This window comes from Wenyingzhuangia sp. IMCC45574, assembly GCF_054182685.1.
Window position 1 is genome coordinate 2,650,225 of sequence record NZ_CM135169.1, and the last position, 461,373, is coordinate 3,111,597.

Sequence of the window (461,373 nt, forward strand, 5' to 3'; positions counted from 1 at the left end):
GTTATTATTCTCCATTAACACACATGGGTAGAGTAGTAACAGAAGATACTCAAGTATGTGAGCAAGATATCAAAGCACAGTCTAGAATTTCTTTATGTTGGGCATCTGCTAACAGAGACGAGAAAATTTTTAAAGATGCAGAAGAGGTTGTGTTAGACAGAAAAGTAAATCCGCACGTAAGTTTTGGATTTGGAACACACAACTGTTTAGGAGCTACACATGCAAGAGCTTTGTTGCGAATTATCTTATCAGAAATGGTACAGAAAGTAGGTTCTATAGACATTTTAGAACACGAAGATAATATTGAAGACTTAGACGAATTTAAGAGAAAGGTTGGATTTCATTCATTAAAAGTAAAATTCAACGGATTAAAATAACAACAAACAACAAGAAATAAAAAGAACAACTATTATGGCTAAAATAACATTTATAACAAAAGACGGAGAAAAAGTAACTGTAGAAGGAGATTCAGGAAATGTAATGCAGTTGGCAGTAAACAATGGAGTAGAGGGAATTGATGGAGACTGTGGTGGAGTTTGTTCTTGTGCAACATGTCATGTATTTGTAGCAGAGGGAGATATGGATAAAGTAGGTGAAGCTGGTGAGATTGAAGCAGATATGTTAGAGTTAGAAGACAATGTATCAGATAACAGCCGTTTGTGTTGTCAAATAGAGATTTCTGATGCAATTGATGGAGTTGAATTGACCGTTGCTAAAGAAGACTAACGCTATTTTTAATTTATTGATACGTGTTTACGTTTATCAGTAAATTGTTACAACAGGTCATCCAGCAGTCTGCACTGAGCCGAGTTGAAGTGTTGAGATGTAACTTACCTTAAATTTTAAAATTGAATTACCAGAATGTCACAAAATAAAACATGTGTAGTAATTGGAGCCAGTCACGGTGGAGTAAACTTTGCTTTTGCTTTACGTAAAGAAGGATGGGAGGGGAATATTATCTTGTTTGATAAAGATGAAACCGTTCCTTATCATAGACCTCCCTTATCTAAAAAATATTTGGAGTTAGAAGACAGTATCCAAAACAACTTGTTAAAACCTTTAGAGAGTTACGATAAGGAAAATATTACCTTATCTTTAGGAAAAGAGGTTGCTAAGATTGATAAAGAGAACAAAACTATTGTTTTAAATGATGGGACTTCTCAGTCTTATGATGTTTTGGTATTGGCTACGGGAGCAAGAGCGTTTGTACCCCCAATTACTGGAATTAAAGAGGCTAAAAATATTTTTACGTTGCGTAATGCCAACGACGTAGCTGGAATTCGTGAAGCATTCCATGCAAGTTCTGATAAAAAAGTAGTGGTAATTGGTGGAGGGTACATTGGTTTAGAAACAGCCGCTTCTTTAAAGAAATTAGGAGCTGAGGTTACTGTTTTAGAACGCGAAGAAAGAATTTTAGCACGTGTAACCACACCTCATTTATCTGAGTTTTTTACCAATCTTCACGAATCTAATGGCGTGAATATTTGTGTAAACAAAGGAGTTACAGAAATAAAATCAGAAGGAGATCAAAACACAGTGGTTTGTGCAGATGGTGCTACCTATACTGCAGATATTATTATTGTTGGGGTTGGAATTAAAGTAAACTTAGAGTTGGCTTCTGATATTGGATTGACAATTAACAATGGAATTGAGGTAGATACAGCTGCAAAAACATCAGCGGATGATATTTACGCAATAGGAGATTGTACTTTTCATTACAACAAAATTTACGATACCCATGTAAGATTAGAATCTGTACAAAATGCAGTAGACCAAGCAAAAGTAGCGGCAGCAAATATTTGTGGTAAAGAAACAGTTTACGATGCTTTGCCTTGGTTCTGGTCAGATCAGTACGATGTGAAACTGCAAATTGTAGGATTGTCTCAAGGTTTTGATGATGTAGTAGTACGTGAAGAAGGAGAAAAGAAATTCTCGTTGTGGTATTTCAAAGGAGACAAATTGTTAGCTGTAGATTCTATCAATAATGGTAAGAGTTACGTGTTAGGAACCAAGTTTATCAAAGCAAATGCAAGTATTGATAAAGAAAAATTAGCAGATCCAACATCAAATTTAAAAGAGATTAAAAAAGACTAAAACAAACGACAATATAATGAGTAACGATAATTTTATTACATGTAAAGCGGCCATTTCTGTAGGAGATGGAAAGTTTACCATAGAAGATATAAAGGTAAAATCTAACCCAGAAAAAGACGAGGTTTTAGTAAAGATGAAAGCCTCAGGTTTGTGTCATACAGATCATGATTCTTTAACATGGGGAATGCCTATTGTATTGGGACACGAAGGAGCAGGTATTGTAGAAGCTGTAGGGCCAGATGTAGACAATGTAAAAGTAGGAGATGAAGTTATTTTAAACTGGGCAACACCATGTTATACGTGTTTCCAGTGTCAGGAAGGAAACCAGCATATTTGTGAAACAAATTCACCTGTAATTGCAAATCATGCAGGGAAACTACCAGGAGGACATGTAGCAATTGAAGGAACTACTTGGAATGAAGAACCTATAGAGCGTTCTTTTAATATTGGTACGTTATCAGAATATGCGTTAGTTCGTGCTTCTGCTTGTGTTAAAAAAACAAGTAAAAAATTATCTTTTGAATCTGCTTCTATTGTATGTTGTGGGGTAATGACAGGGACTGGTTCTGTATTTAATACAGCAGATTTAAAAATGGGAAGTTCTGCCGTTGTTTTAGGAACTGGAGGAGTTGGATTAAATGTAATTCAGGCTGCAAGAATCTCTGGGGCTGCAAAAATTATTGCAATTGATATTAATGAAAACCGTTTGGAATTAGCAAAACAATTTGGAGCTACCGATGTGATTTTAGCAGATAGAGAAGACAAAGGGTTGATGCAAGCAGCAGAAAAAGTAAAAGAGATGACAGGTGGTAGAGGTGCAGATTATGCTTTTGAATGTACTGCTGTTCCTGCTTTAGGAGCTGCTCCTTTGGCAATGGTGCGTAATGCAGGTACTGCCATTCAGGTAAGTGGTATAGAAGAGGAAATTACCATTGATATGCGTTTGTTTGAATGGGATAAGAAATACATTAACCCTTTATATGGGTCGGCAAGACCAGAGATGGACTTTCCTAAATTAGAAGCGTTGTACGATAAAGGCGATTTAATGCTTGATGAAATGATTACTAATACTTATCCGCTGGATAATTTAGATCAAGCATTTGAAGATATGCTAAGTGGAAAGAATGCAAAAGGAGTAATTACTTTTGATTAATTCAATTCACATAAAAAATTAAGCTAGTATTTTGTAAATAGGCTTCCTTTTTGGAGGCCTATTGTGCTAGAAAAACCAATTGTAAAAAAAGACAACTAACACTTATAACCTTAAAAAATGTTAAAAACCAAAGCCAAGTTCCTTTTTGTAATGCTAATGATGTTAGCGATACAAATGCAAGGACAAAGTAGAAAAGTAGCATTGCTAAAAGAATGGAAATTTAGTCAATACGATGATGGAGCATCTTTTCAATCAACATTTAATGATGCTGAATGGAAGGATGTAGAAGTCCCTCACGATTGGGCAGCCGAAGGAGAGTTCTCTTTTGCGAATGATATTCAGTTAACTCAAGTAGTACAGGACGGAGAGAGAAAAGCAAAATTTCGTTGTGGTCGTTCAGGGGCATTACCTTATACAGGTATTGGTTGGTATAGAACCCACTTTAACGTAATAGATACAAGTAAAGTGTACGACTTATTGTTCGATGGAGCTATGAGTCATGCCAAGGTATACATCAACGGAAAATATGTTGGAAGTAGACCTAATGGTTATGTCTCTTTTCATTTTGATGTAAGTTCTTTTGTGAAAAAAGGAGACAATGTATTGGCGGTACGTTTGGAAAATTTTAACAGTCAGTCTAGATGGTATCCTGGAGCAGGATTGTATCGTAAAGTAAGTTTAATTCAAAAAGAAAGGAACCATATTCCTACTTGGGGAGTTTATGTAACAACTCCTGTAATTGAAAAAAGAAAGGCAGTTGTTCATGCAGAAGTATCTCTAGATGTAGAGGGATTGGTAACTGTAAAGAACGAAATCATCAATGCAGAAGGTAAAGTAGTTGTAACAGATGTTCAGGTAGTAGATGCTTCTGAAGTAAAAAAAGCGACTACAGATTTACAGTTAAAAAAGAAGGATGTTACTTTATGGGATCTTAAGAATCCTTATTTATATAGATTAAGAAGTACAATAATTACAAACGGACACGAAAGTGATGTTGTGCTAACCCCTTTTGGAATTAGAAAATTAGCATTTGAGTTAGATGGTTTTTATTTAAACGGAAAGAAAACACGTTTTAACGGAGTAAACATGCACCACGATTTAGGACCTACTGGAGCTGCTTTTTATCCGAATTTGTTTAGAAGACAAATGTTAAAGATGAAAGAAATGGGGGTAAATGCTATTCGTTTTTCTCACAATCCACCAGCACCAGAAGCTTTAGATATTTGTGATGAATTAGGGCTGTTAGCTATTGATGAAGCTTTTGATGAATGGCAAATAGGAAAGGTAATCAATGGGTATTCTCATGATTTTGACAAATGGGCTGAGACAGATTTAACAGAAATGGTGTACAGAGATCGTAATCACCCATCTGTAATTATGTGGAGTATTGGTAATGAGATTTTAGAACAGTATAGAAATGATCCTAATGATATAACGGGTTATTTAAATGCTATTGTAAAAAAGGTAGATACCACACGTGCTACTACTTGTGGTTTTAACAACCCTTTAAAGTCTTTACCAAATGGAATGGCTTTAAAAGTAGATGTAGCAGGGTTTAATTACAAGCCAGGATCGTATCATATTTTCCGTAAAAAATATCCAAACTTAAAGTTTTTTGCAAGCGAAACAGGGGGGATGGTTAGTTTAAGAGACACCTACAGATTCCCAGTTGTATTTGATAGTATTAGAGACAAAAGAGGTTTGTCTGTAAATACTTTTACTTATAAAGATGGGCATCCAGGGAATTACGAAACTACAGGAGTACGTTGGGGATATCCTGCTTACAAAGAGTTTGCGGCACAGGATGTAAATGATTTTGTATATGGTGAGTTTGTTTGGACTGGGTATGATTATTTAGGAGAACCTTCTCCATACCATTTTGCACAATCTCGTAGCTCTTATTTTGCACCGGTAGATTTTGTTGGGTTAGAAAAAGATAAATTCTACCAATACAAAGCTCGTTGGAATCCAGAGGTGAAGACTTTACATGCGTTTCCACATTGGTCAGATCCTGCACCAAAAGGAACGGTTTTCCCTGTGGTTTGTTATACCAATTATCCAAAGGCTGAATTGTTTGTAAATGGAGTTAGTAAGGGGATCAAAACAAAGGCTAAATTAAATCCTTCTTTATTCCAAAATAATAGTTTTAACGTACATGGTTCTGGAGGTCCTTCTTTAGGATTGTTAAAAGCATATGCAATAGTTTGGGAAGGTATCGAATATCAACCAGGAGAAATTAAGGTTGTAGCTTACGATAAAAAAGGAAGAAAGAAAGAAACACTAGTTTATAAAACGGCTAAACCAGCAGCAAAAATTACGATTACTCCTGAAGTAGCTGAGGTAAAACAAGGAGAGGTAGCGGTATATAGAATTACAGTTACCGATGCGGATGGTAACTGGCAACCTCATTATGAGAAGTTATTGAATATTGAGATTTCTGGAGCAGGAAAGTTTTTAGCTTCTGGAAATGGAGATCCAACAAACTTGCAAACGCTAACCGTACCAAAACGTGATTTCTATAAAGGGAAAGCAGTTGTTTTTGTAAAGGCGGTTAAAAAAGGAAAAATCAGTATTAAAGTAAAGAGTAAGGACTTTTCAGCACAAGATAAATCCATCATCATAAAAGAGTAAAAATGGTTTCAAAATTTAAAACTACAGAAATATCAGATCCAAGGTTTGAATCAGACAACCTAAGGTTCATCACTGTAAAAACAAAGAATTTAAAAGGTAGAGGAGATATTTGTTTGTATGTACCCAATGTAGCATTAACTCCAGATACTCCCATGATGATTTTAATGCATGGAGTCTATGGTAGTGCTTGGATTTGGTCTCAGAAAGCAGGAGTACATAGGACGGCTCAAAGAATGATAGAGGCTGGGGAGATAAAACCCATGATTATTGCCATGCCTTCTGATGGTTTATGGGGTGATGGATCTGCTTACTTGCCACACAATAGCTTGAACTTTGAAAAGTGGATTTCAGAAGATGTAATTGATGCTGTAAAAGAGAATATAGAGGTAGTGACAGATAATTCTAAAGTATTTATTTCGGGACTTTCTATGGGTGGATATGGAGCTTTAAGAGTTGGAGCAAAATATCCAGAAACGTTTAGTGGAATTTCTGGACATAGTTCTATTACAGATGTTCCTCAAATGGAAATTTTTGTAGAAGAAGGGCTGGAAAATTACAAACAAGGGGATTCGGTTAATGAGTCTGTTTTTCAGTTGATGAAAAAGAACAAAGACTTATTACCTCCAGTACGTTTTGATTGCGGTGAAGATGATGAATTGATAGAGTACAACAGGACATTACATAAAGAACTAGAAGAGGCTAGAGTTCCACATAGCTACGAAGAGTTTTCGGGAAAACATGAATGGATTTATTGGGAAACACATGTGGTAGATACGTTACAATTCTTTAATGACCTAATGTAAAGTTAGAAGCTCTTCCAATAAAGGAAGGTCTTTTTTTACTAAATACTGATGTCTATTGATATCATAATGTTACTTTTGACACGTAAACTCAATATTTTTTGGATTTGATTGTTAGAAATTATAAGAGTGTAATAATTCTATGTTTAAGTTGCTTGATAGTAACACTTAGTTACCATATAGGTATGTTTTGGGATAATATACTTTTTGCTTCAAAAATGGCGAATCCATTGTATGTTAATGGAATTTTAAACTGGACTAGTATTCCTCTAGAACATGATCCTGGACACCCTCCATTTTTGGCCATGTTAATGGCTTTTGGATGGAGGTTATTCGGACGGTCTTTGTTAGTGTCACATTGGATGATGCTACCTTTTGTGTTTGGGGTATTATTACAAGTAAAAAAAATAGTGTTTTTTTTTGTAAAAAATAGTAAGTATCAGTGGTTTGCTTTTATTTTTATTGTTTTAGACCCAACACTAACTTCTCAGTTAACTCTCGTAAGTCCTGAGGTTCCTTTAATTTTTTTCTTTCTTTTAGCTTTAAATGCAGTTTTAACCAAGAATAATACACTTAAGTTTTTAGGTGTAGCCTTTTTAGGGATTGTTACTTATCGAGGGATGATGCTTTGTGTTGGTGTTTTTTTAATTGATGTTATCAATCACTTATTCTTAAGAAAAGAAAAAGCAAAACAGTTTTTACCTTCATTATTTATATACCTACTAGCTGCTATACCAGCAGTTTTATATCTTGTTTGGAGGTTAGAAGTTAAAGGTTGGATTAGTTCACATCCAATGAAAATATGGGGAGATGCCTTCTATTTTCCTTCGCTAAATTCTTTCTTTAAAAATTTATTTAGAAACTTTTTGGTATTGATTCAGCGTTTTACAGATTTTGGACGATTTGTTTTAATTCTTTTTATAGGAATCACTTTTTATCTAAAAAAGAGAGCTACTAATTGGGAAAAGGAAAAGCTATTGTTAATAATAACAGTCTTTTCTACTATAACAGTTTATACTCTTAGTTTAGTTATTAATAATCCAATGGGGCATAGGTATTATATTCCATCTTATATTCCTATTGCTCTTTTGTCTTTTATTATGTTGGATAGATATAAGGCTAAGAAGCGATTATATATTGTGTTAGTATCTAGTTTTATGGTTGGAAATATAATCGTTTATCCAGATAGTTTTGCCCAAGGTTGGGATGCATCTCTTGCGCATACTCATTATTGGGGTTTGAGAAAAAAAGCGATAAACTATTTAGATGATAATCAAATTTTAATTTCAGAAACAGCTACATTTTTTCCAAATTTATCTTCTATTGATTTAATAGATTTAAATAATGATCATCGAACTTTTCTTGGGTTTACGGGTAAAGAAGAATATGTTTTTTCTTCTAATGTGTATAATCTTAGTGATGAATATTTGGAAATTCTCAAAAGTGATTATATAGTTGTTAAATGTTTTGAGGAAATGGGGGTTAGAGTTGAAGTTTTAAAGAAAAAAAACTAGAGACTGAGCAGCCTCTAGTTTAATAGATTTTTAATACCCTATTTTTTCTCTAGTTCTTTTTAAAACTTCAGTGGCAACTTTTTTAGCTTTTTCAGCACCTATAGCCAAAGCTTTTTCAATTTCTTCCACATTGTTAATGTAGTGGTTGTATCGTTCTCGTTCTTCTTTAAACGTTTCTAATAATAACTCATAGAAAGCTTGTTTGGCATGTCCGTAACCATAATTTCCACCTTCGTAATTGGCTTTCATTTCAGCAACTTGTTCTTCGTTAGCTAATAATTTATACAAGGCAAATAAGTTACAAGTTTCTGTGTCTTTAGGTTCTTCCATTGGAGTACTATCCGTTTGGATTTTCATTACCTGTTTTCTTAACTTTTTATCGTCTAAGAAGATGTTGATAATATTTCCTTGAGATTTACTCATTTTTCCACCATTGGTTCCAGGAACATACTTGGTTTCTTCTTGTACTTTAGCTTCTGGTAATACAAATGTTTCTCCCATTTGATGGTTAAATCTTCCAGCAACATCACGAGTCATTTCTAGGTGTTGTAGTTGATCTTTACCAACAGGTACAATTTCAGCATCGTATAATAAAATATCCGCAGCCATTAGCATAGGGTAGCAGAATAATCCAGAGTTAACGTCTTCTAGTCTGTCTGCTTTGTCTTTAAAAGAGTGTGCCAATGTCAATCTTTGATAAGGATAAAAACAGCTTAAGTACCAATTTAACTCTGTTACTTCTGCAATATCACTTTGTCTATAGAATACTGTTTTTTCGATATCTAAACCAAATGCCAGCCAAGCTGCAGCAGTGCTATATGTATTGTTTCTTAAAGTTTCTCCGTCTTTAATCTGAGTCAAGGAGTGTAAGTCGGCAATAAACAAAAACGATTCGTTTTCTGGCTGATTCGCCATTTTTATTGCAGGTAATATTGCTCCTAATAAATTCCCTAAATGAGGAGTTCCAGTACTTTGTACTCCAGTTAAAATTCTTGCCATTCCTCTAAAAAAGTAAAGTTTGGTGCAAAAGTACACTTTCGATAAAAAAACGGGCATAAAAGAGTAGAATTATTTGGAATACGACTTGCTTAACATGTGTTAATTTTGTATCTTATATAGATAACTTAAAAGAATGGAATTTAAGGTAACATATTATGAAGCTGTAGAAGAGCGATGGAACGTGCTAACCCATGGACTTGGGTTTGTGCTAAGTCTTTTTATGTTTCCTTTTTTAATGATAAAAGCCATTGGAGCTAATAATTTGGCAGCTATTGTTAGTTATGCTATATATGGAGTAAGTATGATTGTTTTGTATGCTTCTTCAACTTTATATCACAGTGCGGTAAATCAAAGAATGAGGTATTATTTAAACATTTTGGATCATTCGGCAGTATACGTACTTATTGCAGGGTCTTATGCTCCTATCTGTTTGGTGGTATTAGAGGGGAGAATTGGGTGGTTGGTGTTTGCAATCTCGTGGGCAGTGGCTCTTTTGGGAATTTTGTATAAAATATATTTTATAGGTCGTTATAAGATTGTATCTGTTTTGTCATATGTAGCTATGGGCTGGCTTATCATTTTCTTTTTAAATCCTCTGATAGAAAATTTGCCTTTATGGGGACAAAGATGGTTGCTATGGGGAGGGATTTTTTATTCTATAGGAGCTTACTTTTATGCAGCTACACATATTCGATTCAATCATGTAATTTTTCATGTATTAACCCTATTGGGGAGTCTGTGTCATTTTATTACTATTTACTATCACGCAATTTAATTTTTACCAGGTTTTATATGGGTTTTTGCTAAGTTGCGAATTGTAATATTTCTTTTGTCCAGTTACTTCTTCTCCTAGCCATTCAGGTTTTTCAAAACGTTCGTTTTCTTCGTTCAGTTCAATTTCGGCTATAATCAGTCCTTCGTTAGCTCCGTCAAAGACATCAACTTCGTAAGTGTGTTGCTGCATTTTAACTAAATAACGAGTTTTGCTAATAACTCCTGGTTCACAAATGGCAAGTAATTGGGTCGCTTCTGTTATAGAAATTTCCTTTTCCCATTCAAACCTACTGGTTCCAGATTCATTAGAAACCCCTTTAATAGTTAAATAGCCATTGTTGTTTTTAATTCTTACTCTTACAGTTCTTTCTTTATGAGAGTTTAAGTATCCTTGTTCAATTCTATTACTATCAAAGCTTTGGTTTATAAAATCAAGATTTGTAACTAAAAATTTACGTTCTATTTCTTGGTTGTGCATCGAAGCAGTTTTACAAAGGTTTGGGTATATTTGTTTTCAAAATTACATTAATGCTTTTTAGCGATCCTATTTTTCTATTTCTTTTTTTACCTGGGGTAATTCTCCTGTATTATCTCTTACCAAAGAGATTTAAAAACTTAGTGTTATTGTCTTTTAGCTTAGTTTTCTACGCTTGGGGAGAGCAGAAAATGGTGTTGTTGTTAATTTTGTCTTCTGTTGTTGATTTTATATCTGGAATTTTAATAGATAAGAAATTTAGAAAATTAGGTCTATTATTTTCTTTAACATTTAATTTAGGTATTCTCTGCTATTTTAAATATGTGAATTTTTTTATTGATACTATAAATTCCGTATTAACTCAATTCTCAGTTTCAATTAATAATTTATATGTTATAATGCCTTTGGGAATTAGTTTTTTTACTTTTCAGACAATGTCTTATAGTATAGATGTTTACAAAGGGAAAATTAAAGCAACTTATAATTTTATAGATTTCTGTACCTATGTTTGTATGTTCCCTCAATTGGTGGCAGGTCCTATTGTAAGATTCGAAGAAATTCAATACCAGTTAAAAAACAAAAAATTATCCGTAGGAGACTTCAATTATGGAGCTAAGAGATTTGTAAGTGGGTTGTTTAAAAAGTTGTTTATTGCAAATAATTTGGCCTTAATTTCCGATGTAGCTTTTGAAAATCCTCAAGGCTATGGAACATTATTAAATTGGATGGGGATAATTGCTTACACGTTAACAATTTACTACGACTTTTCAGGGTATTCAGATATGGCAATTGGACTAGGGAAGATTTTTGGATTTGATTTTCCAGAGAACTTCAATTATCCATATTTGTCAAAATCAATAAGGGAATTTTGGAGGAGGTGGCACATGACCATGTCTAATTGGTTCAGGGATTATCTTTATATTCCATTGGGAGGAAATAGAAATAAGAACACAATTAGAAATTTAATAGTAGTTTTTATTGCTACTGGTCTGTGGCATGGAGCTTCTTGGAATTTTATTATTTGGGGTGTGATTCATGGTTTCTTTATTGTTTTAGAGAGATATAAGATAATTCAGTTAAAATCAATTTTTGGGAATCTTTACACGCTGTTAGTAGTTGCTTTTAGTTTTGTTTTTTTTAAAACTGCTAATTTAAAAGCAGCAGTTTTATATCTAAAAGGGTTGTTTGTTTTTAAACCTATGTATGATTCTAACGTATTAAGTTTTATTTTTAGAGGAGAAGTAATAATAGCTATTATATTGTCTTTAGTTTTTGTTTTTCCAGTGTCTAAAAAGATTAGAGAGATATTAAATAAATATTCTTTTATGGAAAACACCTTATATTTATTAATGTTTTTCGTCTCCTTGGTGTATGTTGCTGTAGGTGCTTATAACCCATTTATTTATTTTAGATTTTGATAAAAAAAGTAAAGAAATATTATTTTGTCACTGTTTTTATGATAGCGCTACTGCTTCCTGTATTAGCAACTTTTGTAGGTAGGCAAGATGAAGAATTGATCAGTCTAAAAGAGAAGTTGATTCATATAAAGTCTTTATCTGGATTGAAATCGATAATCATACAAGGGCGGAGTTATTTTTTAAGTAACTATAGAACAAAAAAAGAGTTGTACAGTTTTTATAAAAAGCAAGTAAGTGATCCGTTGCAAGAAACACCTTCTATTCCGAATGTTCTTTATGGTAAAGAAGGCTGGCTTTTTATAGGTGATAAACATAACGATGCTTTTGGTGAGTCTAAAGGTGTAATTAAGTTTACAGATTCAGAATTAGATAAGATTGTTGAAAACATAGAGGAATGTAAAACCTGGTGTGATAAAGAGGGTATACAGTTTTTTATTACAATTCCTCCAGGAAAGCATACCGTTTATAAAGAATATTTACCTTATGATTTTCCTAAACAAATTAGCAAACTAGATCAGTTAATTTCTGTCTATCCAGAGGTTATTGATTTAAGGACTGCCTTAAAATCTGCAAAAACCAAAGAAAATATTCCATTGTACTTTAAAACGGATACACATTGGAATCAGATAGGGGCTTTTCATGGGTATTTGGAAATAATGAAATCGATTAGAGGGTCTAATGAGAATATAAAAATTCCGGGTTTTGTAAATAAGATTGATTGGGCCTGTAATCTAGGTGATATAACAAGAATTCTAGGAGATAGTTTAGAAGAAAAAATACCTGTTGTTAAATTTAATGTAGATAGTGTTAAGTTGGTACAAAAGAAATTGAGTGTGCCAGATTTTCATCGATTTTCCTATAGTAGGTACGAGATGCGTTATCACTATAAAGAGTCTATCAATTTTCAAAAAATAATGTTTTTAAGAGATTCTTATGCTACGGATTTAAAAAAATATTTTTCTAGTTCTTTCAAAGATGTTTTGTTTATTTACAATCCGTATTTTAACAAAGAATTAATTAAGAACGAAAAGCCTGATATTTTTGTTTACGAAATAACAGAAAGGTTTGTAGATAGGCTGTTAACAATACATAGCAAATGAGAAAACACATATACATAATTTTTACTTTTTACTTTTCATTTATCTACGCTCAGAAAGATTTTTCCGAGAATTGGGAAGATTTATATTCTTACAATAATATAAAGGATTTTGAAATTGTAGATAATTCACTTGTGGCTATTACAGAGAATGCAATGTTTACCTATAATTTAACCACAGAAATTGTTCAGAAATTTTCTTCGGTAAATGGTTTGTTTGGGGGAGAAACATCTGCTGTTGGTTATGATGCTGCTACGAATACTACATTAATTGGGTATGGGAATGGACTTATAGAATTGGTTTCTTCAGATAATAAAGTGTTATCTCTCGCAGGAATTAAAGAGAACCTTATTCTTGTGGATAAACGGGTTAACGGTTTTTACAATGAAAACGGATATAGTTATGTGTTTGGAGATTTTGGAATTGTAGAATTGTCAATTCCTAATGTAGAGCTTGGTAATTCTTTTAAGTTGGAGAGTAATAATATATTCTCTAAAGCTCTAGATATGCTAGTAGTTAATAATGTAATTTATGTAGGTACAGAATCTGGTTTGTATTCCTTTGATTTAAATTCAAATTTAGAACCTGCAAATTTTAACAATTGGACTCTAATAGGTATCACTACAGTAAGTAAACTTATTGAATACAGTGGTCAAGTATTGTTTGTGTTAGATAAAAGTATATATGAAGTAACTAATCCTAGTTTACCAGTAATTTCTGTTTCCGATAAAATAGAAGAATTATCTGCTAAAGAAGGAGGCTTGGTAGTTACAACTGCAAGTAAGGTGTATGTTTATGAAAACAACATCTTGATAGATGAACTAGACCTATCGGAGTCTTTAAGCCATAATTTTACTTCTCAAAAAGCAATTATAAAAGATGGAAAGTTCTACTTAAGTACTAGTGCATACGGAATTTTATCAACTGAACTTTCGGATAAATTAAATTATTCTGAGATACACCCCAATGGACCTAGTGGAAATGATACTTTTTCCATAACTGCAAAAAATGGAGATGTTTGGATTTCATATGGAGGTTATAGTAGAATATATAACTTCTTAGGTAAATCAAGAGGGCTTTCCGGAAGGTTTCAGAATCAATGGTATAACATCCCTTATTCAGAAATAGGAGCTAGAGATATTACTAAAGTAGAAGTAAATCCTAATGATCCACAAAAGATATATGCAGCATCTTATTTTAGTGGTGTTGTATTACTGGATTTTGTTGAGAAAAGTAATAGTTGGGAGAAAGTAGGTGTTTGGAATCCAGATACCACATCTAATGGTATTCAAGATTTAACTGTTTTTGATGCTGTGATTGCTCATATATCCATTGATAATAATGATAAATTATGGGTGAATAGTTTGTTTTCAAAAGATTATGAATATTTAAGTAGATATAATTTTGACTCGGAGACATGGGAAACACGAGTTAATTTTTCGGACTATTTTTTTGCTCCTCCATTTAATGATATCAGAATTATAGATACCTTTTTTGCAAAGGATGGAAATGTTTTTTGTGGGTCAAGTGGTTCGGGAGTAGTTATTTTTAAAGACAGTCATGATGAAAATTTAGAAGAGTCACATCCAAATAATAATATTGAAGTTATCAATCAAGAAAATTCAAATTTACCGTCGTTAAATGTAAGAGCTATTGTAGTGGATGAAGATAAAAAGGTTTGGGTAGGTACTAGAGGAGGTCTGGTCTTATTTAGGGATTATGAATCTTTATACAATGTATCTAATTATGAGTTTGAAACAGTAATTATAGAGGAAAATGGTTTTGCAAGAGAGTTTTTAGCAGAGACACAGGTTAATGATATCATAGTAGATAATTCAGGTAACAAATGGTTTGGTACACAAGGAGCTGGAGTTTTTTATACCTCCCCTGATGCGCAAACTACTTTTGAAATATTTAACCAAGGAAATTCTCCTTTACCGTCAAATAATATTGTTGATTTAGAGTTAGATAAAGAAACTGGAAGAATTTATATTGTAACAGATAAAGGAGTTGTTTCGTTCAATCCAAATAGTGACTCTTCTTCTTTGTTTGGTGATAAAATAACAGAAATAGTTGCTTATCCTAACCCAGCAATTGCAAATAAGGTAGGTCATAGTACTATTAAAATTGTTGCCAAAGGTGGAGGTGGATTGCCAGAGGATACGAATGTTAAAATTATGGATGTGTCTGGGAAATTAGTTTTCGAAAAAAATGTTAAGGTAACAGATGCTAATGGAGGAGTTGTTGTTTGGAATAAAAAGAACTTAAGCGGAAATCTTGTAGTTTCGGGAGTATATATTGTTTTAGTTTCTAGCCCTGATGGACAAGAAAATGCAACTACTAAAATTGCAATTGTTAATTAATGCAGGTTAACACTAAGGCTATTGTAATAGGTTCGGTTAAGTATGGAGATAGTAGCTTAATTGTAAAATGCTTCACTTTAGAGGAGGGCTTTAAGTCATACCTTTTAAGAGGGGTGATAAAAAGTAAAAAGGGAAAAATAAACAAAGCTCATTTTCTTCCCTTATCTATATTAAATATCAATGCTTCGCACAATAACAAAGGCAACTTAAACAGTATAACGGAGTCTAAAGTTGTAACACATTTTAGAACCATACATACAGATTTTGTAAAGCAGTCTATTGTGTTTTTTATATCAGAATTTCTTTCAATTGTAATAAGGGAAGAAGAGGGAGAAAACCAAGAGTTATACCACTTTTTAGAAGGGACAGTGCAGTTGTTAGAGTTGTCGGACGATATTGCCAATTTTCACCTTAAGTTTTTACTAGAGTTAACCAGGTGTTTAGGTTTTTATCCCGATGAAACTTTAGCTACTAGCCATTTGTATTTTGATTTATTACAGGGGAAATATGTTTCTAGTAATAGCCCTCATGTTATTCAGGGAGAAGAGTTAGCGTTGTTTAATAAGGTTTTAGGCATAAAATTTGATAGACTTAGTAATGTATTGTTTAGTAAAAGTCAGAGAGGTACTGTTTTAGAGCTATTGTTAAAGTATTATCAATTACATTTACCTTTTTTTAGACGACCTAAATCAATAGATATACTTTCTAAAGTTTTGGAATAATGTTGATGAGAGTTTTAATTTTTCTATGTTCTATCGTTGCTCTTAATTCTTTTTCTCAAAAGATTAGGGTAGTAGACTTGTATACCAATAAAAGGGTAGAAGGAGCTACGGTTGAGTGCACTACAACTGGGGCAAAAAAAATTACGAACCCAAAGGGAGAGGTAGTTTTTAAGAAAAATGGAAAAGTAATTTGTGTGTATCATATAAACTATGACACTTTAAGAGTCGTTAGTGATGATAAGTACAAAGAAATTCTTTTAAAACCTAGGTATGAAGATTTAGAAAAAGTAGTACTATCCGTTTCGAGAATTGCCGAAAAAAAACAAAAAATACCCGAACATATTGAGATTCTTACCAAAAAGAGAATAGACCAGATCTCGGCTCAGACTTCTGCAGATTTGTTAGGGAATATACCAGGTGTTAGAATTCAAAAATCACAATTGGGAGGAGGTTCTCCTGTTATTAGAGGAATGGAATCTAATAGAGTTCTATTAGTGGTAGATGGGGTTAGAATGAATAATGCAATATACAGAAAAGGACATTTGCAAAATTCAATTACCATTAGTCCTTTGGCTCTAGAAAGAACAGAAGTAGTTTTTGGACCAACGTCTGTAATTTACGGATCGGATGCTTTGGGAGGTGTGGTACATTATTATACCAAAGGTTTAGATTACAGTTGGAAACCAAAAACAAAGAATAATATTTTTTACAGACATAGTACTGTTAATAATGAGCATAGTACTAGTGTTAGTTCTTACAATTCGCATAAGAAATGGGCTTCTTATACAAACGTGTCTTTTAGTTCTTTTGATAATTTAAGAATGGGTTCTAGTAGGACTCATGGTTACGAAGATTGGGGCAAAATATTTCGTTATTCAAAAAATACAGAAGATGCATATTTCCCTAGTAGTTCGGAAAATAAGAACCCAAATATTCAGAGAAACTCAGGTTACAATCAATTAGATATTTTACAAAAAATTAAATTTCCTCTTCATAAAAAGATAGATTTATTATTGAATGGTCAGTATAGTACATCTAGCGATATTCCTAACTATGGAAAATTAAGAGAAGAAGTTAATAGTGGTGACTTAAAGTTTGCGGAGTGGAGATATGGACCTCAGAAAAGATTGTTACTATCTGCTCAGGCTAGTTTTAGGGATTATAAATCTTTAATTGAAAATGGTACAATTACACTTGCTTATCAGAATATAGACGAGTCTAGAATTAACAGACAGTTTAATTCTTTAAATAGAACTTCTAGGTTTGAAGATGTGGATGTTTTTTCTTTGAATAGTGATTTTTACAAATCGTTAACCAAGAAAGGAGATAGAAAGCTGTTCTATGGTTTTGAAATGGTTCATAACAATGTTGCTTCTAATGCAAAAGGGGAAACATTGGCTGTAGATTTAGAAACAAATAAGGTTGTAGGTGTTCAAAATAATTTTGAAGTAGATACGCGTTACCCAGATGGAGGAGGAACTTATACAAGTACTGCAGTGTATACTTCTTATAGACAAAGATTGGATAAGAGAAATACACTAAACATTGGTTTGCGTTTAACCAATACACACTTAACTGCTAATTGGGATAGAAATATAGCTGTTCCTATTCCAGGTAATAAAATCTCTTTGAATAATACTGCTTTAACAGGTTCTGTAGGATATATATGTAGACCAAACGAACAAAATAAACTAAGCTTTGTTTTGTCAAAAGGATTTAGGTCGCCAAACTTAGATGATATTGGAAAAATAAGATCTAAATCGTCAAAACTTACGGTGCCAAATACAAGTTTAACACCAGAACATTTGTACAGTGCTGAGGTTGGTTTTGCAAAGATTTCTAGAAAAAAAAGAGGAGAGTTTAGTGCCAATGTGTTTTATACATTGTTAGATGATTATATATCAAGAACTCCAACATCAATTTATGGAAATTCTATCAACTATGATGGAGACTTATTTGTGGGTGATGAAATTCTTGCAAACACAAATCAAGGTCAGGCATATATTTACGGAGGTACAGTAAGTGCTTTTTATGAGTTGACAAAAAGTTTAAAATCGAATTTTAGTTGTACATATACCAAGGGGCGATCTTATGATACGCACGAGCCATTGTCTTCTATTCCTCCTTTTTATGGGAATATAGCCTTGAGTATTGATAAGAAAAAGTATAATGTTGCCTTAGATTATAGATTTTCTTTTAGAAAAATATTAGACGATTATAACATTACGGAGGGGGTAGACAATGTAGAATTTACACCAGAAGGTGTTGGAACTCCTGCATGGCATGTAGTTAACTTAAATTCAAACTATTTTCTGAAGCCTTATTTAAAACTACAGGTGCAAGTACAAAATATCTTAGATGTACATTATCAGGAATTTGCATCTACCATTAGTGCACCAGGAAGAAATATTTCTGCTGCTGTAGAATACACATTCTAAATTCTAGAGTTACTATTTATTGTTTGCTTACTTTTGCACTCTATGAGGTTTACTTTAGGGAAAAATCAAAAATTAAAAAGTAGAAAGGCAATTGCACAATTGTTTATAGAAGGGAAGTCGGTAAAAGAATTTCCTATTAAAATGATATACCTACCTGTGTCGTCTAATGCTACATGTCTAGAAACCAAAGTTGCTTTTTCGGTTCCAAAAAGAAACTTTAAACTCGCAGTAGATAGAAACAGAATTAAGAGACTGTTAAGAGAAGCGTATAGGTTAAATCAACATGAGTTTTTTTTGGGAGAAGAACATTATAATGTAATGTTTATTTACATGAGTAGTAAAATGCCTACTTATGCAGAAGTAGATAAAAAGTTAAAAAAACTACTCTTAAAGTTTAAATCTTAGGAACACTCTTTTTCTTGTCTTTTAGTTTATGTATCTTAATTCTATGGAAAGACAAGAGAGACTACTTGCTCAAAAATCTAAAAGAGCTATAGAAACAATGTACATTACCATGTTGCATTTGTTTAACAAAGGAGATTATAAGCCCATGGGGCTATCTGGTAAATCTTTACGAAATGCTTTGTTGGAACTAAGCCCAGAGATTTATGGAACTATTGCAGATTCAAAAAAATTTGAGTTAAGTGGGTTGCTATATGTGCTAGACAGGCTGCCTTCTGGTATAGAGACGTGTAGGTTTGTAAATTTAACAGCTACCGAAGATTTAGATAAAACACATTTTAAAAAAATAGTTCCTCCAAAAAGAAGAAGGAATTGTTATAGAATAGATCACGACCATATGAATATTGAGATTACCAGAGGTAGGTCTGATATTTACGATGTGTTAACTCATTTAACTTTTATGTATTTGGAGTCTCACAAGCTAGTTAACAAAATGTTTGTAGACAATAAGACTGAAATTTCTCATGAATGGGAAAAACTAAAAGAGTTTGTATTAAACCAAGGAGAAATAAATACCGAAGATAAAGAAGTGCTTTTTGTGTATTTATCCAATATACTAAGTAGGACATTTGACGAGATTAGAGAAGTATATAATAAGTTGTCTACAGATAATTTTCCGGATCGATTTTTTCATATTATATATTGGTTGGGGAGTTTAGCAGCCAAAGAAAAAAACGAAAATGAATTTAGATTGATTCGGTTTAGCGATGCTCTAATAGATCAGATAGGACAGCATATATATGGGAATATTTGGGCTAAGAATATTAAAAATGTCTTGTTTTCTAATGATTTAATCAAAAGACCAATTCATATTATTAGTTCTAATATGCACTCTGTTTTAAATGTTTTATATGCTAAAAAAGCACTTAGTTTTAAGAAAGAAGACGATGATTTCTCTATTTATAAAAAGTTAAGCAATCCGAATACCGTAAAAGAGAGAAAACAAGTGTTGACCTATGCCATTCAGAATGGACTTATTCAGGTAGACGATACTTCTGGGGCAAATATTGATGTTCAGATAATAGATACCAGTTTTATTACAGATGCTGTTAAAGAAGAAGCACCGGTATTGTTGGTGATGGATTATGCATTTGGAGAACAAGCTTTTGAAACGATGGATGAATTGTTAAAACCATATATGTATGGAACCAAAGAAGCATATCCGTTGGATGTAAAGTCAATCTCTATTATGGGAAAAGCAGGAATTTTGTGTGGAGAGAAAGGAGATATCATGATTCCATCAGCCCATATATTGGAAGGAACAGCCGATAATTATTTTTTTTACAATGAATTGAATGAAAATGATTTCAAAAAACTAAATTTACCCACCTGTACGGGCAATATGATTACGGTGTTGGGAACTTCTTTACAAAATAGATTTATCTTAAATTATTTTAAGAATACATCATGGAAATCTGTAGGTTTAGAAATGGAGGGAGCGCATTATCAAAAAGCTATTCAAATAGCTTCTAAAGTAAGAAATCATATTTCTAGTAATGTAAAGGTAAGGTATGCATACTATGCTTCTGATAATCCGTTGCATTCTGGTAGTACATTAGCTTCTGGTGGGCTAGGAACTAAAGGGGTAGTTCCTACATATGCTATAACAGAGGCAATAATAAAACAAATATTTAATTCTTAAGATACGCTTGTAATTAGAGTTTTAAATCCTAAGGATTCATAATAAATGGTGTTTTTATAGAAGCACAATAGTAAACTAAACTAAATGTTAAAACGAATATTTGATATTCTATTTTCGGTTATTGTTACTCTTACAGTTCTTGTGTGGCTAATACCCATTGTAGCTATACTCATATTAATAACAACAGGAGAAAAACCATTCTTTTTTCAAAAAAGAGTTGGCGAAAATGGAAAGCAATTTAATATTTATAAGTTTAGAACCATGAAAGGGTTACCTCCTGTAAACGACCCTTTGTTGTCTACAGAAGAAACTAACAGAATAACACAGCTAGGTTTTTTGTTACGTAAATATAGAATAGACGAATTTCCGCAGTTTATAAATGTGTTAGAAGGAACTATGAGTATTGTAGGTCCAAGACCCGAAAGACAAGAGTTTTTGGATGATATAATTAGAGATATGCCCAATTATGCTGAGTTGCAAAAGCTAAAACCAGGGATTACTTCGTTGGGGCAAATACGCTTTGGTTATGCAGATACATTTGCTCAAATGAAAATTAGGGCTCGTTACGATTTAGTTTATTTAGATAACCTATCTTTGTGGACTGATATTAAAATAATTTTACTTACTGTAATAGTGGTAATTAAAGGAAAAGGTAAATAGAAATGAATATTCTTATTTTAGGTTCTGGAGGAAGAGAACATGCGTTTGCAAAAAAATTGTCTGAAAGTGAAAAGTTATCAAACTTATTTGTAGCTCCTGGAAATGCAGGGACGGCTAAAGTAGCAAATAATGTAGCTATAGATCCTTTGGATTTTGATGCTGTTAAGAAAACGGTATTAGAAAATGATATTCAAATGGTGGTAGTTGGACCAGAAGCTCCATTGGTGGCAGGTGTTCACGACTATTTTTTAGCAGATGAAGATTTAAAAGATATTCCTGTAGTAGGGCCTAAAAAAGATGGTGCCGAATTAGAAGGGTCTAAAGAGTTTTCTAAAAAGTTTATGTTTAAACACGGGGTACCTACTGCAAAGTATGAATCTTTTACAAAAGATACTGTTGCAGAGGGGCAAGCATTTTTAGAAACTTTACAGCCTCCTTTTGTTTTAAAAGCTGATGGATTAGCAGCCGGAAAAGGAGTGTTAATTATTAATGATTTAGAAGAAGCTAAGTCTGAGTTGGCAGATATGTTAACCAATGAAAAGTTTGGTGCTGCATCTTCTAAAGTAGTTATAGAAGAGTATTTAGATGGTATTGAGTTGTCTGTTTTTGTATTAACAGACGGAAAAGACTATAAAGTTTTACCTTCTGCTAAAGATTACAAGAGAATTGGAGAAGGAGACACAGGTTTAAATACAGGTGGAATGGGGGCTATTTCTCCTGTGCCATTTGCAGATGAAGACTTTTTAGCCAAAGTAGAAGAAAGAGTCGTAAAACCAACGGTAGATGGTTTGCAAAAAGATGGAATTGACTATAGAGGTTTTATCTTTATTGGATTGATGAATATAGATGGTGAGCCATTTGTAATTGAGTACAATGTACGTATGGGAGATCCTGAAACAGAAGTTGTATTGCCAAGAATTACATCTGACTTATTAGACTTGTTTGATGGAGTTGCTACGCAAACGATTGCTTCTAAATCTTACGAAGTAGATGATAGAACGGCTACTACAGTAGTTGTGGTATCTGGAGGATATCCAGAGGCTTACGAAAAAGGAAAGGTAATTACAGGAACAGATAACGAAGAAGAATCTATTGTTTACCATGCCGGAACTATCTTAAAAGATGGAGAAGTATTAAGTGCAGGAGGACGTGTATTAGCGGTTACTTCTTTTGGAGAAGACATTCCAACTGCTTTAAAGAAATCGTATAACACAATAGATAAGATTTCTTTTGATAAAATGAATTACAGAAAAGATATTGGTTTTGATTTAGTGTAGTATCTTTTAAATTGATGTTATTACATAAATTTAAAGTTGATTTGTGGAGATGTGTATTCGTTAATTAGAGCAGTGCATAATTCATAAACTTTAAAAAGCAAAAGCTCCATTTAATGGAGCTTTTGCTTTTTTTAAATCTGATATGGGGGATATTTCGTATAAAAAACTCTTGACTAGGTTCGAACACTCTCTAATTTTAGAGGTTTTATTCTAAATAAAAGAATAGCCATCAAGCTGAGTCGAGATGTTCTTAATAAGAATTATATATCGAAATATTACTATTCAACAAATTCACAAATAAACGCATCAATATAGTGTTATGCTTTTTCTAGGGTAAAGAAGAATGTGGAGCCTTTACCAACAGTACTTTTTACATCTATAGTTTGCTCGTGTGCTTCTATTATATGTTTTACTATAGAAAGTCCTAAACCAGAACCTCCTTGCTCTCTAGATCTACTTTTATCTACTCTATAAAACCTTTCAAAAAGTCTAGGAAGACTGTCTTTGTCAATCCCTTCACCATTATCAGAAACTTTTACCATAATTTTTTCATCATCAACATAGCTAACAGATATAATTGTTGTTCCTCCTACGTTACCATATTTAATAGAGTTCATAACAAGGTTAATTAGAACCTGTTCAATTTTAGCTTCGTCACCAATAACAAACTCAGGGATGTCGTAGAATTTATCAAACGTTAGTTTAATGTTTCTCTTTTTCCCTTGCATTTCCAGTAGGTCAAATACTTTTTGAATTAGTTTTATAATGTTAAAAGTATCCATGTTTAATTTTAAGTCGTTGGTTTCTAGTTTTGTAATTAAATCTAGGTCTCCAACAATTTCACTTAAACGTTCTATGGCGTTATTTGCGCGTTTTAAATATTTGTCTCTAATTTCAACATTTTCGGCAGCACCTTCTATTAAAGTTAGTAAGTATCCTTGTACGGTAAACAAAGGTGTTTTAAGCTCGTGAGCTACATTTCCTAAGAAATCTCGTCTGTAGTTTTCTCTGTAATTCAGTTTGCTAATTTCTCTTTTCTTTTTGTAGGTGTATTTTAAAATATCACGAGCCAAAAAGTCAAACTCATCTGCATTAATATTAATATTAGCGATACGTTTCTTTTTAAGAGTACTTACTTGTTTGTATATTTTATTAATACGGTAGTTTATATAAGTTTCTACTCCATTGTTAATAATTAAAGCAAGAATAATAAATAATACTAGAGATAAAATCCCTAGTGCTTTAATATGAACTGGAGTTTCTGTAAGATACATATATACTAAAATGCTGATATCTATACATAGTATCAGCACAAAAGCAATAACGATTGAAAATATAAAGAAGTTTTTAATTTTCATGTAAGATAAACTTATATCCAACACCTTTTACGGTCTTAAAGTAATCGTCTCCAATCTTTTCTCTTAGTTTACGAATGTGTACATCTATGGTTCTATCACCAACAACTACATCACTTCCCCAAACCTTTTTCATAATAGATTCACGGTTGAATACTTTACCAGGTTTAGATGTTAATAAAGAGAATAATTCAAATTCTTTTCTTGGTAAAACTATTTTTTCACCATCTTTCACTATCAAGTATTCGTCTCTATCTATAATAATACCACCTAAATCAGTACTATTAGAGTTTGAGTCTCCATCTTTTAATCTTCTTAATAAAGACTTTATTTTACTGGTTAGTAATTTAGGTTTTATAGGTTTTGTTATGTAGTCATCTGCTCCGGCATCAAAACCAGCTACTTGGCTGTAGTCTTCTCCTCTTGCAGTAAAGAAAGAAATAATTACATTTCCTAATTCTGGAATTTCTCTAATTTTTTCACATGCTTCCACACCATCCATCTCAGGCATCATAACATCTAATAAAATTAAGTGGGGTTGAATTTTTTTCGCTTGCTCTACAGCTTCAATACCATTATTGGCAGTGTATGTATCATAACCTTCTTTTTTAAGATTGTATCCTACAATTTCCAAAATGTCTGGTTCGTCGTCTACCAAAAGTATTTTAATCTGATTCGTTTCCATTTTTACGTTTATTATAATGTCACCAAAATTAATGTTTTCTAAATATACAAAAGTGTATTTAACAATCATTTAATAAAATGATGACTTATTGGGAACTCTTTTAGTAAGTATTAAATAGTTACTTGCATTATAATTGTGTTTTAAAATGATATTTAATACGTATTTAACTGCTTATTAACATAAACGTAATGTTTATTTTCGGTTTACAAGACATATTATATGGAATTTTGCGGCACTTTAAAACAAACATATCATTGATAATGAGAAATTTATTAATTGGGTTATTTATTTTAGTGACCTCGTTCTCTTTTGCACAGTCAAAAGGAACAGTTTCGGGAATTGTGCAGGACAAAGAATTAGACTTAGAGCCTGTTTCTTTTGCTAGTGTGTACGTTCAAGGAAAACCAACACTAGGTACGTCTACAGATTTTGATGGAGCATATACTTTACAATTAGCTCCTGGTAGCTATACTATTGTATTTGAATTTGTAGGATACAAAACAGTAAAAAAAGCAATAACTATAAAAGGAGGAGTTAAGCAAACGGTTAATGTAGTTATGGAATCTCAGGCAGCTGCTTTGGGTACTGTTCTTATTACAGTTGCTACTACTAAAGAAACTGAAGAAGCGTTAGTAGAAGCTCAAAAAGAAGCAGTAGTAATCCAAACTGCAATTGGAGCTAAAGAATTATCTAAAAAGGGTATTGGAGATGTTGCGGCAGCGGTAACCAAAGCTGCTGGTGTTACAAAAGAAGAAAGCGGATCTGGGAGTATTTTTGTTAGAGGTTTAGGAGACAGATACAATGTTACAACATTGAACGGGTTACCATTGCCATCTAATAATCCTGCGAATAAAAATATTAGTTTGGATATATTTTCTACTGATATTGTTGAATATGTTGGGATTAGTAAAACTTTTGAATCTCAGAATTATGGAGATTTTGGTGGAGCCAATATAGATATTAATTCTAAAAAGTTTTCAGGGGATCCATACGTAAGCGTTGGTTTAAGTACAGGTGTTAACGAAAATGTTTTAGGATTGGATAATTTTTATTTACAAGATGGTCCGAGTTCTTCTGGATTTAAGACAATTGATATTCCTTCGAATCCTTTTAATCCTGATGCATATCAAACAAGTTGGGATAGACAATCTAAAAATAAATTATTGAATAGTGGTTTTTCTATTGCGGCTGGAAAAAGGTTTAAAATAAAAAACGCTGGGAAAATTAGTGCTTTTATTACCGCTTCTTTTGATTCTGATGTTAAATATATTGAAACAGTTGACAGGGGTGGAGTTTTATCAGATGGTTTTATAAGCTCTGATTATTTTAAAAAATCATATAAGTATAGTACCAATAGTACTGTAATGGGGACATTAAATTATAAGATTAACAATCAGAACTCTATATTGTTTACTTCTTTGTTTTTAAATTCAACATCTCAAGATTATAGTGAGTACGAGGGGAGTAATATTGATTTTGATGGAGGGGTTTCTGGAACAGATTTGTCTGGTATCGTAAAAAGAGGAACATTTGATAAAACACAGTTGCTTGTAAACCAGTTTGTAGGAAAACATGAGATTAGTGAAAAGTTAAATTTGAAATGGGGATTAGGACATAGTTTATTAAGTAATGTAATTCCTGATCGTATGCAAAATACGTTCGTTCCAGAAAGAAAAGAAAATTCAGATTTGTATACTTTCTTTACTGATTCTTCAATTCATAATCATAGATATTTTCAGGAGTTAGATGAAAATGAAATATCAACCAATATTGCTCTTTCTTATAAATTTAATCAAGATGAAGAGTCTGATGATTACAAAAGTCAACTGACATTAGGATATACAGCAAGATTTAAGAAAATTGAATTTGAATCAAATCAATATTCATTTAATCCAAAGTTTAATAAGTTTAATTTTCCTTTGAGTGATATTCATAATGTAGATGCATATTTTAATTCATCACAATTTGTAGCTGGTCAAGACGGTATTACAAATATTCCTCAAACATATGACGGAGATTTAATGGTTAATTCATTATTCTTGAATTATAAGCATTCTTTTTCTCCAAACTTTACAGCAATATTTGGTGCAAGATTAGAATCAGTTAGTCAAGATGTGAATTTTGCAACATCTTTAGTTCCTGATGGTGATGTATCTACTTTTTCGGCATTCAAGGTTTTACCTTCTTTGATTTCAAAGTATAAGTTAAATGAAAAACAAAACTTAAAGTTTGCATTTAGTCAAACATATACATTACCACAGTTTAAAGAAAAAGTATTATTGCTTTTTGAAGAAGTTGCTCAAGGGTATCAAGGAAATCCAGATTTATATGAATCAACAAATTATAATGTTGATTTAGGTTGGGAGTATTATCCTGAATCGGGAGAGTTAGTTTCGGTAACGGCATTTGGTAAATTAATTCAAAATCCAATAAATGAGGTGTTTATTAATTCAGCTTCTGGAGATATTAGCTGGGTAAATAGTGGTGAAGAAGCTAAAATTCTTGGTGTTGAATTTGAGTTGAGAAAAAATATTTTTGTTACAAATAACAAAGAGACATTACAAACAAAACTTTCAGGAGGTATTAACGCTTCTTATATGTATCATAGACAAGATTTAGATGAAGCAAAAGTAAGTGAAGAAAATAAAAATGTTTCTGCTAGTTTTACTTTTGATGATTCTAGGTTAGCAGGTGCATCGGATGTTTTAGCTAATGCTGATATTACAATCTATAAGGAATTTTCTGAAGATAAAAATCTAACAGCAACATTAACATACGGATACTTCTCTGATAAATTAGCAGTTATTGGTTCTCAAAATAGAGGTAATATAATTGATAAATCTGTAGATCGACTAGATTTGATTGTAAAATCAAGTTTAACAGATAAAATTAATGTGGGACTTTCATTTAAAAATATATTAAATCCTGTATATGAAAGGGTTCAAGCTCAAAGCGAAGTACCAGGAAGTAGTATAGAAGATATTGTAATTAACTCATATAAAAAAGGTGCAGCAGTAAGTGCTTCTATCAGTTATAAATTCTAAGGGATTAGGAGGGTAAAAGAAAGAGGGTCTATTTATTAATAGATCCTCTTTTTTTTTAACATTAAATTGATGTATCTATTAAATAGTTAATGTGAATTTAATAATGTCGTAACGTGTAGGTGTTGGTTCTGTTGTTTATTTGTAACAGAAAAATTTGAAACAAAACAAAACAAAATTTAAAATTTATTAAAATGAAAAAATCAATTTTATCAATTTTTGCAATTGCTGCTTTAACTTTAACTAGTTGTGAAGAAGACAATGGAACAACTGTAACTAGTGTTGTTGCTGAGTTTGAAGTAATTCAAGACAATTTAAAAGGAGATATCACTAAAGGTAATGATGTTACTTTAGATGCTTCAAAAGAATACACATTAACAGGAGGTTTAGTTGTAAAGTCTGGAGCTTCTTTAACAATTCCTGCAGGTACAGTTATTAAAACTGATAAAGATGGTATTTCTACTTCTATGTACATTGCTGTTGAAAGAGATGCAACAATAAATATTAATGGAGTGGAAAATAACCCAGTTATTATGACATCTGGTGCTGAAAATCCATCTCAAAGTGATTGGGGAGGGTTAGTGATTTGTGGAAATGGTATTACTAATGTTGGAGAAAATGTTACATCTGAAGTAGCAGGATTAAGCTACGGAGGTTCTGATAACGCTGATTCTTCAGGGTCAATTGAGTTCTTGAGAATTGAGTATACAGGTTCTAAATTTACTTCAAAAAAAGAGTTTAATGGTATTTCTTTCTTTGCTGTAGGTTCAGGTACTACAGTAAATAATGTATATGCTTACGAAAGTGGAGATGATGGTATAGAGTTCTTTGGTGGTGCTGTAAACGCTACTAACTTAGTAATTGAAAATGCATATGATGATTCATTAGATTTTGCTGATGGTTATGTTGGAACTATTACTAATGTATATATTTCAGGAGTTACTAAAGCTGGTATTGAGGGATCTAACAATGGAAATACTCCAACGCAAGAGCCATTAACAGATGCTAAATTAGTAAATGTATCTATTGTTAAAGGAGGAGCAGATTTCGGAGCATCAGAGCAGGCTATTAACTTTAAAGAAGGTTCTGGTAAGCAAACTTATACTAATTTATTTGTAGAAGGAACTGCAAATTTTGCTAAGATTTCTGCTGATGCTGGGACTACTGCAAGAATTGCTGCAGGTGATATTACAGTAAATGGTTCAGCATTTGTTGCTGCTAACAACGATGTTGCTGATTATGTTTCTACAGAAACAGGAGCTGGAAGTGGAGCAACATTACCAACATGGGCTACTAAAATTTCAAAAAACTAATACTAACTTTATATCAGTAATTTTTTTAAGAGTTAAAACCCACCTCACAGAGAGGCTACTGACAAAGTATGCTTATTTTGTAAAAAAGGTTTTTCAAAAAGAGATTTGACATGTAAATGTTGAATCTCTTTTTTTATTTCAATACTTTTTTGGGTTAATTTTTGAGACTTTAAAAGAGTTTGAAGAGGTTGTTTATAGCCTTTTTATAGGCTTTAGTTTTAGAACTATTCGTTCTTAGCTTAATTTCAAAATTCTTTTAAGATTTACAGCAAAAATGGTCAAAGCACCTTGCATTTGCATATTTTCAATACCATACGAGGTAGCTCTTCCATAACCATGAACATTTTTTAGTTCACCATTTTTAGCTTCTATCTTATAGCGATGCTTTGATTTTTCTTTAAAATAGTCTGTTTTTTCAAAATCAATTTGCTCTTGGTGTATTTTTGATTTTATGGATATCGAATATGTTTTTGACTTAGCTCCTTCTTTATAACATCCTTTTCTTAAAGGGCAGTTTTTACATTTTTCGACATTAAAATAATAGGTGATTACTTGATTTTTCTGAGTATTCTTCTTGCCTTGAATTGCTTTTTTTGTTGCTAGATGTCCAGCAGGACAAACAAACATATCTGCATCTTTATTATAATCAAATTCATTTTCTTTTTTTCTGAATCCTTGACTAATCGCAGGATTTAACTTTGCTACTATTTGAATGTTTTTTTCTTTGGCTAATTCTAAATTTTTCTTGCCTGAATAAGCTGCATCCCCAATAACTGTATCTACAGCTATTCCATTTTTTTGACTTTGCGCTATAAGTTCTGGCAAAATAGGTCCATCTCCTTTTTCGCCTGAAGTAACAACGGCTCCTGTGATAATTCTTTCTTGTGTCATGGCCAGATGACTTTTAAATCCAAAAAAGGAACTATCTGATGACTTGTGTCCTATTTTAGCATCCATATCTTTAGATACAACTTCTTGTTGGTGTTGTTCTATATCATCGATAGATTCTTTTAATAGGTTCAATTTTTCTTTTACAAAAGGTACTTCGCTAATTGTTGGGGAAGCTTCAAGTAAAGTTTCTAACTTTTTACTATAGGTCATTTCTTTTTCTAAATCATTACAATCGTTTTTAGTAGGCATTTTATGTTTCCAATCTTCCTTGTAGGTATAAACAGCTTTTCGAAGTTGTTTTGATCTTTCTCGCAAGATATCAATAGCTGAAGATGGATTAGATTTGGATAAAGTATGCGTAGCATCAACAATGATAGAACCCGAACGGATGATTCCTTTTTCGACAGCAATACTTACGGTTTTGTTAATTAATAAATCTAGTAAATTGGTGTCTTTAAGACGTTGCCTACGGAATTTTGTTAAGGTACTTGGATTGATTACTCCCTGCTCAGGTAGCATTTCTAAAAAATACTTAAAAGACATGTCATAACGAGAACGATCTACCACATCAACATCTGATAAAGTGTAAATCACTTTTAATAATAGGTACTTGAAAAGTTTTACAGGGCATTCAGCTGTCCTACCTTGATCTATGGAGTATTTATCTAAAAGTTCTTCATAAATAAAACTAAAATCTATTAAGTCATTGATTTTTCTTAATAAATTATCTTGGGGAACTATCAAATCGTAAAGTGAACTATATTCACTTAGACCTAAAGTTTGTTGTTGATTCAGCATAAAGAAAAATACAAAAAAAGAAGAATAGAATTTAATAATTCTATTCCTCTTTTTTATAAATATACTTTTTCAGTAGCCTCCTCACAGAGGTGGGTTTTTTTATTCGCTATACTTTTCTAACTTTAGCAATAAAGCTATATACTGTCTATGAATATAAAAGTTGCGAAAGAAAATGTGTTGTTTTTAGATATAGAAACAGTTCCTTTATACGAGGAGTTTAAACAAGTTCCTGAATTAGAACAAGAATTGTTTGCTAACAAAACAGCATATAAAAGAGGAGAAGATGTTTCTGCTGAAGCGTTTTACGAGAAAGCAGGCATTTGGGCCGAGTTTGGAAAGATAGTTTGTATATCGGTAGGTTATTTTGCCAACCAAGAACTACGAATTACATCTTTTGCATCTGATAACGAGGAAGTGTTGTTAATTCAATTTAAAAAAATACTAGAAGAACATTTTTACAAGCCTCAAAATTTACTATGTGGGCACAATGCTAAAGAATTCGATTTTCCTTTTATTGCTAGGCGAATGATAGTTCATGGTATTAATCTTCCCAATCAGTTAAATCTTTTTGGTAAAAAACCTTGGGAAATTCCTCATTTAGATACCATGGAAATGTGGAAGTTTGGAGATTATAAGCATTACACTTCTTTAAAACTATTAACTTATTTGTTAGGGATTCCAAGTCCAAAAGGAGATATAGACGGAAGCCAAGTGGGTAGTGTGTATTATAAAGAAAAAGACTTGCCAAGAATTGTTCGTTATTGTGAACAGGATGTATTGGCCTTAGCAAGACTTTTCTTACGGTTTAATAATGAACCTTTGGTGGAAGATTCGGAAGTGGTGTTTGTATAGTTTACTTCCCACCCAACATCAATAAGTCACTCACCACAATTTTGGTCATATATCTTTTGTTTCCATTTTCGTCTTCCCAGCTTTCGTTGGTTAATTTTCCTTCTAAAGCAATTTCACTTCCTTTGTCAAGGTATTTTTCTGCAATTTCAGCCGTTCTATTCCAGCATACAATATTATGCCACTGTGTGTCTGTAATACGTTCTCCATCTTTGCTATAGAATACTTCTTTAGTTGCTAAAGAGAAGTTGGCTAATTTTTTGTCTTTCCCAAAAGATTTAATGGTTGGTGTTGCTCCTAAGTGTCCAATTAACTGTACTTTGTTTCTTAAATTGTTCATAACGTCTGTTTTTAAAATTAATGAATCGTTGTCGTTGTTCGACATTGCAAAGTTGCGAACTCATGAAAGTTTTACTCGGTTCTTAATTGTTTGTTTGCGGATGTAACTGTTTGTAGTCGTTTGCAAACGATTTTTTTTAGTATATTTAATTCGTTGAAAATTAGAAGTTATGGATGGTAAAAGTTGTTTAGAATGCGGAGAGAAGATTGTTGGTAGGTCTGATAAAAAATTTTGTAATGATTACTGTAGGAACGCCTATAACAATAAGTTGAATGTTGGGGATAAAAACTTAGTGAGAAATACCAACAATGCGTTAAAGAAAAATTATAAAATTTTGTGTGAGTTAAACACAACGGGGAAAACAAAAACCTCCAAACAAATTCTATCTCAGAAAGGGTTTGACTTTAATTTGTTTACATCTATCTATAAAACAAAGACAGGAAATCAATACTTCTATTGTTATAATCAAGGCTACTTGTTGTTGGAAAAAGAGCAAGTTCTTTTGGTAAAGAATACAGATTAGTAATCAATTGTTTTACAAATATTCCCAACAAGCTTATCAAATAAAGGATAAAAACCAACCCTTCCTAGTTGTGTAATTCCAAATCGTACAACGACCAAATCTTTAGAAGGAATTACAAAAATTCGTTGTCCTTGGTAGCCGTCTGCATAAAAGCAATCTTTAGGTACGTTGGGCATGTAATTTCCGTGGTTTAACCACCATTGTCCACCATATTCTCCGTTAGAGGTACCGTTGGGAGTTTTTACATAGCTAACCCAATTTTCACTTAGAATTTGTTCTCCGTTCCAGATACCGTTTTGTAAGAACAATTGCCCGTATTTAGCCCAATCTCTAGTGGTGGCCCAGCTGTAAGATGAGGCTACATAATTACCAACAACATCCGTTTCTACAGTCATAGAATGCATTCCTATTTTGTCAATTAGAGTTTTGTATGGAAAATCTAAATATTCTTGATGTGTTTTAAACTGTCTTCTTAGAATTGCACTTAAAATATTACTGTTACCAGATTGATAATAGAACTCAGTTCCTGGTTTTGTAGAAAGTTTGTTGTTAATGGCTCTTTCTGTACAGTCATTGTCTTTAAAAAGCATGTTGGTTACATCGCAAACAGTACCGTAATCTTCTTCCCATTCTATGCCACTTTCCATTTGTAAAAAATGATTGGTGGTAAGTGTACTCTTAGAAGTGTTTTTCCATTCAGGAAATACATCAATTAAAGTTTTGTTTATGTTGTAACCGTATTTGTCTAAAACGCCAAAAGAAGTACTAATTAAACTTTTGGTAATAGACCATCCTTGTAATAAGGAATTTTTATTAAACCCTGGGGCATACTTTTCTGCTATAATTTTTCCTTTGTGTAGAATTAAAACAGATCTGGTGTTTTTTATTCCATCCGGATGATTTTCTACAAAGCAGTTGGTTACAATACTATCTAATTTTGGATAATCAATATAAGTAAAAGTACTATCTGTATTGGGAAGATGTCCATGTGGATAGGGTAGATTAATCTTGTTTTTAAAACGATTAGGTTTGTGTTTTTCTAATTTGGTATCATCATCATTAACAAGTGTTACCCCCACACCCTCTCTGTAAATAGCAATGCTTTTGGAAAGACCAAAAACGGTAGCGGTTACTTTTTTTTCTTCTTTGTTAATAGTGGTTTTGGCTAAACTAACTAAGAAAGAACTGTTGTCTTCATTTTCTGTTAAATGTTTGTCTTTTTTTGCTAAAAAATAACAACTCGCCATATTTTTTGCTGCAAATCCAGAAATAAGCTTCAGTTTAGGATAGTTAAAAATGAAGATGATTAATAGGATGGCAAAAAAAACAAGGAGGGTTAACTTTAGTATTTTCATAGAGAACAGTTTAGCTTGTTTTAAGATACTAATTTTTACAGATTCTGAAACAAAGACTTTTAAAAACCTTTTGAAATAAATTGGAGGGAAAGAAGTACCTTTGTTTGCAAATAATTTAGGGTATGATAAATATTGACAAAATAAGAGCTGATTTTCCCATTTTACAACAACAAGTAAATGGAAAACCATTGGTTTATTTTGATAATGGAGCAACGAGTCAGAAACCACAAGCTGTAATAGATGCTATTACAAATTACTATACATCAATTAATTCCAATGTACATAGAGGTGTACACACACTAAGTCAATTGGCAACGGATGAATTTGAGGAGACTAGGAAGAAATTAGCCGCTCATTTTAATCCCAAACACGAGCACGAAATTATATTTACAAGAGGTACTACAGAAGGTATTAATTTAGTAGCTACCACCTTAACTAGTTTGATAAAGTCTACAGATGAAATTATCATATCTGCTTTAGAGCATCATTCTAATATTGTGCCATGGCAATTGTTGTGCGAGCGTACAGGAGCTACTTTAAAAGTAATTCCAATTAATGATGCGGGTGAATTAAAAATGGAGGTGTTTGATGAATTGTTGTCGGACAATACTAAGATTGTAGCGGTAAACCATATTTCTAATGCTTTGGGAACGATCAATCCGGTAGAAGAAATTATAGAAAAAGCACACAAAGTTGGAGCTTGGGTGTTAATAGACGGTGCGCAATCTTGTCCACACATGCAAATAGATTTACAAGCCTTAGATTGTGATTTCTTTACTTGTTCTGCGCATAAAATGTTAGGGCCTACTGGGATTGGTTTCTTATATGGAAAAGAGGAAATTTTAAACCAGTTACCACCTTATCATGGAGGAGGAGAAATGATAAAAGAGTGTTCTTTTGAAAAGACTACTTATGCAGAATTACCACATAAATTTGAAGCAGGAACACCCAATATTGCCGATGTAATTGCTTTTGGTACTGCAATTGATTATTTACAAGAAGTTGGACTAAAAAATATTGAAGCATACGAACACGATTTGTTAGAATATGCAACCAAAGCTCTGTTAGAAGTTCCTGGTCTAAAAATTTATGGTACTGCTAAAAATAAGGCAAGTGTAATCTCTTTTAATATTGGGAATTTACATCCATTTGATGTAGGTACGATTGTAGATAAATTAGGAGTTGCCGTTAGAACAGGACACCATTGTACGCAGCCTATTATGGATCGTTTTGAAATTCCAGGTACACTAAGAGCATCTTTTGCCTTTTACAATACCAAAGAGGAGGTAGATATTTTAGTAAATGCTTTGCAAAAAGCTGTAATGATGTTGTCTTAAATTATATATTTACAATCCAAAATGGATTTAATTATGTCTTATCCAAGTATTTTTAAAGTAGCTACCTTGGCTGAAAATAAAAACCGCTTAGACAAGCTAACCTCTAGTTCCGAACCTCTTTGGGGGAAAATGAATGCGGCTCAAATGTTGGCTCATTTAAATGCTACTTATGCAACATCTAGAGGATTGGTTAGAATAGAAATGAATCCTTTTATGCATTTCTTTTTAAAGACTTTTTTAAAAAAGACAATTGTAGGAGACAAACCTTATCCAAAGAGCGCAAAGACCAATCCTTATTATTTAATTAATGAGGAAAAGAATTTTGAAGAAGAGAAATCAAAATTATTGCAAAATATGCAGTGGGCTTATGAAAAAGGAGAGAACTATTTTGAAGGACGATTGACAAGGTCTTTTGGCCATTTAACAGCCAAAGAGTGGAGTAATTTGTTTCAGAAACATTTAGACCATCACTTTCAGCAATTTGGAGTTTGATATTGAAAAAAATGAAATCAACAGATTTAAAGAGTAAAATAAAGAATAGAGAAGGTGGTTACCTGTTTTATGGATTAACACCGCCTAAATCCTCTACAGATAAAGATAAAATTGTTGGGATTGCTCAACGACAAATGGATCGTATAAAAGACTTAGATATAGATGGATTGATACTATATGATATTCAAGATGAGTCTTCTAGAAATAACAATCCAAGACCCTTTCCTTTTATGTCTACTTGGGATCCCGATGTGTATGCCAATGAGTATTTAAAAGATTTAGATGTTCCCAAAATTATATATAAAAGTGTAGGGAAATTTAATGAGGATAGTTTAAAAACATGGTTGCAAGAGAATGAGTCTACTGTAGATATGACTGTTTTTGTAGGGTCACCTTCTAAGGGGCAACAAGTGAATTTGTCGTTGTTAGATGCTTACAATATAAAAAAGGAGTCTAATTCTAGTATGTTGCTAGGTGGGGTTACTATTCCAGAACGTCATTTTGCCAAGGGAGATGAACACAAACGTATTTTAAACAAGGCAAATAACGGATGTTCTTTCTTTATTTCTCAGTGTGTTTACAATTTAGACAATGCTAAAGATGTATTGTCAGATTATTACTTCTATACTCAAGAGCATAAAATAGAACCCTTACCAATTGTGTTTACATTAACTCCAATAGGTTCATTAAAAACATTAGAATTTACCAAGTGGTTAGGGATAGATATTCAGAATTGGTTGGAAAATGAATTGAAAGTATCTAAAGATATTTTAACTACATCTATTAATATTTGTAAGTATATCGCAAATGATTTAATAGCATTTGCTAAAGAAAAAAATATGCCTATTGGCTTTAATATTGAATCTGTTGCCATAAGAAAAGCTGAGATAGAGGCTTCTATAGAGTTGGTAAAATCTGTAAAGGAGATGATGGAAGGATAAATTTAAATTCGCTATGAAAATTAAAAGTATTGTATGTATTGCCTTTGTAACTGTTTTGTTTGGATGTACTTCTGATTCCGAAAATTTGAAATTTGAATGGTTGCACGAGGGAGATGTTTCTATTACCAGTCAAACAGTTTTAGAGAAGTTTGTAGAGTTGCCTTATGAGAAAATCGAAGGTAATTTATGGATTTCTAATTGTACAGATATATCTTCTTTAAGTAATTTACAACGTGTAGAAGGAGATGTAAGAATAAGGAATAATAGTGATTTGTTAAACTTAAGAGGTTTACAGAATTTAGATTATGTAGGTGGAGATGTGGAGGTTTCTAATAACGTGCTATTAGAAAGTTTTCAGAATTTGGCAGGATTGTCTTCGGTTAAAGGAGGTCTTTTTATTCATAACAACCCTGCGTTAGAAACTTTTTTTGGGTTGAATAATATTACTTCTATAGAAGGGGACTTGCAAATATTTGACAATTCTCTGATTGAGGGTTTGGAAGGATTGAAGAGTCTTGAAACATTAGGAGGAGAGCTATATATTAAAAATAATGATGCGTTGGCAACTGTTGAAGGCTTAGAGAGTTTACAGGCTGTAGGAGCTGATTTTGAAATTGAAAGTGTGGATGCTCTTAAAGATTTTAAAGGACTAGAAAGTTTAGTATCTATAGGAGGTGCTATAAAATTAGAACAGAACGCGGCTTTGTTAAATTTACAAGGTTTAAATAGTGTTACTTCAGTTGGAGGAGAGCTAGAGGTTGTAGAAAATAATTCTTTAGAAAGTTTAGATGGATTTGCTAGTTTAGTCACTATTGGTAAGCGTGTTTTAATTAGAGATAATCCAAAGCTATGGAGTTATTGTTCTTTAGTTTCTACAAATATTATAGGTTCTTATTTTGTGGGTTCTAATGCTTTTAATCCTACAAGAGAAGCTTTAGAGGCAGGTACTTGTGAACCTTAATGAATTCTTCTTAAGGTTATATTAATAAACAAAAATGTTTAATTTCCCTTTGAGTTTCTAAATTTGAGGTTTTTCTCATTTTTAGCTTAAAAAACATACTTTGAAGATAAAACCTTTACAAATAGCACTATTCCTAATTCTAATTTTATTAGTGCTTTTTGGATTTACATTTTTGAGTAAAAAGGGGGCTATTAAAAGTGCTATAAAATCTGAAGAAGGTTTTTCTTTCTTGGCTCTTAAATACCCAACAACAGAAAGTTTCTTACAGTTGCAAAAGGATACCGTTGCAACTATCGATAAAGTAAAAGCGGTTACCAACAATGTAGTTCCTGTTCAGGAAGAAGAGGTAGTAGCGCAGGAGCAAACGGTAAAAGATAGTCTTCCTAAAACAACAAAGAAGATACCGCTAAAAAAGGTATTAGACTTTTCTAAAATAGATACTACTAAGATAGAACGAATTAGGTATCCAAAAGAGAAGCCTAACTTCATTAAAAGTTTAAAGAGGCATTTTAATAGTAACAGTTGTAGAGTTGTTCATTATGGAGATTCTCAATTAGAAGGAGATAGGATTACGTCGTATTTACGAAATAGGATGCAAAGTTTGTATGGAGGTAGCGGGCCTGGTTTTATTCCTATAAAACAGGTTTATGAACAAGTAAGTGCTGTTGTTACTCCGTCTAAAAACTGGGAACGTTATGCTTTGTTCGATCCTACCAAAAAAAGGTTTGAACATAAAAAGTATGGAGCCTATTTGTCGGTTTCAAGATTTACACCCTATGTAAAGTCTGCATTAGATACCATTTCTTTAGATTCTTTACAAAATCAGGTTGCTACTATTGTTATTAGTAAAAGTAAAAGGACCTACAGACGATTTAGAAAGTTTACTAAGATTGGTTTGCATTATGGAAATGCCAATTTGCCAACAAGTATAAAAGTATACAACGATAGTGTTTTAATTCAGAGTGATAGTTTAATTACGGATGGAAAATACCATCAATATAAAATAAGGATAGCTACTGCTCCAGAAAATTTAAAAATAGAGTTAGAGGCGAAAGTAAGTCCAGATTTCTATGGAGTTACCTTAGATGGAGAAAATGGTGTTCAAATAGATAATGTGGCAATGCGAGGAGCATCGGGAACTGTTTTTAGAAAGGCAGATTCTGGGAGTTATGCAAGTATGATAAGAGCGCTAAAGCCAAAGTTAATTATTATGCAATATGGAGGGAACACGCTTCCGTACTTAAAGGATTCAACAGCTGTTGATAATTATGGAAGGTATATGTCGTTGCAAGCTAAATGGATTCAAAAGAATGCTAAAAAGGCTCAGATTTTGTTCATAGGACCAACAGATATGGCAACATCGGTAAATGGAGAAATGCAAACGTATCCTTTATTGCCCTATTTAAATAAGGTGTTAATGAAAAATGCTTTGGATAATGGTATTGCTTATTGGAGTATGTACCATGCAATGGGAGGTAAAGGATCTATGAAGCTTTGGGTTGATGAGAGATTGGCCGGAAGTGATTATACGCACTTTACACCTAAAGGTACTAAGATCATATCGGAGTTGTTGTTTACGGCTTTGTATTTAGATTTAAAAACAGAACATGAAGATGATAAAAATTAGATTGATAAGTCTGTTGCTTTTGCTAAGTGCAACAGTAATGGCTCAGGATTATATATTAGATAGTGTAAAAGGACATTATCCTTTTGTAAATTGGAAAGCGAATCAAATAAAGTATGCAGAAGATTCTCCAGCATTTAAAAAATTATATCAAAAACTACACACTATTGCGCAAGGAGGGCAAGAAGATGTGCATGTTTTTCATATTGGAGGGTCTCATATTCAGGCAGATATTTATTCTAACAAATTGCGTTCTTATTTGCAACAGATGAGTCCAACAGCAAAAGGACAAAGGGGAATGTTGTTTCCTTATAGAATGGCAAAAACAAACAATCCATTAAATTATAAAGTAACGCATACTGGTAATTGGAAAGGGCATAGATGTTCTGTGGTTACAGATAGTGTAGCTTGGGGCTTAATGGGAGTAACAGCCGTTTTTAAAGATTCGATAGCAAATATAAAAGTTCAGGCAAATTATAAGAACTTTAAACCACATATGTATAACTTTAATAAAATTAGAATCTTTTATAATAATTGGGGTTACGATTATAAAATTAAGTTGAATGATACGATTAAAGTAAAGTCTGTGTTGCACAACACAGAGCAACATTTTGTAGAATATCAATTAGGAGATACAGTAGAAGATTTAGATTTTAATGTTCAGAAGATTACCAATAACCCAAAGGGTGAGTTTTTAATGATGGGATTAGAACTGATGAACGATAATAGAGGAGTTGAATATACAACCATAGGGGTAAACGGAGCAAGTTTTGAATATTACAATCGATGCCACTACTTTAAAGATCAATTATTATTATATAAGCCAGATCTTTATATTGTTTCTGTTGGGACCAATGATACCTATCGTTTGCATTTTGATGCAGAGAAATTTAAAAGAAATTACGAGAAAATGATAAACGATGTGTTAGAGGCAAATCCTAATGCGGCGATTTTATTAACGGTTCCAAACGATTCTTATTACAAGAGAAAATATGCCAACCCACATACTCAAAAGGCAAGAGAGGTTATATACGAACTTGCTGATAAATACAAAATGGCTGTTTGGGATTTGTATGAAGTTATGGGAGGTTTTGGGTCGTCTCAAAAGTGGTATTTAAATAAGTTAATGCCTAAAGACAGAGTACATTTTACCATGAAGGGCTACAGTATTAAAGCTGATTTGTTATTGGAAGCTTTAACAAAGTCTATGGAGAATGCATTACAGTTAGAGCCTAAGTCTATTTTGAACCAGATGATACATGAATAGGATTCAGAACATTTTTTCTTTTTCAGAAGAATTTCCATTGATCTTTACACAAGCAGATTTTTGGATCTTTTTTGCGTTGGTGTATTTTGTATATGCTTTAATCTATGGGAAAAAGAATGTAAGAAGTGTCTATTTATTTCTTGTTAGTTTGTTGTTTTACTACAAAACAAGTGGGTTGTTTATAGGGATATTATTATTCAGTACTGTTAGCGATTACTTTATTGGAAAGACTATTTACAAGAGTAAATCGGAACTAAAAAGCAAGGTGCTGGTTACTGTAAGTGTGGTTGTAAACCTATTTACACTCTGTTATTTTAAATATGCTTACTTTTTTACGGATTCTTTTAATCATCTGTTTCATACCAAGTTAGAGGTGTTTAACTATTTGGCACATTGGGCAAATGGAGTTGCTAGTGTAGATTATTTTAGTGTTGATGCTATTATATTGCCTGTGGGAATTTCTTTTTATACGTTTCAGACCATTAGTTATAGTGTGGATATTTACAGGAAACAACTAAAACCATTGAATTCTATTATTGATTTTGGTTTTTTTGTAAGTTTCTTTCCTCAGTTGGTAGCAGGACCTATTGTAAGAGCGGCTGATTTTGTACCTCAGATAAAACAAAAAATAGTAATCACCAAAGAGGAGTTTGGAAAAGGTGTTTTTATGATTCTTAAAGGATTGATTAAGAAAATGATCTTTGCGGACTTTATTGCTATGAACTTTTTAGACAGAGTTTTTGACATGCCTGAAATGTTTTCTGGTTTTACCAATTGCATGGCAATGGTGGGTTATTCTTTACAGATTTACGGAGACTTTTCTGGGTATACAGATATTGCTATTGGAATTGCATTGTTGATGGGATACAAATTGCCTAAGAATTTTAATTCGCCATACAAAGCCATTCATTGCGGTGACTTTTGGAAACGATGGCACATGTCTTTGTCTACGTGGTTAAAAGATTATTTATACATTCCGTTAGGAGGAAACAGAAAAGGGACAGTAGCTTCTTATATTATTGCAGGTGTTTTTATAACGGGTTTCTTGTTTTCTATAAACAATAGATTGATCATCTGTGGCATTTTAATTTCTATAGGTGTGTTGGCTATTGGTACGCTTATTTTTAATGGAATAGAAAAACATATAAATACCAATATCAATGTTTTGCTAACAATGCTAATAGGTGGCTTGTGGCATGGAGCTTCGTGGAAGTTTGTTATTTGGGGAGGACTAAATGGATTGGGTATTTTAGTTTACAAATACTGGAGGTTAATAAGTCCCTACGAAAAATCAACTCATAAATTTGCTACTGTTTGGAAAATACTAATGACTTTCTTGTTTATTACTTTTACAAGAATTTATTTTAGAGGAAATAGCATGGAACATATTGCTAAGTTTTACCATCAGCTTACTACAAATATGGATTGGCAAAATGCATTTACAATTCTTTGGGAATATCGATTGGTTTTTGGAGTGATGTTAGTGGGGTATATTACACACTGGCTTCCGTATCGTTTTAAGGATAAAATAGAAGATTTTTTTATTAACAGTGGCTTAGTTTTTAAAGGAGCTGTAGCTATTATCGTAGCTGTTTTATGTTATCAGACATATGCTGCAGATTTTCAGCCATTTATTTATTTTCAGTTTTAAAGTTATCATAATGCTTATTTCTAAAGCTTTAACTTTGTAGCCTATATCTTTGCCTAGGTGGTTAATTTGCCATATTTAGAGGATAGAAATACGATTAAAATGAAGAGATTGTCGCTGAATTATTTATATGTGGGTATGTTATTGCTTTGTTGTTGCTTTACGGCATGTGAGCAAGAATCTGTAAAAACGACTTATAGTAAGTCGTTCTTTGGGGATTACGAAATAGAGTCTCAGGCTGTTTTAAATGAGTTTGCTTCTAATAATTTTACAAGAGTTAGAGGGAGCCTTTTTATTTTTGATTGTGAAGATTTGTCTCCTTTGTCTTTGTTAACTACTATTGACGGAAAACTAGAAATTAGAACCAATAAGGTAGAGTTAGAGCGTTTAAATGGCCTAGAAAACATAACAAGTGTTGGAGGAGATTTAAATATTTATCAAAATAGAGGAATTAAAAGTTTGGAAGGGCTTGATAACTTAAAAGCGTTAGGAGGTAATGTTTCTATTTATGAAAACAGTAGGTTAGAGACTCTAAGTAATTTAGATGGGTTGGCTAGAATTACAGGTTTTGTAAATATTTATTCAAATCCTAATTTAGTGTCCTTAGATGGTTTAAATGAAATTTCGGAAGTTTCCAGTCATGTAGATATAAATAACAATAAAAGTTTAACTCATTTAAACGGATTTAAAAATATAACGAGTGTTGGTAATACACTTGGGATAAACTCAAATCAGGCGTTAATTCGTTTGGATGGTTTTAATCATCTCATTTCTGTAGAAAGCAAGTTTGAAATTTTAGAAAACAGAAGCCTTGTAGATATTTCTTCATTACAAGATTTAACATCTGTAGGAGCTTTGTCAATAAAAGGGAATTCAAGTTTAAAAGACTTTTGTGTGCTAAATACTGTGAATTTTGGTGAGAGTTATGCGGTAAGTGCCAATGGGTATAATCCTAAAAAGAGTGATTTGGAGGATGTAGAAGGATGTAGTGTAGATTAGTTTTAAGTTTTTTTAGCTTAATCTCATTTTTAGTCTTATGCTAATTTAGGTTATTCATGACTTACTTTTGTTTATATCTGGTTCTAGATATGTAACAAAAGATGTGTTAAATAGTGGAAAAAGTCCATTAATATATTTATTTCAACAACGTTTTTTCTGGGTTTTTATGGTACTATAGTACTAATTGGTGCATGTATTTGCCTGTATTGATTGTAGACTGTATTTTTGCGCAAAATTTATAAAAATGAGGGGTCTTTTTATTCTATTTGCGTTTTTGGTAAGTCTAAGTTCATACGCACAGTCGTTTACAATTAACAATATTAATTATAACGTTATATCATCTGCTAACAAAGAGGTGGAGGCTAGATGGTATTACGGAAGCGGAGGAGATGTAATCCTTCCCTCGTCAGTATCTAATAATGGTATAGATTATACTGTTACTCATATTGGTCAGTATATTTTTTCAGGGAAAAATCTTACGAGTGTAATTATTCCAAATACAATTACAAGCATTGGAACTGGAGCGTTTTCATCTAACAAGTTAGTAAATGTAGTAATTCCTAATAGTGTTACTTCAATGGGGAACTTTGCCTTTTCTAATAACAATTTACTTAGTAGTATTCAGTTGTCTGATAAATTAGAAGCTATTCCTTATCAAGCTTTTGTGAATAGTGCTTTAACTAACTTAACAATTCCTGCTAGTGTAAAAAGTATAGGAGATTTTGCTTTTCAGAACAATACAAAATTAGCGGTATTAAATCTTGAAGAAGGTTTAGAAACGATAGGTTATCAAGTATTTGTTAATAATGTATTAACTACTTTAAAATTACCTAATAGTGTTAAGAGTATTGGAGCTTTTTCTTTTTTCAATAACAAAATAGAAACATTGGTGTTATCTGAAAATTTAACAACTATTGAGCAACAAGTTTTTGCAAATAATACAGAGCTTACTAGTATTACATTGCCAAGTAAGTTGTCTAATATTAGTTCTTATGCTTTTGGTCAAAGTATTACAGAGGTGGTGTCTTTAAATCCAGTACCTCCTACTTTAACATGGGGGTCTTTGCATAATGCAGGAGTTATCGATTTGACGGTAGTTTCTGGAGAGGCTAAAACAGCTTATGAAGCAGCCTTTCTTTGGAAAGATGCAAAGAGTATCAGTGTAGAAGTTTCTGCAGTAGATTTAATTGGTGATGTTTTTGATGTCGATGGACTATCTTATAAGGTGGTGTCAGAGGGAGAAGTTGAGGTTGTTGGAAGAGCTCCTGGGAACAATAGTACAGATATAGTTATTCCATCAGGGGTTGTTTACAATGATATTGTTTATGTGGTTACTAGCATTGGAACTAGAGCTTTTGATAAGAATAGTTTAACGAGTGTTGTTATAGGTTCCACAGTTGAAAATATTAAAGATTTTGCATTTCATGAAAATTTTTTAACAAGTATAGATTTGCCATCTTCATTAAAAACGGTAGGAAAACGCTCTTTTAGAAATAATAAGTTACAAGAAGTTTTTATTCCAAGCGGAGTTACCGCTATAGGATTTGATGCTTTTTCAATCAATCAAATAGAGAAGATTACTTTACCGAGCTCTCTTACTTATTTAGGGAGTTATTCTTTTTATGCAAATAGAATAAAAAAAGTAAGTGTCTTAAGTAATATTCCGCTAGATATAGAGGGTAATGTTTTTGGTAATATAAGAGGTGCAGAGTTATATGTTTTTTCTTTAGCATCAAGCAATGCTCATAGAAAAGCAGATGTCTGGAAAAGCTTTAAGACTATAGAGTTTAAATTTGAATCAGGAGGTTTGTTATATTCAGGAATATCGGATACAGATTTAGAGGTTGTCGGAAGGGCTCCTGGGAACAATAGTACAAATATAGTTATTCCATCAGAGGTTGTTTACAATGATATTGTTTATGTAGTTACTAGCATTGGAACTAGAGCTTTTGATAAGAATAGTTTAACGAGTGTTGTTATAGGTTCCACAGTTGAAAATATTAAAGATTTTGCATTTCATGAAAATTTTTTAACAAGTATAGATTTGCCATCTTCATTAAAAACGGTAGGAAAACGCTCTTTTAGAAATAATAAGTTACAAGAAGTTTTTATTCCAAGCGGAGTTACCGCTATAGGATTTGATGCTTTTTCAATCAATCAAATAGAGAAGATTACTTTACCGAGCTCTCTTACTTATTTAGGGAGTTATTCTTTTTATGCAAATAGAATAAAAAAAGTAAGTGTCTTAAGTAATATTCCGCTAGATATAGAGGGTAATGTTTTTGGTAATATAAGAGGTGCAGAGTTATATGTTTTTTCTTTAGCATCAAGCAATGCTCATAGAAAAGCAGATGTCTGGAAAAGCTTTAAGACTATAGAGTTTAAATTTGAATCAGGAGGTTTGTTATATTCAGGAATATCGGATACAGATTTAGAGGTTGTCGGAAGGGCTCCTGGGAACAATAGTACAGATATAGTTATTCCATCAGAGGTTGTTTACAATGATATTGTTTATGTAGTTACTAGCATTGGAACTAGAGCTTTTGATAAGAATAGTTTAACGAGTGTTGTTATAGGTTCCACAGTTGAAAATATTAAAGATTTTGCATTTCATGAAAATTTTTTAACAAGTATAGATTTGCCATCTTCATTAAAAACGGTAGGAAAACGCTCTTTTAGAAATAATAAGTTACAAGAAGTTTTTATTCCAAGCGGAGTTACCGCTATAGGATTTGATGCTTTTTCAATCAATCAAATAGAGAAGATTACTTTACCGAGCTCTCTTACTTATTTAGGGAGTTATTCTTTTTATGCAAATAGAATAAAAAAAGTAAGCGTCTTAAGTAATATTCCGCTAGATATAGAGGGTAGTGTTTTTGGTAATATAAGAGGTGCAGAGTTATATGTCCCTTCAATTACAGCTAAATCTACTTATGAAAATACACTAGTTTGGCAAGACTTTGGAAGTATTATTGTAGATGGAGAGCAAGAGAATATTCCTCTTGTTAATAACGTAAATATTGATGACTTAAAATTAGATTTAGAGGCAAGCTTTACTTTAAACAACTACACAAATAGATTAGAAATACAACCAGATACTGATGACGCAATAGTAGAAAGATTAGAGTTGTATAATTTTAATGGAGCGCTTATTAAAACTGTTAATGATAGTTCTATTGATTTAACAGAGTTTGATTCAGGGATGTATATCTTAAAAGTAAGTACTGATAAAGGAGAATTTGTTAAGAGGTTCTTTAAGCAATAAATACTTTATATAACCACCATTAAAAAGCCATTACTAAAAGAGTAATGGCTTTTTTAATTAAATTAACTAGGTTACTTTAAATCTACCTGATAAAAGGGTTTAAAGGAGGTTTAGTTGTGTTATTTTTAGTTGTTGCATAATTGTATTATCTACTTTAGATAGTAGAAAAGGATAAGGTTTTAAGGTAATAAAAAAACCATCAGTTATTACTGATGGTTTATATCTTGTAAAATTAAAGAAGTGTTAATTAAGCTCCTAAAATTCCTTTTTCTACTAAGTATTCAGCGATTTGGACTGTATTCGTTGCAGCTCCTTTACGTAAGTTATCAGCAACAATCCACATGTTTAAAGTATTTGGTAAAGACTCGTCTCTGCGAATACGTCCCACAAATACTTCGTCTTTATCGTTCGCTAATGCAGGCATTGGGTAGATGTTGTTGTCTAAATCATCTTGAACTACAACTCCAGGAGTAGCACTTAACAATTCTCTTACTTCGTCTAAATCAAAATCGTTAGCGAATTCTACGTTTACAGACTCAGAGTGTCCACCAGCAGTTGGAATACGTACTGCAGTAGCTGTTACAGCAAAAGAATCATCACCTAAAATCTTCTTAGGCTCTTTTACCAACTTCATTTCTTCTTTTGTGTATCCGTTTTCTTGAAAAACATCACAATGAGGAATTGCATTACGGTTAATTTGGTAGTTGTAAGCCATTTCTCCGTCCATAATTCCGTTTTGCTCGTTTTCTAACTGTCTAACAGCAGCAACACCTGTTCCAGATACAGATTGGTATGTAGAAACAATTAAACGTTTCATTTGATATTTTCTGTGTAACGGAGCCAAAGCCATTACTAACTGAATTGTAGAACAGTTAGGATTTGCAATAATTTTATCTTCAGCAGTTAAAACATCACCGTTAATTTCTGGTACTACTAATTTTTTAGTAGGATCCATTCTCCATGCAGAAGAGTTATCTACAACTGTAGTTCCTGCTGCTGCAAATTTAGGAGCCCACTCTAAAGAAGTATCACCACCTGCAGAAAATAAAGCAACATCTGCATTCATTTTAACAGCATCTTCTAAAGTTACAATGGTATACTCTTTACCTTTGTATTCTAATTTTTTACCTGCAGATCTTTCCGATGCAACTGGAATTAATTCAGTGATTGGGAAATTTCTTTCTGCTAATACTCTTAACATTACCGTTCCTACCATTCCGGTAGCTCCTACTACTGCTACTTTCATATCTATATTATTTAAGTCTCTAGTTTTTTCAAAAAATTCAGACTGCAAAGATGAGAAAAATATAGGCTTAAATTTTTATAAAAGGCTGGAAATTATACATTTTGTTAAAATTTCATCTGATTTACTAAAATGACAAAATATTTAAACTAAGTTTTGTTGTAACTGGTTGCTATGTAGTTTGTTAAAGTTTGGTTTTGTAAAGTTTGAGTGTTGGGTTAAATAGTTTTAGAATTCAATAAAATACGTAGTCTCCTATACGTATTTTAAAGCTTGTTTTTTAAGAATTATAAAAAATGACTACTTAATTTTGAGTATGATTACGGAAAAAGGCTGTTTAATTTTTCAATTAATAAAACAGATTTGATAAATCTTTAAATTTTATCGTTTAATCTTTCTAAATAAAGCCTCAAAATGACGAATGTCATCTTATAATCCGTTAAATCGCGTAAATTTGTTTTCGGTTATTAACGAAATCAAATTTCAAACAAAATGAGTGGAGTTTTATCTTCTTCGATAGGAAGGAAAGTAGCTATGGCTGCTTCTGCTTTCTTTTTAATGTTTTTCTTATTACAACATTTTGTAATAAATGTTACTTCTATTTTTAGTCCTGAGACTTTTAACGAGTTGTCTCACTTTATGGGAACAAACCCTGCAGTGCAATTTGCATTACAGCCAGTTTTAATTTTTGGTGTGGTTTTTCACTTTGTGATGGGATTCATCTTAGAGGCTCGCAACAAAGCTGCAAGTGTTAAGTATGTAAAAAATAACGGTGCTGCAAATTCAACTTGGGTAAGTAGAAATATGATCTACTCTGGTTTGGCAATTTTAGCTTTTATTGTTTTACACTTTATTGACTTTTGGTTTCCAGAAATCAATCACAAATACATTGCACAGTTACCATCTGATCCTAACAGATATTATGGTGAATTGGTACACAAGTTTCACTGTCCAATAAGAACAGGAGCTTATGTAGCTGCATTTGCATTTTTAGCATTACACTTGTTACACGGATTTAAATCGGCATTCCAATCTTCTGGAATGAGTGCAAAACGTGCTGCTAAATTAGAAACAGTTTCAAAAATTTATGCAATTGGTATTCCTGTAGGATTTATCATTATTGCTTTGTTTCACCATTTCAATCAACACTAAGACATTAAACTATGGCATTAGATTCTAAAGTACCTCAAGGTCCTATCGCTGATAAATGGACTAACTATAAAAATCATATCGACTTAGTAAACCCAGCAAACAAACGTAACATAGATGTTATTGTTGTGGGTACAGGTTTGGCAGGAGGTTCTGCTTCTGCAACTTTGGCTGAGTTAGGATACAACGTAAAAGCATTTGCTTATCAAGATTCTCCTCGTAGAGCGCACTCTATTGCTGCTCAGGGAGGTATTAACGCTGCTAAAAATTACCAAGGAGATGGTGACTCAACTTACAGATTGTTCTACGATACTGTAAAAGGAGGAGATTACCGTGCTCGTGAAGCAAACGTATACCGTTTGGCAGAAGTTTCTGCAAATATTATTGACCAATGTGTGGCTCAAGGTGTACCTTTTGCTCGTGACTATGGTGGATTGTTAGACAACCGTTCTTTTGGAGGGGTATTAGTATCTCGTACTTTTTACGCTAAAGGACAAACAGGACAACAGTTATTGTTAGGAGCATATTCTGCAATGAACCGTCAAATTGGTCGTGGTAAAATTAAGATGTACAACCGTCACGAAATGATGGATGTGGTTTTAGTAGATGGTAAAGCAAGAGGAATTATTACTCGTAACTTGGTTACAGGAGAAATAGAAAGACATTCTGCACATGCAGTTGTTATTGCAACAGGAGGTTACGGAAACGTATTCTTCTTATCTACAAACGCAATGGGATCAAACGTATCTGCTTCATGGAAAATCCATAAAAAAGGTGCATACTTTGCAAACCCTTGTTATACACAAATTCACCCAACATGTATTCCAGTTTCTGGAGACCACCAATCTAAATTAACGTTAATGTCAGAGTCATTACGTAATGATGGTCGTATTTGGGTTCCTGCTAAATTAGAAGATGCGCAAGCAATTAGAGAAGGTAAAAAATCTCCTAATGATTTATCAGAAGAAGAAAGAGATTACTACTTAGAAAGAAGATATCCTGCATTTGGTAACTTAGTACCTCGTGATGTTGCATCTCGTGCTGCTAAAGAAAGATGTGATGCTGGATTTGGAGTAAATGCTACTGGAGAAGCTGTTTATTTAGATTTTGCTGCTGCTATTGTACGTTATGGTACAGAACAAGCATTGGTTAAAGGTTTAGATCAAAGCGATGCTGCTTTAATAGATAAATTAGGAAAAGAAATCGTAAAAGCTAAATACGGTAACTTATTCCAAATGTATGATAAGATTGTAGATGAAGATCCATACAACACTCCAATGATGATTTATCCTGCAGTACATTACACAATGGGTGGTACTTGGGTAGATTATAACTTAATGACTACTATTCCTGGATGTTACTGTATTGGAGAGGCTAACTTCTCTGATCATGGTGCCAACCGTTTAGGAGCTTCAGCTTTAATGCAAGGATTAGCCGATGGTTACTTTGTATTACCATACACTATTGGAGATTATTTATCTGACGATATTAGAACAGGTAAAATACCTACAGATACACCAGAATTTGAGGAAGCTGAAAAATCAGTTAAAGACCAAATTAATTTCTTTGTAAATAACAACGGATCTAAATCTGTAGACCATTTCCACAAACGTTTAGGTAAAATTATGTGGAACAAAGTAGGTATGGCTCGTAACGAACAAGGTTTAAAAGAGGCAATGGCCGAAATTAAAGCATTACGTGAAGAGTTTTGGAAAGAGGTTAAAGTACCAGGATCTGGAGACACTTATAACGAAGAGCTTGCAAAAGCTGGACGTGTTGCAGACTTCTTAGAATTAGGAGAGTTATTTGCAAAAGATGCCTTAGTAAGAGAAGAATCTTGTGGAGGTCACTTCCGTGAAGAGTCTGCTGAAACTGAAGGACCACAAAAAGGTGAAGCAAAGCGTGATGACGAAAACTTTGCTTTTGTGTCTGCTTGGGAGTACAAAGGTGAGCCAGCTGATGCGGTTTTACATAAAGAACAATTAGAGTTTAACGATATCGAATTAAAAACGAGATCATACAAATAAGAAAGAGCCATGGATATGAATTTAAAACTTAAAATCTGGCGACAAAACGGAGCCAACGATGAAGGTAAAATGGTAGACTACAGCATTAGCAATGTGTCTCCAGATATGTCTTTCTTAGAGATGTTAGACGTATTAAACGAACAAATTATTGGTGAGGGTGGAGAACCTATCGCATTCGATCACGATTGTCGTGAAGGAATTTGTGGAATGTGTTCTTTATATATTAATGGAGAAGCTCATGGTCCTGATAGAGGAATTACTACTTGTCAGTTACACATGCGTAAGTTTAAAGATGGAGATACTATCTATATAGAGCCTTTCCGTGCTAAAGCTTTCCCTGTAATTAAAGATTTAGTAGTAGATCGTTCTGCTTTTGATAGAATTCAGCACACAGGAGGATTTATTTCTGTAAACACTTCTGGTAATACACAAGATGCAAACTCTTTACCAATTTCTAAGCATGCTGCTGATGAAGCAATGGATGCTGCAACTTGTATTGGTTGTGGAGCTTGTGTGGCAACTTGTAAAAACTCATCTGCAATGTTATTTGTAGGAGCTAAAGTTTCTCAATACGCATTGTTACCACAAGGTCAGGTTGAGGCTGCAGATCGTGTTAAAAACATGGTAGCTCAAATGGATTTAGAAGGTTTTGGTAACTGTACCAATACTGGAGCTTGTGAGGTAGAATGTCCTAAAGGAATTTCTTTAGACAATATTGCTCGTATGAACCGTGAGTTCTTAAAAGCTAATATCTAAGAAAATATAATAATTAGATCATATTATATCAGCCCTTTTCCATGTATATGGAAAGGGGTTTTCTTTTTCTGTTATTGTGATAAGAACTATAGTCTCTCTTGATTATTGTAATTTTTTTGTATACTTATACCCTCATTTAAGAGTAAATCAATACTTTGAAGGTTAAAAATTCACAAAAACTAACGGTTAAAGAATATAATAGGTTGTACAATCTGTTGTTTCCTTCTTTGTGTGTTTTTGCGAATAAGTTTTTAAATGATAGCGATAAGTCCAAAGACATTGTTCAAGAAGTTTTTATCAATATTTGGAATCAAAATGACTTGAAACAGAATGATGATTTGGTTAAAGCTTATTTATATATTTCTGTAAGAAACAAATGCTTAGATTTTTTAAAAAGCAAAGAGAGTAGGTTAAAAGATTCTTTTGTAGATGTTGAATTGATGTCTTCTAATTTATTTTTAGAAAAAGAAGTATTAACAGAAGAGGTCTATAGAGAGATAGATATAGCCTTGTCTCAGCTTCCTAATAAATGTAGGGTAATTATAGAACTCGCTTTAAGAGGGTATAAAAATCATCAAATTGCAGAAGAACTCGAAATCTCAATCAACACAGTAAAGACTCAAAAAAAGATAGCCTATCAAAGACTTAAGGTTCTTTTACGTGGAGTATATTATTTGCTAATAATATCGGTAATTGACTGATATATTATTTTTTTTGTAAAAAAACACAATATTTATTCACCCTTTTTTATAAATGTGTCGTATTAATAATAACAACCGTAATTTTCGTATTGTTTTTATTTATGGAACGACTCAAAAAAATATTTAAGCTAGCTAGGGTCTTGGCTACTTCGTGGACTAAGAATGGAAAAATAAAATCGGAGGAACTTACAAATCTTTTTACTCAAAAGGAAGCTGATGATATTGCTAGAGATATCAATCTTAATAAAGAAGAAAGAGATGTTCTAATTGAGGAGTTTAAGAACCAAAAAGATTGGAAGTCTATAGAAAGAAAAATTAAACCTAAAACAGAAGTGCGTTATTTATCTTGGGCTCTTAGAGTTGCGAGTATTCTTGTTTTAGCAATTGGAGGAACTTATTTATTTAATCAGATTAATAATAGTAAAGGTCCCGAATTCGATTTTGCCAGTAGTGATATCGTCATCAAATTGGATGATGGGAAAAGTCAAGTAATTCACGAAAATGGATCTTACGAGATAATAGATAAAAACGGCGAAGTAGTTTCTAATAAAAATGGGAAAAGTCTTGATTATCGAACTGAAGCAAGTTTTGATATGGAAGAGATTAGTTACAATGAACTCTTTGTTCCTTTTGGTAAGACTTTTAAAGTTGTAATGTCAGACAGTACTGTTGTAACACTAAATTCAGGTACCAAATTAAAATATCCTACCCGTTTTTCTGCAAATTCAGAACGAAAAGTATTTCTAGAAGGAGAAGCGTATTTTGATGTGTATCCAGACAAAGAAAGACCTTTTATAGTAACAGCTACTGGAGTAAATGTAAAGGTGTTAGGAACGGAATTTAATGTTTCTTCTTATGCAAATGATGCATTTGTAAAAACAGTTTTAGTAGAAGGAGCAGTGTCTCTTTATGATGAATCTATTGCTTATAGTAGTGGTAATGAAATCTTGTTACATCCAGGAGAAAAGGGAAGTTTTGGTAAGAAAAATCGCCAAATAAAAGTTAAAAAAGTAGATACTGCTGTTCATACAGCTTGGTTAGACGGAAATCTAATATTTAAAGGTTTACAATTCAACCAAATCATAAAAATCTTAGAGAGGCATTATAATGTAAAAATTAAGAATACCAATCCAACCTTAGGAAAGCAAAGATTCACAGCCACATTCAATATAGAAAGTATTCAGGATGTGTTAGATTCATTCAAGCTAAATTATCCATTTACCTATGAGGTAAAAGAAAATAAAATAAATATTAACTAACCTAAATCCTTAAAAAAATATAAGATAGAACACAACACAGCCCCTTTTCTAAAAAAAAGAAATCGAGAAATGCGGCAACATCTCCCGATTTTATAGAAAAGGTGATTCAAAAATCAAATTTTAAACCACTAAAACTATTACAAAAGTATGAAAATTCGACTTAAACTAGATTTAAAGATGAAATTAACAATGTATTTGTTCCTCTTTTCTTTATTTCAACTTTATGCAAACACTTATTCGCAAAATGCAAAAGTAACATTGGAACTTAATGATGTTACGATAGAAGAAGTATTAACTGAAATTGAAGAACAAACAGAGTTCAAGGTTTTGTACAATCATAACGATTACGATTATACAAAACTAGTAACTGTAGAAGTAGAAAATGCTCTGGTTACCAGAGTGTTAGATGAAATATTTACGAATACAAATATTAAATACAAAACAATAAATAAACAGATTGTTTTATTAAAGAATAGTAAGAAAGGAACAACGGCTCTTAAAGTAAACAGAGCACAAATAAAATTAATTAAAGGGGTTGTTACAGATAGTGCTGGTGAACCTTTACCTGGAGCAAGTGTAATTGAAAAAGGAACTACATATGGAACGGTAACAGACTTTGATGGGAATTTTACCATGAAAAGAAATAATAAAAATATGATTTTGGTTATTTCTTATGTAGGATATAAAACCCAAGAAATTCCTGTTTTAGCAGATCAGACCTCGATTACAATTCAATTAGAAGAAGATACGGCAAGTTTAGATGAAATAGTGATTGTTGGATACGGTTCTCAGGTTAAATCTCAAGTAACAGGAGCAATCTCTACAGTAGATTCTAAGAAAATGAACGAAAAACCAGTAGCATCTGTAGATAGAGCTATTCAAGGGATGGTTCCTGGTGTTAATGTTTCTACGAATAACTCAACTCCAGGAGGGGGAGCATCTGTTAGAATTAGAGGTGCTGGAAGTTTAAATAACAGTGAACCTTTGTATGTAATTGATGGAATTCCCTTTAATGCAGGAGAAAGTACTAATTCAAGTCCTTTAAGTTTTATTAACCCAAACGATATTGAAAATATTTCGATTTTGAAAGATGCGGCTTCAGGAGCAATTTATGGAGCTAGAGCAGCGAATGGTGTTATTTTGATTACTACTAAGAAAGGTAAAAAGGGGGTAAGTACGTTAAATATTAATAGCTCTTATGGGATTCAAAGAATAGCGAACAAACTAGATTTAATGTCTGCATCAGAGTGGGCTAATTGGAGAAATCAAAGATCAATTTTAAATGGTGGAAGTGCAATATTTAGCGATCCCGCTTCTTTGGGAGCAGGTACGGATTGGATTGATGCAACAACAACTGTAGCTCCAATGCAAAATCATCAAATTTCTTATTCAAGTGGATCCGAAAAAGGAAGTGTATTTACCTCTTTAGGTTATTTTAATCAAGAAGGTGTTGTTAAGGGGACTGGTTTTGAAAGATATACTTTTAGAGTAAATGCAGAATACCAAATTTTAGATAGACTAAAAATAGGAACCAATACCGATTTTAGAAGATCTGAACAAACTTCTTTTGGGGGAGGTAGTAGGACAGTTATCACGAGCGGTCCTACATACTACGCGCATGTATTTTATCCAACATTATCTCCAAGAGATGAAAATGGAAATTACACAGGAACTCCTAATGATGCTGCTTATCAAACATGGGTAAATCCATTGTTTACTTTGGAGAATCAAAGTCCTCCGCCAGTAGATACAAGTATAAGATCAAGAGTTTATTTTGATTTAGATATTACGTCTAATTTAAGTTTTAAAACAAGTCTTGCATATACATATTTCCATTCTAAGAGCGATGTGTTTAATCCTTATTACAGTCTTGGACAAGCAGTAAATGCAGATCCATCGGTGCAAAAAACGCAAAATTACAATGGAACATTTTTAATTGAGAATGTTTTAAGTTATAAGTTAAAGAAAGACGAACATAAATTAGATGTGGATTTAGGTCAAAGTTCTCAGAAAACAGAAGGAGAGGTATTGGGTGTTTTAGCTACTTACGCAAACAATACAGAGCCACAAACTCAAATAAATGGAGCGGCAACTACTTATGAATATACAAATAGGTTTATAGAGAATTCATTGGCTTCTTATTTTGGTAGGGTTAATTATAGTTTTAACAATCGTTACATTTTTACTTTAACGGGTCGTTATGATGGGTCTAGTAAATTTGGTAATAATAAAAAATGGGGGTTCTTCCCATCTGTATCTGCTGCATGGAGAATTTCTCAAGAAGAATTCTTCCCTCAAAATTCAGTCGTTAATTCTCTTAAGTTAAGAGGAGGTTGGGGACAAGTAGGTTTTGATGAAATACCTAGTGGAATTATAGATAGTCAATATACGCTTCAAAATTGGGAATATCCTTTAACAAACACAGATGAAGTTCGTCAAGTTGGAGCTGGACCTTTGTCAATTGTAAATCCAGATGCTCAGTGGGAAACAGTAACTCAATATGGGGCAGGTTTAGAAGCATCTTTGTTTGATAATAGTCTAGAAGTGTCTGTGGAATATTATAATAAGAAAAGAACAGATATGTTCTTGCAAGTACCTGTTTCAGGAATTTCTGGACTTACAGGGAAAACAAGGGGAGCTAGTCAGTTTGAAAATATTGGAGAACTTGTAGACAAGGGAATTGAAATTAGTGTTAATTATAATAAATCTTTTGGAGACTTAGATTTAAGTGTAGGAGCTAATATATCTACAGTTAATAATGAAATTACCTACGCAGGTCCATTAGGTAGAGTAGATGGTTTTTCTTATAACAGTGATTTTGTCGTAAGATCTCAGGAGGGGAATAGTATTTTCTCTTTCTTAGGGTATCAAGCAGATGGATTGTTTCAAAGCCAAGAAGAAGTAGATAATCACGCTACAGGTCAGGCTAATGTTGCTCCAGGAGATATTCGTTTTAAAGACATTAACGGAGACGGTGTAATTAATGATAATGACAGAACGATTATTGGGAAGTCTGTACCAGATTTCTATTATGGAATTAATCTTGATTTGAAATATAAAAACTTTGATTTTTCTTTACAAGGAAATGGTACACAAGGAAATGATGTTTTAAATCTTACAAAGCATAATTTAATTGATGCTACTAATTGGGGAAACAAAATTCAGTATACACCATGGACTACAGAGAACCCAAATACGCCTTATCCTAGAATTAATGAGCAGGATGGAAATAACAGAAAAGTTTCTAGTTTTTATGTAGAGGATGGTTCTTTCTTTAGAATTAATAATATCCGTTTAGGTTATACAGTTCCAAAAGAGATGTTAAAAACCATAGGGTTGACGAATGCGTATGTATACACAAATGTTTCAAACCCATTTACTTTTACAGATTATTCTGGTGTAGATCCCGAAGTAGGAAATACATATAATGGGAATAACAGATCTCAGGGAGTAGATCAGTTTGTATATCCTATTGCGAGAACATTTACAATGGGGGTAAACCTTTCTTTCTAATTTAAAACAACAATACAATGAAAAAAATAATATATATAGGTATTCTTTTCTTGGGGTTTTTATCTAGTTGTGGTGATGACTTTGTAGAAATTGAAAACCAAAACGGAATTAGTGAGTCTAATTTTTTACAAACGGCTAACCAAGCACACCAAGCATCTGTGTCAATGTATCACCCTATTTCAAATCATGGGTTGTATAGAATGGGATTCTTAATTTTTGGAGATGTCACTTCTGATAATATAGACAATGGAGGATATGGAACAGGTGGATTAGGGAATGCAATTAACAGTATGTCTAATTACACTTGGGATGGATCTAATAAGTTCTTTGTTAATATTTGGAATGCTAGTTACCAGGGGATTGCTAGGGCAAACTATTTAATTAGTAAGATAGATCAGGTAGAAGATATTTCAGACGATTTATACAATCAGTATTTAGGTGAAGCTTATTTTATGAGGGCATTTTATCATTATCATTTAGCTATTGGTTTTGATGAAATTCCTGTAGTAACCTCAGTTTTAACTTCTACAGAAGCTAATACTGTAACTAAATCTTCTAAAGAGGAAGTGTTTGCTCAAATAGTTTCAGATTTTAAAAGAGCAAGTGAGTTATTACCAAAAACACCTGCGAATTCTGCTGAGGTGGGAAGAGCAACAAAAGGAGCTGCATTGGCTTTTTTAAGTAGAGTATATTTGTGGACTGGAGATTATCAAGATGCGGTAGATGCTGCAGATGCAGTAGACGATTTAGGGAAATATTCTTTAGTTTCTTCTGCCGATTATTTAAAAATGTTCGATGGTCGTATGGAAAACTCTTCGGAGTCTATTATGGAAGCACAATTTGTAAGTGGTTTTAACTATTGGAGTGAAGATGAAGCAGAAACGAGTCAAATGCAGAACATGTTTCCAAGAGTATCTTGGGCTCGTTATTTTACTCCCAGAAAAAGTGATACTTACTCGGTTGTAGATTCTTTTGAGCCAGGAGACATAAGACGTGAAGCAAGTATTTTAATTGCATTTGAAGATATGATTGAGTACCCAGATGCTGGTGTTACAAGTTTGTTTCCAGATGCAAGTATTTTAGGAGGATGGAATTCTAACTACGATAATGAGACAGAGGATAAAGGAAATTTACAAATTCGTAAATATTTACCACATAATCCAACTGAATGGGGTGGACCACCAGCACCATGGCAGTTTACAGATGTTAATATACCTATTATACGTTATGCAGAAGTGTTATTAAATAAAGCAGAGGCTTATATTCAGTTAGATGATGTTGTGAATGCAAGAGCAGCTTTAGAACTAGTTAGAGCAAGAGCTGGATTAACTATGACAGGAGTTCCTAACGATGTTGATGGTGTATTTGAGCAAATTAAAATAGACCGTAGAAATGAATTAATGTTCGAAGGTCATAGATGGTTTGATATCAAACGATGGGATGATTTTGATGTTTTACAAAGTGCAGGTACTAATTATACAGGTCAGAAAGTTTGGCCAATACCTACTGTGGAAACAGATATCAACCCTAACTTATAATTTTTTAGTTAGTTTTATTAGTTTTAAGTTTCATTCAAACGGCTAGGTTATTTTAAATAACCTAGCCGTTTATTTTTAAAATTTATTTTGATAGTATTTAAAGACAGTTTTTCATATCAAGCGATACAAAAACTATAGAAAAACATGGTTAAAAGTCAACAATATCTGTGATACATTTATTCAGGACAGGATGAATTAATCATATAACTATAAACTTAAATTCTTATTAGGAATGAAGTTTTTTTGTATTTATGCTTCTTAAAAAAATGCTATTTAAATGAAGAAAAATACTTGTGTTTATTTTATGTTGTTTTATGTATTTGTCGCTTTTTCTCAAGACAAAAGAACAGCGTTTGGAAATGTTACGTTAGAGGAATTAAAAGAGGAGTTTTACCCTTTAGATTCAACAGCTCATGCAGCTTATTTGTATAGAGAGAAAACATTAACATATTATGTAGATCACAACAACAGATGGGCTCATAGAACAGAGGTCTACGAAAAAATAAAAATCTATGATAAAAAAGGATTTGATGAGGCTACAAAAACCATTTTTTTGTATAAATCTAATGGAGGTTCAAAAGAAAAAGCATACAAAATAGAAGCCTGTACTTATTCTTTAGAAGGGGATAAGATTGTAAAAGCCAAATTAAATAAAGCTGAGGTTTTTAAAGAAGATAATGGAGAAAATTGGTTTGTAAAAAAATTCACCATGCCTGCTCTTAAAAAAGGAGTTATTGTGGAATGGAAGTATATTGTTAGTTCCCCTTTTGCTTCTTATATAGATCGATTTGTATTACAACAGGATATACCAGTAAAAGAATATTCGTCTGTACTGGTAACTCCAGAGCATTTTTCTTTTAAAATATACAAAGCAGGTAGCATACCTATAAGTGTTAAAAAGTATGTTAGGAAAATGAAAAGAATAGAAGGTAATGAGTACATATATACTGTAGAAGCTAAAGAGATTCCTGCTTTTAAAGAAGAGGCATATATGTCTAACAGGAGAAACTTTGTGTCTAGTATAGATTTTGATTTTTCATATTACAAAGATCCATCGTCTTCTTACAAAGAGGGTAATGTAGAAACTTGGGAAGGAATTGCTAAGAAAATTCTTAAGACTTCATTTTTAGGACGAAGCCTAAAGAGAAAGAAATATTTTGAGGATGATTTGTTAGGATTGCCAATGAGTGGAAAGAATAATAAAGAGAAAATTAAGATGATTCTAGACCATGTAAAATCTAAAGTTAAATGGAATGGAGAACTTAGAAAGTCTGTAGATGTTGGTGTAAAAAAGGCTTATGAAACAGGGGAGGGGAATTCTGCAGAGATTAATATGATATTAATTGCTATGTTAAGGCAGGCTGGTTTGTTTGCAAACCCAGTATTGATAAGTACTAGACAGCATGGAATTGCTTTATTTCCATCTATAAAAGCATACAACCATTTAATTGTAGGGGTAGAGGGAGTAAATGAAAAGCCTATATTGTTAGATGCAACCGAATCATATGGAACTTTAAATGTATTACCATTTAGAGATTTAAATTGGTTTGGGAGAATGGTAAGAGATGATCAAACGACAGAGAAAATTTATTTAAATCCTCAGTTTTTTTCCTTAGAAGATCAATTGTTGAAAATTCAAATTTCCGAAGATTTAAAAGTAAAGGGAGTATTAAAAACTACTTATACAGCAAATAATACACTTGCGTATAAAAAACGAATACAAAAATTAAATGAAGAAAAAATAAAAGAGAATTTAGAGAACGAATACAACATATCTATTCTTAATATTCAAACGTCTGAAAAGGAAAAAGACAACATACCTTACGTTCGTTTAATTGAGTTAGAGTACCCCGATGGAGTTGAAGAAATAGACGGTAAACTTTATATATCTCCGCTACTATTTTTAAGTGTAAAAACAAACCCTTTTAAATTAGATAAAAGAGATTATCCTGTAGATTTTGGTTTTCCATGGAAGGATAATTATAAGGTTTTTATTAAGATTCCAGAAAATTATCAAGTTGATTTTTTACCCAGGGCAAGTACATTTAAAATGAACGATGACATTGGGAATACGTCTTTTAAAATTATACAACAAGGCGAAATCTTGGTGGCTAATTACACAATGCAATTTAGTACAGGGGTTATAGATTCTAAGTATTACAACCAGTTAAAAGAAATTTATAGTACTTCCATTTCTAAGCAATCAGAAAAGATTATTTTATCAAAAAAGAAGTAATAAATAGATAAAGTATAAATATTGCTTATGTGTTTATATGAAGTTTTAATAGATTGAAAGTGACCTAATAATGTACTTTTGCAGCATAATAGGGGCTAATAAGATTTTTATCATATATAAATAAGCTAAAAATTTCGTACTTGCCTTAAATTAATTGATAGTTATGTTCAAAAATTTTAGAGGAGACTTACTAGGAGGGATCACAGCTGGAATTGTAGCACTTCCTTTGGCATTAGCTTTTGGGGTACAATCAGGTTTAGGTGCTTCTGCAGGATTATACGGAGCTATTTTTATTGGATTTTTTGCAGCCTTATTTGGAGGAACGGCAACACAAATTAGTGGGCCAACAGCTCCAATGACTGCAGTTAGTTTGGTTGCAGTAGCTACTATTGTAAAAGCAAATGATGGAGATGTTGTAAAGGCATTGCCTTTTATTTTATTTGTGTTTTTTGCAGCAGGATTGTTTCAAATTCTTTTTGGAATTATTCGTTTAGGAACTTTAATTAAGTACATACCAGCAACGGTTGTTTCTGGGTTTATGAGTGGGATTGGTTTCATTATCTTAATAACTCAAATTCCAAACGTATTTGGTCATAAAAAAGGAGGAGTTCTTCCTTCAATACAAGGAATTCCAGATGCGATTGCAAATATTAGTTGGGTAGAATTTAGTATGGCTATCTTAACGATTGTAATTATATACGGTTTTAAAAAAATAACAAAAGCAATTCCAAGTACATTGGTTGCTTTGTTGGGAATTAGTGTGGGTGCAATCTTTCTTTTAAGTGAAGGTTCGTATAGAATAATAGGTGATATTCCAACAGGTTTTCCAAAGCCTAATTTAGAAATGTTTTCTACGTTCTCTTTAGGGAGTTTTGCTCCTTATATTATGACTGCTATTTCGTTGGCATTGTTAGGAATGATTGATTCTTTATTAACGTCTGTTGTGGCAGATAATATGACAAATACAAAGCACAATAGTAATAAGGAGTTAATTGGTCAGGGAATAGGGAATGCTATTGCCGCATTTTTTGGAGGAATTCCTGGAGCAGGAGCTACCATACGTACGGTTGTGAATATTGATGCTGGAGGAAAAACAAAATTATCTGGAATGATTGCCGGTTTGTTGTTACTAATAGTCTTAATGTTATTAGGGCCTTTAGCTGCTCAAATACCGTTAGCTGTATTGGCAGGTATCTTGGTAACAGTAGGAATTGGAGTAATGGACATGAAAGGGTTAAAAACAATGGGGAAACAACCTTTAACAGATGTTGTTGTTATGTTATTGGTGTTGTTGTTAACTGTTTTTTGGAACTTAATTTATGCAGTAGCTATCGGAGTAATTGTATCTTATATTTTTAAAGCATTCAATTCAAAAAAAGAAAAGAAAGAAGCTTAGTTTTCTTCACAAAAAAGAATATTTAAAAACTCTTTAGAATTAATTTTCTAAGGAGTTTTTTATTTTTACAAAGTTCCTAAATCGTAAAATAATGAGTACCTATCTACAAAAAGCAGTTTCTAGTGATGTTGATACCATTTGGGAAATCTTACAACAAGCAATTGCCAAAAGAAAAAGAGAGGGAAGTACGCAGTGGCAAGACGGATATCCAAATCCGGAGGTAATTAAGAAGGATGTAGAAAAAGAAACAGGACATTTGTTAATTGACAAGGGAAATATTGTTGGTTATGTATCAATTCTAATTAATGATGAACCAGCATATGGAGATATTGAAGGGAAGTGGCTTAGCGATAGTGATTTTATAGTATTTCACAGGGTTGCTATTTCTGAAAGTTACTTAGGCAAAGGATTGGCTAAAAAAATGATGAACCTCATTGAGGAGTTTGCTTTACAAAGGCAGATATACAGTATAAAGGCAGATACTAATTTTGACAATTATGCAATGTTGTCAATTTTCGAAAAAAGTGGCTATTCTTATTGCGGTGAAGTATATTTTAGAAATACTCCACGTAAGGCTTATGAAAAGGTTCTTAAGTAGTAGGATTATTTAAAACACTTTTTGAATTATATTTACATACTTCAACTATTCATTTAAAACAACTCATGAAAAAATACCTGCTGCTTTTTGTTGCTGTCTTATGCTTTTCTATAAGTGGTTTCTCACAGGTATTTACTAAGAATTATAAGATTACTCGTTATAATATCCCTATTAAGACCACTGCACAAGATATTTTACAAGATCAATATGGCTTTGTATGGATAGCCACGGCAAACGGTTTGTGGAGGTACGATGGAGGTAGTTTTAAGAACTATTTAAAAAATGAGGTAGACAAAACGAGTATTACGGATAACAATATCTCTAGCCTTTATGAAGATTCTAATGGAGATTTATGGGTGGGTACCTATGGTGGAGGTTTACTAAAATATTTAAGAGATTGTGACTGTTTTGAACGATTTATCCATGAGTTTGATAATCCCAATAGTTTAAGCTTTAACGAGGTGAAGGTATTGTTTGAAACCTCTGATGGTACCTTTTTTATAGGAACAGATGGTGGAGGACTAAATATAATGGATCGTGATCGTAAAACGTTTAAAGTTTTTAAGCATAATTCAGGTAATCCAAACAGTTTAAGCCATAACAATGTTTTGTCCTTGGAAGAAAAAAGGCCAGGAGAGTTATTAGTAGGGACTTGGAGTGGACTAAATATATTGGATTATAAAACAAATAAGGTTTCAAGAGTTTTTAAAGATAAAAAACGTACCCAAACCCCATATTTTAGGATTACTAAAACTAAAAAACTTTCAAAAAACTATCGTTGGAGAATTACAGATAGCAATAATAATAGTTTTGTAAACCTTAATATGATTCATGACAATTCAGGAAAAGCATGGGTTTTTAATTGGGGGAGAATTACACTTTATAACAATTTTCCATACGGTAAAACAGAAATATTTTTAAATAAGTGGTTTCAAAAGGACTATGCTTTTCGTAACATTTTTGTTCATAAGAAAACAGGGAATATTTGGGTGCTTTCTCTAGATGGTACTTTTTTTAGGTTTGAAGAAAAAGAAAGAGTTTTTGATTCATTTTTAACAAAGAAAAGAGTCAATAATCTAGTTAGAACTCAAGATTTTTTCTGGTTAAACGTAAGAGATTCTATTTTTATTTTTGATAAAAAAACGAATGAAGAAATAAAGAGGTTTAAGGCAGGAAAAAAAGATTTACAGATAACCAATGGCTTTATAAAAGATCAAGTAAGTGTAGTAGACTCAGAGTGTTTTTATACTTATAAAGATAATGGGAAGCTGATAGAAAAGGCAAAAAGAGAAAATACGAACGAAGCCAGAAGTTTTATACATACCTCTAAAAATGAGATATGGGTAGGTGAAATTTTAGGGGCAAACTACTACAATGCAAGCCCTTTTGGATTAAAAGAAAAGTTTGAGTGCAATTGGGATGATGAAAACGGAATAGGTTATTTCCACAGATGTATTTGCTTGTTTGAAGATAGCAAGGGTTCCATTTGGTTTGGTACCACAGGAGATGGTTTAAAAAGATATGTGCCAGAGAAAAACCAATTTCAACATTTTAGACATACTATAGGAGAACTAAACACAATAAACAACAATTTTATAAGTGTTATTTACGAGGATAAAGAAGAGAATTTATGGATAGGTACCCAAGCGGGCTTGTCTAGGTTAAGTTTAAAAGATTACTCGGTTAAGCAGTATAATATTGGTGCTTTAAAAGATCAGATTATCAATGCCATTCAACAAGATCAAGAAAATAATTTTTGGATTGGAACGACCAATGGATTAATTAAATTTAATGATAAGACCAATAATATTCGAGTTTTAAATGAGGAGGATGGCTTAGTTTCTAATCATATTACAGGATGTAGTTTGTTACTAGAAAATGGAGATTTGGTGTTTGGAACGGATAAAGGGTTAATGCGATTCAATCCGAAAAAAGTAAAATCGAGTACCAAAGAACCACAAGTGTATTTATCTAAACTATGGGTAAATAATAATTTGGTAAAGCCAAATCCTAATAGCAAATACATTACTAAAAATATTGAAGTTGCAGAGACTTTAGATCTTGATTATACAGACAATAAATTCGAGATAGCATTCCAAGCCATTCATTTTAGTAACAATCAACGATGTAAGTATGCATATAAGCTTGAAGGATACGATGCGGATTGGACCTATGTAGATTCAAAAAACTCCAAAGCAACATATACAAACATTCCTTCTGGTAAGTATACTTTTTTGGTAAAAGCCACTAATGAGGATAATATTTGGAATCAACAGAACAAAAGATTGGCTATAATAGTTGCCCCTCCTTTTTGGGATTTAATATGGGTGCGTATTTTAGGTTTTGTTATAGGAGTTGTTTTAATGTATTTAATTTTTGTTTGGTTTATAAACAAAGAAAAGGCAAAATCTAAATTCCAATTAGAAAAGGAACGTTTAAAGCAGTTTGAGGAAATTTCTCAAATGAAATTACGATTCTTTACCAATATTTCTCATGAGCTAAGAACACCTTTAACTTTAATTACTGCTCCCTTAAATCGTTTTTCAGAAAAAGGGATTAGTCCTGATAAAAAGGTATTGCAGATGATGTATAGAAATAGCAATCGTTTGTTAGAGCTCATCAATCAGATATTAGATTTTAGAAAATTAGAAAACAAACAACAGTTAAAAGTATCAGAGGTAAAAGATCTATCGTTGTTTAATAATGTGTACGATGCTTATGCGTATTGGGCTAAAGAAAAGCATATAGATCTTAGAAAAGATTTTACAGAAGGGAAACTACCACAAATTCATTTTGACATTGAAGTAGTTCAGAAAATAGTTTCCAATTTAATTTCTAATGCCATTAAATATACTCCCGATCATGGAGAAGTAGATTTTAAATTAGGTTTTAAAGACATAGAAATTAATAGCGATGGAAAAGCGGTCGATGGAAGCATGGTTATTGAAGTAGTAGACAATGGAAAAGGAATTCCAAAAGAGTATCAAGAAAAAATATTCGAGCGTTATTTTCAATTAGATCAAGATGCACAAAAGTCGCAAAGTTCCGGAATTGGATTGTCTTTGTGTGCCGAGTTGGTAAAATTACATGGTGGACAAATCGTTCTGGATAGTAAAGAAAATGAAGGAGCTCATTTTACGGTTACTATTCCAGTAGGATTGAATCAACTTTCTGGAGAAGTTAAAGAGGTGGGTGCTGAACTTACAGAAACCGATACAGACAAAGAAATTGTATTGATTGTAGAAGATCATCAAGATATTAGAGAGTATATAAGTGTAGAGCTACAAGAGGATTATAAAGTATTAGTTGCCGCAGATGGTAAAGAAGGAGTTTCTAAAGCGGTAGCATCTATTCCAGATGTTATTATAAGCGACATTATGATGCCTAACATTGATGGAATTCAATTGGCAAAACAGTTAAAAGCAAACGATCTAACATCGCACATTCCAATCTTATTCCTAACAGCCAAAACAGGAACAGAGAATAAGTTAGAAGGGCTATTATCTGGAGGGCATGACTACATTCAGAAACCTTTTAATATTTCGGAAATTCAGTTAAAAATTAAGAATATTCTTAAGGCTAGAAGAGATTTCATCAAAAAGAGAAAAGAGGAAACTATAGAGGCACAAAAAGAAACACCACAAGATAATTTCTTAATAAAAATTAACAACTGCATGGACACCCATTTAGAAAACACTGAATTTGGGGTGGAGTTTTTGTGCAATGAGTTAGCGATTAGTCGTTCTCAGCTATATAGAAAAATTCAATCTTTAACAGGGAAATCTATTATAGAATACATCAATTTCTATAAATTATCCAAGGCCATGGAGTTGCTTAAAAAGGGAGATAAGAGTGTTAAGGAGATTGCTTTTTCTGTGGGTTATGATGATAGTAGGTACTTTAGTAGGGTATTTAAAAACAAGTTTGGAAACCCTCCTTCTCACTATTTGCCAAAGAAATAAATTGAACCATATGGTTCGTATATTGTTGAGTTTACACTATATATTCGCCATATGTGTAAAATGTGCACCTATTTACACTATCTGTCCACATCTTTAAAAAAGTATCCGTTTAAGTTTGTTAAGCAACTATTACAAAAACAACTTACATGGAAAATTCTAGAAGAGAATTTATCAAAAACACAGCTTTGCTTAGTGCTGGTTTGGCTGTTACTTCATCATCTTATGGTGTTACCATTATCAATAAACCCAAACTTTCTAAAGATATAATTGGACATGGCGATTTTAAATACCGTGTTCATAAAGAATGGGGGAATTTAAATCCGGAAACCACTCCTATTAAGAACTGTCACGAAATGGTAATGGATTCCAAAGGACGTTTAATTATGGTAACAGATCATGTACAGAACAATATAATAGTGTATGATAAATCTGGTAAGCTGTTAACTTCTTGGACTCATGATATGAAAAGTTGCCACGGATTAACCGTTTTTGACGAAGGTGGGGAAGATGTGTTATTTATTACAGATAACAACCAAAGAATCATAAAAACAACCATCGATGGTAAAATCATTATGGAGTTACCAAATGTTGCTAAGATGGACTTGATCCCTAAATGGAAAAAATACAGACCTACAGAAACAGCTATTGCTCCTAATGGAGATATTTATGTTTCTGACGGTTATGGGTCTGATTATATTTTTCAGTTTAACAAAGATGGAGAATTCATTCGAAAATTTGGAGGAAGAGGATCTAATGATGAGCAATTAAACAATGCACATGGTGTCGCTATTGATGATAGAGACCCAAACAATATTACCTTATTATGTACATCCAGAGTACAAAATTCTTTTAAGAGATTTACGTTAGACGGAAAGTATTTGGAAACAATTTACTTGCCAGGAGCCTATGTGTGTAGACCTGTAATAGATGGTGAGAATTTATACTCAGGTGCTTGTTGGTCTCGTATGAAATATTTAGAGCGTACACCAAACTCTGGATTTGTAACCATCTTAGACAAAAAGAACAAAGTAGTTTCTAACCCAGGAGGAACCAAACCTAAATACAAGCATGGGGAATTGCAAATGATGGTGCAAGAAACTCCGTTGTTTAACCACTGTCATGATGTATGTATAGACAATGACAAGAACATCTATGTATGCCAGTGGAATGCCAATAAAACCTATCCAATTAAATTAGAAAGAGTTTAAAACCATGAAACAATTTTTATTCATAGTAGGAATTTTGTGTCTACTTGTTTCTTGTAAAGAGCAAGGTGGCTACAATAAAATGGCTGATAAGAAAGTACCTAAGATTGTAGACTATAATTTTGACGTTCGTCCTATCTTATCGGACAAATGTTTTAATTGCCATGGACCCGATGTAAAAAAGAGATATAAAGGCTTACGTTTAGATACGCAAGAAGGAGCATACAGTGCTTTAAAAGGAAGTACCACTGCGCACGGTATAGTACCTAATAAGCCAATGGAGTCAGAAGCTTATTTGCGAATTATTTCTAAAGATACTACACAGTTAATGCCTCCGTTAGATTCTAACTTAAAGCTAAGTGGTTACGAAAAGAAAGTAATCAAAAAGTGGATTGACCAAGGGGCAAAGTACGATACACACTGGGCCTTTAAAAAAGTAGAAAAGCCTGCACTTCCAGAATCGGCAATTGAAAATTGGGGAGTTAATGAGATTGATGATTTTGTAGCTAAAAAATTAGAGGAGAATAATTTAACTCCAAATGAAAGAGCAGACAAAGAGCGTTTGTTAAAACGTGTTGCTTTTGATATTACAGGCTTACCACCAAGTTTAAAATTACAAGAACAGTTTTTAAATGATCTTTCAGAAAATGCTTACGAAAAAGTAGTCGATCAATTATTGGCAAGTAAGCACTATGGAGAAAAGATGGCTAGTGATTGGATGGATGTAGCTCGTTATGCGGATTCCCATGGGTATCAAGACGATCAGTTAAGAACCATGTGGCCTTGGAGAGATTGGGTAATACATGCCTATAATGAAAATTATAGTTATGAAAAGTTTGTTACCTATCAACTGGCAGGGGATATGATTCCTGAGAAAAATATAGAAACGGTATTGGCTTCTGGTTTTAATAGAAATCATAAAATCAGTCAAGAAGGAGGAATCATTCGTGAAGAAACACGTATTGAAAATGTAACCGATAGAACCAATACGTTTGGGAAAGCATTTTTGGGGATGACCTTTGAATGTGCAAAATGTCACGATCATAAATACGACCCAATTTCACAGAAGGATTATTACCAAACATTTGCCTTTTTTGATAGAGTGCCTTTTAGAGAAAACAATGAATATGCTGGGAATAAGGTTTTTGCTGTAAAACCGAAAATTACGATCAATGATTCGCTTGTAGCAAATGAATTAAGCTTTATTAACAAAATGCCGAAACTAGATGTTGAGGTAATGGTAATGGAAGAACGTCCTAACATTCGTAAAACTTATATTTTAGACAGAGGAGCCTACGATGCAAAAACAGACACCGTAGAAAGTGGAACTCCAGCTTCTATTTTACCATTTGACAAAACGAAATACCAGCCCAATAGGTATGGTTTAACCAAATGGATGTTTGACGAAAACAATCCTTTGACAAGTAGGGTTTATGTAAACAGAATTTGGCAGAATATTTTTGGTAGAGGTATTGTAAATACGTCGGGTGATTTTGGAATGCAAGGAGAATTACCAACCCATGCTGATTTATTAAACTGGTTGTCTGCAGACTTTATGGAGCATCATTGGGACATCAAACATTTGGTAAAGAAAATAGTAATGTCAGCTACGTACCAACAATCATCGGTAGTATCTAAAGAAAAAATGGCCATAGATCCAGACAATATGTATTTGGCAAGAAGTAGTAGAAATCGCTTTACGGCAGAAATGATTCGTGATCATGCCTTAGCTTCAAGTGGATTGTTGTTTGATGATATTGGAGGACGTAGTGTTCGCGTATATCAACCCGATGGACTTTGGGAAAGTGCTACTTCTGGTAGAGGGCATTTAACAGCGTATACACAAGATAAAGGAGAATTGTTGTATAAGAGAGGCTTGTACATTTTTGTAAAAAGAACTTCATTACCTCCTGTACAGACTATGTTTGATGGAACCGCTCGTGAGCAATGTGAAGTGAGAAGACAAAGTACCATGACTCCGTTACAAGCGTTAATTCGTTTGAACGATCCTACTATTTTAGAGGCTTCAAGAGTTTTTTCAGAAAAGCTATCTAAAGAAAAGTTAGCGGTAAACGAAAAAATTGAAAAAGCTTTTAGAAGTATTCTTTGTAGAAATATGAAAGCGAAAGAAAAAGAGATTTTAGAAGCTTATTACCAAGAGCAATTGGAGTACTTCAATAAACATAAAGAAGAAGCATCAGAGTTTGTAAATGTTGGAGAGTATGCTGCAGCCAAAGGTAGGAACGATGTCGAAGTTGCTTCGTTAATGCAAATTATTCACACCATGTACAACATGGAAGAAACCATTGTAAAAAGTTAAGAAGATGAGCAAAGAAAAATACGAATATCAATTAAATATCAACAGAAGACATTTTCTGTCTAAGGCAGCCTTAGGAATGGGTGGAGTAGCTTTAGGATCTTTATTAGCTCCTAAATTATTTACAGGTTCTAAAGATAAAAATGATGATATGCCTTTAGGATTGACACATTTTGCACCCAAAGCAAAGAGAGTTATTTTCTTAATGCAAAATGGAGCACCCTCTCAGTTAGAAACCTTTGATTACAAGCCTAAGTTAGAGGAAATGTTTGGGCAAGATTTACCAGAATCGGTTCGAAAAGGTCAAAGATTAACGGGAATGACCGCTAATCAAAAAAGTTTTCCATTAGTGGGCTCTCATTTTAAGTTTGATAGATATGGTAAAAGTGGAGCTTATGTAAGTGAATTGCTGCCTAACATTGCTAAGATTACAGACGATTTATGTATTGTAAAGAGTATGTACACAGAGGCCATCAACCACGATCCAGCATTAACATTTTTACAAACAGGTTCCCAAATAGGAAGTAGACCGAGTATGGGGTCTTGGATGAGTTATGGTTTGGGTAGTGAAAACAAAAACCTACCTTCTTTTTGTGTCTTGCTCTCAAGAGGAAAAGGAAATGGTCAGGGAGTGTATTCTAAATTGTGGTCTAATGGTTTTTTAGATAGTACACACCAAGGAGTACAGTTAAGTGCTAGTGAAGATCCTATTTTGTATTTAAACAACCCTAAAGGGATGGACAAATTGACTAGAAGAAAAATGTTGGATCGCTTAGGAATGCTAAACGAACAGAGTTACCAAGAGTTTGGAGATCCAGAAATTCACTCAAAAATTCAACAATACGAATTGGCATATCGTATGCAAACGGCAGTTCCAGAAGTAACAGATATTTCCAAAGAGCCAGAAAGTATCAAGCAATTATATGGGGAAGATTGTACCGTTCCAGGAACCTATGCAGCAAACTGTTTGTTGGCTAGAAAGCTATCAGAATCAGGGGTGCGTTTTGTACAGTTGTATCACCAAGGTTGGGATCAACACAACAATTTAGTAGGTCAAATTAAAGGACAGGCAAAAGATGTAGATCAGGCTTCTGCTGCTTTGATTACCGACTTAAAACAACGTGGAATGTTAGACGAAACCTTAGTGATTTGGGGAGGAGAGTTTGGAAGAACCAACTATTGTCAAGGAAAATTATCTGCGGATAAGTACGGAAGAGATCATCACCCTAGAGCATTTAGTATGTTTATGGCCGGTGGTGGAATTAAAGCCGGAACGGTATATGGAAAGACCGATGAATTAGGGTATAATATTGTAGAGAACCCGGTACATATTCACGATTTACACGCAACCATTATGCATTTAATGGGGATGGATCATGAAAAGTTAACCTACAAGCATTTAGGAAGAAGGTTCCGTTTAACGGATGTACACGGACACGTAGTTAAAGACATTATTGGATAGAGAGCAGATGAAGAAATTTATAAATTATACATCTCGAGTACTTTTAGTATTACATATATTACTCGTTTTTTTACTGATATTTGAAAGTTATGTAAGCATTCCATTTTGGATACAGCCATTAGGAAGAATGCACCCTTTAATTTTGCACTTTCCAGTGGCATTTATTGGGCTGTTGGTATTGCTAACGTTTTTCAAAAAACAGTTGGATGAAGACTCTTACAGAAAGATTCACTTTACACTGTTATTGTTTACTTCTATTACTACCGTAATTGCCACATTGTTTGGTTTTATGCTTTCTTTGGAAGGTTACCAATCTAACTTAATGTTGTTGCACAAATGGTTTGGGGTTGCATTGAGTTTTATGATCTATCTGTTGGTCTACCTTTTTCCAAAGAAAATTTACAAACCAACGTTGTATGTAAGCTTTGTCTTGGTTATAGTGGTAGGGCATTATGGAGCTGAATTGACACACGGTGCCGATTTTATTACAGAACCCTTAGAAATAGCTAGTAAAGGGGAGTTAGATAAAGAAAATGAACCTGTGTTTACTGCGTTTGTACAACCTATTATAGATGGAAAATGTATTAGCTGTCATAATACGAATAAAAGCAAAGGAGACTTAGATTTGTCTTCCTTAGAGGGAATTCAAAAAGGAGGAAAACACGGTGCGGTTTGGGTAGCTAATCAGCCTACGAAAAGCTTATTTATAGAAAGGGTTTTACTACCTCTAGATCATAAAGAACACATGGCACCAGAGGGGAAACCTCAAATGACACAAGAAGAAATAGATTTGATTTCTACTTGGATTAAAAGTGGAGCAGATGTCACATCGACATTAGTGGAATTAGAAGAAAAGGACCCATTAAAACATATCATTACAGAAAAGTGGTTAACGTCTGATAAGGAAAAAACATATGAATTTGATTTTGCAGATGAGAAGGACATAGCTGAATTAAGTGCTTCGCCTTTTATAACGATTACACCAAAATCGTCGAGTTCTCCTGCTTTGGATGTGATTGTTTCTGGTAGTGGAAGTTACAAAGCTTCTGTATTGAGCGATTTAACAAAAATTAAAAATCAGGTGGTATCTCTAAATCTTTCTAGTTTACCTGTTGAGAATCAAGATTTGGAACCTTTGAATCAATTTGAAAATTTAGAAGAATTGATTTTAAACTTTACAAAGATTGATCATAAAGGGATTGAAAGACTAAACAAACTAAATCATTTGAGAAGTTTGTCAGTTTCGGGAACTCAAGTAAATGATAGTCTTCTAAATGTATTAGGTGCGTTTAAAAACTTAGAAAAGCTGTTTGTTTGGAATACAAAGATGAGTCCAGAAGGTTTGGAACTTTTAATAGAAAAATTCCCAAATTATACTATTGAGGTTGGGGTTGTATCAACCAATAAGAAGTTAGCTGTAGCTCCTCCTGTATTTGTTTCAAAGAACAATGTGATTAGCAGTAATCAAAAGTTTATATTAAAGAATTTAGAGAAAGAGGCAACCATTAGGTATACAATAGATAATAGCAAAGTAACCGATACTTCGTTAGTTTACACAGATGGAATTGAGTTGGATTTTAGCAATACGGATGCAAAATCGACCTTAATAAAAGCTAGAGCTTTTAAAGAAGGAAAAAATCCGAGTAAAGAAGTACGATTCAAAGTTTTTAATAAAGGGATTGTTCCTAACAAGGTAACTACTGAATTCCCGAATGAAGCTGCCGACTTTTTTGGAAAAGGATCTATTGTTACAACAGATGACTTTTTCCCTACAGGAGGTGGAGTGCAAGGTATAGGTTGGATAGCATATCATTCTCATTTACCATTTATTGCAACACTAGATTTTACAAATAAAGAGCATGCGTTTAATGAGGTGGTTTTAAAGTGTGGAACTTATTTTACTCATAGAAAAGAGAATGTGAAATTTGCAAAAGTATGGGGTAGTAACGATGGACAGAATTGGAAGCTGGTGGATGAAATTAAGTACAAAAAGAAACATTGGTTTGCCAATAAATATGAAATTAAGTTAGACTTAAAAAATACGAGTTACAACCATTACAAAGTCAAAGTTCAGAATGGAAAAGGGAAGAAGTTTTTTATCTCTCAGATGTTTTTCTTCTAATAAAAACTAAAAATGTAGTCTTTTTTAAGGATTTGTTATAGATAATTCAAATTTTATTGTCTTTTATTGAGTATTTAACTCTTAGTTTTGTAGTGAAACTAAGAGTTTTTTATTAGAACTAAAAAACACAACTAAACCAACTAAAAAATGAAAACTAAACTATTCACACTTTTACTAGTGCTAATCACTGGTATCTTATGTTCACAAGAAAAAAAATTAAGAGTAACAGGAAAAATTGTTGATGAATCTGATTTTGGTCTAGCCTTTACCTCGGTAACCATTAGTTCTTCTAAAATGGGTACTATTTGTAATGACGAGGGGGAATTTGGAATGCTAGTTCCAGAAAAACATGCAAAAGATACCTTAATGGTATCTACAATAGGTTTTAAAACGTTTAAGATTTCTGTGCAAGAGTACTTGGACAAAAAACTACAAAAGATTGTTTTAAAAGAAGATGTAGTGAGTTTGGATGAGGTGAAACTTTTAAGTCCTAAAGAATATGTGGGATTGGCCAGAAAAGCGATCAAAAAAACGACACTAAGAAAGCCTCACCAGTTAAATATTTTATACAGGAGGTTTTCTACGGAGAATCACAAATCCCGATTTTTAGCGGAGCACTATATTAAAGCGATAGACAGAGGTATGGGAGCCTATGACTTTGATAAAAAAGTTTTGTGTGAAATGCGAAAATCCGGAGATTATCGTTTTCTAAAAAAGAAACAAAATTTTCATGCAATTAATGTAATGACCAACAGGCATCCTATTAGGAGCGGAGAGTACAGAATAGGTTTTAATTGGAACAAAACAGGAGGGACTACTTTTGATGGAGAAGATGTTATTATTCTAGAAGGGGTGCACAAGAAAAACAAATGGAAAAAGATTAAACTTTATGTAGGTTTGGATAATTACGGTATTTATAAGGTAGAAATGTCTGACTTAGATGCGGTTTACATTTATAAAAAACACCAAAATGGAAAACTGTTCTTAAGCTATCATAATAGAGAATGGAAGAGCACCATGCCTGTTTCCGAAATACAGAAAAAAATTATTAAAACGAAAAAGAACAAAGTAGATATTTCTTACAGACACGAAGCCATTGTTTTAGATGTAATTACAGATAAAAAGAAAATGGATGCGAATGGAACAGCTATTACCAATATAGATATGGGAGATTATAGTTTGCCCTACCATCCTAAATTTTGGGAGGAGTTAAATATGCCCCCAGGTTCAGAGTTTTACAAAAAATCTGTAAAGGAGTTAGAGTCTCTTTTTGGTGTAAGTTTAGAAGATCAATTTAAAAACGCGAATTAACCCAAAAAAGCTGCTTGTTAAAGGCAGCTTTTTTTAATTTTAGTCCGCTTTATGATTAGAGGTTTTTACATAGTATTTTTTTTAGGGATTTTTCACTTTTCTTGTTTTTCTCAAAACAAGGAGTTAGACCGTGTACTCAAAACCATAAATCAAGATATTGAAGATTCTAAAGAGTTAACTTCCCAGGCTAAATACCCTGCTGCTTATAATAAGCTTTGGAATGTTTTAATTGTAGCAGATTCATTGGACAATTCCTTTGTAAAGTACAGAGCGTATAAACACCTTTCGCAGCTCTATTCTATTTTTCATCAAAAAGAGAAAGCGTTTGCAGCTATAGATTCCATGTTTTTATGTGCTAAAAAGAGTGGATTGATAAAAAAGCCCAATGTGGTTTCTAGTTTAAATTATGCAGCTGCTTTAACCTACAGAATGAATGGTGAGTATAACAAAGCAAGTTCCTATTTAGAAAAATGCGAGTATTTATTAGATTCTCTACAAATACCGTTTCGCAAAAGAATTTATGCCTACACAGAGAGGGCCCATATCTATACCTTGGTAGGGAAATTTAAAGAATCCGAAGAACTATTATTGCGAATATTAGCTCAAATTTCTGAAGAGCATCAGTACGCTTCTATCACCAATTCTATGTTAGGAGATTTGTATTCTAAAAAGAACGAATCACAAAAAGCATTGGTCTATTTTAATAGATGTTTGGAGATTTTGGCAATACAAAATAATAGAGTTGGACTTAAGGTAGATTTGCTCGAAAAAATGTCCCAACTAAATAAAGGTTTGGGTAATTATAAAGTTTCTTTGCAGCAAATGACGGCTTCTAAAGTGTTAGGAGATAGTTTGTTTGGGAGTCAGAGTGCCAGAAACAAACAGCTGTTCGAAATAAATAACTCTTACCAAAAATCGATTTTAGAAAACAATCAAATCAAAAGGGAGAAAGAATTACAGTTTGTAAAGAATCAAAAAGAGAAACTAAACTTACAATTATGGTTCTCTGTGTTTTTATGTATCGTAACTTTAATTGCTGCTTTTTTTGGAATTCGATTGATTCGTAAAAAACACCAAACAGAGAAAAAATTAGCAGTAGAAAGAGCCAATGCAGAGGTAGAAATTAAAAAGAAAGAATTGGCAGTAACAGCGTTGCAGTTAATTGAAAAGGACAAACTGTTAGAAGAAATAAAAAAAGGCTTAGATGAGGTTAAAAAGAACAAAGACGATTCTTCTGTAGAGCAGTTAAAAAGTACCATTAAGGTAAATGCTGCCAAAACATGGGAAGAGTTCGAAACCCGTTTTGTACAAGTAAATAGTTCTTTTTACAAATCATTGGGTAAAAAACATTCCGATTTAAGTAGAAACGAATTAAAGCTTTGTGCTTTGGTAAAACTAAATTTTTCTACCAAAGAAATGTCGCAATTGCTAGGGGTTTCCGCAGATAGTGTAAACAAAGCTCGTTACCGATTGCGAAAAAAGTTAGGCTTACAGCGAGATGATAATTTGGTAAGTTATATCAATAGTATTTAGGCTGTTTTATATTATAAGATGCACTACATCTCGATACTTCGACATAGCTCAGTACAGGCTTCTCTATGACCATACACCATAAAAAACTCCGCTAGAATACCTAGTAATATAGGTGTTCTAGCGGAGTAAAGAACTGTAATATAATTACAGCGATAAACTTATACACGCATCAACGAATAGATTTACTTAGATTTGCTGATAATCTTTGAAATTACAAAAGGTTTTACCTTTCCTGGAGGAATAATCTTAATAGACTCGTGGTCTACTTTCCCTTTTCTTGTTTTGATTTTTAATCTTACCGGTTTTCCGTATTCTGGAGGAATAGGAATCTTAATTTGCAACTTACGTTGCTTGTTTAAGATGGTGTACGTTTTGATAGAATTCCCTGACATGAATGTTTCAATGATAGCTTCCTTAGTAGCATTTTTAAAACTCAACTCAGCATCCCAAGTGTTTACATAAAAACCAGGATCAACAAAGGTAATCTCGTATTCTACCCACTCAGAATTGTCTGCTTTTTTGTTCTTAGAAGAAGTCATGTCTTCTTTTGTTAGGTACAAGTAATCCCAATTTCTACCATGTTTCTTAGCATCAAACTTATAGAAAGCACTTTTTTCTCCTACCTTAATTTTAGGTACAATTCCACCTTTAACTTTAATGGTTTTTGTAGCAATAATATGCTCGCTAGAGTTTCCTACTAAAATCTCATACGTTCCTTCTTTTACTTGGTATTGCTCTTTCTTTACATTGTAGTAGGTAAAAGCTTCGTAAGGAACCTGAATTTCTACAGAAGCAGCTTTACCCGCGGCTACAGAAACACGTTGGAATCCTTTTAGTGCTTTCTTAGGAGCTTTTTTCCCTGCTTTAACATTTCTAATGTATACCTGAACTACTTCGTCTCCCTGTACTTTTCCTGTGTTATTAATAGTAGCAGAAACGTTTACAGACTCATTAGACTTTAATACTTTTTTATCAATAGCAACTTTGTTAATTTCAAAATTGGTATAGCTTAAACCATATCCAAATGGATACAAGGGTTTTCCATCAAAATACAGATAGGTTCTATTACCACCTGCCATTTTGTAATCTTGAAAATCTGGTAAATCTTTTACAGATTGGTACCAAGTAGTATTTAATTTACCTCCTGGGTTTACATCTCCAAAAAGAACATTGGCCAATGCATTTCCTTGTTCCTGACCATTTGCCCAAGCACATACAATTCCTGGTAGGTTTTCTTGCTCCCAACCAATAGAAGTAGCACCACTAGGGATTACAGCTAAGATTACATTTTTGTTTACCTTACGAACTGCTTTGATTAATTCGTGTTGGTTCCCAGGTAATTTTAAATTTTTACGGTCTACATTCTCAGTAGCAGTATCTTCATCATTTCCTACCACTAAAATTACATACTCAGACTTTTTAGCCAAGGCAACAGCTGCCTCAATTTTATCAGTATCGTCTACTCCTTCTTTAATAGAGCATCCTTCTACATAAGACACAGTTCCTTTACTTGCATTTTTAATTCCTTGTAGCGGAGAAACTTTAGTCTTTGGGTTACCAGAGTAAATACCCATCCAACATCTATCTGCAAAAGGTCCAATAACTGCTAAATCTTTAACATCCTTTTTTAATGGTAAAATATTGTTTTCGTTTTTTAATAAAACAATAGATTGTTCAGCAGCTCTTAAAGCCAGCTTTTTATGAGCATTACACTCTAATACACTTGCAGGAATGTTAGCGTATGGATTTAATTTAGCATCGTCAAAATCCCCAGTTATAAAACGCAAACGCAACAATCTACGTACGGTAACATCTAATTCCGCTTCTGTAATTAAGCCTTGTTTAATAGACTCAGGTAAAGCATATACCATAGGTGCTTGTTTTACCTTATTTCTATAACATTCTTGGTCAACACCAGCTTTAATAGCCATAGCAGCAGCTTCTGCTTGAGATTTTGCATATTTCATACGCGTTTCAATACCCTGAACGGCTGTCCAGTCGGCAATTACATAACCTTTAAAGCCCCATTCATCTCTTAAGACACCATTTACCAACCATTCATGCGCAGAACATGGAATCCCATTCAACCCATTTAAGGCTGTCATAATTCCGGTAGCTTTTTCGTCTACAATACAAGTTTTGTAAGCAGGGAAATAGTATTCATATAAGTCTTTTTTACCAATGTTAGAATGTGAACGTTCTCTACCTTTATCTACATTGTTTGCTACATAGTGCTTTACTGTAGTTACGGTTTTTGTGTATTTAGGATCGTTTCCTTGCATTCCTCTAATGTACATACGTGCCATTTCGGACATATGAAAAGGGTCTTCACTATAACACTCTTCGTTTCGTCCCCATCTAGGATCTCTAGCCATGTTTACCGTAGGAGAAAACATCATTACCTCTTTTCTACCTGTGTTTTTTAAGGCTCTAGCCTCGTTAGAAATAGCCGTTGCTACATCGAACATTAAATCTGGATTCCAAGTAGAACCCATGGCATTGTTTTGTGGAAACTGGGTACAGTTCCAAGAAATAATACCGTGTAAAGCCTCTCCATACCATTCAAAATACGGGATACCTAATCTTTTAATTTCTGGAATTCTAGATCCACAATAACTAATTTTTTCTTCTAAAGTCATTTTAGAAATCAAATCTTCTACTCTGTCTTTAACACTTGCATTTGGGTCTTTCCAAGTTTGGGCATTTGTACTAAACAACCCAAGAAAACAAAGAGCCAACAAAAATGTTGTCTTAAAATATTTCATACGATTTAAATATGTTTTACGATTGTTCTCAAATTTAGTTGTAAGGCCAAACAATACGTAAAAAAGACAATGGACATTATTAGGACATTCCCAGTTTTAAAGGCTTTGTAGTGCGTTTTTAGTGATTTCTGTTAAAAGAGGATCTAAGACTAAGGTGATCTCTCGAGTGTAGGGATTTTTAAGAAGTTCTATTTCTTTTTTGAGTTTGTAAGATCAATAAGTTTTATATCTTGTAGCTAAAATAAATGCTAGAGAATACAGAGTAGGAGTAATTGAAAAGAAGCTATTATTACTAGTATTGTAATGCTGTGAATGATTCTCTTAAAAAGAAATTTATACTATGAAAATAATTGTATTGGCTATGTCGTTGAATATAGCTTTTTGTTTTGTTTCTTTGATTTCACAAAGCCAAATCAACAAGATTTGGCGACCTAGTAAATATACACAAAACTTTGAAGTTAGCACAAAACCCGCATGAAGTTTAGCCGGTGTTAACTGCTGGTTTTTTCTATATAATTATATTTCCCTAATCTTAGTAAAGCTGAAATTAATAATAACATTTTATTTGGGTGATAATCTTTCGTTGTATAAAAACAATGTGCAATGTTATTTCTCAAGTTTAAGCCGCCATCGTTGGAAAATAAATAATTAAAGAAAAGTCTATCATCTTCATTGAAATATTTAATTATAATTTCATTGTCAAAAACATTATTAATATAAATTTCTTGCATACCTTTTTCTTGATAAGTACTAATTGGAATTTTTGCTATTTCACAAAAACTTCTAAAGATACCTTCCATTTTCAAAGTAAAACTGTCAATACATAAAATAAAACTAGGTTTGTAATATTTACTAATACACCAAGCTTGTGTTTGAATGAAGAATTCGACTATAGATGGGCTTAACTGTTCTATCCAATTTATATGCTGTTCATTACCTCCTAAATCATAACGTATATGTGTTTTTCCAATCCAAGTTTCCTGTTCAAGAAAATTAATAAAATTCTTAAATGTTAAATTACCAGATTCAATACCATGAATTATTGTGTAATGTAATTGAGGAAGAACAGTTGTATGAAGTTGATGTTCATATGCTTTATAAACATTTTTTAATTCTTTATTTTCAACTTTATCCTTAATTATATTTTTGTTTTTGTCAAAACTTATTGTTGTTAAATAATTAAGGAACTTGTTGGATTTTTTAGATGCTTCTAATGTTATTTCATAATTAGGAAAAAAATCTCCCATTGAGATAAATCGGTATACTTTACTAGATTCTAGTTTAAGTAAATTTTGTGCTTTGTTTCTGAGATTTTTATCATGTTTATTAAAAGCTTCTTCAATTTCTTTTGTGTATGGTATTGAAAATGTATTTAGTTTTATTAAAGGTTTTAAATCTGCATATAATTTTTCAGAGGTTTTTCTGTTTGTAGTATTATTAGCAAGTTTGAATTCTTCAATTGCTTTTGCATGATAATCTTGTTTAACCCAATATTGTTCTGGGTTAGTAATTGTTTCAGCTAATCTTAAATATGCCAAACCTTTTTCATTATGCCAAATTCTATGATCTTCTCCAAGTTTCTTAGATATTTTTATTGCAGTTGATAAGTATTCATGGCCTAGAGTTAAATCATCTAATTTGGTTTCTGTATTTAATTGTTCTTCGAAAAAACTTAAAGTATTATTAAAATCTATTGTTTTAAATATTTTTCGATATTTTAACATATCAGATAATATTGAATGAATGATATAAAACTCTAAATTATCAGTTTCAAACAAAAGGAATCGAGTAAGCTTTTTTAGCTCAGCCATGTCAAATTTAATTTCATTGCTAATTGCAACTAAAACCTCGTACAATTGACATATTTGAAATGAATTTTCTCGATTTTCAGTTTCTTTGAAACGGTTGTAATATTCTTTTATTGATATTATATAATTTTCAATTGCACCAATAGCATATTTAGTTTGTTTTATTCCGCTAGGGCATTTCCATAGCAAGTGATTGTAACGAGCTTTAAGAAGAGGGCTTTTAGATGATGTTATTCGTAGTTTTATATATTCTACTACTTTAGTTTTAAACTCATTTAAATCGGGATATTTTGTGATTTCTGATATGTTTTTTCCATGAGAATATATTTGAGAAAATAAAATATCACTTTTTAAATCAAAAAGGAAACAATCAATTTCCCATTGAGATTTGATTTTTTCAGTTTCTAGCTCAGTTTGATTTCTATAACGAACCCAAATGTCTGTTAATTCAAAATTTCTTTTGAGTTCAAATGAGTTTTCATCGATATAATTGTACAAACTATCGATTGATTTAAATTGATTAGTATCTTTCAAATTTCAATTTTTTCTTCTGAACTTGCAGTTAATGGTTTTGTATAAGAATAGTAACGGTTTTAAGACCACAATCTTTTCAGTTTAGACCAAATATTATTGTTATTATGATCCTTTGTTTTAGCTGGATTTCCGCCATTATTTTTATAAGTTGTTGGCAGCTGCTTTTTCTTAGACATTATTTCAACTATTTGCTCATAATTCTGCAAATCTCTTTTCCTTTCATCATAGATATATTGCCATTTAAAATTCGGAATCAAAATTTTTGAATTAACGTCTTCGTTCCATTCTACTTTAAATCCTTTTTCAGTCAATATTTTCACAACGTTTCTTCCAACACTCAATGTTACTTCATTATCTGAATTATCGACTTTTTGAAATGCAATATATAAACTTGGGTTTTCAAGGCTAACAGCTCTCGAAAGGTCTTGCTCGTGATAAAAACAATAGCCCTCAGAAATTACTTGGTTTTCGCGTAAATTTCTTTCTACTTCTACTACTTCATATTCTCCATCGCTAGTTGTATAGCCAGCATTGTGCAGTGCAATTATATTATTCTCACATAATTCATCAAAAGCTTCTATTAATTTTTCAGTATCAGTTGGAGTTTCCCAGTTTTCGCTTTCTGATACTAATTTTTGATATTCTTTATCAATAATTTCAAAAGCCCATTTTTCAGACATTTCTTCAATAAATCCATTATCCTCAATTTCTTCAATTATATTTTCCTTAATTTCTGAAATTGAAAGGAAGCCCATTCGGACTTGGTTAAAAATAGATTCATATATAAATTCTTCGTTTTCAGTCATTCAGTTTTATTTAAGAGCTTGTTTAAGTTACTGCCAACTCGTTATATGTGGTAATTTATCGCGGTTATCAGGAGAATAGACCCTGATAACCTTACCTTTTAAGTGTTCTTACCCACTCAAATATAAGCTAATTTCCAGTAGAATTTATGGAATAAAATAGCAGAACAGTAGCAAACCAAAATTTCTACCGTATAAAAAAGAATTAGGACTATAGTAAAAAAGAAACGAGCACCGTGTGGTAAAGAAATAAGCACTGTGTGGTAATCTAAAATGGCGGGCACCATTTTGTAAAACGGAGGGCACCATTTTTAAAAGTGTTGGGCACCAAATTTAGGAGACTGTTTTTAGAGGTAAAAGTGTAGCTACTACAATATACTAAAAAGAGTTGTTAAGTTTACAATCTAATCTAGATTTGTAACAATAAAAAATGCCAACTACTTAAAGTTGACATTTCTATGTTCTTAAACTTACTTTTTAACCACTTCTATTTCCGCTCTTAAACCTTGGCTAATGGTTTTACCATTGGAGGTTTTTAGAACGGCCATCAGCTGATATTTGTTTCTAGAATTTAATTCTTTAGAGGGAGTAACTTCTGTAAGGTTGAAATGAACTTTAGCAATTCCAGTTTGGGTGTTTATAGTAGAAGCATCGCTAAGTTTGTGCGTTTTTACGACTTTTCTGTTGCTAAATTCTCTTAAAAAGAATTCTACACCCGTACCTTTTACTTTGTTTCCTGTACCCGCATGGTATTTACAGGTAATGGTTAAAGTATCATCTGTAGTAAAGGTTTTAAAAGTGTAATTATTAGTATCGTTAAAAGTTAGCGTTGGTTTGTAAACCATAGGTTTTGCAGAAACGCTAAAAGAGTCTAAACGCATTATTTCTTTTAAGCTGTCTCCTTTAAACACAAAGTACAAATCTAGTAAAGAGCTTTTGTTCTTTAGATCACAACTAAAGGTTTGGTAATTGTCCCAACTTCCAGTGGATTTAATTTTACAGCTAGCCAACAGTTTTCCTTTGGTGCTTCCTTGTCTAACTTCTATAATTCCCCCTTTTTTGTGTGCGCTAGCTACTTTAAATTCAATAGTGGCTTTTCGCAAAGCATTGTATAACTTAGGGAAGAATAGGTAGCTGTTGTTCTGAATATTTCTCATTTCAAAACCGGTATTGCTTTCTTTTTTTACCAATTCATCCGAAGCCGCAAAGAAATTCTCTGCTTCTATAGCTCCCAAACTACAATTGTATCTAGCAACTCCTTGCTCTTCTTTGTCTCCATTAAAAACACGTTCTGCAACTATTTCTCCATTGTCTTTATAGTGGGCATAGGTTAAGTAGGTGTATCTAAAATAAGGTTTTGCCCATCCTCCGGCTATATAATAGGTTTGGTTGTGCCAAGTAAAATAAGTTCCATGATCTCCATGAGCTTCTACAGCTCCCCTAAATTTATAAGGTCCAAACAAGTTTTTAGAAGTTGCATATTTCCCATGGTGTGCGCTTAGGTAATACGTGTCGTTGTGTTTGTGTAAATACCCACCATCGTGCTTTATTTTGGTGTTGTCAGTAATTACCATGTCTCTAGCTTTGGTTTTTAGGCTGGTCATATCCTCATTCAATTCCGCTATTTGATAATAAGCATTATTCCATCCTGTGTTTCCCCACATAATGTAGTTTTTACCATCATTGTCTACAAAAATGGTAGGATCGTGTTTACGGTTATTACTAGGGGTGTTTTCTGCGGTAATAATAGGCTTTCCTGTATCTACATATGGTCCTCCTGGTTTGTCACTAATGGCAACTCCAGTATTGGTAGAAAAATTACTAAAGTAAAAGTAGTATTTACCGTTTCTTGTAGCTCCGTCTGTAGCAAAACATTTGTCTATTTTTTTTCCGATATAGGTGTCTTTAGGGTACAGTACAAATTCTTTCTCCCAATGTACGAGGTCTGCAGAAGAGTAAATATTCCAGTTGGGCATCATATAAGTTTTATTTCTTTTCCCAATGATGGTATCATGACTGGCAAAAAGATAGGCCCTGTTGTTAAAAATATGTACATGTGGATCGTTTACTCCCGTGTTGGGTAAAACCCCTTTCCTGTGTAACCAATATCTGTTTTATCCCCCAATTTTATCTTTATACCTTTTTGAGCATATAAACATATACTTAGTAAGAAAGCAATCCACAAGACAAAGTTTTTAGTATGATGCATAATTGTGATTTAAGAATTTTTTCAAACCTACCACTCTTAGTTTAAAAAGAAAACTAAGAATAGCGTTTGTTAATATTATTCTATGGGCAAGTTGAGAAGATGTCTATAAAAAAAGTCCCTTGTAGAAATTTCTACAAGGGACTTTTGTAAGTTGTAAAATGCAATAGAACTATTCTGTTACAATAACTTGACTGGTTGTCTTAGCTTCATCTTCTTGAATCTTCATATAATTTCCTTGGGCAATAATTAAAACGCCAACAATTAGAATTGCTAAGCTGGTTATTAATAACTGTACACTCTTTTTACTAGCTCCTTTCCATTCTTTGGTTAAAATTCCATTTACATTGGCTACCAAAATTGCTCCTGTTTCTAAAATGGCAAATCCAACAGAAGTACCTAGCTCTCCTAAATGATAGGCTGCCAAACCGTAAATTACCAGAGCGGTATCGTGGAAAATGGCCATTAGCAATACTAAGATTAATGCGGTAAGAGCTCCTTTTTTAGTAAAATTTCCCCAAGTTTTGTTTTTGGTCAATCGTATTCCGTAGAAAATACTGGTAGACAAAGTAGCTCCCATAAAAATAGGTAGCATTACGGCCAAGCGAGCAATCCAAGGTTCGTTCCCAAATTGTTCTGCTATTTTTCCAATCTCTCCAAATTTAGTTCCTGTATGAAAAGATAAATTAAATCCTGCTGCACAGATGGCTCCTAATACACAGAATAAAATACCTCTTCTAATGGTTTTATTGTCAATTTTCTTACTGTCGTCTTCTTTGTTTTTATCTCTAAGAATTCCTGCATATCCGTTTAGAGCAATTCCAGAAACGATGGTTGCTATTCCACCAAGCATAATGTAACCAATTTTGGTTCCTATAATACTTTCTTGCCCTTCTGGAATCCAAACTAAGGGAAGAATGGTATCTATAGAGGTAATAACTCCTAAAAATAAGCTAAAGGCCAAAGCCATTCCTATAGAAGAAATACTATAACCCCATAGCATGTTTCCTATACCCCAGCAAAAACTTAAAGCAAACATTACCGGGAATACCCAACTTGGGGTAGCAGCATAAATGTCCCATAAGTTGTTTACCAAACCAAATGTAAAGAGGATGGGTAGTACAAACATTCCAAAGAAAAAGAATCCTCCCCAGGTATTTTCCCAAGCAAATCCTTTGGTAAATTTAGAAGGAAGTGCGTATACACCTAATAAAATAGCCGATACAAAAGCCAATGATACACCTAATAGCATAGTTGTCTAAGTTTAGAATTTATACTAACAAGATATTAAAAAATAAAACTCACAAAACAAGGGTTAAAATTATTTTAAGAGCTATCTGTTTTAGGATTGATAATAGCTTGTTTTTTAAAGGGAATTGGAGCAACTTTGCAAGAAAGCTAAAGAGATCATTTATGAAAAAACTAGAGGTTGTTGTGAGTCCAGAGATTACGTCGGATTACGTGGTAGAAGGAAAGCTGGTTGTTATTATAGATATTTTTAGGGCAACTACAACCATTGTAACTGCCATGGAAAATGGAATAAAAGAAGTGAAAGCTTGTTTGGAAGTAAAAGATGCAATTGCTCTTAAAAATGAGGGCTATATTGCGGGTGGAGAAAGAAATGGGGAAAAGGTTTTGGGAATGGATATTGATAATTCTCCTAGTTCTTTTTTAGAAGGGAATTACGAGAATAAAAAATTAGCAATCTCTACAACAAATGGTACCAAAGCGGTTGCTACATCGTTAAAAGCCCGTGAAATTATTATTGGTGCTTTTGTAAATATATCAGCAGTGGTGTCTTATATAAAACAATCAGACTTAGATGTTTTATTAGTTTGTGCCGGTTGGAAAGGTAAAATGAGTACAGAAGATCTATTGTTTGCGGGGGCTGTTGTTTCAGAATTGTCTAACGAAATAGTACTTACAGACAGTTCTGAAATAGCTCTTACGTATTTTCTAGGTTCCAAACCTAAATTGGAACACAAATTATATACTTGCGAACATGCCCAAAGGCTAAAGAAGTTACATAAAGAAAAAGATTTGGCTTTTTGTATTCAAAGAGATGTGTATACTGTAGTTCCAAAATACAAAGGCGGTTCTTTTGTCTTGTAGTTTAGACCCCATATATGTCTTGGCTGTTTTTAGTAGTAACCTCTGCAATTTCTGCTAAGGGTTTGTTGTAGATAGTGGCTAATTTCTCTGCAACATTTACGGTGTACATAGACTCGTTACGTTTTCCTCTAAACGGAGTCGGAGCTAAATAGGGAGCATCGGTTTCTAAGACGATATGCTCTAATGGAATTTCTGCTAAGAACTTGTCTATTTTTCCATTTTTAAAGGTGGCCACTCCTCCAATTCCTAATTTTAAGTTGTATCCAATGGCTTTTTTAGCATCTTCTAAAGTTCCCGTAAAACAGTGAAAAACACCAAAAAGCTCAGGTGATTTTTCTTTTTCTAAAACTTCAAAAACCTCTTTAAAGGCATTTCTACAGTGTATGTTAATAGGGAGTTTTAGTTCTTTTGCCCACTGAATTTGTGTCTGGAAAGCTTCTTTTTGTTGTGCTATATAAGTGTCGTCCCAATACAAATCAATACCAATTTCTCCTACGGCTACAAACTTTCCCGTTTCTAACCATTCGCGAGCAATTTTTAACTCTTCTTGGTAATTGTCTTTAATATGAGTTGGGTGTACTCCCATCATTAAATAAACGTTCTCAGGAAAAGCTTCGGCTACTTTAAACATACTTTCTGTGTATTCAGAATCTACAGAAGGAATAAAGAGTCTCTTTACTCCAGCGTTTATAGCACGCTGAATCATTTCGTTTCTGTCTTCATCAAACTGTTCACTGTTTAAGTGTGTATGTGTGTCCGTAAAAATCATCGGTATAAATTTTGATGCAAAGATAAATATCGATTTGCTTTTGAGTAATTTTAAAACAGTTAAAAATCATTCCAATGAAATTTTTTAGAAAAAGACTATTGCTAACTTTCGTGTTCTTAAGTCTTATTTCTTGTGCACAGCAAAAGATTAATGGAGCAAGTATTGTTTCTCCGCCAAAACAGGTAGCTGAGAATTGTTATACAAGCTTAAAGCAAATCAATGCTACATGGGCCGCTATTATTCCTTATGCTTTTACGCCTCAAGGTACTCCAAAGGTACAGTTCGATAGTTCGTATCAGTGGTGGGGAGAAACCTCTAAAGGAGCCATAAAACTAATACAATGTGCAAAAAAAGAAGGGCTTAAAGTATTGTTAAAACCGCATGTTTGGTATCATAGAAAGTGGATAGGTGATTTTGTATTAACCAAAGAAGAAGATTGGAGAAAATGGGAAAACGATTATACAACGTATATTCTTAACTACGCTAAAATAGCCCAAGAACAAAAGGTAGAACTGTTTTGTATTGGTACAGAGCTAAAGAAAGTAGTAATTCATCGTCCTGAATTTTTTAATAGGTTGATTCCTAAAATTAAAAAAATATACAAGGGAGAGCTTACCTATGCAGCCAACTGGAACAGTGTAAAAGAGGTGCAGTTTTGGCAGCAGTTAGATTATATTGGAGTAGATGCTTATTATCCTTTGTCAGAAAAAAAACAGCCAACGGTAGAAGAGTTAAATGCGGCTTGGAAACCTATTAAGAAAGAATTAAAAGACTATAGTGTTCGCTTTAATAAACCTGTTTTATTTACAGAGTATGGTTTTGAAAGTTGCTATTACAATACCAAAACAACTTGGGGAAGTGATGGGAAGTATGCGGTGAGTGAAAAAGCACAAACCATTGCCTATCAGTCTTTTTTTGAGAGTTTTTATTCCGAAAATTGGTTTGCTGGGGGCTTTTTTTGGAAATGGCATGTAACTCCTAAAACCATCAGAAATAAAGAGCGAGCTTTTACGCCTCAGGGCAAGGATGCACTAAGCGTTATTAGAGCAAATTTTGGTAAATAAGATGGTACTATAGTATTACTTATTTTAGCATAAAAATTTTATATTTCGGTTACATTTAAAACGCTATGAAAATAAGATTGTTTTTTGGTTTTTTCCTACTGTGTTTGGTAGGACAAGCCCAGATATCTGATTACTCCATTTTATCCATTCCAGATAGTTTAAAAACAAAGGCGGATGCTGTAATTCGTTTTTGCAAGCAAGAAATAGATATTCATGATGAAAGGAACATGACAATCTATTTCACTAAAGTTATTACTGTTTTAAATGAGAGTGGAGACAAATATGTTGATGCGTACAAATTTTATAGTACAGACTCTAAAATCAAAAAAATTAGTGCCAATGTGTATAATAAGTTTGGAATTGAAATTTTAAAATACAAAAAGAAAGACTTTTCTGATGAGAGTGCGGTTTCTGGTTTTTATTCTGATAACAGAGTAAAACATTTACAGTTTACACCTAGAGGTTATCCCTATACTCTAAAATTTGAATACGTATTTGAAACCCAAACAACCGCTTTTATTCCCAAATGGTATCCTATTGATGGATACTATTTATCTGTTCAGCAAAACGAAATTATTGTTAGAAATTTAAAAGGTACAAAGGCTAAGTTTAAAGAGACTCTTTTTGATAGCTTTCCAATTAAGAACCTTTCTGATGATACAACAATACACTACAAAATAGAAAACTTTCCTGCAGTAAAAAGGGAGAGTTATAGCTTAAATTTTGAAAATATTCTTCCCAATTTAAAAGTGTATTTAGAAGAGTTTACCTTAAAAGGCTACACGAGTAAAGGAATAAAAAATTGGAAAGATTTTGGTTTTTGGCTAAGAACAAACTTATACAATAGTCAACTAGAGCTAAGCGATGAAACCAAGCAAAAAGTTCTTGAATTGGTTAAGGACGAAACGGATCCTTTAAAGAAAGCTAAGTTGGTATACGAGTATATGCAAAACAGAACAAGGTATGTGTATGTTGGTATTGGTATAGGAGGATGGCAGCCTACAAAAGCAATGGATGTAGATAGGTTAGGATATGGAGATTGTAAAGGGTTGTCTAATTATACCAAGGCTTTATTAGATGTTGCGGGTGTGGAATCTAATTGGGTAATAGTTTATGCTAAAACAAAAAGAAATTTTGATAACGAATTTCATGGTCTACAGGGGAATCACATGATTTTAAATCTACCTAAGTTAAACCATGGAAAAGATGTTTGGTTAGAATGTACCAGCCAAACCATTCCTTTTGGTTTTTTAAGCGATTTTACAGACGATAGAGAGGTGTTGGTTTTAGAAAAAGAAGGAGGGGTGTTAAAACATACTCCTAAGTATGAGGATAAAAACAACCAGCAAATCATAACAGGAAATATCGTTTTTGATAGCCAAGGAAATTTAATATCAGATTTGTCTATTGAGTCTAAAGGGTTGATATACGATGATATGTATCGAAAAGACAGTTATACCAAGACAGAGATAAATAAGTTTTATAAGTCTAGAAGATGGTATTACAACGAAAATCTTAAGGTGAATAAATATCACTTTGTCAATAAGAAAGACAGCCTTTCTTTTACCGAGGATTTAAATCTTACCGTTGAAAACTATGCATCTATTTTAGGAGATGAAATGATTATGCGTGTCAATGTTTTTGACATGTATAGAAAGTCTTTTAAAAAGCAAAAGAACAGAAGAACCCCATTGTTAATTAGAAAAGGATCTGTGCACAAAGATTATGTGGATATTAAAGTACCAGAGGGATATTCGCTAACAAAGTTACCACAGAAAAAAGCGATAGATTCCAAATTTGGAAGGTATTGGGCTGAGGTTAAAAAGAAAGACGAAACAACCCTTAGATACGAAAGAGAATTTTACATAAAAGAAGGAGAATATTCTAAAGAAGACTTTAACGGGTTCTCTAGTTTTTTAAGTAAGGTGAGAAAATATGATAATCAGAAAATAGTATTCAATAAAAATAAATCATGAAAAAGAAGATTGTATTAATGATGCTTTTAGTAATGTGTACAATAGGAGCTTTTGCTCAAAAGTACAAATTCGGAAAAGTTTCTAAAGAAGAATTAAAAGAGACGTTTTATCCAACAGATTCTACAGCCGAAGCGGCTTTTTTATACAAGAGTAAATACATAAGTTTTAGTTATAATACCCAAGAACATCGTTTTGAAAAAACAGAAGATATATATGTTCGAATTAAGATTTATAACAAAGATGGGTTTAAATATGGAAACCAAAGAATAGTGTATTACAATCCTAAAAACGGAAGAGATGATAGGATTTTCAGAATAAAAGCAACTACTTATAATTTAGAAAATGGTAAGATAAAAGAGCAAGATGTAAATAAGAAGGAGATTTATACAGAGGAGAAGAATAAATATTATAGTTTTAAAAAGATACCATTCCCAAATCTTAAAAATGGAAGTATCATAGAGTTAAAATATACGTTAATCTCTCAATATTGGGATATTCCAGTAATAAGATTGCAGGAAGATATACCTACAAAGAAATTAAAACACGTAACATCAATTCCTGAATATTTTAAGTTTAAAAAGGCAACAAAAGGGTATTATTCTGTAACTCCAAAAATAGAAAGCTCTAGAGGTAGTATTCTGTTTAGTAGTACTAATAGAAGTAGTAATGGTGCTGGGGGTATTAATCAATATACTGTAGATTATCAAGAAGAAATAACAACTATTGAAGACGAAAATATTCCAGCTTTAAAAAATGATGAGCCTTTTACTAGTAATTATGGAGATTACAGAGGTATTATTAGTATGGAACTGGCAATGGTTCGTTTTCCTGATGGTTATATGAAACAATATTCTACTTCGTGGGAGTCTGTTTGTTCTGTTTTACACGATTCTTATAGTTTTGGAAAACAATTAAATAAGAAAGGTTATTTTTCTAAAGATTTACAAGCTGTTATTGCTGGTAAAAACAGTGAAACAGAAAAAATAGAGGCAATTTATGATTTTGTAAAATCTAAAATGAAATGGAATGAGTATTATGGGATTTCTACTAAAAAAGGATTGCCAAAAGCATACAAAGAAGGTGTTGGGAATGTATGCGAGGTGAATTTAATTTTAGTAGCTATGTTAAGAGAAGCAGGAATTAATGCACATCCAATATTGATAAGTACTAAGAATAACGGAGTGCCTTTATTTCCAACATTGGAAGGGTTAAATTATGTAATTGTTGGGGTTAAAAATGGAGTAGATATTTCTTTATTAGATGCTAGTGAAAAATACAATGCAATAAATGTATTACCTGCTAGAGATTTAAACTGGTCGGGAAGAATGTTGGTGAATAGAAAAGTAAACGTACCTGTAAGTTTAGTTCCTAAAAAAGCTTCGGAGGAGTACTATATGGCCAATGTTTCTTTTGATGATAAATTTAAAGTGTCTGGTTCTGTTAAAGGAAAGTTGACCAATAGAAAGGCCCGTTCTTTTAGAATGAAGTTTAATAAGTTTAACAAAGAAAAATTAAAAAGCAAACTGGGTTCTAAATACCATGTAAATGTAGAATCTTGTGAGGTAAAGAATAAAAAAGAATTGTCTAAGCCTATATACATATCGGCCAATGTTTCTAGTACAAATTATTGCGAAACCATTAATGGTAAAAAATACATCAATCCGTTACTGTTTTTTAAAGAGACTAAAAACCCTTTTAAATTAGAAAAACGAAAATACCCGGTAGATTTAGTGGCTCCATATAAAGAGATAAAATCAATTGTAATTACTATACCTAATGGCTATAGAGTAGTTTCTTTACCTAAAAGTTTAAAGGCTGGAATGAGTAATAATTTAGGAAGCTATTCTTATTTAATACAACAAGTAGGAAATACCATTAATGTTAAAACTACAAAGCAATTTAATACCCATATGGTTGGTATAGACAAATACCATGAGTTAAAAGACCTGTACAAGAATATGGTTGCTAAAAACAAAGAGAAAATTGTGTTAGAGAAAATAGATGCAGTAGCTAGTGCTCATTAAGTTGTCCTAAGGCATTTCCTTCTTCTTTCACTTTTTTAGTGGTTTTAGAAGTCCCAATAATTTGAGAAGTATAAATTCCTGTGTGACCCGAAAATATATAAGCGGTTACACAGGCTATTGCTATATACAAAGCACTTTCGGCACCAAACAATTCAATTCCCATTAAAGTACATGCAATAGGGGTGTTTGTTGCACCAGAAAATACTGCTACAAATCCCATTCCTGTTAATAATCCTACTGGAAGTGGGCTTACTAAAGACAATGCACTTCCTAAAGTAGCTCCAATAAAGAACAAAGGAGTTACTTCTCCTCCTTTAAACCCAAAAGCAATACAAAAGGTGGTTAGCAAAAGTTTTACTGCAAAATCGTAAGGCTCCATAGTCGTACTAAATGACTCTACAATGGTTGGAATTCCTAACCCTATGTATTTAGTTCCTATAAAGTAAACCAATATAGCTACTAAAATTCCACCAGCAACAGGTCTTAATGGAGGGTATTTAATGTGTTTAGAAAATTTTCCAAAGAAGGATACTCCTTTAGAGAAAAAAGTACTGACAACTCCAAATAGAATTCCAGCAGCCAATGCCCAGAAAAAATTAGGAATGTCTAGTTTTGGAACACTGTCTATAATATAATGTGTGTGTGGAACGTGTAGCAAATGCGCAATTTCTCTAGAAGTAAAATTGGCTATAATAGCGACCAATAAACATGGTAATATAGCATTGTACTTAACCCTACCAATTAATAAAACTTCTAGGGCAAAGACCGTTCCGGCCAAAGGTGTACCAAATAGGCCTGCAAAACCGCTACTAATTCCCATTAAGATAATGGTTCTTCTATCGTATTTATTCAATTTTAACCAGCCCGAAAATTGATCGGCAATAGCACCTCCAATTTGTACTGCAGTACCTTCTCGTCCTACAGATGCTCCAAAAAAGTGAGATACAACGGTTCCTAAAAAAATTAAGGGAGCCATTTTAAAAGGAATAATATCTTTTGGAGTATGTAGTTCTTCTAGAAGTTGATTGTTCCCCTTAGCAACAGATTTACCGTAGTAATGATATAAAAGACCAACCAGCAAACCACCAATAGGTAAGAACCAAATAATATAAGTATGTGCTTCTCTATACTGAGTAGACCAGTTTAAGGAAACTAAAAGAGCAGCACAGGCAGCACCAACTAATACTCCAATAACTAGCGAAAGCCCTAACCATTTGGCAAAATCCTGAAAAAGAGGCAGTCGTTCGGATCTTAATATTTTTCTACGCTTGGTTTTCATAGTAGGAATTAAAACTGTTTTCCTACACTAATACCAAATCTAGGAACAAATTCTCTTGAGACATCTGCATTAAAGAGATTTCTAGCCACACCTGCATTGAATTCAAAAATGTAACCATTTTTAGAAACATGTTTTGCTCCTCCACCTATACCCAAACCAAAATCAGAATAGTTTTGATCGTCTTTTTCTGCAAAGTTTAACGTACCAAATAATTCTCCAAAAATGTCGAAACTTTTAGAATTGCTAAAAAATTGACGGAAGTAGGGGGTTAGTTGAAAGTTTTCATTGTATCTAAAATCAGCGTTCTTAGGTTCAAAATTAATGAACACAGAAAGTCCTAAAGCTGCTTCATCATTCAATTGATTTTCATAAGAAATATCAAGGGTTCTAAAAACCAAAATGTCTAATAAGTCTAATTTAACTTCGTGGTTTTGTGCGGACAATCCTAGCCCAGCGAATAAGGTTACAATCAAAAATAATTTTTTCATGAAATCGTTTTTATAGTCCAAAAATAGGTGATTTTAGCGAGCTTGCCTAAGCACTTTTTTTAAAAGTTAGCTCTTAGCTGTACACTTCCAATGTGGATGGTTCTAGTGCTGTTGTTTTGTCTTCCATTATAGTTTAAACTTAAATCTAGCAATTGAGTCAACTTTCGTTGCACAGTTAAAGACCAAGTATAGTTTCTGTCGGGTTGTAAACCTTCTAAAATTCTGTACGAAGCCGGGCTGTTTAAAGAACCGTTGTACTTGTTTTCTATTAAATTGATACTTGCCAATACAGAGCCTTTGTCTAAGCTATTGTAGTTGTAGTTTAAACCCAAGTTATGACTAGTTAACGTTTCTTCTCCTTGTTTATTTTCTTTGGTTTGAAAGGTGTACACTGCTTCTATAGTAGAAAATTCATCTTTTAGAAAGCTAATAGAAGGGCTTGTTTTCTGAGTTTTAATTTCGAAGTTTCTACTGGCAAAACTACTTTTATTCAGGTTGTTTTCTAAAGTTGCTATATTGGCCAAAACCCATGTGCTTTTTATATTGTGCTGAAAGTTTAGCTCGTGAGAGCTTATTTCGGTGGTTTGTATATCCGTACTAATACTTTGTGTGTTTTCTAAATCTTTAAAGGTGTAGGTTGTGCTATAGTGTTGCTGTCCTCTATTAAAAAATAGGCTAGAGGTAATGTTTTGTTGCAACCCAATTACGTCATCACTGTTTTTAGCAAAAGGGTTTACATTCGTTTTTTTTCCTCTTTTTAATTGGTCTTTGTTGATGAGAATAGTAGACTGATTGGAAAAATGAGAAAGGGTTTTTAACCATGTAGAAGCATGGTTTTTAAACTGTGCAAAGTTGATGAAAATGGATTGACTCAGTTTTGCTTTTTGTGTAGCAATTCTAGAAGTGTTAGGCAGTAAAACTCTTAAATAGTTTGCCTGATCGGCGAATTGGGCAATTTCAAATTCATCAAAATCCTTTACTCCATTGTTGTTTAAGTCTCCTAAATAGGTGTAAAATCCCTGACCCGGTTCGGTTTCTATATAGTTAAAATTCTGTAAAGGTGTGGTTCCAGAGCTCGTTTCGTATAGTGTGTTTAAAACGAATAAGTTTCTAAACAAGCGTTGATTGTATGAGGCTCTACCGTTTATTACCGCAACATCTTCGGTAAAAAAATGATGTACTTTTCTGTAATTTGCAAAGGTGTTAAAAGAAGTGTTTTTATTTTTTATCCATTGGCTTTCCAGAGCATAGTTTTGTGCATTTTGCACGCGTTGTAACCTATTGTTTTTAACACTGTCTATTTGGGTGACGTTAAATTTAAGTTTTGTGTAAACTTTGGTAGAGTCTCCTAGTCCTAGTTCCAAACCACTTACAATGTATTTCTGGGTTATATTGGCATCTAATAACTTGGTTTGTTCGTTTTCTAATAGGTTGTTTTCAAAGTTAAACATTCCTTGTAACCAAGCCTTTTTTAAAGGGTATTGGGCCGTGGATACATTGCGCAAAAAACGTCCTTTTTGCTGTGTGTCTTTGCTAGATAGAAAACTTGTTTGGGTTTTTAACTGTAGTTTTTTTAAGCGGTTCTCTGTAGTCAATCCATTTTTTAAACCAGAAAAAGAACTCCCTAAACTTAAATATTCTGTTTCCAAAGCCATTTTCTGATATGTCTTTTGGGAAACTGTTAATGCATTTTTTAAATAGGTTTGATTTCCTAGAGAATTAGGATTTATGTTTGCATTTAAGTTCCAATCTCTGTTAAACTCTACATTGTATAGCCCTTCTATATTATTAAAGTTTCTCTGTACAAAATCAATGTCTAGTTGGTTAAAAGATTGCCAATTTCCAGTGCTAATTTGTTGTTTCCAAGCCAAGCGTGTTGCCAGTCCTTGGTTGTTTTGATCGTCTAAATCAGAAAATAAATTTAAGTCGTTATTGCTATAAGCTACTTCTGTTTCTACAAACGATTTTTTACCGATTTTGTAGTCTGCCTTTACAATGGCCATTTGTGTTTTACTAGGGGCAATTAATTGTATTTCTGGTGCGTAGTTCCCAAGTCCAGGCCCCTCATAGGTATATATATTTCCTTGTGCAGTAGCTTCAGATAAAATATAGTCACCTTCTCCCAAAGGAACAATACTAAAAGTTACATTGTAAACAAGATCATCCTCACTGGTACTGTGTTCAAAATAGCCGTCAGGATGTTTTTTGTATTGTATTCTGTTGCTGTCAAATTCTGTTATTTGTGCACTTTGGGCAAACATTAAATTGGGATTATTTCCGGCTTGTCTTAAAACTTGTTTTTGCGTTTCATTTAAATTCTGTTGCAGAGATTGGTTTTTAACATCGCTCTCGTTATAGAAATAGGTTCCAATAGAAAAATTGTCATTTTCATAGGTAATTCCATTGTGCGTTACAAAACGATTGTAGTTTCTGTCGCTGTACTGAAAGTCTACATAAATTCGTTGCGATGCGTTGATTGGAAAAGTAGGGTTGAAAATAATTTCTGAGGTATTGTAGTCTATTGTGTAGTCGTTTTGTTCTCCTCTTTTTAAGGTTTTTCCGTTGATGTAAATAGTTTCACTTCCAGAGATTACTACAATATTTAATTCTCCATTGGCTCCTTGTAAGCGATACGGACCTTGGTTACCTTCTTGTGGTGTAACAATCTGAGTAGTGAATTTACCTCTTACTACTGCTCCAGAGGCCGTTATGGTGGTTTTCTGGTCTCCACGATCTAAAGTAACGTCTAGTTTAGCACCGTTTATTTTTTTTCTAAAGGATAAAAAATAACTGTCGTTGTTTTCTAAATCAACATCCCCAGCTTTTAAATTCCAAGTGTCGGTAAATAGTTCTATAAAAACGCGATCGAATTCTCGTAAGTTTTGCGAAACCCCATTTTCCTGAATAGGAATGTTAGAGTCGTTAATGCTGGCTCTAATTTTTAGTTTTTCAGACAAGTTCCCTGTAATTTGCAAATCTAGTCCAGAGTTTAATACAGACCCTTGATTGTTTCCAACGGTAATTCCTCTAGTAATATTACCATAGGTGTTAATACCTCCAAAAAAATCGTTTTTACCAAATGTCTTCTTAAGAGCGTATATTTTTGACGAAGGTGTAGCTCTTGGAATGATTAACTTTTTATCAAAAGGACTATAAGTTTGGGTAATAAAATCGGGGTATTTATAATAGATTACCTTGATCTTTTTGTAAGAAGCATCGTAGAAGTAGAGTTGACTCTTTTGAGCGTTAAAATAGTAAGCTTTTTCGGGGATGATTGTACCATCTAATAGCTGTACTTTAAAATCAATAGGGCTAATGGCAACAGTTTCTAAGGAAATAGTGTCTTTACCAACAGAAAAAGTTTTAGAAATACGATTTTTATTCAGAGTCTGACCGTAAGAATAGGTGCAGATGAGGATGAAAAAAAATAGCAATCGTGTTACGCTCATTAGTTGGTATACTTTAGAACTAATTTAGTGAACTATTTGCTGTAACAAAGCGAAAATTTACTTCTTACGTTCCACAACGTATTCTATCATGGTTTCCAAAGATTCTTTGTATTCAGAATCTGGGTATTCGTGTAAAATTTCCAAAGCTTTGTTTTTGTACTCTTGCATTTTTGCAGTAGTGTACTCCAAACCTCCGTTGTTTTTTACAAACTCAATAACTTCTTTTACCCTTTTTTTATTGGTGTTATGATTCTTAACAGAATTTATCAACCATTTACGTTCTTTACTGCTACAAGTATTTAGCGTATGGATTAAAGGAAGTGTCATCTTTTGTTCTTTGATGTCAATTCCAGTAGGTTTTCCAATTTGTTCATCAGAATAGTCAAACAAATCGTCTTTAATTTGAAAAGCAATACCAATGTATTCTCCAAACAAACGCATTTTTTCTACTTCTTCTGTATTGGCTCCTACAGATGCAGCACCAATACCACAACAAGCAGAAATTAAGGTAGCCGTTTTTTGTCGGATAATTTCAAAGTAAACTTCTTCGGTAATATCTAAACGACGGGCTTTTTCAATTTGTAACAATTCCCCTTCGCTCATTTCGCGTACGGCAACAGAAATCAGCTTTAAAATATCAAAATCATCATGATCGATACTTAATAAAAGACCTTTAGAAAGTAAAAAATCACCTACTAAAACGGCAATTTTGTTTTTCCACAAAGCATTGATAGAAAAGAAACCCCTACGTTTATTGCTGTCGTCTACTACATCATCGTGTACCAATGTAGCGGTATGAATTAATTCAATAATAGAGGCTCCTCTATAAGTTCTTTCGTTAAAATTTCCGTTAGAAACCATTTTGGCAACTAAAAAGACAAACATAGGACGCATTTGCTTTCCTTTACGTCTAACAATGTAATGCGTAATACGATTCAGCAATGGAACTTTGGTTGCCATGGCTTCTTTGAATTTGTCTTCAAAGGCAGCCATTTCTGTATGAATAGGTTGCTGAATGCGTTCCGTTATTTTCATCTTTTAGTTGTCGTGTTCGGGTATGTAAACTTAATCAAAAAGTTTAGGATTGCGAATTTTTTACGCGTTCTGAAGCTTCTAAAACTTTTGTTTTTAAACTTTGCTTATAAGCTACTATGGTGTCTAATACTGCGCTATTGGTAGCACCAAGAATTTGTGCAGCCAAGATCCCAGCGTTTTTAGCTCCGTTTAAAGCTACTGTTGCTACAGGTACTCCTCCAGGCATTTGTAAAATAGATAATACAGAATCCCAACCGTCTATAGAGTTGCTAGATTTTACAGGCACTCCAATTACAGGTAAAGGACTCATAGAAGCTACCATTCCTGGTAAGTGTGCAGCACCTCCCGCACCAGCAATAATTGCTGCAATTCCTCTTTTGTGAGCATTGGTAGAAAAATCAACTAATTTTTCTGGAGTTCTATGTGCAGAAACAATATCTACTTCTACTTCAATTTCAAATTCTTTTAAAATGTCTATGGCTTGTTGCATTACGGGTAAGTCAGAATCTGATCCCATTACGATTGCTACTTTCATATGTGTATGTTTAAAATCAAAAGGGTTATAATCCTCTTGGTTTAAATGATTATTTACTAATTACTTTAACTGTTTTTTTAACGATCTCAGCTGTTTTTCTCGCTTTTTTGATGTCTTGGTCTACAATGGTAACATGTCCCATTTTACGAAAAGGTTTGGTTGTTTTTTTACCGTACAAATGCGGGGTAACACCATTAATTTCTAAAATATCTACAATGTTTTTATACACCACTTCTCCTTCGTATCCTTCTGCTCCAACTAAATTAACCATAATTCCAGCCAATTTACTATCTGTTTTTCCTAAGGGAAGATTTAGAACGGTTCTTAAATGCTGTTCAAACTGACTGGTGTGAGAAGCCTCTATACTATAGTGACCACTATTGTGAGTTCTAGGAGCTACTTCGTTAATAATGATTTTATCATCTTCTGTTTGAAACATTTCTACAGCCAAAAGACCTACATGTTCAAAAGCTTGTGCCACATCCATGGCTATTTTTCTTGCTTTGCTGGCAACTTCTTCATCTATACGAGCAGGACATATAACATATTCTACTTGATTTGCTTCTGGGTGAAATTCCATTTCTACCACTGGATATGTTTTAACTTCTCCAGAGGCATTTCTTGCAACAATTACCGCCAATTCGTTTTTAAATGGTATCAACTCTTCTACAATACATTCGGTATCTGCTAGGTTGTTAATGTCGTCTACAGAACGAACAATTTTTACTCCCATACCGTCATAACCAAACTGTGCCGATTTCCAAACAAAAGGAAAATTGGTTAAGTTGGCATTTTTTAACGCTTCTAAGTTGTTAAATCTTTGATGTGGAGAAGTAGGAATGTTATTTTCTTTGTAAAAATCTTTCTGCTTTCCTTTGTGTTGAATTGTCTCTATTACATGAGGTTGAGGATATACTTTAATTCCTTCTTCTTGTAATTTGTAAAGGGCATCTATATTTACATGCTCAATCTCTATGGTTAAAACGTCTACCTTTTTACCAAAGTTGTAAACGTCGTTGTAGTCTAATAAGTTCCCTAGAAAAAACTCGTTACAATAAGGAGCGCAAGGAGCTTCTGCAGAGCTGTCTAAGATACAGGTGTGCACGTCGAATTTTTGAGTTTCTGCCAATAGCATTCTACCTAATTGACCACCTCCTAAAACACCTAGTTTGAATTGAGAAGAGAAATAATTTTCCATGAAAAATTCTATTTGGGCACAAAAGTACGAATAAATAAGAGATTAGAAATTAGTTACCCGTAACTGATTTCCTTGAACAATAACACGGTATTCTCTTAAGTGATAGGTATTCCCATCTTTCCCTTTGGCACTTCTATTTCCTAAATTGAAAACAACATTGGTATCTCCACAGGTGCAGGTAATATCTCCAGTAGATGAGTCGTAGGTCATTCCTTGGTTGCATTCCGATGGAGAAAGGTGAGGACAGGTTAAATCGTAGGCAAAGAATCTGTCGTTACCTAAGTTGTAAACAACAATTCCGTTGCTGTTATATCCTCCAGGTAAAACATCGTGATCTCCAGGTGTTTTTATCAGTGTTAAGTTGTTGCTAAAAGCTTCTACAGGGCTCCATGGTACCAAGGTGTTTTGCTGATTGATATTTTGCTTGGTACAAGCACTTGCAATGAACAGTAGTAAGAGTGAAATTCCTTTTTTAATCACAGAAAAAATTCTTTAAAAAAATGCATGCTAAAGATACTGCATTTTTTTGGCTTCCAAATATTTCTGTATATTTGTGTTGGTCTCATTTCCATACGGTAATGGGATTTTTTGTATTGTAAAACACAGAGAAGATGAGTGAAGTATCGTACTATTCGGAAGAAGGATATAAGAAATTAAAAGAAGATTTAGAGTTTTTAGAGCAAGTAGAACGTCCTAGGGTTTCTAACGAAATTGCAGAGGCAAGAGATAAAGGAGATTTAAGTGAGAATGCAGAATACCATGCAGCAAAAGAAGAGCAGTCTTTATTAGAGTTAAAAATTGCCAAATTAAAGAATGTTGTAGCCAATGCACGTATTCTAGACGAATCTCAGTTAGATACTTCTAAAATATTAATTCACTCTAAGGTTAAGATTAAGAATGTAGCTAACGGAATGGAGTTTTCTTACACATTGGTGGCAGATTCTGAAACAGATATCCGTAATGGAAAATTGTCTATCAATTCACCAATAGGAAAAGGATTGTTAGGTCATAAATTAGGAGAAATTGCAGACGTACAAACTCCTAACGGAATTATGAAGTTTGAGATTGTTGATATCAGTAGATAGTACAATTAGCAATTGACAATGGGCAATGAACAATTTATTAGCCCTTAACAACTCAATAAATCCACGAATCAATATTTAATTATGGCTAGTATTTTTACCAGAATTATACAAGGAGAATTGCCTTGTTACAAAATAGCAGAAAACGAAGATTTTATTGCTTTTTTAGATATAACACCCAATGCGGTTGGACACACCTTGGTGGTTCCTAAAAAAGAGGTGAACAAAGTTTTTGATTTAGATGATGAACTATACACTAAATTATTTCAGTATTCTAAGAAAATAGCTATTGCGCTAGAAAAAGCAGTTGCTTGCGAAAGAGTAGGGCTAACCGTAATTGGTTTAGAAGTACCGCATGTACACGTACACTTAATTCCATTAAACGCAATGGCAGATGCCACTTTTGGAAAAAAGGAAAAACTAAGTCCAGAAGAATTTAAAGCAGTAGCAGAGAAAATTGCGAGTTTTTTGTAAAAAAAAGACGAATAGATAAAACAACAAAACCCCGTTCTAATTTAGAATGGGGTTTTTGTTTAGCAATATTGACGATGTGCATTTGAAGTGTATATTATTTGTTGTACACCTCAACATCATCTATATAAAAGTATGTGGTTTCGCTTAAGTGTGTTTCAGCTTTTTCTATAGATAAAACAGCTTTGTTTCCAGATGTAATTTCATATTCATAATTATGATTCCCCGTTATAAGATTTGAATCAATAATGTTATTACTAATGAGAATTCCATTGGCATCTAATTCTTGTATAGAAAGTCTTATAGCTGCATTGGTATTTCCCTTATCAAAGTTTAAAGAAATATTTAGTTTTTTATTAGGTGCAATTGTCAACTCATCCAAAGGTCTTTTAACTCCTTCCCGTGGGTTATCTACATTGCTTACCTTTAAACGGTCATTATCTAATGTGGTTGTAACTGAACCATTGTTTTGCCAACCATCTTTGTCTGTTTCGAATGTTGCTATAAACTCTGGCTTCGTTTGGCTATTAGGATTGCTATTGTAGACGAATTCTGTATTCAACACAGCAGCTTGTAGAGCTGTATTAGTTTTAGCTTGTTCTTTTATGGACAACAGTGCTTCTCTTAATTGAACCAAATCTAATTGCCCGTTAGGATTTAAAGACTGTTCTAACAAAATACGCTCTCCTTTGTTTATAGGTTGCTTGTTTAAAATGTTTTGAACAGAAGTAGGTGTAGTATCATCTAACCCTATAAGTAAACGCCTTATTGATTTAGGAAAACTTCTTGTAATATACCAGCGATTATTTAGCTTTTTAAGTGCCTTCGAATTAATAAACTTTTCTCCTGTTCTTGTACTAACACAATATACTACTTGGGCAAACATATTGTTATTATGTTTGTAGCAAAAAATATCCAATAGTTCAAACTTCATATTTTCTGATTTCCACATAGATAAGAGTTTCGTATAATCTCTTATACTGTCTCTTTTTTTTCGAAAATCATGATTGAAATGGTGCCACTCAATATTCTGCTCCGATAAATACGATTTAAAAACATTTTCCACAGTCTCGTTTTTTACTTCTGATAGACTCTTGTAATATCCTGCATAGATAAACGTGCCTTTAGGATAGATTCCAAATTGAATATCTGTAATCCCCAAATCATTCACTAAATCATAAGATTTCATATTTGCTTGTTGACAATAACTCTGTGTCGTTATCAATAACATTACTAATGTGTATTTAAACAAAGTTTTCATTTCTTTTACTTTTATAATTTAATAGGATGCACCATTTTGGGAGAGCACTAGAGGAGAGTTTTTATTGGGTGCAATTGTCAACTCATCCAAAGGTCTTTTAACTCCTTCCCGTGGGTTATCTAGATTGCTTACCTTTAAACGGTCATTATCTAATGTGGTTGTAACTGAACCATTGTTAAGCCAACCTCCTTTGTCTGTTTCGAATGTTGCTATAAACTTTGGCTTCGTTTGGCTATTAGGATTGCTATTGTAGACGAATTCTGTATTCAACACAGCAGCTTGTAAAGCAGTATTAGTTTTAGCTTGTACTTTTATAGACGACAATGCTTCTCTTAATTGAACCAAATCTAATTGCCCGTTAGAATTTAAAGACTGTTCTAACAAAATACGCTCTCCTTCGTTTGCAGGTTGCTTGTTTAAAATGTTTTGAATAGAAGTAGGTGTAGTATAATCTAACCCTATAAGTAAACGCCTTATTGATTTAGGAAAACTTCTTGTAATATACCAGCGATTATTTAGCTTTTTAAATGCATCCGAATTAATAAACTTTTCTCCTGTTTTTGTGCTAACACAATATACTACTTGGGCAAACATATTGTTATTATGTTTGTAGCAAAAAATATCTAATAGTTCAAACTTCATATTTTCTGATTTCCACATAGATAAGAGTTTCGTATAATCTCTTATACTGTCTCTTTTTTTTCGAAAATCATGATTGAAATGATGCCACTCAATATTCTGCTCCGATAAATACGATTTAAAAACATTTTCTACAGTCTTGTTTTTTACTTCTGAAAGAGTATTGTAATATCCTGCATAAATAAACGTGCCTTTAGGATAGATTCCAAATTGAATATCTGTAATCCCCAAATCATTCACTAAATCATAAGATTTTATATTTGCTTGTTGACAATAACTCTGTGTCGTTATCAATAACATTACTAATGTGTATTTAAACAAAGTTTTCATTTCTTTTACTTTTATAATTTAATAGGATACACCATTTTGGGAGAGCACCAGAGTGGGACAAAGCCAAAAATTGAACTTGTTATTTGTTGTCTGCAGTTTTTTTATTCGCCTAAAATTTCTTGGTCATAATTATATTCCGATTCGTTTGGAAAAAACCCATTCAGGTCAGGAAAAATTAACTGTAAATACTTGAATTCCGAATTCTCATAAAACTTAAATGAACTTAAAGTGTATTCAGTCAGCTTTTCATTTCCCACCTCAATGAAGTAAACAGGAAATCGGTCAATCAAATCGTCAATTTTTTTATTTAGCGGTATTTCTTTGAATTTAAATTTTTCCGCATAGTTAGTAATCAAAGTATTTGTCAGTCCATTCGGAAGTCCAGAAATGAAAAGTTCAGGAATTCCAAAGTTCTTATAAATACCTGTTGAGTATCCAAAAGGCGTAAATCCAATTTCTTCTATTACGTAGGTATTATGAAATCCATATTTTTCAATGTTATCATAGACCATTTTAAAATACTTTTTTCTTTTTTCGTCGCTCATTTTTTAGGTTTTGCAGAAATTGCATCCAACTCATTATAAGTTTACTAAAGGTAAGTTCATTCGGTCTATAGCAATCGATAAGCCAACCTCATAGCAATGCTTACCTTCTCAAATATAAGCTAATTTCCCGTAGAATTTGTGGAATAAAATAGCAGAACAGTAGCAAACCAAAATTTCTACCGTATAAAAAAGAATTAGGACTATAGTAAAAAAGAAACGAGCACCGTGTGGTAAAGAAATAAGCACCGTGTGATAATCTAAAATGGCGGGCACCATTTTGTAAAACGGTGGGCACCATTTTTAAAAGTGTTGGGCACTAAATTTTGGGGCTGTTTTTTGGAGTAGAAGTGTAGCTAGTACAATATAGTAAAAAATGTATATGGTTACAATAGCTTGTCAAAGCACCAGAGTGGAGATAAGCCCGTATAAGTTATACTTTTATTCTTTTAAAAACTTCACACTAATCTTATACCAAACAGGTTTATTATTACTTATTCGGGTTGAATTAAAAACGATGAGTAAAAAGTTAAGGGTATACATATAGCTCATAAATCTTAGGCTACTTACAAATATGAGAGCTATTGCAGGATTCTTGCTAAAAAATAGAATATAGGTAGTAATTGATATCACTCCCAAGAATAGGATTAGATTCCAAGTAAGTTGAAAGTTTAATATTGCTGTCCCTAATGCATTAATCCCTTTGATTTTATTTTTTTTGGAATTCCACATAAAATAAGGAATTAGCACACCAAAAAGAGGGAAGAATAAAAAAGTAAGAGAAGACAAGTGTAAGATTTTTAGAAAGGCAATATCTTCTTGAATCGTCCAATCCATTAAATCGTCCGGGGTTATTTCAAGAGCGTTGGATAGTCTTTTTAACGTTTCTCCTGTAGGGTTGGTTTCGTTAGATTCAATTCGTTGAATAGTTCTTAAACTTAAACCAGCTTCTTCTGCAAGTATTTCCTGAGAAAAGCCTTTGCGATTTCTGAGATCTTTTACTCTTTGAGCTAAATTTTTGTTTTCCATGTCTGTTTTGTTTTAAATGATGGAACAAATCTAAACTCCACTAGTGTTTATTGGTAATGTCAGCCTTATGACATCTTTACGTCATCTGTGCAAAATCTAATTTTGTAGCTAATATGTAGGATGTTTATAAAGTTTTCATGCTAATTACGAATGACGAATTAAGAATTACGTTTTTTACATAACCATTAACCATTAACCATTAACCATTAACCATTAACCATTAACCATTAACCTTTCCCAAACTTGTGTCCTTTTATTGCAAAAAACAAAATAATAGCATAACAAGGAATTAGCATCCAGTAGGCTTGTGTACTAGCTTCGGAAATGGCAGTTCCACTGGCTACTTTTGCATCTACCAACTTACCGTATAGCGGTGTAAGTATAGCTCCACCAGCAATGGCCATAATTAGCAGCGCAGAACCTGTTTTTGTGAATTTACCCAAACCTTCTATACTCAATGGCCAAACAGCTGGCCATACCAATGCATTGGCAATACCCAGGGCAGCAACAAACAATACAGATGTAAATCCTGTGGTGAATAAAATACAGAAACTAAATAGAATCCCTAAAACGGCACTAATTTTTAAAGCATTGTGTTGGCTTAAATATTTAGGAATGGTAACCACACCTATACCATAAGTAATTACCATACTTAGTAAAGTAAACGAGGTAAAGAATTTAGAAGTATCGTTAGGGATTCCTAGAGCTTTACCGTAACTAATAATGGTGTCTCCTGCAATTACCTCAGCTCCCACATATACAAATAAGGTCAGTACCCCTAACCATAAATATGGGAATTGGAAAATAGACGTTTTGGTGGTTTCTTCTATATTTTCGTTATCAGAGTTTTCTGACAAGTCAATTTCAGGTAAAGGTGCTTTTCTTATAACAATGGTAAGTAGTATTAATACAAAAGCCATAATTAAATAAGGAGTTACTACTTCTCCTGCAAGATTGTTTAAAAAAGCTTCCTTTTCTTCTAATGAGAAGTTGCTTAATTTTTCATCTAAGTTATCGGTGTTAGAAAGTAATATGCTGGCGAAAATAATAGATCCCAAAGCCCCGGCAACTTTGTTTGCTATTCCCATAATAGAAATTCTTTTAGCGGCACTTTCTAAAGGTCCTAAAATGGTAATGTAAGGGTTAGAAGCTGTTTGTAACAATGTTAAACCACTTCCTTGTACAAACAAACCAAATAAGAATAACCAATACGTTCTAGAGTTGGCAGCAGGAATAAAGATGAATGCTCCCAATGCCATTATAAATAATCCTAAGGACATTCCTTTTTTGTAACCTGTTTTTTCTAATATTTTAGAAGCAGGGAGTGCCATTACTACATAGGAAATGTAAAAGGCGGATGCTACCCAGTACGATTGAGCTTCGGTTAACTCGTTAATCGTTTTCATATAAGGAATTAAGGCACCATTAATCCACGTAACAAATCCAAAAATAAAAAAGAGTCCAGCAATAATGCTAATGGGTATCCAGGGTTGTTTTTTCATAATTTTAACTTTTGGGAAGATTAATTTGGAAGGTAGTTCCTTTGTTTTTTTGCGATTGTTTTACAAATATTTTACCGTTGTGATAGGTGGCAATTATTCTTTTAGATAGGGAGAGTCCTAAGCCCCAGCCTCTTTCTTTGGTGGTATAACCAGGTTCAAAAATTTTCTTTTGCAAATTCTTAGGGATTCCTTTACCCGAATCTGTAACTAAAATTTGAACCTCCAAAGGAGTATTGATAAGTTCTATATTGATAAACCCTTTTCCCTGCATGGCATCAATGGCATTTTTGATGAGGTTTTCTAACACCCAACTAAAGAGTTCTTGGTTTAGTTTTATTTCGGGAGTTTTAGATGGGATATAAGAAAATAAAACGCTTTTAGAACTTCTGTTTTTAAAGTAATCAATGGTCTCTTCTATAAGTTCCGATGGGTTGTGTAAAGATTTGTTTGGTTCCGATCCTATTTTAGAAAAACGATTGGCAATAATGCCCAAACGATCCACATCTTTTTGCATTTCGTCCACATAGCTTTGGTCTATGTTTTCCATTCGTAAGATCTCTATCCAGCCTAGTAAAGAAGACAAGGGAGTTCCTATTTGATGCGCAGATTCCTTAGCCATTCCATTCCAAAGTTTGTTCTTGTCGGAATTGTAAGAAGCGGTAAAAACAGCATAAATAACGCCTAAGAAAATCAGGAAAATTAGAATTAAAGCAAGAGGATAATATCTTAGTTTTTCTAGAATTTCTGAATTGGAATAATAGATGTATTGTTTTTTTTCTAAGACATCTATCTCTATAGGTGGATGAAGGTACTTCATCTCCTGTAAACTTTTTTTAAGAATATCTTGTTTGTTCTCTTCTTTGTATTGAATGTTTTTGTCTAAGAGAATTTGTCCGTCTTCGTCTATAACAATCATAGGAATGGTTTTGTTATTCTCTATGATTTTAACCAATAAACTAATATCATCTTCTCCAGAAGCGTTGTTAAATTGAACATAAGCTTCTGCTAAAATTTCCATTTTAACTTCTTCCTGTTGTTTAAATCCGTCAAAGAATTGAAAGGTGTACCAAAGTATAGAGCTAACAATTCCAAAAGCTAATAGTACCAGTAGTTTTTTGGATTTTAGAAACTGGAAAAATAGATTCATGTATTTATCTAAGGTTAATAGGTGTTTTGCTTCCTCTGTCGTACATAACAATGCTTCCTGCTACGGCAACATTAATGCTGAGTGTGGTTTTAAATTTAACCAAAAAATGCGATTTTTCAATAGCTTCTCTCGTTAATCCGTGATCTTCTGCACCTAATAAGTATACACAGCGTTTAGGGTGTTCAAAAGTTTCTAAAGATACAGCTCTATCGTCCAGTTCAACCCCAACTAAAACAGCACTTTTGGGTAAGAATTTATAGAATTCCTCAAAGGTGTCGTAATGATAATAGGGCATAGCTCCTACAGCTTTGTGCGTGTCGCAAGCTTGTTTAGAATATCGGTTTCCAATGGTGTAGATAAAACTAGCTCCCATATTTTGGGCAGATCTCCATAAAACTCCTAGGTTTTCGGGAGTTTTTCCATTCATAATTCCAATTCCAAAATATCCCTGTTCTAGGTTGTCTATTTTCATTTTTACTAGTATACGTTTACAAAGGTTTTTTTAGGTCGTTCCGAATAAGTGAAATATCCTGTCCATGCTAAAAAGGCTAATAAATAAATCACACTTGAGTCGTTAAAAACATCCAGAGAATCATTACCTGCGAATAAATTGTACGTTAATTTTAATAACATGGGGATTGCAAATATAGCAAGATAGAATGCAGAAGTTAAAATACTTGTGCTGGTTCTCTTTTTAAAAAATAAAATGAGTAACAAAATGTTAAAACCGATAAAAAAAATGTGGAGCATGTATTGTGCGCTCGCGATCATAAGTAGAGTATTAGAATTGGGCATTGTGTCATATTTAATCCAGCTTCTACCGATAAATGGTTCTTTGTTATGGAAAGATATGGCTAATTGATAAAGCGAGGCTAAAAGTCCGATAGGAACAAAGTATAAAACCCCTCCTAAGCTTAAATGGAGATTTGAATATTTAAAAGGATCAGGGTTAAAATCGGTATAAATCTTTGATAAGAAATATAGGGTAAGGTAGAAGGTGAAAAGCCCTAAAAATATGGCATGCCAACTCATTCCGGAATGGTCACTGTTTTTTTCATAACTCAATGTAAAGCCTGTTTCGGAATATATTTTGTCGTGTTTTTCTAAAAAAGAGGAAACCTCATTTTTTTTCAAAAAGTGTTTTTTTAAGTCATAGTCATACGTAACAGTGATTACTTTGTTTTGGTATGTCGCTTTTGCTTTGTAGGTAAAAGAGGAGTCAATAACTTCATCATAAAAACCTGTAATACTCCATTCTTCTGGTACCTTAATATAAGTTGTGTGATGATAAGTTTTAGGAGGCCCTAAATAGTAGGGCATGTTTCTATTAGGAGCTTTGCTATAATCAATCAATGATTGAAGGCCTAAAGGACTGGTTTCACAGTGAATTGTTTTTTCGTCTTCCTCGTCATCATACCAAAAATTGTGGATTTTATACTTTTCCTTTACTATAAATTCATTTGTGGTATTTCTATCCCAATCTTCTACTTCAATTTCTTCAATAGGTTGTATTTCAGGATGTTGATAGCTATAAAATTCAGTATACTTTTTTTGAATTTCACTGTAAGAATTAGATTTAAAATAACTTCTGTTTTTGTCTGCTTCGCTACCTTTATAGGTTGTAACTACTTCTAAAATACAATCTCCTCCAATAGAATCCATTTTAAAAGTTTTTTTAACATCTGTTGATGCTTTTTGTAAAACGGGTATTGATGTTAGGTTACTTTCCCCTTTTTTAATTACTAAACCAAAAAAGTAATTTGGGTTTTCATGGTGTTTTAAATCACCTCCTTGGTTAGAAATAGTTGGGTCTATAAAGTATTGTTGGTCTTGATAATCAATCTGAACAATGCAATGGTTGAATGTGTTATAAGAAGGTAGTTTGTTGATGATTGTTTGTTTGCTATCTGTATTGACAAGCACTGGGTATGCTTTTACTCCTATATTCTTTAGAAGAGTTACGAGTAATAAAGATTTGTCTTTGCAGTCTCCATATCGTTGAGAGTATATTTTTTGGGGAGAATGAGGTTTGTAGGCACTAATTCCATCTTCAAAACCTAAATAGCGTACTTCATCTTGAACAAAGCGAATGGTTTGAATTATTTTATGTTCTGTAGTTCTTGCGTTGGTAAACTCTAGAGGTTTAAGTTTTGAGTTGTATCTGTAATGAGGCAGAGCCCAATTTACAATGTCGTTCCAGTTATTAAAGGTTGAGAAGGAAACTCTTTTTTGCTGATTGTACCAGTTAGGTGTGTTTTTGTCGTAAATGACTTCCTTAGAGTTGGTAGCGATAAGAATATATTCCGTTCCGTATTTAGTGTCTTTTATTTTAGGTGTTGGAGCTCCAGAATAAGTCTTGTAGTTTATTTCTTTACTAGTAATAATTCTATGTGAAATAAGTTTAACCGGGATGGTATATTCCAAATAGGCAGTTTTACTAAAACTCCCTTTACTGATAGGGTTCATACCTATTCTAGAATAAGCATATTCAATAATGTCGTTTTTTCGAATATCTTTTAAATTAAAAATAGTGGTTAAACTACCATCGTATAGTAATCTTTTGGAACTTTCCTCTTTTTGAATGGTCTGAATTTTGGCATCTGTGATTTTGTTAATTATTCTTCCATCCCTAATTACATTGATAAAATGGAAATTTATTTTTTCATAACTAGGATCAAAAGAAAAGTCCAAATCAGACATTTCTTGAACCCCTTCGTTATTGTTTATTTTGATGGCGAAATGAGTGAAGAAAGTTTTACGGATTAAATTACTCTGCCAGTTTGTTAACAGATAGGACGAAGCTCCTTGAGTATTTTTTTCTGTGGTTGTTTTGTTATAATCAACAATTTCAACCCATTCAGGAATCTTATATAGTTCTATTTTCTCTTGTGAACGTCCAGAAAAGCATAAGAGTAAAAGAATTAAATTCAGTAAGTAATGTTTTCTTTTCATAGCGTTTTTTTTAGTTAATCTCCCGTTAGCATTCTTTTTATTTCGTTTAACTTCATTAAAGCTTCTACAGGTGTTAGTGTATTGATATCGGTTGCTAAAATCTCATCTTTAATATCATCTAACAATGGGTCGTCCAATTTAAAAAAGCTCAACTGAAAATCGTCTTCTTGGGTAGCACTCTCTAGTTTTTCTTTGTTTTCTTGTAGTCCATGGCTGCTTTCCAATTGCTTTAACATTTTGTTGGCTCTGTGAATTACAGGTTGTGGCATTCCGGCTAATTTTGCCACATGAATACCAAAACTATGTTCACTACCCCCAGCAGTTAACTTACGAAGAAAGATTACCTTGTCTTTTAGTTCCTTTACAGATACATTAAAGTTTTTAATCCTAGGGAATGTATTGCTCATGTCGTTTAGTTCGTGGTAGTGCGTTGCAAACAACGTTTTAGCATTGCTAGGGTGCTCGTGTAAGTATTCTGCAATGGCCCAGGCAATAGAAATACCGTCGTACGTACTGGTACCACGCCCAATTTCGTCTAATAAAATCAAACTACGTTCCGATACGTTGTTTAGAATACTAGCTGTTTCGTTCATTTCTACCATAAAAGTAGATTCTCCCATAGAGATGTTGTCGCTGGCACCAACACGTGTAAATATTTTATCTACCACCCCAATTCTGGCTTGTTGAGCAGGAACATAACTTCCCATTTGTGCTAATAAAACAATCAATGCTGTTTGTCTTAAAATAGCAGATTTACCAGACATGTTAGGTCCGGTAATCATTATAATTTGTTGCTGATTTCTATTTAATGTAATGTCGTTGGCAATGTATTCTTCTCCAAAAGCCAATTGTTTTTCTATTACTGGATGACGACCGTTTTTAATTTCAATGTCTGTGCTATTATCAATAGTAGGTCGTACATAGCTATTGTTCATTGCTAAAGTAGCAAAACCACAAAGGCAGTCTAGCTGAGCTACTAAGTTTGCGTTTAGCTGAATGGGTTGTATGTAGTCAATTAAGAAATGAATCAGCTCAGAAAATAATTGTTGTTCTAGCAAACCAATTTTTTCTTCGGCACCTAAAATCTTGGTTTCATATTCTTTTAATTCTTCGGTAATATAACGTTCTGCGTTTACGAGTGTTTGTTTGCGAATCCACTCTTCTGGAACTTTATCTTTATGCGTGTTTCTTACCTCTATGTAGTAGCCAAAAACGTTGTTAAAGGCAATTTTTAAACTTGGAATTCCAGTTCTTTCAATTTCACGTTGTACCAAATTATCTAAGTACTCTTTTCCAGAATTAGAAATTTGTCTTAGTTCGTCTAATTCGGAAGAAACTCCCGTTGCAATGGCATTCCCTTTGTTAATATTTACAGGAGCATCTTGCACTAAGGTAGTTGCAATTTTTTCTCTTAACAAGGTGCAGTCTTGCAATTGTTCCCCAATGGTTTTTAGCGTGATGTTGTTACTCTCTTCGGCTGCTTTTTTAATAGGGATGATGGCATCTAAAGATTGTTTTAAGTAAACCACTTCTCTAGGGTTTATTTTACCAGTAGCTACTTTAGAAATCAAACGTTCAATATCGCTAATCTGTTTAATTTGATAAGAGGTAGTTTGGTAAAAATCGTCGTGGTTTGTAAAGTAGTTTACGACCTCGTGTCTTTTGGTAATTTGAGACTCTTCTTTTAAAGGCAAGGCCAACCATCGTTTTAGCAAACGTGCTCCCATAGGAGAATTGGTTTGGTCTATAATGCTTAAAAGTGTAACCGCATTTTCGTTGGTAGATTGATATAGTTCTAGATTACGAACCGTAAATCGATCCATCCAAACATATTCGTTTTCGTGAACGCGTTGGATGCTGGCAATGTGTTTTAACTTTTTATGGTGTGTTTCTGATAAATAATACAAAACAGCACCGGCAGCTATAATTCCTTCGTGCAGGCTCTCTATACCGTACCCCTTTAGAGAGTTTACATTAAAATGTTTTAATAAGTTTTCGGTTGCAAATTCAATCTGAAAAACCCAGTCGTCTAAATAAAATGTATGAAATCTGTCTCCAAAAGTTTCGTTAAATAAAACTTTATGTTTCTTTTCTACGAGTATTTCACTAGGGCCAAAATTTTGTAATAATTTATCAATATACCCCGCATCTCCCTGTGCAGTTAAGAATTCACCTGTAGAAATATCTAAGAAAGAAACACCTAAATTCTTCTTTCCAAAGTGTACCGAAGCTAAGAAGTTATTGTTTTTAGATTGTAAAACCTCATCGTTTAACGCAACACCAGGAGTTACCAATTCTGTAACACCACGTTTTACAATGGTTTTGGTCATTTTAGGATCTTCTAACTGATCGCAAATAGCCACACGCAAACCAGATTTTACCAGTTTTGGTAAATAGGTGTTTAAGGAATGGTGTGGAAAACCAGCCAAAGCGGTTTCAGATTCACTACCACTTCCTCTTTTGGTTAAAGTAATGTTTAAAACCTGTGCACATTTAATGGCATCGGTACCAAAAGTTTCGTAAAAATCTCCCACTCTAAACAACAACATGGCATCAGGGTATTTTGTTTTAATACCATTGTATTGTTTCATTAATGGGGTCTCTTTTTTTGCTTTGGTTTTAGCCACAGTGATAATTTTTTTAGGATTTCTAGCGAAAATAATTGATTTTATTCTTAGGAACGAACATCTAAAAAAAAGTTATTAAGGTTCTATTGACAATTTTAAAAAAGCTATGTGGAAATAAGCTAATTTTGTAGCCGTAATAATTCTCACAAAATGCGAAAACTTAAAAACAAAGAGTTAAACAGATTAGATGTAGAGGCTTTTAAAGAGGTGGAGAAAACTCCCTTAATTGTGGTGTTAGATAATATTAGAAGTTTAAATAATATTGGCTCTGTTTTTAGAACCAGTGATGCATTTGTGATAGAGAAAATTTATTTGTGTGGAATTACTGCGGTTCCTCCCAATAAAGAAATTCATAAAACAGCTTTGGGAGCAACTGAGTCCGTAGATTGGGAATATGTAGAAGATACCTTAGATGTCGTTAAAAAGTTACAAACAGAAGGTGTAAAGGTTTCTGCTATTGAACAAGCCGATAATAGTGTGAAGTTACAAGAGTTTTCTATTCAAACTGGGCAAAAGTATGCCATTGTAATGGGGAATGAGGTAAAAGGGGTACAGCAAGAGGTAGTAGATATCTGCGATTACTGTATAGAAATTCCACAATACGGAACCAAACATTCGTTAAATATTTCTGTAACTACTGGAATAGTACTGTGGGATTTGTTTAAGAAGTTTAAGTTTTAATCAGCTATAGATTTTAGTTTAAAGATTCCGTTAAAAGTTCTTTTTTCGTTTCCATAAAAAATAACATCTATAGAAATATCCCATTCTGTTTCTGATAGTTTTTTACCAGTAATAGTTCCTGTTGGAGCCACTGCTTTTTCTGGTGTGGTCTGAAAAAAACAAAAACAATACTTGGTAAAGGTTGTCTTTGTGGTGTTAAGATCACTGTTTTTAAGTGAGAATAACGCTGCATTTTTATCAATTTCAAAACGAATTGTTTCAGAATATTCATCGTCGGCTATCAGGGGTTCATCATCTGCAGTAAATTCATATTCAAAAACTAGTTTTTCACCACTTTCTATGTTAGCCCATTTTAAATAGGTTCCAGTGTTAGAAACAATTGATAATTGACTGTCTTTGTAGAATGAAAATTCAAATGTGCCTTCTTGATTAGGTCCGTTAAGGATTTCTAAAGGTGTTGTCGTGTCGTCCTCATTGGTGCAAGAGTTTGCTAGCATTAGTAAAAAACAAAGAAAGGCGAATCGTTTCATTAAATTTAAAATTTATAATTAATACCAGAAGATAGCCCCAATAAATAAGGCCTGTTGTTGTTTCTGTTAAAGGTTTGTGTCTGAAATTTTACATTAGGTTGTAAGTTGATAAACCATTTTTTGGACAGGTGATATTCTATATCTGTACCTAGGTTTATACTAAAATTAAGGTTGTTTAAGTTGGTAACACCTCCATGAGATTCGGTAAAAAAGGTATTTGTAGAGGTAAGGTTATTTTCTGTTAAGAAGAGTGTACTAAAACCTCCGTTTAAATGGAATGACAGATTTTTGGATTTTAAAAATTCGTAACTTACTTCTATAGGTATTTCCAAATAACTGAATTGTTGTGCTATTTCTTTGTTTTGATTGGTGCGACTAAGAGAGGTAAAAGAGTTTTCTGTACTAGCAACATCGCTAAATACAAGTTTGGTGGTTCTAGGAGTGCTGGTGTTAATTTCTACTGGTTTTTTAACGGTGTTTTGATAAGCGCTAATTCTACTAAAATGAAATCCAAGTTCTTGTGTTTGTGTGTTCTGAGCCATGGTGATTCTATGGGCACCCGTTTTTATTTTTAATTTTTTAGATGCTTGATAGGCAATATTTATTCCATAGGCTACATTGGTTAGACCTGTCTTTTTTGCATTGTTTAATCTAGTGTCTATTGTAGAGTTTTTTGAGAGGGCATTGTATGTGTATTGAGATATAACGGGAGCAATACTCCAATGCCTTTTAACGCTCTCTTTTTTGATTTTAGTTGCTTTCGATTGGGCTTTTTCTGCTAACAGGGTTTTGTCTAAAGACTTTTTAATAGAAGTTTTTAGAGGGGGGGTGTTTATTAGAGTTTTGTTGTTTTCTTTAGTTGGTTTTAACTCATTTTTAACTTGTTTTCTGCTTGTTTTTTCTGCTGCTCTAATAGTGTTAGGTTGACTAATTTTGTTGTTTAAAGCGGTTAATAGTGTTGGGGTAGGGGTGGTTGTTTTAACACTAGGTTCTGCTTTTTTGGTTTTAGGTTTGTTTACAAAGGTTGTTTCAGGTAATGTAACTTCCTGTTTAGTAGTGTTCTTTACAGCTGCTGTTACAGGGCTTTGTTTTACGGTTTGTTTGTTAGTCTGTTGTTTTGGAGCAGCAGAAATTTCTGTAGTCGCAATTTCTGTATTGGTTTGATTGGTGTTTAAAGGATATATCCATAAAAACAATAATAAAATAGCTGCAGCAGAACCCAAAGATGAATACCAAAATATCACTTTTTTCTTTGCTTTTTTTTGCGCTACTAGAGTAGCTTCTATTTTATTCCATACCTCAGGATTAGGGTTCATTTCTAAGTCCTTGAGTTTTTCTTGGTAGATTTTTTCTATTTCTCTGGAGCTCATAGTGAAACTGATTTTGTGGTTGGTGAACTATTACTATTGCTCAACTCTTTCTTTAGTAAAACTTTTGCTCTAGATAGGTTAGACTTAGAGGTTCCCTCTGAAATGTCTAATAGTTTACCTATTTCTTTATGCGAATATCCATCAAGCACGTACAAGTTAAAAACAAGACGGTATCTGTTAGGGAGTTTCTGAATAGAATCTAGTAATTGATTTAAGTTGGTTTCCTTTTCTTCAATTTCGTCATCTATCTCTTCTTTAATCTCTTCGTTTACTAAAGGGAATACTTTGTCTTTTCTATACTTTTCAAGGGTGGTGTTAATCATAATGCGTTTCATCCACCCTTCAAAAGATCCTTGGTTTTTAAACTGATTTATTTTGTTGAAAATGGTAATAAAACCATCGTGTAAATTGTCTTCTGCCTCTGTTTGATTTTTGGAATATTTATAACAAACTGCATATAGTTTACCAGCATACAATTTATACAAAGCTGACTGAGCTCTGGAATTGTTCTTTTGGCATTTTTTTATGAGTTCCTGAATTTCCATCTAGATTTCTAGAGCAGATTTGTAATGATTACTAAAGCAGTATTTATGGTGCTATAACGGGTACAGTGTACTCCTCATAAATATTTTCGTCGTCATCGTCTATGCCTTTCCATATTTTAAATACATAGTCTTCTGTTTGAGTGATTTTTATGGGAACATAGGTTTCTCTAAGTGTAGTTTCTTCTTCACAAGTTACAGGGTCGTCATCTACATAACTGATGATTGACATGTATCGTGTAGATTCTGATAGGGTGTAGTCTAAATCGTAGAAATAATGACACTTAGTTGGTAGCGTATATTTAAACCAAATAGTGTCTATTTCATTGTAAGTAAAGTTATCTGGAAATGTAATTTCATCAATGCTTAATCGTTCTAAATGATATTTGGGAATGCTAACATCGTCGTTAGAACAGGAAAAAAGGGTAGCTACAATTAAAAATAGGTATATAAAACGTTTCATAATTAAAATATTTTGTGTCTAAATGTTAGATGCAGATTAAAAGAAATAGTTGCGTTACACCAATAAAAAAAATTAAGGTTTGTTTACAGGGATTTTAATTTCTGTAAAAATATCTTCCCCCTTACTTGTTTTTCCTTTCCATAGTTTAAAAATATAGTAGTCATAATTTTCAATGGTAATATTAAAGCTTTGCACATCTTCTCTTTCTGCTTGAGTGCAAGCAGTGCTATTGTCAATAAATACCTCTACAGCTAATTTTATAACATTGTTATTAATTATATAGTTTAAATCATTATAGTCATAACAGCTATTTGGTAGGATATAGGAGTACTGTATGTTGTGTTTTTCTCCCAAATTTAGACTGCTAGGTGTTTGTAGGTCTTTAATAGGCAGATTAACTATTAAGGATTTGTTTTCTGTAAAAGAGTCACTATCGGAATAAGCTATATCACTACTGTCGTCAGAACAGGAGTTAAGTGAAATAATACATATTAGAATTAAAATAAGCCGTTTCATGCTAAATAAATAACGAGTTGGTAATTGTTGTAGTAAAGATAAACTATTCCTACCATTGCACACTTTACAATTAATAGATGCAATGATGACTAAAAGGTTGCTTTTCTAAAGCTGTAAAGCCTACTTTGTTTTTATTAAAATAGGTAGTTTGTAGTGTGTGGTTACAGGTATATCTCTTTTTGTGGCTGGTTGAATAGGTTCTAGACCTAAAATAATTTTTTGTATTTCAGAACTAAGTTGAGGTAGGCTAATAGAGGTACTGTCTTTAATTTTAAGTGTTTTATACTCAAAAAAACCTTTGTTGTTAATGTTGAATTCCACTATTAATGTATCGGAAAAGTGTCTATTTGTTTTTAATTTTAAATTCTGAATACGAGTGTTAATTTTATGCTGTAACTCTGTTTCAAAACAGATTCTTATATCTTCGGGCTGTTGTAGCGGGTCGCATTTTTTAAAGAGAGGATACCTGTCAACTTCGGTAAAATCTATTGTTTGTTTTTCCTCGTTAAAAGAGGATAGGATAGATACTGTAATAGAATTCATTTTTTCACATGAAAGCAGGGAAAAAGAAAAAAGCAGTAACCAAAGATTCTTCATGTATTTTAACATCTGTATACTCAAATTTACATTTTTTTAGACAAGAATGCTGTAACTTGCCCTTAAAAATAAATGTTTAGACTATGGATTATGTATTACTAATTGTAGGTTTTTTCTTTATGATAGGTGGTGTTTTGGGGTCTTTTTTACCTGTTATTCCAGGACCTCCTACCAGTTGGTTGGGGTTGTTGTGTTTGCACTTAACCAATAAGATACAAGCAGATTGGACTTTTTTATGGATTACATTGGCGATTGCTATTATTATAACCATTGCAGATTATATTATTCCAGCTATAGGAACAAAAAAGTTTGGAGGGAGTAAATACGGAGTGTGGGGATCTACTATTGGTTTGATAGTAGGTTTAATTTTTACTCCTGTTGGAATGATATTAGGTTTGTTTCTAGGTGCACTTATAGGGGAGTTAATATACGATAGTAGAGATTTTAAAAAAGCTTTAAAGGCTTCTTTAGGTTCTGTATTGGGCTTTTTCTTGTCTACAGGGATAAAATTAGCGCTAGGGGTTGTTTACTTCTATTTCTATTTAGCTACTGCGTGGGAGCATAAGGAGAGTTTTGTGACTTGGTAGGTGTATAAATAAAAAAAGCAACCCTAAAGGGAAGCTTTCCATTGGTAATTAAACCCTAAACCATTTGCATGGTTTACAACAACGATTCAAAAATACTTTAAAAAAATACAATATGAAAAAATACTTGGTCTTAATTTCTATTGTATGCTCAATTAGTACTTGTCACTTTAAATTAGATTAAAGTAGCCAAAAGAGGGGAGTAGCGTTTTATGAAGATTTTGTTTGCGCGAGTAGTGTTAAAAGACTGTTAAGATCAGAGGAGCTGTGTTGAAAAAGAAAAGATAGGAAAGAATAGTGCTGTTCTAGTGTTTTAAAAGCGGAAAAAGTAAAGAGGAGCAATCCAAAAAAGACTCCTGTAATTGTGATTTGTAGTCTAGCTCGTCAGCTTTTCATCCATCAAAAAAAATCTCTTTTAATAAGATCGTGTTGCAAGTGTAGGTTTTTCACTAAACTTTTTAAGAATTAACTATCTTTGCAGGCTCAGAATTAATGCATTAAAATTTAAAAGACATTCGGCATGCAATTATCAGAACAAGAAATTGTAAGAAGAGAGAAGCTTGATAAGTTAAGAGCTTTAGGAATTAACCCATATCCTGCGGATTTATTTCCTGTAGATAGTTATTCTAAACAGATTAAAGAAGGGTACGAAGAAGGAAAAAAGGTAGTTATTGCTGGTCGTTTAATGCGAAAGAAAATTCAAGGAAAAGCTTCTTTTGGTGAATTACAAGATGCAGAAGGGAGAATTCAGGTCTACTTTAATAGAGATGAAATTTGTCCTGGAGAAGATAAGGCTTTGTACAATGACGTATTTAAGAAGTTATTGGATTTAGGAGATTTTGTAGGGATTCAAGGAGAGTTGTTTAAAACTCAAGTAGGAGAGATTTCTGTAATGGTTCGTGATTTTAAAATGTTAAGTAAAGCATTAAAGCCATTACCGTTGCCAAAAACTGATGCAGAAGGAAATACGTACGATGAATTTAACGATCCAGAATTACGTTACCGTCAGCGTTACGCAGATTTAGTAGTAAATCCACAGGTAAAAGAAGTGTTTGTTAAGCGTACGAAGTTGTTTAATGCAATGCGTTCTTTCTTTAACAACGCGGGTTATTTTGAAGTAGAAACTCCAGTTTTACAACCAATTGCAGGTGGAGCATCTGCACGACCATTTATAACACACCACAATTCTTTAGACATTCCTTTGTATATGAGAATTGCAAACGAATTGTATTTAAAGCGTTTAATTGTTGGTGGTTTTGATGGAGTGTATGAGTTTTCTAAAAACTTCCGTAATGAGGGAATGGATAGAACTCACAATCCGGAGTTTACAGCAATGGAAATTTATGTTGCTTACAAAGATTACAATTGGATGATGGAGTTTACCGAAAACTTGTTAGAGCATTGTGCTATGGCAGTTAACGGAACTACAGATGTTGTTTTTGGTGAACATGAGGTGAGTTTTAAGGCTCCGTTTGCAAGAGTTACCATGGCAGATTCTATCAAACATTTTACTGGTTTTGATATTACTGGTAAAAACGAAGATGAATTAAGAGCTGCTGCTGTTGAGATGGGAATTGAGGTAGATAGCACCATGGGGAAAGGAAAGTTAATTGATGAAATGTTTGGTGAAAAGTGTGAAGGTAACTACATACAACCAACATTTATTACAGACTATCCTAAAGAAATGTCTCCGTTATGTAAGGAGCATAGAGATAACCCTGAATTAACAGAGCGTTTTGAGTTGATGATATGTGGTAAAGAAGTTGCTAATGCATACTCTGAATTAAATGATCCTATTGATCAAAGAGAGCGTTTTGAAGCTCAGTTAAAGTTGGCTGAAAGAGGAGATGATGAAGCTTCTAACTTTATTGATGAAGATTTCTTAAGAGCTTTAGAGTATGGAATGCCTCCTACTTCAGGATTAGGGATTGGTATGGATCGTTTGATTATGTATTTAACCAACAATCAATCTATTCAGGAAGTTTTATTTTTCCCGCAAATGAGACCAGAGAAAAAAGCTCCTGCGGTAGAGTTAAACGATGACGAAAAAGCATTGTACGAAATCATTCAAAAAGTAGAGAAAATAGACTTAAATGAATTAAAGGCTCAATCTGGATTATCTAATAAGAAATGGGATAAAACCATTAAAGGTCTTACAGGTAAAGATTTGGCAAAGGTTTCTAAAACAGATGAAGGTTTGTTTGTTGAGGTAATCTAACTAACAGAAAATACATTTTTTTGAGAAAAGGAAATCCAAACGGATTTCCTTTTTTTTATGCATGTGTAAAATATTTTGTGTCGTGGAATAATTTTTGTTAACCATCAGTTTATCAGTGTTTTGTGTTTATGTTTGGATTTTTGATAACTTTTTCATAAATTGTATAGTGTTAATAATATGTTAAATTTCTTTTGTTGATAATAGTTAAGATGCTGATTTATAAAAGTTAACAGATGTCCTTTTTTAAAGCTATATATCGTAATTTTTACTTAACATTAGAATGCTAAATCTATTCTATTTTTACCCCAGCTTTAAACCCTAATCCCCAAAGCTATATGAAAAAGATAATTACCCTATTAATGGTGTCTTTAATGATATCCTGTGCTATAGAACTTCCTGCTAATATGGAAAACCGTTTGATAATTCCTCAAAGATTCCATGCTGGACAAGGTGGAGATAAATGTCCACAAGGAGGAATAAAATTTACAACAGGTATTGATGCGAATCAAAATGGAGAGTTAGAAGAAGGTGAAATTGATAAGATTCAATATTTTTGTAGTGGAGAACCTATTCCTACTGATTTGTTAAGCTCTGCTACTGGAGAGCCAGAGTAGTAAAGCCAATAGAAATCTTTTGTAAAATCTAATAAATGTTCATTGTGTAGGTATAAGCATATATCTATCTTTAGGCTTGTAAATTAAGCCTAATTTCATGAAAAAAATAGTTAAAGTATCTGGTGTTGTTGTTGGAGTCTTTCTACTGCTTCTTTTTGTCTTACCCATAGCCTTTGGTGGTAAAATCAATAGAATTGTTAAAGAACAAATCAATGCAAATCTTAATGCAGATGTTGGTTTTAAAGATGTATCGCTTTCCTTTTTAAGAAGTTTTCCTAGTCTGTCTGCAGATGTTCAGGAGTTATGTGTAGTTAATAAGAAACCTTTTGCAGGTGATACCTTAGTTAAGGTGGAACATGCTTACTTTAGTATAAGTTTGTTAAGTCTTTTTAGTGAGCCAAAAGTTAATCGTATTAAAATTACCGATGCCTATATAAATATAAAGGTTGATAAAGACTCAGTTGCAAATTATGATATTGCACTTCCTTCTGATTCTGAAATAGAAAGCAAGGCTAAGGATGAGGTAGGTGAATCAAAGCCATTTTCGCTATCGATTGATGCATATAGTTTAGAAAATATAAATCTAAATTATGTTGATGAGGTGTCTAGTTTACATACTAAAATAGTAGATTTTAATCACTCAGGTTCTGGTGATTTATCCAAAGACGTTTTAAGCTTAGAAACGCATACCAATGCCAGTGAAATTACTATTGCAATGGGAGATATTGTCTATCTAAAGAAGTTAAAGTTAAAATATGATGCAACCGTTGGTGTAGATTATAGTAATGATTTAGCACTTTCTTTTAAGGATAATGTATTGCATTTTAACGATCTTCATTTACTTTTTGATGGAGGTTTTACATTGTTGGAAGATGGGTATAGTTTAGATGTAAATTTTTCGTCCAAAGAGTCTAAGTTTAAAAGTTTATTGTCTTTAATTCCAAATGCTTTTACAAAAGATTTTCCAAAGGTAGAGACTACAGGTGGCTTAGATTTTAAAGGAAAGGTAAAAGGTTTGTATTCGGAAAGCTCTATTCCTACAATGGATATTGAGGTGAAAACCGAAAATGCAAGTTTAAAATATCCAGACTTGCCAAATCAAATAAAGGAAATCAATTTAGATACTCATATTACGAATGCATCTGGGGTGATGGATGATACCAAGGTAGAGGTAAAGGATTTTGGTTTTAGAATTTTAAATGATGTTATTAAAGCAAAAGTTGTAGTAACCAAGCCTATTTCTAACCTAACGGTTTCGTCTGCTATAGATGGAAAAGTGGATTTAGGAAATTTAAAAAATGCATACCCTATTCCTCCATTAGAGTACGAATTAAAAGGGATGATTGAGGCTCACCTGTCTTCTTATTTTGATATGAATTCAATAACCAAAGAAAAATACCAGAACATTAAGAAATCTGGAAATATAAAATTACAAGATTTTACTTTTGGTTCAGATTTTACGCCAAATCCTATTTTGGTTGAAAAGACAAAATTAACTTTTAATACCAAGAATGTATCATTAGAGGAGACCACTGTTAAAACTGGAGAATCTGATATTCGCTTAAAGGGAACTTTAGATAATTTATATGGATATGTTTTTTCTAATAGAACGCTAAAGGGGAGTCTAGATGTAAAATCGAATCTTTTTAAGGTGAGTGATTTTTATGAAGCGGACACTACTTCCGTGTTAAAGGAAGAAGGTTCGGTTACTAAAGAACATCAAGACGACGGAGAGCAAATTAAAATTCCAGCAAATATTTATGCACTTGCAAATGTAGAAGCAAAAAGGGTGGTTTATGATAATATGGAGCTAAGTAGCTTTAAAGGGGAAGCAATTATCGAAGATCAGAAAATTACTTTTAGCAATGCCAATGCGAATGTGTTTAAAGGTTCGGTTGCGCTAAATGGTTATGTGGATACAAAGCCCAATAAAACTGCGTATAATTTTGACTTGAAATTAAAACAAGTAGATATTGCTAGTGCTTTTAATGGAATGGGGATGTTGCAAAAAATAGCTCCTATAATAGGTGCTTTTAACGGTAGGTTTGATACTGATTTAGATTTGAATGGTGCATTGGGGAATGATTTTATGCCAGACTTATCTATGTTAACAGGAGCTGCTTTTGCAAACTTACAAGTAGATAAAATAGATGCCTCTAAAAATCAATTTTTAAGCCTAGCTGAAAATAAAATGAGCTTTTTAGATTTTAGCAAAACAGATTTAAAAGACTTAAAGACTCGAATTACGTTTAAAGAAAGTAAGGTGAATGTACAGCCTTTTACATTTCAGTACAAAGACATACCTGTTACTATTGGTGGTTCTCATAGTTTTGACAATCAGATGAATTATAGCCTTAAACTAGATGTACCTGCTAAATATTTAGGTAATCAAGCTCAGAGTTTGGTTAGCAGTTTAAGCGGTTCAGATCAAAACAATATTAAAGTACCATTAAATGTAAAAGTAGGTGGAACAGTTACCAAACCTACTGTTGCTCCAGATATGAAGTCTGCAGTTAGTTCTTTGGCAAAGGCTACGTTAAATCACCAAAAAAGCAAGTTAAAAACGAAAGCGCAAGACAAAATAATTAATTTACTAGGAGGTGCATCTAAAGATACCACTAGCTCTGGTAAATCATCCAAAGACGAAATTAAGAAGACTGGTAAGAAGCTGTTAAATAGCTTGTTTGGAAATTAAACTATTTAGATAAAGGAATAACAATATGTATTGTTGTTCCTTTATTTTTTTCAGAATTAATTTTTAGTTTTCCTCCAACGTACCCCATACGTTCTTTCATAAAACGTAAGCCGTTCCCGGTACCTTTAAAATGTTCTTTAGAAGCTTCAGGATCAAAACCAACACCATTGTCTTCTACTTTTATTTTTAAGTAAGAATCTGTGTGACTTATAGAGATTAAAATGTATTCCGAGTTGGAGTATTTTAATGCGTTATTCACAGCTTCTTGAACAATACGATAAATATTTACTTCTACGTTTTTGTCTAAACGTTTGTCAAATTCGGTAGTGTTTTCGTAGAGTACATTGTGTCCGGTAAAGTTACCCACCATGTTAGTCATTTTTCGTATGGCAGAGGTTACACCGTGGTCTGTAAGTTCGGGAGGAGCAAGGTTAAAGGTAACGGTTCTAACATCTTTAATTAATTGTCCAAAGACTTCCTTTAAAGAGTCTAAACTTTTTTCAGCGCTTTCTTGATTTTTAATATCAATACCGTCAATGTTAAAACGTAAAGCGGTAAGCATCTGACCAATTCCGTCATGAATATCTTTAGCAATACGTTTACGTTCATCTTCCTGAGCAGTCATAATTTGTTGAGATAAATCTTTTTGAGACTGAACCTCTGCAACAAATTTATTTCTATTTGCTTTCTGAATTTCTATACCAGCATTTTTACGTTTGGTAATATCGTGACAAACAATTAATCGTCTTTTAGAGTTTTTTAAATTGTCCATGTTAATAATAGACATTTCAATCCAAAAGACATCCCCTTGGTGATTGGTTAAACGTAGTTCTTTGTTCACCAATTCTCCTTCAGCACTGTTTAAAATCTTTCTGATTTTATGATGTTGATTGTGTTTATAGGTTAAAACTTCTTCGAATTTTCTAAACGTTAAATCTTGTTTGTGACCTAAATATTCTTCAAATTTTTTACTGATATAGGCAATTCTATTTTCGTCTGTAATTGTTGCGTAAAGAACCGCATTGTTTACCGCAAAATTCAACTCTCTAAAACGCAATAGTGTATTTTCTCTAGAAGATAGAGGTCTGTCGCTATTGTGAATGTTGTTTTTAATGGCTAATAGATCTGTAATTAAATCTAAATAGGTAATATAGGTAGGTTTGATTAGTTTGAATAAAATCCAACCCAAATAACCTAAGATAAAAGCAGAGATAAAACCAAGATAAGCTTTTAAGTTGCTAATATCATCTTGGGTCATTAGTTTCGTTCTTTCGCTAGAGAGCTTTGCTTGAATAAAGTAGCTTAATACGATAACAATTACGAATAGTAAGAAAAAGGCTCCTGCTATTTTAGATCTTCTTTTTTGTAAAAGAGATCGTTCTCTATCGGATAAATAAGTGTCTAATAACCCCATAATATTATGCTAATGCTTTTTGTACTAGTGCTAGTCCTGAATCAGAAAAAGGAAGATTTAATGCTGCTTTATGTCCGTTTTCAGACATTTTAGCCCAAGTTTTTTGTACAATATCAATTATTTTTTCTTCATTGTGTTTTGCTGCAAATTCATCAAAATAAAACTCTAAGAAAACCAAACAGATTACATCTTCTAATGCTTGTGTAAGCTCGTTCTTTTTTAACTGTTTCTTTAAAAGTAAAAATTGAACTTCTTCAATAATTTCTTTTTCATATCCTACAGAGCTTAAAATTTCTTCTGCTTTTTGAGCATGTAATTTTTTTAATTCATTTCTCCATTTTAAGTAACCAACCCTGTCCATTGGGAAAGAATTTCTTGGTATTTCCCATCTACAAATATGTTGACATCTAGCAGCTAGTTTTAAAGATTCGGGTGCATTTGGTAAAAAAGCATCTAAATGTTTTGTCATTCTAAGTCCGTACAAGTATTCTTTAGGATACTCTGTTTCGTTAAAATGTTCTTTATTAGGATCTTTTTTGTTCATTTCATCCATTAATAAAATAGCTTTGTCGTATTTGGTAGATTGCTCCATGGTCTTTTTTATGATTTTAAAGTCATAACAAAGTTCGTTAAAAACTCACACTTTTTTTAGATAAAAGCAAGTGAATAAAGGTGGAGGTAAAAAAAATACGTAGATTTTATGAACATATTACGTATTTTATTGTAGTTTTACGTATCTATTAATTAAGTACTTTAAATAAGAGTTTTATAAGCAATGAGTCAGATTAACATTCTTCTAGTCGATGATCACCTATTGGTAAGAAATGGATTGCGTTCTTTGTTAGAGAGTGAGTCTAACTTTTCAGTGGTTGGTGAAGGGACTAACGGAAAAGAAGGAGTTGATTTAACTTTAGAGTTAAAACCAGATATCTTAATTATTGATGTGCGAATGCCAGTAATGAATGGTATAGATGCCGTTGCTGAGTTAAGTAAAATAGGAACAGCTACAAAAGCTATTATTTTATCTATGCACGACTCTGAAGAGTATATTTTAAAAGCAATTGCTGCTGGAGCCAGTGGATATTTGTTAAAAGATACTAATAAAGAAGAGTTTGTAAAGGCTATTACAAGTGTTTACAACGGAGGTAAATATTTTAGCGGAGATACTACAGATGCTATAGTTAAAAGCTTGATAAGTGGAGGGACTCCTTCTGCTGCAACTGCACCGCAAAGACCAATGCAAACTACCAATACCGAAGTTTCTAAATTAACGAAGAAAGAAACAGAAATTTTGGAGTTTATTTTAAATGGGTTTACCAATTTAGAAATTGCAGATAAGCTTGGCAAAAGTAAACGTACCATAGAAACACATCGTTTTAACTTAATGAAGAAGTTGGATGTTAAAAACTTGGTAGAATTATCTAAAAAAGCCCAAGAATTAGGCTTTTAATTCCATTCTAACTTTTTTTATATCTTTAGTAGAAAAGATTTACTATGCTAGAGAAAGTTCATGCTGCTGCCTTTTTGGGAGTGGATGCTACCCTTATTACCATTGAAGTAAATATCGATCAAGGTATTGGTTATCATTTGGTAGGGTTGCCAGACAATGCTGTAAAAGAAAGTAACTACAGAATACATGCAGCATTAAAAAACAATCAATTTCATTTTCCTGGAAAGAAAATAACCATAAATATGGCACCAGCGGATATGCGCAAGGAAGGGACTTCTTATGATGTTTCTTTGGCGGTGGGTATATTAGCGGCTTCTAAGCAGGTAAATTCGGATAAGCTACAAGATTATATTATAATGGGAGAACTTTCCTTAGATGGTAGTTTACAGCCTATAAAGGGGGTTTTGCCTATAGCAATAGAGGCCAAAGAACAAGGTTTTAAAGGAGTAGTGCTTCCGGAAAAAAATGCCAAGGAGGCTGCGTTAATTGATGACTTTGAAGTTTATGGATTAAAAAATATAGTTGAAGTAATTGATTTTTTAGCGGGGAGTGCAAGTTTTAAACCCTTAATATTCGATACTCAAAAATATTTAGATAAAATTGAGAATCAGTTTTCTTTTGATTTTATGGATGTTAAAGGTCAAGAGTCTGTAAAAAGAGCGTTAGAAATTGCTGCTTCTGGAGGTCATAATGTTTTGCTAATTGGTCCACCAGGTTCCGGAAAAACGATGTTGGCAAAAAGGATTCCTAGTATCTTGCCTTCTATGTCTTTAAATGAGGCGATTGAAACCACTAAAATTCATTCCGTAGCAGGGAATACAAAAAACAAAGAAGGGTTAATTTTAGAAAGACCTTTTAGAGCTCCTCATCATACAGTTTCAGATGTGGCTGTAACTAAAGAGGAGGTGTTTGTTTATTCAGTAGGAGTGTTGTAGTGGTTTCAGAATCAATGTGTTAGTCGGTGTGTGTTTGCGTAAAAATCTTTTGATTATCATACAGTAATTAAAAAGAAAAGGGTGGGTTTAAAGTATTGGGAATACTACATTAGTCTTTTTACTTTTTGTACTGTACCTAAACTTACATCACAAAATTTAGCAGTTCTTCTTAATGAAGTTCCTTTGTTAATTTCTTTAATTACATTTTTGTATCTAAAAAGAAAGGTTTTTATTTCTTCTGTAGATCCCTTAACACGCCCTTTGTAAACTCCTTTAGCCTTAGCAATAGCAATGCCCTCACGTTGCCTTTCTAATAGAGTTTCTCGCTCCATTTCTGCAACATTACTCATAACGCTGACTATTAAATTAAATGTTTGATTTGGTTTTAATTTATCGTCTTCTTTTGTATTATCTTTAATTAGACTTTCTAGCCCTAAATTATCAACCTTTAATATAACTTCATATGAAGTGAATAATTTAATGGTTTGTAAAATATCTAACGTGTTACGTCCTAGACGATCAATACTACTAACGGAAACATAATTTATCTCACCTTGCTTTATAGCTTCAATGAGTCTTTTTCCTTGTTCACGTTCATTGAAAGGGGTTGAACCACTAATAACGTCATCAAACAAAACCTCATCTTTAGAAGCTCTACTTGTTTGTCTATCTAAATTCTGTTTTGTACTCGAAACTCTATTATAACGTGCTTTCATAACTGTACTATATTAAAGTTATGTAAATATAAACTTTTTAATTTAGTTGTATCATATTTAGGGTGTATGTAAATGATACGAATTTTGTCTTGTATTTCTGTTTTTGAAAAATTAAAAAAACGTATTACTATTAAACTATACTTAAAATTAATACACTACTTAATTAAATCATGACCTAACATCAATCCTAATCATCGTTCTCGTTGATAATCTCATTTATTAGAGTCATTGAAACCATAATCAACCCCAATATCTAAATCAACATTTGATTAATTAAATTTTAATACTGCAACTCCATCTAAAGTACCTCCTAAAACAGATTTTTCAGAAGTAACATTGTCGGTATTACTTGAATTAAGCTTTATTGTTGTAATTCCAAAAAAGGAGCAGCTCTAAAAGCAAACTCTTTCTTATCAAAGCCTTTCATTTTAAAATCAATATTTAAAATAAAACTAGCTAGGATCACTTAGTTTTTGAAAAACTAACAAATCATTGAGTAAACTTTTCTTATCAAAAAACTTCACCATATCTAATTTCTTCCCACAACATTTTTTAAATTTCCCTTTACCACATATTGGACAAATACTATTTCTTCTAGCTTCAATTATATTAAGAGATATTTTTAAAAGAAGAACTATTTCTTTAGGTTCACTCAGATGAAAATTTTCTCGGTAATATTGAACAACACCTTTATCAAAATGTTCATACTCTCCATTTGCATAACTCCCCTCTGATAGCTTATATTGATGATTTACAAAATATGGATAAATATAGTCCTTATAATAACTAATTAAATCATACCCTTGTCTTTTGTATTTATGTAATTCATGTGGAATCTCTAAACAACAAAACCCTTCTTTAGAGATGTGAAAATCTTCGTCTCTTTCTATATAATTAGAAACTTCTTTAACTTTTGGTAGAGAATTTGGATAATTAGGGTCAAGAATAATTGATATTTTGTATGAGTTCCTGAAAACCCCATCTTCATCTATAACATCAACTTCACCACTTACTATATAAAATCCTTTACCTAATTTAGAAGAGGATGAAAATTTTTTATAGTAAGAAGTAAAAGAAGATATATCTTTTTCAGCCTTTGTTTTCATATTAACTTAAATAAGGCTTATTTCTAGATGCTATTGAAAATAAACTTTTAGAACTTTTGTTTTGAGCACTTTCTATGTTTTTAAAAAATAATTTTCCTTCAGAATTCTGAACAACTAAGTCGTTAATTAGTAGATATTTTTCCCAATCAAATTTATACCTATGATAATTTCTCCCATCTTCATAATCCCAAATTAGTTTCTGACAACTAAAAAATGATTTATTAGATATTTGATTAACTATATTCTTACCAACTTGAACACCGTTCTCTTCTGCTTTAGCTTGCATTTTAGGTGCTAAACTAGTATGTAAACTTGAAGTAGTTACTTCTCCAGTATTACCTATGCCTGAATAAAACCATTTCACTTGTTTATCATGCCCTAAATCTAAGCCTACTCTTGTATAAATATTTTTAATACCATTATCTTCGAAAAATTCACGTAAATCATTCTTTACAAAATAAGAAATTGTTCCAAATGCTTTTAATGCATTTTCAGTGCTCTTTATTTTGTCTTGATTTTTTCCACCAAAATAAACCATTAATCCATCTCCCTGAATTCTATGCACATAACCATCAAATAAACTAACAGCAAAAATTGAAGCTCTAATTATTGACTCAGTAATAAGCGTTACAGTGTCCAAGGTAAATTTATTATATAGCTTTGTACTATTTTTCACATCTACAAAACCAGAGATAATCCAGTGTTTTTCAGACATGTTTGTGTTTCTTAAATATCTAAAATCAGGATGATTTCCTAAATCTAAAGATTTACTTTGTAAACCATCTGGATTATAGTTTTCCTTTATGTCTGCCAAAGAAAGATTCATTTTCTCTAAATCAGGTAAATTATCCTTTAAAGCTATTATGTGACTAGTGTCATAGTCTTGATTCTCAGCGACTATTTCACCTCTTAATTTAACATCTAAATACTTAGGGTCGTTTTCTACTGCGTTTTTTATTACTTGTTTATAATCGTTAAAAAAATTCATTTATCATCTATTTTAAAAGGTTAAAAATGAAAGGCACAAGAAATATTATCTGAAAAATAAGTAGTAGACTAACCCACCTTAAACTATTAAACTTTTTAGATAACCCTTTAGATAAACAATAAGCTTGGTTTCGTAAATCCATTAATACTTTATCTTCTTTAATATTCTCTGATTCTTCTAAAAACCTACCTTTATTCATTGCAGAAATGGATTCAAAATATATTACGGATTCCATATTAGAATCTTTATAAGGAACGTTTGCAATGATTATGATAAATAAATTAATCAATCCAAGAAACAAAGAAATCATAAGTGTTAGACAAATCTCATTATTATCCTTAAGCCCTTCAAACAAACTGTTTTGAGTAAGAATAGTAATAATACTACCACATAAAAAAGTTATAAATCCAGCATAAAAAGCTGACTTACTATTAATCAATCCATAATAAGTGTCAAACCTTGATAAACTTAATATTAATCTTTCTTCTTCTTTCATTTCGTAAAAAATTGTGACATAATCCTCCTATTGTCTTAAATAGAAGTCAATGTCAGTTACTGTTGATATTATATCAACTTTTAAATTGGAATACAGGTATAGCCTATGCTAGTAAAGCTTAGTTTATACGTTTTATTAAGATAGATTATAAAAAAGTGAAGCTTTAAACTTTAGTTAATAAATTCTAAACAAGAATAAAAACAACTGAAAACACCCAACTTTTTGAAAGAATTTTATAGATTTGAATATTACCACATATACTAATCTTAACTAGAGTTTCACCAAACTCAAGATTCGTCCAAAAATTGGGGATTATTCATTTAATCCTCATTTTCTATTTACAAATGTAATGATTTTTTTATTTGTTCAAAAAAAACAACCTTAAGGACTTTTCAACAAAAAGTCATTTTAATAAACACTCTTGTTCATAAGTTTTTAATTTGTTGTATATTTGCAACATAATGACACGACAAGAAGAAATAGAAAAACTATATATTGGCTTAGGCAATATTATAGCAACCGCAAGAAAAAAAAACAATCTAACTCAACAAGAACTTGCTGAAAAGCTAGAAATTGGAAGAACTTCTATTGTTAATATTGAAAAGGGGAGACAACACACTACATTACACATTCTCTTAGATATTTGTATCATTCTTAATATTGATATTGTTGATATAGTCTCAAAGAGTTCTTACAGTATTATTAATTCAAAGAAAAAGTTAAAATCTGAAATAAAAAATCAAATTAAAAATTTTAATAAAACTTCTGAAGAAGATATAGACCCTAGTAAAATAATTAAGTTCATTCAGAATCAAACCTAAACATAAAGCCTATGAAATCAATTGCCTCTATTGAAAGTAAAGCTGTATCAATTATCAAAGAATTTGGTGATTTGAAAACCCCCATAAACGTAGAACAAATATGTAGGAATATGGGTATTGAAATTAAATGTGAAGATTTAGGAGAAAACGTATCTGGTGTTTTATTTATAAAAAAGGATGGGAGCGGTGTTATAGGATATGATCAAAACAATAATATTTCAGAAGTAAGAAAACGCTTTAGTATAGCACACGAATTGGGTCATTATGTACTTCATCGTTTTAATCAAGAATTGTTCGTAGACCATAAACAATTTAAGGCTATATTTAGAGATAATGATTCAAGTAAAGGAGATATTACTCAAGAAAGAGAAGCAAATGCTTTTGCAGCAGCTTTATTAATGCCTAAAGAGAAACTTAATAAAGCTTTATCAAAACATGTTTTTGACTTGGCTGATTCAGATGAAAATATTATTGATAAACTTGCAAAAAAATTTAATGTTAGCTCACAAGCCATGACATATAGAATAGCAAAATTAAGATTATTCGCGTAGTCATATAAAATAAGGAAGTAAAATACATAAAAGCGTATAGCTATTTTTCTGTTTTCTAAAATCGCCAATTAAGGAAAGTACACAGAGGTAAATAGACTATTTCGCTCGCGTTATGCAATGGCATGGCGTGGGCTTTTTAGTTTGTCTGTGTACAGGTGTTTGGCGATACCTAGAAAACAACGGCTATTAAGTTCCACGCTTTTTTTAATTTATAACAACTGATAAAGGGGCTATATCAGTACTAATTAAAATTTTATGAGAAAATTATTTCTTTTAACCATCGCATTACTGATTAACAACTTGAGCTTTAGTCAAATTAAAAAAATTGAGCCAGCAAAAAGTATTGAAATTGGTACAATTAAAACATTTGGTGCATTCATTATCGATTGCCACAAAATCAATGATACTTACTTATTCACCTATGCTGATGCTAAATTCAAACATATAGATGAACACAAATCATTTGAGTTTAAAGATATTGATAATGCTTTTGACACACTTTACGAAACAATTATTGATGGTTTTAATAATACTCCAAAAGAACCAATTATGATTAAGCTACCTAAAGGAGTATTATTTTTAAGTTACATTAAGTCTTATGGGGTGGTAAACTTTCGATTCGGACACTCTTTAGACAACAAAGGGGGGGTTATTGGATATTCTGGTTATTTAACTAAGAAAAAAGTTAAAAAACTCTTTGGAAAATAATAGTTCTATTAATAAATAAAAGGATAGTCAATTGTTCTATCCTTTTATTATCGTCTTATTTAAGTTTTAAAGGATTCTAATGAGAAAAAGGTATAACCAAGCAACTGCTCCTGTTTGGTCTCTTAAAACAGCTTACTCAGGACTTATTTAAGTCAGTTAGAATCTTTTTTCCCTCACTAAACACAATTTTTAGAAGTAAGATTAGACTCAATATGTTTAATCTAATCTATTTTGGTTTCTAAGAAAGGTCGAAAGCCTTAAAATGAGTAAGATATAGTATAAATAATATATATTATTTTATAGTAATTACTACATATATCTATTAAAAAAAAAGATAAAAAAAAGGTGCGTTTTAAAACACCTCTTTTTTGAGCTTAATATCTTCTAATAAGTATTTTGACATACCTTTATGCATTTCATTTTCTAAAAAATCTAAATTATCAACAGTAGTAATTAAACAGTCATGTTTGCTAAACATAATTATATTTCTTTTTAAACTAATCTCTTTAGCTATTCTATATATAAGTATTTCTGATTCAAGTTTTTGCATTAAAGTTGGAAAAAAACTATTCTCGGTCTTACCCTCTTCTTTTTTACTTTCTTTTATAAAATCAATTACTTTAAAAATCTCAGGAAAAAGAGATTTCATTTTATGAATTTCATTAACATTTCGACTTGATGCACCTCCATACATTAATGGGTAGAAGGCACTTTTAACAGCATCCCTTTTGTTTGAGAAATATTTGGATTCAACAATACGTCTATCCTTATTAAACAAATTAATCTTATAACCTTTTTCGCACCTATTTAATTCAATTCTTTCTGCTATATATCTATATAAATCTTTTTCAACTATAATTTTTCCAAACTTTTTAATTTCTTCTTTTAAATCAGGTGAATTAAAGCTTTCATAAAGTTGAGTAATAAATTCATCTCCTAACTTTTCATCTACCAGTTTTTTAAAATCTGGATTATATTCATTCAAAAATATAGACTTAAACATAGTGTAAATAAATAATGGTTGTGAGGTTTTAATATCCACCTCACCCATTCTTGCTTCATTATACCTTAAATAAGGTAAAAAATCCTTTTTTAGACTGGTTAAAGGTGTGTGTAATCTATTATCTGTTTTAGGATTTAATGAATAATTCCAATTATTTAAAGAAAAATCTTGTAACGTTAAACCAATACATAATTGTTCATTTAAGTCTAGTGTCTCAGTAGATTTATAATATTCCTCTGAATCTATTTTTAAATCTGAATTGAATCCATTTAATAAATAAGAGAACTTATTATTGAGCATTGTATTCTGTTTCTTTCTTTCCAGATTATTCTTTGATATTTTACCAATCAAATCTAAATCATTTAATTCATACCCTTTTACTTTACTACTTTCTAAAACAAAACTGTATCCCCTGCATCGTTCACCTTTTTCATACTCATGTTCTAGTTTTATCATATTGTTCATAACCAAAAAATTCACATAATGCTGATAACGAGTGTGAAATTCATTTTTTAGTTTTTTAGAATTCACATGAAAAACGGAAGTTTTTTTTTTACGGATTTGCTGTAAAAAAATATTCAATAGATACATTACATAATCTTTTTTAATAAGTACTTTTTTTTCTTTAATTGAAAACTTTTTCTTCTCCAAAAGAAAACCCTCTTCATCTCTGAAAAGGGCTTCTACTTTGTTTAGAATACAACTTGGTACCTCTATTTTTTCTAATCTTTTTAACTTTTTACTCATGTTTTATAAAAATTAAGTTAACAGCACAACTAATAAAACGTCATACTCTTCTTATATATTAACTTAAGCTCTATAACTCACGATTTAAAAAAAAACTAAACACTGGTTTTTAGTATGTTATCAATCTCAAATTGATTAAAAGATTCCCACTTACCAGAATAGTTAGAAAACTTGTCTTCTTTAATTAATTTATTGTATTTATCGTAAAGTAGATTTTCAATTTCTTCAATATTATATCGTTGTAACGAACAGTCATTAATTATTAAAGAACCAAATACACTATCACTGGAATTTAACTTTTCACAGACTCTAAAAACATACTCTTCTTCAGTTGAACAAAACAATAACTCTATTGGTTGAGGTGCTAATTGTACTTGCTTTATAAAGTCGTTTATAGAATAGTCATCACCTAGTAATCTTGAAGCACCCAGTAAGAAAGGAACTGTTAAACCATTAAAGTATAAATCATTACTATAATAGTAGCTTAAAACACAAAACCAAGAATATTTATGTCCATTTTCCATATATCAAAAATACAAAAGTGCAGATTGACTGCCTAAAAGAGTATTGTCTTTGCAAAAAGTATTTTTTAATTTACAGTGTTATGTATGCATTAGTTGATTGCAATAATTTTTATGCGAGTTGCGAAAGAGTCTTTCGTCCGCAATTAATAGGAAAACCAATCGCCGTTTTATCCAATAATGACGGCTGTGTAATTGCGAGAAGTAACGAAGTAAAACCCTATATTCCTATGGGGGCGGTAGCATTTAAATTTAAAGAAGTATTTAAACAAAATAACGTTCACGTATTTAGTAGTAACTACGCGTTATACGGAGACCTCAGCAATAGGGTAATGAATACGCTGAGAACTTTTACACCAGACGTAGAAATCTACTCTATAGACGAAGCTTTTTTAGAGTTTAAAGGTTTCGACCGCTACGACCTCCATGCTTATGGATTAGAAATGAGAGAAACGGTATACAAACACGTAGGAATCCCTGTAAGTATTGGTTTTGCTCCAACAAAAGCACTCAGTAAAATAGCAAACAAGATAGCTAAGAAGTTTACTGACAGAACACAAGGTGTATACGTTATAGATACAGAAGAAAAAAGAGTTAAGGCTTTAAAATGGACAAAAATTGAAGACGTTTGGGGTATAGGAAGCAGATTTGCTAAAAGGCTTAAAGCGGTAAAAGTAAATACTGCCTATGACTTTACAAAACTTCATGATGAATATGTAAGAAAAGAATATTCTATCGTTGGTCTACGTCTTAAACATGAGCTTGAAGGAAAACCGAGACTAAGTTTAGATGAGGTTAAAAACAAAAAAGCTATAGCCACCACACGTAGTTTTGACAAGGATATAAGCGACTTTTACAAGCTAAAGGAACGAGTAGCTACTTTTGCTTGTTCATGTGCTGAAAAGCTCCGAAAACAGGAGAGTAACTGCACTACGCTTATGGTATTTGTTTTAACTAATTCATATAAAAAAAATACTCCACAGTATAGTAGAAATATAACCATTCAAATACCATATGCCACCTCATCTAGTATTACGATAAGCCAGTACGCTCAAAAGGCTTTAAAGGCTATTTACAAAAAAGGATATGCTTATAAAAAAGCAGGAGTAATTGTCATGGGGATTAAACCTAATAATAAGACACAGCTTAATTTATTCGTCAATGAAAACCCCAAGCATAAAAAACTAATGAAAGTTATTGACGAAATAAATGGTAATTTAGGAGTACACAAGCTCAAAGTTGGAGGGCAAGGACTGGGGAGAACGTGGCGAATGCGACAAGAACACCTCAGCCCAAGGTATACGACCCATTGGGACGAGCTACTAGAAGTTTAAATATATTTATGGTTAAAATTATTAAAGTGTCGGCAAGATTAAGTGAAGAGTTAGAGATAGTTCCATACAGAATAACTGAAAACGGTGTTAAAGTTCCGTACTATGAGGATGGAGTACAAGCAGGTTTTCCAAGCCCAGCTGATGACTTTAAAGAGCAACAGCTTAGTTTAGATGAAAAGTTGTTAAGTAAGCCCAATAGCACTTTTTTAGTTCGTGTTAAGGGTGATTCTATGCACCCAACACTCCATGTGAAAGATATTTTAGTTGTAAGAACAGATTTAAACCTTGAAGATAATTCAATAGGAATTATAAGTATAAACAACAACGAATTTACAGTTAAAAGATACGATAAATCAAAAAAGATTCTTGTTGCTGATAATCCATCTTTTCCTAATATTGAAATTCATGAAGAAGATACTATTTTACTTAGGGGCATAGTTAAACATATCGTACGAGACTTATAAAAAAACAAACTGTGAAAGAATTACCAGAATACAGACAATTGCAATTAAAATTTGGGTGTTTAGGAGTAATCATATTTATTGTAATATGTGTTATAGCTGAGTTGTTAGTGTATCTCAACATAATAGAACAATAAACAAAAACTCCACCTCTACGAAGTGGAGAAAATTGCTATGAAAAAGAAAATTGTCCATTGGACAATCTATGCAAATATAACCTATTTATATATTAAAAGTTAACAAAGATGTGTTTCCATAGTAAACAGACAAAGAAAGCTAAGGAGGTAGAAAATCGTTTTGAAGCTGAAATAGAAGATTTAGATAACTTTCTAACATCTGAACATATTAACGCCTTTAATTTCCCAAAAACACCTGTTATCACTAATGAAAATGTGGAAATAATACAAAATATTAGCTGGGGCTTAATTCCGAATTGGTCAAATGATTGGAATAGAACATATACCTTAAATGCTAGAATCGAAACATTAGAAGAAAAACCATCTTTCAAAGGGATATTAGAAAATCGATGTATTATTATTACAAATGGCTTTTATGAGTGGAAAGATATTGGACTAAAAAAGAAAGTTAAGTATGAAATTGGTTTTAATAATGAATTATTTGGTTTTGCAGGATTATGGGATTTAAAAGATGGGATTAAAACTTATACAATTATAACAACAGAAGCAAAAGGAATTATGAGAGAAATACACAATACAAAATTACGTATGCCTTACGCTTTTAATGAACTTAATAAAATGCGTAAATGGCTTTTGGGTCACGAAATTGAAAACAATTTTGATTTTAGTACCATAAATTTAGAGCCTGAACAGACTTTTTTATTCTAAATAGCCATAAAATCTATTAATTTTTAACATAAAAAAGTATCACTTTTTAATCAATTTGGTTTTTTAAAAACACAATACAAAATATTAAAGATATTAAGCATTTATTTAACTATTCCTTTTTCTAAAAAACCACAATAACTAAATATTACACATTAATATTTGTTTTCAACTTACCTTAGGTCTAAATAACTCCCTGTTGAATTATTTTCTATCTATTTTTTCTCCTAATTCAATATCTTCAATTAATTCATGTTTAATACTAGATTACTAGTTTTCTAATTTATTTTTACCTCCTAACCCTTTAATACCTTTTGTTTTTTCTTTGTATTCATCTGATTGAAAATATTCGTCAACAATTTTTTGATGATTATCTGGATTCGAAGATTCTTCAACCATCATTTCTAAATCTCGGTCAAATACATCGATAGGTATATTTTTACCACTAAGCATAGAAATAGTTTCTATTACCTTTTTACGAGTAAATCTTTTACCATAATTAAAAAACCATTGATCTATTGTTTTGTTTTCCACACTATAACAAGCAATGTAATTTGAATCAATAAGATAGTTTTCATTGTCTATTGGTAAATTATAAGATACAGTAACAGTATAAATCCTTTTTTCGTGATCGTAATTGATGAAAATTCTTTTTATATATTTCTTTAAAAGAATTCTTTTGTCATTATAAGAGATCTGAGTATTAGCTTGTCTTTCTAAGATTTGCTGTCGTTTTGACGTATCCATAAATGTGTTTTCTTCAAAAAAAACCCAATCTAAATTTATCTCTTCCAAGATTGACTCTTGGTTATTTAGTTGAGAATACTCTTCATTGTCTTTTTCGAGTATTTCATTTAGAGTCTTTTTTTCAGATTCAATACGACTTCTTGTTTTAGATACTTCACTTTCCGTAACAATCCCTCTTGTTACTAAGTCCACTGTATTATCAAACTGTATTTTTAATTCTTCAATTTTTTTGTTTTGTTCATCAATTTTACTTTGGAGACCTGTTTTTCTATTAAGTGTGTCTTTTTTCTCAAACTCCTCTTTAACTTTTTTATATAGCTTATCTCCATACATAAGATTCCATATGAATTTTTCTAAAACATCTATATTAATAGCTCTATTATTACACTTTTTTTCAGCATAACGTTTACTAGAGCACATATAAAAATTATCTTTCTTGTTTAGTCTCTTTTTTCCATAATAGTTACTATTGCATTTACCACATTCTAAAAGTCCTTTTAATAAATATTTATGGTCTACATTCCTTCCAGTATTCCTAACCTTAGAATTTTTACTTAATTGAAGTTGAACTTTCTTCCAGTATATTTCGTTGAAAATTGCTGGACATTTGAAATATTCTTCTCCCCATTTTCTAACTCCTTTGTAAACAGGATTCTTTAAGATGTCTTGAACTTGCTTGTCGCTCCAAATAATATCTTTTTTATCTTTTACAGTTTTTTTGTGTGTTTGTCTGTTTTTTATAGTTAAAGTTCCTCCTATTTTATTATACCTAGTAGGAATCTTTTCATCGTTTAACCATTTCCTAATGGTTGAGGTACCAACACCAGACAGACATTTAGCATATATGTTTCTAACTATTATAGCTTCCTCTTCATCTATTATTAAATATCCTCCATTATCTTTAGTGTATCCATAAGGCATAACTTTCGCATGAGCTTTTCCTGCTTGAGCATTTCTTCTCAAGACTGATTTAATCTTATTGGAAGTTATACGAACGTAATATTGGTTAACTAGACTAAATATATCTCCCATCATTTCACCTTCATTAGATTCAGTATCAACTTTACCATTCTTGGTATATAGAGCTACTTTGTGTTCACTCAATATTGCTTTTAAAAGATGTCTAACTTCTGGTGATCGTTCTAAACGAGATTGATCGTATGCGTATAAATGTGTAACTTTATTTGCTTCTATATCGTCTAGCATTGAGGCAAATCCAGGACGGTCTTTTATACCTTTTGTACCACTAATTCCTTCATCCGTATAGACTTTATGTGTAAGTCCAAGTTTTTCAGCCCATTCAATTCCTGAAAGTCTCTGGTCCTCTATTGACCTATCTTTACCCTCTGACTTGTCTCTACTAATCCTACAGTAAATAGCTAACATATATCTTTGTTTTAAAAACAAATTTAAATAAAATAAATAAGACCCCCTCAATTATTACTATTACAGATGTGGCTTTGGTAGGAGGTGGGCAGTATCCTCAGCCTGGAGAAATTTCTTTAGCGCATAACGGAGTGTTGTTTTTGGATGAGTTGCCCGAGTTTAAGAGAAGTGTTCTAGAGGTAATGAGGCAGCCGTTGGAGGATAGGGAAGTAACCATATCAAGGGCGAAATTTACAATTACGTATCCTAGTAGTTTTATGTTAATAGCTAGTATGAATCCATCTCCAAGTGGTGATTTTATAAATGATGATTCCAAAATACAGTCTTCTTCTATGGAGGTAAAGAAATATTTAAATAAGATTTCGGGCCCGTTATTGGATAGGATTGATTTACATATAGAGGTAAACCCTGTTCCTTTTGAGAAGTTAAGTAATGAAATTCCAGCAGAAACAAGTAAGTCTATTAAAAAAAGAGTACAAAAAGCTAGAAATATTCAGACAGAAAGATTTAAGGAAGAAGCAATTCATTACAATGCGCAAATGGATGTGAAACACTTAAAAGTGTATTGTAAATTAAAGCCCGAAACAAAAGAATTGCTTAAAAAGGCAATGGAATCATTAAACTTATCTGCTAGAGCTTACGATAGAATATTAAAAGTTGCTAGGACTATAGCAGATTTGGATACATCTGAAATGATTGAATCTCAGCATATTGCTGAGGCTATACAATACAGGAGTTTAGATAGAGAGCATTGGGTGTAGAAATAAACTTGAAAAATTCATTCCTTTTTCCTAAATTAGGTAGGATGTTAACCTTAAAAATAGATGCCTATGTTACCCTTTAGAACAGAAATTAGAAATAGTCCAAAAAGGCAAACTTTAAAGGTGTATGTTCAAGACACAAAATGTGATAAAGAATGCAAAGAGTTGATTAAAAATCTTTGTGGTGTAGATCGTGTAGAGATTCAGGAGTCTATTAGTAGAAATCGTGTGGAGGAAAATTTAACAGTATATGTTAAAGATGATGCGGATGTGAATAATGTTAAAAAACTAGTAGAGAACAAACTAGATGAGCATTTTGCCTTTGATTAAGTGTAAAACACTGAAAAAAATAAAAGCTCCTGTTATTCTTAACAGGAGCTTTTTTATTTCTATAAATCTAATTAGATCTTATTGGTAAACCTCTTTAATGAAGTCTTCGTAAGTAACTTCTTTTTCGTCAAAAGAAATTTTCTCTTTAAATAAGTCTAACATTTTGTTGCTTATTAATTGAGATTGTAATCTTTTTGCTTCGTCTTGGTTTTGTAATACTTTCATTGCAATCTCTTCTAACTCTTTGTCTTCAGGATTGTTTTGTCCGTATTGAGCCATTTGCTGCTTGATGAAACCAATAGCGTAGTCTTTTAATTCTTGAAAGTCAACTTTAACATCGTTGTCTTGCATAATTTTTCCTTCGATTAATTGGTAACGTAATCCTTTTTCAGATTTATCGTATTCAGCAGCTGCTTCTTCTTCTGTTAATGGCTTTTCACCTGCAGTACCTAACCACTTAATTAAGAATTCTTTTGGTAAGTCAAAAGAAGTGTTTTCAATTAAGTTTTCAGTAATTGCATTTAATAAGTGTTGGTCAGCTTGTTGTGCAAACTGTCCTTCAGCATCAGCTTTAATTCTATCTCTTAATTCAGAAGCGGTAGAAACTACACCTTCTCCAAATATTTTATCAAATAATTCTTGATCTAATTCAGCAGGCTCTGTGTAGCTAATTTCTTCAATAGTAAAAGTTAAAGAGAAAGCTTCAGCTTCTTGAACCTCTTCTAATTTTAATCCTAATGAAGAAGCTAATTTAATGTCTTCGTTAAATAAGTTTTTAGATTTTAACTCTAAAACATCTCCAACTTTAGAACCAACAAATTTCTTGTTGTTCATTTTACCTTTAATGTCTTCTAGAGTTAAAGTAGCTTTGTTTTCTATTGCTTTTTCTTCGTTAGCGAAAACACCTTTAATTGTAGAGTTTTCTTCTACAGCCTCTTGGTTAATTGCATTACCAAAACGGTTTTGCAAGTTTTCAACCTCTTGATCGATTAATTCATCGTTAGCAATAATGTTATATTTTTGAACTTTAGCTTCAGATAAGTCAACGTTAATTTCTGGAGCTAAACCTAATTCAAACTCAAAAGAAAAGTTTTCAGTATCCCAGTTAAAGTTCTCATCCATTTTAGGGATAGGATTTCCTAAAATATCTAACTTTTCTTCAACTAAGAAGTTGTTTAAAGACTCTTGTAATAATTTATTTACTTCGTCTACCATTACTGACTTTCCGTACTGCTTCTTTACTAATCCCATAGGCACTTGTCCAGGTCTAAACCCAGGAATATTTGCCTTTTTACGATAATCTTTTAATACAGAAGCTACTTTGTCTTGATAATCCTCTGCTGTAATATCAACTTTAACTACTGCATTTAATGCATCGATATTCTCCTTAGTAATGTTCATTTGACTAAATTTAATTTAAAATCTCTAAAAAATTGGGTTGCAAAAATAGGCTTTTTTTTGAGAATGTACAAAAGTATAATTAATTCATGCTCAATGCCTTTTATGCAGATGTTCGTTATTTTACAAACTCAATCAGTTTGTTGTAAAATTCAATTGGGTTTTCTGCGTGTAGCCAATGTCCAGCATTGGAAACCGTTTCTATTTTGGCTTTTTCAAAATGTGCTTCTATTAAAGAGAAATCATCGTCTAGAATATAATCAGACTTAGCACCTCTTAAAAATAAAGTTTCTCCTTGGTACGTGGTAAAAGAAGGCAATGCTTCTCCTACTTCTGGGTTGTTGTTGGTTAAACTTTTTAAGTTAAAACGAAAAGCCATCTCCGTTTTGGTTTTTCGATATACGTTTTTTAGTAAAAATTGCCTAATTCCCTCTTCGGGAATAGTTTTCTTAAGAATGTCATCAATTTCTGAGCGTAATTTTAAAACGGAAAAATCTACGCTATTTAATGCATCTATAATAGTGTGATGATGTGGTGCGTAATATTTTGGTGCAATATCGGCAACAATTAGTTTTTCTACCAATTCTGGATATTCTACGGCGAATAACATAGCTGTTTTTCCTCCCATAGAATGTCCTAATACAATGGCTTTTTCAATTTCTTTTTCATCAAAGTAGTTTTTAAGATCTTCTACCATTAAATCATAAGAAAAATCATCTGTATGAAAACTACGTCCATGATTTCTTTGGTCTACTACATGAACTTCAAAATCGGTGGCTAATTTGTTTGCGTGCGACTTCCAATTGTCTCCCATTCCAAAGTATCCATGTAAAATAACGAGTGGAAAACCTTCTCCTTGTATTTTTGAGTGAAGTAATTCCATAGTTAAAGAACGTCTTGTAGTTTGTATAAGTACATGTTTACTACATTTTGTAAACCGTAGTACAACGCTTCAGAAATTAGAGCATGTCCAATAGAGACCTCGCTTAATTCGGGAATGTTTTTCGCAAAAAAGTTTATGTTTTTTAAGCTTAAATCGTGCCCTGCATTAATATCCATTCCTAACTGCTTGGCTAACTTTGCTGCCTCTGCATATTCGGTAATTATTCCTGTATTTCCTTTTGCATATTCTACTGCAAATTTTTCGGTATAAAGTTCAACTCTATCTGCTCCTGTTGTGGCAGCAGCTGCTATTAAGTCTGGATTTCCAGTATCAATAAAGATAGAAGTTCTAATCCCCGCTTCTTTAAATTCTGCAATTACATCTTTTAAAAAAGATTGATGCGTTATGGTGTCCCAACCAGCATCCGAAGTAATGTTGTCATCACCATCTGGAACCAGTGTTACTTGATGTGGTTTTACATCTAACACTAAATCTTTAAATTTTGGAATAGGGTTTCCTTCTATATTTAGTTCTGTAGTAACAGTTTCTTTTAAATCATATGCGTCTTGATAACGAATATGACGTTCATCGGGTCTTGGGTGGATGGTGATTCCCTGTCCTCCAAATTCTTCTATATCTTTAGCAACTTGTACCAAATTAGGTACATCTCCTCCTCTTGAATTTCTGAGTGTAGCAATTTTGTTAACATTTACACTTAATACGGCCATATTCTTTATTTTTACGAAGGCAAAAATATTTAAAATAGATAGAACTATTTAGAAAATTTAGTATTTTGACTCTATGGAACTTATAGATTACATATCAAAAGATAAAATAGGTGTAAACTCCAACGAAACCGTACAGCATATTATAGCGCTTACGAACAAGACTCCGTATTCGCATGTGCCTGTTGTTAACAATGGTGTTTTGGTTGGAAATGTTGCAAAAGAAGATTTATTATCTGTAGACGATACTTCTCAAAAATTATCGGAGTTAGAATACTTATACGAATTCTTTTTTGCCAAGGAGGACGATATTTTATTAGAAGTTATATCAAATTTTGCATTGAATAACACGAGTGTTTTGCCAATTGTAGATGAAAAAAAGCAATATTTAGGCTATTTAGATTTAAATGATACGTTGGATTGCTTTGCCGATACCACTTTTTTAAGTTCGGAAGGAAGTATTCTTCTTTTGGAAAAGAGTAATAAAGATTACACAATGTCACAAGTTTGCCAAATTGTAGAGTCTAACAATAATGCAGTGTTGGGATGTTTTGTTTACGAAACCAAAGAAGAGACTAGTTTGATAACCTTAAAAGTGAAATCGGTTAATGTAAATGAGTTGATACAGTCTTTTAGAAGGTATGATTATTTAATTTTAAATAATTTAACAGAAGATTCATATTTAGAAGGGCTAAAAAAACGTTCAGAATACTTTATTAAGTATTTAAACATTTAACTTCGCATTTTAAAAGGAAACTACAATGAAAAAAGTAGCTGTTTTTGGACAAGTCTATAAAGAAGAACATAAAAAATATGTTTTTCAGGTGATAGATATTTTAACTAAAGCGAATACTTCTATTTGCGTATTTGATGATTATGCAGATGAAGTTAAGGAGGTTGGTCTTAATTTTTTGGCGGGTATTGATGTATACAATCAAGAAGAAGGATTGGATGAGTCTTTTGATGCATTGATTACTTTAGGAGGAGATGGGACAATTTTACGTGCTTTAGATCAGGTTAAACATCTGAATATCCCTGTTTTAGGGGTTAATTTGGGGCGTTTAGGTTTTTTGGCAACAGTTCAGAAGGAAAATATATCCGAAGCAATGGATGCTTTTTTAAATGATAAGTATGCTGTAGATGAGCGTGTAATGTTACAGGTAAAGAGTAATGAGAAAAGCCAAGCGTTTGAAGATATTGGATTTGCTTTGAATGATTTGACAATTGCTAAGAAAAATACCACATCTATGATTGGGGTAGAGGCCTATTTAAACGATGAGTATTTAACTACTTATTGGGCAGATGGTTTAATTATTTCTACGCCAACAGGTTCTACAGGGTATTCTTTAAGTTGTCAGGGACCGGTAATTATGCCAAATACCAATAATTTTTTAATCACTCCAGTTGCACCTCATAATTTAAATGCAAGACCTATAGTAATTTCAGATACTACAGAAATTAAACTAAAAGTATTACGTAGGGAAGATCAATTTTTAGCATCTTTGGACTCGAGAGTAGTTACAATGGAAGTGGAGACAGAATTGGTGGTTACTAAAGCTCAATACACAGCTAAAATAGTAGTGTTCAAGAATCAGGCGTTTATAAAAACATTACGAGATAAACTACTGTGGGGACAAGATACAAGAAACAAATTTTCTGCAAAATGAAAACTGTGAAATACATGGTTCGAGTTATTTTGCAATTAACTATATTTGACACGTTTAAATACTAGACAATGAAAAAAGTAATCTACATATTAGTGTTCATTTTCTTTCAAAATGGTTTTTCACAAATTTACGAGACAGGTTTAACCTTAAACTTGCCCAATATTTTAAGTGAAAATACGGGGACTTTAGATTTAATAAAACCCTCAATTTCTCCCACAAATGTAGGAGCTATCATTAAAAAGAATGTAAATCCAAGGATTGCATATAGAGCAAGTTTAAATAAATTAACAGACAAAGGGACTACAATTTTAGAGGGAACTTTAGGTGTTGATATTAATTTTAAGAAATACAATTTACTAAGATATCGAAAAGGTGAAAGAGGTACTCCTTATTTTATAATCGAAGCAGCTGCTTTATGGTATAATAATTCGGAAGATAAACTTAGTGGGCCTACAGTTGCTTTACCCGTTGGTATTGGTTATAAAAGAGCTATTAATAGACGATGGATTATTTCTGTTGAAGGAAAAGGTAGAGTTGCCCTAACAGATAGTTTATCTAAAAATAAAATAGGTTCAGAAAATTCAAGTACTTTAGATAGCTATTATTTCTTTAGTGGTTCATTATACTATACTTTTGGGTGGCCTAAACATTACAAGTCTAGAAGTAAATTCTAATTAAAAAGAACAGTTTGTTAAATCAATTAAAAAAGAATAGAGTCCCTAGGCACATTGCTATTATCATGGACGGTAATGGTAGGTGGGCAAAAAAGCAAGGGATGGCTAGGATATTTGGTCATAGGAATGCCCTAACAGCCGTAAGAGAAGCTGTAATAGGTGCTTCGGAATTGGGTAGTGAGGCAATTACTTTGTATGCTTTTTCTACAGAAAATTGGAGCAGACCTAAATTAGAGGTAGATGCTCTAATGACATTACTTACCAAATCTTTAAAGAAAGAGGTGCCTGACTTTATGAAAAATGGAGTAAAGGTAAATGCAATAGGGAGGTTAAGTGATTTGCCTAGAAATGCTCAAGAAACTTTAAAGGAGGTTATAGAAGTAACCAAGGAAAATACTAAAATTGTTCTTACTTTCTCTCTTAGCTATGGTAGTAGAGAAGAAATAACAAGTTGTATTAAAAAAATTGCCGAAAGAGTTAAAAATAATGATTTAAGTATAAATGATATAAACGACGAAGTTGTTCAACAAAATTTGTATACGCATAATTTACCTGATGTAGATTTAATGATTCGTACAAGTGGAGAACAAAGACTTAGCAATTACCTATTATGGCAAATGGCATATGCAGAATTGTATTTTACAGATGTACTTTGGCCTGATTTTAGAAGAGAGGATTTGTACACAGCAGTTGAGACGTATCAAAATAGAGAAAGAAGGTTTGGAAAAACCAGTGAACAATTAGATGGAGAACATGAACAAGTTACTTAAGAACTTTATATACACACTTTTACTTTTAACAGTCAATATTTTATTTTCCCAAGAAAATCCAGATTTTAAAACTTCCAAAAGGTATCTTTTAGGAGGTATTTCTGTTTCTGGAACAAATCAGTTTTCCGAGGCTTCAGTAATTTCTTATTCTGGGCTAAAAACAGGGCAAGAAATTAAAATACCAGGGGACAAGTTAACTAGTGCTATCAAGAAATTACATAAGACAGATAAATTTAGCGATGTAGAGGTGTATGCTACTAAGCTAGAGGGAAATACAATTTATCTAGAAATAGCCGTTAAAGAATTGCCTCAATTAAATAAGGTAACATTTATAGGTGCCAGTAAATCTAAGATTAAAACTTTTAAAGATGATACGGATTTCATAACTGGAAAGATGCTAACGGAGAACTTAGTAAGATCTACCGAGAATTACATTCGTGAGTTTTATGTAGAGAAGGGATATCTAAGTGCAAAGGTTAAGATTACTACCAGAGAGAATGCTAAAAATGCAAACCACAGAGATGCCGTAGTTAGAATTGATAAGGGAAGACTGGTTAAAATTAAGGAAATTAAGATTGCTGGTAACGATCAGTTTAAAGATAAAGATGTAAGAAAGGCATTAAAAGATACCAAACGTAAATTTTGGGGTAGATTTTGGAAAAGATCAAAATATGTAGAAGAGTCTTTTGATGAGGATAAGCAAAAGTTAATAGAAAAGTACAGAAGAAAAGGGTTTAGAGATGCTAGAATTGTTACCGATAGCATTAGCTGGAATAAGGATAATAAATCTATCAACCTACATATAAGTTTAGAAGAAGGGAAAAAATATTTCTACAAGGATATTTTATTCTTAGGAAACAAAACCTATACATCTGAGTTTTTACAAAGATTGCTAAAGATAAAAAAAGGAGATGTTTACGATTCTAAAACATTAGAAGAACGAGTAAAAGGAGATGGTAGCCCTGACTCTGAAGATATTTCTACGTTGTATCAAAACAACGGATATTTATTCTCACAAGTTAATTTAGTAGAGACAAAAGTAGAGAACGATTCTATTACAGTAGAAATAAGAATTCATGAAGACGATCCAGCGACTATTAGTAAAGTAACTGTAGTAGGGAATGACAGAACGAATGACCATGTAATTTTTAGAGAATTAAGAACTAGACCAGGAGATTTATATAGTAAAGACAATATCATTCGTTCTATTCGTGAATTAGGTCAGATGGGGTTCTTTGATGCTGAAAATATTACTCCTGATTTAAAGCCAAATTATGCAGATAAGACAGTAGATGTTGAGTATAGCTTAGAAGAAAAAGGTTCTAGTCAAATAGAATTACAAGGAGGATACGGTGGAGGATCTTTTATTGGAACTTTAGGTTTGTCTTTTAATAACTTTTCTATTAGAAATATTTTAAATAAAAAAGAATACAAACCGTTACCATTAGGAGATGGACAACAATTGTCTTTAAGATTACAAGCGAGTAGGTTTAATAGTTCTAACAGTATTTCTTTTACAGAGCCATGGTTAGGAGGAAAAAAGCCTAGGTCTTTTAGTTTTTCTATTTACAGCCAAAAGCAATATGGTTACAATAGAAATAGTATAGGACAAATAACAAACTTTAACAATGTAGATAAAAGTCAGTTATTAAGGATTTTTGGAGTTTCTATTGGTATTGGAGAGCGTTTAAAGTGGCCAGATGATTATTTCTCTATTAGAAATACGATTAGTTATAGAAGGTACGAAGCGAGAGACTTTAATTTTGGTTCTTTAACTTTTGATAATGGTAAAGGAACTTCTCATAACTTATCTTACGATCTTTTAGTACAGAGAAATTCAGCAGGACCAAGTTTAATATTTCCAAGATATGGTTCTACTTTTAGTTTAGAAGGGAAGTTAACACCACCTTATTCGTTATTTACCGATAAAGAGTTTAACACGAATAATGAAAGATTTAAATTATTAGAATATTATAAAATAAACCTTAAGGCAAAGTGGTATACAGCACTTGTTGATAAGTTTGTTTTGATGACGAATTTACAATTCGGATATTTAGGAAACTATAATGATGAAAAAGGAGAAATTCCTTTTGAACGTTATTTTGTAGGAGGAGATGGATTAAATACCAATAGTTTTGATGGTAGAGAAGTGGTAGGGTTAAGAGGATATGCAAATGGATCTTTGTCTGATGGAGCATCTGGAGAGTTTTTTGGAGCAACAGTATATGACAAGTTTTCTATGGAATTGCGTTATCCAATTACTTTAAAACCTTCGGCATCTATTTATGCTTTAGGATTTGTAGAAGCGGGTAATGCCTATAACGGTTTAGAAAACTTTAATCCTTTTGATGTTAAGAAATCTGCAGGTTTAGGAGTTCGTATATTTATGCCAGCTTTTGGATTACTAGGAATAGATTTCGGACATGGATTTGATAACACACCGGGAGAAGTAGGTAAGTCTGGTTGGCAAACTCATTTCATTATCGGTCAACAATTTTAATAATGGCATGATTATTTCAAAGGATACATACAAAGGGTTTAGATTGGCAATACTAGTTGCTTTTGTTACAGCGTTAAATTTAGCAGCACAACAAAAGCAAGAAATACAAAGAATAGGATTTGTAGACATGGAGTATGTGCTGGAACAAATTCCTTCGTATGCAGCCGCGCAAAGTAAGTTAGATACAGAAACAACATTGTGGAAAAAAAACTTAGATAAAATGTATCTAAAGTTAGAAACCATGAAAAAGGAATTTCTAAACGAAAAGCCTTTATTAACTGAAGATTTAATTACAGAGCGTGAAAATGAAATTGAATTGTATCAAAGAGAAATCTTAAAAACTGAGAATACCTACTTTGGAGTAGACGGTAAATTGTTCGAATTAAGAAAAAAATTAGTTACTCCATATCAAGATTTGGTGTACAATGCGGTTCAGGTTGTAGCTAAAGTTCGTAAATATGATATGGTTTTTGAAAAATCTTCGTCAATAGTTATGTTATATACCAATAACAATTACGATATTAGCGACCTGATTTTAAAATATATTCAAAAATCGGAACAAGAAATTAAAGAAGAAGAAGCTGCTTTAAAAAGAGCAGAAGCAAAAAAAGCTAGAGATAAAAGAATAGAGGAACAAAGAAGAAAACGAGAAGAGATTCTTTTAAAAAGAAAAGAAGAAAGATTAAAACGATTAAACAAGAACAAAAATGAAACAAATTAAGAAGACGTTTTTAATTGCTGTTATTGCATTAGGATTAACACAAGTAGCTCAAGCACAAAAAGTAGCGCACATAGATGTAAAAGCTGTTGTAGAAGACATGCCTGAGACAAAGAAGATGAACGAGGACGTAGCTAAGAAAGCAAAGGCTTACGATACGGAATTGAAGATGAAGAAAAATAATTTAGACGCTAAAATGAAAAAGTTTGGTGCTGAAGCTCCAACATTAACGCCAGAAATTAACAAAAGTAGAGAAGAAGAAGTACAAGCAGATGCTTTAAGGTTACAACAATTCCAGAGAGCTGCTCAACAAGATTTATTAAAATTAGAAAACGAGCACTTAAGACCTATTGAAAAGAAAGTACAAGAAGCTATCAAAGCGTATGCAAAAGCGAATGGTATTCAATATATCTTTGATACTAGAACGTTAATTTATTTTGATGGAGGAGTAGATATTTCTAGTGCTATTAAAGCTAAATTAGGAGTTCCTGCTAAAGCTGCTAAATAAATAAAATTTAAATAGATATAAAAAAGCATTCCAACTACGGAATGCTTTTTTGTATTTTAGTACTTCTGTAGTTTAATTATTATGAATAAGCAGCAACAGCCTATTGGTGTTTTTGATTCTGGTGTGGGGGGAACTTCAATTTGGAAAGAAATAATCCAAAGGTTGCCAAATGAACATACGGTCTATTTAGCAGATAGTATAAATGCACCTTATGGAATAAAAACAAAGGAAGAGATTGTAGAGATTTGTATTCGGAATACGGAATACTTAATACATAAAGGAGCTAAAATTATTGTTGTAGCTTGTAATACGGCTACAACCAATGCCATTTCTATTCTTAGAGAAAAATACGATATTCCTTTTATAGGTATAGAGCCAGCTATAAAGCCTGCTGCACTTGGCTCTAAAACTAAAGCAATCGGGATTTTGGCAACAAAAGGAACATTAAGTAGTTCTTTATTTCACCATACTTCTCAAAAATTTGCGGCGAACATTAAAGTTGTAGAACAAGAAGGTACAGGTTTAGTTCCGTTAATAGAGTCAGACAGAATAGATAGTTTAGAAATGGAGGAGTTACTTCAGAAACTATTAAGACCTATGATGGAAGAAAATATCGATTATTTGGTGCTAGGATGCTCTCATTATCCATACTTAATTCCTAGGATTAAAGAGATTATAGGAAATGAGGTTACCATTATAGATTCTGGTTTTGCAGTTGCCAAGCAAACAGAAAGAATATTAGATGAATTAAATCTTTTAAATACATCTGATAAAGCAGGAGAGCATATTTTAATTAGTAACAAGCATCTTAAAACACTCCAAAACCTTACAAAAGATGTTGTTCTAAATAAAAAAGTAGTCTTTGTAAATAAATAAGCAATAAAGTGTTGTTTTTGGTTTAAAACAAGCTGTTTAAGGCTTGGTACGTGCGTTAATTTTAAATGCCAAAACCAATTAAAATGAAAAAAGCGATATGTTTATTATTTGTTGTACTTACTTTCCTATCCTGTTCTGCTAACACTAACCTTACTGTAGATGAACCAAAAGAGGAGAACAATCCGCCAAAAGAAATAGCAGATATAAATCCAGGAGATGTATCGGATATGAGTTTGTATCCATCAAAACCCTATTTTGAAGAAGGAGCAGGTTATAGGGGAATAGAATTGGAGGGCTTATCTTCTGATAGGATAAAGACTTTTACTGCTGGAGGTAACGATTCTGAAAGGTTAAACAATCTTATTGATGAATTGAATGAAAAAGGAGGAGGAAAGATTTTAATTCAGAAAGGAGACTACTTGTTTAAGGATATTTATTTAAAGTCTAACATACATATTACTATAGAGGCTGGTACAACTATAGCTATGGATCACAATAGATGGTATAAAGGAATTAAAAACTTTTTGTTTAATGTTGGTATGGTAGAGGGAAAACCAGTTGTAGAGAATGCTAGAGTTGTTGGTTTGGGTGATGTACATACAAGACCTAGGATAATTTTAGAAAAACTCCAAGAAAAATCTTACAGAGCTATTGCTATAGGCTATGTTAAAGATGTACTAGTAGAAAACTTTACTGTAGATGATGATTTAACTAAGGGCTCTGCTGTTGCTTTTAACCCCGTTAAAGTAGATGATGATAACGCTCATATAGCCGAAAATGTAACGATTGCAAATATTAGTTTAACTGGAGGTTCTATAGGGTATGGTTTGGCACAAACCAATGTAGGTAAGAATATTTTGTTAAAGAACTTGTCTTCGCAAGGGGGAATGACTTGTAGAATTGAAGCTCATACGGGTAGACAATACGATTTAGGGGTTTCTAATATAGTTATTAAAAACGTTGCAAGTATTAATGGAAAAGCGGCTGTATTATTACAGCCTCACTCAGTTCTTAATGGTCGTGTTTATGTAGATGGAGCAAAATCTGAAGGTAGTGCATGGACTTTGTTTTTAAGAGAAGGCTTTGTGGCTAAAGATTCTAAAAGAAGAGCTAAAGGAAGTTTTTCTCAAGATTCAACTTTTAAAAATATCAGTTTAAAGTCAACAGATAATAACGCAACTTTATCCTATAAAAACTTTAAATACGTTCCTAGTGAGTTACATCATTTTTATAAAACTCCGGAATTTAATCCTGTGCTAAATGATGCGAATTACGCTTTAACCGATTCGGGGGATTTAACTAATGAGAGTGCTATAGTTGGGTCTTCCGTTGCTGTAATATTTACAGATGCTAGTTATCCTATGAGTCTTCCAACCGAAGAAGAAATTGTATTGCTCGGAAAAACAGAGAATAGACCAAAGGTTATAGAGAAATAATTAAAAAGCTCAAACAGTAAAACTGTTTGAGCTTTTTAATTATTTATACCAACTAGCATATTTTAGATAGCTTTCGGCAATTCTTTCTACTTCTCCTTTTAGAAGCTCTTCGCTTAAATCTTTAATTTTTTTTGCGGGTGTTCCAGCATATATACTTCCAGATTCTACTTTAGTTCCTTTGGTAACTACAGCTCCAGCTGCTATAATACAGTTAGACTCTAATATACAGTCGTCCATAACAATGGCCCCCATACCAATTAATACATTGTCATGAATGGTACAGCCATGTACAATGGCATTATGTCCAACAGAAACTGAGTTTCCTATTACGGTTGGGGATTTTTTATAAGTGGCATGTACTACTGCTCCATCTTGTATGTTTACTTTGTTTCCCATTGTAATGCTATGTACATCTCCTCTTATAACAGCATTGTACCAAACACTACAATCATTTCCCATGCTAACTTCTCCTATAATTACACAGTTCTCGGCTAAGAAACAATTGTCACCAAATGCAGGTTTGTTACCGTTTAGTTCTTTTATAATCATGTTATACTTTTTTATAAAAGTAACTCAAAAGACTGAAAAGGAGAAGCCTTAAAGAGTTCAAGTTACTTAAGTTGTCATTTTTCTTTAATCGCTATAAAACCACTATCTTTGCATCTCATAAAAATCGAACCATGATTGTATTAAAAACTTTAGAAGAAATAGAATTAATGCGCGAAAGTGCTTTGATAGTTTCTAAAACTTTAGGGATGTTGGCAAAAGAGGTAAAACCAGGTGTGACTACATTGGAATTAGACGCTATGGCCGAGACATTTATTAGAGATCATGGAGCAGAGCCAGGTTTTTTAGGTTTGTATGATTTTCCAAATACTTTGTGTATGAGTCCTAATGCACAAGTGGTTCATGGAATACCCAATAACGACCCTTTAGAGGAAGGAGATGTTATTTCTATTGATTGTGGTGCGTTAAAAAATGGTTTTTATGGAGATCATGCTTATACTTTTGCTGTTGGTGAAGTTAGTGATGAGATTAAAAAACTACTAGAAGTTACCAAACAAAGTTTGTACGAGGGAATTGCAGAGTTTAAAGCAGGGAATAGAGTAGGGGATGTTGCTTATGCAATTCAGAAATATACAGAAGATCAAGGGTATGGAGTGGTTAGAGAATTGGTTGGTCATGGGTTAGGAAGAGAAATGCACGAAGACCCACAAATGCCAAACTATGGAAAAAGAGGAAGAGGAAAGAAATTTGTAGATGGAATGGTGGTAGCAATAGAACCAATGACAAATATGGGGACAAAGGACATTCTTCAATTAAATGATGGTTGGACGATCTTAACTAAAGATGGAAAGCCATCTGCTCATTTTGAACACGATGTTGCTTTGGTTGATGGTAAACCAGAGATACTTTCTACGTTTAAATATGTAAACGAAGCATTGGGTATTGAAACCAATGTAGAAGATAAATATAGAGCGAAGCCCTACGGAGCCTAAGCATGAGTTTGTTTAAAACCATATTAAATATTGTTCCTAGACCTTTATTAATTAAAGCAAGCTATCTAGCAAAGCCCTTTTTTGATATTTATTACAGAGGTACTACATACCAAGATCCTATCAACGGTAAGTCTTATAGAAAGTTTTTGCCCTATGGCTACGAGAATCAACGTGAAAACGTATTAGCACCTGGAACGTTATCTTTAGAAAGACATCGTTTGTTATGGTTGTATTTAAAAAAGCATTCTAATTTTTTTACCAAACAACAAAAGGTCTTACACGTTGCTCCTGAGCAATGTTTTTACAAAGGTTTTAGAAAACAAGAAAACTTAGAGTATACAACTACAGATTTATTGTCTCCTTTGGCAGATGTAAAAGCAGATATTTGTGCTTTACCTTTTGAGGATAATTCGTATGATGTTATTTTTTGCAATCATGTACTAGAACATATTCCAGATGATGCCAAAGCAATGTCTGAGTTGTATAGAGTATTGAAACCTGGGGGATGGGGAATTTTTCAAGTTCCACAAAATACCAACGAAAAAGATACATACGAAGACTTTAGTATTACTTCTCCAGAAGAACGTCAAAAACACTTTGGGCAATACGACCATGTACGTGTTTATGGTTTGGATTATTTCTCTAGACTAGAAAAAGCAGGTTTTAAAGTACAGCAATTTAAAGTTACAGAGTATTTTTCCAAAGAGGAAATAGAATTGTATGGTTTAATGCAAAGCGAAATTTTACCTATTTGTTTTAAATAGAATATTTTTATTTTTGAAGGAGACTTTAAAAATTGAAAATGAAAAAGATACTACTGTTACTAGTAGCAACAACTGTTATTGCTTGTACTTCTAATAAGTTTGTTGTAAACAACACTTCACAAAAAGAAAATTTTGATTTTAGATTAACTCAAAAGGCAGATATGCCTTTTCCAGCGTATAATTTTGGTGCAGAGTTATACAAAGGCAAAATATATACATTTTTAGAGAATCCTTCTAAAAGTTATAAATCGAAAAAGCAAGAAGGGAGTTATGGAGATGTTTGTGTTTATGATATTAAAGAAAATGCTTGGTCTACAGTAAATACCATTCCTAAGACTATAAAAGGAGCTAGTTCTGCTATTATAGGGCATAGAATATATCTTTTAGGAACCTACAAAGGTAATATAGTACAGGTGTATAATATTAAAACAAATGCTTGGGAGGAAAACATTAAAATGCCATTTCCTTTCCATTTTACAACTGTAGAAACTTATAAAAAGAAACTATACACAATAGGTGGGTATGCTTATGGAAAAGATGTAAGATCTAAAGGTGTAAAGATATTACAAGATGTTTTTATCTATAATACTAAGACCAAAAAGTGGACTAAAGGGTTGCCTTATCCAAGAAAAGCTTCTGGTTTAAGTTCGTTAAAATATAAAAACAAATTTTATGTTTGGAGCAAAAGCGAAGCATATCAATACAATCCCAAGAAGAGTAGTTGGAGTGTTTATGAACCATTAAAAGATAAACTGCTTTATTCTCAACAAGGTGTTGAATTAAAGAAACATTTTTACTTTATAAATGGTTATGCCAGTAATAGTCTTGTAAATCCAGAGTTGTCAAAAAAGATATATTCTTATGATACCCGAAAAGAAGTTTTCCAAGAGTCACTAAGTGAAACTAAAAAAGCAAGGAAATCTGGTAGTAGAGTTTTTACTTACAAAAGCAAAATATACATGCTTGGTGGTAAAAATGGTGTAGATGATAAAGCAATGAATGATGTGGTAGTTCTAGAAATTAAATAAAAATTATTGATGAGTCATCGACAATTTTAAAAAAGGACATTCGTTCTATAGAGGTAAACGCTACTGCTATGAAAAAGATATTATATTTTATTCTAATCATTTTACTCTCTTGTTCAACTTGTCCAAAAGGGAGCGGTGTTAGTAAATCGGTAGGTGCTGTTAATAAAGGGAAGCTAATAAACGGGAGAAGGTTTCCTAAAAAAGGAAAGAATTTTGAATATTTTTCTATGCTTACCTATATCTTTTCTAACAGAGCATGGGTACATTCCAAAGTATATGATATCACAACCAGTGCATATAATCAGCTTTACAAGTTAGATAAAGAAAAAAGATTTTTGTTAATGGAGTGTTCTAGAGAGAGTGGAGGTAGAATGTGGCCGCATAGAACGCATCAGAATGGAACATCTATAGACTTTGGTGTGCCATTAATAGATAATGAGGGGAAGGAAAGATACTTGCATCACTATTATGGTGTTTTTCACTATTTAATGAAATTCGATAGCAAAGGAAGGTGTACTTGGAATAAAAATATCAAAATAGATTTCGAAACCATGGCTCAGCATATTCTTTTGCTGGATAAAGAAGCTAGAAAGCAAGGTATGTATGTGAAAAAAGTGATTTTAAAGATTAATTTAAAAGACGATTTCTATAAAACCAAGTCAGGAAAAAAAGTAAAAGCGAAAGGTATTTACCTTGCTAGGTATTTAACTAAAACCATAGACAATTTACACGACGATCATTATCATGTGGACTTTGGATTCTTAAAGTAGGCTTAATTATTTTACAAATTCTAGTCCTTCGCTAGCATACGTTTTCATTTCATCGTTTTCTAGGTAGATAAAAAAGACTTTTAATTCTGGGTGTTGTGCAGCAATAGTTTTTGCCTGTTTATAACCCATAGACATAAAACCTGTAGCATAGGCATCCATTTCTCCACAATAGGCATTTCCAATTACAGAAACACTTAATAAATCTGTTTCAGAAGGGGAGCCGGTTTTTGGATTTAAGGTATGTGCTATCTTTTTACCAGTTTTAGGGTCTATTCTAAATTTACGGTAGTTTCCAGAAGTAGCCATAGATTCGTCTTGTAAACGAGTCACTTTCATTAAGCTGCGAGTGCCATCAAAATTAGGTTCTTCTATCCCAACAGACCAAAATTTTCCTTTCCCATTTTTACCTCTAGACCTTACTTCACCACCAATTTCTACCATATAATTTTTAATTCCTTTACTCTCCAAAAGGATTCCAGCAGCATCTACACCGTAACCCTTAGCAATGGCATTAAAGTTTAAATAAATCTCAGGGTCTTTCTTAATCAAAAGATCTCCATCAACGCTTACTTTGGTAAAATTTACATATTGCAACAAACTATCTATTTCTTGTTGACTAGGATCTTTACGAATTTTAGAAGCTCCAAAACCCCAAACATTTGCTGTTTTCCCAATGGTCGGGTCAAAATATCCATTTGTGGTAGTGTATACTTTTTTAGAAATCTCCATTACTTTCATAAAGTGTTTGTCAATTTCAACCTGCAAAAGTTTCTCGTTGTTTAAAACACTAATGGTAGAGTTTTTTTGATACGTAGAAAGAGAACTGTTTATTTCTTTAAAAAGTTGGGCAATATCTGCTTCTAAATTACGTTCAATACTATCAGAATATATAATGTGAAAAGTAGTCCCAAATACATTTCCTTGCAGTTTTTTGTATTCTAAGACTTTTGAATTACAATTAATTAAGAGTAAAAAAAGAGAAATACTCAACGAAAATGATTTAATTGTGTTAAAATGTTTAGAACTGCTCATAATCATTAGGAATTATTGGGAAAGTTTATATATTTGTTCGGACAAAATTACAATTTATAGACCATGAAAAAAGTATTATTAGCAATCGTTTCTATTTCTTTAGTTGCCACATCTTGTGTATCTAAGAAAAAGTATACTGACTTGCAATCTGAGCAAGCTGCAGCTCAAAACAAATTAGCATCTTCTCAGAGAGATTTATCAGCTTCTAAAGTTGATTTAGGAAAAGCAGAAAATGAAATTGATGCATTAAAAAGCAAAATTGAATTCTTAGAAAGAGGTAATGCTAAGCAATTAGAAAATGTAGATAATTTAATTGCAATGTCTAAGTCTGCAACAGACAATATGAGACAAACTTTATCTCAGTTACAACAAAAAGACGAATATATTAAATACATTAGAGAAGCTAATTCTAAGAAAGATTCTATCAACTTAGCTGTTGCTTTCAACTTAAAGAAAATCTTACCTAATGGGTTAAACGACGATGATATTTCTGTGAATATTGAAGGAACAAAAGTATTCATCTCTATTGCTGATAAATTATTATTCAATTCAGGGTCTTACAGAATATCTAAAAGAGCTGCTGCTATCTTAAAGAAAGTTGGTACTGTAGTAAACGAATATCCTAACATGGATGTTATGGTAGAAGGACACACAGATGATAAAACTGTAAAACAAGGTGCTGCAGTTAAAGATAACTGGGATTTATCTGTACAACGTGCTGCTTCTGTAGTTCGTGAGTTACAGACTAAATACGATGTGTTACCATCTAGATTAATTGCTGCTGGTAGATCTCAATACGCTCCAATTGTAGAGAATAGTACTGCTGCTAACAGATCTAAGAACAGAAGAACAAAAATCATCATAATGCCTAAGTTAGATGAGTTCTTTGAATTGTTAGAAACAAAATAAGAATAGACCTTAAGGTTTATAAAGGAGGCAGTAACGATAGTTACTGCCTTTTTTAGTTTTACTCATCTGTATATTTTAACAATTCATAATAGATACTTACATTTGCATTCTGTTAATTAATTATGATTTCCTGATGTACAGGAATTTAAATCCATACAAATGAAGAACATTGTTTTATTTGGACCTCCAGGTGCTGGTAAAGGTACACAAGCCGAAGTTTTAAAAGATAAGTACAGTTTAGTACACATTTCTACAGGTGATGTATTTAGATACAACATGAAGAATGACACTGAATTAGGATTGTTAGCTAAGTCGTATATAGATAACGGAAACTTGGTGCCAGATGAGGTAACAATTAACATGTTAGAGGCTGAGGTTGAAAAGAATCCACAAGCTAAAGGGTTTATTTTTGATGGGTTTCCTAGAACAGAATCTCAAGCAGAAGCATTAGATGCTTTCTTATCTAAAAAAGATGCTGGAATTAATGCAATGATTGCATTAGAAGTTGAAGAAGATGTTTTAGTTACTCGTTTATTAGAAAGAGGTAAAGTTTCTGGAAGAGCAGACGATCAAGACGAATCTAAAATTAGAAACCGTTTCAACGAATACAATACTAAAACAGCTATTGTAAAAGATTATTACGATAAACAAAACAAATACTACGGAATTAACGGAGTAGGTTCTATAGAATCTATTACAGGTTTAATTTCTGAAGTGGTTGATAAATTATAAGGCATTACGCCTTAAGCCATAGGCTATAAGCTATTAGTAATTCAAAGATTTACTAATAGCTTTTTTTATTTTTGCAATTCAATAGCTTAAAGCATAGTGCTTAAAGCCTAAAGCTTTCAAAAAATGACTGACGGGAATTTTATAGATTATATTAAAATATATGCTTCTTCTGGTAAAGGAGGAAGTGGTTCTACACATTTACATAGGGAAAAATACATAGAAAAAGGTGGACCCGATGGAGGTGATGGTGGTCGTGGAGGACATGTAATTCTTAGAGGTGATAAAGGAATGTGGACACTACATCACCTGCGTTTTCTAAAGCATACAAGAGCAGAGCATGGTGGAAATGGTAGTTCTGCAAGAAGTACAGGAGCCGATGGTGCTGATAAGTATGTAGAAGTTCCTTTGGGTACTATTGTAAGAAATGCAGATACCCAAGAGGTGTTGTTTGAGATTACAGAGCATGGAGAAGAAGTAATTTTGTGCGAAGGAGGAAAAGGAGGGCTAGGAAACTGGCATTTTAAATCTTCTACCAATCAGACACCACGTTATGCACAACCTGGTATGCCAGCTGTAGAAGGATGGTTTCAGATTGAGTTAAAGATTTTAGCGGATGTTGGTTTGGTTGGTTTTCCTAATGCTGGTAAATCAACGTTGTTGTCTGTTGTAACAGCTGCAAAACCTAAAATTGCAGATTATGCTTTTACCACTGTTAAACCAAATATTGGAATTGTAGATTACAGAAATCACCAAAGTTTTGTAATGGCAGATATTCCTGGAATTATAGAAGGAGCAAACGAAGGAAAGGGGCTAGGACATTATTTTTTACGTCACATAGAGCGTAACTCTACTTTGTTGTTTATGATTCCTGCAGATTCCGATGATATTAAAGAAGATTATAAAATATTGTTAAACGAGTTGGAGTTGCACAATCCTGAATTGATGCATAAAGACCGTTTGTTGGCTATAACGAAGTCTGATATGTTAGATGATGAATTAAGAGCTGAAATGGAACAGGAGTTGCCAGAAGATATAAAAACACTGTTTATTTCCTCTGTTGCTCATCAAGGTTTGATGGAGCTTAAAGATGAATTGTGGAGCATGTTGAATAAGGAGGTGTAAGTATTATTAAAATATATTAAAAATGCCTGTTTACATTAAAATGTAGACAGGCATTATTTGTTTTTTAAATGAATCTTAATTCTTTTAAGAAACTACTCTTCCTAGGGCATCTACCCAAATTTCTTCCCCACTTGTGTCTGTTTGACCAGTATAATAAATAATAGTCCCATAAGAGCTTCCATCAATTTGTCTATCTGTACAGAAGTATTCAAAACCTTTAGTTATTAGATTATTTGATAAAGTTGGTTTGAGATATAAGGATTGTATTACTTGTTACAGTTGTCGAATTTTTAAATAGGTGCATTCAATGTTTAAAAATCTAATATTTACTCATAGTGAGATTAAGAGCTGAAGTGTACAAGAAAATAAGGATAGGCTATCTAATAAAAACTTATTAGATAGCCTATGATTCAGTTTAAATATATAATTTTCAGTTGTTTAAATAAAATTATTACTTAAGAAATCATTATTTTTGATACTTTGTGACAAAGTACAGAATTATCTCAAAATACTAATACGTGTTTGAATAGTAGAATTAGGAATTTAATTCATCATAAATATTTGTAAAGTCTGACCACCAATCTTTAGAGTCCTCTTTCCAGTAAGAAAAAATATAACCTCCATTTATATTTTTAACATCGTTTCTTACCTTAATGGTTCTCTCGATCTCATTTATTTCAATGATATCAGTATAAGTTAAATTATTAAGTTCTATAGAATCATTAACTCTCAAGTTTAAGTATAAGCCAGTTTGTAAAATTGAATTCCATTCAATTAGTTTGATTGTCGTATTACTACCGTCATTATTATACTGTTCTACTTTTAACGGTTTATTAAACCATCTAGTAGATTTATGGTGTATATCATAATTGCCTTCATTTATATCATTTATGAGTACATATTCTCCAGTATCAAGTTTTCTGATACCACCAACGACAAACAAGATAGCTTCATTTGTGGTGTAATTAACATTTTTTACTATACCGATAATATTTTTTCCAAATTTATCACCAACCACATCACCTACATTTATAGTTCGAACACTACCCTTTGTAATGTCAGTAAAAGTGAATGTTAGTAACCTTGTAGTGGAATTAAATGATCTGTTTGTTGTTTGCAAGTTTAGGTCTGAACTAACATTCATTTTTTTTATTACTCCACTCTCTAATTCCTTGGAAATTAATTTATCTCCATCTAAATTTTCATTAGTTGTTAGGGAAAATCTAGAATGGTCTACATAGTTGTAAAAAGTGTTAATTGCGTGAACATTTTTAATAGGTGTTTTGTCATCATTATTTGTAAGGAATTTAGAATCATCTATTTTTAAATACCTAGTCGAAAATGTAAATGGTAAGCCTTCACTATTTCTAAAGATAGAATCTTTTATAATCAAGGTATTTCCATCGAAAACTGTGGTTGGTATTCCAAAAGGATTATTTATACTGTATAAAAATCTAAAAGTACAATTTTTTAAAATTAGTGGTTGATCTTGCTGAGATATAACAGGAGAACTCCAAACTCCGAGTCTGTATGAGTTTTCACAATAACAATTATCGAATGTGAAAATTGATAGACCTTTTTTGATATTAATTAGCTCATAACAGCCATCAAAACTTGAGTTTTGAATTTTAAAATAATATGAAGTTCCTGTGCTAGTTGGAGTACCCCCAATTCTATCTGTTATAGCAATACCACATCTATGTATATTTGAACTATTCATGGAAGTTGTTCTCGACTGATTGGAGCCATTTGAAATAGCATATACACAAGCATCTATGTTTATATTATTCATTCTGTAAAATTCAGCATTATCAGACCAATTTCCAGAACAAATACCGTAACCTACACTAAAACCTGATATATGGACGTTCAGTAATTCAACCTTAGTAGAGTTTTTAGCTTGATTGAATGTTATACCTGCAGGAGGGATTGGTAAGTCTCTCTTTCTATAGTTATTACCATGATCTAAGTTGTCTTGATCAATTTCATGATGTCCAATAAATGCATCTGTACTTATTCCTATATACGCATCATATTTTCCTAATCCAAAGTCCATAGTGCTTAATTCATTAAATACGTAAGGAGAGTTCCATCCTTCAATTTTATCAGTGTAGAAGTTCTTTGCTACACTAGTGTCGTTAGCTATTACTTCATTTTGAGACATTACACTCATTCTAAATGTAGTCATAGAGTTTAGTCCGTAGAAGCCGATATTAGCTAATCTACTTCCTATACCTCCATTAATATTAATTCCGTAATTAGTATTGTCAACAAGTATCGCAGAAGAGTTTGCATTATAGGTCTGAAAAGAGATGTCTCCAATCTTTTTGTGAGAACTTCCTTCTAGGATCATGGTGTTATATCCATTGCTATCCCATCCCATGTTTAAGCCTTTAGATATTCTATAAAAACCGGAAGGTACATAGACTTTTACGATGTTAGTGAAAAAGCATGTGTCTAAGGCTTTTTGAATTGAGTCAAAATTATCAGTACCATAAAATTTCACATCATATCCAGGATTTTTCCCTTCGGTAAAAATTGTAAAATCATCATTCCAATCACCTCTTCTTGCATAACCATCGGGTTTTGCACCAAACCAAATGACATTCCATTTTTCATGGAGCCATGTACCATCTATTTTTTGTGTTTCTCTATCGTAGTGTAAAACGTGATAATTACCTGTTACTTCAATACTTGTGTTTTGACCAATAAGTTGATTGAAGTTTCTTAAACTACCCCCTTCAAACTTCAAAGTACAATCCTTTGGAATAGTAATAGTCTGATTATTTAAATCAAAATCATGATGAATTACATATATGGTATCTTCTTTATTGAATGTTGATTGTCCTACATAATTACCATCGGCAAGGTGAACAATTTTGTCTGATCGTAAATCGTCTGATAGATCGAGTAATTTTATGCTATCCCAACAACCATTGGTAGCATTTGCTTTGAGTTTGATGTGTGTCATCTTTTTCTTTTTTAAATTAAATAATAGCAACTTTAAACATCTGTAGTAGAGTGTTTGTTATGAAGCAAATTTGGTGTAAAAAAAGAAAGGATGAAAAAGTTAAATCAATGCTTGTGTTGTAGTAATACAAGCATTGTATAATTACCAGCAATAGTTGGAAAAAGGTTTTCAAAGTATATTTTTAACGCTTTTCTATTCTTTCAACACATATACCTCCTCTAAATTTCTACCTAAGCCATCGTAGTCTAATCCATAGCCTACGATAAAGCGGTTTTCTATTTCTATTCCCACATAATCTAATGGAATGGGTTTGTTATATACTGTTGGTTTTAAAAATAAAGAAGCAATTTTTAATTCTTTAAGATTCTCTTTTTTTAGAAGTGATACTAATTTTTCTAATGTAGCTCCTGTATCCACTATATCCTCTAAAATAATAACGGTTCTATTGGTTAAATCTTCATTCAGGCCTATCAATTCGGATACATTTCCTGTTGAGTTTGTTTTTTGGTAGGAAGCAAGCTTTACAAAGCTTATTTCGCAAGCGTTTGGGTATGCTTTTAGTAAATCGGCACAAAAGATAAAAGAACCGTTTAAAACGCCTAAAAAGAGGGGTGTTTCGTTTGTGTAATCTTTCGCTATTTCTGTAGCAAGATGTTTTACAGCTTTGGCAATTTTTTCTTTAGAAATAAAAGGAACAAAATGTTTGTCGTGTAGTTGAATCTCCATAGGGTAAAAATAAAAAACTCCGATAGTTAAACTATCGGAGTTTTAATTTATAAGAATAAAGCTATTTACGACTTAGCGTCTTTTTTAGCTTTAATATCGTGCATAATTGGTGATGCAATGAATAATGAAGAGTAAGTACCTACAACAACTCCAACAATCAATGCAAACATAAATCCTTTGATACTATCTCCACCAAAAATAAAGATGGCTAATAATACTACTAAAGTTGTAAAAGAAGTGTTAATAGTACGTCCTAAAGTTGAACTTAATCCTTTGTTTACAATATCAACTAAAGGCCAGTTTTTGTGTTCACTTCCATACTCACGAATTCTATCAAAGATTACCACGGTATCGTTTAATGAATATCCAACTACTGTTAAGATAGCAGCAATAAACGATTGACCAATTTCCATATCAAATGGCATAATCTTATAAGTAATAGAGAATACAGCTAATACTACCAATACATCGTGGAAAACTGCGGCAACAGCTCCTAATGAGAATTCCCATTCTTTAAATCTAAATTTAATGTATAATAATACTACTAATAAAGATCCTAAGATAGCCCATGCTGCAGATTGTTTAATATCATCAGCAATAGTTGGTTCTACTTTAGCGTAAGAGAAAATTCCAATTTTCTGTCCTTCAAATCCTCCTGTAAATTCTTTCATTGTAGTAGAAGCAGGTAAGAATTGTTTCAATCCATCAAACAAAGCTATTTGTACCTTAGTATCTACATCTGCTCCTTCTTGATCTATTAAGTACTTAGTGGTAACTTTTAACTGATTCGAGTTTCCATATGTTTTTACTTCGGGTGCAGAACCAAATACTTCTTTTAAAGAAGCAGCAGCATCTCCAGGGTTAACAGTTTTGTCAAAACGAACCGTGTAAGTTCTACCTCCTACAAAATCTACTCCGTAGTTTAATTTGTTCGTAAATAAAGAAACTAAACCAACAATTATAATAATTCCAGAAATAGTGTAAGCTAACTTGCTTTTCTTTAAGAAATCTACATTAATGTTAGAGAACTTATCTTTAAAGAAAGAAGTTGTGAATGCTAATGTTTTGTTTTTTCCTGTTGCACCATCTAATAAAATTCTAGTGATGAAAATTGCAGTAAATAATGATGTTAAAATACCTACGATTAATGTAAAGGCGAATCCTTGAATAGGTCCTGTTCCGAATACATATAAAATTCCACCAGTTAATAAAGTAGTAACGTTGGCATCAATAATAGCAGATAAAGCTCCTTTAATACTAAATCCGTTGTTAATAGCAAGTTTAATACCTTGTCCTGCTTTAAGGTTCTCTTTAATTCTTTCGAAGATAATAACGTTCGCATCTACAGACATACCTATAGTTAAGATAATACCTGCAATACCAGGTAACGTTAATACAGCATAGAAAGAAGTTAAGACTCCAAAGATAAATAAGATGTTAACCAATAAGGCAACATTTGCGTACCATCCTGCTCTTCCGTAGAAGAAAATCATCCAAGCTAATACTAATAAGATAGCAATAACAAAAGAGATTAAAGAAGCATTAATTGCTTCTTGACCTAAAGAAGGTCCAACAACTTCTGATTGAATGATATGTGCAGCAGCAGGTAATTTACCAGCTTTTAAAACATTTGCTAAATCCGTAGCTTCTTCTACTGTAAAGTTTCCAGAAATAGAAGTTCTACCACCTGTAATAGCATCGTTTACTCTAGGAGCAGTATATACATAATCGTCTAAGACAACAGCAACAAATTTTCCTTTGTTTTGAGTGGTCATTTTTGCCCACTTCTTAGTACCATAACTATTCATAGTCATGCTAACTTCTGGATTGGCTCCTAATTGGTCAAATTGTTGACTTGCGTCTGCAATTACATCTCCTTCTATAGGTGCTTCTCCTTTTCTGTTAGACTTAATAGCATATAAAGGTAAAATATCACTTGCCGATTTAGCATCCCATAAGAATTTAGTGTATTTAAAGTCTCCAGTTAATAAAGCTTTTACTTTAGGGTTGTTTAAATAAGCATTTACCTTAGCAGTATCTTTTACTGCTGCGTAACCAATAACAGACGAAGGTTGTCCTGTTGGCTGTAAAAAGCTAAATAAGCTAACTCTTCTTGTGTTTGGTTTACTAATAGAATCTTTTTTAGCAGCATCTCCTAATAAGTCCTCAACTTCTTTGTCTTCGTCTTTACTTTCTTCTGTTTTAGGAGTTTCTAATTCAATAGTCTCTGCTACTTGTTGATCAGCAGCTACTAAGAATTGTACTAATTCTTGTCCTGTATAAACTTCCCAGAATTGTAATTCAGCTGTAGATTGTAATAATTTTTTTACACGCTCTACATCTTTAGCTCCTGGTAATTCAATTAAGATTCTTCCTGAAGTTCCAATTCTTTGAATGTTAGGTTGCGTAACACCAAACTTATCTATACGAGAACGTAATACTTGGAAAGCAGTAGAAATAGAAGCATCTATTTCACCTACTAAAACCTCTTTAACAACGCTGTTTGCAGCATCAGAAGCAAATTTATCACGTAAGCTCTTAGTTCCAAAAATAGAAGGATCACTTAATTTTGTGTCTTCAGCAATTTTCTCAAACTCATTGTAAAATAAATCTACGTAATCTTTTCCAGAGTTTTTTTGTGCTTCAGAAGCAGCTTGTAAAGCCTGTGTAAAAATTGGATTTTTAGAGTCGTTAGATAAACCAACTAAGATGTCTTTAACAGAAACCTGTAAGGTCGCGTTAATACCACCTTTTAAGTCTAAACCTAAATTGATCTCTTTGTCTTTAATGTCGTTGTAAGTATAGTCTCCAAATCCTAATACTCCTGGTACGTTGGCAACTGAATCTAAATAAGCTTTCTCTAGTCTAGCAATCTCTCTACCATTGTTTTCTTCTGCGTTTGCTTTAGCATAAGTATGTGCATCTTTCTCTACTTTTCCTGCGAAAAATGTAAAAGACAAAGAGTACAAACTTACAACTCCAAAAAGGATAGCAAATAATCTGATAAGTCCCTTGTTTTGCATTTTTTTATATGTGTTTTCTCTACTTTATTTTATGTAAGTCCGCAAATATAATATTTCGACTGAATAAAGGCTAATTTAAGTTGCTAAATGTTTGGTTTTTCATAAACTTAACGTTTTATTACGATTTCGTAAATGCTGATGAATATCATGGTATAGAAGAGATTTGGTGAATAATTTTGAACTAAAATTAGGAGATATGAAGTTCAGATTATTGTTTGTTTTAGGGCTTTTATTTTTAAGTCAAAAAAGTTTTTCCCAACACCATGAAGAAGCAAAACACAGAGTGGCATTTGTATTGGGGCATTCCTATATTTCGTTAGATAACAATGAAATTTTGTCTATACCAACTTTTGGATTAGACTATGAATATTGGTTTAACAATCACTGGGGTATTGGGGTGTTTAGCGATGTAGAGTTAATAACAAAAAAGATAAGTCCAACCGTGCACGGAGAAAGTTTAGAAAGAGAATACCCTGTAGTATTTACTTTTGATGCTTTATGGAACCCTTGTCCGCATTGGGAATATGTAATTGGACCCGGTTTTGTTGTGGAGAAAGGAGAAATAGAATCGATTGTAAGATTTGGTGTAGAATACGATCTAAATTTAGGGCATCATTGGGATGTAGCTCCCAATTTATTTTACGATCAAAAAATTGGAGGAGGTTATGCTATATCCATAGGAATTGGTATAGGGAAGAGTTTTTAAAATTATAAAGAAGTATTTATAAAGGGGGGCATCTAATATATAGATGGCTCCTTTTTTTTGTTTTAAAATTATTAGCTTTCAGAGGTTTTAAATACAGATGATGAAAAAAATGAAAGCTTGTTTTTGGTACGTACTATTGTTTGGCTTTTTTACAATTCAATCTCAAAATAGAAGACCTAATGTAATTCTATTTTTGGTAGATGATATGGGGTGGACAGATGCCAGCTGTTTTGGAAGTGACCTATATAAAACACCTAATTTAGATAGATTGGTTTCTGAGGGAACTCATTTTTCCAATGGGTATGCATCGTCTAATGTTTGTTCTCCTACTAGGGCGAGTATCATGACTGGAAAGTATCCTGCGAGATTACATGTAACAGATTGGATTGAAGGTCACAAGCAACCTTATGCAAAGATGAAAGTTCCTAATTGGAATCAGAAGCTAGATTTAGAGGAGGTAACATTGGCAGAAATGTTTCAGAAAAATGGTTATAAAACAATTCACTTAGGCAAATGGCATCTGGGAGAAGATCCAAAATATTGGCCAGAAAACCAGGGTTTTGATATGAATATTGGTGGTTTTAGTGCTGGTTCTCCAAAAGCTGATGGAGGAAAGGGGTATTTTTCCCCCTATAACAATCCTAGATTAAAAGATGGTGAAAAAAATGAATACCTAACCGATAGATTGGCAACTGAAGCAGTAAGTTTTATTGAGAAAAATAAGACAGAACCTTTTTTTATGAATCTTTGGTTGTATAATGTGCATTTGCCGTTGCAAGCTAAACCTAAAGTAGTAGCAAAATATAAAAGGTTGATTAAAGCTGGTATGAAACATAACAATGCAATTTATGCTGCCATGATAACGCACATGGATGATGCTTTGGGGAAAGTGATGACTTCCTTAAAAGAGAATGGGCTAGAGGAGGATACGATTATTGTGTTTCATAGCGATAATGGAGGACATTTAAAACCAACAACCAATGTACCGTTAAGATCAGGAAAAGGAAGTGTTTATGAAGGAGGGGTAAGGGTTCCGCTAATTTTTAAATGGAAGGATAAGATAAAAAAAGGATGCGTTTCTAAGGATTTGGCAATTTCTGCTGATATAATGCCAACTTTATTAGGTTTGATTGAGAATGAAAACTCTTTACCCAAAGGCATTGATGGGATGGATTTAAGTTCTGTTTTATTAGAAGGAAAAAAGAGTAAAAGGAAAACACTTTACTGGCATTACCCACATTACCATAAAGGAGGGGCTAAGCCTTACAGTGCTATTAGGAAAGGAGATTGGAAGTTAATTCATATTTATGAAGAAGATAATTTACAATTGTATAATTTAAAAAGTGACTTGGGTGAAACCCTAAATTTAGCTCTTAAGGAACCTAAAAAAGCAAAAGAGTTATTAGCCGATTTAAATAAATGGCGAAAAAATGTAAAGGTACAGGTACCAACCATAAATCCTAATTATGATGCTGCCAAAAAGTGATTTTAATATTTAAAACGCCTTTTTGTAATGCCTAGGTCATGAACTTTTTTTGCATTGGTTAGAATATATCTCCATAAACCACTTCCACGAATGGCTAGAGATTTCATTTTTTCTACCTTGTTTTTACCTGTGTTTTCGTAAGAGTATTTTAACTCTTCCCCTGTTTTAGATAATTTAATAATAATGTATTCGTCCCCAATTTGAAAAAAATCAATATCCGATTGACCACTAATATTATTGTATTTTTTCATCCTGTTAATTAAGTGATTAAAAATGATTTAAACGAAAGTTAAATACATTTTTTTATAGTCTAAATAGCAGTTTTTTTAATTCCTTTTCTTAGAGTTTTACTATGGTTAAAAGTAAAGAGGAATTTGATAAAGCTTATTCATCTATTTTGTGAAAAGGCTGTCTGTATAAGAAAACTATAAGCATTGCTCCAATAATCATTATCGTAAAGAAACTTATTAGTGCCAAAGAATAGTAGATGTCGTGGGTGAGCCACTGTGTTACATCTCCACTTGTTTTGTATTTAGGTATGGTAATAATTTTGTTTTGATCGTATTTTAAAATTGCCTTTATTGGATAAGTGATACTGTCTAATGAAATTACAATGTATGTAAGCAAAGGGTAAAACCAGAATTTCTCAGAAAATTTATAGCTTGATGGGTATTGTTTGTTTCGGGTGTATAGAAAGAACAAGGTATAGATAATTAACATACAAAAATACCAAGCCACAAAGTTCTGAATGGGTACTCCAAAATAATTGCCTCCATTTTTCCAAGTCCATAAACCTATTATTGTTGAATTCAATGGGGTGAATGTTAAATTCCAAGAAACCATAAAAAAAGCGGCCATACTAGGGATTAGAAACATGTCTTTTGGACTGTAGTTTTTGGTCATTCTATTACAAATAATATGAGAAAGTACCCAAGAAAGATAACCTACAGAGAAGTATGAAAATACAATCAAAATAGGGACTTTTCCTAGTTTGACAAGCAACTTGTCGGTGTAATAGTAGTTTCCAAAAGGGAAGCCAGTCTCAATGCTTAAAGACTCCATACTCCAAGAAATCATAAAGGTGATTAAAAAGAATATGAGAGTAGTTTTTTTGTTGTACCAAAGTTTACAATGGAATACAGAAATAACGAGGGGTATTAAAATGACTATATCTGTCCAGATGTTAGATTTGAAAGTAACGTTTAAAAAGTTTTTTAAGATGACACATGTAAAATATAAGCTTATAAGTGCCAAACTTGTGAATTTAAACTTTTTAAATATTGAAATATTCATATTTTATGCTCGTATTTATTAAGGGGGTATCTCAAAAATAGGAAATTAATTAAGATATATGCAAAAACACCACAACAGTATGTGTATTAGAAAACATACTATTGTGGTGGCAGAAATTTAATAAGATTAAGGTATTTTACTGTTTTAAGAATCTCTTAAATACAAATCCTTTATTGGTATCTAGCTTTAAAATGTAAACTCCACTTGCTAAATAAGTAGTAAACTTGGTTGAGGTAGTTGTAAAAACTTTACTTCCGGTATAGTCTAAAATCTCTATAGAATCTATTTGAAAAGGAGATTTTATAGTCAGTTGATTTTGGTTTTGAATTACTTTTACTTCTTTAGATAAAGAATTGATTAAAGGATTACTTAAATCTGAGTTTTTAATAGTATAAGTGTTTTCGTTAACTCCTGTCGGTATTATATTACTAAGCGATAAATTAGTGTAAGACTGAATGGTGTTAGTAGGATTAATTGATAGAGTAATAATTCCATCTAGGTCAGCTAAGTTACCTCCAGAAATAGTTATAGTAGCATTGGTGGCATCAGATTTAAAAGTTTCTAGTATTCCTTGTTGATTGTTTACTTCTACCTGTTTTGCAGTTACTAATTCTTTCAATCTTTTCACTGCATCACTCTCACTATTCTCTATAGCCGTTTTTTGATTCAAAAGATTTGTTTTGAGTTGAGCTAGAATAGTTAGCATTTGCCTAGCTTCAACTTCCTTACTCGGATCGGTTGCAAGTACGTTATTGGCTTCTGTTTCTAGTTGAACTATTATTAGCAGTTCTTCGTTAATGCTTTTTAAAATTGAAGCTTTATTGGCTTCATGGGAGGCAATAGCAGCAGATAATTGAGTATTTAATGAGTTTAGTTCAGCAGTTAAGGCATTCAATTTATTTGTATTAGAGTCAAGATCACTAAGCCTAAAATTTGTAGAGGTACTAATTGTAGCTGAGGTTCCAGAAATTAAAAAGTCTGAATCCAAGACCCCTTTAATGGCTTGGTTAAAAGTAATGGTAAAAGAGACTTCATCTGCATCTGTCGTTTCGTCTAAATTTCTTGTGATAGAAACAATTTCTAAGGGATTTGTGTCTTCTGTTCTTGTAAAATTACTTTTTGCAAAAAGAATGTTTGACACTAAAAGATAATAGAATAATAGAAATGTATTTTTTTTGTCCATAGTAAATTAAAGTTTCGGACAAAAGAAATAGTAAGTCGTAAAAATTATCTCATCCCACAGGGGTGAATTTTAAGAAAAGGCTTTCCCGTTTACCACAACAGGCTGTTTTTTATATAGTTATGAGGGCTAAATCTTTTCGGTTTTGAATGTCTAATTTTTCGTAGATATTGCGAATATGAGACTTTACCGTATTGATGGAAATGAATAAATTTTCGGCAATTTGCTTGTTAGTGCTATTGTTTACCAGCTCTGAAAGTACTTCTTTTTCTCTATTGGTAAGATTGTATTTATTAGCTAAAGCATCTACGTTTATTTTGCTTCCAGTCTCGTTTTTTTGGAGTTGAGAAAGGTAAATATGCAAACGTTTTTTCATTAATTCATTTTCCAATAAAATGAATTTGTTTTGTCTAATAATAGCGTATGTTAATACGATTGTTTCAACAACCAATCCAATTTTTAACAAGTTTCCAGAATTTTCAATTACTTGAATATAAATTGGGTTGAACAAAATGTGAAAAAAAGCAGTTATCATAGCTAAAGAAGTACCTAGAGTGAAATATAGAATACTCTTTTGGTGTTTAATGATAAAGAAAGATAGAATCCAAAAAGATAATAAGGTAAAAACACTAATAGTGTTAGAAAATGTAATCCAAAAAACATCTTTATGGAAGAAATACCCTAGAAAAATGAATAGTTGTGCAACAACTATGTAGATAAGAATCTTATTAGTTTTAGGGAAGTATTTTTTTAAGTCGACAAACTCTTTAAAATACAGGAAACAAGAAATTATGTTTAAGTGATGGAAAAACACATCAAAATCGTAGGTAAACAAACAGTTTTTAACATAGGGGTATAGCAATCCTTCGTGATACGCAATCGTGATATTGGTACTAACAACAAAAGCCAAATAGTATAAGAACAGAGAATTTCGAAGGTTGACGTAAAAAATGATATTTAGGATAATGATCATACCAATCAACCCAAAATACAAACTAGAGTGAATTAAATAACTCTCAGATTTATGAGCTCTATTGATAAATTCACTTTGCGGAATCTTGTTTTGTGCTTGTATTACTTTTTGACTTTCTTCCCAGTGTTCTGCAATGTATTCTTCATAGGGTGTTACGGGAGTTTGGTAACAGTTGGTCAGTAATAAAAGAAAAAACAGATATAAGAAATTCCTTTTTAGCATTTTAAATCAAGCTTTTAACTTCCTCAAAATCCAAACCTCCATAATTCCCTGAACTCATTAATAAAGTAGCCGAATTGGCTAAATTCTGAGAAAATAGAAACTCTTTAAAAGCTTCAGGATTGGTATAAATAATTAAATCCTCTCTTTTAAAAGCTTCTTTAATTTGCTGTTCTGTAACTTCCTCTAATTGTTTAATGACAACTGCTTTAGGCGAGTAAAAAACAACCGCTTTGTCTGCTTTGTCCAAAGCTCCAACATACTCGTTTAAGAATACAGCATTTAAGCTGCTGTACGTATGCAGTTCTAAACAGGCTAAAACAGTTCTATTGCTATATTGATTTTTAACAGCAGTTGTAGTTGCAGCTACTTTACTAGGAGAGTGAGCAAAATCTTTAAAAATTACAGCGTTGTTACTTTCTGCAATTTTTTCCAAACGTTTGCTAGCTCCTTTAAAACTTTCAATAGCTTCGTAGAATTCTTCTTCTCCTACCCCCATGTGTTGACAAATCCATTTTGCACCTGCTAAATTTTGTAGATTGTGTTTTCCGAAAATTTCCAAAGGCATATCTCCTTCTGGAGTTTCCAACAAAGTGGTACCGTCATCAATGGTGTAGTCTGGAGTTTGGTAAGGGTATTTTTTTACAGGATTTGTAGAAGATTCTACAACCTGTTTTACATTTTCATCCTCTTCGTTATAGACCATAATTCCACCAGGAGTTAGGCTGTCTGTAAAAATGGAGAATTGTTCCATATAGTTTTCAAAAGTGGGAAATACGTTTATATGGTCCCAAGCAATTCCGCTTAATAGGGCAATATTAGGTTTGTATAAGTGGAATTTTGGTCTGCGATCTATGGGGCTCGATAAATACTCGTCACCTTCTAAAACCATAAACTCATTTTGGGTAGTTAAATGCACCATAGTGTCAAAGCCTTCTAATTGAGCACCAACCATATAATCTACCGAAATTTCATGATAGTTTAATACATGAAGAATCATAGAGGTAATAGTAGTTTTTCCATGAGAACCCCCAATAACTACACGAGTTTTGTCTTTAGATTGCTCGTATAAAAACTCAGGATATGAATAAATGGTTAGCCCTAATTCTTGAGCTCGTAACAATTCAGGATTATCTGGTTTGGCATGCATTCCTAAAATTATGGCATCCAAATTGTTATTAATCTTTTCTGGAAACCACCCAAACGACTCTGGTAACAACCCATGTTGGTCTAAACGAGACTTAGAGGGTTCAAAAATAGTATCGTCGCTACCTGTAATTTGGTATCCTTTTTTATGTAAAGCAATGGCTAGGTTGTGCATGGCACTTCCGCCAATAGCAATAAAGTGAATGTTCATAGAAATGCAATTGAAATGTAAAAGTAGTTATTTAACATACTATTTTAAATAGATTCTATAAAAAACACTATTTTAAAACTCAAAAAAAATTACTGTTCATGAAAAAAATCTTCTTTCTAGTATTTGTCAGTATTACAATTCTTGTATCTGCACAGAGTCCATCTAAAACCTATCAAAAACTATGGCAGAAAGTTCAAATAGATGAGTTAGACTTATTACCAAAATCTGCTTTACAAAAAGTTGATGAGATATATAAACTAGCTAAGAAAGAGCAAAATGAACAACAGCAAATCCGTTGTTTAATTTATCAAAGTAAATTCTCATTAGCATTGGAGGAAAATGCACAATTAAAAGTTGTGAAAAACTTTAAGGCCGCAATCGTTCACACTAAGAGCAAAGCAAACAAGGCAATTCTTAACAGTATGTTAGCGCATTTATATTGGGGGTATTACAACAGAAATAGATGGAAGATATATAATAGAACCAAAGTAACTGGAACTGATTTAGGAGATGATATTAAGAAATGGGATGTTTCTAAATTGATACAAGAGACCAAAAAGTGTTTTAAAGCATCATTAGTAGACGAGGATTTGTTACAAACTCTTTCTGTAAAGGATTATGAAGAATTAGTAGATGTAAAAGAAAACGTATCGTTTTATAGACCAACTTTGTATGATTTTTTAGCGCATAGAGCCATTCAGTTTTACAAAGACACCCAAAGTAGTATTACACAACCTAAAGAACCTTTTTTAATTGATGATGTTAGTTATTTAGAAGAAATTGAAACGATTGAACTAAAGACAAAAGATGTTGATTCAAACAAATTTTTAACGCTACAATTGTTTCAGAAACTGATTCAGTATCATCATAAAAAAGGAAATAGAGAAGCTTATTTTAAAGTGCTATTCCAAGCATTAGAATACATAAAAGATAGAAGTGTTTTCAGTACCGATAGAAATGTAAAACTAGACCTTCTAGAAAAATTGACGAAAGAGTATCCTTTAACAAAAGAGAACAATCTTTTATATTTTGAAATTGCCAAAACAAAGTATGGTTTGTTTAAATATAAAGAGTCGTTGGCATTGTGTAATCAAATTATTGAGAATGACTCTTTGTCTAGTGCAGCTATAAACTCCAAAGATATTAAGAGGAATATCTTAAGGCAAAAGCTAGATACACGTATAGAAAGCTATATTCCAGTCAATAAAAAAAGTAAAGCACTCATTACCCATAGAAACATAAAAGAAGTTTCTTTTTCTATAGTAGAGTTGAGTAAGCAGGTAAGTGACTCGCTTTACAACAATAGAAAGATTTCAAAAAAGACAGATTTCATCAAACGTATTCCTAAGTTGTTGGAATGGAAAGAAATATTGAAAGAAGTAAAAGATTATAAAGAGCATCAAACAGAGGTTTTAATTCCAGAACTATCTCAAGGAAAGTATCTTTTAATAGGAAAAGCTAAGGGGCAAAACAATTACTCTTTTAAAGAGTTTCAGGTAACCAATTTAAGTTTCTTAAAACTTAAAGATGGAATGTTTCAAGTAGTTGATAGGTGGACAGGTGCACCAGTGGCGAATGCTAAGGTGAATCTGTATCAAAAGAAAGATCGTTGGATGAAAAGAGGCTTGAATAAAAACTTTGTTACAGATGCTAACGGAGCTTTTGTTTATCCGTCAAAATATAGATTCTACAGTGTAAGAGCAACGGTTAGTACGGATAATGATAAAGCTGTTTTTAATTCTTTTTCGGTTGATAAAGATTATGATAACGATGATGAGGAGGAAATAGAGGATAAAGCTTTTGTGTTTACAGATCGAAGTATTTACAGACCGGGTCAAACAGTTTATTTTAAAATCATTTGGATTCGCAAAAAAGGGCAACAGGTAAGTCCAGTTGTTAATGAAAATATAGAGATTTTAGTAGAGGGACCAAATGGTGATGAGGTTAAGGAGTTAGAATTAACACTAAATGAATATGGAACAGTAGCAGGAAGTTTTACATTACCAAAAACAGGCTTAACAGGGAGGTATCGTTTTGAGTTAGATGAAGATTTTGATGAGTATATAGATGATTTACGTACATACAATGATACTTTTTCTGTTGAGGAATATAAAAGACCTAAGTTCGAGACTGCTTTTAATCCAGTTAAAGAGTCCTTTAAAGTAAATGATTCTGTAAAAGCTGTAGGAACAGCAACTGCATTAGCAGGAAGTAATATTACCGATGCCAAGGTGAAGTACAGAGTGGTAAGAAAAGCGAAATATCCGCGTTGGTGTTGGTGGATGCCTAGAGTAAATAATCGCCAAGAGATTGTTCAAGGAGAAACGACAACTGATGCGAATGGGAAATATACCGTACCATTTAAAGCAATTCCAGATCCTACTATTGATAAAAAGAGCCAGCCTACTTTTTATTATACCGTTTATGCGGATGTAACGGATGTGAATGGCGAAACTAGAAGTACTGAAACCGAGGTGAAAGTTGGCTATCATACCATGAGTTTATCGTTAACTACTTTAGATCAATTAGAAGTTAGTAGAAAAGATCATGAAATTCATATAAGCACAGAGAACTTAAATGGAGAAGTCGTAGCAGCGAAAGGAGCTTTAAAAATATACAAGTTGATTGCTCCAACGTTTCCACAAAAAAATAGAGCCTGGAACAAACCAGAGTATTCTAATATTTCTAAAGAGGATTATAATATCTATTTCCCCAATGAAACATTTGAGAATGTTGAGAATCCAAATAAGTGGGAAAAAGGGGAGTTAGTTTTTAATAGAAAATTTGATACAGCTAAAGAGAAATCAATTGCCTTCAAGAGAATTAAAAGATGGAAAACAGGAAAGTATCTTATTGTAGCCGAAAGCAAGGATGCCTGGGGACAGGAGGTAATAGATGAAAAGATTATTGACTTGGTAGATAAAAAAGCAAAGAAAGTAGCCGATCAGCAATTGTTTCATTTGTCGTTGGATAAAGAAAGTTATCAACCTAAAGATTTTGTAGAGCTTTCTATAGGTTCAGGATCTAAAGACATGACTGTATATGTTGAGGTGGAGAAAAATTACCAAACTTTTTCTAAGCATACCATTCATTTAAATAATGACATTAAGAGACTAAAAATTCCTGTTTCTGAATTTGATAGAGGAGGATTTGCTATAAAGTGGCATTACGTTAATTTAAATACGGTAAAGAGTGGTGTTCAAATAGTTTCTGTTCCTTACAAGCCAATGGACTTAAAAATAGAAACACTTACGTTTAGAGATAAACTAGAACCTGGGGCTAAACAAAAATGGAGCTTTAAGGTAACTGGGGCTGATAAAGAAAAAGTGACTGCAGAGTTGTTGGCTTCTATGTATGATGCTTCTTTGGATCAGTTTAAAAAGCATAGATGGAATTTTAATCTTAGGAATTTAGAAACGTATAGAGCTTATAATTATATATCATCACACTTAAGTTTTGGAACCAAAACTATTCATATAATTCCAAGGAGCTATAGGAGTTATTATTATAGCCATAGTATAAGGGCTAACGAATTTAAGTGGTATGGCTTTAGTTTTGTTGGAAATAAATCGAAAAACAGCAACTATTTAAGTAGTATAAAACTTGAAAGAATTGAGTATGATGGTGAAGCAATGGGTGTTGTAACAGATGTGAATAATAAACCATTAATTGGGGTAAGTGTTTCTATAAAAGGGACAAATTATAACGCAATTACAGATTTCGATGGGAATTTTAAAATAAAAGCGAAAAAAGGAGATGTATTGGTTTTTGAATTTATAGGGTATAAGACAGCAAAATTTAAATGGGAGTCAAAATCTGGGTTTAAAATGGTTCTAAATTTAGGCTCTAGTGCTTTGGATGAGATAGTTGTTGTTGGTTACGGAAGTCAAAAGAAGAAGGAATTAACTGGAACTGTAACAGTAGTGAAAGCTGAGAAATTAGCAAAATCTGGTGTAGCAGATGTAGAGCAAGCTTTGCAAGGACAAGTTGCTGGTGTAAATGTTGTTGCTTCCTCGGGAGCTCCAGGAGAAGAGTCTAATGTCCTTATTAGGGGTTATACATCCTTGTTAGGTGGAGATAAGAGTCCTCTTTATGTTGTAGATGGTGTTCCTTACGATAAAGACCCTAAACTGAATATAGCTGAAATAGAAAGTATTGATGTGATTAAGGATGCAGCTTCGGTAGCTATTTACGGAGCAAGAGGAGCGAATGGAGTAATTATCATCACCACCAAAGCAGGTTTGAAAAAACAAGAACAAGCATTGGCAAACGTAAAAGCTAGAACGAATTTTAACGAGACGGCTTTTTTCTTTCCACAACTAAAAACCAACGAAAAAGGGGAGGTTTCTTTTGAATTTACCATGCCAGAAGACTTAACACGTTGGAAGTTACAATTATTGGCTCATGACAAGCGATTGTATACAGGTTATAAGAGTTTAACCACCGTAACACAAAAACAGTTAATGGTAATTCCGAACACTCCAAGGTTCCTAAGAGAGGGTGATGAAATTACCTTAAGCACAAAGATCTCCAATTTAGGAGATGAATTCCAACAAGGAAGAGTCAAACTAGAATTAACCGATGCTATTACTGGAAAAAACGTAGATGGATTGTTGCAAAATACTGAAGCAAGTCAAGCTTTTTCGGTCGCTAAAAAAGGAAATACTTCAGTGTCTTGGAATCTACAAATTCCAGAAAATGTGAGTGCTGTGCAATACAAAATTGTAGCGGCTAGTAATGAGTTTTCAGATGGAGAGCAAAATGTATTACCTGTATTGTCTAACCGAATGTTGGTGACAGAAACATTGCCTTTGTGGGTAAATGGAGGGCAAACTAAGACTTTTACTTTAGATGCATTAAAAAATAATACATCTAGGACTTTAAAACATCATCAAGTAAGTTTAGAGATAACTTCTAATCCTGCTTGGTATGCAGTGCAAGCATTGCCTTATTTAATGGAGTATCCACATGAGTGTGCAGAGCAAACCTTTTCTAGGTATTATGCAAATCAGTTGGCAAGTCATATTGTAAATACGAATCCAAAGGTTAAAGAAGTGTTTCAACAATGGGCTTCCTCAGAAGCATTGGTAAGTAATTTAGAAAAGAATCCAGAGTTAAAATCTATAATTATTCAAGAAACTCCTTGGTTACGAAGTGCTCAGTCAGAAACGGAGCAAAAAAAGCGTATGGCTTTGTTGTTTGATCTGAGTAAAATGGAGGGAAATTTAGACAGTGCAGTAAAAAAGCTAGACAAAATGCAAATGGGGAATGGAGGTTTTCCATGGTTTACTGGTTCAGATTATGCCAATCCCTATATTACACAACATGTGGTACAAGGTTATTGTCATTTAAAACAACTGGGTGTAGAGATAGAGGGCAAGAAGGTAGAAAAAATGATAACAAAAGCTCAGCAATTTTTAGATGAAGAGTTGTTAGCACGTTATCAAAGACTCTTGAAAAGAGCAGCAGAGCTAAAAAACAAAGCAGAAACAGAAAAAGAAGGAATCCAAAAATCACAAAGTTATCTCGCTAGGAAACATTTATATAGTTTTGAGTTACAATACTTATATGTATTAAGTTTTAATCCATCAAAAAAGAAAGAGGGGCAGTTGCAAGAAGCAATAGCTTATTACACCAACCAAGCAAAGGAGTTTTGGAAAGAAGAAACCTTGTATGATAAAGGGTTGTTGGCCTTAATTCATTACAGGAATGGTAAGCAAAAGGTAGCAAATAGCATCGTGAAGTCCTTAAAAGAAAACTCGGTGTTGAGTGAAGAAATGGGACGTTATTGGAAAGAAAATAAAGCCAGTTGGTTCTGGTACAGAGACCCAATTGTTACACAGAGTTTATTGATAGAAGTATTCTCGGAAATAGAAGATAACACCCTGTTTGTAGATGAATTAAAACAATGGTTGTTAAAGAATAAACAAGTACAGCGTTGGAAAACTACCAAAGCAACTACAGAAGCGGTGTATGCTTTGTTGTTACAAGGGTCGGATTGGTTGTCTGTAGAAGAAACGGTTGACGTTAAAATAGGAGGGAAGCCTATTCCTGCTGAGAAAATGAATGCTGTAAAAGTAGAAGCAGGAACAGGGTACTTTAAAACGATCTGGAAGGCTAATGAAATTTCATCTGATTTAGGAGAGGTTACGTTAACCAAGAAGCAAAAAGGAGTTGCTTGGGGTGGATTGTATTGGCAGTATTTTGAGGATTTGGATAAAATTCAACAGTCAGAAACACCGTTGAGCATAAAGAAAGAAGTGTACTTGAAAAAGAATACAGACAATGGACCAACCTTAGTTTCTTTGGATGATACTTCGTTAAAAGTAGGAGATTTATTAACGGTAAGAATAGAGTTAACCACAGATAGGAAAATGGAATTTATTCACATGAAAGACATGCGAGCTGCTGGTTTAGAACCGGTAGATGTTATTTCTAAATACAAATGGCAAGACGGTTTGGGGTATTATCAGAGTACAAAAGATGCAGCTACTCATTTCTTTTTTGATAGAATTCGTAAAGGAACCTATGTGTTTGAGTACGATTTAAGAGTTAGTCACAAAGGAGTGTTTAGCAATGGAATTACAAACATAGAGAGTATGTATGCTCCAGAATTTAGTAGCCATAGTAAAGGAATCAAAATAAAAGTAGAGAATTAGATATTAGAATTTAGAAGCTAGAGGGGTAAATAATTCTTCTTCTTGATTATTTTTAATATGGATTCTAGGTCATCGAGTTGTCTGTGCTGAGCTTAGACGAAGTGTCGAGATGTAAAATATTAAAGGTTTCAAAAGGGTTTAACTAGAAGTAAACAAATAACCAATAGATAACGTATCTTTGAACCCACAAAAATTAGTGATATGGACTTAAATGTAATCCCAAAACTTAAACATACCAATTCTGATAACTTCTTTTTATTAGCAGGACCTTGTGCTATTGAAGGAGAAGACATGGCATTGAGAATTGCTGAACAAGTGGTGAAAATCACAGATAAACTAGAAATTCCTTATGTGTTTAAGGGGAGTTTTAAAAAGGCAAATCGTTCTCGTATAGATAGCTTTACTGGAATTGGAGATGAGAAAGCTTTGAAAATATTACGTAAAGTATCCGAAACGTTTGATGTACCTACGGTAACAGATATTCATGAGGTAGAAGATGCTGCTAAGGCTGCTGAGTATGTAGATGTATTACAGATTCCTGCTTTCTTAGTTCGTCAGACAGACTTAGTCGTAGCTGCTGCTAAAACAGGTAAGGTAGTCAACTTAAAGAAAGGACAGTTTATGAGTCCGGGTGCTATGCAGCATGCCGTACAAAAAGTAAAGGATGCAGGTTCTGAAAAAGCATGGGTTACCGATAGAGGAACTATGTTTGGATATCAAGATATGATTGTAGATTTTAGAGGAATTCCAGAAATGAGAGAATTTGCTCCTACAGTGTTGGATGTTACACATTCGTTACAGCAACCAAATCAAACTAGTGGAGTTACAGGAGGTAGACCAGATATGATTGGTACTATTGCCAGAGCAGGAATTGCTACTGGTGTTGATGGTTTATTTATAGAAACACATTTTGATCCAGCAAACGCAAAGTCTGATGGAGCAAATATGTTAGATATCCAATATTTAGAAAAACTATTGACAGATTTAACCGCAATTAGAAAAGTGATAAATACACTTTAGTTAAAGCTTCTTGCAGATAGAATAATTATTTTCATTAAAATATTGACAATGTGTGGGTTATGTGCTTTGTAATTTGTGCATTGTCATTTTTTGTATTATATTTACATATGTTAATATAACATATGCCCTTTTATTTGTTTCGTTTTTTAAAACGAGACACAAGTATATCAGTTACTTATTTACTTACCTCTATTAGAAAAAGAAAGAGTTTGCGTTCTTCTGCTTAAAAGTAGGAGAAAGTTGATTTGAATTAAAACTAATAGAATTCTCCAACTTAATTTAGAGCTTTTTGTTAGTTGTTAATAAACGAAACTAATGTTGAACTAACTAAATATTTGTAAGTATGAATGTAAGTAAAGACACAACACAAACCTTATACGCTTTTGTAGCTGTAGTAGCATGGTTTATAGTCTTAGCTCTAGTTGCTTTTTTTGTAGTCTAATTTGATACAGAAAAATAAAATCGGTTACTCACTTTTAAATCCTAAGAGTGCAATGTACTATTTGTTTCTATAAGAATTTAGAGACAGGATATGCTATGCTTTAATGCTCAATTTTTGTATTTTGTGTAGAGAAATAATTACATTTGCAATCTTCTTTGAAATTTTGGGGGTGACTGGTTTTGACAGCGAGATCAATTGACTAGTAAGCATGCCGAGAGATGGAGCTCATTCTCGTAAATCGAGGTTCCACAACAATAAACGGTGAAGAATCTTTCGCCATGGCTGCCTAATTTCCGAATCACAGTAGGAACTGGCCTAGGCTCACAAGGTGAGCAAGCTATGCATCTCTTGTAAGCGCTGATAGACCGCGTGCAATTTAGAGATGTCGTAAAAGTCTAAATAGGAAAGGTATCACTTAGCTGCTTTTCCGAAACTAAATAAGTTAAGCTTAAAGTAAGTTGTTTTTGACTAGCTTTTCGTCGAAAATTTGATAAAAACTAAGCATGTAGAAAGCTACGAAGTTGCTTGTTTGGACCCGGGTTCGATTCCCGGCACCTCCACTAATTCTGTTGAAACCCCTAGTATTTACTAGGGTTCTTTTTTTTAGGTGACAAAATGGGTGACATTTTGTTTTCTGTTTATTATTTCTGTTTGTTATAAAAATTCACTAAAATTATAGTCAAATATAGTTAATAATGAGCTTTGTAATTGAAATCAAAAATGAGTTAACAACAAAATATACTGAATACAATAGAAGAAGACAGTATTGTAAAATAGAGTCTTTAATAAAAAGTTGCTTGTTAAGTCACACAATTTTAAAAGCTCATAATGAATTAGATACTACACAGATTCAATCTATAGGTCTTTTTGCCAAGTCATTAAAGTTTCAAGAAATGTTTAATAATGATTTCTCTATTTACTCGGAGGTATTTAAAAACAAGATGTGTGAAGCCATTTATAACTTTAGTACAGATTTTGAATTTACTAAAGAGAATATTTTATCTCATGGCTTGAGACCAGGTTTCAATAAGTTTACTGTAGGTTCTTTTTTGAAATATATTGAACAAAAATTACCTTATTTAATATTATTATTAGACTCAGAGTTAGATGATGAACATGACAATCTTAATCCATTTGAGAGAAACCAGAGATATATAAATAAAGAGTCTAAGAAATTCATCAATGCCAATAAAGACTTTTTTGCTTACATAAAGACAGAATATTCATTCCCGCTTTGCCAAGTTTTAATAGAAAAAGGTCTTTATGATTCGAAGACTAAAAGAATTATCACTAACCAATTTAAAAGAAAATATGATTTTGGTGTTTTTGTAAAGAAACTAAATGATTTATCAATTTTAGATTGGACTAAAGTAAGTAAAGATAATGGAATTGCTAACGGATTATATCCAAGTTCCAAAAAGTTTTTTAATACTTCTTTTGCAAAAAATAACTTTACAAATAAAATCAATAAAGAGTTAGACTCAAATGATTTAAGTTTTTATGACTATTTATCGTTTTTAGACAAGTTAAAACAGTAAATCCAGATTCAAATCCAATAAATCCAAAGTTTATTATAGCTATATAAGAAGTTTGCTCATGAAATTTTAAATAAATAATATCATGAGTAATTACATGTCAAATCCGTTTGAGCATATCTATAAAGAGTTGTTCAAACTCAATGAAAAGTTTGATTTGGTCTTAAATCAAGCTGAAAACGAACGTAAAAACAAACTCTTTACTGTTGAAGAAGCATCGGAGTTTTTCCGTGTGGACGTTCAAACTACGAGAGCTTATATTAAGAAAGGCTTAATAAAAGGACAGAAAGTTGGGAGAAAGATTTTGATCCCATATTCTGAAATTTTTGATTCAATGGATGAAGTGAAAAGTCTTAAATATAAGCGTGTAAGTTAAGTATGGGGGATAAAGAAAAAAGTTCCCATTCGAATAATGAAGATTCAAACAGGAACTCTAAAAAAAGTCAAAACAAATATACTTTTCCTTTTCATGTATTTCCAGAGAAAATACAAAAAGTTTCAAAATACTTTGTCGATTATTATAGCTTTTCACCAGACTTCTTGGGTAGTTGTATGTTATTAGCTTTTTCATCTTCAATAGGTAAATCATACTCTCTTAGTGTATTGGAAGGTTGGAATACTTACTGTAATCTGTTTTTAGTCATTGTAGGTGATGCAGGAACGTGTAAGACACCAGTAATGAAATTATGTATGAAGCCTTTAAAGGATATTGATAAGGAAATTTACAAAGAGTATAAGTCTAAGTGTAAAGATTATTCTTCAGATAAGGAGTCTAAAATTAAGAAGCCGTCATTTATTAGATTGTTGTACTCAGATTTTACTCCAGAGGTTTTGATGCAAGCATTAGAAGAATCAAAAAAGTCTGTAACTATTTATGTAGATGAAATATTGAGCTGGTTAAAAAATATGAATAGATATCAATCATCTGGAGAGCTAGAGAGTTACTTAAGCCTTTGGAGCGGTAACAGTTTTACAAAGGATAGAGTAAGTTTAGAAAGTATCAGTGTTGAAAAACCTTTCTCAAATGTTTTAGGTGGTATTCAACCTAAGAAAATTAATGAACTTATGAGGAATGGGAATGAGGATAATGGTTTTGTAGATAGGATTCTATTTGCTTACCCTGAGCAAATAGATAAAAATAAGTGGCCTCTAGTTGAAGGGGATTCAGAAGCTTATAAATTGTATTCTGAAGTCATAAATAAGCTTTATAATTTAAAAGGAAGTCGGGTTCTAAATTTTTCAGAGGCTGCTAGGAAGAAGCTTTTTAATTGGCAGCACTCTAATCAAGTTTATAATTTCGAGGGGTTTGAATTAGGAGCATCAGCAAAATTAGAAGAATATTCTGCGAGGTTCTCATTACTACTTCAGGTTCTATCAGATGTAACACTTGAAAAAGAGTCTACTGTTGTTGGAGTAGATGCCGTTGAAGGAGCTATGTGTTTAGTAGAATATTTTTATGAAAATACTTTTAGAATAAGATCAAAAAAACATTTTTCTTATTTAGATACTCTAACAAAGGAACAGTTGCATGTTTATACGATTTTGAATGAGGAGTTTACGACTTCTGATATGAAAAATGCTGTGAAAGGTTTTTTAAGAGAACGAGCGATGTATAACTTTTTAAATAATACAAAATTGTTTGAAAGAGTTTCTAAAGGGCATTATAAAAAGATAATAAAAATTATAAAAGACTAGATTTTGTGTGCATAACGTGCACAATATGCAGTATTGAATTAGTAGTCTGAAAAACTGTGTTTTAGAGTTGTTTCTTACTGCATTTGTTTTGCACGTTATGTACTTTCTTATTATTTGAAAAAAGCTGCATTGTTTCTGCAGGCATTCTGCATTGCTAAAACGTTTGCAAGCTATTGATTTTATTGATAACTGCATGATATGCACAAACTGCAAGTAAAAATGAATTGTCAACAAGCGAAAAAAGTTCCTGTCATTAATTATATAGAGTATAAAGGCTATGATTATACCAGTTATACCAATCATTTTAAACTTAAAAGTCCTTTTAGAAAAGAAAGAACCCCAAGCTTTGTAGTGTATAAAAAGAACAACATTTGGATAGATTTTGGAGCTTCTAAAAGAGGTGATATTATTGACCTGGTGTGTTTGGTAGAGCGTTGTACTATCAACGAAGCTTTGGTGATTGTTTCTAGCTTGGGAAGTTCTCTTTCTTCTTTAGGGCAAAAGACTATAAAACTTAATTGCCAAGAAGAAGAAAAAGATTATGTCATAAAGAAAGTAGTTGAGCTAAAAACAAAATCATTAATAGCTTACGTAAAGTCGAGGAAAATAGATTTGGAGCTTGCTAAACTGTATTTAAAAGAAATTCATTACACCCATAAGGAGAAGTATTATTATGGGGTTTGTTTTTTAAATAATTCAAAAGGTTACGAGGTTAGAAACCCTTATTATAAAGGAACGTTAATAAATAAAGACATAACTACCTTTTTAAATGATTCTGAAAGCATTGTTGTTTTTGAAGGGTGCTTTGATATGATGAGTTATAAAACTTTGAACAGAGAGTCTAATGAAAGTTTATTGATATTAAACTCTTTATATAATTTAAAATTAGCATATCTAATTTTAGAACAGTTTTCAGTAATAAAGATGTGTTTAGATAATGATGAAAAGGGGAGTGAGACTTCGGGAAAAATAGTTCATAAATATCCAGAGAAAACGATAATTGATAAACGAGAAAAGTATCGTGGGTATGGTGATTTGAATGAATATTTAACCTCTAAATAGTAAAGTTGCAAGTTGTGTTTTCCGACACGGAAAACGAACTTGATTTTGTTAAACTAGGACGTTTATAAAATGAAAAATCTGCGCAACTTGATTTTTTTAAATAAAAAATAATGAAACAATCAGTAATAGGTTTAAGAAAAAAATTAACTAAAGAATTTGGTTTTGATAGTAATGAACTTCTTTTTTATGATGATGTCTTATACAATGACAATACAAGGAAAAAAATAAAAGAGACTGTTGAATACATAAATAGTAGGCCAAATCACTACAAAGAGATTTCACATAAAAAAAATGCCATTAAGAAACGTGTAAAAACGTTAAGAGAGCAATATTTCCCAAAAGAAAAAAGGACTGAGGGAGATACACACATTGGTTCCATTATAAAAACAAAAATTTTAAATCGTTAAATATTAATTCTTAAAAATTACAAAATGAAAAAGGTCTTATTTATTATGCTATTAAGTGTATTTAATTTGAAATGTTCAAACAAATAGCCATGCTGAAAATATAAAAAGCGTTGCAGATATAACGGATAAGTTACAAAGTCTTGATATTTCTAAGGATGCTAAAAAGATTGCAGGTAAAAAAGCTGAAATTTTAAAATGGAAACAAAAAGACCAGGTGTTTGTCTTGCTGGTTAAAGTAGGAAAGAAAAAGTATGAAGTTTACCTAAAGAATGCTATCTTAACTAGCGAAGTAAAACTATTAGAGTAAAAGGACATGAGTACGTTACGCTACCGCTAGGGTTCATTTTAAAAAACAATCCGTTTTAAATGAGCTTTTAAGCGTAAAAACGAATTATTTTTTAAAACGCAGAATTATTATGAGTAGATCATTTAAGAAGAATAAAATTCAAGGTATTACTACTGCTAAATCTGAAAAATACGACAAACAAAAAGCTAATAGAAAGTTTAGAAGAGTAGTAAAAGAGAAACTAGGTTCAAGTAGTGAAGAACTACCTCAAAGAAGGGAGCTTTCTAATGTTTGGAGTTTTGCGAAAGATGGGAAAGTTTATCGTCTTAACATGTTAGATAAAGATTTGAGAAAGTGATTTTTAACGAAATATGATAATCGATATCCGTTTTTTGTTAAATTTGCAATATGGAGTCTAACAAAAAAGCTGCTTTTGAATACTTTTTATTTAAAATTCTAGATAGAGAAAATATCTTAGAATCAAACGACTATAGTATATTAAAAGTAATGAAGCTTCTTTTTTTTACAGCTGCTGCTTCTGTTCAACTAGATGAAGAAGATTCAATTCTAGATGATGTTTTTAGTACGTTTAAGGCTCTTCCATTTGGGCATGTAGAGACTGAGGTCTATACATATCTAAAAGATGATTTTGCAGATAAAAATATTAAAATTAATAGTTCTTATTCAAAAATAATCAATCAAGAAAGGATTGTTGAGAATGCTGATATTCATTCTGTTGATAAGAAAATAGACAGAGCTATTGATCAGTTATACTTGTTAAATAAAGATTTGTTTTCTATGGCCGCGTTTGATTTAGTTGAATTAAGTCATAAGTGGTATTCTTGGCAGCATTATTATTCTATTGCGAGAGATAACGGTAGGTATAGTCAGTCTATTCCTTTGGAAGTAATAAAACAAGAGGAGCATTTCTTTTACTTATAAAAAATCGCTTGTGGAAACTCTTTTTAGTCAAAGTTTAGAAAAATTAAACTTTGATTCAACTATTGATGAATCAGATAAGACCATTGTTTTAAAGAAGTATCAAAATTCATTAAATGAAGTGTTTGATGAAGTGTTTGATTCTGTGTGTGTTTCATTACTGAAAGGTGAATACGTATGTGATGATTTATTGGAGGCTAAAATCAAGAAAATACATTCTGATATTGATTCTAAATTGCAAGGCTTAATTCAGTCAGATACGCTTCAAATTGAAGATGAACTCCTCTATTCTTTTCATGATGATATAACCTATATGAGAAAAGCATTTAAGATGCTTTTAGAGATGTACTTGTCATTCATAGATGTAATTCAAAAGGGTATTAAATCAAATGATCAAATAGAGGTAGTTGGAACTCAAACTTTTTATCAGTTTAGATCATTAGAAAAGAGGAGTGGGACTTTTTCTCTAATTTCAAAAAAAATTGAACTATTCGGTTTGTTTTTAGGTCTTAGCTTACTAGACTTTTTTTTCAATGAATCTTTAGATCAATATAAGGTATTGTTAAATATTGAAAGAAGAATAAAGCGTTTAACAAGATATTCGGAGTTTTGTGATAATGTTCTTAGGAAGATTTCATTTCTAAAGTATAAATGGGAAGTTAAATTTAAAAGAGATAGTACGTCTACAAATGGATTTGTAGTTTATGGTCAAGTTATAAACTTTGATAAAGTAGGTAAGCAGAATTTATTTAATAATTCAAAGTTAAATATTTGGAAAAAGTATATAGAGAATCATTATGAGATAGATGAAAAGTGGAAGGCAGGGGTGCGAGAAAATACATCGGCTTTATATGATGAGAATCTAAATGAGCTTAATGTTTTTCAAATGCATGCTTTGTTAAAATTTTCGAAGGACACAATACGTGACAATAATAAAATAAAAGATATTGTTGAGAAGAGTAAAGAGTTGATTTCAAGAAATCAGAACGAGAAGTATTGCTTTAAAAAAATATACTCTTATTGTTTGAATAATTATTTGTCAAGCATGGTAGATGTTCTTGATAAAGATTTGTTTGATAGTGAATTATATGATGGTATAAAGAACTTGAAAAGAGAAATAGACAATAATAACAACTTATGTAATAATTATAATTTTTTTTCTGATAGTAAGTATTTGGACTATTTGTTAAGACGTATTTCTAGGTATCTTGATTTTAATGAAGAACAAAAAAATATTTACAAAGATGTAATTGAAGTTGATATAAATGAAGTCGATGATATAATTAAGAATTCAAACGAGAAATTAATTTGGTCTAAAAAATATTTTAATTACGTGTTCTCATTACCTTATGAAGAGTGTTTAGTTGAAACTCCTAGTAAGAAGTTGAAACATATGTATTATGCCTCTTCCTTTGTCCTGCCAGCTCCCTCAAACAAAACACATCTTGATTTTGAAATATTATTGTCAGATGCAAATAATGTAATAAATAGCTTTATGATTTTTTCAAGATTTAGAAGAGAAGTTTCTGCATTTGATCGAAGTAAGTCTGAATTGAAAGAGGATATTAAAGATTTAGAAAGTGAAATGAAAACTAATAAAATCGATTCTATAGCAATTATAGGTGTATTTACAGCAGTAATTGCATTTGTAATGTCATCTATACAAAGTTTTAGTTTTATTAAGAATTTAAAAGATTCTCTTTTATTTATTTTTAGTGTAGGATCTACTTTGGTTATTTTCTTAAGTTTATTTACCGCTATAATTAAGGCTAAAGAAAAATTTAGAAGAGAATGGATATACATCCCTGTTTTTGTTTCCTTGATAATCATGCAAGCAATTATATTATATTGTAAAAGTAAGTAGGAGGTAGTAATATCTTAACTAAATACATTCCTAACAGCATCAATTTTAGCTTTATCATCAACCTGGTGATACATGTTAAATGTACGAATGTCTTTATGTCCTGAGATGCTCATAATTGTTTTATCAGCAACCCCGTAGTTTCTCATAATGGTTATAAAGGATCTTCTAGCTGTGTGAGTGGTAATTCTATCGTAAAATGGTTTAGAATATCTAACGTGTTTAGCCCCTTTAGCAACAGTGTATTCAACTTCTCGGTTAAATTCTAGCTTTTGTAAAATTTCTTTGATGTACTCGTTTTGTTTTTGGTTACTCCTTTGAGGAAGCTTATAGTTGTATTTAACTAAGATTTCTTCAGTTATGGGTAATAAAGGAATACTCCTCTCAGGTTTGTCAGGATTTTTGTCATCTTTAACGATAAGAAAACCAGGGGTTATATTCCCTTTGTTGATGTTTTTAAGGTCTCCATAACGTAGCCCAGTAAGACATTGGAAAACAAATAAATCTTTAGTTATTTCATGTTTAGTACTTTTGAATTGATGTTGGTATATTATTTCAATCTCTTCTTTTTTTAGAGCCTCTTGTTTAGTGACAACTCTACTTGGTTTTTTGAATTTTTTGAACTCTGTACTAAATATTAGCTTATTGTTGAAAGACCAATTTAGGAAAGAGGTAAGAAGTCCTAAATTTCTAGCAAAGGTATTGGTGCAATGCTGCCTGTCTCTATAACAAAAGTCTGTGTATTCGTTTAAAAAAGAAGCATTGATATTGTTGAAATTTAAGTAGTATTTTCTTTTAGCTTCAAACTCAATAAGCATGTTTTTAAGGTTCTTATACCTTTTGATGGTTGAGGGTTGCCATTCTTGTCTCATCATTTTCTCGTTCATGAATTTTTCATAGGCATCAAAAAAGTGATGTTTGGAATTGTCTACTTTGAAAACTGAGTTGAATTGGTCTTTTAAGTATTTGCTGGTTAGTTTAATTTCAGTTTGTTTGGCTATGGTAACTAAACTCTCAAACTGGGAAGAATACCTGTCTAATTGAAATTTAATGGAGGAAGCATTTGGGCTTTTAGCTTTTCCTTTTTTTAGAGGTTGGTTGTTTTCAAAATCCCATTGAGATGGAATGATGTTTTCTCCAGTAGAGTATACAAACTTTTTCTTTTCGTCTTTAAAGTAGCACGAGAAATAGATTAATGATTCTTTTGTACTTTTTGGTTGTTTCAAATAAAAGGTATGTTTCATAGAAATACTTTTTTTTGAAATAATAAGCAGGTGACAAAAAAGGTGACAAAATTGTTATTGCTAGTTATTGTTTAAACTTATTATTTCGTGTTAAAAACATCTGTAATTCCAGTGTTTATAAGGAATATATAAGTTTTTTTTCTATTAGAAAATATTGTGAACAATATCCGGCACCTCCACTAAAAGAATTTATAAAATTTCATAAAAAAAACCTACAGGTAACACCGAGGCTACTGAAAAAGTATATTTATAAAAAAGAGGAATAGAATTATTAAATTCTATTCTTCTTTTTTTGTATTTTTCTTTATGCTGAATCAACAACAAACTTTAGGTCTAAGTGAATATAGTTCACTTTACGATTTGATAGTTCCCCAAGATAATTTATTAAGAAAAATCAATGACTTAATAGATTTTAGTTTTATTTATGAAGAACTTTTAGATAAATACTCCATAGATCAAGGTAGGACAGCTGAATGCCCTGTAAAACTTTTCAAGTACCTATTATTAAAAGTGATTTACACTTTATCAGATGTTGATGTGGTAGATCGTTCTCGTTATGACATGTCTTTTAAGTATTTTTTAGAAATGCTACCTGAGCAGGGAGTAATCAATCCAAGTACCTTAACAAAATTCCGTAGGCAACGTCTTAAAGACACCAATTTACTAGATTTATTAATTAACAAAACCGTAAGTATTGCTGTCGAAAAAGGAATCATCCGTTCGGGTTCTATCATTGTTGATGCTACGCATACTTTATCCAAATCTAATCCATCTTCAGCTATTGATATCTTGCGAGAAAGATCAAAACAACTTCGAAAAGCTGTTTATACCTACAAGGAAGATTGGAAACATAAAATGCCTACTAAAAACGATTGTAATGATTTAGAAAAAGAAATGACCTATAGTAAAAAGTTAGAAACTTTACTTGAAGCTTCCCCAACAATTAGCGAAGTACCTTTTGTAAAAGAAAAATTGAACCTATTAAAAGAATCTATCGATGATATAGAACAACACCAACAAGAAGTTGTATCTAAAGATATGGATGCTAAAATAGGACACAAGTCATCAGATAGTTCCTTTTTTGGATTTAAAAGTCATCTGGCCATGACACAAGAAAGAATTATCACAGGAGCCGTTGTTACTTCAGGCGAAAAAGGAGATGGACCTATTTTGCCAGAACTTATAGCGCAAAGTCAAAAAAATGGAATAGCTGTAGATACAGTTATTGGGGATGCAGCTTATTCAGGCAAGAAAAATTTAGAATTAGCCAAAGAAAAAAACATTCAAATAGTAGCAAAGTTAAATCCTGCGATTAGTCAAGGATTCAGAAAAAAAGAAAATGAATTTGATTATAATAAAGATGCAGATATGTTTGTTTGTCCTGCTGGACATCTAGCAACAAAAAAAGCAATTCAAGGCAAGAAGAATACTCAGAAAAATCAAGTAATCACCTATTATTTTAATGTCGAAAAATGTAAAAACTGCCCTTTAAGAAAAGGATGTTATAAAGAAGGAGCTAAGTCAAAAACATATTCGATATCCATAAAATCAAAAATACACCAAGAGCAAATTGATTTTGAAAAAACAGACTATTTTAAAGAAAAATCAAAGCATCGCTATAAGATAGAAGCTAAAAATGGTGAACTAAAAAATGTTCATGGTTATGGAAGAGCTACCTCGTATGGTATTGAAAATATGCAAATGCAAGGTGCTTTGACCATTTTTGCTGTAAATCTTAAAAGAATTTTGAAATTAAGCTAAGAACGAATAGTTCTAAAACTAAAGCCTATAAAAAGGCTATAAACAACCTCTTCAAACTCTTTTAAAGTCTCAAAAATTAACCCAAAAAAGTATTGAAATAAAAAAAGAGATTCAACATTTACATGTCAAATCTCTTTTTGAAAAACCTTTTTTACAAAATAAGCATACTTTGTCAGTAGCCTCGGTAACACCTGTAGGTTTTTTGTTTTTAGCGTAAGTTATTGTTCAACTTATTTAAAACTCAACGTAAAGTCAAACTCATAGGTTTTTATTGGTAATAAGTATTGCTTTAATGGCTTTGGACCACAACTAGCATTTCCTAATCCAAGCATTTTAGCATCTAAACACAAGATAGTTTCTTTTCTATCTTTTAAGAAAGCAGGTCTACTAGCCTTAATTAAATCCAAAGCATCGTAATGCAATGCCGAGAAAATAAAAGGTTTGCTAGCGTCTACTTTTATACTTGGTTTTTTATGATTTTTAAAAGAAAGTGCTAATGTTCTAACATCCGAACGAGCTCCATTTTCTTGAGGTACTATATACGGAGTAAATAGGTTGGTAACAGTAGATGCGTAATTTCCTAAGAAAGCCGATTCATTACGATCTGGATAGTTTTCTTGTGGTCCACGACCGTACCAGTTTACGTTTTCTAGCCCTTGTACCAACCCTAGTTTGATTCCCATTCTAGGCAAGGTTTCTAAGCTTTTTCCTCCTGTTGGAGTTACTTTGTTTTTTAGTGTAATTTGCCCCTTTCCTGTAATGTTATAAGTACATTCGTGTGTAAAGGTAATAGAGTCCGATTTGAACTCTTTGACAATGTTTACAGCCACCAAAGACTTGTTTATCTGTTCTGATTGGATAGAAATTACTTTTTCTGTTAATTGGTTTAAGTTGGCTGCTTTCCAGCCTTTTTTATAATGATTGTCATTTTCAATAGGAGCACGGAAGATGTTTAATTCTGGTCCTGTAACTTCTCCAGATTGCGCTATCAACTCCTTGTTGTTTGCTACAATAGAAGTAATAATTCCGTTGGTTTTATCAAAGCGAACTTTAAATCCTTTACTACGGGTGGTAATTTGATTGTTGTTTTCTGACAACACAATCGATCCAGCAGCTTTTTTGATTTCAGGTTGATGCGCTTGTAAAATAATTTCGTCTTTAGCTACTTTGTATCCAGCTTTAGACCAAGCAGTAGCATTTTTTAAAGTATAGCTAAATTGAAGTGTGTATTCAGAAGTGTTCTTTAGTTTTGGAATAGCTATTGAGATTTCTTTTGTGTCTCCCGGCTTAATATCAAGAGTGACTATGTCCCCTTTTTTAATAATGGTTCCATTCTTTAACAATAGCCAAGTACCATTGAATTCATTTAGATTGGTAAAGTTGTATTTGTTTTTAATGGCAAATACATTTGGCTTTCCTTCTACAGAAGTTGTACTTATAAATTGTTGGGCTTTTTTAACTTCTAGTAAAGATGGTTTAGGAGTACGATCTGCAAATACAATTCCTTTTGCACATTCGTTGTCTAATTTCCATGTTTCAGAAAAGTCTCCGTTTACAGGAAGGCTATCAACAGGATGATAATCTAAACGGTGACTGGTACGAGTTTTTCCATTGGGCATTTTCTCATCATAGGTTTGGTTTACCCAATCCCAAATATAACCACCTAAGAAGGTAGGAGTTTTTTCTACCACACGCCAATATTCGCCAAAGTTACCTAGTGAGTTTCCTTGTGCATGTGCGTACTCAATCATTATATAAGGTTTGTTGTATTTTGGCTTTGCCCAAAAACTTAATAGTTTCCAGTGTTTTTGTTTAGGATCGTCTTCTATAAACGGATACATAGAGCTATTCAAATCAAAATAATCTTTTACATCCCACATATCTGTTTCACGACCATCATAAGAAATTAAACGAGTAGGGTCAAAACGACGAATGTAGTCACTCATTAAGGCAAAGTTTTTACCATAACCAGATTCGTTTCCTAAAGACCAAAAGATAATAGAAGGATGGTTTTTAGAACGCTCTACCATAGCTACAGCACGATCTAATGCCGTGGCCAACCAAGCAATGTCACTTCCTGGTAAAGAGTTTCCGCGAATAGAATAATCTGGAGATTCCAAAGCCTCATCCATTACATATAGCCCATATTTGTCACATAGTGAATACCAACGAGGGTCGTTAGGATGATGGCTAGAACGAACCGAATTGATATTGTGTTGTTTCATTAGCAAAATATCTTGAATCATAGATTCTTCGGTCAATGTTTTACCGTAAACGGGATGAGATTCTCCCCTGTTAACACCTTTAAATAGAATCGGTTTTCCGTTGATGCAAACCTGTAAATTTTTCATTTCTATTTTTCTAAAACCAAACTTACACTCAGATATATCTAATGTTTTTCCATCAGTATCTACCAAAGTCATTACAATGGTATATAAGTTAGGATGTTCTGCAGACCATTTTTTAGGATTCTTAAGAGATACGGATCCTTCTAAAATACTTTCAGCTCCCGGAGATCCTTGTTTCCAGCCCATTTTTTTGGTGCTGAATTTTGATCCTGGTAATAATACTCCATTGTCATCAAAGATTTCGATGTTTACTTTTTGTCCTTTAAGAATTGCATTTGTATTGTTGTAAATTTTTAAAGAAGCTCTTAGCTCAGCATCTTGGTAGTGTTCATCTAAATCGGCAGCAAAGTAAAAATCCTTGATACGAATGTCTGGCTTACTTTGTAAGTATACATTTCTAAAAATCCCGCTAAAAGTCCATGTGTCTCCAGACTCTAAATAACTCCCCGTAGACCATCTGTAGACTTGTACCGCCATGGTGTTTTCTCCATCTTGTAAATAGTTACTGATGTTAAAAACAGAGCTTGTCATAGAGTCTTCATCATACCCAACGTATTTTCCGTTAATCCATAAATGAAAAGCACTAGATACTCCATTAAAATGCAAAAAGGTTTGTCTGGTTTTCCAGTCAGCAGGTACGGTAAAAGAAGTACGGTAACTCCCTACGTGATTATCTTCCTTAGGTACTTCAGGAATTTTAATGGTTCCTTTGCGAACCTTACTACCAATTCCACGATGAGAAGGTACTCCATAGCCGTTACGCTCCCAACAAGAAGGTACAGGGATGGTTTTCCATGCGCTATCATTAAAAGTAGTTTTATGGAAGTCTGTTGGTTTGTTGGCAACATCTTTTGACCACTTAAATTTCCAATCGCCATCTAAGCTTTTGTAATAAGGAGAACTTTTGTAATCTCCTTTTAAGGCAGAGCTAGCATCCGCATACACAAAATGTGTAGTAGCATGAGGTTCTGTACCTACGGTATATACCTGTTTGTCTTTTCTAAACTCTTGTGCATGTACAAGAGTATATGAAATGAAGCTGAAAATTAGTAAGATTATTTTTTTCATTATTTGTGTTTTTAAGGGCTTTTTTTATTCTATGGTTGGAATAATTACTGTTGGGATTTTTAGTTTTTTATCATCAGCGTTTGGAGAGAAATTACTTATTTTCCATAAGTTTTTGTGTTTCCAATCAGATTCAATACGATGATCTCCTAAAACAATATTTCCTAGTTTTTTTCTAAACCAATCTGCTAGTTTTAAGTAGTTAGCGTTATAGGCTACATTGTTTTGTTCGTTTTTATCTGTGCGTAAATCATACAAAGCCATTTCTGCTTGTTTAGGATTACAAGTTAAATACCATTTTGCGTTTATCACTAAATCTTTTGCCGTGGGTTTTCCATATCCTTTTCGTACACGCATAGAAAATGCAAAATCTTTTCCTCTTATGTAGGCTCTGTCTCCAATGGTTTGATTCATTTCTCCCAGAACATATTCACGAGGTGCTTTTTTTCCATTTACCACCTCAGCTAAATTGTAACCGTCTAAATATTTGTATTGTTTTGAGTTTACATCTTCTCCTGCTGCTGCAATAAACGTTGGAGCAAAATCTACAAACTCTACGTAGCTATCTACAATGCTATTAGCAGGAAATTTCTTTTTGTCTGATGATGCTACAATAACCGTAGTGTGATTAGACGAATGATACGGAGCAAATTTAGACGTAGAACCTTGTTCTCCCAACTGCCAGCCATGATCTCCACAAGCCATTAAGATTAAATATTCTTGTTGGTGTTTTTTACAATACTTTTTAAAAGCTTTAATAGCATCACCAATCATTTGATCCCCAAAGGCACAGAAAGCATAGTAATCACGAATCATTTGCTGCTTTTCTTTGTAGGTTAGACCATCTATTTTTTTCTTTTTGTAAAGGTCTTGTAATTGCTTTGGTAATTTTTGAACCTCCTCTTTAGAGAAATCAGGGATTTTATATTTTTTACCCTCAAACTTTTTTCTGAATTCTAAAGGTGGTAAGACAGGTGTGTGTGGAAAATGATATCCCAAATTGATGAACTGTGGTTTGCTAGTATCAGGTCCGGTTTTCTTTCTATTATCTAATCCTTTGTATGTTTTGTTAGGATTGTTTAAGTAGTTTTTAAAGGCTTGTGTAATCTGTGCATCTAACATTTTTTCGGTAGGCTGAGAAGCAATTCCACCAATAATCATGGTTCCACTTTGGCTTGTGTAGGCACGTAAAATATCGTGATCTTTTTTTAGTTGTTTTCTAATTTTGATGTCTTTTTCGGAAAACTGGCCATCTTTACGTTCTATATAAAATGCTTTTTTAGATCCATCTGGGTAAAACCATTCTTCTACCTTTCCAGCCACTTTACCATTCTCTCTTCCTGCTTTAAAATAATATTCAGATTTTCCCAATCGTTGTAAGTCTTTCTTTTCAACAGAAGTTTCGTAGAATTTAAGTGCTTTAGGCTTTTTTCCTTCTCCCTGCCAGTTGGCAATACGGATTCCCAATTTACCAAATCGGGCAGTATTGTAACCTTTTGTTTGCATTAGGTGCGGAGTAACAGGGTTAAAAAAATCTGTTCCGTTGTGCGTAGGTTCAAAGCCATAAATTCCTGAGTGATGTGGATATTTACCTGTAATCATAGACGCTCTAGATGGAGCACAACCTGGAGAGTTGCAATAGGCATTGGTAAATAATACTCCTTCTTTGGCAAACGCATCAATATTAGGAGAAGATACATATCCCAACGGGCTTTCTTTTGTTCCATACACAGCTTTGTTAAAACAAGAGATAGCATCTGCTCTCTGGTCGTCGGTAACAATCCAAAGAATGTTAGGTTTTTGAGCGTGCAGTAGTTGGCAAGTAATTACTAGTATCGCAGCTGGTAAAAATTGTTTTATTTTCATTTTTAATTTTTGGTTGTTTATCTATTAAATGGTTTGAACCATTCATCAAATAAAGCTTTTAGTTCTTTTGTTTTTTTAGGCATTTTCTTTGCAAGGTTGTTCGTTTCTGTAGGATCTTCGTTTAGGTGATAGAGGTCCCAAGTCTTGTTGTTGCCATGTTTTACAATTTTCCAATCTCTATATTCCATTGCCTTTCCTTGTCCGAATTGCCAGAAAATTGGTTCTTGTCTTTTTAAAGTGTTTCCTTTTAGGACAGGTAACAAACTGACTCCTCTCATTGGAGTGATTTTTTGTTCTTTATACTTTTTGGGGTATTTAGCTCCAGTAATATCAACTAAGGTTGCCATAATATCCACAAAGTGTCCTGTAAAATTAGAAAAGCTATTTCCTTTGATGTGTTTTGGCCACCAAGCAATCAAAGGAGTGTTGATACCTCCTTCATAACTGTATTGTTTGTAAAAACGAAAAGGAGTATTGCTGACATTCGCCCAGTTTTTTCCTAGAGAAACCCAACGATCCATCCCTCCAATTTTACCTTGGTCATTATCGTCTTTGATGTTTACAACAAAATGAGAAGCTCCATTGTCTGAAACAAATAAAATAATAGTATTATCTAATTGGTTTGACTTTTTTAACTTTTGGATGATTCTTCCTATGTTTTGATCCATTCGATCAATCATGGCAGCGTATACTTCCATTTTTTGAGCCTCAAATGTCTTTTGTGTGGAACTTAAATTTCCCCATTTTTTGTGCGTGGCTTTTGATAACTTATAAGTTTCATCAATTAAACCTAATTTGTGTTGTTTTTCAAAACGAGCTTTTCTGATGGCTCCAAAACCTTGATTGTATTTTCCTTTGTATTTGGCTATGTCTTCTGGCCAAGCCATTAACGGATCGTGAGGAGCTGTATACGCCAAGTACAAAAAGAATGGTTTTTTCTTTTGAGTAGCATCCTCAATATAGTCTACAGCATGATGTGTAAAATAATCCGTCGTATAAAAATCTTTTTCTGGCGGTGTATATCCGTAAAAAAGTTTGTCATCAATACACCAAGCCCTGTTAGATCTTTTATTCGCAGGTTTTAACGCTCCTTCTTTTTGAGGTCCTGGATTGAAGTAGTTACAACAACCATCTTTTAAACCATAGTATCTATCAAAACCTCGGGTAATTGGGTTTTCTTTTCCATGATGTTTACCACTCCAATAGGTAGCATAACCAGCCGTACGCAACACTTCACCAATGGTAACTGCGTTGGTGATTGGGTTTGTATGCGTTTTGTTATAACCACAATCATGTGCATAAACCCCCGTGATTAGACTCGCTCTAGAAGAAAAACACTTAGAAGTGTTATGGAATCGTGTAAATCGCATTCCCTCAGTTGCTAACTTGTCTAAGTTGGGAGTTTTGATTTCACTACCATAGCAACCAATATCAGACCAACCCAAATCATCTGCTGAAATAAGGATGATATTGGGTTTTTTATTTTGCGCAATTGATACTACACTAAATAATAGCATAGCTAGGTTTAATCGTGTTATAAATCTCATAATTCGATCTTGAATTGATATAGTGAATTATAGGTTGCTAAAATTAGTTTACTTCTTTGGTAAGTAGTTGTTCTAGTTGTTGAATAGAGGTAATAAATGGTTTGTTTCCTTGACAATGTATAGACTCGTAATCAACATATAGGGTTGGACAGTTAGAATTGTCTCTTTTTAGCTGAAACCATTCGTCCCATTTTGCTTTGTAAGTATTAACAATGGTTTGAGCTTCTTTACGGTCTAATGCCTCTCCTTTTAACTCCATTCGAGCAAATAGAATCTGTGTACGATAAATTAATTCTATCAATTCGTACTTAATACGTCCGTAGGTGGTAGATACTTTTATGAAGTCCTCATCTTCTTTGTTTGGAAGTTGTATGCTGTTTGCCAACTTTTCCATTTTATACCAGCTCTTTAAGTTTTCTTTCTTTTCTGCCAACACTTGTTTATCAACCCCTTTCTTAACAAAAACTCCCATATTTAATGCGGTAAAGAAATGATCGCGAATCCACCAAGGGGAAGTTCTTTGAATGCTAGTCGCTTGTCCTTTGAAAACTGCATCTACGGACAACATACAAAGCTCACGCAATTTTTTAATATTCTTAGGAGTCATCTGTAACACATTCTTTGCGTAGTCGTTAAAAATATCTTCTTCGGACTTTAAAGGATGTTGTGCAAATTGTTGAATCACATGTGCATTTAAATCCATCCAAAATTCGTTTCCAAAATATGGCCCAAACCAACCATCTCCCCAAGTCCAAGTATAAAATCCTTTTACTTGCTTGTTATTGTATAGGTCACGAATCCCTTTTTTCTCTTTCATTTCTGGCCATCCTTCAATCACTCCTTGACCTATGTAATAAGGGTGTGCATTTCTACCATACATCCCCGCTTGATTGATGGAAACTTCTACAATTTGTTGATGTTTACCAATACCTAAGGTTTTGTTAAAGGGCAACCCTCTTAAAAAATCTCCGTTCACATGTTTGGTAGAAAAATACAAGTTAGGATGTGGTGCTACCGCATCTGTAATCTTTAAATAGACTTCTGGTACTAGGTGAAACTTTCTTTTAATCTTTCCCCAGTCCCACGTTCTGTAGAATATCTTTTTGTTTCTTTTTACACAAACTTCTTCTCTTAGAATATTGATGATTTTTGCATGATCTTTTGGAGTGTAAACAGGTCTGTTTCCTACATGAAAAGGGGTGTCGTGTAAATAGGTCTCTCCAAAACGAATGGTCAATCCTCCTAGTTCTGGGAATTTCTTAAAAATTTCTGCAATTTGAGCTCTTAAAATTTCTTGGGTTCTCTTTTTTTGAATGGATAACCTACCATCAATTTTCATTTCATCCCCATATTTTTCCATTACCGATTTAGGTACAACCAATACATCGGTAAAAGGATAGATAGGCATGTCGGAACGTAGTGCATTGTCTAATTGAATTCTAATGTCTGCTGCTTTACGTTCTATCCATAATTTTTCTGGAGTTCTGTTCGGAACTAAATTGTACTCATAGTCATCATAAGTAACAGCACATTGAATTTCGAATTTTGGAGCTTGACCATTATAGCCTAAAGTTTTAATGTAGGCAGGTTCTGTATACTTGGTGTTGAATCTTGGTTCGCCCGGATTGTGATGAACCATGTTGTATAAAATAGGATATCTTTCGGATGCTTTTTTAACTTGAGCTGATAAAGACGATAGTTGACTTATTAATACTAGTGAAAAGAGAAATTTATTCATTGTAAGTGTAAAATACTTGGTTTTTAAAGAAATTAAAAGACGATGTGTTTTTCTTATAGCAAAGCATGAAGTTCAGAAAAAAGAATGTTATAAAGAGACAGAAATTAAAAATAACCGATAATAGTAACCGTTAATTTTTATTGTAAGTGGTTGTTAGTTAGGTTTTTTTTGTTTTGTTGGGGTGTTGGCTTTTACAAATGCTGCAGCGTTTTTTAATATTCTAAATAACGGTTTCTTGTGAATAAATGTTGTTCTGTTGCATAGGTGCAAGCTACCTTTATGTCTATAAAAGTTTATCAAATTATGTCTTTTGATCGTATTCAAGAAAAATTAAAAATATTGGCAGATGCCGCTAAGTACGATGTTTCGTGTTCATCTAGCGGAAGCAATCGAAAGAATCAAAATAAAGGTTTGGGAGATGCTTCTAAATCTGGAATTTGTCATACCTATACGCAGGATGGTAGGTGTGTGTCTTTGTTAAAAATATTGTTAACCAATTATTGTATTTTCGATTGTGCTTATTGTGTTACACGTAGTAGTAACGATATTAAAAGAGCAGCCTTTAAAGTGCAAGAAGTGGTTGATCTAACCATTAACTTTTATCGTAGAAATTATATAGAGGGACTGTTTCTAAGTTCAGGGATTTTTAAAAGTGCAGATTATACCATGGAACGATTGGTTGCGATAGCCAAGAAGCTAAGACTAGAAGAAAATTTTAATGGATACATTCATTTAAAATCCATTCCAGGTGCCAGCGATGAGTTAATGAGAGAGGCGGGTTTGTATGCAGATAGATTGAGTGTGAATATTGAAATTCCAACCAAGCAAGGTTTAAAGTTATTGGCACCAGATAAAAATCAGGAAGACTTTTTAAAACCAATGAAGAAGGTTAAGAATGAAATTATTCAGTACAAATCGGAACGAAAAATTATAAAGAGTACACCTAAATATGCACCAGCTGGCCAAAGTACACAAATGATTGTGGGTGCTACTGGAGAGAACGATATGCAGATTATGAAAACATCTAATTTTTTGTATCAAAAATATGGAATGAAAAGGGTGTATTATTCTGGGTATATTCCTATTAGTTACGATGAAAGGTTGCCACAAATAGGAACACCAGTACCTATAATGAGAGAGAATAGATTGTATCAAACAGATTGGTTGTATCGTTTTTATGGTTTTAAAATTGATGAAATTGTGAACGAAACACATCAGTTTTTAGATTTAGATATTGATCCTAAATTAAGCTGGGCTTTAAGAAATTTACATGAATTTCCTGTAGATGTTAACAAGGCAGATAAGAGAATGTTGGCGAGAATACCGGGTGTTGGAATGAATTCAGTTGGGAAAATATTACAAGCACGTAAGCATAGGAATTTAACTTGGGATCATTTAAAGAAGTTAGGAATTGCACTAAATAGAGCACAATATTTTATGGTTTGTGCCTCTAGTGAGTTTGAGAAAAGAGATTTAACAGCAGATAAAATAAAGGGCTTTATTATGCAACAGTCTAAGAGTAAATACAGTGCTAGCTTTAGCAATCAGTTATCTCTATTTAGTTAATGGTAAATCAGCTAACATACGATGGAACTTTTGACGGTTTTTTGTCCCTTGTTTTTGCGGTCTATGAATTAAAGCTAAAAGGACCTATTCATATCCAGCAACAAGGTGTTCATCAGAAGGGTTTGTTTGGTGAAGAATTAGAGATACTAACTGAAAAAGAAAAAGCCGACAGAGTTTGGAAAAAGATTAAAGAAAAAACAAAAGGGCTTGCTAGTTATAGATTATATGTTGCTTTTTTGAGTGAAGAGAATGGTGTTGAGGAAGATTTGTTAAGGGCCATACAGTATATTATTGCTTCTAGGGAAGATGTAGGGTCAGATTATAGTCATCCATCTATTTTAAAAGTTAGTGAGTTGGCAAAAAGTGTAGGACGAGAGAAGCATAGAATGGAGGCTTTTGTCCGGTTTAAATTAACCAAGGATGGTGTTTATTTCGGGAATATTGAACCAGATTTTAATGTATTGCCATTGATCAGTACCCATTTTAAAAATAGGTATGCAGACCAACAATGGATTGTTTACGATTTAAAACGTAATTATGGTTTGTATTATGATTTAAATAAAGTGGAAATTATTCATTTAGAGTTTGGTACTAACTTTAATCCTAGTCACACATCATCAGAAATATTTAGTGAGATTGAATTGGAGTTTCAACAATTATGGAAGGATTATTTTAAGAGTACAAATATCGAGTCAAGAAAGAATACCAAATTACATGTACAGCATGTTCCAAAACGTTATTGGAAGTATTTAAGTGAGAAACAACCTTAGCTTACTTAAATACAGTAAAATTAAAACCTAGAGAAAAGAATTGTTGTTTTAAAATTTGGAGAAGTCTTAATATAAAGCTAGGAAGTTTTAAAAGTATTTTTTGTTTCCAGGTTAGATTTTCTGGGTTGATTAGTTGTATTAATTTGTTAAAAGAATCTCCGTAACCTTGTTCTTTAGCTTGAATGGCTAAAGCATAACGATTTATATCGTAATATTTTTTAGCACTAAGATTTTCCTTTTCTTTTGTCATCAATTTTTCAAAGCTCATTTTTTCTAAATAGTTAGTGGTGTTAGAAAGGCTTTGAAAATTACCAATTACATTTACGGTTATTAAAGGGCTAAAAACGATAGGGTAGTGTAATCCTATTCTTATATATAAATCCGTGTCTTGTCCACTTTTGATATTTCTGTCAAAGTTTCCACAAGTGTCAAATACATCTTTGTGTATAACCGAAGAAGGGGTTAGTATAATACAATCTATATAGCTTGCCTCAAAAAAATTAGTAACCAAGTCAGCTTTGTTGCTTATCTCTATAGAATAATTTCGTGGAATTATTGTTTGGTTGATTGTTTTAATAGTATTTGTGGCAAAGACTTTTTCATCTGGATATTTGTCAATCAATCGAGACATTTCGGTCAAATGATTTGGCATCCATAAATCATCGGCATCTAAAAAAGCAATGTAATTGTATTGCGCTTGTTCTATTAAGAAATTTCTGGCTGCTGCAGCTCCAATGTTTTTACCAGTAAAGGTTTTTATTCGTGGGTCTCTAAAAGAGTCTATTATAGCTTGGCTGTTATCTGTAGAGCCATCATTTAGTAAAAGTAACTCAAAATTAGAGTGCTTTTGATGTAATACGGATTCTATAGTTCTATGTAAGAACGTTTCTTTGTTGTAAACGGGCGTAACAATAGAAAATGGAATCATGTATTTTTTTCGATGGTATTAAAGTTAGAACAAATATATCAATCTAAAAACAACAAAGCCTTATCTGTTATAGATAAGGCTTTGTTAAAAGTAAAAGTGTTCTTTATTTTTTTAAGGGCAGTAATGCAGTGTAAATACCAGAAGATTCACATGCAACCCATACACGGTTTGGTGTTCCAGAATCAAAGGTTACTCCTCCAATCATCATTCCTCCTCTACCTTGGTTAAATTTTATCCAGTTTTTACCTCCGTTGGTACTGTAAAATGTTCCTGCATCTTTTTTGTTGTTGCTCCATGTTTCACGAGTTACTACCATTATTAGGTTTTCGTTAAAAGGACTTGTAGCAACATGCGAAACAAAAGGGTGTTTGTTAAAGATCTTTTTCCAACTAGAAGCTTTGTATTTTCCGGTTGTCTTGTAATCTGCTACCCAAACACCACCATCACCTTCTTTTTCAATAGCACCATTTCCACCTCCTGTAATATATATTTTAGTAGGTTTACCGTCTTTGTTTTGTAGTACTACATCCCAAACAGATTTAATACCACTAGGAATTTGAACGTTCGACCATTCTTCAGCTCCGTTTTTAGTAATATATAAACCTCCGTCAACAAATCCAGATTCTCCTTGTGGAGCTCTGTATTTTCTTACAGCTGCATATAAGGTTTTTTCTCTTTTAGGATCCATAACAAAAGACTTGATAGCAGCACTACCGCTTCCGTAAACAATACCTTTTTTACTACCACTTCCAGTTTCAGGTAAGTTGTTGTTTACACATTTCCAGGTTTTTCCTTCGTCTAAAGATTTGTACAAACCTTTTCTAGATTTTGGGTTAAAAATACGAACCTGTCCCATTGGTCGGTTATCGTTGTCTATGATTTCTGCAACTGCATACATTGTTTTTCCATCAGAAGCAATGGTTAAGTCGGACCAGTAAACAACTTGCATTTTAGGAACGATTAGTGTTTCTTCTACATTTATGGGTTCGCTAATGTTTTCTAGTTTGGTGCCGTTTTCTGTAATTTTCACGAATTTTCCTGTACGTGATGACATTGCATAGAAAATAGTAGGATCTGTTGGATGACAAGCTACCGTAGTTGGAGTGTAGTATGGTTGTCCTGGTGCCCATCTTTTTCCCTTGTCTTTTAATGCGGGTATAATTTTAGCTCCAACAATTCCTGGATAGTCAGGATGGGTGTTGTTAGAAGATTTCCAAGCAGAAAGTTCGTATTGCAATAAAAACATTTCTCCAGGGTGGTGGATGTCTGGAATTACATTAAATGCTCCAGTATCTGCATTTCCATGCCCATAGTACCAACCGTCCTTGTAAGTGTTGTCTACACTTGTCCATTTGTCGTTCTTAGAGTTGTATTTTACAGTATGGTATCCTTTTACAGTAGATGCATATAAAGTTCCGTCTGTAGTTATTGCCATGGTACGAACTGCTCTTCTTCCGTATTTTAAATGATCTGGGAATTTCTTTTGATGTATTTGTAAATCTACATTTCTACCAGTATGATTGGGTTGTTTTTCTTTCCAGTAAGCATCTTCTTCAAAACCAATACCGGGTCTAAGAGCTGCAAACCAAGTTTTACCTCCGTCTTTTGTAGCCCAAACAGCTCCACGCACAGGTTTGTTTTCAAACCCTCCCCATACAGACATGTATACTTTGTTTGGATTTGTAGGGTCACATAAAATATCTGTATAGTATTGTAAGAAAGAAGCGGGTACTTTAGTCGTTACTTTTGCTTTTCTATCCAATCCAAACCATTTTTTAATCATCCAACCAAAGATTTGCTTCTGAACTTTAGTCTTTGTTAAATCAATAAATAAGTCTTTTGATGTGTCGTCCCATCCGGAATTGATACTGACAGTTTCAGGAGTGATAGTTTTATATACTCCTCCTTTTGAAATTAAACTATCTCCATTTAATTGATACGTTGCTTGTTCTAAAACATAAATTGTTAAAGTCTTACCATCCCATTGATAATCTGCTTTGGTTGGACCTTTGTGTAGTTTTTCCCAGTTGCTTTTAGTGTTTGCTTTCCTGTAAAATCCAGATGAGGTGGCAGCAAACAACATGTCTGGGTATTTAGATGTATTTGGATGACAAATGATGTCGAAAACGGCAGACTCAGTATCCATTCCTTTATTAGGAATAGGTTTTATAGTTCTGCTTTTTTCTGTAATGTTTGTTATTTTCCAAACTTTTGCTTCAGATTTCTTTATCCCTTTTAAAGGATTTGGATTTACTCCTGTTCTAATATCTTTAGTGTCTAAACCAACACCCATATACCATGTCCCTTTTTTTGTTGGGTGTGGTTGAGCTGTATATAAGAAAGATTTAGGCCCTTTACCAGATTTAAATTTTGAGATTTTGGTGAAATTGTATCCTCCATCAGTGCTTAGATGAATATCCGACCTTTTTAAGCTAATAACCACATTGTTGTCTTTGTGGTCGCTCATTACACAGACATCACTTAATGCATTTCTTTTTGACCAAACACCGTTAAAAGGAATATTAGTTTCCCAATGTTTTCCTCCGTCTAACGTGATGTAGTCATTTCCCATATCTGGTGCAACCCATAGTTTTTTAGGATCTACTTTGTCTGTATAAATAGCTCTATTGCTTCCAGACATACCTGGGGCTACTTGTCTCCAGTGGCCTTTAGTAGATGCTTTTTGTTGGGCTGTGCTAAATTGAATACATAAAGTTAATACCACGAAAGTTAGTAACCACAATAGCTTATTACTATTGAGTTGAATGGATACTATTGGTAGTTGCAATTTGTTAGAATACATTTTTCAGTTTTTATGTTTGATGAAAAGAATCTATTTGAGATCTTCTTTTTTCCGTGTGGATGAGAATATCAAAAAGGTAACCAAAAATAATGTTAGATGTAGAATAACAACTGTTCTATTGTCTTTTGTAAGTAAATATCTATGTGTTTTTTAACGGAAACGTTACCAAAATGTAGTTTTATAAAAAAAGAAAAGCCAATACTATTTGTCTGAACAAGCGAGTATTGGCTATATTGATGATGTGTTAAAAAAATTACAAATCGTATTTAATACTCAGTATAATATATCTTGGTTGTACAAAGTACTCACTAGTATTTGTAAACTGAACATTGATATTGTCTCTGTTTAGAGATTTGTTGTTTAGTAAATTGGTTGCAGATAATTTATATTCCCACTTACTGTCTCCTTTTTGATAAGAAAGACTAGCATCTAGAAAACTGTATTTGTTTAAGGTTCTTTCTTGATCTTGGTAATTAGAATAGGTATAGCTAGAACTGAATAAGAAACCATTTAAGAAATAAGCATCCATGTTTACAAAAGGGCTGTGGGTGTAAAATGTATTGTTGTTATTTCCTTGATTATATTTGTTTATTCTAAGGTTGTAACCAACTTCAAAATTTGGTGCTTTGTCAAAATTAGAGCTAAATTTAGAACGATAGTTTTGCGTAAAAGTTTCATTTATATTTACTTCTTCTCGTACAAATTGGTTGAATTTACTATAGTTAAAGTTTGCACCTAAAGATCCTTTAATATCTCCAATAGTTTTCTCTAAGCGACCGTTAAAAGTAAGTGTTTCGTCTTCAAAATTAGAATTAAACGGACTAGAAACCTGGTTGATAGATCCGGCTAAAGGGTTTAGTCTGTTTCTAATTTGATTGCTTTTCTTATTATAGTTAATAGCAGCAAAGATATTTGTGTAGTTAAACATGTTAAAACTAAAGAAGTTTAATCTAAAATTGTGGTTTAACTGATTTTCTAATTCGCTGTTTCCTTTAAATAAAGAGTTGTAGTTGTTAAAAACAAATGCTTCTGCTAATTGGTTTACATCTGTAAAAGTGTTTTGCATGGCATAGTTAAAAACAATGTATTGCGATTTTTTTAACTGAATTCTTGTGTTAAAATTCGGTAGAAATCGTACAAAGTTATCTTCTACAGTTCTATTTAATTGCTCGTTTTTAGTTTGATATTTATGAATTGAGAAACCGGGTCTAAAAGTAAAAATACCGGCTTTTAAGGTGTATTTTGCACCTATATAAGCATCGTTAAAATGGTATTTTACATCATTTATTGCAGATATGTCTCCTTCTGGGGTTGGTGCTAGGCTACTATTGTCGTCTAAAATTTGTAGAATTTCAGAATTAAAACGTTGGGTACTCATCATTCCGGCAAGCGTTATATTTAGATTGCTTTTGTCGTTAATCACGTACCAGTAATCTAACTTACCATCAAATTTATCTGTTTTTATTCTCTTGTTTTGTTCTAGGTTATAGCCTGTTGCAGAATCATCTAAATTTAGAATATTAGCAAAGCCAAAAGGACTTGCTTCGTCTAGAATAGCGTTGTAAAAAGGATCTTCTTCTTGGAATAAAAATTGAACTTCAGCGGCAAAAATGTTTTTCTCGTTTAACGTATAATAGTAATTCAGGTTAGAATTAATGTTATAAGGATTCTGACTTTGGGTTTCGTCTATGTTTTGTAGTATAGAAGAATAAAAGTCGTTTACTTGTGTTTGCTTAGATATTTTGGCAAAAACATCAACATCTAAATGATTATTACTGTTAGGAATGTATTTAGAGCTTAGTTTAAATAGACCTAAATCAGATTTTTGATGGGTGTTACTTTGGGTGTTTTCTTCAGAACCATTATTAAATGTTTTAACAGAGGTTTGTTCAATTTTAGTTTCATTACCCGAGTAGATCGCAAACCCACTGATATCCCAAGTTTTTTTAGGGGAGTAGTTAAAGTTAGCAGCTCCAAATTTGGTATCAATCTCTTTGGCTCTGTTGTTTTGTAGGGTTAAGAAACCAATGTCGTTAGAAGCTACATTAAAATTGGTTCCACTATTTCTATTGGCACCTCTAAAACCACCTGAGAATTTAAAATAATCTTGTCTGGTAAAAGGAACTTCACCAATATTGTTATAGTCTGTAATAACATTAAGACTGTATTTAGGGCTGTAGTAGAAAAGCTTAGGATGTGCAATAAATCGTTCGTTCAAACCAGCACCTGCAGTTACCTCTCCAAACCAAAAGTTCTTTTTTCCTTCTTTTAGTCGAATATTTATAGCTATACTTTCTTCGTTATTTCTAACATTTTTTAACTGACTAACTTCGTCGTAATTCTTTAAAACTTCAATTTTGTCTAAAGCATTGGCTGGAATGTTTTTAGTAGCTAATTTAGAGTCTCCATCAAAGAAATCTTTTCCTTCTACCATTACTTTTCTAACGGCAACACCATCTACTTCTATTTCTCCATTGTCATTTACTTCTACACCAGGTAACTTGTTTAAAACATCTCCTAATTTTCTGTCGGTTTTATTTTTAAAAGAATCTGCGTTGTAAATTAAGGTGTCTCCTTTTATTTGTACAGGCATTTCGTACACCAATTCAACTTCGTCTAAAACATTGTCTGCTTGCAGGTTAAAGTGCTTTGTGATGTCCTTGTCTTTAGTGGTAAGAGGAAACTCTTTTGTTTTCATACCTATATAACTAACTTGTAGTATATAGCTAGCGTTAGATTTAAGGTTTAGTTTGTAAAATCCTTCATCGTTAGTCATGCTATAGGAGTCTAGCATTTTGCTTGCTTGGTTAATAGCAACTACATTTGCTAACACCATAGGTTTGTTAAGGCTGTCTTTTACGATACCTTGTACTTTTATTTGGCTAAATCCAGTAAAACAGATTAGGAATAGCAATAAGTTAATATATACTGTTCTCATTTTTTATCTTCTGTTTCTGTTACCAGAATTCTGTCCTCTTCTTTTTCTGAACTGCTCTCTCATTTCCATAAACTTTTTAGTGGAAATTTCTATGTATTCATTCTCAGAAACCTTTTTTCCTTTTTTAGGTTTTTTAATGGTAACCTTCTCATCAGGATTTAGAACAATTTTAGAACAAAGTATGGTAGTTTTGTCTGCTTTTATTTCCAATATTAATCCCGGTAGTCCCCAGTAATCTTCTGGTCCTTGGCTTATTGGAATTTGCATGGTGTACCAAGCCACTACTTCTATTTCTTTGTCTACAATATTAAGATTATTGTCTTTTTTAGGCTTTTCTCCTTTTTTAGGAGGGCCAGGAGTGGGCATGTCTTTTATCGTTCTTTTTGCAGTAGCTTTAAAACAGGTATATTGACCAATGTTTTTGGTTTCTCCTGTCATTTTCCATTGAAAGTTTACTAAGGAATCGCTAATTAAGAATTTTTTACCAAAAAGTTCTGCATCTTTTAGCTTTGTTTTAGACTGCACATTTTTATAGTAATCACCATCTATTGCACCAGACATCATGGCTCTAAAATCTCTCCCTCTTCCACCTCCTTGTCCTGGAGCCTCTAGTTTTTCTTCTATTTTGTAAATAGATTCAGTTTGGTTAAAAACCATGGTGTATTTTTTCTGGAACATTTTAGTCAAACGATCTTTGATACGTTTTTTTTGTTCTTCAGAAAAATTTTGGTTTTCAAATCTACCCATGTCTATGTCTGTTTTAGCATAGTAATGAGCTTTTCCTTGGAAATCTTGTTGAGCGAATCCGAAACTAGAAATGAGTAATAAACAAGTGGTGATGATTTTGCTAAATTTTGCAATCATAGGAGTTTTTTTTGATGTTATATAATTAGACCTATTACGTTAGTAAAAGTTTGGATGCTTTTATTACGTAATAGGTGAATAAATTTCAAAAAAATATTCCTTTGTTTGCAGTAAGGCTTTGTTAGCCCTTTAATTCTTTAGCAATTTCGCAAACTGGAATAGGTTGCATTTTATGTTGATTTGCTGAGTTTAGTTTGGTGTAAATAGCATAAACTTCTTTTTCTCTTCCAGAGAAACTATCAATAGAAGCTCCTTTTTCTTGCTGTTCCATAGCCCATTCTAATTCATCGTAGCTTGCTCCTAATTGGTCTTCATCAGTTCTACTGTCTCCAAATAATCCATCTGTAGGTGCTGCTGTTTGTATGGCTTTAGGAACTTTTAAATAAGCACCAAGAGCAAAAACTTCACTTTTAACCAAATCTGCAATAGGACTTACATCTACACCACCATCTCCATATTTGGTATAAAATCCTACACCAAAATCTTCTACTTTATTTCCTGTACCAGCTACAAGGCTACTATGCAAACCAGCAATATAGTATAGTGTTGTCATTCTTAATCTTGCTCTAGTGTTTGCTAACGTTAAGTTTAAGATAGCTTGGTTTTCACTTGTTGGTACTGCTTTTTTAAAAGTTTCAAAGCTTTCAGTTAAATCAACTCGTTCGTCTGTAACATTAGAAAAACGTTCTTTTAATTGAGCAATATGTTCTTGTGCTCTAGAAACTTGATCAGGATGTTGGTGTATTGGCATTTCTACACATACTGTTGGTAATCCTGTATTAGCACATAGGGTTGATGTTACAGCGGAATCAATACCACCTGATACTCCAACTACAAATCCTTTAACACCGGCTTTGTTTGCATAATCTTTTAGCCATCCTATAATATGTTCAGCTATCTTTTGAGTTTCCATATTGCTTATTTCTTATTTTTGTTGAGGTTATCACAAATTTACTTAAAAATACCTTATTCAATGAAAAATTGGAGTTGTCTATTGTTGGTTTCATTCCTGATTTTTTCTTGCTCTGATACGTCTAAAACAGAAGTGGAGATAAACAAAACAAAAGTAGCTGTAGATTTTGCGTTGTTTCACGATGCTTTGTTTACTTCTAAAGCAGAAGATCTACCTGACTTAAAGATGAAATATCCTTATATGTTTCCGGTTTCTATGCCAGATAGTATTGTTGTAAATAGGATGAAGGATACAGCTCAGTATTTTTTGTACAAAGAAGTTAAAAAAGTTTACGGAGACTTTAGCTCTCAAAAGAAAGAGTTAGAAGATTTGTTTAAACATATTAAATTTTACAACAAAGAGTTTGTGCCTCCAATAGTGGTAACAGATTTAACGGGTGTATCTTATCAAGATAGGGTTTTGTATGCAGGAGATTTATTGTTGATTTCTTTAGAAATGTATTTAGGGAAGGAGCATCCTATATACGATGGTTTTTCTATGTATTTATCAGAAACGTTTACTCCAAAACATTTAACTACAGCGGTAGCAAAAAAAATAATTGACACACAGTATTCGTTTGATGAGAATAGGACTTTTTTAGGGCAGCTAATATTTGAAGGTAAGAAATTATATTTGTTGGATTTGTATTTGCCGTTGGTTGCTAATGAGGTTAAATTGGGGTATACACCAGAAAAATATCAATGGGCATTAAGTAACGAAGCTGATGTGTGGAGTTATTTTATTAAGAATGATTTATTGTTTAGTACAGATCCTTCTTTAAAAGAGCGTTTTATAGATTTAGCACCGTTCTCTAAGTTTTTTACAACTGCAGATATGTCTTCGCCTGGAAGTATAGGGAAGTATATTGGTTGGCAGATTGTTAGCGCTTATGCTAAGAATAATAAGGTTTCTGTAAATGAGTTAATGGAGATAGATGCAGAAGAGATTCTAAATAAATCTAAATTCAAACCCAAAAAGTACTAGCTAGTCGATAATGTATATCTTTGCAGTCTAAAATTAAGAAAATGTCAGAATTACATAAGTCAAAAATAGAGTTCGAAATTGGTTTGGATGAGAATAAAATTCCAGAAACTATTGAGTGGTCTGCAACCGATGGCGGAGTAACAAAAGATAAAGCTAAAGCTGCATTATTATCTGTGTGGGATGCTAAGGATAAAGAAACGTTGTACTTGCCTTTATGGACTAAAAAAATGCCAGTAGACGAAATGAAAGTTTTCTTTCATCAAACATTAGTGCAGATGGCTGATACATTTGAAAGAGCAACGAATGATGAAAAAATGTCTGCAACGATGAGAGATTTTTGTGAGTACTTTGCAGAAAAATTAGAATTGATAGACAAGAAATAAATTTAGAATTTAATTCAATAAGAAAGCCTGCTCTAAAGCAGGCTTTCTTGTTTTTATTCATAGTGTTTGGTTCTTTCTAAAGTACAAAGACAAGTCTAGAGTATGTAGAACCATTGTTTTTATAATAGGTTACTAGGTAGATACCACTTAGGTTTTCATTGTTAACCAATGTAAAACCAACTCTAATTTCAATTCTATCTACATCATTTGGAATTACTATTTGACCATCTCTAACTTCAACCCCCGTAACTACAATAGGAGTAGGGTCTGGAGTGGTAGGAGCTACTCCACAAGTTTCGTCTTCGGTAAAAATACTTGCTGCGGTAATGTTTAGCCAGTTGGTAGAGCTATATGTTTCATCGTCTATAATAACGCAAGTAAGGAGCTCGTTTTGTTTTACGTTGAACCCATCATTTAAAATAAGATTATTAGTCCCGTTTTTTAAATTGATTTGCTCTAGTTTATTGTTGAAAAGTATTACTTGTTCTAATTTAGTGTGATTGCTTAAATTTAATGTTCCTTCTAATTTGTTGTGTTGTAATCTAAGGATTTTAATATTTGGAGCACCCGATATATCTACGTTTGTAAACATATTACAATGCGCGTATATTGTGGTTAGGTTGGGTTGGTTTCCAATAATTAAGGAAGTCATAATTTCATTGGCAACTACTTCTAAATATTCTACATTGTTAATTGCGGAGATATCTAAACCATTTAAAGAATTATATTTTAAACTGATCTCTTTTAAGGCGGTATTTGTGCTTAAATCTATAGAGGTAAGTTTGTTACTTCTCGCAAATAATCCCTCTAGTAAAGTCAAATCAGTTACGTTTAAATTAGTGATTTGATTACCTACTACATTTACTGTTTTTAAAGCGGTGTTGTTGGTTAAGTCTAGTATGTTTATTTTGTTCCAAGCAGCATGTAATTCTTCTAAACCTACAAAAGTTTCAATACCACTCATGTCGCTAATTCCTGTTTTAGGTATGTCTAAAACTTTCATAGTCGTAATTTCAGGAGTTACAGGTATTGTACCGTCAATAGCGTTGTCTAAACCAACATGAACTAAGTATTCTTCTAGTGTGTTAAAAGTAGCTTTCGTTTCTTCTACTTTGCTGTAAGCACAGTCTGTTATGTCTTCTAACAAGTTGTTACATAAGTTAACAACTCTTAATTCTGTGTGGCTTTCTAAGTTTAATAGGCCAGTTAATAAATTATCATTCAGGTGTAATTCTTGTAAATTTAAAACACCCGATAAGTCGATTGAGGTTAGACTGTTGTGACTCGCAAATAAATATTTTAAATTAGGATTGGTACCCAATATTAAATGGTTAAGAGCTTTTGTGTTAGAGTGTACTTCTAGTAGCTCTAATAAAGGGTTATTACTAACATCAATAGCAATTAATTTATTATACTTTAATCCTACATGTGTTAGTAAGGGGGTGTTACTAAGGTCTATACTTACAAAGTTGTTTGCGCAGGCATACAGTTCTTTTAGTTCTGTGTTTGCCGAAAGGTCTAATACGTCTAAGTCGTTCTCTTTAAGGCTTAAATGAGAGAGTTTAGAATTACTACTTAAGTCTATCGTTGTTAGGTTGTTTCCTACAGCAAATAGTGCTTCAAGATTTTCAAAAACTTCAATTCCATCTAAGTCATTCAAATTTTTATGAGAAACATCTAAATGGGTTGTGGCTAAAATTTCGGGTGTTTGTGGTATTTCACCATCTACAGCGTTATCCAAGCCAATAGTTACTAAATGTTCTTCAAAGGAAATCCCCAAAGAGGTTAAGGGAGCGTTGTTGTGTAATAATTTCTTGTCGGAATTCGCTTTTGTTGGGGTGAGTGAAAGCAAAAAAACAGCTATAGAGCTGATTAATAGAGTAATTTTTTTCATAGATCGGGGTTGTATCTATTTTAAATATATGAATTTTTAAATAAATATATGTTTATAAGTCTGTGGTTTTTAACATATGTAAATTAAAAAAGGCTGTTATTGCATAACAATAACAGCCTTTTTTTAAGAAGTATTGTGTTTAAATTATTGGTTTTTTATAGCTTCAATAATTTTAGTTTCTAATTCTTCAGCCAATTCAGGATTGTCTTTAATTAACGTTTTAACGGCATCTCTACCTTGTCCTAATTTAGTCTCTCCGTAGCTAAACCAAGAACCACTCTTTTTAATAATACCATAATTTACACCTATGTCTAAAATTTCACCAACTTTAGAAATTCCTTCTCCATACATAATGTCGAATTCTGCTTGTTGAAAAGGTGGTGCTACTTTGTTTTTAACAATTTTTATTTTTGTAGAGTTACCTATAACTGCATCTCCATCTTTAATTTGCGTTCTTCTTCTAATATCTACACGAACAGATGCGTAGAATTTTAATGCATTACCTCCTGTAGTTGTTTCTGGGTTACCAAACATAACTCCAATTTTTTCACGTAATTGGTTGATGAAAATTACCGTACAGTTGGTCTTGTTAATTGTACCTGTTAGCTTACGTAATGCCTGAGACATTAAACGTGCATGAAGTCCCATTTTAGAGTCTCCCATTTCTCCTTCAATTTCACTCTTTGGAGTTAAAGCAGCTACAGAGTCAATAACAATAATATCAATTGCACCAGAACGAATTAAGTTTTCGGCAATCTCTAAAGCTTGCTCTCCATGATCTGGTTGAGAAATAATTAAGTTGTCAACATCTACGCCTAAATTTTCTGCATAAAAACGATCAAAAGCATGTTCTGCATCAATAAAAGCAGCTATTCCACCAGCTTTTTGAGCTTCTGCTATAGCGTGAATTGTTAAAGTCGTTTTACCTGATGATTCAGGTCCATAAATTTCAATAATTCTACCTCTAGGATAACCACCTACACCTAATGCTAAATCCATTCCTAAAGAACCAGAAGAAATAACCTCTACATCTTGAGCAGCCATATCTCCCATCTTCATTACAGCACCTTTACCATACGTTTTGTCTAATTTATCTAAGGTAAGTTGTAGTGCTTTTAATTTATCGTCTCTTTCGTTTTTCTCTTTTGCCATGTTATACGCTTCTAGTTTGATTTGATGTAAGCTAAAATACGAATTTATGTAAGATTTGATTCTTTTTTTAAAGGTTTCAATTTATTTGTAACAAGTCTTTGTTTGTGTGGGGTTTTGAGCCTTTTTGTTTTGTAAATAAACGTGAAATAAAAATGTGTGCGGAATGGTCACATTCTTTTCTTCTTAAACGGTGATGTTGGTAGAGAAAAGTTGAAAATAACTAGGGTATTTAAGAGAACAATCCCTTCATTAATATATAAATGAAGGGATTGTTATTTGGGGTATTGTTCTCTGGGGTATATGTCAAAGATATTGCATCTCCGAGAATCATTATATTGCGAAAAAACATCTTTACATATGTTTATATTCCAAAGCGCAATCCAATAAAATAAGTTCTTGGCCTTTGTGGTCCATAAGCATAAGTTGCATCTCTATCTGCTCCTTGGTCAAAGTCGTTTTGGAAGGCGTTAAAAATGTTTTGCACTCCACCCGAAAGTTCAAAGTGAGCGTGTTTGTGCTTGTCTAAGTAGAACTGATAAGAACTCTTCCAATTCAATTCAAAAAACCGAGGTGATTTTTCTAGTTTATCATTAGGAATGTATCCTTTTAAATGCTGAACGTACATTCTTCCAGTATATACTCCAGAAAGGTTGTTTTGGAATTCTTTAGTAGGAGCATAAGAAAGTACAAAGTTGGCATATGCCTTAGGTGTTTCGTTAAATTCTCTAGTAGCTTGATCTAATTCTTCTTCGGACCATGCTATTTTTTCATTAAACAAAGCTCTTTGTAAGGTGGCTCCTGCTTGCATTAACCATTTCTCGTTGGGTGCATATTTAGCTTCTAAGTTCACTCCATATACTTTTGCACCAGAAGTATTACTTCTAATCCATTCAAAAATTTCTGAACCTGGTGTGGTCTCTGGTCCTTGCTCTAAAGCAAAAGCGTTGTTTAATTTAGTGTAGAACAATTCGGTAACTAAAGAAAAATCTCCATTTTCTAATTCTTTGGTCCAGTCTAAAGAGGTTAAGAAACTGTGTGATGTTTCTGATTTTAAACCATCAGAGTTTTTAATTCTACTAATTTCTCCAGCAGCTAAAGAAGCGTGTACGTCTTCACCATAAATTTGTGGAGCTCTAAAGCCTTTAGCGTAGCTTGTTCTCCAACGTAGGTTTTTGTTGATACTGTATAAAATATTTGCTCTAGGGTTTAAAATAATTCCCTCGTCTACTAAATTGTGTTTATCTGCTCTTAATCCTCCCAGAATTCTCAAATTATCGTTAACTATAAATTCTTGTTGCGCATATATTCCTGTTAAGTGAGTGGTTTGAATAATAGGTTCGAAAAATGGATTTTCTTTACGATCGTCTATGTCATTGTATTTGTATTCAATACCTCCGGTAAATGTTCCGTGTTTTTTAAATTTATGAGCAAACTGAGCACCGGTTACAAAAGTGATGTCTTTAGAGTTTCCAAAACCTTGTATACTAGATTGTATGTTACTTTCAGTCGCTTCTTCACCAGCTAATCCGCCATAGAAATTGGTGTTGTTAGAAACAGAGGTAGAGGCGTAAATAGAATAGGTATCGTTTTTATTGGGACTTAAATATTCATAAGTCAATCCTCCAGAAACAACTTTAGAGGTAATTTCCTCGGTAATATCAGATAGAAAGGCAAGTAAGTTTAATTTGTTTCCTCCTCTTCTCGATTCGTTATTTGCATTAAACTCGGCCGTAATTTTCTTTCGCTCATTAGGTCTGTTAAAAGCTTTGAAACCAAAAGATGTATTCTCTAGTTCGGTTAGTTCAGTATATCCGTCATTGTCTGCATTGTAAGCATCTCTTTTACGTTTCATACCAAATAATGCAATTCCAGTGTCGTAATCATCATTAATAATGGTTCCGTTAAACGTTAAGGTATTGTCTGCTGTGTTTCCGTCTATCAAAGCAAAGTTACTACCTATAGAAAAACTATTTTCAGTAGGGTCTTTGGTTATGATGTTTATGGTACCTGCAATAGCATTAGAACCATACAGGGCAGATCCTCCACCACGAACTACTTCAATCTGTTTGATAATATTGGCCGGAATTTGATCTAAACCATATACACTATTCAACGTACTAAAAATAGGTCTACTGTCTACTAATATTTGTGAGTAAGCTCCATTTAATCCATTCATTTTAATTTCGGACGTACCACAATTTTGACAATTGTTTTCCATTCGCAAACCAGGCTGAAAGTTTAAGCCTTCGGATAAGCTAACCGATTGAGTGGCTTCTAATACTTTAGCGTCTGTTACGGTAACAATTACAGGAGCTTTTTTTCTATTTAAATACCCTCTTGTTGCAGTTACTACAATTCTATCTAAGCCTAAAACGTCTTCTTTAAGTTGAATGTTAATTATTTTTACTTCGCTGTCAGAAATGGTGTAAGCTATCTCTTTTGTCTTATGTCCAATAGCAGTAACTATTAATCTTTGGTTTCCTTGAGGCGATTTAAGATGGTATTCTCCATCTAAATTTGAACTTGTACGGTCTCCGTTTTTAATAGCAATAGTAGCTAAAACGGGAGTTCCTTTGCAAGTAACAATACCTTTAATATGTGCTTGTTGAGCCAAAATGGCTTGTGTTAGTAGTAGTAAAAAAATAGAGAGCCTAGTTTTCATGGTTGATTGTTTGTGTGTGCAAATCTAAAACAATTTTTAGACTTGTCTAAAAAATAATTTTAAGTAATGTTTATTATTTGTTTTATATTTGTTGATAATGAAATTAGATTTATCACAAACGGAAGAGAATTACTTAAAGGCTATTTATAGTTTGTTTGTAGTGAACAACAAGCCTGTTAGTACGAATAAAATAGCCGAGAGTTTGGCAACAAAAGCATCGTCTGTTACAGACATGATTAAAAAGTTGGCAGAGAAAGAATTGGTGAATTATGTTAAGTATCAGGGAGTTTCTTTAACGGTAGAAGGAAAAGATATGGCGGTTTATGTAATTAGAAAACATAGATTGTGGGAAGTGTTTTTAGTACGTCACTTAGGTTTTAAGTGGGATGAGGTACACGATGTAGCCGAGCAATTGGAGCACGTAAAATCGAAACAATTGATAGATAGTTTAGATACCTTTTTAGATTTTCCACGATACGATCCCCATGGAGACCCAATACCCGATAAAGATGGAAATATAGTTTCTAGAAATGCAGTGTTTTTGGGAGCAATGAACGAAGGAGGAGAAGGAGTGATAGTTGGTGTAAAAGATAGTTCTACTGCTTTTTTAAAGTATTTGGACAATGCAGAGATACGATTAGGAGCTCAGATTGAAATACTTCATAAAGAGAGTTTTGATAACTCTATGATGTTGTTGATAGATAATAGAAAGATATCTATCTCTCAACAGATATCTAATAATTTATATGTAAAAATAAACGGATGAAAAAGCTAGTTGCACTATTTGTTGTTTTAATAGCCTTGGTGGGATGTAAGCCTGCAAAAAAAGAAGCCAATGAAAAGTTTACCATAGTTACTACCACCACTATGATTACGGACTTGGTAAAAGTTTTAGGAGGAGATGCAATAGAGGTAAAAGGAATTATGGGGGCGGGTGTAGATCCGCATTTGTACAAAGCCTCTGCTGGGGATTTAACCAAATTATCTAGCGCAGATGTAATTGTGTACAACGGGTTGCATTTAGAGGGGAAATTGGTAGAGGTGTTTGAGAAGATGAATCACATAGGGAAAACAACCATTGCGTTGGGAGCGTTTTTGCCTAAAGAAAATGTAATTCATTCCGAAGCTTTTGCAAGTTCTCATGATCCACATATTTGGTTTTCTATAGAAAATTGGATAAGCGTAACAAAAATACTAGTTGATAAATTAGTTGTTTTAAACCCAGAAAACAAAGCGATTTATGAGAAAAATGGAGTGGCGTACGTTAAACAATTGCAGTATTTGGCTGAAGAAATGAAGGCCAAAGTAGCAGTGTTACCAAAAGAAAAAAGGATTTTGGTAACGGCACACGATGCTTTTTCTTATTTCGGAAAAGAGTTCGATTTTGAGGTGGTTGGTTTGCAAGGATTGTCAACGGCAACAGAAGCAGGTGTAAAAGACGTACAGCGTATTTCTGATTTTATTATAACACATAAAATAAAAGCCATTTTTGTAGAGAGTTCGGTACCAAAGAGAACGGTAGAAGCTTTGCAAGCAGCCGTAAAATCTAAAGGACAAGAGGTTCGTATAGGGGGTGAGTTATTTTCTGATGCTTTAGGAAATCCATCAGAAGAAACAGGAAAGTATGTAGGAATGTATCGTTACAACGTAAATACGATTGTGGAAGCACTTAAATAGTAGTTAAAAGTAAAGAATCAAGTGTTAGGAGAGTAAAGTTTTAATCCATGAATCGTGATTCAAGAAATATAAAATAATAACAATGGATAAAGTCCAGCAACCAACAACTAACAACCAGCAGCCAAAGATTGCCATAGCAGTAGACGATTTAACAGTTGCTTATAACTATAAGCCTGTATTGTGGGATATAGATTTAAAAATTCCAGAGGGAGTTTTAATGGCTATTGTTGGACCCAACGGAGCTGGGAAATCTACCTTGTTAAAGTCTATTTTAAATATTATAAATCCTTTAGCAGGATCTGTTTCTGTTTATGGGAAGCCCTACAGAAAGCAACGTTCTTTAGTTGCGTATGTTCCGCAAAAAGGTAGTGTAGACTGGGATTTTCCTACAACTGCATTAGATGTAGTTATGATGGGGACTTATGGAGCTTTGGGTTGGATGAAAAGACCTGGACAAAAGGAAAAGAAGCTAGCGTTAGAAGCTTTAGAGAAAGTTGGGATGTTACCTTTTCAGAATCGACAAATTTCTCAATTATCTGGAGGACAGCAACAACGAATTTTTTTGGCAAGAGCCTTAGTGCAAAATGCAGCAATTTATTTTATGGACGAACCTTTTCAGGGAGTTGATGCTACTACCGAAAAGGCAATTATTCAAATACTAAAGGAATTAAGAAAGGCCGGAAAAACGGTAGTAGTGGTGCATCACGATTTACAAACGGTTCCAGAGTATTTTGATTGGGTTACGTTTTTAAATGTCAAAAAAATAGCAACAGGTCCTGTAGCAGATATTTTTAACGATGATAATTTAACAAAGACCTACGGAATTAATTACAAAACGAGTATTGTAGAATAGTATGCAAGAGTATTTAGATTTATTAATGGTGGATTACACCCTACAGATTATAACACTAGGTACGGCTGTGTTAGGAGCCTTATGTGGTATGTTGGGGAGTTTTGCAGTGTTGCGTAAACAGAGCTTGTTGGGAGATGCTATTTCTCATGCATCGTTACCTGGAATTGCTATTGTTTTTCTAGTGTTAGGAGTAAAAGATAATAATGGACTGTTGCTAGGGGCTTTAATGAGTGGTTTGGTAAGTGCAATTTTTATAAAGGGAATAATTTCTAAAACACATTTAAAGTCAGACACAGCTTTAGGAATTGTGTTGTCTACTTTTTTTGGGTTTGGAATGTTGTTGTTAACCTACATTCAAAAAATGCCCAATGCCAATCAGTCGGGTTTAGAAAAATATTTATTTGGACAAGCAGCAACGTTATTGGCTAGTGATGTTTGGTTAATGTCTTTAATAGCGGCAATTGCCTTAATCATTGTCTTTTTGTTTTGGAAAGAGTTTAAGATGGTGCTTTTTGATGCTGATTATACAACAACATTAGGTTTTAATGTAAAAGTGATTGATACTTTAATGACGGCTTTTATAGTAGTTGCTATTGTTATGGGGTTGCAAACAGTAGGAGTGGTTTTAATGAGTGCAATGTTATTGGCACCCGCAGCTGCTGCAAGACAGTGGACAAATAGCTTGGCAAAGATGGTTTTTTTGGCTGGAGTGTTTGGTGCTTCTTCAGGAATTTTGGGAACTGCAATTAGTGCCAGTGCAAATAATTTATCTACGGGTCCTGTAATTGTTTTAATAGCTACCTGCTTTGTAATGGTGTCTTTTGTGTTTTCTCCCATTAGAGGGTTGTTGTTTAAGCAAATAAAACTTTGGAGGAATAGGAACGATTTAAAGTTGATGAAGACTCTTTCTTTTATGTATGATATTGTAAAGACACATGAAAATGTTTCTCATCCACATAAAATTCAGTTACTGAATAATTTTCAGGGATACACAAAAAGAAGTTTAAAAAGATTGCAGGCAGAAGATTTAATCCTGCTGAATAAAAGTGATTGGTCTTTAACAGAAAAAGGCTATCAAGTTGCTAAAAATTTATATTCACAAGAGTTATGACAGCTGCACAAATAGAAATACAAGTTATATTGAGTTTGGTGGCGGTTGCATGTGCTTTGCCAGGAGTTTTTTTAGTACTTAGAAAAATGGCTTTGATAAGCGATGCGATAAGTCATTCTATTTTACCAGGTATAGTAGTCGGTTTTTTTGTTACGCAAGATTTAGCTTCGCCTTGGCTTATTTTAATGGCTACTGCAACTGGGGTTTTAACAGTGGTGTTGGTTGAGTATATTCAGAAAACAGGATTGGTGAAAGAAGATACAGCTATTGGTTTAGTATTTCCTTCGCTGTTTAGTATAGGTGTTATAATGATTGCAAGAAATGCGGGAGATGTTCATTTAGATGTAGATGCCGTTTTGTTGGGAGAGGTGGCTTTTGCTCCTTTTGATCGGTTGATGTTTAATGGTTTAGATATAGGGCCAAAGTCTTTGTGGATGATGGGAAGCATTTTGATGGTAACTATAACGTTGTTGGTTTTATTTTATAAAGAGTTAAAAGTTGCAACTTTTGATGCTGGTTTAGCGGCTTCTTTGGGGTTCTTGCCTATGGCTATTCATTATGGTTTAATGACGGTTTCTTCTGTAACTACTGTTGGTGCTTTTGATGCTATTGGTGCTGTTTTGGTGGTTGCCTTTATGATTGTACCTGCAGCGTGTGTGTATCTTTTAACGGATAATTTAAAAAAGCTATTAATCTATTCATCAATTTTAGGTGTTGTATGTTCTTTAGTAGGGTATTGGATCGCAAATGCTTTAGATGCTTCTATTGCTGGTACAATAGCAACAGTTTTAGGTCTGGTCTTTTTTGGAGTGTATTTATTTGCACCCAATAGAGGTTACTTGTCGCAATGGTACAAAGAAAAGCAACAAAAGACAGAGGTTGCTTTGTTGGTTTTTTTACTGCATTTGGCAAATCACGAAGAGGAAAAGGAAAGAAATATAAATCATTTACAGGAACATATAAATTGGAGTGCTCAACGTGCTAGAAAAGTATTAAAACTGGCGAATCAAAATAATATGATTGAAGTGAATAATGATATCATTTCATTAACCCAAAAAGGAGCAGATTTTACACAACAAGCGATTTCTTATATATCCGATAATAAAAATTCTGAATTAGAAGGAATGAAGCAAAACTTCTTTTTGTTTAGAGGATAAATAATGGTATGATTTTGGTATTGTATTATTTATACTAAAGTAGTATATTTATTATAAAACCTTTAAAAAATAATTAGTTATGCCAATAGTAAATCTTTTTTTAAGTGGAACGCAGAAGAAAAATAGAGGACATTTAGCAAATATCGTTAAGATTGCAAGATCTAATGGTAAGTTAAATAGGGATGAAATTCGATTGATAAAAAAGATTAAAAAGGAATTAAATGTTAATGATGTTGCTTTTAGAAAAATTATTAGAAATCCAGAATTATATCCTATCAATCCACCAGCAAATTATGAAGAAAGAATTGAACGATTGTATGCTTTGTGTAGAATGTTGTTGATAGACAAAGAATCGTTTGAGCTTTCCTTAAGAATGTTAAAAAAATTAGCAGTTGGTTTAGGTTTTCCACTACAAACTCACGAGGTTGTTGTAGATACGGCTGTAGCGCTTTCTCATCAAGATACAGATTTTGATACTTTTGCTTTAGAAGTTAGAAAAGTCAATGTGATAGCGTAAAAGATATGCATACAAACCTACGATGTAAAAGAGATTGTTTAATTTAGACAATCTCTTTTTTTATACTATGAATTCAGACAGTTTTTTTAAAGTTTACAATGCTTCTGCAGGAAGTGGAAAGACCTATACGCTTGTAAAAGAGTACTTAAAAGTAGCTTTGCGTAGTGAGTTCGAATTTCAGAAAATTTTAGCAATAACTTTTACCAATAAAGCTGCAGGAGAAATGAAACAGCGTGTCTTGGGAACGCTTCAAGATGTATCTCAGGGAAAAGAAAATGCAATAGCGAGTGATGTTGCTAAAGAATTGTCTTTAAGTCTGGAAGATATTCAATACAAATCAAAGAGATTGTTAGAGAATATTTTTCAGAATTATGCAAGTTTCCATATTATAACAATAGATAGCTTTACGCATAAACTAATTAGAACCTTCTCGTTGGATTTAGGATTGCCAATGGATTTTAATGTAGAGATGGATGCCGATCCGTTGTTAAAAGAAACCATTGATTTATTAGTTTCTAGAATAGGAGAGGATAAAGATCTAACCAGGGTGTTGGTAGATTATACATTGCATCAAGTAAATGATGACAAATCTTGGGATGTAAATAGGTCTCTTGTTGAGGTTGCGAAGTTATTACTCAATGAAGAAAATGAGCTAGAGGTTTCAAGATTAATCAATACAAGTTTGTCCGATTTTAAATCTTTGGAAAGTAGACTTAGAAAGTATTTAAGTGATACAGAGAAAGCTTTTAAAGAAATTGGTGAGCAGGCTTTGGCATTGATTGATGATAATGGGATTGAACATAAGTCTTTTTCGAGTGGAGATTTGCCGAAATATTTTGATAAATTTTTAGGGAGTTGTTTTGAAAAAGAGGAGCATCCTTTAGGAAATAGATTGGCAAAGAATATGAGTAATGGAGTTCTTTATGCAAAATCGAAATCTACTGCAGAGAAAAGCGCTATTGATGCTATACAGGGTGAGTTGATTTCTATTTTTGAAATTTCTCAAAAAATATGTGAAGAACATTTTGGACAATATTTGTTGGTAAAGAAAATTCTAAACACTTTGGTACCTCTTACTGTGCTTAGTTATATAAATAAAGAGTTTGTAAATTATAGAGAAGAAAATAATTTTAGATTAAATGCAGAATTTAATAGGGTTGTTAGTAAGCAGATTAAAAATGAACCCGTTCCTTTTATTTATGAGCGCTTAGGAGAAAAGTTTCAGTATTTTTTTATTGATGAAATGCAAGATACTTCTGAGTTGCAATGGGAGAATTTAATTCCGTTAATACACAATTCATTGTCTCAAAATAAAGGAGGATTGTTGTTGGTGGGAGATGCGAAACAATCCATTTATAGATGGAGGGGAGGAAAAGCTGCTCAGTTTGTAGATTTGTCTAACAAAGAAGTGGATAATGAGTTTTTTGTAGAGAAAGAAGTGGTGACACTAGGTACAAATTATAGGAGTTACAGTAATATTGTCAGTTTTAATAACGACTTTTTCTCATTTATTTCAGATTATTTAAAAGATCCTACTTACAAAGAAATCTATCAGAGAGAAAAGACTCAAAAAGAAAATTCCAAGGAGGGAGGTTACGTTAAAGTTGAGCTTTTCGAGCTGGATGAAGAGTTGGAGAAGTATGAAGAATATGGAGAGAAAATTTATCAGCAGATAAATGAAATAGAGAAAAACGGATTTGATAAAGGTGATATTTGCATATTAACTAGAAAGAAAGCAGATGGGGTTGCCGTTGCAAATTACTTAGTGTCTAAAGGGATAGATGTAATTTCACCAGATAGTTTGTTGTTGAAAAGTAATTCAAGCGTTCAGTTTTTAATTTACTTACTAAGATGGTTAGATAATACCGATGATAAGGAAATACTTATTCAGGTGTTAAGTTTTTTGTACGAACATTTAAATGTTGGGGTTGACTCGCATGAGTTTTTTGACAAAGCTCTCAATAGTGATACTTTAGAAGAATTGTTCTCTTATTTAGAATTAGATTTTGATAAAGATTTGTTTTTTGCTGAATCTCTATATAGCGGTGTAGAGTATGTAATAAGGTCTTTTAAGTTGGTAGATAAGACAGACGTATTCCTTCAGACCCTTTTAGATTTGGTTTTAGAGTTTCAATTAAAAGAGGCTGGAAGTTTGCAAACTTTTATAGAGTATTGGGGTCTTAAGAAAGAAAAGTTAAAGGTAGAGATAGCAGCAGATAAAAATGCTGTACAGATTATGACCATACATAAGTCTAAAGGATTAGAGTTTCCAGTGGTAATTTTTCCTTTTGATTTGAATACCGAAGATATTACAAAAGAAAAATTATGGTATAAAACGAGTAATGAATCTTTGTTTGGAGATTTCGATAGTTTTAGAATTGGAGCATCGAGTAAGTTGGAGTTATATGGGGAAGTAGGTGTAGAAGAATTGGTAAATATAAATAGAGAAACTCAATTAGATAATTTTAATTTGCTGTATGTAGCTTTAACCAGAGCAGAGGAGCAGTTGTATATTTTGTGTGATTATAAAGAGTCAAAAACAAAATCAATTAAAAACTATGGTGATTTTTTTGCAGAATATATCAATACTAAAGAAGCAGGAAGTTGCTTGTATTCAGTAGGGGGAGCTCAGAAGTTATCTAGGAAAGAGATCGAGAATGAAGTATTCTCTTTAGAAGATTTTAGAAGTGTTGATAAAAAGAAAAATAATGTATTTGTAGTTGAGGAGGTTAAAGATGAAGATTCTTCTAAAGAGTTTGGTAACGTAATTCATAAGGCTTTAGAAAAGGTTTATATAGTTGTGGATATTCCCGTTGCGAATTCATATATAGAACAACAGGGTTTTGAATTGGAAGTTGAAAATAAAGCAAAGCGTATTGTTTCAAATGTGATTAATCATCAAGATTTGAAGATGTATTATAAAGAAGGGGTAAAGGCATACAATGAATATTCAGTATTATCACCAAGCGGCGAAATGATTATTATTGATAGGTTGGTGTTTTTTGGTAATAATGTTGTGATTTTAGACTATAAAACAGGAGTGGAAAAAGAAGCACACGTAGATCAGGTAAGTTTTTATGCAAAAGTGTTAGAGGGGATGGGGTTCGTTGTTTTACATAAATTTTTGTTATATTGTAATGAGTCGACAGAGTTAAAAAGGGTTGAATTATAAAAAACAAAGGGAATAATTTACCAGAGATCTTTTTAACTTAAGTTTGCTTTTTACATTTTTATAACATAAAGCATATATTGGCAGATGTTATTTTTATATATTTGTTCTGAGAAAGAGGTAAAAACTAAATAATAAATAAAAATGAAAAGATTATTACTTGTTGCTTTTGCAATATTAACTTTCGGAAGTGCGAAAGCACAAGACGAGATCAGACCATGGGCAATTGGTGTTGGTATTAATACAGTAGATATTAGTCCGTCAGGGGTTTCAGATATTGGAGACCAAATTTTTAACGATTATATTGGTCCTTTTAAGGATACTAATACGATTCCAGTCCTAAGTAGAATATATGTTTCTAGATATTTAAATAAAAACTTTACACTTGATTTTGCTTTTGCTTATAATAGCATAAAAAAACAGTACAGTGAGGAAGAGTTAGTTGATTCTCATAGTTATTTATCTGGAGACTTAGGTCTTAGATATGATCTAAATAATGTTATTGGAGATACTAAGTGGTTTGATCCATATGCGAAATTAGGTTTAGGTTTATTGTTAACCACAGGAGATGATTTAGCAGCTCCTGCTTCTTTAGGTTTAGGATTCAATACATGGTTTAATGATAAAGTAGGACTGAATTTTGAGACAAGTTACAAGTCTAGTGCTCATTTAGATGGTGTTGAGATTTTAGGTGTAGAGGATTTAGGAACAGCTGGTAAAGTAGGTGATTATCATTTCCAACACTCTATTTCTTTAGTTTATAAGTTTGGAGCTAAAGATACTGATAAAGATGGAACTCCAGATAAAGAAGATTTATGTCCAGAAATTGCTGGGTCTAAAGAATTCTTCGGTTGTCCTGATACAGATGGAGATGGAATTGTTGATAAAGATGATCAATGTCCTAAATTAGCTGGTTCGGCTAGAACTAAAGGATGTCCTGATACTGACAAGGATGGAGTAGCAGATAAAGACGATGCTTGTCCTAACGTTAAAGGATTAAAAGCTTTACAAGGATGTCCTGATTCTGATAACGATGGAGTAGCAGACAAAGATGATGCTTGTCCTGCAGTTGCTGGAACAGTAGAGACTAAAGGTTGTCCTGATGCAGATGGAGATGGTATTGCTGATGCTGAAGATAGATGTCCAGAGGTTGTTGGAACAAAAGAATTTGGAGGATGTAACGAACCAGAATTATTAGCTTTAGGAACTCCTGGAACTACACCAACTAAAGGAGAGTTAATCAAGACAGTAGAGTTTAAATTTGGTGCCTATACATTCAAATTGGGTGTTAAAGATCAATTAAACGAAGTTGTTAAATTACTTGATGAAGAGAAAATAGCTGGATTATATGTAGAAGGACATACTGATAGCGCTGGTCCTGCTGCTTACAATGTGAAGTTGTCTAAAAAGAGAGCTCAAGCAGTTGTAGATTACTTAGTTGCTAAGGGAATTGATGAGTCTAAGTTAATCATCTTAGGATTCGGTGAAACTCAACCTAAGTCTTCTAACAGAACTTCTAAAGGTAGAGCTGAAAACAGAAGAGTTGAAATTTCTATTATAGAAGTAAAAAAGAACTAAGTTTTATTACAATTTATACTTTATTAAACATAAAAAGAACCGCTCGCTGAGCGGTTCTTTTTATGTTTAATATTCAATACAGGTTAATATGAAAAGATTACTAATATTTTCGCTAGTTATAATTTCTTTAGGAGGGTACTCTCAAGATAAAAAAGCAACACTTTGGACTATTGGTTTAGGGATTAATACAGTTGATATAACACAGTATAAATTGTCGGAAACGGGTGACTTATTTGTAGATTATATAGGCCCATTTGTAGATACTAATACGGTTCCTTTTTTTAGTAGATTGGTGTTGAGTAGGTATTTAAATAGAAGTTTAACCATTGATGGTGCATTAGCATATAACAAGCTTAAGAAGCAGTTTGGAGAGTCTAAGGTTTTTGATTATAATTTTATTTCTGGAGATTTAGGTTTAAGATATGACTTTAATAATATAATTGGAGAAACGGGTTGGTTTGATCCATATTTTAAAATAGGGCTTGGTTTTGCTTTAGTAGAAGAAGCTGATTTGTCAATACCTGTTTTTGGTGGTTTTGGTTTTAATACATGGTTTAATGATAGGTTTGGACTAAATTTTGAAACCAATTTTAAAACAAGTACTCCTTTTTCAGGAAGTAATTTTGTAGAGGCAGCAGGTATTGGTCGTAATTTTATGCATCATTCCATATCTGTAGTTTACAATTTTAGTCTTAAAAAGGATACAGATAAAGATGGAGTAGCAGATAGAGATGATTTATGTCCGAATGTAAAAGGGACTAAGGAGTTATATGGTTGCCCAGATAAGGATGGAGATGGTGTGATTGATGCGGATGATAAATGTCCTAATGTAGCAGGTGTTCAAACTAATTCTGGTTGCCCAGCAGAGAAGGATACTGATGGAGATGGTATTGTTGATAAGTTAGATGTTTGTCCTGGAATAAGAGGTTCTAAAAAAACAAATGGATGTCCTGATGAAGATAGAGATGAAGTTGCTGATAAAGATGATGTTTGTCCACTAGTTCCTGGAAGTAAAGAACTTAGAGGGTGTCCTGATTCTGACGGTGATGGAATTGTAGATTCAGAAGATAGATGTCCAGGAATTGCTGGCTCTAAGGAGTTTAATGGATGTTCTGAGCCTGATGTATTAAGGCTTTCTGATGCAGGAGCCGATGCCTATGTAAAGTCTAAAGGGAAATTGATAGAAACCGTGAATTACAAGTTTGGAGCGGTGGCTATTGAATACAGTGTGCAACAAAAATTGAATAGAGTTGTGGATATGCTATTGGCTGATACTTCTACAATTGCAGGTTTTTATGTAGAAGGACATACGGATAGTACTGGGTCTGCTGCTTTTAACATGAAGTTGTCTATTATGAGAGCTAAATCAATTGTTAATTATTTGGTAGATCAAGGAGTGGAGAGGTCTAGGTTGAGAATTTTAGGATATGGAGAAAGTAAACCTAAAACAACAAATGCAACACGAGAAGGTAGAGCGATTAATAGAAGGGTAGAAATTTCTGTTTTATTGTTAAGTCGAGAATAGATTTTACGAATTAAATAAATTAAAGCCCACTCTTAAGAGTGGGCTTTTTATGTTATGTTTATTTATATTAGTACTATATATCGGTATGAATCTCATTTCGGTTATTCTCTAAGATTTTATGGATACTTTTTTACAAGAAGTTGCTGAAAGAATAGTAACAGAAAACAATAATTTAAAGGATTTAGTTTGTGTAATTCCGAGTGAAAGAGCTGGAGTTTATCTTAAAAATAAACTACGTCAGCAGTTGTCTGGAAAAGCTTCTTTTTTGCCTAGGATTATAAGTATAGAAAACTTCATTAAAGAGATTTCTAGTTTGGAAAGCATGGATCAGGTTTCTTTAATTTTTGAGTTTTATAAAGTTTATAGAGCCAATTATAAAGGTGATCAACCAGATTCTTTTGAGCGTTTTATAGGTTGGGCTACCATAGCAATACAGGATTTTAATGAAATAGATCGTCATTTGGTAAATGCAGCGCAAATTTTCTCTTATTTAACCGATTTACAGAATATAAAAGATTGGTCTCCTACTAAGGATGATGAGACTGAAACGATTAGTAATTATATGTCTTTTGTAAAAGAGTTGTACAAATACTATCAGGAATTTTTGGTTGTTTTGTTAGAGAAAGGAGCGGCTTATCAGGGGTTGATTTATAGAGAGGCATATGAAAAACATCAATCATATATAGAAAAACATGAAGCCAAGTCTTTTTATTTTATTGGATTTAATGCTTTAAATAAAGCGGAGGAGGAATTGTTCCAAAGTTTTTTAAGTATAGATGGAAACAAAGCTTTTTGGGATATAGATGCTTATTATTTTGAAGGGAAACATGAAGCAGGTACTTTTCTGCGAAAGTTCTTTAATGATTGGAATTGTTTAGAAGGGGAGGAGCAAAAAAAGTGGATTCAAAATCATTTTAAGCAAAAAAAGAATATTCAGGTTTTGGGAGCTCCGTTAAATGTAACGGGCGTTAAAGCGGCTACTTCTTTTTTAAAGAACGAATTAAATCCAAATGAAACTGCAATGGTTTTGGCAGAGGAGGATTTATTGCCTGTTGTATTAAATTCTATTCCAGAAGAGGTTAAAAATGTAAATATTACCATGGGGTATTCTTTAAGTAATATACCCTTTTCTAGCTTGTTTCAAAGTTTGTTCGATTTGTATTTGAATAAACAAAAGCTAGGGAAAAATGCATTTTATTTTAAAGATATCATTGCTGTATTAAGACACTCGTATGTTTCAAGTTTTTCAGAGAACGCTAGTTCTAATATCATTCAAATTATTACAAAGAATAACTTAGTTTTTATAACGCATCAAGAGTTAGAAAAGTTGTTTAGAGAACATGAATTAAAACAAGTCATTGTTGATTTATTTCAAGACAATTATTCTATAAATCATTTTTTAGCAAGTGTAATGACCTTTATTCGCTTAATGGAAGATGAAACAACAGGTGTTGATTTGCTATATGTAAAGAGTTTTAAAAAGGTAATCCAGGAGGTCATCAATTTAAATGATCAATACAAATATATAGAGAGCTTTAAAGTGTTGTCTAAAGTGTTTTATAGATTGTTATCATTAGAAACAGTAGATTTTAAAGGAGATGCATTAGGAGGGATGCAATTGATGGGGGTTTTAGAAACACGCTGTTTGGATTTTAAGAATGTAATTATGACTTCTGTAAATGAAGGAGTTTTGCCATCAGGAAAAACCGAGCGTTCTTTTATTTCTTTTGAAGTAAAACGTTACTTTAATATGCCTACTTATCTAGCCAAGGATGCTATTTTCTCGTATCATTTTTATAGGTTGTTACAAAGAGCAGAGAATATTTTTTTGGTATACAACACACAAACAGATGATTTTGGTAGTGCTGAAATGAGTCGTTTTATTACTCGTTTATTAATAGACAAAGAAGAGGAGACAGTACATAGAAATGTAGTAACGGGGTTGCACACTATAGAGGAAAAAGCAAGAGAAGTTAAAAAAACAGAAGAGGTAATGGTTGCTCTAAAAAGTTATTTTCAAAAGGGAGCCTCTCCAAGTAGAATTATTGAATATATAAATGATCCTTTGGAGTTTTACTATAAGATGGTTTTAAAAATAAAAGAAACAGAAATAGTAGAAGAAGAAGTAGCTCATAATACTTTAGGAACTGTAGTGCACGACTCTTTAGAGTTTTTGTACATGCCATATATAAATAAAATTTTGTTGGAGCAAGATATTAAGTCTATGCTAGAACAAGTTGATGTTATGGTGAAAAGTAAGTTTAAGGAATCGTTTAAAGATGGGGATATTACAGCTGGTAAAAACAGACTAATTAGTGAAGTTGCAAGGCAGTTTGTATTAAACTTTCTAAACCTTGAATTAAAAGAGATTCAAGCAGGAAAAGAAATTGTTGTAAAAGAGCTAGAGAAAGAATGCCAAACAGTATTGATTACTGCACAAGGACACCAGGTGAAAATAAAAGGGAAGATAGATAGGGTAGACGAAGTAGATGGAGTATTGCGAATAGTAGATTATAAAACAGGAAAAGTAGAAGCTAAAGATTTAAAGTTGTCTGATGTTACTTTGGCAACTACTGATTATAAACATCATAAAATTGTACAGGTTTTAATGTATGTGTTAATGTACACAGCTACAGAAAAAATAGATGTAAACACTAGAAAGCTAGAAACTGGAATTTATTCCTTTAAAAATCTAAAAGCAGGTTTCTTGGCTATGAATTTTACTGAGAAGTATAGAGGAAAAGAGCATCAGGTAACAGAAGAAAATCTAAACCTATTTAAAGACAGTTTATTAGGGTTGATTGACGAAATATTAGATAACAAGCTTAATTTTGTAGAAAACTTAGATAGAGCATTTAAAAAAGAAGCTTAATGATTTACAAGAATATTCAGATAGAAGGAAAGCACGTTAGACCTATTCTAACCGATTTTCATTTTACCAAAGATGGTGCAAAAAAGCCTGTAGTGATTTTTGCGCATGGTTACAAAGGTTTTAAAGATTGGGGAGCTTGGAATTTAATGGCTACCGAATTCGCAAAACAAAACTTCTTTTTTGTAAAGTTTAACTTTTCGCACAATGGAGGAACAGTAGAACAGCCTATCGATTTTCCAGATTTAAAAGCTTTTGGGCAAAATACGTTTACTAAGGAATTAGACGATTTGCAATCGGTGATTGATTATGTGGTAAAGAACGAAGAATTTGCAGATGAATTAGATTTGGATAATATTACTCTGATTGGACATTCTAGAGGTGGAGGAGTGGTAACTTTAAAGACACGTGAGGAGTCTAGGGTTAAGAATGTAGTTTCCTGGGCAGGAATTTCTGATATAGAATCTAGATTCCCAACCGGATTTAAAATGTTTCTATGGAAGTTAAGAGGAGTTGGCTACATTAAAAATGCTAGGACGAAACAAAAAATGCCGCATTATATTTCTTTTTACAAAGACTTTGTCGCAAATAAAGAAAGACTACATATAGAAAGTGCAGTAAAACAAATTACAGCAAATCATTTGTTGATTCACGGAACAGACGATGTGGTAGTAAAACCTGTTGAGTCGGAGAATGTTCATAGTTGGAATCCTAAGAGTACTTTAATAACTATTCAAGATATGAATCATGCGTTAGGGAATTCGCAGCCCTATACAGAAAAAGAAATGCCTGTAGATTTACAAGAAGTAGTAAGAAAAACAATTGCTTTTATTCATGAGCAATCCTAAGTTTTCTTTTAAGTACATCAATAGTATTGCGGTTCCAGCAATTATTTCGGGAGTAATAGAGCCCGTTTTATCATTAACAGATACAGCAGTTGTAGGGAATGTTTCCATCAATGCAAAAGAAGCCTTGGCGGCAGTTGGTATTGCGGGTTCGTTTATTGCAACACTAGGTTGGATTTTTACTCAGAGTAAAGTAGCAATTGCTGCTTTGGTTGCAGAATACCTTGGTAAAAAGCAACTAGATAAAATTATAGGATTGCCTGCTCAGGTAATTGCTATTAATATCACCTTAGGCTGTCTTGTTTATGCAATTACTTACTTTTTAACCATACAGATTTTTAAAGCCTATAATGCAGAAGGATTGGTCTTGGTGTATACAAGTTCCTATTATAAAATTAGAGCACTTGGTTTTCCCTTGTTATTGTTTATAGTCTCTGTATTTGCAATTTTTAGAGGCTTGCAAAATACCTTTTGGCCAATGGTTATAAGTGCAACAGGGGCTGTTTTAAACATAGTGCTAGACTTTGTATTGGTTTATGGAATAGAAGGGTTTATTCCGGCTATGCATGTAGAAGGAGCGGCTTGGGCAAGTGTAATTGCTCAGGTAGTTATGTTTGTTTTGGCCTTAATTTTACTCTTTGTAAAAACCCCATTCAGACTTAAGATCATTTGGAAAGTACATCCAGAGTTACATAGGGCTATTGGTATATGGTTTAATATGTTTTTAAGAACTGTGTTGCTAAATATTAGTTTAACAATGTCCAATGCTTATGCTACCAAATACGGATCGGAATTTATAGCTGCTTTTACAATAGCATTTCAAATTTGGTTGTTTTTTGCCTTTTTTATTGATGGTTACGCGAGCGTAACGGCTATAGTTTCGGGTAGATTAAAAGGGGAAGGGAATTTTTTAAAATTAAAGATTCTAGTAAATACGGTAACCAGATATGCTTTGACGATCTCTATTTTTCTAAGTATTTGTTTTTTGATAGGTTACAGATATATTGGGGAGATTTTTACAAATGACGAACAAGTAATCGCAACTTTTGAAACTTTCTTTTGGATGGTATTAGCAATGCAACCATTAAATGCCATTGCATTTGTGTACGATGATGTGTACAAAGGAATGGCCGAAGCTGTAACATTAAGAAACACACAGTTGGTTGCTACCATTGGTGGATTTGTGCCAACTTTATTAATTTTAGACTACTTTAACTTTGGGATTTTTGCAATTTGGGCGGCTTTTGTTGTGTGGATGTCCTTAAGAGCCTTACTTTTGCGTTTGAAATTTGTAAAGCTGTTAAAGTTAAATTTAACATAAATTATTTATGACAACTGCATACGTTACATCTACAGTAAAAAATAAAATAGCTGAAATTGAGTTTTTTAATCCAGCGAGTAACTCTCTAAATAGCGAGCAATTAAAAGAATTGTCTCAGGCTATTTTAGAAGCAGGTACAAACAATGCAGTACATTTAATTCATTTAAAAAGTGCTGGGACAAGAGCTTTTTGTGCAGGTGCTTCTTTTGATGAATTGTTACAAATTGAGGACTTAGAAAACGGAACTCAGTTTTTTATGGGTTTTGCCAATGTCATAAATGCAATTAGAACGTGTGGTAAATTAGTGGTAACATCTATCCAGGGAAAAACTGTAGGAGGAGGTGTTGGTATTGCAGCTGCTAGTGATTATGTGTTAGCTACAGAGGCTGCAAGTATAAAGTTATCGGAATTAAGTATTGGTATTGGTCCTTTTGTGATAGAGCCAGTGGTTTCTAAAAAAATAGGTTTAAACAATATGGCGGCTCTGTCGTTAAATCCTACAGGATGGAAAAATGCAGTGTGGGCAGAAGATAAAGGCTTGTACAATGTTGTTTGTGCTAATATAGAGACTTTAGAAGAGCAGGTGGCTGTTTATGTAAATGAATTATCTAGCTACAATCCTAAAGCATTACACGAGATGAAGAAGGTGTTGTGGCAAGGGACAGAGAATTGGAATGACTTACTAAAAGAAAGAGCTGCAGTTAGTGGTAAGTTGGTGTTGTCTAAGGAAACAAAAGCAGCATTGTCTAAATTTAAAAATAAGTAAGATGAGCAATATAAGAATTACTAAGAAGTTCGATTTTGAGACCGGGCACGCTTTGTATGGTTACGATGGAAAGTGTAAAAATGTACATGGACATAGTTATAAGTTATTTGTAACTGTAATTGGTACTCCTATTAGTGATTCTAATAATGTAAAGTATGGTATGGTGATAGATTTTACAGATTTAAAAAAAATTGTAAAATCAGAGATAGAGGATGTATTTGATCACGCAACAGTTTTTAATAAAAATACACCTCATGTAGAATTGGCTAAAGAGTTAGCAGATAGAGGGCACAATGTTATTTTGGTAGACTATCAACCAACAAGCGAAATGATGATTATAGATTTTGCTGAGAAAATTAAAAATAGATTGCCAGAGAATATTCAATTACATTCATTAAAACTTCAAGAAACGGAGAGCTCTTTTGCAGAATGGTTTGCGAGTGATCAGTAAGTAGATTACAGGTTGCTTATTGTTGGTTTGTCTGAGTTTTTAGAGCGTATTGAAAAGTAGGTCTTTACACTAAAAACAACGGTTAAAAAGACCAAACAGGCCAAAGAAGCTATAAATAAATGATGTGTATTACTTGGGAACAATAGGATAAAATCGTAATCCTTTATAGTGGCAGAATAGCTAGATACACAAAAAGGAAACACAAAGAGCCTTATTTTACCCAATAAATCTTGTTTAGTGCCTTGTTGATTGGTAGAAAGTACCAATGCAAACCCGATAATACAAGAAATACCAGCAGCACTCATCCAAAGTTTTAAAGAAGGATCAAAATAGATACTCATAATGGAGATATACCAAATTAGGTAACACCATAAAATGATTTTTTGAGTTTTAAGATCTCTAAAATAGCTAAGGAGTTTCATATTATTTTATGTCTTCAACTTGTTTTCCATTGTACAAATTCATGGTGTTTCCAATACCCGCAGTTCCAAAACTTACAATTAATTTAGCTCCTTTGTCTAGCAATTCTGGTAGGTAACGTTCTTCATCTGCATTCCATTCTCCCAAAACATAATTAACTTGTTTCCCTTTGCTAAATACTGCGCTAATACCAAAACGAAAACGAGCATAGTTTTGATTTCCTAATTTTTCGTTAATGTCTTTTAAACCGTTGTGTCCTCCTGCACTTCCTTTTGCTTTTAGTCTAAAAGTTCCAAAATCAATGTTTAAATCGTCAGAAATCACTAAAATATTTTCTTGTGGTATTTTCTCTAGGGTCATCCAGTATTTTAGCGCTTTACCGCTTAAATTCATATAAGTAGATGGCTTTAACAATACAAAGGTTCTCCCTTTAAATTTAAATACAGCCACATCTCCTAATTTTTCGGTGCTAAAAGAAACGTTTTGTTGTTTTGCAAGTTCGTCTAGTACTTTAAAACCAATATTATGGCGAGTGTTTTCGTAATCAGCACCAATATTTCCAAGTCCTACTATTAAATATTTTTTCATGGGATCTGTTTCGTTAGTCAGTTGTTTTGGTTGAAACCATTTAGAGAAAAAGGCCATATTTTTTTAAATCAAATATAACATTCTATTGCATAAAAAAGAGCGTTGCAATAGCAACGCTCTTTGTTTATATGAAAAAGATGAAATCTATTCTTCTTCTGTAGTAGCTTTAGCTGCGTTACGAGACATTTTAACTTGAGCAACAACAGTGTTGTCATTGTGTAAAATTTGGTATTGATCGTTTCTTAATTTAGAAACGTATAATTTGTTACCAATTTCTAATTCAGAAATGTCTGCTTCTACGAAATCTGGTAAATTAGCTGGAATAGCTTTTACTTTTAATTTACGTAAGTTCTGACGTAAAGCACCTCCCATTGCAACACCTTTAGAGTTACCAACAACTTTAACAGGTACGTTCATTGTGATTTCTCTATCAGCATCTAATTGATAGAAGTCGATGTGTAAAATACTATCGTTAATTGGGTGGAACTGGATGTCTTGTAAAACAGCATCGTAAGTTTTTCCGTCTAATTCAATCTTAGCAGTATATACGTTTGGAGTGTATACTAAGTTTTTGAATGCTTTTTCTTCTGCTGAAAAGTGTAAAACTTCATCCCCTCCGTAAATAACGCAAGGAACCTGACCAGCATTACGTAAGGCTTTAGTCGCTGACTTACCTACGCTTTCTCTTTGAGATCCTTTGATTGTAATTGATTGCATAATATATATTAAATGATAAATTTATCCGTAATTGACTTAAAGTTTTGGACTTTGTCCATTACCTCGGCAAATAAGGGAGCGCAAGATAGCACTTTTATTTTAGAATTTTGTTCTTTTAATGGAATAGTGTCAGAAGTGATAAACTCTGTTAATTTAGAGTTTTCAATTCTCTCGTGAGCGTTACCCGATAATAATGAGTGGGTTACAATAGCTCTTACGCTTAAGGCACCTCTTTCAATCATTAAATCGGCTGCTTTCGTTAAGGTTCCAGCAGTATCAGCCATGTCATCAACCAATACAACATTTTTACCTTGTACGTCTCCAATTAGCTCCATATGAGAAACTACATTGGCTTTTTCTCTATGCTTGTAACAGATAACTACATCGCTTTTTAGATATTTAGCATAGGCATAAGCTCTTTTAGAACCTCCCATATCTGGCGATGCTACTGTTAAATTGTCTAGTTTTAAAGATTCTAGGTATGGTAAAAAGACTGTTGATCCGTATAAGTGATCTACTGGTTTTTCAAAGAAACCTTGAATCTGACCAGCGTGTAAATCCATAGTCATTACACGAGTTGCACCAGCAGCTTCTAATAAGTTAGCTGTTAATTTAGCCCCAATAGCTACACGAGGTTGATCTTTTCTGTCCTGACGAGCCCAACCAAAGTAAGGCATAACCGCAGTAATGTGTTTTGCAGAAGCTCTTTTACAAGCATCTAATATTAATAACAACTCCATTAAGTTGTCAGAATTTGGGAAAGTAGAACCTATAATAAAGACTCTTCTTCCTCTTACAGTTTCGTTAATTACAGGCTGAAATTCACCGTCGCTAAATCTAGATACGGTTAAATCACCTAATTCTGTTCCGTAGTGTTTAGCAATAGACTCGGCTAATTCTCTACTTTGAGAACACGCAAAAACTTTTGGAGTTAGTTGGTTTACAGACATTTGTATGAGTGTTGAGAATGATATTTTTATTCGATTGCAAAAATAGGTTTTTTTTTTGGATTGATTTAATGTTAAAACTTAGATATTTTTTTACATTTGCAGCATCAATTTCAAGAATGCCTAGGTGGCGGAATTGGTAGACGCGCTGGATTCAAAATCCAGTTTCTTCGGAAGTGCGGGTTCGATTCCCGCCCTAGGTACTAAGCCCTAACTCTTTTGAGTTAGGGCTTTTTTTATCCCACATAAGTCACTCATTTTAAAAAGTAATGATGATAACATTCCTGTTTTATTAAAGGTTATTCATATCTTTATGGATGAAGACTTGAATTTTTCTAATGAGTAGGTTTGTTTTAATGTCTCATGAAATAATGTTTTTATTTATTTCTGTTTATGAAAAGGAATGCTTTAGTTTTATTTAGCGGAGGTGTTGACTCTTTATGCTGTATTTGGTATTTCAAACAATTAGGCTACAATGTAAAAGGTTTATTTGTTGATTATGGTCAAGTTGCCTTACGTCAAGAAGAATTAGCTATAGAAAAGTTGAAAGCCATTTTGGAGGTTGAAGTTATAAAGATAAATTCTAAAATTAATTTAAATCTCGATAGTGGTTTTATACAAGGTAGAAATTTACTGTTATTGTCATTGGCATTAGCTAATAATCCATACAATAGCGGAGTCATTAGTCTAGGTATACATTCGGGAACTAATTATGCAGATTGTTCCCAGACTTTTGTTGAACTTGGTCAGAAAATGTTAGATTTATATACAAATGGGAATTTGTTTCTAGATTGCCCGTTTATAGAATTTAATAAAAGAGATATCTATAATTATTTTTTAGAGACGAAAATTCCAATCAACTATACTTATAGCTGTGAAAAAGGTTTAGAGCCTCCATGTGGTGAATGTCTTACATGTTTAGACTTAAAAAAAATTGAAAATGAAATTAAGAACCAGTGTGATAAAACATCCTCTAGGAGTTGATGTTAGAACTCCGTTATTAGTGCCATCTTATTCTAGTAAAGGTTTTGCAATTCATGATGGAAAATCAGAATTATGTAATACTATGGAGTTTGCCAAAGAGTTTATTTATGAATCACAACTAATAAGTGCTTATGATGTCTACCATAACCACATGCCTAATATAGATTCTATTAATTCAACTCAAATAACTATTATAGATAGTGGAGGGTATGAAACGTCAAATAATTTTGATTTATCTGAAACAAGGAAATATGATAGGGGTACAAAGGAATGGACTCAAGATTTGTTAGAAGAATTTATTTCTAATTGGACAGATTTACATCCTGCTATTATTGTAAGTTATGATAATGTAGATTTAAAAATCCCTTTCAAAGATCAGGTTCATAGTGCAAAAATCTTTTTTGAAGATAAAAAACAATTTTTATCAGACTTTCTAATAAAACCAACTAATGCTGATTCAATTTTTGTGGATATCGATGAAATCATTGAAAATATTGAATTATTAGAAGGGTTCGATATAATAGGTATAACAGAAAAAGAGTTAGGGGGGGCTTTTTTTGAACGAATGAAGAATATTTATATTCTAAGAGCAAAACTAGACGAAATAGGGATATCTTCTCCGATACATATTTTTGGAGCATTAGACCCATTGTCGGTAATTCTATATTTCATTTTTGGAGCAGAAGTTTTTGATGGATTATCATGGTTGAAATATGATTATTATAATTGTTGTGCTTCTTACATGAATAATTCAACTGTACTTAAAAATTTTGAGAATATTTTTGTCTCAGATAATGAAATAAGACTAGAGAGTATTAAAGATAATATTTACAAATTAGAGTCTTTGAAAGAACTATTAATAGACTTTGTAAGAGAAAAAAAATATAATGTGTTCGATGATATTGGAGGTGAGGGATTTGGAAACAAAATAGAAAAAATAGTTGAAAACGTTTTAAAAAAAATATAGATATGGGAGGTTCTGGGGGGAGTTTTGATTCATATTCAAGCCCAAGTGATTCTGCAAATAGGATTAGAGAGGCAGAAAAAGAGTCTTTAGATAAAGCATATGAATCGGATGTTAATACAGTTTTGAATGATGTTCTAAAAGGACTGAATAATAGGCCGGTAGAGGAAATTAATTCACATATTGAAACCTTAACAAAGGCATTGAATTCAGATATTGAAGGTGTGGTAGATTTGTTTTTTGGAGGTTCGGTTGAGAAGCATACATATGTAAATGGTCTTAGTGATGTTGATTCGCTAGTAGTTCTAAATAATTCAGAACTTTCAAATAAATCACCTAAGGAAGTACTTGATTATTTTGCTGATAAATTGAGAAATAGACTTCCAAATACTGAAATTACAATTGGAAAATTAGCCGTTACAGTAAAGTATTCTAACGGAGTTGAAGTGCAATTATTGCCTTCGGTTAAGACAGAGACAGGTTACAAGATAGCATCTCCTAATAAAGAAAATGAATGGTCAAAAGTTGTGAAGCCAAGGAAATTTGCTGAAAAACTGACATCTGTAAATAAGGCAAATGCAAATAAAGTTGTTCCTGTCATAAAACTAGTTAAATCTATTATTTCTTCGCTTCCAGAAGCGAGAAGAATGTCGGGATATCATACCGAATCTATGGCAATAGAAATTTTTAAAAATTATTCTGGACAACAGCAAACTAAAGCAATGTTAAATCATTTTTTTAGTGAAGCCTCCAAAAAGGTTTTAACTCCAATTAAAGACTCAACAGGTCAATCTAGACATGTAGATAGTTATTTAGAAAAAAGTAATAGTACGAAAAGAAGAATGGTCGCTGATTCTCTTTCTCAGCTTAGTAGAAAAATAAATAATTTAGATGCTAAAAAGAATAAAGAGTCTTGGAAAGAATTATTTAAATAGGACATGAGGCAAGAGCTTAACAGAAAATATAAGGTTACTAATATGTTGATTACGATGCATTCAATATTGTATCATAAATTCAAAAATAAATCTTCGATAGGAAATATATTTTTCGTTTTGACTGCGATTATTCTAAATGTCTTTACTTTCTTTGATTATGAATACTTGACATTTACTGGGTTTGAAGAAAAAACTATAAAGAATATAGTTTCTGTATCTTCTTTAATCATTTTTTTACTGTCAATTATTTTTATGCTAGTTGATTGGTCTAAGAGAAGTGAGCAACATTTAAGTGCTGTTAAACAGTTGTCTAGATTGATAAATGAGATGAGACTAGTGAGAGGAATAGAGGATGAAACAGAGTTTTTACATAGAGTATTACTTGTCAATGAATTGTATAATCAAGTAAACGAGTCACTACCTAAAATACCTGATAATAGCTTTAATTATCTAAAATCTAGACATTATAAAAAGGTAGAATTAAGTAAATTCATAGATTTGCATAAAGGAAAACCGTATTGGTTTATAAGGTGTCTGTTTTTTTTTACTAAAATTTACAATAATGGAAAATATTGATTCTATTGCAAAAGCTTATTTTATTGCTAAGAAATTTGTTATAAACAAAGGCTTTTCGAGTGAAATAGATTGGCAGGAAGAAATATGCTTTTCAAGTATGAGTTCTGAAGTTTTTTTAAAAGAGTATTCGTGGGTTGTTTTAGCTTCAGGTCTAAGCGACAATGTAGTGTCTAAAGTTTTTCCGAAAATTGAAAAAGTTTTAAAATCATGGAAAAACCTTAATTATATAGTGACAAACTATGACAGGCTAAATAAAAAACTTTTAACAATATTTAACAATAAGCTCAAAATAAAAGCAATATTAGATACCAGTATAATAATAGGTTCTATTGGGGTAGAAAGTGTGAAGTCAGAAATTCAGGAAAAAGGAATTAAATATCTAGAATCCTTCAAATTCATTGGAAAGATTACCCGTTATCATTTAGCTAAAAATATTGGTCTTGCTTTTGCCAAACCAGACAGACATTTGATTAGAATTTCCAAAAAAATAGGATTTGAATCCCCACACTTATTATGCTCTGCTATTTCAGATTATATTTCTGAAAAGATCCAAGTAGTTGACTTAGTTTTATGGAGGTATGCTACCATTGATAAGGATTATGAAAAAAAAATAGAGAAATTAAATCTATCGTTCCGAGATGATTAAATGTGTCACTATATATTGAAAAGGCAGGAGTTAATGGTCTAAGAGGTTGTTTTTTACTATGAGAAATACCAGTTCTTCATCAATAAAAACTTATTTTAGAGGAAGTCATTTTTAATAGCTAGAAAATGAATAATAATTCAAAAAGTCCCTTGCATCAGGTTTGGGATAATGGAGACTTGTATCTAATAATGGCGAGGTACTCTTGTCTAAGAACACCGTTAAGAATTTAATAGGTAAAACAATTGCTGTTGGACCGTTTTACTATTTTGCCGTAAATTTTACCAATTACCCAGATATTTTAATAGAACAAAAGAGTCCTTCTTTATTAGATTTCTATAAAATATCGGAACAGGAAGCAGGTTTTGAATTTCTCATCAATAGAATTCATCCAGATGATGTAAGCTTTATGCAAGAATGCGAAGCTATTTTTAAATAGAGCACTACAAGAAGTATATGCCACAGGTATTACCAATGTAAAAAGTAGTTATGCCTACCGAGTAAAAGATGGAGAAGGCAGATATCGATTGATTTTGCATCAGGGAATGGTAATTCAAGAAGGAGAAGAAGGAAAGTTGGCTTACAGTTTACTTATCCATACAGATATAGAACATATTACCAATATCAATCCAAGAACCATTTCTTTGTTTGGGTTTAATGGTTATCCATTGTTTATTGGAGTAGATCCTTTTGAGGATTTTGAATTTAAAGAAAAAGCCAATTTATACACCACAAGAGAAACAGAAGTATTACGATTAACGGGCTCGGGTTACTCTAATAAGGAAGTGGCAGATGCTTTGTTTTTATCCGAAGAGACTATAAAATCACATAAAAAGAACATCTTGGCAAAATCAGATTGTAAAAACATCACAGAAGTAGTGACTCGGTGTGTTAAAAATGGTTGGATTTAACCATAATAGAGCATATTTAACAATTTTTTTACCTTAAACTCCCTCTTTTTGGGGATTTACTTCAGCCATAATTTATTAGAACTTTGTAAGAGCTATTAAAAATGATTTTTTTATCTGTCTTTCGAATAGACCTTCTATTCGAACAGGATTTGTTGTGTTGAATTTTTTGAAAAATGAAGGCATAATACTATACATAGTTTTGAACTACCCTGTTTACTATCAGTTCAATTAAAGTACCCCTAGTTTTAGTTGAAAGTATACATTAGATGAGTTTTTTGCTCATCTAATGTTTTACATCTTATTTAGATACTTATTCTCAGTGTGTAAAAATACCGCTCAAAAATTGTTAAGAAATCAACTCTAAGCTTAAAAAATAGATTTTTCACAAAAACATACCAGTACATACCAGTTTTTTTATTTATATTTGATGCATGACTTTAAACCCTATAGAAAGAAAACTAGGTACACCTAAATACAGGCAGATAATTAACGCTGTTGTAGAGGCTATTGTAGAAAAAAAACTTTGTAAGGGAGATAAATTACCTTCTATAAGCAGTATTCAAAAAGACAATAAGGTATCTAGAGATACGGTCTTAACCGCTTTAAATGAATTAAAAACTAGAGGAATTGTACAATCTATAGCAGGTAAGGGCTATTATGTGTTAAGCGAAGATGTAGGTACAGAAAGAAAAGTTTTCTTGTTGTTTGATGAATTAAATGCCTTTAAAGAAGACTTGTACAATAATTTTTTAAAAAACTTAGAAGATAATACGGAGGTAGATATCTATTTTCATCACTTTAACCCTGCTGTGTTTACCAAATTAATTTACGATAACATAGGTAATTATAGTTCTTATATAATTATGACCGCCAATTTGGAGAATACATTAGATGTAGTGGAAAAGTTACCAAAGGAAAAAGTCTACATATTAGATCAAATGCACAAAGAGTTTAGTTCTTACGCAGCCATTTATCAGAATTTTGAGAATGATATTTATACCAATCTTACAGAAGGATTGGCTTTGATTGAGAAGTATTCTAAAATGGTTTTATTATTTAATGAAAAGATACAGCCTTTGGGAATGAAAGTTGGTTTTGAAAAGTTTTGCCAAGAACATCAACTAGATTACGAAATAGCTGCTTCTGTGGAGGAAAGAAATCTAAGTAAAGGCGAAGTGTACATCATTCCAGACGACAGAAACTTAATTCGAGTAGTTAAGAAAATCAAGGAACAAGAATTGATTTTATCAGAAGATATTGGGATTATTTCTTACAACGATACCTTATTAAAAGAAATTGTAGAAGGGGGAATAACTACCATTTCTACAGATTTTAAGGCCATGGGGAAACGTTTGGCAGAGATGATTAATAACGATGAACATTTACAAATAGAAAATACGAATCAGCTTATTTTAAGACAATCATTATAGGCTAAAAATTAAAAATAAAGAAAATTGTATACTATTAATCAAACACAAGAAAACGGATTGGACTATGTAGTGCTTACAAGTGCCAATGCGAGTGCAAAAATATGTTTGTCTAGAGGAACCGCTCTAGAAGAACTAGTTTTAGGAGGAATTCCAGTTATTAAAGATTTACCAATAGACTATTCAAGTTCTTATGCTTCGTCTATTTTATTTCCATTTGCCAATAGAATTAAAGATGGAAAGTACGAGTATAACGGAGAAACGTTTCAGTTAGATTGTAACGAAGGAAACCTAAACAATGCCTTACATGGTTTGGTATACGATAAAACTTTTGAATTAGTGGCTTCGCACGATGCTGATGAAAGTGTAACGGTAACTTTAGAATATGTTTCTAAAGATAAAGTAGCAGGTTTTCCGTATGATTACACGGTTAAGGTAACCTACACTCTTGCCAAAAGAGGTCTGTCTTTAGATTTAGTTGTTGTAAACAATGACACTAAAACATTCCCTTTTACTTTAGGATGGCATCCTTACTTTTTAAGTAGTGATTTATACAACAGTAGTTTGGCTTTTGAAAGTGATAAAACAATTGCTTTTGATGAGCGAATGATTACCAAAGATGTGATTGAAGGTGCGGTAGCAATGCCAATAGAAATTAAAGACAATCAATTAGACGACTGTTATGCTTTGTCTAAGAGTGCTGTTGTTTTTAATACACCAAATTATAAAATGACAATTGATTCTTCTGCAGAAGAAAACTTCTTTCAGATGTACACACCACCGGTAGATAATACCATTGCTTTAGAACCTGTAACAGGAGTTTCTAACAGTTTAAATAACGGAATGGGAGTACAAGAGTTAGCAGCAGGAGATAGCTATGAAATTACATGGACAGTTGCAATTTAAGACTGTTTTAATATTATAAAAACCATAAAATTTAATTCATAAATGGATACCAAATTAGTTCAAAAAGTATCAGAGAGTTTTGCAAAAAACTTTTCATCAGAGCCAGTTTTAATTTATTCACCAGGACGTATCAATATCATTGGGGAGCATACAGATTACAATGCAGGATTTGTATTTCCAGCTGCTATTGATAAGGGGATTGTTGCTGCTATTCAAAAATCAGAAGGACAATCTACTGCAATTGCTATAGATATGGACGAAACATATCAGTTTGATACAGCAAACCTAAATACAGAGAATTTGTCTAGCTGGCATGCCTATGTTGTTGGTGTGGTTGCAGAAACTCAAAAGTTAGGAAAGACTGTAGGTAACTTTGATATTGTTTTTGGAGGAAATATTCCTGATGGAGCAGGTATGTCATCATCTGCAGCATTAGAAAACAGTGTAGTGTACGGAATTAACGAATTGTTTGGTTTAGGATTAACCAAGTACGAAATGATTTTAGTTTCTCAAGCTGCTGAGCACAACTATGTAGGTGTAAAATGTGGGATTATGGATCAATATGCATCTATGTTTGGAATAGAGAACAGTGCATTATTGTTAGACTGTAGAACCGCAAAAGCTGAGCCTTTTACTATTGATTTTGGAGATTACCAATTATTATTGTTCAACACCAACGTAAAACACAAATTATCTGATAGTGCTTACAACGATAGACGTGCCGTTTGTGAAAAAACAGCAGAGTTGTTAGGTATTGATGCATTAAGAGATGCTACAGAGGCTGACTTAGAAAAAGTAAAAGATCAGTTGTCTCAGGAGGATTTCCAAAAAGTAGTATACGTTGTACAAGAAAATGCAAGAGCAGAAGCTGCTGCTGTAGCAATGAAAGAAGGAGATTTAGTAAAATTAGGGGAATTAATTTATGGTTCTCATAACGGATTACAACACCAGTACAAAGTAAGTTGTGATGAGTTAGACTTCTTAGTAGACTTATCAAAAGAAAATCCTGATGTTCTTGGAGCAAGAATGATGGGTGGTGGTTTTGGTGGTTGTACAATCAACTTAATTAAGAAAACTGCTGTTGCAGACTTTAAAGAAAAAGCAGTAGCTGCTTATACAGAGAAATTCGGACACGAGTGTTCTCCGTACGAAGTAGCCTTATCTGACGGAACACACACAATTTAATAAGCAAACCAAGAAAATAAATAGTAAAATGGATCAACATTTAGAAGATTACTCTCACAAGAGGTTTAATATTTTAACTGGAGAATGGGTATTAGTTTCTCCACATAGGTCTAAAAGACCTTGGCAAGGACAAAACGAAGCCGTTAATAACGAAAAAAGACCTGAATACGATGAGTCTTGTTATTTATGTGCAGGAAATACTAGAATAAGTGGAGATGTGAATCCTAAATATACAGGTACGTACGTTTTTACAAACGATTTTGCTGCATTGCAAAAAGACAGTCCTTCTTTTGAAGTTAATGATGGATTGTTAAAAGCGCAAAGCGAAACAGGAATTTGTAAGGTTATTTGTTTTAGCCCAGATCACTCTAAGAGTTTGGCAGATATGGATGTGCCTGGAATTACTGAGGTTGTTAAGACTTGGCAAAGAGAATACAAAGAGATTGGAGCAAACGATGCTATTAAATATGTGCAGATTTTTGAGAACAAAGGAGCTGTAATGGGATGTAGTAATCCGCATCCACACGGACAAATTTGGTCTCAGTCTAGTTTGCCAAACGAGGTAGAGAAAAAAGACAGAACGCAAAGAGCTTATTTTTCTGATAAGAACTCTAGTTTGTTAGGAGATTACTTAGCACAAGAATTAAGTGGAGATAGAGAAAGAATTATTTATGAAAACGATGCTTTTGTAGTATTAATTCCTTTCTGGGCTATTTGGCCGTTCGAAGCAATGATTGCTCCTAAGAAACAATTAAATTCTATTTTAGATATGACAGAAGAAGAAGCTGCTTTATATGCAGATGCAATTTCTGTGTTAACTAAAACATACGATAAGTTGTTTAACACATCTTTCCCTTACTCAGCTGGAATTCACCAATCTCCAACAAACGGAGAAGATAATTCTCACTGGCATTTCCACATGAGTTTCTATCCACCTTTATTAAGAAGTGCAACGGTTAAGAAATTTATGGTAGGTTACGAAATGTTTGGTACTCCGCAAAGAGATATTACTGCAGAAGGAGCTGCTAAGAGATTAAGAGATTTACTATAGTTTTATAGTATTTACACCATATAGATATAACCCCTTAAAAGACATCTAGTTTTTTAAGGGGTTTTGTTTGTTCAGTTCTGTCTAGTTGCTATGTTCTAGTTTATATTTTGTTGTGTTTTTTTCTAATTCTGTGCCCCTCGCTTGGAGGTTAACAATATAATTTTGTTACACACAAAACAACAATAATATGTTTACAGATAATATAGTACAAAGGTTTAAAACGCCTCTTTTTTGTTTATTAATAGTGTTTATTAGTTGTGCAAATGACAACGCTGATACATACATTCCTCCTGCAGAAGAAAAGGATCCTCCTGTAGAGGAAACTCCAGATACTCCTAAAGTAATAGACGTAACCAAGGCAGACCTTTCTAAGCCAACTTTTACTTCTTTTGATGATACTACTCCAGAGGGAATGGTATGGGAAAAAGTAGAGGCTTTATCCGATGAATTTGATATATGGAATGGTAGCAAATGGACAAAGACCAACTGGAATTATGGGGGTACTCCTGTAAATATGGTAAATACCAATTCTGGAGTAACAGATGGAAAACTATGGATAAAGGCAACTTGGGATAAAACAACAGATGATAGATGGTTTAAAACATCTAGAGTTCGATCTAAAACAAAGATTAAGTTTCCAATGTATACAGAATGTAGTATTAAAACAGCGCACATATCAGCCTTTAATACATTTTGGTTAAACAATGGAGATAGCAATAATAGAGATGAGATAGATATTATCGAGAACAATTCAAAACCAACTTTAGATCCAACAGCTAGTTTTGCATTGGATGAGTATCCATGGCAAATGAATTCACAATATTTTATTGTAAAAAATGGAGAGACAGAAAGGAATAAAGGGAATTCAAGCAATAAGAACTTGTCTGAAGGAAATACTTTAAGGGGAGTTAAATGGAACGAAGCATATCATGTAGTGGGAGCTTGGTGGAAAGATGCTTACAATGTGCAATTTTACTTAGATGGTGAACCGTCTGGAAGCGTAACTACAAAGCAGCCATTTACTTTAGAGCAATTTTTAATTTGGGATTTATGGACACAAGATTCTCCTTGGGTTGGTGGATTGCCTCCAAAACAAGAGTTAGAAGATGAGTCTATTAACACAATGCGAGTAGACTGGGTAAGAACGTGGAAGTTAAAAAGCAAGTAATAACCTTGTGTAGAGAGTGAATAAGTAGTTAACTATTTTAATTTAAAGCTTACAGGTAATGAGTTAAATAGTAAATGTATTTATATTTTAAGTTAGTTAGTAAATGACACTGTCCCTTAATTTGTGTAAGTTCTAAAAATAGGGTTTAGCTACTTATAGCTGGATCCTATTTTCAAATATAGCTAAAAACTGGTTTAGTATTACTCCCCAATTTCTGATAGGCATCGTCCATTTTTTAGTTGATTCTCTTAAAGCTAAAAACACGGATTTAATTACTGCATCATCGGTTGGGTATGAGAGTTTATTTTTGGTATACTTTCTAATTTTTCCATTTAAGTTTTCAATAAGATTAGTAGTGTAAATAATAGTTCTAATCTCTACAGGGAAGTCAAAGAACACAGTTAGTTCATCCCAGTTGTTTTCCCAACTTTTAATAGCATAGGAGTACTTAGAGTTCCACTTCTGCTTAAAGTCTTCTAAAGCAGCTTTGGCTGCCTCTTTAGTAGGAGCTGTATAGATTTCTTTCATATCTTTAGAAAACACTTTTCTATCTTTCCAGACCACATATTTACAAGAGTTTCTAATTTGGTGTACCACACATATTTGAGTTACCGATTCAGGGAATACGGTCTTTATAGTATCTGTAAATCCATTTAGATTGTCCGTAGCTGTGATTAAAATATCCTGAGTTCCTCTAGCTTTGATATCAGTTAAAACCGTCATCCAAAAAGCGGAAGATTCATTCTTACCTAACCATAAACCTAGTACTTCTTTTTTACCATTGGTTTTCAATCCCACAGCTATATAGATGGTCTTGTTGATGATTTTTGAGTTTTCTCGAACTTTAAATACAATTCCATCCATCCAAACAATCAAATAGCAAGGGTCTAAAGGTCTGTTTTTCCAAGCAACGATATCTGAGTTGATTTTATCTGTAATTCGAGATATAGCAGAACTAGAGATATTGAAATCATAAAGCTCTAAGACTTGTTGTTCAATATCAGATACGGACATCCCTTTGGCATAGAGGCTAATAATGATGTTTTCTACACCATCTAAAGTATTTTGTCTCTTCTTTACAATCATAGGGTTAAAACTACCGTCTCTATCTCTTGGAACTGTGATTTCAGATTCCCCTAAACTAGTTTTGATTTTCTTTTTGGAGTAGCCGTTACGTGTATTATCACTTAGAGAAGTTTGGTGTTTGTCATAGTCTAGGTGAGCATCTAATTCTCCCTCTAACATTTTTTCAATTCCTCTTTTTTGAATCTTGGCTAAAAAATTACTCAATTCATCGCCCGTTTTGAATTGCTTTAAAAAGTCGTCGTTTAATAAGTCTTCTGGTTTCATAAAGTGTAAAATTAATAATTAAACAAAAAAACAGGGTTTGAACATCTTCAAACCCTGTTTTTAGAACTTACACACTTTATGGTTTAGTGCCTAGTAAAGCAGTGATGGTGGTTCTTCACTGCTTTCTTTTTATACTACATTCTGTTTTATTGTTTAACTATTTGTGCTGTTGATACAAAATTTCCATTAGCAATGGCTTGGTTTCTGTTAAAACCATTAAATCTAGAGTTGTTGTCTTTTAAAATAGTTTTAGCACCAGAATTTACATTTACAATATTTACAGCTTTGGTTACTTCTGTGTTTATAGTGTTGTTTCCTTCAAAAGTTATAGTTCCATTTAAATAAGCAGAGGTAACAGCAATGTCTCTAGTTGTGATGTCGTTATTTTTAATAATAATATTTCCAGAGCCTTTTGCTTTTTTTTCAGCTTCTGTAAAACTTCTTCCTTGCCCATGACCAACTTTACCAGTAGAAAACACAAGGATTCCACTATCTGCAGGGTTGTTTATTTGATTATTGGTGATGGTTATATTTTTGCTTCTGTCTTCTATGTGTATAGGTTGAGAATATCCAGTTTCTGTTCCTCCAGCAAAATAATTGTCATCAATCAGTACATTTTTAGTGTATGCTAGTGCAATGTTAAAGCTCTTGGTTAAGTAAAATTTATTTTTTGTAAAACTAATATTGCTATGTTCTATTAAAGATTCTCCAATACCGTATGTAGGATCGTTCTCATCTAAAAGGGCTCCATCAAAAGATACTTGATGGCTTCCGTTGTAGAATTTATTAGCATTCACCGAAAAATTCCTTAAAATAGGGCAATCCCTAGCAACCAAGCCAAACCAATTGTTGAAGAAGCAATTATCAATTGTAATGTTTTCAAAACTACCTTCAAAAAATAAACCTCTTGTGGTATCGGTTATCGATTTTTGTTTCATTGCGCAGTCCTTAAACGTTATGTTTTTATAAAGAGTTGTTCTGCTGTTAATACTTCCGTTTTGATTGATACTTCCTATAAATGCAGCTCTGTATCCTTGTCCGTCGTTAATAAGAAGTTGAAGGTTTTCTATAACAACATTATTCGTTTTTACAACAATTAACGAGTTAAGAATGTGGTTTTTTGATTTATGTGGAGCTGTTCTAGTAAATTTTAGTTTGTAATTATCTCTAAGATCTCCTTTTATAGTTGTGTTAGGTTTGTCTATTACTATAGCTTTGGCATTACTGTCAAAGTCAATATGAACATCTACCAAAATTTCGTTGCTGCTGTTTGCTTTGTTAACAGCATCTAAGAGTTTTTCATAATTGTTGCCTCCTGTTTGTTCGGATACTTTTAGAATTGTTTTTGTTGTACTAGTAGTGCCTGTTTTTTGTTCTTCAGTTGTAGATTCAATAGCAGTTGTGTTTTTTTCGCATGCTAGTAGTGTGAACAAAAAAATAAAAAATGTTGCAGCAAATTTCATAACAATAAGTTTTTTTTATGATTAATAATGCGGCAATTTAGAGTTTAAGTTTTTGTTTAATAGGTTGTTATGTAGTTTGTGGTTCTTTAAAAACCATTTGTGTTCTAGAAAAAAAGGAGTTAAATTTGTTACGATAAAAAAGAGGTTTAAAAAAAGCAGATTTTGAAATATTTCAAAATCTGCTTTTTGTTTTATAGAATTACATTCTGTTTAATTTCATCTACCACTTCAGGGTTTAGAAGTGTTGAGATGTCTCCTAAATTTTCAGCATCGTTGGATGCGATTTTTCTAAGAATACGTCTCATGATTTTTCCGGAACGTGTTTTAGGCAGCCCACTTACAAACTGAATTTTATCCAGTTTAGCAATCGCTCCAATTGTTTTAGAAATGAGAGCATTGATCTCTTTTCGTAGTACATCCTCGTCTGTAGTAACATCGTTGTATTTGGTTACGTAGGCATATAAAGCATTTCCTTTAATATCATGTGGAAAACCAACAATGGCACATTCTACAATATCCTCATGCTCGTTAATTACATTTTCAATTGGTGCCGTTCCTAAGTTATGACCCGAAACAATAATTACATCGTCCATACGACCTGTAATTCGGTAATTCCCCATGGCATCTCGATATGCACCATCACCCGTAAAATAATGACCTGGAAAGGCAGAGAAATAGGTGTCTTTATAGCGTTGGTGGTTTCCGTAAATGGTTCTTGCCATACTTGGCCAAGCTCCTTTAATGGCTAAACTTCCTTCTGCAGGAGACTCTGTAATTTCTTTTCCTTCTGTGTCTAACAATACTGGTCTAACTCCAGGTAAAGGTTGCGTGGCAAAGGTTGGTCGTAAAGGGGTAATTCCTGCCATGGCAGAAATCATAATAGCTCCGGTTTCAGTCTGCCACCAAGTATCTACAATTGGGCACGTTCCTTTTCCAATATTATCGTTATACCAGTGCCAAGCTTCTTCGTTTATAGGTTCTCCTACAGATCCTAATACTTTTAAACTATCCAGTTTATGTTTCTCTACTAAGTGTAAAGGTTGTTTTGCTAAAGCTCTAATAGCAGTAGGAGCAGTGTAGAAATGGGTGATTTTTAATTTGTCTACAATTTCCCAAAAACGTCCATAGTCTGGGTAAGATGGAACACCTTCGAACATTACCGTAGTAGCTCCGCTAGCTAAGGGTCCATAAATAATATAAGAGTGTCCTGTAATCCAACCAATGTCGGCAGTACACCAATACACGTCATTCTCTTTTACTTGGAAAACATTTTGGAATGTATAGGTGCTACCTACCATATATCCACCACAAGTGTGTACCATTCCTTTTGGAGTTCCAGTAGAACCAGAGGTGTATAAAATAAACAACATGTCTTCTGCATCCATATCTTCTGCAGGACAGTAGTCGTCTTTTATTTGTTGTAACTCATCAAACCAGAAAGTATCTCTACCTTCTTGCATTTCTGTAGGTTCTACCGTTCTACGGTATACAATTACATTTTCTACACAAGGAGTGCTTTTTAAAGCTTCATCGCAAACAGCTTTTAGGTTAATGGGTTTGGTACCTCTGTAAACCTCGTTGGCAGTAATTAATAGTTTGCATTCAGAGTCATTAATTCTACTTGCTAAGGCAGATGCAGAGAATCCTGCAAATACAATAGAGTGTACAGCACCAATTCTTGCACAAGCTAACATGGCAATGGCTAGTTCTGGAATCATAGGCATGTATAGACATACTCTGTCTCCTTTTTGAATTCCTTTATTTTTTAACACATTGGCAAATGCAGAAACTTTATGGTATAGTTGACTATATGTAATATGTCTAGATTCTTCTTTTGGGTTGTTGGGTTCCCATATAATGGCTGTTTTATTTCCTCTTTCTTCTAAGTGTCTGTCTAAACAGTTTTCTGTAATATTAAGTTTACCTCCTAAAAACCACTTAACTTCTGGTTTGTTAAAATCTGAGGATACAACTTTATCCCATTTTTTTCTCCATGTAAATTGATTGGCGATTTCTGCCCAAAAAACTTCTGGATTCTGAATGCTATTTTTATAATCTTCCTTGTACTGTCTGTACGATTTGATTTTCATAATTGATGATTTTTTCAGGACTTGAATTTAGGGGAATCTTAATGAAATTCAAAAAAGATTTTAAGTCTTTATAAAGAATGGTGTATTTCATTGGTTTTTTGCAATAGAAAAATAAAATAGATTCAATTTCGTCAGTTTTTATTTTTTTATCGACTTATCCGTAAAAAGTAGAAAAGTGAAACTAAAATGCTATCAGCTAATTGTTGTACTTCTAATCGTTTCTTGTAGTTCTGATGATAATTATTCGGTGAACTATGACCAAGAAAGAGTTCCTATTGAAATTACCGAGAATATAAATTACGCGGATGCTAATATAGGTGAAGAAGCAAAAGGGCTGTATTCTAAATTACAAGAAATTACACTAAATGGAATAGCAATAGGACAACAAACAGCTAATTTAGGAGATCGATTTAGACATAAAAGATTAGATCCAAATACACCAGGTCTTAAAGGCGATGTAGATTTTAAAAATGTAGTTGGTGATGAACCAGCTGTAGTAGGGTACGAATTAGAAGGAATAGGCTATGATTATTACAATTCCTATTCGTTTGATTTAATAAGAGAGTTGCTAATAGCATCGTACGAAAAAGGTAGTGTTATAACCATTAGTTGGCATGCTATTAACCCTTTAACTCATGGAGATTCTTTTGATACTACAGAAGTAGTGAGTATGATGTTAGAAGAAGGGATTTACAGAGAAAAGTTTGTTAGAAATTTAGGGAGAATTGCCAATTTCTTTAAAAGCTTAAAAGATAAAGAAGGAAATATGATTCCTGTTTTGTTTAGACCATGGCACGAAATGAATGGGGATTTTTTCTTTTGGGGAGAGGGGAAAAGAAGTGCAGAAGAGTTTAAGCAGTTGTACAGGGAGACCGTTACTATTTTATCAAAAGAGTTGAACGTGCATAATGTGTTGTATGTGTATTCCCCAAATCAGGTTTCTAATAGGGCTGAGTATTTAAGAAATTATCCTGGAGACGATTACGTGGACTTGTTAGGGATTGATGTTTATGACTTTAATAACGGTCAATACCTAAAAAAAGCGTTGACCAATTTAGAAATTGTAGAAGCCATTGCAAGAGAAAAAAACAAACTCTATGCGTTTACAGAAACAGGGATGGATAGACTGTCCAAGAGTGACTGGTGGACAAGTAGATTTTACAAAGTGATTAAAAGCAAAAGTATTGCTTACGCTTTGGTTTGGCGAAACACATCAGAAGATCACTTTTATGTGCCTTATGTAGGGCATCCTGCTGAGGTAGATTTTAAGCGTTTTACCGAAAATGATCTCATCTTATTATTAGAAGATATTCGATAAAAACGATTGCTATATTTTTCTACTAAATCTCTATAACTACAACGAGAATATTAGTTAGGAAATTGGTGTTATAAGTATTTGATATAATAGTAGTTTAATCGAGTTATAATTAGTAATATTGATACTTATCTAAAAATATAATCCTATTAATATGAAAAAAAATTGCTCATTAGTTATAATTATTTTTTGTCTGTTTAGTTTTTCTACATTTTCTCAAACGTTATTGGTTTCTCAAGGATTTGATGAAAGTGATGTAAACGAATGGTCTTATGTTCCGTTTCCTACTTTTTACGAAAATCAAACAGGTTCTGATGATGATTGGTATATAACTAGTTCTATGCCAAATATAACCGCTACAGATGGGAGTTTTGTTGGGGGTGGAGATACAGATAATAGTACAAATCCTTCGGGTTTTTCTACTTTAACTTTTGATGCGATAAACATTGGAGGAGAGGAAGTTAAAGTGAGTTTTGATTATCATTTATACAATTATGATTTTGGAGATACTGTTACGCTTGAAATTTCGTATGATAATGGGTCAGATTGGTCTTCTCCAGATCAAACAGTATCGATTTTAACGAATGCTCAAAATTTTCCAGGAAGTTCTGGATGGGTAACGTCATCTACAATTGTTCCTGCTGGTAATACATATGTTCGTGTTAGATTTGCATTACAACAAAATGGTGCTGATGAGATAGGTGTAGATAATTTTAAAATTGAAACGACATCTACTTTAGGGATACAAAGTATTGAAAAATCTGGGGTTAATGTGAAGTTACAGACTGAACAAGGTTATTTTAAAGTCTCAGGATTAACCAAATCCCAAGGATTTAGTATATATAATTTTATGGGACAAGAAGTAAAAAAGGGAATTATTCATAATAATAAAGAAATTGATATTCAAAATTTAAGTTCTGGTATCTATGTATTAAAATTGGAAAATGGAATAAAATTTAAACTTATGAAGGAATAAATACATTTTAAAGCATGTATTTGTATTATAGCGATTTAGTAGTAGTCTGTATAGGATTTGTATTAAATCGCTATTTTTTATTATGATTTGTGTGTTTATATTTTTTTCTAAGCAGGGTTAATAAAAAAGTGGCTGAGCCACCGAAAAGGTTTTCTATGTTTAATAATCATTTAACCTACTAGTATTAGTTGTTCTGTTTATATTTGTTGTGTAGAATTTAAACTCGACTAAAATGAACAAAAAAGTAATCTTAATGATTCTTGACGGATGGGGAATTACTCAAGATCCAAAAGTATCTGCAGTATACAATGCAAACACTTCTTACATAGACTCTTTATACGATAAGTATCCTAACGCAAGTTTGCGTACAGATGGTGAGTTTGTAGGACTGCCAGATGGACAAATGGGGAATTCTGAAGTAGGGCACATGAACTTAGGGGCTGGTAGAATTGTATACCAAAACCTAACTAAGATTAACATGGCGGTTAGAGATAAAACTTTAGGACAAGAAAAAGTATTGGTAGATACTTACAAGTACGCTAAAGAAAACAATAAAAAAGTTCACTTATTAGGGTTGGTTTCTAACGGAGGAATCCATGCGCACATAGATCATATTAAAGGATTGTTAGATGTGGCTAAGGAAAACGAAGTAGAAGATTTATACTTACACGCATTTACAGATGGTAGAGATACAGATCCTAAATCTGGAGCGTACTTTATTAACGAGATTCAAGAATACATGGCAGCTACTACAGGAGAGTTAGCTTCTATGACAGGACGTTACTATGCAATGGATAGAGATAACCGTTGGGAGCGTGTTGAGTTGGCTTACGATGCAGTAGTAAAAGCAGAAGGAACGTTGTCTACAGATGCAGTAGCTACGTTAAAAGAAAACTACGAAGCAGGTGTTACTGATGAGTTTATTAAGCCAGTAATTATGGCAGATGCTGACGGAAATCCTAAAGCAAAAATTGAAGAAGGAGATGCTGTAATCTTCTTTAACTATAGAACGGATAGAGGTAGAGAGTTAACAAATATGTTGTCTCAAAACGATTTCCCAGAGCAAGACACTAAGAAGTTAGACTTGTACTTTACTACGATTACTTTATACGATGAAACTTTTAAAGGAATCAATGTAATTTATAACAACGATAATATTAAAAATACCATCGGAGAAGTTTTATCCAATGCAGGTAAAAAACAAATCCGTATTGCGGAAACAGAAAAGTATCCTCACGTTACTTTCTTCTTCTCAGGAGGTCAAGAAGAGCCGTTTGAAGGAGAGTCTCGTATTTTAAGAAATTCACCAAAAGTAGCTACGTACGATTTACAACCAGAAATGAGTGCGTACGAATTGAAGGATGCTTTGTGTGAAGACTTGAAAAAAGGAGAAGCGGATTTTGTTTGTTTAAACTTTGCAAATGGAGATATGGTAGGGCATACAGGAATGTTAGATGCTGCTATTAAAGCTTGTGAAGCTGTAGACGAATGTGCTAAGGCTGTTATTGAAACAGGATTAGAAAACGGATATTCTACCTTGTTAATTGCGGATCACGGTAACTGTGAAACAATGATGAATCCTGATGGATCTCCTCACACAGCACACACAACTAACCCAGTTCCTATGATTTTAATTGATAAAGAAATCAAAGAAATTAAGGATGGAGTTTTAGGTGATGTTGCTCCAACGGTATTAAAGCTAATTGGTGTGGAACAACCAGAAGATATGACAAGATTCCCATTGGTTTAATTGAGTCTTATAGATAGAATTGAAAAGCTGTTTAGATATTTCTAAACAGCTTTTTGTTTTTAAGAGGTTTTCCTCCACCAAATAATAAAACCTGTTATAGGTAAAGAAGTACCTACTAGGCAGGCTAAGAAATAAAAAATTAAACTTGGCAAACCAAGAATTTCTCCAGTGTGTAGCGGCAACGAAATTGCTACAAATTGTTTGTTTAAAGGTTTGTCTTTAAAGAGTTCTATTTTTTTAAATTCCCCAGCTTTGTCAAAGCTAATCTTATCAGGTAATAAGGCTTTTAACCAATTTTCTCGGTTGAGTTTCTTAATTACGAATCTAGTTTCTTCATCTGTAGGTAAAGAAATGGTGGTAATGGCTTTGTAGGGCAATTTTTTATTGGCTAGTTGGTAAATATTCTCTAATGAAACAGGTTCCATATTTTGAAAGGAAGTCTTTTCGTTTTCTTTTTCTAACATTTCTTTTAATAGTGCCTTAAAGTCATTGGCAATTTCTGTATTCGCTTCTTTTCCTGCATCTGCGGTTAAAATAGGGTTTCCACCCATAGCTACAATAAGTCCACTTTTAACCCAAGGATAGGAAACATACAGTCCTGTTACAGAAATAAGAAAAAGGATTAAAATAAAATAAAAACCAAGTGTATTGTGTAGGTCGTAATTCAATCTGTAAAAACGAGCGTTCCATTTAATTAACAACCCTTTTTTTAGCTGTTTCCATTTTAGTTTTTTTGGAAGCCATAAAACCAAACCAGAGATAAGTAGTAGTACGAATATGAGTATAGCTACACCTACAATTTGTTTTCCAATACTACTTAATAAAAGAGATTTATGAAGACTTAGTACTGTGCTAAAAAAACTTTCTGCATTGGAATCTCTATTTCCTAAAATTTCTCCAGAATAAGGGTTTATATAATAAGAGCCTATACTGTTATCTGTGTTGTTTTTGTAAGAAGCTTGGATGCTTTTATTGGGAGCATTGGGAATTGTAATTTGTAGAATTGCCAAATTCTTCTCTTTAAAAATAGCTTGAATGGAGTCTAAACTAAGCGGGTGTTTGTCCAAAGGTTTTACATAGACCTTTTTGTAGTTGATTGCATCAATAATTTGATTTTTGAATGTATAGATACTACCTGTGATACAAACTGTAAAAACTACCACAGAGGACAAAAGCCCCAGCCACAAATGTAGCAGGGACGTAATGTATTTAAACCAGGTTTCTTTTCTACGTTTTTTACGTAAAAGTGATTTTGTAATTCTCAACGATATTAATGTTTGTGTTCTTTTTTAGAAGTATCTCCTTTACCGTGCTCTCCGCTAAAATTATGATTAGATACAATTGCTAAATATTTAGTGTATTGTTCTTTGTGAACTAAAGCCTGAATTGCTTTTTTTCGTTGTTCATCGTACTTATTCCAATATTCCTTAGCTGCTTCGTTATTTCCGTGGTAGTAATCATGTGCCTCTATATAAGATTTCTCAAAAGCATTGTTAATAGCCGTTAAAGTTTTAGCTTGTGTTGCATCCAAGGCTAATTCAGTAACAATTTGGTTGAGGATCGTTTTTGAATAGCCTGGTGAGAAACGACTCATCATAGGGGTTACAAATTCTAGGTACGATTGGTATTGTTTTTTGTTTAAAATAGTAGCAATTTCGTTGTTTTGTCTCTCTATTAGAGTTCCCATTTTTTTCATCATGGCAGAACGATCCATTTTCCCGTTCTCTTTAGCGGCAGCAAAGCTTTCTTTGCGTTGCTTTTGGAACTTAGCTACAGTTACATCAAATTGAGTTTCTTGTTCTGTAGATAAATTTAATGTTGGTTTTAGCTTGTCGAAGTTAAAGCCCATTTTTCTTTTGCTGTTATTATTACAGGCTATTAAAACAAGAATTACAGAAAGAGTAAGAATTATTTTTTTCATTAGTATGATTGTTTTTTAGATAAGAAGGCTGCCCTTTCCTTAAAAGGACAGTCTCTATTGTTTTAAGTGTTTTTTAAAAAGTTCCAATAAAGTGACTTCCAGCAACGTTTTTTAACTGTGCACCTTTGGTAACTTCTCCTGTTTCGGTATCTATTACATATATGTTTCCATCTTTCCCAACAGGAGCTTGGGTTACATATACTTTGGTTCCATTTACAGCAAAACCTTGGTATTGGAACAAGTAGAAATCTGGTTCGTAAGGAATGGCATCTATCTTAGTAGCTGTTTTAGTATTCAAATCAGCCAAAGCAAAGAAACCTTGTGCACCGGCTACACCTGTTTCAGAATCAGCATGACGGTATGCAATAACTGCTTTACCATTTCCTGCATATCTCCAGGCAAGAATATAGGCATCGTTTACACCTAAAGCATTGTCTAAACTAAATACATACGAGTTGTCGTATTGATTGTTGCTTCCAATTCTTAAGATGTGTGAACCATTAGGGTCTGCCTGATTAGCTTGATATACAAAACCATCTTCTGCTAAGAAAGAGTTGATGCTTCGGTATCCGTTTGTGTTTCCATGTCCAACAGTAGAGGTAATTACTTCTGGATTAAAAAGCGTAGGGTAGTCTAATACGATGGTTTTAGAACCTAAAATTTCATAATCACTATCTCTTTCCATAGTTTCTGGAACTACTTTTCTTAACCATCCTCCAATGTATAATTTGTCTCCTGCTGCATTTAGGGTAGGCATATCAACTCTACCAAAATAATAGCCTTTAGCCTCTTCTTCGGTAGCTAAGGCAATACTTAATTCTTTAAAGTTTAAGATTTTAGAATTTACCAAATCTAAAAGAACAATACCAACTTTAGCTTCTGTTCTTAGATAGGTGTCATCTGTAACATCATCGGGAGTTCCGTTATCATCTACTTGGTGTTCTGTAGACACATAAACAGCACAACCTGTTTTGTCTCCATCAAATAATTTAATCCATCTAGGAGCAGTACCCACATAAGGAGCAATACTAATTTCAGAACCCGTTGGTATAAAGCTTTGTCCTCCGTTTACAGTATACTTTGTATAGTTTCCACCAGTGTCTCCCGCATAGCTAATGTTAAACATAGTATTACCATCTTCAGAAGCTTGTAGTCTTGCAGTTCTGTTAGACGGTGCTACAAATCCATTGTCAAAAGGTTCTAGTATTTTGGTAGGATCTTCGGCATCTTCACTACTAACAGAGTATATTAAAGTTCCTCCATTTCCGTCTCCGGGATTGGTTCCCATTCTGGCAGCAGCAACAGTTATCCATCGATTGTCTTCTTTTTTTTCTTCTGCTACATTGCTGGTGTCATCCTCGTTACAGCTAACAGATAATAGCAAAGATCCAAAGGCTAGTGCGAATGTTTTTAGGTTTATAAATGGTCGTTTCATAATATAATTAGATTTAAATTTTATGGATTGAATAATTTAGTTTTATATAAAAAGCCCTTCCAGGTTTTTGTACAGATCTATTGTCGTAAGCAGCTTTGTTTAGCAAGTTTTTTATATCAAAACTCAATACAAACTTTTGTTTTGGGAAAGCATAACTACAGCCTAAGTCCTGAACAAATTGAGCGGGAACTTTAAAAGCATCTAGTCCTGCATTATTAGTTCCTGGTGGGTCTATGTATAAAAACTCATCGGTAAAGTATGCGTTGTAAAATAAGTTAAGACGAGCGTTCTTTTGAAAGCAATTTTTAATAGCGTAACGCAGAGCACCATTCATGGTAAATAAAGGAGTGTTAGGGATGTCTTTAGTGATACCTTCTCTATTTCGATACTTTAATTTTAAACGAGATAAGTTAAAGTTGAAACCTAAATTATGATTGTAGGTGTAGTTAATTTGAGTTTCTATTCCTCTAGAAGTCGTTTTATCATTAAAATTAGAATACTGTACACGTTCATCACTTTCCCAAGATTCATCCGCGTTGGCAGGCAGTCCTATTAAATCTTGAATGTTTCTTGAAAAAAGAGTGGTAGCAACGGTAAGATCATGTTTTTTGAGGTGAAATTTTCCAAATCGAACCCCTACGTTGTAGTTGTTGCTGATTTCGGGTTTTACCCTTAAGTTTTCTATTACATTTTCTCCAGCATCTCCAAAAACTTCTATTTCGTTTGGCAAACGAACCGCTTTTTCTGCCGAGGTTAACAGTGTAATAGCAGGCAGAATAGCATAAGAAGCAGCAAAACCGTAACCATCATAATTGTTGTTACTTTTATAAATTTCATGAATTATTTCGGAATTATCCTCGTTAAAAACAGGCTTGGTATTCAATACCTTTTGATGATAGTGTTTCCCGAAAAGATTCAATTTAAAACGTTGTTTAAAGGCATTCAATTCATAACTCAATGAATAAATGTTTTTATAGAAATCACTAGTTTTCTGAAAGGTGTTTTCTAAAAGAGAAACCATTTTGTCGGTATCTTCTCTATCCAAACCACTGTACATGTGGTTCAATATTATTTTGTGGTTTGAATTGATTTGATAAGAAATCCCTGATCTTATAGAGGCAACTTTTCTACGGATGTTTAGCAAAGTAGGACCACCTTCTTGCTGAGATCCCCAAGTATATTTATGATCTATTAGTTCCCCAGGATTTTCAAAGTCGTTGCGTTGCATTTTAACTCCTTTCCAGGTGTAAGCTTGGTCTACTGTGTCGTTTACTATTCTGTTTCGGGTTCCGTATAAACCATTAAAGCTAATGTCTAGACCTTTTGTAAATAGGTTTTTCTTTTGATAAGATAAATTTGTCAATAAGGCATCAGACTCTAAGAATCTACCTTTATAAGGTAATATGGTCATAAATGCTCCATGTTGTACTTCTTTATAATCGTCAGAACCTGTAAGACCAATAAAAAACTGATCTGCCCATTTTACATCGGTAAAACCAATTGATACAACTCCTCCAGAAGAACGGTACGCATCGTGGAACCTTTTAGCTCTTATAGGAGTTTGACTTCCGTCTACTTCAATGTGTTTTACTTGTCCTCCCCAAACCTCATAATCGTTGTCGGAGTAGTTGTGGAATCCAGAAGCTTTTAAGGTTAAGCCAGACTTTTTTATACGGTACAGGCCGTTAATATTGGTTTGAAAAGTATTGAAAGAACCATAGGATATAGCAGCATTAAAATTACTTTTTACTCCTTTCTTTAAAATGATATTGATAACACCACCGAGTGCATCATCGGCTAAATGACCAGGAACCACTCCTTTGTAAACCTCAATGTTTTCAATCATAGCAGGAGGAATGCTATTTAAATTAAAAGAAGAACCGTATATGGAAATTGGAATTCCATCAATTAAAATGCGAACAGAGTTTCCGGAAAGCCCATTTAATGAATACTCGGCATTAGAACCCAGACCACCGTTTTGACGAATTTTTACACCAACAGTTGTATTAAGTAATTCATTGGTCTGAATATTTCTAATGCTGGCTTCTTTCGTTTCAACTACATTTACAGCAAAACCTTTGGTTTCTATTTTTGTTTTTTCAGATGTAGCAGTCAAACGAACTTCGTCTAAAAATTCGGAACTTTCCTTTAAAGTAAAGTCACAACTACTTTGTTTATTGTTAACAACAATTTCTTTTTCTTGCTTTTTATGTCCAATGTATGTAACAGTTATTTTATGAACTCCCTTAGCAATTAGAGACAGAAAATAGATTCCTTTTTCGTTAGTGACAGTTACTTTTTTATTGTTATCTACCATAATAGTTGCTCCAAACAACGGTGCTCCCATTGTGTCTACTACCTTCCCTTTAACAATATGGTGTCTTTCTTGTGCAAGTCCAATAAGGGTTGCAAATAAGCAAATGAATAGAAATTGAGTTTTAGAACTCATATTATTTAGATTTAATAAAAATAAAATTACTTTTGCAAAAGTATGTTGTCTAGAAGGGTTCTAGATAACGTGAAGAGAATTAATTATAACGCAAAAGGAATTAATGGAGTTTTGTTTTAAAAGTTCTATTCTTAAGAGGAACGAGAAAAGAGTCGTTTTTCATAAGGATTTAACTAGCTTAAAAATAAAGGAAGAGGAGTGGGATATAGATGATTCTTTGATGAATGGGTTTTTAAGAGAGATACATTTAAATAGGCTTTTTATTTTGTATCAAGATTATAAATCTGATAGGGAACAGTTTTTAGAGCTTGAGGTTGATGAACCTATATTTAAGTTACATTTTGAATTGAAAGGAAAGGTGATGTGTCATTTTTCTGATGAGCAACAAACTTCTACAGAAATAGCAAAGGGGATGTATAATATGTTTTATGTACCTGTAGCTAGAACGTGTTATAAAAACAAGGGGCTTCATAAAAGTTCGTTAGAGATATTTTTTACAGAATCGTATTTACAAAATACGTTGGGGTATTGCTTTACTGGGAAATCAGAAAAATTAAGAACATCTAAATTGAATAAGAAACCCTGCTTGTTCTATAAAGATGGAAATGTGATAAGCAACCAAATAGGTTTGATGGTAAAGGATATTATACATTGTAGTTTTGAAGGTCTTATGAAAAAAGCATTTTTAGAAGCTAAAGTAACCGAGTTATTGTTGTTTTCTTTGACAAGAAATTTTAAAAAAAGTAGTGAGATTCATCTAAATGAGGCAGATGCGAACAGTTTAAAAATAGTTGAAAAACATATAAAGGAGCATTTGAGTTCTGAATTGACAATTGCAGAATTATCATTATTAGCAGGTTTTAACACTTCTAAGTTTAAACAGCATTTTAAAGAATACTTTGGAACTACAGTGTTTAAGTATATTACTTTACAAAGAGTAGAAAAGGCCAAAGAATTGATACAAAAAGAAGGAATTTCTATAGCCCAAGCATCTAGCGAAGTAGGCTATAAAAATCCACAACATTTTGCGGTAGCTTTTAAAAGAGTTTTAGGCTATTTGCCTAGTCAGATAAAAGATTTTTAATCGTTTATGAATAAATATCGACTATGAGTATGAATGATAAGAGGTTATTAATTTTTAACCTTCTACTGTCGTTTTAAGTCTATCAAAAGCAGAGCCCCAACCGTTATAGAACCCCATTTCTTCTTGTTGTTTGCAGTAATCTTCTGTTTCGTGAATTACAGAGAATTTGAATTTGGTCTTGCTACCATCCGCTTCAAAATATACTTGTAGTTCTACATTCTGAGTCATCGGTTTAAAATCTGCTGAGGTGATTATTTTCTCTAGTGGTATAATTTCTTTGTAGGTTCCTTCGGAAATAAAAGGGTTTCCATCGGGCATTAACATACTATATTTCCATGTTCCACCTACTTTAAAATTATGTTCTATAACGTTAAGATCCATTCCGTTAGGAGCCCACCATTTTACAATCTGTTCGGATTGTGTCCAAGCATCCCATACCAATTGTAAAGGAGCATTAAATGTTTTTTCTATTGTTAATGTTCTGTTTGCTAAATCACTCATTTTTATTGTTTTTTAATTGTAGTTCGTTAATGTAATTTTCAAAGGAATCAATTCTATCTTCCCAAAGTTTGTTGTATTGTTTTATCCATAAAAATGCAGGAACTAATTTTTGTGGTTGAATAATACACAAACGTTCCCTACCTATTGGGTTATAAGTAATGATTCCACACTCATGTAAAATTTTTAAATGTTTGGAAATTGCAGGTCTGCTAACGTCAAATTGTTCTGCAATTTGATTTACAGTCAGTTCGTTTTCAGATAGGATTTGAATGATTTCTCTCCTAATGGGGTCTGCTATTGCTTGAAAAACATCTCTTCTCATAATTTATGTAACTAATCGGTTACTAATTTATAAGAAACCGATTGGTTACGCAAGTTTTTAGTGAATTTTATGTGTAACAAAAAGATATTAGAGGTTTACTTAAAGGGAGCTACGCATTACATTTGTTGTTCTTACGTAGAAAATCTGCTCGTTAATTAATAACAAATTCAACAGGTTTAAGACTACAAAAAGGGCTTCCGAAATGCGCTGGTCTATATAGTCTCCAAATTCAACATGTAACTCTGTGTTGTTCGCATGTTCGTCGTTAGAAATTCCTTCGGGGTCTTTCCAAATACCTTCACATTTTATTTCAGTAGTTGCTTTTAAGAAAGATAAAGCATCCAATTTTTCAGTAGGAATGGTCATGATTAAGATTTCTTCCTTTTCTCTTGTAAATATCGTGTTGATATTTATGTCATCATACAAAAGAACGTAGAGTATTTCTTTGGTTTCTTGTAAAATAGTTTGTCCTTGTAAAGACAAATGTTTACTTTCTAAAACATCTAATCCCATATGTGGAGCATTAATTAGGATATTAGATTCCTCCAAATCTTCCCTTTTTATTCCTTTGTATTTTGTAACGAAGTTTTGAATGTACTTGTAGGTATAGTTCCTTTCCTTTATGCTGCGAATGAACTTTTTAGCAGCTTGTAAATTTTCATGTTGTTCATGCAAGCTATGACGTTCACAGGTCAGTAAAATAATTTGATCGATCAACCAGTTTTTGTCTTTGGTTTCTAGTTCAGCTCTTATTTTAGCTTCTAATTCTGGAAATAAATCGTCTTGAGCTTTTTTAAAAATACTGTTTATGTCTTTCATTTTAGATGCAATCTTGTTATATAGATTAGACCTCTATATAACAAGATTCCCCCTTTTCTTTGGTGCCATTTAGCCATTCCCAATTCAAATTCAATTGTAATTTCTCGTCTGCTGTTTTAGAAATAATTGCTACTGCTTGTCCTGCTTTTAGCTCATTTGTATTAGTGTAACACTGGTAGAGCATTTGTAATTGATTTCCTTCTAAATGCGCAATTATTTTTCCATAAGTAATGGTTCCGCCAACATAGTCAGCGGTTACTAAATTCCCTTTTTGTTGATATTTAAAAATAGTATCGCTATTTACTTCACCAGTATTTGAGTTTTGTAGCAATACAAATTGTTTATTGTGTAGATTGAATTCTTCCATCTTTATTTACATTCAAAAACCTCAATGGTTTTTAATTCGGGACTACCTCCTCTGTTTCCACTACCAGAAGCAGTATAAATTTTGTCCTTGTATAAAATTAATTGCGATCCGTGTCTACCTCTGTTTAAAGGCTGTAAAGTAGACCATTTCTGAGTTTTTGTATCAAAACATTCTATTTGATTGTGTGCTAGTTTTTGAGAAACACTTTCACCACCTGCAAAAATGATTTTGTTTCCGTAGGCCAAAGCCATACAGCCTGCACGTTGCGTTGGAACAGTTTTTTTTAGGGTAGACCATTTTTGCGTTTTAAAATCAAAAACATCTACTTCGGGAACTGTTAAATGAAATACTTTTTTAATAACTCCAGAACTTTTACGTCCTCCAATTAAATACAATTTATCATCAATAATTACTGAAGCTGCATGATCTCTTGCTCTTGGAGCATCGGGTAGTTTAGACCATTTTTTGGTTTTAAAATCATAAACGTCAAACCAGTTTACATGTCCGTCCCAGTGACCGTCTATAATTCCACAAATCATATATAGTTTTTTGTTGTAAATTTTTACCATGGCAGAACCACGTTGTCTATCTTTTGGGATTTCAAAACTTTGAACCCATTTGTCTTTTTTGGTGTTGTATATATAAGCGTTTGGTACAGGTTTTTCGTGAGGATATCTTCCTGTAAACGCACCTACCACATAGATGTTTTTTTTATATGAAACTCCTTCAAAATGGTGTAGCTCAATAGGAGGTTTTTGTCCTTTGGTCCAAGTATTTTTTTTAGGGTTAAAAATAGAAACATTCTGAATTCTTCTACCTCCACACAAATAGAATTTACCATTGGCTTCTATAAAAGCAGCTTCGTGCCTTGGAATGGGCTTGTTTTTAGTTTCGATAGTTTGCCAAGAGCAATTTTCTAAGTTTTGAGCGCTAGTTTTAGTATAGTTTAAAAATAAAACTAAGGCGAATGCTAGTATTTGTGTAGGTTTCATGAGGAAAGTTAGTTTTTAGAAAAATAGGAATAAATTTTCTAAAATAACAGCCCTACTAAATCTTCCACTGTAGCAATTTTAACAATCTCAATATCATTCCCTTGTTGGCTTACTTTGCAAAATTTTGAAATAAATATTTTATCAAAACCTAATTTTTCTGCTTCTGCAATACGTTGTTCCACACGGTTAACGGGTCTAATTTCTCCAGCCAAACCTACTTCCGCAGCAAAAGCATAGTTCTGTGGTACGGGTTCGTCTTCGTTGCTAGAAAGTACAGCAACAACAACTGCTAAGTCAATAGCTGGGTCGTCTACCTGAATTCCACCAGTAATGTTTAAGAAAACGTCTTTGGCACCCAGTCGAAAACCGGCTCTTTTTTCTAAAACAGCTAGGAGCATATTTAAGCGTTTTAAATTATAACCTGTGGCAGAACGTTGAGGTGTTCCATAAACGGCAGTGCTAACTAGAGCTTGTACCTCTATCATTAAAGGTCGCATACCTTCTAGAGTGGCTGCTATGGCTGTTCCACTTAAATCTCCTTCTTTTTTAGAAATTAGAATTTCAGAAGGGTTTTTTACTTCTCGTAAACCACCACTACGCATTTCAAAAATTCCTAATTCTTGGGTAGAACCAAAACGATTTTTTAAGGCTCTTAAAATTCGGTAGGTATGATTACGATCTCCTTCAAACTGCAAAACTACATCTACCATGTGTTCTAGCATTTTAGGTCCAGCAATACTTCCTTCTTTGTTAATATGTCCAATAACCAAAACAGGGGTTCCAGTTTCTTTGGCAAACTTTATTAGTTCCGTAGTAGTTTCTTTTATTTGAGAAACTGAACCAGCAGAACTTTCTACATAATCTGTATGTAGGGTCTGAATAGAATCAATAACCAAAATTTCTGGAGCATCGTTGTGTATTGCTTTGAATATTTTTTGTGTGTTGGTTTCTGTTAAAATCAAACAATCTTCATTAAGATTTTGTACACGCTCTGCTCTTAATTTAATTTGTGTTTGACTTTCTTCTCCAGAAACATACAAAACTTTATGTTTCATGCTTAATGCCACTTGCAGCATTAGTGTAGATTTTCCAATACCGGGTTCACCACCTAAAAGAATTACAGAACCGGGAACAATACCTCCTCCTAAGACGTTATTTAATTCATTACTAATTGCATTGTAACGCTTTTCGTCTTGAATCTCTATGTCTTTTACTTTAAGAGGGGTGTTTGCTTTCCTTGGGGCTTTGTCTATTTTCCAATCTGCTTTTTCTTCTTTAGAAATTACTTCTTCTACAATGGTATTCCATTCTTTACAAGTTCCACATTGCCCTAACCATTTTGCGTGTTGGGTTCCACAATTCTGACAAAAAAAAGTTGTTTTGGTTTTAGCCATTGTATTTTTATTGAAGTTTGAAAATACAAAGAAAAACAGAAACTATGCAGTCTATTTGCTCTTATTAAAAATTGGAAGTAATAAGAAAGACAAACCTCCTAAAACAATCATTAGCAAAGTTTGAGCAGACCACATAACCCATCCAAAACTAGCACCAATGGTTTCTGGAATGGCGTATAATAGGAGTGTTTTCTGCATTACATATGGATAGCTTCCTATTCCTCCATTGGTAGTCGCGTAACTAAAGGTTCCGGCTACAAAGCAGATAAGTATAGCGTTAAAGTTTAATTCTTTTGTTTCTGGAAAAGCAAAAGTAACTACATAAAGCATAAGTACATAAGAGATCCATATAAACAGGGTGTGTCCTATAAATGCCCATTTTTTTTGCATGGTAAAAATGGAAATAAATCCTTCTTTTAAACCAGAAATAAAATCTCGTAGTTTTACAAAAAAAGCATTTCTAGATTTTTGAATTGCTTTGAACAATAGAAAGGCAGTAATCACAACTCCTATTCCTATAGATATTAACAAAGTAGGATTTGATGGAATCTTACTTTGTAATAATTCAAAAATAATGTCGTACTGTGCAATTAGAGCTAAAAAGATAATAAAAAGGTATACAATCATGTCAGCCAAACGTTCTGCTACAATGGTACCAAAAGCCTTGTCAAAAGGTATGTTTTCGTATTGATTTACAGTAGTTGCTCTTACGAATTCTCCAGCTCTAGGTATTCCTAAATTAACTAAGTATCCTACAGCAACAGCAAAAAATCGATTGTAGAGTTTGGGTTTGTATCCTAAAGGATCGAGTGTAAATTTCCAACGATAGGCTCTAGATAAATGGCTTAAAAAACCAATAAAAACAGAAAGTGAAATCCACCAATAATTTGCGTTAATTAAGGCGAATTTAACTTCGGAAATTTCTTTATCAGTAAATTTAGATAGAGAGTACCAAACAAGAAATAATCCCAAAAGAATGGGCAAAACGGTTTTTAACCTTTTTTTTGCACCTTCTTTCAATTAATTCAATTTATTGGTTTCTTCGTTAGGGAAAATAATAGCTGGACTAAAGCTTTTAGCTTCTTCAAAGTCCATTAGACCATAAGAAATTATGATAATAATGTCCCCAGGGGCTACTCGTCTGGCAGCAGGACCATTTAGAGTAATTTCTCCGCTATCTTTCTCTCCTGGTATAATATAAGTATCTAAACGTTCCCCATTGTTAATGTTAACAATAGACACTTTCTCACCTTCAATCATGTTAGCAGCATCCATTAAAGCTTTATCGATAGTAATACTACCAATATAGTTTAAGTCGGCACCTGTAACTTTTACCCTGTGTATTTTAGATTTTACTACTTCAATTTGCATGGTGCAAAATTAATTATTTAAATCCGATTTGTAACTAAAACTTTTTTAATTAATTAGAACTTTAGGTTGTCTATTAATCTTATCTCACCAGCAAAAACGGCGATAAAAGCCCTGTATTTGTGAGCGTTCTCAAAATTTTTGGCAGGTTTTAAGTCTTCTTCTTTGGCAATAGAAAAGTATTCTAAAACTAAATTGTCATGATTGTTAAATTTCTCAACAACCCACTTTTCAATTTGTTGTGGAGTATAGGTAGCGACCATTTCTTTTGCTTTGCTAAGCGTTTTATATATAAAAGGAGAAGAATCTCTGTGTTCTTTTGTTAGTCTTGCGTTTCTAGAACTCATTGCCAAACCATCTTTTTCTCTGTGAATAGGACAGCCAACAATAGTTACTGGTTGCTGTGTAATAGAGACGAGTTTTCTAATAATTTGTAGTTGTTGAAAGTCTTTTTCTCCAAAATACGCTTTATTAGGTATAAGTGTTTCAAACAGTTTTTTTACGATCGTTCCTACTCCGTTAAAGTGATCGTCTCTAAATTTACCTTCCATTTCATTATCCAAGCCACCAAAATCAAACTTTTCAGCAGTTTCGTTGGCTTTGTACATGTCTTTAACTTCGGGGCAAAAGAGAATATCACAGTCAACACTACGTAGTTTTTCCATATCATCCTCTAAGGTTCTAGGGTATTTTTCTAAATCTTTAGGGTTGTTAAACTGTGTAGGGTTTACAAAAATACTAACAGCAACAAGATCGTTTTCCTCTTTTGCTTTTTGTATTAGTGATAAGTGACCTTGGTGCAATGCACCCATAGTAGGAACCAGACCTATGGTCGTTCCTTTGCTTTTTAGGTCAGAAATGTAAGTGTTAGCTAATTCTTTGACAGAGAATACTTTCATCTTTTATTCTTGCAATAAATCCAACGGCAAACTTAACACTAAATGATAATATATTGCGTATTTTTTCGTAGTTTTGCAAAATTAAATTCAATAACCGTCTGATTTATGAAGAATAAGAGAGTTTTATACGTTTCTAGTGAGGTTACACCTTATACTCCTCCTACAGAAATGTCGGAAATGTCTTTTGAGGCAGCAAAAAAGGCACACCATAAAGGAGTGCAAACAAGAATTTTTATGCCAAGGTTTGGTTTAATCAACGAAAGAAGACATCAGTTACATGAAGTAATAAGGCTTTCGGGGATGAATTTAATAATCAACGATATGGATATGCCGTTGATCATAAAAGTTGCTTCTATTCCTAAAGAAAGAATGCAGGTGTACTTTATAGATAATGAGGAGTACTTTAAGAGAAAAGCTATGTTTGAGGATGAGAACGATGAGATGTTCTCTGATAATGATGAGCGTGCTATTTTCTTTGCAAAGGGAGTGGTAGAAACTGTAAAAAAATTAAATTGGGCACCAGATGTTATCCATGTACATGGTTGGATGGCATGCTTATTGCCATTGTATTTAAGAGAGTTTTACAAAGACGATGCCTTGTTTGAAAACACCAAGATTGTAACTTCTGTTTACGATAATGCGTTTGAAGGGGTGTTGAATGAAGCAACGGTAGACAAGATGCGTTACGATGAGTTGCCAGAAGAGAAAATGGCTGCTTTAGAAGAGTCATCATTTGTAAATATCTTGAAAAGTGCAATAGATAATTCTGATGCAGTTGTAAAAGCAAGTAGATTTGTACATGATGATTTAGAAGATTATCTAGACGATTTAGATAAACCGTTCTTAGATTATCAGTCAGAAGATACTTTTGCAGAAGCATATTTAGAATTCTATTCAGAGCAAGTTTTAAATCAAGAAGTAGAATAAAAAAATTATATGACAATTTTTAACAAAGGAGTTACAAAAACCATAGGTGCCTTAGGTGCTATGGTTTTTTTTATGAGCTGTACTAACGAAATTCCAGAAGATGCAGCAGGTTTAATAGATGAAGAAAGTTTTGTAAGAGAGACATTAAATTCGGTACCAGTATTGTCAACCGTAGCTGTAGATAAAGTGCAAACAAATGCTTTGTCTTCGTATATTTTAGGACAGTATACAACTACTGAGTTTGGGGTAGTAAAGAGTAATTTAATAGGTCAGCTACAGGCCTTAAGCACTACCGATGAGGTGGTTGCAGGAGATTTGTCTAATGTAGAAGCATATGTTGAATTGCCATTGGCGTTAACACTAAAAGCAGATACTACAGATGAGTATGAAGTAGCTAATTTTATAGGTTCTAATGATTCTCAGTTGTCTTTAAAAGTAAGTACGTTTACAACTTTTTTAGAAAGATTTAATGTAGGTGGTGATGTTAGAGATTATTATTCAGATGGAACTAATAATGGCGGTTCTAAAGAAAATTTAGGTACTCAAACCGATTTAGGTGTAAATACGAATGTGGTTATTGAGCCTAGTTATAGTGAGTCTTCTTTAAGTATAAAGATTCCTTTAGATTTGGGTAATTATGATTTTAAAACAGAATTCTTAGAGAAGTATAACGATATAGATGCTACTAGTTATGATGAGTTTGTAACCTTCTTTAAAGGTCTTAAGATTGATGTAGAAACATTAAGTGGTGATGGTTTTGTGTTTCCGGTGAATTTGTCTACTGCAAAACTTAAGATTGCTTATGAAGCTAAAGATGGAGAGGCTGAAGCAGTTAATGATACTTTGTCTTTTGGGTTCTCTGGAGTGGTTTATAGTGAGTATGATCATGACCATAACAAAGCAGCAGAAGCAAATAAAGAGTATGTGCAAGGAGCAGGAGGTTATGAAGTGGCTGTAAATATTGATGATTTTGTAACAGAGAATAGAACTAAATATCAGGAGGAGCAATGGTTGGTGAATCAGGCTACTATAAAAGTATATTTAGATGATTTTAATGATGATACATTGTTTGATTTTTATATTTATGCTATTGATAAAGATGATAATGTAGTTGCTTTGGATGATTATACTTTCTTTGGTATTGGAGCCGTAGATGGTATTGTAAGATATGATGATGTAGAGAATCAAACAGATCCTTATGTAAGATTTTTTGTTACAGATTTTATGAAAGATGTTTTGTCTTATAGTGTTGATGGGGAAACAATAACAGGTGTAGATATTAAAGAGTTAAGAATAAAAGCAAGAGGTGTGAATGATGGAGTAGTTGTAGATTCAAGTTTATCTTCGGTAAAAGGAGCAGTTCTTTTAAATGATACTGCTGCAGATAAAGCTCCAAAGCTTGAAGTTGTTTATTCTAAGTTAGATAAGTAATTTTATAAGGAAATACTAGTTAGAAATAATTAAAAACTGTTTAAGGCCTCTTAAACAGTTTTTTTTATGGCATAAAAAAAGCCTGCTCTTAAGCAGGCTTTGTGTTTTGTAAAGTTTATTATACTTATGCAGAGTTTCTACTTGCATTTGTATTACCAAATAAAGATCTAGTTACAATCTTTTCGAATGTCTCTAAGCGTTGTTTATCTGGGTTTTCTTCTCTATTTAAGTTCTGAACTTCTCTTAGAGCGTATTGTTGTATTGTTAATAAAGGCAATACAATAGAATCACGCACTGCAATAGATGCTTTACCGTCAGGGTAATTTTGCATTAATTCTTTGTGTCCAGTTAGCTTTAACAATAATCTCTTAGTTAGTTCGTATTCATCGTGAATAATGTTCCAGAACTCTCCAAATTCTTTATCTGTAGCCATGTATTTAGTTAAGTCAAAGAAAGACTTAGTTAAAGACATTACACTGTTTTCTATTAAAGTTTTAAAGAAGTTAGAGTTGTTGTACAATTCTTGTATTCTATCAAACTCACCCACATCCTCATATTTCTTAAATGCAGTACCTACACCAAAGAAACCAGGAACGTTTTGTTTTAACTGAGACCAAGATCCTACAAAAGGAATGGCTCTTAAGTCACTAAAGTTTAATTTGTCAGATTTAGCACGTTTAGAAGGTCTAGAACCAATATTTGCTTTTCCGTAGAATTTAAGCGTACTCATACGCTCTAAATATGGAACAAACATATCGTGGTCTTTAAAGTCAGAATATGCTTTAAAACTAGATTGTGCCAAGTCTTCTAATAATTCTTTTTGCTCATCAGATAAAGAAGCATTCATAGGATCGTTAAAAATCTTGTTAGTGATTCCTGCACCTAATAATTGCTCAATGTTAAACTGAGAAGAATCTAAGTTGCCAAAGTTAGAACTAATTGTTTGTCCCTGAATGGTTAACTGAATTTCTTTGTTCTCAATATTATCACCTAAAGAAGCGTAGAATTTAGAAGTTTTTCCTCCTCCACGAGCCGGTGGTCCACCACGTCCGTCAAAGAATATTACTTTAATTCCAAATTCTCTAGATACTTTAGTTAATTCTTCTTTTGCTTTGTAAATACCCCAGTTAGCCATTAAGTAACCACCATCTTTAGTACCGTCAGAGAAACCTAACATAATGTTCTGTTTGTTGTCTCTTCCTTCTACATGAGCGCGGTATTCTGGAATAGAATACAATTGTCTCATTACTTGTGGTGCAATTGCTAAATCGTCTACTGTTTCAAATAAAGGAGCAACGTCTACATTTAAACCATCATCAAAACCAGAAAGGTTTAACATGGCAAATGTTTCCATTACGTTTAATGCTGTTTGGTTGTTACTAATAATGTAACGGTTAGCTCCTCTTTCTCCATTTTCTTTTTGGATGGTAGAGATAGCTCTCATAGAACCTAGAGTTCTAACAGCCATTTCTTCAGAGAAGTTTTCCGGATTTACATCACCCTTAATCTTCGCTAAAATGCTGATTTGCTCTTCAGGACTTAAATCAAGATAGTTCTCTGGGAATGTAGTATCTCCTTTGTCTTGTAGTTCTTTTACAATTTCTGTAAATACGTTGTGGTGCACACGGCTATCCTGACGGATGTCCATAGTTGCAAAGTGATATCCAAAGATTTTTACTTTGTTAATAAAACTATCTACCTCTTCTACAAACAAACTACTTTGCTCTTCTATTAACGTTTTTCTAATAGTAGTCATTTTGGTTAGTAAAGACTCTACAGAAATTCTAACAGGAGAATCTACAGTAATACAACTGTCGTATAAACGAGTTTCAATTTCGTTCATCAATTCAAAGATACCAGGGAAGGTTAATCTTCTCTTTAATCTACGAACGTCTCTAAAGTAGTTTTTTAGGATTGTTTGTCTTAGTTTTCTTGCTACCTGTAAGGTAGTTTCTGTAGTTACAAATGGGTTACCATCTCTATCTCCACAAGGCCAGAATCCTAAGTTGATAATATCATTTCCAATATCTTCACCATCAAAAACATTTGAATGGATGTAGTCGTAAATTTTACTAATTGAATGATAGAATACGTTTTCTAAGTACCAGATTAAGCTAATTGCTTCATCGTAAGGTGTAGGTTTCTTATCAGCAAAGAAAGTAGTTTTACCTAATTGCGCTAATAACTTTTTGATGAAACTTAAGTCGTCATTTTTAATGGCTTCTTGTAAGTCTGTCAAAATAGTTAATACTGTACCAGGATAAAATTGTGTAGGGTGAGCAGTTAATACCAAACGAGTTTTAAACTCTGTTAAGTATTGTTTTAACTCTCTGCGTACACGTTTAGAAGTAGCTTCTTCTTTAATGTTTCTTATAGTACCAACTCCTCCCATGTTGTTTATTACAGGAAAGGCTGCATCTTCAATAGCATCAAACAATACAACTTGTCGTTCAATATATTGGATGATTTTAAATAAGAAAGTGATTTTTTCTTCCTCTGGTGAATCGGTTTTGTATTTGTCAAAAAATTCATCTACAATTTCAGTGGGAGTTTTACCATTCTTAAACCCCTCAATACAACACTCGTTAAATAACGGTAACAACGTACCTGTTTTGCTTACGGTATCAAAAGGGAGCGTAGCAAAAACACTGTTGTAAACCTGATACTTAGCAAGAACATTATCATTGAATCTTGTTAATTTGGTTTGTTTAGACATGCTTTATTAGATTAATTTACGCCAAGATACAACAAGCTCTAGTATTACAGAAAAAATACGTAAAAAAATACAGTTAAATTAAATAAGTTAGAGAGTTAACACTGGGGTTATAAGCTGAGAAAAATCATAGTTTACTAATGAAAATAAGATTTTCTTTAGCAGAATATTCGCACTCATTTTTATCGGCTCTAAGGCCAATAATCCAGATGATTTTATCTTCTTTAGTACAAAGAATCCAAGTGTTGTCTTTTTCTATTTTAGAGAGTTTTTCGTCTTTAAAATATTTGCTTACTTTCTTTTTTCCCATCATCCCAATAGGACTAAAAACATCTCCTTCTTTTCGTTTTCTAAGCCTAAGTGGAAAGCTTGTTTTTTTAGGGTCAATAGCAATTGTATTCTTGTCTAATTCTCTTTTTTGATAGCTAACATCAAGCGCTATAGGAAGGTTTTTTAGGTCTTCTATATTGTTAATGATATAGCTGTCTTTGTCTTTAGTTTGAGTGTGTTTACAAAGAATTAAATCTTCTCTATTGTTTAGAAGCGAATGGGTTGCGGAGTGTATTTCTTTCCCAGTTTGTGCTTTTAGTATTTTTTTTATTTCCAATACGGAAGTAAATCCAAAAGGATAGAATATTTCATGAATCTCAAACTCACTTAATACTTCTATTTTTTCTTTTTGGATGCTTATTCCGTTTAGGGTTTCTTTAAAAAGTTCTTTTTTTAGTTCCTCTATTTTTTGATGAATAAAGGTTTTACTTTGGCTTAAGTAGTCAATAGATTTTTTAAAGTTTTCTTCAAAATCAGCATGTAAATTGTATAATTCTGGAGTAATAAGATGCCTTATTTTATTACGGATGTATTTTGTTTCTGCATTGCTTTTGTCTTCTCTCCAAAGGATATTGTTTGTCTGGGCATATGCTTCAATATCAGTTCTAGAAAATGGAAGTAAAGGTCTAATAATATTTTTGTTGATTGCAGGAATTCCTGTGAGTCCTTCTATTCCACTTCCTCTAGATAAATTAATGAGGAACGTTTCCATTACATCATTTAGGTGGTGCCCTGTTAGAATATAATCTAGGTTAAAGTTGGTGCATAGCTGCTGAAACCATTGGTATCGTAATTGTCTTGCACCAATTTGTGTGGAAACTTTTTGTGTTTTACAATAGTTGGTAGTGTCGAATTTAGTAGTATGTATTTCGCAATTCAGTTGTTTGGCTACATCTTTTACAAAGGTTTCATCTAAGTCGCTTTCTTGTCCTCTAAGTTGAAAATTGCAATGCGCAATAGATATATTGTAGTTTAGTTTTGTGAGTACATGTGCTAAAACAACGCTGTCTATTCCTCCAGATACGGTAATCAGTAATTTTTTTTCTTTTAGAAAAGAAAAATTGTCAGACAGGTGTTGTTCGAGTTGTAAAAGCACAAAAAATGTTTTTATAAAAGTAAGAATTCTTATTTAGAGAGTACTTCTCTCATGGCTTTTGCCTTTAATAAACATTCTTCGTATTCTTTTTCTGGGTCTGCTTTGGCGGTAATGGCACTACCAACAGAGAAAGAGACATATTTCTTAGTTGCGTTGTAAATAATACTTCTAATTACAACGTTAAAATCAAAATCTTTTTCTGGGGTAAAATAGCCCACTGCACCAGAGTAAATACCGCGTTTGCTTGCCTCGAGAGCTTCAATAATTTTCATTGCAGCAATTTTAGGGGCTCCTGTCATACTACCCATAGGATAGCAGGCTTTAATAGCATCAACAGGGTGGATGTCTGTTTTTAGTTGGCAGCTAATGGTAGAAATCATTTGATGTACCTGTTTGAAACTATAAATACCGCAAAGTTCATCTACTTTAACAGATCCTTTTTCGGAAATATGAGAAAGGTCGTTTCTTACCAAGTCCACAATCATTACATTCTCTGCAATTTCTTTGGTGTTGTTTCTAAGGCTTTTTTTCTGAGATTCATCTTTTTCTTTGTGCTCGTGGTGTCTTCTGGCAGTCCCTTTAATGGGTTCAGAAACAAGCTTGTGTTTTACTTTTTTTAAAAAACGCTCGGGAGAGGCTGATAAAAGGTGTAAATCGTCCATTTTTAAAAATGTGGCAAAAGGAGCTTCAGAAATACTATTTAATCTTTGATAAGTGCTTGCAGGTTCTATAATGGCTTGCTTGGCAAAGAATTCTTGACAAAAGTTTAATTCGTATACGTTTCCTAGGTGAATTTCTTTTAAAGCTTTGTTTACTTGCGATATGTAAGTTTCTTTCTCTATGCGACTTTCTATAGTAAGACTGTTGTTTACAGTGTTTGTATTTAAAGTAGCTTTTTGAATATTTTCCCAGTCCAATTCTATTTGATCAGCTAAATTTTCTGGATAACGAAAGATGATTTCTTCTTGTTGGATCTCAATTAACTTTTTAGGCTGAAAGAAATATAAATCGGGAAAATCTGTTTCGTCTGTATTTTTAGAGCTTAGTTTTTCAACATCGTTTTTAAGGTCATAACCCAAATAGCCAAAGGCATAATCTTGAATTTGATCAACGTATTGTTTTAGTTGTTCAAAAGCATTAGAGTAATTAGTTTCTATAGTGCTTAAACTATCTATAGCTAAAAAACCTTGGGTGGTAGACTTAGAGTGGTGGTTAGAATCTAACCATGCAACGGTAGAAAATCCGTTTCCCCACGCAAAGAGTTTTTCTTTGGTTTTGGATACAGAACGAATTGTGAAATGTCTTTGAATGCGTTGCATTTGGTCTTTTTGGGTCTGCAAATTTAAGAATCTTACCAAAGAAAGTGGGTGTATTGTAATTTTTAAATAGATTTACAGACAAAAGAGTGAGTAGAATTTAGAAGAAAGCCCATGTGTACAGTAACTTTTGTTCCAAAAAAGGATGGATTTGCATTTGCATCTAATAGAGATGAACAGCCTTTAAGAAAAACAACCCCACCTGCATATTACAAAGAAAATGGCATAGTCTTATTTTATCCTAAGGATGAAGTGGCTGGAGGTACATGGATTGGGTTGTCTGAGCATGAAAGGGTGGTTTGTTTGTTAAATGGTGGTAATGTGTATCATAATCCGGCAATAAAGTTTCCTAAAAGCAGGGGCGTTGTGGTTAAGACATTATTAACAACTACCAATGTGTTAGAAACAATGCAGAAGGTAGATTTAGAAGGTGTAGCTCCTTTTACATTAATTGTGGTGGAATGGAAAGCAGGACTAAGAAAATTATATGAATTGGTTTGGTGTAAAAACCGAAAAACAATTCAGGAACTAGATCCGCAAGCAAATCATATATGGTCTTCTTCTACCCTGTATACTCCAGAAATGAAACAGGAGCGTAAGGCTTGGTTCGCTGCTTTAGAGGGGGCTAAAACAAAAGAGGTGAGTTCAGATTTATTAAAGTTTCATCAGAATGAAGATTTAGGAACTACTGCAACTACTCCCAAGATGAAAAGAGAGGTGGTAGAAACGGTGAGTACTACTTTTATAGAGAAAAATGCCAACAGTATTTCATTAGAGTATCACGATTATGTAAAAGACTCTAAAGAAACGTACGAAGATCTGTTTCAAGTAGTAAAAGTGTAATGAATGTCTACAGGAGCAATTGTCATATTATCTTATCCAGATACGGTTGTACGACCTGCCTATACAGAGTTTTCTAGTAAGGTGTGGCCTATGATTGGTGTAGGAAGCAAGCATGCGGTGCAAGCGGGGCATGCAGCATTATTGTTGTTAGAGAAAGCATCGGGTAATGTGGATTATTATGATTTTGGTCGTTATATAACTTCTTTTGGTTTTGGTAGAGTTCGTTCTAAAAAGACAGATGTAGAGCTAGAAGTGCCTTTGCAAGCCAAATTTAAAGAAGGAAAACTAACGAATATACAAGAACTGCTTTTGTGGTTAGATGCGCATCCAGAAAAAACACATGGAGATGGTAGGTTGGTAGCAGGTTTGAATTCTGAACTAGACTATGATAAAGCCAAACAATATATTGAAGATTTACAAAATAAAAAGGAAGTGCCTTATGGGGCTTTTGTAAAAGGAGGCTCTAATTGTGCTCGTTTTGTAACCGATACATTACTTGCTGCTGCAACAAGTACAAGAGTTAGAATTAGATTAAAGACTTCCAATCAATTTACACCAAGCCCAATTGGGAATGTTATTAAAGGAAGTAGTGATGATTTGATACATGTAGTCGAAAATCAAAAAGTGAATTTGTACACCAACAGGTCTATCCTAAAAGAATATTTCTCTTGTTTCTTAAATAAGTTTGATGATACTTTAAATACCATTGGTACTGAAAAACCCAATACAGATAAGTTTTATTTAGAGAATGCCACTTGGTTAGGAGGTATAGGTAGCGGAGCTTGGTTTCAGTTATCGCATGAAAGTGATCATTACCAAATAACGAGATACACAAGTTGCGGGAAACAAGATTTTAAAGGAGTGTTTGCTTGTTTAGATGCTACTTTTGATATTAAAAAACCGTATGATTTTGTGCATCCAACAAATTGTAAAGAAGCTTTTATAGTTCAGAATCAAAAAGAGTTTTTGTTTAGGAATAAAGAGTTATAGAGAAATAAGAAAATGAAAAAAGAACGTTTAGTTTTTCTATTGTTATTGATGAATTTGAGTTTGTTTTCTCAAGTTTCTAAAGGAAGATATTTTAATGAAATTGGAGGAACGATATGGCAAACTTCTGTAAGAGTAGATGCTCACACTATTTCTGATTTGAAGAATTTTGGGCTGTCGATCGTCGAAATGGATGTTGATTCTCTGAAGTCAGACTCAAATATTTGGACAATAGATGAGACAATAAAGGTTGAAGATCTCGATGCCAAGACTAAGAAAAGAACTTTAATTTTAGAATGTGAATATATTCATGATAAAGAGGAGAAAACTTTAGAATTACTAATTGAAAATCGAAATATAAAGTTTTCTTATGTGCCAGTATCAACTGGAGCGCATATAGGGTTTACAAGAAGAAAAAAATGAATTACACTGAATAACAATTTTGAAGTAAACCTTTCCAGTGACATTACTCCATGCTTTACAGGTTGAAAATTATACCTAAGGCTTCAGGTCAACCTTAATTCAAAATAGACTCCGTCTGTAATTGAAAAGCCGGAACTTCTACTTTAAAAGAGTATCGTTCGTCTAAATTCACCATGTTGTAATGTCCTTTCATGCTTCCGCAATTAGACATCAGAATACAATGCGATTTGTAAGCGTGTTTTTCACCGCTCTTTAAAATCGGTTGTAGTCCAATTACGCCTTCACCTTCAATAATTTCTGTGTGATTTAGGGAGTCGTAGATTTCCCAGTGCCTTGAATACAATTGAACCGTGTTTGGTGATAGATTTTCAATTGTAATATAGTAATCAAACAAAAAGTGTTGATGTTTGTTTCGTTCTTGCACTCCGCAAAAATGGGTTTTTACGGATATTTTTATTCCTTTAGTTATTGCCTGGGGCATTGTTGCTTTATTGTTTACCTAAATATAGCTAAGAAAATGGAAGAAAACAACTAATTTTCTATTTGTTGTTTGCTGTTGCTTAATCCATAACCTACTACTTGATAGTAGATTGAGTTTTGGGGTTGAAAATATACCAGACATTCGTAGTTGTTTTCGGTCTCAAAGTAAGATCCGCTTACGACTGTTTTGTTTATTTTCTCTCCATTTGTGGTTATATAATCGTAGTTGTAAAATCCTTGTTTTAAAAGAATATCTGCTGTAAGATACTGTTCTGTTTCATCTAATTTAAGAAGGTTTTCTTCTGTTAGTTGGTAGTTGTTAAATGCTCCGTATATATATATGTCTTTGCCGTTATAGCTCTTGTTGTTCTTTAGGCTAAAATGAACATAGCTATACTCGGCTTCTGTACCGGTGTTGGTGGAGTTGAAATTGCGAATTAGAAAATTTCCGTTAATGTCTGGGTTAAAGACATAGGTCTGATTTGCTCTGTTTGGGTTGGTGAATAAGATGGTTCTAAATACATCATCGTCTCTGTAGCTTCTTAGAATAAAACGAGAATTTCTTAAAATTTCGTTGTTGTCAAAATAATAGAACTCATTACCTGCTAAAAATTCCATTTCTTCTGTAGGTCTGTAGTTATATAGGTTTCCCTGAATAAATGTTGGTTTTAGATATGGAGTTTTTATTTGCTGATCTCCATTCTGAAAAATAAAGGTTTTTAATTCTTGGTCTGGAAAATTTACGGGCAAGTCTTGTGTATTCAAAATCAACGAAACTGCTTGTTTCTTGTTAAAATTAACCAAATCTCTGCTTTCCGAAATGCTGATGGCTGCAACAGCTTTTTGTTGGTACAAGGTAATGTTGCGTTCTGCTACTATTTCATCATCTTCATCTAAAATCTGAATGATATAATTTCCTGTTTTGGTAATCTTAGTGTTTTCGTTGGGCAAAGTGAATTTGTAGTGCGTGTAATTTTGTAAAGTTCCAAACGAGTTTTCAAAGTCATTAATTTGAAAATTGTCAAAACCATCTATATAATAGGAACTAGGAAGATTAGAAGGAGTCCAGTCTATTTGACAATGAATTACCTTATAATAGTATTCGTCCTGATTTCCTTTGGTGTCGTCAAAGCTAAGGTTGATGGTGTTTTTTAAAGAATGTACATTTCTGCTAAATCGATTTTCTCCACTAATCATTTGAAAAGTTTTAATGTGAGTGGCATCGGCTATTTGTGCACTTAGCGATTGAGCGCAAAAACAAATAAATAGAAAGCGAAAAATAGTCATAGTGTAATTGTTGCAAAGATAAAGCCAAGATAACGAAACCTTCTTAAATGGTAATTGTAAGAATACCAAGCTTGTTGCTTTTGTGTTGGTTGCGGCTTTAGCTTTAAAAGAGGCCTAAGTTAACTTTTGGGTGAGTTATTTATAGGGTAACTGGTTATAAATCATGAGGTTTTATTTTGTTAAATTTTAAAAACAATACGATTTTTATCTATATAAATCATAATTTGACATATAAAGGCTTAAAAAATTGAAATATTCTCAAAATCCTTTTTCTTTGTTAAAATATGACTGAAAAACGACTTTTTTTATGACAAAAAAACAAAAAAATGCTTTTTTATATGCCTTGATTGTAGCGTTGGGGTCTTTTGTATTTGGTTTAGATGCCGTTTTAATATCTGGTGGATTTAAATTTATTACGCAAGAGTTTAATTTAACAGCATCTCAAATTGGATTAATTGGTTCTGGACCTGGAATAGGGGTTTTAATAGCATTGCCGCTTACAGCTTATTCTAGTAATAAATTAGGACGAAAATTAACCTTACAAATTATTGCAATTTTCTATATAGTTTCTGCAGTTGGTTCTGCATTGGCTACTTCGTTTATGTCTTTGTTTTGGTTTAGATTCTTAGGTGGTTTGGCTTTTAGTTCTGTAACGCTTGCTTCTATGTATATAGGAGAAATTGCTCCTGTAGAACAAAGAGGGAAATTGGTTTCTACCTTACAAATAAACATGGGAATTGGTTTTACAGCAGCTTATCTTATTAATTATTGGATTTTGCAGCAAATGGGATCTGATGCGCAGTGGGTGCAAGATTTAAACTTGGAAAAAACAGGATGGAGATGGATGTTAGGAATTGAAATAATTCCGGCAGTATTGTGGTTCTTGTTTTTGTTTATCATTCCAAAGAGCCCAGCTTGGTTGGTGTATAAAGGAAGAGTAAATGATGCAAAAAAATCATTAGCTACAGTATATAAAGAGAGCGAAGTAGAGGTGCAAGTACAGCAAATGGTAGATGGAGTTAAGAGTGCAGGTGCCAACAACACTACGGGAAGTCAATTAAAAGAGATTTTTGGAAAGCGAATGAGAATTGTTTTAATTCTTGCCTTTACACTAGCAGTAGTACAGCAGTTTACAGGTATGAATGCTGTTATGATTTATGCTCCAACCATGTTTGAACAATTAGGCTTGGGGACAGATGCCGCTTTTTCTAGTACCATTTGGATTGGAGTTATTGGTTTGGTGTCTACTTTATTGTCTTTGTCATTAATAGATAAGTTTGGAAGAAGGCCGTTGGTAATTGGTGGTTTATCGTTGATTATAATAAGCATATCCATGGTTTCTTATGGGTTCAAGCAGGCAACTTATACTGTTACTCAAGAGGCAATTGTAAGTATGAAAGAGGTGCCTAATATAAGTAATTTAAGTGTGCTTGTAGGAGAAGAGTTTAATAGCGATATTGAATTTAAAAATGCTTTAGCTGGTGTTTTAGGTGCAGAGTCTGCGCGAGATAATGCAGGGGTAATATTTAAAGAAACGGCTACTATGAATTCGGTGTTAATTTTAATTAGCATTTTAACATTTATAGCTGCTTTTAACTTTTCTATAGGACCTATTATGTGGGTGCTACTTTCAGAGATTTTTCCAATCTCCAATAGAGGAGTTGCTATTCCGTTGTTTGCATTAATATCTAGTACGGTTAGTGCTTTGGTACAATACTTATTCCCTTTAGAGATGGAGTATTTTGGAGCGGCAACTACTTTTATAATCTACGCAGGTATTGTGTTTGTAGGGTTGGCTATTTTGTTTAAATATTTAGTAGAAACAAAAGGGTTGTCTTTAGAGGAGATTCAGCAAAAATTAACGAATAAATAATTTTAAGAGATATCATGAAAAAGTTTTACAAAATTATATGTTATGTGTTTGTGAGCTGCTTTGCACTTGTAAATACAAGTTGTAATACAGGAGTTCAAAAATCAACAGCGCAAGAGGTGGTTGAGGCAAGTATACCAGAGTCAAAATTTTACCCATATTCAGATTTAAAAAACGAAGGAGGTTGGGTGTTAAATAAAGAGTTAAGTGATGAGTTTAGTGGTACTGAAATAGACACCAATAGATGGTTTGTACAAGGTTTAAATGATAATTATTATATCTGGAAAGGAAGAGCTCCTTCTCAGTTTGTAGCTCATAATGTAATTGTAGAAGATGATAAGTTGAAATTAAGAACTCAGTGGGAGCCAGATTATCCGTTTGTAAATGAATTTTACGGAGATGGTAATATGGGGGCTTCTAAATATGGTATCTATAAAGACGGTACAAAAATGCCTGTAACTACAGCTGGAGTTTTAACTCATAAGAGATTTTTGTACGGTTATATGGAGGTAAAGTCTAAAGTAGGAAATGCTGCAATTACTGGAGCTTTTTGGGCAATTGGGCACGAGCAAGAGTTAGATGTTTACGAGTTGATGGGGAATCCTAAGAAAAAAGGGAATATTAGAGCGGATTCTTACTTGGCTACAGCGCATGATTGGAGTCCGCCAGCACAAAGACCTACTAAGATATTTAATCATGTAGAGAATTTACCTTACAGAACTGCAGATGATTTTCATGTGTATGGAGCAGAGTGGGGAGTAGACTATTTAAAGTTGTTTATAGATGGTAAGTTGGTTCGTCACTTTACACAAGATCAGTTAGGGACTGCCTTTGTTTTGAACAATCCTATGGAAATATGGTTAGATTCTGAAATTTTTTACTGGCTAGGGTTGCCGCATAAGGAAGAATTACCGGTTGATTTTGAAATTGAATACATGAGAGTTTGGCAGAAGCCAACGGATAATTTACTTGCCAATGATGGTGCGTTCTACGGTTTTGAAGGACCTTATCTTTTTGAAGAAAACGGAAGACCGCTAACCTTGTTGCCAGAAAGTTCTGTTCCTGATGCCTACCAACAATTTTGGGAAATAGAAAAAGGTTCTGAAAAATATTTGTCTATTGCTTATGGAGATTATCATAAAGGAGTAAATAGTTTACAGTTCTCTGGATATAGTAAAACTGAAAATTTAGAAGTAGAAAAAGCTGTAATTACGGCTCCAGAAGGTTCTCTTAAGTTAGATGCTGGTAAGTATAACTTGTCGGCTAAGATATGGTTAGACCAAGGAGTGGTGGCAGATAAAATTCATGTGGTTTTAAAAGATCCAAATGTAAGTGTTGTGTTTGATGATATAAGAAGTTTACCAAGACGAGAATGGATAACCGTAGAAGGAGCGTTTGTAAGAAACGCTGCATCGGGGGGTAAAGATGCAATGTCTATTGAAATTCACAAGAAGGATTTGCCTAAAACAAGAGCAGCTAAGTTTTTTATAGACGATATAGCTATCAAAGCAGTTAAATAATTAAAAAAATAATCAAGAATATATAATACAATGAGTACAGCAAAAAAACATACCAAAGCTATTACTAGTACAGTGGATAGCCCATATGTAAAGTTAAAAAGTATTGATTTTGGAGATTGTAAGTGGAGCACTGGTTTTTGGGCTGAAAAAGAAAAAGCAGCAGCAGATAAGATGTTACCTTACATGGGAGATGTGTTGTGTGGAGATGTAGGGCATGGGTTAAATAACTTTAAGATTGCGGCAGGAGCTAAAGAAGGAGAGCATAAAGGTTTTTATTGGCACGATGGAGACTTCTTTAAGTTTATGGAAGCTAAAACGTACATCTACAGTTTAACAAAAGATGAGTCTTTATTAAAAGAAATAGATGAGTATATAGAGTGGATTGGAAAGGCTCAAGAAGAAGATGGATATATTCATACACATATTCAGATTACAGAAGGAGCAGAGCGTTTCTCTAATAGAAAATACCATGAAATGTATAATTACGGGCACTTGTTTATTGCTGCAAGTGTACATTATCGTTTAACAGGGCAACGTAATTTCTTGGATATTGCGATCAAACAAGCAGATTTGTTGTGTGTTTATTTTATGCCAGATACAAAACATTACCAGCGTTTTGGGTTTAACCAGACTCAAATTATGGGGTTGGTAGAGTTGTATAGAACGGTAGGAGATAAAAAATACTTAAAGTTAGCGGAAAAGTTTATCAACCGTAGAGGTACATTTAAAATAGAGCATCATTCTACTACAGAGGGATATCCTATTGGAGATATGGTGCAAGAACGTACTCCGTTAAGAGAGTCTAAAGAGGCTGTTGGTCATGCGGTATTGGCATTGTATTATTATGCAGGTGCTGCAGATGTGTATGCGGAAACTGGAGAGCAAGCTTTAATTGATGCGTTGGATAGATTGTGGGAAAATGTAACAGGTAAGAAAATGTATGTTACAGGTGCTGTTGGTCAGGCACATTATGGAGCCTCTACTAGTTTAGATATGATTGAAGAAGGTTTTATAGATGCCTACATGATGCCAAACATGACTGCTTATAACGAAACCTGTGCGAACTTGTGTAATGCAATGTTTAGTAACAGGATGATGGGGATTAAAGAAGAGTCTCGTTATGCTGATATTATAGAGTTGGTGTTGTTTAATAGTGGTTTGTCTGGAATTAGTATAGAAGGGAAAGATTATTTTTATTCTAACCCGTTAAGAATGGTAAATAACTCGAGAGATTACGAATCGCATGCAGATGTTACAGAGAGTCCGGTAAGACAACCTTACTTAGAGTGTTTCTGTTGTCCTCCTAACTTGGTAAGAACTATTTGTAAGAGTTCGGGATGGGCTTATAACTTATCGGAAAATGGGGTAGCTGTTGTGTTGTTCGGAGGAAATACTTTAGACACGAATTTGTTAGATGGCTCGGCTATTAAATTAACTCAAGATACAGAATACCCTTGGAAAGGAATTGTAAAGATTACGGTGGACGAGTGTAAAGCTGAAGCTTTTGATATAAAAGTAAGAATTCCTAAGTGGGCTGTAGGAAGTACTTTAAAAGTGAATGGAGAAGCTGTGGGAGTTGAGGTTGTGCCAGGTACGTTTGCAGTTATTAACAGAGAGTGGAAGGCAGGAGATACTATTGTGTTAGATATGCCAATGGATATTAAGTTGATGGAGGGACATAATAGAATTGAAGAAGTTAGAAATCAGGTAGCTGTTAAAAGAGGACCTATTGTTTACTGTATAGAAACTCCAGATTTACCAAAAGATGCATCTATTTTAGATGTCTATATAAAAGGAGATGCCGAGTTGGTAGCAGAGCACAAGCAAGATTTCTTAGGAGGAGTAACTGTAATTAATACAGAGTTGCAAATAAGAGAAGATAAAAACGATGAAATGTATCAAACGGTAACAAAGCCGGTTGTTAAGCCATATACAACTCAGTTAGTTCCTTATTTTGCATGGAGTAACAGAGGGCAGGCAGAAATGACAGTGTTTGTGCCCGTACTTTGGTCGTAGCAAATTAATTAATTAAAACAGAAAGCCTTGTAGATTGTATGTTTACAGGGCTTTTTTGTGTTTAGAATTTAGTGGAATATCATGCTCAATGGAGTTTCTGATGTTGTTTCTTGGGATAGATAACTCATTGGTGTTTTGGTCTAGGTAATTGATGATTTCGGTTAAACGAGTATTTATGGTTTGTGTTAATTCTGGAGTTCGTTTAGGTTGTTTGTATTTTCTATAAATAAAATCCAATGTTTGCTCCATTGTTTTTTCATTCACGTATAAAAGCTTTTTTTCTATTAAAGCAAATGGTTTTGTTACTAAAGAAGCTATAGAAAGATTTGCTTGCTCTTTTAGAGATAGGTTTAAGGTTGATTTGTTAATTTTTTCTTGGGATTTATCTGGGAAAACAAACTCTTCTAAAATTTCAGAGAGACGTTCTATAATAATACCAAGACCTCTTCCATTGCTAATCATCTTATTGCATGTAAAGTGAGTTTTTTTCTATAAAAATAAAAAAATGTAATAATTTGTTGATGCTTGTTGTATTTTTCTTTGATAGCCGTATTTTTTAAATCGTTCCATTTCAGAAATTGAAAAGTGATCGTCTCTATACCAGTGTTTGGGGGTAAAAAAAGGAAGGATAAAAAAGGTGAGCCACTCTTGGTTGGTTAGGGGTTTATTTTTGTGTTCTTCTTTGGGTTGTTTTTCTGTTTTAAGTTCAGATTTCATCTTTTTTCTTTTCGTTTTGTTCTTAAAGTTAAGTTTTTTCTAAAAAACACTTTCTTTTAGAGAGATTGCTTTTCATCTAAAAGAACCAATATTTAAAATTTACTTTTCCTTTTAGAAGATGATTAAGTTTTAAAGTAATTGTTTAGAATCTTTATAAATAAAATCACTAGCAGAATTAAACAATTTATTATGTATTGTTAAATAGGGTTTTTAGTTAAATTTGCTGCATATTTTATACGTACAAAATAAATTAAATCTAGAAATATGTCACAAGACATCAGAGTTAAGAAAGGCTTAGCTATTAAGCTTAAAGGGCAAGCGGCATTGACTACAGCTGCAGCTGAACGTTCTGATTTCTACGCTATTAAACCTACAGATTTTCACGGAATTACTCCTAAATTAGCCGTTAAGGCAGGAGAAGAGGTGTCTGTTGGTGATGTAGTGTTCTTCTCTAAGGAGGACGACAGGATTAAGTTCACTTCACCTGTTAGTGGAATCATTAAAGAAGTTCAAAGAGGAGCTAAACGTAAAGTTTTAGCAATTATTATCGAGGCAAAATCAGAAGACACTTACAAAGATTTTGGAGCTGTAAATCCATCAGAGTTAGATAGAGATGCAGTACTAGAAAGAGTTTTAGAGAGTGGTGCTTTTGCTTATGTAACGCAACGTCCATACGACATCATTGCAAATCCATCGGATACTCCTAAGTCAATTTTTGTTTCTTCTTTTAGCACTGCTCCATTGGCAGCAGACTATGCTTATGCATTAAAAGGAAAAGAAGAAGCTTTTCAGGCAGGTATTAATGCTTTAACTAAATTAACAGAAGGATCTGTAAATTTAGCAGTTAATAGCAACGAGGCTACTTTCTTTAACAAAGTAGAGAATGCAAACATTATAAACGTTTCTGGAAAGCATCCTGCAGGAAATGTAGGGACTCAAATTTCTATGGTAGATCCAATCAACCAAGGAGATAGAGTTTGGACAGTAAGCCCACAAGGGGTAGCAATTATTGGAGAGTTGTTCTTAACAGGAAAATACAATCCAACTAAATTAGTTGCTTTGGCAGGTTCTAATGTAAATAACCCGCAGTATATTTCTTTAGCTGCAGGACAAAATATTCAAAAAGTTTTAGCGGATAATGCAACAACAGAAGGAGCTCGTGTAATTTCTGGAGATGTATTAACTGGAACTAAAATTAGTGCAGATGACTATTTAGGATTCTACGATAGTTTAATCACTGTTATTCCAGAAGGAAACCAAAACCGTTTTATGGGATGGTTACCATTTGTAGGTAGCGGATCTATTCACTCTTTTTCTAAAACGTCTTTTTCTTGGTTGTCAGGAAATAAAGAATACGATTTAAATACTTCGGTTAACGGAGAAGAGAGAGCATTAGTAGTTACAGGTGAGTTTGAAAAAGTAGTAGCATTGGATGTATATCCATTACAACTAATTAAAGCTTGTATGACTAATGATATAGAGAAGATGGAAAACTTAGGGATTTACGAAGTAGCTCCCGAAGATTTCGCTTTAGTTGATTACATTGATCCTTCTAAAACAGAAGCTCAAGATATCATCAGAAAAGGATTAGACTTAATGATTAAAGAAGTAGGATAATGGATTTTTTAAGAAAGAAATTTGACGAAATAAGAAAACCTTTCGATAAGGGAGGGAAACTTGAAAAATTCGCTCCAGCGATTAACTCTATTGATACTTTGTTATTTGTGCCAAATCACAATACACACAAAGGAGCTCATATTAGAGATGGAGTAGATTTAAAACGTGTAATGGTAACGGTAATCTTTGCTTTGATTCCGGCCATGATTTTTGGAATGTATAACTTAGGATACCAACACTATTTACAATTAGATGGTGCTGCTCCTGACTTTTTAAAAGCTTTATTATTTGGAGCTGGTAAGTTTTTACCAATGTTGGTAGTTTCTTACGGTGTAGGTTTGGCAATTGAGATTGCTTTTGCAGTATACCGTCAGCACGAAGTAAACGAGGGATACTTAGTAACGGGAATGTTAATTCCGTTAATTATGCCTGTAGACATGCCTTTATGGATGTTAGGTGTATCTGTAGTATTTGCGGTGTTTATTGGTAAAGAAGCTTTTGGAGGAACAGGGATGAATATTTTAAATCCTGCTTTAGTTGCTCGTGCTTTTGCATTCTTCTCGTACGCTCCACAAATGTCTGGAGATAAAGTATGGGTTGCAGATGCTAGTACTATTGATGCTATTTCTGGAGAAACTATTTTAGGAAAATTAGCTGCTGGACAAGAGGCTGGTTGGTCTGTTGCAGATATGTTTATCGGATTGATTCCAGGTTCTGTTGGAGAAACATCTGTATTGATGATTTTAATAGGTGCTTTGTTATTAATTGTTACAGGAGTTGGTTCTTGGAGAATTATGGCAGGTACTGTAATTGGAGGAACTATTATGGGGTTAATTTTTAATTCATTAGTAAGTGGAGGTTTAATAACGCCAGAACATAATACTTATGCCTTAATGAAATTTGATTGGTGGCAACACTTATTAGTAGGAGGGTTTATGTTTGGAGCAATCTTTATGACTACAGATCCTGTTTCTGCTGCGCAGACTACTAAAGGAAAGTGGATTTATGGAATCTTAATTGGAATTTTTGCCATTTTAATCCGTGTATTTAACGGAGCATATCCAGAAGGAATGATGATGGCTATTTTATTAATGAACGTTTTTGCACCAACAATTGACCACTATGTGATTGCTGGAAATATTAAAAAGCGTAAAAACCGTTTAAAAGCAGCATAATTATGGACAAGAATAGTAATGCATATACATTTATATTCGCAATTATCATTGTAACGATTATTGCTGGATCATTAGCGTTTACTGCTACGAGCTTAAAACCAGCTCAGGAAGCAAACGTTAAAGCAGAAAAAATGCAGAAAATCTTATCTACTATTGGTGTAGAAGTAGATAGATCTGTAGCAGCAGATAGCTTTAGTAAATACATTAAAGGTCAGTTGGCTTTAAAAGCAGACGGAACTGTAGATACTGAGGTGAATGCCTTTAATATTGGATTGAAAAACGAAATCAAAAAATCAGAAACAGAACAACGTTACCCGTTATATGTAGCAGAAAAAGATGGTGAGAAATTCTATGTGGTTCCCTTATACGGAGCAGGATTATGGGATGCTATTTGGGGGTACATTGCTTTAGGTGCTGATAAGAACACTATTGTAGGTGCTAACTTTGACCACAAAGGAGAAACTCCTGGTTTAGGTGCAGAAATTACTACAGAGTGGTTTCAAGTTCAGTTCAAAGGGAAAAAGATATTAGACGAGTCAAATAACTTTGTTTCAGTTGCTGCTATTAAAGGAGGAGCTAAGCAAGGAGATGCTCATGGTGTAGATGCAATTTCTGGAGGTACTATTACTTCTAACGGTGTGTCTGACATGTTAAAAGAGCGTTTGGCAAATTATTTACCATACTTTAAAAACAACTAGTCATGGCAGAAGGAAAAGAACCCTTATTTTCAAAGCAAAATAAAGCGTTGTTATCAGATCCATTAAACGATAACAACCCAATTTCAGTACAGGTATTAGGTATCTGTTCTGCCTTAGCAATTACCGTGCAGTTAAAGCCTGCAGTTGTAATGTCTTTAGCGGTATTGTTTGTAGTAATTGCATCTAACGTAATTGTATCGTTAATCCGTAACTTAATTCCAGGACGTATTAGAATTATCGTTCAGTTATTAATTGTAGCATCTTTAGTAATCTTAGTAGATCAGATATTAAAAGCTTATGCTTATGATGTAAGTAAAGAATTATCGGTATTTGTAGGATTAATTATTACCAACTGTATTGTAATGGGACGTTTAGAGGCTTTTGCATTGGCAAACGGACCTTGGAAATCTTTCTTAGATGGTGTTGGTAACGGAGCTGGATATGCGGTAATCTTAGTAATTGTTGCGGTATTCCGTGAATTATTAGGATCTGGAAAATTATTCGGAATTGAAATTTTAGGACACAAAGCTAAAACCTTAGCAGATTCTACAGGATTGTATGCTTTAGGATACGAGAACAACGGATTTATGTTATTGTCTCCAATGGCCTTAATTACTGTAGGTATCATTATTTGGGTACAACGTTCTAAGAACAGAAAATTAATTGAAACACACTAAAACCTAGAGAAATGGATTATATTAACATATTTGTAAAAAGTATTTTTATAGACAATATGGTATTTGCATATTTCTTAGGAATGTGTTCATACTTGGCAGTATCTAAAACAGTAAATACAGCTGTTGGTTTAGGAGCAGCCGTAGTTTTTGTATTGTCTATTACAGTACCTGTAAACTTCTTAATAGATACTTATTTATTAAAGCCAGGAGCATTATCTTGGTTAGGAGAAGAGTACGCTTCTATTGATTTATCTTTCTTATCGTTTATCATGTTTATTGCAGTAATTGCATCTATGGTACAATTGGTAGAGATGATTGTAGAACGTTTTGCACCAGCTTTATACGGAGCTTTAGGTATTTTCTTACCGTTAATCGCTGTAAACTGTGCAATTTTAGGAGGATCTTTATTTATGCAACAAAAAGACTTTGCGAACGTAGGAGAGTCTGCTGTTTACGGATTAGGATCTGGAATTGGATGGTTGTTAGCAATTGTTGCTATTGCAGCTATTAGAGAGAAAATTACATATTCTAATGTACCAGCACCATTAAAAGGTTTAGGAATTACCTTTATCATTACTGGGTTAATGGCAATTGGATTTATGTCCTTTTCAGGAATTAAATTATAATAAAATAAAGAGCAAAGTATTATGACAATCTTAGTAAGTATTGTAGTTTTCTTGATCATTGTTTTAATCTTGGTTTCTATCCTTTTAGGAGCAAAAGCTAAGTTATTACCATCAGGAAAAGTAAAAATCACAATTAACGGAGAAAAAACAATTGAAGTTGATGCTGGTAGTTCTTTATTAGGGACTTTAGGTAACGAAAAAATCTTTTTACCATCTGCATGTGGTGGAGGGGGTACTTGTTTACAATGTGAGTGTCACGTTCATTCAGGTGGAGGTGAAGCATTGCCAACAGAAACACCTCACTTTACTCGTAAAGAATTAGCTGCAGGAGCACGTTTAGGGTGTCAGGTAAAAGTTAAGAACGATATGGAGATTTCTATTCCAGAAGAAATTTTTGGAATTAAGAAATGGGAAGCAACAGTTGTACGTAACTACAACGTAGCATCTTTTATTAAAGAATTTGTAGTAGAGATTCCAGAAGATATGGATTACAAAGCAGGAGGATATATTCAGATAGAAATACCACCTTGTGAAGTAAAATATACAGACATGGATATTACTGCACACCCAACGGATCATCCAGGAGAGCCAGAAAAATTCCATGAAGAATGGGATAAGTTTGGATTATGGCCATTGGTAATGAAAAATACAGAAACAGTAGAGAGAGCATACTCTATGGCTTCTTACCCTGCAGAAGGAAGAGAGATTATGTTAAACGTTCGTGTTGCATGTCCTCCTTTTGATAGAGTAAAAGGTGGATGGATGGATGTGAATCCAGGTATCGCTTCATCTTATGTATTTAACCAAAAGGTTGGAGATAAAGTAACTATTTCTGGACCTTATGGAGAATTCTTTATCAACGAAGATTCTGATGCAGAAATGATTTATGTAGGAGGTGGAGCTGGAATGGCACCAATGAGATCTCACTTATATGAACTGTTCCACACCATGAAAACGGGTCGTAGAGTTACATATTGGTACGGAGGACGTTCTAAACGTGAATTGTTCTATATTCACTATTTTGAATCGTTAATGGAGAAGTTCCCTAACTTTAAATTACAGTTGGTATTATCTGAACCATTACCAGAGGATAACTGGAAAGTGAAAAAAGACATTCATGATGATGAAGGAGATGGTTTTGTAGGATTTGTGCACCAGGCATTAATTGACAACTACTTAAACGATCATGAAGCTCCTGAGGATATAGAATTCTATTTCTGTGGACCACCAATGATGAACCAAGCAGTAGTTAAAATGTGTGACGATTTTGGAGTACCAAAAGAGAACGTACGTTTTGATGACTTTGGAGGATAATAAAATACTTTAATAAGTATATACAAGCCTGTTACTTTTTGTAACAGGTTTTTTGTTTTTAAATACCTTTCCACAGTTAATTTTATTGAGTTGTTATGAGGGGTGTTTTTGTGTTTTTATTTCTTATGTTTAGTTGTTCTTCTGGGGATTCTATAGATAGTAATCATACCATGAATAGAAATAAATGTAGATTGATAAAATCAGATGGAGTTTTTCGGAATGGAAGTGTTTCTTATTACAAGCACAGTTATGTTTATGATGAACAAGGAAGAATTTCCATTAGGAATAATACTTTTGTATCACCAGAATCTATAGGTGCAGAATATTATAGAGATAGTATTATTTATGATTCAAGAGATAGGGTAGAAAAGATTTACAAGTTAAGTAGGAGTAATAGTAATCCTAATGCAAATAGCGTTTATCTGTTTTATTACAATGGCAATAAATCAAAACCCAATAGCGTAAATTTTGTAGAAGAAAACAAAATAGATAAAACGATTTTAAGAACTTTTAAGGAAGAGTTTTTGTTTTACAACTCTTATGATAGGTTAAGTAGAGTTGAAGGGAAAGCTTTTAGTACAGCTATAGATAATCCAACTATTATTGCAAATGAAAACAGTGAGTATTTTTATAATAGAACAGGAAATTTAATCAGGGTGAAAACAAGAATAAGCTCTACAGGTTTTGAAATTATATCGGTGAGTCCTTTTAAAACTTTAACATATGAGGTAGTCTCTATAAAAACACAAAACTTTTCAAATTACGATTCTAATATAAATCCATATCAAGAGCTACCTTTTATAAATCTAAGAGGGGTGTCGGAGTCAAAGAATATCTATAAAAGTTACAAGGAAGAGCTTTGCGTAACTAGAGGTAAACTAACTCCTCAATGTAGTTCCAGTAGCTGGGAATTAAATGAAAAAGAAGCTCCCTTTTTACAGAGGTTTAATTATAACTGCGATGGTTTTTAAGTGTGAACTATTTAGTTAACCGTTTTTGTACATATACAAAGCCTGTTACTTAATAGTAACAGGCTTTTTTTATCTTTAAAAGCAATAAATAATTTAATTATGAAGTTATTTTACTTTTTGTTTTTTTCTCTATTTATTTTAATAAGCTGTAAAGGTAAATCCCAAGCTAAAGAAACTTCAAAAGATAATAAATATGCAAATGTATTCAAGCCTTTAGATGGTACTTGGAAAGGAGAGTTTGTTATTTATGAGGATACAAGTCGAGTTCAAGTTTCTGGTATAGATTTAGAGCATATTTCAATACAAAACATTCGTAAGTCAAGCCTTGTAGAGGTCGGTCGTATTCAGGTAAAACAAGTATATACTTCAGAAAGCCCTTATTACCAAAAAGTAACTATTACAGACTATTACCCAAAAGAGAATAAAACAGAAATTAGTACTGGAGTTAATAAGGTTGAAGACGGTGAAATGTGGTGTGTTGTGAATAAACCCAATGAAAAAGTGGTGCATTTTGGGATAACAGAAGGTGAAAAAACTATTATTTGGAGGCGAAAAGAGCAAAATCCACAGAAAATTGAGTTTTTTAAAGAAAAAGTTAGTAAGAATACATATTCCATATTGGGCTATGGATATTATCAAGGCGATGATATTAAACTGACTCCTAGGTTATGGTTTTTCGGGGAATATAAAAGACAGGACTAGTTGCAATCAATTAGTTGTCTAGTTTGATGAATTGGTTGATTTTTAATGATGTAAGGTTTTTTGTTAGGTGGTTTTTAAACGTAAGACATATGTGTTGTTAATAGTTTGTCTTATTGGTTAATTTCATGAACAACTAACCTTTTTAAATTACCATTATGAAAATTAAGATGTTACTATTTACAATGTTACTTTCTTTAGCATTTGTAGATTGTAGTAAAAACAAAGAAGAAATTCCAGAGGAGACATGTACTGTAACTTGTGATACTGGTTTTGTTTTAAATGAAGAAACATGCGAGTGTGAAAAAGAACCATGTACCAAAACATGTGATGCAGGTTTTAGTTTAAACGAAGAAACTTGCGAGTGTGAAAAGGATGAGGAAATTGTATCTATTCCTGTGTGTGAAGGAGTAAAACAGCCAACTCCGCCTTTATTAAAAGATGATACTACAGGGAAAAATGATGAAAAATGTGCTGTCTTTGTAGAAGAAAATGGTTTACTAGTTATGGAGGCCGAAAACACACTTTCAGATTACAATGCAGATAGCAATAAGTGGATTTTTGATACCAAAGCAACTGAAGTTGTTGTGTCTGGTTTTGGAAATGAGAAGAATTGTAACATAGTTAGCAAGGAAATTACCGATCACCGAGGTCAAGGTTACCTAAGATTTAATGGGAATTGGTGGTCAGCGACTACAGCTCAAGAAAAAGCAGATTTCCAAAGAGACAATAGCTTAAAGTATACGTTTAAAGTTAAAAATTCAGGAGTATATAGATTGTATCTTAGAGCTATGAAGGCAATTCATCATGAGTGTAGAGGAGATGCTTATAACGATTGTTTTATTAAAATGGAAGGGGATTTTGAAGCAGGAGAAATTTATTCTGAAGCGACTTGTGTAAATACAAATAATTATATCCCACCAACTAAGGCAAATTTAACAGCATTTGAAAAACTTTTTGGAGGTTCAAATGAGAGATGGTCATTAGGAACAGTGATGGATGTGAATCATAAAAAGAAATGGCCTTTGTATAAATTAAAAGCTGGTGAAACTTATGTGTTAACAATTTCAGGAAGATCTAGAAATTATTTTATAGATAGAATTATGATGGTTGATGTACACAAATATAATTGGGGAGAGTTTACAAACTACTTGAATAATGCTACTCAGAATTCATGTGAGTAAAAAAAACAAAACCATCAGTCATTAGGCTGATGGTTTTGTAATACATAGACTAGTTTTATAGTAAATAGAGAGATACTCAAATTAGGCTATATTGTATTCTCTTAATTTTTTAAATATTAATATATGTAAGAATACAATGGTAGCAGGAGCAAAAGCCGGGATCCAAGAAAAAGGAAAAGCTCCAAACTCTAATACGTCTCCACTGTTACCTTCCATGGCTTGTTTTGTTAATATAACGGCTGTCCCCATCACAGAAAAGATATCGAGTAATCCAAACACTCCCCATACATAGGCTAAGGTTTTTGCATTTTTGGTTTTTCTTTTAAGCATAAATGCAACAGGAAATGCAAATATGGCTGTTATAATATCTCCATAACCTCCTACATAGGCAAAATCTTTTGGCAGAGCATTGTAGTAATAGAGTATAAAAAAGAAAATACCTACAAATCTAAAAGTATGAATCAGAACCAATTGTTCTACTTTTATTTTTTCCATTATTGATTTAAACCATTTCTTTTTTTGCAGAAAGAATAGATAAAAAATAAAAAGGGGCCATGCTGTTACTAATAAAATTCTAGGGGGAAGCGTATTTACGCTAAAGAAACCAGAAATCCCGAGAAGAGCTGATATTGTAAAATAGAGACTGAAAAAAATTAAAATGTTTTTTTTAATCTTTTGATACTCTTTTATTTTAGAATTCTGATAGGTAGATCTAATCGCTTTTAAAATTAAATAGAATGGAATGGTGGAGAATAAAAGAATGAATAATAGGTTTACCCAAATAGGCACTTGTGTAATAAATAAATCCATAATTGTATTGTAATTTTTTACAAAGATGGGGTGTATGGAAAAAGTATGAATTGCTCTATGGCAATTCTTGCAATTCTTTTCTAATTCTACTCAAAGAATATTTGGTAATGCCCAAATAGGATGCAATAATGTTTAATGGGACTTGCTGAATAATTTCGGGATATTTCTCTTTTAAGTTCACATATCTTTCCAAAGCAGTTTCTTTGTGGAGAGATATCATTTTTTGGTTGATATGAACATAGTTAAGCGTTAAAAGCATTCGTCCCCATTCTCTAAATTCAGGAATATTGTGGAAGCAGTACTGTACATTTTCAAAGTTGATGCTGTATAGTTTACAATCTGTAAGCAGTTCGTAATTTTCTTTGCTAGGTATTTGGTCAAAAAAAGAAAGATAGTCGTTTAAAAAGTCCGGAGCGCTATAGAAACGCGTTGTAACCTCGTCTCCGTTTAGGTCTATAATATAACAGCGTATAATTCCAGATTCAATAAAGTAAGATTTCTTACTGGTTTTACCTTCTTGAATTAAAAGACTTCCTTTTGTTAAGTTTTCTTCTTTAAAGTAGGTGTTAATCAGTGCTGCCTTATCATCAGACATTTCTTTAATACTTTGAAGGTATCTTTTAAGATTCATTGCTGTTTGCTAGTTGGTGTTTATAAAAATAAGAAAAGCCTAGAGGTTTTTAAATCTCTAGGCTTTCTATTTTTTAATTGTTGATAAACGTCTCAACAAGTTATTTTACATCTTACATCATTCCTGGCATACCTCCGTGGTGGTGATCGTGTCCACCTCCAGCAGCTTCTGGCTCAGGTAAATCAGTTAATGTACAAGCAGTAGTTAAAATCATACCAGAAACAGATGCAGCGTTTTCTAAAGCTACACGAGTTACTTTTGTAGGGTCAATAATTCCTGCTTTGAACATTTCTACATATTCATCAGTTTTAGCATTGTATCCAAAGTCTCCTTCTCCATCAATTACTTTAGCAACTACAACAGAACCTTCTCCTCCTGCGTTGTTTACAATTTGTCTTAATGGTTCTTCTATAGCTCTATTTACAATAGCAACTCCTGTTTTTTCATCAGCGTTTTCTACTTCTAAGCTAGCTAAAGCCGCTTTAGCTCTAACCAAGGCAACACCTCCACCGGCAACAATACCTTCTTCTACAGCAGCTCTTGTAGCGTGTAAAGCATCGTCTACACGGTCTTTCTTTTCTTTCATCTCTACTTCAGAAGCAGCACCAACGTATAATACAGCAACACCTCCAGCTAACTTAGCCAAACGCTCTTGTAATTTTTCTTTATCGTATTCAGATGTAGTAGTTTCAATCTGAGCTTTGATTTGATTTACTCTAGCAGCAATTGTTTCTACAGATCCTGCACCGTTAACAACAGTTGTGTTGTCTTTGTCTATAGTTACAGTTTCTGCAGTTCCTAAGTTCTCTACAGTAGTGTTTTCTAATGTTAATCCTGTCTCTTCAGAAATAACAGCACCACCTGTTAAGATTGCAATGTCTTCTAACATAGCTTTACGTCTGTCTCCAAATCCTGGTGCTTTAACAGCAGCAATTTTTAAAGCTCCTCTTAACTTGTTCATTACTAAAGTAGCCAATGCTTCACCATCAACATCTTCTGCAACAATTAATAATGGTTTACCGCTCTGAGAAATTGGTTCTAAAATTGGTAATAACTCTTTTAAGTTAGAGATTTTCTTGTCGTATAATAAAATATAAGGATTCTCTAACTCTACTAACATTTTTTCAGAGTTAGTAACAAAGTAAGGAGATAAGTATCCTCTATCAAACTGCATTCCTTCTACAACATCTACATATGTTTCAGTTCCTTTAGCTTCTTCTACAGTAATTACACCTTCTTTACCAACTTTTCCAAAAGCTTCTGCAATTAAATCTCCAATAGTATTGTCGTTATTGGCAGAAATTGCTGCTACTTGTTGAATTTTATCAGAATCAGATCCAACAACTTCAGATTGTTTAGCCAAACCAGTAACAATAGATGTTACGGCCTTATCAATTCCTTTTTTTAAGTCCAATGGATTGGCTCCAGCAGCAACGTTTTTTAATCCTTCTGTAACTATAGCTTGTGCCAATACGGTTGCAGTTGTAGTTCCATCTCCAGCTAAATCGTTTGTTTTAGAAGCTACTTCTTTTACCATTTGAGCTCCCATGTTTTCTAAAGCATTAGGAAGTTCAATTTCTTTAGCTACAGTAACACCATCTTTAGTAATGTGTGGTCCTCCAAAAGCTTTGCTAATTACTACGTTACGACCTTTAGGTCCTAAAGTTACTTTAACTGCATTTGCTAATGCATCTACTCCACGTTTTAATCCGTCACGTGCTTCAATATCAAAAGTGATTTCTTTTGCCATTTCTGTTAGTTTTTAGCTATAAGCTATATGCGCTAGGCTATAGGCTTATTGCGTTTTTAATTTTTGTTTTAAATTGTAGGTTTTTCTCTTGATTAAATTGATTTTATCAATTAATCGTTGACTATTTTCTTTAGAAAGATAGTCTAAGTCTTTAGAGAGAATTAATAAGTATTCAACTTCAGATGCTGAGCCTAATGCTATAGTTAAAAATCTTGAAAATTCGCTGTCACTATCTCGTCCACAGCCTTCAGCTATATTCGTTGGAATAGAAACGGCAGCTCTTGTGATTTGAGAGATAATTCCAAATTTTTCATCAGTGGGAAATGAATCAACAGTGTTGTAAACTTCTAAAGTAAACTCATGACTTATTTTCCAAACATCATATTTTTTAAAATCTCTCATAGCGCATAGGGCTTAAAGCATTTAGCTTACAGCAAGCGAAGCTTAAATAATCGCGAAAATATCGCTCTCTCTCATAATTAAATAATCTGTTCCTTCGTAAGCTAACTCAGTTCCAGCGTATTTACCGTATAATACAGTATCTCCAACCTTTACAGTCATTGGGTTTTCACTTGTTCCATTTCCTACAGCTACTACAGTACCTTTTAAAGGTTTTTCTTTTGCTGAATCTGGAATAATTAATCCCGAAGCAGTAGTTGTTTCAGCTGGAGTAGGTTCCACCAATACTCTATCAGCTAATGGTTTTATATTAATACTCATAATGTATATTGTTTTAATGAATTTATTAATTACGTTGTAGATTTAATCGAAAAGTATGCCAATAAAAAAAATGTCACCATGAATGACATGATGACATTTTTAAGATATTCTTAAAAAAAAGAACTATTCTTCTTTAGTTTCTTTTTCTTCTGTAGGCTTGTTGATTAAATCCTCAATATTGTCAGTTGCTTCAGAAGCTGCTGGAACCTCTCTTTGCTCAATAGTTTCTTGTAAGTCTGATTTAGAAGCACTGTCTCTAGGAATTGTTAAACTAGACAATAAGATTAATGCTAATAAAGAGATTGCTAATGTCCAAGTTGCTTTGTCTAAGAACTTGTTAGTGCTTTGTACACCTCCAATAGTATTACCTGCACCTCCTGCAATAGCAGATGATAGACCTCCTCCTTTAGGGTTTTGTACTAAAACAATTAATATTAGTAATACAGCTACTAACATAATTACTGCTAGCATGATGTTAAATGTTGTCATGATTTATTTTTTTGTAGAATTTCGATTCTTAATATTTGGTCTGCAAAGAAAGTACTTTTTTCTGGATATTTCAAGCTTAAAATTTTATAGGCCTGAATTGCATCTGCGTATTTCTTTTGTGCGGTATATACCTTGGCTAAGGTCTCTGTCATTAACTGATCAGAATTGTCTTCTATACTTTTTTCTACAGAAGAATTTTTTGTTAAATTTTTCTTTAATGGAGAAATTTTTGGGTTGTTCTGTAAGAACTGATCTATGGTGTTAAGTTTTGTTTGTAATGGTGCGTTTTTTTCTTCTCTAACAATTGGTTTTAAGTGTTTAATCTTTAGCCATTCATTAAAGCTATGCTTTTCGGAGTTGTTAAATTCAAGTGGTTTTTCTATTTCTTTAATAATGTTAGTTACAGAAATAGGATTGCTATTGTTGGTTGCAACCGCTGTGGTTTCTTTTACAACTGTTTTATTTTTTTCTAGCTGATTTATGTAATTGAATAAAACTTCTCTATTTATAGTATGAGCGGCAACATTCTTTAAAGTGTTGTTGTATTTAAAGTGTTCTGAGTCTCTGTATTTTTTTAATAACAATGATTTTGCAAATTGAAAATAAGGGTATGCTTCAGTGACATGTTCAACGTCGCTGATGCTAATACTTTTAAAATTCCCAGTTTTTATTATTTCCTTAAAATTCTGCATTTGTGTTTTTTACCAACCTCCAACAGAGGCATTGAATATGTTTTGGTTAATTCTTTCGAATATTTCTTCGTAAGCAGGTTCTAGTTTATCTCCCTCTAATATTATATCCGCAGGGTAATCGTAAAAGTGACTGAATCTTTGTTCGAAGTTTTTGGTTTCGTCAGTTTTGTTATAGTAACGAACGTTTATTTCAATAGTCAATCTGTTTTGAGCAGCTGTTTGTTGGGCTGTTGCAGTCATTGGAGTAATTGTATATCTAGTAATCTCTCCTTCAAATTGTAAATCACCATCGGTTTTAACTAAGTCTAAGTTGGTTTGCGATAAGAAAAAATCTTGCAAATTAATGGTGAATTCTTGACTTAACGTAGGTTCTACTAATTGCGCGTTGTTGTTAAAAAAATCTATCTGAATAGTCTTTGCATCTCCAACTGATCCTCCCGTAAAACTGTAACTAACTTTACAGCTAATTGCAATTAAGGACAGTATTGCTAAAATTGAACCGAATAAGATGTTCTTTGTCATGCTTGTAATGAGGTTTAACAACAAATATAATTTATAAGTTGTATTGTTTTATTTTTCTGTACAAAGTTCGTTCCGATATTCCTAGTTCCTTTGCCGCTAGTTTTCTTTTATTGTTATTACGTTCCAAAGATTTTTTAATCATTTCTATTTCTTTGTCATGTAATGATAAGTTTTCATCTTCTTCAACCGTTTCTGCATAAGAGAAATCGTCTTCTATATCTTCTTCGTCAATATGTGTTTCCGTAGGGAAAGGCATAAGACTCGGTGTTTTTTCTATAGGAGGACTTAAAGCTCTTGTTGGTGGGGCTACATATTCTTCTAGCTTTCTATCCGAAGGTTTATTTTGCATTAAATTTAATGTAACCTGCTTTAAGTCGTTCAATTCAGATCTTAATTCGTAGATCATTTTTAGAAGATTAGATTTTTCCTCTTCATTAAAACTGTCAGAATCATCTACCAATATAGGGAGTGAAGAACTGCTTAGGTTGGGTAAGTAGTTTCTTAATACTTCTGGAGTAATATTTCTGTTTTCTTCTATTACAGAAACCTGTTCTGCTATATTTCTTAGTTGACGAATATTTCCAGGAAAGTGATAGCGAATTAATAAATCTATAGCTTCATCGTTTAAACGAACAGTTGGCATTTTATACTTCTGAGCAAAATCAGAGGCAAACTTTCTAAATAGTAAGTGTATATCGGTATTTCTATTTCTTAACGGAGGCAATTCAATCTCAACCGTACTTAACCTGTAATATAAGTCTTCTCTAAATTTTCCTTTTTTAATTGCTTCTACCATTTTAACATTGGTGGCCGCAACAATTCTAACGTTGGTTTTTTGAACATCAGAAGAACCAACTTTTATAAACTCACCGTTTTCCAATACACGCAACAAACGTACTTGTGTGGTCAATGGTAGTTCACCTACTTCATCTAAAAAAATAGTTCCACCATCTGCTACTTCAAAATATCCTTTTCTGGTGCTCGTTGCTCCTGTAAAAGCTCCTTTTTCGTGTCCAAATAATTCACTATCAATAGTTCCTTCCGGAATGGCACCACAGTTAACGGCTATATAGTTGTTGTGTTTTCTATGTGATAGTTGGTGAATAATTTTAGGAATACTCTCTTTACCCACTCCACTTTCTCCAACTACTAATACAGAAATATCTGTAGGAGCAACTCGCGTTGTTTTCTCAATAGATCTGTTTAGTTGGGTATCGTTACCAATAATTCCAAAACGTTGTTTTATAACTTGAACTGATTCCATAGTTTTTTAATTGATAAGAGTAAATGCTGAATAATTATTAATAGTAAACTTTAATACGTTTTGTTAGCTATTTTTTTGGCAATAGCTAACAATTCATCATCGATGCTTATTTAACTACTTCTCCCAATAATGTTGCCGAAGTACAATCGGTAATTTTGACAGACACAAAATCTCCCACTTGTTCTTCTCCCTTAGGGAAAACAACAGCGTAGTTTTGCGAATTTCTAGCCATCCAATGTTGATCAGATTTCTTTGAGTTTCCTTCAATTAAAACTTCTACAGTTTTACCAACATAGTGCTGTGTGTTTTTTAAACTCAGTCCACGTTGTAGTTCAATTACTTCAGACAAACGTCTTTTTTTAATGTCGTTAGGAACATCGTCTGGGAATTTTTTAGCGGCTAAAGTTCCAGGTCTTTCAGAATAAGCAAACATGAATCCGTAATCGTAGTTTACATATTCCATTAACGAAAGAGTGTCTTTGTGTTCTTCTTCAGTTTCTCCACAGAAACCAATAATCATATCTTGAGAAATAGCACAGTCTGGTAACATGGTTCTAATAGTATCTATTAATTGCATGTACTCTTCACGAGTGTGCTGACGGTTCATTCTTTCTAATACAGTAGTGCTTCCAGATTGAACCGGTAAATGTAAGTATCTACAAATATTCGTGTGTTTAACCATTGCGTGTAGAACTTCAATATCCATATCCTGAGGATTGTTTGTGAAAAAACGTACCCACATATCAGGAAAAGTACTGGCTACCATTTTTAATAAGTCAGCAAAACCAACAGCAGTTGCTTTGGCAATTTCACTTGCTTTATCAAAATCTTTCTTTAATCCACCACCATACCATAGGTAGCTATCTACGTTTTGCCCTAGTAAGGTAATTTCTTTATATCCTTTAGCTTGTAAGTCTTTAATTTCAGAAATAATACTTTGCGGATCTCTACTTCGTTCTCTACCACGTGTAAAAGGGACTACACAAAATGTACACATATTATCGCAACCACGAGTAATGGTAACAAAAGCAGATACACCATTAGAATTTAAACGAACAGGAGAAACATCTGCATAGGTCTCTTCTTTAGATAAAAGCACGTTTACAGCATTTCTACCTTCGTTAACTTCTCCTAATAAATTAGGTAAATCTCTATAAGCATCTGGACCTACAACTAAGTCTACAATTTTTTCTTCATCTAAAAACTTAGATTTTAAACGCTCTGCCATACACCCCAAAACACCAACTTTCATGGCTGGGTTTGTTTTTTTAACAGCATTGTATTTTTGAAGACGTTTACGAATGGTTTGTTCCGCTTTTTCACGAATAGAACAAGTGTTAACCATTACTAAGTCAGCTTCATCTAATTTAGTAGTGGTATTATAGCCTTGTTCTGATAGGATAGAAGCTACAATTTCACTGTCGTTCATATTCATTTGACAACCGTAGCTTTCAATGTATAATTTTTTGTTGTTACCTTCTTTATATTCAGTAGATAAAGGGTGTCCTTGCTTGTTTGCATCTATCACCTTTTCTTGATCTGTAACTCTACTCATTTTTCTGATTTTATAGGAAGGCAAATTTACAATAAAATATCAGATATTATGACAGTTTGTCATAATATATTAGAGTTAATAAAACCTTAAAAGTATAAATATGAGTGCCGGTTTTAATTTTTCTCCCTACTTTTGTCGCAAAATACACTACTTTAACTAAGGAAAAAGAGGTATATGGCAAGTAATCTTGTAATAGTTGAGTCGCCTGCAAAGGCAAAGACAATAGAGAAGTTTTTAGGAAAAGATTTTCAAGTAGAATCCAGTTTTGGGCATATCGCAGATTTGCCTTCTAATGGGTTGGGAATTGATGTGGATGGCGATTTTACACCAACCTATCTGGTTTCCGACGATAAAAAATCGGTTGTTAAAAAATTAAAAACTTTAGCAAACAAAGCCGAAACGGTTTGGTTGGCAAGTGATGAGGACCGTGAAGGGGAAGCAATTGCTTGGCATTTAAAAGAGCAGCTAAAGTTAAAAGAAGAGAAAACAAAACGAATTGTATTTCACGAGATTACCAAAAAGGCTATTTTAAAAGCTGTTGAAAATCCTAGAAATATAAATTACGATTTAGTAGATGCCCAACAGGCCAGACGTGTTTTAGATAGAATTGTAGGTTATGAACTATCTCCTGTATTATGGAGAAAAGTAAAAGCCGGTTTATCTGCAGGTAGGGTTCAGTCGGTTGCAGTTCGTTTAATTGTAGAAAGAGAGCGTAGTATTTTAGAATTTAAATCTGAAGCTAGTTATAAAGTAGTTGCAGAATTTTTAAGTGCTGAAGGAAAAAAGTTTAAAGCAAGCATATCAAAAGCTTTTGCAACTAGAGAAGAAGCAGAACAGTTTTTGAATGAGTGTGTTGGAGCTGAGTTTAAAATTGCTGATTTGACTAAAAAACCAGCCAAAAAATCACCAACAGCACCTTTTACTACATCAACATTACAGCAGGAAGCTGCTAGAAAGTTAGGGTTCTCGGTTTCTAAAACAATGACGGTTGCACAGCGTTTGTACGAGGCAGGGATCATTACTTATATGAGAACAGATAGTGTAAACCTTTCTGTTGAAGCAAAAGAAGCAGCTGCCGAGGAAATTACTTCTTATTACGGAGCTGAGTACAGCACGCCAAGAGATTATAATACCAAGTCTAAAGGAGCGCAAGAAGCACACGAGGCTATTCGTCCTACAGACATGACTCGTCATCAAATAAATCAAGAATACGATCAAAATAGATTGTATGATTTGATATGGAAGAGAACGTTGGCATCTCAAATGAGTGATGCTCAGTTGGAACGTACCAATGTGAAAATTGAGAATGACAAGAACCAAAAGATTTTTACTGCAAACGGTGAAATGATTAAGTTCGAAGGTTTCCTAAAAGTATATTTAGAAGGTACCGATCATGAAGAGGAAGAGCAAGATGGAATGTTGCCGCGTTTAACTGTAGGGGATATTTTAAAGAATGAGTTGATTACAGCAACACAACGTTTTACAAAACCACCCTACAGATTTACAGAAGCTTCTTTAGTAAAGCAATTAGAAGAGTTAGGTATTGGTAGACCTTCTACGTATGCACCTACAATTTCAACCGTTTTAAGACGTGGCTATGTAGAAAAGGGAACTGTTGAAGGTGTTGAAAGAAAATACGAGCAGTTTGTTTTAAAAAATAATGAAGTAGCAGCAAAAACTTTAAGTGAAAAAGTAGGGTCTGATAAAGGGAAGCTAGTACCTACGGATATAGGAAATATTGTGAATGATTTCTTGGTTGCTCATTTTGATAAAATTCTAGATTTTGGTTTTACTGCTAAAGTAGAAGAACAATTTGATGAAATAGCAAGAGGGAATGAGGATTGGATTGGAATGATCAAAGATTTCTATTCAGGTTTCCATACAGAAGTAAAAGATGTTGCCGAAAATGCCGAAAGAGAGAGTGGAGAACGTATTTTAGGAACACATCCCGAGTCTGGTAAAACAGTGTTAGTTCGTTTAGGTAAATTTGGTCCTTTAGCTCAGATTGGAGGACCCGATGATGAAGAAAAGCAATTTGCTAGTTTATTAAAAGAACAGCATTTAGGTACAGTTACATTAGAAGATGTACTAGATTTATTTTTATTACCTAAAAATTTAGGAGACTATTTAGGTGAAGAGATGATTGTTTCTAATGGTCGTTTTGGTCCTTATGTAAAGTATGGTAAAATGTATGTGTCTCTGCCTAAAGAACAAGATCCAATGGCGGTAGATTACGATATTGCTGTGGAATTAGTAGAGGCAAAGAAAAAAGCGGATGCTCCTATTGCTGAGTTTGAAAATTTACCAGTGCAGAAAGGGGTAGGTCGTTTTGGACCTTATCTAAAGTGGAATGGTATGTTTATCAACGTAAACAAAAAGTACGATTTCGATAATTTATCAAATGAAGATATTGTTACTTTAATTGAAGAAAAGAAACAAAAGGAAATAGATAAAGTAGTTCATAACTGGGAAGAAGAGGGGATTAGAGTAGAAAAAGCACGTTGGGGAAGACACACAATTCTTAAAGGAAAGGTGAAAATTGAATTAGCTAAGACAATAGATGCACCTGCTTTAACGTTAGAAGAAGTAAAGGACATTATTGAAAAGAATGCTCCTAAGAAACCAGCGCGAAAAAAAGCAGCAGCTAAAAAGACCCCTGCAAAAAGAACTACTAAGAAAAAATAAGTAAATATGATTCAAGAATTTTTTACTCCTGTTTCTAAAGATATCCTTAGAAGTGGTATTGAAGGTGCAGATGTTCTTGAAAATTTTATAAGCATACATACACAAGAACAAGGCTTTCCTGAATTAAAAGAGAGAAGCCTTGTTTTTTTTGATGTTAGAGAGTCTAGAGGAGCTGTAGAAAATGAAGGAACAGGTATAGGGGCTGATGCTATTCGTAAACAGTTTTATAGTTTGTATCCAGGGAATTGGGATTTTTCTATTGTAGATTTAGGTTCTATTAAAGGAGGAGACCAATTAAAAGACACTTATTATGCTGTTAAAGAAACAGTATCTTTTTTGTTAAAAAAGGATATATTGCCAATTATTATTGGAGGAAGTCAAGACCTAATTTATGCAAATTATAGGGCCTATGATAAGCTAGACCAGGTTGTAAATTTAGCAGTTGCAAGTCCTAAATTTAATTTTGGTACAGAGTCAGAACATTTAAATTCTAACTCTTACCTAAGTAAAATTGTAGTAGATGAGCCTAATAATTTGTTCAATTATGCAAATTTAGGATATCAGACATTTTATAACTCAAAAGAAGAAATTGCGTTAATAGATCAGTTAAGTTTTGAAGCGCACAGAGTTGGAGTGTTAAAAGACATAACAATTGCAGAGCCTGTAATGAGAGATGCTGACATTGTAGCTGTAGATATGGGAGTTGTAAGAGCTAGTGAGGCACCGGCAAATCAAAATGCAAATCCTAATGGTTTGTATGGTGATGAAATTTGTGCTTTGTGTAGATATGCAGGAATTAGTGATAAATTGACTTCTTTTGGAATATATGAATTCAACCCATTGTTTGATGTAAATAATCAAACAAGCAAGTTGATTTCACAAATGATTTGGTATTTTGTAGAAGGTTTTTCATTAAGAACGAAAGACTATCCATACGGGTCTAAAGAAAGTTATTATAAATATTTAGTGCCATTTGAAGATCAGGTAATTTCTTTTTATCAAAGTGATAAAAGCATGAGATGGTGGATGGAGATTGAGATAAATGTACAGGATAAGTATAAAAGACATATCTTAGTTCCTTGTTCTCATGAGGATTATTTAAATGCTACGGAACAGAAAATGCCAGAACGTTGGTACAACGTTTATAAGAAAATGAATATATAATTCAGTTTTAAGATTGAGTTAAGACTGTATTTATGGTCTAAAAGAACTATTGTAGAGTTAGATTTTTTTTCTAAGTTTACAACGAATTCTACTAATCAATAGAAGAAACAACCAAAACAATATGAAGAAATTACTTTTCTTGTTAGCAATTGCAACATCCTTAGTGAGTTGTAGTAAGTTTAGTGACAGGGGAGAACTTGTTGGAGCTAGATCTAAATCATGGTTTGCAGAAAGACCTTATGGGATGGTTTTGATTCCTGGAGGTACTTTTACTATGGGTAAAACCGAAGAAAATAGATGGGAAGCGTATAGAGCATCGCCAAAAAGTGTGTCTGTAAAAGAATTTTTTATGGATGATACAGAGGTTACCAATGCCGAATACAAAGAATTCGTTTATTGGGTTAGAGATTCTGTTGTAAGAACAGAATTGGCACGTTTTGCCGAAACATCTACTTTAGCAACTGCTGGAGGTAGAAAGGCATCTATTGCAGACTATAAATACTTAGATTTAAGTATTGATGTAAACTCTGATAAGATTACACCTTACCAAAAGTTTATGTTGGATACTTACGGTTCAATAAGTCAAAACCACTTAGGAACATCTCCTTTAAATTGGGAAGTTGATATTGTATGGGAACAAGACGAATACCCAGATGAAGCATATGCTGAGGTAATGGATAGAATTTATTTACCTAGTGAAGATGTTGGTGAAAAAAGAGTTGTAGATACCGAATTGTTAAGATATTCTTATTTACCAACTCCTAAGACTAAAAGCAAAACGCCAGGAAAAAAGGCGATTGTACCTGTAGAATTCAATATTTATCCAGATACAACAGTTTGGGCTAGAGACTTTGAGTATTCTCACAACGATGTAATGGTAAGCAATTATTTTTGGCATTCAGCGTTTGAAGAGTATCCTGTAGTTGGAGTAAGCTGGAATCAAGCAAAAGCTTTCTGTAATTGGAGAACAAAAAAGAAAAATGATTATTTAAGAGCAAGTGAATCAGGTATTCAAGCACCAGAGTTTAGATTGCCTACAGAAGCTGAATGGGAATTTGCAGCAAGAGGTGGTTTGCAAAATGGGAAGTACCCTTGGGGAGGGCCATATGTTACCGATAAATCTGGTTATTACTTGGCCAATTTTAAACCTAAAAGAAATGATTTTGGAGCAGATGGTTTTATATATACTGTAGAAGCTAGATCTTTCCAATCTAATGATTATGGTTTGTTTAACATGGCCGGAAATGTTTCTGAATGGACTTCTAATGCTTATAATATGTCTGGAGCTTATATTACTTCTTCATTAAATGTAAATGTAGATGATCCAGCAAATAAAAGAAAGATTGTAAGAGGAGGTTCTTGGAAAGATATTGCATACTTTTTAGAAGTAAGTACACAAGATTATGAATATGCAGACTCTGCTAAAAGTTATATTGGTTTTAGAACAGTACAAGACTATTTAGGAGATATTAGAACAGAGAAATAACAAAAAACAAATAATAAAAAAAAAGATATGTTTCATTCAAAAGGATTTAAAAAGTTTATGGCGATGGCCTACGGAATTGGAGGGGCTGTAGTAATTATTGGTGCATTATTTAAAATATTACATTTACCAGGTGCTGATTTTATGTTAAAGTTAGGTTTAGGAACAGAAGCTTTTATATTTTTTATTTCTTCTTTCGAACCTTTGCCGCAAGAAGAATTAGATTGGACATTAGTATATCCTGAATTATCTGGAGGGCAATCAGTTTCTAAAAAATCTAAAAAAGAAACTCCAGAAGGGCTTTTAACTAAGAAAATAGACGATATGTTAGCTGCCGCTAAATTAGATGCAGGTGTGGTTACTAAGTTAACTACAAGTATGAATAATTTATCGAGTGCTGCTAAACAGATAGGCGATAGCTCAGGAGCAGTTGCAGATACAAATAAATATAATAAGGAGATAACTTCTGCTGCCAATCATTTAGAAAAGATTAATGCAATGTATGCTACTCAAGAAGAGAGTATGTCTAAAGTGCAAAAGTCTCAAATGCAAGTTTTAGAAAATCAATCTAAGTTAGTAAACTCTGTTTCTCAAAAATCTGAAGAGTTAACAAAACAAATGGAAAGCCTTTCTAAGAACATATCTTCTTTAAATACTGTTTATGGAGGAATGTTAACTGCAATGGGAGGGAAAAAATAAGAACTGCTGTATAAACTTTACAAAAACAATTAATTTATGGCAGGAGGAAAATTAAGCCCAAGGCAGAAAATGATTAACCTTATGTATTTGGTGTTAATGGCAATGTTAGCATTAAATGTTTCAGCAGAGGTTATGGATGCTTTCTTGAATATGTTCAATATGACCGAGAAAGCGATTGAACAAGGTGAAAATAAAAATAGTGCTGCATTATCAAACTTACAAAGGTTTAGTGTTGAAAACCCAGCTCAATATAAAGAGACTTATGAAACAGGTTTAAAAGTTAAAGTACTAACTGAGGAGTTGATTAGTGAACTTAAAACTGTTAAAAAAGTTATTACGGATGCAAATCCATTAGATCCAGAAACAGGAGAATTACCTGCTTCTAAGATGGATAAAGGGGATTTGTTAGATGAATATTTCTTTAAAGGAGAGGGGAATAATGAAAATGCTCAGCGTTTTATAAAAGCCGTGGACAAGTATAGAAATGGAATGATTAACTTGATTGGTGAGAATGTAACAATCAAGGAGGAAGTTGAAGTTAACTTTGGAACTGAACCGATCAATAATAAGCCATGGTTAATACATAAGTTTTATAAATTACCAGTTATAGGGTCACTAGCAGTTTTATCTAGTTTGGAAAGTACAGCGTTAAATATTGAAAGTGAGACATTAACAGCTTTTTTATCAGGAAGATTACAGGAGGCTGCTTCTGCAACTCAATTGCAAGCTTTTGTTAAGTTAGACAAAAATACGTATAGCCCAGGAAGCGAAGTAAAAGCTGAAATTTTCTTGGCAAGTAAAGATGATTCTAAAGTACCTAACAAAGTTGAAGTTAATGGTAGATCAATTGATTTAAAAAAGAACTTTAAAGGTGGTAAGGTACAGTATAGTTTTAGAGCTGGTAACGTAGGAGATAGACCTATTGTAGGTAAGTTTATTTTTAAAGAGAACGGTAAAGATGTTCCTGTAGAAATCAAAAGTAACTATTCTGTAGTAGCGGCATCTAACCAAGCAATTGTTTCTGCAGATAAGATGAATGTAGTTTATAGAGGATTAGAGAATCCTATTACGATTACTATTCCGGGAATTAGCCCAACAAAGGTAAAAGCAACGGCTCCTGGTTTATCTCAAAAAAGCGGAACTAGTTACATCTTAAAGCCAAGAACCGGTAAAACAGTTGCTATCAATGTAATTGGAGAGGCAGATAATGGAGAAAAAGTAAAGTCTCCACCAGTTTCATTTAGAATTAAAGACATTCCTCAGGCAATGGCAAGTATCAGAAAACAATATGGTACATTAAAAATGCCTAAAGCAAGTTTAGCTAAATCTACTGTAGAAGCAGGTTTACCAGATTTTGTTTTCGATTTGACATTGAAGGTACAAAGTTTTAAAGTAAAGGTTCCTGGAAAAACTACTGTAGTAGTTAGAGGAAATAGAATGAATGCTCAGGCTCAGAAAGCAATTGGAGCTGCCAGAAGAGGTGATATTGTTACTATCTTTGGTATGCGAGCAAACATCGTTGGTAATTCTTCTTATAAGTTAAAAGAAGTATTACCTATTAGTGTAGAAATTACTAATTAATATATTATGAAGAAACATAAAATAGTTAGTACGTTTTTGTTAGTTATAACAACTACTATTGGTTTTTCACAGTCATTCAATTTGTTAAATGCAAAAAAAGCATCTCAAATTGGCGTAAAATCTAAAGAGCGTATAGAAGTAGATAATGATCGACCTTTGCCATATGCATATGTAGATGATAGAGATATATTGTGGTCTAAAGTGGTTTGGGAAACAATAGATTTATATCAAAAGAAAAACTTTCCATTATACTATCCAGTGAATGATGAGTTGTTAACTAGTAAATCTTTATATACTACTTTATTAAAAAGTATTAGAGAAAAAAAGATTACTGAAGTATACGAAGATTCACAATTTGTTAACAAACTACCAATTTCTGAAATAGAAAAGAAATTAGTAAGGGTAGATACTGCTAGCTATGGTTATGATTTATTAAATGAAGATCCTACTGCAGATATTAGTGAGTTTGTAGATAAAAACTACATTACTGCACAAGATATTCAATCTTATCAAATTAAAGGGATTTGGTATTTTAATAAACTTTCTGCAGAAATGAGTTACCGTTTGTTAGCCATTGCTCCAATGGCACCAGATGTTCAGACTATAGGTAGAGATGACGTTAAAGACGACTCTGTATACCCGTTGTTTTGGATATTTTATCCAGATGCTAGAGAGATTTTACACAACTCTTATCCTATAAAAAGTGGTTTCTCTGCACATAGTGCTTCTTATGACATTATTTTAAACACAAGAGATTTTTCTTCTGTTATTATCAAAGAGGAAAATATGTTTGGAAATAGAGCCATTAAAGAATACAGAGCAGAATCTTTATTTCAGTTAAGAGAAGCTGAAAAGATCAAAGGAGAAATCAGAAATTTAGAGTCTGATATGTGGACCTATTAGATTACAATTTTTTAATATATTTATAAAAAAAACTTTCAGTACTGCTGAAAGTTTTTTTTTATTCTTGTAAGCTATGAATTTTAGAGTATGTCGTTAGTTAGTGCAAAGGACTTTGCGGTTTTATTAAAAATAGATAAGATTCCTGTATTAGGTCTGTTAATAGGGAAGCTTATTTTGTTTTTAACAAAGCTGAATAAAGTAAATAAGATATTTAATCGTCATAAGGATAAATCCCCAATGGGATTTTTAAGTGGTGTTTTAGATTCGTATCAAATTAAATATCATATTTCAGAAGCCGATTTAGCAAAAATACCAAAGGATGGTGCTTTTGTAACAATATCAAATCATCCGTTGGGTGGAATTGATGGATGTATTTTGTTAAAGGCGGTTTTAGAACAACGTGAGGACTATAAAATTATAGCGAATTTTTTATTGCAAAAGCTAACACCTATTAAAGACTACATTATGCCTGTAAATCCTTTTGAGGATAGAAAGGATGCAAAATCTAGTGTTGCTGGTTTAATAAATGCTCTTAAACACATAAAACAAGGGATGCCACTTGGAGTTTTTCCTGCTGGAGAAGTTTCTACAACCAAAGAACGTAATATCTATGTAGACAGGGAGTGGGAGGATGGAGCGATAAGATTGATCCAAAAAGCAAATGTTCCTGTTGTTCCAATCTATTTTCATGCAAAGAATAGCAAGTGGTTTTATAGATTGTCTAAAGTAAGTGATGTTTTAAGAACACTTAAATTACCATCTGAGCTTAGTAATAAAAGAAGGAAAGTTATACATATTAAAATTGGAAGCCCTATCAAGCCAAATGAAATTGAAAAGATAGAGGGATTAGAAAATTTGAAAGCTTTTTTAAGAGGGAAGACCTATCTGTTGTCTAAGCCTTTTTTAAGAAAGAAAAAACAAATCAAGCAATATAAGAAGCGATTAAAAAAGAGAGCGAAAGAAATAGCATCTCCTAAAAACCAAGTTGATATTTGTAAAGAGATTGCAGGTATAAGGAATGATAAAAAGAGATTGTTTGTTTCTAATGAATACGAAGTTTTTTTAACCAAGTCTAATGCTATTCCAAACCTGATGCAAGAAATAGGTAGGCTTAGAGAGATTACTTTTAGATTGATTGGTGAAGGAACTAATAAGAAGTCTGATACGGATGAATTTGACGAGTATTACCATCATTTGATTTTGTGGAATAAGGAAGAAGAAAGGTTTGTTGGAGCGTATAGAATGGGATTAGGAGAAGAAATATTTAAACGAAACGGATTTAAGAGTTTCTACGTTTCAACGTTTTTTAATTTTTCTCCAAAAATGGATTCAAAATTGAGTCAAACTATAGAAATGGGGAGGGCCTTTATAGTGCCAGAATACCAACAAAAGCCAATGCCATTGTTTTTATTATGGAGAGGTATAGCTGCTGTAACAATTAAGTATCCTCAATACAAATATTTAATGGGAGGTGCTACTATAAGCAATCTTTTTACAGGATATTCTAAGTCTATGTTAATGGAGTTTTTAAGGCTTTATTACAATAATAAGGAGATTGAGTCTTTGGTTACTTCTAAAACTCCTTACAAGGTAGATTTAACAGCTAGAGAAAGGCATTATTTAGAGAACTTTATTAAGGGTGATGTTAAAAAATTAGATCGATTGATAAAAGAAGTAGAGGGAGATAAACTTAGGCTGCCTGTATTAATTAAGCAGTATATAAAGCAAAATGCAGAATTTGTTGCGTACAATGTAGATCATGATTTTAACGATGCTATAGATGCTCTTATTTTTATGGCGATTGAAGACATACCGCAAAGCACTATAGAACCAATATTAAAAGATGTGATTATTGAAAATTAGATGGTATTTTTACTTGTTGCCGAAATACTAGCTTTTATTTCGTCCATAAAAGTTCTATCGTTGTAGAGTCTTGGTACTTTGTGTTGACCACCAAGTTTGTTTTTACTTTTAAGCCAGTTGTGAAATTGATTTTCTTTTGCAATAGTAACGGTTGGCAGATCCAATGTCATGTTATTATAGCGTTTTGCTTCGTAATCTGAATTTATATTTTGCAACGCTTTATCTAACGTTAGTGTAAATTTATCAATAGATTTAGGTTCCTGCTCAAATTCAATCAGCCATTCATGTCCTCCTTTTTTATTTTCTTCCATAAAAATGGGAGCAGCAGTGTATTCTTTAATAAGAGCATTGGTTTCTTTACAGGCGATCTTTAGGGCTTGAGCCGCATTTTCTATGATCAATTCTTCTCCAAAAGCATTTATAAAATGTTTGGTTCTTCCTGTAATTTTTATTCTATGAGGTTCAAGAGATGTAAATTTTATAGTATCTCCAATTATGTATCTCCACAAACCAGCATTTGTAGTAATAACGATAGCGTAGTTTTTGTCCAATTCTACATCTGCTAAAGAAATAGTTTTAGAATTAACACTAGCATACTCTTCCATAGGAATGAATTCGTAAAAGATTCCATAGTCTAACATTAATAACATTTCATTAGCGTTATTCTCGTCTTGAATGGCAAAGAAACCCTCTGAAGCGTTATAGGTTTCGTAGTATTTAAATGTTGTTGAAGGGATTAGTTTTTTATATTGTTCTCTGTAGGGAGAGAAATTAACTCCCCCATGAAAGTAGACTTCTAAATTTGGCCAGACTTCCAATATGTTGTTTTTCCCTGTGCGCTCTAGAATTCTTTCCAGCAAAACCAACATCCAAGAAGGAACACCAGCCAAACTTGTTATGTTTTGATCAATTGTTTCTTCTATAATAGCATCCATTTTAGATTCCCATTCAGACATTAATGCGGTCTCTTGTTTAGGAGCACTATTCATATCTGCCCATAAAGGAAGGTTTTCTATTATAATAGCAGATAAATCACCAAAATAAGCATCGTTGTCTTCATACACAGCACTACTTCCTCCGAGTCTTAAATTTTTTCCAGTAAATAGTTTTGCATTTTCATTGTTGTTAAAAAATAGGGTTAACATGTCTTTCCCTCCTTTAAAATGACAAAGTTTAATGGCATCTTCACTTACAGGTATAAATTTACTTTTAGAATTGGTAGTACCGCTAGATTTTGCATACCATTTAATTTTATTAGGCCACAAAATACTCTCTCCAGTGGTTCTTTGTTCTTGTATAAACGGGCTTAAAGCTTCGTAATTAACTAAAGGAACAAGTGTTGAAAATTCTTGGTAGTTTTTTATTTTTTTGAATTCATACTTTTTTCCATAAGTAGTTTTGTTTGCCGTTTTTAGGAGCTTTAATAACTGCTCGTTCTGAACTTCTACAGGGTATTTTAAAAAAAGCTCTATTTGATGTTTTCTCTTTTTAAGAAACCAAGAAAGTATAGAGTTTATAAGAGGCAATGTCATAAATTAAAATACTTATTGCTGTTTAAAAAGCATATATTTGATGTATCTAATTTAGTTTTTTTCTATGAAATATCAGGGAGTATTAAAAAAAATGGTGACTGAAAACGCAGATTCTATTCAATACTATTTAGATACTGAAGGACATGTGTTGAATTTGAATCAGTTACTAAATAAAAATATTGCAATTGCATTCGACGGTTATCAATGTTTAAGCTGTGGTTTAGAAAAGAAAATTTTTAGACAAGGACATTGTTATAGCTGTTTTTACGAGCAACCTGCTGTTGCAGATTGGGTAATGAAGCCAGAATTAAGCAAAGCGCATTTGGGAATTGAAGATAGAGACTTAGCGTATGAGAAAAAAGCACAATTACAACCGCACATTGTTTATTTGGCATTGTCGAGTAATGTAAAAGTTGGAGTTACAAGAAAAACTCAAATTCCTACTCGTTGGATAGATCAAGGAGCCAATAAGGCAATTGTATTTGTAGAAGTCCCTAATAGGTATTTAGCAGGGGTAACAGAGGTTGCGCTTAAAGAATTTGTTAGTGATAAGACAAGTTGGCAAAAAATGCTTAAAAACGATGTGGCTGATGAAGATTTAATTGAGTTTAAAGATCGATTAAAGCAGCATTTACCAGAGGAAGTAAAACAGTATTATATAGCAGATAATACCATTTTAGATTTAAACTACCCCGTAGAGAATTATCCTACAAAAGTGTCGAGTTTAAATTTAGAAAAAGAAAACTCATACCAAGGTGTTCTTAAGGGAATAAAAGGACAATACTTAATTTTTGAAGATGGTAAAGTCTTTAATGTAAGGTCTAACGAAGGTTATAAAGTAAATATAGAAATAGCATAAAAAAAACTCATCTTTTTAAAGATGAGTTTTTTGTTTTATAAAAAAGATGATACTAGTTAATCATTGCTTTTAATTCTTTAACCGTTTTAATTGGGTCTTCGGCACCAAAAACATAACTACCAGCAACTAGAACATCTGCACCAACCTCTATTAGATTGTTTGCGTTTTTGTCTGTAACACCTCCGTCTATTTCAATTTTAGTATCACAACTTTTAAATGTAATTAAATTCTTTAATTGTTGAACTTTAGTATATGTGTTTTCAATAAAAGATTGACCTCCAAAACCAGGATTAACACTCATGATACAAACCAAGTCTAAATCGTGAATGATGTCTTCTAAAACAGATATAGGAGTATGTGGGTTAATAGCCACACCCGCTTGCATTCCTTCTGCTTTAATTGCTTGAATGGTTCTGTGTAAATGCGTACAAGCTTCGTAATGTACTGTTAAAATATCTGCACCACACTCTTTAAATGTTTTAATGTACTTGTCTGGCTCAACAATCATTAAGTGAACGTCTAAAGGCTTTGTAGCGTGTTTTTTAATAGCTTTCATAACCGGCATTCCAAAAGAAATGTTAGGAACAAAAACACCATCCATAATATCTATATGAAACCAATCCGCTTCACTTTCGTTAATCATTTCAACATCTCTTTGGATGTTCGCAAAATCGGCAGCTAATACCGATGGAGCAACTAATTTACTCATCTTTATATATCTTTAAAATATGATTAACCTAAATAAGTCATTAAAATCTTACTTCTAGAAGTATGCTTTAATCTTCGGATGGCTTTTTCTTTAATCTGACGTACACGTTCACGAGTCAAATCGAAAGTTTCTCCAATTTCTTCTAAAGTCATTGGTTGGTGTTCACCTAAACCAAAATACAATCTTACTACATCTGCTTCTCTAGGAGTTAAAGTTTCCAAAGCTCTTTCAATTTCAACTTTTAAAGATTCGTGTAATAAAGTTTTATCTGGGTTTGGAGACTCACCCGAGTTTAATACATCGTATAAGTTAGAATCTTCGCCTTCAATTAATGGAGCATCCATAGAAACGTGACGACCAGAGTTTTTCATAGACTCCTTTACATCGTTAACGGTCATGTCTAACTTCTTTGCAATTTCTTCTGCAGAAGGAGGTCTCTCGTTTTCTTGTTCTAAGAAAGCATACATTTTGTTGATCTTGTTAATAGATCCAATTTTGTTTAATGGTAAACGTACAATACGAGATTGTTCTGCCAATGCTTGTAAAATAGATTGACGAATCCACCATACAGCATAAGAGATAAATTTAAAACCACGAGTTTCATCAAAACGTTTAGCAGCTTTAATCAAACCTAAATTCCCTTCGTTAATTAAATCGGGTAAGGTTAATCCTTGGTTTTGATATTGTTTTGCTACAGATACAACGAAACGTAAGTTAGCTTTAGTCAAACGTTCCAAAGCGGCTTGATCTCCAGCTTTGATTCTCTGAGCTAATTCTACCTCCATATCGGCAGTAATTAAGTCTACTTTTCCAATTTCTTGTAAATATTTATCAAGGGATGCAGTTTCACGATTGGTAACCTGCTTGGTGATTTTAAGTTGTCTCATCTACTTTCTTCTTGTTATAAACTATAATGTGTCTTTCTATATACGAGAGACAAATGCTTTTTGTTACAAAAAGAACGAAGTTTTTTTAAAAATATTTTTCAAAACGTAAAAAAGGCAGTTTTGTGTAAAACTGCCTTTAAATGTATAATGATGTTATTTCTCATCGGGTTTGTATTCCGAAGGTAATTCTACTATAGGATCTGAGTGGGTATCTATAGTTACACCAGAGGTGGCAGATTCGTCGTAGAATACAATATAATCGATACTACAACCTTGTGCACGTCCAGATAAAGTTAATGTGTAAGTTTCGCCCTTAATAAGATTGTAGGCAACTTTTTGTTGTACTTTATTACCTTCAACATGAGATTCTAGTTTTATAAGAGAACCCCATTTACGGACTCCTCTTCCCCAAAATTTGTGGTTAGATTTTAATTGAGAAGTAGGGTAAGCACAAGCAGTGGTGTAATTTCCCTCTAATTTTAGCCAAAGGTCATTTCTTTTATCTCCAAGTTCATATCCCGCTTCAGAACAATGTGCCGATCCTGGAGTACATGATTCTAAAGGCTGCAACATTCTCATAATAATTCTAAATTTAGCTGTTTTGGTAGCTTTAAAAGTGAATTCAATTGGAGATGTTGCTGCTCCTCCATTTAAGTTGTTACCGGTAAATTCTAAATAGCTATTGTTTATAGGTTCGGAACCATCGTAAGTAGTATAGTAACCTGTTTCTCCTTTGGTTCTAACTACCCATAACCCTAAATCAGATTCGGTAGTTTCTGGTTCAAATACAATAAAATCTTTAGCGTACTTTACTCCGTTGGTTAAGGTTGGATCTGTACTAGGATCAAAAATTTCAAAATCTTCGTCTTGTGGTTCTTCGTTAGGTTGTTCCTGAGCTGGAGGGATAAACATTGAATTATCTTCATTTTTGCATGAAAATAGAACGAGAGTTGTTAAGATTAGTAATGATAGTTTTTTCATTGGTCTGTTAGTTTTTTGATATTCCTATCAAAATTATAGATTTTTTAAGCTATCTGTAAAAAATCAACAGAACGGATGTATTAAATACTGCAATGAATGTTTGTAATTGAGAATGTGTTAGGTTTTTTCTCTGTAGGTGTGAACTAGATGGATACTAGATAGCTATTTTTTGAACACAGAAAAGACTGGGAAATGATCGCTAAATCCACCTCTGTAAAATTTTCCGATGTAAGTTCTTAAAGGCTCCCCTTTATTTCGTCCAGTCCAATCGGTTAAAAAGTCTTTGTTGTAAATTTTTGCTTTTAAAAACTGGTTACCTGTTGCCTCTTTAAATGAATTGCTATGTAAAATTTGATCGAATAAGTGCCAAACACCATTGTGGATTAAACTCCCTTTTTTTTGAGCATACAAATCACTCATAGGGTTCTGAATGTTTTCTTTCATCAGATACTTAGAAATACTTTCAGAAACAGGATCGTCGTTAAAATCTCCCATGATTAGAATTTTAGCTGTAGGGTCTTGGCTAATAATTAGGTCTATTCTAGCTGTTAATATTTCGGCTAAGGCAATTCTTTTTAAATGTGTTTTGTCAATTCCCTTCCTTCTAGAAGGCCAGTGATTTACAAAAATATGGGTAAACTCTCCGTGTAGATTTCCTTGTACATAAAGGATGTCTCTAGTGTCATCTTTTATACCGCTTGGTTCGTATACTTGTACAGCTATAGGTTCTGAGTGTAGTAACTCAAAAAAATCTTTGTGATACAACAAAGCAACATCTATACCTCTTTCGTCGGGAGAATCATAATGTACACAGTCGTAGTTTAAGTATCTTAACGTTTCACTGTGAATAATATCAATAGCAACTTGTTTGGTCTCTATTTCTGCCAATCCAACTAAAGTAGGAGGAAACATACAGTCGTCTGTTCCTATTTTTGAAATGACCTTGGCTATTTTGTTGATTTTATGCTGGTAACGATAGTGTCCCCATTTTTTTCTTCCTTGTGGAGTGTAATCAGTATCAAGCGTATGTGCATCATCCTTATAGTCAAATAAGTTTTCGGTGTTGTAAAAAGCTATTGAAAAAAGGTTGTCTTCTACCACTAGGAGTGTTTTTTTAAGGGCGTAAAGGTATCTTTATTTGATAAAAATTTAAAGAAAAAAAGATTTTAATTTTAATAATGTATTGCTATTTGGTGTGAATGATGATACAAAGGGAATTATGTACCTTTGTAGCATGATAGAAGCAAAAAAAGTTACCTCTGAAAAAGCGGTTTTAGTTGGTGTTATTACACAGCATCAAGATGAGGAAAAATCGACAGAGTATCTAGATGAATTAGAGTTTTTAGTAAATACAGCAGGTGGTACGGCCGTTAAAAGGTTTGTGCAAAAGTTAGAAAGACCAAATCCTAAAACTTTTATAGGGGCTGGGAAGTTAGAAGATGTTAAAGCTTATATAGTAACGCATGATATTGGTACTATAATTTTTGATGATGAGCTTTCTCCTGCACAGTTAAGAAATATAGAGAAGGTTTTAGACACTAAAATCTTAGATAGAACCACGTTAATTTTAGATATTTTCGCTCAAAGAGCACAGACTAGCTATGCAAGAACGCAAGTAGCCTTGGCTCAATGTCAATATCTATTGCCTAGGTTAACAAAGTTATGGACACACCTTGATAAGCAAAAAGGAGGTATTGGTATGCGTGGTCCTGGAGAAACAGAAATAGAGACAGATAGACGTATTGTCCGCGATCAAATTTCTTTATTAAAGAAGAAGTTAGAAAGTATAGATAAACAAATGGCTGTTCAACGAAAGAACAGAGGACAAATGGTGCGTGTTGCTTTGGTTGGTTACACAAACGTTGGTAAGTCTACCTTGATGAATCTAATTAGTAAAAGCGAAGTTTTTGCTGAAAATAAATTGTTTGCAACGTTAGATACTACTGTAAGAAAAGTTGTTATTAAAAACGTTCCTTTCTTAATGACCGATACAGTTGGATTTATTAGAAAACTACCTACTCAGTTGGTGGAGTCATTTAAATCTACTTTAGACGAGGTTCGTGAGGCGGATTTGTTGTTACATGTAGTAGATGTTTCTCATCCTAGTTTTGAAGATCATATCAATTCTGTAAATACAATATTAGAGGAAATTAAGAGTAATGATAAGCCTACTCTTATGGTTTTTAATAAAATTGATAATTACAAACATCAAACAATTGATGAAGATGATTTAATGACAGAAAAAACAGAAAAACATTTTACGCTAGATGAGTTAAGAAAAACGTGGATGTCTAGATTAGAGAATGATTGTGTTTTTATTTCTGCTATTGATAAAAATAACATAGAAGAGTTTAAAGATATAACGTTTGAAAAGGTTCGTGAAATTCATGCCAAACGTTTTCCTTATAATAACTATTTATACGCAGAGTACGATCAGGATGGAAACAAAATAAATTAGAGGAGAGACTAAATAGTTAAAGTTTTATTTCGTTATCATAATCATAAATTTGTTGATCGGTGTCATCAAGAATTAATTCTTGTATAATTATTCTACCATTGTTGTTAATAAAGATAGAGTTGATAAGGACATCTGAATCGTAAGCAATGTTTTGTTGGTCCATTCCTGCTTTTAAGTTTGATTTAAAGATTTCTTTTTTGTTAAAATAGAATTCAAAATCAAATTCTTTACTGATTTTTATACCAACTAAGTTTGTGTTATCCGCTTTCCAATCGTTGGTGGTAAAGCTGTTTGTGGGATTAAACGTATAGGAATCTGTACCATTGTTTGTAGGATTGGTATATACTATTTGTGTGGTGTACTTTTTTGCGCTAGGATGAATTTTAATTCTAATGGAGCTAAGGTATTTTTTATCACCTGAATTTAAGGGCTTTTCAAAAGCATAGTATATTGTATAGTTATCCTCGTCAATTTTGAAGTTGAATGGGATTGAATTAATTTTAAAAGAAGCTGCTTGCGGAAGCTTGTTTTCTGTTCCAAGAGGAGGTGTTAAATTAACAAGTGTAGCTGCGTATTTAGTAGCACCTTTTAAATCTATTTCTAAAGCATTATCGTTGTGTGTATGTGTTGTTAGGTTAAAATGTTTTTGCCAAATACTTGTTTTAAGATTTTTAAAATCTTCGTGATACCTCCCCAAAACAATAGGCGAGGCAATAGTGTATTGTCTACTCTCGTCCTTGTATTTTAGTTTTATAGCTATTTCGTATTTCCCTTTTAGGTCGGGTGCTTTCCAGGTTGCTCCTGTTCTATTGGCTCCTGTAAATGTTCCTCCACTAGAAAGCCAATCAATTTTAGCTTCTTTAGGTACCTCTTCTCCTAAGTTTACGTTTATAGACATCGTTTTTCCATAAATAAGGGAGTCGTTTGTTAGGCTAAAAGATTCTATAACAAGTTGGTTTGCATCAAATTCTACAGATTCCTTTTTTTTGGAGCATGAACTTATAGAGGTAGCGAAAATAAAGATCGCAATTCGGAGGAGGTGTCTTTTTTTCATAGCATATATAGTATTCATAAAAAGGATACACATTCAAAAAAAATGAAAATAGGGGTGAGAATGTGTAGTTTCTTATGTCTATCTAAAGCTACGTTTTTTTTATAGAAATTAAAAACACCCCTTACCATAAGGGGTGTTTTCTGGTGTTATAAACTTATATGGTTGTCGTAGTCATATAAGCCCTGACTAGTATTGTCTATAATTACTTCTGAAATATTTATAGCAGCATAATTAAAGATGTATAGATACTCTACAGGGTTCTGTGCTCCGTGTATAATGTTTTGGCGAGTTAAGTAATTACTAATATTTATAGTGTAAATATTGTTTTTGTTTATATAAAAGTTAAGTTCAAAATTTTCGCTTATTTGCAGTCCAATGTCATTGTAATCATCGTTGTTCCATAAGGTGTTGTTAATTTCTGCTCCTCTTATATTAATGTATTCGTCTTTTTCTTCTATTTGATTGTATATAGTAAGCTGGACTAAATATCTTTGTGTTTTAGGAAAAATTCTAAATCTGATTGATCTTAAGTATTTGTCTGTGCTAGTTACGTTTGTTGGCTTTTTAAAACCGTAAAGAATTACGTAATTGTTAGAGTCTTCTTTAAAATCTGCTGTCTTTGCTTTTGTTTTTAACGAAATAGATTGTGGAATTTTATTGTTGCTTCCTAAAAAACTTTTTAGTTTTATAACACTTGTGCTGTAGCTTTGGTTTTGTTTAGGTTTTACCTCTAGGCTTTTGTCTATGTGTTCGTAGGAAGTGGTTGCTGTGTTAAATGACCAAATAGCATTGTTTAAGAATGTTAAAGGGTCGTAGAAAGCACCTACAACTGTTAAATTGGTAACTTTTAATTGTTTGGTAATGCCTTTGTGGGTAACATTCACAAATACTTCATAAGTTCCTTTTGTACTAGGAGCTTTCCAAGTAGCCTGGTTTTTTGTAGTGTTAGAAAAAGTTCCACCGCTAGCTTCCCAGTTAATTTCAAAATCATCTAAGTTAGCTATCCCAAGATCAAAATTTATAACTGAGTTTTGTTTGTAGATTAGTTGTTCTTTACTTACGGAGTAAGATTCTAAGCTTAGTGAATTTACATCTAATGTTTCGGTTGTTTCTGTGCTACAAGAAGTAGCTAAAAATAGAGTTGTAATTGTAAGTAGCGTTAATAAAAAATTGCTCTTTTTCATATTGTGTAATTTAATTTAATACATGAGCGCAAAAGTAGCAATTGATGTATTTTTTATGTGGAAATTATATTTTTTGTTAAGTACATATGTTTTTTTTAAAGAAAAAAACTCCCATACATAAGCTGTATGAGAGTTTTTATAATGTGTTTTTTGTTAGTCTTAGAACTTGTAGTTTAGTCCTAGTCCAAATACTTCTCTTACCTGAACCTCGCTAACCGCATTGTCGTCGTATATAGCCTGTCCTACAATATTAGCAGATAAAAACTTGTTTACTTTCATTGCTATGTTTAGGGTGTAGTCAATATCTACATTTCCTGCATCTTCTAAATAGTTAGCGTATAAGTTTAAAATGTTTTCGAACGTAACATTTTTAAACAATTCTGCTTTGTAGTATGCAGCAATGTTTGCTCCTAATTCAAAACGACTTGTTTTACCCTGATCAACACCAAAGGCACTTCCGTTTTCTGTAAATTCTGAGTTTACAAAAATACCTCTACCAGAAGCTGGTGTAATGTTTACTTTTAAATTGTCAGACTTTTTCCATAGCATACCTGGACCACCTTGTAGGTAAGCAGGAGAAAAGAAATCAGAAATACGATTTGTTTGATTTGCATCTAAACCTTCGGCAAATTGAGTTTTTAAATTAGCATAAGCAGAGAAGTACCAATATTTCCCTGTCTTTTTACCGTAAAGAGAAGAAATTTCTAGGCGATCGTCTGTTTTTTGCAATCCTCCATTCCCACTTATTTTACTTAATCCGTAAGCAAATAAGAACTTATTGTCCCAAACAACATCTTCTTTTTTGTAGTTAGCATCGTAATTAATACTAGCATTAGTTGCTATACTACTAACACCACCACCTTGCCAGTTGTTGTTAAAGGCAGATTGGTTAAATAACAAATTAAAATTTCCGTTTTTTTTCCAATTACTTTCTTTCTCTTGAGAAAAAGAAACCATTGTACACAGCATAATTGCTGATAGAACTAGTTTTTTCATAATAAAAATATTTAGTTTTTAGGTTTCTTATACAGAGGTACTGTAGAACATGCTTCTCCATACATAATGCTTTTGGCTACAGGAATAAGCTTTTGAGTTAACAGTGTATAAGCGGATTCAGGAATTGGTTTGTTAGCACAACCTTTAATTATTACAGGTTTGTTAGTGTATTCCTGGGTATCAAGTTTGTTAATAATCTCTGTGTATAAGATAGATTCTAGCAAGTTTAAATCTCCTACAACACATTTTTTAGCAAAAGGACTTGCTTTAGATGAAAGCAAAAGGTATGCCCACGACGGAATAATTGCATCTTCAGAACAGGTAAAAGCAACATAAGAGTCTTGTAGTTTAGACCAGTCGTAGCTTTCTACATGTGCTCTAAAGTCATTTTCTCTAAGAATTATTCCTTCAAATAGCCAGTCTTTAATATCAAATAAGATTCTTTTTCCGTTAGGGTAAAAATCTTCAAGATCTATATTTTTTAGGTTGCTATTTGCAACTCTATTTACAATTTCATCCATGTTTTAAGGTGTCAAGTGCCAAGTATCAGGTATCTCGCTACCTAATACTTGTTACTAAATTAAAGAAATCCTAATTCTAATTTTGCCTCTTCGCTCATCATATCTTGTGTCCAAGTAGGTTCAAACGTTAATTCTACTTCGGTAGTGTCTATTTCTTCCAAAGCACAAACTTTTTCTTCTACTTCTTTGGGTAGCGTTTCTGCAACAGGACAGTTAGGCGAAGTTAAAGTCATTAAAATTTTAGCTTCTTTTTTATCATTTACTAACACGTCATATATCAATCCTAGCTCGTATATGTCTACTGGAATTTCTGGATCGTAAATTGTTTTTAAAACATTTACAATTTTATCTCCTATTTCTACTGTTTCTTGTGAGTCCATGTTTGTTTAATTGTTTTAAGCATTTAATTTGGTTTGCATACCTAGGGCATACAGCTTAATTTGTTTAATCATAGATACCAATCCGTTGGCTCTTGTGGCAGATAAGTGTTCTTTTAAACCTATTTCATCAATAAAGTCCATGTTGGCACTTAATATTTCTTTAGGCAATTGGTCGTTAAAAACACGTAACAATACAGCTATAATTCCTTTTGTTATAATTGCATCACTGTCTGCGGTAAAATGAATTTTGTTGTCAACCAATTCAGAATGTAACCAAACTTTAGATTGGCATCCCTTAATTAAATTAGTATCAGTTTTGTATTGTTCTTCAATAACAGGGATAGATTTACCTAATTCTATCATGTATTCATAACGTTGCATCCAATCATCGAACATTGCAAACTCGTCTACAATTTCCTCCTGTATTTCTTTGATAGTCATATTTTAAACTTATTTTTGCAAACGCAAAGATACTGAGTATATAACTAGCAAACAAGGTTAGTTTTAGGTATTGTAAAACACAAAGTTTTAAAGAAAAAACATGAGTAAATTATTGATTATTGGTACAGTAGCTTTTGATGCTTTAGAAACTCCATTTGGAAAAACGGATAAGATTTTAGGTGGGTCTGGAACATATACAGGTTTGTCTGCAAGTAATTTTAAAAATGTAGACACAGGTTTGGTTTCTATTGCAGGAGAAGATTTTCCACAAGAGTATTTTGATTTGTTACATCAAAAAGATATAAATACAGATGGAATTGAAGTTGTAAAAGGAGGAAAGACATTCTTTTGGAGTGGTAGATATCATACCAATATGAATCAACGAGATACTTTAATAACAGAATTAAATGTATTAGAGCATTTTAATCCTGTAGTACCAGAAAAATATAAGGATGCCGAAATTGTAATGTTAGGGAATTTGCATCCCTTGGTTCAGAATGCTGCATTAGAGCAATTAACTAAGAAACCATCTTTGGTAGTTTTAGATACTATGAATTTTTGGATGGATATTGCAATGGATGATTTAAAGATGGTATTAAAGAAAGTAGATGTTATTACTATTAATGATGAGGAAGCACGTCAGTTAAGTGAGGAATATTCATTAGTAAAAGCTGCAGCTCTTATTCATGAAATGGGACCTAAATACGTAATTATTAAAAAAGGAGAGCACGGAGCATTGTTGTTCCATCAAGGAAAAGTGTTTAGCGCACCTGCGTTACCATTAGAAGATGTGTTTGATCCTACTGGAGCAGGAGATACTTTTGCAGGAGGTTTTGCAGGATACTTGGCAGAACAAGAAGATTATTCTTTCGAAAATGTTAAAAATGCAGTTATTTGGGGGTCTAACTTAGCTTCTTTTACTGTAGAAAAGTTTGGAGTAGAGCGAATTGCGGAAGTAACTACAGAGGAAGTAAACTTACGTTTAGAGAAATTTAAAGAGTTAACGAAATTTTCTTTGTAATTTTGCGAAAAATTAACAGTTCTAAAACTAAACTAGGACTTAACTAAAAGATACAACTATGTGTGGTATTGCAATGGTAAGGTTGCTTAAGCCTTTAGAGTACTATAAAGAAAAGTATGGTACAGCATTTTATGGAGTAAATAAAATGTATTTGTTAATGGAAAAGCAACATAACCGTGGTCAAGACGGTGCGGGGTTTGCTAGTATTAAATTTAATGTAAATCCAGGGAGTCGCTACATTAGTAGAATACGTTCTAATAAGCCACAACCAATTCAGCATATCTATAAGAAAATTAACACAAGAATTAGTGATGTTATAGATGCGAATCCAGAAAAAAAGGATGATATTGCTTGGTTGGAAGAGAATGTGCCTTATGTAGGGAATCTTTTTCTAGGACATGCTCGTTACGGAACTTACGGAGGTAATTCAGTAGAGAATGTACATCCTTTTCTTCGTCAAAGTAATTGGAGGCATAAAAACTTAATAGTTGCAGGTAACTTTAATATGACGAATTCTAAGCAGTTGTTAGATGAGTTGATAGAGTTAGGGCAGCATCCAAAAGAAAATACAGATACGGTTACGGTAATGGAGAAGATTGGTCATTTCTTAGATGATCAAGTTGAGTCTATATACCAAGAAATAAAAAAGGATTATACTAAAAAAGAAGCTTCTCCTGTTATTGCAGAGAGAGTAGATATTGCAAAAATACTTAAAAGAGCTACTAAGAGTTTTGATGGAGGGTATGCTTTGTCTGGACTGTTAGGGCATGGAGATGCTTTTGTAATGAGAGATCCTAATGGAATTAGACCTACTTTTTATTACCAAGATGATGAGGTGTTGGTGGTGGCTTCTGAGCGACCAGTAATTCAGACAGCTTTTAATGTAGATATGGATAAGGTGAAAGAATTAGATCCAGGTCATGCAATTATCGCTAAGAAAAGTGGAGAAATTACCATTAAAAAAATATTAGAGCCAAAAGAGAAAAAAGCTTGTTCTTTCGAGCGTATTTATTTCTCTAGAGGTAGCGATGCGGATATCTATCAAGAGCGAAAAGATTTAGGAGTTAGAGTTTTTCCTCAGGTAGTAGATAGTATTGATGGAGATATTGAAAATACAGTTTTCTCTTATATTCCAAATACAGCCGAAACATCTTATTATGGAATGTGCGAGGCTGCAGAAGACTACTTAAATCAGCAAAAAATAAAAGGAATTCTTTCGGGAGGTAGACAGTTAACTGCTCAGGAAGTGGGAGATATTTTAGCTGTTAGACCACGTTTTGAAAAGTTGGCTATTAAAGATGCTAAATTAAGAACCTTTATTACTTCTGATGATAGTAGAGATGATTTGGTAGCTCATGTATACGATGTTACTTATGGAGTGGTGAATAAACAAGACAATATTGTTATTATAGACGATAGTATTGTAAGAGGGACTACACTTAAGAAGAGTATTATAAAGATATTAGATAGAACAAGTCCTAAAAAGATTGTAGTTGTTTCTTCGGCACCGCAAATTAGATACCCAGATTGTTACGGTATTGATATGGCTAAACTAGGAGATTTTATTGCTTTTAGAGCAGCTGTTGAATTGTTAAAAGAAACAGGACAATATCAAATTGTTACAGACGTATATAATAAGTGTGTAAAGCAGAGAAGTAAAGAAGATTCAGGAATAGAGAATTTTGTAAAGGAAATTTATAAGCCTTTTACTCCAGAGCAAATTTCGGCTAAAATTTCTGAGATGTTAAAGACTTCTGAGATTAATGCAGATGTTGAAATTATATTCCAAACCATTGAAGGGTTGCACGAGGCTTGTCCAAACCATGAAGGAGATTGGTATTTTACAGGTAACTACCCAACAGATGGAGGGAAGAGAGTAGTGAATGAAGCTTTTATTAATTTCTATGAAGGAAACAATAAAAGAGCCTACTAAGCAACTATTGTAATATGTAGTGTATAAAACAAAAACATCCGCCAATTGGCGGATGTTTTTGTTTTATAAAGGTTTTGACTATTTATACAACTATAATACCTTCTTCTATGCCGTACTTAATAAGTTCTATGTTGTTCTTTGTAGCTGTTTTTGCAAAAAGATTTTGTTTGTGAGTTTTAAGAGTGTTAATGCTTATTCCTAGAAAATCGGCAATTTCTTTCTCAGAGGTAAAATCGAAACAGGCTTTAATAATATCTATCTGTCTTTTTGTAAGGTTGTATTTTTCTTTGATGTTTGTTTTTTTAGTTTTTAGTGGTTTCCTTCTTTTTAGAACATTTCTAATCACATTCGGAAAATCTTCTAGAACTCCTTCTTTACTAACGAAGTCATCAACTCCGCTGTCCAGTGCTTCTTTTTCTATAATTTTATTGGCATATGTGGTAAGACATATAATTTTAAATGGAATTTCGTTATTTCTTATTTGATCTATGAAGTCTGTGGATTTTTGTCCTTTAAAACTTAAGTCTAGTACCAGGGCATCAAAAACTTCGGTGTTGCAACTTTGTATTGTTTCTTGCAGCGTGTTGCAGGTGGCTAGTACTTCAATATCGCTTTCTCGGTTTAAGTATTCTTTTAAAGCATCAGCAAAAAAAATATTATCGTCTGCAATAATTATTTTGTGTATTTTTTTTTTCATAACAAGCATATTAAATCTTGAGCAAAGTTAATTAATTTCTTTTGTATCTCTTGTTTGAGGTTTTTTGGTTTAAAAGTTTAGTTTGTGTCCTTTAGACTTTAATTTTTAATCACTATAACCTTTAATTAACATACAGCGGCAGATTTTTGTTTTTCTGTTTTAAAACAGTTTGTGAATTTGATAAAAAGAAGGGGTTAAAAATGGTTATTTTTCAATAAGCTATTTTTCTTCTTTTTTATTGATTTGTGAACAGGCGTTAAAATTGTAGTTTTCGTGAAAATAACTGTTTGTAAATAAGGTTGTTATATTTCATATTCCCTTAAACTACAATAAGTATTACTGCTCTAACTTTGTGATAAACAAAATCATATAAGTTATGAGGAAATTTTTATTAGTTGCAGTATTATTGTTGGTAGGAGTAACAACTTACGGACAAAATTATAACTATCCAGTAGGATTGTATAGTTATGGAACATTATCAACTTTGAATAACAATGTAGTAGATTCTATTTCAGTAGTTGATCAAACTAAGCAAATTAGAAGGATTAATGGACAGGTAGTACAAAGAAATCAAAACTATTCATATCCTGTAGGACTCTATAGTTATAGTTCTTTAAGGAATTCAGATTCTGAATTTGTAAAAAAGGCTAAAACTAAGAAACAGATATATGCGGAAGCATTAAAGAGTAGAAATGAAAAGTCCAGAAAGAATATAGTTATAAGAAAAGCTAAGACAGAGGTGTTGGTAAGATATAATGGAAAGTATTCTAGTATAAAATTAATCAATCTAAAGGGGCAAGAAGTCAAAGCAGATTTTAGTAAGAAGTATAAGGGGTTAATTGTTCCAAGGTCTAAAGCAGAACAAAAGTACTTTTTAGAGGTGGTTAAGAATAAGGCAAACACTTATTACCACCAAGTGACGCTTTAAGGGTTTAAGATAGTTAGTTAAGTTAGTTTATAAGTAAAAGGGTTGCTTCTGTTTTAGAAGCAGCCTTTTTTTTGTGATTTATTATGTTAGCCTTTAAGCCTTTACAAACTATTTTAAAAAAAGATTAAAAAGCGCATTGTTTAAGGGAAATAGTTGTGTATCTTTGCACCCGCAAACGCAGTAAGGCAAACGAGCTGAGTTAGCAAAGTTCATTAGCAGGGTAGGAGTTTTTAAGTTACAGATTATCATTAAGATAACTAGTTTTAGTTGTTTGATTAAGGTGTTAATTGAGACTTAAAATTTTCTTAAAAAAAACTTAAAAAAAGTTTGTTTTAAGAAAGAAAAGATTCTTACATTTGCAGCCCGCTTCGGCGGAGTAACAAAAGCCACTAAGTGGTTAAGTTCATTGAGAAATTTAAAATTGACAGCGCGAATTAAAGAGTAGATCGCATGGAAGATTGCTGAACTTGTTTCAGTATCACCATAGATTTTTTTGAGCATCGAAATATAAAAATATAACGATGAAGAGTTTGATCCTGGCTCAGGATGAACGCTAGCGGCAGGCTTAACACATGCAAGTCGAGGGGTAACAGGGATAGCTTGCTATTTGCTGACGACCGGCGCACGGGTGCGTAACGCGTATAGAACCTACCTTAAACTGGAGAATACCCTTTGGAAACGAAGATTAATACTCCATAGTGTTATTGAATTGCATAATTTGATAATTAAAGATTTATTGGTTTAAGATGGCTATGCGTCTTATTAGCTAGATGGTAAGGTAACGGCTTACCATGGCAACGATAAGTAGGGGTCCTGAGAGGGAGATCCCCCACACTGGTACTGAGACACGGACCAGACTCCTACGGGAGGCAGCAGTGAGGAATATTGGTCAATGGAGGCAACTCTGAACCAGCCATGCCGCGTGAAGGATGACTGCCCTATGGGTTGTAAACTTCTTTTATAGAGGAAGAAACGCAGATACGTGTATTTGTTTGACGGTACTCTACGAATAAGCACCGGCTAACTCCGTGCCAGCAGCCGCGGTAATACGGAGGGTGCAAGCGTTATCCGGAATCATTGGGTTTAAAGGGTTCGTAGGCGGGCTGATCAGTCAGAGGTGAAATCCCATAGCTCAACTATGGCACTGCCTTTGATACTGTTAGTCTTGAGTCATATGGAAGTGGATAGAATATGTAGTGTAGCGGTGAAATGCATAGATATTACATAGAATACCGATTGCGAAGGCAGTCCACTACGTATGTACTGACGCTGATGAACGAAAGCGTGGGGAGCGAACGGGATTAGATACCCCGGTAGTCCACGCCGTAAACGTTGGACACTAGTTGTTGGAATTCTTCAGTGACTAAGCGAAAGTGATAAGTGTCCCACCTGGGGAGTACGGTCGCAAGATTGAAACTCAAAGGAATTGACGGGGGCCCGCACAAGCGGTGGAGCATGTGGTTTAATTCGATGATACGCGAGGAACCTTACCAGGGCTTAAATGTAGGATGCATTATTTAGAGATAGATATTTCTTCGGACTTCTTACAAGGTGCTGCATGGTTGTCGTCAGCTCGTGCCGTGAGGTGTCAGGTTAAGTCCTATAACGAGCGCAACCCCTATCGTTAGTTGCAAACAGGTAAAGCTGTGGACTCTAGCGAGACTGCCGGTGCAAACCGCGAGGAAGGTGGGGATGACGTCAAATCATCACGGCCCTTACGTCCTGGGCTACACACGTGCTACAATGGCAATGACAGCGAGCAGCCACTCAGCGATGAGGAGCGAATCTATAAACATTGTCACAGTTCGGATTGGAGTCTGCAACTCGACTCCATGAAGCTGGAATCGCTAGTAATCGCATATCAGCCATGATGCGGTGAATACGTTCCCGGGCCTTGTACACACCGCCCGTCAAGCCATGGAAGCTGGGAGTGCCTGAAGTCGGTCACCGCAAGGAGCCGCCTAGGGTAAAACTGGTAACTAGGGCTAAGTCGTAACAAGGTAGCCGTACCGGAAGGTGCGGCTGGAACACCTCCTTTCTAGAGAAAAAAAGGTGTTTAAAGAAGTTAGGTTTACTTTTTAATTGCTGTTAATTTTTAATGATATATAATACAATCACATAGAGTCTCGTAGCTCAGCTGGTTAGAGCGCTACACTGATAATGTAGAGGTCGGCAGTTCGAGTCTGCCCGAGACTACAACAAGCGAAGCTTGTCTAGTAAGACAGGTAGAGATAAAAAAAGACAACTTAGTTGTCAGATTGTATTAAAAAAGGAAATTCTAGAAGCAGATAATTACAAATTACGAATTAGTAATTACTAATGACTAACTACTAATTACTAACACTAGTATAAGGGGGATTAGCTCAGCTGGCTAGAGCGCTTGCCTTGCACGCAAGAGGTCATCGGTTCGACTCCGATATTCTCCACAATAATAGCTATAGGCTCTATGCCTTATGCTATAAGCTGCCAAGCCTAATGCGTATAGCATAAAGCTTACAGCGATTAAAGTTCATTGACATATTGATAAAAAATATTTAAGAGAAAAATATTTTACTTGAGTAGACATACAAATTTAGTAATTAGTATAGAGTACATAGTACAAAGTATTAATTACAAGAATTATAAAATAATTACAGTTTAACTGTAATAAATTAAAGACGCAAATAGGTACAATAAGCTAATTAAGGGTGTATGGCGGATGCCTAGGCTCTCAGAGGCGATGAAGGACGTGATAAGCTGCGATAAGCTTCGGTTAGGTGCACATAACTTTACCCGAAGATTTCCGAATGGGGCAACCCAGTATATTGAAGATATACTACCGAGAGGAGCAAACGTGGTGAACTGAAACATCTAAGTAACCATAGGAAGAGAAAATAATAATGATTTCGTTAGTAGTGGCGAGCGAACGCGAATTAGCCCAAACCTATTTTGTTACGGCAAAATAGGGGTTGTAGGACTGAGTCATCAAGAAACAATTGAACTAGAATCCTCTGGAAAGTGGAGCGATAAGGGTGATAGCCCCGTATAGGTAAGAGAAGTTATTGTATCAGATTCCTGAGTAGGGCGGGGCACGTGGAACCCTGTCTGAATCTGCCGGGACCATCCGGTAAGGCTAAATACTCCTGAGAGACCGATAGTGAACTAGTACCGTGAGGGAAAGGTGAAAAGAACCCTAAGTAAGGGAGTGAAATAGATCCTGAAACCGTACACCTACAAGCGGTCGGAGCCCTATGGGGTGACGGCGTGCCTTTTGCATAATGAGCCTACGAGTTACTTTATCTAGCAAGGTTAATGTATTCAGTACAGGAGCCGTAGCGAAAGCGAGTCTTAATAGGGCGTTTTAGTTAGGTTGAGTAGACGCGAAACCTGGTGATCTACCCATGGGCAGGTTGAAGCTCTGGTAACACAGAGTGGAGGACCGAACCCGTTGACGTTGAAAAGTCTTGGGATGACCTGTGGGTAGGGGTGAAAGGCCAATCAAACCAGGAAATAGCTCGTACTCCCCGAAATGCATTTAGGTGCAGCGTTGTGGTTAGTTATATAGAGGTAGAGCTACTGATTGGATGCGGGGGCTTCACCGCCTACCAATTCCTGACAAACTCCGAATGCTATATAATATACACAGCAGTGAGGGCATGGGTGCTAAGGTCCATGTCCGAGAGGGAAAGAACCCAGACCATCAGCTAAGGTCCCCAAATATATACTAAGTTGAATAAACGAGGTTTGACTGCCCAGACAGCTAGGATGTTGGCTTGGAAGCAGCCATTCATTTAAAGAGTGCGTAACAGCTCACTAGTCGAGCGGTCGAGCATGGATAATAATCGGGCATAAGTATATTACCGAAGCTATGGACGAAAGTGGTAGGGGAGCATTCTAGTTGTGTTGAAGGTGTATCGTAAGGTATGCTGGAACGGCTAGAAAAGAAAATGTAGGCATAAGTAACGATAAGGCGGGTGAGAAACCCGCCCTCCGAAAAACTAAGGTTTCCTCAGCGATGCTAATCAGCTGAGGGTTAGTCAGGGCCTAAGGCGAACCCGAATGGGGTAGTCGATGGACAACAGGTTAATATTCCTGTACCTGCACCCGTTAAAAGTGACGGATCTCCCAGATGCTTGCGTACTGACGGAAATGTACGCTGAGCCTAGACTTCGGTCGAAGCGAAAGTAAGTAAGAGGTTCCAAGAAAAGCGAGGGATGCAGCCTGTACCGTAAACCGACACAGGTAGTTGGGATGAGTATTCTAAGGAGCTCGAGTGATTCATGGCTAAGGAACTAGGCAAAATCGACCCGTAACTTCGGGAGAAGGGTCGCCCATCTTCGGATGGGCCGCAGTTAAAAGGTCCAGGCGACTGTTTATCAAAAACACAGGGCTCTGCTAAAACGAAAGTTGATGTATAGGGCCTGACACCTGCCCGGTGCTGGAAGGTTAAGTGGAGGGTTTAGCTTCGGCGACGATCTGAAATGAAGCCCCAGTAAACGGCGGCCGTAACTATAACGGTCCTAAGGTAGCGAAATTCCTTGTCGGGTAAGTTCCGACCTGCACGAATGGTGCAACGATCTGGACACTGTCTCAGCCATGAGCTCGGTGAAATTGTAGTATCGGTGAAGATGCCGATTACCCGCTACGGGACGAAAAGACCCCGTGAACCTTTACTATAGCTTAGTATTGGCTTTGGATAAGTAATGTGTAGGATAGGTGGGAGACTTCGATCATGCGTCGCTAGGCGTGTGTGAGTCATTGTTGAAATACCACCCTTTGCTTATCTAGAGTCTAACCCAGCGATGGGGACAGTGCTTGGTGGGTAGTTTGACTGGGGTGGTCGCCTCCAAAAGAGTAACGGAGGCTTCTAAAGGTACCCTCAGTACGCTTGGTAACCGTACGTAGAGTGCAATGGCATAAGGGTGCTTGACTGCGAGACTTACAAGTCGATCAGGTTGGAAACAAGAGCATAGTGATCCGGTGGTTCCGCATGGAAGGGCCATCGCTCAAAGGATAAAAGGTACTCCGGGGATAACAGGCTGATCTCCCCCAAGAGCTCACATCGACGGGGGGGTTTGGCACCTCGATGTCGGCTCGTCACATCCTGGGGCTGGAGAAGGTCCCAAGGGTTGGGCTGTTCGCCCATTAAAGTGGCACGCGAGCTGGGTTCAGAACGTCGTGAGACAGTTCGGTCTCTATCTGTAGCGGGCGTTAGAAATTTGCGTGGATTTGACTCTAGTACGAGAGGACCGAGTTGAACTAACCTCTGGTGTATCAGTTGTTCCGCCAGGAGCATTGCTGAGTAGCTACGTTGGGAAGGGATAAGCGCTGAAAGCATATAAGCGCGAAACCCACCACAAGATGAGATTTCTTTAAAGGGTGGTTGTAGATCACGACCTTGATAGGATACAGGTGTAAAGGTGGTAACATCATAGCCGAGTATTACTAATAACCCATAGGCTTATGTACCTTGCGGGCTTTAATAATTATGATTTAAATTTTAGTACAAAGTATTAAGTACATAGTACAAAGAAACTCAAGAAAAAATAGACATAAAATCTTAGATATTAGTTATCAATATGTACAACATAATTAATTACGAAATGATTAATTAGGAATTACGAATGCATTATATAATTCGTAATTTACTAAATCGTAATTTGTAATTGACAACCTTAAGGTGATTATTGCAATAGGGCTCACCTCTTCCCATCCCGAACAGAGAAGTTAAGCCTATTAGCGCAGATGGTACTACCACTGGTGGGAGAGTATGTCATCGCCTTTTTTTTATCCTGAAATAAATTCAGGATTTTTAAACCCTGAACCTAGTTCAGGGTTTTTTATTTTATAACAATCCTTCATTACATTAGTAGTGAAGGATTGTTTGTTTTAGATACTTTTTTACTGGATATAATATGAGTGAAGGAGTGAAGGAGTGAAGGAGTTGAGGAGTTGAGGAGTTGAGGAGTTGAGGAGTTGAGGAGATGAGGGGGAAAGGAGTGAAGAAGTTGAGGAGTGAAGGAGTAAGAATCATGACTCTTGGTTCTAATATCTAATAACTGATATCTAAAAGTCTAAAAAAGTGTTAGGGATAGCAACGGCATCCTTTTGGTGATAGAGCTTAGCTTGTTTAGATTAGGAATAATGTTTTAAACAATGAGTAACCATTTAAAGAGAGAGTAACCTACACCAAAAGATATAGTGGATAGCCCGACCCTTGATTAAAAGGGAAACACCCAAAAACAATAAAGCCGAATCTATGAATTTAGAATTGAGATATAGGTTTTGAATTAACTTTTACTGAGCTTAGATAGTTTTTTTAGAAAAGACTGGTCTGAATTCCATTAATATCGTCTAAAGTTTTAGGAACTTTTAAGTCTAATCCTAGTCTTTGATTTAGCTTTTTAATAAAATGAGCAGATAGTAATACCGATTCAATTTCAATATTTTGATGTACAAAGAAAGCAATGGATTCAATTCCTTTGTTTGCCCAGCTTTCTATTCTGTCAACCCATTGTTCTAATCTTTTAAAGTCTGAGGAGTGATTGGATCCAACAAAACGAATAAATACTTTGGAGTTGGTTAAGCTCATGTGTATTAAATCTCTTCTTCCAGCAGTATCGGTGATAATATTACTAATGTTTTTATCTGAATACAAATTGTAGAGTTTTTCAGAAATGGTTGGATTGTTAAACCAATCCGTATGTCTTAGTTCTACAGATAATGGAATCTCTTTAGGCCAGGTTTGTATAAAGTCTTCTAGATAGTTAAATTCATTGGGAGCAAAGTTCTCGTTCATCTGAAGGAAAATAGAACCTAATTTGTTTTCTAGTACAGACACATTGTTTAGGTAATTCTCTACAATAGGATAACAGTTATGGTGCAGTTGATGGTAATGAGAAATTTCCTGAGGAATTTTTGGATAGAATTTAAAGTCAGCTGGTGTTTTATCGTACCATTTTAGGAACTGCTCTTCTGGGTACAGTTTGTAATAAGTAGCATTTAGTTCGATACTGTTGAATTGAGAACTATAGTAATTCAATTCATCCTTAGTCCCGCTAGGGTAAAAATCTTTTAAATCTTGTCTGTTCCACTTAGCACAACCAATGGAGAATTTAGTTTTCCCAATAAAAGAAGTATCAAATACATTTTCTGTAAATGCGTGATCTTTTGGGATGGTAAAATCTAGAAGTTCTGGGTTGGCTACTTTTCCGAATTGCATAGTACCAAAGATAGGTATTAGGCATTAGATTTTAGAGTTAAGATATAGGAATTAGGACTTTCCGTTGTGTGGTGATTCTCGGTTCGTGCGACCTTACTCATAACAAATGTGCAGCTAGAAGACCTATTTTATAAGTATCTTTGGAGTATGTACGGAATAGTAGATTGTAATAGCTTTTATGCATCGTGTGAGCGTGTTTTTAGGCCAGATTTAAAGGAAAAACCGATTGTGGTGTTGTCTAACAATGATGGTTGTGTGATTGCGCGTAGTAAGGAGGTAAAAGCGTTTAAAGACATTCCGATGGCGGCTCCTGCTTTTAAGTTGATGGATACATTTAAGAAGCATGGAATTCATGTGTTTTCTTCTAACTATCCGCTGTATGGAGATATGAGTTCTAGGGTAATGCACATTATTGAGAAGTATGTAGATGAGATTGAGTTGTACTCTATTGATGAAGCTTTTTTTAAGTTGAATGGAAAGACTGCAGAAGAGGTAAAGTGTATTGGGGAAAAAATACAAAAAGAGATTTTACAACAATTGGGAATGCCTGTAAGTGTTGGGATAGCAGAGAGTAAAGCCTTGGCAAAAATTGCGAATCGGATTGTGAAGAAGTTTTCGGATAAGCTAGGGCATGTTTATGTGATTGGAACGGAGGAACAGCGTGTAAAAGCACTGAAATGGATTGCTGTTGGTGATGTTTGGGGTATTGGTAGAGGCTTGAAGAAGCAATTGAATGCTATGAGTATTGAAAAGGCATATGGTTTTACGTTATTGTCGGATGAATTGGTGCGTAAGCGTTTTTCTGTAGTAGGCTTACGATTAAAGAAGGATTTGGAAGGCAAACCAACAATGCAATTAGAAAAAGGGCTAGATGAGGATCGGAAAATGATTGCGGTAACAAGAAGTTTTCCTAAAGAGTTAAAAGAGTTAAAAGAGGTCGAAGAGCGTGTAGCAACATTTGCCAATAGTTGTGCTGAGAAGTTAAGAGCACAGAAGAGTGAGTGTTCTAGTGCTTATGTTTTTTTGCGATCGAACCGATTTGGAGAGGAGTATGTAAAGTTGAGTGCTGTGGTACATTTTGGTTTTGATACTAGTTCTAGTATTACCATTACGAAAGAAGTGATTCAGAAATTAAGAGAAATTTTTAAAGAAGGCTATGCTTATAAAAAAGCAGGTGTGGTGGTAATGGGGTTGAAGCCAGCGAGTAAACATCAAACACGAATGTTTGGAGATGAGAATCCTAAACATCAGTTATTAATGCATACCGTGGATGCATTGAATGGCAAGTTGGGGAAAGGAAAAATAAAATTGGCAAATCAGGATATTAAAGTGACTTGGAAAATGAGGCAGGAACATTTATCTCCTCAGTATACCACCAATTTTAATGATATTATTAGTGTAAATTGTAGAAAATGAGTTTGACGTTTTACAAATATAAATCGGAGGGTTTTGTGGAAGTCCCTTTTGTAGAGGAAGGAATTAAAGCTGGATTTCCTTCTCCTGCCGCAGACTTTGAAGGGAAACGAATTTCTTTGGATAGAGAGTTGATTAAAAACGAAACAGCTACTTTTTTTGCTAGGGTAGATGGAGATTCTATGGTAGATGCTGGTATGGCAAACGGAGATCTATTAGTAGTAGATAGAAGTTTAGAGCCTGTAGATGGTAAAGTAGCGGTTTGTATGTTAGATGGAGAGTTTACCGTAAAGCGTTTACGAGTTACCAAAGAGGGTGTTTACTTGGTTCCCGAAAACTCAGCGTTTAAAGAGATAAAAGTTGAAGAAGATCAGGAGTTGGTGATTTGGGGGATTGTGACGTATGTGGTGAAGAGTGTTTAGTAATAATTGTGTTATGAAAAAGAAAGAAATACAAGAGAATCAGAAAGTGAAATTTAAATTGAGTTTGGTACTAGTAAGTATATTTTTGATATGCTTACTGAGTTATTTTTTAGGTTTGTTTTTTACCGATGGACTATATGTAGGTGGGGATGAATCAGCTTACAATTCTGCTTATAGAAGCAAGATTGATAGTTTACCAATACAATATGTTGCTCAACGAAAAAATAGTCGAGTAGTATGTTATCAAAGAACCAAGATTGTTGATGGTTTCTATATGGAAGAATTACTTTTAACGAACTCTAAGGAAAGTTTAGGTGGTGAAATTTCTATATCGTTACTAAAAAAAGGAACGGTCTTAGTTAAAAAGAGAAAGAGTAATATATTTTATTTTCTAAAGGATGGAAAAAGCTATGCTTTTAAAATAGATACAAACAGAAATGAACGCGGTGAGTTAGAGAAAAAGGTTTGGCCTTGGGAAAGGGTTGAAAATATTTTAGATAAACATTAGTAATTCTACTAAAATTAAATGCTATGAAAGATTTACTTAAGAATAAATATTCTGGATTACTTTTGGTGATACCTTTAGGCCTGTTTTTGCTATGGCAAGTGATTAATAATTATGATGATCAAAAGGAGGTATCTATATATGGTAAGAAGATTATAGGAGAAGTTGTTAAGTTTGATTATGGATCAAGAGGATTTTGTTCAATAGACTATTCTTATTCTGTAGATGGGAAAAAATACCGAGGTTCAGTAGGTGTAACGAAGTTTGACTGTGAAGATGGAACTAAATGTTGTATAGGAAAGAAGTTCTATGTTTATTACTCAAGCAAAAACCCAGAGTATAGTAGAATATATCTGGGTAAATATGAAAAGTATAAAACCTCTGTTGAATTTTTTAAGTAAGCAGTATGACTATTTATTTTTTGTGGTTTTTGAATCCCGACATTATAGTTTAGAAGAGATATTATAACAGGGTATGGAGTTAAGTTATAATAGAGTAGTTTTCTTCATTTTTTTACAAAAAATAGTAGTATTACATTCGTTTTAAATTGCTGAAACAAGATAGGTTGTTGTTTTGTTCTTGTATCGGGAATTGTTTTATAAAAAAGAAAGAGTTTGGGAATAAAATATGCTGTCAGGTCTAAAGAGCTGTTTGAATCACTTTCGGATATTGCAGAAATTGGTGTTGATACCCCTAAAAGCCTAGAAAAAGTTAAGGAATGGATTGTAGAAAGATTAAAAGAAAGCTTACCTCAGGCTCTTTATACAGATACCTTATCTAAAATATCTTTTGAAAATTTAGGGAAAGGGATGGTTGTACATTATTGTCCTAAAGAGAAGAGTAGGGAGCAAAATCCATTTGTAGCTTTTGCAGATATAGATGCTTTGCCTACACATGATGCTTCTGGTGATAGTGAAAAAGGATGGCATGGCTGTGGTCATAACGGACATGCAACGGCACTTGCAACAGCTTTTGTTACGTATGTTATTAATTCTGAAATGAATCTTAATAATAACGTGTTTGCAGAATTTCAATCAGTGTTTTATGGTGGAGAAGAAACAGGAGAGAATCCTCCTTTGATGCTTGACAAAGGATTACTAGATAAGATTCCGAAGAATGCAAAAGTTTTATTTATCCACAATTCCCCAAGAATACCAAAATTTCATGAAATTCCCTTGTTTGTTTTGGGACGTAATGTGTTGTTTGTAGCAAAAGAAGGGGCTGCAATGGCCGGGCGTGATGTGTTGCAAATTAATTTTGAGGAATCGAAAATAGGTGGTTTTGATGGTTTATTCTCTGCAGTTGACTTTTTAAGAGAAGTTAGAGTACAGACAATTGTAAAGACAAGTTTGTTTTCTAAAAAACCGGGGGACTCTTTTCTTCCTGAAAATCTTGTAAAGATTCAACCAGTGGTATTCGAGCGTTCCGAGATTATTTCTGATAGCAACGTAAAAAGAGACGTGAGTTTTACTATTACTGTAAGAGATGAAGATATTACTGATGTGGAGAAAGTTCTAAGTGAACTCCAGCACAATCTATCATTGAGTAATCGAGTGTCAGAAGATATAAAGGTTGATATTAATAGTACCAAGAATCATAAAACTGGGCAAACTAGTTTTACAATAATCTTCAAAGATTTGGCATCGGGACATGGAGGGCTTTCAAGTGCTCCAGAAAAAAACTCAATATATGCAATGGCTGATTTTGTAGTTGGATTGAGAGATAATAGTGTAATCAAAAATTTGATCCATCACAAAACTTTAATTTTAGATAAGATAAATGATACATCCGTTGAAAACTCGTTAACCACCAATTATGCCATAGGTTTTGACATGCGTTACTACGACTTTAACAAACGAACAGAAGTAGTGAAACTAGTTCAAGAAGTGGCAGATCGTATTCAAGCTAATTATGGAAGTGTTGGACTTAGTAATTTTAAACAGACAAAAAAAATGGTTCCTACTATTAACGATGTGTCCGCGGTTAGGGCTTTTCAAAAGAGTACTGGGTTTGTAGGTTGGTTGTCTTCTAAATTTTTAAAGCCTGTTTCTGCATCAGATACCTTTGGGGCTGTTTTAGAAGCAGCTAGAACAAAAGGTCGTACCGATATTAGTGGTGTATATGGTTTAATGGTGTTTAAAAGTCATGGTCCAGCTTTACATGAAAAAGGATATGAATTCCCTTTGCAACATTTAATGAAATTATCAAATGCTATTGTAAAGGCAATTCCAGAAATGACGAAGAAGTCTAGCTAAAGAGGTTGTGTTTAATTGGTGGTGAGATAGTGCAGTAATGTTTAAGGGAAGATCAGGAGTTGGTGATTCAGGGGGGATCTGGTGAAGAGTGTTTGAATAAATTAATTATGGAAATATATATCCCTTTTGCATTTTTTACATGTGCATTTGTATTAAGGTTTTTTGATAAATCTGCTAGAATATATAATCATCACTTTAAACATTATGATGGTAATATTCATAATGTTTATGTGTCGTTACAACGAATGAAGAATGATTTGAAAAATGCTAATATAGATAGTGGTTTAAAAAAAGAAATCCGAAAAGCTATTCTATATAGAAGATTACATTATCTATTTGTTGTGCTTCTTTTTACAAGTATTTTAACTATGTCATTTATTAAAGGTTAGTTAAAAGATAATAAATTTGCTGTTAAGCGATTACTAATTAATCACCACAAAATGATTTTACTAGATTTTAGAAATTGGGAATTTACGACCCAACAAAAGTATTTGCCCAATGCCCAAACAAAATTGGTGCAAGCAGATTTTGATACACTTTCAGAAATAGGAGATTTTACCATTCTAAAAACAGCCATTCCAGTTTCATTGTCAGATTTGTTTTTAAAGAACGAGGGAACTATTGCAGTTTCGTCTGTTAAAGGAATAGAGCGTTTTTACGAGACTTTTGATGCTGTTTTGGAAATTGAAAACAAGGAGGTAGTGGATTATACCGAAGCGGCTGAAGAAGAAGTATATTTTTATGGAAGTAGTAGTTTGGTGGCGAATCATCCTTTTGAAATTGGAATTTGTGGAGTAAATAGCAAAGCGGATGAGTCTTTATTTGAAGAATATTGTGAGGATTTTGAACTCAACCCTTTTTCTTTTGATTTGCCTGAGAGTTTAGATACAGCTGATATTGCTTTTTTTGTGGAGAGCAGGTTATTTATGTGTTTGGATTATGTGAAAGACAAGAAGCTGAAGAAACAGTTGTTTAGCTTACTGAAGAGCAATGGGATTGAACTGGTAACGTTTACCAAAGAACAAGTTGAGCAAGGTGTGTTTAATATGCTGTTGTTAAAAAATGGTCGCTTGGTGATTGTTAAAACAGCTTATGACTTGTTTACTGAAAAGCAAAAAACAGCAATTTCAGATCTTAAGTTGCAGATTGTGGAGCTTCCGTTTTTAGAAGAAGCTAATGTGAAATTAAGAGCTATTCTATTGTAATTTATGAAACGATTCAAAAGATTTTTTTTATTGCTATCGATGGCAATACTTTTTTATAGTTGTGAGTCTAAAGAAGAGTTTAAGCTGACTAAAAATCAAGTAATAGCTTGTGTTGGAGATAGTACTACTCATGGAAAGAAAAAAGGGTATGTAGAGTTTCTACAACATTATATGGATACAAATCATGCTGATTTAAATCTTACTTTTTTGAATTGGGGTAGAGGAGCTGAGACTATTACAGGACTGACAGAAAAACAATACGAAGTTGAATACAAAAGAAAACGTCCTTTCCTATTCGATCGTTTAGATGCTAAATTAGCCAAAGCGAAACAAAAACCAGAGGTTGCTACTTTTTGTTACGGAATAAACTGTGGGAATTCAGGAGCACCATCCAAAGCGTTGTTTGATAAATACCAAAATGGATTGACTCGTTTTTTGGATAAAATGCAACAAGAAAATATCAAAGTTATTTTAATGACACCTCCTCCTTTTAGTCTGGAAGTGGCAAAACAAAATGGTTGGGTAAGAGAACCGTCGGATCATTATTCTTGGAGAAATCCTTATGAACAATACGATGCTGAAGTGGTTCAGGTTTTTAGGGAGATTGTTTTGAATACAAAACACCCAGCCGTGGTAAAAATTATAGACATCCATTCAGCATTAAAAGCAAATGATGCAAGGTGTTATGGTAAAGATCCTATTCATCCAACTCCGAAAGGCTATCAGTTTATGGGAGAAACCTTTGTAAAAGAAATGGAATTGTAAAAAAAATAAGGCTGTCAATTTTGACAGCCTTATTTTTTATTCTTCGTTTATCTCCGAGTTTTCTTGATGTTCAATACTCACTGTGATTTCGTTTTTCTCTTTATCTAATTCTAGATGAATTACATCTCCTTCATTCAGGTTAGAGTTTACAATTTCTTCAGCTAGTAAATCTTCCACATATTTCTGAATTGCTCTCTTTAATGGTCTAGCACCATATTTCTGATCGAAACCTTTGTCTGCAATGTAGTCTTTAGCTTCGTCACTTAAAGTTAACGTGTATCCTAAATCTTGAATTCGGTTAATCAACTTAGACAATTCAATATCAATAATTTTGTGAATTTCTTCACGTTCTAAAGCGTTGAATAAAATTACATCGTCTATTCTGTTTAAGAATTCAGGAGCAAACGATTTCTTTAAAGCACTTTCTATAATGCCCTTAATATGTTCGTGCTCTTGTTCTTTTTTAGAAGTAGTACCAAAACCTACACCAGAACCAAAGTCTTTAACCTGACGTGCACCAATATTAGAAGTCATAATAATTATGGTATTTCTAAAATCAATTTTACGACCTAAACTATCTGTTACATATCCATCGTCTAAGATTTGTAACAACATATTAAATACATCTGGGTGTGCTTTTTCAATTTCGTCTAATAAAACAATAGAGTAAGGTTTTCTTCTAACTTTTTCTGTTAATTGTCCACCTTCTTCGTAACCAACGTATCCTGGAGGTGCACCTACTAATCTAGAGATTGCAAATTTCTCCATGTACTCACTCATGTCTATACGAATCAAAGCATCGTCAGAGTCAAACATTTCTGAAGCTAGTATTTTAGCCAATTGCGTTTTACCAACTCCTGTTTGCCCTAAAAAGATAAATGACCCAATAGGCTTATTAGGATCTTTTAATCCAACACGGTTACGTTGTATTGCTTTTATGACCTTAGCAACAGCTTCATCTTGACCAATTACTTTTCCTTTTATAGTATTCGGTAATTCTTTTAACTTACTACTTTCTGCTTCGGCAACTCTGTTTACGGGAATTCCGGTCATCATAGAAACAACTTCTGCAACATTTTCTTCTGTTACAGTTTGTCTGTTTTCTTTGGCACTTTCTTCCCATTGTTGTTGCGCAGATGCTAAAGCAGCTTCCATGTTTTTTTCATCATCACGTAACTTAGCAGCCTCCTCATATTTTTGTCCGCTAACTGCTTTGGTCTTTTTGTCCTTTATGTTTTCTAACTCAGCTTCTAGTTTGATGATTTGTTTAGGAACTACAATATTTGTAATGTGAATTCTAGATCCTGCTTCGTCTAAAGCATCAATAGCCTTGTCTGGTAAAAAACGATCGGTCATGTAACGATTGGTTAATTTTACACAAGCTTCAATAGCCGCTTCGGTAAAAATAACATTGTGATGATCTTCGTATCTTCCTTTAATATTGTGTAAAATCTGTACTGTTTCTTCTTCAGATGTAGGCTCTACAATTACTTTTTGGAAACGTCTTTCTAAAGCTCCATCCTTTTCAATATTCTGACGGTACTCATCCAAAGTAGTGGCACCAATACATTGAATTTCACCTCTAGCCAAAGCGGGTTTTAACATGTTTGATGCATCTAAAGATCCAGTAGCACCACCAGCTCCAACGATAGTGTGAATTTCATCAATAAACAGAATAATGTCGTCGTTTTTTTCCAGTTCATTCATCAACGCTTTCATACGTTCTTCAAACTGACCTCTGTACTTAGTACCAGCAACTAAACTGGCTAAGTCTAAGGAAACTACACGTTTGTTAAATAAAATCCTAGAAACTTTACGTTGAACAATTCTTAAAGCAAGTCCTTCTGCAATGGCAGATTTTCCAACTCCAGGTTCCCCAATTAACATAGGGTTGTTCTTTTTTCTACGACTTAAAATTTGAGAAACACGTTCAATTTCTTCGTTACGACCTACTACAGGGTCTAGTTTTTCGGTTTCAGCTAAAAAGGTTAAATCTCTACCAAAATTATCTAATACAGGTGTTTTAGATTTTTTGTTTTGACTTCCTCCTTGTTGTTGGCTTCTTTCAAAAGCACCAGAGTTTCCTCCAGACGGAAAGTCTTGCGAACTTTCGTTTGTAGGGTTGTTAAAAGCATCGTCTATTTCTTCACTAAAATCCTCAGTGTCTCCGTTGTTTAATTGTTTGTATAACGATTTTACATCATTGTAATTAATGTGTAGTTTGTCTAATATCTTCGTAATAGGGTCGTTTTCATTACGTAAAATACATAGCAATAGTAGCGCAGTGTCTACCGTAGTACTATTATACAAACGCGCTTCTAAAAACGTTGATTTTAACGCTTTTTCGGCTTGCTTAGTAAGGTGTAAGTTTTTTCTTTCACCTGCTGGGATAGGTAAGCTAGAAATAGGATGTAACGCTTCTACCTTGTGTTTTAAATACTCAAGGTTTACATCTAAAGCTAATAGCATATCATTAGCTTTACTTGTCTGATTTCTAATGATACCTAACATTAAATGTTCTGTACCAATAAAGTCATGACCTAGTCTGATAGCTTCTTCTTTACTGAAACCAATCACATCTTTTACTTCTTTTGAGAAATTATCATCCATATTCTATCGGTTTTATGATTAGGTTCTACGTAAATTTAGTAGATTTTTTTTAGATAAATTACAAATAACCTGCCATTCTCAAAATAAGACAATTTGACAAGAAAACAAAATGTTGAAAATCAGTTTTTTTCCAGTTTATAAACGATATAAATATTATCAAACTGATACAAAGAATGTTAATAACTTATGTCTAAATTACCTTCTAGATTGACTTGTGAAATCAATGAAAAGGTGTAAATTGCTACGTTGATAATAAAAAAATAACTTAAGATTAATATACATGGTAGAAGGAGAAAAGCTGATCCCGATTAATATAGAAGAGCAGATGAAATCTGCGTATATTGATTACTCTATGTCTGTAATTGTGTCGCGTGCACTGCCAGATGTTAGAGATGGATTAAAGCCGGTACACAGGCGTGTTCTTTTTGGAATGCATGAGCTAGGAATTAAATCTACAGGGGCTTACAAAAAGTCTGCGAGAGTTGTAGGAGAAGTATTAGGAAAGTATCACCCCCACGGAGATACATCGGTATATGATTCAATGGTACGTATGGCTCAGGACTGGAGCGTACGTTACATGATGGTTGATGGACAAGGTAACTTTGGGTCTGTTGATGGAGATAGCCCGGCAGCAATGCGTTATACTGAGGTTAGAATGCAGAAGATATCAGAAGAAATGTTATCTGATATTGAGAAGGAGACCATTGATTACAAGTTGAACTTTGATGATACCTTGAATGAGCCAACGGTTTTGCCAACGCGTATACCTAACTTATTGGTAAACGGAGCTTCTGGTATTGCAGTAGGTATGGCTACGAATATGGCACCTCATAATTTAACTGAAGTCATAAACGGTACCGTTGCTTATATAGAAAATAGAGAGATAGAAATAGATGGGTTAATGGAGTATATAAAAGCTCCAGATTTTCCTACAGGAGGTACCATTTATGGATATGACGGTGTAAAAGATGCTTTTCATACAGGAAGAGGTAAGATTGTAATGCGTGCCAAAGCTACTTTTGAAGAAGTTAAAGGTAGAGATTGCATTATTGTAACCGAAATACCTTATTTGGTGAACAAGGCAGAAATGATTAAAAAAACTGCTGAGTTAGTTAACGAGAAAAAGTTAGAAGGTATTGCAAATATTCGCGATGAGTCTGACCGTAAGGGAATGCGCGTTGTGTACGTTTTAAAGAAAGATGCTATTCCAAACATCGTTCTAAACAAACTATACAAGTATACTTCTTTACAAACTTCTTTTAGTGTTAACAATATTGCTTTGGTAAATGGTAAGCCAGAGATGTTGAATTTAAAAGATTTAATTCATCACTTTGTAGAGCACAGACACGAGGTAGTTACTCGTAGAACAGAATTCGATTTAAAGAAAGCAGAAGATAGAGCTCACATATTAGAAGGGTTAATTATTGCTTCGGATAATATTGATGAAGTAATCAAATTAATTCGTGGATCTAAAAGTCAAGACGAAGCTCGTGAAAAGTTAATGGCTCGTTTTGAGTTAACCGAAGTTCAGGCAAGAGCTATTGTAGCAATGCGTTTAGGGCAGTTAACAGGACTAGAGCAAGATAAGTTACGTGCAGAATACGATGACTTAATGACTTTAATTGCTGATTTAAAAGATATCTTGGCAAGTGAACCAAGAAGAATGGAGATTATTAAGAACGAATTAATTGCTATTAAAGAAAAATATGGTGATGAAAGACGTTCTGTAATAGAATATGCAGGAGGAGATATGAGAATTGAGGATATGATTCCTGATTCTAAAGTAGTAGTTACTATTTCTCATGCTGGATATGTAAAGAGAACTCCATTATCTGAATATAAAACTCAAAACAGAGGTGGTAAAGGACAAAAAGGTGTGGCAACAAGAAACGAAGATTTCTTAGAGCACTTATTTGTGGGAACTAACCACCAGTATATGATGTTTTTTACGCAAAAAGGAAAAGTATTCTGGATGCGTGTGTACGAAATTCCAGAAGGAACTAAGGTATCTAAAGGTAGAGCGTTACAGAACTTAATCAACATAGAGAATGATGATAAAGTAAAAGCATTCTTGGTAACTCAAGATCTTAAAGATGAGGAGTACATCAATAGTCACTATGTGATTATGGCTACTAAAAAAGGACAAGTTAAAAAGACTTCTTTAGAGCAATACTCAAGACCAAGAACAAATGGGGTACAAGCCATTACCATTAAGGAGGAAGATGAATTACTAGAAGCTAGATTGACAAATGGTGAAAGCCAAGTGATGTTGGCATTAAAGTCTGGTAAGACAATTCGTTTTGAAGAAGAGAAAACAAGACCAATGGGAAGAACTGCATCTGGAGTTAGAGGTATTACCTTGGCTCATGATGAGGATGAAGTAATTGGTATGGTTTCTGTACAAGATATGGAAAGCGATATCTTAGTAGTATCTGAAAAAGGATATGGAAAACGTTCTAAATTAGACGACTATCGTATTACAAACAGAGGTGGTAAAGGAGTTAAAACCTTAAACATTTCTGATAAAACAGGAGAGTTGGTAGCTATTAAAAACGTTTCGGATAGTGATGATTTAATGATTATTAATAAGTCTGGAATTACCATTAGAATGGATGTTGACCAACTAAGAGTTATGGGTAGAGCAACACAAGGAGTTAAATTAATTAATATTAAAGATAACGACTCTATTGCTGCTGTAGCTAAGGTGATGAAAGATGATGAGGAGGTAGAAGTTGAAGGAGAAGTAAATGATGCTGAAACTTCTGGAGAAGGGACTATTGAAACTAATCAAGAATCATAAATAATCAAAAATGAAAAAAGTAGCAGTACTTGTTTTGAGTTTGGGGATCTCACTTTCCTCAGTAGCTCAAAAGAAGGAATTAAAAAAGGCAGCTAAATTAGTAAAGTCCTTTAAAGTAGGAGAGGCTAATAAAGCATTAGCAGCTCTTAAAGAAACTGTAAAAGGTACTGAATATGAATCTCAGTATTATTTCCTAAAAGGAAAGAACTTTTATGGTAAAATGAACAAGAAGAACTACGGAAAAGCTTACAAAGAGTTTTATAAAGCGGTTCAGATAGAAGCTGAAAAAGGGCAAAAAGAATATTCTGAAAAGTCTATAGGCTACATGGAAGGAATCTCTGATTTTTATTTTAACAAGTACTCTGCTGCTGTAAAGAATAAGAACAATGAAGAGGCTGGAAAAATAATGGAAAGATATTCTTACCTAACTCCTCAGAGAAGAGATATTTTAAGATTGGCTTTGTTGAATTATCAAGAGGCTAAGAATAACGAAAAAATGGCAGAAGTTTTAGAGTTATTATTAAAAAAGGAAAAAGGAAATACTCTTTATATTGCTAAGAATGTTCACATGAACAAAGAGGATGAGTTTTTTACAAAAGCAGCAAGAGATCTTGCAGTAAAAATTAAAACTCACGAAGCACCAAGAGAGGAAAAAACTGAAAAACCAGCAAGATTAGAATATTTAAACTTATTGGTTAGAGTTTATCACCAATCTGGAAAATCTGATAAAGTATTAGCAACTTTAGAAAGAGCTAAAAAAGAGTTTCCTAAAAACGCAAAGATATATAAGGACTATGCTTCTATTGTTTACGCAGGAGGAGATAAGCAAGCTTATTTAAAAGCGTTAGAGGAAGCATTAAAGATAGATCCAGTAGATAAAGATTTGTGGTTTAACTATGGTGTAATTAGTCAAGATTTAAAATTGACTGAGAAAGCAGTTTCAGCTTACGAGAAAGTAACAGAAATAGACCCTAACTACAGAGGGGCATACATCAACAAAGGTTTAACAATCTTAGCAGAAGAGCAGTCTTTAATTGATGAATTAAATAACAATTTAAGAAATAGAAAAAAGTACAAAGAGATTGATGCGAAAATCAAAGCAATGTACTTAAGAGCTATACCTGCTTTTGAAAAAGCAAATGAATTAAAAGCAGATGAAGGTATTAAAGCGAGTTTGATTAATTTGTACAATTCTGTTGGACAAAAAGATAAAGCTGCAGCTTTAAAATAGTTTTAAAATTTTGAATTTGTTAAGCCCTGTCAACAATGTTGATGGGGCTTTTTCTTTTTATAAAATCATCAAAATTCCTTATATTTAAGTAACTCCAATTTTTTTAAAATGATTTCAAAGAAAGTAAATTCTGCAAGTGAAGCCTTACGAGATTTAGAGAGTAATATGACTCTTTTGGTAGGTGGTTTTGGCCTTTGTGGTATTCCCGAAAATTGTATAGATGAAATGGTTCGCTTGGATGTAAAAAAGCTTACCTGTGTTTCTAATAATGCTGGAGTAGATGATTTTGGTTTGGGGCTATTGCTTCAAAATAAACAAATAAAAAAAATGGTGTCTTCTTATGTTGGTGAAAATGCAGAGTTTGAGAGGCAAATGTTAAATGGAGATTTAGAGGTGGAATTGATTCCGCAAGGAACTTTAGCCGAAAGATGTCGTTCTGCTAAATTTGGAATTCCGGCTTTTTTTACGCCTGCAGGTGTAGGAACAGAGGTAGCAGAAGGAAAAGAAATTAGAGTATTTAACGGGAAAAAGTATTTGTTAGAATATGCTGCAGAGGCAGATTTTGCCATTATAAAAGCTTGGAAAGGTGATGAAGCTGGGAATATAGTCTTTAAAGGAACTGCTCGTAATTTCAATCAGGCAATGTGTGGAGCAGCTAGAATAAATGTAGTAGAAGTAGAAGAATTAGTTCCTGTTGGGGCTTTAGATCCTAATGAAATTCATGTGCCAGGAGTATTTGTACAGCGAATATTTAAAGGAGAGCAATATGAAAAGAGAATAGAAAAATTAACCTTATCGGAATAGTATGTTAACCAAAGAACAAATAGCACAGCGTATCTCTAAAGAGTTACAAGACGGGTTTTATGTAAACCTAGGAATTGGGATTCCTACTTTGGTAGCAAACTATGTTCCTACGGATATAAATGTTGAATTCCAAAGTGAAAATGGAGTTTTGGGAATGGGACCTTTTCCAACAAAAGAAAATGTGGATGCGGATTTAATTAATGCAGGGAAACAAACCATAACAACATTGCCAGGAGCTTCTTTTTTTGATTCAGCGTTGAGTTTTGGGATGATACGAGGACAACATATAGACTTAACCGTATTAGGAGCTATGGAGGTCTCTCAGAATGGAGATATTGCCAACTGGAAAATTCCTGGTAAAATGGTAAAAGGAATGGGTGGGGCTATGGATTTGGTGGCTAGTGCCGAGAACATTATTGTGGCAATGATGCATACCAATAAAAAAGGAGATTCTAAGTTGTTAAAGCAATGTAGTTTGCCGTTAACAGGGGTGAATTGCGTTACCAAAATAGTAACCAATTTGGCTATGTTAACTGTGGAGAACAATCAATTTGTATTACACGAAACCGCTCCTGGTGTAAGTGTAGATTATATTAAGAGTGTTACGGCCGGAGATTTGGTAGTGGCTAAATCTTGTAAACAAATGGAGTTTTAGAGGGTTTTGTTTCTGTATTCTCTAGGTGTCATTTGAGTATATTTTTTAAACTGTCTGTGGAAAAAAGATAGATTTTCGTACCCACATTTAGCACCAATCTCAAATAGTTTATCATCCGTTTCTTGTAGTAATATACAGGCTTTTCTAACTCTAAATTCATTTAGGTAGTTTGTAAACGATTTTTTGAATTGTTTTTTAAAGTATTTACAAAATGCACCTTCTGTCATAAATGTAATATCAGTCATGTCCTTTATACAAATCTTCTCAGAATAACTAGCATCTATATGGTCTAAAATTGCTTTGATTCGAGTGTCTGTTTTTTTAGAATACTGACTTGCATTTTCTTTTACAGAGAGTAAGAATTTGCTTTTGCAATTTGCTAGTTCGTTTAAAATATCTAACAGTTCTATAAATTTTTTCCCGGCTTCTAGTTCAGCCATTTTTTTAATTCTTTCGCCCATTCTAAGATTAAAACTAGGGTTGGTAAACTTAATACCAACCTCTGATTGATGAATGAGTTGTTGTATGTTTTGTAAGTCAAGATTACTATCCAAAAGATTTTTAAAAACAGACTCATTCCACTGTATACAACTAGAAATAGCACCGTTTTTATAATCGGTGTCGTTTTTCCAACAGTGGGGAACGTTTTTACCTATCAATACCAAATCTCCTTTGGTAAAATTATCTATATGATTTCCTACGTGACGTATGCCACTACTTTTTAAAATATAGGTCAATTCTAAATCTTCGTGATAATGCCAAGGTGTAGTAAAAGATTCATTCTGATAAATATAGGCATATATAGAGCCTTTTAGCTCATGCGGTATATGTTCTAGGTGTGGTTTCATCTTTTAAGCGTATTTCCATTTTAAAAATAAACAAAATAGTACATGTTTTTGGCTAATTAACATTTAATGTTGACTTCTTCTCATTTATATATTTGATAAAAAGATATTTTAGTATGAAAATATTGTGTAGCGGTTTAAATGTGGTTGATTTATTGGTGAAATCTCCATCTAAAATCAAAATAGGACATAAGAATGAGTCTGAGCAAATTGTAGTACAAGGAGGTGCTCCTGCAGGGAATGCTGCATGTGGTTTGGCTTCTTTAGGTCATGAGGTTTACCTGTTAGGGTATTTAGGAGACAATCCTATGAGTTTGGTTGCTAAAAGCGAGTTGGTAAAGCGTGGAGTAAGAGAAGATTTCCTTTTTTCGAAAACAGAAGCTTCACCAGCTATTGCTATTGTTCAAATTGATGAAAAGGGAGAAAGAACGGTGTTGTATTCTATGGATAGTTATATACCATTTAGTCCTGCGGATGTTGATGAAGAACAGTTAAAGGAATTTGATTTGTTTTTAGTGGATGGATACGATACGGAAATCAATCTGCACTTATTAAAAGTAGCCCAGAAATACGGGATAAAAACGGTGTTAGATATGGAAAGTGCGGACGAAGCATTAATGAAAGAAATGTTGGCTTTAAGTACCGATCCTATTTTACCATTAGAAGCTGCACAAAACCTAACTGGAAAAGAAAATGCAGAAGACTGCTTGTTGGCTGGTATCCAATTAACAAAAGGACAGTTGATAATTACAGATGGAGTAAATGGTTCTTATGCATTGGTAAATGATGATTTAGTTCATCAAGCTGCATATAAGGTGAAGGTAGTAGATACTACAGGTTGTGGAGATGCTTTTCATGCAGCCTATGCTTCTGCTTTGTTAGAAGGTTTATCGGTAAAAGATAGAATGCAGTATGCTAGTTTTTTTGCATCTAAGGTAGCAGAGCATTTTGGGGGTAGATCTTATTTTCCCAGTAAGGAATATATGGAAGCGAATTGTGATTTATCAGTGACACATTAAAAAAATATAGATATGGAAGTAGTAAACAATGTATCGGTAGAAAACGGAATTGTAAGTCACTTATTCGAAAAAGTGATTGCACCAGCAAAGCCTGCTTATGTAGCAAAAATAGCATTGGTGGGAATAGGGTTAGAAGAACATTTTGATTGGGAATCTATTTTAGAAAACTATGAAACGTCTAAAGGAATTTTAAGTACAGTTTTACCAAAAGAAAGATTCCAATTAATTACCTCGGAAAAGCCTTTGCAAACCAAAGAAGAAATTTATAGTTGGTTGCAAAGTATGCATGCAGAAAATATAGATGGATTAATTATTTACCAAGCATCTTTTATTGCAGGAGATGTAGCTGCTACCATTGCCCGTTGGTTAAATCAGAATGTGATTCCTGTATTAAGCTGGTCTCATGATGAAGTTACGGGAGGTAGATTGTCTAACAACCGTTTGTGTGGGCAGAACTTTTTACTGAATGTTTTTAATTCTTGTGGGGTAAAATATTCTTGGTTGTTTGAGTCCCCAGAGGATCCGGATTTTAAGGAGAATATTCTAAAGTTTGTAAAATCGGTCTATGTTAAGGGTTCTATTAACCAAAGAGCGGTGGGAATGATTGGTGGTTTCCGTGTTCCTGGTTTTTACGATTGTGAACTGAACGAACTCGCCTTGCTAAACCGTTATGGAATTAAGGTAGACCGTATCGATTTTCAGACGGTTTGGCAACATGGGGCTAAATTCTCAGATGCAATTATTCAAGAAATTAAAGTAGAATTGTTAAATCATACTTTGTGTAAATACAATAACGTGTTGGATGAACAGATTGATAAGTCAATACGTTTGTCTTTGGCAATTGCAGATTATGCTAGGGTACACGATTATTTAGGGATTGGTCTAAAAAACTGGCCGGAACTATTCGATCATTATGGAATTGCAGGAGATGGGGCAGGAGCCTTGGTACAAGATATAGGAATTCCAGTTGCAGATGAGTCTGATATGGGAGCTCTGTTAACGATGATTGTTATGAATCAGTTAAGTTTTGAAGAAGCAATTCCAACCTTGGTGGATTTATCACTCATCAACAAAAATAACAACCGTATTGGTTTTTGGCATTGTGGTGGAGCACCTACCAAATTGATTAATGAGCGTACGGGTTATGAGGTAAGAAATCATAGTATTCTAGAAAACTATAGTATAGAAAGTAGTATGGGAATGTTATTGGAATTTTTACAGAAAGAAGGACCTATAACGGTGGCTAAATATCAATATCCAGATGCAGGAAAAGCATTGGTGTGGGAGGGAGTTATAGAAACTTCGGAAATGGCATTTAGAGGAAGTTATGCAGAAGTAGTACCTAAAAAACACGAAGTAGGTTCCATTTTAAATGCAGTGTTGAACAATGGTTTAGACCATCACTGGATTTTAGGAAGAGGTTTCTTACAAAAGGATTTAGATGAACTAAACCACTGGTTAGGAGTTAAAAATGTAAAAATAGAATCAGACAAAAATCAACTATATGGACACAGTAATTAAAGAAGAAAAAAAGGTGATTTACAATCAATCTTACGACAGTTTGCAGGAGTTGTTTGTAGATTATAGAGCTACACAACGTTGTTTGCCAGCATTCAACGTAAACGATACCTACGATTTAAAAGCAGTAGTAGAAGCTGCTGAGGAATTGGACACACATGTAATGGTAATGACCTATCCGCCAGTAGCAGAGCTGAATACTCCAGAGGTTTTTAGATCGGTAGTAGATGGGTTTAAAAAATTAGCCAAAAATAATATCTTCTTGCATTTAGACCACAGTACCTCGGTAGCACTATGTAAAAGAGCCATAGATGCAGGTTACGATTCTGTCATGTTCGATGGTTCTCAATTGCCGTTGGAAGAAAATATTCGTCAAACCAAAGAAGTAGTGGAGTATGCCCATACTCGTGGAGTAGTGGTAGAAGCTGAGATAGGGAAAATTATGGGTAGAGGCGTAGAGGTAAAATCTGAGAATGACTTTTTAGCCGATGTGGGTGAAGTAACCCAGTTATTTAAAGCTACAGGAGTAGATTTAATGGCTGTTGGTATTGGTACCGCACATGGTTTTACACCAGAAGAACCAAAAATACACTTTGATAGATTGCAAGAAATTGCTGCTGCGATTCCTGCTCCGTTGGTATTACACGGAGGTACTGGAATTCCAGATGCGGATATTCAGAAATCTATTACCATGGGGATGAGTAAGATTAACATTGGAACAATAGTGCATACAACCTATATGCAAAATGCTTTTGAAGAAATTAAAAAAGCGGGTGCAGGAGCGTATCCTCCATTTGTAATGAAAGAAGTGTTGCCAAAAATTAAAGCAGTAGTAAAAGACCGATTGAAAGCGGTGAATAGTAATTAGTTGTTAGATAGTTGTATAGTGATTTGGGTTGAGCTATACGTTTAGTTGTTGAAAACAGCAATTCTTGTTAAAAGGATTGCTGTTTTTATTTATAGTACTTAAAAGAATTAATTAAGTCTCTTTTTATAATTTCAATGGTGTCTTTGTCCTTGTGCATAAAGACATAATTACTGTTTGCGGTAATTACATTATAGTCTTTATACTTTGTGTTTAATTCTTTTGAACTAAATACAACTATGTATTTATTATCTCCTAATTTAGTTTTGTGGAAATCACTTATTGAGTTTGATATTATAATGGCAAAAAATATCTTAGAGAACAATAAAATTGATAAACTACTAGCTTTCCCTTCAATATATGGGAATAAGAACTTTCGTACAAGAAAACTAAATAATAAAAATATAGGAACAAATGAAAAGCTATAAAGGATGTCTGAGCTATAATAAGAACAAATAGTGTAAAAGACAATTAATGTAAAAAACATCCTAAAGCCTTTTTGTTCTTCTTTTTTTTGATTTTTAGTGTTTTTAAAATGACCAATGTTTTTGTTTATATCCACCAGTAGGTATAAGAAGCTGGCCAAAGAAATTAGTCCCGCAATGATAGCAATTCCAATTTGTTTAGCTGAAACGATTATATAGTCAGATACATTAAAGTAATTAGATATATCAATTCTATAAAGACCAAATAAAATTTGATTATATATATATCCTCCACAAAATATAAGAGTAGATAGTAGAGTAAGATACGATAAGGTTTTTTGAATAGTTATATTGAATTTTAAAGTAGATCTTTCAATTATTATGTCTAGATCAGGCTTGATAAATTCTTTTAGAATTTTTTTTATTTTTTTAACTGATTGGGTATCTATATTTTCAATTAAAACTTTTTTAGGAGACAACTTTATGTTGGAAGTTTCTTTATTAAGAGTTGATTTTAATTTGGAGTCTATCTTAATGTATAGATCTAAAAGCTGGAGTATCTTTTCATCCTTTTCACATTTTGAAATTAGTTCTTTGAGTTTTTTTTCTTTTTTTTCTAAAGATTTAATATCTAATAAAAAATAAGTGATAAAGGAAACGTCATTATCATTTTCAGTGTTATGCCCAAAAGTTTTGTATTTGGCTATCCTTCTAACTCTTATAGAGATAAGAAATACTATAAAGTCTTTTAGTTCTATAGTTTTTTTAAAATTCCTTACCGTTAGATGAAGTCTTGTTTGATATAATATTTTTAGGAGTTTCTTAATCAATTTTTAAGTTTTTAATTTCTAAAATATGAAAAAGAATCTTAAAAAAGTATAAGGTTTACACAATCTTCTTAATCACTCTCAGTTTATGAGAATGTTTACGTGTATCTACGTTGTAAATTCCAGAATGGTCAATTCTATCAATACGAACTTTTCCGTGGGCATGAATAATATGATGATCTGCCATCATAATTCCAACATGAGTAATAATTCCTTCTTCGTTATCAAAAAAAGCCAAATCACCAGGTTCACTTTCTTCTATAAAGCTCAATACCTCGCCTTGCGTAGCTTGGTCTTTGGCATCTCTTTGCAAAGAATAACCGTTTAGCTTGTAAACCAATTGAGTCAACCCAGAACAATCTATTCCTAAAGGAGATTTTCCACCCCATAAGTAAGGAGTGTTTAAAAACTGCAAAGCAGTAGCTACTAAATTCTCTTTGGCTTGTTTTCCAGAGATCACATCACCGTCTATAGAAAAAGTTTCTTCGCCAATTATAAATGTATCGTTTTGATATGTTGGTAAATGAGAACCAATTAATACGTGTGTTAGTAACTGTTGGTTGTTTTCTGCAAAGTTTATTAAATCGTTAGAAAGAACCAAGGGTTTTTTATCTAAGCTTAAAAAATCATCTTTTGTAAGTAAGAGGTATTGCTTGTTGTCTATCCAACCTTCGTAATTATCAAAAGCCAATCTAATTTTACTCCATTTTTTACGGATTTCTAATACTTTAAAATGCTCACCCAACAATATCTGAGAAACCATTTCGGAAGCATCCGATGGTTCTAATCTTAAAGGAACAACACTTAAGTTGCAAATACCGTAATCCATGAAAATTAACTAGGCTCTGTTTTTAATAATCATTGCGGTAGCACCACCACCGCCATTGCAAATTGCAGCAAGACCATAAGTTGCTTGCTGTTGTTTTAAAATATGTACCAAAGAAACAACAATTCTTGCACCTGAGCAACCCAGCGGATGTCCAATTGCTACTGCACCTCCATTTAAGTTAATTTTTTCTAATGGGATGTTTAGCAATTTAGCATTGGCAATTCCTACCACAGAAAAGGCTTCGTTGAACTCAAAACAGTCAATATCACGAGTCTTTAAACCTGCTTTTTTTAGAACAGCCTCTGTTGCTTTGGCTGGAGCTGTGGTAAAATGTTCGGGTGCTGTATTGGCATCTTCATAAGCAATAATTTCGGCTAAGGGTTTAAGGTTTAGTTCTTGTGCTTTTTCTTCGGACATAATAAGTAGAGCGGCAGCACCGTCGTTTAAGGTAGACGCATTGGCAGCAGTTACGGTTCCGTCTTTGCTAAAAGCGGGTCTTAATTGGGGGAATTTTTCAGGACGAAAATTTAAAAACTCTTCGTCTTTGTCTATAGAGATTTCGTTTCCTTTTCGGTCTTTATATATAACAGGAGAAATTTCATCGTTAAATCTTCCGTCTTCTTGTGCTTTTCTAGACTTTTTATAAGAAGCTATGGCAAAAGCATCTTGCTCTTCTCTAGAAATGTTGTGAGTTGTTGCACATAAATCACCACAAACGCCCATGTGTTGTTGGTCGTACACGTTGGTTAACCCATCTAGCAACAGTCCGTCTTGTAGAGTCTGATTTCCAAACTTAATTCCATTTCTTTGATGAATATAGTGAGGTACCAAAGACATGTTTTCCATTCCACCAGCCAATACAATCTCTCTGTCTTCTGCTTTAATTGCCTGTGCGGCCATACTAATTGCTTTCATTCCCGATGCACATACTTTATTAATGGTAGTGCATGGAATTTCATCGTGTAAACCCGAAAATTTAGCAGCTTGTTTTGCGGGTGCCTGCCCGATGCCTGCTTGTAGTACATTTCCTAAATATACTTCTTGAATTTGTGTAGGGTTAAGGTTGCTTTTTTTTAGAACTCCTTTAATAGCATTGGCAGCCAATTTGGGTGCAGAAATATGTGATAAACTCCCCAGAAATGATCCAATAGGGGTTCTCTGAGCGGCAACAATTACGATTTTTTTACTCATAGCTGAATCGGATTAGTAGACTTTAATTTACAAAAATTAATTGTTTATTTTTGGGTTACATCAAAATCATTGAATGAAAAATATCATCAACCGTATCTATCAAAATCAATCTGTTATTTTTAAGGTTTTTCTCTTTGTAACAGTGGTGTTTTCTATAGTTTACTTTTTTCCAAAAGGGGGGAAATTTAAGTATGAATTTCAGAAAGGAAAGCCGTGGCAGTACGAAACTTACCAAGCCCCGTTTGATTTTGCAATTCAGAAAAGCCCAGAAGAAATTCAAAAAGCAAAAGAGGAGTTGGAGATGAATTCCAACGTATATTTTGAGAATAGGGAAGTGGTGGTGTCTGAAGTACAAAAAAAGTTCTCTGAATATTACGATGAAACAGTAAAAAATAAAGGATTTAACTTAAGAATTGAATCCCCTATTTATAAAAAGACAGCTCAAGATTTAATAAAATACATTTACAAACGTGGTTTTGTTGATACAAGTGAAAAGGATATTTTTTCTGTTGATAAAGTAATTTTTTTAAGGAGAGGGCAAGAGGTAACAGAAGTTGAGTATGGAACTTTTGTAACTCCTAATGAAATTCTTCCGCTGATTAATAGAACGCTACGAGATCAGATGGATTATGAGTATAAAAGTATTATTACCAATATCCTGACAGATGTTTTAGTGCCTAATATTTTTTACGATGCAAAGTATACTCAAAAAGACTTAAAAGAGGCTTTAGAATCAATCTCTTACACCAAAGGAAAGGTTACTGCAAAAGAATTGATTATTGCTAGGGGAGATATTGTAGAAGGTAAAAAACTAGAAGTCTTAAATTCTTTAAAGGGAGAGTATGCTTCTCAAATATGGACCAAGAAAAACTATTTATGGATTCTTTCGGGTTATATTATTTTGGTATCCTTGGCAATGGGGATATTAATGTTGTTCTTATATAAGGATAGAAAGCATGTTTTTGAAAACAATACGCATGTTACCTTTATCTTCTTAAATGTTTTATCGATGGTGTTTTTAGAAACATTTATTATAAAGCAGATGTCGGAATACTTATATGTAGTACCAGTTTGTATTTTACCCATTGTTTTAAAAACCTTTTTTGATTCTAGGTTGGCAATGTTTGCGTATTCTGTAATGGTAATAATGCTTGGTTTTGTAGTTCCTAACAGTTTTGAGTATATCTATTTACAGATTATTGCTGGTTTTGTTACTATTTTAACTGTCTCTGATATTCATAAAAGAGGAAACTTATTTATTGCTGTTATTAAGATAACCTTGGTGTATATGTTAACGTATTTAGCATTCTTTATCATTCATGAAGGAGGAATCAATCAAATTAAGATTAGCTATTTTGGTTTGTTTGCGTTAAATGGGGTATTGTCTTTCTTGTCTGTATTCTTAATTTGGCTGTACGAGAAGTTGTTTGGGTTGGTTTCTGATATTACTTTATTAGAGTTGTCTAGTACAAATAGCGAATTGTTAAAAGAGTTAAGTGAGAAAGCACCAGGGACTTTTCAGCACTCTATGCAGGTAGCTAATTTGGCAGAAGCAGCAGCAAATGAGATTGGAGCGAATGTTATGTTAACCAAAACAGGTGCTTTGTATCATGATATAGGTAAGATGTTAGACCCTTTCTATTTTACAGAAAACCAAGCCACCAATATGAATCCGCACAATGAATTGCCACCTAAAGAAAGTGCAGACATTATTATAGGACATGTAATTAACGGAATAGAATTGGCGAAGAAACATAGATTGCCAGATAGAATTATTGATTTTATTAGAACGCATCATGGAACTAGTTTGGTGTATTATTTTTATAAGAAAGAAATAGATGCCAATCCTGATGTTGAGGTGAGTATTGAGGATTTTCAATATCCTGGACCCGTTCCGTTTTCTAAGGAAACAAGTATTTTAATGATGTGTGATGCAGCCGAAGCAGCCTCTAAAAGTTTATCAAAACCGAACTCTGTTGCTATAGATAATTTAGTAGATAAGATTATTGAGAAGCAAAAGGCCGATGGGCAGTTTTTAAACGCAAACATCACATTACGAGAGATTGAGAGTGTAAAGAAGGTGATTCAGAAAAAACTAAAAAACATATATCAGCTAAGAATTGAATATCCTGAATAAAAAAACTAAAAAAAACTTTGTGAGAACTTAAGGAAACTTATATATTTGCACTCGCTAAACAAAGTACGATAGTGCTTTTGGAGAGGTGGCAGAGTGGTAATGCAGCAGCCTGCTAAGCTGTCATCGTTTTTCGATGCGCGGGTTCGAGTCCCGCTCTCTCCGCCAGAAAATTTTGATGACAATTCGGGGTGTAGCGTAGCCCGGTCATCGCGCCTCGTTTGGGACGAGGAGGTCGCAGGTTCGAATCCTGCCACCCCGACACAATTAGGTCGCGTAGCTCAGCTGGATAGAGCATCTGCCTTCTAAGCAGACGGTCACAGGTTCGAATCCTGTCGCGATCACATAAAGCCTAGCAATTTGCTAGGCTTTTTTGTTTTTAATAATTACTTCAGTTTTAATTGCGGTTTGATCCTTTTTGTTGACTCTTTCTTAGTTTTGGAATGTTAAATGATATACGCTATTTATAATTTTTCAGAAAAAAATATAAAAACTGCGGATTCACACAGGTAGGATTTTTTTGTTACACGATGTCTATGCGCTATCTTTGATAAAAAAAGAGTAAGAAAAAGAAAAGAAAAATTGTAATTGAAAAAGAAGAAAAAAAATACGGAGGCTTTGCTTCCGTATTTTTTTTGTGATAAGTTTTTAGACAAAAGATGCTGTTATTGGTTTAATAATTTTAATGCGGCTTTTGAAAAGAATTTCACTCCATATTCTATACAGTTTTCATTTACTACCATTTTAGGGTGATGTAGGTAAAAGCATTCCTCTTTTTCTGTATCCTTAGCACCAATAAAATAGAACATAGCTGGAACTTCGTTAGAATAGAAAGCAAAATCTTCGGATGCTAATAAAGGGTCTACTTTAGATAAACCGTTATTAAAAACATCTTCCCCAACTTCTTTGATTAGATGATGAACGGAAAGATTGTTTTTTACACTTGGATAATAGGTGTCGATTAAGAATTCTATTTGAACGCCATATGCGATTTCTATTCCTTTAATAATAGCTTTTACCTTGTTTAAAATGGTGTTGTACTCATTCGTTTCAAGAGCTCTAATAGTTCCTGTAATATTTACTTTGTCGGCTATTATATTAGGTGCGGTTCCTCCTTCTATCATGGTTATGGATAGAACTCCAGCTTTAGAGGGGCTTATATTACGAGAAATAATAGTGTTTAGGTTCTGAATTAAAGCAGAGGAAGCTAAAATACTATCCACGGCTAAATGTGGTGCTGCTCCTGCATGTCCAGATTTTCCAATTACTGTTAGTTTAAAGTTTCCAACATGCGCTAATGCATTTCCTTCTGCGTAGGTTAGTTTTCCAACTTCTAATAAAGGATCTACATGGAGTGCTAATGCATAGTCTACATTTTTTAAAACTCCCGACTCTACGATTCTTTGTCCTCCAGACTTGTTCTCTAAGTCTCCATTGGTGCCTTCTTCCGAGGGTTGGAATATGAATTTAATGGTTCCGTTAAAGTTTTTTTTACTCAGTTCAATTGCGGCACCTAAAAGCATTGTGGAGTGTACATCGTGTCCGCAAGCATGCATTACTCCTTTGTTGTTTGAAGAAAATTCTAAACCTGTTTGTTCTTCAATAGGTAATGCATCCATATCGGCTCTTAAAGCAATACACTTACCTTTACCTTTACTTATTTCTGCAACAATTCCGGTTTTAGCTTGATTTGCTTGGTAGCTTATTCCGTATTTATCTAGTTCTTTACAGATAAGTTTAGCTGTATTGTGTTCTTGATATCCTAGTTCTGGGTATTTGTGTAATTCTCTTCTAAATTCGATTAACTCTTTAATGTATTCCATGTTGGTGAATTCTGATACTTGTTATCTGATAAGCATTTTTTGCTACATGAGTTTTGTACAGTAAAAATAACTTAAAAAAGAACTTTTATGCTCGTTTAAAGCCAATGAAAACAAAAGCCTTTTGAATTGATCAAAAGGCCTTGGTTGTATTTATTTGTTTTTAAACTTTTTTGGAAACTTAGTAATTGGTTTAATTTGAATGTTCTTATAATAAGTTTCTGCTGCTTCTGATTGAATTTGAATTTTACCTCTAGTCACTGGAATTTCTTTTCCATTTATTACTTGTCGGGCATTTTTAACTCTATTTACTACATGTCCATTTACTATATGTATACTTTCATTTCCTAAACAGTAGATTTCAATAGTATTCCACTCACCATTAGGTTTTTCATGTAGTTCGGATTTTGCGACTCTACCCGTAGGTTTAGGTGTTGCTTTAGGGTCGTAAATTCTTAATTCTTTACCATTTTCTTGCGCTACTGTTCTGTATGGAACATCCCCTTTCATATTCGCTAGAGGAAAAAAGTCTCCACAGTCTCCTTCTTGTACCTGAAACTCTAAACAAGACATCCAGGTATCCCAAAAAGCTCCATGAGGTCCTTTTGCATGGTAAATAATACCGTTGTCTCTTTTTGTGTTTAATCTAGGTGCCCATTTTTTTTCTCCCCATTTAAACTGAGCTGAAAAATGATAGTCCTGAAATTCATTCTTGCTGGTTAATCCACCATAGATTTCACCAGTAATCTTTAATAGTAGTTCACCGTTTTCTTCAATAACAGAGTAAACTCCTTTTGGGTCGTTGTGTAAACCTAATGGAATTCCTCCTTTCATTACATTGTCAAATTTTGGAGCATCTAAGTCTTTAACGGTAGTGTGTGGAACTCCCATCCAAATATCCCATTTAGATAATTTTTTGTCTAGCATTGTAATTCCTTTTGCAGGAATTTCTTTATGAATATTTCCTAAAGTCCATTGGATTCCTTTTTCTAAGTGAGTTAAAAAATCAGCATCACCATATATTTTTTCAGTATGTCCCATTCCTGTATAAAAGATACGTCCTCCTTCGTAGGTGTGGTACCACGCAATTGGGTGTTCTGTCCCCATTTGTTTACCAGTATAGCTGTTTTCATCTAAATACAATAAGATGTTTGCATGCTTTACAACTGGTTTTTTAAAGTTGTACCATTCGTCAAACTTTTCAAAACTATCTTCTAAATGATCTGTTGCTGGGTGGTTGCAGGTCTTACTTTTTAAAACTTTTGCTTTTTGTTGTTTGGGATGCGATTTAAATTGAGCCCCTATCATTTGTTCGTAAAACTCCCACTGGTATTCGGTGTCGGTAGCAGAATGAATTCCAGTAAAACCACCACCATTGTTGATATACTTTTTAAACGCTTTCTCTTGGGAAGTGTTTAAAATATCACCTGTAGTGTTTAAAAAAACAATGGTCTGATATTTTTTTAATTCATTGTTGTTAAACACGCTTGCATCTTCAGTAAACGCTACATTCCAGTCATTTTTTTCTGCCATTTTTTTAATGGCTTCAATTCCAGTAGGTATTGATTTATGTCTAAACCCGGCTGTTTTGCTAAAAACTAAAATGTCTCTATGGATTGTAGGAGCAGTTGTACTTGCTTTTTTAGGTTGTGTTGAGCATCCTATTAGTAAGCTTGTTAAGCATGCTGCAATAAGAATTTTTACAGATTGTAATTTCATAGGTTCTTATTTTAGTTTAGAGATTAAAATAGCATCTGCTTTTCCTTGCCAAGGGCTGTAATACTGACCTGCATCTGGACCCTTACAAGGAGCAAATTCACCAGTTAAGGTGTTAAACCACTCAAAACTTCTCTTTTTAATTTCTTTCTTAAAAATCCAAGAACGCATACTGTGGCATTCTTTAGGAACATATAATAGTACTGTTTTTAAGTCTTTAGTAGATAGGTTGTAAGAGCCTGCATTTCTATGTGGCATAGGCGTTAATTTGGTGAAATCTACTTTTTGAAATAGTTTGTTCATGTGTTTAAAATATTCAAACTTTGGTTTGTATACTCCTTTGGGTTGCTGGTAAGGGTTGTAGATTAATGCGTTCCAAGATGTTCCTTGCCAGTAATATGTGGTGTAAACTCCAGCAAATAAACACATGTAGTTTCTTCTTAAACAAGCTTCTGCATTATCGTAATTTCCAGTAAATACTACATAAGGAGATTTCTCGTATCCACCATGTTCTATGTTAAAAACAGGTTTGTTTTTAAATTGCTGATGCGCATCTAGCATTTTATTGTAAATGTTATGCGACCAATCCTGACTAGAGATAAAATCTACAGTTTCCGGATTTTTTTTACAAAAACCAAAATCGTGTACGGTAAGCAACCTTTTGTAGCTGTCTAATTTTCTAACTCTCTCTATTCTTTCTTTAATATAATTAGCATCTGCTCTTCCATAATACAGGGCTTCTTTAGAAATATCCCATAACATATTAGGAAAGGCTTGATATCTTTTTACAACATAATCAAAATACATATTGTCTGCATCAGAGTACATGTCGGGCCAAGCAACTAGTTTGTTCCATACGTAAATCATTAAATGAGAAACAATTTGCTTGTCGTTCATAGTGCTAATTGTTCTGTCGAATTTTTTGAAAAAATCAACATTTAAAGAAGAGAAATCGGGTTTCTCATTGTTTCCCAAGAATGGAAAAATATCTTTTGGAGCTCCAAATTCATGGTCGGGGTGTTGTGCTAGTTTTTTGTCTTTTTTCCATCTAACATCGTATGAAAAAACATTCATAACTACTTGATTGAACCCGTTCTCTTGAATTAAATTTAGGAGGTGTTCTGTTTTAGGAATTTGTGTTTCGTTATGATAGTCTAGACCGTATAGCCAGTCACATTCAAAAGCAAGTAGAAAATAGGGGCTGCCATCTTCGTAACTAAATTTTTTTGAGTCTTTTTCAATCACAATACTACCATGTTTGTTTGCTTTTGGCTTTCCAACATTAATAGTTCCTTTTTTGTTTTTTAATTTTTTGTCTTTTCCGTAAGTTACAAACTTCCATTTTCCTTGTATAGCGTTAGAGAATCGGATTACCCATTCGTTGTTTCCGTTATAGAAACCAGGAACTTTTTGGGTACTACCATTCTCATGTGTAAATGTGGCTCCAAAATCTGTAACAAAAGGATTTTTGATTTTCGTTTTCGCTTTAATAGCAACATCTATTACTTCCCATTTAGGAATGTTGTAGGTTTTGTTGTTTTTGTGTTTTACGAAAGTAATTTGTGCTTGAGAAAATTGCAATGCGAAAAACATTACAAGAATTAAATAGGAATGCTTAGTTTTCATTTTAAACTATGGTTTTTCGTAAAGTTATTTATTTTAATGAAAAAATCCCTGTTATTATTTTGAATAATAACAGGGATTTTAAAAATATTTGAGAATGTTTTATAAACTAGTTGTTTTTAGTGTCGATATTGTTTTTACTGATGTATTCGCTAGGAGTCATGTTAAATTGCTTTTTAAAACATTTGGCAAAGTAAGAAGGACTGTTAAATCCTGTCATATACATAATCTCTTTTACAGATAGATCACTTGTTTCGAGTAGTTGTACAGCTCTTTTTAAACGAATACTTCTAATAAATTCACTAGAAGAAAGCCCTGTAATTTCTTTTAATTTAAGGTATAAATTACTTCTACTTACGTTCATTTCTTTCACTAGCATTTCTACACTAAATTCTGTGTTCATCATGTTCTTTTCTACAATTTCCATTGCATCTTGTAAGAACAATTCATCTGCTGAGGTTACTGTTACCTCTTCAGGTTTTAATATAATTTCCTGGTTAAAACGCTTTCTTAAGTGTGTACGTTTACTAATTATATTCTTAATTTTTAACTGTAAAGCTTCTAGGTTAAATGGTTTGGTAATATAATCATCTGCACCACTCTCTAGCCCTTTTTGTTCATTCTCTTTAGATGTTTTAGCAGTAAGTAAAATAAAAGGGATATGGCTTGTTTCGGAAGTCTCTTTACATTTTTTACAGAATTCTACTCCGTTCATTTCGGGCATTACATAATCACTAATAATCATGTTTGGAATTTCCTTTTGAGCTATCTCAAGCCCTTGAGCTCCATTTTCTGCTTCTAGAATATTGTATTCATTTTGTAATGATTGTTTAATAAATAATCGAATATCAGCATTGTCATCAACGACTAATATAATAGGAAGTTCAGGTCTGTTTTGACTTATTAACTCTTTGTCTTCCTCTTCGTCTTTTACAGAAACTTCATGTGTTGAAGATACGTATGAAGAGTTAGTATTTACATTGTCTTCCTCTTTACCAAATTCAATATTAGCTTTGTCTATATAGGCCTGCTTTTCTTGTGGTAGATTTACGGCAAAAGTAGTTCCTCCGTGTTCGTTGTCTACAACGGCAATGCTACCTTGGTGTAAGTCTATTAAGCTTTTGGTGTAGCTTAGTCCTATTCCGGTTCCTGTTGGGTTTGCTAATTCTTTAGCAGAATTGCTGTAAAAACGATTAAAGATACGTTGTTTTTTAGCTTCAGAAATTCCAGAACCAGAATCTTTTACTTCTATTACAACTCGGTTGTATACAGCTCCTTTTGTAAGTCGATCGGAATGGAACGTTTTTTTAACGTATACATACACATCTACAATTCCTCCCTCGGGACAGAATTTAAAAGCATTAGAAAGAAGATTGTTCATTACTTTTTCCAAAGCATCAGGGCTAAAGTAGCTATAAATGTCTTCCTTTTCTGCTCTAATAGAGTAGTTAATTTTTTTCTTCTCGCTTATAAACTTAAAAGGTTCGGCCACGTCTTTTACAAACTTGGCTACATTCTTTTCGTAGATTGTTAAGTTTAATTTACCACGGTCTAATTTCTGAAAATCTAGTAACTGTTTTACCAAACGAAGTAAATAGTCCGTGTTTTTTTCCATTAGCGTATATTGATGCTTAACAGTATTAAATTCTAAGGATTCTCCTTTGGATTTAAGATATTCTAGAGGTCCCTTTATAAGTGTTAGTGGGGTTCTAAACTCGTGAGAGATGTTGGTAAAGAACTCCATTTTCATTTGTTGAAGTTCTAAGTACTTGTCTTGTTCAACTTTTTGAAGTTCTCTATCGTGTTTTCTTTGGGTTCTTCTTAACATTACAGCCCATATAGATATTAAGAAACCAATGGTAAAGATGACGTATGCAATATAAGCCCAGATGGTTTTCCAAAAAGGAGGTGTTATTTCAACAATAATTTTTTTAGTGTCATTATTCCAAACACCGTCTCCATTAGACGATTTTACATTAAACACATAAGACCCAGGAGCTAGGTTGGTGTATGTTGCTAGTCGTATTTCAGACTGTGTGTAGTTCCATCCTTTTTCAAAACCAGTAAGTTTGTAAGCGTATTGGTTTTTCTTAGGAGAGGAGTATTCTAGACCAGCAAATTCAAAAGTTAAACTATTTTGATTGTGTTTTAATTCGATTCTTTTTGTTTGGTTTGCTGTTTTGTTAAGGATGATGTTATCCTCTATTTTTTCTCCTGGTTTTAATTCGTTGTTGAATAGAGAGATTTTAGAAATTGTAGTTTGCGGAGGGTACGGATTGTCTTTTATTTGGTGTGGATAAAATGCGTTAAAACCATTTATTCCTCCAAAAATCATTTCGCCATCTCTTCTTTTAAAACAAGCTAGTTCTTGGAATTCATTGCTCTGAAGACCATCGTGCTTGTTGTAGTTTTTAAAAGTTTCGTTTTCTGGATTGAACTTACAAAGACCGTTGTTGGTAGAAACCCATAAATTACCTTCCTCATCTTCTAAGATACCCTTAATAACGTTGTTAGGAAGACCTTCTTTTTCAGAATAAGATTTAAACTGGGCATTTTTTTCAGAAGTAGGAGTTGTTAGTTTGTTTAAACCACCTCCAAAAGTACCAATCCATAAGGTTCCTTTTTTACTTTCGTAAATAGACAAGATATAATCTAAACTTAAACTATTCTCTAGGTTTTCATGATGTCTATAGGTAATAAACGAAGGATTTTCTTTGTCAATCTCCTCGTAAGGTAGTTTACTTAAACCACTACCTGTGGCAAACCAAAAGTTTTTGTTAGAGTCTTGGTAAATATTTCTTATAATAGAACCTCCTATAGACTTTGGGTCTTTAGGATTGTTGGTGTAGTGTTTGACTAATTCAAATTTGTTGTTAGCGTTTATTTTAAACACATATACTCCTTTACCGTAACTAGCTGCCCATATAAAGTTTCTATGATCTATTAAAATTTTAAAAATGCTGCTTTTAAAAGTTATAGAAGCTGTTTTTCGTTTGATATTAGAGCTGTTGGGGTTTGTTATGTCTATGTAAGACAATGAATTCCCACCTTCTTTTCCTACAAGTAAGAGTTTTTTATTGTTTACATGTATTTCATTAATACAGAAAGTTTTAGTGATAGGTGCTATTTGTTTAAAAGAAGCGTATTTCTCTCCGTCCTTTAAAGCCATGTTTAGTTCTCCACCTTCGGTACCAATCCAGAGTGTGTTGTTGCTATCTTCAAAAACAGATCTAATTTTATTGTAGCTTAAACTCTTAGGATTAGAGGTTTGTCTAATATGAGTAAAGGGTTTTCTTTTTGGGTCGAACTTATTGATACCACCACCATTGGTTCCCACCCATATAATTCCAGTTTTATCTTTGTATAGAGACGTAATTATATTTTTAGTGATACTCTTATTGTCCTGTGGATTATGAGTAAAGATGTTGATGAGTTGGGGCTTGTAAAAGTTATCTTTAAAATAGGCCAGACCTTTGTTTGTTCCTATCCATATTTTGTTGTTATTGTCTACTACAATAGAGGTGATTCCTCCGTGAGTAAAAAATCGGACAAAACGTTTTTTTATTTTAGGGATAATGTTTTCAATAAATACACCTCTTGATGATGCGATTATAAGTCTACCGCTTTGCCCTTCTGCTATTTGTTTAATTTGACCTACAGGAATTCCAAAATCTTGATTGGCTATTTTAAGAAAGTACCCATTTCTGTTTTTTATGGCGGTGTATATGTATTTGTTTGTACCAATTATAATATCTCCCTTTTTGGTTTCATGAATACAAGTAACTCTTTTGTTATTCAATTTCCCAGGTAGTTCAATACGATTAAAGCTTAAACTATCGGTTCCTTTAGATAAGTCTACTAGATTTAATCCAGAGTTGGTACCTATCCATAATTTGTTATTTCGGTCGTTTAATAGGGCCGAAATGTAATTGTTTGATAAGCTATTTTTCTGATTTGGTATGTGTTTATACGTGGTTACTTTTTCTAAAGAGGTGTCTATAAAGTTTAAACCACTACCAGTAGTTCCTACCCATAAGTTGCTTTTTTGATCTCCTGTTATTCTAAAAACCAAGTTGCTGCTTAAGCTGTTTTTGTTTTTATTGGGTTTGTAATGTTTAAAATGATACCCGTCATATTTGTTCAGTCCATCGTGTGTTCCAAACCACATAAAACCATCTTCAGTTTGGTATATATGGTTAATATCACTCTGAGATAATCCATCATCTACAGTTAAGTGGTTGAATGAAATATTTTCTTGAGCATAAAAATTTAGTGCAGTAAAAAAAAATACGGTTTTTAAAAGATATTTTAGAAGTATGGTTTTTCGCATAAAAAATAGCATGTATAGCTTAGAGTATTTTAAAACACTGTTTAGATTTAAATAAACGTAAAAAGTTTAAAACAAAAACTAGAAAAGTGTTTCTTATAAAATACTTAGGTTTGGTTTTTTGTAATTACAAAAATATATATAAAGTATTAGTTTGTGTTTAATTCGATATTAAAAACTAACTTTTTTTGAAAAAAACAAAAATAAAAGCCTCTTGTTGTGCGAAACACAAACAAGAGGCTTTTAAAATGAGCTCATAAAATAACTTAACTATATCTGATCAATGTATTCAATTAAGTTAGTGTCTTTATCCAGCCCCAGTTTTTTTCTAAGTCTATATCTAAAAGTATGTACACTTTCGTTAGAAACTCCCATTAAAGAAGACATTTCTTTACTTGTTAGTTTTAATTTAATTAGAGCACATAATTTTCTTTCTGCTTGACTTAAATCTGGATGTGTTTCATCTAGTTTGGTGTAAAAACTTTTGTTGATTTTGGTAAAACGCGCTTCGAATTCGTTCCAGTGATTGGAGTTGTTGCTCTTTTCTCTTTTTACCATTCGTTTTATTTCTGTTAAGTCTATTTTGTCATCTTTTACAGAGATTTTACGATTTAATTTTTTGATGAATTCCTCTTTCTCTATCAATCTTAATGCAGAAGAAGTTAACTCTTTGTTTTTTAGTTCTAAAAAATCCTTTTGTTTTTGAATTTCTATTTCTTTATTTCTACTAATTTCTTGTTTTTCTCTTTTGTGTTTAATCTTAATTCCTTTGATGATAACAAAACTGATAACGATAACTAGAATAGCAAAAGCAATAATAATGATGAAATTTAATTGACTAATTTTTTCTTTCTGAACTGTTTCTACAACTTTTTGTTTGTGAATAACTTCTTTTTGCTTTTCTATAGTTGTTCTATATTCTTCACTAATATTAAAAATCTTTTGATTGTTAAAGTTTTTAATATTAAAGGTTTTATCATCATATTCTTTAGCTTGCTTTAAATAAGAATAAGCTTTTTTGTATTGTTTTTGTTGTAGGTATAGGTCTGCAAGCGATTTTAAAGACTTTACTTTGTGGTCCTTGTGAACTTTGTATGTATCACTTACTTCTATAGATTTTAGAAAAGCATTTTCAGCTTTTTTAAACTTCTTTTGTTTCAAATAGACTTCACCAGCAATGTTGTTGATAATCGCAAAGTAGGTTCTGTTATTTTCTTGTGAGTATTTATAGATAGAATCTAGTTTTCTATTTGCTAAAAAGAACTTGTTTTCTCTACCTAAATGGTAGGCTCTTTCTGTTTCTATAAAATAATTGATATGATTTTTGAAGTGTCTGTTGTGAAGTGTCTGGCAGCTATCTAAGTATTTTTTTGCATCGTCATACCTTTTGTCTCTTCTACAAAAATTTGCCAAAGAAAAGTAATTACTAATTAAGTAACCATAGGCTACTTTTTTCTCGTTGTATATTTTCTTACCTATGGCTAAAGACTTTTTTAAATGTATAGAGGCATCTCTATTCCTAGAGTAATAACTATATAGCTCTCCTAGGTGCTGATTAACTTTTGCTGTAGCTAAGTCGTTAGGGATGTTTTTTGCTAACATTAAAGCATTCCAGTAGCCAATATAAGCAGAGGTGTAATCTAAATTATTTCTATAGATAAATGAAATAGCAGTGTAGTTTCGAATCATCCCTATAGTATCATTTTTTACTTGACAATTTTTTAGAGATTGAAAATAAAAAGTCAGAGCTTCGTCTGGTGCGGTGTATTTTAATTGATCTCCTTTCTTGTGCAGGCTATCTTTTTTCCAGTGTACCTGAGCTGAAGTATTAACTGTAAATAAGAAAGAGATTAAAAGTAGAAGTTTAAATATTTTCATAAGTTAAAGTTAGCTTAGTTAAGGGAAAACAAATATCTGTTAAAAAAACATTTAATAGACACGATTTTTCCTAGATAGTATCTTGATTTATATTTAATCCCCTTTTTAAGTATGGAAATCGAATAGACAATTGGTGGTTCTACTTAATTAGGAGAATTTTTAGGTTCTATTAGTTAGTTGTGTTTGGTATTACAGTGGTTCTTAAATATAAGGTTTATTTAGGTGTTATTTATAGATGAATCTCTAACATTTAGTCTTCCATTTAAAACAATTGTTTGGGGAACAAATATTCCTTTGTTTTCAATTTGTTCAAGTAATAAATTGGCAGCTGTTTGACCAATGTCTTTTGTAGGTTGTTCAACAGAAGTTAGCGCAGGATAAATATGTTTGGCTAAACTAGATTCTGTAAATCCTACAAATGCAATATCGTTTGGTATGTTGTAGCCATTTTGTTTAAACACATTCATGGCTCCAATAGCAGAAGGGTCGTTAGCTGCAAAAATAGCTCTAGGAATTTCATTTTTATCAATCATTTCCTGAGCAATTTTTTCTCCATCTTCCATTCTAAACCCACATTTTACAATTTTTCCAGGTTCCAATCTATGTTTTCTATGCGCTTGTTCAAAACCTTTTAATCGGTTTTTGGTCAACGTTAAGTTTTCTGTACTCGTAAGATGAACAATGTTTTTGTAACCTTGTAGTATCAAATGTTCAGTTGCAAACAAAGCCCATTTAAAATCATCAAACAAAACTTTAGATGCTGGTATGTCTTCTACGGCTCTGTTAAAGAACACAATTGGAATGTCTAATTTTAAAAGACTTTTGTAGTAGTCATTGTTTTTACATTCAGAGGTTAGCGAAATAATTAAACCATCAACCATATTGTCTACCAAGGTTTCTACATTCTTTTTCTCTATTTCCCAAGAATGATTAGACTGCATTACTAAAACTTGATAGCCTTTATCATGAAGAATTTCTTGTGCCCCTAACATTACTTTAGGAAAAAAACTATTCTCAAATTCTGGAACTACCACACCAATATTAAAAGAGCGTTGTTGAATTAACTTTCTAGCAATAGGGTTAGGGCGATAGCCAATCTCTTCAGCCGTTTTTAAAATCAAATCACGAGTTTCTGGTTTTATATCGTATTTGTTATTAAAAGCTCTTGAAACTGTAGAGATGGAAACGTTTAGTTTTTTTGCAACGTCCTTAATTGTAATGTGTTTCATTTGATGAAATTACAATAAAAAAACATTTCCGACAAATCCCGAAAACGTTTCCGTTTAAAATAGCTGTTTCGGAAACGTTATCGGAGCGAGTATTCTTTTTGCTAGGTGTATGTCTGTTTTATTATGACTAATTTGCTGTAAAATCATAAATAGAGTATGGGAACTATAGATATTTCGGTTATTTTCATTTTTACATTTTTAGTTTTTATCTGCGGGATGAGTTTTTCTAAAGCAGGTAAGAATATGAAGTCTTATTTTGCTGCGGGTGGTGCTTTGCCATGGTGGATGAGTGGGCTTTCTTTGTTTATGAGTTTTTTCTCTGCGGGTACTTTTGTGGTGTGGGGTTCTATAGCTTATAAAACTGGATGGGTTGCTATCGCAATTCAATGGACCATGTGTATTGCTGGAATTATTATTGGTTTTTTTATCGCTCCAAAATGGCAGAAAACAAAAGCTCTTACAGCAGCTGAGTTTATTACAGACAGATTAGGGGTAGGAACCCAAAAGATATATACTTATTTATTTTTAGCAATATCAATTTTTACAACAGGAGCTTTCTTGTACCCAGTTGCTAAAATTGTAGAGGTGTCTACAGGGATACCTATTGTGGCAAGTATCATTTTCCTTGGAATCTTAATTTTAATTTATACTACAGTTGGAGGATTGTGGGCTGTAATTGTAACAGATGTACTACAGTTTGTAGTGTTAACTGCAGCAGTACTTATCGTAGTGCCACTTTCTTTTGATAAAATTGGAGGAGTAGAGAATTTTGTAGCAAAGGCTCCAGAAAACTTCTTTAACTTTTTTAACGATGAATATTCACCTCTTTTTATGGTGGCTTTTGGATTCTATAATTTATTCTTTATAGCGGGTAACTGGGCTTACGTACAACGTTATACAAGTGTAGCTACTCCAAAGGAAGCTAAAAAAGTAGGATGGCTATTTGGTGGTTTGTATACGATTAGTCCGTTAATTTGGATGTTGCCTCCAATGATATATAGAGTTTTAAATCCAGAATTATCTGGGTTGGCCGATGAAGGAGCTTATTTACTAATGTGTAAAGAAGTATTGCCTGTTGGGATGTTGGGATTAATGTTAGGAGGAATGGTGTTTGCAACGTCTAGTTCTGTAAATACAACGTTAAATATTTCTGCGGGGGTGTTAGCAAACGATTTGTATAGAGCCATTAAACCAGATACAAGCGATGTTAAATTGGTGAGAATTGGTAAAATAGCAACCATTGCTTTAGGAATTTTAACTATTGTAATAGCACTATTAGTTCCATATTTTGGAGGAATTGTAGAGGTGGTTATGAGTTTGGCAGCCTTAACAGGTGGAGCAATGTTCTTACCTCCTTTATGGGCTTTATTTTCTAAAACTTTAACAGGAAAAGGAGCTTTAGGGGTAACCATCGCATCTTTAGCGATTAATGCCTTTTTTAAATTTTTTGCACCGAGTTTACTAAATCTAAAATTAGAGAGAGCTGTGGAAATGGTAGTGGGAGTTGGACTTCCCGTTTTATTCTTGGCAATTTATGAGATAATTCAATCTTCAAAAAAGCAAACATCAGCGCAATATCTTGCTTATTCAGAATTGGTTGCGAAAAAAGAACTGTTTGAAGAAGAAGAGTCAGAAGGTTCTAGTAATAACAAAGGAGGTAGAGTAATAGGAATAGGTGTAGGAGCTACAGGTCTATTAGTAATTATACTTTCTTTTTTAGCCGATAATGGTGCCATGTTAGTTGGTGGAATGGGAGCTTTAGTGTTGTTAGTAGGAGCTGTTATTATAAAGAAGAACACAGAAAAATAGAAATAACTAAGAAATTATAACCAAGAGATTATAAATAATGATTGTACAAGATTTTAATCAGGAAGTTAGATCCAATAAAGTCCTAGATATTCAAACAGAGTTTGTAGTGATAGGAGGAGGTCTTGCAGGAGTATGTGCTGCAATTACAGCAGCAAGAAAAGGAACAAAGACTGTATTGGTGCAAGATCGTCCAGTTTTAGGGGGGAATGCATCTTCGGAAGTTCGTTTATGGGCTTTAGGGGCTACCTCGCACATGGGGAATAATAACCGTTGGTCTAGAGAAGGTGGAGTGGTAAACGAAATCTTTGTAGAGAATTTATATAGAAACAAAGAAGGAAATCCAGTTATTTTCGACACTGTAATGTTAGAAAAGGTGTTAAATGAAGAGAACATTACTTTAATGTTGAACACTGCGGTGTACGAGGTTGAAAAGAAGGACGATAAAAACATAAAGTCTGTTAAGGCTTTCAATCCTCAAAATTCAACTCATTACGTAATTTCTGCTCCTTTGTTTTGTGATGCATCAGGAGATGGAATTGTAGCGTTTCAGTCTGGAGCGAGCTTTAGAATTGGGGCTGAAAGTAAAGATGAATTTGGAGAATTGTTTGCTCCAGATGAATCGTATGGGGAATTGTTAGGACATTCTATATTCTTTTATAGCAAGCGTGCACCAAAACCGGTTAAATACGTAGCACCATCATACGCGTTAAAAGATATTACATCTATTCCTCGTTATAAGGTAATTGAAAAAGACGATACTGGATGTCGTTTTTGGTGGTTGGAGTATGGAGGTAGAAAAGATACCATTCATGATACAGAAGATATTAAATACGAATTGTGGAAAGTAGTTTACGGAGTTTGGGATTATATTAAAAACTCGGGTAAGTTTGAAGATGTAGACGATTTAACTTTAGAATGGGTAGGAAACATTCCAGGAAAAAGAGAAAGCCGTCGTTTTGATGGTTTGTATATGATGACACAACAAGATGTAATTGGTCAAAAACGTTTTGACGATGCAATTGCATTTGGAGGTTGGGCAATAGACTTACACCCCGCAGATGGTGTGTACAGCGAAAAATCTGGATGTACGCAGTGGCATTCTAAAGGAGTGTACGATATTCCTTACCGTAGTTTAATACCAAAAGATATAGATAACTTATTTTTAGCAGGACGTATTATTAGTGCTTCGCATGTTGCCTTTGGTACTACACGTGTAATGGCAACTACTGGGTTTACAGCTCAGGCTATTGGTATGGCGGCTAATATGTGTAATGAAAAAGGAATTACTCCTGCGCAAGTTTTAGAAAATGGAGTGATCAAAGAGCTTCAGAACGAATTGAACTTGACAGGTCAGAGTATTCCTGATGTAGCTATCTTACCTGAAAGCAATTTAGCCAGCAAAGCAACAGTATCTGGTTCATCGGAATTTGATTTATCTGAAATTGCATTTGGAGGTGAGTGGTTGTCTTTAGGAACTTCAGCAGCTATGTTGTTGCCATTGGCTAAAGAGACTCAGTATAGCTTTAAAGTAGCCGTGAACGCAACAGAAGATACTCAGTTACAAGTGGAGTTAAGAGTTTCTGAAAAAGAGAAAAATTACACTCCAGAAATTACTTTAGATACTCAAGTAATAGACGTTAAGAAAGGAGAGCAGTTTGTAACCGTAACTTTTGATAAAACATTAGACAAAGAGCAATACGCATTTGTATGTTTCATGGCCAATGATAAAGTAAGCATTCAAGAGAGTGAGCAATTGTTCTCAGGAGTTGTTTCTTTATTCAATGGAGTTAACAAAGCGGTTTCTAACAAAGGAAAACAAACACCTCCAGAAGGTTTAGGAGTAGATACTTTTGAATTTTGGATTCCTTACCGTCGTCCATCTGGTAAAAACATTGCAATGGAGATTAGTCCTGCAGTAAATGCCTATGGAGCAAACAATATAACGAATGGATATATTCGTCCGTGGGGAACTGCTAATTCTTGGACTGCCGATTTAAAAGATGAAAATCCAACGTTAAAGATTAATTGGGCAGAGAAACAAACAATTTCTAACATCAAGTTATTCTTAGACGGAGATTACGATCATGCAATGGAATCTGTGCAATTTGGTCACTACGATGCTATTGTGCCTCAATGTTTACAAGATTACGTTATTAAAACGGTAGAAGGAGAGGTGATTGCTGAGCAATTAGGAAACTATCAGACAATTAACGAGTGGCAATTAGAAGCTCCTATTGAAACAGCTGGAATTGTAATTGAAGCAAAACATCCATCTAAAACTACACCAGCTACTATTTTTGAAGTAGTTTGTAGCTAGTGATAAGTTGCTGATTTTAAGAAGGAAGAAAATTAAGCACATAGGTGCTAATCAATATGACAGATGTTTTAAGATGGCCTTAGTTTAGGGTCAATGCAAAGGTGAATATTTTTGTTAAATATCTGTTTTTGAATAAAATAAGTGTTTTGGGGTTCTCGTAAAAGAGGATTCTAAAGCACTTTTTGTTTTGTGTACCTTAGGTTTGTTTGTCTTAAATTTGATTGAAAACCAATAAAATCAATCATTTATGAGAGCATTCGTACTTTGCTTTTTTTTAGCAATTCAATTGTCAACTTTTGCCAATACCTATAATGTAATAGATTTTGGAGCCAAGGCAGATGGATCAACTAAAGATACCAAGGCAGTGCAATCTGCTATAGATACTTGTACCAAAAATGGGGGAGGAGTAGTTGTAATTCCTTCTGGAAAAACAGTAGTAATTGGAACTATTTATTTAAAAGACTATGTAACGCTTCGTGTAGAAAATGGAGCAGTTTTATTGGGGAGTCCAGACTATAAGGATTATGCTACCAATACCCATAAAAATACGTATAAGAACGAAACTCATATGGATAGATGTTTGATTTTTGCTAGTGATGCAAAATCTTTTGCTATTGAGGGATATGGAATTATTGATGGAAATGGAAGTACTAAGCATTTTAATAAAAAGAAAGGAAATGGACGTCCAATGTTACTTCGCTTTTTAAATTGTAAGGACATTCATCTAAATAATATTACGTTGCAAAATCCGGCAGCTTGGACATCTGCTTGGTTGTATTGCGATGAGATTTCGGTGAGTGGAATTAAAATTAAGAGTAGGATTAATCACAATGGAGACGGATTAGATTTTGACGGTTGTACCAATGTAAGGGTAGCTAATTGTTCTTTTGATACCAGTGATGATTCTATTTGTTTGCAAACCTCTAGACCAGACAAACCATGTAAAGATATTACCATTACCAATTGTGTGTTTACTAGTAAGTGGGCTGCCATGAGAATAGGTTTGGCTTCTAGAGGAGATTTCAATTCGGTAACAGTAAGCAATTGTACGTTTCACGATATACAAGATTCAGGCTTAAAAATTCAGATGAACGAAGGAGGGGAGATGAAAAATATGTCTTTTTCTAATATTGTAATGCGTAATGTGCCTCGTCCTATTTTTATGACTTTTTGCCAACAAAGAGCGGGAGTAGATGCTCCCCAAGAAATGCAACCAATGAAAGCTATGCACGGTTTTATTTTTGATGGAATTATTGTTGATAACAGAGAGTTAGATGTAAACTCAGCTATTTTTATTACCGGAATGCCAAAGCACGATATTACGGATGTACAATTGCATAATGTGCAAATGACTACAGCTGGTGGAGGAACCAAAGAAGATGCCAAAAGAGAAATAAAAGAATATACGCTAGAAACTTTGGGGAATTGGTGGCCAGAATTTAAAAAGGTAGGAGTGCCCATTCCGGCATCAGGAATTTATGCTCGTCATATAAATGGATTGTATGTAAACAACGTTCACTTAAAAACGGTAAACAAAGACGAGCGTCCTGCCGTTGTTTTAGACGATGTAAAGAATTACAAGGTAGAAGAAGTATACCTAAATAGAAAAGCATTGAAAAGAAAACAGTTGGTTGTAAAATAACGAACTTTCATAAGATTGTTTTTATAGAAATAAATAGTTGTTTAACTGTTTTTTGCCAATCCTACTCCAGAAAACGGAGTAGGATTTGTCTTTTTAGATAAAAAAATAAATTTAGCGACCTCTTGTAGCCCTTGTAAATAAAGGGTATAGGAAGCATAGAAACATATGTGTTTGTTAGATTAACATACGTGTTCCATTTAACGGGACTGTTGTTTAAACTTTATGGTGCGAAAATCTTCTAACTATTAGAACGAATTTAAATCAAATCACAATGAAGAAAATGTTTGCAATTTTGGCTTTGTTAGCTGTTGGGCTGAAACTAACAGCTCAGACAAAAAAGCCGAATGTGTTATGGATTTTAACCGATGATCAAAGAGTAGATTCTAATGGTTACTATAACAAGATAACTACAGGGAAAAAAGATAGCCCGTTGGGGTATATAGAATCTCCAAACTTAGATGCTTTGGCAAAAGAAGGAGTGGTGTTTACTAATTTTTACTGTAATTCACCAGCTTGCGCACCTTCTAGAGGAAGTATGGTAACTGGGAAATATCCTCACCATGCGGGAATTTACGGTTTTGAGAAAACACATAATCAGGTAGATTATTTTAACAAAACCATCCCAGAAGCTATGTCGGATAATGGGTATCAAACGGCTATGTTTGGTAAAAAAGGGTATTATATTTTTAATAGGGATAAAAAAGGAAGAGTTAGAGGTTTTCCTAATTTTTACAATCAATCAGTAATGGCTAATGAGCTAAGGAGAAATAAAAATACTACTGATTGGGATAACAGTACTGTTGCAGGAATGGTAGATGGAAAGTATACGAAAAAGGATTCCCGTGTAAATTTTTATTATCCAAATGGAGTACATAAATCATTCTCTAGAACCAACAAAATTTCTGCTGACGAGAAAAAGTTAAAGAAGCAAGTAGAGGAAGAATTAGACATTTTATACGCTTACACAAGAAGTAGTTCCGATTTAATTATTGGAGGAGTAAACTCTATGCCATCAGATAAAACATTAGATGGAAATATTACTAGAGAGTTTTTAGATTATTTAAAAAATGAAAATAAAACCTATCAATCTCCTGTAGGGAAAAAAATGCAAGGGGTAGATTCATCTAAACCATTTTTTACGAGTTTAAGTTATCACTTTCCTCATACACCTGTTATGCCACCAAAAGAGTTTAGGGATAGGTTTAAAGGTAAAAAATACAAGATTCCAGCTTTTAGTAAATCGGAATTAAAAAAGTTACCTCCTCAGCTGCAAAAGTTATATAGCAAAGGAAAGATAGACGATTTAACAGAAAGTGAAAAACAACAAGCTATTAGAGATTATTATGCTTTTTGTGCTTATGGAGATGCTCAGATTGGTAAAGCTGTAAAAGCGTTTAAAGCATATAGTAAAAAACACCATCAAGAGTATGTAATCCTCTATGTGTGTGGAGATCATGGATGGCAGTTAGGGGAGCAAGGAATTGAAACTAAATTTTCTCCATGGGAAACATCAAACCATACCTCTGCTATTGTAGTTGCATCAGATCAAAAGAAATATCCAGCTGGGCAAGTGTATAAAGGATTTGCCGAGTATGTAGATATTATGCCTACTATTTTAGCTGCTGGAGGAGTAGATGTAAATTCTAAGGAATTCTCCTTTTTAGATGGATATGATTTAGGGGAGGTTTTAACAAATAAGCAACTAAAAAGAGAGTATGTAATTGCAGAATTAAACCATGTAATTGGTCCTAGAGCGTACTTAAGGACTAAAGATTTTGCTTTTTCTATGCGTACCAGAGAAAAAAATCAGAAGGCGAGTAATAAGTTGCCTCCAAACAAAAATGTTATGTGGGGGTTAGAGGCTCCAAGAAACAAAGTAGAAATGGCTTTGTACGATTTAAGGGTAGATCCTAAAGAAAGAAACAATGTAGCAAATGAGAAAGAGTATGTTGCGTTGGCAGATTGGTTTAGAACCAAATTAGGAAATATTGTATTGGGAGATGGGCGAATTGAAAGCAACTGGCAGCAAAAAAATGATTATAACAGAACGACGTTTGCACTAGGATCCGATGATAAAAAAGCAAATATCCCAAAGAAAATAATTCCAAAAGTTAAATAACAAAATAGAGAAAAGATGAAGAGAGTAGTAACAGGTTTGTTATTGATAAGTACTTTATTGGTAGCACAAAAAAAACAAAAGCCAAATATTATTGTTGTCTTAGCAGATGATATTAGTGCTAGAGAAATGCCTATATATAAATCGGATACTTGGAGTCCGCCAACAGGAGGAGATACACAAGATTTAAAATACAGAGCAAAAACACCTGTGTTAGATAAAATGGCAAAAGAAGGATTGTATATTAAAACGGCATGGGCAGCAGTAGTTTGTTCTCCAAGTAGAGCCATGATGATGACAGGACGTTATGCTCATTTACACAAATGGTGGGGGAATAAAACTACGGGTAAATATTCTGATGAAAACGGAAAACCGGGAACCTATCCTTTTTATAAAAGTTCTCCTTTAAATATTGGAGTAGTGGCTCAAAAAGCAGGGTATGCAACTATGTGGTCTGGGAAAACTCAAATGCGTAATCCTAATTTAAACAGATATGGGTTTGACGAAGGAGTTTTTACTCCAGGAGAATCATCGCAAGGGGGAGATAATCCTTTTACAGATTTTAGAATTCAGACTCAAAAGGTGAATGGAAAAAAGGTAATGCTGAATAATGATACCAAAAAAGAAGTAGATTATTATGATCAAGCAGGTTGGTATTGGAAACCTCACGTAATGTTAATGAATCATCATTCATCTAAAAAAGAATTTGAATGGTGGCCAAATACGAAAAAATCGAAAAAAGCATACGGATTAAATACTTATGGCCCAGATGTAGAATTGGATTTTATTTTTGATTTTATGGAACGAAAAACAAAAGAAAAGAAGCCTTTCTTTGTGTATCATACCACGCATTTAGGTCATGACGGATTTGACTTTTTTAATCCTGAAACCAAAACTAAATGGCCAGGTACTCCAAAAATTGAATGGAAAAATGGTAAGTACAAAAGGACTACTCCAAATGTAACAGGAGATAAGGGTGTTTACAATACACATGGAACGGTTACTGATCCGGGTATTCATAATCATATCAATTATTTAGACTACCAAATGTGGTTGTATTTAAAGAAATTGAAAGAATTAAAAATTGATAAAAATACCTTAGTAATTTTTTGTGCAGACAATGGTACAAGTGGTTATGGAAAAAATAGTGCTGAGTCTCAAAAAGGAACACACGTGCCATTTATTGTATACGCACCGGGTTTAGGGTTGACTAAAAAAGGAGAGCAGGATGTATTGGTAAATTTAGCCGATGTATTACCTACCATTGCAGAAATTGGAGGGGTAACCATTCCTAAAGATTACGAGATTAATGGGGTAAGTTTAGTGCCATTTTTAACTACAGATAAAAAAGAACATAGAGCATGGATCTATGGGTACAAAGACGGGATGCAGATTATTAGAGGGAAAAACGTATTAAAAGATGGTTATAATAAATGGTATGATGTAAGTACCACACCATCAGATTTAATTTCTTTTGCGAAGGTTAAAGATTTTAAGAACATGTCTAAAGTTGCAAAAGAAGAACAGCAGATGTTTGAAAAAGTGTTACCACAGTTCAATACTTTTAAGATAGAAAGACATGGGCCTTTAACAGAAAAGCATAGAAAACAAGTAGAAAAGCAAGAGGCTTTAAAAGCGGCAAAGGCTAAAGAGTTAAAGGCAAAAAAGAGGGCCAAGCAAAAAAAGAACAAAAAGAAGAAAAAACACTAAGTATAAATTGACTAAAAAGAACCTGTAACGAAAGTTACAGGTTCTTTTGATTTAGAGCTATCGGAAACGTTACCGATGTTGTTGTGAAATAATTTTTTAAATTTAAATAGGATGAAAAAACTAATTGTATTACTGTTATTAGCTGCTGTTTCTGCTGTGGCTCAAAAAAGTAAAAAGCCCAATATCATTTTAATATTAGCAGATGATATTAGTGCGCGAGAATTCCCAATTTATAAATCCGATACATGGAGTGCTGTAGATGGGAATAAGAATTCGCAGGATCCAAAGATTAGAGCTAAGACCCCTGTTTTAGATAAAGTAGCAAAAGAAGGAATGTATGTAAAAACAGCTTGGGCTTCTGTTGTTTGTTCTCCAAGTAGGGCAATGCTAATGACAGGTAGGTATCCGCATTTACACAAATGGTGGGGAAATGCCAATATAGGGAAATATACAGACGAAAAAGGAAATTTAGGTTCTTACCCGTTGTTTGCAAGTTCTCCTTTAACCATTGGACATGTTGCTAAAAAAGGAGGTTATGCAACTATGTGGTCTGGTAAAAGCCAAATGCGTACTAAGAGTTTAGACAAATTTGGATTTGACGAGGGAGTTTTTACGCCAGGAGAATCGGCTATTGAATCCATAGGAGAGAATCCGTATTCTAATTTTACGCTAACACAAAAAAAAGTAAATGGAAAAAAAGCATTGTATAATGAGGACACAGGAAAGCCGTTAGATTATCCGTATTACGCATCTTCTAGTTGGTATTGGAAACCACATGTAATGTTAATGAATCATCCTTCTTCTAAAAAACAGTTTGAATGGTGGCCAAATACCAAGAAAACAAGAAAAAAATACGGTGTAAATACGTATGGACCCGATGTAGAATTGGATTTTATTTTCGATTTTATGGATAGAAAAGTAAAAGAAGATAAACCGTTTTTTGTGTATCATACCACACATTTGGGGCATGCTGCAATGAATTACCTAAACCCAAAACGTCCTGACTTAAAATGGATTGAAACTCCAAAGATTACTTGGGAAAACGGAAAATATACAAGAGTAGAACCAAATATTACTGGGGCAAACGGAGTGTATAATACAAATAATTCTTTATCTCCTAGCGGAATTCATAGTCATGTTAATTATTTAGACTACCAAATGTGGTTGTATCTTAAAAAATTGAAGAAACTAAAAATTGATAAAAACACTTTAATAATATTTTGTGCAGATAACGGGTCGAGTAGATATGGTAAAAACAATCCAGAATCCCAAAAAGGAACACATGTACCTTTTATGGTGTATGGACCAGGGTTTAATTTTACTAAAAAAGGAGAGCAAGATGTGTTAATGAACTTGTCGGATATTTTACCAACCATTGCAGATATTGTAGGATTTAAGTTTCCTAAAGATTACGAAATTAATGGGGAAAGTATGATTCCATTCTTAACAACAGATAAAAAAACGCATAGAGATTGGGTGTATGGGTATAAAGATAATTTGCAGATAATAAGAGGTGAAAAAGTGCTAAAAGATGGTTTAAACAAGTGGTATGATGTAAGAAAATATCCGTCGGATTTGATTAGTTTTCCAGAAATTAAAGATTGGAGCACTGTTGACAAAGAATTGTTAAAAGAAAGAGATTACTTAAATGGTCTTTTGCCTGATTTTAACAAGTTTGATGAAGCAAAACACGGGCCGTTAAGTGCAGCACATAAAAGAAAAATAGAGAGACAAGAAGCAGCTAAAGCAGCATTAAAAGCAAAGAAAAAAGCGAAACAAAAAAATAAAAAGAAGAAAAATAAGAAAAAGAAACAAGGAGTATAAGAGTCCTGTGTGTATGTAAAACCTGTAAAACAATTTTACAGGTTTTTTTGTACCTATACTTTCCGTAAATTATAGATTCCTTAAGAAAGGAGATTACGATAACGTTTCCGTTGAAAATTAAAGGCTTTTTAGTGGGAAACCCTCAGAAATTTACGGGTTTTTTAAAGTAGTAAGTATCTTTATAAAACTTTGAAAAGCAGAAGCTTTTTTACATTAAACCAAAGCATTCGTTTACTAGATGAAAATTAAATCAATTAAAAAAAATAGTGTTTTAGCAAAGGCTATCACTATGTTGTTTTTTACCACATTTATAGCTTGTAGTCCAGAAGTTAAAGAGATAACGGTTGTTCCAGAAGCAGCCATGTCTTTAAATGGGTATTGGAAGTTTAACACTATTTATGGACAAGGACATAACTACATGAATGTTGTAGAAAAGAGAGGAGATATTGTTATAGACAATACAGATAGCAAACATGTAGAAGTAAAAGGAAAATGGAAAAGTAGGAAAAAAGCAGACAGAGGTTCTTCTTTCTATAAAACAGATTATTTGGTAAGCAACTTTAAAGCTGGAGAGCATAAAGATAAATACGTTCGTTTTCATCCACACTTTAAAAAATCGGGGTATTACGAGGCTTTTGTAATGCATCCTTATGCAAGTCATAGCAAAGCTCTGTACACTATTAAGCATAAAACAGGTAAGGCATCTAAAAAAATTAACTCTAGAACTTTTTGTAATGAGTGGATTAGTTTAGGAATTTTTCAGTTTGATAGTAAAGATGATAATTACGTAGAAATTACAGCAACAACAGAAGGTCAGGTACCTGCAGATGCGGTAATGTTTCAGGCTATTTCTCAACAAGCGTTTGAGGAAGCACAGGGATTGCCTAGTAAGATATTTTTGGAATCGCATGACGATTCTAAATGGCACGATTTAAAAGTTCCCGGTCATTGGGGAATGATTAACTCGTATTCTAACTATACGGGAATAGGATGGTATCGTAAAACATTTGAATTGCCATCAGATTGGTCTAAACAAGCAGATGAAAGAATCCGTATTCAGTTTGGAGCAGTATATCATTTAGCAAAAGTTTATTTAAATGGTAAATTGGTTGGAAAACACCAAGGAGGGTTAACACCTTTTGAGTTGGATATTACTGATAACGTAAAATTTGGCGAAAAGAATGTGATTGCAGTAGAAGCGAATAATGATTTTATTGTTGGAGCAACTTGGAACTGGGGAGGAATTATTAGAGATGTTACCATTAAAAAAGACAAGGATGTGCGTATTAAGTTGCAATATATGCATGCAGATCCTGATTTGGAAAAAGGAACAGCTACTGTTGAGTTAAAAGTTAAATTGGAGAACAATTCTAGCGAGGTTAGAAAGGTAGATGTGCTTTCTAAAATAAAGGGGATTGCAAATGTAGCGTTATTTGAGGAAGGTGTTGAGGTTGCAGCAAATAGTATAAAAACGATTGTTTTAAAAGGAAAATTAGAAGCTAAAGATGTAACGTTATGGCATTTTGATGCTCCTCATTTGTATACTTTACAAACCACTATTTCTGATGACAATGGAGCTTTAGATTCTCAGGTTGATGATTTTGGAATCCGAAAAATTGAATTGACCAAGTCTCAGATGTTGTTAAACGGTGAGCCAATTAGAACAGGAGGATTCAACCGTGTGAGTGAAAACCGCTTTTTTGGTTCTTCTGAGCCATTAGAGATTTTAGAGAGAGATGTTGATTTAATGAAAGCATCGGGGGCAAACTTTATGCGTATCATGCATGGGACTCAAAATGAAAAATTGATTGAGTTGTGTGATAAAAAAGGAATTTTATTGTTTGAGGAAGTAAATGTTCGTCATCTTGAAAATCCTGAGTTTATAGCTCCAGAGTATCCTTTAATTAAGCAGTGGGCTAAGGAAATGATAGAGCGAGATTACAATCACCCAAGTATTATTGGTTGGAGTGTTGGTAACGAGTTAAAGTTACATTACGATTATGCAAAAAACATGATGGACTATGTTCGTACAGAATTAGATGGGCATCGATTGTTGACTTGTGTGAGTAATTCGGGGCAAAAGGCTGCATATACTCCAGAAACGGACCCAAATACACATGTAGATGTAATTATGCACAATATGTATAGATGGCAAGGAAAGCCTCAGGAGATTTTAAATACTTTAAGAGAAAAATGGCCAAACAAACCAATTTTCATCTCAGAGTATGGTTTTGACCCGTACCCAACAGCTTCTTTAGATGGCGATAAGCCAATTGTATCGGAGTGGAATAATCATTACAGAGGGAAAAATGAATTTGTAATTGGTACTTCTATGTGGACGTTTAACGATTATAGAAGTAGTTATGGTGGAACATCTGCAGAAGAAAATAGAGTTTGGGGAGTGGTGAATGTTTGGGGACAATACAGACGTTTGTTCGATCGTTTCCAGAAAGAAAACAGTCCTATAAAAACCATAAAACTTGGAGCGATAGACATTGCAAAGAAATCTGCTTCTATTGTAATTGTTTCAAAAGCAATGAGTAATTACCCAAGTTACGCTTTAAAAAATTACATGCTTGTTACTACGGTAACAGACGAAACAGGAAAGATTCTTTCTGAAAAACAAGAATCGTTACCATTGTTAAAGCCTGGAGCTACTTGGGAAGGAAGAGTTGAGTGGGATAAATTGGAGAGTCCTTATAGGTTGAAAGTAAAACTGATAAACCCGTTAGGTTACGAAAGAGCTAAAGAGGAGGTGTTCTTTACAGTACCTAATACGCCAACTATTGCTCAGGTAATTTCTGGAAAAAAAGAAGTTAGAGTTTACTTTAATAAAGCATACGGAGTTAAAGAATATATAGCTGCTTATAAGACAAAAGGTGGAGCTTATCAGTATACAAAACCTACCATTTCAAATTTTATAGACATAGATAGCTTAGCGAATTCAACCTACCAAGTTTCTTTAATAGCCATGAATGGAAAAGGAGAAAGTGCTCCATCTAAGGAAGTAACCGTAAGGTTAGGAAACAAAATATTACCTCCTGTTGTTTGGCATTCTTTTATTGACGATCAGAAATTAGTGATTGGTTATTCTAGTGATTTTGTAGATGGAAATTACACCGTTGCATACGGAACCAATAAAGGGTTGATGAAAGAAGAATTTGTAACAAATGTAAGAGGGATGATGACGATTGATTTAAAAGAGACTGTAAACACACCAATTTACTTTAAGATAAAAAGAGAGGTAGATGGAAAAAGTAGTGAGTGGTCTAACCTAATAGAAACAGGTTTAAAGCTTGTAGAGTAGTAGAAAAGTTTCTAAAGAAAAACGATAAACCATTAAACCAAAGTATAAAAAATGAAATTTATTATTTCAACAATTTGCGCAGTCGCTTTATTGGCTTCTTGTGCTCAGAAATCGAAAAAGGCTCAGGAAGAAAAAACAGAAGAGCGTATTGAGAATTACAAAATAGAGTTTGGAAAAGTTGCTAAAACCTCTGTCTTTAATGAAGAAGGTAAGAGTGTTTGGGGAGGAACTTTAGTAAAAGGAGAAGATGGATTGTATCATATGTTCTATTCAAGGTGGCCAAAAGACATTGGATGGGAGTGGGTAAATTATTCAGAAATAGCACATGCTACCTCTACATCGCCATTTGGACCTTTTACATTTAAGGATGTTGCATTGGGAGAAAGAGCGAATGATAAGTGGGACGGTACTACAACCCACAATCCTGTAATTTTAAAAATTAAAGGGAAGTATTACCTATATCATATGGGAAATACAGGGGATAAAAAGATTGTGAGTGTACCAGGAAAAGCAAAAATTAATTGGCAGCACAGAAACAATCAAAGAATTGGAGTTGCTGTGGCAGATTCGCCAAATGGGCCTTGGACACGATTTGATAAGCCTGTGTTAGATATTAACCATGAGGATGAAAATGCATACGATGCTTTAATGACATCAAATCCTTCTGTTTGTGAAATGAAGGATGGAAAAATATTAATGGTGTATAAAGCTGTAGGTAAAAAGTTCCCGTTGCCTGCTGGTGGGCCAGTAGTGCACATGGTTGCTATTGCAGACAGTCCAACGGGACCTTTTAAGAAATTTCCAGATCCAGTATTTGTGTTCCCAGGAGAGCGTTTTCCTGCAGAAGATCCATACATATGGTACCAAGACGGAAAATACAGAGCCATTGTTAAGAGAATTAAGTTCGAAGGAAAGAAAAGGTTATTCTCTTTGGTTCACTACGATTCTGAAGACGGAATTAAATGGAATAAAGCAAAGAACTTTGATATATCAGAGAGAAAAGTTACTTGGGAAAACGGAAGAGTGCAGCAATTTACACACTTAGAACGTCCACAAGTGTTTATTGAAAATGGAGAGCCAGTTGCTTTATTGTGTGCTGCAGATACTTTAGTAAATAATGTAAGACATTCTTTCAATATTCAAATACCATTAAAAATAACTAAAGAAAAGGAGTAATTCTTTTTTAGGATTTAAATGACATGCCATGATGAATAGTGATAGAGAACAACATATTAAGTCAATAAGTTTCCTAGTGATTTTTTTATCATTATTCATAAGTTGTGGCAATGATGATACATCCAATAGTAATATCAAAGATAATGCTGATACAAACCCATCAGATGGTGAAGTAATAGAGGAAGTTGTCACTTGTGCTAAAGTAGACACTAGCATTGATATAGTGGGAACGTTATCTGATAGAACAAACATGTCAGATTGGGTATTAGAGTGGGAAGATGACTTTAACTATCCAAATGAAGATCTAGACCTACTTTGGGAATCTCAAAATAGTGCTCCGGGTCATATTCTTTCTAGTAGATGGAGAGAGAATGCTGTTGTTACCGATGGAGTTTTAGAACTATTGGCCAAAAAAGAAAATAGAGGAGGTAAAGAATGGACAACTGGTAATATTTGGACCAGACAAAAGTTTGGCTATGGATATTATGAATGTAAATTTAAGTATGCCGGGGCTGCAGGAACAAATAACTCATTTTGGTTATTCCCAAGAGACAAAGGAGTCGGAAGTGAGGAAGTAATTTGTGAGTTAGATGTAAATGAAGGTCATTTTCCAAACGAAGTAAATACTAATAGGCATCATTGGCAAAGAGGTACTAGTATTAAAAATCAGCAAATACCTTTTGCACAAGGTTTGTCCCCTGCTTATACACACACTTTAGAAAAATCAATTACAACAAATAAGATTCGTTTTTCATCTCATAATGCTGCTCATTTTCATATTAGAGAGTTTAGAATTTACCAAGCAGTAGAAAATTGCAATTACCCAATAGATGTTCTAAACAATCAAAGCCGAGTGAATTTGGCAAGCCAAAGTACTATTACTGCAAGTGGAGTATTTAACAGCAATTTTAATATTTCGGATGCCGCTGATGGAACAATCAATAAAAGTTGGGTGTCTCAAAAAGAAGGAGAGAAATGGTTGGAGTTTTCATGGAGTGAACCCAAAGAAATAGGTCATATTCAGTTTGTAAATGGTTGGCAAAGTGCAGGAGAATGGAAGGCATTAATTACCGATTATAAAATAGAAGCTTATATCGATGGGAGTTGGAAAAGTATAGCTGCATACGATGTAACTGATACATACAATTATGCAGAAGATTACCATATTTATGGAATGGAGTGGAATGAGACAGAATTAAAGTTTTATTTTGATGATCAATTAATACGAACCATACCGAATACTTTGTGTAATGAGGAATTAAATATCTACTTAAGCTTAGCTATTCTAGAGCATGCAGGAGAAGTAACGGATGCTATTGATGGGACTAGTATGAAGATTGACTGGGTTAAATATTACAAAAAGAAATAGATAAAAATTAAATACGATAAAGATGTTTAAATGCCGAGCTATTAGAGTTTCATTATTATTAACAGTTTTGTTTTTAGGTTCATGTGCAAAGAGTAAATCTCATGTAGATTATTCCTCATATGAAAAATCACAATCTTTAAATGGAACATGGCAGTTTTTAGCATCTAACGATGCTAAGGAAGCAGATGTTTTAAAAGCAAATTATACTGCTTGGGATACACTTAAGGTTCCCGGAAATTGGGATACACGTAAGAGGTATGGAGAGTATGTAGGTAAAGGGTATTACCAAAAAAACTTCACACTTCCAGAAAACTGGGAAGGAAAGCAAATAAGAATCAAGTTTGGAGCGGTGTATCAAACAGCTAAAGTCTGGTTAAACGGAGAATATTTAGGAAAGAATGTAGGAGGGTACTTGCCATTCGATTTTAACATTACCAACAAGGTAAAAAAAGACAGTGTGAATTCTGTAGTTGTAATGGCAGATAATACCATTAAAAGAGGTGCTTGGTGGGCATGGGGAGGAATTAGTAGAGCGGTTTCTTTACAAGCCGATGAAGAGGTAAGAATGATATATCAGCACATTGCTTCTGTTCCTAATTTTAAAACAAATAAAATTGCTTTTACGGTAAAATATAGGCTAGAGAACAAGGGAGAAACTTCGGTTAAAGTTGCTGTCAAATCTAATGTTGATGGTAAAGAAGCATTAGAAGATCAAAAAATGAAAATTCAGGCAAATTCTGTAGCAGAGAAGGTAATTCATTTTGAAAGAGATTTGGCCGAATATGAATTATGGGATTTAAAGACTCCAAACTTATATACATTAAGTACCCAAGTTTTAGTAGATGGAAATTTACAAGATAAGGTAGTAGATAATTTTGGAATTAGAAAGTTTGAAGTAATAGGAGAGCAGTTCTTTTTAAACAATAGAGCGGTTCGTTTAAACGGAGTCAACCGTGTACACGATCATCCGGATTACGGAAACACAGAGCCAGATGTTTTGATAGAAAAAGACATGAAAGATATTATGTCTTTAGAGTGTAGATTCTCTAGGCTAATGCATGCTCCTTTAGCGGAAAATATCTTAGAGTTTTGTGATAAGAATGGATTTTTATTGGTTGAGGAAATTCCTGTTTGGGGTTCGGTAGATCCAAATTCAAGACCTAATAATCCATTAACTAAACAATGGATGAGAGATTTGGTTAAAAGAGATTTTAACCACCCGTCTGTAGTTGCGTGGAGTGTTGGTAATGAGTTAAGAACAGATAAGCCTAAATGGGGAAAACAACATTTAACCAAAGATCAGTATGATTATGTAAATGAGACCATAGATTATGCGGCAAGTTTAGATTCTACCAGATTAAAAACCTATGTAAGTAATACCTCTTACCAAGGAGGTGAAATAGGTGTAGAGCCTTATGAAAAGGTAGATTTTTTATGTGTAAACAGTTATGGTAATGCCATAAAAATCATAGAAAATGTACATGGTAAATTTCCGGGGAAACCCATTTTTGTTTCAGAAATAGGAAGAGGACAAATAGGACCTGCTCCAGATGCTGTATTGCAAGACGATCTGGTAATGTTTTTAAACAAACTAAAAGAATATCCATATGTTACCGGAGTTTCTTTATGGAGTTATAATGATTATAGAAGTAACTACAAAGGAACACCAGATTCTGGATTTAGAGAGTGGGGAATTGTTGGAGAAAGAAGACAACTTAAAAAGGCGTATTACCAGTTAAAAGAGGCATACAAAGATTGGGATATCAAAGAAAAAATTAAACCATAAACCAAAATGAAAATACAGAGAATACTCATATACCTTCTGATATCCTCTATAGGTTTAGCTGTAAATGCTCAAAATTTACCTAAAGAATTAAAAGAGGTTTATAAAAGGAAAGCCAGTAAAAAATATTCCGATGAATTTAATGGGGATAGAAAAAACAATGCTTTTGATACTAAAAAATGGCATTACCGTCAGCCAAAACCTTGGAGAAAAGGTTTAGCTATCGGTAAAGAATATGTTCAGGAAAAAGATGGAAAGTTAATCTGTTACGGCCGCAAAGAACAAAAGAAAGCAGGAGGTATCATTTCAAACGATTATTTTCAATATGGTTTCTATGCGTTTAAATGGAAAACGACTGGGATACATCACGAAGGGAAAAACGTTTGGCATCCTTCTGTTTGGGGATCTTTAGACGATACCAAAAAAGGGAAAGTTCCTGGAACGTACGAAAAGGGGATGAGTTGGATGGAAATTGATATCATGGAGTTTTCAACTTGGAGAGCAAGTGGGACCGATTGGAATGCGGATGCTCCAGCCTATATATGGGTAGATTCTATACAGAAGAAAGTAAAAGTAAATCAACCTAAAGGAAAAGCTTTTGGATGGAAAAAAGCCATGATGACAGATGGTAAAAAAGACAAATACAAAGGTAAAGTTATCGGAAGTCATAGTTTTGATCAATGGCAGACTTTAGGAATGGAATACCATCCAGAATATTTACAATTGTGGCAAATTGATGAAGGCAAGTGGGTAAAGATTGGGCATAAAGTAATATTTACTAGTAACGATGTAGCCCCTTCTTTAAGAACCGTTCCTAAAAAAGCCGTAAAACCATTGTACTGGTACATAGGGAATTTATACATGCCACAAGGAAAAACAAAAGTTACCGATGATCAGGTTACCGAATGTACACTAGAAGTGGATTGGTTTCATTATCACGAATTAAAATAAATCAACAATGAATAGATTAAAAATTATAGCTTCTTTTTTAACGCTTGTATCAATAAATTTTGTGCAAGCTCAGGACAAGCCTTTAAATGTGGTTTGGGTAAATGCAGACGATTTAGGTAGAGAAGTGGCATGTTATGGAGAACCAGCAGTAAGAACTCCAAATATAGATGCTTTGGCAAAGCAAGGGATATTGTATACCAATGCCTATGCAAATGCACCTGTTTGTTCTTCTAGTAGAACTTCTCAGATTACAGCTATGTATCCAACAGCTGTAAATGGAGAAAACCATAGAACTATGGAACGTAAGGAATTACCAAACGGAATTAAGCCAATTACAGATTACTTTAAAGAAGCAGGTTATTTTATTTCTAACGGAAATGGTTTAACCCTATTAAAAACAGGAGGAAAGAAAGATTATAATTTTGAACCTTCTATTGCGTACGATGGAACGCACTGGAGACAAAGAAAAGAAGGACAGCCTTTCTTTGCTCAGGTTCAGATTAAATATCCACACAGACCTTTTGTTTCTGATACAAAACATCCTGTAAATCCTGATGATGTTAGATTGCCTAAGTGTTATTTAGATCATCCTTTGTTAAGAGCAGATTGGGCTAAGTATTTAGAGTCTGTACAGCATTGTGATGAAATTTTAGGGAAAGTACTGGCACAGTTAGAAGAGGATGGGTTGGCCGAGAATACGGTGGTTTTCTTTTTTGGAGATCATGGACGTCCGCATGTAAGAGACAAGCAATTTTTATACGAAGGAGGATTACAGATTCCTTTAATTGTTCGTTGGCCAAATAAATTAAAGGCCAATAAAAAAGACAAGCGATTGGTGAGTTTGGTAGATGTTGCTGCTACTACTTTGGAAATTTGTGGCTTAAAAACTCCGTATAAATTAGACGGAAAAGTATTCTTGGGAAGTGAGAAAGAAAAGAGAGCGTACATCTTTGGATTTAGACAAAGAACAGGAGATGCAGTTGAGAATATGAGAAGTATTACAGATGGACGTTACAAGCTAATCTGGAATAGAACTTATGATAGACCTTGGATGCAAGTAAGTAGTTATAAAAAATTACAATATCCTGCTTTCTCTTTGTATCATTATTTACATGCTAAAGGAGAGTTAAAAGCTCCTTACAATCAATTTATGGCAGAGACAAAATCGGAGTTTGAATTATTTGATTTAAAGAAGGATCCATCAGAATTTAACAATTTATACGGTACTAAAAAGTGCAAAAAAGTTCAGAAGGAATTGGTTGCTGAATTAAAGAAACAATTAGCCATTGCTGAAAAAGGAAATATTCCAGAAACAGAAGCCGCAAAACAAAAAGGGATTTTAGGTTCTCTAGAGTATTTTAACGGATCTATTTCTAAAATGCACAAAGGAATACGTTCAAATGCAAGTTACGAAGAGCTGGTAAAAGCATGGGAGCGCAAGTTGTTAAAATAAAAGGACAAAGCCACTAATAACTCATAAGAATGAAATTTAAGAATATAGCAGTTATGCTATTCACAATTACAGGTTTGTATGCACAAAAGGACACCAAAACTTTTGATTACAAAGATTGGAAATTGGTTTGGCAAGACGAATTTAATTACGACAACAAAGCGTTAGATGATCAGTGGGAGTCTGCAAATCATTCTAGCTTTAACTTATATTGTAGCCGATGGAGGGAGAATGCTGTGGTGAGAAATGGGGAGTTGCATTTAGATATCAAAAAAGAAAAAAGAGGAGGGCAAGAATGGACCGCTGGGAGTGTTTGGACTAAAAAGAAATTTAAGTACGGATATTTTGAATGTAGATATAAGTATGCAGGAGGAGAAGCGACCAATAATTCTTTTTGGTTGATGACCAAACCAAGAAAGCAACCTAAAGAAGGTGCTATTTTTGAAATTGATATCAACGAAGGACATTATCCAAATGAGATTAGCACAAACATTCATAATTGGTCGGATATTACGGTGAATGCAAAGGGTAAAAAAACACATCCTAGTTTTAATAAGATGTATTACTTCGGAACCAAACCAGATTATTCAATTCAGTTAGAATTACCTGTAGAAACTCAAAAAATACGATTCACTTCTAAACATGCTTCAAGATTTAATATTGGGGAGTTCAGAGTATACAATGTGATTGAATCGGGAGAGTATCCAAAAGTTTTGTCTAAAACAGCAGATACTGATGTTCCTGGATTGATTAACTATGCTAGGGCTAAAAATGTAACCATTACTTCCAGTGGATCTTTTAAGAATAAACCATCAGAAAAAAGATTGGTAGATGGCAATCCGTTAACCGCTTGGAGTACACAACAGAAAGGTGAAAAATGGGTAGAGTTTTCATGGGATAAACCTATTACTATTGGATGTGTACAGTTTACGAATGGTTGGAGAACCAAAAATGGAACTTGGAAAAGTTTAATTCACGATTATAAAGTTCAATATTTAAAAGATGGAGTGTGGAGAGATATTTCTGTATTGGATGCTACCAAGACCAACGATTTTTCTGAAGAATTCCATACCTATGGATTAGAGTGGAACGAGAACGAATTGGTTTTTTATTTTGATGGTAAAGAATTAAGAAGAACCAAAAACGAGTTTTGTTATAGCGAAACACCTATATGGTTGAGTTTGGCTTTAATTAAATGGCACGGAGTCTTAAAAGACGATTTAGATGGAAAGAGTATGAAGGTGGATTATGTAAGGTACTATCAGAAAAAATAAAAGCTATAAGTAATGATGATAAATAGAGGGAAGTATATTTTAATTGCGGTGTTAGGAATCCTAGTTATTTCTTGTACTAAGCAATCTAAAGAAGAAACAAAAGTAGAGGTAGGAAATCTAAAAGGGTATCCATGGGACATACCACAAACAAAACCAGATAGACCTTTAAGTAAGGCTATGGATCGTTTGTATACCAACTACATGGCACCAAGATATCAGGACAATGAATTGTTTTCGGCTTTTAAATACACAGAGTTAAAAGGTTTTGATTACAATAACGGAGATGGAACTGTGTCTAGAAGGGATCCTTCTAAGATCATCAAGGAAAACGAGAAGTACTACATTTGGTATACAAAACGTGTATCTAAAGATGTACCTGTTGGTTATAGCAATGCGCATTTGTCTACAGATGTAATTCCTTCTACAGATTGGGATTTATCGGATATTTGGTATGCTACGAGTAAGGATGGAATCAATTGGCAAGAACAAGGAATTGCGATTGCTCGTCCTAAAAAGCCTGCTTTGGGTTGGAGATCTCTTGCTACTACAGATATCTTAAAATGGGAAGGTAAATATTATCAGTATTTTCAGGCGTATAACGAAGCAAGTGGGACTAAAGGAGATCACTGTCCTGTAGTTGCTGCCTATGCAGATTCTCCTGATGGACCTTGGACCATTGTAGATAAAGAAATTATTCCTAATGGAGAAGCAGGAACTTGGGATCAATATTCAATCCACGATCCTTACCCATTAGTCTACGATGGTAAAATTTACATTTACTACAAAGCAGCTTATGGAGATCGTCCTAAGTATTTGGTAGGAGCTGGAGTTGCCATTGCAGATAGTCCATTAGGACCTTTCAAAAAGCATCCTTTAAATCCATTATTTAACTCAGGTCACGAAACCGCATTGTTCCCATTTAAAGAAGGAATAGCTGCCTTAGTTTTACGTGATGGAAATGAAAATAGTACCATTCAGTATGCTCCTGATGGAGTTAACTTTGATATTGCTGCGGTTTGTTCTTTAATGCCGTTTGCTGCAGGGTCTTATATTCCTGATGCATTTGATAGCAATGGTAATGGTAGAGGAATCACTTGGGGAGTATCTCACTTTATTGGAAGACAAGGGGAGAATATTGGGAAAACTAGAAAGTATAGCTTTTTAGCTCGTTTTGATTGTGATTTAAGTTTAGACTTAGACGATCCAGAGATGAAAAAGTCTAGATTGTATTTTCATCCAGACTTGTATTTCTCTAGAAAATTAAGTGCTAAACAACTAGCTAGAGTAAAAGAGGGAAAAGAATAAATACTTCCGAGTAGCTTAGAATGAAATAACCGCTTAAACTTACCATGATTATGAAGCGCATACTTTACGGATTTATTTTATGTTCATCAATCGTCCTGTTTTCATGTTCTAAAAACAGTTCTGATAGTTTTGTTCCCCCAGAGGAAGAAACGGAGAAAGATGAACAACCAGAAAAGAGCGTGTTTCCTGATGAAGTAAAAAGTTTATATAATGATGAGTTAAACACAGCTGTTTCCGATGATTTTGATGGACCTATTTTGGATTTTACCAAATGGGAATACAGAAGACCAGACCGTTTAACGGGAGATGGGAGAAAGTATGTAACCATTACAGATGAAGGCTACTTAAGTGTAAAATGTGACGTTTCTGATAAAAAAGGAGGAGGTATTTCGGGTTTGAATTATTGTCGCTTTGGTTTCTTTATCACCAAATTTAGGATTGAAGGGATTGAGACAGGGAATAAAAAATCTCATACGCATCCTGCTATTTGGGGATATCGATACAATATGGGAGAGAAAGGTTACAATGCTCCTGTAGAAGGAAACGATTGGATGGAGTTAGATTGGGTTGAATATTATGCTTGGAGTAAAGTAAATTGTTGGGATATTGATGCACCTCCTAATTTAGATACCCAACGAGACAAAAGCTTAATAGCAGTAATGTTGGAGCACGATGTGAAAACGGATTTTGGGCAATGGGAAACAGTTGGTTTGGAATATCATCCAGACTATATGCAGGCTTGGGAGTTGGTAAATGGTAAGTGGCAAAAGTTGGGTAGAAAGGTTCCTGCTGGTGACGAGCAATCTAGAGATGTTATGAAACAAACTTGCATGCAGAATATGTATTGGATTATTTCCAACGGGTATTTTGGACATGCCAATGGTTCTGATGACGATTCTTGGTTTTATGTAGATTATTTTCATTTTTATCCATTAAAAGAGAGTTAAAAAAAGCTAGTATACGAAATGTGGATTCTCAGATAAGTTTTTATTTATCTGAGTTTTTATTTTTATATAAAACTTAAAAGTGTTTACTAGACAAGCTTAACTAGACGTGTAACACAAAACAAAAAACGGTGAGTAATTTGTGTTGTTACAGGTGTTTAGCAATGGATATAAACTAGATGAGGAAAGACTTTTTAAAATTTAACAAGACTTATAAGTATCTTGTTCTTCATTCAATTCACAAACATTCTAAATTTTTTAAATGAAAAAGTATAGTATTCTAAGCTGTTTTCTTTGGGTTTTAGCTTTTGGGAGTGGATTTGCTCAAGATTCTAAACCAAATATTATTGTAATTATGGCAGATGATATGGGGTTTGCCGATACAGGTTTTACAGGAGCTAAAGATGTTAAAACTCCACATTTGGATCAATTAGCTGCTTCTGGAGTCGTTTTTAAAAACGGATATATTACACATCCTTTTTGCGCACCAAGTAGAGCAGGGATGTTAGCTGGTAGGTATCAACATCGTTTTGGTTTTGAGCACAACCCACCATCAGATATAGCCAATCCTTTATCTGGAATTGACGTAAACGAAAAACTATTTCCTAAAAGATTGCAAGAGGTTGGTTATAAAACAGGAATTATAGGAAAATGGCATTTGGGATCGGGGTATCCTTTTCATCCATTAAATAGAGGTTTTGATTACTTCTATGGATTTTTAAATGGAGGACACGATTATTATAAAATTGATGTAACCCAACCTATAAAGTCAGGATACTTGCAAGGATTGGTTCGTAATAAAAAAGTGGCCAATTTCGAAGGGTATTTAACGACTGCTTTGAGTAACGATGCTGTAAGTTATATTGAAAGTAATAAAGAGAATCCTTTCTTTTTGTTCTTGTCTTATAATGCACCTCATCAGCCATTACAAGCTCCAAAAGAAGCTATTGCAAGATATGCGCACATAAAAGATAAAAAGCGTAGGGTTTATGCTGCCATGGTAGATGTTATGGATCAAGGTATAGGGAAAGTAATCGCTACTTTAGAAAAACATCAGCTAAGAGAAAATACGCTAATTTTCTTTTTAAGTGATAATGGAGGACCTATACCAGATAAAAAACATCCTACCAAGGGAAACGGATCTTCTAACCTGCCTTTTAGAGGAGGAAAGACCGATTATTACGAAGGAGGGGTACATGTACCTTTTATAGCTTCTTGGCCTGCAAAAATTAAATCGGGACAAGTGTACAAAAAGCCAATTATTTCTTTAGATATCGCAAAAACGGCAGTAGAGATTGCAGGTGCAGATGCCAATTCAGGAACAGTTTTAGAAGGGACGAATTTAATTCCCTACTTAACGGGTAAAGAAAAAGGAGCTCCTCACAAGGCTTTGTATTGGCGATTCTTTAGTATAAAATCAGTGATATCGGATGGTTATAAATGGATTCAGAAAGGAAAAAGAGCTCCTGAATTGTACGATTTAGAAAAAGATATTGCTGAACAAAAAAGTATTATCGAAGGAAATACGAAACGAGCTAAGCAACTAGTGTCTATGTGGGAAGAATGGAATAAGGATAATGTTGCCATACGTAACCCAGTTTATGCAAAGTATTACAAGGCAAGAGATCAATTTTTTGAAGAAACCATTCCAGAAGAAGCAAAAGAAGAAGGTTACAAACCTTCTGTAAAAGGAATGTCTAAAACTTGGAAAAAGAAGAAATAGTAAAATTGATAGACAGATAAATCAAAGCCTAGAATAATGAGATTATTCTGGGCTTTGATTTTTTTATATATTTAATTCAAAACATTCATGATATGAATAAACTTTCTTTTATCCTTTTCTTTACTCTCTTTACACATAATGCATTTTCTCAAATCGATGAATTAAGTTTTATAAAGCTAGAAGTAAGTCAGAGTTTGAAAATTGTTGACAACAAGGTCCTAATTACCATTAACAATCGATTTAAAGATGTAGAAGTAAAAGTATACTCGACAGATAGGAAAGAGGATTTAAAGGAGTTTGATAGAAAATATTTAGACACTACGTTTAATATTAAAATATCAACATATAAAGAGCTATTTAAGAAAGTAAAGAAAATAGATTTGAATGAATTTGTACAGTATTCTAATAGCCTGGGTTTGGATGGTTATACCTGTAGATTGGAATTTGGGAGTGGTATGAATTCAATTCGTTTAAAATCATTTATGCCTTCATCAGATACAGATAAAAGAGGTTTAGGAGTCTATTTTGAGTTATGCAAAGAAATTGCAGCATTGGCTACAGATGCGGATATAGTAGCTTTTTAATGGTAAAGTAGCATTATGATTATAGTTGCAGCAGGAATACTCATTAAAGAGCATAAAGTTTTTATAGCTAGAAGAAAACAAGGAAAACACTTGGCTGGGTTTTGGGAGTTTCCTGGAGGTAAAATAGAAGAAGGAGAGATATCCGAGGAAACCATTGTAAGAGAGTTTTTAGAAGAATTTGATGTGGGAATAAAAGTAAAATCAAGATTCTATGAGAATGTTTACAAGTATCCTGAAAAAGAAGTATTGCTAAAATCTTTGTTGATTGAATATGTCTCGGGAGAGTTCAAGCTAAAAGATCACAATGAGTTTGCATGGGTAGCAATATCCGATTTAAAAAACTACAAAATTGCTCCAGCCGATTTACCTATTGTAAATAAGCTAGAAGCAATTTTTAAATAAAGCCTAAGAGCATACCTATATCAACAAAGGCTTTATCTTTTTAATTTTCTAATTGGTTTAGATCAACTACCTCAAAATTTCTAGCATCGAAATAATCGTCTAAACCATAATCTGTATTAATTACAACTCCTCCTAAAAGAACAACTTTGTCCACATGAAACTCATCTTTACAGGATTTTAAAAATTCATGAATTTTATCGTGAATAATTTCATAGGCAACTTCTGTAATTTCTTTTTGAGGGTTGTCGCTATTCACAATCCTATCTCTTTCTTTAGATAAACATTGCTCCAGTTTCATTTGTTGGTAATCGTCTTCGTTAATTACGGGCTTGTAATTAGGGTCTTTTAATCTTTCTAAAGCCAACATTAGAGCTCCACAAGAATTACCAGTTTCTTCTTGTCTAGGTCTGTGCATTTTTCCTAAGTCTCCTTCTAAGGTAATTCCAATATGAGGGCCATAAAAAATAAAAGCACTTCCTTCATCGGGGATGTGATGTGCAAAGGCAGTCATTCCTGTTTTACCAGCAAATGGTATTCCACCCAATCCTCCCATAATAAAAGGACCAAACAAAACATTAAAGAAAGTGGTAGAGGGTACGTTTATATCATCGGAACAAACCGATGTTGCCATTAATACTCTAGAGATATCAATACCAAACTCTATTTGCATTTTTCCAAGGAAGTGAATGGAGGTGTCCTTTGCATCTTTAGCATTTGGGAAAAATTGTTGGACAGCCTTGTCGAATTTTTTTTGTAGCATAGTATTATAAGTTTAGTTAGCGTATGTGTTTTACATCTGTGTATGTTCGTATTCGGGGTGAGGTTTAGGTATTTCGTTAGTGTGATCTCCAATCATTTCTCGGATATCAATTTCAATGGCTCTTGATATAGTGGTAATAGGTACATCGTTTGCAATTCCTTCAAAAGGATTTTCAGATACATCTCCAATGCGTTCCATGGTGAAAAATACCCATGAGATAATCACGCTAAAAGGTATGGATAACCAAACAAAGTTTTCTATAGCTAGTTGCTGAATCGTACTATTGTAATTTAACTGAATCATTTCAAGTTTAATATCATTGAATTCACTCATCAATCCAAAAGGAAGTAGTGCAACAAAAATCCAAGCAAAGAATAGATTTAAGGTGGCAAATTGTCTAGGGTATGGAAAGTTTTTAATGCGTTCGGCCTTTCCTTGTAATGTTAGTAATTCTTCAATGTTGTTTTTAAATTCAATATGTCTAAAGTCCTCAACCAAACCATCAAGTTTTAACTCTTTGTAATGCTTTGATTGTAGGTTTAAGATTGCTGTTTGCTTGTTGGTTTTAGATAGCACATATTCCTTTTCTTCTGAACTTAGATATCCTTCTAATTCCTCTGATAAAGAAAATTCATATTCCTGAATGTGCATTTTTTTCATCACTTCTTGATCCGATTTATTACTAATGGTAGTTTCCCATGGCTTTTTAACTCTTAAAGCATGCCTTAGCGCAGTCATCCAAGCAACATGTCTTAAGATGATTGTTTTACGAATCTTAAAGAATTCTTCGTCACTTCTTTTTACAATTGCATGTTCGTTGGTAATAAAATCATTAGCCATGGTAGCTAGCAATCGAGAAGCGTTAACAATTCCTCCATAAATTTTTCTGGCTTCCCAAAGCCTTCCGTAAGATGCGTTGTTTTTAAAACCTATAATAAAGGCAAGAGCTGTACCTACTAGTCCTATGGGTAACCATGGTAAATGCAACCATTTCCAGTTTAGGATTTCGTATAAAAAAACGGGTATGGTAGCAATCAATAAAAAAGAGAGAATGTCCCTTCTTGTCCAGCGAAGCATTCTTTTAAGGGTGTAATTCTTTTTAGTATACATAATGGAAATAATTTACGTGTTAATTACCATTGGTTTTTAAAATGAGAAAAAGTGGATGTCTAAGAATAGAGCATCCACTTAAGCTGTGTAATAATTTTATTCTTAGTTAATTTCCTGAATGTCAATCAACATATTTTCCCAGTTCTTTTGGTTTTCGTGGCTAAACTGAGCACCGTTTTCATCAGCAACGGTAAAACGTTTAATTGCTGGAGTTTTACTTGTCGCTTGGTACAATTGGTAAGCTTCTTCGCTTAATGCCTCGGCAATTGGTAAATCAATAGAAGCATATACAGCACGTTTACAAGCCTCGATAGATTCTGCAGGGAATTTTGCAATTCTTTCTGCCAATGCATCTACATAAGCTCCAATTTCATCTGCATCTAACGCTTTGTTTACGGTTCCAAATTTTTCTGCCTCATCTGCATCCCAGTCTCTAGCTCCTAAAATAATTTCTAAAGCTTTTCCTAAACCAGCTTGTCTAGCCATACGAGAAGCTCCACCACCACAAGGTAAAATTCCCATTCCTACTTCCATTTGCATAAACTTGGCTTTACCACGAGCTGCAAAACGCATGTCTAATGCCAATGCCATTTCGTGACCTCCACCACGTGCAAATCCTTCAATTTTAGCAATAGTTGCCTGTGGTACGTTGCTTAATCTTTCTAAAACAGCTTGTAAGTCTAAAAGTTTCACTTCGTTTCTTGGTACTGCATCTTCAGACATGTCTCTTAATAAGTTCGTATCGTAGTGACATACCCAGTATCCTTCGTTAGAAGATTGGAAAACGACCACTTTAACACTTCTATCCCTTTCTAATCTTAAACACAAGCTGCTTAAGTCTGCTAACATTTCTTGTCCTTGTACGTTAACTGGTCCAAAATTGATTGTTACGTAAAGAATTCCTCCTTTTTGTTCTGCTGTGAACGTTTGAAAATTTTTGTAATCCATTTTATTATTATTTAAAAATTAGTTGTTTACTGCTGCAAATGTGTGTTGCTGTATTTTTCCGTTTTTTATGATGTAAGTATCGGTAGCAAGCTGAACATTGATATGTTCGTTTTTACCATGCCAAACAAAATAAACTACGTTGTTGTGTGTTTCTTGTTTAATGGTAGTAAAAGCAAAGCCTTTAAAATTGGGTAGAAAGTCTTTGTAGAAATTAAAGATTTCGTCTTTTCCTTTGTAGGTGTAATCTGGGGTGATGAAAAGAGCATCATCAGCATAATCCAGTATTACTTCGTTAGGATTTAACGTGTCTACAGCCTTCATATGGCTGTTAAATACTTCCTGAGCATTTTTCATGGGAACTACTGTTTAATAATTTACGATGTAAAATTACTTTAGTAGTTACGCTGGAATTTTGTAAAAAAAAGTGTGCTTTTAGTAAAAAATGAGGGTTGAATTAAATCTCTTGAACTTGATGGGATTTAAATTCTCTTAAGCTCATTCCTTTATAAGAAGAAAAGGTTTTATCTAAATGACTGCTGTCTGTAAAGCCCAATTCTGATGCGATTTCTGAAAAAGTTAGATCAGAATAACGAAGTCTAGTTTCTACTAACTGTAGTTTGTAGTTAAGAATGTATTTCTTTAACGGAACTCCTGCTTGTTTTTTAAAATACTCACCAACATAGTTCTCAGACATATTAAATTCTTCTGCTATTACATGTTTAGAAAGCAAGCTAGAATTGTGAATGTTGTTATGAATGTAGTTAATGATGTCTTGAATTTTGGAGGAAGAGGTTTTTAAAGCGGTATACTTTGCATTTCTAGAAATGATATGCAATATAGAGTGAAGCGTTGCTTTTAGAATGGTTTCACTTTTTAGTTCGGAGTCCAAATATTCATTACAAAGTACATTAAACAAAGACAGTATGCTGCTTTCGTCTTTGTTAGATTGAAATTGAATGTTAGAGACCCTATTCCTACTATGTAATATGGTTTCTATTTGTTGAAACCATTCTTTTCTTTGACTCTGTAGGTCGTCTAAATTATGATTAATGAATAAGCTACGAATAAACTTTATTGCACAAACCGATGTAGGTGTTTCAACATCAAACATGTATTCATCATTAGGGATAAAAATGAATAGTTGCTTTTCCTGATAAGGAACTTTGTTTTGATTGATGGTTAGGGTACCCTTTCCTTCTTCTATATACAGTATCTCAAAAAAACGAATAGCAGTGTATTGACAAAATTCAAAAGCATTGGCTTTTTCAAAATGATGGATTACAATATTGTCGAAAATGGTTCTAGGCATAACTAAAATTAACAAGAATATGTTAATGCAGCCAAAAGTATCACTTTTATTATAAATTTTAAGTAAAAAAAGAACCCTTAGATAAAAGAGAAGTCTTTGATCTAAGGGGAGGTTGTACTATGTAATTTTTTATCTATTCTGTCTTAAATTCAAACACAGGAGAGGTTGATACGTTTCCGTGATTGTCTTTTGTAACAATATACCAATAGTAAACAGTGTTAGCGTTTAAATTGCTGAGTGATGTTTCTGGGCTAGCAACGGTTGCGTTTAAAGCTAACGATGTTTTTTCGATACCAAAATAAACATCATACTCCTTTATATCATTATCTACATCTTTTGCGCTCCAGGTTAATTGTAGGTTTCTTGGAGTTTTACTCCCCATAATAGGGAATATTGGTTTTGCAGGAAAGGGAGCATGGTTTTGCGTACCCACACCAGCGTTGTAAAAGTTCCATGTAGTGCTTTTATGCTGATCGGAAAAACGTTCTCCAATAGCAATAACGTTCCAAGAGTAAGGAACTCCTCTTTCTATTGTTACGGTTTTAGAACCAGTCTCAGAACTAAAACCAGACTCTTTACCCGTATTTAGGTTTTTAATATTTAGGATATAACTTGTAGCAAATGCTGTTGTATTCCATTCAAATTTTAGTTCACTTCTAGTTTCAGATACAATGGTTCCCTCAAAACATTCAGAGTCGTTTAAAGGAAATAGCAATGTTGGTGTTTTACCTTCATCCACAGATCCGTTGTCGTCTATTGATTCACTCGATCCACTAGAACAACTGCTAATACTAACTAAGAAAATAGCTATGAATAGGTTTTTAAAATTTATCATTTCTTGATGATTTTTGATTGGGATTTGAAGTTGCTTGAAAACGTGTTTAGAATGTAGATTCCATTAGGAAGGTTGGTAACATTAATGTTGGCTTTATTATTTATCACCTTAACAGTTCCTGATAGAATATTTTCTCCCGTTACAGTGTACAATTGATAAGCGATACTAGGATCATTATAATTAATAGTAGAAATTGTAATGGTATCCTCTACAGGGTTTAAAATGTAGAATTCAGTATCAGGCATAAGAATAGACTTGTTTACTTCTCCCTGACAGTCTTTATTGGTACTTACAGAAATGTTATTTTCTCCCGGAGCTAATACCACATCCAATTCATTCTTATCGGTTATGGTTGTCATGTTATTTACAGTAACTCTGTATAAATCTGAACCAGATAATTGTAAAATAACGTGATTAGAGTTGTCTACCATTTCTGATGTTACTTCTAATGCGGAAGGTTGATCTATTACCAAATCGAAACATTGTTCGTATTCTGTATTGTCCTTAATGGTGATACAAACTTTGTAAGTTCCAGCTTCTAGGTCGTTAAAAGAAGTAGTGGTAGAAAACTCTTTGGTAGTATTGTTATTTAATGTTGCAATGTAATTTAAGTTTTCTTCTGCGGTAATAGCAATACTACCATCTTTGCTGTTAATACAAGATTCACCAATAGCTAATATTTTAAAGTTCTCATTTTCTAATGTAAAAACCGGACATCCTTGGGTGTTTACAGGAACACCAAAAGGAGTATTAGGACATAAGTCATCTGCATCGCCTACACCATCTTTATCTTCATCCTCTTTTGGAAAAGTTAAACAGTCTTCACCAGGTAAACCATAACAACCTAAGTTGTTTGGACCTAGTTTATGATTCCAAGTAATCCCTGCAACCCATTTAGTTCCCCCAAATTCATAAGCACCAATATCCGGAAGAGCTCCTTGGTAACCATCGGTATACTCAGGGATTATTTTTCCAGCATCAATTGCTGCTGAGGAACTCGTAAGATAAAAGTCTCCATTGCTAACGTTTTGAAAAGAATCTGAGGTTGTGGTTAGGTTGTTTTGCTTGTCCGATTGGGGCTCCCAATTATTGTCCATGGCAAGGTTGTTCCACACATTTATTTTACTAAATGCGGTACCCGCTTTGTGCCAAGCTCCCATAACTCCTCCTTCATTATTCCACAATGTATTGTTAAAAATGTTGATGTCGGTACAGTCCCAGTTCATTTGAATACCTGTCCACTCGGTATTCCATATGACATTATGATGTACATTAAAACCTGCAGCATCATTGTCTAAATAAACTCCAGCAGCTTTCTTTTTAGAACCGCTAGAGGCAACATCGTGAAACCAGTTGTGATGAATTTCTGTTGTGTATTGAGGACCTACGGTGTATATTAAGGCACAGTCGTCTGCAATTAAATTACTTCTAGAAATATCGTTATAAGCAATCTCATTATCCTTACCGCTGTAATTAATTCCATCTCTACCACCATTAAAAATGGTGTTATTTATAAATGTATTATTAGTACCTCCACGGGCAACTAAAGGAGCATCATAAGATCCTAAAAAGTTAAAATCGTGTATTCTAGTATCTCTAATTTCGTTGTTTACACCATCAATATAAACTCCAGATGCAGCACTAAAAGCAATTTCACATCGTTCAATTTTATTCTTAGATCCGTTTACTCTAACACTAGGTTTGTTTGCGTTAAATCCTCTAAAAACACCTAGGGTGTGATTACCGTAAAATGAAGAAACTCCATACAAAAGGTTGTTGGTAGAAGTACTTTGCTCCATGGTTATACTACCACCAAAAACAGCTAAGTTTTTAATATGTATATAACTTTTTCTATCGAGATTTATAGCTTTTATTCTTCTACGCATTTTAACAGCACCGTCTTCTGGAGCTAAACCAGAAGGGATTTGTAAAAACAATTCTTTAGTAGATGAATTGTAATACCATTCGTTTTGATGATCTAATGCGGCTTTAACTCCCTCTAAATAAAAGTCTCCTTTGTCTGCAGGAGCGTGGAATGTTCTAATCCATGATGGATTTTTGTCTAACGTGAAGTTTACTCTACCAGTGCTAGAGCTTAAGATAGATTCTTTCCATGCAATCCACCCAGATCCTGGTTTGTCTCCATAAAAGTAAACAGTTCCTCCTGTCCAGTCAATACTAGGGATTTCGGGAGAGGTTAAATATGCTCCTACAATCACATCGGATCCACTACCTCCTGTATTTCTTTTCGTGTTTAGATTAAATGGGTTCTCATCTGTTTTGTTTGGCCAACGAGCCAAGTTACAAGCGGTCTCATTGTGCATTACAAAGTTTTCCTGATTTAGTGTGGTAAAAGGAATGGTGGTTTTGTATACAGCACCGGTATCTTTTGTCCAGCCAGAAAGTGCTTGCATTGCAGAAATAATAACACGATCTCCTGGATAAGATTGAAAGATAATTGGATTTCCAGAAGTACCAGAGTTTGCTGGAGTTAATGTTTCTTCGTAAGTACCTTCTTTAATATAAACAATATCTCCGGCAACTGCAATAGAGGCAGCTTTAGAGATTGTTAAGTACGGATTGCTTTCGCTTCCGTCGTTTGAGTCATTTCCGCTTTTAGATACATAAATATCCCTAGAGAAGCCTAAGAAATGGACTAATAAGAAAGAAAAGAGAAGTGTTTTCTTTAATGTGTTCATTAGAGTTAAATTTGAATGATTGTTTTGTTTTTAAGCTACTTAGTTTTTGGTTTGAAATTTTATATTGGTTTTTGAAAATGAAACACTATTGCTGATGTATAGTATTCCATTTTCTTTTTTAAAAGGTTTTGAGTTGCCTTACGGAGTTAAAAATTATGATGAACTCGATAAGGCAACTCAAGGTTGTTTTTTAGAGGGCTATTTTTTTATAATCTTTCCTTGAAATCCATTATCCGTAGAAAGAATGTAGACACCAGAAGTTAAGTCCTGAATATTTACAGTTGTAGTTGCAGGTAGTGTTTTTATAGTTCTTCCTAAAATGCTTGAAATTGTAATGGTTTTAGCTCCGTGTAAGCTTGATATATTAATAGTCCTTTCTGCTGGGTTAGGATGTACATACGTGTCTTTATGAAGTTCGTTTGTTTTTGTACTTAAAGTAGCATTTGTTGATTGTACGATATCATCTATGTAGTAAACATCTCCATCTCTTAAACCGTTTGCAGAGTTAAATTGAAATGCAAACTGATTACACCAATTGTCAATATAGGTTTCCGATGAAAGGTCGAATTCAACCGTATGCCAAGTGTCAATTGCTCCAACGTTTACAGTTTGTTCTACTTCGTTAAAAACATTGGCACCGCTACCAGCATCCCAATGTCTTGTAATAAATTTCATTGTAAAAGTAGTTTCATTTTTTGAAAGTACTTTACAACTAACATATAGTCCATTGGCAGGATTCAATCCAAATTTAGGATCGGACCAAGTTGCAAAATCCCAGTTAAAAGCTCCTGTGGTTTCAGTAATTTTACCACAATTATCGCTCATGTTATCTGCAGTTTTTGTGTCGTTTGCAATGGCCTCGTTAGTGATAACTCCTCCATTTGAGCCTAGTGCGTAATTAACGGTTTCATAGTCTACGTTTAATTGAGCATTTAAAATAAAGCTGCTTAATAAAATAAAAGTGAAGTGTAGTTTTTTTAACATAATTGTTTGTTTTTAAGGTTTGGTAATTATTGAGTTAACTAAATAAGCCTGTACCCATAGCACAGGCCTATTTAGAAAAACTTTTTATTTATGGTCTAACGTCTTTTTCTTTAACAACAAAGTCATCAAAGTACATTACACCTCTTTTTTCTGTAGTTTCAGCTGGGATTCTAAGCATGATTGCAGAAGCCGGTTTTAAAGCACCTGGAGCATATTCGTAAGAGAATTTTGTCCATTGACCAACAGCTGCAGAAGCATCGGTCCACCATCCTTTCCATTGTCCACCAATAACATGAGGCCAAATATTAGGATAATCTCCACCTGTTTCAATATAAACCCACATTTCAATAATGTATGTTTTGTCCGCTTCAAGAATAAACTTAGCACCATTACTCATTGGGTTGTATCTAATTCCTCCTGCGTTGTTTCTTTCTTCTCCGTCAAAAGTTAATTTTAAACTATACTCACCACTATGAGGGTTATCCGTAGTTACTTCGATTAAGGTGTCATCTTCCCAAGAAGGAATCCAACTAGCACTAGCACCAGCATCTTCTAAAGTAGCTGCATTCACATTAAACACATTTAAAGAATAAGAAGTAACGGCTAAGTCTGTAAAGGGAACAGGTTTTCTTGTGTCTGTAGATTCTAAGGTACCCATTCCATCATAAGAAATAGTAATGTCGTCAGACTCATAAATTTGATCTACCAACTTAATGTCTAGAATAGTAGCATCGTCTCCATTAATTTCAACCTTATCAATAGCAAAAGGATTCCCATTTACATTTACAGTAAAGAATGATTTTTGGTCTGTAAATGGAGAAAACTCACCATTAAAAGGTACTTGGATTGTTTGGTCTTCTAACTCCTTAATTTCTCCACTCACAATAAATGGTTGAGATGATGGAATTACTTTGAAATTGATAGGGATTATATAGTTTTCCCAGTCTCCAGGAATATTTTGTCCTGTTCTACTTATGTTTACGTTTCCTTGCCATATTCCAAGTTTTTTAAATACCAAGGTTGCTGTTTGCTGGTTGTTTGTAGAACCTCCAACGTTCCAATTCCAAGTATTAGGACGACCTATTGTAGTAATATCAGTAAAGTCAAGAGTACCCCCTGCTTCAATATAAATAGTGTCTAAAGGATTGGTGTGGTCTACAAGCACTCCCTCTTGTCTAATTTCAATTTGTGGAACAATAGTGTCATATACATCAACAACAAACGTTCTGTCCATCACCCATTTATCACCGATTTTTACTGCCGGAATTGTGTCGTTTCCTTTAAAAGCAACAGAGTCGTTAAAGGTGTTGTACAATCTTACAGTTTGTAATCCTGATTTTTTAAACAGTACGTGGATTGTTTTATCGTTTGTTACGGTATCTCCTTCATTGATAATAAAGGGATCAAAAATAGAATCCTGTCTTTGTATAGGGCCTTTAAGAAAGTAGTTTCCGCTACTGATAGACCAGCTATTGTTAACGGTTCCCTGCGAAAGATCACTAAAAGACATATACTGATCAATTCCTACATTCATTTCTGTCTGTCTAAGAGCAGAAGTATACCACCCTACGTCCGAAAAGACGTTAGGTTCTTCATAATCATCATTATTACAGCTGGTAAAGATTCCAGCTGCAATGAATGCAATTGCTATAATTTTATTTTTCATTTGATAAGATTTTTAGATAATACATATACCATATTATGGCTGCTACTAGTTTTCATTTAACTTTGGATTTGCTGTAATCTCACTGTTAGGAATTGGCCAATAAGAATGTGTTTCTGGATTGAAATTCCCTGCGGATAAATGAAATTCTTGAAAGTCTAAATCTCCACTTCCAGGAGCTGCTTCTATTAAAACAGCATTCCATTTTGTGCCAGATGTACCTTCTGCAGTAGTATATGTGTGATTGGTTACAGCATATTCTTTAGAGGCTAAATAGTTAAAATAATCATTTAATGAAACGAATACTTCCTTCGTGTCAGGATTGGTTAAAGCTCCATTTTCTATCCATCTTCTTAAATCAATTTGTCTAATCGCATTTCCTTCTATAGATAATTCTAGGGGTCTTTCTCTATGGATTAAGTGTTCCATTAAAGTACCTGTTTTACCAGATGTGTAGGTAATGTTATCGTGTTCATTCGTTGGGAATTCTCCCGTTCCGTCTAAACCAAGTAATTGTAGTCCAGAACGTTCTCTAACTCTGTTAATGTAAACTAAGGCTTCATCTACAGCACCATCGTTCATTAGTATACATTCAGCATACATTAATAAAACATCGGCCAAACGTATTAATCGTACGTTTACACCAGATCTAGGAGTAGATGGAGAGATAGTTCTTTCAGTTTCTGCAAAATCCCAATTGGTATATTTTCTAAAATAAGCATACTCTTTATTGTTAAATGGAGCTGATTGAGCAGGTGTTAATCCGTTAACATCTCCTTTTAAAGTTGGCAATGTTCCTCCGTCTCCAACATAGTAATAAAGATCTTCATCGTCTGGTAAAGCTATAGAGTAAGAAGTTCTTAAAGAATAGGTTCTTAGTCTATTAAAGGTACCATCGTCGTTTAAAATATGATTTCTAGGATTAGATCCATCAACAGGGTCGTTTTTATAAGCCATGGTTAACCAACAAGCAGGTATCATGGTTCTCCATCCACCAACTGGACTCACTAAAAAGTTATTTACACTAGAAATTTGTTCACCAGAGTAAGGGTCAATTTCATCTTTGTACCCTAAAGAATAGGCTAGTTCTAAAATTGATTCTGAATTGAACTCATCAAATGTGGTAAAATTACTTCCAATGTTTGGAGTAAGACTGTAGCTAAAGTCATTTATTACTTTTCCAAACCATTCTTGTGCTTCGGTATAATTACCAGCGTATAAATGACTTTTTCCTATTAATGCAGCTGCTGCACCAGCAGTCATTCTTCCTAAATCTGTGTCGCTCCATGAGTCTGGTAAGTTGTTGTAAGCAAATTCTAAATCTTTTAAATAAAATGCTCTTACTACGCTTGCCTCACTTAAAGGAAGAAAAAAGTCTTCTTCTTTTTCAGAAACAAAATCAATTAAGACAACAGAACCATTATTAAAAGAGTTGTGCAAGTAGAAGTAAAATAACCCTCGTAAGGCTCTAGCTTCTGCAATTACAACATTTGCTCCATCTTCTAATTCCTGAGAACCGTGAGTTCCTCTTAATTTTTCTCCAGCTATAATTACCTGATTTGCTCTAAAAATACCTTGATACAAAAATTGCCATTTGCTATTTGGTGCATCCGATGAGTTGTTAAACTGTTGTAAGTAATACTCATTAGTTGGGTTAGGTCTACCAAATCCAGGGTAGGTTAAATCGGTTCTGTTATTTTCATCGGGCATTCTAATTGAATTTCCGTTTTTTAGTGTGCTATAAACAGCAATCAGTCCTTTGTCAAGATCTTTTTTTGATTTCCAAAAACTTGAGGTAGACAGTTCGTTAGGGTTTACTTGCTCCAAAAAATCGTCATTGCAAGACGAAATACCAAAAGCGATCCCTAGCACAATTGCCAATTTGTTAATATATCTTGTTTTCATTATTGTAAATGTTTTAAAAACTGTTATTTCCTTTTTTCTCATATTCAGTTTCTCTTTTGTTAAAAGTCAAATTGAACACCAAGTCTATATTGAGAAGTAATTGGGTAACTTCCTCTATCAATACCTCTTGCTGCTAGGTTGTTACCTCCAATTTCAGGGTCAAATCCGGTGTATTTTGTAAATGTTAATGGGTTTTGAGCAGCTACGTAAAATCTTAATTTAGATAAGTTGATTTTTTCTGCAACCTTCTTAGGTAGTGTATATCCTAAGTTTACATTACGTAGTCTTATAAAAGATCCATCCTCTAACCAGTAATCTGTAAAACCTCTGTAGTTGTTATGATCTCTACCTCTGTTTACTGGAATAGTAGAACTGCTGTTTTGAGGAGACCATTGGTATACTAAGTCTTTATGTGTTCCGAATTTATATGCAAATGCTGCACTACCATTCATTAATTCAGCACCAAATGCTCCGTACCATTGCATCGATAAATCAAATCCTTTGTAGTATGCATTTAAGTTTAATCCCATGGTAAAGTCTGGAGTTCCGCTTCCTGCATATCTTCTATCATCAATACTAATTACTCCATCATTATTCGCATCAACCATCATTAAGTCTCCAATTTTAGCACTTGGATCTACCGTTGCTTGATAGTTTGCTAATTTTTCTTCTGTATCAATTATTCCATCCGTTTTTATTAAAAAGAAAGAACCTGCTTCATAACCTTCTGCAATTACAGAAACTAAATCTTCGTTGTTGTTATCTGCAACGTTACTACCATCTAAATAGGCAATTTTGTTAGAACCAGACATTTTGGTAATTGTGTTAATGTTTCTGGTATAAGTAAGTCCCGCATTCCAACTAAACTTTCCTTTATGACGGTATTTTAAAACGAATTCCACCCCTTTGTTTTCCATGTTTCCTGTGTTAAGAGTAACCGTTTTAAATGATGGCCAAGAACCATTGTTTGGCGGAATTAATAAAGGGAAAAGCATGTCCTTTTTAACCGTTTTATAGATGTCTGTACTTAAGGTTAGCTTGTTTTTAAATAGACCAAAATCAATACCTATGTTGTCCTGAACAGAAGTTTCCCACTTTGTTAAAACATTTTTAAAAGACAATTGTGTGGCACCTAGTTGTAAGTTGTCATTTCCTTCTCTACCAAAAACATAATCTTGGTTTAACGATATGGTAGGTTGGTAGCTATAGTCTAAAATTCCTTGGTTTCCTGTTGTACCGTGACTTGCTCTTACTTTAAAAGAATTAACTACCTTTTTTAAAGGTTGCCAGAAAGTTTCGTCAGAAATATTCCAACCAACAGAATAAGAAGGGAAAATGTTGTACCTGTTTTCTGGAGCAAATCTTGAAGATCCATCACGTCTTGCACTTGCACTGAATAAATATTTTCCACCAAAATTGTATTGGAATCTTAATAAGCTACCCGTAAGTGTATTTGTTCTGTCCTGAGACCATCTTGTTCCAGTTCCTGCATCTGCATCCCTTAACGCTCCTTCTAAAGTTGTTATTTCGGTACTAAAGAAGTCTTTTTTAGTGGCAAAGAAAGAAGTGTACTCATATTTTTCACGAGAAAATAAGGCTAAACCTTTAAAGTTGTGTCTTCCAATGCTTTTTTCATAGCTTAAGAAGTTTTCAAATGTTGTTTTTGCAGAACGATCACTTTGGTTCCAAACACCAGATCTTTGCTGTAAAGGGACTAGGTCTCCTTGGTCATCATATACTTCAAATAATGGGTTTATTCTAACTCTTGTGTTGTTGGTATAAGCCATACCAAATCGAGTGGTAAATTTAAAATTAGAGTTTATTTTATAACTAGCAGTTACGTTTGCATTTAAGCTCTCTCCGTTTCTAATATCAGATTGTTGAAGCTTAGAAGAAAGGTTACTTAAATTAATAGTCTCATTTGAAGTTGCTGCACCAGGGGTGTCAATTCTGTCTGCACTTGGGTCAATGTCTTGTTGGTTTGGATGGTATTTATAGGCATCTGTCAACAATCCCCAAGCTGCGTAATCTTGTTCTTCAATTCTAAAACCTAAACCCGTGTCAATTTTCCATTTACCTTTTGTAAATTGTGTATTGGCTCTTACATTAACTCGCTCATATCCTGAGTTAATAATAATACCCTCTTGGCTAAAGTAGTTTCCGTTAACACTATAAGTTAAACCAGCTTTACCACCAGAAACTCTAACACCGTGATTTTGTATTGCCGCAAAATCTTGTTGAATTACACCTCTTAGGTCTGTTCTGTTTGTAAATTGATTTATTCCTTGTTCAAAAGTAGTCCAAGTGTTGTTGTAGTGTGTTTGGTTTACAGATGATGCAAACAAGAATTTAACATACAGATCTTCTTCAAAATTTACCAAAGGAAGTCCAGATGTAATGTTTTGAACACCATAGTAACTGTTTGCGTTCACTTTCATTTGTCCGGCTTTACCTTTTTTAGTGGTAATTAAGATGACACCTGCAGCTCCACGAGTACCGTAGATAGCGGCAGAAGCAGCATCTTTAAGAACGTCAATTGTTTCAATTTCATCAAAACTTAGTTTAGGGTCACTTTCAAAAGGAATACCATCTACTACGTATAAAGGAGAGTTGTTTGCTTCTATAGAGCTAATTCCTCTAATAACAATATTAGATTCTGCACCAGGTTGTCCATCACTAGCGGTAACGGTAACCCCTGCAACTTGTCCTTGTAAAGCCGTTCCTAAATCGGGAGTAGAAGATTGCGATAAGGTTTCAGATTCAATTCTTGCTACTGCCCCGGTAACTTCTTTTTTCTTCTGAGTTCCGTACCCAATAATTACAACTTCTTGAAGCGAAGCAACATCAGAGACTAGTATAACTTTGATGTTTTTTTGTCCTTTTATGCGAATTTCCTGTTCTTTAAAACCCACATAGTTTATTACAAGGATGCTGTTTGGTTTTGCGTTAATAACAAAGTTTCCGTCAAAATCCGTCATTACACCATTAGACGTACCTTTTACTAAAACATTAGCTCCAGGCAGTGGTTCGCCGTCTCCTGATACAACTCCTCTAACGGAAATTGTTTGTGCTTGAATTGAACTAAAGCTAATTAAAAACAAGTATGTAATTAAGTGAGCTTTGAAGTTCCAATTATCAAGTAATTTGAATTTCATATTTGTATTAGATTTAAGATTAGACTACGAATTTTAAATTTTATCCTTTTCGTTTGGGAGACAAATGTTTTTATCGGGGCGAAAAATTCGTTGGAAAAGAGCGACTTATGTGTTTTTTATAATTTTAAACAACTGATATTGAATTGATTGAGGTGATGTCTTTACTGGTGTGGAGAGTTCGGGTTTCGATAATCTTAAAAAAAGAAATTATTTTTGTGTATTCTTTATTAAATTACAATATGTGTAAGCATATTTTCAATCTAACCCTTTTATGTTTGTAGTTATATGAAAACCAATTTTAGAAAAATCAGATTTAAGAACCTAGTAATTGTTGTTCTTGTACTCGTTACAAATTGGTCTGTCGGTCAGAATGCAGTTAGTTTTGACAGGTTAACGACTAGGGCTGGTTTATCTCAGAATGATGTGAATTCCATTTTTCAAGATAAGAAAGGGTTTATGTGGTTTGGTACTCACGATGGTCTTAATAGGTATGATGGTTATAAGTTTACGGTATTTACACCTGATTTATCGGACGATAGTAGTATAAACAGTAACTTAATTTGGAAGGTAATAGGAGATAAGAAAGGAGATTTATGGATTGCAACTACAGGTTCTGGGGTGAATTTTTTTGATTCTAGCACAGAAAGGTTTCATCATTTTGTTCATGATGATAATGATGAGTTTAGTATTTCTAACAATCATGTTTCATCCATTTTAATTGATAAAGGCAATAAGTTATGGGTTGCCACATCAAAAGGGATTGATATGTTAGACCTAAATAGACCTATTGATGAAGCAAAATTTAGACATATCAATTTAAAAAAGAATAAGATTTTTGATGCACAAAAAGGAATCCATATTAATTCAATTTTTGAAGATAGTAATAAACAAATATGGGTAACAAGTGTAAAAGGAATTTACAAGCTAGAGCATAGAAAGAATGGTGATATGTATTTTCAATATTACAATCAATTTATGGGGATACCAACTGTTGCGGTTAGAAGCATTGCAGAGGATCCATTTGGGAATTTAGTTATAGGAACTCATAATCATATTTATTTAGTTTCAAAAAGAGATTTTGGAAAGCAACGTAAAGCATTTTATTGGGGTAATTTTAATGATATAAAAATTGACGATAAATATATTTGGTGTGCTACAAATGGTGGTCTGTTGCAGTTTAAACTACAGGGAGAGGCTTCTAAACCTATATTGATCAATCATTACAAGTACGATCCTAATAAAATTGATGGTATCAGCTCTAATAGTATAAGGTCTCTTTATATTGATGATACAGGTATATTGTGGGTAGGAACTTATGGTGCAGGAATTAATAAATACGATCCACACAGAAAACAATTTCAACACATACAGAAAACAGCTACCAAAGGAAGTATAAGTAGTAATAAAATTAGGTCTTTGTTTGAAGATAGTAATGGCTATTTATGGTTTGGAACAGAAATTGGCGGTTTGGACGTTTTAACAGCTGAACATGATGATGGGGCTTACGATAAATTTGAGTCCTTGGATGTTTACATGACTGCTTATGCAATAACAGAAGTAAATATTGCTGGTAAGAAGAAGGTAATGATTGGAGGGGTGTCTACTCCCAATGCTTATATGATTGATATTACTGAGCCCAAAGAAGTATCCGATTTTGCAATAGAGCCTCTTAAGGATGTAACAAACACAGTTTTTTCAATACTACAGGATAAAAATTCTAATATATGGATTGGAACCTATAACGATGGCGTGAAAAGATGGTTGGTTTCTGGTTCTGAGGGTGAGTTTACGAAGGATGTTTTATCTTATAATAAATATCAGGAAAAGAGTATCTCAAATAATATTATTAGAGATATTTATGAAGATTCATTTGGGAATATATGGTTTGCTACTGCGAATGGCCTTAATATGTTACCTAGGTCTGAGGTGAATGCAAGAAGTCCAAAATTTGAAGTATTTAATAATGTTAAAAATGATACCACAAGTATCAGTCATGATTATATACTAACAGTTTTTGAAAGTTCAAGTAATGAGCTATGGGTTGGAACATTAGGAGGAGGGTTGAATAAGTTTGTACCTGCTGTAAATGGTAATAAGGCATATTTTAAAAGGTATTTAACAGAGAATGGATTGCCTAATAATGTAATTAAAGGTATAGTAGAGGATGATGAGGGTAATTTATGGATTGCAACCAATAGAGGAATTTCTAAGTTTAACCCAAGAACGGAGAAATTTCAAAACTATAATGTAAATGATGGTTTACAGAGCGATGAATTTGGTGAGTTGTCATGTTTGGTTAGAAAGTCTGGTCAATTTGTGTTTGGAGGAGTAAATGGTTTTAATGCTTTTTTTCCAAAAGATATAAAAAGTAACAATTTAAATGCAGAAACTGTTTTAACAGATTTTTCAATCTTTAATAAATCTATAGGTATTGGTGAAGAGGTTGATGGAAGAGTTGTTTTGAACAAATCCATCAATGAGATTGATCAAATTCAATTAAGACATGATGAAAATAGTTTTTCCTTTGAATTTGCTGCCTTGCACTATGCTGCATCCGACAAGAATAAGTACAGTTATAAACTGGAAGGATTTAATGAAAAATGGTTGCAAACAACATCAGAGAAACGTTACGCTACTTATACTAATTTAGAACCAGGAGCGTATGTGTTTAAAGTGAAATCATCCAATAACGATGGTGTGTGGGACACAACTCCTGTTCAGCTAAAAATAAATGTTTCTCCACCATTTTGGAAAACTAATTTCGCAAAATTTATATACATCTTTTTTATTGTAGCATTACTTTGGGCTTTTAGAAGATTTACAATTATTAAAACAACTAAAAAATATGCTCTAGAGTTTGAGCATATGGAAAAAGAGAAAAAAGAAGAGTTAAATAAATTAAAATTAGAGTTTTTTACCAATATTTCTCACGAGTTTAGAACCCCCTTAACTTTAATAAATGGTCCGTTGGAGTATTTGCTTAACAATGGAGATAATATTTCTGCAGCAGAGGCCAGAGTGCAGTATAAATTAATGAAGAAAAATACGGGATACCTGTTAAGGTTGGTCAATCAATTAATAGACTTTCGAAAAATGGATAGAGGAAAGTTGGCGTTAAATATTATAAAGGGAGATATATCCGAATTTTTAAAAGAGGTAGGTGAACCTTTTCAGTTTTTAGGTACTAAAAAGAATATAGATTTTAAGGTTTTACACACAAAATCAAATTTAGATACTTGGTTCGATCCCGATGCAGTAGAGAAAATTGTGAACAACCTACTTTCTAACGCTTTTAAATTTACACCCGAAGAAGGAACTATAAGACTAGAGGTTATGGATGCTATTGATTTTAAAGAATCAAAAGACATTTCTGATGGAGTAATATTAAACGATTTTATCTTAATTAAGGTACAAGATTCTGGCTCTGGGATTCCTACTCATAGAATTAATCACATCTTTGAAAGATTTTATATGGAGGTAGATAAGCTTAAAATGAATACCAAAGGTTCTGGAATAGGTTTGTCATACACTAAAAATTTGGTGGATTTACATCAAGGGGTTATAAGAGTAAAAAGTAGTGCTGATAAAGGGACTTGTTTTTATGTTTGGTTGCCAAAAACTAAAAACGCTTATAAAAATAAAGAGGGGATAAGTATTAAGAACGAAAATGAATTTGTAGGTGAAGTTGGTAAACTATATACAGAACCACAAGCAATAGAATTAATAGATGAAATAACAGACCAAAGTATTTCTAGAAGAAGGTCTAAGTTACCCGTTCTTTTAGTTGTAGAGGATAATGAAGACATTCGTTTGTTTCTTAAAAAAGGATTAGGTAACCAGTATTATATTTATGAAGCTGAGAATGGGGAAAGAGGCTTTGAGATGGCTAAAAAATATGCTCCAAATATTATAATTACTGATGTAATGATGCCTGTTATGGATGGTGTAGAGTTTTGTAATAACATAAAAACTTCGATAGAGACAAGTCATATTCCAGTATTGATGTTAACTGCTAAAATTTCTCAAGAGTCGGAAATGATTGGACTTAAAAATGGTGCTGATGGTTATGTGCGCAAACCCTTTGATATAGAGTTGGTTGAGTTGAAGCTTAAAAATATATTAAAGTTTAGAGATGACTTAAGAAAGAAATTTACACGTGAAATTAGATTGAAACCTACAGATGTTGCTGTTAAACCGGTAGATGTAACTGTAACGTCAACGGATGAAAAATTCTTACAAAAAGTAATTGATATTATTGAGAAGAATATGATGAATACAGAGTTTAGTGTAGAATCTTTGGTAAAGGAAATGTATTTAAGTAGGAGTAATATTTATTTAAAAGTAAAAGAGTTAACAGGGTTAACAACAAGTGCATTGATAAGGAATATACGATTAAAAAGGGCAATGCAATTGTTAACAGATAGTAACATGGCAGTTAAAGAAATTATGTACATGACTGGTTTTAGTACAGCTTCTTATTTTTCTAAATGTTTTAAAAAACAGTATGGGTATATACCTAGTGATTATGTAAAACAGTTAAAAAATGATACCACAAACTTAGAGGATTTAGAAGAAGAAAATAACCAGCAAGTTTAAAAAGGGAAAACGGCTACTAATTTTAAATCTATACTGGTGCGGTCTTGTCCTTTCACCCTGAAAATAGCAGTAAAATACTCGTTGTTTTTTAGATAGGTGTTGGTGAACTCTTTTAGAGTTTCTGGATTTGTAAAATATTCTACGGTGGCACTTACTCCAATGTCGTGCTGAGAAATAAAAATAATATGCTGTGTTTCTCCAGTGGCCGGATATTTAGAAACTAAAGCAAACTCATCTGTTTGTATATAAGAGTTTAGATTGTAAATAATTTCTTTAGTATTAGGTTTTTTAATGTGTAGTTTTCGGTCTTTAATCTGGCAGATAGTGTTTCCTTCGTTAAAAAAAGGGACAAATAGATTGTGTTCTTTTAGCGGTCCAGCATAGATTGCATTGGTCTCTTTAATTTCGCTAGTGGAACTTTTGGTGGTAAAACGAAGAGAAAATTCTTGATTGTAGCTTTGAAAAAGTTTTTGAAAGTCTCTTGTGGCCAATGCAGCCATAGTGGTTGTATAGGTAAAATTAGAGGGTTTTATACTTCCTTTTAACTCTGGTTTTTTTTCTAAAAAGTTGTAGAATTCAGTCTCTGTGTTAATATTATAATCTCTTGTCCATCCAGGGCTTCCTGTTACAGAAACTCCATTCATTCCAAAAAGATCTCCAATAAATACATTGGTGTTTTCACGCTCTAAAAAGGGTTTCCAAAGCTTTGGAGCGGTAGCAGGGAGATGACTGTATATGTATAGAGAAATGCAAATTACTAAGGCCATGTAAGGGATTAGCCTAGGCCAACTTATTTTGTTCTGAATTCTTTGAAGCTCACTTTGTCTTTTGGTAAATACAACGGCATATTGTCCTTTTGGAATACTTACTTCCCAAACATTGTTTTTACCTTCTTTTTCGTAATACGCGGTTAATTTTTTACGGAGGTTGTATACATTTACTCGAACCCTAGGATTGTTTTTTTCTGAATTTTCTTTGCTACCAAAAAACTCAATATCTATCACACCTTCTTTTAAATTTATGTTCTTAGACGTTGCATCAAACAGGTATTGTAACAAGGCAATACTTGTAGGAGCGTTCTTAAAACTCTCACTATTTGTGATTTTTTGTACAATCGATTGTTTTTGTTGCGAGTTTGGTTGCATCTATGGTGTTTTTTACAATCCCTTTGTTTACTGGGGTTTATAGTTGACTTTAACGGTTATAGCTACCGTTAAAGAGGGGTTAAAGTTAAGAAAACATCGACGTATCGCTAAATTTGAGAGGATCTTTTTTAGAAATCCTTAGTAAAACGCAAATATCAAAATGAAAACTTTTTTAGACGACAATTTTATTTTAGAAACAGAAACAGCAAGTGAATTGTATCATAATTCAGCTGCTAAAATGCCGATTATAGATTACCACTGTCATTTAATTCCTCAGCAAATTGCAGAGAATAAAAAGTTCAAAAACATTACAGAATTGTGGTTGTATGGAGACCATTATAAATGGAGAGCTATGAGGACCAATGGAGTAGATGAAAGATATTGTACCGGAGATGCTTCTGATTGGGAAAAGTTTGAGAAATGGGCAGAGACTGTTCCTCATACGGTAAGAAATCCTTTGTACCATTGGACACATATGGAGCTAAAAGCTTTCTTTGGTTTTACAGGGGTTTTAAATAAAGACACTGCTAAAGAAGTTTGGGATTTGGCAAATGCTAAATTAGCGACAGATGCCTATAGACCTCAGGGATTAATGGAAATGATGAAGGTAGAAGTGGTTTGTACAACAGACGATCCAGTAGACTCTTTAGCGTATCACGAAGCAATTAGAAATAGCGATTGTAAGATAAAGGTATTGCCTACATGGAGACCCGATAAAGCAATGGCAGTAGAAGATGTAGAGTCTTTTAACGATTATATGGTTGCACTTTCTGAAGTGTCTAATGTAGATATACATACTTACGAAGATTTAATAAAAGCATTAAAAGAACGTCATGATTTCTTTGCAGCAGCAGGGTGTAAGTTATCAGATCATGGAATTGAAGTTTTTTATGCCGAAGAGTATACCGAAGCAGAAATTAGAACTATTTTCTTTAAAGTTAGATCAGGAATAGAGTTGACTGAAGAAGAGGTCGATAAATTTAAGTCGGCTATGATGTATGAGTTTGGAGTGATGGATAATGAGAAGAAATGGACACAGCAATTTCACTATGGTGCCTTACGTAACAACAATAGTCGTTTGTTAAATTCATTAGGGCCAGATACAGGTTTCGATTCTATTCACGATGTAACAGGAGCAGCAGCTATGTCTAAATTCTTAAACAGATTAGATATTGAGAATAAGCTAACAAAGACCATTATTTATAATTTAAACCCAGCACAAAACGAGGTAGTAGGAACTATGATTGGGAATTTCCAAGACGGAACGGTGCCAGGAAAAATTCAATTTGGTTCTGGATGGTGGTTTCTAGACCAAAAATCTGGAATGGAGAATCAAATCAATGCATTGTCTAATATGGGATTATTAAGCCGTTTTGTAGGGATGTTAACAGATTCTAGAAGCTTTTTATCTTATCCAAGACATGAGTATTTTAGAAGAATCTTATGTAACTTACTAGGAAATGATGTTGAGAACGGATTGATCAACAAGGATATGGATTTACTAGGAGGAATGGTAGAGGATATCTGTTACAACAATGCTAAAAATTACTTTGAATTTAACTAGAATCTAAATGATGATGTCAAAAACAAGAACTTTTGCCGTTGCTTTTATAGTAGCTGCTTTTAATATGTGTTTTTCTCAAACAGCAGAGAAGAGCAATAACACCATTATTAAATACTTATCAGGAACAGATAAAGACAACACAGTAGCGTGGCAATTCTTTTGTTCGGAAGGTAGAAAAAGTGGAAAGTGGACTACAATTGATGTTCCATCTTGTTGGGAACAAAAAGGTTTTGGTGCTTACAATTATGGAACTGATAAAGCCGAGGGACGTGCCAAAGAATACGGTTTGTACAAGCATACGTTTATGGTGCCAAAAGCTTGGAAGCAACGCGATATAAAATTGGTTTTTGAAGGGGTAATGACCGATGCTGAGGTAAAAGTAAATGGGAAATTGGCAGGTGAAATTCACCAAGGATCTTTTTATGAGTTTAAGTATTTAGTATCTAAGTTGTTAAAGTACGGTCAGAAGAACCTATTAGAAGTAAAAGTAAATAAGGTTTCTAGCAACGAGTCGATCAATCATGCAGAAAGAGTAGCAGATTTCTGGATTTTTGGAGGGATTTACAGACCGGTTTATTTACAAGTATTACCAAAAGAAGGAATTGAAAGATTTGCCATTGATGCAAAAGCAGATGGAAACATCAAAGCTGATTTGTTTTTAGGTGGTAAAAAAGCCGACCATGTAGCTTTAACCTTATTAGATATAAAAGGAAACAAAGTACAAGATTTAACCATTTCTAACATTAAAAAAGAAAAGGGAAAAATTAGTGTGGCTACCAAAGCAACTTCTGTAAAAACTTGGAATCCAGAATACCCAAACTTGTACCAGTTGCAAATTGATTTGTTGGATAAAAAAGGGAAGGTATTACATACTGTTTCTGAAAGAATTGGGTTTAGAACTGTTGAGGTTTTAGAGGGTGATGGAATTTATGTAAACGGAGAAAAAATAAAGTTTAAAGGAGTCAATCGTCATGCGTTTCATCCAGCATCTGGACGTACTACTTCTAAAGCGATTAGTATAGAACACGTACAATTAATGAAGGATATGAATATGAATGCGGTGCGTATGTCTCACTATCCACCAGATGTTCATTTCTTAGAAGTTTGTGATTCTTTGGGGTTGTTTGTAATTGATGAAATCTGTACTTGGCACAACCCTATGTTAGATACTAAGGTGGCTCGTAAATTGGTGAAGGAAACGGTGGTTCGCGATGTAAATCACCCGTCTATCTTATTGTGGGCAAATGGAAATGAACAAGGATGGAATCCAGCAGTAGATAACGATTATGGACAGTGGGATATTCAACAACGTGAGGTAATTCACCCATGGAGTATTTATAAAAAAACGAATACCATTCACTACAGTCACTACCATTCGTTAATTAACGATGCCTATACCAAAGACAAAATTTTATTTCCAACAGAATTCTTACACGGATTGTACGATGGTGGTCATGGTGCAGGGTTACAAGATTATTGGGAAAAGATGTGGAACTTACCATTAAGTGCAGGAGGTTTCTTGTGGGATTTTGCAGACGAAGGGATTGAAAGAACAGACAGAAATAATGAAATAGACTTACAAGGAAATAAGGCTGCTGATGGAATTATTGGTCCTTATGGAGAAAAAGAGGCAAGTTACTTTACCATTAAAGAAATTTGGTCACCAGTATATATAGAAGACCGATTTATTAGAAACGATTTTAACGGAGTTTTTAGAGTAGAGAACAGATATCATTATACCAATTTGGCTGCTTGTAAAATGGAGGCAAAGTGGGTTCAGTTTAAAGGGCCTAAAGGTGGAAAAGACAAAGTAATTGCAAATAGCAAAGTAGCTTTGCCAAACTTAGCACCAGGAGCTAAAGGAAAGTTTGTGGTAAATAAACCCAATAATTGGAAAACTGCCGATGCTTTACATTTAACAGCTACCGATGTACATGGGCAAGAAATTTTTACTTGGTCTTACCCAGTTGCCACTCCAAAAGAGTTGAACAAAGATAAAGTAGCTTATAATATCGCAGGGGCTTTAAAAACAGAAACAAAGGACAAAATTGTTACAGTAACTGCAGGAGCGTTTACATATAAGTTTTCTGAGGGGAATGGAATGTTAAAAGAAGTTAAAAAAGGAAATACCATCATTCCTTTAAATAACGGGCCTATTATTTTAAGTCAGAAAGATAAGATTAAGAGTGTATCTGTAAACGAGACAAAAGACAAAGTAGAAATTTTAACGGTTTTCGAAGAAAAAAGTAGATCTCCATCTTGGTCAACCATCAAAGAAAAAAGATCGGATATTATAAAATGGACTGTGCATTCTAATGGATTGTTAGACTTAAGAGTTGAGTTCAAAGGGTTCAGAAACTTAAAAGGATACCGAGGAATTACCTTTTCTTTCCCAGAAAAAGAAGTAGCAGGGATGCAGTGGTTAGGAGATGGGCCATATAGAGTTTGGAGAAACAGAACCAAAGGAACTCGTTTCCAAGTTTGGGAAAACGATTACAACAATACGGTAACTGGACAGGCAGGTGAAGATCAGTTTGTGTATCCTGAGTTTAAAGGGTTCTTCTCTAGTTTGTATTGGTCTACAATAAAAGGGAATAACAATAATGGATTTACAGTGTATTGTAGAACTCCACATACCTACTTACGAATGTTAACTCCGGAGCAACCAAAACAAAACAAAAAAGGGAAGTTACACCCAACATTCCCTAAAGGAGATATCTCTTTTGTAATGAATATTCCTGGAATAGGAACCAAGTTCCAGTTTTCGGATAGCACAGGACCTCATGGTCACAAAGAGCATTATTTTGGAAACGATGATGAGCCAATCGTTATGGACTTAACATTTGAGTTCTAGACAAAGAAAAAAATAAACCAAACCAATACAAATGAAAATAATTTTAATCTTAAGAACTTTTGTTCTGTTGTTCTTGGCTACCTATGTAAGTCAAGTTCAGGGGCAAAACACCACTGTAAAACAGTACTTAACAGGAACAGATAAAGACCATACTGTTGCTTGGGACTTCTATTGTTCCGATGGAATGCAAAGTAAAAAATGGACTAAAATTCAAGTTCCATCTTGTTGGGAACAACAAGGATTTGGTCACTACAATTACGGTAGAGATTTTAAAAATGGGATTTCCTATTTTGATGAACATGGAATTTACAAGTACCAATTTACGGTTTCAAAAGATTGGAAACAGCGAGAGGTAAAGATTGTTTTTGAAGGAGTAATGACCGATGCTGAGGTAAAGATTAACGGAAAGTTAGCAGGAGAAATTCACCAAGGAGCTTTTTACGAATTTAAGTACAATATCTCTAAGTTATTAAAATACGGAGCGGAGAATACTATAGAAGTAAAAGTACACAAGCGTTCTAGCAACGAGTCTATAAACGCAGCAGAAAGAAAAGCAGATTTCTGGATTTTTGGAGGAATTTACAGACCGGTATATTTAGAAGCATTGCCTAAAGAAAATATCAATAGAGTAGCTGTAGATGCGCAAGTAGATGGAAGCATTAAAGCCAATGTGTTTACCAACTCTAGAAAAGCTAGTCAAGTAAAACTAACGCTAGAAGATGTAAAGGGAAATAAGGTTCAGGATTTAGGAATAGAAAATTTCCAAAAAGAGAAAGGGAAATGGGCTTTTACAGCAAAAGCAAACAACGTTAAAACCTGGAATCCAGAGAAACCAAATAGGTACCAGTTACAATTTGATTTATTGGATACAAAAGGAAAGGTGTTGCATACCATCCATCAAAAAATAGGTTTTAGAACGGTAGAAATAAGAGAGAGTGATGGAATTTATGTAAACAATACAAAGATTAAGTTTAAGGGAGTAAACAGGCACTCATTTCATCCAGAATCTGGTCGTACGACTTCTAAAGCTTTAAGTATTGAACATATAAAAATGATAAAGGACATGAACATGAACGCGGTTCGTATGTCGCATTATCCACCAGATGTTCACTTTTTAGAAGCTTGTGATTCTTTGGGATTGTTTGTAATTGATGAAGTGTGTACTTGGCACGTTCCTTATTTAGACACCAAAGTGGGTAAGAAAATTATCAAAGAAACCATTACTCGCGATGTCAATCATCCATCCATTTTAATATGGGCCAATGGTAATGAGTCTGGTTGGAATAGTGACTTGGATGGAGAATATGCTAAGTGGGATATTCAACAAAGAGAAGTAATTCACCCATGGGCGATTTATAAGAAAACAAACACGATGCACTATCCAGAGTATCACATTTTTGCCTACGATGCTCCTACCAATGATAAAATATATTTCCCAACAGAATTTATGCACGGATTGTATGATGGAGGACATGGAGCTAGTTTAGATGCTTATTGGAAACAAATGTGGAATATGCCATTGTCAGCAGGAGGTTTTTTGTGGGACTTTGCCGATGAAGGAGTGGTGCGTACCGATAAGAATGGAATGATAGATGTTGCTGGAAATCAAGGAGCAGATGGAATTGTAGGACCTTACGGAGAAAAAGAAGCAAGTTATTTTACGATTAAAGAGATCTGGTCTCCAATTTACATAGAAGATAGATTTATAACTTCTAATTTTAATGGGACTTTTAATGTGGAGAACCGTTACCACTATACCCGTTTAAATGAGTGTACCATGACTGCTAGTTGGGCTGCTTTTACAACTCCTAACAGTAAGATTGCTAGTATAGAAGTAGCGAAAGAAAAAATACAGTTGCCCAATTTAGCTCCGGGAGAAAAAGGAACGTTAACAATTGCAACTCCTAAAGGATGGCAAGAAGCAGATGTTTTGTATTTAACGGCTACAGATCCTAACGGAATGGAGATTTTTACATGGTCGTACCCAGTTAAAACTTCTAAAGGAATCAACAAAAAAATAATGTCTTTTCTAGTAGCAAAAGAAGAAAAGCTAACGGTAAAAAGGACCGAAGATCTTATCAATGTAAGTACAGGAAAGTTAGCATATGTGTTTTCTAACAAAACAGGTTTGTTAAAAGAAGTAAAAAAGGGAAATACAATTATTCCTTTAAAAGATGGACCCGTTTTGTTAGGTAGCAAGTCTAAGTTTGATAAAGTAACAATTAATGAATCTAAAGATAAAGTAGAGATTTTAGCACTGTTCCAAAAAAGACACAAATACCACGATTGGAAAGAAAGCAAAGACTATACACAAGATTATATAAAGTGGACGGTGAGTGCTAATGGAAAATTAGATTTACATGTAGAGATTCGAAACATTAAAATGGTCAAGGATTATATGGGGATTACATTTTCTTTCCCAGAGCAAGAAGTAAAAGGAATGAAATGGTTAGGAGACGGGCCTTACAGAGTGTGGAGGAACCGTATGAAGGGGACACGTTTTCAAGTTTGGGAGAATGATTATAATAACACAGTAACTGGAGAGTCAGGTTTTGTATATCCTGAATTTAAAGGTTTTTATTCCAACCTAAATTGGGTGAATGTAAAAGGTAAAAATGAGAATGGATTTACAGTCTATTGCCATTCTAAGAACACCTTCTTAAGAATGTTAACGCCACAACAACCAAAAGATCCTAAAAAAGGAGCAACGGTTAAAAAGTTTCCAAAAGGAGATATATCGTTTGTAAAGAACATTCCAGCCATAGGAACAAAATTTAAAGAACCATTTAAAATGGGGCCAAAAGGGAATCCAATCCATTATTTCGGAAACGATGACGAAATGATTCAGATTGATTTAACCTTTGATTTTTAAGGGTTTATGAAAAATGTAAAAAAGTGAAATTCATGGATTACAAGTAGTATTGAGTAACTTGTAATGAACTTAAAAATATATCATGAAAACAAAATATTTATTAGCATCGATTTACAGTTTGTTCTTATTCTCAACTGTAGTGTTCGGTCAAAAAAAGAAGGAACAAAAACCAAACATTCTTTGGATTGTAACCGACGATCATCGTTACGATGCAGTAAGAGCGTTTAACAAAATGTTACACGGTCGTAAAATGAGTGAAATTGGATATGTTGAATCACCAAACATTGATAAATTAACCAAAAAAGGAACTACATTTATCAATACGTACTGTCATTCACCAGTATGTGCACCATCCCGTTCTGCTATGCATATGGGACGTTATCCATTCCGTTCGGGAGTGTATAGTTTTGAGTATTACAATAACAAAACTGAAAACTCGTATCCAACCTTTCCAGAGCAAATGGCTAGTGAGGGGTATCAAACTTTCCATGTAGGAAAATTAGGAGTTCGTATTAAAACGTTAAAAGAAGATGGGAAAACAAAAGCCCATTCAATTTACCAAAGCGATGTCGTTGCAAAAACCTTAGCCAAAGATGGTTTAACCGACTGGGGTAAAGATTGGATTAGAACTGTAAATGGAGAAAAGCTAGAAAAGCCGTTGAAAAATACAGAGTTTATTGTAGAAGCAGATGGAACTTTTCAATATGCATCTTTGCCTTTGGAAGAAATGAAACCAAAGTACAAAGGGAAAACTAAAGAAATGGTTGAGAAGTATGACTTCTTTAGACATTACAAAAAAGGACAACCACAGTCTCTAGAAAAAGGAATGATTATTTACGGAGAAAGTCCTCAACCTGCAGGTAAAACCAGAGATGGTTACTATAATAAAGTGTTGTTAGATTACTTAAAGAATACAGATCCAAAGTTTAAAGTAGGTTCTCAAACAGTAAATGGTATTGATCCTAACAAACCATTATTTGTTCATTTAGGATATAAATTTCCTCACACGCCAGTATTGCCACCGGCAGATTATAGAGCTCGTTTCCAAAAGAAAAAGTACAATATTCCTGTATTAACAAAGAAGGAGTTTGCTGGAATTCCAGAGCAAATAAAAGGATTTATCAAAAGCAAAGGATCCGATTATTTTTCGGATGAGGATAAACTGAAAATGATTCAAGATTATTACGCTTTTTGTGCTTATGGAGATGCGTTGATTGGAGAGTCTACAGAGGCATTTATTAAGTACAGTGAATCTAAAAAACAACCTTGGACTATTGTGTATGTACACGGAGATCACGGGTGGAAGTTAAACAACCACGGAGCAGTTTCTAAATGTACACCTTGGGAATTAGATACGCACAATCCAATTGTAATTGTATCTTCTGATAAAAAGAAATTCCCAGCAGGAAAAGTAGTGACTGAATTTGCAGAGTTTGTAGACATAGCACCAACTATTTTGGCAGATGGAGGAGCAAATTTAAAAGCTAAAAAATACGAGTATTTAGACGGAATGGATATGGCTACTATTGCAAATGGTACGGCTCCAGTACGTGATTATATCATTGGAGAAAGTCATGCGGCTACTGGACCACGTGCTTATATCCGCACCAAAGAATATGTGTTCTCAATGCAAATTAGACACAGAGGAAGAGACTATGCAGGACAAAATATGAAATGGGCTATCAATCAACCGTATGCAAAAGTTGATCCTAGTTTATACCATACAACCAAAGACCCTCAGGAAATTAACAATGTAGCTTTTGATAAGAAGTACAAGCACATTGCAGAAAAAATGAGAGAGAAGCTACAGAATATTGTTTTAGGAGACAATCGTGCAGAAGTAGACTGGAAAAAGTGGGGAAGTGGTACACAAGTTTTTAGAAGCAATTTTGCTCCTGGAGCTCACGATTACAAACTAGATTTGAAATAAGAAACAAATGAAAAAAGTCACCAGAATATTATTTTTATTAGGGGTATCATTTTCTGTTTTTGCAAAAGAATACCACGTAGATGTAAACCAAACTTCTAATGGAGATGGAACGGAAAGCAATCCGTTTACAACCATTGCTCAGGCTACTAAAGTACTAAGAGCAGGAGATGTTTGTTACATACACGCTGGAACGTACAGAGAGAAAATAGTACCCCTGCGTTCTGGGACAAGAAAAAAGCCTATTGTATTTACTGCTTATAAAGACGATGTGGTAATAATATCGGCAACGGAGCAAATAACAGGATGGGAAAAGTTTAGAGGGAATATTTATGTAAAAAGAAATATTAGTTTGCCTTTAGGTGATGGTAACAATGTGTATTTCAATCATAAAAAAATGCAAATTGCACGTTGGCCTAACAATGTTGATAATGACGAGTACTCTTTGGATGCTAAGTTTATAGACAAAAGAAAAGGAACTTGGTCTATGTCTTTTATTAGTAATAATGAGATACCTAATATAGATTGGACAGGAGGAATTATTCATTATTTAGGTGCACATAGTGGCTGTGCTTGGCAACGAACCATTACGGGGTACAACCAAGAATTACATCGTGTCTTTTTTGAAACCTTACCTAACAAATGGCCGTTTGGGAAAACCCATAGCCCTAAGCGTTTGGAGAAAGGACACAGAGGGATTTTTTATTTAATGAATAAGTTAGAAGCATTAGATGTGCCTAATGAATGGTATTATGATGCGCAAAGAGGAGATTTGTATTTCTATGCTCCTAATGCTGTAAATCCAAACAAGTATTTAGTAGAAGCTTCTTTTAGAAAAAATACGACTGTTATTAACAAGAGCAACATACACATAAAAGGTTTAAACTTTTTTGGTGGTATGATTAGCATTGATGGGGATAACAATAAGGTTATTAACTGCATGGTAAAACACGGTGCCGAAAGATTGGTGACCAATCTAAAAGGTGCGGCTGTATCCGATGCAGCTATACAAGTGAATAGTGGTTACAATAATGTGATTGAAACATGTGTTTTGGAAAATGGTTCTGTGAACGGAATTATTTTGGGAAAAAATGCAAACGATTGTATAGTTAAAAACAACATTGTTCAGAATTTTAATACTACCGGAATTCATGCTTGTTTGTTAAGTAACCAAGGAGAACGAAATAAAATCATTAGAAATTCTTTTTATGGTTCTGCTAGAGATGGTGTAAAAGTAACGGGAGATGATAGTGAATTTGGATACAATCATGTGCAGAGGTGTTTGATTTCTGGTGCCGATGGCGGTTTGTTTTATGTTACAGGAAGAAGCATTCCTAAGCATATAGAATTACATCACAACTGGTTTCACAATGCACATGCAGACGATAAGCATGCTGGAAAGAAAGCAACAGCCATTTACTTAGATAACAATTCGGCAGGATATATAGTACACCACAATGTGGTTTGGGATGTAGAATGGGCAGGATTGCATTTTAACTGGGATGCTGTGGAGAACGATATTTATAACAATACTTTTTGGAATGTAGGAAAGTCAGACGAAGCTTTAATCAGTTCTTGGGTGCCTAAAAGAAATGGTAGACAAACGAATGTAAAGAGGAATGTTTTATACAATAACTTTTCGGATGTTAGACCCTGGTGGGATTCTGGAGATGGAAAGAAATACAGAGTAGACGAAAAAGAATTTAAAGGTAAAGAAGCGGATAACGAGTTTAAAAACAATGAACAATTTATGGCAATACCTTTTTCTACAGACAAGGAAAACCTTTTTATGCCTTTAGAGAATTCACCATTGATAGATAAGGGAAGAAAGATTAAAAAGATTACCAAGGGCTACAAAGGAGCAGCTCCAGATTTGGGAGCTTATGAGTATGGAGGAAACTATTGGAAAGCAGGAGTAAATTGGACTCCTAAGGGCTTTGCTTGGGAAGTAGAGAAAAGCTATTTAGAATTGGGAATAGAGTTTATAAAGAAGAATCGTTATCATAAATCAACTTCGGAAGAAGCCACACATTAAACAAAGTAATATGAAGAAATATGTAGTATGCCTAGCTGTTTGCTCCCTTTTATTTTCGTGTCAAGAAAGTAAAACTAAGCAAGAATCAAAGACAGAAACCACTGCGGAGAAAGACTTTCCGTTTTTTATTCCATCAGAAAAACCAGACAGGCCTTTAAGTGCTGCTGTAGCACGTAATTACGATGCTTATTCGGCCATAAGACCCGAGCAAAACGAATTGTATTCGCAGTTTAAGTATACTAAGTTAAAAGGGTTCGATTACAACGGAGGAGATGGAACTATTACCCGTAGAGACCCATCCAAAGTAATTTTTGAAAACGGAAAATATTACGTTTGGTACACCGGTAGAAAAAGTCCAGTGAAGCCTGTTGGAATGTCTCATGCTAAAGAAGCAACAGACGTAATTCCATCTGCAGACTGGGATTTAGCGGATATTTGGTATGCAACATCCGAAGATGGATTTACTTGGAAAGAGGAAGGAATTGCAGTACCACGTCCACCAAAACCACAACCGGGGTGGAGATCGGTAACGACTACTGATATTTTAAAATTTAAAGGTAAATTTTACCTATACTTTCAGGCATTTGAAGAAGCAAGTGGATTAAGAGGAGACTTTTGTCCTGTGTCTGTAGCTTGGGCAGATTCACCAGATGGACCTTGGCACCATACAGGAAAAGTAGTACTACCAAATGGACCAGAAGGTTCTTGGGATCAGTATTCTATTCACGATCCATACCCATTGGTACACGATGGAAAAATATACTTGTATTATAAAGGAGACTTTGATAAGAGAAAAGAGTTTAAACCCTCTAAAATAAGAATGCAAGGATTGGCTATTGCCGAAGTTCCATTAGGGCCTTTTGTAAAACATCCATTAAACCCCGTAATCAATTCAGGGCACGAAACTACTTTGTTCCCATTTGGAAAAGGAGTTGCAGCCATTGTACAAAGAGACGGGCAAGAACACAATACCATTCAGTATGCAGAAGACTGGGTAAACTTTAAGATTGCATCTATTACAGAATTGTTACCTGTAGCGGCAGGTCCTTATGTGCCAGATGCTTTTACAGATACCAAAGACGGAAAAGGAATTACTTGGGGGATTTCACATTTTATCAATGCAAATGGAAATTGGAGACATACCGTGTTAACCCGTTTTGATTGTGATTTAAGTACAGAGATACATGATGATGTAATGAAACGTCACTACTATTCTTATCCGCAAGATTTCTATTATAAGAAACATGGATTAAACAAAGCTCAACGTAAGAGAATACAAGAGCAGAATAAAAAGGTAAAGGAGCAAAAATAATCATCTATTAAAAAGCTTTTTCCCAACATTTCTAAACGGGAGAGATGCAAAATTAAAAGAAGACGAAAGTGAGAAATAAGTTACTGAATCATAAAATAGGGATTGTTGCATTTGCGCTAATCAGTAGTGTTTCCTTTGCACAAAAAGCAACTGTAAACGTGCAGTTAAATACCCAACATGTAGTAGCCGGTATTGAGGATTTTGATCGTGAGAAGTATATTACCATTCATGCAAGTATAGAGAGTGATTGGGCTGGAGATCATGTAATGTCTAACTCAAGAGATTTTCTAGAAGAATACAATGTGTATTTAGGTAGAGAGACTGGAGGGTTAAAAGGAGCTTTAAACAGAGTAAGAGAAGATTCTAAAAAGCCAGGTTTTGTAGATGTAAATCATTTAAAGCGTTTGGCAGAAAATACCCTAAAGTCATATACTAGAAATAATTTAGCTTCTTATGAGCATCGATTGAATAATATGGTGATAGGCTCTCAGTTTCATCCTATTTGGTCTGACGGAAACAAAACGCGCAAAGGTTGGTCTCTTTCTCAAACAGATACAGAGAGTGAGCCTTTCGGAACTGCTTCGGGGCAATTTATGGGACATTATATAAAAGAGTTTTATCCTACAGGTGTTAGAAAAAAGCCAAGGTTTATAGAAGTGATTAATGAGCCTTTGTGGGATATCATCCCTAGAAAAGATAGGAGAATTCCTGAAAAGGAACTGTTGGGGGTACAGAAAATGGCTAAGTTCCACTCAACAGTGGCCAAAGAAATTAAAAAGTTAAATCCAGATGTTTTAGTAGGAGGTTTTACTTGTGCGTTTCCAGACTTTGAATTGTATGATTTTAAACGATGGGAATACCGTTGGAAACAGTTTATCGACTTAACAGGAGAGGACATGGATTTTTGGTCTTTGCACTTCTATGATTTTCCTTGCAAGCAAAAGTACAGTAAGGGTAAGTTAAGCTATATTAAGAAATACAGAAAAGGAAGTAATTTAAAAGCTTCTTTAGATATGTTGGAGCAGTATAGCATGTTACAGTTTGGAAAGTTAAAGCCAATGTTAATCTCTGAGTATTCTGTACAAGCACATCGGTATAGAGATTTAGAATGGACTCCTTGGCGAGATTACTTATATGTAAAAAGTGCCAATGCTATGATGATGACTTTTATGGAGCATCCGCAATCTATAGTCTCTGCTATTCCTTTTTTTATGTTAAAGAGCGAGTGGGGAAGAACCAAGGAAGGACATCCGTATAGAAGTCGTTTGTTTCGTCAACAGTTTGAGAAAAAAGGAGAAACAGGAACGCAATGGGTGTATAGCGATTTGGTACATTTTTACCAATTGTGGTCTGATGTAAAAGGAAAACGTATTGCCATAACATCGGATTTGATAGACGTACAAACCCAAGCTTTTGTAGATGGTAAAAAAGCTTATGTAGTTTTAAATAACTTGACAGAAGAGCAGGTGTCTATCAATTTAAACCTATTGAATGTAGAAGGGAATACTCTTAAAAAGGTAAAAGTAAAACAACATTATGCTCCTTATAAATCGGTAGAAGTAGAAAGAGAAGGACGTGTAGAAGAAACAAGTTATAAGAGCAATTTAAGTAGTATTGTTTTAGAGCCCGAAGCAACTATGGTGTTGGAATATTCGTTTAAAAAACGAATCAAACTGAATGAGACTCAAGAAGAGTTAAAGTACTACTCGCAAGAATATTACCAACCAATTGAGACTGCTAAGGAAGTTGTTTTTCATGTAAATAATGTTGAGTTAGAAGGAGAAACAAAAGCCGTGTTACGAATCGGGATTGGTAGAGATCATGGAAAGAGTTTACAGCCATCGGTAACAGTAAACGGAGTTGCTGTAAAAGTTCCAACAAACTATGCAGGAGAAGCGCAAACCGATAGAGAACGATTTTACGGAGTCATTGAAATCCCTGTAAAGGCATCGGTGTTACAAAAGAATAACAATATAGCGATTCAGTTTGCAGATGCAGGAGGGCATATAGCAACCACCACCTTAAGAGTATTTAATCAGAAATAAAAAGAAGTAAACCAAACAATATAGATGATGAGTTTTAAGAAATTATACATAGTTCCTGCCTTATTATTAGGGCTTGCTGCTTGCAAGTCGGTAGATGGAAACAAGGAGACTACGGTTGCCAAGTACGAACCAACTTACGAGTCTTTACAACAGCACGGGGCAGCACCAGAATGGTTTGCAGATGCTAAGTTGGGAATGTATTTTCACTGGGGACCATATAGTGTGCCTGCTTTTGGAAGTGCTTGGTACCCGCACAATATGTACAAGGATAATAACAGTGTTCGTAGGCATCACGAAAAGACCTATGGAAGTATTCAGGAATTTGGGTACGAAGATTTTATTCCTATGTTTAAAGCGACTCAGTTTGATCCAGACGATTGGGCAGAATTGTTTAAGCAAACCGGAGCAAAGTTTGCAGGACCGGTAGCACAACATCACGATGGTTTTGCCATGTGGGATAGTGAAGTAAATCCCTGGAATGCAGCAGATATGGGACCTAAGCGAGATATTTTAGGAGATATTTTTACTTCTTTAAGAAAGAAAGGTTTAAAGACTATTGCTACGTTTCACCATGCACGTAACGGACAACGTAATGCTAAAAATCCTAAAATGTGGAAGACAGCTTACAATAGTCACTATGTATACCATCCAGATTTACCAACGGCTACCACAGACCCTAAGTTGCGTAAGTTGTTTGGAAACTTTGAAACGATAGAGGAGTTTAACGAGTATTGGTTAGATCAAGTAAATGAGGTAGTAGACAAATACAGTCCAGATATTTTATGGTACGACTCGTGGTTGAACTTAATTCCGGAAGAGAAACGTAATCAAATGGCAGCACATCACTTTAACAATGGATTAAAGAATAATGCTGAGGTAATGTTGGCTCATAAGCAAGAAGATTTACCAAAAGAGTACAGTGTGTTAGACTATGAGCAAGGAGGTCGTAAAGATTCTTGGCCAACCCCTTGGATGACAGACATGACCCTAGGGAAAAGCCGATGGATGTATGTAGAAGGGCATCCGTACAAAACAGCAGATATGGTAGTTCGTAATATGATTGACATTTGGAGTAAAAACGGAGTGGTTTTATTAAACGTATCGCCAACGGCAGATGGAGTTATCAATCAAGAACAAAGAGATGTGTTAAAAGAAATTGGAGACTGGATGAAAGTACATGGAGAAGCTGTGTATGGAACCAGACCGCATAATATTTATGGTTTTGGAAACGCTGCTACAGGGCACGGGCACAATGCAGGGCAGTCGTCTTCGGTAGCCTATTCTGCTAGCGATGTTCGTTTTACCGTTGCCAAAGACAAAAAGGCTATGTATGTATTCTTCTTAGGAGTGCCTAAAGCAGGTCAGAAAATAAAAATGCGTTCTATTGGGGGATACCATAGAAACATTCCTCCAGGAAAAATTAAACGAATGGTACATTTAGGAACGGGAATAGAAACAGAGTTTGATCATAGTGATTCGACTTTTATTTTAACCATTCCTACTGCAAAAATGAATCCTATTGCCAATGTATTTAAAATGGAATTAGAATAGTTTTTAAATATTAGATATTAGAAGTTAGATAGTAAAACGGTCATCGAGCTGCCTGTACTGAGCATAGTCGAAGTATCGAGATGTAACAGTAGATATAAGATATTAGAAGTTAGATAGTGAAACGCTAAATTAAAGAATTAAGTATAAGTGAGTTAAGTGTTAATCCCCTCATTTTGGTTTTGTGTTTTATAGAGGGGGGTATGTAAAGACATTAGGTTTAGTCCCCTAGTTTTTTGGAATTTGTTCCCTTCCTTGTTTTATAACTAGGAGGGGATTTTTTTATATACCTGTTAAAACCAATGCTTTTAGAAAAGCAGAATTGGCTACTTTTACGCATAAAAGATTCTTACAATGGAGTTAGATAGTCAAACAGAAGAGGCACAAGTGGCAATGGGCATAGAAATATGGGACAATTCTAGAAGAGCTAAAAATCTAATTCAGATTTTTTGGGTAGTGATAGGGTTAACCGTAGTTGGGATAGTTTCTAGTTATTTTGAGTTGGATCTGTTAGAACGACTGGAAGCAGGCGAGGAGATAGACAATGCTGTATTGTTGGCCAACGATTCTAGACAAATGGTAATTGGTTTAATAGAGAGCGTAATGCGTATTATTTCTATCGTAGTGTTTTTATGTTGGTTTAGAAGAGCTTATGGGAATTTACACAGATTGGGAATTAATTATTTAACCTACGGAGAGTCTGCTACTATTTGGACATGGTTTGTGCCTTTGCTTTCTTGGTTTTTACCCGTTAAGATTATGAATGAAATATGGAACGAGACCCAAGAAAAACTAAAAGAATTTAATACTTCTTATGTTGTTAAGAGCGGGGGGATTTTAATAGGTACTTGGTGGTTGTTGTTTATAGTAACCAATGTAGTTGCTCAGTTTTCTTTACGAGGAGCATTTTCTGTGGAGACGGTGGAACAGTCTGCAAACGTTTCTAAAAGTATATTGTTTTCTAGTGCACTAGAGATCCCCGAAGCATTGTTGGTTATTGCCATTGTAAGCCAGTTGTTTAAGATGGAAACAGCTTTGGCAGAAGAAGTAACAAAGCAAGGAGGAGAAGTAGTTTATAAATAGATATGTTAATATTAGATATAAGAGCAAGCTTTTAGGATATTCGATATTGGAAGTTAAATATTAGAACTTTGATGTAAGTGTAGAGGTATAAGAAATTAGACAGTAGAATTGTCTGGTTATAAAACTAAGTTGAATGAAGAATAGTGTTTTTATTGCTACCAGTATAGATGGCTATATAGCCGATAGTGATGGAGGTTTGGATTGGTTACAAATGGTACCAAACCCAGAGCATAATGATGCAGGTTATAGTGCTTTTATGGAGACAGTAGATGCTTTGGTAATGGGAAGAAATACTTATGAAACAGTATTGGGTTTTGGAATAGATTGGCCTTATAACAAGCCTGTTTTTGTTTTAAGTTCAACCTTAAAAGAAGTGACAAGTGAACTTAAAGAGAAGGTATTTATAGTAAATGGCGAGTTACAAGAAGTTTTACAAACAATACATAAACAAGGTTTTGAGAATTTATACATAGACGGAGGTAAAACGATTCAGAGCTTTTTACAAGAAGATTTGATAGATGAACTCATCTTAACAACGATTCCGGTCTTGTTAGGAGGTGGAACTAATTTGTTTGGAGCATTGCAAAAGCCTTTAGCTTTTACGTTGGCAAAAACAGAAGTATACATAGAAGAGATGGTACAGAGACACTATGTAAGAAGTTAGGTATTAGAACGGTTTTACTTGAGATATATAATATTAGAAGTTATATCGTAAAACGCTAAATTAAAGAATTAAGCATAGTGACATCGTAAGGTTATTTCGTAAAAATGCAAGTGATGTTTTCGTAAAAGAAAAAGGTGTTTGAGTGATAACGAGTTCTTTTTCTTTAGAAAAGGAGCTTAGTATTTTAGAAATGTTCTTCGGAGTCTTGATTTTTTGGTTCGTTTTGTATCAAGACAAAATGAATAGCATCAATTTAATTATAGTTATTAGAACTTTGATGTAAGTGTTGAGGTGTATTTAGGGTAACTTTTCATCAAAAAATAAAAGCGAGAATGTAAAATCTGACGTTTTAGGCCAAAATCAGCACTTTTAGTCTCCTAAAAAATGTCAAGTTTTTAGAGAAATGTAAAGAAATTCCCAAAAACTTGACAAAAAACTTGACAAAAAAAGAAAAAAAGAACCCTTGTAAACACTGGGTTTGTCAAGTTTTTTGTCAAAAAATATGAAAATTGAATTTTAAGACCCCCCGTATTTATTGAAATATTGAACACAATTTGAACACTTGTTCAACAAGTGTTCAAAACCTTTTTGCACGGAGCTACTGTAAACACTGTGTTTTGCCTTTTTTCTTGCAAAAAAAGTCAGATTATTTTTTGCCTTTTAAAAAACGAATCTAAAAAATCTATAGTTTGAATGGAGTAAACATCTATTGTGTTTGCCATACGACTAAAAGCGTATGTAATATTTAAAAAATTGTAATTATGGTAAAATTAAAAGCCATTCAGAAAATTAACCCGCAAAATTTAGATGCGGAGAAAAAGTTTTATGCACAAGCAGTCTCTACCGGGGTGGTAGATTTAAAAAGATTGTCTTATTTAATCTCTAACCAATCTACCGTAAGCAAAGCAGATTGCTATGCCGTAGTAATGAGTTTGGTACACAACGTAATGGATGAGTTACAGCAAGGGAAAATTGTAAAGCTAGATGAGCTTGGTTCTTTTCAGGTAGGAATTCGTTCTAAAGGATCTACTGCCAAAGAAGATGTTTCTATAAACTCGGTACTAAGAACCAAAATGAACTTTAGACCCGATACTCCTTTGCAAGACATGTTAAACAACGTAAAATTTACTTTAGGCGAATAGCCATCTTAATCGTAGCGTAATTTTTTTTTAATCCTGACTGAAAAGTCAGGATTTTTTGTGTTTTAGAGAGAAATTGCAAAGCTGCAACTCTCTAACCGCAAGGCAGCAACTTGTTTATTGCAAGGCTGCAACTCCTTAGCCGGAACGTTCCGGTTTATATATTGGAACCTTGCTCTTAATATGTGGCAGCATTTGGGCTGTTTTACTCCTAGTTTACAAGTGCTTTTATGGTCTTAAAGTACTACTTTTTTGTAGTTTTAAATGGTTATATTTGGTTGGATAATCGTGACTTTTAGTACTTATAAGGAGTTGGCAGTAATTAAAATAAAAATATGGCTCTACAAGATATTTTAGGAATTGGAAAAATTTTACCTATCGACAAATTAATAGACGTTATGTCATCTTCGGTTGGTAGAATATCAAAATCATATTTTGACAAAAAAGATTCTGAAACAAAAGCTTATGAAATAAAGAAAATTGCAGAGGCAAGGGCAGAAGAAATGAAAATAATGTCAAAAGCTATAAAAGAAAACTATTTAATAACTGGAGGAATAAAATATTCTGACGAAAAACTTTCAATTGATTCTTTGCCTAATAAACAACTATCTTTACCTCCAAGTGAAGAAATTAATCAGAGAACAAAAAATAGAATTGAATATCAAGAAACAAAAAAACAACTAAATCTTGAATCAATTACTTCTGTAGCAGCCGAAAACTTAATAAATGAGGAAGCTATAACAGATGAACCTATAGATGAAGATTGGAAAACGAGGTTTTTTAATATCGCACAAGAAATTTCAAATGAGGAAATGCAGGAATTGTGGGGCAGAATATTGGCAGGTGAAATTAAACAACCAAAATCTTTTTCATTAAGGACACTTGAATTATTGAAAAATTTATCAAAAGATGAAGCAGAAATTTTCACAAAACTAGCTGAATATAAATTTGTATCTGGAAATAAATATTTAATTTATAATAAAAACAAATACGTTGAAAATAAATTAAATATTTCGTTTACAGATAAATTATTAATGGTTGAATTAGGATTAATTGCAGGAAATGAGAATTTGCAATATGTTTTCAATCCTTCTGGAAATAATAAGCAAACTCAATTAATTGAATTCGGAAAAAAAGGAATCATATTTTATAGAGAACCACAAAGCCCTAAAAAAATATTAGATGTTATAGCATTCACAAAAACTGGAGCTGAATTATCAAAATTAATTGAACAACCTGATAACCTTGAATATATGGAATTAATATGTTCTCATTTCAAAGAAGAAAAAAGTAAAATTGAACACGGTGATTTAATTAAATTTCCTAATAATAGATTTAGAATTTTTAATAACGTTCAATATCAAAAATAACTACTGCCAACACCGGTAACCTTTGCACAAGTCCCAAAAAATAAGAAAACAACTACACTATAGAGCCCTTTTAAGGGCTTTGTATTTTTTAACTAGTTGCTAAAAACTAATTTATACAAGGCCTTAGACAAACTAAAAACAACCTTACTAGTTCCATTTTAAATTGAAAAAGCTTATATAAACTCATAATGCTAAATATGAGCCATACTCAAAAAGAATTTTACTCCTTTTTGCAAATAATCTTTTTTAACATAACTAAAACAACAAATCTTAAATTTCTGTACTTTTAACTAAAAAAAGGTGGTTATGAGACAGACTGCCGTTAGCAACAATTTAAACCAACCTTAATAATTGACTAGAGAATACGAAAGAGCATTAACCGAATCCGAAAAAAGAATTTTGAGGAAGCAAATTGAGGAAACTAAATCAAGTATTTCAAAAGACGTTCGTTTAATTATTTTGAAAGTTCTATTTCTGATAGTTTTTGCTATTCTTTTATATTTCTACCCTAAGATTTGGTTGATAATAATTTTGTCAATTGCATCTTTTTTTATGCTTTGGTTTTTATATTATGAAATACCAGATTTGATAAGATTACCGAAGTTCCTAAAGAAAAAAGAAGAGGTTATAGAAAATGGAATTGTTCGTGTTAACGAAATTAATCTTGATAGATATATTAAAATCGCCAATTTTGAAGATGAGGGAAATCATTACATAGTGGAGTATAATGGAATGTTGACTTTGATTGGCGGACAAGAATTTCTTGGAGTTAGAAAACTAAAAAATAAGATTGAACAAATAGAAATATTAGACCCTGAAGAAACTGGAATTTATTACGAAAAAATAAAAAAAACAGGTGCAAATTTAAACCCTTACTATGTGTTTAAAAATGGAATTTCAGACAATTTAGTGGAATCTCAAATTTGGAAAAAATTGACAAATCGAAATCCATTTCCGGGAAAGTTGGAGGATTTAGATGAATTTATAAAAGAAGATAAATAAAAAAAACAGTTGCTAACAAGGGTAATTGTTGCACAAGCCCGTAAAAATTAAAAATACTATTGCTAAAACAGCCTTTTTAAGGGCTGTTTTAGCAATAGTTGTTAACTATATGATACAAACTAAAAACTACCTTACTAGTTCCATTTTAAATTGAAAAAGCTTATGTAAATTCATAATGCTAAATATGAGCCATACTCAAAAAGAATTTTACTTTTTAATGCAAATAATCTTTTTCACATAACTAAAACAGTAAATCTTAAATTTCTGTACTTTTAACTAAAAAAAGGTGGTTATGAGACAGACTGCCGTTGTGCATAATGAAATTTACCACGCAAAATCTCGAATACTATCATAATTGAGCTATCTTTGATAGTATCAAATGATAGCATCACGTATGAAGCCACCTTATGATATAACTTCTAAAATCTTAAAATTAATTGCTTCTATTTCTGAAAAATTAGGAGAAATTAATGCTACTTTTCTAGATAAACCATCTCCCACTCTGAGAAAACAGAATAAAATCAAAACAATTTATTCTTCTTTGAAAATTGAAGGAAACACTTTAACCGAAGAACAAATAACAGCTCTACTTGAAAATAAAAGAGTTCTTGGGCCTGAGAAAGATGTTATTGAGGTTTTAAATGCTATCAAAGTGTATGAAACAGTAAACTTCTTGAAAGCTACTTCTGAGAAAGACTTTTTGAAGGCTCACAAGACTTTAATGAGTGAACTTATTGATAAACCAGGAGCGTATAGAAAACAAGGTGTTGGAATTGTGAAAGGTTCTAAAGTGGAACATTTAGCTCCTCCTTTTGAGAATGTTCCTTTTTTAATGAAAGATTTGTTTGAATACTTAAAAACAGACGAAATTGAGTTGATTAAAAGTTGTGTATTCCACTATGAAATGGAATTCATACATCCATTTTTAGACGGAAATGGAAGAATGGGAAGATTATGGCAAACTTTAATACTCATTGCAAAATATCCAGTATTTGAATTCATACCATTTGAAACTTTGGTAAGTGAAAATCAGGGAGAATATTATAAAGTATTATCAATCTGTGATAAAGAAGGGAAATCGACAAAATTTATAGAATACATGCTTTCTATCATTGAAAAATCTCTAAATGAATTATTAAAATTTAATAATAGAAACTTCAACACCGAACAAAGACTTGAATATTTCAGTAAGCTTGAAATCGTAGAGTTCTCTAGAAAAGACTATATGGATACTTTTAAAGATATATCCTCATCGACAGCTAGTAGAGATCTTAAAAAAGGAATTGAATTGGGAATCTTTGTTAAAATTGGTGAAATGAATAAAACTAAATACAGAATAGCTGTGACCAACACTCAATAAGCTCAATTTTGGGCTTTGTTACTAACATGCAGTTTACTACTTTTAAACTAAGTTGGTCACGGCCGATAGTTTCGCTATTCTTAACCCAAAAATCCAACTTATTAAACACGTTGTCTTTAATTAGATTTGTACAAATAAAAAACATTGTTAAATTTGAACTACAATTTAACAATGTTTAATTATGAAGTTTGAAAAACCTCCTTTTGTAGAATTTAATATAGAAACTTTTGATAAAGTTACATCTACTGAGTATTCAGACTTTTTAAACAAAACTGATTTACGCTATTTTTATTGGGATGAACTAAAATATAGAAATGATCTTCCTCTCAAAACACAGCTTGAAAATTGGACATTAGTTAAAACACATAGAAAAATTAAATATCAAAAATTGATCTTTGGGAAGCATATATTTAATTATTATTTATCATCTTATCAACTTAAAGAATTACATGAGTTTGACCTGAAATTAATTGGTGGGTTGAAACAAAACCCTATTTTACCTTCAGATAGATTCGAATATTTTAAAAGCTCGATACTCCAAGAGGCTATTTCTTCTTCACAAGTAGAAGGTGCGACAACTACAACTGAAGTAGCTAAAGATATGTTAAAGACTGGTAGAGATCCAAAAAACGAGTCTGAACAAATGATTTTTAATAACCTTAAAGCAATTCAATTTATAAATGAATTTATTGAACAAGATTTAAATTTTAAATTTATTATCGATTTACATAGCATAATGACTCGAAAGACCGAAGCTGAATACTGCTCTGGAGATTTTAGAACTAAAGAAGTTTATGTAACAGATCATGTTGATGGTGAAGTTGCCCATATTCCACCAGATTACATTGAAGTTAATAATCTTATGAAAGAGTTGTGCGAATTCATTAATAATGATAAAGAATTTATTCATCCAATAGTAAAAGCATCGATATTACACTTTATGATTGGTTACATCCATCCTTTTTTAGATGGTAATGGAAGAACAGCAAGAGCTCTTTTTTATTGGTATTTAATAAAAAAAGATTATTCGTTAATTAATAATATATCTATTTCTAAAGTCATTTTAGAATCTAGAACACAATATGATAAAGCATTTTTGAAAACAGAAAATGATGAAAATGATTTAAACTATTTTATCAATTACTCAATTAAAAATTTAAGAATTGCTTTTGAAAAACTATCTCAGTATAGAGATAAAAAAACTAAAGAGAGAGAGAAAGCAAACTCTATTGCTTTTAAATTAATTCAGAAAGGACTAAACAAAAGACAAGCTGATTTAATAGGATATTTCTATATGAAACCTAAAAATTCTATTACTCTTAAAGATTACTCTGAAAAAAATGAAATTGTAAGACAAACAGCTAGCAAGGACATTAAAGAGCTGGTTAAATTAGGATTTGTAACTGAGAATAAACGTAATAAACCTATTAGATATAATTTAATCGATAAAACAAATATTGACACTTTCATAAATAACTAAAGACAACATGGCATAGCCTCGATTTTGGGCTTTGTTGTTTAACTTGAGTTTAGTATTTTCGAATAGGCTTGGTCTCGGCTGATAGGCTACGTGTCCGTTTAGTCCAAAATCCAGCCTATGTAAACCCCGTGCAACGTAGAAAAAAAATGCAATGATTGAAACAATCAAAACTATATTAGTTCCATTGTTAATAATCTCGAGCTTATATTTTGCTAAAAAAGCTTCGAAAAAAAAATCTAAGAAAGATGATAATGGAAATTCAGTTCATCAGTTATCTCTTATGTATGGAGTTGGAGGCATAATTTCTGTAGGTATATCTTTGTTAATTTCTATTGCTATACTTTTTAGCGAAAATGAAATAGAATATTCTAATATAATACCTGTAATATTAATGTTTATTGTTCCTGGAATCATTTTGTGTTTAATGACTTGGATGAATAAAATAACTTTAAGTGACAATAAAATTACACAGAGAAATTTGTGGGGGAAAATTCGAATTATAAACTTAAATGAAATTGAATCAGTTAAGTTTAATAAAATATCTCTTTACTTGAATATTAGTGATTCTCATACTACAGTAAAATGCCACGAGCATCTTATCGATTTTGAAAGAATAATCACTGAAATTTCTAAGAAAACAGAACTAACAAAAAGTCAAATGGGCTTTATTGAATAACGTTATAAGCTAAAAGTTTAAAAGAAAGTTAAAAATGGAAGACGTTAAAATTCTAAGAAGTAATAAATGGAAAACTTTTTTTTATCTAGTTGGATAGATTTTATTTCTTAGATATTGAAAATAATGCTTTATTGAAAAAACTATAATTCTGAAACTCTAGACGTGATTAAAAAAAAGCGAAATAATTTTATTTGGAAACAATATAGTTCCCTTTTTTGGAAATTAATTTTCTCCCTTCTAATTATATATATATTACATAAAATATTTCTTGAATCTAAAGGAAGTTCGTTTTTAGATAATCCTGAGACTCTAGTATTTATGATTATTAACTCAATTGTTCTTTTTATAATTGAGTTAAAAAAGAAAACTTTAGTAAGATTAATAGTATCTGAAAATGAAATAAATATTTTAAATTTTTCTATTCTTACTGGAAAAAAGACTCTCGTGATTAAAACAACAGATTTGATTAAACTATACTCCGAATCACTTAATTATATCACATTAGAATATAATTGTGTTATGGGGAAGAACTTTAAAGGTAATAGATGGAAATCTAAAGTTAAGGTTCAATATAAAATTACAGCAGAACCTTGGGAAGACATTTATATTGAATTAAGAAAGTTAAAATCTGTGATGAACTAAGATTACTTATAGAAAAGTAGGACTTTAGCTATCATCTAAATAGTGTTAAATTAAAAATAGAATAGATACCAAAAAACGATTTTCGGCTTTGTTTCTAACATTCAGTTCACTACTTTTAAACTAAGTTGGTCACGGCCGATAGTTTCGCTATTCTTAACCCAAAACTCCAATTTATTAAACACGTTAGCAAATACAGGTGAATAAATATTTATATACAATTATATTTTACTTTTTAGCAATGGTAACTTCATTTGCTAGTGTAGGTTTTGCTGATGGGCCTGTTAAAGAATATGGCTTAGGAATTTATGGTTGGTATCTCTTGTTTATTATTTTAATTGTTGTTTGTTCCATTCAGTTAATTAGAATCATTTATTTTTTTTTCACAAAGAAAACCAAAAAAGTTATTAAACTTTTAAAGCTAACACTAATTGGAGTAATAGCATCAATAACATTAACTTATTTATTTCCAAAAGTTAATAAACTTATTCAAGGGGATTATATAATTTTTAATCAAAGCCAACTAGATGAGCTAGGAAGTAAAAAGAAAACCATAATACGTGGAGATTTATTAATTGCTCAAGTCAATAATTTATCCTCATTAAATACAATAGAAAAAATTAATGGAGACTTAATTTTAAGTTTTGAACATAATGATTGCCCTTATGATAATAAAAACTTAAGGACTTTGAATGGCTTAAATAATATTAAAAGTATAGGGGGAGATTTAATAATAAAACAAACATCACTAACAAATTTAAACGGGCTAGATAGTTTATCGAATATAAAGGGAGAGATTGTAATATCATACAATCGTAGCCTGTCTGATTATTGTCAAATATTAAAAATAGAAAATTTCAATAAGATTAGTGTTTTTAGAAACAAAGTCAACCCTAACATGGAAGAAATCATTAAAGATTGTCATTAAAAAAAAGAAAACAACTAGATTATAGAGCCCTTTTAAGGGCTTTGTGTTTTTCAACAAATTGCTAAAAACTAATTTCTACAAGGCCTTAGACAAACTAAAAACAAGTTTGAAGGTAGCATAAATTTTGACCTTATTTTGAAGTATTTTATAATTGGTAGCAGCTACTATCTATAAATAAAATGAATATGATGCTAATGGTACAGAAGTTGCGTAATTAAAGAACGATAACCACATAAAAACGAAGGTGAAAAACAAGAGAAATCTATTTACTGATTACAAAAAACTCCTATTGCGTACGAAAATGAAAAACACTCTTTTAATTAGTATCAGTTTGTTCCTGTTCTCTTGTAACGAGAAAAAAAAGCCACAAGAAACTACTGTACAAGAAAAGGTAACTACAGAAACTATTGTTTCTGAAAGTCCAGTTTATAAAGGGGAGGTAGTGGAGTCCAAAAAACTAATAGTACCAGAATTAGGCGAGTTTGTACTGAGTGAAATGAAACAGGACAGTTTAAATGCCTACGGAGAAGCGGATTGTTGGGGGCACATAGCAAAATATTCCTCTACAAATAAAATTTTGGCAATAGACTCAATCTCCTGTGGACAATATGGATATGCCTATAGGTATTATGTAGTTGACGAAAAAGAGGCGATTAAAAAAGTGTATTCCAAATCCTCGGAATCAATTATAAATACTAAAACAAATTTGTATTTCTATGTAACCACAGAGTTGGTGCTAGATTTTGAAAAGGAACCAGCAGTGTCTAAAACAAGACTAGATACCGTATACGACTATCAATATAGAGAGCAGGAAATTAAAAAAGAGTTTTTGGTAGAAGTATTAAAAAACAAACAAGCCGTATATAAAAACTACGAAACCGAATATCGCAATTCTTGGATACTGAAATCTGAGGAATAAACAAAGCTCTTTTTTTAGTAGTTTCCGCTAGAATAGTATGTAAATAGTACTAAGGGATAGTAATTAATAGCAGGACTATTCTCGTTAATATAAGACGAAATACTTACCGTTTATATGGGTACAGCATAGCTATGTTTTATCACTCCAATAACAAAAGTACTATGTGCACTCCCAATATTTTTTACCGATCCCAACTCGTTAATCACAAAAGATTGATAGTGTTTCATGTCTTTAATCATAATTTTTAATAAAAAATCGTAGTCACCAGAAATATTGTAACATTCAACCACTTCTTTAAGTGAAACAATGTCTTTTACAAATTGGTTTCCTATTTCTTTGGTGTGTTCCTTTAAAGTGATATTGCAAAAAACGGTTAAATTTTTACCCACTTTTTCAGCATTTACAATCGCCGTATATTTTTCTATCAGTCCCTCTTTTTCCAGTCGTTTTATTCTTTCGTAAACAGGTGTGGGAGATAAATTAACTCGGGTCGCTATCTCTTTAGTCGTCAATTTAGCGTCTTTTTGAACCACTCTTAGCAGTTCTAGGTCAATCATATCTAGGTTTTCTAAAGAAAAATTATCTGTTTTTTTCATTTTTGCAGTTCTAAAAAGATTAATTGTCTGTGAAACTAAAGTAAAAAGATATATTAACCTATTTTGGGGTGTTATTTAAAATATTAATCTTTTATTTAAAGATTTGTAGGGTAAAAAATCTAAAACTATTGCCCGATGAAAACAGCTCTGTTAGAAGTACCAAAAACGACCGACAAGAAAGTTCTTAAGCACATTCAGAATACCATTAAAAAGGATTTTAAATTCCAACTAAAGCGTATTTTTTTTAATGAGGATTACATCCCATCAAACAGTACAAGAACTACCACCAACTTTGCGAACTTGGCCAGAGGAGCAAGTCGTAAGAAAAATTTGCGCAACACCATTGCTATGATTAACAATCGTTTTAATGCCTTGGCAAACTGGGATAATCCCAATAGTGATCGCTATTCTGTTGAGTTAGAAATTGTTTCTGTTGATTTGGATATGGAGGACAATGGGACAACATTTCCGTTGATAGAGATTTTAAAAACACATATTGTCGATCAGAAAACAGGCAAACGTATAGAGGGAATTGCTGGGAATAACTTTTCATCTTATGTGCGCGATTATGATTTTAGCATACAACTTTTAGAGCACAACAAGGGCAAAGATAATTTTAGCATTCCAGAAAATTTTGGGGAATTGCACGGTAATTTATTTAAGTGTTTTGTACAGTCAGAAAGTTACCAGGAGCACTTTGCAAAACTACCTGTAATATGTTTAAGTGTGTCAGACAATAAAACCTATCATCGTACAGAAAACCAGCACCCTGTTTTAGGTACTGAATACAAAACAGATACATCTTCTTTAACAGAACAGTACTTTAAGAAAATGGGTTTACAGGTGCGTTATTTTATGCCATGTAACAGCGTTGCACCTTTTGCGTTTTATTTTTTTGGAGACTTATTAACAGATTATACAAACTTAGAATTGATAAGTACCATTAGTACTATGGAAACGTTTCAGAAAATATATAGACCAGAAATTTACAATGCCAATGCTGTAGCAGGACAATGCTACAAACCAAGTCTTAAAAATCAAGATCATTCTTTAACAAAAATTGTATACAACAGAGAGGAGCGTACACAGCTAGGAATTGATCAGGGAAAATATGCAGAAAAGCATTTTATAAAGCCTTATAGAAATGTTTTACAACAGTGGGTTGCTAAGCAGTAATTGAGAGCTATGAGTCAGGAATCAGAAGACATAAATAGTCTTGGTTCGTGATTCTTGTATCAAGATTCAAAAGTTTGAGATTACACTTACATCCAATAACCACAACAGATTATATTTATTTTATTATGAAAACACTATTACCAACGTCTACCGTTGGAAGTTTACCAAAACCCGTATGGCTAGCACCGCCAGAAAAACTTTGGTCTCCATGGAAATTAGAAGGCAATCAGTTGCTCGAAGGGAAACAAGATGCATTACGCATTGCTTTGCAAGAACAACAATTGGCTGGGGTAGATATTATTAGCGATGGGGAACAAACACGTCAACATTTTGTAACTACTTTTATAGAGCATTTAAGCGGTGTGGATTTTAAAAATAGGAAAACGGTAAAAATTAGAGACCGTTACGATGCAAGTGTTCCAGTTGTGGTAGATACTGTGGTACGTAAAAAAGCGGTTTTTGTAGAAGATGCTAAATTTTTGCGCAAACAGACAGACAAGCCTATAAAATGGGCCTTACCAGGACCAATGACCATGGTAGATACGTTGTATGATGCACATTATAAAAGCCGCGAAAAGTTGGCTTGGGAGTTTGCAAAAGCACTTAATGAGGAGGCAAGAGAATTACAAGATGCGGGAGTAGATATCATTCAGTTTGATGAGCCTGCCTTTAATGTATTCTTTGATGAAGTAAACGATTGGGGAATGGCAACATTGGAAAGAGCGATGCAGGGGTTAAATTGCGAAACGGCTTTACATATTTGTTACGGGTATGGAATAAAAGCCAACAACGATTGGAAAAAGACCTTGGGTTCTGAATGGCGACAATACGAAGAAATTTTTCCGAAAATTAAAAACTCTAAGGTTGATGCGGTTTCATTAGAATGTCATAATTCGCGCGTGCCTTTTGAGTTAATGGAGCTACTTAGAGGTAAAAAAGTAATGGTTGGTGCAATTGATGTAGCGACCAATACTATTGAAAGTCCCCAAGAAGTAGCGACTACGTTGCGTAAGGCTCTTGAGTTTGTAGCTCCAGAAAATCTGTATCCTTGTACAAACTGTGGTATGGCTCCCTTGTCTAGAAACGTTGCAAGAGGGAAACTGAGTGCTTTAAGTGCCGGAGCAGAAATCATTCGTCAAGAGCTTGCGATTTAATCATTATGTACAAATCAACTACAGGTTTCCTTTTTATTTTGTAAAATGGAGACTCTTGAATAATAAAAATTTAATTTACTTATGGATATATTTATTCTTTACTACCTAGTAGCTGGAGCTTTTGCGGGCTTACTTGCGGGGGTATTTGGAATTGGTGGTGGTATGATAATAGTGCCTGCATTAATTTACATTTTTACAGCACAAGGCATTCCCGATGCAGCACTTACACATATTGGTATTGGTACTTCTTTGGCAACCATTATTGTTACCTCTATTAGTTCGCTTAGAGCGCACAATAGGCGAGGAGCTGTAAACTGGAGTGTATGGAAACGTATGGCACCAGGATTGGTAATAGGTTCTTTAATTGGTGCCGGAGTTGCTTCGGTTATTCAGGGAAATTCACTTCAAGCAATTATTGGTGTAGGAGCCTTTTTGGTAGGATTAAAAATGTTGTTTA

At 33.3% G+C, this 461,373-nt stretch carries 357 protein-coding genes, 6 tRNA genes, 3 rRNA genes, 1 other RNA gene and 4 pseudogenes (2 of these 371 cut by a window edge); 225 read left to right on the forward strand and 146 right to left on the reverse strand.

What is annotated here, in order from left to right; translation table 11 throughout:
* From ACXHHC_RS11330 to ACXHHC_RS11360, 7 genes are all read left to right on the forward strand, one after another.
* Positions 1–377, forward strand: the 3' portion of a protein-coding gene (locus ACXHHC_RS11330) for a cytochrome P450 (protein WP_458226493.1). 787 nt of this gene lie to the left of the window's left edge; only the last 377 of its 1,164 coding nucleotides appear in the window; the start codon falls outside the window, past its left edge; its stop codon occupies positions 375–377.
* 34 nt (positions 378–411) lie between these two features.
* A complete protein-coding gene (locus ACXHHC_RS11335) occupies positions 412–726 on the forward strand; it encodes a 2Fe-2S iron-sulfur cluster-binding protein (RefSeq protein WP_458226494.1) in 315 nt (104 codons plus the stop codon).
* 135 nt (positions 727–861) lie between these two features.
* Positions 862–2,094 (forward strand): NAD(P)/FAD-dependent oxidoreductase, encoded by a 1,233-nt coding sequence (locus tag ACXHHC_RS11340; RefSeq protein ID WP_458226495.1) that lies wholly within the window; start codon positions 862–864, stop codon positions 2,092–2,094.
* A gap of 16 nt (positions 2,095–2,110) precedes the next feature.
* Positions 2,111–3,247, forward strand: a complete 1,137-nt coding sequence (locus tag ACXHHC_RS11345) for a Zn-dependent alcohol dehydrogenase (protein WP_458226496.1) — start codon at positions 2,111–2,113, stop codon at positions 3,245–3,247.
* A gap of 117 nt (positions 3,248–3,364) precedes the next feature.
* The gene (locus ACXHHC_RS11350; RefSeq protein ID WP_458226497.1) at positions 3,365–5,878 is read left to right on the forward strand and encodes a glycoside hydrolase family 2 TIM barrel-domain containing protein; all 2,514 of its coding nucleotides are present in this window, start codon (positions 3,365–3,367) and stop codon (positions 5,876–5,878) included.
* A 2-nt stretch (positions 5,879–5,880) separates the two neighbouring features.
* On the forward strand, positions 5,881–6,681 hold the full coding sequence (locus ACXHHC_RS11355) for an alpha/beta hydrolase (RefSeq protein WP_458226498.1): 801 nt from the start codon (positions 5,881–5,883) through the stop codon (positions 6,679–6,681).
* Positions 6,682–6,863: 182 nt separating this feature from the next.
* Complete coding sequence (locus ACXHHC_RS11360) at positions 6,864–8,192, forward strand: hypothetical protein (protein ID WP_458226499.1); 1,329 nt, start codon at positions 6,864–6,866, stop codon at positions 8,190–8,192.
* Between the two features lie 30 nt (positions 8,193–8,222).
* On the opposite strand, the gene trpS is transcribed toward ACXHHC_RS11360, so the two are convergent.
* Positions 8,223–9,191: a tryptophan--tRNA ligase gene (trpS, locus tag ACXHHC_RS11365; RefSeq protein ID WP_458226500.1), complete on the reverse strand. Its 969-nt coding sequence runs from the start codon at positions 9,189–9,191 to the stop codon at positions 8,223–8,225.
* A gap of 133 nt (positions 9,192–9,324) precedes the next feature.
* Between trpS and trhA the strand changes: the two genes are divergently transcribed.
* Positions 9,325–9,966, forward strand: coding sequence for a PAQR family membrane homeostasis protein TrhA (gene trhA / locus ACXHHC_RS11370; protein WP_458226501.1), 642 nt, complete (start codon positions 9,325–9,327; stop codon positions 9,964–9,966).
* Between the two features lie 3 nt (positions 9,967–9,969).
* Here the strand turns inward: trhA and ACXHHC_RS11375 are convergent, their stop codons facing one another.
* Complete coding sequence (locus ACXHHC_RS11375) at positions 9,970–10,443, reverse strand: CYTH domain-containing protein (RefSeq protein WP_458226502.1); 474 nt, start codon at positions 10,441–10,443, stop codon at positions 9,970–9,972.
* 140 nt (positions 10,444–10,583) lie between these two features.
* On the opposite strand from ACXHHC_RS11375, the gene ACXHHC_RS11380 reads away from it, so the two are divergent.
* The 9 genes from ACXHHC_RS11380 (at position 10,584) to purD (ending at position 22,519) form a co-directional block, all read left to right on the forward strand.
* Entirely contained in the window at positions 10,584–11,858 is a 1,275-nt protein-coding gene (locus ACXHHC_RS11380) for an MBOAT family O-acyltransferase (protein ID WP_458229249.1), read from the forward strand.
* 38 nt (positions 11,859–11,896) lie between these two features.
* Positions 11,897–12,958, forward strand: coding sequence for an alginate O-acetyltransferase AlgX-related protein (locus ACXHHC_RS11385; protein WP_458226503.1), 1,062 nt, complete (start codon positions 11,897–11,899; stop codon positions 12,956–12,958).
* Positions 12,955–15,318, forward strand: coding sequence for a type IX secretion system anionic LPS delivery protein PorZ (porZ, locus tag ACXHHC_RS11390; RefSeq protein ID WP_458226504.1), 2,364 nt, complete (start codon positions 12,955–12,957; stop codon positions 15,316–15,318). The genes ACXHHC_RS11385 and porZ overlap by 4 nt, the downstream gene beginning before the upstream one ends.
* Positions 15,318–16,040 (forward strand): DNA repair protein RecO, encoded by a 723-nt coding sequence (gene recO / locus ACXHHC_RS11395; RefSeq protein WP_458226505.1) that lies wholly within the window; start codon positions 15,318–15,320, stop codon positions 16,038–16,040. The genes porZ and recO overlap by 1 nt, the downstream gene beginning before the upstream one ends.
* A gap of 5 nt (positions 16,041–16,045) precedes the next feature.
* Positions 16,046–18,478: a TonB-dependent receptor gene (locus ACXHHC_RS11400; RefSeq protein WP_458226506.1), complete on the forward strand. Its 2,433-nt coding sequence runs from the start codon at positions 16,046–16,048 to the stop codon at positions 18,476–18,478.
* 42 nt (positions 18,479–18,520) lie between these two features.
* A complete protein-coding gene (gene rnpA, locus ACXHHC_RS11405) occupies positions 18,521–18,883 on the forward strand; it encodes a ribonuclease P protein component (RefSeq protein WP_458226507.1) in 363 nt (120 codons plus the stop codon).
* A gap of 43 nt (positions 18,884–18,926) precedes the next feature.
* Positions 18,927–20,582 (forward strand): DUF6909 family protein, encoded by a 1,656-nt coding sequence (locus tag ACXHHC_RS11410; protein ID WP_458226508.1) that lies wholly within the window; start codon positions 18,927–18,929, stop codon positions 20,580–20,582.
* A gap of 84 nt (positions 20,583–20,666) precedes the next feature.
* Positions 20,667–21,242: a sugar transferase gene (locus ACXHHC_RS11415; protein WP_458226509.1), complete on the forward strand. Its 576-nt coding sequence runs from the start codon at positions 20,667–20,669 to the stop codon at positions 21,240–21,242.
* A 2-nt stretch (positions 21,243–21,244) separates the two neighbouring features.
* Complete coding sequence (gene purD / locus ACXHHC_RS11420) at positions 21,245–22,519, forward strand: phosphoribosylamine--glycine ligase (RefSeq protein ID WP_458226510.1); 1,275 nt, start codon at positions 21,245–21,247, stop codon at positions 22,517–22,519.
* Between the two features lie 317 nt (positions 22,520–22,836).
* On the opposite strand, the gene ACXHHC_RS11425 is transcribed toward purD, so the two are convergent.
* Both ACXHHC_RS11425 and ACXHHC_RS11430 read right to left on the reverse strand, forming a co-directional pair.
* Complete coding sequence (locus ACXHHC_RS11425) at positions 22,837–23,877, reverse strand: sensor histidine kinase (protein WP_458226511.1); 1,041 nt, start codon at positions 23,875–23,877, stop codon at positions 22,837–22,839.
* Positions 23,867–24,559 carry a response regulator transcription factor gene (locus ACXHHC_RS11430; RefSeq protein WP_458226512.1) on the reverse strand — a complete coding sequence of 231 codons (693 nt, stop codon included), beginning with the start codon at positions 24,557–24,559 and terminating at the stop codon, positions 23,867–23,869. Before ACXHHC_RS11430 ends, ACXHHC_RS11425 begins: the two co-directional genes overlap by 11 nt.
* A 260-nt stretch (positions 24,560–24,819) precedes the next feature.
* Here ACXHHC_RS11430 and ACXHHC_RS11435 point away from each other — a divergent pair, with 260 nt between their 5' ends.
* Together ACXHHC_RS11435 and ACXHHC_RS11440 are read left to right on the forward strand one after the other, a co-directional pair.
* Positions 24,820–27,603 (forward strand): TonB-dependent receptor domain-containing protein, encoded by a 2,784-nt coding sequence (locus tag ACXHHC_RS11435; protein ID WP_458226513.1) that lies wholly within the window; start codon positions 24,820–24,822, stop codon positions 27,601–27,603.
* Positions 27,604–27,794: 191 nt separating this feature from the next.
* Positions 27,795–28,913 carry a hypothetical protein gene (locus ACXHHC_RS11440; protein WP_458226514.1) on the forward strand — a complete coding sequence of 373 codons (1,119 nt, stop codon included), beginning with the start codon at positions 27,795–27,797 and terminating at the stop codon, positions 28,911–28,913.
* A gap of 234 nt (positions 28,914–29,147) precedes the next feature.
* Here the strand turns inward: ACXHHC_RS11440 and ACXHHC_RS11445 are convergent, their stop codons facing one another.
* Positions 29,148–30,602, reverse strand: a complete 1,455-nt coding sequence (locus tag ACXHHC_RS11445) for an IS1182 family transposase (RefSeq protein ID WP_458226392.1) — start codon at positions 30,600–30,602, stop codon at positions 29,148–29,150.
* A 147-nt stretch (positions 30,603–30,749) separates the two neighbouring features.
* On the opposite strand from ACXHHC_RS11445, the gene ACXHHC_RS11450 reads away from it, so the two are divergent.
* Positions 30,750–31,454: a 3'-5' exonuclease gene (locus ACXHHC_RS11450; RefSeq protein WP_458226515.1), complete on the forward strand. Its 705-nt coding sequence runs from the start codon at positions 30,750–30,752 to the stop codon at positions 31,452–31,454.
* A gap of 1 nt (position 31,455) precedes the next feature.
* On the opposite strand, the gene ACXHHC_RS11455 is transcribed toward ACXHHC_RS11450, so the two are convergent.
* A complete protein-coding gene (locus ACXHHC_RS11455; protein ID WP_458226516.1) occupies positions 31,456–31,791 on the reverse strand; it encodes a single-stranded DNA-binding protein in 336 nt (111 codons plus the stop codon).
* Between the two features lie 169 nt (positions 31,792–31,960).
* Between ACXHHC_RS11455 and ACXHHC_RS11460 the strand changes: the two genes are divergently transcribed.
* Complete coding sequence (locus ACXHHC_RS11460) at positions 31,961–32,314, forward strand: hypothetical protein (protein WP_458226517.1); 354 nt, start codon at positions 31,961–31,963, stop codon at positions 32,312–32,314.
* Here ACXHHC_RS11460 and ACXHHC_RS11465 read toward each other — a convergent pair.
* Positions 32,311–33,669 carry a serine hydrolase domain-containing protein gene (locus ACXHHC_RS11465; protein WP_458226518.1) on the reverse strand — a complete coding sequence of 453 codons (1,359 nt, stop codon included), beginning with the start codon at positions 33,667–33,669 and terminating at the stop codon, positions 32,311–32,313. The genes ACXHHC_RS11460 and ACXHHC_RS11465 overlap by 4 nt on opposite strands.
* Before the next feature lie 122 nt (positions 33,670–33,791).
* On the opposite strand from ACXHHC_RS11465, the gene ACXHHC_RS11470 reads away from it, so the two are divergent.
* The 9 genes from ACXHHC_RS11470 (at position 33,792) to ACXHHC_RS11510 (ending at position 46,203) form a co-directional block, all read left to right on the forward strand.
* Positions 33,792–35,006 carry an aminotransferase class V-fold PLP-dependent enzyme gene (locus ACXHHC_RS11470; RefSeq protein ID WP_458226519.1) on the forward strand — a complete coding sequence of 405 codons (1,215 nt, stop codon included), beginning with the start codon at positions 33,792–33,794 and terminating at the stop codon, positions 35,004–35,006.
* A gap of 21 nt (positions 35,007–35,027) precedes the next feature.
* Complete coding sequence (locus ACXHHC_RS11475; protein WP_458226520.1) at positions 35,028–35,498, forward strand: DUF1569 domain-containing protein; 471 nt, start codon at positions 35,028–35,030, stop codon at positions 35,496–35,498.
* Between the two features lie 11 nt (positions 35,499–35,509).
* A complete protein-coding gene (locus ACXHHC_RS11480; protein WP_458226521.1) occupies positions 35,510–36,439 on the forward strand; it encodes a methylenetetrahydrofolate reductase in 930 nt (309 codons plus the stop codon).
* A 13-nt stretch (positions 36,440–36,452) separates the two neighbouring features.
* Positions 36,453–37,400 (forward strand): hypothetical protein, encoded by a 948-nt coding sequence (locus ACXHHC_RS11485; RefSeq protein ID WP_458226522.1) that lies wholly within the window; start codon positions 36,453–36,455, stop codon positions 37,398–37,400.
* Positions 37,401–37,500: 100 nt separating this feature from the next.
* Entirely contained in the window at positions 37,501–39,027 is a 1,527-nt protein-coding gene (locus ACXHHC_RS11490) for a lipase (protein WP_458226523.1), read from the forward strand.
* On the forward strand, positions 39,008–40,291 hold the full coding sequence (locus ACXHHC_RS11495; RefSeq protein WP_458226524.1) for a DUF459 domain-containing protein: 1,284 nt from the start codon (positions 39,008–39,010) through the stop codon (positions 40,289–40,291). Before ACXHHC_RS11490 ends, ACXHHC_RS11495 begins: the two co-directional genes overlap by 20 nt.
* Positions 40,284–41,942, forward strand: coding sequence for an MBOAT family O-acyltransferase (locus ACXHHC_RS11500; RefSeq protein WP_458226525.1), 1,659 nt, complete (start codon positions 40,284–40,286; stop codon positions 41,940–41,942). Before ACXHHC_RS11495 ends, ACXHHC_RS11500 begins: the two co-directional genes overlap by 8 nt.
* Before the next feature lie 99 nt (positions 41,943–42,041).
* A complete protein-coding gene (locus ACXHHC_RS11505) occupies positions 42,042–42,938 on the forward strand; it encodes a hypothetical protein (protein ID WP_458226526.1) in 897 nt (298 codons plus the stop codon).
* 244 nt (positions 42,939–43,182) lie between these two features.
* Positions 43,183–46,203 (forward strand): leucine-rich repeat protein, encoded by a 3,021-nt coding sequence (locus ACXHHC_RS11510; protein WP_458226527.1) that lies wholly within the window; start codon positions 43,183–43,185, stop codon positions 46,201–46,203.
* A 247-nt stretch (positions 46,204–46,450) separates the two neighbouring features.
* On the opposite strand, the gene ACXHHC_RS11515 is transcribed toward ACXHHC_RS11510, so the two are convergent.
* A complete protein-coding gene (locus ACXHHC_RS11515; protein WP_458226528.1) occupies positions 46,451–47,449 on the reverse strand; it encodes an aspartate-semialdehyde dehydrogenase in 999 nt (332 codons plus the stop codon).
* A gap of 489 nt (positions 47,450–47,938) precedes the next feature.
* On the opposite strand from ACXHHC_RS11515, the gene ACXHHC_RS11520 reads away from it, so the two are divergent.
* The 17 genes and pseudogenes from ACXHHC_RS11520 to ACXHHC_RS11600 all read left to right on the forward strand — a co-directional run bounded on the left by ACXHHC_RS11520 (position 47,939) and on the right by ACXHHC_RS11600 (position 76,531).
* Positions 47,939–48,598 (forward strand): succinate dehydrogenase cytochrome b subunit, encoded by a 660-nt coding sequence (locus ACXHHC_RS11520; protein WP_458226529.1) that lies wholly within the window; start codon positions 47,939–47,941, stop codon positions 48,596–48,598.
* Positions 48,599–48,609: 11 nt separating this feature from the next.
* Entirely contained in the window at positions 48,610–50,622 is a 2,013-nt protein-coding gene (locus ACXHHC_RS11525) for a fumarate reductase/succinate dehydrogenase flavoprotein subunit (RefSeq protein WP_458226530.1), read from the forward strand.
* Between the two features lie 15 nt (positions 50,623–50,637).
* Positions 50,638–51,378: a succinate dehydrogenase/fumarate reductase iron-sulfur subunit gene (locus ACXHHC_RS11530; protein WP_458226531.1), complete on the forward strand. Its 741-nt coding sequence runs from the start codon at positions 50,638–50,640 to the stop codon at positions 51,376–51,378.
* Positions 51,379–51,533: 155 nt separating this feature from the next.
* Positions 51,534–52,079, forward strand: coding sequence for a sigma-70 family RNA polymerase sigma factor (locus ACXHHC_RS11535; RefSeq protein WP_458226532.1), 546 nt, complete (start codon positions 51,534–51,536; stop codon positions 52,077–52,079).
* Between the two features lie 101 nt (positions 52,080–52,180).
* The gene (locus ACXHHC_RS11540; RefSeq protein ID WP_458226533.1) at positions 52,181–53,338 is read left to right on the forward strand and encodes a FecR family protein; all 1,158 of its coding nucleotides are present in this window, start codon (positions 52,181–52,183) and stop codon (positions 53,336–53,338) included.
* A gap of 177 nt (positions 53,339–53,515) precedes the next feature.
* Positions 53,516–56,851 carry a SusC/RagA family TonB-linked outer membrane protein gene (locus ACXHHC_RS11545; protein ID WP_458226534.1) on the forward strand — a complete coding sequence of 1,112 codons (3,336 nt, stop codon included), beginning with the start codon at positions 53,516–53,518 and terminating at the stop codon, positions 56,849–56,851.
* 17 nt (positions 56,852–56,868) lie between these two features.
* A complete protein-coding gene (locus ACXHHC_RS11550) occupies positions 56,869–58,389 on the forward strand; it encodes a RagB/SusD family nutrient uptake outer membrane protein (RefSeq protein ID WP_458226535.1) in 1,521 nt (506 codons plus the stop codon).
* A gap of 277 nt (positions 58,390–58,666) precedes the next feature.
* Entirely contained in the window at positions 58,667–60,625 is a 1,959-nt protein-coding gene (locus ACXHHC_RS11555; protein ID WP_458226536.1) for a DUF3857 domain-containing protein, read from the forward strand.
* Positions 60,626–60,788: 163 nt separating this feature from the next.
* Positions 60,789–61,973: pseudogene (locus ACXHHC_RS11560) on the forward strand (SulP family inorganic anion transporter); the annotation flags it as partial.
* Positions 61,974–62,112: 139 nt separating this feature from the next.
* Positions 62,113–62,619 (forward strand): GNAT family N-acetyltransferase, encoded by a 507-nt coding sequence (locus ACXHHC_RS11565; RefSeq protein WP_458226537.1) that lies wholly within the window; start codon positions 62,113–62,115, stop codon positions 62,617–62,619.
* Between the two features lie 65 nt (positions 62,620–62,684).
* Positions 62,685–66,581 carry a two-component regulator propeller domain-containing protein gene (locus tag ACXHHC_RS11570; RefSeq protein WP_458226538.1) on the forward strand — a complete coding sequence of 1,299 codons (3,897 nt, stop codon included), beginning with the start codon at positions 62,685–62,687 and terminating at the stop codon, positions 66,579–66,581.
* Positions 66,582–66,727: 146 nt separating this feature from the next.
* Positions 66,728–67,789 (forward strand): 6-bladed beta-propeller, encoded by a 1,062-nt coding sequence (locus tag ACXHHC_RS11575; protein WP_458226539.1) that lies wholly within the window; start codon positions 66,728–66,730, stop codon positions 67,787–67,789.
* Positions 67,790–67,793: 4 nt separating this feature from the next.
* The gene (locus ACXHHC_RS11580; RefSeq protein ID WP_458226540.1) at positions 67,794–70,106 is read left to right on the forward strand and encodes a PSD1 and planctomycete cytochrome C domain-containing protein; all 2,313 of its coding nucleotides are present in this window, start codon (positions 67,794–67,796) and stop codon (positions 70,104–70,106) included.
* Positions 70,107–70,110: 4 nt separating this feature from the next.
* Positions 70,111–71,565, forward strand: a complete 1,455-nt coding sequence (locus ACXHHC_RS11585; RefSeq protein ID WP_458226541.1) for a DUF1501 domain-containing protein — start codon at positions 70,111–70,113, stop codon at positions 71,563–71,565.
* Positions 71,566–71,572: 7 nt separating this feature from the next.
* Complete coding sequence (locus tag ACXHHC_RS11590) at positions 71,573–73,687, forward strand: chitobiase/beta-hexosaminidase C-terminal domain-containing protein (RefSeq protein WP_458226542.1); 2,115 nt, start codon at positions 71,573–71,575, stop codon at positions 73,685–73,687.
* Between the two features lie 147 nt (positions 73,688–73,834).
* The gene (locus tag ACXHHC_RS11595; RefSeq protein ID WP_458226543.1) at positions 73,835–74,998 is read left to right on the forward strand and encodes a carboxypeptidase-like regulatory domain-containing protein; all 1,164 of its coding nucleotides are present in this window, start codon (positions 73,835–73,837) and stop codon (positions 74,996–74,998) included.
* A 51-nt stretch (positions 74,999–75,049) separates the two neighbouring features.
* Entirely contained in the window at positions 75,050–76,531 is a 1,482-nt protein-coding gene (locus ACXHHC_RS11600; RefSeq protein ID WP_458226544.1) for a tetratricopeptide repeat protein, read from the forward strand.
* A 182-nt stretch (positions 76,532–76,713) separates the two neighbouring features.
* Here the strand turns inward: ACXHHC_RS11600 and ACXHHC_RS11605 are convergent, their stop codons facing one another.
* From ACXHHC_RS11605 to ACXHHC_RS11630, 6 genes and pseudogenes are all read right to left on the reverse strand, one after another.
* Positions 76,714–79,296 (reverse strand): glycoside hydrolase family 3 C-terminal domain-containing protein, encoded by a 2,583-nt coding sequence (locus ACXHHC_RS11605; protein WP_458226545.1) that lies wholly within the window; start codon positions 79,294–79,296, stop codon positions 76,714–76,716.
* Positions 79,297–79,787: 491 nt separating this feature from the next.
* Positions 79,788–81,638 (reverse strand): DUF4209 domain-containing protein, encoded by a 1,851-nt coding sequence (locus ACXHHC_RS11610; protein WP_458226546.1) that lies wholly within the window; start codon positions 81,636–81,638, stop codon positions 79,788–79,790.
* 59 nt (positions 81,639–81,697) lie between these two features.
* Entirely contained in the window at positions 81,698–82,444 is a 747-nt protein-coding gene (locus tag ACXHHC_RS11615; RefSeq protein WP_458226547.1) for a DUF6891 domain-containing protein, read from the reverse strand.
* A 467-nt stretch (positions 82,445–82,911) separates the two neighbouring features.
* Positions 82,912–83,904, reverse strand: coding sequence for a carbohydrate-binding protein (locus tag ACXHHC_RS11620; protein WP_458229250.1), 993 nt, complete (start codon positions 83,902–83,904; stop codon positions 82,912–82,914).
* Positions 83,893–84,498: pseudogene (locus tag ACXHHC_RS11625) on the reverse strand (family 43 glycosylhydrolase); the annotation flags it as partial. The pseudogene ACXHHC_RS11625 and the gene ACXHHC_RS11620, both read right to left, overlap by 12 nt.
* A gap of 321 nt (positions 84,499–84,819) precedes the next feature.
* Complete coding sequence (locus ACXHHC_RS11630; RefSeq protein WP_458226548.1) at positions 84,820–85,899, reverse strand: L-rhamnose/proton symporter RhaT; 1,080 nt, start codon at positions 85,897–85,899, stop codon at positions 84,820–84,822.
* A gap of 161 nt (positions 85,900–86,060) precedes the next feature.
* Between ACXHHC_RS11630 and ACXHHC_RS11635 the strand changes: the two genes are divergently transcribed.
* A complete protein-coding gene (locus ACXHHC_RS11635) occupies positions 86,061–86,759 on the forward strand; it encodes a 2-phosphosulfolactate phosphatase (protein WP_458226549.1) in 699 nt (232 codons plus the stop codon).
* Between the two features lies 1 nt (position 86,760).
* On the opposite strand, the gene ACXHHC_RS11640 is transcribed toward ACXHHC_RS11635, so the two are convergent.
* A complete protein-coding gene (locus tag ACXHHC_RS11640; RefSeq protein ID WP_458226550.1) occupies positions 86,761–87,528 on the reverse strand; it encodes a TatD family hydrolase in 768 nt (255 codons plus the stop codon).
* 74 nt (positions 87,529–87,602) lie between these two features.
* Here ACXHHC_RS11640 and ACXHHC_RS11645 point away from each other — a divergent pair, with 74 nt between their 5' ends.
* From ACXHHC_RS11645 to ACXHHC_RS11655, 3 genes are all read left to right on the forward strand, one after another.
* Positions 87,603–88,592, forward strand: coding sequence for a glycoside hydrolase family 113 (locus ACXHHC_RS11645; RefSeq protein WP_458226551.1), 990 nt, complete (start codon positions 87,603–87,605; stop codon positions 88,590–88,592).
* Between the two features lie 65 nt (positions 88,593–88,657).
* On the forward strand, positions 88,658–90,568 hold the full coding sequence (locus ACXHHC_RS11650) for a DUF3857 domain-containing protein (protein WP_458226552.1): 1,911 nt from the start codon (positions 88,658–88,660) through the stop codon (positions 90,566–90,568).
* A complete protein-coding gene (locus ACXHHC_RS11655; protein ID WP_458226553.1) occupies positions 90,565–92,592 on the forward strand; it encodes a transglutaminase domain-containing protein in 2,028 nt (675 codons plus the stop codon). The genes ACXHHC_RS11650 and ACXHHC_RS11655 overlap by 4 nt, the downstream gene beginning before the upstream one ends.
* On the opposite strand, the gene ACXHHC_RS11660 is transcribed toward ACXHHC_RS11655, so the two are convergent.
* Genes ACXHHC_RS11660 through ACXHHC_RS11690 form a run of 7 tightly spaced genes read right to left on the reverse strand, consistent with a single transcriptional unit; the run spans position 92,579 to position 101,056 of the window.
* Positions 92,579–93,871, reverse strand: coding sequence for a voltage-gated chloride channel family protein (locus tag ACXHHC_RS11660; protein WP_458226554.1), 1,293 nt, complete (start codon positions 93,869–93,871; stop codon positions 92,579–92,581). The two genes, ACXHHC_RS11655 and ACXHHC_RS11660, sit on opposite strands and share 14 nt — an antisense overlap.
* Before the next feature lie 8 nt (positions 93,872–93,879).
* Positions 93,880–94,359, reverse strand: coding sequence for a hypothetical protein (locus tag ACXHHC_RS11665; RefSeq protein ID WP_458226555.1), 480 nt, complete (start codon positions 94,357–94,359; stop codon positions 93,880–93,882).
* Between the two features lie 59 nt (positions 94,360–94,418).
* On the reverse strand, positions 94,419–97,808 hold the full coding sequence (locus ACXHHC_RS11670) for a hypothetical protein (protein WP_458226556.1): 3,390 nt from the start codon (positions 97,806–97,808) through the stop codon (positions 94,419–94,421).
* A gap of 57 nt (positions 97,809–97,865) precedes the next feature.
* Complete coding sequence (locus ACXHHC_RS11675; protein ID WP_458226557.1) at positions 97,866–98,843, reverse strand: polyprenyl synthetase family protein; 978 nt, start codon at positions 98,841–98,843, stop codon at positions 97,866–97,868.
* A gap of 43 nt (positions 98,844–98,886) precedes the next feature.
* Positions 98,887–99,378, reverse strand: a complete 492-nt coding sequence (gene purE, locus ACXHHC_RS11680) for a 5-(carboxyamino)imidazole ribonucleotide mutase (protein ID WP_458226558.1) — start codon at positions 99,376–99,378, stop codon at positions 98,887–98,889.
* 49 nt (positions 99,379–99,427) lie between these two features.
* The gene (locus ACXHHC_RS11685) at positions 99,428–100,576 is read right to left on the reverse strand and encodes a 5-(carboxyamino)imidazole ribonucleotide synthase (RefSeq protein WP_458226559.1); all 1,149 of its coding nucleotides are present in this window, start codon (positions 100,574–100,576) and stop codon (positions 99,428–99,430) included.
* A 42-nt stretch (positions 100,577–100,618) separates the two neighbouring features.
* Positions 100,619–101,056, reverse strand: coding sequence for a hypothetical protein (locus tag ACXHHC_RS11690; RefSeq protein ID WP_458226560.1), 438 nt, complete (start codon positions 101,054–101,056; stop codon positions 100,619–100,621).
* Between the two features lie 131 nt (positions 101,057–101,187).
* Here ACXHHC_RS11690 and greA point away from each other — a divergent pair, with 131 nt between their 5' ends.
* Together greA and ACXHHC_RS11700 are read left to right on the forward strand one after the other, a co-directional pair.
* Positions 101,188–101,661, forward strand: coding sequence for a transcription elongation factor GreA (greA, locus tag ACXHHC_RS11695; protein ID WP_458226561.1), 474 nt, complete (start codon positions 101,188–101,190; stop codon positions 101,659–101,661).
* An 81-nt stretch (positions 101,662–101,742) separates the two neighbouring features.
* A complete protein-coding gene (locus tag ACXHHC_RS11700) occupies positions 101,743–102,132 on the forward strand; it encodes an HIT family protein (RefSeq protein ID WP_458226562.1) in 390 nt (129 codons plus the stop codon).
* A gap of 94 nt (positions 102,133–102,226) precedes the next feature.
* Here the strand turns inward: ACXHHC_RS11700 and ACXHHC_RS11705 are convergent, their stop codons facing one another.
* The 9 genes from ACXHHC_RS11705 to mutS form a co-directional block, all read right to left on the reverse strand.
* A complete protein-coding gene (locus ACXHHC_RS11705; RefSeq protein WP_458226563.1) occupies positions 102,227–103,390 on the reverse strand; it encodes a hypothetical protein in 1,164 nt (387 codons plus the stop codon).
* A gap of 18 nt (positions 103,391–103,408) precedes the next feature.
* Positions 103,409–104,359: a hypothetical protein gene (locus ACXHHC_RS11710; protein ID WP_458226564.1), complete on the reverse strand. Its 951-nt coding sequence runs from the start codon at positions 104,357–104,359 to the stop codon at positions 103,409–103,411.
* 101 nt (positions 104,360–104,460) lie between these two features.
* Entirely contained in the window at positions 104,461–104,904 is a 444-nt protein-coding gene (locus ACXHHC_RS11715) for a DUF4262 domain-containing protein (RefSeq protein ID WP_458226565.1), read from the reverse strand.
* A gap of 438 nt (positions 104,905–105,342) precedes the next feature.
* Positions 105,343–105,930 (reverse strand): helix-turn-helix domain-containing protein, encoded by a 588-nt coding sequence (locus ACXHHC_RS11720; protein WP_458226566.1) that lies wholly within the window; start codon positions 105,928–105,930, stop codon positions 105,343–105,345.
* Positions 105,931–106,157: 227 nt separating this feature from the next.
* The gene (locus tag ACXHHC_RS11725; RefSeq protein ID WP_458226567.1) at positions 106,158–107,432 is read right to left on the reverse strand and encodes a sugar MFS transporter; all 1,275 of its coding nucleotides are present in this window, start codon (positions 107,430–107,432) and stop codon (positions 106,158–106,160) included.
* 4 nt (positions 107,433–107,436) lie between these two features.
* Entirely contained in the window at positions 107,437–108,579 is a 1,143-nt protein-coding gene (locus tag ACXHHC_RS11730) for a sensor histidine kinase (protein WP_458226568.1), read from the reverse strand.
* A 4-nt stretch (positions 108,580–108,583) separates the two neighbouring features.
* Positions 108,584–109,051, reverse strand: coding sequence for an RNA methyltransferase (locus ACXHHC_RS11735; RefSeq protein ID WP_458226569.1), 468 nt, complete (start codon positions 109,049–109,051; stop codon positions 108,584–108,586).
* Positions 109,052–109,056: 5 nt separating this feature from the next.
* Complete coding sequence (locus ACXHHC_RS11740; protein WP_458226570.1) at positions 109,057–111,531, reverse strand: DUF3857 domain-containing protein; 2,475 nt, start codon at positions 111,529–111,531, stop codon at positions 109,057–109,059.
* 14 nt (positions 111,532–111,545) lie between these two features.
* The gene (mutS, locus tag ACXHHC_RS11745) at positions 111,546–114,122 is read right to left on the reverse strand and encodes a DNA mismatch repair protein MutS (protein ID WP_458229251.1); all 2,577 of its coding nucleotides are present in this window, start codon (positions 114,120–114,122) and stop codon (positions 111,546–111,548) included.
* 186 nt (positions 114,123–114,308) lie between these two features.
* On the opposite strand from mutS, the gene ACXHHC_RS11750 reads away from it, so the two are divergent.
* Entirely contained in the window at positions 114,309–114,839 is a 531-nt protein-coding gene (locus ACXHHC_RS11750; RefSeq protein WP_458226571.1) for an RNA methyltransferase, read from the forward strand.
* Here the strand turns inward: ACXHHC_RS11750 and ACXHHC_RS11755 are convergent.
* From ACXHHC_RS11755 to ACXHHC_RS11780, 6 genes are all read right to left on the reverse strand, one after another.
* Complete coding sequence (locus tag ACXHHC_RS11755; protein ID WP_458226572.1) at positions 114,836–115,369, reverse strand: hypothetical protein; 534 nt, start codon at positions 115,367–115,369, stop codon at positions 114,836–114,838. The genes ACXHHC_RS11750 and ACXHHC_RS11755 overlap by 4 nt on opposite strands.
* Positions 115,370–115,374: 5 nt before the next feature.
* Positions 115,375–116,739, reverse strand: a complete 1,365-nt coding sequence (locus ACXHHC_RS11760) for an outer membrane beta-barrel protein (RefSeq protein WP_458226573.1) — start codon at positions 116,737–116,739, stop codon at positions 115,375–115,377.
* Positions 116,736–117,284 carry an RNA polymerase sigma factor gene (locus ACXHHC_RS11765; RefSeq protein ID WP_458226574.1) on the reverse strand — a complete coding sequence of 183 codons (549 nt, stop codon included), beginning with the start codon at positions 117,282–117,284 and terminating at the stop codon, positions 116,736–116,738. The genes ACXHHC_RS11760 and ACXHHC_RS11765 overlap by 4 nt, the downstream gene beginning before the upstream one ends.
* 43 nt (positions 117,285–117,327) lie before the next feature.
* Entirely contained in the window at positions 117,328–117,744 is a 417-nt protein-coding gene (locus tag ACXHHC_RS11770) for a hypothetical protein (RefSeq protein ID WP_458226575.1), read from the reverse strand.
* Between the two features lie 72 nt (positions 117,745–117,816).
* On the reverse strand, positions 117,817–118,260 hold the full coding sequence (locus ACXHHC_RS11775) for a hypothetical protein (RefSeq protein WP_458226576.1): 444 nt from the start codon (positions 118,258–118,260) through the stop codon (positions 117,817–117,819).
* 120 nt (positions 118,261–118,380) lie between these two features.
* Positions 118,381–118,803 (reverse strand): hypothetical protein, encoded by a 423-nt coding sequence (locus tag ACXHHC_RS11780; RefSeq protein ID WP_458226577.1) that lies wholly within the window; start codon positions 118,801–118,803, stop codon positions 118,381–118,383.
* Positions 118,804–118,940: 137 nt separating this feature from the next.
* Between ACXHHC_RS11780 and ACXHHC_RS11785 the strand changes: the two genes are divergently transcribed.
* The 4 genes from ACXHHC_RS11785 (at position 118,941) to ACXHHC_RS11800 (ending at position 124,968) form a co-directional block, all read left to right on the forward strand.
* A complete protein-coding gene (locus ACXHHC_RS11785; protein WP_458226578.1) occupies positions 118,941–119,444 on the forward strand; it encodes a DUF456 domain-containing protein in 504 nt (167 codons plus the stop codon).
* Positions 119,445–119,961: 517 nt separating this feature from the next.
* Entirely contained in the window at positions 119,962–121,659 is a 1,698-nt protein-coding gene (gene lysS / locus ACXHHC_RS11790; protein WP_458226579.1) for a lysine--tRNA ligase, read from the forward strand.
* Positions 121,660–121,994: 335 nt separating this feature from the next.
* Positions 121,995–122,273 (forward strand): DUF7151 family protein, encoded by a 279-nt coding sequence (locus ACXHHC_RS11795; protein WP_458226580.1) that lies wholly within the window; start codon positions 121,995–121,997, stop codon positions 122,271–122,273.
* A gap of 97 nt (positions 122,274–122,370) precedes the next feature.
* On the forward strand, positions 122,371–124,968 hold the full coding sequence (locus ACXHHC_RS11800; protein WP_458226581.1) for a hypothetical protein: 2,598 nt from the start codon (positions 122,371–122,373) through the stop codon (positions 124,966–124,968).
* Between the two features lies 1 nt (position 124,969).
* Here the strand turns inward: ACXHHC_RS11800 and ACXHHC_RS11805 are convergent, their stop codons facing one another.
* Positions 124,970–126,382, reverse strand: a complete 1,413-nt coding sequence (locus ACXHHC_RS11805) for a PAS domain-containing sensor histidine kinase (protein ID WP_458226582.1) — start codon at positions 126,380–126,382, stop codon at positions 124,970–124,972.
* Between the two features lie 4 nt (positions 126,383–126,386).
* On the reverse strand, positions 126,387–126,974 hold the full coding sequence (locus ACXHHC_RS11810) for a DUF4202 domain-containing protein (RefSeq protein ID WP_458226583.1): 588 nt from the start codon (positions 126,972–126,974) through the stop codon (positions 126,387–126,389).
* A gap of 183 nt (positions 126,975–127,157) precedes the next feature.
* On the opposite strand from ACXHHC_RS11810, the gene ACXHHC_RS11815 reads away from it, so the two are divergent.
* Together ACXHHC_RS11815 and ACXHHC_RS11820 are read left to right on the forward strand one after the other, a co-directional pair.
* Positions 127,158–127,832 (forward strand): response regulator, encoded by a 675-nt coding sequence (locus ACXHHC_RS11815; protein WP_458226584.1) that lies wholly within the window; start codon positions 127,158–127,160, stop codon positions 127,830–127,832.
* Between the two features lie 44 nt (positions 127,833–127,876).
* A pseudogene (locus tag ACXHHC_RS11820) lies at positions 127,877–128,725 on the forward strand (YifB family Mg chelatase-like AAA ATPase); the annotation flags it as partial.
* 146 nt (positions 128,726–128,871) lie between these two features.
* Here ACXHHC_RS11820 and ACXHHC_RS11825 read toward each other — a convergent pair.
* The 4 genes from ACXHHC_RS11825 to ACXHHC_RS11840 all read right to left on the reverse strand — a co-directional run bounded on the left by ACXHHC_RS11825 (position 128,872) and on the right by ACXHHC_RS11840 (position 132,073).
* Positions 128,872–129,483 (reverse strand): recombinase family protein, encoded by a 612-nt coding sequence (locus tag ACXHHC_RS11825; RefSeq protein WP_458226585.1) that lies wholly within the window; start codon positions 129,481–129,483, stop codon positions 128,872–128,874.
* A gap of 452 nt (positions 129,484–129,935) precedes the next feature.
* Positions 129,936–130,589: a hypothetical protein gene (locus ACXHHC_RS11830; protein ID WP_458226586.1), complete on the reverse strand. Its 654-nt coding sequence runs from the start codon at positions 130,587–130,589 to the stop codon at positions 129,936–129,938.
* Position 130,590: 1 nt separating this feature from the next.
* Positions 130,591–131,577, reverse strand: a complete 987-nt coding sequence (locus ACXHHC_RS11835; RefSeq protein WP_458226587.1) for a hypothetical protein — start codon at positions 131,575–131,577, stop codon at positions 130,591–130,593.
* A gap of 7 nt (positions 131,578–131,584) precedes the next feature.
* On the reverse strand, positions 131,585–132,073 hold the full coding sequence (locus ACXHHC_RS11840; RefSeq protein ID WP_458226588.1) for a Pycsar system effector family protein: 489 nt from the start codon (positions 132,071–132,073) through the stop codon (positions 131,585–131,587).
* Positions 132,074–132,534: 461 nt separating this feature from the next.
* Here ACXHHC_RS11840 and ACXHHC_RS11845 point away from each other — a divergent pair, with 461 nt between their 5' ends.
* The 3 genes from ACXHHC_RS11845 (at position 132,535) to ACXHHC_RS11855 (ending at position 134,153) form a co-directional block, all read left to right on the forward strand.
* Positions 132,535–132,894, forward strand: coding sequence for a helix-turn-helix transcriptional regulator (locus tag ACXHHC_RS11845; protein WP_458226589.1), 360 nt, complete (start codon positions 132,535–132,537; stop codon positions 132,892–132,894).
* Positions 132,895–132,905: 11 nt separating this feature from the next.
* Positions 132,906–133,445, forward strand: a complete 540-nt coding sequence (locus ACXHHC_RS11850; protein ID WP_458226590.1) for an ImmA/IrrE family metallo-endopeptidase — start codon at positions 132,906–132,908, stop codon at positions 133,443–133,445.
* A gap of 255 nt (positions 133,446–133,700) precedes the next feature.
* On the forward strand, positions 133,701–134,153 hold the full coding sequence (locus tag ACXHHC_RS11855; RefSeq protein WP_458226591.1) for a hypothetical protein: 453 nt from the start codon (positions 133,701–133,703) through the stop codon (positions 134,151–134,153).
* A 352-nt stretch (positions 134,154–134,505) separates the two neighbouring features.
* Here ACXHHC_RS11855 and ACXHHC_RS11860 read toward each other — a convergent pair whose 3' ends face one another.
* Together ACXHHC_RS11860 and ACXHHC_RS11865 are read right to left on the reverse strand one after the other, a co-directional pair.
* The gene (locus ACXHHC_RS11860; protein WP_458226592.1) at positions 134,506–135,903 is read right to left on the reverse strand and encodes a hypothetical protein; all 1,398 of its coding nucleotides are present in this window, start codon (positions 135,901–135,903) and stop codon (positions 134,506–134,508) included.
* Positions 135,904–135,998: 95 nt separating this feature from the next.
* On the reverse strand, positions 135,999–136,427 hold the full coding sequence (locus ACXHHC_RS11865; RefSeq protein WP_458226593.1) for a hypothetical protein: 429 nt from the start codon (positions 136,425–136,427) through the stop codon (positions 135,999–136,001).
* Positions 136,428–136,507: 80 nt separating this feature from the next.
* On the opposite strand from ACXHHC_RS11865, the gene ACXHHC_RS11870 reads away from it, so the two are divergent.
* The 3 genes from ACXHHC_RS11870 (at position 136,508) to ACXHHC_RS11880 (ending at position 139,064) form a co-directional block, all read left to right on the forward strand.
* Positions 136,508–137,758 (forward strand): Y-family DNA polymerase, encoded by a 1,251-nt coding sequence (locus ACXHHC_RS11870; protein ID WP_458226594.1) that lies wholly within the window; start codon positions 136,508–136,510, stop codon positions 137,756–137,758.
* 26 nt (positions 137,759–137,784) lie between these two features.
* Positions 137,785–138,222: a LexA family protein gene (locus ACXHHC_RS11875; protein ID WP_458226595.1), complete on the forward strand. Its 438-nt coding sequence runs from the start codon at positions 137,785–137,787 to the stop codon at positions 138,220–138,222.
* A gap of 242 nt (positions 138,223–138,464) precedes the next feature.
* Positions 138,465–139,064, forward strand: a complete 600-nt coding sequence (locus ACXHHC_RS11880; protein WP_458226596.1) for an SOS response-associated peptidase — start codon at positions 138,465–138,467, stop codon at positions 139,062–139,064.
* A 267-nt stretch (positions 139,065–139,331) separates the two neighbouring features.
* Here the strand turns inward: ACXHHC_RS11880 and ACXHHC_RS11885 are convergent, their stop codons facing one another.
* Entirely contained in the window at positions 139,332–141,194 is a 1,863-nt protein-coding gene (locus tag ACXHHC_RS11885; protein WP_458226597.1) for a recombinase family protein, read from the reverse strand.
* Positions 141,195–141,250: 56 nt separating this feature from the next.
* Here ACXHHC_RS11885 and ACXHHC_RS11890 point away from each other — a divergent pair.
* Both ACXHHC_RS11890 and ACXHHC_RS11895 read left to right on the forward strand, forming a co-directional pair.
* Positions 141,251–141,955, forward strand: a pseudogene (locus ACXHHC_RS11890) (YifB family Mg chelatase-like AAA ATPase); the annotation flags it as partial.
* Between the two features lie 69 nt (positions 141,956–142,024).
* On the forward strand, positions 142,025–142,285 hold the full coding sequence (locus tag ACXHHC_RS11895; protein WP_458226598.1) for a hypothetical protein: 261 nt from the start codon (positions 142,025–142,027) through the stop codon (positions 142,283–142,285).
* A 78-nt stretch (positions 142,286–142,363) separates the two neighbouring features.
* Here ACXHHC_RS11895 and tig read toward each other — a convergent pair whose 3' ends face one another.
* The 3 genes from tig to ACXHHC_RS11910 form a co-directional block, all read right to left on the reverse strand.
* The gene (gene tig / locus ACXHHC_RS11900; protein WP_458226599.1) at positions 142,364–143,686 is read right to left on the reverse strand and encodes a trigger factor; all 1,323 of its coding nucleotides are present in this window, start codon (positions 143,684–143,686) and stop codon (positions 142,364–142,366) included.
* A 115-nt stretch (positions 143,687–143,801) separates the two neighbouring features.
* Positions 143,802–144,566, reverse strand: a complete 765-nt coding sequence (locus tag ACXHHC_RS11905; RefSeq protein ID WP_458226600.1) for an alpha/beta fold hydrolase — start codon at positions 144,564–144,566, stop codon at positions 143,802–143,804.
* 2 nt (positions 144,567–144,568) lie between these two features.
* Entirely contained in the window at positions 144,569–145,294 is a 726-nt protein-coding gene (locus tag ACXHHC_RS11910) for a pyridoxine 5'-phosphate synthase (RefSeq protein ID WP_458226601.1), read from the reverse strand.
* 73 nt (positions 145,295–145,367) lie between these two features.
* On the opposite strand from ACXHHC_RS11910, the gene ACXHHC_RS11915 reads away from it, so the two are divergent.
* The 9 genes from ACXHHC_RS11915 to ACXHHC_RS11955 all read left to right on the forward strand — a co-directional run bounded on the left by ACXHHC_RS11915 (position 145,368) and on the right by ACXHHC_RS11955 (position 154,440).
* Entirely contained in the window at positions 145,368–146,027 is a 660-nt protein-coding gene (locus tag ACXHHC_RS11915; RefSeq protein WP_458226602.1) for a CBS domain-containing protein, read from the forward strand.
* Between the two features lie 25 nt (positions 146,028–146,052).
* Entirely contained in the window at positions 146,053–146,958 is a 906-nt protein-coding gene (locus ACXHHC_RS11920) for an NAD kinase (protein WP_458226603.1), read from the forward strand.
* Between the two features lie 68 nt (positions 146,959–147,026).
* Positions 147,027–147,632: a hypothetical protein gene (locus tag ACXHHC_RS11925; protein ID WP_458226604.1), complete on the forward strand. Its 606-nt coding sequence runs from the start codon at positions 147,027–147,029 to the stop codon at positions 147,630–147,632.
* 65 nt (positions 147,633–147,697) lie between these two features.
* Positions 147,698–148,402, forward strand: a complete 705-nt coding sequence (locus ACXHHC_RS11930; RefSeq protein WP_458229252.1) for an isoprenyl transferase — start codon at positions 147,698–147,700, stop codon at positions 148,400–148,402.
* Positions 148,386–150,902: an outer membrane protein assembly factor BamA gene (gene bamA, locus ACXHHC_RS11935; protein ID WP_458226605.1), complete on the forward strand. Its 2,517-nt coding sequence runs from the start codon at positions 148,386–148,388 to the stop codon at positions 150,900–150,902. Before ACXHHC_RS11930 ends, bamA begins: the two co-directional genes overlap by 17 nt.
* A 7-nt stretch (positions 150,903–150,909) precedes the next feature.
* On the forward strand, positions 150,910–151,623 hold the full coding sequence (locus ACXHHC_RS11940) for an OmpH family outer membrane protein (RefSeq protein ID WP_458226606.1): 714 nt from the start codon (positions 150,910–150,912) through the stop codon (positions 151,621–151,623).
* Entirely contained in the window at positions 151,610–152,128 is a 519-nt protein-coding gene (locus ACXHHC_RS11945; protein ID WP_458226607.1) for an OmpH family outer membrane protein, read from the forward strand. The genes ACXHHC_RS11940 and ACXHHC_RS11945 overlap by 14 nt, the downstream gene beginning before the upstream one ends.
* Positions 152,129–152,209: 81 nt before the next feature.
* Positions 152,210–153,004: a glutamate racemase gene (gene murI / locus ACXHHC_RS11950; RefSeq protein WP_458226608.1), complete on the forward strand. Its 795-nt coding sequence runs from the start codon at positions 152,210–152,212 to the stop codon at positions 153,002–153,004.
* An 83-nt stretch (positions 153,005–153,087) separates the two neighbouring features.
* Entirely contained in the window at positions 153,088–154,440 is a 1,353-nt protein-coding gene (locus ACXHHC_RS11955) for a hypothetical protein (RefSeq protein ID WP_458226609.1), read from the forward strand.
* A gap of 39 nt (positions 154,441–154,479) precedes the next feature.
* On the opposite strand, the gene ACXHHC_RS11960 is transcribed toward ACXHHC_RS11955, so the two are convergent.
* Entirely contained in the window at positions 154,480–154,989 is a 510-nt protein-coding gene (locus ACXHHC_RS11960) for a gamma carbonic anhydrase family protein (protein WP_458226610.1), read from the reverse strand.
* Between the two features lie 131 nt (positions 154,990–155,120).
* Here ACXHHC_RS11960 and map point away from each other — a divergent pair, with 131 nt between their 5' ends.
* The 4 genes from map (at position 155,121) to ACXHHC_RS11980 (ending at position 158,501) form a co-directional block, all read left to right on the forward strand.
* Positions 155,121–155,939: a type I methionyl aminopeptidase gene (gene map, locus ACXHHC_RS11965; RefSeq protein WP_458226611.1), complete on the forward strand. Its 819-nt coding sequence runs from the start codon at positions 155,121–155,123 to the stop codon at positions 155,937–155,939.
* 2 nt (positions 155,940–155,941) lie between these two features.
* Complete coding sequence (locus ACXHHC_RS11970; protein WP_458226612.1) at positions 155,942–156,703, forward strand: class I SAM-dependent methyltransferase; 762 nt, start codon at positions 155,942–155,944, stop codon at positions 156,701–156,703.
* 38 nt (positions 156,704–156,741) lie between these two features.
* Positions 156,742–157,731 (forward strand): Kelch repeat-containing protein, encoded by a 990-nt coding sequence (locus ACXHHC_RS11975; protein ID WP_458226613.1) that lies wholly within the window; start codon positions 156,742–156,744, stop codon positions 157,729–157,731.
* Between the two features lie 68 nt (positions 157,732–157,799).
* Positions 157,800–158,501, forward strand: coding sequence for a penicillin-insensitive murein endopeptidase (locus ACXHHC_RS11980; protein ID WP_458226614.1), 702 nt, complete (start codon positions 157,800–157,802; stop codon positions 158,499–158,501).
* 6 nt (positions 158,502–158,507) lie between these two features.
* Here the strand turns inward: ACXHHC_RS11980 and ACXHHC_RS11985 are convergent, their stop codons facing one another.
* On the reverse strand, positions 158,508–159,533 hold the full coding sequence (locus tag ACXHHC_RS11985) for an FAD:protein FMN transferase (RefSeq protein WP_458226615.1): 1,026 nt from the start codon (positions 159,531–159,533) through the stop codon (positions 158,508–158,510).
* 63 nt (positions 159,534–159,596) lie between these two features.
* Here ACXHHC_RS11985 and ACXHHC_RS11990 point away from each other — a divergent pair, with 63 nt between their 5' ends.
* From ACXHHC_RS11990 to obgE, 3 genes are all read left to right on the forward strand, one after another.
* Positions 159,597–160,442 (forward strand): OmpA family protein, encoded by an 846-nt coding sequence (locus tag ACXHHC_RS11990; RefSeq protein ID WP_458226616.1) that lies wholly within the window; start codon positions 159,597–159,599, stop codon positions 160,440–160,442.
* A 159-nt stretch (positions 160,443–160,601) separates the two neighbouring features.
* Positions 160,602–161,174, forward strand: coding sequence for an adenylate kinase (locus ACXHHC_RS11995; RefSeq protein WP_458226617.1), 573 nt, complete (start codon positions 160,602–160,604; stop codon positions 161,172–161,174).
* A gap of 123 nt (positions 161,175–161,297) precedes the next feature.
* A complete protein-coding gene (gene obgE, locus ACXHHC_RS12000; protein ID WP_458226618.1) occupies positions 161,298–162,296 on the forward strand; it encodes a GTPase ObgE in 999 nt (332 codons plus the stop codon).
* Positions 162,297–162,831: 535 nt separating this feature from the next.
* Here obgE and ACXHHC_RS12005 read toward each other — a convergent pair.
* The 3 genes from ACXHHC_RS12005 to secDF all read right to left on the reverse strand — a co-directional run bounded on the left by ACXHHC_RS12005 (position 162,832) and on the right by secDF (position 169,016).
* On the reverse strand, positions 162,832–165,267 hold the full coding sequence (locus ACXHHC_RS12005) for a hypothetical protein (protein WP_458226619.1): 2,436 nt from the start codon (positions 165,265–165,267) through the stop codon (positions 162,832–162,834).
* A gap of 192 nt (positions 165,268–165,459) precedes the next feature.
* Positions 165,460–165,993: a hypoxanthine phosphoribosyltransferase gene (hpt, locus tag ACXHHC_RS12010; protein ID WP_458226620.1), complete on the reverse strand. Its 534-nt coding sequence runs from the start codon at positions 165,991–165,993 to the stop codon at positions 165,460–165,462.
* A gap of 65 nt (positions 165,994–166,058) precedes the next feature.
* Entirely contained in the window at positions 166,059–169,016 is a 2,958-nt protein-coding gene (gene secDF / locus ACXHHC_RS12015; RefSeq protein ID WP_458226621.1) for a protein translocase subunit SecDF, read from the reverse strand.
* Positions 169,017–169,212: 196 nt separating this feature from the next.
* On the opposite strand from secDF, the gene ACXHHC_RS12020 reads away from it, so the two are divergent.
* The gene (locus tag ACXHHC_RS12020) at positions 169,213–169,722 is read left to right on the forward strand and encodes a hypothetical protein (protein WP_458226622.1); all 510 of its coding nucleotides are present in this window, start codon (positions 169,213–169,215) and stop codon (positions 169,720–169,722) included.
* A gap of 100 nt (positions 169,723–169,822) precedes the next feature.
* Entirely contained in the window at positions 169,823–171,208 is a 1,386-nt protein-coding gene (locus tag ACXHHC_RS12025) for a sulfatase (protein WP_458226623.1), read from the forward strand.
* Between the two features lie 2 nt (positions 171,209–171,210).
* Here ACXHHC_RS12025 and ACXHHC_RS12030 read toward each other — a convergent pair whose 3' ends face one another.
* The 5 genes from ACXHHC_RS12030 to ACXHHC_RS12050 form a co-directional block, all read right to left on the reverse strand.
* A complete protein-coding gene (locus ACXHHC_RS12030) occupies positions 171,211–171,459 on the reverse strand; it encodes a hypothetical protein (protein ID WP_458226624.1) in 249 nt (82 codons plus the stop codon).
* A 133-nt stretch (positions 171,460–171,592) separates the two neighbouring features.
* A complete protein-coding gene (locus ACXHHC_RS12035) occupies positions 171,593–172,501 on the reverse strand; it encodes a carotenoid biosynthesis protein (protein ID WP_458226625.1) in 909 nt (302 codons plus the stop codon).
* Positions 172,502–172,637: 136 nt separating this feature from the next.
* Positions 172,638–173,684: a T9SS type A sorting domain-containing protein gene (locus ACXHHC_RS12040; RefSeq protein ID WP_458226626.1), complete on the reverse strand. Its 1,047-nt coding sequence runs from the start codon at positions 173,682–173,684 to the stop codon at positions 172,638–172,640.
* Positions 173,685–173,793: 109 nt separating this feature from the next.
* Positions 173,794–174,876 carry a LuxR C-terminal-related transcriptional regulator gene (locus ACXHHC_RS12045; RefSeq protein ID WP_458226627.1) on the reverse strand — a complete coding sequence of 361 codons (1,083 nt, stop codon included), beginning with the start codon at positions 174,874–174,876 and terminating at the stop codon, positions 173,794–173,796.
* Between the two features lies 1 nt (position 174,877).
* Positions 174,878–176,230, reverse strand: a complete 1,353-nt coding sequence (locus ACXHHC_RS12050) for a UDP-N-acetylmuramate--L-alanine ligase (protein WP_458226628.1) — start codon at positions 176,228–176,230, stop codon at positions 174,878–174,880.
* Between the two features lie 98 nt (positions 176,231–176,328).
* Between ACXHHC_RS12050 and ACXHHC_RS12055 the strand changes: the two genes are divergently transcribed.
* The 11 genes from ACXHHC_RS12055 (at position 176,329) to ACXHHC_RS12105 (ending at position 192,139) form a co-directional block, all read left to right on the forward strand.
* The gene (locus ACXHHC_RS12055; RefSeq protein WP_458226629.1) at positions 176,329–182,889 is read left to right on the forward strand and encodes an alpha-2-macroglobulin family protein; all 6,561 of its coding nucleotides are present in this window, start codon (positions 176,329–176,331) and stop codon (positions 182,887–182,889) included.
* A 201-nt stretch (positions 182,890–183,090) separates the two neighbouring features.
* A complete protein-coding gene (kdsA, locus tag ACXHHC_RS12060) occupies positions 183,091–183,909 on the forward strand; it encodes a 3-deoxy-8-phosphooctulonate synthase (protein WP_458226630.1) in 819 nt (272 codons plus the stop codon).
* A 607-nt stretch (positions 183,910–184,516) separates the two neighbouring features.
* Positions 184,517–184,914: a transfer-messenger RNA gene (gene ssrA, locus ACXHHC_RS12065) on the forward strand.
* 132 nt (positions 184,915–185,046) lie between these two features.
* A complete protein-coding gene (locus tag ACXHHC_RS12070; RefSeq protein WP_458226631.1) occupies positions 185,047–185,889 on the forward strand; it encodes a hypothetical protein in 843 nt (280 codons plus the stop codon).
* An 82-nt stretch (positions 185,890–185,971) separates the two neighbouring features.
* Positions 185,972–186,262, forward strand: coding sequence for a helix-turn-helix domain-containing protein (locus tag ACXHHC_RS12075; RefSeq protein WP_458226632.1), 291 nt, complete (start codon positions 185,972–185,974; stop codon positions 186,260–186,262).
* Between the two features lie 2 nt (positions 186,263–186,264).
* Positions 186,265–187,581 carry a DUF3987 domain-containing protein gene (locus tag ACXHHC_RS12080; protein WP_458226633.1) on the forward strand — a complete coding sequence of 439 codons (1,317 nt, stop codon included), beginning with the start codon at positions 186,265–186,267 and terminating at the stop codon, positions 187,579–187,581.
* 219 nt (positions 187,582–187,800) lie between these two features.
* Positions 187,801–188,643 carry a toprim domain-containing protein gene (locus ACXHHC_RS12085; protein WP_458226634.1) on the forward strand — a complete coding sequence of 281 codons (843 nt, stop codon included), beginning with the start codon at positions 187,801–187,803 and terminating at the stop codon, positions 188,641–188,643.
* Positions 188,644–188,753: 110 nt separating this feature from the next.
* Positions 188,754–189,050, forward strand: a complete 297-nt coding sequence (locus ACXHHC_RS12090; RefSeq protein ID WP_458226635.1) for a hypothetical protein — start codon at positions 188,754–188,756, stop codon at positions 189,048–189,050.
* A 416-nt stretch (positions 189,051–189,466) separates the two neighbouring features.
* Positions 189,467–189,694, forward strand: coding sequence for a hypothetical protein (locus tag ACXHHC_RS12095; protein ID WP_458226636.1), 228 nt, complete (start codon positions 189,467–189,469; stop codon positions 189,692–189,694).
* A 50-nt stretch (positions 189,695–189,744) separates the two neighbouring features.
* On the forward strand, positions 189,745–190,278 hold the full coding sequence (locus ACXHHC_RS12100; protein WP_458226637.1) for a hypothetical protein: 534 nt from the start codon (positions 189,745–189,747) through the stop codon (positions 190,276–190,278).
* A 10-nt stretch (positions 190,279–190,288) separates the two neighbouring features.
* Complete coding sequence (locus tag ACXHHC_RS12105) at positions 190,289–192,139, forward strand: hypothetical protein (RefSeq protein WP_458226638.1); 1,851 nt, start codon at positions 190,289–190,291, stop codon at positions 192,137–192,139.
* 14 nt (positions 192,140–192,153) lie between these two features.
* Here ACXHHC_RS12105 and ACXHHC_RS12110 read toward each other — a convergent pair whose 3' ends face one another.
* Positions 192,154–193,380 carry a tyrosine-type recombinase/integrase gene (locus tag ACXHHC_RS12110; protein WP_458226639.1) on the reverse strand — a complete coding sequence of 409 codons (1,227 nt, stop codon included), beginning with the start codon at positions 193,378–193,380 and terminating at the stop codon, positions 192,154–192,156.
* 306 nt (positions 193,381–193,686) lie between these two features.
* On the opposite strand from ACXHHC_RS12110, the gene ACXHHC_RS12115 reads away from it, so the two are divergent.
* Entirely contained in the window at positions 193,687–195,141 is a 1,455-nt protein-coding gene (locus tag ACXHHC_RS12115; RefSeq protein ID WP_458226392.1) for an IS1182 family transposase, read from the forward strand.
* 230 nt (positions 195,142–195,371) lie between these two features.
* Here the strand turns inward: ACXHHC_RS12115 and ACXHHC_RS12120 are convergent, their stop codons facing one another.
* The 4 genes from ACXHHC_RS12120 to ACXHHC_RS12135 form a co-directional block, all read right to left on the reverse strand.
* On the reverse strand, positions 195,372–198,557 hold the full coding sequence (locus ACXHHC_RS12120; RefSeq protein WP_458226640.1) for a glycoside hydrolase family 2 TIM barrel-domain containing protein: 3,186 nt from the start codon (positions 198,555–198,557) through the stop codon (positions 195,372–195,374).
* A 24-nt stretch (positions 198,558–198,581) separates the two neighbouring features.
* Positions 198,582–200,420, reverse strand: coding sequence for a sulfatase-like hydrolase/transferase (locus tag ACXHHC_RS12125; protein ID WP_458226641.1), 1,839 nt, complete (start codon positions 200,418–200,420; stop codon positions 198,582–198,584).
* A gap of 17 nt (positions 200,421–200,437) precedes the next feature.
* Positions 200,438–201,937 (reverse strand): arylsulfatase, encoded by a 1,500-nt coding sequence (locus ACXHHC_RS12130; protein WP_458226642.1) that lies wholly within the window; start codon positions 201,935–201,937, stop codon positions 200,438–200,440.
* A 73-nt stretch (positions 201,938–202,010) separates the two neighbouring features.
* The gene (locus tag ACXHHC_RS12135; protein WP_458226643.1) at positions 202,011–203,705 is read right to left on the reverse strand and encodes a hypothetical protein; all 1,695 of its coding nucleotides are present in this window, start codon (positions 203,703–203,705) and stop codon (positions 202,011–202,013) included.
* A 303-nt stretch (positions 203,706–204,008) separates the two neighbouring features.
* Between ACXHHC_RS12135 and ACXHHC_RS12140 the strand changes: the two genes are divergently transcribed.
* On the forward strand, positions 204,009–205,271 hold the full coding sequence (locus ACXHHC_RS12140) for a putative DNA modification/repair radical SAM protein (protein ID WP_458229253.1): 1,263 nt from the start codon (positions 204,009–204,011) through the stop codon (positions 205,269–205,271).
* Positions 205,271–206,041: a TIGR03915 family putative DNA repair protein gene (locus tag ACXHHC_RS12145; RefSeq protein WP_458226644.1), complete on the forward strand. Its 771-nt coding sequence runs from the start codon at positions 205,271–205,273 to the stop codon at positions 206,039–206,041. The genes ACXHHC_RS12140 and ACXHHC_RS12145 overlap by 1 nt, the downstream gene beginning before the upstream one ends.
* Before the next feature lies 1 nt (position 206,042).
* Here ACXHHC_RS12145 and ACXHHC_RS12150 read toward each other — a convergent pair whose 3' ends face one another.
* The 5 genes from ACXHHC_RS12150 to nadE form a co-directional block, all read right to left on the reverse strand.
* Positions 206,043–206,969: a glycosyltransferase family 2 protein gene (locus tag ACXHHC_RS12150; protein WP_458226645.1), complete on the reverse strand. Its 927-nt coding sequence runs from the start codon at positions 206,967–206,969 to the stop codon at positions 206,043–206,045.
* 103 nt (positions 206,970–207,072) lie between these two features.
* On the reverse strand, positions 207,073–209,772 hold the full coding sequence (locus ACXHHC_RS12155; protein WP_458226646.1) for a glycoside hydrolase: 2,700 nt from the start codon (positions 209,770–209,772) through the stop codon (positions 207,073–207,075).
* A gap of 253 nt (positions 209,773–210,025) precedes the next feature.
* A complete protein-coding gene (locus tag ACXHHC_RS12160; RefSeq protein WP_458226647.1) occupies positions 210,026–212,710 on the reverse strand; it encodes a carboxypeptidase-like regulatory domain-containing protein in 2,685 nt (894 codons plus the stop codon).
* A gap of 3 nt (positions 212,711–212,713) precedes the next feature.
* A complete protein-coding gene (locus tag ACXHHC_RS12165) occupies positions 212,714–213,574 on the reverse strand; it encodes a GLPGLI family protein (protein WP_458226648.1) in 861 nt (286 codons plus the stop codon).
* Between the two features lie 121 nt (positions 213,575–213,695).
* A complete protein-coding gene (nadE, locus tag ACXHHC_RS12170; RefSeq protein WP_458226649.1) occupies positions 213,696–214,487 on the reverse strand; it encodes an NAD(+) synthase in 792 nt (263 codons plus the stop codon).
* A 60-nt stretch (positions 214,488–214,547) separates the two neighbouring features.
* On the opposite strand from nadE, the gene gldB reads away from it, so the two are divergent.
* Both gldB and gldC read left to right on the forward strand, forming a co-directional pair.
* The gene (gene gldB, locus ACXHHC_RS12175; protein WP_458226650.1) at positions 214,548–215,510 is read left to right on the forward strand and encodes a gliding motility lipoprotein GldB; all 963 of its coding nucleotides are present in this window, start codon (positions 214,548–214,550) and stop codon (positions 215,508–215,510) included.
* Between the two features lie 41 nt (positions 215,511–215,551).
* Positions 215,552–215,893, forward strand: a complete 342-nt coding sequence (gene gldC, locus ACXHHC_RS12180) for a gliding motility protein GldC (protein WP_458226651.1) — start codon at positions 215,552–215,554, stop codon at positions 215,891–215,893.
* A gap of 76 nt (positions 215,894–215,969) precedes the next feature.
* Here the strand turns inward: gldC and ACXHHC_RS12185 are convergent, their stop codons facing one another.
* The 3 genes from ACXHHC_RS12185 to ACXHHC_RS12195 all read right to left on the reverse strand — a co-directional run bounded on the left by ACXHHC_RS12185 (position 215,970) and on the right by ACXHHC_RS12195 (position 221,601).
* The gene (locus ACXHHC_RS12185) at positions 215,970–217,787 is read right to left on the reverse strand and encodes a leucine-rich repeat domain-containing protein (RefSeq protein WP_458226652.1); all 1,818 of its coding nucleotides are present in this window, start codon (positions 217,785–217,787) and stop codon (positions 215,970–215,972) included.
* Between the two features lie 144 nt (positions 217,788–217,931).
* Positions 217,932–218,939: a recombinase RecA gene (recA, locus tag ACXHHC_RS12190; RefSeq protein ID WP_458226653.1), complete on the reverse strand. Its 1,008-nt coding sequence runs from the start codon at positions 218,937–218,939 to the stop codon at positions 217,932–217,934.
* Between the two features lie 361 nt (positions 218,940–219,300).
* A complete protein-coding gene (locus ACXHHC_RS12195; RefSeq protein WP_458226654.1) occupies positions 219,301–221,601 on the reverse strand; it encodes a TonB-dependent receptor in 2,301 nt (766 codons plus the stop codon).
* A 97-nt stretch (positions 221,602–221,698) separates the two neighbouring features.
* Between ACXHHC_RS12195 and ACXHHC_RS12200 the strand changes: the two genes are divergently transcribed.
* The 14 genes from ACXHHC_RS12200 to ACXHHC_RS12265 all read left to right on the forward strand — a co-directional run bounded on the left by ACXHHC_RS12200 (position 221,699) and on the right by ACXHHC_RS12265 (position 239,440).
* Complete coding sequence (locus tag ACXHHC_RS12200) at positions 221,699–222,367, forward strand: metal-dependent transcriptional regulator (protein ID WP_458226655.1); 669 nt, start codon at positions 221,699–221,701, stop codon at positions 222,365–222,367.
* On the forward strand, positions 222,364–223,278 hold the full coding sequence (locus ACXHHC_RS12205) for a metal ABC transporter solute-binding protein, Zn/Mn family (protein ID WP_458226656.1): 915 nt from the start codon (positions 222,364–222,366) through the stop codon (positions 223,276–223,278). Before ACXHHC_RS12200 ends, ACXHHC_RS12205 begins: the two co-directional genes overlap by 4 nt.
* 82 nt (positions 223,279–223,360) lie before the next feature.
* Entirely contained in the window at positions 223,361–224,131 is a 771-nt protein-coding gene (locus ACXHHC_RS12210; RefSeq protein ID WP_458226657.1) for a metal ABC transporter ATP-binding protein, read from the forward strand.
* A gap of 1 nt (position 224,132) precedes the next feature.
* Entirely contained in the window at positions 224,133–225,242 is a 1,110-nt protein-coding gene (locus ACXHHC_RS12215) for a metal ABC transporter permease (protein WP_458226658.1), read from the forward strand.
* Positions 225,239–226,399: a metal ABC transporter permease gene (locus ACXHHC_RS12220; RefSeq protein WP_458226659.1), complete on the forward strand. Its 1,161-nt coding sequence runs from the start codon at positions 225,239–225,241 to the stop codon at positions 226,397–226,399. Before ACXHHC_RS12215 ends, ACXHHC_RS12220 begins: the two co-directional genes overlap by 4 nt.
* Before the next feature lie 79 nt (positions 226,400–226,478).
* Positions 226,479–226,916: a hypothetical protein gene (locus ACXHHC_RS12225; RefSeq protein WP_458226660.1), complete on the forward strand. Its 438-nt coding sequence runs from the start codon at positions 226,479–226,481 to the stop codon at positions 226,914–226,916.
* 67 nt (positions 226,917–226,983) lie between these two features.
* Complete coding sequence (locus ACXHHC_RS12230) at positions 226,984–230,088, forward strand: UvrD-helicase domain-containing protein (RefSeq protein ID WP_458226661.1); 3,105 nt, start codon at positions 226,984–226,986, stop codon at positions 230,086–230,088.
* A 141-nt stretch (positions 230,089–230,229) separates the two neighbouring features.
* On the forward strand, positions 230,230–231,663 hold the full coding sequence (locus tag ACXHHC_RS12235) for an OmpA family protein (protein ID WP_458226662.1): 1,434 nt from the start codon (positions 230,230–230,232) through the stop codon (positions 231,661–231,663).
* An 88-nt stretch (positions 231,664–231,751) separates the two neighbouring features.
* On the forward strand, positions 231,752–233,188 hold the full coding sequence (locus tag ACXHHC_RS12240) for an OmpA family protein (protein ID WP_458226663.1): 1,437 nt from the start codon (positions 231,752–231,754) through the stop codon (positions 233,186–233,188).
* A gap of 118 nt (positions 233,189–233,306) precedes the next feature.
* Entirely contained in the window at positions 233,307–236,060 is a 2,754-nt protein-coding gene (locus ACXHHC_RS12245; RefSeq protein ID WP_458226664.1) for a PD-(D/E)XK nuclease family protein, read from the forward strand.
* Positions 236,060–236,905: an alpha/beta hydrolase family protein gene (locus ACXHHC_RS12250; protein ID WP_458226665.1), complete on the forward strand. Its 846-nt coding sequence runs from the start codon at positions 236,060–236,062 to the stop codon at positions 236,903–236,905. Before ACXHHC_RS12245 ends, ACXHHC_RS12250 begins: the two co-directional genes overlap by 1 nt.
* Positions 236,892–238,223, forward strand: a complete 1,332-nt coding sequence (locus ACXHHC_RS12255; protein ID WP_458226666.1) for an MATE family efflux transporter — start codon at positions 236,892–236,894, stop codon at positions 238,221–238,223. Before ACXHHC_RS12250 ends, ACXHHC_RS12255 begins: the two co-directional genes overlap by 14 nt.
* Before the next feature lie 7 nt (positions 238,224–238,230).
* Positions 238,231–238,989 (forward strand): enoyl-CoA hydratase/isomerase family protein, encoded by a 759-nt coding sequence (locus ACXHHC_RS12260; RefSeq protein ID WP_458226667.1) that lies wholly within the window; start codon positions 238,231–238,233, stop codon positions 238,987–238,989.
* A 1-nt stretch (position 238,990) separates the two neighbouring features.
* Complete coding sequence (locus ACXHHC_RS12265) at positions 238,991–239,440, forward strand: 6-pyruvoyl trahydropterin synthase family protein (RefSeq protein ID WP_458226668.1); 450 nt, start codon at positions 238,991–238,993, stop codon at positions 239,438–239,440.
* Positions 239,441–239,445: 5 nt separating this feature from the next.
* On the opposite strand, the gene ACXHHC_RS12270 is transcribed toward ACXHHC_RS12265, so the two are convergent.
* The 4 genes from ACXHHC_RS12270 to ACXHHC_RS12285 all read right to left on the reverse strand — a co-directional run bounded on the left by ACXHHC_RS12270 (position 239,446) and on the right by ACXHHC_RS12285 (position 242,115).
* Complete coding sequence (locus tag ACXHHC_RS12270; RefSeq protein ID WP_458226669.1) at positions 239,446–239,781, reverse strand: hypothetical protein; 336 nt, start codon at positions 239,779–239,781, stop codon at positions 239,446–239,448.
* An 82-nt stretch (positions 239,782–239,863) separates the two neighbouring features.
* On the reverse strand, positions 239,864–240,448 hold the full coding sequence (pth, locus tag ACXHHC_RS12275; RefSeq protein ID WP_458226670.1) for an aminoacyl-tRNA hydrolase: 585 nt from the start codon (positions 240,446–240,448) through the stop codon (positions 239,864–239,866).
* Positions 240,449–240,592: 144 nt separating this feature from the next.
* A complete protein-coding gene (locus tag ACXHHC_RS12280; protein WP_458226671.1) occupies positions 240,593–241,165 on the reverse strand; it encodes a 50S ribosomal protein L25/general stress protein Ctc in 573 nt (190 codons plus the stop codon).
* Between the two features lie 8 nt (positions 241,166–241,173).
* Entirely contained in the window at positions 241,174–242,115 is a 942-nt protein-coding gene (locus tag ACXHHC_RS12285; RefSeq protein ID WP_458226672.1) for a ribose-phosphate pyrophosphokinase, read from the reverse strand.
* Positions 242,116–242,233: 118 nt separating this feature from the next.
* Between ACXHHC_RS12285 and ACXHHC_RS12290 the strand changes: the two genes are divergently transcribed.
* The 12 genes from ACXHHC_RS12290 to ACXHHC_RS12345 all read left to right on the forward strand — a co-directional run bounded on the left by ACXHHC_RS12290 (position 242,234) and on the right by ACXHHC_RS12345 (position 252,862).
* A tRNA-Leu gene (locus tag ACXHHC_RS12290) sits at positions 242,234–242,315 on the forward strand.
* 190 nt (positions 242,316–242,505) lie between these two features.
* Complete coding sequence (locus tag ACXHHC_RS12295; RefSeq protein WP_458226673.1) at positions 242,506–243,096, forward strand: 7-cyano-7-deazaguanine synthase; 591 nt, start codon at positions 242,506–242,508, stop codon at positions 243,094–243,096.
* Positions 243,053–244,063, forward strand: a complete 1,011-nt coding sequence (locus tag ACXHHC_RS12300) for a hypothetical protein (protein ID WP_458226674.1) — start codon at positions 243,053–243,055, stop codon at positions 244,061–244,063. Before ACXHHC_RS12295 ends, ACXHHC_RS12300 begins: the two co-directional genes overlap by 44 nt.
* A 2-nt stretch (positions 244,064–244,065) precedes the next feature.
* On the forward strand, positions 244,066–244,995 hold the full coding sequence (locus ACXHHC_RS12305; protein WP_458226675.1) for a CBASS oligonucleotide cyclase: 930 nt from the start codon (positions 244,066–244,068) through the stop codon (positions 244,993–244,995).
* Positions 244,996–245,557: 562 nt separating this feature from the next.
* On the forward strand, positions 245,558–246,217 hold the full coding sequence (locus ACXHHC_RS12310; protein WP_458226676.1) for a hypothetical protein: 660 nt from the start codon (positions 245,558–245,560) through the stop codon (positions 246,215–246,217).
* 202 nt (positions 246,218–246,419) lie between these two features.
* Complete coding sequence (locus tag ACXHHC_RS12315) at positions 246,420–246,653, forward strand: hypothetical protein (protein ID WP_458226677.1); 234 nt, start codon at positions 246,420–246,422, stop codon at positions 246,651–246,653.
* Positions 246,654–246,741: 88 nt separating this feature from the next.
* On the forward strand, positions 246,742–247,125 hold the full coding sequence (locus ACXHHC_RS12320) for a response regulator transcription factor (protein WP_458226678.1): 384 nt from the start codon (positions 246,742–246,744) through the stop codon (positions 247,123–247,125).
* A gap of 431 nt (positions 247,126–247,556) precedes the next feature.
* Positions 247,557–248,555, forward strand: coding sequence for a GntR family transcriptional regulator (locus tag ACXHHC_RS12325; protein ID WP_458226679.1), 999 nt, complete (start codon positions 247,557–247,559; stop codon positions 248,553–248,555).
* Positions 248,556–248,579: 24 nt separating this feature from the next.
* Positions 248,580–249,458, forward strand: coding sequence for an aldose epimerase family protein (locus ACXHHC_RS12330; RefSeq protein WP_458226680.1), 879 nt, complete (start codon positions 248,580–248,582; stop codon positions 249,456–249,458).
* Between the two features lie 42 nt (positions 249,459–249,500).
* The gene (gene galK, locus ACXHHC_RS12335; RefSeq protein WP_458226681.1) at positions 249,501–250,643 is read left to right on the forward strand and encodes a galactokinase; all 1,143 of its coding nucleotides are present in this window, start codon (positions 249,501–249,503) and stop codon (positions 250,641–250,643) included.
* 28 nt (positions 250,644–250,671) lie between these two features.
* Entirely contained in the window at positions 250,672–251,694 is a 1,023-nt protein-coding gene (locus ACXHHC_RS12340) for a UDP-glucose--hexose-1-phosphate uridylyltransferase (protein WP_458226682.1), read from the forward strand.
* A gap of 187 nt (positions 251,695–251,881) precedes the next feature.
* Positions 251,882–252,862 (forward strand): beta-agarase, encoded by a 981-nt coding sequence (locus tag ACXHHC_RS12345; RefSeq protein WP_458226683.1) that lies wholly within the window; start codon positions 251,882–251,884, stop codon positions 252,860–252,862.
* A 153-nt stretch (positions 252,863–253,015) separates the two neighbouring features.
* Here the strand turns inward: ACXHHC_RS12345 and ACXHHC_RS12350 are convergent, their stop codons facing one another.
* The 3 genes from ACXHHC_RS12350 to acs form a co-directional block, all read right to left on the reverse strand.
* Positions 253,016–254,212 (reverse strand): IS256 family transposase, encoded by a 1,197-nt coding sequence (locus tag ACXHHC_RS12350; protein WP_458226684.1) that lies wholly within the window; start codon positions 254,210–254,212, stop codon positions 253,016–253,018.
* A 146-nt stretch (positions 254,213–254,358) separates the two neighbouring features.
* On the reverse strand, positions 254,359–255,675 hold the full coding sequence (locus ACXHHC_RS12355) for a right-handed parallel beta-helix repeat-containing protein (RefSeq protein WP_458226685.1): 1,317 nt from the start codon (positions 255,673–255,675) through the stop codon (positions 254,359–254,361).
* 191 nt (positions 255,676–255,866) lie between these two features.
* Entirely contained in the window at positions 255,867–257,765 is a 1,899-nt protein-coding gene (acs, locus tag ACXHHC_RS12360) for an acetate--CoA ligase (protein ID WP_458226686.1), read from the reverse strand.
* Between the two features lie 175 nt (positions 257,766–257,940).
* Here acs and ACXHHC_RS12365 point away from each other — a divergent pair, with 175 nt between their 5' ends.
* The 3 genes from ACXHHC_RS12365 (at position 257,941) to gpmI (ending at position 261,806) form a co-directional block, all read left to right on the forward strand.
* Positions 257,941–259,083 (forward strand): glycoside hydrolase family 26 protein, encoded by a 1,143-nt coding sequence (locus tag ACXHHC_RS12365; protein ID WP_458226687.1) that lies wholly within the window; start codon positions 257,941–257,943, stop codon positions 259,081–259,083.
* A 151-nt stretch (positions 259,084–259,234) separates the two neighbouring features.
* Positions 259,235–260,056 (forward strand): T9SS type A sorting domain-containing protein, encoded by an 822-nt coding sequence (locus ACXHHC_RS12370; RefSeq protein ID WP_458226688.1) that lies wholly within the window; start codon positions 259,235–259,237, stop codon positions 260,054–260,056.
* A 232-nt stretch (positions 260,057–260,288) separates the two neighbouring features.
* Positions 260,289–261,806 carry a 2,3-bisphosphoglycerate-independent phosphoglycerate mutase gene (gene gpmI, locus ACXHHC_RS12375; protein WP_458226689.1) on the forward strand — a complete coding sequence of 506 codons (1,518 nt, stop codon included), beginning with the start codon at positions 260,289–260,291 and terminating at the stop codon, positions 261,804–261,806.
* A gap of 59 nt (positions 261,807–261,865) precedes the next feature.
* On the opposite strand, the gene ACXHHC_RS12380 is transcribed toward gpmI, so the two are convergent.
* The 4 genes from ACXHHC_RS12380 to ACXHHC_RS12395 form a co-directional block, all read right to left on the reverse strand.
* A complete protein-coding gene (locus tag ACXHHC_RS12380; protein ID WP_458226690.1) occupies positions 261,866–263,071 on the reverse strand; it encodes a PepSY-associated TM helix domain-containing protein in 1,206 nt (401 codons plus the stop codon).
* Positions 263,072–263,076: 5 nt separating this feature from the next.
* Entirely contained in the window at positions 263,077–263,727 is a 651-nt protein-coding gene (locus tag ACXHHC_RS12385; RefSeq protein ID WP_458226691.1) for a hypothetical protein, read from the reverse strand.
* Positions 263,728–263,800: 73 nt separating this feature from the next.
* Positions 263,801–265,162, reverse strand: coding sequence for a hypothetical protein (locus ACXHHC_RS12390; RefSeq protein WP_458226692.1), 1,362 nt, complete (start codon positions 265,160–265,162; stop codon positions 263,801–263,803).
* 13 nt (positions 265,163–265,175) lie between these two features.
* Positions 265,176–267,611 carry a TonB-dependent receptor gene (locus tag ACXHHC_RS12395; RefSeq protein ID WP_458226693.1) on the reverse strand — a complete coding sequence of 812 codons (2,436 nt, stop codon included), beginning with the start codon at positions 267,609–267,611 and terminating at the stop codon, positions 265,176–265,178.
* A 103-nt stretch (positions 267,612–267,714) separates the two neighbouring features.
* On the opposite strand from ACXHHC_RS12395, the gene ACXHHC_RS12400 reads away from it, so the two are divergent.
* Entirely contained in the window at positions 267,715–268,695 is a 981-nt protein-coding gene (locus ACXHHC_RS12400) for a helix-turn-helix domain-containing protein (protein WP_458226694.1), read from the forward strand.
* Positions 268,696–268,749: 54 nt separating this feature from the next.
* Here ACXHHC_RS12400 and ACXHHC_RS12405 read toward each other — a convergent pair whose 3' ends face one another.
* The 9 genes from ACXHHC_RS12405 to panC all read right to left on the reverse strand — a co-directional run bounded on the left by ACXHHC_RS12405 (position 268,750) and on the right by panC (position 275,357).
* Entirely contained in the window at positions 268,750–269,196 is a 447-nt protein-coding gene (locus tag ACXHHC_RS12405; RefSeq protein WP_458226695.1) for an SRPBCC family protein, read from the reverse strand.
* Entirely contained in the window at positions 269,189–269,518 is a 330-nt protein-coding gene (locus ACXHHC_RS12410; protein ID WP_458226696.1) for an ArsR/SmtB family transcription factor, read from the reverse strand. The genes ACXHHC_RS12405 and ACXHHC_RS12410 overlap by 8 nt, the downstream gene beginning before the upstream one ends.
* A gap of 99 nt (positions 269,519–269,617) precedes the next feature.
* Positions 269,618–270,337 (reverse strand): hypothetical protein, encoded by a 720-nt coding sequence (locus tag ACXHHC_RS12415; RefSeq protein ID WP_458226697.1) that lies wholly within the window; start codon positions 270,335–270,337, stop codon positions 269,618–269,620.
* A 25-nt stretch (positions 270,338–270,362) separates the two neighbouring features.
* Positions 270,363–270,704, reverse strand: a complete 342-nt coding sequence (locus tag ACXHHC_RS12420) for a hypothetical protein (protein WP_458226698.1) — start codon at positions 270,702–270,704, stop codon at positions 270,363–270,365.
* Positions 270,705–270,706: 2 nt separating this feature from the next.
* Positions 270,707–271,696: a Kelch repeat-containing protein gene (locus ACXHHC_RS12425; RefSeq protein ID WP_458226699.1), complete on the reverse strand. Its 990-nt coding sequence runs from the start codon at positions 271,694–271,696 to the stop codon at positions 270,707–270,709.
* A 38-nt stretch (positions 271,697–271,734) separates the two neighbouring features.
* Complete coding sequence (gene radA / locus ACXHHC_RS12430) at positions 271,735–273,090, reverse strand: DNA repair protein RadA (RefSeq protein ID WP_458226700.1); 1,356 nt, start codon at positions 273,088–273,090, stop codon at positions 271,735–271,737.
* Between the two features lie 51 nt (positions 273,091–273,141).
* Positions 273,142–274,110: a lysylphosphatidylglycerol synthase transmembrane domain-containing protein gene (locus ACXHHC_RS12435; RefSeq protein WP_458226701.1), complete on the reverse strand. Its 969-nt coding sequence runs from the start codon at positions 274,108–274,110 to the stop codon at positions 273,142–273,144.
* Complete coding sequence (panD, locus tag ACXHHC_RS12440) at positions 274,111–274,461, reverse strand: aspartate 1-decarboxylase (RefSeq protein ID WP_458226702.1); 351 nt, start codon at positions 274,459–274,461, stop codon at positions 274,111–274,113.
* Between the two features lie 53 nt (positions 274,462–274,514).
* The gene (gene panC, locus ACXHHC_RS12445; protein WP_458226703.1) at positions 274,515–275,357 is read right to left on the reverse strand and encodes a pantoate--beta-alanine ligase; all 843 of its coding nucleotides are present in this window, start codon (positions 275,355–275,357) and stop codon (positions 274,515–274,517) included.
* A gap of 105 nt (positions 275,358–275,462) precedes the next feature.
* On the opposite strand from panC, the gene ACXHHC_RS12450 reads away from it, so the two are divergent.
* Together ACXHHC_RS12450 and ACXHHC_RS12455 are read left to right on the forward strand one after the other, a co-directional pair.
* Complete coding sequence (locus ACXHHC_RS12450; protein WP_458226704.1) at positions 275,463–276,284, forward strand: glycogen/starch synthase; 822 nt, start codon at positions 275,463–275,465, stop codon at positions 276,282–276,284.
* A 9-nt stretch (positions 276,285–276,293) separates the two neighbouring features.
* Positions 276,294–277,715 (forward strand): DUF4270 family protein, encoded by a 1,422-nt coding sequence (locus tag ACXHHC_RS12455; RefSeq protein WP_458226705.1) that lies wholly within the window; start codon positions 276,294–276,296, stop codon positions 277,713–277,715.
* 124 nt (positions 277,716–277,839) lie between these two features.
* Here the strand turns inward: ACXHHC_RS12455 and ACXHHC_RS12460 are convergent, their stop codons facing one another.
* From ACXHHC_RS12460 to ACXHHC_RS12470, 3 genes are all read right to left on the reverse strand, one after another.
* Positions 277,840–280,431: a phosphoenolpyruvate carboxylase gene (locus ACXHHC_RS12460; protein ID WP_458226706.1), complete on the reverse strand. Its 2,592-nt coding sequence runs from the start codon at positions 280,429–280,431 to the stop codon at positions 277,840–277,842.
* A gap of 124 nt (positions 280,432–280,555) precedes the next feature.
* On the reverse strand, positions 280,556–281,854 hold the full coding sequence (gene tilS / locus ACXHHC_RS12465) for a tRNA lysidine(34) synthetase TilS (protein WP_458226707.1): 1,299 nt from the start codon (positions 281,852–281,854) through the stop codon (positions 280,556–280,558).
* Positions 281,855–281,883: 29 nt separating this feature from the next.
* Positions 281,884–283,173: an anthranilate synthase component I family protein gene (locus tag ACXHHC_RS12470; protein WP_458226708.1), complete on the reverse strand. Its 1,290-nt coding sequence runs from the start codon at positions 283,171–283,173 to the stop codon at positions 281,884–281,886.
* Between the two features lie 111 nt (positions 283,174–283,284).
* Between ACXHHC_RS12470 and ACXHHC_RS12475 the strand changes: the two genes are divergently transcribed.
* The 3 genes from ACXHHC_RS12475 to ACXHHC_RS12485 are packed head-to-tail and all read left to right on the forward strand — an operon-like array spanning position 283,285 to position 285,423.
* Positions 283,285–284,013 (forward strand): NRDE family protein, encoded by a 729-nt coding sequence (locus tag ACXHHC_RS12475; protein WP_458226709.1) that lies wholly within the window; start codon positions 283,285–283,287, stop codon positions 284,011–284,013.
* 3 nt (positions 284,014–284,016) lie between these two features.
* Positions 284,017–285,003, forward strand: a complete 987-nt coding sequence (locus tag ACXHHC_RS12480) for a DUF6695 family protein (RefSeq protein ID WP_458226710.1) — start codon at positions 284,017–284,019, stop codon at positions 285,001–285,003.
* 12 nt (positions 285,004–285,015) lie between these two features.
* Positions 285,016–285,423 (forward strand): hypothetical protein, encoded by a 408-nt coding sequence (locus ACXHHC_RS12485; RefSeq protein ID WP_458226711.1) that lies wholly within the window; start codon positions 285,016–285,018, stop codon positions 285,421–285,423.
* 94 nt (positions 285,424–285,517) lie between these two features.
* Here the strand turns inward: ACXHHC_RS12485 and apaG are convergent, their stop codons facing one another.
* The gene (gene apaG / locus ACXHHC_RS12490; protein WP_458226712.1) at positions 285,518–285,904 is read right to left on the reverse strand and encodes a Co2+/Mg2+ efflux protein ApaG; all 387 of its coding nucleotides are present in this window, start codon (positions 285,902–285,904) and stop codon (positions 285,518–285,520) included.
* 50 nt (positions 285,905–285,954) lie between these two features.
* Positions 285,955–287,190: a type IX secretion system plug protein gene (locus ACXHHC_RS12495; protein WP_458226713.1), complete on the reverse strand. Its 1,236-nt coding sequence runs from the start codon at positions 287,188–287,190 to the stop codon at positions 285,955–285,957.
* A gap of 307 nt (positions 287,191–287,497) precedes the next feature.
* On the opposite strand from ACXHHC_RS12495, the gene ACXHHC_RS12500 reads away from it, so the two are divergent.
* From ACXHHC_RS12500 to ACXHHC_RS12510, 3 genes are read left to right on the forward strand one after another with little or no spacing between them, the layout of a single operon-like run.
* Entirely contained in the window at positions 287,498–289,063 is a 1,566-nt protein-coding gene (locus ACXHHC_RS12500; RefSeq protein WP_458226714.1) for an MFS transporter, read from the forward strand.
* Between the two features lie 14 nt (positions 289,064–289,077).
* Positions 289,078–290,580, forward strand: a complete 1,503-nt coding sequence (locus ACXHHC_RS12505; RefSeq protein WP_458226715.1) for a family 16 glycosylhydrolase — start codon at positions 289,078–289,080, stop codon at positions 290,578–290,580.
* 30 nt (positions 290,581–290,610) lie between these two features.
* The gene (locus tag ACXHHC_RS12510; protein WP_458226716.1) at positions 290,611–292,596 is read left to right on the forward strand and encodes a glycoside hydrolase family 127 protein; all 1,986 of its coding nucleotides are present in this window, start codon (positions 290,611–290,613) and stop codon (positions 292,594–292,596) included.
* A gap of 42 nt (positions 292,597–292,638) precedes the next feature.
* Here ACXHHC_RS12510 and ACXHHC_RS12515 read toward each other — a convergent pair whose 3' ends face one another.
* Both ACXHHC_RS12515 and ACXHHC_RS12520 read right to left on the reverse strand, forming a co-directional pair.
* A complete protein-coding gene (locus tag ACXHHC_RS12515; protein WP_458226717.1) occupies positions 292,639–293,058 on the reverse strand; it encodes a hypothetical protein in 420 nt (139 codons plus the stop codon).
* Positions 293,059–293,085: 27 nt separating this feature from the next.
* Positions 293,086–293,313, reverse strand: coding sequence for a hypothetical protein (locus tag ACXHHC_RS12520; protein WP_458226718.1), 228 nt, complete (start codon positions 293,311–293,313; stop codon positions 293,086–293,088).
* 264 nt (positions 293,314–293,577) lie between these two features.
* Between ACXHHC_RS12520 and ACXHHC_RS12525 the strand changes: the two genes are divergently transcribed.
* The 9 genes from ACXHHC_RS12525 to ACXHHC_RS12565 all read left to right on the forward strand — a co-directional run bounded on the left by ACXHHC_RS12525 (position 293,578) and on the right by ACXHHC_RS12565 (position 302,274).
* Positions 293,578–294,930 (forward strand): Na(+)-translocating NADH-quinone reductase subunit A, encoded by a 1,353-nt coding sequence (locus ACXHHC_RS12525; RefSeq protein WP_458226719.1) that lies wholly within the window; start codon positions 293,578–293,580, stop codon positions 294,928–294,930.
* Entirely contained in the window at positions 294,930–296,105 is a 1,176-nt protein-coding gene (locus ACXHHC_RS12530; protein ID WP_458226720.1) for an NADH:ubiquinone reductase (Na(+)-transporting) subunit B, read from the forward strand. Before ACXHHC_RS12525 ends, ACXHHC_RS12530 begins: the two co-directional genes overlap by 1 nt.
* Positions 296,106–296,107: 2 nt before the next feature.
* Positions 296,108–296,803 (forward strand): NADH:ubiquinone reductase (Na(+)-transporting) subunit C, encoded by a 696-nt coding sequence (gene nqrC, locus ACXHHC_RS12535; protein ID WP_458226721.1) that lies wholly within the window; start codon positions 296,108–296,110, stop codon positions 296,801–296,803.
* Between the two features lie 2 nt (positions 296,804–296,805).
* Entirely contained in the window at positions 296,806–297,480 is a 675-nt protein-coding gene (locus ACXHHC_RS12540; RefSeq protein ID WP_458226722.1) for an NADH:ubiquinone reductase (Na(+)-transporting) subunit D, read from the forward strand.
* An 11-nt stretch (positions 297,481–297,491) separates the two neighbouring features.
* Positions 297,492–298,106, forward strand: a complete 615-nt coding sequence (gene nqrE, locus ACXHHC_RS12545) for an NADH:ubiquinone reductase (Na(+)-transporting) subunit E (protein ID WP_458226723.1) — start codon at positions 297,492–297,494, stop codon at positions 298,104–298,106.
* A 21-nt stretch (positions 298,107–298,127) separates the two neighbouring features.
* A complete protein-coding gene (gene nqrF, locus ACXHHC_RS12550; RefSeq protein ID WP_458226724.1) occupies positions 298,128–299,420 on the forward strand; it encodes an NADH:ubiquinone reductase (Na(+)-transporting) subunit F in 1,293 nt (430 codons plus the stop codon).
* A gap of 170 nt (positions 299,421–299,590) precedes the next feature.
* Positions 299,591–300,391, forward strand: a complete 801-nt coding sequence (locus ACXHHC_RS12555) for a hypothetical protein (RefSeq protein ID WP_458226725.1) — start codon at positions 299,591–299,593, stop codon at positions 300,389–300,391.
* A 99-nt stretch (positions 300,392–300,490) separates the two neighbouring features.
* Positions 300,491–301,093 carry a hypothetical protein gene (locus tag ACXHHC_RS12560; protein ID WP_458226726.1) on the forward strand — a complete coding sequence of 201 codons (603 nt, stop codon included), beginning with the start codon at positions 300,491–300,493 and terminating at the stop codon, positions 301,091–301,093.
* Between the two features lie 155 nt (positions 301,094–301,248).
* Entirely contained in the window at positions 301,249–302,274 is a 1,026-nt protein-coding gene (locus ACXHHC_RS12565) for a hypothetical protein (RefSeq protein ID WP_458226727.1), read from the forward strand.
* Between the two features lie 81 nt (positions 302,275–302,355).
* Here ACXHHC_RS12565 and ACXHHC_RS12570 read toward each other — a convergent pair whose 3' ends face one another.
* The 10 genes from ACXHHC_RS12570 to miaB all read right to left on the reverse strand — a co-directional run bounded on the left by ACXHHC_RS12570 (position 302,356) and on the right by miaB (position 310,707).
* Positions 302,356–303,084, reverse strand: coding sequence for a hypothetical protein (locus ACXHHC_RS12570; protein WP_458226728.1), 729 nt, complete (start codon positions 303,082–303,084; stop codon positions 302,356–302,358).
* Between the two features lie 55 nt (positions 303,085–303,139).
* Positions 303,140–303,715, reverse strand: a complete 576-nt coding sequence (locus ACXHHC_RS12575; RefSeq protein WP_458226729.1) for a Crp/Fnr family transcriptional regulator — start codon at positions 303,713–303,715, stop codon at positions 303,140–303,142.
* Between the two features lie 112 nt (positions 303,716–303,827).
* Positions 303,828–305,465, reverse strand: coding sequence for a chaperonin GroEL (groL, locus tag ACXHHC_RS12580; protein WP_458226730.1), 1,638 nt, complete (start codon positions 305,463–305,465; stop codon positions 303,828–303,830).
* Between the two features lie 45 nt (positions 305,466–305,510).
* On the reverse strand, positions 305,511–305,867 hold the full coding sequence (locus tag ACXHHC_RS12585) for a four helix bundle protein (RefSeq protein ID WP_458226731.1): 357 nt from the start codon (positions 305,865–305,867) through the stop codon (positions 305,511–305,513).
* Positions 305,868–305,909: 42 nt separating this feature from the next.
* Positions 305,910–306,185, reverse strand: a complete 276-nt coding sequence (locus ACXHHC_RS12590) for a co-chaperone GroES (protein WP_458226732.1) — start codon at positions 306,183–306,185, stop codon at positions 305,910–305,912.
* A 123-nt stretch (positions 306,186–306,308) separates the two neighbouring features.
* Entirely contained in the window at positions 306,309–306,674 is a 366-nt protein-coding gene (gene secG, locus ACXHHC_RS12595) for a preprotein translocase subunit SecG (RefSeq protein WP_458226733.1), read from the reverse strand.
* Positions 306,671–307,366, reverse strand: coding sequence for a hypothetical protein (locus ACXHHC_RS12600; RefSeq protein WP_458226734.1), 696 nt, complete (start codon positions 307,364–307,366; stop codon positions 306,671–306,673). The genes secG and ACXHHC_RS12600 overlap by 4 nt, the downstream gene beginning before the upstream one ends.
* 9 nt (positions 307,367–307,375) lie before the next feature.
* Complete coding sequence (locus ACXHHC_RS12605) at positions 307,376–307,888, reverse strand: LptE family protein (RefSeq protein ID WP_458226735.1); 513 nt, start codon at positions 307,886–307,888, stop codon at positions 307,376–307,378.
* 31 nt (positions 307,889–307,919) lie between these two features.
* The gene (locus ACXHHC_RS12610; protein ID WP_458226736.1) at positions 307,920–309,152 is read right to left on the reverse strand and encodes a sigma 54-interacting transcriptional regulator; all 1,233 of its coding nucleotides are present in this window, start codon (positions 309,150–309,152) and stop codon (positions 307,920–307,922) included.
* Positions 309,153–309,258: 106 nt separating this feature from the next.
* Positions 309,259–310,707 carry a tRNA (N6-isopentenyl adenosine(37)-C2)-methylthiotransferase MiaB gene (gene miaB, locus ACXHHC_RS12615; protein WP_458226737.1) on the reverse strand — a complete coding sequence of 483 codons (1,449 nt, stop codon included), beginning with the start codon at positions 310,705–310,707 and terminating at the stop codon, positions 309,259–309,261.
* A gap of 174 nt (positions 310,708–310,881) precedes the next feature.
* On the opposite strand from miaB, the gene topA reads away from it, so the two are divergent.
* The 7 genes from topA (at position 310,882) to ACXHHC_RS12650 (ending at position 321,085) form a co-directional block, all read left to right on the forward strand.
* Positions 310,882–313,392 (forward strand): type I DNA topoisomerase, encoded by a 2,511-nt coding sequence (gene topA / locus ACXHHC_RS12620; protein WP_458226738.1) that lies wholly within the window; start codon positions 310,882–310,884, stop codon positions 313,390–313,392.
* A gap of 6 nt (positions 313,393–313,398) precedes the next feature.
* Positions 313,399–314,556, forward strand: a complete 1,158-nt coding sequence (locus ACXHHC_RS12625) for a formimidoylglutamase (RefSeq protein ID WP_458226739.1) — start codon at positions 313,399–313,401, stop codon at positions 314,554–314,556.
* 121 nt (positions 314,557–314,677) lie between these two features.
* Positions 314,678–316,042: a T9SS ring complex lipoprotein PorK/GldK gene (gene porK, locus ACXHHC_RS12630; protein ID WP_458226740.1), complete on the forward strand. Its 1,365-nt coding sequence runs from the start codon at positions 314,678–314,680 to the stop codon at positions 316,040–316,042.
* A 27-nt stretch (positions 316,043–316,069) separates the two neighbouring features.
* A complete protein-coding gene (porL, locus tag ACXHHC_RS12635) occupies positions 316,070–316,738 on the forward strand; it encodes a type IX secretion system motor protein PorL/GldL (RefSeq protein ID WP_458226741.1) in 669 nt (222 codons plus the stop codon).
* Positions 316,739–316,774: 36 nt separating this feature from the next.
* Positions 316,775–318,319 (forward strand): type IX secretion system motor protein PorM/GldM, encoded by a 1,545-nt coding sequence (gene porM / locus ACXHHC_RS12640; protein ID WP_458226742.1) that lies wholly within the window; start codon positions 316,775–316,777, stop codon positions 318,317–318,319.
* A gap of 6 nt (positions 318,320–318,325) precedes the next feature.
* A complete protein-coding gene (gene porN / locus ACXHHC_RS12645) occupies positions 318,326–319,222 on the forward strand; it encodes a type IX secretion system ring subunit PorN/GldN (RefSeq protein WP_458226743.1) in 897 nt (298 codons plus the stop codon).
* A gap of 87 nt (positions 319,223–319,309) precedes the next feature.
* Positions 319,310–321,085, forward strand: a complete 1,776-nt coding sequence (locus ACXHHC_RS12650) for a lysophospholipid acyltransferase family protein (RefSeq protein WP_458226744.1) — start codon at positions 319,310–319,312, stop codon at positions 321,083–321,085.
* Here the strand turns inward: ACXHHC_RS12650 and ACXHHC_RS12655 are convergent.
* Entirely contained in the window at positions 321,082–322,617 is a 1,536-nt protein-coding gene (locus ACXHHC_RS12655) for a GH3 auxin-responsive promoter family protein (protein WP_458226745.1), read from the reverse strand. The genes ACXHHC_RS12650 and ACXHHC_RS12655 overlap by 4 nt on opposite strands.
* Positions 322,618–322,681: 64 nt before the next feature.
* Between ACXHHC_RS12655 and ACXHHC_RS12660 the strand changes: the two genes are divergently transcribed.
* Positions 322,682–323,476 carry a DUF2797 domain-containing protein gene (locus ACXHHC_RS12660; RefSeq protein WP_458226746.1) on the forward strand — a complete coding sequence of 265 codons (795 nt, stop codon included), beginning with the start codon at positions 322,682–322,684 and terminating at the stop codon, positions 323,474–323,476.
* 52 nt (positions 323,477–323,528) lie between these two features.
* Here ACXHHC_RS12660 and rpe read toward each other — a convergent pair whose 3' ends face one another.
* The 4 genes from rpe to ACXHHC_RS12680 form a co-directional block, all read right to left on the reverse strand.
* Complete coding sequence (rpe, locus tag ACXHHC_RS12665; protein WP_458226747.1) at positions 323,529–324,185, reverse strand: ribulose-phosphate 3-epimerase; 657 nt, start codon at positions 324,183–324,185, stop codon at positions 323,529–323,531.
* Between the two features lie 23 nt (positions 324,186–324,208).
* The gene (locus ACXHHC_RS12670) at positions 324,209–325,072 is read right to left on the reverse strand and encodes a sigma-70 family RNA polymerase sigma factor (protein ID WP_010134614.1); all 864 of its coding nucleotides are present in this window, start codon (positions 325,070–325,072) and stop codon (positions 324,209–324,211) included.
* 153 nt (positions 325,073–325,225) lie between these two features.
* Positions 325,226–325,984: a hypothetical protein gene (locus ACXHHC_RS12675; RefSeq protein ID WP_458226748.1), complete on the reverse strand. Its 759-nt coding sequence runs from the start codon at positions 325,982–325,984 to the stop codon at positions 325,226–325,228.
* A 231-nt stretch (positions 325,985–326,215) separates the two neighbouring features.
* A complete protein-coding gene (locus tag ACXHHC_RS12680) occupies positions 326,216–327,154 on the reverse strand; it encodes an endonuclease/exonuclease/phosphatase family protein (RefSeq protein WP_458226749.1) in 939 nt (312 codons plus the stop codon).
* Positions 327,155–327,287: 133 nt separating this feature from the next.
* Here ACXHHC_RS12680 and hflX point away from each other — a divergent pair, with 133 nt between their 5' ends.
* Entirely contained in the window at positions 327,288–328,511 is a 1,224-nt protein-coding gene (hflX, locus tag ACXHHC_RS12685) for a GTPase HflX (protein WP_458226750.1), read from the forward strand.
* A gap of 16 nt (positions 328,512–328,527) precedes the next feature.
* On the opposite strand, the gene ACXHHC_RS12690 is transcribed toward hflX, so the two are convergent.
* From ACXHHC_RS12690 to ACXHHC_RS12715, 6 genes are all read right to left on the reverse strand, one after another.
* Positions 328,528–329,583, reverse strand: coding sequence for a hypothetical protein (locus ACXHHC_RS12690; RefSeq protein ID WP_458226751.1), 1,056 nt, complete (start codon positions 329,581–329,583; stop codon positions 328,528–328,530).
* Between the two features lie 128 nt (positions 329,584–329,711).
* Positions 329,712–330,749, reverse strand: a complete 1,038-nt coding sequence (locus tag ACXHHC_RS12695; protein WP_458226752.1) for a hypothetical protein — start codon at positions 330,747–330,749, stop codon at positions 329,712–329,714.
* 159 nt (positions 330,750–330,908) lie between these two features.
* On the reverse strand, positions 330,909–331,745 hold the full coding sequence (locus tag ACXHHC_RS12700; protein ID WP_458226753.1) for a DUF3078 domain-containing protein: 837 nt from the start codon (positions 331,743–331,745) through the stop codon (positions 330,909–330,911).
* Between the two features lie 11 nt (positions 331,746–331,756).
* On the reverse strand, positions 331,757–332,266 hold the full coding sequence (locus ACXHHC_RS12705; RefSeq protein WP_458226754.1) for a DUF2480 family protein: 510 nt from the start codon (positions 332,264–332,266) through the stop codon (positions 331,757–331,759).
* A 59-nt stretch (positions 332,267–332,325) separates the two neighbouring features.
* Entirely contained in the window at positions 332,326–332,646 is a 321-nt protein-coding gene (locus tag ACXHHC_RS12710; RefSeq protein WP_458226755.1) for an iron-sulfur cluster assembly protein, read from the reverse strand.
* A gap of 15 nt (positions 332,647–332,661) precedes the next feature.
* Positions 332,662–333,087 (reverse strand): SufE family protein, encoded by a 426-nt coding sequence (locus ACXHHC_RS12715; protein ID WP_458226756.1) that lies wholly within the window; start codon positions 333,085–333,087, stop codon positions 332,662–332,664.
* Between the two features lie 100 nt (positions 333,088–333,187).
* On the opposite strand from ACXHHC_RS12715, the gene ACXHHC_RS12720 reads away from it, so the two are divergent.
* A complete protein-coding gene (locus ACXHHC_RS12720) occupies positions 333,188–334,108 on the forward strand; it encodes a PfkB family carbohydrate kinase (protein ID WP_458226757.1) in 921 nt (306 codons plus the stop codon).
* Between the two features lie 58 nt (positions 334,109–334,166).
* On the forward strand, positions 334,167–336,041 hold the full coding sequence (locus ACXHHC_RS12725; RefSeq protein ID WP_458226758.1) for an amidophosphoribosyltransferase: 1,875 nt from the start codon (positions 334,167–334,169) through the stop codon (positions 336,039–336,041).
* An 82-nt stretch (positions 336,042–336,123) separates the two neighbouring features.
* Here ACXHHC_RS12725 and ACXHHC_RS12730 read toward each other — a convergent pair whose 3' ends face one another.
* Positions 336,124–336,738 (reverse strand): response regulator transcription factor, encoded by a 615-nt coding sequence (locus tag ACXHHC_RS12730; RefSeq protein WP_458226759.1) that lies wholly within the window; start codon positions 336,736–336,738, stop codon positions 336,124–336,126.
* Between the two features lie 376 nt (positions 336,739–337,114).
* Here ACXHHC_RS12730 and ACXHHC_RS12735 point away from each other — a divergent pair, with 376 nt between their 5' ends.
* The 6 genes from ACXHHC_RS12735 to rrf all read left to right on the forward strand — a co-directional run bounded on the left by ACXHHC_RS12735 (position 337,115) and on the right by rrf (position 343,430).
* Complete coding sequence (locus ACXHHC_RS12735) at positions 337,115–337,666, forward strand: hypothetical protein (RefSeq protein ID WP_458226760.1); 552 nt, start codon at positions 337,115–337,117, stop codon at positions 337,664–337,666.
* A 518-nt stretch (positions 337,667–338,184) separates the two neighbouring features.
* Positions 338,185–339,704, forward strand: a 16S ribosomal RNA gene (locus ACXHHC_RS12740).
* Between the two features lie 84 nt (positions 339,705–339,788).
* Positions 339,789–339,862, forward strand: a tRNA-Ile gene (locus tag ACXHHC_RS12745).
* Positions 339,863–340,018: 156 nt separating this feature from the next.
* Positions 340,019–340,092, forward strand: a tRNA-Ala gene (locus ACXHHC_RS12750).
* Between the two features lie 244 nt (positions 340,093–340,336).
* Positions 340,337–343,114, forward strand: a 23S ribosomal RNA gene (locus ACXHHC_RS12755).
* 207 nt (positions 343,115–343,321) lie between these two features.
* Positions 343,322–343,430, forward strand: a 5S ribosomal RNA gene (gene rrf, locus ACXHHC_RS12760).
* Together the 16S, 23S and 5S rRNA genes with 2 tRNA genes alongside form the textbook arrangement of a ribosomal RNA operon.
* A 534-nt stretch (positions 343,431–343,964) precedes the next feature.
* Here the strand turns inward: rrf and ACXHHC_RS12765 are convergent.
* On the reverse strand, positions 343,965–344,867 hold the full coding sequence (locus ACXHHC_RS12765; protein WP_458226761.1) for a DUF72 domain-containing protein: 903 nt from the start codon (positions 344,865–344,867) through the stop codon (positions 343,965–343,967).
* A 147-nt stretch (positions 344,868–345,014) separates the two neighbouring features.
* Here ACXHHC_RS12765 and ACXHHC_RS12770 point away from each other — a divergent pair, with 147 nt between their 5' ends.
* From ACXHHC_RS12770 to ACXHHC_RS12800, 7 genes are all read left to right on the forward strand, one after another.
* Entirely contained in the window at positions 345,015–346,283 is a 1,269-nt protein-coding gene (locus ACXHHC_RS12770; RefSeq protein WP_458226762.1) for a Y-family DNA polymerase, read from the forward strand.
* Positions 346,280–346,702 carry a LexA family protein gene (locus ACXHHC_RS12775; RefSeq protein WP_458226763.1) on the forward strand — a complete coding sequence of 141 codons (423 nt, stop codon included), beginning with the start codon at positions 346,280–346,282 and terminating at the stop codon, positions 346,700–346,702. The genes ACXHHC_RS12770 and ACXHHC_RS12775 overlap by 4 nt, the downstream gene beginning before the upstream one ends.
* Before the next feature lie 13 nt (positions 346,703–346,715).
* Positions 346,716–347,210: a hypothetical protein gene (locus tag ACXHHC_RS12780; RefSeq protein ID WP_458226764.1), complete on the forward strand. Its 495-nt coding sequence runs from the start codon at positions 346,716–346,718 to the stop codon at positions 347,208–347,210.
* Positions 347,211–347,233: 23 nt separating this feature from the next.
* Positions 347,234–347,608 carry a hypothetical protein gene (locus ACXHHC_RS12785; RefSeq protein ID WP_458226765.1) on the forward strand — a complete coding sequence of 125 codons (375 nt, stop codon included), beginning with the start codon at positions 347,234–347,236 and terminating at the stop codon, positions 347,606–347,608.
* A 213-nt stretch (positions 347,609–347,821) separates the two neighbouring features.
* Positions 347,822–349,462 (forward strand): M20/M25/M40 family metallo-hydrolase, encoded by a 1,641-nt coding sequence (locus ACXHHC_RS12790; RefSeq protein ID WP_458226766.1) that lies wholly within the window; start codon positions 347,822–347,824, stop codon positions 349,460–349,462.
* A 440-nt stretch (positions 349,463–349,902) separates the two neighbouring features.
* Positions 349,903–350,667 carry an arginine deiminase-related protein gene (locus ACXHHC_RS12795; protein WP_458226767.1) on the forward strand — a complete coding sequence of 255 codons (765 nt, stop codon included), beginning with the start codon at positions 349,903–349,905 and terminating at the stop codon, positions 350,665–350,667.
* A 39-nt stretch (positions 350,668–350,706) separates the two neighbouring features.
* Complete coding sequence (locus tag ACXHHC_RS12800) at positions 350,707–351,432, forward strand: GDSL-type esterase/lipase family protein (protein ID WP_458226768.1); 726 nt, start codon at positions 350,707–350,709, stop codon at positions 351,430–351,432.
* A 36-nt stretch (positions 351,433–351,468) separates the two neighbouring features.
* Here ACXHHC_RS12800 and ACXHHC_RS12805 read toward each other — a convergent pair whose 3' ends face one another.
* A complete protein-coding gene (locus ACXHHC_RS12805) occupies positions 351,469–354,042 on the reverse strand; it encodes an ATP-dependent Clp protease ATP-binding subunit (RefSeq protein WP_458226769.1) in 2,574 nt (857 codons plus the stop codon).
* Positions 354,043–354,322: 280 nt separating this feature from the next.
* On the opposite strand from ACXHHC_RS12805, the gene gyrA reads away from it, so the two are divergent.
* From gyrA to ACXHHC_RS12825, 4 genes are all read left to right on the forward strand, one after another.
* Positions 354,323–356,842, forward strand: coding sequence for a DNA gyrase subunit A (gene gyrA, locus ACXHHC_RS12810; RefSeq protein WP_458226770.1), 2,520 nt, complete (start codon positions 354,323–354,325; stop codon positions 356,840–356,842).
* 10 nt (positions 356,843–356,852) lie between these two features.
* The gene (locus ACXHHC_RS12815; RefSeq protein ID WP_458226771.1) at positions 356,853–358,073 is read left to right on the forward strand and encodes a hypothetical protein; all 1,221 of its coding nucleotides are present in this window, start codon (positions 356,853–356,855) and stop codon (positions 358,071–358,073) included.
* A gap of 108 nt (positions 358,074–358,181) precedes the next feature.
* The gene (locus ACXHHC_RS12820) at positions 358,182–358,877 is read left to right on the forward strand and encodes a CoA transferase subunit A (RefSeq protein WP_458226772.1); all 696 of its coding nucleotides are present in this window, start codon (positions 358,182–358,184) and stop codon (positions 358,875–358,877) included.
* A 1-nt stretch (position 358,878) separates the two neighbouring features.
* Complete coding sequence (locus ACXHHC_RS12825) at positions 358,879–359,532, forward strand: CoA transferase subunit B (RefSeq protein ID WP_458226773.1); 654 nt, start codon at positions 358,879–358,881, stop codon at positions 359,530–359,532.
* On the opposite strand, the gene ACXHHC_RS12830 is transcribed toward ACXHHC_RS12825, so the two are convergent.
* Positions 359,529–360,380 (reverse strand): AraC family transcriptional regulator, encoded by an 852-nt coding sequence (locus ACXHHC_RS12830; RefSeq protein WP_458226774.1) that lies wholly within the window; start codon positions 360,378–360,380, stop codon positions 359,529–359,531. The genes ACXHHC_RS12825 and ACXHHC_RS12830 overlap by 4 nt on opposite strands.
* 113 nt (positions 360,381–360,493) lie before the next feature.
* On the opposite strand from ACXHHC_RS12830, the gene ACXHHC_RS12835 reads away from it, so the two are divergent.
* Genes ACXHHC_RS12835 through ACXHHC_RS12845 form a run of 3 tightly spaced genes read left to right on the forward strand, consistent with a single transcriptional unit; the run spans position 360,494 to position 363,782 of the window.
* Entirely contained in the window at positions 360,494–361,396 is a 903-nt protein-coding gene (locus ACXHHC_RS12835) for a carbohydrate kinase family protein (protein WP_458226775.1), read from the forward strand.
* 12 nt (positions 361,397–361,408) lie between these two features.
* Positions 361,409–362,917 (forward strand): L-fucose/L-arabinose isomerase family protein, encoded by a 1,509-nt coding sequence (locus tag ACXHHC_RS12840; protein ID WP_458226776.1) that lies wholly within the window; start codon positions 361,409–361,411, stop codon positions 362,915–362,917.
* Positions 362,901–363,782, forward strand: coding sequence for a class II fructose-bisphosphate aldolase (locus tag ACXHHC_RS12845; protein WP_458226777.1), 882 nt, complete (start codon positions 362,901–362,903; stop codon positions 363,780–363,782). The genes ACXHHC_RS12840 and ACXHHC_RS12845 overlap by 17 nt, the downstream gene beginning before the upstream one ends.
* Positions 363,783–363,867: 85 nt before the next feature.
* On the opposite strand, the gene ACXHHC_RS12850 is transcribed toward ACXHHC_RS12845, so the two are convergent.
* The 3 genes from ACXHHC_RS12850 to ACXHHC_RS12860 are packed head-to-tail and all read right to left on the reverse strand — an operon-like array spanning position 363,868 to position 367,051.
* Entirely contained in the window at positions 363,868–365,034 is a 1,167-nt protein-coding gene (locus tag ACXHHC_RS12850; RefSeq protein WP_458226778.1) for a hypothetical protein, read from the reverse strand.
* A gap of 55 nt (positions 365,035–365,089) precedes the next feature.
* On the reverse strand, positions 365,090–365,860 hold the full coding sequence (locus ACXHHC_RS12855; RefSeq protein ID WP_458226779.1) for a C40 family peptidase: 771 nt from the start codon (positions 365,858–365,860) through the stop codon (positions 365,090–365,092).
* 9 nt (positions 365,861–365,869) lie between these two features.
* On the reverse strand, positions 365,870–367,051 hold the full coding sequence (locus ACXHHC_RS12860) for a thiolase family protein (protein ID WP_458226780.1): 1,182 nt from the start codon (positions 367,049–367,051) through the stop codon (positions 365,870–365,872).
* Positions 367,052–367,124: 73 nt separating this feature from the next.
* On the opposite strand from ACXHHC_RS12860, the gene ACXHHC_RS12865 reads away from it, so the two are divergent.
* The 4 genes from ACXHHC_RS12865 (at position 367,125) to ACXHHC_RS12880 (ending at position 369,529) form a co-directional block, all read left to right on the forward strand.
* Positions 367,125–369,188, forward strand: coding sequence for an HD family phosphohydrolase (locus ACXHHC_RS12865; protein ID WP_458226781.1), 2,064 nt, complete (start codon positions 367,125–367,127; stop codon positions 369,186–369,188).
* Between the two features lie 79 nt (positions 369,189–369,267).
* A tRNA-Ser gene (locus tag ACXHHC_RS12870) sits at positions 369,268–369,353 on the forward strand.
* Between the two features lie 19 nt (positions 369,354–369,372).
* Positions 369,373–369,447, forward strand: a tRNA-Pro gene (locus ACXHHC_RS12875).
* A gap of 8 nt (positions 369,448–369,455) precedes the next feature.
* A tRNA-Arg gene (locus ACXHHC_RS12880) sits at positions 369,456–369,529 on the forward strand.
* 321 nt (positions 369,530–369,850) lie between these two features.
* On the opposite strand, the gene ACXHHC_RS12885 is transcribed toward ACXHHC_RS12880, so the two are convergent.
* From ACXHHC_RS12885 to ACXHHC_RS12910, 6 genes are all read right to left on the reverse strand, one after another.
* Positions 369,851–371,008, reverse strand: a complete 1,158-nt coding sequence (locus ACXHHC_RS12885; protein WP_458226782.1) for a M20 metallopeptidase family protein — start codon at positions 371,006–371,008, stop codon at positions 369,851–369,853.
* A gap of 150 nt (positions 371,009–371,158) precedes the next feature.
* Complete coding sequence (locus ACXHHC_RS12890; RefSeq protein WP_458226783.1) at positions 371,159–372,724, reverse strand: ThuA domain-containing protein; 1,566 nt, start codon at positions 372,722–372,724, stop codon at positions 371,159–371,161.
* 6 nt (positions 372,725–372,730) lie between these two features.
* Complete coding sequence (locus ACXHHC_RS12895) at positions 372,731–374,347, reverse strand: apiosidase-like domain-containing protein (protein WP_458226784.1); 1,617 nt, start codon at positions 374,345–374,347, stop codon at positions 372,731–372,733.
* A 106-nt stretch (positions 374,348–374,453) separates the two neighbouring features.
* A complete protein-coding gene (locus tag ACXHHC_RS12900) occupies positions 374,454–378,674 on the reverse strand; it encodes a two-component regulator propeller domain-containing protein (RefSeq protein WP_458226785.1) in 4,221 nt (1,406 codons plus the stop codon).
* Between the two features lie 267 nt (positions 378,675–378,941).
* Positions 378,942–380,549, reverse strand: coding sequence for a tetratricopeptide repeat protein (locus ACXHHC_RS12905; RefSeq protein WP_458226786.1), 1,608 nt, complete (start codon positions 380,547–380,549; stop codon positions 378,942–378,944).
* 218 nt (positions 380,550–380,767) lie between these two features.
* The gene (locus ACXHHC_RS12910; protein ID WP_458226787.1) at positions 380,768–381,778 is read right to left on the reverse strand and encodes a LacI family DNA-binding transcriptional regulator; all 1,011 of its coding nucleotides are present in this window, start codon (positions 381,776–381,778) and stop codon (positions 380,768–380,770) included.
* A 216-nt stretch (positions 381,779–381,994) separates the two neighbouring features.
* On the opposite strand from ACXHHC_RS12910, the gene ACXHHC_RS12915 reads away from it, so the two are divergent.
* From ACXHHC_RS12915 to mutT, 18 genes are all read left to right on the forward strand, one after another.
* A complete protein-coding gene (locus ACXHHC_RS12915) occupies positions 381,995–383,587 on the forward strand; it encodes a sodium:solute symporter family protein (protein WP_458226788.1) in 1,593 nt (530 codons plus the stop codon).
* A gap of 37 nt (positions 383,588–383,624) precedes the next feature.
* Entirely contained in the window at positions 383,625–385,904 is a 2,280-nt protein-coding gene (locus tag ACXHHC_RS12920) for an FAD-dependent oxidoreductase (RefSeq protein WP_458226789.1), read from the forward strand.
* A 247-nt stretch (positions 385,905–386,151) separates the two neighbouring features.
* Positions 386,152–387,546, forward strand: a complete 1,395-nt coding sequence (locus ACXHHC_RS12925) for a glycoside hydrolase family 28 protein (protein WP_458226790.1) — start codon at positions 386,152–386,154, stop codon at positions 387,544–387,546.
* 271 nt (positions 387,547–387,817) lie between these two features.
* A complete protein-coding gene (locus tag ACXHHC_RS12930) occupies positions 387,818–389,665 on the forward strand; it encodes a sulfatase-like hydrolase/transferase (protein WP_458226791.1) in 1,848 nt (615 codons plus the stop codon).
* Positions 389,666–389,680: 15 nt separating this feature from the next.
* Complete coding sequence (locus ACXHHC_RS12935; protein WP_458226792.1) at positions 389,681–391,372, forward strand: sulfatase-like hydrolase/transferase; 1,692 nt, start codon at positions 389,681–389,683, stop codon at positions 391,370–391,372.
* A 111-nt stretch (positions 391,373–391,483) separates the two neighbouring features.
* Complete coding sequence (locus ACXHHC_RS12940) at positions 391,484–393,196, forward strand: sulfatase-like hydrolase/transferase (protein ID WP_458226793.1); 1,713 nt, start codon at positions 391,484–391,486, stop codon at positions 393,194–393,196.
* Positions 393,197–393,434: 238 nt separating this feature from the next.
* Complete coding sequence (locus tag ACXHHC_RS12945) at positions 393,435–396,503, forward strand: glycoside hydrolase family 2 TIM barrel-domain containing protein (RefSeq protein WP_458226794.1); 3,069 nt, start codon at positions 393,435–393,437, stop codon at positions 396,501–396,503.
* A 51-nt stretch (positions 396,504–396,554) separates the two neighbouring features.
* Positions 396,555–397,679, forward strand: a complete 1,125-nt coding sequence (locus ACXHHC_RS12950) for a glycoside hydrolase family protein (protein WP_458226795.1) — start codon at positions 396,555–396,557, stop codon at positions 397,677–397,679.
* A gap of 28 nt (positions 397,680–397,707) precedes the next feature.
* On the forward strand, positions 397,708–399,048 hold the full coding sequence (locus ACXHHC_RS12955; protein WP_458226796.1) for a family 16 glycosylhydrolase: 1,341 nt from the start codon (positions 397,708–397,710) through the stop codon (positions 399,046–399,048).
* Positions 399,049–399,070: 22 nt separating this feature from the next.
* Positions 399,071–400,834, forward strand: a complete 1,764-nt coding sequence (locus ACXHHC_RS12960) for a glycoside hydrolase family 2 protein (RefSeq protein WP_458226797.1) — start codon at positions 399,071–399,073, stop codon at positions 400,832–400,834.
* A 6-nt stretch (positions 400,835–400,840) separates the two neighbouring features.
* Complete coding sequence (locus ACXHHC_RS12965; RefSeq protein WP_458226798.1) at positions 400,841–401,782, forward strand: hypothetical protein; 942 nt, start codon at positions 400,841–400,843, stop codon at positions 401,780–401,782.
* Positions 401,783–401,789: 7 nt separating this feature from the next.
* Complete coding sequence (locus tag ACXHHC_RS12970; RefSeq protein ID WP_458226799.1) at positions 401,790–403,235, forward strand: sulfatase family protein; 1,446 nt, start codon at positions 401,790–401,792, stop codon at positions 403,233–403,235.
* Positions 403,236–403,264: 29 nt separating this feature from the next.
* Complete coding sequence (locus ACXHHC_RS12975; RefSeq protein WP_458226800.1) at positions 403,265–404,506, forward strand: family 16 glycosylhydrolase; 1,242 nt, start codon at positions 403,265–403,267, stop codon at positions 404,504–404,506.
* 15 nt (positions 404,507–404,521) lie between these two features.
* A complete protein-coding gene (locus ACXHHC_RS12980) occupies positions 404,522–405,811 on the forward strand; it encodes a glycoside hydrolase family 117 protein (protein ID WP_458229254.1) in 1,290 nt (429 codons plus the stop codon).
* A 50-nt stretch (positions 405,812–405,861) separates the two neighbouring features.
* Entirely contained in the window at positions 405,862–406,758 is an 897-nt protein-coding gene (locus ACXHHC_RS12985) for a hypothetical protein (RefSeq protein ID WP_458226801.1), read from the forward strand.
* A gap of 259 nt (positions 406,759–407,017) precedes the next feature.
* The gene (locus ACXHHC_RS12990) at positions 407,018–408,478 is read left to right on the forward strand and encodes a sulfatase family protein (protein ID WP_458226802.1); all 1,461 of its coding nucleotides are present in this window, start codon (positions 407,018–407,020) and stop codon (positions 408,476–408,478) included.
* A gap of 92 nt (positions 408,479–408,570) precedes the next feature.
* On the forward strand, positions 408,571–409,062 hold the full coding sequence (locus ACXHHC_RS12995) for a hypothetical protein (RefSeq protein WP_458226803.1): 492 nt from the start codon (positions 408,571–408,573) through the stop codon (positions 409,060–409,062).
* Positions 409,063–409,077: 15 nt separating this feature from the next.
* Complete coding sequence (gene mutT, locus ACXHHC_RS13000) at positions 409,078–409,464, forward strand: 8-oxo-dGTP diphosphatase MutT (RefSeq protein WP_458226804.1); 387 nt, start codon at positions 409,078–409,080, stop codon at positions 409,462–409,464.
* Between the two features lie 40 nt (positions 409,465–409,504).
* Here the strand turns inward: mutT and ACXHHC_RS13005 are convergent, their stop codons facing one another.
* From ACXHHC_RS13005 to ACXHHC_RS13055, 11 genes are all read right to left on the reverse strand, one after another.
* Positions 409,505–410,224, reverse strand: a complete 720-nt coding sequence (locus tag ACXHHC_RS13005) for a hypothetical protein (RefSeq protein ID WP_458226805.1) — start codon at positions 410,222–410,224, stop codon at positions 409,505–409,507.
* Positions 410,225–410,254: 30 nt separating this feature from the next.
* Positions 410,255–411,334, reverse strand: a complete 1,080-nt coding sequence (locus ACXHHC_RS13010; RefSeq protein WP_458226806.1) for a bestrophin family protein — start codon at positions 411,332–411,334, stop codon at positions 410,255–410,257.
* 102 nt (positions 411,335–411,436) lie between these two features.
* On the reverse strand, positions 411,437–412,282 hold the full coding sequence (locus ACXHHC_RS13015) for an enoyl-CoA hydratase/isomerase family protein (protein WP_458226807.1): 846 nt from the start codon (positions 412,280–412,282) through the stop codon (positions 411,437–411,439).
* Between the two features lie 18 nt (positions 412,283–412,300).
* The gene (locus ACXHHC_RS13020; protein WP_458226808.1) at positions 412,301–412,636 is read right to left on the reverse strand and encodes a nuclear transport factor 2 family protein; all 336 of its coding nucleotides are present in this window, start codon (positions 412,634–412,636) and stop codon (positions 412,301–412,303) included.
* A 100-nt stretch (positions 412,637–412,736) separates the two neighbouring features.
* Entirely contained in the window at positions 412,737–413,591 is an 855-nt protein-coding gene (locus tag ACXHHC_RS13025; protein WP_458226809.1) for a helix-turn-helix domain-containing protein, read from the reverse strand.
* A 133-nt stretch (positions 413,592–413,724) separates the two neighbouring features.
* Complete coding sequence (locus ACXHHC_RS13030; protein WP_458226810.1) at positions 413,725–414,426, reverse strand: fibronectin type III domain-containing protein; 702 nt, start codon at positions 414,424–414,426, stop codon at positions 413,725–413,727.
* Positions 414,423–417,125 (reverse strand): right-handed parallel beta-helix repeat-containing protein, encoded by a 2,703-nt coding sequence (locus tag ACXHHC_RS13035; protein WP_458226811.1) that lies wholly within the window; start codon positions 417,123–417,125, stop codon positions 414,423–414,425. Before ACXHHC_RS13035 ends, ACXHHC_RS13030 begins: the two co-directional genes overlap by 4 nt.
* 198 nt (positions 417,126–417,323) lie before the next feature.
* Complete coding sequence (locus tag ACXHHC_RS13040; RefSeq protein WP_458226812.1) at positions 417,324–418,109, reverse strand: T9SS type A sorting domain-containing protein; 786 nt, start codon at positions 418,107–418,109, stop codon at positions 417,324–417,326.
* An 88-nt stretch (positions 418,110–418,197) separates the two neighbouring features.
* Entirely contained in the window at positions 418,198–419,775 is a 1,578-nt protein-coding gene (locus ACXHHC_RS13045) for a hypothetical protein (protein ID WP_458226813.1), read from the reverse strand.
* A gap of 45 nt (positions 419,776–419,820) precedes the next feature.
* Positions 419,821–421,677 carry a RagB/SusD family nutrient uptake outer membrane protein gene (locus ACXHHC_RS13050; RefSeq protein ID WP_458226814.1) on the reverse strand — a complete coding sequence of 619 codons (1,857 nt, stop codon included), beginning with the start codon at positions 421,675–421,677 and terminating at the stop codon, positions 419,821–419,823.
* 59 nt (positions 421,678–421,736) lie between these two features.
* Positions 421,737–424,832 (reverse strand): SusC/RagA family TonB-linked outer membrane protein, encoded by a 3,096-nt coding sequence (locus ACXHHC_RS13055; protein ID WP_458226815.1) that lies wholly within the window; start codon positions 424,830–424,832, stop codon positions 421,737–421,739.
* 285 nt (positions 424,833–425,117) lie between these two features.
* Between ACXHHC_RS13055 and ACXHHC_RS13060 the strand changes: the two genes are divergently transcribed.
* Entirely contained in the window at positions 425,118–429,428 is a 4,311-nt protein-coding gene (locus ACXHHC_RS13060; protein WP_458226816.1) for a hybrid sensor histidine kinase/response regulator transcription factor, read from the forward strand.
* On the opposite strand, the gene ACXHHC_RS13065 is transcribed toward ACXHHC_RS13060, so the two are convergent.
* Positions 429,425–430,573, reverse strand: a complete 1,149-nt coding sequence (locus ACXHHC_RS13065; RefSeq protein WP_458226817.1) for a hypothetical protein — start codon at positions 430,571–430,573, stop codon at positions 429,425–429,427. The genes ACXHHC_RS13060 and ACXHHC_RS13065 overlap by 4 nt on opposite strands.
* A 160-nt stretch (positions 430,574–430,733) precedes the next feature.
* Here ACXHHC_RS13065 and uxaC point away from each other — a divergent pair, with 160 nt between their 5' ends.
* From uxaC to ACXHHC_RS13160, 19 genes are all read left to right on the forward strand, one after another.
* Entirely contained in the window at positions 430,734–432,137 is a 1,404-nt protein-coding gene (gene uxaC, locus ACXHHC_RS13070; RefSeq protein ID WP_458226818.1) for a glucuronate isomerase, read from the forward strand.
* 13 nt (positions 432,138–432,150) lie between these two features.
* Positions 432,151–434,991, forward strand: coding sequence for a glycoside hydrolase family 2 protein (locus ACXHHC_RS13075; RefSeq protein ID WP_458226819.1), 2,841 nt, complete (start codon positions 432,151–432,153; stop codon positions 434,989–434,991).
* Between the two features lie 31 nt (positions 434,992–435,022).
* Positions 435,023–437,863 carry a glycoside hydrolase family 2 protein gene (locus ACXHHC_RS13080; protein WP_458226820.1) on the forward strand — a complete coding sequence of 947 codons (2,841 nt, stop codon included), beginning with the start codon at positions 435,023–435,025 and terminating at the stop codon, positions 437,861–437,863.
* An 82-nt stretch (positions 437,864–437,945) separates the two neighbouring features.
* Entirely contained in the window at positions 437,946–439,793 is a 1,848-nt protein-coding gene (locus ACXHHC_RS13085) for a sulfatase-like hydrolase/transferase (protein ID WP_458226821.1), read from the forward strand.
* Positions 439,794–439,800: 7 nt separating this feature from the next.
* On the forward strand, positions 439,801–441,825 hold the full coding sequence (locus ACXHHC_RS13090; protein WP_458226822.1) for a right-handed parallel beta-helix repeat-containing protein: 2,025 nt from the start codon (positions 439,801–439,803) through the stop codon (positions 441,823–441,825).
* A gap of 10 nt (positions 441,826–441,835) precedes the next feature.
* A complete protein-coding gene (locus tag ACXHHC_RS13095) occupies positions 441,836–443,137 on the forward strand; it encodes a glycoside hydrolase family 117 protein (protein ID WP_458226823.1) in 1,302 nt (433 codons plus the stop codon).
* Between the two features lie 68 nt (positions 443,138–443,205).
* Positions 443,206–445,182, forward strand: coding sequence for a hypothetical protein (locus tag ACXHHC_RS13100; RefSeq protein ID WP_458226824.1), 1,977 nt, complete (start codon positions 443,206–443,208; stop codon positions 445,180–445,182).
* 27 nt (positions 445,183–445,209) lie between these two features.
* Complete coding sequence (locus ACXHHC_RS13105) at positions 445,210–446,733, forward strand: alpha-L-fucosidase (protein WP_458226825.1); 1,524 nt, start codon at positions 445,210–445,212, stop codon at positions 446,731–446,733.
* Positions 446,734–447,084: 351 nt separating this feature from the next.
* Entirely contained in the window at positions 447,085–447,813 is a 729-nt protein-coding gene (locus tag ACXHHC_RS13110) for a DUF4328 domain-containing protein (protein ID WP_458226826.1), read from the forward strand.
* Positions 447,814–447,946: 133 nt separating this feature from the next.
* Positions 447,947–448,477, forward strand: a complete 531-nt coding sequence (locus tag ACXHHC_RS13115) for a dihydrofolate reductase family protein (protein ID WP_458226827.1) — start codon at positions 447,947–447,949, stop codon at positions 448,475–448,477.
* Positions 448,478–449,238: 761 nt separating this feature from the next.
* Positions 449,239–449,619 (forward strand): HU family DNA-binding protein, encoded by a 381-nt coding sequence (locus tag ACXHHC_RS13120; RefSeq protein ID WP_458226828.1) that lies wholly within the window; start codon positions 449,239–449,241, stop codon positions 449,617–449,619.
* A 332-nt stretch (positions 449,620–449,951) separates the two neighbouring features.
* Positions 449,952–450,986: a DUF2806 domain-containing protein gene (locus ACXHHC_RS13125; RefSeq protein WP_458226829.1), complete on the forward strand. Its 1,035-nt coding sequence runs from the start codon at positions 449,952–449,954 to the stop codon at positions 450,984–450,986.
* Between the two features lie 351 nt (positions 450,987–451,337).
* On the forward strand, positions 451,338–451,988 hold the full coding sequence (locus ACXHHC_RS13130; RefSeq protein WP_458226830.1) for a hypothetical protein: 651 nt from the start codon (positions 451,338–451,340) through the stop codon (positions 451,986–451,988).
* Positions 451,989–452,382: 394 nt separating this feature from the next.
* Complete coding sequence (locus tag ACXHHC_RS13135; RefSeq protein ID WP_458229255.1) at positions 452,383–453,348, forward strand: Fic family protein; 966 nt, start codon at positions 452,383–452,385, stop codon at positions 453,346–453,348.
* Between the two features lie 181 nt (positions 453,349–453,529).
* Positions 453,530–454,828: a Fic family protein gene (locus ACXHHC_RS13140; protein ID WP_458226831.1), complete on the forward strand. Its 1,299-nt coding sequence runs from the start codon at positions 453,530–453,532 to the stop codon at positions 454,826–454,828.
* A 151-nt stretch (positions 454,829–454,979) separates the two neighbouring features.
* The gene (locus tag ACXHHC_RS13145) at positions 454,980–455,504 is read left to right on the forward strand and encodes a hypothetical protein (RefSeq protein WP_458226832.1); all 525 of its coding nucleotides are present in this window, start codon (positions 454,980–454,982) and stop codon (positions 455,502–455,504) included.
* A gap of 462 nt (positions 455,505–455,966) precedes the next feature.
* Positions 455,967–456,146 (forward strand): hypothetical protein, encoded by a 180-nt coding sequence (locus tag ACXHHC_RS13150; RefSeq protein ID WP_458226833.1) that lies wholly within the window; start codon positions 455,967–455,969, stop codon positions 456,144–456,146.
* A 196-nt stretch (positions 456,147–456,342) separates the two neighbouring features.
* Positions 456,343–457,071: a hypothetical protein gene (locus ACXHHC_RS13155; protein WP_458226834.1), complete on the forward strand. Its 729-nt coding sequence runs from the start codon at positions 456,343–456,345 to the stop codon at positions 457,069–457,071.
* 301 nt (positions 457,072–457,372) lie between these two features.
* A complete protein-coding gene (locus ACXHHC_RS13160) occupies positions 457,373–457,990 on the forward strand; it encodes a hypothetical protein (RefSeq protein WP_458226835.1) in 618 nt (205 codons plus the stop codon).
* 110 nt (positions 457,991–458,100) lie between these two features.
* Here ACXHHC_RS13160 and ACXHHC_RS13165 read toward each other — a convergent pair whose 3' ends face one another.
* Positions 458,101–458,586: an Lrp/AsnC family transcriptional regulator gene (locus ACXHHC_RS13165; protein WP_458226836.1), complete on the reverse strand. Its 486-nt coding sequence runs from the start codon at positions 458,584–458,586 to the stop codon at positions 458,101–458,103.
* 135 nt (positions 458,587–458,721) lie between these two features.
* Here ACXHHC_RS13165 and ACXHHC_RS13170 point away from each other — a divergent pair, with 135 nt between their 5' ends.
* The 3 genes from ACXHHC_RS13170 to ACXHHC_RS13180 form a co-directional block, all read left to right on the forward strand.
* Complete coding sequence (locus ACXHHC_RS13170; protein WP_458226837.1) at positions 458,722–459,762, forward strand: DUF1852 domain-containing protein; 1,041 nt, start codon at positions 458,722–458,724, stop codon at positions 459,760–459,762.
* Between the two features lie 125 nt (positions 459,763–459,887).
* The gene (locus tag ACXHHC_RS13175) at positions 459,888–460,916 is read left to right on the forward strand and encodes a methionine synthase (RefSeq protein WP_458226838.1); all 1,029 of its coding nucleotides are present in this window, start codon (positions 459,888–459,890) and stop codon (positions 460,914–460,916) included.
* An 81-nt stretch (positions 460,917–460,997) separates the two neighbouring features.
* Positions 460,998–461,373, forward strand: partial view of a sulfite exporter TauE/SafE family protein gene (locus ACXHHC_RS13180; RefSeq protein WP_458226839.1) — the start only. It continues 446 nt past the right edge of the window; 376 of the gene's 822 nt are visible here — the first part of the coding sequence; its start codon is at positions 460,998–461,000; its stop codon lies beyond the right edge, outside the window.

Bases quoted from the DNA above. Each gene is read 5' to 3' on its own strand.
- ACXHHC_RS11335 (WP_458226494.1), top strand. From the start codon at position 412: ATGGCTAAAATAACATTTATAACAAAAGACGGAGAAAAAGTAACTGTA.
- ACXHHC_RS11340 (WP_458226495.1), top strand. From the start codon at position 862: ATGTCACAAAATAAAACATGTGTAGTAATTGGAGCCAGTCACGGTGGA.
- ACXHHC_RS11345 (WP_458226496.1), top strand. From the start codon at position 2,111: ATGAGTAACGATAATTTTATTACATGTAAAGCGGCCATTTCTGTAGGA.
- ACXHHC_RS11350 (WP_458226497.1), top strand. From the start codon at position 3,365: ATGTTAAAAACCAAAGCCAAGTTCCTTTTTGTAATGCTAATGATGTTA.
- ACXHHC_RS11355 (WP_458226498.1), top strand. From the start codon at position 5,881: ATGGTTTCAAAATTTAAAACTACAGAAATATCAGATCCAAGGTTTGAA.
- ACXHHC_RS11360 (WP_458226499.1), top strand. From the start codon at position 6,864: ATGTTTTGGGATAATATACTTTTTGCTTCAAAAATGGCGAATCCATTG.
- trpS (WP_458226500.1), bottom strand. From the start codon at position 9,191: ATGGCAAGAATTTTAACTGGAGTACAAAGTACTGGAACTCCTCATTTA.
- trhA (WP_458226501.1), top strand. From the start codon at position 9,325: ATGGAATTTAAGGTAACATATTATGAAGCTGTAGAAGAGCGATGGAAC.
- ACXHHC_RS11375 (WP_458226502.1), bottom strand. From the start codon at position 10,443: ATGCACAACCAAGAAATAGAACGTAAATTTTTAGTTACAAATCTTGAT.
- ACXHHC_RS11385 (WP_458226503.1), top strand. From the start codon at position 11,897: ATGATAGCGCTACTGCTTCCTGTATTAGCAACTTTTGTAGGTAGGCAA.
- porZ (WP_458226504.1), top strand. From the start codon at position 12,955: ATGAGAAAACACATATACATAATTTTTACTTTTTACTTTTCATTTATC.
- recO (WP_458226505.1), top strand. From the start codon at position 15,318: ATGCAGGTTAACACTAAGGCTATTGTAATAGGTTCGGTTAAGTATGGA.
- ACXHHC_RS11400 (WP_458226506.1), top strand. From the start codon at position 16,046: ATGAGAGTTTTAATTTTTCTATGTTCTATCGTTGCTCTTAATTCTTTT.
- rnpA (WP_458226507.1), top strand. From the start codon at position 18,521: ATGAGGTTTACTTTAGGGAAAAATCAAAAATTAAAAAGTAGAAAGGCA.
- ACXHHC_RS11410 (WP_458226508.1), top strand. From the start codon at position 18,927: ATGGAAAGACAAGAGAGACTACTTGCTCAAAAATCTAAAAGAGCTATA.
- ACXHHC_RS11415 (WP_458226509.1), top strand. From the start codon at position 20,667: ATGTTAAAACGAATATTTGATATTCTATTTTCGGTTATTGTTACTCTT.
- purD (WP_458226510.1), top strand. From the start codon at position 21,245: ATGAATATTCTTATTTTAGGTTCTGGAGGAAGAGAACATGCGTTTGCA.
- ACXHHC_RS11425 (WP_458226511.1), bottom strand. From the start codon at position 23,877: ATGAAAATTAAAAACTTCTTTATATTTTCAATCGTTATTGCTTTTGTG.
- ACXHHC_RS11430 (WP_458226512.1), bottom strand. From the start codon at position 24,559: ATGGAAACGAATCAGATTAAAATACTTTTGGTAGACGACGAACCAGAC.
- ACXHHC_RS11435 (WP_458226513.1), top strand. From the start codon at position 24,820: ATGAGAAATTTATTAATTGGGTTATTTATTTTAGTGACCTCGTTCTCT.
- ACXHHC_RS11440 (WP_458226514.1), top strand. From the start codon at position 27,795: ATGAAAAAATCAATTTTATCAATTTTTGCAATTGCTGCTTTAACTTTA.
- ACXHHC_RS11445 (WP_458226392.1), bottom strand. From the start codon at position 30,602: ATGCTGAATCAACAACAAACTTTAGGTCTAAGTGAATATAGTTCACTT.
- ACXHHC_RS11450 (WP_458226515.1), top strand. From the start codon at position 30,750: ATGAATATAAAAGTTGCGAAAGAAAATGTGTTGTTTTTAGATATAGAA.
- ACXHHC_RS11455 (WP_458226516.1), bottom strand. From the start codon at position 31,791: ATGAACAATTTAAGAAACAAAGTACAGTTAATTGGACACTTAGGAGCA.
- ACXHHC_RS11460 (WP_458226517.1), top strand. From the start codon at position 31,961: ATGGATGGTAAAAGTTGTTTAGAATGCGGAGAGAAGATTGTTGGTAGG.
- ACXHHC_RS11465 (WP_458226518.1), bottom strand. From the start codon at position 33,669: ATGAAAATACTAAAGTTAACCCTCCTTGTTTTTTTTGCCATCCTATTA.
- ACXHHC_RS11470 (WP_458226519.1), top strand. From the start codon at position 33,792: ATGATAAATATTGACAAAATAAGAGCTGATTTTCCCATTTTACAACAA.
- ACXHHC_RS11475 (WP_458226520.1), top strand. From the start codon at position 35,028: ATGGATTTAATTATGTCTTATCCAAGTATTTTTAAAGTAGCTACCTTG.
- ACXHHC_RS11480 (WP_458226521.1), top strand. From the start codon at position 35,510: ATGAAATCAACAGATTTAAAGAGTAAAATAAAGAATAGAGAAGGTGGT.
- ACXHHC_RS11485 (WP_458226522.1), top strand. From the start codon at position 36,453: ATGAAAATTAAAAGTATTGTATGTATTGCCTTTGTAACTGTTTTGTTT.
- ACXHHC_RS11495 (WP_458226524.1), top strand. From the start codon at position 39,008: ATGAAGATGATAAAAATTAGATTGATAAGTCTGTTGCTTTTGCTAAGT.
- ACXHHC_RS11500 (WP_458226525.1), top strand. From the start codon at position 40,284: ATGAATAGGATTCAGAACATTTTTTCTTTTTCAGAAGAATTTCCATTG.
- ACXHHC_RS11505 (WP_458226526.1), top strand. From the start codon at position 42,042: ATGAAGAGATTGTCGCTGAATTATTTATATGTGGGTATGTTATTGCTT.
- ACXHHC_RS11510 (WP_458226527.1), top strand. From the start codon at position 43,183: ATGAGGGGTCTTTTTATTCTATTTGCGTTTTTGGTAAGTCTAAGTTCA.
- ACXHHC_RS11515 (WP_458226528.1), bottom strand. From the start codon at position 47,449: ATGAAAGTAGCAGTAGTAGGAGCTACCGGAATGGTAGGAACGGTAATG.
- ACXHHC_RS11520 (WP_458226529.1), top strand. From the start codon at position 47,939: ATGAGTGGAGTTTTATCTTCTTCGATAGGAAGGAAAGTAGCTATGGCT.
- ACXHHC_RS11525 (WP_458226530.1), top strand. From the start codon at position 48,610: ATGGCATTAGATTCTAAAGTACCTCAAGGTCCTATCGCTGATAAATGG.
- ACXHHC_RS11530 (WP_458226531.1), top strand. From the start codon at position 50,638: ATGAATTTAAAACTTAAAATCTGGCGACAAAACGGAGCCAACGATGAA.
- ACXHHC_RS11540 (WP_458226533.1), top strand. From the start codon at position 52,181: ATGGAACGACTCAAAAAAATATTTAAGCTAGCTAGGGTCTTGGCTACT.
- ACXHHC_RS11545 (WP_458226534.1), top strand. From the start codon at position 53,516: ATGAAATTAACAATGTATTTGTTCCTCTTTTCTTTATTTCAACTTTAT.
- ACXHHC_RS11550 (WP_458226535.1), top strand. From the start codon at position 56,869: ATGAAAAAAATAATATATATAGGTATTCTTTTCTTGGGGTTTTTATCT.
- ACXHHC_RS11555 (WP_458226536.1), top strand. From the start codon at position 58,667: ATGAAGAAAAATACTTGTGTTTATTTTATGTTGTTTTATGTATTTGTC.
- ACXHHC_RS11565 (WP_458226537.1), top strand. From the start codon at position 62,113: ATGAGTACCTATCTACAAAAAGCAGTTTCTAGTGATGTTGATACCATT.
- ACXHHC_RS11570 (WP_458226538.1), top strand. From the start codon at position 62,685: ATGAAAAAATACCTGCTGCTTTTTGTTGCTGTCTTATGCTTTTCTATA.
- ACXHHC_RS11575 (WP_458226539.1), top strand. From the start codon at position 66,728: ATGGAAAATTCTAGAAGAGAATTTATCAAAAACACAGCTTTGCTTAGT.
- ACXHHC_RS11580 (WP_458226540.1), top strand. From the start codon at position 67,794: ATGAAACAATTTTTATTCATAGTAGGAATTTTGTGTCTACTTGTTTCT.
- ACXHHC_RS11585 (WP_458226541.1), top strand. From the start codon at position 70,111: ATGAGCAAAGAAAAATACGAATATCAATTAAATATCAACAGAAGACAT.
- ACXHHC_RS11590 (WP_458226542.1), top strand. From the start codon at position 71,573: ATGAAGAAATTTATAAATTATACATCTCGAGTACTTTTAGTATTACAT.
- ACXHHC_RS11595 (WP_458226543.1), top strand. From the start codon at position 73,835: ATGAAAACTAAACTATTCACACTTTTACTAGTGCTAATCACTGGTATC.
- ACXHHC_RS11600 (WP_458226544.1), top strand. From the start codon at position 75,050: ATGATTAGAGGTTTTTACATAGTATTTTTTTTAGGGATTTTTCACTTT.
- ACXHHC_RS11605 (WP_458226545.1), bottom strand. From the start codon at position 79,296: ATGAAATATTTTAAGACAACATTTTTGTTGGCTCTTTGTTTTCTTGGG.
- ACXHHC_RS11615 (WP_458226547.1), bottom strand. From the start codon at position 82,444: ATGACTGAAAACGAAGAATTTATATATGAATCTATTTTTAACCAAGTC.
- ACXHHC_RS11630 (WP_458226548.1), bottom strand. From the start codon at position 85,899: ATGCTATTAGGTGTATCATTGGCTTTTGTATCGGCTATTTTATTAGGT.
- ACXHHC_RS11635 (WP_458226549.1), top strand. From the start codon at position 86,061: ATGAAAAAACTAGAGGTTGTTGTGAGTCCAGAGATTACGTCGGATTAC.
- ACXHHC_RS11640 (WP_458226550.1), bottom strand. From the start codon at position 87,528: ATGATTTTTACGGACACACATACACACTTAAACAGTGAACAGTTTGAT.
- ACXHHC_RS11645 (WP_458226551.1), top strand. From the start codon at position 87,603: ATGAAATTTTTTAGAAAAAGACTATTGCTAACTTTCGTGTTCTTAAGT.
- ACXHHC_RS11650 (WP_458226552.1), top strand. From the start codon at position 88,658: ATGAAAATAAGATTGTTTTTTGGTTTTTTCCTACTGTGTTTGGTAGGA.
- ACXHHC_RS11655 (WP_458226553.1), top strand. From the start codon at position 90,565: ATGAAAAAGAAGATTGTATTAATGATGCTTTTAGTAATGTGTACAATA.
- ACXHHC_RS11660 (WP_458226554.1), bottom strand. From the start codon at position 93,871: ATGAAAACCAAGCGTAGAAAAATATTAAGATCCGAACGACTGCCTCTT.
- ACXHHC_RS11665 (WP_458226555.1), bottom strand. From the start codon at position 94,359: ATGAAAAAATTATTTTTGATTGTAACCTTATTCGCTGGGCTAGGATTG.
- ACXHHC_RS11670 (WP_458226556.1), bottom strand. From the start codon at position 97,808: ATGAGCGTAACACGATTGCTATTTTTTTTCATCCTCATCTGCACCTAT.
- ACXHHC_RS11675 (WP_458226557.1), bottom strand. From the start codon at position 98,843: ATGAAAATAACGGAACGCATTCAGCAACCTATTCATACAGAAATGGCT.
- purE (WP_458226558.1), bottom strand. From the start codon at position 99,378: ATGAAAGTAGCAATCGTAATGGGATCAGATTCTGACTTACCCGTAATG.
- ACXHHC_RS11685 (WP_458226559.1), bottom strand. From the start codon at position 100,576: ATGGAAAATTATTTCTCTTCTCAATTCAAACTAGGTGTTTTAGGAGGT.
- greA (WP_458226561.1), top strand. From the start codon at position 101,188: ATGAGTGAAGTATCGTACTATTCGGAAGAAGGATATAAGAAATTAAAA.
- ACXHHC_RS11700 (WP_458226562.1), top strand. From the start codon at position 101,743: ATGGCTAGTATTTTTACCAGAATTATACAAGGAGAATTGCCTTGTTAC.
- ACXHHC_RS11705 (WP_458226563.1), bottom strand. From the start codon at position 103,390: ATGAAAACTTTGTTTAAATACACATTAGTAATGTTATTGATAACGACA.
- ACXHHC_RS11710 (WP_458226564.1), bottom strand. From the start codon at position 104,359: ATGAAAACTTTGTTTAAATACACATTAGTAATGTTATTGATAACGACA.
- ACXHHC_RS11715 (WP_458226565.1), bottom strand. From the start codon at position 104,904: ATGAGCGACGAAAAAAGAAAAAAGTATTTTAAAATGGTCTATGATAAC.
- ACXHHC_RS11720 (WP_458226566.1), bottom strand. From the start codon at position 105,930: ATGGAAAACAAAAATTTAGCTCAAAGAGTAAAAGATCTCAGAAATCGC.
- ACXHHC_RS11725 (WP_458226567.1), bottom strand. From the start codon at position 107,432: ATGAAAAAACAACCCTGGATACCCATTAGCATTATTGCTGGACTCTTT.
- ACXHHC_RS11730 (WP_458226568.1), bottom strand. From the start codon at position 108,579: ATGAATCTATTTTTCCAGTTTCTAAAATCCAAAAAACTACTGGTACTA.
- ACXHHC_RS11735 (WP_458226569.1), bottom strand. From the start codon at position 109,051: ATGAAAATAGACAACCTAGAACAGGGATATTTTGGAATTGGAATTATG.
- ACXHHC_RS11740 (WP_458226570.1), bottom strand. From the start codon at position 111,531: ATGAAAAGAAAACATTACTTACTGAATTTAATTCTTTTACTCTTATGC.
- mutS (WP_458229251.1), bottom strand. From the start codon at position 114,122: ATGAAACAATACAATGGTATTAAAACAAAATACCCTGATGCCATGTTG.
- ACXHHC_RS11750 (WP_458226571.1), top strand. From the start codon at position 114,309: ATGCGAAAACTTAAAAACAAAGAGTTAAACAGATTAGATGTAGAGGCT.
- ACXHHC_RS11755 (WP_458226572.1), bottom strand. From the start codon at position 115,369: ATGAAACGATTCGCCTTTCTTTGTTTTTTACTAATGCTAGCAAACTCT.
- ACXHHC_RS11760 (WP_458226573.1), bottom strand. From the start codon at position 116,739: ATGAGCTCCAGAGAAATAGAAAAAATCTACCAAGAAAAACTCAAGGAC.
- ACXHHC_RS11765 (WP_458226574.1), bottom strand. From the start codon at position 117,284: ATGGAAATTCAGGAACTCATAAAAAAATGCCAAAAGAACAATTCCAGA.
- ACXHHC_RS11770 (WP_458226575.1), bottom strand. From the start codon at position 117,744: ATGAAACGTTTTATATACCTATTTTTAATTGTAGCTACCCTTTTTTCC.
- ACXHHC_RS11775 (WP_458226576.1), bottom strand. From the start codon at position 118,260: ATGAAACGGCTTATTTTAATTCTAATATGTATTATTTCACTTAACTCC.
- ACXHHC_RS11780 (WP_458226577.1), bottom strand. From the start codon at position 118,803: ATGAATTCTATTACAGTATCTATCCTATCCTCTTTTAACGAGGAAAAA.
- ACXHHC_RS11785 (WP_458226578.1), top strand. From the start codon at position 118,941: ATGGATTATGTATTACTAATTGTAGGTTTTTTCTTTATGATAGGTGGT.
- lysS (WP_458226579.1), top strand. From the start codon at position 119,962: ATGCAATTATCAGAACAAGAAATTGTAAGAAGAGAGAAGCTTGATAAG.
- ACXHHC_RS11795 (WP_458226580.1), top strand. From the start codon at position 121,995: ATGAAAAAGATAATTACCCTATTAATGGTGTCTTTAATGATATCCTGT.
- ACXHHC_RS11800 (WP_458226581.1), top strand. From the start codon at position 122,371: ATGAAAAAAATAGTTAAAGTATCTGGTGTTGTTGTTGGAGTCTTTCTA.
- ACXHHC_RS11805 (WP_458226582.1), bottom strand. From the start codon at position 126,382: ATGGGGTTATTAGACACTTATTTATCCGATAGAGAACGATCTCTTTTA.
- ACXHHC_RS11810 (WP_458226583.1), bottom strand. From the start codon at position 126,974: ATGGAGCAATCTACCAAATACGACAAAGCTATTTTATTAATGGATGAA.
- ACXHHC_RS11815 (WP_458226584.1), top strand. From the start codon at position 127,158: ATGAGTCAGATTAACATTCTTCTAGTCGATGATCACCTATTGGTAAGA.
- ACXHHC_RS11825 (WP_458226585.1), bottom strand. From the start codon at position 129,483: ATGAAAGCACGTTATAATAGAGTTTCGAGTACAAAACAGAATTTAGAT.
- ACXHHC_RS11830 (WP_458226586.1), bottom strand. From the start codon at position 130,589: ATGAAAACAAAGGCTGAAAAAGATATATCTTCTTTTACTTCTTACTAT.
- ACXHHC_RS11835 (WP_458226587.1), bottom strand. From the start codon at position 131,577: ATGAATTTTTTTAACGATTATAAACAAGTAATAAAAAACGCAGTAGAA.
- ACXHHC_RS11840 (WP_458226588.1), bottom strand. From the start codon at position 132,073: ATGAAAGAAGAAGAAAGATTAATATTAAGTTTATCAAGGTTTGACACT.
- ACXHHC_RS11845 (WP_458226589.1), top strand. From the start codon at position 132,535: ATGACACGACAAGAAGAAATAGAAAAACTATATATTGGCTTAGGCAAT.
- ACXHHC_RS11850 (WP_458226590.1), top strand. From the start codon at position 132,906: ATGAAATCAATTGCCTCTATTGAAAGTAAAGCTGTATCAATTATCAAA.
- ACXHHC_RS11855 (WP_458226591.1), top strand. From the start codon at position 133,701: ATGAGAAAATTATTTCTTTTAACCATCGCATTACTGATTAACAACTTG.
- ACXHHC_RS11860 (WP_458226592.1), bottom strand. From the start codon at position 135,903: ATGAGTAAAAAGTTAAAAAGATTAGAAAAAATAGAGGTACCAAGTTGT.
- ACXHHC_RS11865 (WP_458226593.1), bottom strand. From the start codon at position 136,427: ATGGAAAATGGACATAAATATTCTTGGTTTTGTGTTTTAAGCTACTAT.
- ACXHHC_RS11870 (WP_458226594.1), top strand. From the start codon at position 136,508: ATGTATGCATTAGTTGATTGCAATAATTTTTATGCGAGTTGCGAAAGA.
- ACXHHC_RS11880 (WP_458226596.1), top strand. From the start codon at position 138,465: ATGTGTTTCCATAGTAAACAGACAAAGAAAGCTAAGGAGGTAGAAAAT.
- ACXHHC_RS11885 (WP_458226597.1), bottom strand. From the start codon at position 141,194: ATGTTAGCTATTTACTGTAGGATTAGTAGAGACAAGTCAGAGGGTAAA.
- ACXHHC_RS11895 (WP_458226598.1), top strand. From the start codon at position 142,025: ATGTTACCCTTTAGAACAGAAATTAGAAATAGTCCAAAAAGGCAAACT.
- tig (WP_458226599.1), bottom strand. From the start codon at position 143,686: ATGAACATTACTAAGGAGAATATCGATGCATTAAATGCAGTAGTTAAA.
- ACXHHC_RS11905 (WP_458226600.1), bottom strand. From the start codon at position 144,566: ATGGAATTACTTCACTCAAAAATACAAGGAGAAGGTTTTCCACTCGTT.
- ACXHHC_RS11910 (WP_458226601.1), bottom strand. From the start codon at position 145,294: ATGGCCGTATTAAGTGTAAATGTTAACAAAATTGCTACACTCAGAAAT.
- ACXHHC_RS11915 (WP_458226602.1), top strand. From the start codon at position 145,368: ATGGAACTTATAGATTACATATCAAAAGATAAAATAGGTGTAAACTCC.
- ACXHHC_RS11920 (WP_458226603.1), top strand. From the start codon at position 146,053: ATGAAAAAAGTAGCTGTTTTTGGACAAGTCTATAAAGAAGAACATAAA.
- ACXHHC_RS11925 (WP_458226604.1), top strand. From the start codon at position 147,027: ATGAAAAAAGTAATCTACATATTAGTGTTCATTTTCTTTCAAAATGGT.
- ACXHHC_RS11930 (WP_458229252.1), top strand. From the start codon at position 147,698: ATGGACGGTAATGGTAGGTGGGCAAAAAAGCAAGGGATGGCTAGGATA.
- bamA (WP_458226605.1), top strand. From the start codon at position 148,386: ATGAACAAGTTACTTAAGAACTTTATATACACACTTTTACTTTTAACA.
- ACXHHC_RS11940 (WP_458226606.1), top strand. From the start codon at position 150,910: ATGATTATTTCAAAGGATACATACAAAGGGTTTAGATTGGCAATACTA.
- ACXHHC_RS11945 (WP_458226607.1), top strand. From the start codon at position 151,610: ATGAAACAAATTAAGAAGACGTTTTTAATTGCTGTTATTGCATTAGGA.
- murI (WP_458226608.1), top strand. From the start codon at position 152,210: ATGAATAAGCAGCAACAGCCTATTGGTGTTTTTGATTCTGGTGTGGGG.
- ACXHHC_RS11955 (WP_458226609.1), top strand. From the start codon at position 153,088: ATGAAAAAAGCGATATGTTTATTATTTGTTGTACTTACTTTCCTATCC.
- ACXHHC_RS11960 (WP_458226610.1), bottom strand. From the start codon at position 154,989: ATGATTATAAAAGAACTAAACGGTAACAAACCTGCATTTGGTGACAAT.
- map (WP_458226611.1), top strand. From the start codon at position 155,121: ATGATTGTATTAAAAACTTTAGAAGAAATAGAATTAATGCGCGAAAGT.
- ACXHHC_RS11970 (WP_458226612.1), top strand. From the start codon at position 155,942: ATGAGTTTGTTTAAAACCATATTAAATATTGTTCCTAGACCTTTATTA.
- ACXHHC_RS11975 (WP_458226613.1), top strand. From the start codon at position 156,742: ATGAAAAAGATACTACTGTTACTAGTAGCAACAACTGTTATTGCTTGT.
- ACXHHC_RS11980 (WP_458226614.1), top strand. From the start codon at position 157,800: ATGAAAAAGATATTATATTTTATTCTAATCATTTTACTCTCTTGTTCA.
- ACXHHC_RS11985 (WP_458226615.1), bottom strand. From the start codon at position 159,533: ATGAGCAGTTCTAAACATTTTAACACAATTAAATCATTTTCGTTGAGT.
- ACXHHC_RS11990 (WP_458226616.1), top strand. From the start codon at position 159,597: ATGAAAAAAGTATTATTAGCAATCGTTTCTATTTCTTTAGTTGCCACA.
- ACXHHC_RS11995 (WP_458226617.1), top strand. From the start codon at position 160,602: ATGAAGAACATTGTTTTATTTGGACCTCCAGGTGCTGGTAAAGGTACA.
- obgE (WP_458226618.1), top strand. From the start codon at position 161,298: ATGACTGACGGGAATTTTATAGATTATATTAAAATATATGCTTCTTCT.
- ACXHHC_RS12005 (WP_458226619.1), bottom strand. From the start codon at position 165,267: ATGACACACATCAAACTCAAAGCAAATGCTACCAATGGTTGTTGGGAT.
- hpt (WP_458226620.1), bottom strand. From the start codon at position 165,993: ATGGAGATTCAACTACACGACAAACATTTTGTTCCTTTTATTTCTAAA.
- secDF (WP_458226621.1), bottom strand. From the start codon at position 169,016: ATGCAAAACAAGGGACTTATCAGATTATTTGCTATCCTTTTTGGAGTT.
- ACXHHC_RS12020 (WP_458226622.1), top strand. From the start codon at position 169,213: ATGAAGTTCAGATTATTGTTTGTTTTAGGGCTTTTATTTTTAAGTCAA.
- ACXHHC_RS12025 (WP_458226623.1), top strand. From the start codon at position 169,823: ATGAAAAAAATGAAAGCTTGTTTTTGGTACGTACTATTGTTTGGCTTT.
- ACXHHC_RS12030 (WP_458226624.1), bottom strand. From the start codon at position 171,459: ATGAAAAAATACAATAATATTAGTGGTCAATCGGATATTGATTTTTTT.
- ACXHHC_RS12035 (WP_458226625.1), bottom strand. From the start codon at position 172,501: ATGAATATTTCAATATTTAAAAAGTTTAAATTCACAAGTTTGGCACTT.
- ACXHHC_RS12040 (WP_458226626.1), bottom strand. From the start codon at position 173,684: ATGGACAAAAAAAATACATTTCTATTATTCTATTATCTTTTAGTGTCA.
- ACXHHC_RS12045 (WP_458226627.1), bottom strand. From the start codon at position 174,876: ATGCTAAAAAGGAATTTCTTATATCTGTTTTTTCTTTTATTACTGACC.
- ACXHHC_RS12050 (WP_458226628.1), bottom strand. From the start codon at position 176,230: ATGAACATTCACTTTATTGCTATTGGCGGAAGTGCCATGCACAACCTA.
- ACXHHC_RS12055 (WP_458226629.1), top strand. From the start codon at position 176,329: ATGAAAAAAATCTTCTTTCTAGTATTTGTCAGTATTACAATTCTTGTA.
- kdsA (WP_458226630.1), top strand. From the start codon at position 183,091: ATGGACTTAAATGTAATCCCAAAACTTAAACATACCAATTCTGATAAC.
- ACXHHC_RS12070 (WP_458226631.1), top strand. From the start codon at position 185,047: ATGAGCTTTGTAATTGAAATCAAAAATGAGTTAACAACAAAATATACT.
- ACXHHC_RS12075 (WP_458226632.1), top strand. From the start codon at position 185,972: ATGAGTAATTACATGTCAAATCCGTTTGAGCATATCTATAAAGAGTTG.
- ACXHHC_RS12080 (WP_458226633.1), top strand. From the start codon at position 186,265: ATGGGGGATAAAGAAAAAAGTTCCCATTCGAATAATGAAGATTCAAAC.
- ACXHHC_RS12085 (WP_458226634.1), top strand. From the start codon at position 187,801: ATGAATTGTCAACAAGCGAAAAAAGTTCCTGTCATTAATTATATAGAG.
- ACXHHC_RS12090 (WP_458226635.1), top strand. From the start codon at position 188,754: ATGAAACAATCAGTAATAGGTTTAAGAAAAAAATTAACTAAAGAATTT.
- ACXHHC_RS12095 (WP_458226636.1), top strand. From the start codon at position 189,467: ATGAGTAGATCATTTAAGAAGAATAAAATTCAAGGTATTACTACTGCT.
- ACXHHC_RS12100 (WP_458226637.1), top strand. From the start codon at position 189,745: ATGGAGTCTAACAAAAAAGCTGCTTTTGAATACTTTTTATTTAAAATT.
- ACXHHC_RS12110 (WP_458226639.1), bottom strand. From the start codon at position 193,380: ATGAAACATACCTTTTATTTGAAACAACCAAAAAGTACAAAAGAATCA.
- ACXHHC_RS12115 (WP_458226392.1), top strand. From the start codon at position 193,687: ATGCTGAATCAACAACAAACTTTAGGTCTAAGTGAATATAGTTCACTT.
- ACXHHC_RS12120 (WP_458226640.1), bottom strand. From the start codon at position 198,557: ATGAAAAAAATAATCTTACTAATTTTCAGCTTCATTTCATATACTCTT.
- ACXHHC_RS12125 (WP_458226641.1), bottom strand. From the start codon at position 200,420: ATGAAAATAAAACAATTTTTACCAGCTGCGATACTAGTAATTACTTGC.
- ACXHHC_RS12130 (WP_458226642.1), bottom strand. From the start codon at position 201,937: ATGCTATTATTTAGTGTAGTATCAATTGCGCAAAATAAAAAACCCAAT.
- ACXHHC_RS12135 (WP_458226643.1), bottom strand. From the start codon at position 203,705: ATGAATAAATTTCTCTTTTCACTAGTATTAATAAGTCAACTATCGTCT.
- ACXHHC_RS12140 (WP_458229253.1), top strand. From the start codon at position 204,009: ATGTCTTTTGATCGTATTCAAGAAAAATTAAAAATATTGGCAGATGCC.
- ACXHHC_RS12145 (WP_458226644.1), top strand. From the start codon at position 205,271: ATGGTAAATCAGCTAACATACGATGGAACTTTTGACGGTTTTTTGTCC.
- ACXHHC_RS12150 (WP_458226645.1), bottom strand. From the start codon at position 206,969: ATGATTCCATTTTCTATTGTTACGCCCGTTTACAACAAAGAAACGTTC.
- ACXHHC_RS12155 (WP_458226646.1), bottom strand. From the start codon at position 209,772: ATGTATTCTAACAAATTGCAACTACCAATAGTATCCATTCAACTCAAT.
- ACXHHC_RS12160 (WP_458226647.1), bottom strand. From the start codon at position 212,710: ATGAGAACAGTATATATTAACTTATTGCTATTCCTAATCTGTTTTACT.
- ACXHHC_RS12165 (WP_458226648.1), bottom strand. From the start codon at position 213,574: ATGATTGCAAAATTTAGCAAAATCATCACCACTTGTTTATTACTCATT.
- nadE (WP_458226649.1), bottom strand. From the start codon at position 214,487: ATGGAAACTCAAAAGATAGCTGAACATATTATAGGATGGCTAAAAGAT.
- gldB (WP_458226650.1), top strand. From the start codon at position 214,548: ATGAAAAATTGGAGTTGTCTATTGTTGGTTTCATTCCTGATTTTTTCT.
- gldC (WP_458226651.1), top strand. From the start codon at position 215,552: ATGTCAGAATTACATAAGTCAAAAATAGAGTTCGAAATTGGTTTGGAT.
- ACXHHC_RS12185 (WP_458226652.1), bottom strand. From the start codon at position 217,787: ATGAAAAAAATTACTCTATTAATCAGCTCTATAGCTGTTTTTTTGCTT.
- recA (WP_458226653.1), bottom strand. From the start codon at position 218,939: ATGGCAAAAGAGAAAAACGAAAGAGACGATAAATTAAAAGCACTACAA.
- ACXHHC_RS12195 (WP_458226654.1), bottom strand. From the start codon at position 221,601: ATGAAAACTAGGCTCTCTATTTTTTTACTACTACTAACACAAGCCATT.
- ACXHHC_RS12200 (WP_458226655.1), top strand. From the start codon at position 221,699: ATGAAATTAGATTTATCACAAACGGAAGAGAATTACTTAAAGGCTATT.
- ACXHHC_RS12205 (WP_458226656.1), top strand. From the start codon at position 222,364: ATGAAAAAGCTAGTTGCACTATTTGTTGTTTTAATAGCCTTGGTGGGA.
- ACXHHC_RS12210 (WP_458226657.1), top strand. From the start codon at position 223,361: ATGGATAAAGTCCAGCAACCAACAACTAACAACCAGCAGCCAAAGATT.
- ACXHHC_RS12215 (WP_458226658.1), top strand. From the start codon at position 224,133: ATGCAAGAGTATTTAGATTTATTAATGGTGGATTACACCCTACAGATT.
- ACXHHC_RS12220 (WP_458226659.1), top strand. From the start codon at position 225,239: ATGACAGCTGCACAAATAGAAATACAAGTTATATTGAGTTTGGTGGCG.
- ACXHHC_RS12225 (WP_458226660.1), top strand. From the start codon at position 226,479: ATGCCAATAGTAAATCTTTTTTTAAGTGGAACGCAGAAGAAAAATAGA.
- ACXHHC_RS12230 (WP_458226661.1), top strand. From the start codon at position 226,984: ATGAATTCAGACAGTTTTTTTAAAGTTTACAATGCTTCTGCAGGAAGT.
- ACXHHC_RS12235 (WP_458226662.1), top strand. From the start codon at position 230,230: ATGAAAAGATTATTACTTGTTGCTTTTGCAATATTAACTTTCGGAAGT.
- ACXHHC_RS12240 (WP_458226663.1), top strand. From the start codon at position 231,752: ATGAAAAGATTACTAATATTTTCGCTAGTTATAATTTCTTTAGGAGGG.
- ACXHHC_RS12245 (WP_458226664.1), top strand. From the start codon at position 233,307: ATGGATACTTTTTTACAAGAAGTTGCTGAAAGAATAGTAACAGAAAAC.
- ACXHHC_RS12250 (WP_458226665.1), top strand. From the start codon at position 236,060: ATGATTTACAAGAATATTCAGATAGAAGGAAAGCACGTTAGACCTATT.
- ACXHHC_RS12255 (WP_458226666.1), top strand. From the start codon at position 236,892: ATGAGCAATCCTAAGTTTTCTTTTAAGTACATCAATAGTATTGCGGTT.
- ACXHHC_RS12260 (WP_458226667.1), top strand. From the start codon at position 238,231: ATGACAACTGCATACGTTACATCTACAGTAAAAAATAAAATAGCTGAA.
- ACXHHC_RS12265 (WP_458226668.1), top strand. From the start codon at position 238,991: ATGAGCAATATAAGAATTACTAAGAAGTTCGATTTTGAGACCGGGCAC.
- ACXHHC_RS12270 (WP_458226669.1), bottom strand. From the start codon at position 239,781: ATGAGTATCTATTTTGATCCTTCTTTAAAACTTTGGATGAGTGCTGCT.
- pth (WP_458226670.1), bottom strand. From the start codon at position 240,448: ATGAAAAAATATTTAATAGTAGGACTTGGAAATATTGGTGCTGATTAC.
- ACXHHC_RS12280 (WP_458226671.1), bottom strand. From the start codon at position 241,165: ATGCAATCAATTACAATCAAAGGATCTCAAAGAGAAAGCGTAGGTAAG.
- ACXHHC_RS12285 (WP_458226672.1), bottom strand. From the start codon at position 242,115: ATGTCTGTAAACCAACTAACTCCAAAAGTTTTTGCGTGTTCTCAAAGT.
- ACXHHC_RS12295 (WP_458226673.1), top strand. From the start codon at position 242,506: ATGAAAAGGAATGCTTTAGTTTTATTTAGCGGAGGTGTTGACTCTTTA.
- ACXHHC_RS12300 (WP_458226674.1), top strand. From the start codon at position 243,053: ATGAAATTAAGAACCAGTGTGATAAAACATCCTCTAGGAGTTGATGTT.
- ACXHHC_RS12305 (WP_458226675.1), top strand. From the start codon at position 244,066: ATGGGAGGTTCTGGGGGGAGTTTTGATTCATATTCAAGCCCAAGTGAT.
- ACXHHC_RS12310 (WP_458226676.1), top strand. From the start codon at position 245,558: ATGGAAAATATTGATTCTATTGCAAAAGCTTATTTTATTGCTAAGAAA.
- ACXHHC_RS12325 (WP_458226679.1), top strand. From the start codon at position 247,557: ATGACTTTAAACCCTATAGAAAGAAAACTAGGTACACCTAAATACAGG.
- galK (WP_458226681.1), top strand. From the start codon at position 249,501: ATGGATACCAAATTAGTTCAAAAAGTATCAGAGAGTTTTGCAAAAAAC.
- ACXHHC_RS12340 (WP_458226682.1), top strand. From the start codon at position 250,672: ATGGATCAACATTTAGAAGATTACTCTCACAAGAGGTTTAATATTTTA.
- ACXHHC_RS12345 (WP_458226683.1), top strand. From the start codon at position 251,882: ATGTTTACAGATAATATAGTACAAAGGTTTAAAACGCCTCTTTTTTGT.
- ACXHHC_RS12350 (WP_458226684.1), bottom strand. From the start codon at position 254,212: ATGAAACCAGAAGACTTATTAAACGACGACTTTTTAAAGCAATTCAAA.
- ACXHHC_RS12355 (WP_458226685.1), bottom strand. From the start codon at position 255,675: ATGAAATTTGCTGCAACATTTTTTATTTTTTTGTTCACACTACTAGCA.
- acs (WP_458226686.1), bottom strand. From the start codon at position 257,765: ATGAAAATCAAATCGTACAGACAGTACAAGGAAGATTATAAAAATAGC.
- ACXHHC_RS12370 (WP_458226688.1), top strand. From the start codon at position 259,235: ATGAAAAAAAATTGCTCATTAGTTATAATTATTTTTTGTCTGTTTAGT.
- gpmI (WP_458226689.1), top strand. From the start codon at position 260,289: ATGAACAAAAAAGTAATCTTAATGATTCTTGACGGATGGGGAATTACT.
- ACXHHC_RS12385 (WP_458226691.1), bottom strand. From the start codon at position 263,727: ATGAAAAAAATAATTCTTACTCTTTCTGTAATTCTTGTTTTAATAGCC.
- ACXHHC_RS12390 (WP_458226692.1), bottom strand. From the start codon at position 265,162: ATGAAACGACCATTTATAAACCTAAAAACATTCGCACTAGCCTTTGGA.
- ACXHHC_RS12395 (WP_458226693.1), bottom strand. From the start codon at position 267,611: ATGAGTTCTAAAACTCAATTTCTATTCATTTGCTTATTTGCAACCCTT.
- ACXHHC_RS12400 (WP_458226694.1), top strand. From the start codon at position 267,715: ATGGAGTTTTGTTTTAAAAGTTCTATTCTTAAGAGGAACGAGAAAAGA.
- ACXHHC_RS12405 (WP_458226695.1), bottom strand. From the start codon at position 269,196: ATGAGTGATTTAGCAAACAGAACATTAACAATAGAAAAAACATTTAAT.
- ACXHHC_RS12410 (WP_458226696.1), bottom strand. From the start codon at position 269,518: ATGAGAAGAGATGTTTTTCAAGCAATAGCAGACCCCATTAGGAGAGAA.
- ACXHHC_RS12415 (WP_458226697.1), bottom strand. From the start codon at position 270,337: ATGAAAGACATAAACAGTATTTTTAAAAAAGCTCAAGACGATTTATTT.
- ACXHHC_RS12420 (WP_458226698.1), bottom strand. From the start codon at position 270,704: ATGGAAGAATTCAATCTACACAATAAACAATTTGTATTGCTACAAAAC.
- ACXHHC_RS12425 (WP_458226699.1), bottom strand. From the start codon at position 271,696: ATGAAACCTACACAAATACTAGCATTCGCCTTAGTTTTATTTTTAAAC.
- radA (WP_458226700.1), bottom strand. From the start codon at position 273,090: ATGGCTAAAACCAAAACAACTTTTTTTTGTCAGAATTGTGGAACCCAA.
- panD (WP_458226702.1), bottom strand. From the start codon at position 274,461: ATGCAAATTGAAGTAGTAAAATCTAAAATACACAGGGTAAAAGTTACA.
- panC (WP_458226703.1), bottom strand. From the start codon at position 275,357: ATGAAAGTATTCTCTGTCAAAGAATTAGCTAACACTTACATTTCTGAC.
- ACXHHC_RS12450 (WP_458226704.1), top strand. From the start codon at position 275,463: ATGAAGAATAAGAGAGTTTTATACGTTTCTAGTGAGGTTACACCTTAT.
- ACXHHC_RS12455 (WP_458226705.1), top strand. From the start codon at position 276,294: ATGACAATTTTTAACAAAGGAGTTACAAAAACCATAGGTGCCTTAGGT.
- ACXHHC_RS12460 (WP_458226706.1), bottom strand. From the start codon at position 280,431: ATGTCTAAACAAACCAAATTAACAAGATTCAATGATAATGTTCTTGCT.
- ACXHHC_RS12470 (WP_458226708.1), bottom strand. From the start codon at position 283,173: ATGCAACGCATTCAAAGACATTTCACAATTCGTTCTGTATCCAAAACC.
- ACXHHC_RS12475 (WP_458226709.1), top strand. From the start codon at position 283,285: ATGTGTACAGTAACTTTTGTTCCAAAAAAGGATGGATTTGCATTTGCA.
- ACXHHC_RS12480 (WP_458226710.1), top strand. From the start codon at position 284,017: ATGTCTACAGGAGCAATTGTCATATTATCTTATCCAGATACGGTTGTA.
- ACXHHC_RS12485 (WP_458226711.1), top strand. From the start codon at position 285,016: ATGAAAAAAGAACGTTTAGTTTTTCTATTGTTATTGATGAATTTGAGT.
- apaG (WP_458226712.1), bottom strand. From the start codon at position 285,904: ATGCCCCAGGCAATAACTAAAGGAATAAAAATATCCGTAAAAACCCAT.
- ACXHHC_RS12495 (WP_458226713.1), bottom strand. From the start codon at position 287,190: ATGACTATTTTTCGCTTTCTATTTATTTGTTTTTGCGCTCAATCGCTA.
- ACXHHC_RS12500 (WP_458226714.1), top strand. From the start codon at position 287,498: ATGACAAAAAAACAAAAAAATGCTTTTTTATATGCCTTGATTGTAGCG.
- ACXHHC_RS12505 (WP_458226715.1), top strand. From the start codon at position 289,078: ATGAAAAAGTTTTACAAAATTATATGTTATGTGTTTGTGAGCTGCTTT.
- ACXHHC_RS12510 (WP_458226716.1), top strand. From the start codon at position 290,611: ATGAGTACAGCAAAAAAACATACCAAAGCTATTACTAGTACAGTGGAT.
- ACXHHC_RS12515 (WP_458226717.1), bottom strand. From the start codon at position 293,058: ATGATTAGCAATGGAAGAGGTCTTGGTATTATTATAGAACGTCTCTCT.
- ACXHHC_RS12520 (WP_458226718.1), bottom strand. From the start codon at position 293,313: ATGAAATCTGAACTTAAAACAGAAAAACAACCCAAAGAAGAACACAAA.
- ACXHHC_RS12525 (WP_458226719.1), top strand. From the start codon at position 293,578: ATGTCACAAGACATCAGAGTTAAGAAAGGCTTAGCTATTAAGCTTAAA.
- ACXHHC_RS12530 (WP_458226720.1), top strand. From the start codon at position 294,930: ATGGATTTTTTAAGAAAGAAATTTGACGAAATAAGAAAACCTTTCGAT.
- nqrC (WP_458226721.1), top strand. From the start codon at position 296,108: ATGGACAAGAATAGTAATGCATATACATTTATATTCGCAATTATCATT.
- ACXHHC_RS12540 (WP_458226722.1), top strand. From the start codon at position 296,806: ATGGCAGAAGGAAAAGAACCCTTATTTTCAAAGCAAAATAAAGCGTTG.
- nqrE (WP_458226723.1), top strand. From the start codon at position 297,492: ATGGATTATATTAACATATTTGTAAAAAGTATTTTTATAGACAATATG.
- nqrF (WP_458226724.1), top strand. From the start codon at position 298,128: ATGACAATCTTAGTAAGTATTGTAGTTTTCTTGATCATTGTTTTAATC.
- ACXHHC_RS12555 (WP_458226725.1), top strand. From the start codon at position 299,591: ATGAATAGAAATAAATGTAGATTGATAAAATCAGATGGAGTTTTTCGG.
- ACXHHC_RS12560 (WP_458226726.1), top strand. From the start codon at position 300,491: ATGAAGTTATTTTACTTTTTGTTTTTTTCTCTATTTATTTTAATAAGC.
- ACXHHC_RS12565 (WP_458226727.1), top strand. From the start codon at position 301,249: ATGAAAATTAAGATGTTACTATTTACAATGTTACTTTCTTTAGCATTT.
- ACXHHC_RS12570 (WP_458226728.1), bottom strand. From the start codon at position 303,084: ATGGATTTATTTATTACACAAGTGCCTATTTGGGTAAACCTATTATTC.
- ACXHHC_RS12575 (WP_458226729.1), bottom strand. From the start codon at position 303,715: ATGAATCTTAAAAGATACCTTCAAAGTATTAAAGAAATGTCTGATGAT.
- groL (WP_458226730.1), bottom strand. From the start codon at position 305,465: ATGGCAAAAGAAATCACTTTTGATATTGAAGCACGTGACGGATTAAAA.
- ACXHHC_RS12585 (WP_458226731.1), bottom strand. From the start codon at position 305,867: ATGAGAGATTTTAAAAAATATGATGTTTGGAAAATAAGTCATGAGTTT.
- ACXHHC_RS12590 (WP_458226732.1), bottom strand. From the start codon at position 306,185: ATGAGTATTAATATAAAACCATTAGCTGATAGAGTATTGGTGGAACCT.
- secG (WP_458226733.1), bottom strand. From the start codon at position 306,674: ATGACAACATTTAACATCATGCTAGCAGTAATTATGTTAGTAGCTGTA.
- ACXHHC_RS12600 (WP_458226734.1), bottom strand. From the start codon at position 307,366: ATGCAGAATTTTAAGGAAATAATAAAAACTGGGAATTTTAAAAGTATT.
- ACXHHC_RS12605 (WP_458226735.1), bottom strand. From the start codon at position 307,888: ATGACAAAGAACATCTTATTCGGTTCAATTTTAGCAATACTGTCCTTA.
- ACXHHC_RS12610 (WP_458226736.1), bottom strand. From the start codon at position 309,152: ATGGAATCAGTTCAAGTTATAAAACAACGTTTTGGAATTATTGGTAAC.
- miaB (WP_458226737.1), bottom strand. From the start codon at position 310,707: ATGAGTAGAGTTACAGATCAAGAAAAGGTGATAGATGCAAACAAGCAA.
- topA (WP_458226738.1), top strand. From the start codon at position 310,882: ATGGCAAGTAATCTTGTAATAGTTGAGTCGCCTGCAAAGGCAAAGACA.
- ACXHHC_RS12625 (WP_458226739.1), top strand. From the start codon at position 313,399: ATGATTCAAGAATTTTTTACTCCTGTTTCTAAAGATATCCTTAGAAGT.
- porK (WP_458226740.1), top strand. From the start codon at position 314,678: ATGAAGAAATTACTTTTCTTGTTAGCAATTGCAACATCCTTAGTGAGT.
- porL (WP_458226741.1), top strand. From the start codon at position 316,070: ATGTTTCATTCAAAAGGATTTAAAAAGTTTATGGCGATGGCCTACGGA.
- porM (WP_458226742.1), top strand. From the start codon at position 316,775: ATGGCAGGAGGAAAATTAAGCCCAAGGCAGAAAATGATTAACCTTATG.
- porN (WP_458226743.1), top strand. From the start codon at position 318,326: ATGAAGAAACATAAAATAGTTAGTACGTTTTTGTTAGTTATAACAACT.
- ACXHHC_RS12650 (WP_458226744.1), top strand. From the start codon at position 319,310: ATGTCGTTAGTTAGTGCAAAGGACTTTGCGGTTTTATTAAAAATAGAT.
- ACXHHC_RS12655 (WP_458226745.1), bottom strand. From the start codon at position 322,617: ATGACATTGCCTCTTATAAACTCTATACTTTCTTGGTTTCTTAAAAAG.
- ACXHHC_RS12660 (WP_458226746.1), top strand. From the start codon at position 322,682: ATGAAATATCAGGGAGTATTAAAAAAAATGGTGACTGAAAACGCAGAT.
- rpe (WP_458226747.1), bottom strand. From the start codon at position 324,185: ATGAGTAAATTAGTTGCTCCATCGGTATTAGCTGCCGATTTTGCGAAC.
- ACXHHC_RS12670 (WP_010134614.1), bottom strand. From the start codon at position 325,072: ATGAGACAACTTAAAATCACCAAGCAGGTTACCAATCGTGAAACTGCA.
- ACXHHC_RS12675 (WP_458226748.1), bottom strand. From the start codon at position 325,984: ATGTTTATCCCTCCAGCTCAGGAACAACCTAACGAAGAACCACAAGAC.
- hflX (WP_458226750.1), top strand. From the start codon at position 327,288: ATGATAGAAGCAAAAAAAGTTACCTCTGAAAAAGCGGTTTTAGTTGGT.
- ACXHHC_RS12690 (WP_458226751.1), bottom strand. From the start codon at position 329,583: ATGAATACTATATATGCTATGAAAAAAAGACACCTCCTCCGAATTGCG.
- ACXHHC_RS12695 (WP_458226752.1), bottom strand. From the start codon at position 330,749: ATGAAAAAGAGCAATTTTTTATTAACGCTACTTACAATTACAACTCTA.
- ACXHHC_RS12700 (WP_458226753.1), bottom strand. From the start codon at position 331,745: ATGAAAAAACTAGTTCTATCAGCAATTATGCTGTGTACAATGGTTTCT.
- ACXHHC_RS12705 (WP_458226754.1), bottom strand. From the start codon at position 332,266: ATGGATGAAATTGTAAATAGAGTTGCAAATAGCAACCTAAAAAATATA.
- ACXHHC_RS12710 (WP_458226755.1), bottom strand. From the start codon at position 332,646: ATGGACTCACAAGAAACAGTAGAAATAGGAGATAAAATTGTAAATGTT.
- ACXHHC_RS12715 (WP_458226756.1), bottom strand. From the start codon at position 333,087: ATGACTATCAAAGAAATACAGGAGGAAATTGTAGACGAGTTTGCAATG.
- ACXHHC_RS12720 (WP_458226757.1), top strand. From the start codon at position 333,188: ATGAGTAAATTATTGATTATTGGTACAGTAGCTTTTGATGCTTTAGAA.
- ACXHHC_RS12725 (WP_458226758.1), top strand. From the start codon at position 334,167: ATGTGTGGTATTGCAATGGTAAGGTTGCTTAAGCCTTTAGAGTACTAT.
- ACXHHC_RS12730 (WP_458226759.1), bottom strand. From the start codon at position 336,738: ATGAAAAAAAAAATACACAAAATAATTATTGCAGACGATAATATTTTT.
- ACXHHC_RS12735 (WP_458226760.1), top strand. From the start codon at position 337,115: ATGAGGAAATTTTTATTAGTTGCAGTATTATTGTTGGTAGGAGTAACA.
- ACXHHC_RS12765 (WP_458226761.1), bottom strand. From the start codon at position 344,867: ATGCAATTCGGAAAAGTAGCCAACCCAGAACTTCTAGATTTTACCATC.
- ACXHHC_RS12770 (WP_458226762.1), top strand. From the start codon at position 345,015: ATGTACGGAATAGTAGATTGTAATAGCTTTTATGCATCGTGTGAGCGT.
- ACXHHC_RS12775 (WP_458226763.1), top strand. From the start codon at position 346,280: ATGAGTTTGACGTTTTACAAATATAAATCGGAGGGTTTTGTGGAAGTC.
- ACXHHC_RS12780 (WP_458226764.1), top strand. From the start codon at position 346,716: ATGAAAAAGAAAGAAATACAAGAGAATCAGAAAGTGAAATTTAAATTG.
- ACXHHC_RS12785 (WP_458226765.1), top strand. From the start codon at position 347,234: ATGAAAGATTTACTTAAGAATAAATATTCTGGATTACTTTTGGTGATA.
- ACXHHC_RS12795 (WP_458226767.1), top strand. From the start codon at position 349,903: ATGATTTTACTAGATTTTAGAAATTGGGAATTTACGACCCAACAAAAG.
- ACXHHC_RS12800 (WP_458226768.1), top strand. From the start codon at position 350,707: ATGGCAATACTTTTTTATAGTTGTGAGTCTAAAGAAGAGTTTAAGCTG.
- ACXHHC_RS12805 (WP_458226769.1), bottom strand. From the start codon at position 354,042: ATGGATGATAATTTCTCAAAAGAAGTAAAAGATGTGATTGGTTTCAGT.
- gyrA (WP_458226770.1), top strand. From the start codon at position 354,323: ATGGTAGAAGGAGAAAAGCTGATCCCGATTAATATAGAAGAGCAGATG.
- ACXHHC_RS12815 (WP_458226771.1), top strand. From the start codon at position 356,853: ATGAAAAAAGTAGCAGTACTTGTTTTGAGTTTGGGGATCTCACTTTCC.
- ACXHHC_RS12820 (WP_458226772.1), top strand. From the start codon at position 358,182: ATGATTTCAAAGAAAGTAAATTCTGCAAGTGAAGCCTTACGAGATTTA.
- ACXHHC_RS12825 (WP_458226773.1), top strand. From the start codon at position 358,879: ATGTTAACCAAAGAACAAATAGCACAGCGTATCTCTAAAGAGTTACAA.
- ACXHHC_RS12830 (WP_458226774.1), bottom strand. From the start codon at position 360,380: ATGAAACCACACCTAGAACATATACCGCATGAGCTAAAAGGCTCTATA.
- ACXHHC_RS12835 (WP_458226775.1), top strand. From the start codon at position 360,494: ATGAAAATATTGTGTAGCGGTTTAAATGTGGTTGATTTATTGGTGAAA.
- ACXHHC_RS12840 (WP_458226776.1), top strand. From the start codon at position 361,409: ATGGAAGTAGTAAACAATGTATCGGTAGAAAACGGAATTGTAAGTCAC.
- ACXHHC_RS12845 (WP_458226777.1), top strand. From the start codon at position 362,901: ATGGACACAGTAATTAAAGAAGAAAAAAAGGTGATTTACAATCAATCT.
- ACXHHC_RS12855 (WP_458226779.1), bottom strand. From the start codon at position 365,860: ATGGATTACGGTATTTGCAACTTAAGTGTTGTTCCTTTAAGATTAGAA.
- ACXHHC_RS12860 (WP_458226780.1), bottom strand. From the start codon at position 367,051: ATGAGTAAAAAAATCGTAATTGTTGCCGCTCAGAGAACCCCTATTGGA.
- ACXHHC_RS12865 (WP_458226781.1), top strand. From the start codon at position 367,125: ATGAAAAATATCATCAACCGTATCTATCAAAATCAATCTGTTATTTTT.
- ACXHHC_RS12885 (WP_458226782.1), bottom strand. From the start codon at position 371,008: ATGGAATACATTAAAGAGTTAATCGAATTTAGAAGAGAATTACACAAA.
- ACXHHC_RS12890 (WP_458226783.1), bottom strand. From the start codon at position 372,724: ATGAAATTACAATCTGTAAAAATTCTTATTGCAGCATGCTTAACAAGC.
- ACXHHC_RS12895 (WP_458226784.1), bottom strand. From the start codon at position 374,347: ATGAAAACTAAGCATTCCTATTTAATTCTTGTAATGTTTTTCGCATTG.
- ACXHHC_RS12900 (WP_458226785.1), bottom strand. From the start codon at position 378,674: ATGCGAAAAACCATACTTCTAAAATATCTTTTAAAAACCGTATTTTTT.
- ACXHHC_RS12905 (WP_458226786.1), bottom strand. From the start codon at position 380,549: ATGAAAATATTTAAACTTCTACTTTTAATCTCTTTCTTATTTACAGTT.
- ACXHHC_RS12910 (WP_458226787.1), bottom strand. From the start codon at position 381,778: ATGAAACACATTACAATTAAGGACGTTGCAAAAAAACTAAACGTTTCC.
- ACXHHC_RS12915 (WP_458226788.1), top strand. From the start codon at position 381,995: ATGAGTTTTTCTAAAGCAGGTAAGAATATGAAGTCTTATTTTGCTGCG.
- ACXHHC_RS12920 (WP_458226789.1), top strand. From the start codon at position 383,625: ATGATTGTACAAGATTTTAATCAGGAAGTTAGATCCAATAAAGTCCTA.
- ACXHHC_RS12925 (WP_458226790.1), top strand. From the start codon at position 386,152: ATGAGAGCATTCGTACTTTGCTTTTTTTTAGCAATTCAATTGTCAACT.
- ACXHHC_RS12930 (WP_458226791.1), top strand. From the start codon at position 387,818: ATGAAGAAAATGTTTGCAATTTTGGCTTTGTTAGCTGTTGGGCTGAAA.
- ACXHHC_RS12935 (WP_458226792.1), top strand. From the start codon at position 389,681: ATGAAGAGAGTAGTAACAGGTTTGTTATTGATAAGTACTTTATTGGTA.
- ACXHHC_RS12940 (WP_458226793.1), top strand. From the start codon at position 391,484: ATGAAAAAACTAATTGTATTACTGTTATTAGCTGCTGTTTCTGCTGTG.
- ACXHHC_RS12945 (WP_458226794.1), top strand. From the start codon at position 393,435: ATGAAAATTAAATCAATTAAAAAAAATAGTGTTTTAGCAAAGGCTATC.
- ACXHHC_RS12950 (WP_458226795.1), top strand. From the start codon at position 396,555: ATGAAATTTATTATTTCAACAATTTGCGCAGTCGCTTTATTGGCTTCT.
- ACXHHC_RS12955 (WP_458226796.1), top strand. From the start codon at position 397,708: ATGATGAATAGTGATAGAGAACAACATATTAAGTCAATAAGTTTCCTA.
- ACXHHC_RS12960 (WP_458226797.1), top strand. From the start codon at position 399,071: ATGTTTAAATGCCGAGCTATTAGAGTTTCATTATTATTAACAGTTTTG.
- ACXHHC_RS12965 (WP_458226798.1), top strand. From the start codon at position 400,841: ATGAAAATACAGAGAATACTCATATACCTTCTGATATCCTCTATAGGT.
- ACXHHC_RS12970 (WP_458226799.1), top strand. From the start codon at position 401,790: ATGAATAGATTAAAAATTATAGCTTCTTTTTTAACGCTTGTATCAATA.
- ACXHHC_RS12975 (WP_458226800.1), top strand. From the start codon at position 403,265: ATGAAATTTAAGAATATAGCAGTTATGCTATTCACAATTACAGGTTTG.
- ACXHHC_RS12980 (WP_458229254.1), top strand. From the start codon at position 404,522: ATGATAAATAGAGGGAAGTATATTTTAATTGCGGTGTTAGGAATCCTA.
- ACXHHC_RS12985 (WP_458226801.1), top strand. From the start codon at position 405,862: ATGAAGCGCATACTTTACGGATTTATTTTATGTTCATCAATCGTCCTG.
- ACXHHC_RS12990 (WP_458226802.1), top strand. From the start codon at position 407,018: ATGAAAAAGTATAGTATTCTAAGCTGTTTTCTTTGGGTTTTAGCTTTT.
- ACXHHC_RS12995 (WP_458226803.1), top strand. From the start codon at position 408,571: ATGAATAAACTTTCTTTTATCCTTTTCTTTACTCTCTTTACACATAAT.
- mutT (WP_458226804.1), top strand. From the start codon at position 409,078: ATGATTATAGTTGCAGCAGGAATACTCATTAAAGAGCATAAAGTTTTT.
- ACXHHC_RS13005 (WP_458226805.1), bottom strand. From the start codon at position 410,224: ATGCTACAAAAAAAATTCGACAAGGCTGTCCAACAATTTTTCCCAAAT.
- ACXHHC_RS13010 (WP_458226806.1), bottom strand. From the start codon at position 411,334: ATGTATACTAAAAAGAATTACACCCTTAAAAGAATGCTTCGCTGGACA.
- ACXHHC_RS13015 (WP_458226807.1), bottom strand. From the start codon at position 412,282: ATGGATTACAAAAATTTTCAAACGTTCACAGCAGAACAAAAAGGAGGA.
- ACXHHC_RS13020 (WP_458226808.1), bottom strand. From the start codon at position 412,636: ATGAAAAATGCTCAGGAAGTATTTAACAGCCATATGAAGGCTGTAGAC.
- ACXHHC_RS13025 (WP_458226809.1), bottom strand. From the start codon at position 413,591: ATGCCTAGAACCATTTTCGACAATATTGTAATCCATCATTTTGAAAAA.
- ACXHHC_RS13030 (WP_458226810.1), bottom strand. From the start codon at position 414,426: ATGATAAATTTTAAAAACCTATTCATAGCTATTTTCTTAGTTAGTATT.
- ACXHHC_RS13035 (WP_458226811.1), bottom strand. From the start codon at position 417,125: ATGAACACATTAAAGAAAACACTTCTCTTTTCTTTCTTATTAGTCCAT.
- ACXHHC_RS13040 (WP_458226812.1), bottom strand. From the start codon at position 418,109: ATGTTAAAAAAACTACACTTCACTTTTATTTTATTAAGCAGCTTTATT.
- ACXHHC_RS13045 (WP_458226813.1), bottom strand. From the start codon at position 419,775: ATGAAAAATAAAATTATAGCAATTGCATTCATTGCAGCTGGAATCTTT.
- ACXHHC_RS13050 (WP_458226814.1), bottom strand. From the start codon at position 421,677: ATGAAAACAAGATATATTAACAAATTGGCAATTGTGCTAGGGATCGCT.
- ACXHHC_RS13055 (WP_458226815.1), bottom strand. From the start codon at position 424,832: ATGAAATTCAAATTACTTGATAATTGGAACTTCAAAGCTCACTTAATT.
- ACXHHC_RS13060 (WP_458226816.1), top strand. From the start codon at position 425,118: ATGAAAACCAATTTTAGAAAAATCAGATTTAAGAACCTAGTAATTGTT.
- ACXHHC_RS13065 (WP_458226817.1), bottom strand. From the start codon at position 430,573: ATGCAACCAAACTCGCAACAAAAACAATCGATTGTACAAAAAATCACA.
- uxaC (WP_458226818.1), top strand. From the start codon at position 430,734: ATGAAAACTTTTTTAGACGACAATTTTATTTTAGAAACAGAAACAGCA.
- ACXHHC_RS13075 (WP_458226819.1), top strand. From the start codon at position 432,151: ATGTCAAAAACAAGAACTTTTGCCGTTGCTTTTATAGTAGCTGCTTTT.
- ACXHHC_RS13080 (WP_458226820.1), top strand. From the start codon at position 435,023: ATGAAAATAATTTTAATCTTAAGAACTTTTGTTCTGTTGTTCTTGGCT.
- ACXHHC_RS13085 (WP_458226821.1), top strand. From the start codon at position 437,946: ATGAAAACAAAATATTTATTAGCATCGATTTACAGTTTGTTCTTATTC.
- ACXHHC_RS13090 (WP_458226822.1), top strand. From the start codon at position 439,801: ATGAAAAAAGTCACCAGAATATTATTTTTATTAGGGGTATCATTTTCT.
- ACXHHC_RS13095 (WP_458226823.1), top strand. From the start codon at position 441,836: ATGAAGAAATATGTAGTATGCCTAGCTGTTTGCTCCCTTTTATTTTCG.
- ACXHHC_RS13105 (WP_458226825.1), top strand. From the start codon at position 445,210: ATGAGTTTTAAGAAATTATACATAGTTCCTGCCTTATTATTAGGGCTT.
- ACXHHC_RS13110 (WP_458226826.1), top strand. From the start codon at position 447,085: ATGGAGTTAGATAGTCAAACAGAAGAGGCACAAGTGGCAATGGGCATA.
- ACXHHC_RS13115 (WP_458226827.1), top strand. From the start codon at position 447,947: ATGAAGAATAGTGTTTTTATTGCTACCAGTATAGATGGCTATATAGCC.
- ACXHHC_RS13120 (WP_458226828.1), top strand. From the start codon at position 449,239: ATGGTAAAATTAAAAGCCATTCAGAAAATTAACCCGCAAAATTTAGAT.
- ACXHHC_RS13125 (WP_458226829.1), top strand. From the start codon at position 449,952: ATGGCTCTACAAGATATTTTAGGAATTGGAAAAATTTTACCTATCGAC.
- ACXHHC_RS13135 (WP_458229255.1), top strand. From the start codon at position 452,383: ATGAAGCCACCTTATGATATAACTTCTAAAATCTTAAAATTAATTGCT.
- ACXHHC_RS13140 (WP_458226831.1), top strand. From the start codon at position 453,530: ATGAAGTTTGAAAAACCTCCTTTTGTAGAATTTAATATAGAAACTTTT.
- ACXHHC_RS13145 (WP_458226832.1), top strand. From the start codon at position 454,980: ATGATTGAAACAATCAAAACTATATTAGTTCCATTGTTAATAATCTCG.
- ACXHHC_RS13160 (WP_458226835.1), top strand. From the start codon at position 457,373: ATGAAAAACACTCTTTTAATTAGTATCAGTTTGTTCCTGTTCTCTTGT.
- ACXHHC_RS13165 (WP_458226836.1), bottom strand. From the start codon at position 458,586: ATGAAAAAAACAGATAATTTTTCTTTAGAAAACCTAGATATGATTGAC.
- ACXHHC_RS13170 (WP_458226837.1), top strand. From the start codon at position 458,722: ATGAAAACAGCTCTGTTAGAAGTACCAAAAACGACCGACAAGAAAGTT.
- ACXHHC_RS13175 (WP_458226838.1), top strand. From the start codon at position 459,888: ATGAAAACACTATTACCAACGTCTACCGTTGGAAGTTTACCAAAACCC.